We start from the raw sequence: 460,368 nt of genomic DNA, 5'->3' as shown, positions 1-460,368 counted from the left end.
GCCGTTGCCGAGCGCCACGCTCACGCCCCCGGCGGTGGCGACGCTTGCCGTGGCGACGTCCAGGTTGCCGTCACCGTCGAAGTCGGTCAGGACCAGACCGTGCGGCCGGGTCGTCGTCACGACCTCCAGCTCCGTGGTGAACGTACCGCTGCCGTCGCCGAGCAGCAGGCTGACCCCGCCGCCCGACTCCTCGGCCACCGCGAGGTCCAGGTTCCCGTCGCCGTCGATGTCGCCGGGGACGAGGGAGCGGGCGCCCGCGCCGACGGTGTACTGGGTGGAGGCCTGGAAGGTGCCGTCGCCGTTCCCGAGCAGCACGCTGACCGTGCCGCCGTCGAAGTCGGCGGTGGCGATGTCGGGGTTGCCGTCGGCGTCGAAGTCGGCGATGACCGACTGGTACGGCTTGTCGCCCACGGCGTAGTCGGCGGCGGTGGCGAAGGTCCCGTCGCCGTTGCCCAGCAGTACGGAGACGGTGTCGGCGTCGTTGTCCGCCGCCACGACGTCCGCGTTGCCGTCGCCGTCGAGGTCGCCGGTGACCACGTGGCGGGGGTTGTCGCCGGTCGCGGCGGAGGTGTCCGAGAGGGTGTAGGAGCAGGCGGTGGCCGTCGTGGTGTCCGACTGGGACGCCGAGGCGACGGCCACGACGCCCGCGGCCAGCGTTAAGGCGCCGGCGGTCGAGACGGCCAGGATGTTGCGGACGCGGTGCTTCTTGTGCTTGCTCATGAGTGGTGGGGTGCCCTTCCCGTCGTAGGCGATGAAAGGCAGGGGGCGGCGGAGCCGACCCCTGACATGGGCACGGGAAGTTAGGGGCCGCCCCTGTGAACCACGTGTCACGGGACGTGGTTTCTCTTAGGTATTCGTCAGGCGTCCGTCAGGCGTCCGTCACAGCCCGGCCAGCACCGCCTCCAGCTGACGCAGCGGCTGTTCGCCCGCGAACCGCAGGACCACCGTGTCCGCGCCGGCCTCCGCCAGCTCGTGGATGCGCTCGGCGGCCTGTGCGGCGGGGCCCGACACCGTGAAGACCTCCTCCTGCGGGCGGCCCAGCCAGGCGGCGTGGCCCTCCGTGTGCGGGTGCAGGGCGCGGGCGACCTCGGCGGGGTCGTCGCCGACGCAGGTGAAGGCGAAGACGGTGAGGGTGTGGTCCGGGGTGCCGCCACCCTTGGTGATCAGGGCGCGGGCGTTCGCCAGGTCGCTCGGTCCATGACCCTCGGCGATCACCGTGCCGTCCGCGGCCCGCCCGGAGAGTTCGAGGGAACGGGGGCGTACGACGCCCGCGACCACCGGCGGGACCTCGGCCGGCGGATGCACCAACCCGACGTCGTCCAGGCGGACTTCGCGGCCGTCCAGCTCCACCCGCTCGCCCCGCAGCAGCGCCCGCACCGAGGTGATCGTCTCCTCGAGAAGGGCGAGCGGGGAGTCGGCGGCGGCGCCCACCTGCGCCATCCACTCCGGCACGCCGTGCCCGATGCCGGCCACCAGCCGCCCCGGGAACACCCTTGCCAGCGTGGCCAGTTCCATCGCCAGCAACGCGGGGCTGCGCAGTGGGGCGGGGGCGATGCCGATGCCCACCCGGACGCGTTCCGTCGCGCCCAGCGCCACGGCGGCCGCCGACACCCCGCCGTTCCAGCCGAGATCCTCGACCACCCACACGTCGTCCGCCCCGAGCGCCTCGGCCCGCCGTGCGAACTCGGGCAGCCCTTCCGGAGCCCAGTCGCGGTCGTGCATCACACCGATCCGTACGTTCGTCATGACTCGGAAGCTATGCGCCGACGGCTCGCCGATCAACGGCGTTTACCGGCAGGGGCCGCCGACTCACCGCCCCCCACCCCACCCCGCCGCGCCCGGCGCCCGGTGTCCGCCCGGTTGCCCAACCCCCAAGAACCCGCCAGGCGTTGGCCAATCGCGTGCCATGCCCCGGTAAGGGTTCGGCGAGGTCGTCGAGTATTCACCCAATGGTTCTACCCGCATAGACCCTCGCGGTGCTGTCATGCCCACGACTGCCCGGAGCCCCCGGGCCGATCGCGGGAGTCCCCCATGCGTCCCACCCGTCGCCTCACCGCCACCACCACGTCCCTCGCCCTCGCCGTCGCCGGAATCGTCCTCACCACCGGCCCGGCCGCGCACGCGCAGAGCTGCTCGCAGGCCTATCTGCCGCTGCCCGACCCGAGCTGCCAGCCCGGCGCCTACAACCCCGACGTCACCCAGAGCACCATCGGCTCGACGATATGCGTCTCCGGTTGGACCGCCACCGTCCGCCCGTCGACGTCGTACACCAACGCGCTCAAGGTCAAGCAGATCGCCGAGTACGGCTACGACGACACCAGCACCTCCGACTACGAGGAGGACCACTACGTGCCGCTCGAGCTCGGCGGTGCGCCCAAGAGTGAGAAGAACCTGTGGCCGGAGCCGCGCTACGGCGACGAGACCGCCGGGGGCAAGGACTCCGTGGAGAACAAGCTCAAGAAGGCCGTGTGCAACGGCACGGTGAGCCTTGCCGACGCGCGCGAGGCCATCGCCTCCGACTGGACCACCGCGCTGTCCGACCTCGGCCTCAGCTGACCTCGGGCTCAGCCGGCCTCGGCCCGTAGGCCGTCACGCAGGCGGCGCAGGTCGTCGGCGTGACGGCCGAGGCCGTTCACGCGCAGCCGGGCCGCCTCGGTGCGCGGGTTGCGGTGGACCGTGAAGGCCAGGTTCAGGGATTGCCGCAGCATCCACAGGTCGTACGCCAGCAGCCGGGCCGCCCGGTCCTGGGCGCGGGCGAGGTCCGGGTCGGTGATGCGCAGGTCCTGAAGCCGGGTGCGCAGCCGGTGCAGCGCGATGCTCTGCTGCCCGCACGCACGGGCCGTCTGCCGGGAGACCGGCCCCGGTTCGCCGCAGGCGGCCACCGCCCGGTCGGCCGGTGTCTGCGCGGCCACCGCCTCGTCCAGCACGGCGACCAGCGCCCGCACCTGGGCCGGCCGGGGCAGGCCCGCCGGAGCGCTGTGGCGGGGGAGGCGTAGGGGAATGCGCATGGCACCTCCTGGTCGCCTCCAGTGTGCGCCTCCCTGCCGGACGGGCCCTAGCGTCCGGTGAGGACTCCGTGGAAGCCGAAGGGTACGGGCGGAGAGGATCACGCCGTCGTCCTGGCCCCGGCCCCCCGGCTCGGGCACGGACACCGGCTCACCGGGGCAGCGGTCCTCCTCGCACCAGGTGAGCGTCCCGCCGGAACCGACGTCCAGCCGGACCAGCTGGTCCATGAAGTTCCCGCCCTTGCGGTCCTGCGAGCCGACACCGTACGCGTACCGGTACGGCCGCCCGGTACTCCCCGGACCGCTCAGCAGCAGTGCCAACGAGTTGACGCGGTAGGGGAATTCGACCAGCACGGCGTACGACGGGGTGATCGCGAAGCTCTGCATGTACGACGGTTTCGCGACCTGTTTCGCCGCCACCAGCTCGCGCAGGCCGTCGGAGTGCGGCTGTTGACGGTGGATCAGACAGCGGCTGGTGCGACCGAAGCGGATCGAGGTGTTGACGGGGGCGTCGCCGCCCGGCTCCAAGTGCGTTTGGGCTGTGGTGACTTGTGAGTTCGGCCGGTCCTCGTAGCCGAAGCGGTGGATCATCGCGTGGCCGTCGAACCAGTGGCGGTACGAACGCTCGTACTCACGCACCGGAGTGCGCGGGACAAACGCGAGTTTCAGCCGACCGCCCGGCGCTCCGTCTCCGTCAGGGGAGCGGCGTCGAGGTGGGGCCGCTTCGGGCCGAACAGCATCGGGACCAGCATGTCCGGCGAGAAGAGCCGCAGCGCGGGCTTCTCCAGGCTCATCACGTCGAGAAGGGCGCCGAGGGCACGCGGATTGCGGGCGCCGGTGGCGACCGCGCGGTCGACGAAGCGGGCGAGGAAACGTTCCACTGCGGTGGGCGGGCTGTCGGCGGCACCGGGGTAGAAGGCGTCCTGGCCGACCGCCAGGTCCCAGGCGGCGGCGACCGGGCGGGCGGTGGCGCGCTGGATCCGGCGGGCCGTGCCGGGGGCGGTGAGGGCGGTGGCGCGCAGCACCTTGCGCAGGGCGAGGGCGGACTGGGCGGCGACGGTGATGCCGTGGCCGTAGACCGGGTTGTAGCCGGCCACCGCGTCGCCGAGGACGGTGAAGCCGTCGGGCCAGTGCGGGAGTTTCTCGTAGTAGCGGCGGCGGTTGGCGGTGGAGCGGGTGGTGGCCACCTCGCCCAGCGGCTCGGCGCACTTCAGCAGCTCGCCGATCACCGGGTCGCCGAGGCCGAGCGCGAAGTCGGCGAACGCGTCGGCGTCGGCGGTGGGTTCGCCGCCGCGTGTGCCGGAGAGGGTGACGATCCAGCGGTCGCCCTCGACGGGCACGATGATGCCGCCCCGGCCGGGGGCGTCCGCCGGGTTCGCCTGGACGTTGACCAGCGGGAAGTCCAGGTCGGCCGCGGTGCCGGGGGCCCGGTAGAGGCGGGTGGCGTAGGCGACTCCGGCGTTCACCTCGCGCTCGGTGACCTCGGGCAGGCCGAGGGCGGTGAGCCAGCGCGGGGCGCGCGAGCCGCGGCCGGAGGCGTCCACGACGAGGTCGGCGGGCAGGTCGAGTTCCTCGGCGCCGGTACTCGACCCGGTGCGGACGCGGACCCCGGTGACGCGGGTGCCGTCGCCCAACAGGCCCTCTGCGGTGGTGTCCTGACGGAGCGTTATCCGCTCGTCGGCCAGGACCCGGTCGCGTATCACCGCGTCGAGCAGGTCGCGGGTGCAGACCAGGTTGCGGTGATGGGTGGAGGTGAAGCGGCGGAACCAGATCTCGTTGGGGGCCCGCGAGACCATGTCGCCCATGATGTGGACCAGCCGGGCGCCCCGCGCGACGATCTCCCCGACCAGCCCCGGCAGCAGCTCGTCGAAGGCCTTCACCCCGCCGCTCCACACCAGGTGTGCGTGCCGGGCCTGCGGGACGCCCCGGCGCGGCTCGGGTCCCTCGGGGAGCAGGTCGCGTTCGACGACCGTGACGTCGGCGAACTCGGTCAGCGCGGCGGCGGCGAGCAGGCCGGTGACGCTGGCGCCGATGACGACGGCGGCCGGTCTGTGGGCGGGGAGTCGGTCAGGCATGTGTGATCGGGCTTTCTGTGCTGGTCAACCGCCGGCGGAGGGTGTCGACGGTGCGGGGGTGACCGAGGGCCCGGGAGACGGCCTCGATGTCGTCGGTCACGAGAGCTCCGGTGCGTGTGTCCCGGGCCTCGACGGCAGGCGGGGCGCCCGCGCGGTGGGCGTCCAGGGCGGCGCGCACCACGACCGCGCCGGCCGCTGCGCCTGCCCCCGCCGTACCGTGCGCGGGCAGTGCGGCCGCGTACGCCTTGTCGTACAGGCCGCCGTCGAAGTACGGGCCGAGCAGCCGCAGCGCGTCGTGGATGCGCTGGCGGCGCTGCATCAGCCGCAGGTCCAGCGGCGCCCAGAAGCCCAGCCGGGCCGGGGCCGCCGACGCGCCGAGGACGCGCACCGCCCGCCACAGCGGCCGTAGCCGCCGGTGCTCGCGCTGGTCGCGCACCCAGCGCTGGAGGAACGGCCCGACCTGCGGCACCAGGAAGCCGAGCGCCACCAGGATCGCCTCGAGGAGCGCGAAGGGCGGGGCCGCCTTGGTGCTGAGCGCGTCCCAGTCCGTCCCGGACCAGCGGGCGCCGAGCGCGGTCAGCTTGGCCGCGTCGAACAGCAACCCCGAGGCGTAGCCGAGCTGTTGGAGGACGACACCGGTGCGCAGCCAGCGGTTGCCGATCTGCGGGAACCACTTCCACAGCAGATAGGCGGCGACCAGGCAGGACACCATGTGCGCGGTCAGGTAGAGCAGGATGTGCTCGCGCATCCACGGGGTGTTGGCGTAGTACGTGTCCAGGTCGTAGATCCGCGGCTCCGGCGCGTCCGCCAGCAGGAACGTCCCCCACAGGGCGGCCACCACCCCCGCGTACGCCCAGTAGATGCGGCGCATCCGGCGCGCGCGCCGCTCGGAGGGTTCCTCCCGCCAGCGGATGATCATCGTCAGGCCGGTGGCGCAGAACGCGGTCAGGAACGAATAGGCCCACGGCGAGGCGATGTTGGGCACGCCGGTCAGCCGGTTGAGCCGCTCGATGTTGACCGGGGTGATGACGACCAGGACGGCGGTGGCCGAGGCCAGCAGCACGGTGGTCGCGCGCACGTCGGGGTCGCGCCAGGCCCGCGCGAAGGTCGGCAGCTTGACGGCGAGCGCGGTGGCGAGCAGGACGGTGGGTATCCAGTAGGGGATGTGCGGGATCATCGCAGCAGGCGTCCGCCGCGGTTGCCGATCGACAGGTCGATACGGCCCTCCACGGTGGCCGGCGTGACCGGTCCCTGGGCGTAACGGCCGGTCATCCAGGTCCGTACCTCGCGCCCGAAGAGCAGCCCGAAGGTCTCCGCGTCCGCCTCGTGGTCGTCGGCGGAGGCGGACCGGGCCGTCACCGTGAGGCAGGCCTCACGGGGCACCTCCGCGGTGGCGAGGATCTCCTCGGCGGCGCGCCGGAGCAGCTCGGGGGTCTGGCCGGGGGCGTGCGCGCGGGCGGCCGTGGTGAGGGAGTGGCCGCCGCAGGAGCCCTGCTCCTCGTGCCACAACTCGTGGCCCAGGATGACCAGTTGGGCCTCGGGGACGGTGTCCTCCTCGACGACGATCACCGACCGGTCCGTGAAGTCCAGCCGCAGGCCCGACACGGGCAGGTCCGGCGGGAAGGCCCGGAACACCAACTCCACCGGGCGGCCCGCCCGCACGCTCATCGCGCGGCAGAACTCCGCCATCACCGCCCGCGGTTCGGCCGGCCGCCGGATCGACTTCGACGCCTCCGCGGCCAGGGTGGCGAGCAGGGACTTCATCGCCTTCGTGGTCATCGGGCGGTGTCCCTCTCCGGGCGGGCCAGGGCGGCGGGCAGGTGTGACGTGCTGCGCCGGCAGGCGCGGGGTCGTGCGATCGCAGCTTATGTCCGGACCGGCCCCGCCCGCCGACCCTTTCTCGGCCAAAAACGATCGTTTGCCAGTACGAAGTCGGGGGGATCTTGGGGTCACCCTCCTCCCTCGGGAGTAGCCGGAACGCACCGGATCCTGCCGGGGAGGCATGACAAGTGCCTCCGTGGGCACGATGTGCCGAAACGGCGCGCGTACGAGGCTGGTTCACGTCAGCCAGAGGGACACACCGACCCGAGGAGGGCGTCATGAACCGTCAGACCCGTATCCGCGTCCACCGCCGCCCCACCACGCCCCGCGACACGACGATCGACCGCAGGACCCCGTCCGGCCGGCTGCTGCCGTACTGACGCCATGACGAGACTCGACGCGGACGGCGCGAGACCGCCGTACCGATACCGCTGACGGGGCTTGGCGCGGGGGCGCGGCACCTGCCTGCCGACGCCGCTGACAGGGTTCGGCGCGGGTGGCGCGAGACTGCCGTACCGACGTGCCGCTGACCGGGCTCAGCGCAGCCGGCGGGAGACCGCCGTGCACAGCGCCCGGCGGAGTTTCGCGGGTGGGGTGCGGCCGGTGCCGCCGACTCCGGCCGTGACCGCCGCGGCGACCGCGCGCAGCTTGGTGTTGGAGAGCTGGGAGGCCTCCCGCAGGATGTTCCACGCCTCGTCGGAGGTGCAGCCGTGCGTGGCCATCAGGATGCCGCGGGCCTGGTCGATGACCGGCCGCGTGGCGATCGCCCGGCGCAGCTGCTCGACCTCGGTGCGCAGCAGCCGCAGCTGCTCCGCGCGCTCGAGGGCGACCGCGGAGGCGGCCGGTCCGGCGGAATCCGGGTCGGCGGGGCGGGCCGTGGGGTCCAGCGGGTCGGCGGGGCGGGCCGTGGGGTCCAGCGGGTCGGCGGGGCGGGCCGTGCGGTCCAGCGGGTCGGCGGTGTCCAGACCGGCCAGCTCCAGGATCCGCCGCGGCTGCCCGTTCCAGTGCGTGGCCCGCACCGGGATGCGGCGCCGGTGGCCGTAGGCGTCCAGCAGGTCCAGGAACTGCAGTCCCGCCGTGTCCATGAAGACCACGCCGGCCATGTCCACGTCGACCCGCCCGGTGTCGGCCGGCAGCTCGGCCAGCGTCCGCGCCAGGGTGTCCGCGCACCCCTGGACCAGTTCCCCGCGTGGCACGAGCACGGCCCGGCCCGCTTCCACACGGCCGTCGATGACCAGGATGTCCAGCCGCCCCGCGAGCGTGATGTGTGCCGCTGAGATCATGTCCCCGCCTCGTAGCTCCCCGACAGTCGTCCCGATGCCGATTCCCCTTGCCGCCGCCGGACGCCCCCGCCGGGAGTCGTGGACCGAACTCCGCGGGGCCCGGCGTCGCTGCGGCTTCGCCTGCCCGCCGAACCATGGCGTACACCCCGTACCCGACGGAATGGCCGACTCCCGACGGCCCGCCCGGCCGCCGCTCCTCGTCCTGAAAAAGGGCCCGGGGCTGCCGTAGCGTGAGGACATGCGGGTGCTGGTCGTCGAGGACGAGGAGCGGTTCGCGGCCGGGCTGAAGGACGGGCTCGAAGCCGAGGGCTTCGCCGTCGACGTGGCGCCGGACGGCGTGGACGGACTGTGGCTGGCCCGCGAGAACGCGTACGACGCGATCGTCCTCGACATCATGCTGCCCGGCCTCAACGGCTACCGGGTCTGCCGGGCCCTGCGCGCGGGCGGCGACTGGACGCCGATCCTCATGCTCACCGCCAAGGAGGGCGAGTGGGACGAGATCGAGGGCCTCGACACCGGCGCCGACGACTACCTGACCAAACCGGTCTCGTACGCCGTGCTCCTCGCCCGCCTGCGTGCCCTGCTCCGGCGCGAGGCGCACGAGCGGCCCGCCGTCCTCACCGTCGGCGACCTGCGCCTGGACCCCGCGGCCCGCACGGTCACCCGGGCCGGACGGACCGTCGAGGTCACCGCCCGTGAGCTGGCCCTCCTGGAGTTCCTGCTGCGCCGGACCGGCGAGGCGGTGTCCAAGCGGACCATCCTCGACCACGTCTGGGGCGACGACTTCGAGGGCGACCCGAACATCGTCGAGGTGTACGTACGCCGCCTGCGCAACAAGCTCGACCGGCCCTTCGGACGGCGGTCGCTGCTGACGGTGCGGGGGCACGGGTACCGGCTGGTGCGGGATGACGGGTGAGAGCGGGAGACCGGCGCGGCGGTGGCGCGCGGTGGGTGGGGCCGGGCGTGGGGCGCCGGCCGCGTCGGCGGCGGCCGGGGCCGTGGGTGGTGCCGGGCCGGTGGGAGTCGGTTCGTCGGCGGCGGTTGTAAGGCACCGGCGGCGGTTGCGGGCGGTCCGGGTGCGGGCCACCGTCATCGCCGTACTCGCCGTGGCGGTCGCGCTGGTCGTCGGCGGTACGGCGCTGGTGCAGGGGTTGCGCGCCGAGCTCTCCGGCGATGTGCGGGACGCCGCCCGGGCGCGGGCGACGGGGGTGGCCCGGGTCATCGGGGCGGGCCGCGGGGTGCCCGCGCCGACCGTCGCCGACTCCGGCGAGGAGTTCCTGCAGGTCGTGGACGCGGCGGGGAAGGTCGTGGCCGCCAGCGCCAATGTCGAGGGGCGGCCCGCGCTCGCCCGCCTGGAGCCCGGCGACAGCGCCTCCGTGCGCACCCCGCTCGACGAGGACCGCTTCCTCGTCGTCGCCGTCGGCGCCCGGGACGGCGACCGCGAACTCACCGTCCTCGACGGCCGTACGCCCTCCGGAGTCGCCGAGGCCACCGGGACCGTCACCCGGCTGCTACTCATCGGCTCCCCGGTGCTGCTGCTCCTCGCCGCCGCCGCGACCTGGGCCGCCGTCGGCCGCGCCCTGCGCCGGGTGGCCCGCGCCGAGGCCGCCCAGCGCCGCTTCGTGTCGGACGCCTCGCACGAGCTGCGTTCACCCGTCGCCACCGTCCGCCAGCACGCCGAGGTCGCCCTAGCCCACCCCGAACGCGCCGGCACCCTGGCGTCGACGGTGCGCGAGGAGGCCGTACGCATGCAGCGCCTGGTCGACGACCTGCTGCTGCTCGCCCGCGCCGACGAGGGCGCACCACCGGCCGCCCGGCACCCGGTCGACCTCGACGACCTGGTCCTCGCGGAGGCCGGCCGACTGCGCGCCACGACCGGCCTGCGCGTCGACACCACGGGCGTGGGCGCGGCCCGCGTGACGGGCGACGAGGGCGCGCTACGACGACTCGTGCGCAACCTCGGCGAGAACGCGGCCCGTTACGCCCACGCGCGCGTGGCCTTCACACTGACCGGCGCGGGCGAGGGCCGGGTACGCCTGGTGGTCGAGGACGACGGCCCGGGCATCCCGCCCGCCGACCGCCGCCGCGTCTTCGAACGCTTCGTCCGCCTCGACGAGTCCCGCTCCCGAGAGGCGGGCGGCGCGGGCCTCGGCCTGGCGATCGTGGCGGAGGTGGCGGCGGCGCACGGCGGGGGCGTGCGGGTGGAGGACGTGCCCTCGGGGGCGGGGGCGGGGGCGGGGTCGGGGGCCGGGGCGGACGCGGGGGCGCGGTTCGTGGTGACGCTGCCGTCGGGGGAGTGAGGCGTTCCGGTACGAGCGGAACTGAACGCTCCGTCAGGTGTGTTCAGCCTCTGTTCAGCGGTACGGCGGGACGCTGACGGGCATGAGGAACAAGACCATCCGGCCCGTCCTCGGAGCCGCCGTCCTGCTGGCGGCCGCCTGCTCCGGGAACCAGGCGCACCAAGGCGACTGCGTCCACGCGGTCGACGAGAACACGGGCCGTACGGCCGCGTCCTGTCTGCCCCTCGCCCCCGACAGCGCCCGGGTCGACCTCGCGACCCCCCGCTTCACCCACCCCACCCGCATCACCAACCCCCTCCACCCCACCGCCGAGGTCACCCAGACCATCTACGGCGGCCAGGAGTCCGGCAAACCCTTCCGCACCGAGGTCACCCTCCTCCCCGGCACGAAGATCATCACCTGGGGCGACCGCACGATCCACGCCGTGACCTCCCAGTACGTCGCCTTCTCGGCGGGCCGCGTCGAGGAGGTCGCCGACGACTGGTACGCCCAGGCCGACGACGGCTCCGTCTGGTACCTCGGCGAGGACGTCTTCAACTACGACAACGGCGTCGTCGCCGACACGGAGGGCACCTGGCAGGCGGGCCGCGACGGCGCCCCCGGCGCGATGATCATGCCCGCGCACCCGGCCAAGGGCGACGTCTACCGCACCGAGAACCTCCCCGGCGTCGTCTTCGAGCAGGTCACAGTGAGAGGCGCCGGGCAGACGGTCGACGGGCCGTACGGACAGATCAAGGACGCGCTGACCGTCCACGAACTCCACATGGACGGCACCACAGAGGACAAGGTCTTCGCCCCCGGCTACGGCGAGTTCTCCACCGGCTCGGCGGCGGGTGACCTGGAGGCGGTCTCGCTGGCCGTACCGACGGACGCGAAGCACGCGCCCGTGCCGGCGGGGCTGACCGCCCTGACCGAGGCGGTCCGCGCGGCCCACGCGACCCCGACGGCCGCCAAGGTCCGTGCGGCACAGGCCACTTGGAACACCTACCGCACCGCGGACGTCGTACCACCCCTGCTCCGGCGGCAGATGACACGGGACCTGAACACGTGGCAGAAGTCCCCGCAGGACCGGGCGGCGGCCCTGCGCACGGAACAGAACACCACCGACCTGCGCCTGCGCTACGAGCCCCTGGCCACCGTCGACCGGGCTCGACTCGCCATGTGGACACGACAGTTGGAGATCGACGAGAAGGCCGGGGACGCGGGGGCCGTGGCGGGTGACAGGGCCTGCATCGAGTTGATCCGGCAGCGGGGGAGTCGGTAGGGCGGGTGATGTGGCCTGTCGTGAGTTGATCGGTCGTCGCACGGTCAGACAGCCAGCGGCTCCAGGTGCCGGAAGGTGCGTCGCTTCAGCCGGACGTCCCTGGTGACGGGGCTTTCGTCGCCGAGTTGCAGGTGGAGCTCGCGTAGGATCTCGTCGTGCGCAAGGCCGGCCTCGTCCGAGCGGTCCAGAGCGCTCAGGGTGAGGGCGGAGTTGGCGGTCACGGCCAGGGTCTCCGGATGGTGAGGTCCCAGAACGGTGCGCAGTCTGTCGACCATCTGTTGCTCCAGGGCGCTGGCCTCCTCCAGTCGCAGTTCCTCGGCGAGAACGCTGGCGTAGTTGGCGCCGCACAGAAGCGTGTGGGGATGGTTCTCGCCCAGCGCCTCCGTCATACCGGCGTACGCCCGGCCCAATGCCTCTTCCGCCTCCTCGGTCTCTCCGCAGCCCCAGTGGTAGATGCCGAGGTTGTTGAGTGCGGCCTGAGTGTACGGGTGGCGCTCACCTGGGACTCGGAGGTACTGGGCAAGTACCTCTTGGGCCACCTCGCGGGCCGCCTCGCTCTCGTCGGCGGCGAACAGGTCGGCGGCCAGACCGAGATCGCACGCCAATGAGGCGGGGGTCGGCGTCTCGTATTGGGTGCGGTACCGGGCGCTGGTTGCCGTCGTCAGCCGACGGGCGTCCTCGAAACGACCCGCCTGCCGTAGTGAGACCGCCAGCGACGTCGCACAACTGAGCGTGCTCGGGAACTCCTTGCCCAGAACGCGCTTGTGCGTCTCGTAGGTGGTGGACAGCAGCGCCACCGAATCGGCGTACCGTCCGACCTCCCTGAGGTCTCGGCCGAGCCGGGCGGCCGAGGCCAGCGTGTAGGGATCTTCGGGGCCCAGGACTTCCCGGCGCCGGTCGAGCGTTTCCTGGTCCAGGGCGCGCGCCTCTTCGTAGCGGCCCACCGAACGTAGCGTGAGCGCCAGGTTGTTTGCCGCCATCAGGGTCCTCCGGTGCGCTTCGTGGAAGACCTGGCAGAACCCTTCGTATGCCTCACGGGCGAGTTCGACCGCCGAACCGTAGTCGCCCAGCGCCGCGAGATCGCTCGCGAGGGCGGAGGTGGTGATGTACGTGTGCGGGTGCGCGGGGCCGAGCGCTCTGCGCTGCCGTTCCAGGAGCTCGGTGTTGATGTCCCGCGCCTTGGCGAAGCGACCCTGGGAGCGCAGCACATTGCCGAGTTGGCCGCGCAGATAGAGGTACTGCACGTCGTCCTCGCCCAGCAGCGGCTTCCAGCGTCCCAGCACGTCCTCGGCGAGCTGTTCGGCGCCGACGAGGTCGCCGCGCTGCCAGAGGTAGCGGACCCGGTCGATGAGCAGACGGCGAGTGTCCGGGGCCGTGCAGTCGCATGCGTTCGAGGCGCCCAGATGCGGCCAGACGGCAGCGAACGCAGACCAGTTACGGGGATCGTCGACCGGCTCGTCCCCGTCGGGCCGGGCGCCAGCGAGCACGGTGTGCACCACATGCCGGGCCTCCCGCTGTTCCTCCTCGGTCAGCTGGGAGCGGATCACTGCCTGGACCAGGCGGTGTATCTGGACGCTGTTCGAAACCGGATCGACCTTGGCGAGCGCGAACCGGGAGATCTCGCGAACGACACGCCCGAGCAGGAGCTGTTCCCGGAGATCGGGATCGTATGGGACGAGGGCGTGGATCATCTCCTGGCTGTAGAGCAGACGCGAGGAGATCGGCTCCGGGGCGAGAAAGGCACAGAGCTGGAGCAGGCGCACGGAGGCGGGCGAGCGTTCCCGTAGCCGGGTGAGGGAGACGTTCCAGGTAGCGGCGACCGTCAACGGGTAGTCGAGGGGTCGGTTGAGGTCCAGGACGTCGGTGGAATGGTCGGCGAGCTGCCGCAGGTACTCCTCGACCGGGGTGGCGGTCTCGGCGAGCCAGGCCGCTGCCTGCTCGACGGCCAGCGGCAGATCCCCCACCGCCGTCGCTACCTGGCCGGCCTGATCGAGGGGGATACCCGGGGCGCGCAGGGCGAGATGCTCGACGCTCTCCTCACGCAGGAAGACGTCGACCGGCAGGGACCGGCCCGGAGCCGCCCAGGCCTGGTTCCTGGAAGTGACGAGGACGTGTCCGCCGCCTGTCGGGAAGTAGGGCGCGAGACTCTCCGGCCAGTCGGCGTTGTCGAAGACGAGCAGCCAGCGTTCGGTGGGAAGCCCCTGCGACAGCATCCGCACGGCTTCCTGGCAGGCCACGGTCAGGTCCTCGCCGTCTGGCACGCCGAGCCGGCCGGCCAGCTCGGCGAGCGACGCGACGACGTTCTCGCTGTGCTCGGCGTGCAGCCACCAGACGAGGTCGTAGTCCGCCATGAAGCGGTGTGCGTACTCCAGGGCGATCTGTGTCTTGCCGACTCCGCCCAGCCCGAGGAGCGCCTGCGGCCGGACGGCGGAGAAGCCACCGTCCAGCTGGCCGCGGACCTGATCCAGGACGGCATCTCGCCCCGTGAAAGTGGTGTTGCGCTGCGGTGCGTTCCAGATCCTCGGCCGGGTGCCGGGGAACCGCTGAGCCCCCGGGCCATGGGGGCGGGAGTCCTGCGGGAAGTCCAGGGCGTCCAACAGGCGGGCGGCGCACCGGTCCTCGTCGAGGCCGGGCAGATCGACGAGGGGATGACCGAAACGGTCGGGAGGCAGACGCACCTCGTCGACCCGTACCCCGATCACGGAGCCGCGCGGAGCGTCGGTGCCGGTGAGGGTGCGCCAGGTGGACGCGCCTTGGGGCGACTTGAGGCAGGGCGAGGACAGCAGAACCAGGACGCGCATGGAGGCGACGGGGCGTCGCACCGGCCCAGCGGTCACGTCGTGCAAGGTGACGGTGCAGCCGGATCGCTTCAGGATCCCCCCGACCCACTCCGCCCACATGCGGTTCTCGGCCACGTACACGACGAGAACCTCGGTCGGGGCCGCGGCCGGCCGGCGCCGGGCGTAGGCGTCGAGACAAGCCGACCGCACCGCGTCGGAGACCGAGGGCAGCGCGCCGGTCTCCCCGTCTGTGATCACCGAGGTGAGTCGCTCGTAGGCGGCGAGCAGCGAACCCGTGAAGCCGCTCTCGTCTCCGAAGACGGCCAGTGTCTCCTCGTATGCGTAGAAGGAGCGGTAGGGGATCTCGACGGACGTCCAGTAGGCGGCCAGGTCAGCACCCGTGAGCCCTTCGGGCAGCCCGTCGAACTTGAGCCTGGCCAGAGCGCGCCCGGCGCGGAGCTTTTCCTGTTCGCCCTCGCCGATCCTCATGGGTACGGGCAGCACCCGGATCGGACGGCCGCGGTAACCGCCTGCCACGCTGCGCGCCACGGCGGAGGCGCCGTCCATCGCCTGGTCGCTGAGCGTGAAGCAGTCGACCAGAACGTCCGGCAGATGGATGGTGCAGATGTCGGCGGTGTCGGACAGGCCGGTGCGACTGTCGACGAGCACGTAGTCGTACGACGCCTTCATGTCGTGGCGGAGTGCGTCCAGGAAGATGCCTCCGCCGAGGCGCTCGTAGAAGTTGTCCCAGTCGAAGGAGCCTACGGCAGCGGCGTATGCGCGGTTCTGCCGGCCTGCGGAGAGGAAGTCGAGCGATGCGCCGGACGGGAAGGCCCAGCCGAAGCGTTCGGGTGTGAGGGAGACGGCGTGTGGTTCGACCCGTGCGTGGTCCAGGTGCCATGAGCCGGATCGGTGGGTGTCCGTGGTCGCGGCCCAGGCGTAGTCCATGACGATGTCGATGACGCCGGGGGTGGCCGCGAGGGTGTCGGGAGCGATGAAGGGATGGAAGTAGCGGTGCAGGCCCGGGGCCTCCAGGTCCCAGTCGACGGCCAGGACCCGACTGCCGTTCGCCGCGAGGATCCAGGCGGTGTTCGCCAGCGCCATGGTGCGGCCGGTTCCGCCCTTGTACGAGTAGAACGTGATGATGCGCCCGTCGTGGTCGGCTGTCATGCCGCTCCTCCGTCATCGGGTCCCGCGGGCGTGGGCAGAGGGGTCGGCCCCATGAGCCGGGGCTTGGGAACCGGGGACGGGCCGGAGGGCGGACGGGCCGTCGCGTGCTTGAGGAACTGCCGTGTCGTGTGTGCCACGACGGCGGGCAGCACGTCGGTGAAGGCCTTGAGCGTGGGCACGCCAGTGGCGGCCGTTCGGCAGTCGACCCGCCGGCCCCGATCGAGGATCGACGGAAGCGTTTGTTCCAGTTCGGCCGCGAGCCGCTGGCCTTCGTCGCTGTGACACTGCTGGTCGGCGCGGTTCCAGGGGACGACAGCGCTGATCCATGGGCGGGCGTGTGCATCGAAAGCCTGGAGCTTGCGGCGGTGTTCCTCGTCGGTGACCACCCAGCGGTCGACGAGCAGGATGCCCGGCCCTCCCTCCGGTGTCCTGACGTCCCGGTCGGTGCTTTCTCCTCTTTCCGGGGCCCCTTCGTCCTCGGGTTCGTAGGGTTCGTCGGGTTCGTCGGCGAGTGAGGAGACGGTGATCCGGTAGTCGAGCGAGCGGATCAGGTCCTCGGCGAGATGAGCCAGAGGCCCGGCGGACTCCGGGTGGTAGGGGTTCCAGTCCCGCGGCTCCGTGCCGTAGGGGCGAGTGTCGCGGTGCTCGGGAAGCGTGTCCCGGGTGGGCGCGGCCACGGTCAGGTGCAGACGCCGTGGACCTGCGCCCCGTGGTCTGAACGCGCTCGGTGTCTTCTCATAGGCGCGCGGCCGGCCCGGCGGAAGAGGCGACTCGTGGGCCACCCGGACGATGCGCTGGGCCAGCTCCAGCACCGTCTCCTCGTACTCGTCGCGCAACCTGTTGAGCTTGATCAGACCGTAGATCCCCGTGGTTTTGTAGCGGTCGCCGAATGCGGCCCGGTCCACATGGACGTGGCGGACGGAGTCGGGGAGCTGGTCGTAGTGGACGTGGGTCCACAGCGCCGGGACGATGGCCGGAAACGCTCCGTGTCCGGCGGCGCGGGCGTGCAGGATGCGCTCGTTGAAGGCGAACCACTCGCGTCCGCACATCTCACTGGCGAAGTAGCGCGGCGAGAAGAGCGGTACGAAGACCCGGCAGCTGGCGAGGTTCTCGCTGAGCAGCTCCGGCCAGCCGTCGCCCGAACGCATCTCCCGATCCATGAAACCCGCGGGCGCGCCGGCGGGCAGGTCGGTGAGGGCCATGATGTGGTCGCACAGGTCGGCGAAGAGCATGCGTACCCAGTGGTCGGGATCGCTGCCGTCGGGTCCCCAGGACGGTGTGTGGGCGTAACTCAGGAAGAAGTACGGTCGCCGGTCCGCTTCCCGTGCCCACTCCGGTGTGTCCACACGCCCCCCTGCATGCTGACAGCCCTCGCCCCGCCGATGGCGTCACCTGACCGGAATCCTCAATATGCACGAGAGCCCGCTCCGGTGTGTGTCTCGTTTCGGTTCACTTCATGACGCGAAACCGGACATGCCGGTGAGCGCGTGGTCGACGGCCGCCCGCATGGCGAACAATCGCACGGCTCTCCCGGTCACTTCCCGCTCGGCCAGCTGTTCACGCGGAAGTCCGGCCCCGACCGCGGCGAAGTCGTGGTCGTCCAGGGCGATGTCCTCGTACGAGATCCAGTGGCCCGGTTCGCCGACGACGCAGCGGTAAGTGCGCTGCGGGAGTGGGGGCGTCGTGCGGTACTGGGCGAGGTGGAACGCGCTGCACACCTCGAAGCCGACGCGGAACAGCAGTATCTGGGCACCTGCGGCATACAGCTTCGCCAGCGGCGAGCGCTCGCCGAGGTGGCAGTGCGGGTCGTGGTCGGCCATCAACTCGGCGGCCCTGCGGCCGATTGCGGCGAACGAGGTCTGTGGGTGGGTACTGCGGATCGCGCCGGAGCTGGTGCGTATGCAGGTGGCGAGAGTCCCCATGGTCGGACATGGGGTGGTGTCCGGGTTGTACGGGAGCATGGACGCGAGGAATCGCGCCCGCTCCGGCGGGGACAGATCGCCGATGAGGGCCCTGTGGGCGCGGGAGGTGTCCGAGTTCTCCGGGGTGAAGGCGGGTACGACGAGCGTGCCGTCGGGGCCCAGGGCGTCCAGCAGCACGTCCCGGACGTCGACGGCCCGCAACCCGCTTCCGCCGAGCGAGGCGTGGACCAGGAGGACTCCACCGCGTGCCACGCCCAACTCGCTGAAGAGACGCGTCAGCTGAGCGGGTTCGGCCACGGCGGCACGCTTCTTTCGTGGGTCCGGCTGGTCCACTCGGCCCGCATTTCGACGGCCAGTAACCTGCCACCTTCAGTGAGATCCCCTCCCGCGCGTCCTTCCAGGTCGGCCAGTGCAAGGTCCGCCTGACGCAGGGCCTCCGCCCGCGGTCCGGCGTCGCCCCGGGGCTCGTGGCTCCACAGCGCGGCCATGCCCAGCCAACGGCCGGCCTCGTCGAGCAGACTCCCGGCTCTTGTGCCGGGGACGTTCAGATCTCCGGCTTCGCGTAGGGCGAGGAGCCGGGCCCGACGGCCCACCCCCGGTAGGCGACGTACGAACTCCTCGGGCTCGATGTCCAGGGCCACGCCGAGCGCCCCGAAGCCGTGATTGCCGATGTGCAGGCCGAACCCCGCCGCAAGCGGCGTGACCGTTGTCGCGACCAGCGCGTTGGCGTCCTCCCGCCAGCCCGGCCGGTACTCGTCCAACCGGTCGTATGCGATGTTCAGCCGCTTGCGGAAGATGGCCAGGTCGCTGGGGTCCAGCGGAGCCGAGAGTGGTACCGGATAGCAGTCGCGGTACGGGTCGGCGTCGTCGATGACAACCGCCGACCCGTCCGAGAGGACCACCAACTCGAGGGACCGCCAGACACCGTGTCCCTCCTCGCGCCCGGCCCGGGGATTCGCGTCGACCAGTATCCGGAACCCGTCTCCCGCAATGTGGTCCCCTCGCACCTGGAAACCCCCGGTCCGACCGTGACCTCGATCCAGCCGGGTCCCGGCAGCCTCAGGGTGCCCAGCCTCGGCAGGTACAGCTCCGGGTCGGGCTGGTCCCACGCGAGGGTCGCCGGGGAGCGTGCGTGGATCGCGGCGGCCACGGCGATCGCCGCGTAGCGGGCCGCCTTCTTGCGGTCGTTCCAGGGGTTGGTCAGCGAAGGGCGCAGGTAGGGGCGGCCGAAGACGGCTTCGAGATCGCCCTCGGCGTCGTCGATCCCGTCCAGCCTGACCAGAGTGCGCCACGCCTCGTCCACGGCGGGATGCCCGTCCATACGGTCCTTCACGGCGGTCACCAGCCCGCGATCCAGTTCGAGCTGGCTGAAACGGAGCTCTTCCGGACTGAGGACGGGAGCGACAACGGGATCGGTGATCCGCTCGGCGATCCCGTCCACCAGGGCTCGCAGATCGGTGCAGTGCACCGACGGGTTGTCGAAGCCCCGCTCGGCGCTGTACCGGTGCGCGTAGAGGCCCCCGCCGCAGGACTCGACCACCGGGCAGGCGCGGCAGGTCTCACTGACGCCGGCGATGCCCGCCTGGCGGGCCTGCACCCCGGGATGCCGTTCGAGTTCTTCGAAGCTGTTCCGGAAGACGTCGAGACCGGTGGCGGGGGCGCCTTGGTAGGCCGTCTTGAGCGAGTCGGCCTGTTCGAAACTGCCGTCGGTTTCCACGACCGCGAGATCCGACGGGGCGAGCCCGAGGGCCTCGGTGAGGCTGTGACCCCCGCGCAGAGTACTGTGCACCGAGTCGAAGACCCGCACCCGCATGCGCTCCCTCTGCGCCACCCAGTGGTCGTACACCGCGAGCAGCCAGTCGGCGTATGGCGTGCGCGAACCACCTGGTTTGGGGGGCGGGTCGGCCCAGGTCGCGTGCGGCAACAGATAGTCGATACACGGTGGTTCGAGCGCGGTGAGCGCGTCATGCACCGCGACAGGGTCGTTGGCCACGTCCACGGTGCACAGCAGTCCGGCGTAGAGGTGCCGGTACTCGGGCGTCCGCAGCAGCCCGATCGCCCGCAGTACCCGGTCGTAACTGCTGCGTCCCTGCCGGTCGACACGGTGCCGGTCGTTGCCGGCACGGTCGCCGTCGAGCGAGATTCCGACTTTGACCTCGAATTCCTTGAAGATCTCGAGATGCGCACGGCTCAACTGAACGCCGTTGGTGTGAATACGCAGATCCAGATCGGCGATCGGGGAGACCGCGTCGGTGAGTTCCCTGCAGATTCGGCGAAGACCAGGTGCGCCCACGAGCAGTGGTTCCCCGCCGTGCAGGATTACCGAAACCGATTCCAGCCCCTGGGCCTGCGCGTAGGTGGCGAGGCTCCAGCCCAGCCGTGTCACGGTTTCGGCAGACATGAACTTCGGCTGTGCCGTCCAGCTTTGATCCGCGTGCTCGTACACATAGCAGTGGTCGCACGCGAGATCGCACCGGCTGTGAATCTTGAGGACGAACTGTCGGAGCGGAGTGCCTGTCACTTTTGAAGTGTAGGGACTAGAGAGCCGAGTCGAAGGTGATCGGTTTGGCAGGACGCCCGCCGGGGATTTCCGTCAACCGCCCCATGAGCCTCCTGGTCACCGCGCAATTCGGATCGATGGCCGAGAGGGGCGTGTGCCGCCTGCTCCGTGGCCGTGGGGCGGCGGCAGTCGCGCACGTGGATGCGTTCACCGAAAGATTCATGGCCGTCTTGCTCCCTCATCTTCTGGCTGGGTGTGCGGAACATACACGAAGTACAGGTACGGCGACGCTCAACTTCCCTTACACCTGCACTGTGTTCGGAGCGCAATGAAACGGGGCACCCTTCCGGAGGGCCATTATCACGGGGGACGGCAATGGGGGCCGCGACACCTGAACCCAGCGCGACGCCGATCGAAGATGATCTGCCGACGCTCTATCGTGTCAACGATCGTTGGGCGTTGAGCCGGCAGAGTGAATCCTTTCGGTCCGTACGCGCACAGTTGCTCGTCCTGATGCTGGCCACAGTTGCCGCCATGGCTGCCGAACACATGGGCGGCCATGCAATGGCTGCCGTGGCCGCCACCCTCTATGCGCTGACGATCGCCCTGGGACTCGAAAGCGCCCGTCGACGTGCCGGGGTGCACTGGCAGGCGCATCGCGAGGCGGCCGAGACCGTCAAGTCACTGGCCTGGCAGTACATGGTGCACGGGGGGCCTTTCCACTCCGGTGTCGTCGCCCCCGAGGCGTTGTTCACCGGATTGCTGGACCGGCGGTTGCGGGATCTGCTCAAGGTCGGCTGGCAGGACACCCGGCCCGCTGCCGACCTCGATTCCGTCCAGGTCACCGCGGCCATGCGGGTGGTACGCGGCCGGGCGTTCGACGCGCGCAGAGACATCTATCTGCGCAACCGCCTGGTGGAACAGCTCATTTGGTACCGGAACCGGGCGGTACGGGCCCAACGCGCCTGCGTCCGCTGGTCGGTGGTCACCAGCGCACTGACCGGTCTCGCCCTGGCCGCGGCCGTGCTGAAGGCCTTCGGCATGTTCGGCGGCTGGGATCTGACCGGCCTGCTGAGCGCGGCCGCGGCGGCCGGTGTGGCGTGGCAGGAGGCGCGCAGCCACCGTCCGCTGATGTACGCGCACTCTCTCGTCGAACGGGACCTGGAGATCCTGCGGGTGACGATGGAGACGAGGGTCACGGAGGAGACGTGGGCCGAGGCTGTGGCCGAGGTCGAGCGGGTCGTGTCCCCGCAGCACACGCACTGGCTGGCGCGGTTCGGGCGCTGAGCGGCACAGGCCCCGGGGGTTCAGCCCCGCGACACCCCCGGCACCCAGAGCACCACCACCGCGACACCCGCGTGCCGCGCGTATTCGACGACGTCGCCCGTGCCGCCCGGGCCGAGAGCCGGACGTCCGTCCCAAACGGCGATCAGCAGGTCGCAGTGGTCCACGATCCAGCAGCCCGCTGCGAAGTAGGCCTGCTCGTGGGTGGGTTCGAGGGGCATGTCCACCCGTGTGCCACAGGACCCGAGCAGTCTGCGGTACCCGGCGCGCGTCTCCGCGTCGCCGAGGTGGCTCTCATACTCCGTGCCGTTCATGCCGGGGATCACGGCTGTGACCTGCACCCCCTCGTCCAGGGCGATGTCCGCGAAGAGTTGGTCGGCCCCGGCCGCGAGGCTGGTCAGGGCCTCCAGGTCCGCGCCGCTCAGCAGCTTCCGGATGCCCTCGCGTACGGATGGAAGCACGGCGGCGGGCAGGATGCGGTGGCCGGTGACGCCGATCCGGGTGGGTTCGGCCGGGCGGGGCACGTCCGTACGCGGCACGGGTAACGTCCCTTCGTCGTCGGTGCTCCTCAAACTAACCGCTGCCCCCGACCGGCGCGGATCACAGGGGCGCCTGCCAGGTCACCGTGGTGCCCGCGCCGCCGTCGCCGTGGTCCGCCCCGCTGTCCTCGTCCGCCCCGTCGTCGTACACCATCAGCCGCACCCCCTCCCGTCCGTCCGGCAAGGTCGCCGTCGCGTCGACCGTGACCTCGACGCGGGAGACGTCCGGGCGGCGGCAGGTGGCGGTGAGGGCGCGGCGGAGGGCGGTGAGGAGTTGGGTGGCCGCCTGGTCCGGGACGCGGGTGTCGACCGCGCCCGTGAACCGGGTGGAGGGCTTGAAGCCGAGCAGGGCCGCCGCAGCCGCCGTCTCCCGAAGTACCTTGCCGCGGAAGGTGGTCGGGGCTTCGGCGGGTGGCTGTTGCAGGGCGAAGATGGTCGTCCGTACTTCCTGGATGGTCGACTGGAGTTCGTCGACCGCCTTGCCGAGGGTGTCGTGGACGGCGGTGTCGGTGCTCCGGCGCTGGCAGGACTCCAGCATCATGCCGGTGGCGAACAGCCGTTGGACGACGAGGTCGTGCAGGTCGCGGGCGATGCGGTCGCGGTCCTCGAAGACGGCGAGGCGCTCCCGGCTGTGCTGGGCGTCGGCGAGGACCAGGGCCACGGCGGCCTGCGAGGCGAACTGGGTGGCCAGCAGCCGTTCGACGGGGGTGTACGGGCGGTCGCCGCGCCGCCGGGGCAGGGCGAGGGTGCCGATGAGCCGGCCGTCGGCCTGCAACGGCAGCATCATGCTGGGCCCGAACCGGTGCCGTACATGCGTCGTCATCCTCGGGTCGGTCGCCGAGTCGTCGATGAACACCGGTTCCCCGCCCAGGAGTTGGACGAGGACCGGACTCCCCGGCCGGATGGTCGTACCGACGATGTCGCCCGGGTCCTCGTACGTCGAAGCGGCCACGATTTCCATGCCGCCCTCCTCGGTGGGCTGGAGGATGACTCCCGCGTCGGCGTCGGCGAGGATGCGGGCGCGTTCGGCGACCGTCATCAGGGCGTCGGCGGCCCGCTCGCCGGTGAGCAGGGCGGTGGTGACGGCGGCGGCACCCTCGATCCAGCGCTCGCGCTGCCGGGCCGCCTCGTACAGGCGGGCGTTGCCGATGGCGATGCCGGCCTGGACGGCGAGGACGTGCAGCAGCTGCTCGTCCTCGGCGGTGAACGGGGAGCCGTCCGCCTTGCCCGCCAGATACAGGTCGCCGAACTCCTCGTCCTGCACCCGGATCGGCACACCGAGGGCGTCCGGTGTCCGCGGCGCGGCCGAGGCGGTGCGGATCTCCAGGAGCCCGTCCTGCCCCGGATCCCTGGTGGCGAGGGCCGCGTACCGGGCGCCGGTGAGCTCGGCGGCGCTGTCCACGATGTGCTGGAGGGTGGTGCGCAGTTCGAGGTCCGTACCGACGGTGAGGACGGCTTCGAGGAGGGGCGGGAGGGGCTCGGGCATGCTGTGTTCTTACAGCGGTTCAGGTGGCCAGCGGGTCGAGCACCAGCGGCTCGATCTTGCCCTCCAGCATGTAGCCGAGGCCCTGTACGGCGCACACGTCCGGTCGCTCGGCGATGTGCACCGGCATCCCGGTGGCCGCGCGGAGCATCTGGTCGAGGCCGGGGAGCAGGGCCGAGCCGCCGACCATCATGATGCCGCGGTCGGCGAGGTCGGCGACCAGGTCGGGCGGGCAGTTGCGCAGCACGCGCCCGATCCCGTCGAGCACGGCGGTCAGCGGGGTCTCGATGGCGTCCCGTACGGCGGCGGTGTCGACCTGCACGGAACGGGCGAGGCCGGTGGCGACGTCCCGTCCGTGGATCTCGGTCGAGGCGGGCCCCTGCGGGGTGAGTCCGTTGCCCGAGAGGGCGAGCTGAAGGGGCCGTACCGACTGACTCGGCAGCATCAACTCGTGCTCGTGACGCAGGTGTTGGACGATCGCGTGGTCGACAGCCTCGCCGCCCACGGGGATCCGCTCGGCGGTGACGATGGAGCCGAGGGAGAGGACCGCCACCTGGGTGGCGGCGGCCCCGCACACCATGATCATGGTCGCCTCGGGCCGTTCCACGGGCAGTCCGCATCCCACCGCGGCGGCGATGAGCGTGTCGACGAGCTCCACGCGCCGGGCGCCGAGCCCCACGAGCGTCTCGATGGCGGCGCGCTGGGCGAGCGGGTCGGCGTCGTGCGGGGTGCAGGCGGCGGCACGGAGGCGGGGCTTGCGGCGCAGGGTGCGGCGGATCTTGTCGCCGAGCAGATGCCTGAGCATCCGCTGGGCCATCTCGATGTCGACGACGGTGCCGCCGGAGACGGGCCGCATGACCCGGATGTAGTCGGGAGTACGCCCCGTCATCTTCTCCGCGAACTCGCCCACGGCGATGAGCGCGCCGGTCCGGGTGTTCACGGCGGCGACGGAGGGCTGGTCGACGACGAGTCCGGCGCCCTTCACATAGACGCGGGTCCGGGCCGCCCCCAGGTCGACGGCGAAATGGCAGCGACGCAACTGCTCCAGACTGGCGGTCATGGCAGGTCCTCCCGAGAGCGCAGACCGTGGGGGCCGCGGGGGCGGCCGGCCTCGATTCCGTGGGGCCCACGGGTGGCGGGCCTCATTGGAATCGTGCGGGGGTGGGGGAGGGGGCGCCGCTTGTAGGGGGCCGGGTGGGGTGCCGCTGAATGGGCGGTTTTGTCAGATATGTCTGATGTAAAGGTAGTTTAAAGGCCGTCAGATGGCGCGTGCGGCTTCGAGGAGGGGTTCGAGCGAAGGGACCGTCAGATCGGCGGTCGCCGTGCGCAGCTGGGAGTCCTTGGCGTAGCCGATACGGCGCAGGCCGAGGCCCTCGGCGGCCTGGAGTTCCGCGTTGGACGAGCTGATCAGGAGCCCCGCGCGCGGCGCCGTGTCAGGGGACCGGAACGAGTGCAGCAGCCGGTCCGGATTCGGCATCAGCGGGGCCAGCCACTTCTTGCGGCCCTGCACGCCGTCCACCGCGATCGTGCACCTCTCCAGGAAGAGCTGCACGGCATCCGGGGAGCAGTCCGTGACCACGACCACCCGACGACCGGACTCGCGCAGGGCGGCGACCAGGGGCTCGGCATGCGCGGTGGGCATGGCCTTGGCGGCGGCCCGCAGTTCGAGTTCGTCCAGCCGGGCGCGCAGGCGCGGGGCGAGCGGGTGGTCGGCGAAGGCGCGTAGCACGTCCAAGGGGTGCACGATCCCCTCCCGGAGGGAGATCGACCCGTCCTCTCCCGTGCCGGTGAGGGACCGGCCCGCCAGGGCGTCCGTGGGATCACGGTCCTCGACGACCAGGGACAGGAGGTCGAGTGCGGCGGTGCGCGCGGCGGCCTTTGAGAAGAGGCGGGTGAGGGGGCCGTCGAAGCCGATCAGGACGGTCTCGGCGCCGCGCAGGAGGAGGGTGAGGGGGGTGGAGAAGGCCGACTGCTGCGGGGTGGGCCCGGGGGTGCCACCCTGCGGGACCAGCAGGACCGAGTGCGACACGGTCAGCCCCGTCACCGGCCAGTGCCGCAGCCCTTCATGCAGGGCGTGCTGGGCGGAGCCGGCGCGACGGAGGGGGTGGCGGCGGGTGATTCGGGCGCCGTCCTTGAGGAAGTGGTCGAGGAGGCGTTCCGCGACGATGGGGGGCGCGTCCCGTACGTAGGCGACCGGATCGCCGACGTGCCAGGACAGCTCCAGGAACGCGGCGAAGGCGCCACCACCCGAACTCGGCAGCGCGACCTCGTAGTTGGCGTGGTGGGTGGTCAGGTCCACCTCGTAGTACGTCGTGCGCCGCGGCGGGCGTTTGCCCCACGGGTGGGCCGGGTTGAGGAGGGCGAGGGGGCCGTCGGGCTGGGTGTGCACGATGGCGGTGGTGCCGGGGTCGGGGGTGTCGAGGCGGGCGAGGTCGGGGGTGGTGTAGGGGCCGCGGATCAGGTCGCCGGGGTCGGGGCCCAGGTACTCCGGTTCGGTCGGCGGGAGGTGGAGGGGGCAATACCAGGCGACCGGGGGAGTGGTCGCGGCGTCGAGGTACAGGGGCTGGAAGGCGACGACGTCGAAGGGGACCCCGTTGTCGCCGAGTTCCTCGAACAGCGCGGGAGAGACGACGACCAGGACGTCCGCGTCGGAGCCCTCCAGGACGCTCTGTGCATCGGGAGACAGGGCGGGCTGGTCGGGGTTTGCGAACCAAGGGGCGTGCCAGAAGGTCACCCGGAACGGCGGAGGATCCGCCAAGTCGGCCAGGACGTCAGGGAGTTCGTGCAGTACGGCGCCGAGCACCGGGAGCACGTCGGCCTCGGGCTCGGTGAGGACGACGTAGCCGTCGGGGCGGGCGAGGACCTCGTACTGGTGCGGGGCGAGTTCGCCCCGGGAGAGGAGTCCGGTCACCGCGCGGCCGAGGGTGTGCCGGGCCTGTTCGTGTTCGTCGAGGCCGGGGGCCTCGAAGACGATGGTGGGGCGGGGCGGTAGGAGGAGGCGCGCAGGTCGCGGTAGAGCTCGTGGAGGGCGGGGTCGACCGGGTCGCTGTGCCGGCTGTCGAGTTGTGCCGTGTAGGCCTCGTACGACTCGATGGCCTCGCCGATCCGGCCCGTGCCCTGGAGCGCCAGCATGTGGAGTCGGCGGATGTCCTCGCGGTCGGGGTGTTCCTGGAGGAGGGCGGCGAGGTCGGTGGTGGCGCGATCGAAGTCGCCCAGTTCCAGGTCGAGTTCGGCGCGGGTGATGCGGAGGGTGAGGTGGAGGGTGCGGAGCCGGGCACGGGTGGCCTTGGCGGCGGGGCCGGGGACGTCGGCGAGGGGATCGCCGTGCCAGAGCGACAGGGCCACCTGGGTCCGGGCACGTCGGGTCCCGGGGTTCGGGGTGCGGACGGGGTGCGCCCGGAGGGCGAGGAGTTCCTCGCAGCGGAGCACATCGATGAAGGCGCCCGGGATGTGCAGGGCGTAGCCGTCGGCGAGGGACGCGAGGGTGCCGGGGCCCAGGCGTCGGAGTACCTCCGTGCACAGTACGTCGATGCGGCGGACAGCCTCGTCGTCGGCGGGTGGTTCGTCCCACAATCCCTGGGTGAGCTCCTCGTACGTCACCCGCCGCCCCTGTTTGAGGACCAGCATGCACAGCAGCGCCTGGGCCTCGGACACGGGCACCAGGACGGGCTCGTCACCGAGGGTGATCTCCAGCGGCCCGAGCAGCGTGAAGCGCAGGGACCGCACCCCGCCGCTCTCCAGTACGGCCCCGACCTCGCCCGGGATCAGGTCCAGGACCGACCGGCGTACGGACTCCGCGTCGGCACCCAGGTCGACGGCGATCCGCTGGAACAGCGGCCGGTACTCGTCCGGGATCTCCGTATGCAAGGTCAAGTACCTGAGCAGCGTGCTGAGTTCATGGAAGTCGGCCGCCGCGTCCCAGTCGCCCGACTCGTCGCCCAGAGCCAGGCGGTCGATCACGACGGTGCCGTCAGGCCTCAACAGCAGCCCGTTCGAGCCCCGTTGGCCGCGCACCAGGCCCCAGCGGTGCAGGACGGCCAGTCCTTCCGTCATGTGGAGCGCCAGGCGGGCCAGCACGCCGAAGGAGACCCCTGGACCGCTGCCCTGCTCCAGCTCGGCAAGGGTCACCCCGTCCACGAACTCCGCGACCAGGTACGGCGTTTCACCCTCCACACCCCAGTCCAGCACCGGGACCACGTTCGGGTGCCGCAGCCCCGCCAGCGTCTCCGCCTCCCCCAGGAAGCGCGCCGCCGCGTCCGCCTGCTCCGGGTGAAGATGCACCACCACCGGCCGCTCGCCTCGTACATCCACGGCCTCCCACACCCGCCGCCCCCGCCCCCGCGGCCTGACCAGCCGATACCGCTCCCCGAGCAGTTCCGGTGACGTATCGGGGCGCTGCCCTCCGACCCGCGCCGAGGAGCCCCCTTCCACCCCGCCGCCCAACCGCCGTACCGTCTCCTCCCGCACCGTGGCGATGGCCCCGTCCTCGCCCCCGCGCACCTCCGCCCGGAATTCCCCCGCCCTGACGCCCGCCTGCTCGTCGATCAACTCGCCGACCTGCGCCAGGAATTCACGCGTCCGCCCCCGAGCCGTCCGGGGCAGCGAGCGGAGCAGCAGGTCCCGTACGCCCGGGCGGAAGTCGTACGACCCCGGCGGTCCCGCAACCGTCGTCAGCATGCCGCTGAGGATGATCTCGGCCAGGTGCTGGGGGCGTGGGCTGTGTTCCAGGGCGCGTTGGACCAGGCGCATCACCGGGAGGGAGGGGGCGGCCAGGGCGAGGTGGCCGGCGAGGCGGAAGGCCTCCGGGGAGGCGGTGGAGCGGAAGTGGAGGACCAGGTCCTGGGGCGGGAGGGAGGCGATGTCCGGGGCGGAGGGCTCGGGCGAGGGGGTGGGACGGGTGCGGAGCGGGGCCGCCGCGCCGGGGGTGTGGGCGCCGCCGGGGGAGGCGACGAGGGTGGCCCAGTTCGCCAGCCAGGACGGGCCCGGTTCCAGAACCGGCAGAGCGGTAGGGGCTGTTGGGGCGTCCGGATCGTACGGGGTGAAGGTCAGCCGGGTGGTCGGGGCCGCCGCTCTCGGCGCGGCGAACAGGCCCGGCTCGGCCGGGAGGGCCGTGGTGGACCAGAGGTGTTCGGGGAGCGGCTGGAGTACGGCGACCGGCATCCGGCTCGCCCAGTGGTGGAGGGTGCGGTACCAGCGGTCGCCCGTCGGGCCGGGGCGCCACTGCGGGCCCATGCAGTCGCTGACGATCAGGGTGACCGTGCGGCCGTCGGAGGGGTCAGGGACGTGCCGGGCGCGGCCGTCGGGGCCGGCCGGGTGCAGGGTGATCGCGCGGAAGATGCCCGACTGGGCGAGCGTGGTGTGCAGTTCGCGCACCAGGGGGCGCCAGACCGGCATCGTCGGGCCGGTGTCGTACACGAGGTTGAGGCGCAGCCAGCGGTCGGGGGCCGGGCGCAGTACGGGCAGCCAGGCGTCGGGGCGGGCGCCGAGCCGGGCGATGCGATCGGCGGTGGCGTGCTCGTCGAGGACGCGGTCGCGGAGGGAGGGGACCTTGCGTTTGAGGGGGCGCAGCGCGCGTTGCAGGGCGAGGGGGTGGTGGAGCATCGGAGGTGCGGGGGCGAGGAGTTGAGCGCCGGGTGGATCGTGCGGGGCGCGGGACGGGGGCCCGGGGAGGTGGAGGGGGACGCGGCCGTCGGGGGTGGGTGGGGGCGACTGGTGCGGTGGCGGGGGAGGGGCGGGTTCGGGGGGTACGGCGGTGGGGGTGGGGGCGGGTGGACGGGCGCCCGGGTGCGGCTGAGCGGTCGACGCCCCGTCGCGGCCCTCTGTACTCTCCGGCGCCAACTGCCGGGCCAGCCAGAGCAGTTCGGCAAGCTCGCGGGTGGTGGGCCCGGCCTCACCGGCCGAGTCGGCCCCCGCGGCGGCACGCAGAATCTCGGCGAGCCGTCCGACGGAGCCCCCTTCAGAGTCCATCGCCGTCCGCCGCCGCGCTCAGATACGGCATCAGCTGGTCCGCCAGTTCCTCCCGCGAGCCCGCCTCCAGACCCGCCACCCCCGTCAGATAGATCGCGTTCAGCAGCTGGTCGGTGGCGAGCTCACCCGTGCCCGAGCGTTCCAGGAACTCCTCGATGAGGGACTCGGCCCGGTCGTCAGGGGCGCCCAGGTGGGCTCGGACGATGTCGGTGAGTTGTTCGCGGCCGGGGCGGCGCAGCTTCAGGCGGACGCAGCGGCGCAGGAAGGCGGGCGGGAACTCGCGTTCGCCGTTGCTGGTGAGGACGACGAAGGGGAAGGCCTGGCAGCGGACGCGGCCGCGGGACACGGTGACCGGTGTGTCCGTGCCGTCGGCCAGGACGTCGGCCGTGCCGGCGGTGGAGTGGCGGGCGGCGCGGACCAGTTCGGGGATCTCGTACTGGCCCTCCTCAAGGACGTTCAGCAGGTCGTTCGGCAGATCGAGGTCGCTCTTGTCGATCTCGTCGACCAGGAGGGCGCGGGGGCGGTCGTAAGGAAGGAGCGCGGTGCCGAGGGGGCCGAGGCGCAGGTGGTCCTCGACGCCGCCGCGCAGCCGTTCGCCGGCCTCCGCGCCGGGGCGCGCCGCGTACAGCCGGGACAGGGGGTCGTACTGGTAGAGGCCGTCGGCGAGGGTGCTGCGGCTGGTGATGTTCCAGCGCAGCACGGGGCCCAGGCGCAGCTCGCGCGCCACCGCGTACGCCAGCGAGGACTTGCCGGTGCCGGGCGGGCCGGTGACGAGGAGCGGACGGCGCAGGCAGAGTGCCGCGTTGACGAGCTGGATGCTTTCCGGCGTGGCCACGTACGTCTTCGCGCGGTGCACCCGGTCCGGTGAGATCGCCGCCGCGTCGTCCGTCTCGCCGGGCGGCGGCAGCGCGGGTCCGCCGTCGAACGCGCGCCAGGGCGGCGGCTCGGGCAACTCCGCGATGCCGTCGTGCGGTTCGCTGTTGCCGGTGTAGACGGACCAGTGCGGCATGGGGCGGGTCTCCGGTCTCCGGGCGGGGGCGGTCAGGCGATGGGGGAGCGCAGGTGTACGGCTGCGGTGTGCTCGTCGGTGAAGCAGCGCGGGTCGTCCCACAGCAGCTGGATGTCCCGCGCCCAGTGGTCCTCCTCGGCGTCGGCCTCCTCGCGCAACGCCAGTACCGTGCGCGGGAGTTCGGCGGGCGGCACATGCGCGAACCGGGCGTCGAGCGCGTCCAGGAACGCCGTGCCCGGGCAGCCGTCCGCGCCCGCGCACCCCGTGTCCCCCTGGGTTTCGCAGCCGCGGCGCGACCACACGATCACCGGGGCCGGCGCGGTGACCGACTCCTCGAAGTGCGGGCGGGTGCGGGCCCGCGGCGAGGCGGCGGCGAAGCCCGCGAGACAGGCGCCGGGCTGCCGCATCCGCTGCCGCAGCTTCATGGGGTTGTCGGGGCAGTCGCAGGCGACGCGTTGCAGCGGTGCGTCCTCGCAGGTGCGCAGCCGGTCCCAGACACGGGTCAGGACGTGCCGTTTGGCGGCCGTACGGCGAACATGATCGGTGACGACGACCGGGTAGGTGCAGCCGAGCGGGGTGGGGTCGTCCGGGGCGCTGCCCCAGCGGTCCACCGGCAGGTCGAGCCGGTCGCGGGGCAGCGCGAACGCGATCAACTCGTCGGCGCCCGGCGTCAGATACCGGAAGGCCGCCTCCACGTGGTCCTGGACGTAGGCGGGCAGCCGGTCCTCCGCCACCGTGTCCGAGGCGACCGGATGCCGACGCCGTCCGCTGTACGCCGACACCTCGACCCGGTACACGTCGCTGCCCGCGCCGCTGGGCCGCACCTCCACCAGGATCGGCGCCCATTCGGGCGAACCGCCGCTCCGGGCCGGGGCGCCCAGCAGCGCGTCCAGCCGCTCGGCGAACCGCGTCGGGGTGTCCGGGTCGTCGACCTCGCACAGTACGAACCAGGCCGCCGCCCACAGCGAGGCGAACCCCTCGGGCGGCGCGGGCGGGTCGAAGGGCCCGGCGGCGTCGCCGTACAGCCGTACCGGATCGCACTCCAGACCGGCGCGCACCGCCTGCTCGACGAGGGCGCGCAGCCGTCCGTGGTGGGCGTGGGCGTGCCCCGGGGTGGGGGCGAGGACACCGGGGGCGGGGCCGAGGACGTCGACGCCGGACCAGTACCGGCGGATGACCTCGGTGGGCATCATCCGCCCGGTGCGGACATCCCGGGCGCGGTCGGCCGCGGTGACCATGCCGACGACCTCGCCGGTGTCGACCAGGGTGACCGCGGCGCCGCTGAACCCGGCGACCAGCGGCTGGCCGTGCCCGCTCCACGCCTCCAGCTGGATCCACTCGCGGCTGATCAGGAACGGCCCCGCGGTGATGCGGTACTCGGCGAGCGTGCCCTCGTCGTACCCGGCCGGGAACCCGTACGCCACGAGCCTGCGGTCGCCGTGCGCCGCGTCGGCCGACGCGAGGGCCGCCGGGGTGATGGCGACCTCCCGGGCCAGTTCCAGGACGGCCAGATCGCCCCGGTCGGCGAGGTGACCGGCGGCCCAGCCGCCGTGCGCGACGACCCGGGCCGGGACGGGCTCGGACCCGGGGCGCTGCGGGAAGGACACCGTCAGCTCCGCCCGGTCGCCCCGCTCGACGACATGCGCGCAGGTCAGCACCTTGTCCCCGGCCACCAGAAAGCCCGCGCCGGCCACCTTGCCGCCGCACTCGATACGGGCGTGCCACTCGGCGTGGTGCATGGTCAGGCGCCGTGTGCCGCACTGCTGGGTAGGTGGCGATCCGGGTCCGGAGGCGGCGCCGGAGCCGGTGTCCACGACAACTTGACGACCAGATGCCCCTCGGCCGTGCCCTTGGCGATGAACGCGCCCGCCTCCGCGGACATCTTCACCCCGAACTCGATCTCGACCCCGTCCGGTTTGAGGCTGCCGTCCCGGAAGACCCGCAACGCGGCCTCGGCCGCCGCGCGCACCCCGTCCAGGGCGCCCTCGAAGGTGTGCGCCGCCTGGACCGTGCCGTCGCCGCGCCGGACCAGCCGGGAGCCCGGCCCCTCGTCCGCCCCCTCGACGGCGACCACGGAACCGTCGCCCATCGTGAACTCGACCACGCCTTCCATGACGCCCCCGTCCGTCGTGCCGCCCGAGCATCCCCATTCTTCCGGACGGCGTTCGGAGTTGTCCCGGTTTCCGCACCCCGCCCATGAGCACGCCGCGGCTGGCGGAAACCCGCCACAGCACCAACCCGCCACCCCCGCCCAACTCCCTTACCCCACCGGCCCCTCGACACTCTTCGCAGCACTCGGCGGCACCCGACCGCGCCCAACGGCGTTCGACGGTGCTCGACTCGGAGAGGTGTGCATGAGCAGAGGACCAGTCGGACGCGGGGCGATCCTCCTGTCGGCGGGGCTCGTGCTGGCGCTGTTGCCCACAGCGCGGGCGGGCGCACGGGACGGCACCCCCGCTCCCGTGCGCACCGCCGCGGCCACCCGCACCGTCACCCTCGTCACCGGCGACAAGGTCACCGTCACCGACCTCGGCGGCGGGAGGAAGACGGTCACCGTGCAGCGGCCCAGGGGCGCCACCGGCGCCGTGCGGACGCAGACCGACGACGGCCGGATCAGCGTCGTACCGGACGAGGCACGGCCCTATCTGCGGGCCGGTGCGCTCGATCAACGGCTGTTCGATGTCAGTGAGTTGATACGGCAGGGGCTCGCCGACGAGAAGACGGACGAGCTGCCCTTGATCGTCACGTACGAGAAGGGGGCCCGGGTCGCCACCCCGCCTGATGCCGAGCGGACACGGACCTTGGGGAGTGTCCGAGGGGCCGCCGTCGAAGCCGACAAGGGGCGGGACTTCTGGGAGGGGTTCACGCGGCAGGCCGGTGTCGAGAAGGTGTGGCTCGACGGGCGGGTCGACGCCGACATGGCCGAGAGCAACGCCCAGATCGGGACCCGGGCCGCCTGGGACGCCGGGCTGACCGGGAAAGGTGTCACCGTCGCCGTGCTCGACACGGGGGTGGACACCGGGCATCCCGACCTCGCCCAGCGGGTCTCCGTCACCAAGAGTTTCGTCGAGGGCGAGGATGCTGTCGGCGACCGCAACGGCCATGGCACACACGTCACTTCGACCGTCGGGGGAAGCGGTGCCGCCTCCGACGGGAAGGAGAAGGGCGTCGCCCCGGACGCCACCCTCGCCGTCGGCAAGGTGCTCAGCGACCAGGGGTCGGGGAGCGAGTCGCAGATCATCGCCGGTATGGAGTGGGCCGCGCGGGACGTGCACGCCAAGGTCGTGTCGATGAGCCTGGGTTCGACCGAGCCCAGTGACGGCACCGATCCCATGGCGCAGGCCGTGAACACGCTGTCGAAGGAGACCGGCGCCCTCTTCGTCGTCGCCGCCGGCAACACCGGCAGCCCCTCCTCCATCGGCTCGCCCGGCGCCGCCGACTCCGCGCTCACCGTCGGTGCCGTGGACGCGAGCGACCAGGCCGCCTACTTCACCAGCGCCGGGCCGCGTTACGGCGACAACGCCCTGAAGCCCGATCTCTCCGCCCCCGGCGTCGACATCCTCGCCGCCCGCTCCGGGCTCACCGACGGCAGCGGCTACTACACATCCATGAGCGGTACGTCCATGGCGACGCCCCACGTCGCCGGTGCGGCCGCCCTGCTCGCCCAGGAGCACCCCGACTGGACCGGCGTTCAGCTCAAGGACGCGCTGATGTCCAGTTCCAGGCAATTGGATTCCTCTGCCTACCAGTTGGGCGCGGGACGCGTGAGCGTGCCGGATGCCGTGAAGGCGAGCGTCACCGCCACCGGGAGCGCCGACCTCGGGTTCTACAGCTGGCCGTACGACGCGAACAAGCCGGTGACCAGGACCCTCACCTACACCAACACCTCCGATACGGCGGTGGAGTTGAGCCTCGCCGTGCGGGGCGCCCCGGACGGGGTCGCCACCCTCGCCGACTCCTCCCTCACCGTGCCCGCGCACGGCACCGCGTCGACGACGGTCACCGGGGACGGGTCCGAGGCGGACGTCGGGAACACCAGCGGGCAGATCGTGGCCTCCGACCGGACGACCGGAACTCCCCTCGCGCACACCGTGTTCGGCCTGGTCAAGGAGGAGGAACGGTACACACTCACCGTGCACGTCAGGGACCGGGACGGGGGCGCGACCCCCGCCGACCTGGTGGTGCAGAAGCTCGCGGCCGGCTCGGACGCCTACCCGGCGTACGTCGGCGACTCCGGCACGCTGAAGCTGCGGTTGCAGCCGGGGACGTACAGCCTCACCTCCTTCCTCGACGTACGCGGCAGCCACGGCGCCGACTCGCTCGGGCTCGGCTTCCTCGCGGCGCCTGAGGTGGACCTTGACCGGGACCGTGAAGTCACCCTCGACGGAAGACAGTTGAGGGAGGTCAGAGCCGAGGTCGGGCGGCGGACCGAGACCCGGCAGCTGCTCATGGAGTACGACCGCGACGCGGGCGGCTCCGATCTGTTCGGGGCCGTGCAGGTGCCGGTGAAGTACGACAGCGTGTTCGCCGCGCCGACGGAGAAGGTCACGCGGGGGACCTTCGAGTACCGGACCGTGTGGCGGCTCGGCAAGCCGCTCCTGGAGGTGAAGGGCGTCGGCACGGCGGTCGTCCAGGCGGGCGGCACGCTGATCGAGGGCCGGAGCCGGCTGCCGCTCGTGGACGTGGGCGACGGGCCCTTCAGTGGGGTCCGGGGCAAGGCGGTGCTCGCCCATCTCGCCGACGGGGCCGATCCGGTCGCGCTCGCCCGGGCCGCGCAGGACGCCGGGGCCAAGGCACTGTTCGTGACCGACGACGCGGCCGGGCGGCTGGGCGCCTGGTGGGGCAACGACGACAACAGCGACCGGCCGTTGCAGATCGCCACGGTGAACGCGGCGGATGCGGCGCGGCTGCGGGAGGCGAAGACGGTCGACATGACCGGTACCCGCAACACGCCCTACATGTACGACCTTTCGGAGGGCCACCGCGGGGCGATCCCGCGCCGCGATCTCACCTACGCGCCGAGCTCCCGCCAACTCGCCGTCGTCGAAACGAAGTTCCACGCCGTGAAGCCGGTGACGGACGGCGGCGAGTTCCGGTACTCGATCACCGACGCCTTCCCCATCGGGCTCGGGTTCGCGGAACGGATCGCCTACCCGGCCCAGCGGACCGACTATGTGTCCACCGGGGCCGGGCAGTTGTGGCACGAGTCGGTGACCGTCGGGGACGGGGCGCTGGAGGAACGCAGCGGGCTCGTGCGGTACGCCGGCGGGGCGCACCGCGAGCTGGACTGGTTCCGGCCCGTCTGGCATCCGTGGCTCGGGACCGGACTCGGCTGGGGGCAGCAACGGTCCGGAAACCAACTGCAGTTCAACACGCCGGGCTGGGGCGACTCGGGGCCCGACCACACCGGGTTCGGTGACGTGTGGAGCGCGGAGAGCGGGATGACCCAGACGACGGAGGTGTACATGGACGGCGGGTTGGTCGACCGGCGCACGGGCTCCGGTGCGTACGCCTGGGACGCGCCCGCCGACCAGCACACCTACAAGGTCGTCACCGACACCGCCCTCGACGCCGACCGCTGGAAGCTGTCCACCGAGGGGCACGCCGAGTGGACCTTCAAGTCGGCGGCCACACCCGCCGACCGCTGGACCTTCCTGCCGCTCATCAACCTCGCCTTCGACGTCGACACCGACCTCGCGGGCGATGTGCGGGGCGGGACGCGGGTGCCCGTCGGGGTCGGCGCGGAGTATGTGAAGGGCGCGCCCGACACCGGGACCATCGGGGATCCGCGGCTCGAAGTGTCGTACGACGACGGGAAGTCGTGGCGGACGGTGGAACTCGCCGCCGGGCACGGCAGGTTGACCGTGCCGCGCGATGCCTCCTACGTCTCCCTGCGCGCCTCCGCGAGCGACGACCGGGGCGGCTCGGTGGCGCAGGAGGTCATCCGGGCGGTGGGGGTGAAGTAGGAGAAGGGGGTACGAGACGGACGGCGCCGCCTCCACCGGAACGGGGGCGGCGCCGTTCTCACCCCCTCCGCAACGGAGGGGCGCCGTTCTCACGGATCAGGCCGGGCGTCAGACGACGCCCCGGATCACGCCCAGCTCCAGCAAGTCCTGCGGGCGGAGCCGGAGTTGGTCGGCCGTCGCCTCCACCTCCTCCGGCGGGCGTTTGAGGATGGCGGCCGCCGACTCCGGGGCGATCACCGAGAAGTAACTGTCCGGCGTGGCCCAGGTGTTGCCCGGTGCGGCGAGCGCGAGCGCCCCGCCGGAGCCGCCCTCGCCGATCACCAGGGTGGTGACCGGGGTGCGGGCGGCGGCCACGGCCGCGAAGACGTCCGCGATCGCCGCGCCCGCACCCTGCCGCTCGGCCTCCGCGTCGTTCGCGGCGCCGGGGGTGTCCACCAGGGTGAGCACGGGGATGCCGAGCCGGCCCGCGAGCCGGATCAGCCGGGCGGCGGTGCGGTACCCGGCGGGGCGGGTCGGGGTGCCGGTCTGGGCGGCGAAGGCGACGGTACGGCCGTCGTGCGCACCGAAACCGCAGAGCATGCCGGGGTCGGTGCCCCCGCAGCGGTCGCCGCTGATCGCTTCGCGGTGGGCGAAGTAGACGTCCAAGTAGGCCTCGGCACGGGGGCGTTGAGGGGAGCGGGCGTTTTGGACCGCGTCCCAGCCGGTGGTGGGGAGTTCCTGAGTGGTGAGGGCGGGTGGGAGCGGAGCCGCGTGGGGTGTCGCCGGGTTGGGTCGTGTGGCGTCTGCGGCGCCATCGTGGCTGGTCGCGCTCCGCGGCGGAGCCGCTGACTGATGCAGCCCCACGCCCCCTTGGGGCGCGTCACGAACCGTTGGCTCGGAAAGGAGCCGCAGCCATCGGCCCAGTGTCTCCCGCAGCTCCGTCAGCAGCACGACGGCGTCCACGGCCCCCGCCGCCAGTTGCCCTGCGGCCGTGTACGCCGCCGGATCTGCGTCCGGTGGGCGGACGCGGGAACCCGCGAAGCCGACCTGGGCGCCCGAGAGGGCGAGGATCACGTCGGCGCCCGCGCCCAGGGTGGCCCAGCCGCCGCCCGTCGTGGGGTCGCGGAGGACCGCGATCTGCGGAAGCCCGGCCTCCCTCGTCAGCGCCGACTGGTGGGCCACGCGCTGGAGTTGGGTCAGGGCGAGCATGCCCTCCTGCATACGGCTGCCGCCCGTGGCGATGAGCGGGACGACCGGCAGACGGTGTTCCCGGGCGTACGCGTACGCCGACTCCAGGCGGTCGCCGGTGCGTTCGCCGAGCGAGCCGCCGAGGAAGCCGAACTCGAAGGCGATCAGGACGGCTCGGGTGCCCGTGACGGTCGCCGTGCCGCAGACCACGGACTCCGTCTCGCCGGTGCGTTCGGCGGCGCGGGCGCGCGAGGTGTCGTAACCCTGCCAGGTGAGGGGGCCGTCGGGCTTGGAGTCCCTTGTCGGGTACGGGAGTTCGGTGAAGGTGGAGTCGTCGGCGACGAAGGTGACGACCTCGCGTGCGGAGCGGCGCTCAGTCACTGTGCAGGGCCCGCTTCATGATCTTCCCCATGTCGTTGCGGGGGAGGGCGGAGAGGTGGTGGACGACGCGGGGGCGCTTGTACGGGGCGAGGCGGCGGGCGACGTGATCGGCCAACTCGTCGAGTGCGGGCGGGGACTGGGGATCCACCGGCACCACCCACGCGACGACCCGCTCGCCCAGGTCCGCGTCCGGCTCCCCGGTGACGGCCGCCTCCCGTACCCCCGGATGCTCCAGCAGCGCGTTCTCGATCTCACCCGCCCCGATCTTGTAACCGCCGCTCTTGATCAGGTCGGTGGCCTTGCGGCCGACGATCCGGACGTACCCGTCGGGCTCGCGCACCGCCATGTCGCCGGTGCGGAACCAGCCGTCGGCCGTGAAGGCGGCCTCCGTGGCGTCGGGCCGGTTGAGGTAGCCGGTGAAGAGGTTCGGGCCGCGCACCTGGATCTCGCCGACGGTCTCGGAGTCGTACGAGGTGATGGGCGCCCCGTCCTCCTCGACGAGCCGCAGCTCGACGCCCGGCAGCGGTACGCCCACCGTGCCCGGACGGGCCTCGCCGTCGGCTCTCACACTGGGCCGGGGGTCCGGGGGTGTCCACCGGGACGAGCACAGCATCAGCGTCTCCGTCATGCCGTAACGCTCGATCACGCGGCGGCCGGTCGCGGCGGCGATGCGTTCGTGGTCGTGCACGGGGAGGGCGGCGGACCCGGAGACGAGCAGCCGGGCCCGGCCGAGCCCCTTGGCCAACTCCGGCTCGTCCGGCAGCACTTGGGCGATCCGGTGGTACATCGTCGGCACGCCGAACAGCATGGTCGCGCCGTCGTTCAGCTCCCGGGCCACGCCCTCGGTGGTGAAACGGCCCAGGTGCCGGACCGAACCGCCGCGCCGGAGCGGGCCCAGGATGCCCAGCACCAGGCCGTGCACATGGAACAGCGGCAGCCCGTGCACGAGCACGTCGGAGCCGGTCCACCGCCAGGCGTCGGCGAGCGCGTCCAGGGTGGTGGCGACGGCCCGGCGGGGGATGACGGCGCCCTTGGGCGGGCCGGTGGTGCCGGAGGTGTAGACGACGAGGGCGGGGTCCTCGTCGCCGACGGCGGGGGTGGGTGCGGTGCTTCCCGTGTCGTGCACGTCCACATCGACGCGCGGCAAGTCCCGTACAGGTAGAGGAAGTTCATCGCCCGGCGCCGCCAGCACCACACCCGGCGCACTGTCGGACAGGATGTGCCCGAGCTCCTTCTCGCCCGACTTCGGGTTGAGAGGTACGGCAGCCACCCCCGCCCGCAGCGCCGCGACGACGGCGACGGCAGTCTCCAGTTCGGGGGTGGCCCAGACGGCGACCCGGCCCGCGCCGCGCAACCGCTCCCCGAGGGCGCCGGAGGCCGCCGCGAGCTCCCGGTACGTCAGTGAACGCTCGCCGAACCGCAGCGCGAGCTGCTCACTCGGGCTCTCCAGGGCCGGAAAGAGAGAGGACACGCGGCGCACTCCTTGTCGTCGGGACGTGGTCGGAACCAACACCACCGTTCCTACACCAGGGCCGCCGGAATCAGTCGTCGCCGGGGCTTGATCCCGGTCACTCCCGGCGGGTGTGTCAGGTCGCGGCCACCTCCACCACGTCCGCCACCACGCAGCTCACGTTGTCCGGGCCGCCCGTCTCGTTCGCCCGGGCGATCAGGGTGCGGGTCGCTTCGGCGGGGGACGGGGCCTCGGTGAGGGTCGTGCGGATACGGGCGTCGGGGACGACGGCGGGGAGGCCGTCGGAGCAGAGGAGGTAGCGGTCGCCCGGGGTCACGTCCTGGAGGTGGAGGTCGGGGGTGGTGGTGCCGAGGGACTTGAGGAGGAGGGAGCGCTGGGGGTGGGACGTGGCCTCCTCGGGGGTGAGGCGGCCCTCGTCGATCAGGGACTGGACCACCGTGTGGTCGTGCGTGATACGGAACAGGGCGCCGTCGCGGAGCAGGTACGCGCGGGAGTCACCTATGTGGACGAGCGCCAGCCGGGAACCCGTCCAGAGCAGGGCGGTGAGGGTGGTGCCGTTCTCACCGGTGGCGTCGGCGTCGGTAGTGGCACCGGACGTCGCGTCGCGCACCGCCTCCGTCGCGCCCCGGACCGCTTCCTCCAGGACGTTCAGGATCTCGCCCGGCGGCACCTCCGCCGTGTCCAGGAAGCGCAGCGCCTCCACCGCCGCGCTGCTCGCGGGCGCGCCAGCCGGGCCGTAGCCGTCCGCGACCGCGAGCAGGCGGGTGCCCGCGTAGGCCGTGTCCTGGTTGGCGGGGCGGACCCGGCCCTGGTCCGAGTGGGCGTGGTAGCGCAGTTCCAGCATCGTCTTGTCCCTTCGGGGTGGTGCCGACAGGTGGTTGACCAGGAACTCCGCGAGGTCCCGCCGTACCACCGTCTCCGCCTCGACCCCCGCCCAGTACGCGCGGATCTCCACGGCCGCGGCCGCCGGTGCCAGCGCGCACACCTCGCGGATACGGACCAGCGGCATGCCGAGCCGGCGCAGCCAGGCCACCAGACGGGCCCGTTCCAGCTGGGCGACCGCGTAGTAGCGGTAACCGGTGTCCGGGTCGACCCGGGCGGGGCGCAGCAGGTCCAACTCGTCGTAGAGGCGCAGTGCTTTCGGGGACAGTCGGCACGCCTTGGCGAAGGCGCCGATGGTCAGCATGCGCGTCTCCACGACTCGTACACCTCGTTTCGTTCCGTACGGCGATGCTGCGGCTTCACCGAAGGGGAAGGTCAATCCGGTTGCCGTGGTTGCGGGAGGTCTGGCTAGCCTGCGAGGGATCCCGCCGGAGAGATGGAGCCTGTCGTGTCCCGTATCGCCCTCGTCACCTACGACCCCGGGTCGGAACCCAACCGAGACAGTGACCTGCCCGTTCTCCTGGACGCGCTCCGCGTGGACGGCGCCGAGGCGGACGCCGTGTGCTGGGACGACGCCGGTGTGGACTGGGGGTCGTACGACCTCGCCGTCATCCGTTCGACCTGGGACTACAGCTGGCGCGCGGCCGAGTTCGTGGAGTGGGCGGAGCGGTGCGGGAAGGTGACGCGGCTCGCGAACCCGGCCGGGGTCGTGCGGTGGAACACCGACAAGCGGTATCTCGGGGAGCTGGCGGAGGCGGGCGTGCCGGTCGTGCCGACCAGGTATCTCGCGCCCGGCGACGCGGCCGACCTGCCCGAGGGCCGGGAGTACGTCGTGAAGCCGACCTCGGGGGCGGGGGCCCGGTACGCGGCCCGGTACGCGCCGGGGGAGCGGGATGCGGCGGTACGGCATCTCGCGCGCATGCACGAGGAGGGACTCACCGCGATGCTGCAGCCGTACATGCGCGGCATCGACGCCGCCGGGGAGCGGGCACTCCAGTTCTTCGGCGGGCGCCTGCTGCACGCCAGTCGCAAACGGGCCGTGCTGAAGGCGGGCGCCGCCTACGACGCCGACAAGGTCCCGCACCCCGACCTGGAGCCATGGACCCCGACGCCGGCCGAACTCGCCGTGGCCGAGGCCGCGTTGGCCGCCGTACCGGAATCGCCCGAGCTGCTGTACGCGCGGGTGGACCTCGTCGACGGGGAGGACGGGGAGCCGCGGGTGATGGAGCTGGAGCTGGTCGAGCCGAACCTGTTCCTGTTCCTGCATCCGGGGTCGGTGGCGGTGGTGCGGGACGCGATCGTGGCGGCGGCCCCGCGCTGACGGCGGCTCACCCCGCCACCGCGACCCGCTGCAACAACCCCCAGGTGAACTCCGCCGCCACCTCCCGCCGCACCCCCGCCCCGTCCGGCGCCGCGAACGCCAGCCCCCACCGAGTCGGAGCCGTCCCCTCCAGGGGCCGGGCCGGGGCGAAGGCGCGCGCCGCCTCGTCCACGGTGCAGGACCAGGGGGTCAGGTCGTCGAGGGTCGTGAGAACCGGGCCCGCCACGCCCCGCGCCCGCACCAGCCACTCGTTCCACACCACCCCGTTCGGCGCGAGGAGCACCTCGAAGCGCAGGTCCGGCCAGAGGGGGACCGGCCAGAGGCGGGCCTCGCAGTCGAGGTCGCCGATGCGGCGGGGGACGGTGGACTCCGGCTCGCCGAGGATCGAGCGGTAGCGGGACGCGGCGGTACGAGATCGCGGCGAGTGCTGCATCGCCTGCCAACGCCTGTTGGCCTCCCGCATGTCCGCGATGGAGACGCCCAGTTCGTGTCGGGCGTCCTCCACCAGGTCCGGGTTGTGGTCGGCCATCCGGCGCAGCAGCACCAGCTGGAAGTCGAGCGGGGTGAACGGGCCGGATGAGCTAGCGGGGCGCTTGGCGGAGGGCATGGGTCCCATGGTCGCCCACGGCACTGACACCGGGGCGGCGGCCGTCCGGGAGGAAGAGGACGGAGTTCACGTAGCGGGGGCGGCTGCGGAAGGGCAGGACGCGGGGCAGCAGACCCTGGGTGACCACGTGCGCGGCGGCCTCCTGATGGGCCTCCAGCGGGAACTTCGCCAGCGGCACCCAGGTGGCGCCGGGCAGTACCCAGCCCTCGTATCCCAGCAGCGAGAGGTAGGTGACGACGGGGGAGATCGGCTGGATACGGGACTCGAGCTCGACGAAGAGCGCCGGGCGGTCGCGGGCCAGCAGGCCGGTCGCCCCGCGCAGGACGGCCAGTTCGCTGCCGTCCACGTCGATCTTGATGAAGCCGACCTCGCGCAGCCGGAGTTCGTCGAGGGTGACGCACGGGACCTCCAGCGCGTGGGCGTGGATGTCACGGCGGACCAGGGAGGACACGCCCCGGTCGCCGGCGTCGTCGGGCGGCAGCCACAGGCGGGCGATGCCCGGGCGGTCCGAGGCGGCGGCCTGGACGACCCGGACGTTCGGCGGGACGGCCGCGGTCAGGAGCCGGGCGAGATGCGGGACCGGCTCGACGGTCACCACCCGCCGGGCCCGCTGGGACAGCCGCCGCGTCCAGGGGCCGTACCAGCCGCCCACGTCCACCGCCGTCCCGCACCCGGCCGGACAGAGCTCGCCCAGCCGGGCCAACTCCGGTTCGAACCGCGGATAGACGGCCCGCGCGGCGGCGGCGACGAGGCGGGTGGGCAGCAGCGGGGCAAGGCGGGCGGCCAGGGTACGTGGCGCGGACACGGTCACGGGGCCACCCCGGGCGCCTGGGGCCCGCGACCGTCTCTGCCGCCGCGGCCGGGGTCACCGATGCGGCCGGACTCGCCGATGCCACCGCGGTCGTCGCCCCGGGCACCGCCGTCGCCGACGGTCCCGCCGCGGTCGTCTCCGCCGACACCGCCTCCGCCGGTGCCGCCGCGGTCGTCTCCGCCGACACCGCCTCCGCCGGTGCCGCCGCGGTCGCCGCCGATACCGGTGCGGCCGGACTCGCCGATGCCGGCACGGCCCTCGTCGCCGATGCCACCGCCGCCGGCTCCGCCCGTCCCGCCCCCGATATCACCGCCCCCGGCAACCCGCTTCAGCAGCTCCTCGTGCTCGTCGTCCGACACCTGCTCCCCGGACGACGGCAGCAGCTGCGGGATGCCGTCGACGATCGGGTAACGGCGGTGCAGGCGGGGGTTGTAGAGGGCCTCGGGGGTCGCCGGCCCGTCCGGTTTGAGCAGGTGCAGCGGGCCCTTGTCCAGCGGGCACGCCAGGATCCGCAGCAGCGGGTCGTCGGGGTTCATGGCGGGGTCAACTCCTTGGCACCGATGGGGGGTTGCTCGGGCGCGGTGTCGTGCTTGGGCATGGTCAGCAGCACGGAGACGGCGAGCGCCGTGCCGCCGAGCCGCAGGGCGAGCCGCAGCGGATCGTGTGGCAGCGCCTCGCCGAACGAGAGCGTGCCGAGCACCGCCGTGTACAGACAGGTCACCGTCGTGCACACCGGCACGATCAGCGAGGCCCGGCAGCGTTGCAGCGCGGCCTGCGACATGACGAGGCCGAACGCCCCGGTGAACAGCAGCAGATACGGATACGGCGACTCGAGTACGGCGACGACGGCGCCGCCCAACCCGCTGGTCGTCAGATAGCTCGACACCCCCTTGATCGCCAGCGAGCTGACGCCGTAGAGCAGGCCCACCGCGACCCCGTACTCCACGCCCGTGGTCGGCGCACGGTGCCGGTGCCGGGCCCGCCGCTCGGCGGCCCCGTACAGCCACACCCCGGCGGCCAGCGAGGGCACGCACACCAGCAGGATCAGCTGGTACGGGGCGCTCCGGCTGACCGTGTCCGAGCTCTCCTTCAGCGACAGGACGACCATCAGCAGCGCCGCCAGGATCGCCCCGAGCGCGTACCGCTCCCGCCCGGTCGTCTCCTCGCCGAGGAGCCGCGCGGAGAGCAGCACCAGCAGCACCAGGCCGGAGACGAAGATGCCCTGGGCGGCGGCGATCGGCAGCGTCCGGTAGACGGCGAGCTGCGCGCCGAACCCGGCGGCGAGGGAGAGCGAGCCGCCGATCCACAGCGGGCTGCCGAGCACCAGCCGCAGCAGCCGGGCGGGTTGACGGATCGTCACCTCGGGGAGCGAGGTGAGCGCCCGTTTCTCCAGGACGAATCCGAGGCTGTACAGGGTGTTCGCCAACAGCGCCGCGGCCACTCCCCACCACATGTCCCCGCCCCCTACGTCTTTTTGCGCGCGTGCAGCAGCAGGATCGACGCGAGCGACGGTCTGGAGCACAGCAGCCGGTCCAGCGGCCGCAGCGGACGCGGTACGCCGTGGAAGGGCGCCCCGGCCAGTCGTACGACCTCGAAACCTGACGTGGCGACGAACTCCCGTAGCGCACGGGCGGTGTAGAGCCGCAGATGCCCGACGACCTCCGACCCCGGCCGCCCGTGGATCCCCCGCAGGCTCACCTCGGAGAACACGGGCTGCACCCCCGCCGCCAGCAGCGCACGGTTGTACCAGGCGGCCAAGTTCGGTGTGGACAGCATGAGATGACCCCCGGGACGCAGGACGCGGCGGATCTCGTCGAGCGCCGAGTCCGGGTCGACAAGGTGCTCGATCACCTCGCTGAACAGCACGGCGTCCGCACAGCCGCTCCTGAACGGCAGCCCGCCGCCGGTGAGTTCACCGCGGATCGGGTACGACAGGTGCGCGCGGGCGCGCTGGAGGGCGTCCTGGGACCAGTCGACGCCGACGACGCGATGGCCGGTGAGCAGCGGGGCGGCGACGGCGGCCGCGGTGCCGTCGCCGCAGCCGACGTCGAGGACGGTCCGCGAGCCGGCGGCGGCCGGGCCGAGCGCGGCGGCCAGCATCCGGGCCTGCCGGAGGCTGCGCGGGGCGCCGGAGGCGACGGGGACGGACGGGTCCTCGTAGAAGTCGCGGAGGTCCTTCGGGCGGCGCTGGGGATGGGGTGCCGTGGTGGTCACGGGGACACCTCCGTCGTATGCAGGTAGTGCTCGAACAGGTCCCTCAGGTGCGCGCCGTCGCCGTGGCTGAGCAGGGCGCGGGACCAGCGCAGGGCCAGGTGGAGGCGGCCGGCGGTGGAGGCGGTGGTGACGGTGAGGCCGCGGGGCATCCGGGCCGGCGCGGAGAACCAGACCGCATGGGCCCGGCCGGCGTCCTCGCCGAAGTCCAGGGAGTAGGGGATACGGCCGATGTTGCTGAGCAGGGTCGTCGAGGTCCAGGGCGCGGCGGCCCTGCGCAGCCCTCTGGTGAGTGCGGCCCGCCAGGCGACGGGGGTGACGGGCGCGGTCAACAGGGCTGCCCCGTGCCCGAGTTGGGGCCGGGGGAGGGACTTGAGGGCACGGGTGCGGAGCGCCGTGCGCTGGAGCAGGGCGGGCATGTCGGCGGGGGCGTGTGCATCCAACTCCTCCGGCGCGAAGGGGACTTCGACCAGGCGGGTGCCGTTGCCGATGGGCATGGTGGCGTCCCGGGGGCGGTCGTCCACGGGCATCGTGATGCGCAGGGGGCGGGGGTGGGCGCCGTGTTCCCGGTTCCAGTGGGTGATGGTGAGGGCGGTGGCGACCATGAGCTGGTCGTTCACGGTGTAGGGGGAGCCCTTGGGGCGGTGGGGGAGCGGGAGTTCGGTGACGAGCATGCCGTTGCCGGGGGAGGGCTCGGGGGTGCCGGGGGCGACGCGGGCCGGAGGTGACCAGTTGGAGGGGGTCTCGCCGGGATCCTGGGGGGCGTCGGGGGTGGTGCGGGTGGGCGGCGCGGCGGGGGAGTTGTCCTTGCCGCCGTATATCCCGGCGGCGGTGGCGAGGACGCGAAGACAGGCGGGGCCGTCGAGGGCGGTGTGGTTGATGGTGAGGAAGAGGACGGTGCCGGTGCCGGTGCCGGTGCCGGTGCCGGTGGCGGTGGCGGTGGCGGTGGCGGTGGCGGTGGCGGTGGCGGTGGCGGTGGCATTGTGCGGCCGTCCGCCCGGCTGCGACGACCGCCTCGACACTCCGACGCCATCCGTGGCTTCGCTGCCCTCGACCGGCCCCGCCCCCGCCACCACCTCCAACCTGATCGGCGGGGACAGCGACAGCGACGGCGCCGTGGTCAGCGCCCGCGTCCGCGCGTCCCGCAGCGCACACCGCCCCGCCTCCGGAAAGCTCACCACCTCCACATCGGGCTCGGCCGTCAACTCCCACTCGTACCGCCGCCGGTACCAGTGCCCCGGCGCCTCCCGCATCAGGATCCGCGGATGCCGGCGCAGCGCCTCGGCGAAGGCGGCCCGCAGCCGCTCCCGGTCCAGCCGCCCGGGCAGATGGACCTCGATGTGCACGGTCTCCGGCTCCTCCTCCTGGAGACAGTGCCGGGCCACCTCGTCCACCACGGGGAAGGGGATACGCCCCGGCGGGACGGGCCCGTCGGTGCCGTTGCGGGCCGGATGTTCCAGTGCCGTCATGCGTTCTCGCCCCCCTTGTACAGGTGTTGGGTCGGCGCTTCCGAGGCCGGTGGCGGCGGCGGAAGGGTGCCGGACGCCACCGGTGGCGGCGGCGGTTGGCTCCCCGACGTCACCGGCGCCGGTTCGCCCGCCGGCGGGAGTACGGCCGTGGACCCCGGCCCCTCGTCCGGCTCCCGTACACCCACCACCCCCGCGAACAGCCCGATCAACGCGAGCAGTTGGGCCGCATGTCCGAACGCCCCCTCGCCCGCACCCACCGGCTTCCCGGCCCCGATGGCGGCGGCGATCCCCGCCCCCGCCAGCGCGACGAACGCGATCGGCACGAGCAGCGCATGGCGCCGGTACGCCAACAACGCGAGCGCGGGCACCAGCAGCGCGAACCAGCCGGCGATCACGACACCCACCGCCGTCAGTACGACCGTGCCGAGCCACAGCCCGGGCAGCGGCGGCACCGGCTGCGGCGGGTCGGGGTTCTCGGCCCGCCGGCGCCATACGACGAACCCGATCAGCGCCGCGAGCCCCACCGCACCGCCGATCAGCCCGCCCTCGTACGTCGTCGCGGGTTCGTACGACAGCTTGACCGTGCCACCGGACCCGGACGGGATCCGCCAGCCCTGCTGCCAGCCGTCGAGCCGGACCGAGGTCAGCTCCTTGCCGTTCAGGGTGGCCTTCCAGCCGTCGTTGTAGTTCTCGTACGTCGTCAGATAGGTGGCCGCACCCGACCCGACGCTCACCTCGCGCCGGTCACCGAGCCAGTCCCGTATGGTCAGTTGGCGGGTCTCGGCGGTCGGCTCGGTGACCGTGCCGCGGGTCAGGGTCAGGTCGGTCAGCGTGAGCGGTCCGGCATCCCCGGCCTCGACGCGATGCGTGCCCGCGGTGAGCTCCAACTCACTGTCGTCACGCCCCTGCTGACACAGGGTCACATCCACCTGGCGGCGCTCCGTCAGATCCCCGACCGTCCCCTTCACGCTCGTCTGGTACAGCTCGCCGTCCACCGCCACGTCCGGCCCCTGCCCGCACGGCAGCGAGAAGGTCCGCCCGGACCTGGGCTGCGGGGTGCGGTACTGGTCGAGCGCGGGGATGTACGCCTCGCTGAACCCCACCGGCAGTTGCAGATCCTCGTCGGCGACCGGGTTGGCCAGGGTCATCGGGGCGGTCTGGCTGACCGTGATGTCCAGCCGGTCGGTGGTGATCGGGTCGAAGCGGACCACGCCGTTCTCGTCGACACCGGCGACCGTCGCACCGTCCGGGGAGCTGATCTGCACCTGGGTCGCCCGGGTGGACAGCCCGCCCGCCGGCGCCAACACCACTTCCCCGATGGGCTGTTTGCCGTCCCAGCGCAGGTGGATCGTCGGGCGGTCCCCGGCGATCCAGGCCGTGGTCAGGTCGCCGTCGGTGAGGTTGCGCGCCGACAGGCCCGCGCCGAGGGCCGCCGTCGAGTCGGCGGTGGCGACGATGCGGTTCTGCTGGTCGGGGGCGACCTGGTAGAGCAGCTTGTCGAGTTCCGCGCCGTTGACCGGCACCGCGTCCGCCTTCACCTCGTACGTCCCCGCCGTGGCGGTGGTGAAGCTCCGGTGCAGGCCGGCTTCCGTGCCGGTCGCGGAGAGACCGGTCGGGTCGGCGGCGCGGTGCAGGGAGATCAGCGTGGCGGCGGCGTCGGAGTCGTCGGCGTCGGTCGGGAGCCGCAGCATCCGCGTCACCTGGACGTGCGGAAGGTCGATCTCCGAGAACCCGGCACCGGTCAGCCCCGCGCGCCGCGCGACGGAGTCGACGATCGTCAGCTTCATCCAACCGGTCGACCCGGCAGGGGCTTTGATGGTCTGTGCGGAGCCGTCAGGCCGCAGGAAACTGGTCTTCGACCCCTTCTCCGTCTCCACTCGCACCTTCGTCGCCGCCGACCGCACGCTCTCCTGCGGCAGCGGGCTCACCTTGAAGGACGAAGGCATGTCGTACGACCCACTGAACCCGATCCGCACCCACTGCCCGTCCGCAGACCCGGGCGCTCCCTCGGTCCAGGCGGTGTCCGGGTTCCCGTCGAAGGCGTTGACGGGATCGAACTGGGGCAGATGGAACAGCCAGTTGCCGTACGAGGACGCGGTCACCGAGTCGGCACCACGCAACTGCGCCACGGTCTGATGGTCGAGCCCCTTGCTCGGCAGGATCTGGTGCGGCTGCTTCCCCGCGTCCTGCGTGGCGTCCGGCGCGTTCCGCTCCGAACTCGTATACGTATAAGAGGTGTTGGCGGTGACGAGCCCGAACCGTGTGTCCGCGCGCCGCAGTCCGTCGCCCACCACCTGGAGGGACGGCGAGCCGAGGCCGGGATGGTTGTCGCCGGTCAGCACGGTCGCCCGGCCGCGCAGCTCGGTGGCGACCGGCAGCAGGGCCTCCGGCCCGCCGGAGACGACGGCCGTGTCCGACACGGGCAGCAGCCGGGCCTGCCCAGGCCGTGGCACGTCCTGACCGGACGGCTCGTAGATCTCCACCGCCCGCTGCCGCGGATACAGCCCCTCCACCTGCAAAGGCGCGTCATGGGCGATCACCCCGCCGGTCATCACCGGCCCGAAGCCCGTCACCCGCTGGTACCCGGACTGCTCCAGCGTCCGCTTCACGGTCGTGGTGGGTACGGAGTCGGCCTGGTCGGGGTCGAGGTCGTTGCGGACGACGACGTAATAGATGCCCGCCCGGCTCAAGTAGTCGGCCAGCCCCGGCACTTCACTCCCGGAGGCGAGGGCGTCCTCGACGGCGTCCATCGCGCGCCGGTTGCCCGGGGTGCCGAAGGGCACGAAGTCCCGTTGCGCCCAACGGGACTTGGCGAGGACGTCGAGGGGCTGGTCGATGGGGGAGCCCCAGCTGTAGACCCCGTGCGCGGTGGCCGGGACGACGAGGGCGCGCGAGTCCGGCGAGTACTTCTCCAGCCAACTGGCGGTGGTCTTCCAGTACTTGGGCAGTTCCTGGAACGACCCCGGATTGAGGATCGACCCGTTCAGATACGGCCACATCAGCCCCGGCAGGATCAGCACGGCCGCGATCAGCGGGGCGAACCGCCGCCCCCGTACCGGCCGGGCGCCACGCGCGTCCGTGGCCACCCCGACCACATGCGCGAGCCCCAGCGCCAGCGCAAGAGCGAGCCCCGTCTGGAACTTGTAGATGTTGCGGAAGGGGACGAGACCGCCGTTCAGCCAGTCCTGCACGACCCCGTGGAAGGGTGCCCCGAAGGCACCGCCGTACCCCGCGAGCAGCACCAGCACGCACGACACCACGGTCAGCACCAGCCACCGCCGCTCCGGCAGGTCCCGTCTGGCGAGCCCGGCCAGCCCCAGCCCCGCGGCCAGCGCCGAACAGACGATCACGACGACGGACGCGGCGACCGTCCACCCGGCCGGCAGCCAGGCCTCCCCGAAGTGCAGATAGGCGACCCAGTTCCCGGCCCCGCGCAGTGCCTCGGTGGCCGACATGGTTGCCGTCGTGGTCTGCGAACTCTCCACATAGGGAAGGAAGTTCTCCCCGTACACCCCCAACATGACGAGCGGAATCCACCACCAGGCGGTAGCCACGACGACCCCCGGCACCCACCACGCGATCAGCTTGCGCTGCCGTGGCCCGGGCGGCCGGGAGAGCAGATACAGCCCGACGGGCAGCAGCGAGGCGAGCGTGGAGGCCCCGTTGACCCCGCCCATGAACGGCACGACCAGCGCCGAGCGCAGCGCGGCGACGCGGGCGGTGTACCGCTCGTCGACCAGCGGCAACAGCACCCACGGCAGGAAGGCGCCGGGCAGCGCGGCAGCGGACGTGGACCCGACGACGATCGTGAAGACGGGCCAGAGCGCGTACGCGACCCCGGCCGGCAAGCGCGACCCGGCACTCCCGATCCGCAGCCGCTCGGCCAGCCGCAGCGCACCCCAGAAGGCAACGGACACGATCAACGACATCCACAGCCGCTCCGCCAGCCACACCGGCAGTTGCAGCGCATGTGCCAGCCAGTAGAACGGCAGCATCGGCCACAGATAACCGGCGTACTGGTCCTGAATGCCCCCGAAGGACCCCTGGTCGTGCCACAACTGCCCCAGATCGGAGAAGAACGCCCCTGGATCGACCGTGACACCCAGCTTCGTGTCGAAGGTCTGCCGCCCCGGGTGCACCACCAGGAACAGGAAGAACACCACGGCCCAGAACCCCACCAGCCAGCGCCGCGACCGCGGGCCCTCCGGCGGACCCGAGGTGGCCGCGGTGGTGGGGACGGCAGCCGGAGGAGGAGCCTGGACCGTGGTCGTCATGGTGGACACCGCCGGAGAATGAGGAGGAGGTTCCAGGTGGCCAACTCCCTTATGCCGGGCGCCTTCACGACGGTCTCGGCGAGGAAGGGCCAGTAGCGGGAGCGCGCCGAGACGACCGTGACGTCGTCCCGGGCACGCACCTGCCGCAGGGTGGTGCCGATGTGCACGGCGAACAGGTTCTCGCCGAGGGTGTGCTTGGCCGCCTTCCCGGTACGACGCCGGTAGCGGGCCCGGGCCCGCTCGGCCCCGAAGTAGTGCCAGGGCGCCCACTCGTGCCCGCCCCAGGGCGACAGCCAGTTGGTGAACGACACGTAGATCAGCCCACCGGGCCGGGTCACCCGAGCGAGCTCACTGAGAAACGTCTCGGGATCGGCGACGTGCTCCAACACATTGGACGAGAAGGTGACATCGGCGACCCCGTCGGAGAGGGGCAGCAGATACCCGTCGGCGACCACACTGCCTTCGGGCGGCTTCTCGCCGAGTTCTGTGATGTCGGGTTCGAAGAGGTAGGCGTGTGCGCCGCGACGCCGGAATTCTTCGGTGAAGTACCCGTTGCCGCCACCGACGTCTATGACCGTGCGCCCGGCCACGGGCCCGTCGTAGGCCTCGACCTGTTCGGCGGCGTCAGTGGCGAGGAGCGAGTAACAGGACTGGGGGTCGTCCTGTTCGTGGAGGAATGCCCGAAACAGGGCAAGGGAGCGCTGAAAGGAGGGGTCCTTCATCGCCGTAAAGGGGCGCGGGGCTGTATCGGACATGCGGCTACCGCCGCGTGAGCGCGACCAGCCACGACGCACCCGCAGCCGCCTCACGGCCCCCAGCCCCTCACCGCCTCCGCAGCCACCGCCCGAAACTGTCGAACCGTACGGTGCCAGCGATAACGAGCCGCCCGATCCCGAGCCGCCTTCCCCATCAACTCCCGCCGATGACCGGACAACGCCAGCGTGCACCAGGCAGCCGCAAAAGAAGACTCCCCGTGCGCCAGCACACCCGTCTCCCCGTCCACCACGGAATCCCGCAGACCAGGAACATCAAAGGCAACGGCAGGCGTCGACCGCGCAGCCGCCTCCGTAACGACCAGCCCCCACCCCTCCACCGCGGACGGATGCAGCAACAACCAGGCCGCACACAACAGCCGATGCTTCTCCGCCTCGGACACATGCCCCGCGAACTCCACACCAGGACCGGCGAGTTGCTCGAGCCGCTCCCGCTCCGGCCCGTCCCCGACGATCACCAGCCGACCGCCGGTCACCGGCCGCACCCGCTCCCAGAGTCTCAGCAGCAGATCGATCCGCTTGTACTCGACGAGTCTCCCGACCGCCACGAACAGCGGCTCGGCGGACCGGTCGGCCCGCGGCCCCGGCTCCTCGACGCCGTTGTGCACCACACGGATCCGGCTCCGTTCCACGCCGATCTCCCGCAGGGCATGCGCCGTGGACGGCGAGACCGCGACCAGCAGACTCCGGTGCTGCGCACCGGTAAGCGCCCACTGCTCAAGTCTTCGCCCGATCCGCGCGGCCGGCAGCAAGGGCCCGCCGAACCGCATCTTCCACAGATCGGAATGCACGTGATTCACCAGGCACAGGGTGGGGCCACGGTGCCAGAGGGGCGCGAGATACGGCATCCCGTTGCAGACCTCGACCAGCAGATCGGTCTCCCCGACCTGCCGGGCGAACGCGGAACGGGCCCGCAGGTAGTGGGCGAACTCGCCGCCGGCCGACACGACCCGGTAGTCCCGGAACGCGGCCGGTCCGCCGCAGATCAGCGTCACCTGGTGGCCGAGAGCGGTGAGCCCCTCGGCCAGCCGGTCGACCAGCAGCTCGGAGCCGCCGGCCGCCGGGTTGTCCAGATCCCGGTGGGCGAGGAAAACGATTCGGCGCGGTTGCGGGGGGAGCGCCGGAGGGCGCTGCGGTGCCCAGGGAACATCGGCACGCAGCGGAGATGGCACGTGCTGGGGCATGGGTGCTCCAACTCGTCTCAGGGTGCGGAACTCAGTGACTGGTTTCCGGACTTGCTGTGGGGGGACTGAGCTCTTCATGGGCGGGGGGTGTGGACAGCTTGTGCTCGGGTGGGGTTGGACAGTTTTCGCCCAGCCGTTCGCCACGGCTACTCACCGAGATGACAATTTGCGGCTTTATTAGAACTGACGTCATGTCACATCGTGAGCTGGGCCTCGGGTGATCGGGGCATTTCCGTCGAATCAGGACGCCTGCGCCCTCGTACCACCAAAACCCCACCCACCACTGCCAGTACGAATCCGGCCACAGCGGCACCAATCGGCAGCGTCTCTCCCACCATGCGCAGCTGCCCGCTCTCTTTCTTGGCCAGCTTCACCTGGTCCTTCTGCGTCGCGGTCGTGAACGCCAGCTTCCGGCTGTCCAGGAGCAGCACCGCGTCGTACTTGTGGCCGGGGGCGCGCAGCGTGCGGCGCGGGCCGACCTGGGCGTACAGCACGCGGCCGGTGCGCTGGTCGACGACCAGGCGGATGCCGTGGTTGGAGTACCACTCCTCGGCCAGCACCTGCGGGCTCTTCGGCTGGTCGACCAGGCTGCCCGGCACCTGCCGTGTGCCGATCTTCGTCGGCGGGACCGTGCCGGTGAAGGCGAGGCCGGTGTAGCCCTGGACCTTCTGCTTGCCCGCGTAGTGCAGCGTGACCACGTCGCCGAGCGAGTTGTCCCACCACTGGTACGAGCGTTTGTGCACGTCGAAGGGGAACTTCAGGTACGCGTCGCCCTCGAAGTACGGGTTCTCCTTGCAGCAGTGGACGGGCTGGTTGGTCTTCCGGTTGGTCACCCACCGGTTCAGGAAGAACTCCAGGGCGTCGTGCGGATCGGCGGCCGGCAGCGATTTGTCCGTGTCGACCGTCGTCGTCACGTCCCACACCGCGTCCCCGCTCTTCTCGCTGTCCGCGACATTGCCGCGGACCTGCTGGGTGACGGTGATCCGCTTGTCGGTGACGGTCGCCACCTCGTCGGTGTCGAAGTAGGAACCCGTGCCCTGGTAGACGGCGGTGGTGTCGATGTCGATGGGATTCACGGCGGCCCGTGGCTCGACGTACCAGACCAGCATCGGCGCCAGGACCAGCAGAAACGTGCCGAGTCCCAGCAGGATCAGGGAGAGAGGTGAGGCTGTACGGCGCATCCGGGCACTCCAGGGGGGAGGGATGACGGAGTTCGGGCCGCTCTGTGGGCGGGAACCGTAGGCGCCTCTTGACGGGGTGTCAATGCTTGTCGAGACTGGGCCGGACAGGCCGGGGTGGGACACCGGGGTGGGGACGACCTCCGTACAGATCCGTACAGAGAGGCTGACCCTGCGATGTCCAGACTGCTCAGCGCCGCGCTCACCGTGGTGGCCGCGGCCGCACTCGCCGTGGGCGCCGCCCTCGGCATCGTCGCGCTGCTCGACGCCACACCCGACCAGCCGAACACCCCCTTGATCACGTATGAGCAAGCGGGACAGGGGAGTTGACCGGTGGGGCCGGCCCGCTCACCCGCCACCACCACCCGCTCGGCCTGGCACGACGTCCCCCGTCTCCAGGTCCGCCGGTTCGCCGCCATCGCCATGGCGGAGGCGCCCGCGCTCGCCGAGGAGATCCTGCGCGAGATCCGCCGCGAGTACCCGCATCTGCCGGTCGTCCTCGACGAGTCCGGCGAGCCGATGGCCCTGGTCGGCATCCGCCGCGCCATCGAGGTCTTCGTCCAGCACCTGGAGACCTCGGAGGGCCGCCCCTCGGTCCCGCCGGGCGTCTTCCAGGAGTTCGGCCGCGGCGAGGGCCTTCACGGCCGCTCGCTCGACTCCCTCCAGGCGATCTACCGGATGGGGGTACGACTGGCCTGGCGCCGTTTCGCCGAGATCGGCCAGCGCGTGGAGATCCCGCCACCGGCGATGTACGAACTGGTCGACGCGGGTTACGAGTATCTCGACGGCCTGGTCGACCAGTCGGTACGGGGCTACGCCGAGGCGGCCGCGAGGCAGGCGGGCGAGCGCCTGCGCCTGCAACGCCGCCTGATGGAACTCCTGCTGGCCGAACACCACCGGGGCGACCCGGCCGACGCGCTCACCGAACGGGCCGCGCGGGTCGGCTGGCCGCTGCCCCGCAAGGTCGCCGTCGGCGTCCTGCTCCGCCCGGCCCGGGAGGCGGTCGCCCCGGCCGTCGGCCAGGGCATCCTGCTCGACATGGAGTACGAGCAGCCCCGCATGGTCGTCCCCGAACCGGACGCGGCCGGCCGCCCCGAGCTGCTCCAGCGTGCCCTGACCGGCTGGTCCGGCGCGATCGGCCCGCCGGTCCCGCTGGCCGACGCGGGGAAGTCGCTGCGCTGGGCGGAGGCGGCCGTACACCTGATGGAACGGGGCCTGTTGCCGGCCGGGGAGGTCCTGTACTGCACGGAACACACCGAGGCCCTCGTCCTGCTCCAGCCCGAGGAACTGATCGACGACCTGGCCCTTCGCTGTCTGGCCCCCCTCGCGCACTGCGGCCCGACGCACGGACGACGGCTTGCGGAAACGTTACTGGCGTGGCTGGAGACGCGGGGCGGCGCTCCGGAGGTCGCCGCCCGTCTGGGCGTCCACCCCCAGACGGTCCGCTACCGGCTCCGCCAGATCCGCGAACTGTGGGGCGACGAGATAGACGACCCCGACCGCCGCTTCGAGCTGGAACTGGTGCTGCGGGCACAGCGGTTGAGGGGGGCGCTGGGAGAGGCGAGGCGGGAGAGGAAGCCGTGACGGCTGGTCATGCGCGCTGCCGACGCCATGCCTCGTAGTGATCGAGGACGGTCTCCTCGATGGGCCGGTAGCTGATCCCCAACTCCCGCACGCTGCGGCTGTTGTCGACCTCGAAGCGGATGCCGAGGTGCTTGCGGATGTAGTCCTGGGTGAGCCCGAAGAGGGGGCCGAGGACGCGAACGGGCCAGTGGGGCAGCCGAGTTCGCGGTATCCGCCGCTCCTTCGGATACCGCGCCCGAATGATCCCGGCCATGTCGTGGAAGGAGGACATCCGCTCGGCGGCGAGGATGTAACGCCCCTGGGCGTCGTCCTTCTCGGCGGCGGCGATGTGGGCGTCGGCGACATCCCGTACATCGACGGTGGTGAAGCTGAAGTCGGGGGCGCCGTAGAAGAAGTACCCCTTGAAGAGCTCGTCGAGGAGGAACAGACTCCCGGACTCGGAGGCGGGCGTGAGGGAGGGCCCGAGCACGAGCCCCGGATTGACGGCGACCATCCGCCACCGCTCCTGCCCCTTCTCGGCCTCCCAAGCGGCTTGCTCCGCAACGGTCTTGGCGTAGTGATACGGGTTGTTCTCCACGGTGCTGCTGGTGTTGAAGTACCCCTCCCTCAACACCCGCCCCTCCATGTCGAACACGTCGACATAGTCGCCGAAGATCGCCCCGACGGTGGACGTGAACACGAGCCTCCGCACGGACGGGGTCCGCTCGATACTCCCCACGACGTTCCGAGTCCCGTTCAACGCGGGCTCGACGACGTCCCGTTGCCCGTCCTTGATCTTCTCCGGCATGAGAAAGGGCGAGGCGACATGAAACACGACCTCGCACCCCTTCATGGCCTCGTCGAAGGCGCCATCGCGAAGCAAGTCGGCCTCGAAGAGCTCCAGTTGCCCGGGGTGACGGTCCTGAAGCTCCTTGAGAGGCCGCACCTTCACGGCATTTCCGGTACTCCGCACGGTGGTCCGCACGCGATACCCACGCTCCAGCAACCGCCCCACCAGATGACAACCGACGAATCCACTGCCTCCGGTCACGAGGACGTCCACGCGTACTCCGATCATGTCCGGCCGACCGAAGTGGCGGCATCCGGGGACCAGAGTCGGGCACGTCCGGGTCGGAAGGGAAGCCGGGTGACTCAGCCGGCCGTGGTGCGCTGCTTGGCCGCAGTCCGTCGCGACGTGCCGTCGAGGTGCACCACCACCGTCGTATAGAAGCGTTGCACGGCGTCGTCCACGCTGCGGATGAAGCCGGACTCGGCGTTGCCGCGGCCGTTGCCCATGCCCTTGAGGAGGGAGAGGCGGAAGCCGGTGATGCGGGTGGTGGCGTTGCCCTTCGGCAGCATGTCGGCCGGTTCGGGGCGGAGGCGTTCCAGGGTGCCGCGGGGGCCGCCCGTCTCGCCTTCCACCAGCGTCTCGACGTGCAGGTCCGCCGGAGCCTCGGCCAGCTGGCGGACCAGACGCTTGGCCCAGGTCAGGGGGTAGCCCTGCTCCGGCGCCGGGATCTCGACGGACGTGCGCAGTCTGCCGGTTCGCAGGTCGGCGGTGACGCCGAGGAGGCCGGGCGCGCCCTCGACCCGCAGCTCCGCCTGGAGGCGTCCATCGGCACAGAGCCGGTCGGCCAGGCCGGCCCGGCGCTCCCCGGGGTCCGTGCCCCGCTTGGCCCGCTGCACCGGGAGCACCTTCTGCCCGAGCTCCCCGCCGAGCCCGAGGCATACCTGGCGGATCAGCCGCTCCCAGCTCTCCACCACCTCCAGCGCCCGCGGGTCGCCCTGGCACAGGGTCTCGTCGTCGATCCCGTTGCGGACCGGCACCCAGGACGAGCCCATGTTCTGGAAGCCGTGGCAGCCCGAGTTCTCGTGCTGGAGATAGTGCAGCAGCTCCTGGAGCAGCCAGGCGTGGGCGGCGTTCCCGACGCCCTCGTGGCGGATCAACATCTGTGCCTGGTACGCGACTTCGGCCCAGGACAGGTGCCGCAGGGCCACCTTGTGCTTGCGCCGCCCGTCGACCTTGACGCCGACGAGCGGGCTGCCCTCCAGGGCGACGTCGTTCGACAGCGTGATGACGGCCTCGTAGCCACGGCGGGCGGCGATGTCCATGTACGCCTGCACCTGGTCCGGCTTGAGGGCGTTGCCGTTGGTCTTCGTCTCGACCAGGGCCGTCCACAGCTTGCCGGCGCGTTCGACGCGGACGACTCCGTCGGGGCGCCGGGGTGTGTCGCCGTGCGGCAGCGAGACCTCGGTGAACGTCTCCATCCGCCCCGCCGGCGCCCCGAACCCCGCGGTGAGCCGCCGGCCGAACTCCGGCACCTGCGCCATCACCGACAGCAGCACCGAGGTCGCGCGCGTCTCCCGGTCCCGGTCGCTCTTGAGCACCGACACCGGGAACAGCCTGGCCACCCGCCACGACTCGTTGTCCGCCAGCGACTTCCTGGCCGCCTTGGGGAGAGTGACCTTCTGCTTCGCCGTACGAGGCCGGGCGGCAGGCTTCTTCGGCGCGGCCCCGGTCTCGTCGTCCGGCCTGCGCGGAGCCGGGATGGCTTCCAGCGCCGCCTGCGGAAGGGACTCGACGGCGACGGCCGTCTCCGGCTGCTCGCCGTCCCCCTCCACGTCGTCGTCGATATCGACCCCGAAGTCCGTCGCCAGCCCGGCCAGCCCGGAGTCGTATCCCTGCCCCACCGCCCGGAACTTCCACTCCTCCGCACGCCGGTACAGCTCCCCGAAGATGATCGCGCTGACCGGACCCGCGTCGTCGATGGCGAAGCGCAGCAGGTGTTCGCCGGCCGCGTCGGCCAGGGTCACCCGGAGGTCCTCCAGCTCGCCGAAGCGGGCCCCCTCGTACCGGCTCGCCGCCACGACGATCCGTTCGACCTCCGCCGGGACCGCCGTCAGGTCGAAGCCGATGCGGTCCTCGTTGCCGTCCTCCGTCGGCGTCTTGCCGAGCAGTTGCACGCTGCCGTCGGCGGCCACCGGGTTGTTGTAGAAGTAGAAGTCCGCGTCGCTGCGCACCTTGCCGTCGGTGTCCAGAAGTAAGACGGACACATCCGCGTCGCCCTCGCCGCTCGGGCTGGCCCAGCCCAGGCCGACGATCACCGAACCGGCGTTCTCGCTCAGGGCCGACAGTGAGACGTTCGAGCCCTTGGTCATTTCATGCATTTCTTGCATGTCGCGCATGGAACCCCCCCATCACCGCCGGGTGCCGCGGACCCCTCCCGTCCTGGCCGCCCGGTGTGCGACATGATGTGACGTGTCGCACATGAGCGACAGTAGTACCACAGGGCGTGGGAGGTGGTCTGCGCAGAACCATTGCCCGGGCAAACGCGCTGTCGCTAGCCTGTGTTCGTCATGCCGATCGTCTGTTGAAATTTCGAACGCAGACACTCTGATAATCAAGGGAGGGGGCCGGTTGTGGGACGCCTCGTACCTGCCGTGACCCGGGCTCTCGACATTCTCGAGCTCTTCCTCGACGGGGACGGGACTCTCTCCGCCCCCGACATAGTGCGCAGGCTCCAGCTGCCGCGCACCACCGTGCACGAGCTGGTCACCACGCTCGCCGCCCGGTCGTACATCGTCCAGGTCCCGGGTCAGCCGGGACGGTACCGGCTGGGGGTACGGCCGTACCAGCTCGGCAGCCGGTACGCCGAGCAGCTGGACCTCGCCGCCGAGGGGCAGCAGGTCGCCCGGTCCGTCGCCGAGACCTGCGACGAGACCGTGCACGTGGCGATCCTCGAAGGCACCGACGTCATCTACATCGCCAAGGTCGACTCGACCCACGCGGTGCGCATGGTGTCGGCCGCCGGGCGCCGGCTGCCGGCCCACTGCACGTCCGTCGGCAAGATGCTGCTGGCCTCCCTTCCGGCGCCGGAACTCAGCTCGCGCATCCCGGACGATGCCGATCTGGTCGCGATGACCCCGAACAGCATCACCGACCCGGCCGCCCTGCGCGAGGCCCTCGCCGAGATCCGGCAGCGCGGCCTCGCGGTGGAGAGCCGGGAGTCCAACCCCGACGTCAGCTGCGTCGCCGCGCCGGTCCGCGACCGTACCGGGCAGGTCGTCGCCGCCCTCTCCATCTCCGTGCCCATGATCCGCTGGAGCGACGAGCGCCGCGTCGAGCTGGAGCAGCTCGCAGCCAAGGGCGCAGTGGAGCTGTCGGAGCGCCTCGGCCACCGGACCGTCGGATGACGGCGTACGAGGTGGCCGTGCGCGCCGAGGCCACCCTCGGGGAGGGCCCGACCTGGGACGCGGACGCCGGGCACCTGATCTGGATCGACATCCTCGGCGGGCGGGTCCACACCTACGACCCCGTCTCCGGGCAGCGCACGGTCCGGGTCACCGACCAGCACGTCGGCGCCGCCAAGCCGCGGGCCGGCGGCGGCCTCGTCCTGAACCTCCGCGACGGCGTCGCCCTCGTCGACCCCGACGACACCTTCCGCTGGCTGCACCACGACCCCGTCCCCGGCCGCCGCGCCAACGACGCCGCCGTGGCCCCCGACGGCTCCCTCTGGGCCGGCACCATGCGCTACGACGAGGCCCCGGCCGGCGGCACCCTCTCCCGGATCACCGGGGACGGCACGGTCGAGCTGGTCCTCGACGACGTCGCCGTCAGCAACGGCACGGGGTGGAGCCCCGACGGGAGTCTGATGTACTACGTCGACTCGCCGACACGCCAGATCGACGTCTTCCATCACGAAAACGGCCAGATCTCGGACCGCCGCCGTTTCGCCCGGATCGAGGTGGACTCAGGCTTCCCCGACGGCCTGACGGTGGACGCCGACGGCTGTGTCTGGGTGGCCCTGTGGGACGGCAGCGCGGTACGCCGCTACACCCCCGACGGCGAGCTGGACCGACAGATCGACCTGCCCACACCTCGCATCACCGCCTGCGCCTTCGGCGGCCCGGACTTGACCGACCTGTACATCACGACAGCGAGGGTGGGGCTCACGGCTCCGCACCCCGTGGCGGGTTCGCTCTTGGTCGTACCCGGAGCCGGAAAGGGCCTGGCACAGACGGCGTTCACCGGTTAAGAAGCGGTACACCCGCGCCCCTTCAGGGGCGCGGGTCTGTATCGATATGCGGCTCCGCCGCGTGGGCGCGACCAGCCACAACGCACCCGCAGCCGCTCAACTACCGGTCGAGGCACCCCGAAACGCGCCGACCCCCGCCCGCACCGCCGCCAACTCCTCCGGCCGCCGCAGAGCATCGGACACCGCCCCGATCTCCCGCAACAAATCCGTCGTATCAGGCTCTGGCCCACCCTCGACGCCCCCCGACCCCGACGCCCGCCCCGCCACCGCGTCCTGCACAACCACAGCCCACGCCAACGCCATCGCCCGCCCCGGCTCATGCCGAAGGGCCACCGCAACCTCGTACAACCGCTGCCGCCTCCCCTCGTCCACATGCCGGGCCAGCGGAAGCAGCACGTCCCGGACGAACGTCTCCCGCCGGATCAGCCGCAACTCGGGCGTGGCCCGCAGGACGAAGGAGACCCCACCCCCGTTGACACTCCGCATCAGCAGATACAGCGGTCGCAGCCGCCGGTACGCCAGCCGGATGCGCCAGCGGTCGTGCAGGTACTGTCCGGCGTGCGGAAGGATGAAGCCGACGGCGATCATGATGGCCGACAGACACGCCAGCGGCGGTGCCACGCCCGTGCTCAGCCAGTCCAGGCGGTGGCCGGTCCAGCGGGCCACGACCGCCGGCAACTTCACGGCGTAGAAGGAGAGTTGGGCGGCGTATCCGACGCCCAGGAACTTCAGTCCCCAGCGCAGCCACGCGTCCAGCCCGTCCGTGCGCATCCAGTTCCAGATCAGCGCCGAGGTGATCACCGTGGCGACGGCCTGCGCGACCAGGTACAGCACGATCATCTCGCGCATGTACGGCGTGTTGGCGTAGTACGTGTCGAGGTCCCGCAGTCGTTCCACCGGCGCGTCGGCGAGCGCGAACAGCACCCACAGCGCGGCGATCACCCCGAGGGACCCGGCCACCACCCACCGTACGGCGCGGACCGTCGCGGCGGAGCGGTCGGACAGCCCGTTGCGCCAGGCGATGATCAGCAGCAGACACGAGCCGCAGAACGCCGTCAGCAGTGAATACACCCAGGGCGCCGAGATGTTGGGCACGCCCGTGATCCGGTTGACCCGCGCGATCGTCGACGGCGCCACGAACACGAACACCGCACAGGCGACCAGCAGTACGCCGCCCACGGCCCGCAGCAGTGGATCGCTCCACAGCCGGACGATCGTCGGCAGCTTGATCGCCAGCGCGGCGATCAGGACCCCGGCCGGGATCCACCAGAAGGACGGGTAGAACTCGTTGACGAACCCCGCGGGCGACCACGCGAGTTGGCCGAGAGCCGCGGTCACCGAGCCCACCGCCGTCGGGCCCGCGGCGACCGTCCCAGCGCTCACCGCGCCGAACTCCCGCGCCCGCGATAGCCCAGCGAGCGGCTCAGCGGCGTGAGCGGCGCGTCACTGTCCCGCCCGCTCAGCAGCGGCCGGAACGCGGCGGCGAGCCGGTGCCCGAAGTCGTCGGCCTCCGCCTCGTCGGCAACCCGGGAGCCGTCCCGCGCGGCCACGGACAACGCCATGTCGGACCATTCCCGCCGGTCCGCCAGTGCCGCCCCGGCCACGTGATGGTGGCTGTGCCCGGCGTGCAGATGCCACAACTCGTGGCCCAGGATGACCAGTTGCTGCACCGTCTCGGCCCGCTCCTCGACGATGACCAGGTCGAAGTCCTGGAACTCCACCCAGAGCCCGGTCACCTCGATCTCGTCCGGGAACCGCTCGAAGCGCAGCTCCACGGGCCGACCACCACGCCGTACGCTCATCTCCTCGCACAGCGCCCGGCCCAGCTCCCGCGCGTCGGCAGGCGGCCGCGGTCTGGCCCGCACCGCGGATACGAGGCCCGCGGTCAGCTCCCGCATTCCGGACACTCTTCGCGAGCGCCGCAGCGCCCCGGCGATCCGGGCCGCCTTCCTCCGCGCGCCCGCGATGTCCATCGCTCGCTCCCCCTTCCGCCGCCGCACAGCAGGCTGCCCGAGACTACGCCGTCGTTCAACCGAGAACGACCTCCGTGGCTGGAAAGGCCTGCGTAAACCATTGACTAGCAAGCGCTTCCTATCTACGGTCCCGTTCGAAGCCACGGGCATGATTCGATATATCGAACAGATAGGGCAGGGCATGGGACGACCTGACCTGAATCGCAGGCACGTGCTGGGCGGGCTCGGCGGGCTCCTCGTCGCCGGCAGCCTCGGCTTCGCCGCGCTGGGCACCGGTGCCGACGCGCTCGCCTCCACGGCCCGCACCCGGGTGCGGTACTGGAACCTCTTCAGCGGCGGCGACGGATCGAACATGATCGCGATGCTGGACTCCTTCCGCAAGGAGCACCCCGACATCGCGGTGAAGGACTCCACCCTCCAGTGGGGCAGCCCCTTCTACACCAAGCTCGCCATGGCCGCCGCCGGCAACCGCGCCCCCGAACTCGGCGTCATGCACATGGGCCGGGTCGCGGGCTTCTCGCCGGGCCGCCTTCTCGACCCCTGGGACGTCGACCTGCTCGCCGAGTACGGCGTGCGGGAGTCGGACTACAACCCCGCGCTGTGGCAACGCGGGGTCATCGACGGCAAGTTGTACGCCCTCCCGCTCGACATCCACGTACAGCTCTGCTTCTACCGCAAGGACGTGCTGAAGAAGGCGGGGCTGCTCGGCGACGACGGCCGGATGATCCCGGTGACCTCCACCACCGAGTGGTTCGACGTCCTGAAGAAGGCCAAGCAGGCCCAGAAGAAGGGCCTGCAGACGATCGGTCTGTGGACCAACGACCAGAACTTCCAGTGGTGGTTCTTCGTCGCCTTCTACACCCAGCTCGGCGGCCAGTGGTTCGACGACGCCCGCACCCAGGTCCTCTTCGACACCGACAAGGCCACCCAGGTACTGGAGTTCTTCCGGCAGCACGTCACCGACGGGTACGTCGTCCCGGGCGCGCCCACCGGCGAGCAGTTCATCAACGGCGCCCCCTTCACCTGGGAGGGCAACTGGTCGGTGCCGGTCTTCTCCGCCGCCAAGCTCGACTACGGCGCGACCCCGCTGCCGCCCGTCTTCGGCAGACAGGCCACCCACGCCGAGTCGCACTCCTTCGTCCTCCCGCACCAGACGGGCCGCGGCGGCGCCACCAACGAGGCCGCGCACGAACTCGCCGCCTACGTCGTCCGGCACGCCCTCCAGTGGGCCGCCGGCGGCCACATCCCGGCGTACACACCGACCCTGTCCACGGCCGCGTACAAGAAGCTCCAGCCGCAGAACGAGTACGTCTCCGCCATGGACCACCAGGCCACCGAGCCGAAGGTGTGGTTCGCGGGCTCCACCGGCATCCTCGCCCAGGACCTCGGCCCGCTGGTCGTCTCCTCCACCATGGGCTCCGCGGGGCCGGCCTCGGTCGCGCGGAAGATGAAGAACCAGCTCGTCAGGCTCCTCGCCTCGAAGAACCCCATGGACGGGAAGACCGCCGCGCAGGGAGGTGCCGTCGCATGACGGCCAACGCCGAGACCGTCGTCGTATCGCCGCGGGTGCGGACCGCCACGGCCACCGCGGCCGTCCGCCGCAAACAGGGCTTCCAGCACGGCGGTTGGTTCATCGCCCCCTTCCTGCTCCTCTTCGTGCTGTTCGTGATCTGGCCGCTGCTGCGCGGCGTCTACCTCAGCTTCACCGACGCCAACATCTCCGGCGAGGGCGCGAGCTTCATCGGCCTCGACAACTACCGCGAGGCGCTGCACGACCCGATGATGTGGGACGCGCTCGGCCACAGCGCGTACTTCACCCTCCTCGTCGTGCCCTGCATCACCGTCCTCGCCTTCCTCCTCGCGATGCTCGCCCACAACATCGAGCGCGGTAAGTGGCTGTGGCGCCTGTGCTTCTTCGCGCCCTTCCTCCTCCCCTCCACGGTCGCGGGCAACATGTGGCAGTGGCTGTTCACCCAGGGCATCGGCCTCTTCAACGAGACCCTCGGCATCCAGACGCCCTGGCTGACCGACAAGTCGTACGCCATGATCGCCATCGTCATCGAGACCCTGTGGTGGACGGTCGGCTTCAGCTTCCTGCTCTACCTCGCAGCCCTCCAGGGCATCCCCGCCCACCTCTACGAGGCCGCCAAGCTCGACGGCGCGAACGCCTGGCACCGCATGCTCCACGTCACCCTGCCGATGCTGCGCAACATCACCGGCCTGGTGATCGCCCTCCAGGTCCTCGCCTCGCTCCAGCTCTTCGACCAGGCGGTGGTGATGTTCGACTTCGGCACCGGGCCGGAGAACAGCACCCGGCCGTTCGTGCAGTACACCCTCGAACAGGGCTTCACCAGCTACCGCGTGGGCTACGCCTCCGCGATGTCCATCATCTTCTTCGTGATCATCGCAGTCGTCGCCCTGGCCCGGATGTGGCTGCTGCGCAACCGTGAGGAGGGCGGCGCCCGATGACCACCGCCGTACGGCCCCGTGTCCGCAAGGAGAGGCCCCGCAAGCCCTGGACGCCGACTCAGATCGTCCTCACGCTGCTCGGCGTCGCCGTCTCCGCCGTGTTCGTGGCGCCGATCGCCGCGGCCCTTTTCACCTCGCTCAAGTCCGAGGCGGAGGCGGCCGAGATCCCGCCGCACTGGCTGCCGAGGACGTTCACGACCCAGGCCTGGCGGGCGCTGTGGTCGACCGGGAACATCGGCGACTGGTTCATCAACTCGCTGGTCGTCTCGGTCCTGGTGACCGCCATCGTGCTGACCGTCGCGGCCCTCGCCGGATACGGCTTCGCCCGCACCGAGTTCCGCGGCAAGAAGGCCCTGATGGGCGTCGTGATGTCGGGCCTGATGGTCTCCCCTGCGGTCCTCGGCGTCCCCCTCTTCACCACCGTGCAGCAGATGGGCATGGTCGACACCTACTGGGGCATGATCCTGCCCCAGTGCGCGCCCGCCGCGATGGTCTACATCCTCTACAAGTTCTTCCAGGGCATCCCGCACGAACTGGAGGAGGCCGCCTTCATCGACGGCGCGGGCCGCTGGCGCGTCTTCTTCACGATCGTCCTCCCGCTCTCCCGCCCCTCCCTCGCCGCGGTCGGCATCTTCACCTTCATCGCCTCGTGGAACAACTTCCTGTGGCCCTACATGGTGACCAACAACCCCGACCTGATGACCATGCCGAACGGCATCGCGACCGTCATGAACTCCTACGGCATCCAGTGGGCCCAGCTCATGGCCGGCGGCCTGATGGCGGGCCTCCCGCTGATCGTCGTCTTCGTCTTCTTCCAGCGCCAGATCGTGGCGGGTGTCGCTCACACGGGATTGGCGGGACAGTGAGAATCCGCAGAGCGCTTACGGCCGTGACGGTCGCCGCCTTCCTGGCCTTCCTCCCCAACGCGGCCCAGGCGGCCGAGAGTTACCCCGACCCACTCCCCATCACCGGCCAGCAGATCATCCACGACCCGACCGTCGTCCACCTCAAGTCCGGTGGCTATGTCGCCTATTCGACCGGCGGCATCATCGGCGCCCGCACGTCGAAGGACCTGCGGCAGTGGGACGACGCGGGCAACGCCTTCGCCACGCCGCCGAGTTGGTGGTACGAGTACAACGCCACCGGCGATCCCTGGGCACCGGACATCTCCTACCGCAACGGCCGCTACTGGCTTTACTACGCCGTCTCGTCCTGGGGCACCAACCACTCCGCGATCGGCGTGGCCACCTCCCCGACCGGCCTCCCCGGCACCTGGACCGACCACGGCAAGGCGTTCACCTCGGAGACGATGGACACCTGGAACGCCATCGACCCCGCGATCATCCGGGCCGACGGCCGCCTGTGGATGGCGTTCGGCTCGTACTGGACCGGCATCCGCATGGTCGAGCTGGACCCGCGCACGGGCAAGGCGATCCCCGGAGCGACGGTCGCCCACCTCGCCACCCGCCCGGACGCCCCGTACGCGGTCGAAGGGCCGTACATCGTCAAGCACGGCCGCTACTACTACCTCCTCGCCTCCTACGACGCCTGTTGTGCGGGAGTGAACTCCACGTACAAGATCAGGGTGGGCCGCTCGACAAAGGTGACGGGCCCCTACGAGGACAGCACCGGCAAGCCCCTCCTGGAAGGCGGCGGCGACCTCCTGCTCGCCGGCCACGGTCGCTACGTCGGCACGGGCGGCGAGTCGGTCTTCCGCACGCACGGCCAGGACTGGCTGGCGTACCACTACTACGACGCAACCGACAACGGCACCCCGAAGCTGGGCCTGAACCGGCTTGGTTGGGTGCATGACTGGCCTGTTGTCAAGTAATCCCGTTTTCGAAAGGTCCCCATGAGCACCACCGCCCGCTTCACCCTCGACCCCGCCTTCACCGTCGGCGAGGTCAACCCCCGTCTCTTCGGATCCTTCGTCGAACACCTCGGCCGCTGTGTGTACACGGGCGTCTTCGAGCCGGGCCACCCCACCGCCGACGAGGACGGCATCCGGCAGGACGTCCTCGGACTCGTCCGTGAGCTCGGCGTCACCGCCATCCGCTACCCCGGCGGCAACTTCGTCTCCGGCTACAAGTGGGAGGACTCCGTCGGCCCCGCCGAGGACCGCCCCCGCCGTCTCGACCTGGCCTGGCGCTCCACGGAGACCAACCGCTTCGGCCTCTCCGAGTACATCGCCTTCCTGAAGAAGGTCGGCCCCCAGGCCGAGCCCATGATGGCCGTCAACCTCGGTACCCGGGGCGTCGCCGAGGCCCTCGAACTCCAGGAGTACGCCAACCACCCCGCCGGCACCGCCCTGTCCGACCTCCGGGTCGCGCACGGCGACAAGGACCCCTTCGGCATCAAGCTGTGGTGCCTCGGCAACGAGATGGACGGCCCCTGGCAGACCGGCCACAAGACCGCCGAGGAGTACGGCCGCGTGGCCGCCGAGACGGCCCGCGCCATGCGCCAGATCGACCCGGACGTCGAACTCGTCGCGTGCGGCTCCTCCAGCCAGTCCATGCCGACCTTCGCCGCGTGGGAGGCGACGGTCCTGGAGGAGACCTACGACCTCGTCGACCACATCTCCCTGCACGCCTACTACCAGCCCGAGGACGGCGACGTCGACTCCTTCCTCGCCTCCGCCGTCGACATGGAGTCCTTCATCGAGAACGTGGTCGCCACCGCCGACCACATCGGCGCCAAGCTGAAGTCGAAGAAGAAGATCAACCTCTCCTTCGACGAGTGGAACGTCTGGTACATCTCGCAGTGGCACGAGATCGAGAACTCCGGCGCGCGGGACTGGGCGGAGGCCCCGCGGCTCCTGGAGGACAACTACAGCGTCATGGACGCGGTCGTCTTCGGCTCGCTCCTCGTCGCACTGCTGCGGCACGCCGACCGCGTCACGGTGGCCTGCCTCGCCCAGCTCGTCAACGTCATCGCCCCGATCATGACCGAGCCCGGCGGCCCCGCCTGGCGCCAGACGACCTTCTTCCCCTTCGCCCAGGCCTCGCGGTACGGCCGCGGCGAGGTCCTCGACGTCCGGGTGGACTCACCGACGTACGAGACGAAGAAGTACGGCGAGGCCGACCTGCTGCACGCCACCGCCGTGCGCGCCGAGGACGGCACCGTCACCGTCTTCGCCGTCAACCGCAGCCGGACGGAGGCGCTGCCGCTCGAAGTCGCCCTGAACGGCCTCGACCTGACGTCCGTCGTCGAGCACAGCGTCCTCGCCGACGCCGATCCCGACGCCCGCAACACCCTCGACGACCCCGAGCGGGTCGCCCCGCACGCCGCCGAGGGCACCGCGCTGACGGACGGCACCCTCACCGCCGTACTCGAACCGCTGTCGTGGAACGTGATCCGGCTGGCATAGACGGCTTTCGGCGGACGGTCATCGCTCGATGTGCGCCTGCGCGGGCGGGTACGGGGACGAGGACGTCGTGCCTACGGCCCAGTAGCCGCCCGTGCCGGGGATCGCGGCAAGTGCCGTGGTCAGTACGGGAGTTGTGGCGGTCGCGCCGCGCTCGCTCACCCAGGTGCCGGCCTCCCACCGGAGGTGGTGCGCGCGGGTCTGGTCCCAGAAGTCCCAGCCCGCGATGCGGTCGGGGCCGCCCTGGCCGTCGTCGACGATCGCGGTGAGCGTGCCGACGGTGAACGGGGCGGTGACGGTGTTCCAGGCGTCGCCGTCCCAGTGGCGGAGGGTGACGCTCGGGGGTTTGCCGGGCGGGCCGCCGACTCCGTAGTCGTAGCCGGTGAGCCAGATGTCGTCGGCGGCGACCGGGAGGAGGTCCGTGACGTTGGGGCGGAGGCCGGCGGGGACGGGCAGTTCGGTCCAACTCTCCCCGTCCCAGCGGGCGATGAGCGCGCTGTCGTAGACCCAGACCTCCCCGGAGCGGGTCACACGGACGCCCGACGGGGCGATCGTGGGCGCGCTCGGGGGCGTCGGCTGCCAGGTCAGCTCCGTGCCGTGGGCGTGCAGCAGGACGGAGCCGTCCGAGTTGCGGCCGGAGAGCCAGAGGTCGCCGTCCGGGGCCACCGCGACACCGGTCAGCGAGGTGCCGCTCGCGCCCCGGCCGGGGAAGTCGGTCTCCCGCCAGGTCGTGCCGTCCCAGGAGAGCAGGTGGGCGGTGCCGTACTGGTCGGCGCCGACGGTCCAGGCGCCGGTGGCGGAGGCGGCGACGGAGCGCAGGTAGCCGTTGAAGCCCAGGCGGTCGATGTCCAGCTGGGTCCAGTTCCGGCCGTCCCAGAGGAGGGCGAGCGGGTAGCCGCGGGTGCCGCCGTTGCGCCCCTCCTCGCCGACGGCCCAGGCGAGGTCGGGGGAGGCGGCCGCCACGCCGAGCAACTGGGCGGCGGGCAGACAGTCCGGGGCGGTCACGGCCTGCCACTCGTGCGGCTCCCCGGCGGTGGCCGAGCGGACGCCGCTCGCGGACGCGGCCGTGGCCGTGGCCGCTTGGGACGGGCCGTCCGAGGCCGACGCGCCCGCACTCGCCGAGGCCAGGCCCAGCCCGGCCCCGGAACCGACTAATCCGCTGATGAATCGCCGTCTTCGCACGAGATTGCCTCCCCCTGGAGCGGGCCGCGGAGCCAACACCGTGAACCAGCCCGCAGCAGAAGGCAATGCGCGCGGACGCCCTTTTCAGGCCATACCGCAGGTCATACGGCGGTGACCGGCACCCCTCCCGCCGCCGCCCCCAGCAGCGTCAGCCGCACGTCCGACGGCCCCGCCGGTGTGGTCCCGTCGGACAGGACCGCCAGGGCGAGTGTGTTGGTGCCACGTGTGCGGAGGATCCCGTTCGGGAGCGCGAAGGTGTGCTGCGGACCCACGTCGTTGATGTACTGGCCCATGTTCCAGCCGTTCAGGAAGATCTGGACGCGGTACGCGCGGGCCGGGTCGTCGTCGAGGACGAGCCCGATCGAGGCGTCGATGCCCGCGTCCACGGCGAGCTTGAAGCTCGTCCGGTACCAGGTCACCCCCTGCCGCCGGTCCGCCCGTGGCAGTTCGGCCGTCTGCCAGCCGCCGTCGGCGTGGTCCGGCAGATGCCAGCCGTGCCGCTCGCCGTACAGCCCGCCGTTGTTCTGCGGCCCGCGCACGGGGTCGGGCGCCGCCTCGCCCTGGATCCGCCAGGTCACCTTCGGGGTGGCCCCAGCGAAGGTGACCGCGGTCAGCCCGCGCGCCACCTTGTGGGTGTCCTGCGCCTTGCCGTCCTGGTCGTGCTGCATCCGCCGCACCAGCACGGACAGCACCCGCGGCCCGTCCGCACGCAGTCCCTGGGGTACGTCGAACGCCGCGGTGGCGGCCCAACTCCCTTGCCGCACACTGCTGTTGTCCGGCACCGGCATCCGGTGCGTGCCCAGCGCCCGACCGTCCAGCCAGGCCATCAGCAGCCCCTGGGTGCCCGTGCTGTAGGCGAGGGACACGGACTCCGCGCCGAGCGCCTCCGTGAGGTGCCCGCGGTACCAGACGTCGCCGTAGTGGAAGCCGTAGTCGTCGGCGAAGAGGACGGGCTGTCCGTCGGGGACGGGGGTGGTGCTGTAGGTGGTGGTCCGGTCGGCGGCCTTCCAGGTGGAGTCGTCGTAGCCGAGCGCGGCTTCCGGGTTCTCGGTCTTCCGCCGCCACCCGGCACGCAGCGCGGGAAGGGTGACAGCCCCGACCCCCGGCAGGGACTGCGCGGCCCGCAGACTCCCCGACGCCGAGGTCCGCACCTTCAACTCTCTCCCGTTCCACGACACTTCACGCAGCCCGCGCGGCCCCCACACCTCCAGCTCCGCGGCCCGCACGGTGTCCCCGGTTAGCTTCACCGCCGTACCACTGACCGCGGCGGTCCGCAGCAGGGCGGGCCCGTACACCAGCACCGGGCCGGACGGCGTCTCGTGCGGCCACAGTCGTACGGACGTCTCGTCGTCCGCGAGGAGCAGCAGCAGCGGGGTGCCGACCCCGCCGCCGGACACCAACACCCGCGTAAGTCCGCCCAGTTGGGCTTCGATCCGGAGCAGCCCGTCCGCGTACGAGTACTCGGCGTCCCCCTCCACCACGGTCACTGTCGGCCGCGTCGCGCACTCCAGCGCGGTCACCGTCGCCTCGCCCGGACGTCCGGTGAGCACGGCGATCTCCTGGCGCCCGGCGGTGAGCGCCAGCATGGGCTGGGCGTTGGACCAACGCACCTTGCGCCTGCCCAACCTGACCCCGGCGGCGAGCAGCCGCGCGTCCTGCGCCGGGACGGTGACGGGCGCGTCGATGCCGGGCACGGCCGAAGTGACCGGCTGCTTGCCGTCGTTGCGCACGACGTAGACTTGGGCGCCGGTGTCCGGGTTGGCCAGGTGGTACACCTTCAGCCCGTCCGCCTTGACGTCGGCGGCGCGATCCAGTTTCGCGAAGTCCGGTACGTGGTGCAGCAGATGACCGAGCTGGTGCATCGGCACGAGCTTCTCCGTGGCCTGCCGTCCCTCGTCGATGGCCGCCCCGTAGTCGTACGAGGTGTACACGACCGGCGCGGGCAGCCAGCCCCAGGAGGTGCCGCCGAAGGTCATGTAGACGCTGTGCAGGGTGATGCCGTTGGCGAAGTTGGTGAGGTAGAAGCGCCGTTCGTAGGCGGCGTCCCGCTGCCGCCGTGACTCGGCATACCCCTTCCCCTTGAACCAGACCCCGCCCCAGGGATCGAACCAGCCCCCGCCGAACTCCGGTACGAACCCGGGGGTTTGGGGACTTGCCGTAGCCCCGCCCTTCACCCCACCCACCCCGAAGTGCCCCCAGTCGGGCGGCGCGAGCGTCGGCGACGGATACCCGTCGAACCCGTACAGCCAACCCCCCTCCTCCCCACCGGTGTCGAAGGCCCCCGGGATCCAGAACCCGTTCCTGCCCTTGTCGTTGTGGAACAGCGGTACGTCGATCCCGTCGGCCCGCACCTTCTTGTACAGGTGGGCCATGTAGTCCCGCCCGGCCGGCTCGGTGACGTGGGAGTCGTACTCGTTCTCGATCTGGTAGAGCAGGATCGTGCCGCCGCCGTCGGTGTACAGATGCCGGCGGGCGATGGCGTTCACCTGGTCGAGCCACTCGTCGACGTACTTCAGATAGGTCGGGTCCGAGGTCCGTGCCGTGCCCTTGGTGGCCGTCAGCCAGCCGGGGAAGCCGCCGCCGTCGATCTCCGCGTTGATGTAGGGGCCGGGGCGGAGGATGACGTAGATCCCCGTCTCGCTCGCCATCCGCAGGAAGAGGTCCAGGTCGCGGATGCCGGTGAAGTCGTAGGTCCCCGGCGCGGGGGAGTGGTAGTTCCACGACACGTAGATGCTGACCGCGTTGTAGCCGTGGGCGCGCATCTTCTGGAGCACGTCCCGCCACAGTGAGGGGCTCGGCAGCCGGAACGGGTGCATCTCGCCCGACCACAGCACCAGCCGCCTGCCGTCGACGACGAGCGAGTACCGGTCGAAGCCGATGGTGTGCCGCTTGCCGTCCGCGCCCGGCGGCGCGGGCGCGGGGCCCGTCGGCACGGTCGGCGCGGCATAGGCGCAGGTCGCGGCCCCGCTCCCGCCGAGCGCCAGCCCGAGTGCCGTGGTTCCGGCGAGGGCGCTGAAGGTACGTCTGCTGAGCCCCAAGGGACCCTCCCGTCGTGCCGGTCGGTCGGCGGTGCGTGCCAAGCGCTCCGCTGGCTGTGTTGACATGCGGCTTCGCCGCGGGGCCGCGATGTGCCGACTTTCGTCTGCAGAGCCGTCGTGGCTGGTCGCGCCCACGCGGCGAAGCCGCCAATCGATACAGCCCCGCGCCCCTTCAGAGCGCTGCCGAACCGCAGGCGACTTCGCCAGGATCTAGGTCATTGTGTACAGGTGGAGCCGCCACAATGGTGGTATGAGGATCTCGGCACGGGCGGATTACGCGGTACGGGCGGTTCTTGAGCTCGCCGTTCGGCAGGACGGCGGACCGGTGAAGGCTGAGGCCATCGCCGCCGAGCAGGACATCCCGCACAAGTTCCTGGAGGGGATCCTCGGCGATCTGCGGCGCGGCGGGATCGTCGACAGCCGGCGGGGCGGGGGCGGGGGCTACCGGCTGGCGCGGGAGGCGGCGAAGATCACCGTCGCGGACGTCATCCGCGCGGTGGACGGCCCGATCGTGTCGGTACGGGGCGAACGGCCGACGGGCCTCGAGTACACCGGCTCGGCGCAACCGCTCCTGCCCCTGTGGATCGCCCTGCGCGCCAACGTCCGCCGCATCCTGGAGGGCGTCACCATCGCCGACATCGCGTCGGACGCCCTGCCGGAACCGGTCCGGGAGCTGGCGGCGGAGCCGGCGGCCTGGGAGAACCCGTAGCCGATTTCCTCATCCCCGTCTCAGGCTCTCCTCAGCTTGACCCCCTAACGTCACCTCCCGTTCATCCCTACCTCTCCGGTGGGAAAACCAGGAAACCGAAGTCGGCGGCCCGGGACGGCGGACCGAACTCGGCGACACGGACGGGACCACCACATGCGCACGCTGATCCTGCTCGCCCTCGCGGGCCTGGGTGCCCAGCTCGTGGACGGCAGCCTCGGCATGGCGCACGGCGTGATCTCGACGGTGCTGCTGCTGGCCATGGGTACCACCCCGGCCGCCGCCTCGGCCATCGTCCACTTCGCGCAGATCGGCACCGGCCTGGTGTCCGGCGCCTCGCACGCGCGCTTCGGGAACGTCGACTGGAAGGTCGTGGCCCGGATCGGCGTCCCGGGTGCGGTGGGCGCGTTCATCGGGGCGACCCTGCTGTCCAACATGTCCACCGCGCTCGCGGAGCCGGTGATGGCGGTGATCCTGCTCGCCCTCGGCCTCTATGTCACCTACCGCTTCACGGTGCGCGGCGTGCCCAAGGGGAAGCTGGACCGGCCGCTGGGCAAGCGGTTCCTGGTGCCGGTCGGGCTGGTCGCCGGGTTCCTGGGCGCCACCGGCGGGGGCGGCTGGGGGCTCATCGGCACCCCGGCCCTGCTGGCCAGCGGACGCCTTGAGCCGCGCAAGGTGGTCGGTTCGGTCGACGCGAGCAAGGCGCTGGTGGCGGTCGCCGCGAGCCTGGGCTTCCTCTTCTCGCTCGGCTCGGACGGCGTGAACTGGTCGTGGGTGCTCGCGTTCCTCATCGGCGGCATGGTCATCGCCCCGGTCGCCGCCTGGCTGGCCCGCTTCGTGGCCCCGCGCATCCTGGGCTCGACGGTCGGCGGCCTCATCGTCCTGCTCAACGCCCGCACGCTGCTCGGCGGTGACTGGCTCGACGTGTCCGGAGCGGTCGCCACCTCCGTATACGTCCTCCTCTACGCCGTGTGGGCCGCCGCCCTGGCGTACTCGATCCGCGCCCACCGTCAGGAGAAGGCCGCGGAGGTCGAGCCCGCCGACGAGCGGCAGCCCGTCAGCGCCTGATCAGGAGGTGCTGACGCCCACGGTGAGGGTGGCCGTGTAGCCGTCGGACACGCTGGAGCCCAGCGCGGTCAGGGTGAGCAGGCCGGAGGAGGCACCGCCGTCGTCGTAGATGGTGTCGTCGTCGAGGGACGTCTCGGTCGTGGTGTTGTCGGAGTACGGCGAGCTCGCCTGGACCTCGGTGTTGATGTCCGGGTCGAAGAAGAGCTGACCGGTGTGGATGATCTCGCCGCCGGTGTACGAGTCGTCGGTGAGCGTCACGTCCGTGTGCACCCGCATATGGACGTGCACCGCGCGCGAGACGTAGTGCCCCGGCCAGATGGACGTGATGTTGACCTGGCCGTTGGAGTCGGTCATCTGGCCGCCGCGCAGGAACGTGCCGTCGTCCTCCTCGGTGTGGCCGTTGCCCCCGACGAAGCCGGAGTACTCCCCGAGCGAGTCGCAGTGCCAGATCTCGACCAGCGCGTCGGCGAGCGGCGCGCAGTCGTTGGCCTGGTCGACCACGGTGAAGGTGTACTGGACCTCCACTCCTTCCTTGTCCTCCCTGATGTCCTCGCGGACCAGGGCCCCTTCGAGGGAGTACGGCCCCTCGGTGACCTCGGCGTTCAGGGTGCAGACGCCGGTGGAGGCGGAGGCCTCGGTGGACACGGTCGTGTCGGTGGCCGAGTCGGTGGTCGAGGTGACCGTGTCGGCCGAGGCGAGGCCGGCGTACATGAGACCGCCCGCCACGGCCACGGTGCCGCCGCCGATGAGGACGCGCCGGCGCTGGACGCCCTTGTCCCGGCGGTGCCGGGCGGGCTGCTGGGTGGGTTGTTCGTTCTGCTGCTCGTCGTGCTCGTTGTTTCCCGTCATGGGCAGGGAAGTTAGGGGCGAACCTGAAGGATTCCTTAATGTGCGGCTGTGAATGCCCTGGGGATGCACCCGTCAACGGCCGCTTATTTCAACAGAGTTCGGACACGGGCTCAGCATGTGAAATCCACACCTGTGAATGGCTTGAGTTCGCCCTGACCGCTTCGTGTGCGTCTTCCTACGATGCGGATCGCCTCGGTCCTTCACAGGAACCCCACTGTTTCTCCAAAGGTTCCGTGAAGGCCGGGGTGTGCCACCCCCCACTCACAGAACCGGAGAGACCATGATCCGTGGACTCCTGCTGAGCGGCGGCGTCGCCGCCCTGCTCACCACAGCGCTACCCGCGCAAGCCTCGTCCCCCGTGTTCGACAACCCGCCCCCGGACAAGATCGTCATCGACGTGGCGACGGTGAACGGCTCCGGCTGCCCCCAGGGCACCGCGGCCGTCGCCGTGTCCCCCGACAACACGGCCTTCACGGTGACGTACAGCCAGTACCTCGCTCAGGCCGGCGGCAACTCCGACCCGACGGCCTTCCGCAAGAACTGCCAGCTCAACCTGATCGTGCACGTCCCGCAGGGCTTCACCTACGCCATCGCCAGCGCCGACTACCGGGGCTTCCTCTCGCTCCAGCCGGGGGCGAGCGCCACGCAGAAGGCGTCGTACTACTTCCAGGGCTCCTCGACGACGGTGCCCAAGAGCCACCCGTTCAACGGCTCGTACAACGACGACTGGCAGGCCACCGACTCCACCGACTGGGCCCAACTGGTCTGGGCGCCCTGTGGAGTTCAGCGCAACTTCAACATCAACACCGAGCTGAGAGTGAACGCGGGCACCGCGAACCCGGGCAAGGTCAGCTTCATGACCATGGACTCGACGGACGGTGACATCAGCACGGTGTACCACCTGGCGTGGAAGGACTGCCCGGCTTCCTGAGACAGGTGCACAAGGGGGTGGCCCGTGGCGCGCGCGGGCCACCCCTGAGGGGCTCAGCTCTGGGAGACGCCGAGCGTGAGCGTGCCGGTGTAGCCGGAGGAGGTCGAACTGCCCAGGGCCGTCAGGGTGAGCAGGCCGGAGGAGGCGCCGCCGCCGTCGTAGATGGAGTCCTGGGAGAGCGTGGTGCGGGTGACCGTGTTCGTCGAGTACGGCGAGATCGCGGCGACCTTGGTGGTGATCGACTCGTCGAAGAAGAGCTGCCCGGTGTGGAGTTCGGTGCCGCCGGTGAACGAGCCGTCGGAGGTGAGCGTGACGCCGGTGTGCACCTTGACGTGGATGTGGATGCACCGGCCGCGGTACCAACCGGGGTAGATCGTGGTGATGTTGGCGACGCCGGAGGAGTTCGTCAGTACTCCGCCGCGCAGGAAGGTGCCGTCGTCGGCCTCGTTGTGGCCGTTGTTGCCGACGTAGCCGGAGTACTCGCCGAGGGCGTCGCAGTGCCAGATCTCCACCAGCGCGTTGGGGATGACGGTGCAGGCGGAGTTCACGACGGTGAGTGCGAGCTTGAGCGGGATGCCCGGCTTGCTCTCGGTGATGTCGGAGCGGACGAGCGCTCCGTCGAGGTAGTAGGGGCCTTCGGTCATCTCCTTGGTGAGCGTGCAGACGGCTGCCGCGGCGACGGGCGCGGTGTCGGCAGTGTCGACAGCGGTGGGAGTGCTGCCGGGCGCGGCGGCGGCCACGGCGAGCCCTGCGGCCGTGACGCCGGTGGCGATGAGCACGGTACGACGCCCGATCTGGGTCGGGGTTGCTTCCGGAGTGTCTGTCATGGACACGGCAGGCTAAGAGCGGTTTCTGTCGACAGGCTGTCAGTTGGGTAAAGTGACGGAACGTCAAGTTCCTTGCCGGACAAGGGGAAACGTGTACGCGTCCGCAGCGGGCTGGGGAAGGTCGCTCATGGCTGCGGCGGAGGCCTCCCCTACGCGAGGCGATGGCTCTGCTCGACGAAGCGCCGACGCACTCGCGTTGCCGAACACCCTGGTTTCCGCATGAAGGCCTCTATTGCATGGCTATCGTATGGATGAGTCGCATGGGGGTGGACTGTGCCGGTCTGTATCGATGTAGTCGTGGGCGACGATGAACCTCTGCGAGACCTGTTCCGGTGGTTACGGGAAGATCTGGACGTAGCCAACTACGCGGCAGTCACTCTCGCTCCGTCCGTCCCGGCCGACGGGGCGATGGGAGCCGTCGAGATCATCAACCTGGTCGTAGGGCAGGGGTTCACCGCTCTGAACTTAGCCCTGTCGTACGCTTCGTGGCGTGCAGCGCGCCCGGATGCCCCTACCGTGGTGATCCGAGTCGGGGACGCTTCACTCGCTGTCGCGGACGACTCAGCCGAAACTCTCCGGGCCATCGTGACGTTGCTGGAGGATCGGTCCTCCCGGCGCACTGGTACAGAGACCCCTGGCCGACAGAGCCGCACGACGGGTGAAACGGCCTGAGCATGTCACCACCCGCAAAGTCACGTGTGGTCATTGTCGGCGTCGACCACTACACATCGTTGGCCCCGCTGCCATCGGTCGCCCCTACGGTAAAGGCTCTTGCGGCACTGCTCCGGGCGGGCGACCTGTGGGGGGTGGGAGCCGAGCAATACACCCTCGTCCTGAACCCGCGTTCCCCCCAGCAGTTGCTGGACGCCGTCCATGAAGCGGCGACGGCCGCTCAGGACTCGTTCCTGTTCTACTTTGCGGGGCACGGTCTGCTCTCGCCTTCCGGAGACCTCCACCTCGGCCTGCCCGACTCTGACACCCAGCGGTTGTACCGGGCCGTCGCCTATGACGAGATCCGGCGCTTGATCAATGCGTGCCGAGCGACTCGGAAGGTGGTGATCCTGGACTGCTGTTACAGCGGACGCGCATTGCTCGGACACATGGGAGAAGAGGGCGAAGTCGCCCAGCAGGCTGCCATCGACGGCACGTATCTCATGACCGCGGCAGCCGAGACGAAGCAGGCACTGGCTCCGCCCGACGAGAAGTACACCGCATTCACCGGTGAGATCATCGAGGCTCTCGTCCGTGGAATTCCCACAGCTTCTGACCCCATCACGGCAGACGCCCTCTATTGGCACGTGCGGCAGGAGTTGGCCGCCAAGTCCCGTCCCGTTCCGCAACAGCGGGCACGCAATGCCGGGCACAGCATAAGCCTGCTCCATAACCGGTGGAGGGTTGAGAGTCGGCAACGCCCGAAAGCGTCGGACAGCCACATCGCAAACCATGTCCTTCCCCTACCGGACTCAGTCTCTGCTGAGGAGGGCATGGCGTTTTCCTCATCGCCGTCTCCACGCCGGCGAAGCTCAAGAAGAGCCCAGCTGCGTGATGCAGCCCTAAGCCTCGTGATGACGATCGTCGTAGCAGGTCCCATCGTCTACTGGCTCGGCCCTCATACCGGTTTGGTTCGGTCAGGCGAGGGCGGGGAGAGCAGTGCTTCGGTCAGTGCGAGTGCCGGCGAACACCAAGTGAAAGACGCTGTGTCCGACGTGGGGAAAATCAAGCTCAACACGCGCCAGACCATGAGGCTCGAAACCTGCGAAAGCGAACGACTCGCGATCGAGGCGCGCTCGGAGCGCGACACGTATGTCGGTGCCGAGCAGGTGAAGATCAGCGTGAGCATCCGGCATGACGAGGTCGATCTGCCGTGTCGCGTGAATCTGGCCCGCACCGCGCTCTCGATGTCGATTGACTCAACCGGTGAATGGGCATCCACTGAATGGTCCTCATCCTGGTGCAACGGCTATCACGACAACCGATGGGCCACCTTGGACCCGCAGGTCACGGTAACGCTGAAGTGGGACAGGCTGTCTCTGTCCAAGGAGACATGCCGGCACGACTCCGCCCTTTCGGTCGACGCCGGCACATACTTGGCCACGGTCAAACTAGGTTCTCTTCGGGCAAAAACATCCTTCACTCTCAAAGGCGACGGATTATGAGCCACGGCGAAGGTCATCACGTCGGCGCCGGTCGGCGCGCCAGGCAAGGGTGGCTCTCGCAGTACCTGTGTCACCAGGGTCTCCCAGACGTCCAAAACCCCTGTCAACCTGGTTGCGCATTTCTCCACGACAGAAGAGACGGAGACCAATGGTGGACGGTCAATTCGCCACTCACAAAGAACTTTTCGATCTGAGTGGGAAGTACGCCCTTGTCACTGGCGGCACCCGGGGAATTGGATTGATGATAGCGCGCGGCCTTCTCCAGGCGGGCGCTCGCGTCGTCATCAGCTCACGCAAGGCGGACGCGTGCGCGGAGGCACAGCATCTGCTGTCCGAATTCGGCGACGTTCAAGCAATCCCCGCCGACCTGTCCAGGCACGACGAGTGTCGGCGCCTCGCTGATCTTGTCACGGTCGACTCGGAGCGCCTGGACATCCTCGTCAACAACGCGGGAGCGATGTGGCGCGAGCCGTTGGCGACGTTCCCGGACGAGGCCTGGGACGAAGTGATCGACCTCAACCTCAAGTCGCCTTTCTGGCTGGTGCAGGCGTTGCTCCCCGCACTTCGCAAGGCGGGCACCGCCGATGATCCCGCGCGGATCATCAACATCGGCAGTATCGCCGCCATCCACGTCGCCGACTCGCCCAACTACTCGTACGCCGGCAGCAAAGCGGCACTCCATCAACTCACGAGGGTGCTTGGCAGAGAACTGGGCCCACAGCACGTCACGGTGAACGCGGTGGCACCGGGACCGTTCCCGTCGCAGATGATGGCGTCCACGCTCGATGCCATCGGCGACATGATCGCGGCGAAGGCCCCTCTGCGCCGGCTCGGCCGCGACGACGACATGGCGGGTACCGCCGTGTTTCTCGCCAGCCGGGCCGCGTCCTACCTCACGGGCGCCATCATCCCGGTAGACGGCGGCATCGCGACAACCGCATCAGGTACCTAGGCGTCGGCGCGAGGCCTTGGCGACGGCCGACGGCCCCTCGCGAACACCTCCGAGTCGGGTCTCAACGCAGTCGTGGGAGGTAACAGCAGTGCCTCCCTCGGACTGCGGGACGGGCTTACGGTGAGGGGATGACCTCGATGGATCCACGCACCGATATCCGGGAGTTTCTCAGCTCGCGTCGCGCCCGCATCACACCCGAGCAGGCGGGCCTGCCCGCTTACGGCGGCAACCGTCGGGTCAAAGGTCTGCGCCGAGAGGAGGTAGCGCTACTGGCGGGGGTATCAGTCGACTACTACGTGCGTATGGAGCGTGGCAGCCTCGCCGGTGCCTCCGACGGCGTGCTCGACGCGTTGGCCTCTGCCCTGCAACTCGACGAGGCCGAGCGCGACCACCTGTTCCACCTCGCGCGCCAATCCGGGGCGCCCGGCGGCCCACGTCGGCGCAGGCCTGCCGTGACGGTGCGCTCGACACTGAAGCAGGTGCTCGACGCCATCTCCGATGCGCCGGCCTGGATCTGCAACGGACGTTATGACGTGCTCGCCATGAATCAACTCGCCCGCGCGCTGTTTTCACCGGTGCTGGCCGATCCACGGCGGCCCGCGAACACGGCGCGGTTCGTCTATCTGGCTCCCGAGGCGGCCCAAGACTTCTTTGTCGACTACGACCACATCGCCGGTGACGCGGCCGCGAAGCTACGCATGGAAGCCGGCCGCAATCCGCACGACGAGGAGTTGATCGCCCTGGTCGGCGAACTGTCGACGTGCAGTGAGCTGTTCCGGCAGCGGTGGGCATCTCAGGACGTGCGGCTGCACCGGTCCGGACGCAAGCGGGTGCACCATCCCATCGTGGGCCGGCTCGACTTGGACGTCGAGTCCATGGAACTGCCCGCCGAACCCGGCCTGCACCTCACCGTCTACACCGCACCCGCGGGCACGCCGACCGCAGACAATCTGGCGCTCCTGGCATCGTGGGCGGCCACCCGACAGACGCTGGCTACCGAGCTCGAAGCACACAACGGATAGCCCACCCCAGGCTGGTTCAGGTGGCGACCAGCGAGGCGTGGATCCGCCTGACGGCACGCAGGATTTCGTCGCGGTTCCCCGCTTGCTTGATCCATGCCGGAAGGCGAGCCACCAAGGTCATCTTCTGACCGGTGTCGTACCAGGGTGCTCGTTCCCGCAGGGATGCCTGGACGAAACGACGGATCAGGTCGAGGTGTTCGAGGTTGTACGCCCACAACCACCCGTGCCGGGTCTCGACCTGGAGCCAGAGCGGTAGGCCGAAGTACGGATCCGTCGCGGGTTGAGCCGTGCCGCGGGAGAGCGTGACATCACGGCCGCTGCACACCCGTGACAGCCCGCAGTCACGACAGATCAGACGCCGAGGCCTGAACAGCATCCGGCCCCCGGCATCGGAGCCTTCGGGCGCCGGAACGACCCGGGCGGGCTTTTCGCAACCAGGGCACCGCACGGTGATCAAGTCGATGAAGTCGTACTCGGTGCGGCGCGGGTCCCGGAACCGATCAGAGGGCAAGGTCACGGATGAAGTCCGACCAGGCAGTGGGGGAGACGGCGAACTGCGGGCCCTGCGGGTCCTTGGAGTCGCGGAGGTGGATGGTGGTGGGGCAGGCGGCGACCTCTACGCAGTCGCCGTCGCCGCTGCTGCTGTAGCTGGACTTGCGCCAGGAGAGGGCGATCTCTACGCAGTCGCCGGATCCGCCACTGCTGTAGCTGCTCTTGAACCAGGCCAGTTCGGACGTGCTCATAGGTCTCCTCGCATCCGCTGCAACAGGCTCGTGGAGTCCCTGAGCGTAAGAGCCTGTGAGCGCATCCTGGCATACCGCATCTGGAGCATGCTGACCACTTTTGGATCAGCGATGAACTGGCCGCTTTCCTGGCCCTCGCAGTAGGCGAAACGCTGGTTGTCCGGCGTCTCCAGCAGTTGCACGGGCCCATCCAACCCGGCGTGAGTCTCCTGCACCGTCGGCATGATCTGGATCTCCACGTTCCGCAACTCCGCGATCTCCAGTACGTGATCGATGAGTTCCCACGTGACATCCACCCCGCCCGTCCGCCGCCGGAACAGATGCTCCTCCAGGATGAAGCCGAACGCCGTGTTCGGCCGTTCCCGCAGCAGCTGTTGGCGCTCCGCCCGTGCGACCCACTGGGCCTCGATCTGCTCGTCGTCCAGCGGCGGAAGCTGGTTCGTGAACAGCGTCCGCGCATACGCCTCCGTCTGCAACAACCCCGGAATCAACCGGCATTCATACGTGTACAACGTGATCGCGGTCGCCTCAAGCCGTGCCCACTTCCGGAACCACGTCGCCAGCCCCGGCTGCCGTACCACCGTAGGCAACGCCTTCCGCAACGCCCCCGTGTTCCCCGTAACCCCCTCCGCCCGGTCCACGTACACCGCGTCCGGCATCCGCCGCCCCAACTCCACCGACGCCACCGTGTGCTTGGAGAACCGCACCAGGTCGCCGAACTCCTCCCGGCTCAGCCCCGCATGCTCCCGCAGAGCCTGATGCACCGCCCCGAACGTCCGCATGCTGTCCGACGACTCCGGCTCACCGCCACCACCATCGACCACAGTCGGTCACCTCCCGCGCTCATGGTCACGGGCAGTCACATGTACTGTCCAGTCCGTGACCGCGTACGCTCCGCGAGAGTACGCGCGCCGGACCTGGTGAAGTGCCCCGTCGGCCCGCCAGATTGGGGTCATGACCGCACCCCTCGCCAACCAACCCCCCGTTACCGTACGTACGTTCACCCAGCGCCTCAGCCCCACCCCGCGCGGTGCCCGCCTCGCCCGCCACCTCGCCCTGAACCAGCTGCACACCTGGGGCGTCCCACCCGGCAGCGACGCCTGCGACGCCGTCGCCGCGATCGTCGCCGAACTCGCCGCCAACGCCGTCACCCACGGTCGTGTCCCGGGGCGGGACTTCGAGCTGCGGCTGTCGCTCGTCACGGGCAGCGTCCGGATCGAGGTGACCGACACCCGCGCCGAGGAGAGACCGCCCGCCCCCGGCGCCGTACACCCTCCGCTTCCTCTCGACGAGAACGGCCGCGGTCTCGTTCTCGTCGACGCGCTCGCCGACCGTTGGGAGGTCCTGGAGCGGGAGGCGCCGGGCAAGATCGTGCTGGCGGAAGTCGATCTGCCGGGGTGGCGGGCCTTGGTCAGGAAGGCGCCTCGGTCCTGACCTCCGAGCGGCTCGGACCGTCGGCCTTCCCCGCGGAGCCCGCCGTACCGCTCTGCACGGACGTGATCCGCTGGATCAGCCACAGGATCAGGACCGCCGCGACGACGTTCAGCACCTCCGACGCCACCAGCAGTGGCAGCGAGGTCGAGGACCGCCAGAACAGGCCGACCGCCACATGCGCCGCCCAAGCCCCCCACCACGCGTTCACCAAAACCTCGCCGCGACGATCGCCGGCGGGGGCGCTCGCCCGCATCGTGCCGAGGAGCAGGCCGCGGGGGACCCAGAAGTTGACCAACGGGATGAGCCAGCCCGCCACGGCCCAGACGTCGTGGCCCAGGTCCACGCCGGGGGAGATCGCCCGGGCGTTGCGGCGGGCGCGGTGCTGCCAGGTCAGGAAGAGGGCCGCCGCGGCCGTCGTCGCGTACACGGAGACCATCGAGGCGAAGCCCGAGCGGCTCTCCGGCGTTCCGACGGGGTCGAGATCGTGTGCCCTCACCATCACGGCCCGGTACACCTCTGCGGCCGCCGCCACCGCTATCGCGCCCTGCGCGAAACGGGCCAGTGTCCAGGGGGCTTGCGCCGCACGTCCGTCGGGTCTCTCTGATGGCATGGTCATGCCGTGCAGGATATGTGCTCTCCGTCGGGCTCACAGGCAGGCCCCAGGAACGCTTCAGGTACGTCATGGACTTTGGTACGCATGCACGGACACCGACCACGTACCCCCGAAGCCGACCGCAGCCGCCGCTGGTTCATGAACAAGGCGCTGCTCGCCGGCGGAGTCGCCGCCATGGCGACCATGACCGGCTGCTCCTCTGGCTCCAACTCCTCGAACACGGCCAGCAGTTCGGCCTACGGCCAAGCCCCCTCGGGAGGGCCCGGCGGCATGCCCTCCGGTGGCCCCAGCGGCATGCCCTCCGGCGGACCCGGTGGGGGAGGCGGCGGCGGTATGGGGCCCGGCGCCAGCGAGGTGAAGTACGCCGACTTCAAGGGCGTCACCACCAACGGCAAGATCGTCGACGACCTGTACTCGATCCACTCCACCGACGTCTCCACCGACGGCATCGTCAAGGCTGCGCAGGCCTTCCTGGACGGGCTCTCCAGCAAGGAGCGCAAGTCCTGCGTGTTCGACGTGGACGACGACGAGTGGCTGAAGTGGAGCAACGTCGACGGGTACGAGCGCCAGGGCGTCCGGATGGGCGACATCACCACCAAGCAGCGCAACCTCGGTTACGCGCTGCTCGGCGCCGCCCTCTCCGCCGACGGCCTCACCCGGACCCGCAACATCATGAAGCTCAACGCCTTCCTGGGCGACTACAGCGGCGGCGGCCGGGAGACCCTCACCGAGGGCGCGTACTTCTTCACCTTCATGGGCACCCCGTCGACCACCAAGCCCTGGGGTTTCCAGTACGAGGGTCACCACGTCGCGATCAACTACTTCGTGCTCGGCGACCAGGTCGTCATGACCCCCACCTTCATGGGCTCCGAGCCGACCTCGGCCACCTACAAGGGCGAGAAGATCACCCTCTTCAGGACAGAGACCAAGGCCGGGCTCACGCTGCTGCGCTCCCTCACCTCCGCCCAGCAGAAGAAGGTCATCTCCTCCGAGACCAAGGCCCGCGACAACTTCAAGGCCGGCGCCGGGCAGGACAACGCCAAGCTCGCCTACCAGGGCCTGGTCGCCAAGGACTTCACCAGCGCCCAGCGCGACAAGCTCCTCGACCTGGTCCGCGTCTACGTCGGCAACATGAACGACGGACACGCCGAGGTGCGGATGACGGAGGTCGAGGACCACCTCGACGACACGTACTTCTACTGGATCGGCGAGACCAAGGACTCCTCGGCCTTCTACTACCGGGTGCACAGCCCGGTCGTGCTCATCGAGTACGACGCCCAGTCCCCGCTCGCCTACGGCACCGGCCAGGAGCCCACCCAGCAGCACATCCACACCATCATCCGCACCCCCAACGGCGGCGACTACGGCGTGGACCTGCTCAAGCTGCACCTGGAGAACGACCACTAGCGGCCGGTCGAGAGGCCCGTTCCTGGCGGAAGCCGCTCGGCGTCTCGCCGGTGTAGGCCTGGAAGGCCCGGCTGAACGCGCTCGCGCTGTCGAAGCCCACCGCGAGGGCGGTGGCGAGGACCGTGCTGTCGGGCTCGACCAGCAGGGTCATGGCGTGCAACAGGCGGCTGTGGAGCAGGTATTGACGCCATGTCATGCCGGTGGCGGCCTGGAAGCGGCGGCGCAGGGTGCGTTCGGAGACGGCGACCGCGCGGCAGACCTGGTCGAGGGAGACCGCGGCCAAGTGGGTGTCGGTGTGCCGCATGACCTCCGTGATCAGGGGGTCCGTGCTGGTCGGGAGGTGGAACGGCAGCTCCTCGTCGAGGCGTTCGCGGACCAGGTGGGACAGCGCCTCGAAGTAGGAGTCGGCGACCGCGTCGCCGGTCGTCCGGCCGATCGGCCAGCGCGCCGCGTAGATGAGCATCGCGCGCAGGATCGGGTCCACCGGAAGGACGCGGACCCGGCCGCCGGTGTCCCGCAGCAGCGCGGGATCGAAGAAGACCGAGACCGTCCTCGCCCCGATGAAGGAACTCTGGTGGGCGAGGCCGGCCGGTATCCACACCGCCTGGCGGGACGGCAGCCGGTGGCGTGCCGTCGCGGTCTCGACACCGACGATCCCCTCTGAGGCGTACTCGAGTTGGTGCTGGTCGTGCAGGTGCCACGGGGTCGTCCCGTCGCCCTCGAAGGCGAAGGCCCCCGCGGCCACCCCGACCGAACGCATCAACGCCCAGCGGGAGTTGGCCGCGGGAGGCACGGAAGTGGCCGTTCGTGCGGAGCCGGTCATGGCCCGGAGTATGTACGAATGAGTACATGACGTCCATGAACCAGTACCACCTGACCTTCCTGAACTCCCCGGAGTGGGCCGAGCTGCTGCGCACCCGGCTGCTGCCCTGGCTGCGGGAGGCGGCCGAACTCGGCGACGACGTACTGGAGGTCGGCCCTGGCCCCGGCCTCACCACCGACCTGCTCCTCGAACTGGCCGACCGGGTCACGGCGGTCGAGATCGACGCCGACCTCGCCCACAAGCTCGCCGCCCGCCTCGACGGCACCCGCGCCACGGTCGTCCACGGCGACGCCACGACCGTCGACCTGGAGCCCGACCGCTTCTCCGCGGCGACCTGCTTCACGATGCTGCACCACGTCGAATCACCCGAGGCCCAGGACCGGTTGTTCGTACGGGTGCGTCAACTGCTGCGTCCCGGTGGGATGTTCGTGGGGGCGGACGCCTCCGCCAGTGACGAGCTGCGCGAGGCCCACATCGACGACACCTACGTCCCGGTGGACCCGGACACCCTCGAACTCCGGCTCACCACCGCGGGGTTCACCGACATCACCGTCATCACGACGCCCGGCGAGAACCAGTTCCGCTTCACCGCCCGCAGGCCGCGCGGCTGAGGCTGCGCGGGCCGTTTCCGCACCTCGGCCGGCCGCTGCCTGCTGTACTCCACGGGTGGCGGCCTGGCCTACGGGACCGGACCGGACCGCGTTCAGCGTCGGCGGCGACGCCTTCTCCCCAAGCCGCGGGCTGGTGGTCCGATCGCCGCCCGCCCGTATGGGGCCAAGGCGGTCGAGGCGCCGTACATCGTGAAGCGCAACGGCTACTACTACCTCTTCGCGTCGTACGACGTCGGCATCAACCAGCTGAGCTGGAGCACCGGTTGGCCCGTCGCATACTAGCCGTAATGTCACCTGTATGGTCCAATCACCCCGTTCTGTGTGGGTGCGGTGAAGATCCGGGTGATATGAAACCCTTTGGCCGAAAGCGGAACATCAGAGGGTGGGCATGGGGAAACGGTTCGACCTGGGAGAACAGGTCGGTGTGGTGATCGTCGGGGCGGGCCCGGCGGGGCTGGTTCTGGGCAATCTTCTGCTGGACCGGGGTGTCGACTGCGTAATTCTGGAACGGCGTGGGCGCGCGGCGGTGGAGGGGCGGGCCAGGGCCGGTTTCCTGGCCGCCCACTCCGTCAGCGTGCTGACCGACAACGGCCTGGCAGCCGGACTGCGGACCCGCGGCCGTACCCACACCACCTGCCTCTTCCGCAGCGACCGGGGGGAGTTCACCCTCGACTACGGGCGGCTGGGCCGCGGCGAGGTGCACACCGTCTACCCCCAGCAGGAGCTGGTGCGGGACCTGGTCGCCGAGTACCTGCGGCGCGGCGGTGAGCTGCGGTTCGGGCAGGAGGTCGAGGAGATCACCGAGGGCGGCCGGGTGCGGGTGCGCGGCGGCCAGGACGTGACGGGACGGTACGTCGCCGGGTGCGACGGGCACCGGGGGGTGGCCCGCCGGACACTCGCCGCACGGGGGACGCGCACGGACCGCTGGGACCACGCCGTCTCCTGGCTGGCGGTGCTGGCCGAGGCCCCGCCCAGCATGGCCGCCGTCGGATACGCCCTGCACGAGCGGGGGTTCGCGGGCCACATGGCCCGTACGGAGTCCGTCACCCGCTACTACCTCCAGTGCCCGAGAGGAACCGATCCTGCCGAGTGGAGCGACGAGCGGATCTGGACCGAGCTGGCGACGCGGATGCGCACGGCCGAGTTCGGCCCGCTCCGGCAGGGCCCCGTGCTGGAGAAGGCGGTCGTGGACCTGCGCTCCGACGTGCTGGAGAGCCCCGGCGCCGGGCGGCTGTGGCTGGCGGGCGACGCGGCCGGGCTCATCAGCCCCTCGGCGGCCAAGGGCGCCAATCTCGCCGTACTCCAGGCGGAGTTGCTGGCCCGGGCCCTGGCGGAGGCACTGACCCGCGGCGACGAGAGCGGGCTCGTCCGGTACGCCGCGGACTGCCTGCCGCGCGTCTGGCGGGCGCACGAGTTCTCGCACTGGATGAGCGGCCTGCTGCACGGGCCCGCCGCCGACGGCGCCGAGGCCCGCTACGGCCGCGCCCTCCAGTACGCCCGCCTGGAGAGCCTGCGCGACTCCCGCACCCACCAGGACTTCTTCGCCGAGAACTACACCGGCATCTGACCGCGGAACACGCACACCCACGATCAACGGGAACCCTTCATGAACCTCCCCGTCGTACAGGCACGCCTGGCCGAAGCCGACCTGCAACGGATCCGGCGCGCGGTCGACCACGTCCGTGCCCACGACACGGACCAGGTCCTGGCCGAACTGCTCCCCGACCTCACCGCCGCGGAACGGGCGGACGTCTCCCGCCACCTGGTCTTCGACCACACCGCCGTTCTGGTCTTCCCCGCGACCCTCGACGGCCTGCGCGAGGAACTCCGCGAACGCGGCCTGGAACCGGGCGCCATGGCCCCGAGCGTGGTGGTACGAGGACGACTGGCCCGGCGCTACGGCGCGATCGTCGGCGACAGCCCGGTAGGCATCGTCCACGTGGCCGTAGAGGGCCGCAGCGTCGAGATCTTCGCGCTGCCCGTGCCCCCCGACTCCCCCCTGGAGGCCGTCGCGGTCGACGAACGCGCCGCCGACCACGAGTCCCACCACGCCTTCGCCCTCACCTCACCCGGCCCGGTGGTCCCGGCCGGACTGCGCACCCTGCTCCAGGAGCGGGCCGGCGCGGTCCCGGACGGCGGCGGCTACAACGGCCACGAGAACGTGACGGTCCTCTACTACCGCACTCGCACCCACCAGCGCTTCGAACTCCGCCTCCCCGGCCGCCACGACCCCCTGCCCGACCCCCCGGTCGCCCTGCTCAACACGATGACGGGCGCCTGGGCCACCCAGGCCGTCGCCACGATGGCCGAACTCCGCATCGCCGACCACCTGGCCGACACCCCGGGCATGGACGCGGACCTCCTCGCCAAACTGACCGACACCCACCCCGACGCCCTCCGCCGCCTCCTGCGCTACCTCGCCGCCCTGGGCCTGGTGACCTCCGCCGACGGCACGTACCACCTCACCGCCGCGGCCCAACCCCTGCGCACCGGCACGGACTTCTCCCTCCACCCCCTGGCCCTCCTCTACGGCGGCCTGTTCTACGACTCCTTCGCGGGCCTCACCCACTCGGTCCGCACCAGCGAGGAGTCCTTCGCCCACCGCTACGGCCGGCACCACTTCCCCTACCTGGCCGAACACCCCGAACTCGGCGACCTCTTCCACCGCGCGATGGCGTCGAGCGCGGAGATGTTCGCCCCGGTGCCGCACCTGGTGGACTTCACGGACGCCCACAAGGCGATCGACGTGGGCGGCGGAAACGGCGAGCTGCTGGGGCGGGTGCTGCGGGCACACGACCACCTGGAGGGCGTACTCCTGGAGCAGCCGGGGGCGTTGGAGGCGGCACGGTCCAACCTGGCTGATTTGACCGCCCGTTGCACCTTCATGCCGGGCGACTTCACGGAGGAGGTGCCGGAGGGCGGGGACGTCTACCTGCTGTCCCGCGTACTGCACGACTGGGACGACGACCGCTGCCTGACGATCCTGCGCAGGTGCGCGGAGTCGATGCGACCGGGTGCCCAACTCCTGCTGGTGGAACGCCTGTTGCCGAACCGAGAGGGAACTCCGTCACTCGCGGTGGCGTGGGATGTCCACATGCTGTGCAACGTAGGAGGCAGGGAGCGAGACGAGAGCCATTACCAACGGCTCTTGGAGGAGACGGGCTTCAAGATGGGGGAGTGTCATGCGTTGCCGCTGGGCGCGTCACTGATCAACGCCGTGAGGGTAGCGCCCCATTAGGGGCGCGGGGCTGTATCGATTTGCGGCTCCGCCGCGTGGGCGCGACCAGCCCCCACACACCCGCACCGAACCGACTACGCCCCCGCCGCACTGGGCCAACTCTGCGCATTGGGCCACCCGGTGGCCGGAGCCGGAGCAAGCCCGGGCCCGGTGGTACCGCGCACCTGCGCCGCGGTAAGCCCCCCACGAGCCGGCACACCGGGCGGCGTGGGCCCGGTGGCCATCGGCGCACCCATGGGCTCGGGCATTTGCATCGCGGCCGGCATGGGGGCCGGAGCAGGCATCTGCATCGGCGTCTGCATGGGCATGGGCGCCTGCATGGCAGCCGGCATGGCCGCCGCAGGCATGGGCGCGGGCATGGGCGTCGGCATCGGCATGGCGGCCGGCACCGGCACCGGAACCGGCTCAGGCGCCGCGGGCATCTGCATCGGCATCTGGATACCCGCCCCGTTGGTCTCCCCCACCAGCCGGTCCACGGCCGCCGTGCCCGAGCTGTAGCTGGTCCCGGCGCCCAGCTCGGGCACGGCGGCTCCCCTCCTGGTCCCGTAGAGCACCTGTTCCATGCCGGACACCAGGCGACGCACGTCCGTCTGGGGGCGCACCACGAGCCTCAGGAAGCGGCTGGACGAACCGATCTTGTTGCCGCACTCACGGACCAGGATCCGGTGCTCGGTGAGCAGGCGGTCCCGGACCACGGTGCCTTCGGCGCCCACGGGGAGGCGCACGAAGAGGAAGTTGCCCTGGGAGGGGTAGACGGTCAGACCCGGCAGCGAGGAGAGCTGGCTGGCCATGTCGAGGCGGTCGCGGCGGACCTGGAGCAGGCTCTGCGCGTACTCGGGCCCGTGCTCCTTGAGCATGAACACCACGTACTCGGCGAAGGCGTTGAGGTTCCACTTGGGGAGCATGGAACGGACCCGCCCGGCCAGCGCGGGGTTGGCGACCATGTAGCCGAAGCGTATGCCGTGCAGGCCGAAGTTCTTGCCGAGGCTGCGCAGCACGATGACGTTGGGCCGGATCATCGCCTCCTGGACGACGCTCGGCTCCTGCTCGGCGTCGGCGAACTCCAGGAACGACTCGTCGATGATCACGAGGTCCAGGTCGGCCATGGCGTCCATGAACTGCACGAGCGCGTGCTTGTGCAGGAAGCCGCCGTCGGGGTTGTTCGGGTTGCAGATGACGGCGACCTTGGTGCCGCGGGCGCGGATGAACTCGGCGTACTGGGCGAGGTCGAGGGCGAAGCCGCTGGACTCCTGGAGCGGGAACATGTCGACCCGCTTGCCGGTCTCCATGGGCTGGTCGGTCCAGCGGCCGAAGGTGGGGACGGGGATGGCGAGGGACTCGCGGACCATCAGGTGGTCGATCCAGGTGATGAGTTCGGTCGAGCCGTTGCCCATCGCCACGGCCTGCGGCGGGAGTTGGAGCAGGTTGCAGAGTTCGGCGGTGATGGTGTCGGCGCTGCTCGGGTAGAACGTCACGATGTCGCGCAGCCGCGCCGACATGGTGTCCATCATGGCCGGGGTGGGGAAGTAGGGGTTGCAGGGGATACAGAAGTCGATCGGGCCGGCCCCTTCGCCGCCTTCTCGGGTCAACGCCGCCATCGACGGGCTGTGAGCCGCGGTACTGCGGAACAGCGAGGTGACGTTGTCGGCCATGGAACCTCCGTATGGGGCGGATCCGGCGGGGACGACCGGGCCCGTCGTGTCTGGGTGGCCCGCGCGGGGGAGCACGGGCCGCCCTTACATACGGATGCCTGTGTGGCGCTGTTCAACCGCTGTGGATTCGATGGAAAATTGTGAAGCTCCTGTGAACCCCGCGGTGTCGGCTCAGGCGGAGAACGTGTGGACCGTGGTGGTCCGGTACGTCTGCCCAGGTCGCAGCACCGTCGACGGGAAGTTCGCGTGGTTCGGCGAGTCCGGGAAGTGCTGGGTCTCCAGGCACAGGGCGTCGCCCTGACGGTACGTCTTCCCGCCCGTACCCGTCAGCGTCCCGTCCAGGAAGTTGCCGGAGTAGAACTGGAGGCCGGGCTGGTCGGTCGCGATCTTCAGCGTGCGGCCGGAGCGCGGGTCGCGCAGGGTCGCCACGTGCACGGGCTTGTCGGTGATGCCCTTGTCCAGGACCCAGTTGTGGTCGTAGCCCTTGGCCTGCACCTGCTGGACGTGGCCGTCGCGGATGTCACGGCCGATCGTCTTGGTCTTGCGGAAGTCGAACGGGGTACCGGAGACCTTCGCCAGCTCGCCCGTGGGGATCAGTCCCGTGTCGGTGGGCGTGTACCGGCCGGCCGCGATCGTGAGCTCGTGGTCCTCGATCGTGCCGCTGCCCTCGCCGGCCAGGTTCCAGTAGACGTGGCTGGTCAGGTTGAGGACCGTGGCCTTGTCGGTGGTGGCCTCGTAGTCGATGCGCCAGTCGCCGTGCTTGGTGAGGGTGTACGTCACCTTCGTCTTGAGCGTGCCCGGGTAGCCCATCTCGCCGTCGATGCTGGTGTAGTGCAGCACCAGGCCGACGTCGGAGCCCTTGGTGAACGGCTCGACGTCCCAGATGTGCTTGTCGAAGCCCTGGGTGCCGCCGTGCAGGCTGTTGACGCCGTCGTTCACGGACAGCTGGTAGCTCTTGCCGTCCAGGGTGAACTGGCCCTTGGCTATGCGGTTGCCGTAACGGCCGATCAGGGCGCCGAAGTACGGGGTCTTGGCGACGTAGTCCGCGATGTTGTCGAAGCCCAGGGAGACGTTGGCGTAGTGGCCGCGCCGGTCCGGGATCTCCAGCCCCTGCACCACACCGCCCCAGTTGAGGACCTTGAGCCGGGTGCCGCCGTTCTCCAGCGACCAGCGGTAGACCTTGGTGCCGTCGGCGAGCTTGCCGAAGAGCTCCTTCACCGGCTTCTTCCCTCCGGAGGCTGCCTCGGCCGTGCCGCTGCCGAGGGTGGTGGCGGCGATGCCCGCGGCCGCGGCGCCCGCGATGACTGTGCGTCTGTTCAGTTCCATTTGTGCGGCTCCCGTAAAGGGGTGGGGCCCCGCCTCGCGACGGGGCCCGAGCTGACTTACGAACCTGACTTGCGCTTGTTCCACACGTCGAACCCGACCGCGGCCAACAGGGCCAGGCCCTTGATGACCTGCTGCCAGTCGGTGCCGACGCTGAGGAGGTTCATGCCGTTGTTCAGCACACCGAGGACGAGACCACCGATGATCGCGCCGAGGACGGTACCCACACCGCCGCTCATGGACGCGCCACCGATGAACGACGAGGCGATGGCTTCGAGCTCGAAGTTCAGACCCGCCTTCGGCGAGGCCGCGTTCAGACGGGCGGCGACCACCAGACCCGCCAGGGCCGCGAGCACGCCCATGTTGAGGAAGACAAGGAAGGTGACCTTCTTGTCCTTGACGCCGGACAGCTTGGCCGCCGGCAGGTTGCCGCCGATCGCGTAGATGTGGCGGCCGAAGACGGCGTTGCGCATGACGTAGCCGTATCCGACCACCAGCACACCCAGGACGATCAGGATGATCGGCGCGCCCTGGTAGCTGGCGAGGATCATCGTGACCGCGATGATCGCGGCGGCGATGGCGACGAGCTTGAGCAGGAAGGCGTTCCTGGGCAGCACGTCGAGCGAGAACTCCTGCTCGCGCTTGCGGTCGCGGACCTCCTGGAAGACCACGAAGGCGAGCAGCACGATGCCGAGCAGCAGCGTGAGGTTGTGGTAGTTGGTGTTCGGGCCGACCGCGGGCAGGAAGCCGTTGCCGAGCTTCTGCAGGCCGTCCGGGAACGGGCCGAGGGTCTGGCCCTGGAGGAAGATCTCCGTCAGACCGCGGAAGAGCAGCATGCCCGCGAGGGTCACGATGAACGACGGTATTCCGAGATACGCGATCAGGAAACCCTGCAACGAGCCCGCGACCGCGCCCACCAGCAGGCACAGCACCAGTGCGATCGGCCACGACACGCCGTGCTGCACGGTCAGCACGGCCGCGAACGCGCCGACGAACGCCGTCAGCGAGCCGACCGACAGGTCGATGTGCCCCGCGATGATCACCAGCATCATGCCGATCGCGAGGATCAGGATGTAGCTGTTCTGCAGCACCAGGTTGGAGACGTTGCGCGGGAGCAGCAGGTCGCCGCCGGTCCACACCTGGAACAGGACCACGATCAGGCCGAGCGCGATGAGCATGCCGTACTGCCGCATGTTGCGCTTGAGGCCGCCCAGCATCAGCTGAAGCAGTCCCTCGGAGTCCGAACCCCCGCTCTTGCCGGGCGGCGCCGAGGCCGGGACCTTGTCCGTCACATCCGTGCTCATCGCGTTACCTCTTTGTCCTTCGTCATCTGGCGCATCAGCACTTCCTGCGTGGCCTCGGCCCGCGGGACCTCGCCCGTCAGCCGCCCGGCGGCCATGGTGTAGATGCGGTCGCACATGCCGAGCAGCTCCGGCAGCTCGGACGAGATGAAGACGACCGCCTTGCCCTGCGCGGCGAGTTGGTCGATGACCGTGTAGATCTCGTACTTGGCGCCGACGTCGATGCCGCGGGTCGGCTCGTCCAGGATCAGCACGTCCGGACCCGCGAAGATCCACTTGCTGAGGACGACCTTCTGCTGGTTGCCGCCGGACAGCCGGCCCACCGTCTCGAAGACGGTCGGCGCCTTGATGTTCATGGACTTGCGGAAGCCCTCGGCGACCTTCCGCTCCTCGTGCTCGTCGACCACGCCCCGCTTGGCGACCTTGCCCAGGGCGGTCAGCGAGATGTTCCGGTTGATGTTGTCGATGAGGTTGAGGCCGTAGTGCTTGCGGTCCTCGGTGACGTACGCGATGCCGTGCTGGACGGCCTCCGCGACGGTCTTCGTCCGGATCTCCCGGCCGTCCTTGAAGACGTGGCCGCCCGCGTGCCGGCCGTAGCTGCGCCCGAACACGCTCATCGCGAGCTCGGTGCGGCCGGCGCCCATCAGGCCCGCGATACCGACGATCTCCCCGCGGCGCACGTTGATCGACACATCGTCGACCACCTTGCGCTGCTGGTCGATCGGGTGGTGCACGGTCCAGTTGCGGACCTCGAGCGCGGGTGCCGCGTCCGCCTCGCCCTCGTACGGCGTGCGGTCGGGGAAGCGGTGGTCGAGGTCGCGGCCGACCATGCCGGAGATGATCCGGTCCTCGGTGGTCTCCGCCGCCTTGACGTCCAGGGTCTCGATGGACCGGCCGTCGCGCAGGATCGTCACCGAGTCGGCGACCTTGCGGATCTCGTTCAGCTTGTGGGAGATGATGATCGAGGTGATGCCCTGCTTCTTCAACTCCAGGATGAGATCCAGGAGTTTGCCGCTGTCCTCGTCGTTCAGAGCCGCGGTCGGCTCGTCGAGGATGAGCAGCTTCACCTTCTTGGAGAGCGCCTTGGCGATCTCCACCAGCTGCTGCTTGCCCACGCCGATGTCGGCGATCCGGGTCTCCGGGTGGTCGGACAGCCCCACCCGGCGCAGCAGCTCGGTGGCGTGCTTGAGTGTCTCGTTCCAGTTGATGAACCCGCCGGAGGCGTGTTCGTTGCCGAGGAAGATGTTCTCCGCGATCGACAGGAACGGCACGAGTGCCAGCTCCTGGTGGATGATCACGATGCCGTGGTGCTCGCTCGCCCGGATGTCCTTGAACGAGCAGACCTCTCCCTCGAAGAGGATCTCGCCCTCGTAGGTGCCGTGCGGATGGACGCCGGAGAGCACCTTCATCAAGGTGGACTTTCCGGCGCCGTTCTCACCGCAGATGGCATGGACCTCGCCCTGACGGACGGTCAGCGTGACGTCCGACAGCGCTTTGACGCCGGGAAAGGTCTTGACGATCGAGCGCATTTCCAGGACGGGTCCCGCCATGGTCGTGCCCTTTCAGTCCGTAGGAATGGTCGGCCTTCTCATCGAACTCATCGAAAAGGCGGACTACTTGAGCTCGTCGGCCGTGTAGTAGCCGGTGTCGACCAGTTCCTTCGTGTAGTTGGTCTTGTCGACGCTCACCGGCTGAAGGAGGTAGGCGGGGACGACCTTGGTGCCGTTGTCGTACGTCTTGGTGTCGTTGGTCTCCGGCGTCTTGCCGTTGAGCACGTCGTCGACCATCTTGGCGGCGACGTCGGCGAGCTTGCGGGTGTCCTTGTAGACGGTCTGCGTCTGCTCGCCCGCGATGATCGACTTCACCGAGGCGAGCTCGGCGTCCTGGCCGGTGATGACCGGGAGCGGCTTGCTGGAGGAGCCGTAGCCGTCCGACTTGAGGGCGGCGAGGATACCGATCGAGATGCCGTCGTACGGCGACAGGACCGCGTCGACCTTGGCGCTCGAGTACGTGGAGGTCAGGATGTCCTCCATGCGCTTCTGGGCGGTGGCACCGTCCCAGCGCAGGGTGGTGACCTGGGTGAGCTTGGTCTGGCCGGACTTGACGACGAGCTTCTTCTTGTCGATGTACGGCTGGAGCACGCTCATCGCGCCGTTGAAGAAGTACTTGGTGTTGTTGTCGTCGTTGGAGCCGGCGAACAGCTCGATGTTGAACGGGCCCTTGCCGCTGGCCAGGCCCAGCTTGTCGACGATGTAACTGGCCTGGAGCTCACCGACCTTGGTGTTGTCGAAGGACGCGTAGTAGTCGACGTTCTTCGTACCGAGGATGAGGCGGTCGTAGGCGATCACCGGGATCTTCGCGTCCGCGGCCTGCTGGAGCACGTTGTTGAGCGACTTGTTGTCGATCGCCGCGACGATCAGGCCCTTGACGCCCTGCGTGATCAGGTTCTCGATCTGCGAGACCTGCTGGTCGGGGTCGTCCTCGCCGTAGACCAGCTTGGTCTTGTAGCCCTTGGCTTCAAGGTCCTTGACGACGTTCTTGCCGTCGGCGATCCAGCGCTCGGAGGACTTGGTGGGCATCGCGATACCGATGGTGCCGCCCTTGGCACTGCCCGAGCTCTCCTTGCTGCCGCCCTCGCTGCTCTGCCCACAGGCGGACAGCGTGAGGGCGAGCGAGGCGGCTCCGGCTATGAGGGTGAGGGCGCTTCTACGAGTGCGCATGGTGATCAGTCCCTGTTCTTCTCGACGTTGAGAGGTGGAGAGGTGGTTCAGGCCTCGGTGGGAAAGCGGTTGAGCGTTCCGGGCAACCGGGAGCCGAGCGGCGCCATGTCGCCGTCCGCACCGTGCCGGGCGAGCAGGTCGAGAGCGAGGCGGCCGCGCCGCACCCGCTCCCGGGCGGTGTCCAGGGTCACGTCCCGCAGGTGGGTGCCCCACGGGTAGATGCCGGGAGCCTTGGACAGACCGAACTTCAGGTAGAGCGGTGCGCCACGCCGGATGAGCTCGGCGACCTCGTACATCCGGATGTAGCCGCCGAGGTCGTCGGGGGCTTCGATGTACATGTCCATGGGGGCGGCGGAGACCCGCCGTATCTCGGTGAGGTGATCGAGCGTCAGGTCGCTGGGCACGTTGACCGAGTCGGCGCCCAGGTGCTCGAAGACCGCGTACGCGGCCGGGTTGACTGGCCCGATGAGCGCCGACACCTTGAGGGTGGTGTCGGCCGGGATGATCCCGGCGGTGCGCGCCCGGTGCAGCGTCCACAGCACGCCCTCGTCGGCGACGAGCAGGCACTTGACGCCCAGCTCCGTTGCCCGCACCGCGTCCTCGACACAGCCGGCCACGGCGTCGTGGCCCCGTGCGCGCAGTCCGGCCCCCCGCGAGTCGGAGCGCACGGAGCCGCCGATGTCCCAGGTGCCGCGCGGGCCGGTGAACAGGCAGAGCTCGATGTCGCGTTCGTTGGTCGCGTCGACCATCTCGGTGATCTCGGCGTCGCTCAGCATCCAGATGCCGCTGCCCTGGCTGATCCGGTGGATCGGCACGTCGAGGCGCGAGGACTCCTTGAGGACGACGGCCAGTGCCTCGGGACCCTCGCACGAGGGGATCTCGGTGCGCCAGCGGCCGCCGCCGGGGAAGGTGTGCGCCGAGGCGTCGGCGGGATCGAGGGCGGGCGCGCCCAGACCGAGCGCGGTGAGCGCCTGCTCACCGGGTCGGCGGGCCGCCGGGGCGGAAGCGTCGGTCGTCACAAGCTGTCCTTCGTGTTCGGTATTTCGGACAAGGTTCGCGGCTCGGGGTATGAGAAGGCTCTGGGTGTACGCCGGTACGGGGGCCGTCAGGTCGCCCCCGTACCGGCGTACGTCTAGGGGCGGAGCAGCACCTTGCCCACCTTGGGATCACCGGATCCGACCAGCTCGATGGCCTCGGGGAACTCGTCCAGCGGCAGCTCGTGCGTGACCAGCGGCAGCGGGTCGAGCAGTCCGGCGCCGAACACCCGCACCGTGTGCGCCCAGGCGTCCGGCGGCGCCCCGAAGACGGTGTGCACCTCCAGCTGCCGTACCACCAGGTCCGTCGGGTCGAGACCCTCGGCGCCCGGCGCCGGGATCCCGGTGAGGACCAGGCGTCCGCCGCGCCTGAGCAGGGAGGCGGCGGTGCGCGCGGCGGACGCGGACCCGGCGGTCTCGATGACGACGTCGAAGTCGTCGGGGAGTTCCTGGTCCTTGGTACGGAAGTCGGTGGCGCCGAAAGTTTTCGAAAGCTCCGCACGGTCGGGTCGGGTCCCCACCACGAGGAGCTCGGCGGGCGAGCCCGCCTTCAGGAACTGAACGGCGAACATGCCCAGCGTGCCCGTGCCGACGACCGCGACTCGCTCGCCCGGCAGGGCGTTCGCCTTGATGGCGGCGGCCGCGATGCAGGCGGCGGGTTCGAGGAGAGCCGCGGCCGTCAGGTCCGCGTCGTCCGGCAGGGCGTGCAGCAGCCGCGCCGGCAGGGTGAGCGTGGCGGCCATTGCACCCGGCTGGGTGAACCCGGTCTCCTCGTACCCCGCGGTGCACAGCGTGGTCTCGCCCGCGTGGCAGCGGTCGCACACCTGGCAGTTGCGGAAGCCCTCACCGACGACCTTGCGGCCCACGAGGCTCCCGGGTACGCCGGCGCCGACCGCCTCGACCGTCCCGGACCACTCGTGGCCGGGGGTGAGGGGGTAACGGACGTACCCCTCGGGCCGGTTGCCCTGGTACACCTCGCGGTCGCTGCCGCAGATGCCGACGGCGTGGACGCGCACCAGCGCCTCCCCGGCCTCCGGCCGCCGCGGCTCGTGCGAGGTGACCCGGTGCTCGCCCGGCGCCTCGATGACGACCTGGGAGGTCACTTCGTGCCCTTCGGCTTGCGCTGCTCCCAGCCCTCGGCCCACAGGTCGAACCGGGCCTGCTGCTGCGGGAACTCGGCCGCCGCGTCCGCGTCGAACTCGACGCCGAGGCCGGGCCGGTCGGTCAGGTGGAAGTAGCCGTCCACGACCTCCGGCGCCCCCTTGACGACCTTCTTGATCTCCGCGTCCGCGAAGTCGTTGAAGTGCTCCAGGATCTTGAAGTTGGGGGAGGTGAAGCCGACCTGGAGGGAGGCGGCGGTGAGGACCGAGCCACCCACGTTGTGGGGCGCCACGAGCACGTAGTGGGCCTCGGCGGTCGCGGCCAGCTTCCGGGTCTCCCAGATGCCGCCGATGTGACCGACGTCCGGCTGGATGATGTCGACGGCCTGGCTCTCGAACAGCTCGCGGAACTCGATGCGGTCGTGGATCCGCTCACCGGTGGCGACCGGGATGTCGACCTTCGCGGCGACCTTCTCCAGCGCCTTCAGGTTCTCCGGCGGGCAGGGCTCCTCCAGCCACGCGGGCTTGAAGGGGGCGAGCTCGCGGGCCAGCCGGACGGCGGTGGCGGGGGAGAAGCGGCCGTGCATCTCCAGCATCAGCTCGGAGTCCGGACCGATGGCGTCGCGCACGGCCTCGATGAGGGAGACGGCGTACAGGGTCTGCTCGTGGTCGAGCTCGAAGTGCCCGGTGCCGAAGGGGTCGATCTTGACCGCCTTGTACCCGCGCTCCATGACCCCCTGCGCGGCCTTGTGGTACGCCTCCGGAGTCCGCTCCGTGGTGTACCAGCCGTTGGCGTAGGCCTTGACCTTGTCCGTCACCTTGCCGCCGAGCAGCTGCCAGACCGGCACCCCGAGGGCCTTGCCCTTGATGTCCCAGCAGGCCATCTCGATGACCGCGATGCCGGACATCACGATCTCGCCGGCCCGGCCGTAGTCGCCGTACTTCATCCGCCGTACGAGGTCTTCCACGGCGAACGGGTCGGAGCCCAGAATGTGGTTGGCCTCCGCTTCCCGCAGGTAGCCGATCAGCGCGTCGGTGTGGCCCAGCATCCGGGTCTCGCCGACTCCAGTGATCCCCTCGTCGGTGTGCACCTGGACGTAGGTCAGGTTGCGCCACGGCGTCCCGACCACGTGTGTGCTGATTCCGGTGATGCGCACGGCGATTGCCCCTCAGCTGTTCGAGATTTCGTCACACGTTCGAAATGCTGGCGTGACAGTAAGGACGGGGCGCCAGGAGTGTCAATGGGTCGAACGCATAACGGTTTCGACACCGCTTTCGATACGGCTTTCGGAGGCGGTTTCGGTGCGATCGGGGGAGATGCCCGGGAGATCTGGGACGAAGTCCTCAACTCGCCACGCCGGAACGGGTCGTTCACCACACAACTTTCACAGCTGTGACTATGAACGTGACCTGTCAGGAACTTAGTCTTCCCGCGTCATGGACTACTGCCTCCCGTGCCGACGGCACCTCAACGGCGCCCTCGCCTGCCCGGGGTGCGGTACCTCAGTCGAAGAGATACGCGCCCAGCAGGCGTCCCCGCGGGTGCCCGCGCAGTCGCGCCATGAACCGCAGGCGGAACTCCAGCAGGTGGCGGTCGGGGCGGCCCCCGGCGCCGCCGAAGCCGTCGTGGCGCCGGCGGGCGGCGGCCGTGCCGCGCGCCGGAAGGCCCGTGGGCGGGCCGCCGGAGTGCCGGACGAGCGTGGCGCCGCCACGGGCGTCCTCGCTCACGGCGACCCGGCCGACCCCGACGACGGCGACCCGGACGACGACCCCACCGTCGGCACCAGCCGACGCGATCGCAAAGCCGCGGCCCATCGCAGGCGCCGTCGCCGGACCCTGCTGATAACCACCGCGGCGATACTCGCGGCCGCCGGCCTCAGCCTCGCGGAACTCGGCGTCGACGCCCCCTTCACCAGCTCCAAGCCGGCCGCGTCCGGCGACGACTCGGCGGACGGCGCGGCATCGGCGGAGGCCGGCGGCACGGACAAGCCGGTCGACGGCAGGAGCGGCGGCGCGACGGGGTCCCCGTCGCCGGACGCCTCCGCCTCTCCGTCCGCCTCGGAGTCGAAGGATGCCGAGAAGGACGACAAGGACAAGCCGTCCAAGGACGCCCAGTCCGCCACGGCGGGCGCCAACCCGGGCACCGCGACGACGGCCCCCTCGGACACGGCACCGGCCTCGTCGCCCACCGCGACCTCCGCGCCGACGACGTCCGCACCGAGCGCCGACCCGTCGCCCTCGTGCACCCGGTTCCTGTGGTGGTGCACCTGAGCCCGAGGGGCTCGATCAGCGCACTCGGCCAGGGGCCCGGCTCAGGCCGTCAGCATCCGCTGTAGCAAATCCCGCAAAGAAAGCCGCTCCTCGTCGGAGAGTCCCGCCAGCGGCTCGCGCGCGAAGCGCAACCCGTCCCGCAGCTCCCGTGCGACCCGCAGGCCCTCGTCCGTCGCCGCCGCCAGCTTCACGCGCCGGTCCGCCGGGTCGGGGCGGCGCTCGACCAGTCCGCGGGACTCCAGCCGGTCCACGATCCCCGTCACGTTCGACGGCTCGCACTTCAGCTTCTGCGCCAGCTTCCGCATCGGCAGCGGCTCGAGCGACAGCAGGCTGAGCAGCCGCGCCTGCGCGCCGGTCAGCGCGTGCTCGCCCGCGGCCTCCTCGTAGTCCGCGTAGAACCGGGCCACGACGTCGCCGATCAGCTCGACGACCTCGAGGGTCAGTGCGTCGGGACGGCGGGTCTTCTGCGGAGTGGTCATGCACACCAGCCTACCCCTTTACTTGACAACCTGAAATATTCAGGAGCATTGTTGTTTCAGGTACTGAAGTATTTTCCCGCACGCAGTCCGTAGATCAAGAAAGGCCCTGTCATGATCAACCGCGAATGGCACCTGCTCAGCCGCCCCGAGGGCTGGCCGAAGCCCGAGGACTTCGCCCTGGTCGAGACAGAGGTCCCGACGCCCCGCGAGGGCCAGGTGCTGGTCCGGAACAAGTACGTCTCCGTCGACCCGTACATGCGCGGCCGGATGAGCGCCGCCAAGTCCTACGTCGCCCCCTTCGAGCTCGGCAAGGTCATGCAGGGCGGCGCGGTCGGCGAGGTCGTCGCCTCGAATGCCGAGGGCATCGCCGTCGGCGACCACGTCCTGCACTTCCTCGGCTGGCGCGAGTACGCGGCCACCGACGCGAAGAACGTCGTGAAGGTCGACCCCGAGGCCGCCCCCCTCTCCACCTATCTCGGCGTCCTCGGCATGACCGGCCTCACCGCCTACGCCGGCCTGCTGCGCACCGCCTCCTTCAAGGAGGGCGACTCCGTGTTCGTGTCCGGCGCCGCGGGTGCCGTGGGCAGCCAGGTCGGCCAGATCGCCAAGCTCAAGGGCGCCTCCCGGGTCATCGGCTCGGCCGGCTCCGACGAGAAGGTCAAGCTGCTCGTCGAGGAGTACGGCTTCGACGCGGCCTTCAACTACAAGACCGGCAAGGTGAGCGCGCAGCTGCGCGAGGCCGCGCCCGACGGTGTCGACGTGTACTTCGACAACGTCGGCGGCGACCACCTGGAGGCGGCCATCGGTTCCCTCAACCAGGGCGGCCGGATCGCGGTCTGCGGCATGATCTCGGTCTACAACAGCACCGAGCCGGTGCCGGGCCCGCGCAACCTCGCCCGCCTCATCCAGACCCGCGGCCGCATCGAGGGCTTCCTGGTGGGCGACCACTACGACCTTCAGCAGCAGTTCGTCTCCGAGGTCGGCCCGTGGGTGGCCGCCGGGCAGCTGAAGTACCGCGAGACCGTCGTCGAGGGCATCGAGAACAACCTGGAGGCGTTCCTCGGGGTCCTGCGCGGCGACAACACCGGAAAGATGATCGTCAAGCTGTAGGTCTTCCGAGGCCGAGAGGCCTCTTCCCTGCTGTTTCCGGCATGCGGTAACTTCTTTCCGAATTCCGTCGTCGATCGTGGGCGCGAGTCACGGCGGACCGAGGAGGAGGACACCGCATGTCCATTCAGCAGACCGACGTCCTGTACACCGCCGTCGCCACCGCCGAGAACGGCCGTGACGGCCGGGTCGCCACCGACGACGGCCGGCTCGACGTCGTCGTGAACCCGCCGAAGGAGATGGGCGGCAGCGGCGAGGGCACCAACCCCGAGCAGCTGTTCGCCGCCGGGTACAGCGCCTGCTTCCAGGGCGCCCTCGGCGTCGTCGCCCGCCAGGAGCGGGCCGACCTCTCCGGCTCCACGGTCACCGCGAAGGTCGGCATCGGCAGGAACGACGACGGCTTCGGCATCATCGTCGAGATCTCGGCGACCATCCCGAACACGGACACCGACACCGCCCGGGCCCTCCTGGAGAAGGCCCACCAGGTCTGCCCGTACTCGAAGGCGACGCGGGGGAACATCAGCGTGACGCTGGTGTGACACCGCTCGTTGCGTAGGACGGAGGCCGCACCCTAGGACGTGGGGTGCGGCTTCTGTCTTTGCTCCGGTCCGTTTCTGTCCTTGCTCCGGTCCGCGGTCAGCTCGCCAGTGCCGCCGCGTGCACGGCCTTCACCAACCGGTCGTTCTCCGGAGCGGCCCCGCCCGGGTAGGCCACCCGTCGGCGCGCGTAGCCGTAGGCGACCCCGCTGCGCGGGTCCGCGAAGGCCTGGGAGCCGCTCGCGCCGCTGTGGCCGAAGGCGCCCGCGCCCAGGAACGGGTACCAGGGGTCGGAGAAGACCGCCTGGAAGCCGAGCCCGAAGGACTTGTGCGCCCGGGCCACCAGGTCGTACCCGGTCGAGTGGATCTGGCCGACCTCGGCCATGGTGTCCGGCTTCAGCAGCGGCGGCCGCTCCGCCACCTCGCTGATCGCCGCCGCGTACATCCCGGCCAGCCCCCGTGCCGCGGCCACCCCGCCCGCCGACGCCGGCCCCTTGGCGCGCACGGCACGGGAGTTGGCGTAGTCCACCAGGTCCCCCGGCTCGGGCACATGCGTGTTGAAGGCGATCGACGTGAGCGAATGCGGCCCCTTCGGCGTCGCGTCCAGCACCACTTGCTGTGCCGGCGTCGGAGCCATCGGCTGCACCGACCGGAAGCGGGGCTCCAGCGCCTCGGGCAGCCCCAGGAAGAAGTCCAGCGCGTACGGCGCCCGCACGCGCTCCTCGTACACCTCCTGGAGCGTACGGCCGGTGGCCCGCCGCACCACCTCGCCGGTGAGCGCGCCGATGACCAGCGCGTGGTAGCCGAACGCCGTGCCGGGACGCCAGAACGGCCGCTGGTCCGCGAGCCGTTCGGCGATCGCGCGGTCGTCGGCCAGCTCGTCGTCGGTGAAGCCCGCGTCGAGACCGATCACTCCGGACCGGTGGGCCAGCAGATCGCGCAGGGTCAGCTGGCCCTTGCCCTCGGCCCCGAACTCCGGCCAGTAGTACGTCACTTTGCGATCCAGCTCCAGCGTGCCCTCCTGCACGAGCAGCGCGACCACCAGATGGGCGGCGCCCTTGGTCGACGAGAAGACACCGAAGAGGGAGTCCGGTCCGACACCCTCACCGGCCCACAGGTCGACGACCCTTCTGCCGTGCACGTACGCGCACAACTGGCCCTCGTAGTCCGGCAGTTCCCCCGCCACGAACGCGGCGAACTCCTCGCGCACCGCCTCGAAGCCGTCGGCGACGGTGCCGTGGATCTCCTGAGTCATCCGCTCTCCTCACCTGAACCGCTGTTCGTACGAGCCGTCGTGCTACCGGGCCATTGTGATCAACGCCCGTCCGACCTGCGCGAATTCCCCCTTCGGATGATCCCGGAAGAGGGGTTCGGTGCCGAACAGGACGGCATGCGGGCCACTGACGACCGAGGCTCGCCCGGCCGCCGCGGCGGGGCCGCCGGAACCGTCGCCGAGCGGCCTCCAGTGCCCGGACAGGAGGAGACCGCTCGTCGCGTACGACTGCTCCACCCGGACGCCGGGACCCAGGTCCGTGAACCACACCGGCGCGTACACGAACCCGTAGTCCGGGGCGCCCGCGGTCACCGGCCCCGAATTCACCACGCGCACCACGCCGTTGGCGTCCCCGTTGCCCTCGACCGGCTTCGCGGCCAGCAGACCGGCCGCCGAGTCGAGGGCCGCGCCCACGGCCCCACGGCCGACGAAGCCGTGCCCGGCGTCGAGGAAGGCGTCGAGGGCCTTACGCGCGCTTTCGTTCAGGTCGCCGTACTCCAGCCCCGCCGACACGAACAGCACATCGGCCGAAGACCAGTCGAACCCGGCGTTCAGCACATCCGTCGACACCGGTGTGACCTCGAAGCCCATCTCCCGCAGCGCGAACAGCTCACCGGGAGTGACGGCGGCGGCAACACGCAGGCGGGGAAGGGGAGTTGTGGCATGGCTGCCCGATGCCACGTCGAAGGCGACGTCGTACGTGTCCGCCGCCACCGCGGCCTTCGCGCGCGCCGACGCCGGGACGATCACACTGCCGTCGGCCGACCGTCGTACCGGAACGCCTTGCTGAAGAAGGGAGTTGAGCGCCGCGAACTCCTGTGGATCGGTCAGACCCAGCCGAAGGTCGCCGCGCGGCGGGAGATATGCGACGGGCGTGGCCGCGGCAACAGCCCGCAGTGGCACGTCCTTCAGGCTTCCGGACGTCACGGGCGTGACCGTCGCACCCCACAGCCGCCCCAGACTCCAGCCCGAGATGTCGTACATCACCGACACCTTGTCGCTGATGTCCCGCCCGTCCCCGAGCAGGGAGTTGGCGAGACCGCGCTTGGGCTGGTGCATGTCGACGACGTACGTGCCCTTCGGATACGACCGTCCGCCGAGCCGGAAGGCGCGGCTCGCGCGGGAGACGCGCACGTCGTTGGCGACGAGGTGGTCGACGAGACGGGCGGCGGCGGTGGACCCGGCCCCGGCGCTCCCTCCGGCGCCCGCCGGAATCACGTACGCGCGCGGGAAGTCGGTCGTGTAGACGTCCTCCGGCCCGATCCCCGGCACCCCCGGCACGGTCTCCGTGCTCACCGGCACCTGGGCCGCGCCCGCCGCCCCGCGCCGGAAGACCTCGATCTGGTCGGCGATCAGTGAACTCCGACTGCTCTGCACGAAGTTCAGCGTCGCCTTCATGGCGGCGCCCGCGACGGCCACGTTGACGGAGGCGCGGCGGCGCAGTTCCGCGACCGGCAGGGTGTCGTACTCCTCGTTGTTGACGGCGAGGGGGATCTCCACCGTGTGCGCGGCGACCGTGCCGTGGAAGGCCGCGTACTGCGGGGTGAAGATCGGCGGCCAGTCGTCCCAGCCCTCCTGCTGGTCCCGGAAGGGGATCTGGACCGGCTCGACGCCGTCCTTCTGCGGTGTGTAACCGAGGCCGTTGACGGCGGCCTCCATGCCGAGGGCGTTGGCATAGGTGTTCTTGAGGAAGAGGTCGTACTCGTAGTTCTCGCCGTGCGGGGGAGTCGTCGGCTCGATGAGGGTGCCGTTGACGTACCCGTGCAGATCCAGCATCGCGGCCGGCTGCTTGTCGATCTCGATCTGCCGCATCGCCCGCACCTCGGGCTGCGAGGCGGTGACGAAGTCCCGGTTCAGGTCGAAGCCGTTGGCGTTCGCCCGGGTTCCGGCGATACGGCCGTCCGGGTTCGCGGTGATGTTGAAGTAGAGCCGGGTGTGGGCGAGGAGCTCCTTGGTCCTGGTGTCCCTCGCGGTGGCGAGCTGCTCGATGAGACCGAGGGAGGCGTCGGTGCCCTCCCACTCGTTGCCGTGGATGTTGTTGTTGAAGAAGACCGGGGCCTTGTAACCCGCCTTGATCTCAAGCGACTTGGCGGCGACCGTGGGCGCGTTCTCGATCAGCTCGCGCATCCGCTCCTGCGCCCGGGCGGCGCGGGCCGACTCCGGCGCGGTGACGGTGACCAGGTACAGCCGGTGCCCACCCGCCGAGCGGCCGGTGACCTCGACGCTCACCCGGTCGCCCAGCGCCTGGAGGGCGTTCAGCCTCGGGGCGATGGCGTGGTACGGGGTGAGGCCGAGCTTGATGGACTTGTCGGCGGGGTTCTCCGGGTCGGGGGAGAGGACCTGCCGGCGCGGGTAGCCGCGGGTGGCGTCGAGGGCGGGGGCCGACCGGTCGTCGAGGGCCCTTCGCGCCGCGGACTCCGGGGTCTTCGCCGCCCGGTGGTCGGGGGCCGAGCCCTCCCGGACCGGTGGTTTCGGGCGGGCGTCGGCGACATAGGGGGTGAGCAGGAACGAGCCGGTCAGTGCGACGGTGGCGATCAGAGCGGGTCTCGCAAGGACGGTTCTCGTGGTGCGCACGCGTACCTCCTCCGGGGCTTCCGTAGATCGGTACGGCGAGATGTACCTGTTCGACTCAACCTCAACAAGAGGGAGTCGGCGTCACGGATACCCCGGATGGCGCATACCGGGCGCCCGGAAGGGGGCATGCTGGGGGCGGACCGCCGGCGACGCCCGTGAGGCGAGGAGAGCCCATGGCAACGATCCCTTCGCTCCCGACCAGGGACGACGTGCTGCGCATGGCACGGAACACGACCGACATCACCGGCCAACTCCTGGACACGGCCGGGAACATCACCAGGATCGCGATCAACACCTTCGACCCGAGGGACGGTTCCGGCGCGGAGGTGCTGCGCGTACTGCGGGAGACCACGGCCGAACTGGCCGAGGCGAGCGCGTCGCCCCAGGCCCAGGAGGCCTTCTACCGCATAGTCGACACCCTGACCCGCCTCGGCACGACCGGCGCCCCCCTAGCCGTCCACCCGGTCAGCGAACCGGCCCAGGCCCTCCTGACCGCCCTCGGCGACAGCCTCCTGCCGATCCTGGACGCGGTGGAACCGGCGGTCGAGGAGTTCGCGGACGCGATGGGCGACCTGGTGGAGGCGACGTCCCCGCTGCTGCCGGCCGCGGCGGGCGTGGCGGCGGGCACGCTGCTCGCCGTGACCCCGATTCTGCGGGCGGCGGCGGACGTCCTACGGGACTCGTCCCCCGAACTCCGCCGCATAGCCGACGCGTTGACGGCAGCCCTGGCCCCTCTGATGCCGCTCCAGGTGGCGTTGGCGGAACGCGCGGCGGCGGCCGGAGCGGGCGTGGTCCGGGCAACCCTCCCACCCCTGGCCGACCTCACGGAGGCAGCGGCGGCGACGACGAAGGCGGCCCGCCCGGTGCTGATAGCCGGCGAGGAGCTGGTGGTGTCGGCCCTGGAACAACTCCAGCCCCTGATGCTGGCAGCGGCCAACCGTGCGGGCCGCATCGCGAGGGCGGCGGCGGTACGGGTGTCGGCGGCGGTGTCACCGGCGGGCGACCAGGGAATCGTGGTCGCCGTTTCACCGGCATGACCGAGGCCGAACCCTCCCCGGTAAAGTCTTCCCCATGCGCGATCTTGGGGCAGGCTTCACGTACCTCCTGAAGGGCCAACGCTGGGTAGCCCGCCACGGCAAGCAGTACGGCTTCGGCCTGCTGCCGGGCCTGATAACCCTCGTTCTGTATGTGGTGGCGCTCGTCGCGCTGGCGATGTGGGGCGAGGACTTCGTCGGCTGGGCGACCCCCTTCGCCGACGACTGGTCCAGCCCCTGGCAGGGCCTCTTCCGGGGTTTCCTCACCGCCGTGCTCTTCGCCCTCGGCCTCCTCCTGTCCGTCCTCACCTTCACCGCCGTAACGCTCCTGATCGGCCAGCCCTTCTACGAGAACCTCTCCGAGAAGGTCGACCGCGACGTCTCCCCGGACGGCACCGCCCCCGAGTCCGGCCTCCCGCTCTGGCGCGAGCTGTGGATCTCGGCCCGCGACAGCCTGCGCATCCTCGTGCGCGCCCTGCTCTGGGGCATCCTGCTCTTCGCCTGCGGGTTCCTCCCGCTGGTCGGCCAGACCGTCGTCCCGGTGCTCGGCTTCTTCGTCACCGGCTTCTTCCTCACCGAGGAACTCGCCGCCGTCGCCCTCCAGCGCCGTGGCGTCGAACTCCGCGCCCGCCTCACCCTCCTGCGCTCCCGCAGGACCCTGGTCTGGGGCTTCGGCACCCCGCTGGCCCTCGCCTTCGTGGTGCCGTTCGTCGCGGTGTTCCTGATGCCCGGCGCGGTCGCGGGCGCCACGCTGATGGCCCGCGACCTGCTGGGCGAGGAGATCACCGAGGACGAGGACGAGGACGAAGACGAGGACGAGCCGGCTACTTCCTGAAGGTCACGTCCGCCGCAACGGTGATGATCGACCGCACCTGAGCGATGATGTCCACCCGGTTCTGCACGAACTCCGGATCGGTCACCGCCCCGGTCGCCGGATCCGTGTTCCCCGCCCCGAACTGGAGCACCGGCGTGTGCACATGCCCGCCCGGCAGCGTGTCGTGCAGCCCGAGCCGGTCGCGCAGCAGCGTCGCGCGGTAGGCGATCTCGTTGGAGAGATAGTTCCCGCCGCCCCCGGCACGCGCCGTGGACCCCTCGGTCGGCCCGTCCGGCCGCACCACCGCGGCCGTCCCTCCCGCCGGTATCTCGGTCACCTCGGTGTGGTCGTACACCGGGAAACGCCCCGTGTCCGCGGCCACAATCTCCTTGTACGGCAAGGTCGTTGTCGTCCACTGCGGCTGCGAGGCCGGATCGCTCACCGGGACGGTCTCGGTCCGCCCGATGTTGTCGTTGTCCGGAAACCCGCCCCGCCAGGCCCCGTTGGTCCGCTCCACGTCGAACCGCCCGACCCGCCCCTGACTCACGGTCGTGAACAGATCCACCTTCTTCAGATACGGCCGCAACGTCCGCTCCACCGTCCCGTCGGTGAAGTCCTGCCACCGCACCGGGAATACGACGGTCTCGACCCGCGCCGGCCCTTCCGCCGTCCGGATCACGCTCCCGTCGAGCGCGAGCGCGGTCGCCCCGGACGGATTGGAGATCCGGATGTCCCGGTCCAGCGTGAACGGGTCGAAGCCGGTGACGAGGATCCGCCTCATCTTCTTTCCGTGCGAATAGCGGACGTCGGTCTGCCCGCGGGAGGTCTTCTCCAACTCGCCCAGCAGAGCCGCACGTTGACCGTCACTGAGCCCGAACTCCGGCTCCCACGTCCGTACTTCCCTCGTCATCCCGAGCCGCGCCCAGTACAACGGCCGGTCGTCGTCCCGACTCAGATCCCCGCCCGCCGGACCACGCCCCTGCGCCCGGTCCACGGCCCGCCGCCATAGCGCCGACCCCTCGTGCACGAGGATCCGCCGGGCCTGTGCGTAGGAGTGCGCCTCGCCCAACTCCCCTTCCAGGCGCGGCGCCACGTCGTCGAACCCGGACCGGCGGAGGATCTCCTGCGGTACGGCCTTGTCGAGTCGCTGTTCCTCGACGGTGGGGGAGGGAGCGGGACTCTCGGCCGCAGTGGCCGTGGCCGTGGCGGGGGCGGAGAGCCCCGCGGTGAGGGCCAGTCCGAGGACGATGATCCGAACACGTAGGGAATTCAAGGGAGTTGAGTCCTTCCGTCGCCGTGGTGGGGGAGCGTGGTGCGGACGGACGCAGTATCGCGTGACGGAAGTGGTCTACGCCATGGGGTGGGACTCGGGGCCTGTCCGGCAGGGCCTAGGCGGGGATCTTCCCGGCCGCCTCCCGCAGCGCCCCGACGAAGGCCTCGGCCGCCGGGGCCGGCGTCCGCCCGCGGGCCGTCGCCGCGTACACCGCCCGGGCCGGGGCACCTTCGTCGAGCACCGGCAGCAGGACGACGTCCGGGCGGACCGACTCCGCGGCGAGCGCCGGGACCAGGGCCACGCCGAGGCCCGCGGCGACGTACCCCTGTTTGGCGGTCCACTCGCCGACGACGTGCGCGATGCGCGGGCGGAAGCCCTGGCGCACGGCCGCGTCGAGGAGCGTGCCCTCGGGGCGGGGGCCGCCGGAGATCCAGTCGGCGTCGGCGAGCCGGCCGAGCCGGACGGGGCCGGACCCGGTGAGGGGGTGGCCGGCGGGGACGGCGACGTACAGGGACTCGTCGAGGAGGTGGTGCAGGTCGTACGACTCCAGGGGCGCGCCCGGTGTCGTGGAGACGACCGCGAGGTCGAGGTGGCCGGCGGTCAGCCGGTCCAGGAGGCGTGGGGTGAGGCCCTCCTCGCGGGAGAGGCGGACGCGGGGGTGACGGGCGCGGAAGGCGGCGAGGGCGTGCGGGACCAGCGCCGCGTCGGCGGTGGGGAAGGCCCCGAACCGCAGCCGCCCGCCCGCCACTTCACGCAACGCGGCCAGCTCACGTCCGGCGCCGTGCAGGGCGTCGGTGACGGTCTCCGCGTACGGCACGAGCACCCGCCCGGCCTCGGTGAGCCGCACCCCGCGGGGCAGCCGGTCGAAGAGCGGGCCGCCCCCCAACGCCTGCTCCAGCGAGGCGATCTGCCGCGACACGGCCGACTGGGTCCACCCGAGCCCCCGCGCGGCCCCGGTGAAGGACCCGTGCCGGGCGACATCGAGGAACGCCCGCAACCACACGGTGGACAACTCCGGTTCGCGCTGCGAGTGATGCGGGTTTGGCATGTCAGCCATGCTAGACATTCGCTTGTGGCATCACAGCGGCCGACCTAGCGTCAGAGGCATGCAGATCACCCTGGGCAACCCCGCCGGCGCACCCCAGCCCCTGACCCCGTACTACTCCCAGGTCGCCCGCGTCGAACACGCCGACGGCGGCGCCCTGTTGTTCCTCTCCGGCCAGATAGCCGAGGGCGAGACACTGGCGGATCAGTCACGCGGCGTCTTCGAAACGATCGACGTCCTCCTGAGGGCCCACGGCGCGACCCTGGCGGACATCATCAACATCCGCACCTACCTGACCGACATCACCAAGCTCGCCGAATACGGGACCGTACGAAGGCAGTTCCTCACCGGCACCCCACCGACCAGCATGACCTTCGAGGTACCGCGGCTGTTCCGGCCGGAGGCGCTGGTGGAGGTCGAAGTCGTCGCCGTCACTCCACGCTCTCGCCCAGCAGGCTGAGGAAGTCCCGGAACGCGCCCGGCATGTCCACCGACTCCGGGTCCAGCAGCCACTGGTACTGGAGGCCGTCCATCACCGCGACCAGCAGAGGGGCCGTGCGTTCCGGGGTCAGGCCGTTCGGGAGGCGGTCGCCGTACTCGGTGCGCAGGACCGCCGCCATGCTCTCCCGCACCTGGCGGTAGCGGTCCGTGAAGTACCCGCGCGCCGGGTGCCCCTCCGTCACGCTCTCGCCCAGCAGCGCCGAGAAGGTCTGGATGATGCCGGGGCGCATCGCGTTGTACTCGACGAGGGAGGCGAGGAGATCGACCCGCCACTGCGTCGCCGGTACGGCGTCCCACTGGTCCCGTTCCTCCAGCACCGCGACGAGCAGCGCCTCCTTGGTCGGGAAGTGGTGCAGCAGCCCCTGCTGGGTGAGCCCGACCCGCTCCGCCACCGCGGCCAGGCTCGCGCCCCGGTAACCGCGCTCGGCGATCACTTCCAGCGCCGCCCGGACTATCTCCGCGCGCCGCTCCTCGCTCCTGACCCTGGCGTTCATGGCGTCACCGTACGGCATCCGAGTTCTGTGATTATTACGGCACGATAACGAAACCTACCGCGTTACAGGTAGCGGGTGCACGATGGGTGCCAGGACGACATGACTCGACGAGGAGGCACCGCGATGGCGGCTACCCCGGGAAACCCGGCCGATCAGGCCCGTGCGGCGGCCGTGGAGGCGGCCCTCGGCAAGCTGGACCTGGACGCGAAGGCCCGGCTGCTGGCCGGCCAGGACATGTGGTCGCTGCCCGAACTGCCGGAGATCGGCCTGCAGTCCCTCGTCATGTCCGACGGGCCGATCGGTGTCCGGGGCGTGCGCTGGACCGCCGACGACCCGTCGATCGCCCTGCCCTCCCCGACCGCCCTCGCCGCCACCTGGGACCCGGCGCTCGCCCGCCGCGCCGGCACCCTGCTCGCCCAGGAGGCCCGCCGCAAGGGCGTGCATGTGCTGCTCGCCCCGACGGTCAACCTCCATCGCTCCCCGCTCGGCGGACGGCACTTCGAGGCGTACAGCGAGGACCCGTACCTGACGGGACACATCGGCGCGGGGTACGTGACGGGCGTACAGGAAGGCGGCGTCGGCACCACCGTCAAGCACTTCGTCGCCAACGACGCCGAGACCGACCGCTTCACGGTGAACAACCTGGTGAGCGAACGCGCCCTGCGCGAGCTCTACTTGAGCCCCTTCGAGATCATCGTCGAGAACGCCCACCCGTGGGGCATCATGACCGCCTACAACACGGTCAACGGCACGACGATGACCGAGCACCGGTATCTCGTGAACGAGGTGCTGCGCGGCGAGTGGGGCTTCGACGGCTACAACGTCTCCGACTGGATGGCCGGGCGCTCGACGGTCGGTGCCGTCGAGGGCGGGCTCGACGTCGCCATGCCGGGGCCGAAGACCGTCTACGGCGAGGCCCTCGCCCAGGCCGTCCGCGACGGGAAGGTCGAGGAGCCGACGGTCGACGAGGCCGTCCGCAACGTCCTGCGGCTCGCCGCCCGCGTGGGCGCCCTGGAAGGCGCCGAACCGGCCGTCACCGAACTCCCGGCGACGGTCGACGGCGAGGCCCTGGCCCGCGAGATCGCCCGCCGCGCCTTCGTCCTCGTCAAGAACGACACCACCGTCAAGAACGACACCACCGTCGAGAACGGCGACAGGGCCCTGCCCCTGAAGCCCGGCACCGTCGCCCTCATCGGCGCCGCCGCCCGCGACGCCCGGGTCCTCGGCGGCGGCTCGGCCACCGTCTTCCCGGCCCGGATCGTCTCCCCGCTCGACGGCCTCACCGCCGTCCTGCCCGATGTCACCTACGCCGTCGGCGCCGACCCCAACACCGAACTCGCCGTCGCCGACAAGGGGTTCAGCCTCAGGGCGGTCTGCCGGGACGCCGACGGGAACGTCATCGGCACCGGCTCCGCCCCCAACGGCCAGCTCCAGTGGATGGGCACCGACCTCCCCGAGGGCGTCACCCACGACCGCCTGCACACCGTCGAGCTGACCGGCACCTTCACCCCGCGCGACTCCGGCCCGCACACCTTCGGCATCAAGGGCACAGGCCACTTCACCCTCGCCGTGGACGGCACCACGTACTACGACGACGTCCAGCGCCCCGCCGACGACAGCGACCCCTTCGAGGCCTTCTTCGGCTCCCCGGTACCCCGCGCCCAGGCCGAACTCACCGCCGGCGAACCGGTCGACGTCTCCCTCACCTACGTCTTCGCGCTCCCCGAGGAGATCCCCTTCAAGGTCGTCGCCTTCGCCCTGGCCCACCAGGAGCCGCAGCGCGACCCCGACGAGCTGATCGCCGAGGCCGTCGAGGCCGCCCGCGCCGCCGACACCGCCGTCGTCGTGGTCGCCACCACCGACCGCGTCGAGTCCGAGGGCTTCGACCGGGGGGACCTCGCCCTCCCCGGCCGCCAGGACGAACTGGTCCGCGCCGTCGCCGCCGCCAACCCGAACACGGTGGTGGTCGTGAACTCCGGCTCCCCGGTCGAACTCCCGTGGCGGGACGAGGTCGCCGCCGTACTGCTCAGCTGGTTCCCCGGCCAGGAGGGCGGCGCGGCCCTGGCCGACGTGCTGACCGGCGCGCACGAGCCGGGCGGCCGGCTCCCCACCACCTGGGGCTCCCTGTCCGACGCCCCGGTGACACAGGTGACCCCGGCCGACGGCGAACTGCCGTACACCGAGGACGTCTTCATCGGCTACCGCGCCTGGGAGAAGGAGGGCCGGACCCCCTCGTACCCCTTCGGGCACGGCCTCGGCTACACCGACTGGACCTATGAGTCGGCGGAGGTCGAAGGCACCACGGTCCGGGTGCGCGTGCGCAACTCCGGGGAGCGGGCGGGGCGGGAGGTCGTGCAGGTGTACCTGGCGCCGGGGGAGGCGGACGCGGGGCGTCCGGTGCGCTGGCTGGCCGGGTTCGCGGGTGTGGAGGCGGGCCCGGGGGAGGTCGTCGAAGCCGTCGTCGAACTGCCCCGGCGCGCCTTCGAGGTCTGGGACGAGACGGCGCGTGCCTGGTCGTTTGTGAAGGGTTCGTACGAGATCCAGGTCAGCCGCTCGATCACGGACCGCCGCCTCACCGCGACTATTAACGTCTGATCCGGGACAAGAACCCCCACGAACAGCCCCGGTCCGGGACCTGACCCCTGGACCGGGGCTCGTGTGTTCCCAGGGCCCGGCTACCGGGTCGTGAAGCCGTACACGGTCGTCGAGCGGAACACCCCGCCCGGCCGCAGTACCGTCCCCGGGAAGTCCGGCTGGTTCGGGGAGTCCGGGAAGTGCTGGGTCTCCAGCGCCACGCCGTCGCCGGGGGCGAAGGGCTCGGGCAGGTGGTCGGCGGTGTACAGCTGGAGGCCGGGCTCGGTGGTCGTCACGGTCAGGACGCGGCCGGACGCCGGGTCGTGCAGCTCGGCCACCTCGCGCGGCGTCTGGGTGACCCCGCCGGTCAGCACGAAGTTGTGGTCGTACCCGGAGCCGACCTTCCTCGTCTCCCGGAAGTCGAAGCGCGTCCCCGCCACCTCGGCGAGCTCGCCGGTCGGGATCAGGTCGGCGTCGACGGGGGTGTAGCGGGAGGCGTCGAGCCGCAGTTCATGGCCGCCCGCGTGGCCGGAGCCGGCCAGGTTCCAGTACGAGTGGTTCGTCAGGTTCACGACGGTCGGCGCGTCGGTCACCGCCTCGTACGCGATCCGCAGCGAGCCGGTGTCGTCGAGCGTGTAGGTCGCCGAGACGTCGAGGCGCCCCGGGAAGCCCTCCTCCCCGTGCTCGCTCACCCGCGACAGCCGTACCCCGTCCGCCACCGGCGTCACGTCCCACACCCGCTTGTCGAAGCCGCGCCCGCCGCCGTGCAGGGAGTTGGGCGCGTTGTTGGGCTCCAGGGCGTACGTCACGCCGTCCAGCGGGAAGCGGCCACCGGCGATCCGGTTGGCGTACCGGCCGATCAGGGCCCCGAAGTAAGGCCCCGGGCAGCTCAGATATCCGTCCAGCTCGGCGAACCCCAGCACCACGTTCCCGGTACGGCCGTCCCGGTCCGGGACCTCCACCGACTGCACGATGCCGCCATACGACAGGATCCGCACCCGCACGCCGGCCCGCTCCAGGGTCCAGCGGTGCACCGGGGTGCCGTCGGAAAGTGTGCCGAAGTGTTCGCTCATGAGCGGAACTCTAGGTCACCGGCCTGTCCGGCTCACGACTCCTTCGCCGTGACGGCGCGGTAGGCGATCTCCGCGAGCCGCGCCTGACCGTTCACACTCGGATGGAACCAGTCCCAGTGGCTCAACTGGTCGGTCCCGAACCGGTAGTCGTACACCGCGCCCCCGTCGAACCGGCACCGCCGGTCCTTCCCGCACACCTCCTTCAGCACCCCGTTGTACGCCTCCACCCGCTTCTGCACGGTGTCCCGCCGCAGGGTCGCCGCCGAGTCCAGCGCGTCCGCGTCGCCCAGCATCGACGGGCAGATCCCGAGCTTCCACACCTGCTTGCCCAGCTCGTTGGTCCGCCCCTGGGACCACAGCCGCTTCAGGTTCGGCACGCTCGCCACGTACACCTGCGCCTTCGGCAGATCGTCACGCAGGGTGCCCAGCGCGTCCTCGAAGTCGGCCCGGAACTCGGCCACCGAGGTCATCGCCGAGGTCGACGACCGGCACGCGTCATTCGCTCCGACCATCACCGTCACCAACTGCGGCTTCCTCGCCGCCGCCCGCGCCATCTGCCCGGGCAGATCGGCCATCCGCGCCCCGGTCACCGCGTAGTTCCAGCTGGCCTCGGCCGCCTTCGCCTTCCCCAGCAGTCTTACGGCGAGACTGTCGACCTTGGTGCTCGTGCCGGTCGCCCAGGACACCTCCGGGCAGTCCGACAGCACCGTGCACGCGTCGAAGCCGCGGGTGATGGAGTCCCCGACGGCGGCGATCGACGCCGGGCTCGCGTCCCACGCCGGCGCCGTCGTCCGCGCGCTGTGCGCCTTGGCCCCGGTCGGCCCGGCGGAGTTGCCGCCGACGGCGTCACAGCCGACGGCACCACCCAGAACGGCCGTCGCCGCGACGCTTGCGAGCAAAGCCCCAGGCTTCCGCATCCGCTGCTGTTCCCCTCGGTCGACGTATGTGGAGGTGTCCTCCCATAACAACGCGCGAGAGTTCCCGATCTCGGTCCGCTGCAACGGTTCACACCCGTACAAGCGTCCTGCCGGGTGAATGGCGGGCGTTTCGGCGCATCGGGACCGACGGTACGTCACACTCCTTGCGCCGCCGCACGGTAGCCTCGCCATCAACGTGGCTGCCCGGCCACACCGTCCGCCAGTTCGCAAGATCGTCCTGTTCTGCCCGGAGGTCCCGGTGACGACACGTGGAGTTCTGTACGTGCACTCCGCTCCGCGCGCGCTGTGCCCGCACGTCGAGTGGGCCGTCGCCGGAGTGCTCGGCACGCGCGTCAACCTCGACTGGATCCGGCAGCCGGCCGCACCCGGCACCTGGCGCTCGGAGTTCTCCTGGCAGGGCGAGGTCGGCACCGCCTCCAAACTGGCGTCGGCCCTCAGAGGCTGGCACCTGCTCCGCTTCGAGGTCACGGCCGAGCCCTGCGCCAAGGCCGAGGGCGAGCGCTACAGCTGCACCCCCGACCTCGGCATCTTCCACGCGGTCACCGGCATCCACGGCGACATCCTGATCCCGGAGGACCGCCTACGGGCGGCTCTGACCCGCTCCCAGCGCGGCGAGACCGACCTGGAGGCGGAGATCGCCAAGCTCCTGGGCAAGCCGTGGGACGACGAGCTGGAGCCGTTCCGGTACGCGGGCGAGGGAGCGCCGGTGCGCTGGCTGCACCAGGTCGTCTGAGCTTCCGTACACACCGAGTACACACCGAAGGGCCCCCACCGACCGGTGGGGGCCCTTCAGTTGCGTACGAGCGATTCTCAGATCGTGCGGAACGCCAGCACCACGTTGTGCCCGCCGAAGCCGAACGAGTCGTTCAGCGCGGCGATGCGGCCCTCCACGGGCAGCTTGCGGGCTTCGCCGCGGACGACGTCCGCGTTGGCCTCCGCCTCCGGGTCGAGGTTCTCGACGTTGATGGTCGGCGGAGCCACCCGGTGGTACAGGGCGAGCACGGTCGCGACCGTCTCGATGCCGCCGGCGCCGCCGAGCAGGTGACCGGTCATCGACTTCGTCGCGGAGACCGCCATGTGGTCCGCGTCGTCGCCGAACACCTTGCGCAGCGCCTTCAGCTCGGCGATGTCACCGGCCGGTGTCGACGTCGCGTGCGCGTTGACGTGCACGATCTCCGCCGGGTCCAGGTCGGTGCCCTCCATCAGGTGCTGCAGCGCGGCCGAGATGCCGCGACCCTCCGGCTCCGGCTGCACGATGTCGTGGCCGTCGGCGGAGATGCCCTGCCCGACCGCCTCGGCGTACACCCGCGCACCGCGCTTGGCGGCGTGCTCGGCGGACTCCAGGACCACGACGCCCGCGCCCTCGCCGAGGACGAAGCCGTCACGGGCGGTGTCGTAGGGACGCGAGGCACCCTCGGGGTTCTCGTTGTTCTTGGACATCGCCATCATGTTGCCGAACGCGGCGATGGGCAGCGGGTGGATGGCCGCCTCGGTGCCACCCGCGACGACCACGTCGGCGCGGCCGGTGCGGATCATCTCGATGGCGTAGCCGATGGCCTCGGCGCCGGAGGCGCACGCGGAGACCGGCGTGTGCACGCCCGCCCGGGCGCCCACCAGCAGACCCACGTTGGCCGAGGGGCCGTTCGGCATCAGCATGGGGACGGTGTGCGGGGAGACGCGGCGGACGCCCTTCTCCTTGAGCACGTCGTACTGGTCGAGGAGGGTCGTCACGCCACCGATGCCGGAGGCGATGACCGCGCCGAGGCGGTCGGGGTCGACGTTGCCGTCCTCGCCCGCCTTGTCGGTGAAACCGGCGTCCGCCCAGGCCTCCTTGGCCGCGACCAGCGCGAACTGCGCCGAGCGGTCCAGGCGGCGGGCCTGCGGCCGCGGGATGACCTCGGTGGGCTCCACGGCGACCGGCGCCGCGATACGGACCGCCTGCTCGGCGGCCCACTCCTGCTCCAGGGGCTTCACACCGGACTTGCCGGCGATCAGGCCCTCCCAGGTAGAGGCTGCGTCGCCACCCAGCGGTGTGGTTGCGCCGATACCGGTGACGACCACGGTGCGATTGGTCGGGCTCACGGGAAATCTTTCTCCAATTACGGGGATCAAACGGCGCCACCGCCGGGTGGCGGGGCCAGGCAGCCGGGGCCTAGAGGGTGAACTCAGGCCTGGTGCTTGAGGATGTAGTCGGTCGCGTCGCCGACCGTCTTGAGGTTCTTGACGTCCTCGTCCGGGATCTTGACGTCGAAGCGCTCTTCGGCGGCGACGACGACCTCGACCATGGACAGCGAGTCGACGTCCAGGTCGTCGGTGAAGGACTTGTCCAGCTGGACGTCCTCAACCGGGATGCCGGCGATCTCGTTCACGATGTCGGCGAGACCGGCGACGATCTCTTCCTGAGTGGCGGCCATGTCAGGCGCTCCTTCTTTGTGATCCAGAGGGTTTGGCAGTGATGCTCCCGTACCGGACGTGTGATCCGGCACGGAGTGCCTAGGGGAGGGTAACGACAGTCGCGGCGTAGACGAGACCCGCCCCGAAGCCGATGACGAGCGCGGTGTCGCCGCTCTTCGCCTCACCGGTCGCCAGAAGCCGCTCCATCGCGAGCGGGATCGAGGCGGCCGAGGTGTTGCCGGTGGTGCGTACGTCACGCGCGACCGTGACGTGCTCCGGCAGTTTCAGCGTCTTCACCATCGAGTCGATGATCCGCTCGTTGGCCTGGTGGGGAATGAAGACGTCCAGGTCGTTCGCGCTGATTCCGGCCGCGTCCAGCGCCTGCTGGGCGACCTTCGCCATCTCGAACACGGCCCAGCGGAACACCGCCTGGCCCTCCTGCGTGATCGCAGGGAACTTGCCCGTGGAGTCGTACTCGGTCCACGCCACGGTCTGCTTGATGGTCTCCGACTTGTCGCCCTCGGAGCCCCAGACGGTCGGGCCGATCGCCGGCTCCTTCGCCGGGCCCACCACGACCGCGCCCGCGCCGTCGCCGAACAGGAAGGCGGTGGCCCGGTCCTCGAGGTCGGTGAGGTCGGACAGCCGCTCCACGCCGATGACGAGGACGTACTCCGCGGAGCCCTCGACGATCATGCCCTTGGCGAGCGTGAGGCCGTAACCGAAGCCCGCGCAGCCCGCCGAGATGTCGAACGCGGCGGCCTTGTTCGTGCCCAGCTTGTCGGCGATCTCGGTCGCGACGGCCGGGGTCTGCTTGAAGTGCGAGACGGTCGAGACGATCACGCCGCCGATCTGCTCGGCGGAGATCCCGGCGTCGGCGATCGCCTTGCCGGACGCCTCGATGGACATCGCGGCGACGGTCTCCTGGTCGTTCGCCCAGTGCCGGGTCTCGATGCCGGAGCGCGAACGGATCCACTCGTCGGAGGAGTCGATCGTCTCGAGGATCACCTCGTTCGGCACCACGCGGACGGGGCGGTAGCCGCCCACACCGAGGATGCGCGCGTACGGGGCGCCCTTGCTGGGCTTGATCTTCGACATGCTCTCGGGCTCCTTCTCAGGCACTGTGCTCGGCGATGAGATCGCGAGCCGCGTCGAGGTCGTCGGGGGTCTTGAGCGCGAGCGTCTTCACGCCCGGCAGCGCGCGCTTGGCGAGGCCGACCAGCGTGCCACCGGGGGAGACCTCGATGATCGCGGTCGCGCCGAGCTCCTTGAACGTCTCCATGCACAGGTCCCAGCGGACCGGGTTGGCGACCTGGCCGACCAGGCGCTCCAGCACCTCGGCGCCGGTGGCGACCGTCTGCCCGTCCTTGTTCGAGACATACGTGACCGTCGGGTCGCCCGGCGTCAGATCGGCGGCGGCCTTGGCCAGCGCGTCGACCGCGGGGGCCATGTGGTGCGTGTGGAAGGCGCCGGCCACCTTCAGGGCGATGACCTTGCGGACGCCCGCCGGGGGCTCCTCGTTCAGCGCGGCGAGCTGCTCCAGGGTGCCCGCGGCGACGATCTGGCCCGCGCCGTTCACGTTCGCCGGGGTCAGGCCGAGCTTCTCCAGGTGCGCGACGGAGACCTCGGGGTCGCCGCCGAGCAGCGCCGACATGCCGGTCCCGGTGATCGCGGCGGCCTCGGCCATCGCCAGACCACGCCTGCGTACGAGGGCCAGCGCGGCGGTGTCGTCGAGGACACCGGCGAAGGCGGCGGCGGTGATCTCACCGACGGAATGTCCGGCGACGGCGCCCGGCGCGATGTCGGAGATGTCACCGAGTGCCGCGGCGGACAGGATCCCGGCCGCGACGAGGAGCGGCTGGGCGACAGCCGTGTCCCGAATGGCGTCGGCGTCGGCCTGGGTGCCGTAGTGGGCGAGGTCCAGGCCGATGGCGTCCGACCACGCGGCGACGCGGTCGGCGGCACCGGGGAGGTCGAGCCAGGGAGTCAGGAAGCCGGGCGTCTGGGCGCCCTGGCCGGGAGCGACGAGTACGAGCACTCTCACACTCTCTCTTGTGGACGGCCACGGCCGCCCGTGGGGACAGGGACGAAGAACACGAGGGGGTTTTGTGGGCCCCCGACAAAAGCCTAGGCCGGGAGATCTCCATCGGCCAGACGCCCCAGGATCAGCGCGATCCGCAACGTGAACGCCGAACGTACATCCGAGGGTGACCAGCCGGTGACGTCAGTCACACGTCGAAGCCGGTAGCGCACGGTGTTCGGATGCACGAAGAGCATCCGGGCCGCGCCCTCCAGACTGCTCGCCTGTTCGAGATAGACGGAGAGCGTCTCCAGAAGCGCGGACCCCGCCTCCTCCAGCGGTCTGTAGATCTCCTCCACCAACTGCTCGCGCGCACTCGGATCCCCGGCGATGGCCCGTTCCGGAAGCAGGTCGTCCGCCAGGACCGGGCGCGGGGCGTCCTGCCAGGCGGAACAGGCCTTGAGCCCGGCGGCCGCGGCCTGCGCGGACCGGGTGGCGGCGAGCAGATCCGGTACGACGGGCCCGGCGACCACCGGCCCCGCGGCATAAGGCCCGATCAGCGACTTGGCGACACCGATGGGATTGTCGCTGCCACCGGCGATCACGACGAGCCGGTCCCCGAGCACACCGGTGAGGACCTGCAGCTTGGCGTGCCGGGCAGCCCGCCGAATCGCTTCCACCGTCAGCTCGGAGTCCCCGTCGGGAGCCGTACCCAGCACCACACACACATGCTCGGGCGCGTTCCACCCGAGGGCCGCGGCCCTGCTCACCGCGCCTTCGTCGGCCTCGCCGCTGAGCACGGCGTTGACGACCAGCGACTCCAGCCTGGCGTCCCAGGCACCGCGTGCCTCGGCGGCCTGGGCGTACACCTGGGCGGTGGCGAAGGCGATCTCGCGGGCGTAGACGAGCAGGGCCTCGCGCAGCACCCCCTCGTCCCCCGGAGCCGCGACCTCGTCGATCGCGCTCTCCATGACCTCGATGGTGGTGCGCACCATCTCGACGGTCTGCCGCAGCGTGATGGCCCGGGTCAGCTCGCGAGGAGCGGTCCCGAACACATCGGTGGAGATGGCCTGCGGGGCGTCTGGATGCCGGAACCACTCGGTAAAGGCGGCGATACCGGCTTGTGCCACCAGTCCGATCCAGGAACGGTTCTCCGGGGGCATCGCCCGGTACCAGGACAGCGACTCGTCCATGCGCGCGATGGCCTGCGCGGCGAGAGATCCGGAGGACTGCTCCAGCCGCTTCAGGGTCGCGGAGTGCGGATGAACGGCGGGCGGTACGGCTGGACGCTTGCTGGCTTCGGGTTCGGGCACGGGGACAAGACTGCCTTATCCGGACGGGAGTGTGCGTAGCCGGGGCACCGCTACCGTGGGGTACGTGATGGACGTACGGCGCGCCGCGGAGCGCTACCGAGGCGGCGACCCCGCGGCAGGCATCGACTCGTACCATGCCTTCTCCTTCGGCCCGCACTACGACCCGGACAACCTCCGCTTCGGCGCGGTGATCGCCTGCAACGAGGAGCGGCTCGCGCCCGGCGCGGGCTTCGACGAGCATCCGCACAGCCACACCGAGATCGTCACCTGGGTGGTCGAGGGCGAGCTGACGCATCGCGACTCGGCGGGCCACGAGACCACGGTCCGGGCGGGCGACGTCCAGCGGCTGAGCGCGGCGGCGGGCGTCCGGCACGTGGAGCGCAACGACGCGGAAGAGCCCCTGACCTTCGTCCAGATGTGGCTGGCCCCGCTTCGGCCGGGCGGCGACCCCGCCTACGAGATCGTCCACGGCATCGCCGACTCCACGCCGTACGCGGTCCCGGAGGCAGGCGCGATGCTGCACGTGCGCCGCCTGTCGGCGGGGGAGCGGACGGCGGTGCCGGACGGGGCGTTCGTGTACGTGCATGTGGTGCGGGGCGAAGTGCGGCTGGACGGGGCGGAGTTGGGGGCGGGGGACGCGGCACGGATCACGGACGCGAAGGATCTGGACGCGGTGGGGGTTACGGCGGCGGAGGTACTGGTGTGGGAGATGGTCCGCTGACGCCGGACGCGTGCGCCTCTTCAACTCCCTTGTCCTCAAAGGTTGCTGACCTATCATCGGCCGCATGGCTGAGGGGGAGATGCGGCAGGTCGAGGCCGAGGCGAGCGAGCACAGCGAACCGGTGCCGCTGACCAGGCGACAGCAGCAGGCCGCGGCCGGAATCGGCGGAGTGCTCGCAGTCAGCGGGATCGCGGCGGTGTTCACGGGCGGGAACCAGGCCGGGAGCGTGGCGCTGCTGGTAGGCGGTGCGCTGTTCCTGCTGGTCGCGGTGAGCGGGATGCCGATCGTGGGCGCGAAGCTGCGGGACTTCGAGCTGCATCTGGCGGTGCGGCGCAACGAGGCGGTCAGGAGGACGGCGAGCCGGTTGCCTGACGCGGAGGCGGACCGCTTCCTGGAGATCATCGAGTCGGCGTACGGCAGTTCCGAGGAGCCCCTTCTGGAGCTCATCGAAATGCTGCTCCTCGACATACGGGTCCGCGACGGCCTGGTCTCGGACCTGGAGCCGGGCGAGCGTGTCGAACCACACCCCGAGGCGGGCATCGGCGAGCCGCTCGTCGTGCACGTCTCCGCGGACGGGGAGGTGCGCATCGGCGTCTTCTCGATGTACGCGCGCACCTGCCCCACGGAGTATCCGGCGGCGTTCGCGGCCGAGTTCCTGGAACGCATCCGCGCCACTGGCTGCGACGCCTTCGTCTTCGTGACGGCCGTACGCGACAACGGCGCCTTCGGCTCACTCGCCGCTCAGGTCCGAGCGCAGGGACGCCCCGTCTCCGTAGAAGACTGGCGCCCCCTCGGCGAACCCCGCCCCCTGCGCCCCGCCATCGAGCGGCTCACCTCGGAGGTGCTGGCCCGGCGGGCCGACGGAGCCGGGGTCATGCCTCCGCGAGCACCGCGTCCGTGAAGCCCGGCCACACCTCGACCGCCCACGGCCCGAAGGCCCGGTCCGTCAGGGCCACGCAGGCCAGTCCCGCGTCCGGGTCGAGCCACAGGAACGTACCCGACTGGCCGAAGTGACCGAAGGTGCGCGGGGACGACGAACTGCCCGTCCAGTGCGGGGACTTGGAGTCGCGGATCTCGAAGCCGAGGCCCCAGTCGTTGGGGTTCTGGTGGCCGTAGCCGGGGAGGACGCCCTTCGTGCCGGGGTACTGGACCGTCATCGCGGCGGCGACCGTGCGCGGGTCCAGCAGGCGCGGCAGCTGCACCTCCGCCGCGAAACGGAGCAGGTCGGCCACCGTCGAGACGCCGTCCTTCGCCGGGGAGCCCGCCAGGGAGGTGGCCGTCATCCCGAGCGGCTCCAGCACCGCCTGCCGCAGGTACTCGGCGAACGGGATCTCCGTCGCCTTCGCGATGTGGTCGCCGAGCTGCTCGAAACCGGCGTTGGAGTACAGACGGCGCTCCCCGGGCGGAGCCGTCACCCGGTGTTCGTCGAAGGCGAGCCCCGAGGTGTGGGCGAGGAGATGGCGGACGGTCGACCCGGGCGGCCCGGCCGGCTCGTCGAGTTCGATCGCCCCCTCCTCGTACGCGACCAGCGCGGCGTACGCGGCGAGCGGCTTGGTGACCGAGGCCAGCGGGAAGCGGCGGTCCGCCGGGCCGTGGGTGCCGAGCACCGTCCCGTCGGCGCGCACCACGCCCGCCGCGGCGGTGGGAACCGGCCAGTTCTCGATCAGCGCGAGGCTCTTGAGCGACATGCCGTCGAGACTATGCCGATCAGAGCTTCAGAATCATCGTGGGGTCCGGCTTGTGGACGAAGCCGAGGGACTCGTAGAGCGGCTCGGCCTGCACGGATGCCGTGAGCATGACCTGGCCGGCGCCCCGTTCGCGGAACCAGAGGAGGAGCTCCTCCATGCACGCGCGTGCGTAGCCGCGACGGCGGGCGTCCGGGTCGGTCGCGACGCTGAAGACGTACCCGGCCAGGCCGTGCGGATTGCCCGCCTTCCCGATCCGGTAGTCCACCGTCCCGACCACCAGCGCCCCGAGCGCCCCCGGCCGCTCCGGATGCTCGACGACGAACGCCGCGAAGTCCCCGTCCGCCTCGCCCAGCCGCTCCCGCAGGACGGGCAGCGACTCGACGTGCCATCCTGTGGAACCGTCGGACCCCGGCATCGAGTCGATCATCACCTGGCGCAGCCGCAGTACCTCCGGCGCGTCCTCGGGCACGGCACGTCGTACGAGACTCATGTCCCGCACGCTAGCGACCGCCACCACGCGATGTCGTGCCGATTTCCGCTGCGCCTATTTCTTATGGGTTCCGCTTGCTTGGAGTGCACTCCAAGGCCATAGCGTTGAGGCATGACGGTGATGGAGACCACCCCCACCAGGACCGACGCCTGCGGTGCCCCGCCCCACCCCCATCGGCGCCCCGAAGGCCAGGACAGCTACACGATCAGCGAGGTCGTCGCCTTCACCGGGCTGACCGCGCACACCCTCCGCTGGTACGAGCGGATCGGGCTCATGCCGCACGTGGACCGCTCGCACACCGGCCAGCGCCGTTACAGCAACCGCGACCTGGACTGGCTGGACCTCGTCGGCAAGCTCCGGCTCACCGGTATGCCGGTCGCCGACATGGTGCGGTACGCGGAACTGGTGCGCGAGGGCGACCACACCTTCGGCGCCCGCTTCGAGCTCCTCGAGGCGACCCGGCGGGACGTGCTCGCCCGGATCGCCGAGCTCCAGGACACGCTCGCGGTGCTCGACCGGAAGATCAGCTTCTATGCGGACGCGGACCGCGCCCGCGCCTACGAGTCGGAGAAGGTGCGATGACGAACGGCAGGATCCCGACCGTACGACTCGGCGACACCGGCCCCGAGGTCGGCGTGCAGGGCCTGGGCTGCATGGGCATGAACTTCGCCGTGTACGGCCCCTCGGACGAGAAGGGGTCCCGGGCCACCCTGGAGCGGGCCCTGGAGCTGGGCGTCACGCTCTACGACACGGCGGACGCCTACGGCGACGGGGAGAACGAGAAGTTCCTCTCCCCGTTCTTCAGGGCCCACCGCGACGAGGTCGTGATCGCCACCAAGTTCGCCCTGATGATCCCGCCCGGTGAGCCGACCCGGCGGATCATCCGCAACGAACCCTCGTACATCCGTCAGGCCGTCGAGGCGAGCCTGAAGCGCCTCGACGTCGACGTGATCGACCTCTACTACATGCACCGGCGCGATGTGAACGTGCCGATCGAGCAGACCGTCGGCGTCATGGCCGAGCTGGTGCGCGAGGGCAAGGTGAAGCACCTGGGCCTGAGCGAGGTCACCGCGGACGAGCTGCGGGCCGCGCAGGGCGTGCACCCGATCGCCGCGGTGCAGTCGGAGTGGTCGCTGTTCAGCCGGGACATCGAGGCGCGGGTGGTGCCGGCCGCCCGTGAGCTGGGCGTGGCCCTGGTGCCGTACTCCCCGCTCGGACGTGGCTTCCTCACCGGTGCCTTCGCCAACGCCGACAAGGACCTCGGCGACGGCGACTACCGGCGCACACAGCCCCGCTTCACCGGCGAGAACGCGGCCGCGAACCTGACCCTCCTGGACCCCATCCGCACGGTGGCCGAGGCCCACGGCGTCTCCCTGGGCCAGATCGCCCTGGCCTGGGCCCAGCGGCAGGCCACGGTCCACGACCTCCCGGTCGTCCCGATCCCGGGCACCCGCAAGCCGACGCGGGTGGAGGAGAACACGGCGGCGGCGAGGATCGTACTGACGGAGGACGAGCTGGCGGCCCTGGAGCCGATCGCGTCGAAGGTGGCGGGCGATCGATACCCAGACATGCGGTTCTCCTCGGCGGGCCGCGAGTAGACGTCCCTAGGGGCGCGGGGAACTGCGCGACCAGCCACGGACGGCCCGCAGTCGACGAACAACCTCAGAGCTCTGCGAGCAACTCCGCTTTCTTCACAGAGAACTCCTCGTCCGTCACCAGGCCTGCCTGATGCAGCTCCCCCAGATGCCGGATCCTCTCGGCGATGTCGGCCGGATCGCGCCTCGATGCGCCGGCCGACACCGCGACCGTCGCTCCGCTGCTGCGTACCGCCGCCAAGACGGCCGCCGCGAACGGCAACGACTCGTGCACCGGCCCGTACCCAAGCCCGAACACCACCGCCGCCGGATCCTGGTCGGGCTGGGCCGGAGCCGGCGCTCCGTCACGTCGCAGCAGTCGTAGATGCCCCTCGAAGACCTCCGGCGAGCGCCACTCCACGCCCGCCAGCTCCGCGACCGGGAAGCTCTGGTCCCCGGCCTTCCACTTCGCCGACGACGCCCCGGTCCAGAACCACCGGAAGCCGACGGTCTTCCCGTCGAAGGACGCCTTCGCGTCGTACGCCTTGAACTGCCGCGGCGCCTCGGGCGCGGCCACCAGGAACCGGTCCGCCGGAGCCGCCCCGTCGCCCAGCGCGGCCTTCAGTTCGTCGGCGTAGTACTCGGCCAGCGTCTCCTTCTCGGCCGGCAGCACCAGCCGGTACGGATCGCACCCTTCCTTCAGCTGCCCCGCGGCCGCCTCCAGCAACGGGTCGGCGCCGTCCCGCAGTTCGGCCCGCAGCACGACCGTGCCGCGCTTGCCCGGGGCCAACGTCACCCCCGAGATCGCCTCAAGGGGAACACGACGCTCACCGAGTGCCTGGAAGAGCTTGGGTGTTCGAATGCCCCGTTCGTAACGGATGAGCACGGAGTCGGACTCGAACTCCCAGGCGGCATGAAATCCGGCCAGTACGTCACCCATGCGGCTCATCGTATGCGTGACCCGCTCCTTCGTCGCCACCCCGCGCAGACCGCAGTTCCTGCGGTGCTACGCGCGTCCGGCCGCGGCCGCGCCGGACAAACCCGCGCGGCACACCTGATCCTCGCGCTCACACACGACCGACTGGTACGCGCCAACACCGATCTCCGCGAAGTTCAGCAGGCTCGCCGTGCCGGGCTCGAAATAGCCCGCGTGCCCCTTCGCGCCCTCGGCGGAGAGCACCCGCGCCCCGAACCCGCGCGACACCGGGTCCGCGCCGTGGCCCAGCCCGCCGACCTCCATGTACGGCACGTCCTGGATCCAGTCCGTGGCGTCCCGCATCGACCACACGCGAGCGCTCGTGTGCAGGCTCGCGGCCCGCTTGACCCGCATCCCGGGGCTCGCGGCCACGGCTATGTCGGCCACCCGGCTCGGCAGCGTGTGCGCGGCGACCCCGCACACCACGGAGCCGTAGCTGTGGCAGAAGAGGGAGACGGGCGCATTGCCGGGCAGGGCCCGCACCAGGGCGTTCAGCCGGACCGCGCCGTCCTCCGCGCGCATCGCGGTCGCCGAGTCGATGCCGAGCCCGGCCGGTGCCGTGTAGTCGGCCCAGGCGATCACGGCCGTCGGGGTCGAGGGGCTCGCGGCCTTCTCGGCCGCGTACAGCGACTTGGCCATGCCGACCGGCGCCGTGTACATGCGGTTGGTCTTCTGGAAGGTGAGCAGGTCGGTGTCGACGCCCGGCACGATCACCGACACGCGCTGGGCGTGCTGGAGATCGCCGAACACCTCGGCGACCCGGCCCGAGCCCTCGGGGTCGAAGGCGAGGATGTGCCGGCCCTCGTGCATCAGGGACTCGTAGCGGTGCATACGGCGGCCCGCCTCCTGCTGCCCGGCGGGCGTCAGACGCGGATCGTGCATGCGCTTGCGCTCGACCTTGCGCTGCTTGGCGAGCGCGAGCTTGTTGGCCCGGTAGCGCAGGGCGACCGGGGCGCCGTTCATGTTGCCGACCGCGAGCGGGTAGCGGCGGGCGAGCTCGGCGCGCTCCTGAGCGGTGAGCGAGGCGAAGAAACGGGACAGACGCGCGGGGGTCGCGTCGGCGTCCGGCAGCCGGTGCCCGTGCAGGCGGCCGTGGTCCCACGAGGAGATCGAGGCCTGCAGCGGAGTGCTGCTCCGGTGGGTGCGCAGGGCCGTCCAGCCGGTGGTCGCCAGCATCACGAAGACGACGGCCAGAGCGAGCAGCGCGCGCCAGACGTTCAGTTGCGGGGAGGTGTCGAAGGAAGTCACTGGGAGGACACACTAGGAGAACGAGAGGGTCTCGCGTGAGCCGAGTGACGGGTATCACGTTTCGATAAACGTGGCGATGACCTCAGTGTGTCTCAGCGTGTCCGCCAGTTCTCCGTGAGTGCCGGACCCACCTGTTCGAGGTACGAGATCGTCAGTTCGCGCATCGAGTCGAGGGTCATGTCCTCGCCGGTGCCCCACTGCCGCTCGGTCACCCGCATCACCCCGCCGAAGACGGCCACCGCCAGCCGCGGCCGCGGATCGGCGTCGACGTCCAGGCCCTCCCGCTCGGCGAGCACGCGCGCGAGGGTGTCCTCGGTCTCCAGGTCGCGCCGCAGATGCGCGGCGAGCAGCACCGGGGTCGACTCGATCACCCGGTACATGCGCAGATACGTCTCCACCGGTACGACGGCCTCGATCACCTCGTTGAGGGTCTCCCAGCCCTGAAGCACCGCCTGGCGCAGCGCGTCCATCGGCGCCTCCCCGGGCGGCCGCTCGCGCACCGCCTCGACGAACCGCGCCACCACCAGGTCCTGGAGGGCGAGAGCGGCCTCCTCCTTGCCGGCGAAGTAGCGGAAGAAGGTGCGCTGCGAGACGTCGACGGCCTCGGCGATGTCGTCGACAGTGGTGCGTTCGTACCCACGCGTGGTGAACAGCTCGACGGCGGCCCTCAGCAGGGCGTCCCGGGTGCGCTGTTTCTTGCGTTCGCGCAACGTTTCCATAGGCGTCAGTTACCGACTTGTGAATTGGTTTGTCAATTGTCAGTGGCTGTCACTAGCCTCGAACACATGACTAGTCAGACCACCATCGAGACGACGGGGTCGGGGGACAAGGCGCCGGCAGCCCCGTCGGACGGCTCGCCGGCCTCCGGGCTGCGCGGGCACCCCTGGTTCACCCTGATAACCGTCGCCGTAGGGGTCATGATGGTGGCCCTCGACGGCACCATCGTGGCCATCGCCAACCCGGCGATCCAGAAGGACCTCAAGGCGAGCTTCGCCGACGTCCAGTGGATCACCAACGGCTACTTCCTGGCCCTCGCGGTCTCCCTGATCACCGCGGGCAAGCTCGGCGACCGCTTCGGCCACCGCCAGACCTTCCTGATCGGCGTGACCGGCTTCGCCGCCGCCTCGGGCGCGATCGGGCTGTCCAGCTCCATCGCCGCGGTCGTCACCTTCCGCGTCCTCCAGGGCCTGTTCGGCGCCCTGCTGATGCCGGCCGCGCTCGGCCTGCTGCGGGCCACCTTCCCGGCCGAGAAGCTCAACATGGCCATCGGCATCTGGGGCATGGTCATCGGCGCCTCCACGGCGGGCGGCCCGATCCTCGGCGGTGTGCTCGTGGAGCACGTCAACTGGCAGTCGGTGTTCTTCATCAACGTCCCGGTCGGCGCGATCGCCCTGCTCCTGGGCCTGCTGATCCTGCTCGACCACCGCGCGGAGAACGCGCCCCGGTCCTTCGACGTGCTCGGCATCGCCCTGCTCTCCGGCGCGATGTTCTGCCTGGTGTGGGCCCTGATCAAGGCTCCGGCCTGGGGCTGGGGCGACGGGAAGACCTGGGCGTTCCTGGCCGCCTCGATCCTCGGTTTCGCCCTCTTCTCCTTCTGGGAGACGAAGGTCAAGGAGCCGCTGATCCCGCTCGGCCTGTTCCGCTCGGTCCCGCTGTCGGCGGGTGTCGTGCTGATGGTCCTGATGGCCATCGCGTTCATGGGCGGCCTGTTCTTCGTGACGTTCTATCTCCAGAACGTGCACGGTATGAAGCCCATCGACGCCGGTCTCCATCTGCTCCCGCTCACCGGGATGATGATCGTCGGCTCCCCGCTCGCCGGCGCGATGATCACCAGGCTGGGCCCGCGCATCCCGCTGGCCGGCGGCATGGCGTCCGTCGCGATCGCCATGTTCGGGATGTCCACCCTGGACACGGACACCGGCAGCGCGGTCATGTCCCTCTGGTTCGCCCTGCTCGGCCTCGGCCTCGCGCCGGTCATGGTCGGCGCCACCGAGGTCATCGTCGGCAACGCGCCGATGGAGCTCTCCGGAGTCGCCGGCGGCCTCCAGCAGGCGGCGATGCAGATCGGCGGCAGCCTCGGTACGGCGGTCCTGGGCGCCGTCATGGCCTCCAAGGTGGACGGCGACCTCGCGGGCAACTGGAAGGCCGCCGGCCTGCCGGCGCTCACCCCGGCCCAGCTGGACCAGGCCTCCGAGGCGGTCCAGGTCGGAGTGGCACCGGTCGCCAAGGGCACCCCGGAGGCGATCGCCGCGAAGATCACGGACGTCGCGCACGACACCTTCGTCTCCGGCATGAGCCTCGCGTCGCTGGTCGCCTGCGGCGTCGCGGTCGTTGCCGTCCTCGTCGCCCTGCTGACCAAGAGGGGCGCGAACGCGGAGGCGGGCGCGGGCGTCGGGCACATCTGAACCCGTGGCCCGGTCACATCCGAGCCGGTGACCCGGTCACCTCCGAGCCGCCGAATTCCCCGGGAATTTCCGGGACTTCGCCTATCAGGGTGAAGACGCTAAAGATCGCTCGCCCCCGGCACGCGCCGCAGGTCACAGTGGGTCATGCCCTCCGGAGAGGGCGGACCGGTGCTGCGGCGCGCTGTCGGAGGGGGACAGCGCGCCGCGAGCCCGGACATCGAGCCGCGTTCGCGGGGTACCCGAACTCCCAGAACCCCGAACACACCCAGGGGACCAGGGAGTTGATGATGGCGGGCTTCGGACACGGAACGCGCAGGCACCCCCGCTCACGTGGCCGGACGTGGTCACGGTCCGGGCCGGATCGCGCGACGCTCGGGATCGTCGGAGCCGTGTGCGCGGTCGCGGGCCTCTTCGTACTGGGGATTGTTCTGGGCCCGGTGGCGATCGTCTGCGGCTGGCTGGCCATGGGCCGCCGCTGGGCGGGATCGCGCCCGGTGCCCGCCCTGATCGCCCTGGTCCTGGGCGTGATCGACACGGCCGCGGCGCTGATGTGGACCTTCTGACTCAGGTCCGGACCGGCGGCTCGCGCAACTCCGCGACCTCGGCCCGCAACGCCCGCACCTCCGCGGTCAGCGCCTCGATCGCCTCCGTCTGACGGCGTTCCTCCACGTCGTCCTTCTCGAAGCGCGAGATGAACCAGGCGGCGATGTTCGCGGTGATGACACCGAGCAGCGCGATCCCGGAGAGCATCAGCCCGACCGCGACCATCCGGCCCAGACCGGTGGTCGGCGCGTGGTCCCCGTACCCGACGGTCGTCATCGTCGTGAAGGACCACCACAGCGCGTCACCCAGTGTCCGGATGTTCCCGTCCGGCGAGTCGCGTTCGGCCGACAGCACGGCCAGCGACCCGAACATCAGCAGCCCGACGACGGCCCCCGCGACATACGTCGTCAGCTGGATCTGCGAGGCCATGCGCGCACGCCGGCCCACGAGTATGAGCGTGGACACCATCCGCAGCAGGCGCAGCGGCTGGAGCATCGGCAGGACGACCGCGCACAGATCCATCCAGTGCGTACGGACGAACTCCCTGCGGCGCCGGGCCAGCCCCACCCGCACCACATAGTCGGTGGCGAACGTCCCCCACACCACCCACTCCACCACCGTGCACGCGGCCGTCAGCCGGTGACCCGCGGAGTTGTCCACGATCGGCACGGCATAGGCGACGGCGAAGGCCACCGCGAGCGCCAGCAAGGGGCGTTGGGTGAGCTGCTCCCAACGCCCCTGAGCCGTTTGTTGCTTCATGCCCGCATCGTAAGGACAAGCGGGCGGACCGCGGTTACGCGTCTCCGCCCGCGGCCCCCGGATCGGCCGCCGAGACGTCGAGCAGCTGGTACCGGTCGATGGCCTGCTTCAGCACCGAGCGGTCCACCTTCCCCTCCTTGGCCAGCTCGGTCAGCACGCCCACCACGATCGACTGCGCGTCGATGTGGAAGAAGCGCCGGGCCGCGCCCCGGGTGTCGGCGAACCCGAACCCGTCGGCGCCCAGCGACTGATAGGTCCCCGGCACCCAGCGGGAGATCTGGTCCGGCACCGCCCGCATCCAGTCGGACACCGCCACGAACGGCCCCTGCGCACCCGACAGCTTCTGCGTCACGTACGGCACCCGCTGCTCCTCCTCGGGGTGCAGCAGGTTGTGCTCCTCCACGGCCACCGCGTCGCGCCGCAGCTCGTTCCAGGAGGTCGCCGACCAGACGTCCGCCTTGACGTTCCACTCCTCGGCGAGGATCTTCTGCGCCTCGATCGCCCACGGCACGGCGACACCGGACGCGATGATCTGCGCCGGGATCGTCCCCGAGGCGGCCTCGGCGATGCGGTGGATGCCCTTGACGATGCCCTCGACGTCCACGTTCTCGGGCTCGGCCGGGTGCTGGATGGGCTCGTTGTAGACGGTGAGGTAGTAGAAGACGTCCTCGCCGTGCGGGTGCTGCGCGTCGCCGCCGTACATCCGCCGCAGACCGTCCTGCACGATGTGCGCGATCTCGTACGAGTACGCCGGGTCGTACGCGACACAGCCCGGGTTGGTCGAGGCGAGCAGCTGCGAGTGGCCGTCGGCGTGCTGCAGCCCCTCACCGGTCAGCGTCGTGCGTCCCGCGGTCGCGCCCAGCACGAAACCGCGCGCCAGCTGGTCCGACATCTGCCAGAACTGGTCGCCGGTGCGCTGGAAACCGAACATCGAGTAGAAGACGTACACCGGGATCAGCGGTTCGCCGTGCGTGGCGTACGCCGAACCCGCCGCGATGAGGGAGGCGGTGCAGCCGGCCTCGGAGATGCCGTCGTGCAGCATCTGGCCGGTCGGCGACTCCTTGTAGGCGAGCAGCAGATCGCGGTCGACGGACTCGTACTGCTGGCCGAGCGGGTTGTAGATCTTCGCGCTCGGGAAGAACGAGTCCATGCCGAAGGTGCGGTACTCGTCCGGCGCGATCAGCACGAACCGCTTGCCGATCTCCTTGTCCCGCATGAGGTCCTTGAGGAGCCGGACGAAGGCCATGGTCGTCGCGATCGACTGGTGGCCCGAGCCCTTCTTCACGCTCGCGTACGTCTTGTCGTCCGGCAGCGCGAGCGGCTTGGAGCGCACGACGCGGGTCGGGACGTACCCGCCGAGCCCCTTGCGCATGTCGTGCATGTACTGGATCTCCTCGGAGTTCCGCCCCGGGTGGTAGTACGGCGGAAGCCCGCTCTCCAGTTCCTTGTCGGAGATCGGCAGGTGCAGCCGGTCGCGGAAGCCCTTGAGGTCGTCGACCGTCAGCTTCTTCATCTGGTGCGTGGCGTTGCGGCCCTCGAAGTTCGGGCCAAGGGTCCAGCCCTTGATGGTCTTCGCGAGGATCACCGTCGGCTGGCCCTTGTGCGCCTTGGCCGCCGAGAAGGCCGCGAAGATCTTCCTGTGGTCGTGACCGCCGCGGCCCAGGTGCAGGATCTGGTCGTCGGTCATGCCCTCGACCATCGCGCGCAGCCGCTGGTCGTCGCCGAAGAAGTGGTCGCGGATGTAGGCGCCGGACTCGGTGGCGTACGTCTGGTACTGGCCGTCCGGCGTCGTGTTCATCCGGTTGACCAGGATGCCGTCGCGGTCCTGGGCCAGCAGCGGGTCCCAGGAGCGGTCCCAGATCAGCTTGATCACGTTCCAGCCGGCGCCCCGGAAGACGGACTCCAGCTCCTGGATGACCTTGCCGTTGCCGCGCACCGGGCCGTCCAGGCGCTGCAGGTTGCAGTTGACGACGAAGGTCAGGTTGTCCAGGTGCTCGCGGGCGGCGATGGTCAGCTGGCCGAGCGACTCAGGCTCGTCCATCTCGCCGTCGCCGAGGAACGCCCACACATGCGACTTGCTCGTGTCGGCGATCCCGCGCGCCTGCATGTAGCGGTTCATCCGCGCCTGGTAGATCGCGCCGATCGGGCCGAGGCCCATCGACACGGTCGGGAACTCCCAGAAGTCCGGCATCAGCCGCGGGTGCGGGTACGAGGACAGGCCGTTGGGCGCCTTCGACTTCTCCTGGCGGAACCCGTCCAGGTTCGCCTCGGTCAGCCGGTCGAGCAGGAAGGCGCGTGCGTAGATGCCGGGGGAGGCGTGGCCCTGGAAGAAGACCTGGTCGCCGCCGAGACCGTCGTCCTTGCCCCGGAAGAAGTGGTTGAAGCCCACGTCGTAGAGGGACGCGGAGGACGCGAAGGTGGCGATGTGGCCGCCGACGCCGATGCCCGGGCGCTGGGCGCGGGAGACCATCACCGCGGCGTTCCAGCGGGTCGCGTTCAGGACCTTGCGCTCGATCTCCTCGTTGCCCGGGAAGAACGGCTCCGCCCTGGTGGGGATCGTGTTCACGTAGTCCGTGCTGCGCATCTCGGGCACGGCCACGCGCTTCTCGCGGGCCCGCTCGATCAGCCGCAGCATCAGATAGCGGGCCCGCTCACGGCCGCGCTCGTCGACGGCGGCGTCGAGGGAGTCGAGCCACTCCTGGGTCTCCTCGGGATCGAAGTCAGGAACCTGACTCGGAAGGCCGCCAATGATGATCGGGTTGCGATCGGATCCGGAAGCCACGCTGTTCCTTACCTGTCAGAGGGCTGCTGTGAGCTCGCTTCGAGCTGCTTTTCGGTATGCCTGCACCGTTCCCCATCGTGTACCTCGGGGAAGCAAACGTCATCTCTACTGAGAGGTAACCGAGACCTACGTCAGCTCCCCGGGGTTCCCAAAGCCGCAAAGGGGGCAGAAGGGTGTGGTGTGGGTCACTTGCGGCAGCGGTGAGGTGGCTGGAGTTGCGGTGACACGGCCAGGAACGTCACCGTTTCGGCGGTCTGAACGGCCGGGTACTTGCGCGATCCGCCCCGCCCGTGTGGACTACGGCCAACGCTGCGCGCACGCGCGTGGCTGAGACATACCCAAAGACATGATCAGGAGGCAACCCGTGAGCGCGACCGCGGACCACGCGGAGACGAGCCCTGCCGTGAGGCTGGGCTTCCAGCCCGAGCAGGTGGTCCAGGAGATCGGCTACGACGACGACGTAGACCAGGAACTCCGCGAGGCCATTGAGGAAGTCATCGGCAGTGACCTGGTGGACGAGGACTACGACGACGTCGCCGATGCCGTGGTGCTCTGGTTCCGCGATGACGACGGCGACCTGACCGATGCGCTGGTGGACGCCACCACGTACATCGAAGAAGGCGGGTCGATCCTGCTCCTCACGCCGAAGACCGGCCGTGACGGATACGTCGAGCCGAGCGACATCTCCGAAGCCGCGACGACGGCGGGGCTGTCCGCCTCCAAGAGCGTCAGCGTGGGCAAGGACTGGAGCGGCAGCCGGCTGGTGACGCCGAAGGCGGCCAAGACCAAGAAGTAGCCTCGCCGGACGGGTCGAGCGGTGTGCTCGGCCCGTCCGCCGGCTCTCGGTGATCGCTGCGTAGGGTTGGTCCCACCACCCGAACAGCCCCACCGAAAGGGACGTACTGCGATGGCGATCCAGGTCGGCGAAAAGGCCCCCGACTTCGAGCTCAAGGACAACCACGGCGCCACCGTGAAGCTCTCCGAGTTCCGTGGCAGCAAGAACGTGATCCTGCTCTTCTACCCCTTCGCCTTCACCGGCGTGTGCACCGGCGAGCTGTGCGAGGTGCGCGACAACCTGCCGCAGTTCTCCGACCGCGACACCCAGGTGTTCGCCGTCTCCAACGACTCCATCCACACCCTGCGCGTCTTCGCCGAGCAGGAGGGCCTGGAGTACCCGCTGCTCAGCGACTTCTGGCCGCACGGCGAGGTCTCCCGGGCCTACGGCGTCTTCGCCGAGGACAAGGGCTGCGCGGTGCGCGGCACCTTCGTCATCGACAAGGAGGGCGTCGTGCGCTGGACCGTGGTCAACGCGCTGCCGGACGCCCGTGACCTGAACGAGTACGTGAAGGCGCTCGACACCCTGTGATTGTTAGGTCCCAAGGCCTGCGTGGGTCGGGAACCCGTAACTAGGATCGAGTCGTTGATCCGGTATCAAACGCACGGCGGGGCTCCCCGCCCCTGGACACCAATGGAGGACTCGTGGGAGTCAGCCTCAGCAAGGGCGGCAACGTATCGCTGACCAAGGAGGCCCCGGGCCTGACCGCGGTCATCGTCGGTCTGGGGTGGGACGTCCGCACCACCACCGGCACCGACTTCGACCTGGACGCCAGCGCACTGCTGGTGGACTCGTCCGGCAAGGTCGCCAGCGACGCGAACTTCGTCTTCTTCAACAACCTCAAGAGCCCGGACGGCTCGGTCGAGCACACCGGCGACAACATCACCGGTGAGGGCGAGGGCGACGACGAGCAGATCAAGGTCAACCTCGCCGGCGTCCCGGCCGACGTCGACAAGATCGTCTTCCCGGTCTCGATCTACGACGCCGAGAACCGCCAGCAGTCCTTCGGCCAGGTGCGCAACGCGTTCATCCGCGTGGTGAACCAGGCGGGCGAGGCGGAGATCGCGCGCTACGACCTCTCCGAGGACGCCTCGACCGAGACCGCCATGGTCTTCGGCGAGCTGTACCGGCACGGTGCGGAGTGGAAGTTCCGGGCCATCGGCCAGGGCTACGCCTCGGGCCTGCGCGGCATCGCGCAGGACTTCGGTGTGAACGTCTGAGACCGGCCGACCTCACCGCCCGGCGCCGCACCGTCCGTGTGCGGCGCCCGGCGGTGCCCCCGCCGGGGGAGCGCAGGACAACCAAAGAAGCACCATCTCGGGGAGGACCAGCATCATGGGCGTCACGCTCGCCAAGGGGGGCAACGTCTCCCTGTCCAAGGCCGCACCCAACCTCACTCAGGTGATGGTCGGGCTCGGCTGGGACGCTCGCTCCACCACCGGAGCCGACTTCGACCTCGACGCCAGCGCCCTGCTGTGCGGCGCGGGCAACCGGGTCCTGGGCGACGAGTACTTCGTCTTCTACAACCAGCTCAAGAGCCCGGAGGGCTCGGTGGAGCACACCGGCGACAACCTCACGGGCGAGGGCGAGGGCGACGACGAGTCGATCCTGATCGACCTGGTCAAGGTGCCGGCCCACTGCGAGAAGATCGTCTTCCCGGTCTCGATCCACATGGCCGACGAGCGCGGCCAGACCTTCGGCCAGGTGAGCAACGCCTTCATCCGCGTCGTCAACCAGGCCGACGGCCAGGAGCTCGCCCGCTACGACCTCAGCGAGGACGCCTCCACGGAGACCGCGATGATCTTCGGCGAGGTGTACCGCTACCAGGGCGAATGGAAGTTCCGTGCAGTTGGCCAGGGGTACGCGTCCGGCCTCCGGGGCATCGCTCTAGACTTCGGAGTCAATGTTTCGTAAAGCCGAGTGCGGCACGGGGGGACCCGTACGCCGAGGATTGGGTTAGCCAGTGCTTCTGAAAACCTTCGGCTGGTCGTTCGCGATTACCGCGATCGGCCTGGCTGTGGCCGTCCTCTACGGGGGGTGGGAGGCCTTCGGCATCGTGGCGATCCTCTCCATCCTCGAGATCTCGCTGTCGTTCGACAACGCGGTGGTCAACGCCGGGATCCTGAAGAAGATGAACGCCTTCTGGCAGAAGATCTTCCTCACCGTCGGTGTCCTGATCGCGGTCTTCGGCATGCGGCTGGTCTTCCCGGTCGTCATCGTCGCGATCAGCGCCAAGATCGGCCCGATCGACGCGGTCGACCTCGCGCTCAACAACAAGGACCACTACAAGGAACTCGTCACCGACGCGCACCCGGCGATCGCCGCGTTCGGTGGCATGTTCCTGCTGATGATCTTCCTGGACTTCATCTTCGAGGACCGGGACATCCAGTGGCTGCGCTGGATCGAGCGCCCGCTGGCCAAGCTCGGCAAGGTCGACATGCTGGCGGTCTGCATCTCGCTGGTCGTCCTGCTGATCACGTCGTTCACCTTCGCCACCCACGCCCACCAGCACGGCGGCGGGCACGCCGACAAGGCGCAGACGGTGCTGATCTCCGGCATCGCCGGTCTGATCACGTACATGATCGTCGGCGGTCTCTCCGGCTACTTCGAGGACCGTCTCGAAGCCGAGGAGGAGCGGGAGCACGAGGAGGAGGAAGAGGCCGAGCGCAGCGGCAAGAAGAAGCCGCCGGTCGTGCTGGCCGGCCAGGCCGCGTTCTTCATGTTCCTCTACCTCGAGGTCCTGGACGCGTCCTTCTCCTTCGACGGCGTGATCGGCGCGTTCGCCATCACCAACGACATCGTGCTCATGGCGCTGGGTCTCGGCATCGGCGCGATGTACGTCCGGTCGCTCACCGTGTACCTGGTCCGCCAGGGCACCCTGGACGACTACGTCTACCTGGAGCACGGCGCGCACTACGCGATCGGTGCGCTGGCCGTGATCCTCATGGTCACCATCCAGTACGAGATCAACGAGGTCATCACCGGTCTCGTCGGCGTCGTCCTGATCGGCTGGTCCTTCTGGTCCTCCGTGCGCCGCAACCAGAAGATGGCGGCGGCCGAGGGAAAAGCGACGGGCTCGGACGAGAAGACTGAGGTCTCGTCCGGGGTGTGACGCACCTGCGGGTGAGGGAACGCTCTGTGCGGGGCGGCCGGGCCTCCGGCCGCCCCGCCGGTCTTTTCAGGTGCTCAGGTGATACATGGGGGCGGGAATGGGTTTCTTCGACGGGCTGCTGGGATCGCGTACGGCCGACTTCGACTCCGGCAGCGCGGCCACGAACTCCATCGAACTGACCAAACGGCACAACCAGGTCTCGCTCACCAAGCAGGGGGCGGCGACCGGGCATCTGCGGGTCAACCTGAGCTGGCGGATGCGGACCTCCGACATAGGCGGCTCGCAGCGGGAGTCCCTGCTGCGGCACCCCTTCAAGGCGCTGCGACCACCGGAGGTCATGGGGCACAACCAGAGCATGGTCAACGTCGACCTCGACCTGGCCTGCCTGTACGAGCTGGCCGACGGCACGAAGGGCGTCGTACAGCCGCTCGGGAACTTCCTCGGGGACGTCAACGCGCCGCCGTACGTCAAGCTCAGCGGTGACGACCGGTTCGGGTCGGCGTCCGGGGAGACGATGTACGTCAACCTCGATCACCGGGACGAGATCAAGCGGCTGCTGGTGTTCGTGTACATCTACGACCAGACGCCGGCGTTCGACCGTACGCACGCGATCGTGACGCTGTATCCGAGCAACGGGCCGCGGATCGAGATCCACCTCGACGAGCGGCATCCACAGGCCCGGTCCTGCGCGGTGGTGATGATCGAGAACGTGAAGGGTGAGCTGGTCGTCCGGCGCGAGGTGAAGTTCGTGTACGGCTTCCAGGCCGAGCTGGACCGGTTGTACGGGTGGGGACTTCAGTGGGGGCGGGGATACAAGACGAAGGTGGAGAAGTAGACCCGCTAGCGTCCGATGAACTGAGGTCCCTGAGGGGGCAGTCGGACGTCCGGGTTCGGGATCGTCGTCACAGGAGGCGGGTAGCCGTAGCCGGACTGGGTGCCCGCCGCTCCTGTCGCCGCCGGTTGCGGGTAGCCGTAGGCCGGCTGGGTCGTCGGGGGGCCCTGCGGGTAGCCGTAGGCCGGTTGTACGGGGACCTGGGCCGGCTGTTCCGGGGGGAGCGGGTGGGAGAAGTCCGGTGCCGCCGGCTCCTCCTGGGTCTCCGACTCGTCCACCGAGATGCCGTAGTCCGTGGCCAGGCCCTTCAGGCCGTCCGAGTAACCCTCGCCCAGGGCACGGAACTTCCACGTCTCGCCGCGGCGGTAGAGCTCGCCGCAGATCAGGGCCGTCTCGGCGCCCGTCTCCGGCTTGATGTCGAAGGTGATCAGCGGCTCGCCCTCGGCGATCCGCGCGTCGTACAGCAGGATGCGCAGCCCGGGTACGCGGTCGAAGGTGACGTCCTCCGCCGATGCGACCAGCAGAATCCGGCTGACATCGGTCTCGACGCCGGCCAGATCTGTCTGGATCGTGTCGGTGGGACCATCGGCGAGGCGCTTCTTGCCGAGCCACCAGATCTTCCCGGAAGGATGCCGGGGCTGGTTGTAGAAGACGAAGTCCTCGTCGGAGCGCACACGACCGTCGGGACCGAGGAGCAGCGCGGAGGCGTCGACGTCCGGAACCCCCTGTCCGGGCGTCCAGCGCAGCACGGCCCGCACCGTCGTGGCTTCGAGCGGGACGTTCGACCCCTTCAGCATCGCGTGCGTCATGCGGTCATCCTGCCCTCTCGGTCCTGGTCACGACAACGCGGGGTACAGCAGCCGACTCGGCTGTTCATGTCCTGCGTTACCTGAAGTTCATGCCCGGTGGGAACCCCTGACATGGGTTTGTACGTACTATTACCGGCCACCTAATACCCAATCCACAGCCTTACCTTGCGTCACGGGGGAGTTCTATGCGTCATTTCGGGCACATCGCCCCGGAGGTGCGGCAGCGCCTCTTCCACCAGGAGCCGTGCGAGTTCGGCGCGGACTCCGCGGCCCGGCTGCTCTCCGCGGCCCTGGGCGCCACGCTCTACAGCCCGGCCACCAGGCCGCGGCTCGCCGACGACATCGTCAAGCAGGCGGGGCTCGGCGTGGTCTCGATGGTGCTGTGCCTGGAGGACTCGATCGACGACGCGGACGTGCAGGCGGGCGAGGAGAACCTCGTCCGCCAGTTCGCCGACCTCGACGCGCGCGAGGGCGACTGCGTGCCGCTGCTCTTCATCCGGGTGCGCACCCCCGAACAGATCCCGGATCTCGTACGACGCCTGGGCGCGTCCGTGCGGTTGCTGTCCGGGTTCGTGTTCCCCAAGTTCACCGAAGAGCGCGGAGTCCCCTTCCTGGAGGCCCTCGCGGGCGCCGAGGCCTCGAGCGGACGCAGGCTGTTCGGCATGCCGGTCCTCGAGACGCCCGAGCTGATGTACCGGGAGTCGCGCGTGGAGGCCCTGGAGGGCATCGCCCGCGCCGTCGAGAAGTACCGCGACCGCGTGCTGGCGCTGCGCCTCGGCGTGACCGACTTCTGCTCCTCGTACGGCCTGCGCCGGGCCCCCGACATGACGGCGTACGACGTCCAGATCATCGCCTCCGTGATCGCCGACGTGGTCAACATGCTGGGGCGGGCCGACGGCACCGGGTTCACGGTGACCGGCCCGGTCTGGGAGTACTTCCGCGTCCCGGAGCGCATGTTCAAGCCGCTTCTTCGCACCAGCCCCTTCCTGGAGGGGCAGGCCGTCGAACTGCGCGAGAAACTGATCGAGCACGCGATGGACGGCCTGCTCCGGGAGATCTCCCTCGACCAGGCCAACGGTCTGCTGGGCAAGACCTGTATCCACCCCACCCACGTCCTGCCCGTGCACGCACTGTCCGTCGTCAGTCACGAGGAGTTCGGGGACGCCTCGGACATCCTGCGCCCCGAGCGCGGCGGCGGAGGCGTGCTGAGGTCGGCGTACACGAACAAGATGAACGAGGTGAAGCCGCACCGGGCCTGGGCCGAGCGGACCATGCTGCGGGCCGAGGTCTTCGGCGTCGCACGCGAGGACGTCAGCTTCGTGGACCTGCTCGCCGCGGGCATACCCGGCTGAGCCGCACTATCTCTACTTTGGGGCACATCATCAACGCAGTGAACAAGGGCATCTGGTCCGGCAGCTGGGTCGCCGAGCGGCTCGGTGTCGAGCTCGTCGGCGACCAGAAGCTGACCGACCTGCTGGGCCTGGCCCTCCGCCGCAACCCCAAGCGGGCGCATCTCTTGGTGTCCAACGTGCTCGGCAAGCACGTCCCCCAGTCACCGACGGTGGTGTACGGCTACGGCTTCACCCTGGGCCGCAGGGTGCGGGAGTTGTTGGGCGCCGAGGAGGCGGCCGAGGCGGTGGTCCTCGGCTACGCGGAGACGGCGACCGGCCTCGGCCACTCGGTCGCGGACGGCGTGGGCCTGGCCCCGTACCTGCACTCCACGCGCCGCCCCGTGCCGGGCGTGGCACCCGCGGGCGGCTTCGAGGAGTCCCACTCCCACGCCACGTCCCACCTACTGCTCCCGGAAGATCCGGCCCTCCTGGCCGGCGACGGCCCCCTGGTCCTGGTCGACGACGAGTTCTCGACGGGCAACACGATCCTGAACACGATCAGAGACCTCCACGCCCGCTACCCCCGGGACCGCTACGTGGTGGTGGCCCTGGTCGACATGCGCTCGGCCGCAGACGCCGGACGCCTGGAGGAGTTCGCCCGGGAGATCGGCGCGAGGGTGGACTTGGTGGCGGCGGCTTCGGGCACTGTGAAGCTGCCGGAAGGTGTCTTGGAAAAGGGGCAGTCCCTTGTAGCGCAGCATGAGGTGTCCCACTCAGGGGCGCGGGGCTGTGTTGAATCTGCGGCTACCGCCGCGTGGGCGCGACCAGCCCCCACCGCGCCGCACCCGGCAACACACCGCCTGGACCTGCTGTGGCCCCGAAACCTCCCCGACGGCGGACGTCACGGCTTCACTCCCCGCCACCGAATACGCCTCGAATCCGCCCTCCCCACCATGGCGGCCCGACTCGCAGAGGCCCTCCCCACCACAGCCCACCGCGTACACATCCTCGGCTTCGAGGAGCTGATGTACGCCCCCCTCCGCCTCGCCCGCGAACTGGAACAGATCACCGACGCCGAGGTCACCTACTCCACCACCACCCGCTCCCCGGTCCTCGCCGTCGACGATCCCGGTTACGCGATCCGCAGCCGCATAACCTTCCCGGCCCACGACAACCCCGCCGACGGCCCCGGCGACCGATACGCGTACAACGTCGCGGGCGCCGGCTTCGACGCCGTCGTCGCCGTCGTCGACTCCTGTGCCGACACCCCACAACTCCACGCCCCGGACGGCCTGTTGGCCCAGCTCGCCGCCCACATCCCGCACGTCCTGCTGGCGGTCATCCCGTCGTACGTCCCCGAAAGGCCCGCCATGCTGCCCGAGCCCCTCCGCGGCCCAGCTTTCTCCTCGTACGCCCCGGAGGAAGTCGGCTGGCTGCTCCAGGATCTCTCGGACGTCACGCTGGAGGCGCCGACCGAGGAGCGGGAGGAGGCCATCCAGAGCGGCGGCGCGCACTACGCGGAGTCGCTGCCGGTGGAGTACCAACCCAGCGAGCAGTACCAGGAGTTGTTCCACGCGGCGCTGGAGACGACGGCCACCCGCCTCGCGCAGGCGGTGGGCGCCGTCACCGAGGTCGTGCTCGCGGAGCGGTCGCCGCGGCCCGTCCTCGTGTCGCTGGCCCGCGCCGGCACCCCCGTCGGCGTCCTGATGCGCCGCTGGGCCCAGTTCCGGCACGGCCTCGACCTGCCGCACTATGCCGTCTCGATCGTCCGGGGCCGCGGTATCGACGCCAACGCGCTGCGCTGGCTCGCCGCCCACCACGACCCGCAGGACGTCGTGTTCGTGGACGGCTGGACCGGCAAGGGCGCCATCACCCGCGAACTCGCCGACGCGGTCAAGGAGTTCGAGGCCTCCGACGGAGTCACCGGCTTCGACCCGGAGATCGCGGTGCTGGCCGACCCGGGCTCCTGCGTCCGCACGTACGGCACCCGCGAGGACTTCCTGATCCCCTCCGCCTGCCTCAACTCGACCGTCTCCGGCCTGATTTCCCGCACCGTGCTGCGCTCCGACCTGGTCGGCCCGCACGACTTCCACGGCGCCAAGTTCTACCGCGAACTCGCCGGCGCCGACGTCTCCGTGGACTTCGTCGACGCCGTCGCCGCCCGCTTCCCCGAGGTCGTCGAAGCGGTCGACGCGCAGGCCAAGGAGCTGCTGTCCGGCGACCGCGAGCCGACCTGGGAGGGCTGGGCGGCCGTCGAGCGGATCAGCGAGGAGTTCGGCATCCACGACGTGAACCTGGTCAAGCCGGGCGTCGGTGAGACCACGCGGGTGCTGCTGCGCAGGGTGCCGTGGAAGATCCTGGCGCGGGCCGGGGCGGGCGCCGACCTGGACCATGTGAAGCTGCTGGCCGAACAGAGAGGGGTACCGGTGGAAGAGGTGGCCGAACTGCCGTACACCTGCGTGGGTTTGATCCATCCCCGCTTCACGCGCGGTGCGACGGGTGCCGACGGCAGGGCGGTGAACGTCTGATGCCGGTGCTGGTGGCGAGCGACCTCGACCGGACGCTGATCTACTCCGCGGCGGCCCTCGCGCTGACCATGCCGGACGCGCGGGCGCCCCGGCTGCTCTGCGTCGAGGTGCACGAGAGCAGGCCGCTGTCGTTCATGACGGAGACGGCGGCGCAGCTGCTGACCGACCTCGGTGACGCGGCCGTCTTCGTGCCGACCACGACCCGGACCCGTAAGCAGTACCAGCGCATCAACCTGCCGGGCCCGGCTCCCACGTACGCGATCTGCGCGAACGGCGGCCACCTGCTGGTGGACGGCGTCTCCGACCTGGACTGGCACGCGACCGTGACGGCCCGGCTGGCGGAGGAGTGCGCCCCGCTGGACGAGGTCCGCGAACACCTCCTGGCCACGGCCGACCCGGCCTGGGTCCGCAAGCACCGGGTGGCCGAGGACCTCTTCGCCTACCTGGTCGTGGAGCGGGAGCTGCTGCCGGAGGAGTGGGTCAAGGAGCTGGCGGTCTGGGCGGAGAACCGCGGTTGGACGGTGTCGTTGCAGGGCCGCAAGATCTACGCGGTCCCGAAACCCCTGACGAAGAGCGCGGCGATGCGCGAGGTCGCCCGCCGCACGGGCGCGGACCTCACGCTGGCCGCGGGCGACTCGCTCCTGGACGCCGACCTGCTGCTGGCCGCGGACCGGGGCTGGCGCCCCGGACACGGCGAACTGGCGGAGGCCGAGTGGACCGCTCCGGCGATCAGTGCGTTGCCGGAGCGGGGCGTTCTGGCAGGTGAGCGGATCCTGAGGGAGTTCCTGAAGGCGGCGCGCTAGCCGCAGCACCCTCCACCACAGCAGCCGCCGCCTCCCTTGGGGGCGGCGGCTGCTTGCGCCGCGGCGGTCCCTCCGACCGCCACCGTCGACAGCAACTTCACGGTGTCGTCATGCCCCGCAGGGCAATCGGCGGGGGCCGACGACTCGGCCATCGGCCGGCTCAGTTCGAACGTGTCGCCGCAGGTCCGGCAGCGGTATTCATAGCGAGGCATGCGACCAGGTTAACGGCGCCACACGGCCGCAAGTGTGACCCAAGTCTCAAGCCCACCATGTTCCTTACTGATCGGTATGTGATCGTTCCTGTTGTATTCGTATGTGGAGAACCTGCGAAGATCGTTGATATTTTTCGAGGGTGACCGGGACAGCACAGCGTAGTGGCCGGCCGGCTGACCACCGCCGCCCACGCCGCCGCAGGGCGGCACCCAAGCGGTCCCCCTGGAAGTCGTTACGGCAGCGTCTCGCCCCCGCGTTACGCCGTTTACGCCCCGCCTACCCCCACTCCGACCGCACCGGCTGGCGCCGCTGGCTGCCCTCCCCGCGTCAGTGGCTCGGCGGCTTCCTGGGCGCCGTCGGTCTGCTGGGCCTCTTCCTCGTCGGCGCCTACGCGGCCACCGACATCCCGCAGAACCTGAACAGTTACGCCACCCAGCAGGACAACGTCTACTTCTGGTCCGACGGCACCCCGATGGCCCGTACCGGCTGGGTGCAGCGGCAGGCGATGCCGCTGAAGGACATACCCGAGGACGTCCGCTGGGCGGTGCTCGCCGCCGAGAACGAGAGCTTCTACTCCGACCCCGGCGTCTCCCTCAAGGGCCTGACCCGCGCCCTGTGGAGCACCGTCGGCAAGGGAGTCACCGAGGGCGGCTCGACCATCACCCAGCAGTACGTCAAGAACGTCTATCTGACGCAGAACCAGACGGTGAGCCGCAAGTTCACCGAGGCGATGATCTCCCTCAAGCTCGACAACCGGATGAGCAAGGACAAGATCCTCGAGGGCTATCTGAACACCAGCTGGTTCGGCAGGGGCACTTACGGCATCCAGCGCGCCGCCCAGGCCTACTACGGCAAGGACGTCACCCACCTGAACGCCAGTCAGGCTGCCTTCCTGGCCTCGCTGTTGAAGGGTGCCGGGCTGTACGACCCCACCGTCTCCAAGGCCAACCACAAGCGTGCGGTGGAGCGTTGGTCCTGGACCCTCGACCGGATGGTGAAGATCGGCAAGCTGTCGGCGGCCGAGCGGGCCACCTACAAGAAGTTCCCCGAACCGCTCGAGTCGGCCCGCACCTACGACACCGGCAAGCAGAGCGACTACCTCGTCGAACTCGCCCAGCAGTACGCCAAGAAGGCCGCGCACATCTCGGACAAGCAGTTCGACCTCGGCGGCTACCAGATCTACACGACCTTCGACCGTAAACGGGAGACCGCGCTCACCGACGCCGTCGCCAAGGCCCGCAAGCAGGCGAAGAAGGACGACCCCAAGCTCGCGAAGACCGCCCACTACGGCGCCGCCTCCGTCGCCACCGACGGACGGATCCTCGCCGTCTACGGCGGCCCCGACCACCGTACCCAGGGCTACAACGAGTCCAACTCCAGTACCGTGCAGGCCGGTTCGGCGTTCCTGCCGTTCGTCTACGCGGCCGGACTCGAACACGGCATCCGCAAGACGCGCTCCGGACCCGTCACCCAGGTCACCCCGCAGACCCTGTACGACGGCGACGACGCGGTGCCCGTGACCACGCCCGAGGGGCCGTACTGGGACCGCAGCGGCAAGGTGGTCGCCGTGCACAACGACGAGGAGAAGTCGTACGGGCAGATCTCGCTCGGCAAGGCCCTCGCGCAGTCCGTGAACACGCCGTTCGTGCAACTCGGCATGGACACCGGCCTCGACAAGGTGAGCGCGACGGCCGAGGCGGCCGGGCTGCTCGGCTCCAGCATCGGACCCCAGGTGCCCACGCTCTCCCTCGGCAACTCCACCCCCAGCGCCATCCGGATGGCCAGCGGTTACGCCACCTTCGCCGCCGAGGGCAGACACACCGAGCCGTACTCGGTGCGCCGTGTCACCCGCAACGGCTCCACCGTCCGGCTCGCCACCCCCACAGCCGAGCGGGCGATGGGCGCCCGGGTCGCCGAGCAGGTCTCCGAGGCGCTGACGGACGCCCTCAACGGCGCCCACCCCACCGTCGCCACCCCGACCGCGGCCGGAAAACCCGGCACCACCGCCGACGACACCGCCGCCTGGTACGCCGGCAGCGCCGACTCCGTGTCGACCGCCGTCGTCGTCTACCGCATGGACCTCGCCAAATCCCTTGAGCCGCTGCCGCTCAAGGGACTCGCAGGAACGTCCGCCGACGGCGTCCCGTACGCCGTCTGGTCGGGCGCGATGGGCCTCGGCTGACCCCCGGGACCTGATGGGTCTCGGCTGACTCCCGGGACCTGATGGGCCTTGGCTGACCCCCGAGGCCCGTACCCCCCACCACCCCCCTCGCAGATTGAGCACCGCATGCCCCACGAACACCGCATGCCTCGCCAGGATCGCCCGAAGCAGCCCACCGGCCGGCGTCGCAGAGAATCGACCCGCCTCCCCGCCCGCCACGAGGTCCGCACCCTGACCGCCTTCCTCGTGGTCGCCTCGGTCGTCGCGGGCTTCCTCGTCCTGACCCGCCCGGACAACACCGAACCCGCCGCCTCCACCCGCACCAGTGCCGCACCGAGACCCTCCGCCTCCTGGGACGGGAAGACAGAGATCCTCGGCGACGGCTCCACCTCCTACACCGGCCCGCAGACAGGGGAGTTGAAGCCGGAACCGCTCAAACCCGGTGAGAAGCCACCCCAGTTCGTCGTCTTCTCCTGGGACGGCGCGCTGGAGGGCAGCGACCATCTCTTCTCCCACTACCGGGAGTTGGCGAAGAAGTACGACGCCCATATGACCTTCTTCCTCACCGGCATCTACCTCCTGCCCAAGAGCAAGAAGACCCTCTACCGGCCGCCGCAGCACAAGCCCGGCTCCGCCGCCATCGACTACCCCACCGACGAACACATCCGCACCACCCTGGAGCAGCTCCGCCTGGCCTACGAAGAGGGCAACGAGATCGGCACCCACTTCAACGGCCACTTCTGCGACACCAGGACCAGCGGCAAGTACTGGAGCGTCGACGACTGGAAGCAGGAGATCGACCAGTTCTACTCCCTGGTCGAGAACTGGAAGACCAACACCGGCTTCACGGACGTCCCCGCCCTGCCCTTCGACTTCAAGAAGGAGGTCACCGGCGGCCGCGCGCCCTGTCTGGAGGGCCAGAAGAACCTCCTGAAGGCCATGAAGAGCTACGGCTGGCGCTACGACGCGTCCTCCACCGGCGACTTCCAGATCTGGCCGTCGAAGAAGAACGGCGCCTGGAACTTCCCGCTGCAACTGCTCCCCTACGAGGGCGGCAAGTACCAGGGCCTGTCGATGGACTTCAACTTCCTCTACAACCAGTCCGACGGCGAGACGGACGGCAACCCCGCCGACTACCCCCAGTGGGAGCAGCAGACCGTCGACTCCTACATGGCCGGCTTCAACCGCGTCTACTACGGCAGCCGGGCCCCGCTGTTCATCGGCAACCACTTCGAGGACTGGAACGGCGGCATCTACATGAAGGCCGTCGACCAGATCATCAAGAACGTCTGCACGAAGAAGGGCGTCAAGTGCGTGTCCTTCAGGGAACTGGCCGACTGGCTGGACGTGCAGAAACCGGAGACCCTCGCGCAACTGCGCAGTCTGGACCCCGCGCAGTCGCCCGACTGGTCGACGGTCGTGCAATGAACCACCCCCCACTCCAAGGAGAAAACCCCGTGAGACCCAGCAAGTCCCAGGTGACCAGAGCCCGTTGTACGGCCGTCGCCGCGATGTCCCTCTCCGTCGCCCTGCTGCCGCTGACCGCCGCCAACGCGGCCCAGGCTCCGGCGCCCGCCCTCACCGCGGCCACCACCGACGCCTTCGGCCGTATCGCCGACACCGTGCTCAGCGACCGCACGGCCGCCCTGGTCGAGGGCGCCAAGCCCGGCCTGACGGCCGCCTCCGCCCTGAAGGCGACGGGCGGTGTGCGAGTGGCCGCCGCGCTCGCCAAGTCCGAGGCGAGCGCGGTGACTTCACTGCACGGCACCCGCTCCCGGCTGGCCGCGCTCGGCGAGGCCTACACCGGCGGCGACACGACGGTCACCGTCGACAGCACGCGCCTGCGGGGGCGTACCGCGACGGTCCTGATCACCGAGGCGACCACCCTCACGTACGCGAAGATACGCGGCGACGAACCCGCCACCACGGGGTTCACCGCCCACCACGAACTGGTCTTCACCGCGGCGGCGGACGGGAGTTGGCAGCTGACGCGGGAGCGTCTCACCGACCGCGGCCCGCGTCCGGTCAACGAGCCGGTGGCCGCGGCTCCGGCGGCACCGGTCCGGCCGAGCGCCGTCATCGACGCGCCGAAGTCCGCCACGACCTATCCGGCGCCGGCCAATCCGAAGAACCTCGGGTCGGGGACGACGTACAACTACGCGGCGATGGCCACGTATGCGGAGAAGTACTGGAAGAACTACAACACCGCGTACCGGCGTTACAACAACGCCGGGGGCGACTGCACGAACTACCTCAGCCAGTCGCTCTACGCGGGCGGCTGGAAGCAGGTCACCAACTCCAAGGAGGACTACGACACTTGGTACTCCGTGACGTCCGGTGAGTCCGACACCTGGATCGGGGTCAACGAGTGGTCCTGGTTCACGCAGACCACCAAGCGGACGACCGCGCTGGCCAACGCGTACCAGATGGACGTCGGTGACGTGCTCCAGATGGACTTCGACAAGGACGGGGCGAAGGACCACTCGATGATGACGACGTATCGGAGTTCGAGCGGGGTGCCGTATCTGACCTACCACGACGCGGACACGTATCGGCGGTCGTTGGCGAGTCTGATCGCTTCCTATCCGAACTCGGCGTACTACGCGTACCGCAGCTAGGAAGTCGCAGTACCGCGTGATTCCCGGATCTGCGCGACCACTCCCGCCGCCGTCCGGCGTACCGCTTCCGTCTCCGTGAGGAAGTGCCAGTAGTCGGGGTGGCGGCCCTCCAGGGCGGCGATCGCCCGCTCGAGCCGCGCCACCGCGTCGTCCAACGGGCGCGCGTGGCGCGGGTCGGGTGTCGACCGGCCCGTCATCGCCAGGCGTTGGGCGTCGCGGATCGCGAACCTCGTGCGGTCGATCTCCTGTTGGGGGTCCTTCTGCACGGCGTTCAGGCGCTGCAAGCGGTCGCGGGCCGCCGACACCGACTCGTCCGTCGTGTTGAGGAGGGCCCGGACCGTAGACAACAGGGAGGTCGCGTCCGGCCAGCGCTGGGCGTCCCGCGCGGACTGGGCCTCCCTCAGCTTGAGTTCGGCCTGACGGACGTTCTCCGCGGCCTGGTCCGGGACGTGCTGGAGGTCCTGCCAGCAGGCCGCCGAGAAACGGCGCCGCAGCTCGCTGAGGACCGGCTCGACCTGGCCGGCGCGGGTGGTCAGCGCCTGCGCGCGGGTGCGCAGCGAGACCAGGCGGTGGTCGATCTCGGCGGCCCGCTCCGGCAGCCGCCCGGCCTCCACGCGGATCGCCTCGGCCTCCCGCGCCACCCGCTCGGCCCGCTCCAGGGTCTCCGGCACACCGTGCTTCCCCGCGCCCTGGTTGAGCTTGGTCAGCTCCGGCCCGAGGGCGGCGAGACGGGCCGCGAGATCGTCCGCTTTGAGCTTCGTCTCCCGTACGGCGTCGAGGGCATTCGACGCCGCCAGCAGCCCCTGCCGTGCCCGCTCCACCGCGGGGGCGAGCCGCGCCAGCTGGGTCTCGGCCTTCCCGAGCAGCGGGCCGAGGCTGTCGCCGAAGCGGTCCAGCTCACGCTTCACGTTCGTCAGCTCGTCCTTGGCCCGGGTGAGCTCGGTACGCGCGCGTGCCGCGACCGAGGCCTCCAGGTCGTCGCGGTCGAGGTCATGGGCGTCGACGGCCTCGATGTACTGGTGCGAGGCCTCGTCGATACGGCGGCCGAGCGCCTCGAAGTCGGAGACGACCCGGCGCGCGGCGGGCGTGTCGTCGACGGCGGTGATCGTCTCTATCGAGATCCGCATGTCCCGCTGCGCGGTGTCCAGCTCGTAGAACGCGGCCGCCGCGGCGTCCTTCGCGGCCTGCGCCTCGGCCCGCTGGCCCTCGGCCCGCCCGCCGAACCAGCGCCGGGTGCCGCCGCCGGCGAACGCGGCGGGCAGCGCGAGCGCGACGACGAGGGGCAGCGCGAGGAGGGTGACGGTGTCCTTGAACGCCTGGCGGCTTGCGCGCGCCTGGCGCTGTGCGCGCGGCACCAACGGCGAGTACGGCTGCGAAGGTGTCGCCGTCACATCCCTCTCCCGTGCTGTCATCCGTCCTGGCCGGTGCCTCGTTTCATTCTCCCACCGGTTAGGGACGAACACACGGGCCGGTCAGTTCGCGGTCCGCAGTGTGACTTTTCCGTCGCCGGTACGCGCCGAAACCACGTGTGAGCTGGAGTCGGAACGGGGAACGGACACGTCCACCGACCCGTCGCCCGTCTCCGTCGTCACACGGTACGTCGCCTTGGGCAGCGCGATGGTGACGGAGCCGTCGTGACTGCGGGAGTCGACCAGGTCGGGTACGGCACCGAGTTCGAGGTCCACGGACCCGTCACCGCTCTCCGCCCGGACCCGCCTCGACGACACGTCGGCGTGCACGGAGCCGTCACCGGTCTTCAGCGTCAGCGGCCCGCTGGAGTCCGTGACATGCACGGACCCGTCGCCCGTACGAATGCTCAGCGCGTCCTCGAACCCACGCGCCCGCACACTCCCGTCCCCGTCCTCCACCTTGACCTGCACCCCGCGGGGCACCTCGATCCGATGCTTTGCCGAACAGTCGGCGACGACCCCGGAGCACTTCATCCGCAGGGTGAGCCGGTCGTCCTTCATCGTCCAGCTCACCTTGGGGTCCTTCCCCAGGGCGACGGACCCCTGGAACCACCGGGTGACCTCCACCTTGCCCGCCGCGTTCCCGTCCGCGGCGACGATCTCCAAGGCCGAGTCGTCGGAATCGACGGTCAGCGTCCGCCCCTCGAGCGCGAACGTCCGGTGATCGGGATCCTTGTCGTCCCCCGCGGACGCCCCACACGCACTGACACTCCCGGCAAGAACGACGACGACACCGGCGGCGAGTGCGACGCGAGCGGTGACGTTACGACTACGGACCCGGACCATGGCGATCTCCCCCTGAACGGTTTGTGAAGGCTCTTAGACCGTAGGGAACCGGGGACGCATGGGGGATCCGGGCAGCTCCCGGATACGAGGTGGGGATAACCGTAGCTAGGGACTGAGCGGTAGTGAGCCCTGTTGCCATGGCTCGTGCCCAGCCGAACGCCCCACACGGTGTTGGGCGTTCTGGTCCACCGCGTTCGCTCCGCGTCCGGCGCGCACGGATCGTGTCCGTGGTCCGGGGATGCGGGGGCGGCTTCCCTCGCGCCCTGGGGCACCCGGTTCGGCCTGGACGGTCCGATGCCCGTACCCATCGCTCTGGTGGGTACGGGGCGGTGCCGTCCTCCCCCAGTGCCTTAAGGGCCTGGGAGGTACCCCCATCCGGATCGGATGTCCCAGGGCGCGCCTTCCGATCGCCACGGCGGCCGCGTCGTGGCGAGATGTCTTCCTGGTCGTGGTGGTGAGGGGTTTCTGCCAGTGCTGGGCGCCCCAGCGGCTGGTGTAGGCGGGATCTACTGCGATGACGGGGATACCGAGCTCGGCCGCCATCCCGACGAGCCGGGCCCGCAACCGGGAGGTGGGCAGGCCGGAGATCAGCTTGCGGAAGCGCTTCTTGCGGCCGTGCTTCTCCCGCGTCTTCTCCGCCGTGAAGTCGAGGTTCTCGATGGCGATCGCGAGACCGTGGCGCTTGGCCCAGTGCAGCATGCGGATCAGAGCATGTCTGACCTGCGCGTCGCGGTGCGCGGCGGTGCCGGACAGGTCGTAGTCGAAGCGTCGGGGATCGCCGACGGGGTTGCCGTGCGAGTCGAGGCGCCAAACGGCCAGGTGGTCGGCGTTGGTGTCCACGCCGATCAAGCCGCCCGCGCGCGCCGCCTCCAAAGGCACGGTCTGGACTGGTGGGAGGGTCCAGGACGCGGTCAGATACCACCGGCCCCTGCCCACGTCCTCGTGGATGCGGTAGGCGACCGCCCGGTTCGCGGTGATCCGGTCGTGCCACTGGTCGCCCCGGTGCGCGAACCGCACCCGGGCGGCCAGGACGTAGCGGCCGTGCGGGGCGTTGGCCAGATGCGCCAGCGGCGCGGGGAGCTTGAAGGAGACCTCGCCGTCAGGAGTGACGCGGATGGTCTCGTTGCCGAACCGCTTCCCGGATTCGCCGTCCGCTGCCAGGAACCGCCTCCCAGCCTGCCACCGCTGGCGCCATTCGGCCTCGGTGAGCTGCGCTGCCTGGAGGTGGTGGCGAGTGTTCAGCATTTTCTTGCCGCCCCGTACTACATGCAAGACCCCTGCTTCCCGGTCCGCCCGCACCGTCTGGAAGCCGGTCTTCGAGCGCGTGCAGGCGGCGGGACTTGGCGAACCACTCCTGCCGTGAGCGGTAGCCGCCCGGAGCCTGTTTCGTTCCCTTCCCGCCCAGCGGCACAGACAGCCGGTGTGCGATCGTCGCGATCCCGGTCTCAAGGCTCTGGATGTACGCGAGCTGACCTCGCCGGGCCAACGCCCACTGATCATGGCTGGCCTTCGTAATCGACCCGGCCCAGCGCGAGGAGGACTCCTCGGTGAGGGAGCGCTTGCGCTCGGCCCACTCCTCGCCGCTGTGGTCCGGCCCGGCCGCGCACCGAGCCTTCAGATCACGCGAGGCGAGCGTACCGAGCAGATCACCGACCAGGCGAAGCACCTTCTCGTCCGCCACCGTCAGCACCTTCAGCCGGTCACGGATCGCCACCCCGGACGGGCCGGGCACCACGAATGAAGCCGCCACCTCCCGCAACCCGCCCACCCCCCACCCTGCGCCGAAGATCCTGTCACCGGAACCAACGACCGCCATCTGCAAAGGTCACGCATTCGACCTGGGAACTCCAGTTCCTCTTCCTGTACACCTCGTACCCGCCGCGGCCCGGACGATCGCACACGCGCGCCCGAAAGTGCCTATGTGCAGGCAAACGACAGCGGCCAACCGCCGCCCCCCGCCCGGATGACCCGGATACGGGTTTGCGGGGCACCACCTCGGGCAAGGTAGGCTGTCGAATCGTCTCGGGTGCGTAGCTCAGGGGTAGAGCGCCTGCCTTACAAGCAGGATGTCGGCGGTTCGAAACCGTCCGCGCCCACCGTGTGAAGCACGAGCGAGCGGCCCCCTGGAGGAATCGGGGGCCGCTCTTGCCTTATGGGGTTGGGCCGCTGTTGCCGGACTGCTTCGGCTCGATGGCCCGTTGCGCGGTGTTCGATACGGCCCTGATCCCGAAGTAGGCCGTGGTCATCGTGCTCACCGCCGTGAAGGCGGCGGTGAGGATACTCGCCACCGTGCCCTTGTCCCCGCAGACTCTGTCGATGCCGATCCAGGCGGCCACGACGATGGCGATGTCGCCGATGACGACGGCACACATCCCCGTGAGCGCCCGGACCCGCTCCATACCCAGGCGCAGACGATTCTTGCTGACGTCCGGCTTTGTACTACCCGCTGCTGAAGTCACGGCTGTCCCCCGTCTCGTGCCGGTTGTCGAGTGGACAAGACGGTAGCGCTACGTGTTCGGATCGCCAATAGCTTCAATGGCGTAGAAGTTTCTGACCTGCGGAGATCATCGCCCCGGCAGGAGGGTCATCACTCAGCGCCACTTTTCTCTTCCTCGCGCGCGTGCTTCAGCCGCATCCGTGCCTCCACCCGGTCCCCGGACGTGACCTCGGTCCAGAAGCGGTGGGTGGTGACGAAGACCGCGAGTTCGTGTTCGCGTTGGCGGAGCTTCTCCACCTCGGCCTGTTCGTCGGGGGTCCAGCCGGGGGAGGCGGGGCGCTCCACCTTGCGCCAGCCGCCGGTGTCGCTGAAGCCGTCCAGGGGCTCGACCGACCAGGGCAGCCGCTTGAGCAGGCCCGACAGCTCGGCCCGGACCTGGTGCAGCTCCTCCTGTCCGGCGAGGAGGTCGCTCGGGAAGTCATAGGTCGTCGCCACGGCGCAATGGTACGCCTGTTCGAATTTGGGATGCGAGTTCCTTCGCGGGGTTCATGCGAACGAGTGTCCGTCCCAGCCGGGCCAGCGGAGACAGAGCCATCAGGACCGGCGAGAGCAGCATGCCCGCGGCTGCCACCAGGAGGCCGGTGCGGGTGCCCCACGCTTCCGCGAGCAGGCCGCCCAGCAGTGAGCCGAGCGGGGTCAGGCCCATGCCGACGAAGTTGATCGTCGCGGCCGCGCGGCCCTGCATCGCGTCCGGCGTGACGGTCTGGCGGACGGCCATGACCGTGACGTTCACCAGCTGGCTGAAGGTTCCGAAGGCGAAGTTGATCGTGAGGAGCGCGGGGACCGTGAGTGGGGAGCTGTCGGGTAGCACGGGTACGAACAGGAATACGCCGTCGCCCAAGGCCGCCGCGGAGACGAGTACGGCGCCGTATCCGAAGCGGGCAGGCAGGCGGGCGGCCAGCAGCGCGCCCAGGAGTGCGCCCGGCCCCGTCGCCGCGAGCGCCAGCCCGACCGCCGTACCCGACAGGTGCAGGTCTCGGGGCAGGAACAGCAGATACACGGTCATCACCGCCGCGAAGGAGAACTGGAAGACGGCCGAGGCCAGACACACGGTCCGCAGTGCGGGGTCGCCGGCGACGAAGCGGAGGCCCTCCCGGATGCGTCGCCAGATGTGGGGAGGGTACGCCTGGCGTTCCGGGACGGGTTCGCGGCGGCTGATCCGTCGTATCGACAGGAACGACAGCGCGAAGAACACCGCGCCGGAGGCAGCGGCGATCGGCGCCGACAGCACGGACACCAACGTGCCACCGAGGGCAGGGCCGCCGATCTGCGCGGCGGAACGGCTGCCCTCCAGCGCGCTGTTGCCGTGTACCAACTGATCGCGTTCCACCAGCCGTACCAACGACGCCTGGTAGGCCACGTCGAAGAACACGGACAGTGCTCCGACGACGAAGGCGACCACCAGCAGCGCCGACAGGCCGAGCCAACCCAGGAGGCCGGCCAGTGCGGCGGCGCCCAGGGCCAGGGCGCGACCGGCGTCCGTGAGCACCATCAGCGTGCGGGTCCGCCATCTGTCCACCCACGCGCCCGCGAAGAGCGACAGCAGCAGGATCGGCGCCTGGCCCACCGCGCGCAGGGCGCCCAACTGGCCGGCGGTGGCGTCGAGCGTCAGTACGGCGAAGAGCGGCAGCACCACCAGGCTTGTGTGTTCGCCCAGTTGGGAGGCGGTCTGGCCCGACCAGAGCCGGCGGAAGTCAGCGTTCCGCCACAGGCTTGAAGCAGAGGAAGTGGACGGCACTGGAACCCCCTGGGTCGCCGCGCGAACACTAACTCCCGCTCAACAGGGCACGAAAGCGATTAACGGGCGGGTGGACGGCGGGAGTTGGCCGGTCGGCCGCCAAACGGGGCTGCCTCTCGCCCCCAGCCGCTACCGTGGCTCCGCATGACCTCCACCGAGATCGACATCACCGCAGAGCTGGTCCGGGATCTGTTGCGCGACCAGCATCCGGATCTGGCCGGTCTCCCCGTGCGGCTCGGTGCGCGTGGGTGGGACAACCAGTTGTGGCGGGTCGGTGACGAGCTCGCCGTGCGGCTGCCCTGGGCGACGTCGTCCGCGGACGCGCTGTTGCGCAAGGAGCACGCCTGGGTTCCCGCGCTCGCCCCGGGTCTTCCGCTGCCGGTGCCCGTGCCGCAGCGGCTCGGTGAGCCCTCCGAGCGGTTTCCGCGGCCTTGGATCGTCACCACCTGGGTGCCGGGAACACCCGCCGACCGGGCCCCCGCCACGCGCGCCGCGGAGGCCGCCGAATCCCTGGCCGCCTTCCTGACCGCCCTCCATCGGCCCGCTCCGGAAGGGGCGCCGGTCGGGCGTGGCCGTGGGGGGCCGCCGGCCGACCATGTCGACGGGTTCGCCGGGCAGTTCGCCTCGGCCGTCGAGTCGGGGCTGATCCCCGATCCGGACGCCGTCCGCGCCGTCTGGGAGGACGCCGTCGGCGCGCCGGGGTGGGCGGGTCCGGCGGTGTGGCTGCACGCCGATCTGCACTCGGCCAACGTCCTCACCGAGGACGGCACCTTCTGCGGTGTGATCGACTTCGGCGACCTCTGCGCGGGCGATCCGGCCTGCGATCTCGCCGCCGCGTGGCTGCTGCTGCCGGACGGGGCCGTCGACCGCTTCTACGACGCTTATCGGCCCACCGCGGACCCGGCGACCCGGCGCCGCGCCCGTGGCTGGGCGGTGCTCAAAGCCCTCGCCTGCCTCCACATCGGAGAGGCCGGCGTCCACGGCCGCCCCGGCGGCAAACGCACCTGGGGGCCGCCCGCGGACGCCGCTCTGAGGAGGCTCGTCGCCACGGCCCGCCGCTGATCAGGCCGTCGTCGGGTACGGGGCTCGAGCCGGTCGCGTTGTCAGACCCGGGTTCTACTGTGGCGGTATGGACAGCGCGGATGTGGAGCGGGTGCGGTTGGTGCCCTGGTCGGACGGGGACTTCTGGCTGCTGCGGCGGAACAACAGCCCTGAGATGACCGAGCACCTGGGCGGGCCGGAGAGCGAGGAGAAGCTCGGCGCGCGGCATCGGCGGTATCAGGAGGTGGAGCCGGGGCGGATGTACCGGGTGGAGCTGGCGGAGGGCAGCGAGACCGTCGGCTCGATCGGGTTCTGGGAGAAGGAGTGGCGGGACGGGAAGGTGTGGGAGACGGGGTGGGGGGTGCTGCCCGAGTTCCAGGGGCGGGGGCTGGCCGCGGCGGCGGCCCGGGCGGTCGTGGAGGCCGCGCGGGAGGCGGGGCTGCACCGGTATCTGCACGCCTTCCCGAGCGTGGACCACGCCGCGTCGAACTCCGTGTGCCGCCGGGCCGGTTTCACCCTGATAGGGCAGGTCGACTTCGAGTACCCGAAGGGGCACTGGATCATGTCCAACGACTGGCGGGTCGACCTGCGGCAGACCGGTTGACGCCGACGCCAGGGGCGCCAACCGGTCGGTAGGGCAAGGGAGTTGACGTCCGTCAGCTCCCGCCGCCCGCCAGCTCCCGTACCACCCGCGCGGTCACCGGCACGCCCACCCCGTGCCGTTCGGCCGCGCGCAGCAACGCCCCGCCGATCGCGTTTAGTTCGAGCGCCCGGCCCGCCTCCGCGTCGCGCTGCATCGACGACTTGGTCTGCGGTGGGAAGGCGTCGTATCGGGCCAGCGCCTGGGCGGGGTCCGAGGGGCCGCCGGAGGCACGGCTCACCGCGGCCGTCTCCGACACCAGCGCGGTGAGTTCCTCGCGGTGCCGGGTGCGGACCTCGCCCAGGGGGAGCGCGTACCGGGTGGTGAGCAGGGCGAAGGGCGCCAGGAACGACATCTTGGCCCAGAGCGCCGAGGTCTCGTCGTCGAGGACGCGGGTGGTCGGACCGGCGGTGCCCAGCACAGCGGCCAGCACGTCCAGCCGGGCCCGGTCCACGCCCTCCCCGGTCAGGTCGATCTCCGCGAACGGGCTGCCGTGTTCGATCACCCCGGGCGCGACCCGGGTCGACTCGACGCGGATGACCGCCGGGGCGACCAGGTCGGCGCGGTAGCGGGCGCGCAGGGTCGCGGGGTGTTCGACGCCGTTCAGGAACGGTACGAGGAGGGCGTCGCCCAGCGCGGTCCGCGGGACGCGTTCCAGCGCGGCGTCCAGGGCGGTCTGCTTGACCGCGACCAGGCACGCGTCCACCGGCTCGCGCAGCGCGGTGTCTGCCTCGACGCGGGCGGTGAAGTCGCCGAACAGGCCGCTGCGCACGCGGATCCCGTCCGTGCGCAGCACCTCGGCGGTCTCCTCGCCGGCCAGGCAGATCACCCGGTGACCGGCCCGCGACAGCAGCGCCGCGAGCAGACCGCCGATCCCGCCGGGGCCCAGGACGGCCAGCGTGAGTTGGTCGTTCGCCATGATTCTTATGTCCCTTCGTCGGTCGGCCCCTGTCGGTGGCCGCCTCGGAAAGGATCATCGCAGGGCTGCGGGAGTTGGGGGAGACTTGTCCCATGTGCCGGAGCATCAAGACCCTTCGCCCGCCCGCGTTGCCCGAAGAGGCGACGGAGGAAGAGATCAGGGCCGCGGCCCTGCAGTTCGTACGGAAGGTGTCCGGCTTCCGGGCACCGGCCGCGCACAACCGGGAGGTGTTCGAACAGGCGGTTGACGCGATAGCCGAGGCCACGGCGGAACTGCTCACCGGGCTGGAGATAAGGGGCCAGAAGGCAACCGCGTAACAGGCGTTACGACGCCTTCACCGGCCGCCGCATCACGTAAGCCGCCCCCGCCCCCGCCCCGAACAGCGCCAGCACCGACACCCCGGTCCCCAGCCAGGTCGTGCCCAGCCACTGGCCGCCGTAATAACCGAGTGCCACGCTGTAGATCGCCCAGGTCAGACCCGCCAGTGCCGACCAGGGCAGGAAGTCGCGGGCCCGGCGGTGGGCCGCGCCCGCGCCGAGGGAGACGACCGAGCGGCCGGCCGGGGCGAAGCGGGCGAGGATGACCAGCGCGCCGCCGCCGCGGGCCAGCGCCGCGCCGAGACGTTCCTGCGCGACGGTCAGCCGGCGGGAGCGGGCGATCGCGCGGTCCAGGCGGTCGCCGCCGCGCCAGGCAAGGCGGTAGGCGACCAGGTCGCCGAGGACCGAGGCGCAGGCCGCGCAGCTGATCAGCGCGACGATGTCGGGGACCGCGTGCGGCACCTGGCCGGTCGCCGAGCCCGCGGCCGCCGCCGTGGCGGCCGTGATCACCAGTACGCCGCTCGGCAGCACCGGCAGGAACACGTCGAGCAGTACCGACACCGCCACCATGGCGTAAATCCAAGGGCTGCCCGTCAGCGACCCCACACTCTCCAGCACCACGACTCCCCGTGAACTCCCCCGTTGGCCAGACCGTGCCGCGATGTCGCGGGGGAGCGGCAGGGGCGGCCAGTAACAGCCATACAGCGTACGCCCGGGGTGTGACAGCAGATTCATGGGGGGCGCGTGTGATCGGCACAGGACGTTCACCCGGCTGCCGTCTCCCGAGCGGCGGGGCCCGCCGTCGTCCCGTAGCACGGAAGAGGGGTGACCAGTCACTGACGACAGTCGGTCACACGACGTGAGGAACGGACACACCATGGTGGCAGGAATATGCGCGGGCGCCGTCGCCGCGGCCGTACTGGCGGCGGGCACCGGCGGTGCCCACGGCTACTCGATGCGGACGGACGCGCGGTTCGCGCCGGCGACGGCATTCGTGCCTTCAGCCGCAGTGCTATATGACATAGCACTGGTCCCGGCCGGCGCCTGGATCGAGGTCGGCCAGCGGACCGAGGAGAGCGGCGCGACGACCGTGCGGCTGCGGGTCGACGGGCTGAAGCCCGGGCACGAGTACGGCGTCCATGTGCACCAGAAGCCCTGCGCCGCCGACCCGGCCGCCGCGGGCGGGCACTACCAGCACGAGAAGGGCACGGACGAGGCCCACGTCAACGCGGCCAACGAGGTCTGGCTCGACTTCACCGCCGACGAGCACGGCGCGGGCGAGGCGAGCGCCCGCCACGACTGGGGCTTCCGGCAGGGCGAGGCGTCCTCGGTCGTCATCCACGACATGCCGGGCACCCACGGAACGCGCGTGGCGTGCTTCACGGTCCCGTTCGGCTGGACCACCGGGGCGTCCTGAAAGCACGTGGGGCCTTCCCTTCACTTGCGGCGGAAGGCCCTCCGGCGTGCGGGATCAGGCGGCGACCGGAGTCTGCTCCGCCGCCCGCCGCTCCTCCGCCGTCGTGCGCCTGACGAAGAAGCGGTCCAGGCCGAACGCGCCGGAGCCGGTGAACACCAGCAGCAGGAGCGCCCAGCAGAACATCGCCGAGGCCTCGCCGCCGTTCTCCATCGGCCACAGGGAGTTCGGCTGGTGCACCTTGAAGTACGCGTACGCCATCGAGCCGGAGGCTATGAAGGCGGCCGCACGGGTGGCGAGGCCGAGCAGGACGAGGACGCCGCCGACGAGCTGGATGACGGCCGCGTACCAGAACGGCCAGGCGCCGGTGTCGACGGTGCCGCCGTTCGTGCCGGCCACTCCGCCGAGGACGCCGAAGAGCGAGGCGGCGCCGTGGCAGGCGAAGAGCAGGCCGACGACGATCCGGAACAGGCCGAGGGCGTAGGGCTGCGCGCTGTTGAGGCGTGCGGACATGTGGGGGGAACTCCTTCGGTCGGGCCGGTCCATGGGGGAACCGGTCTGGGGGGCGAGCCGAGTGAGTGATCCAGGTTAGGTCGACCTAATCAATGCTTGCAAGTTCAACATCAGGCCATCGGGAAGGTTCCGTTTCCGGTTCCGCTTCCGGTGTCGCCGCACGTAGCAGCGCCCTCGCCACCGCATCCGCGTCCGAAAGCGTGACCGAATCCACCCCGGGCCGGGCCCCCGCCGCGGTCACCCAGTGCACCCCCTCCGTGGGCACCCCGAACGCGAACCTCCTTGGATGCGCCCGGCCTTGACGGTCCATCAGGCGATACGGCCGCTGCGTCACGTCCAGCCCACCGGTCTCGTAACCGTCGACCACGTGCGGTCGGCACTGCCCCGCCCTCAGTAGCCGGGCGAGCAGCTCGTCGCCCGTGGTCCGCAGATCCGGTTCCGGAAGGCGGGCCTCTATGAGGGTGGTCACACGCACCTCCGAGCCGGGGACCTCGGGGGAGCGGGCCACCCAGGCCCTGTCGTCCTCCCGCACCTCGACGCGCGGCCCGAGCACCTTCACCACGCCCGCCTCCACCAGCGCGGTCAGCTCCTCGATGCGGCGCCGGGGCGGGCCGATGGAGAGGAACGCGTTGAGGGGGGTGTACCAGCGGTCCAGGTGCTCGCGGCGGGAGACGCCGGCGAGGCCGCCGTGGTCGACGATCAGCCGCAGCTCGTTGCGCAGGTCGCGCAGCACGTCAAGGGCGGCCTTCAGCGGGCCGGCCACATTGCCGAGGGCGGCCTGCGCCGCGTCCTCGCGCAGATACGCGAGCAGCCACTCCCGCCACTGGCCGGGATCCGCGAACTCCCGTTCCCCGTAAGGCCTGGAGATCCGGTCCCAGCTCCAGCGGTCGGCCTCGGCGACCCCGAACTCGTCTAGTATCAGCGCCTCTTGGGAATCCCGGTGCGGTACGGAGAGAAAGTGGTCGGCGAAGTCCGCTCGCCCCGTGAGCGCCGCGTAGTAGACCGTCTCCACCTCCTTCGCCACCAACGGCCATATCTCGCCCAGGAATTCGGGCGCCTCGCCGGAGTCCGCGCGCTTGCGGAAACCGGCGATCACCTCCGGGGTGAGGACGAGCGGGAGGTGGCGGCCGTACGGGCCCTTCGCGTTGTCGCCGCGCGCCTGGTACGGGATGCCGCGCCGCGAACCGGCGTACAGGCGCGGCTCGCGGCCGGAGCGGACGTACCGCAGTCCCCTCGGACCGGAGACGAAGCGGCCGCCGCGGCCGGTCGTCAACAGGGCCGTATGGTCGAAGAAGTTGAGGCCGAGGCCGCGCAACAGGACCGGTTCGCCGGGGGATATGGGGGAGAGGTCGAGGTCGGCCGGGTTGGCCGGCGGGAAGTGGAGGAGGCCGTGGCGGTCGGCGTAGTCGGCCGAGTGGCGGAGCGCCGGGTCCGGAGCCGTCGGGAGGTGGCCCTGGGCCAGGACGACGGCGGACAGGCCGGTGAGGGTGCGGCCGTCGTCGAGGGTGAGGGTCTGGTGACCGCCGGGGGCGTCGTCCAGCCGTACGGCACGCGCCCGGTGGGTCTCGACGCGCACGGCGGGCGGGGCGTCCCGCACCACCCGCGCGAACACCCACTCCAGATACCGGCCGTAATGCGCCCGTGTCGGGTACTCGTCCGCGCCCAGCTCGCCGCCCGCCCACTCGTACAGGCTCGGACCCGGCCGGATCGGTCCCGAGCAGTCCACACTCTCGTCGGTGAACAGGGTCACCTGGCAGGCCACCGTGTTCATCAGCAGCTCGGGCGACTGCGTGGTCCGCCACACGCTGCCCGCGCCCGGCGGCGCGGGATCCACCACGTGCACGGTCAGCCGCACCCCGGGCGGCAGCAGCTCCGGCACCGAGGCGCAGAGGCGCTCCAGCACGCCGGTGCCGCGCGGTCCGGCACCGACCACGGCGAGGGAGACGGACGGCTGCGGCGCGGGTGGTGCGGACAAAAGGGGGACTCCCGGGCGTGTGGGGGCGCTTGGCAGTGCACCGCCCACCGGAAGCGGACGGTCCGCCTCATCATGCCGTCGGGACCAACAGAAACCAACGCGAGCCCCAGGGGACAACGCCGGTCTCAGACACGCCGTTTGTCGCTCATGAGGCGGTCAGGGCGGACTCCTCCACCGTCTTCAGCGTGCTGTCCGCCTGTGCCTGCTCGAGCCGCAGCCGCGCCGAACGCCCGCGCAGGGTCAGGGTCATGAGCTGGTTCCCGAACCAAGGCCCGCCGGTCTTCCGCCACTTGACGGGCGTCGGCGCACAGCGTCCGTGCCGGGCGAACCGCCGGCCCAGCGCCCGGGCCGCCGCGCTCCAGCCGAAGCGGAAGCCGAGGCGTATCGCGAGCGGGATGGCGTTGTGCACGGGCGAGCAGGTCAGCTGGAGCACCCGGGCGTCCGGCCCGCCCGACGGCCACACCGGCTCGGCCACGTACGCGTGATGCACGTCTCCCGACAGCACCAGCACGCTCGCCGGCGCCTCCGCCCCCGAACCGGCCTCGGCGATCAGCGCGGCCAGCGCGGCGAAGGAGGCCGGAAAGGCCGCCCAGTGCTCCAGGTCCGCCCGCCGCCGCAGGTCCTCCCCGAACCGCGCCCAGCGCGCGCCCCGGGCGCCCCGGCACAGCGCCGCGTTCCACGCCTCGGCCTCGTGCACCAGGTGCGGCAGCAGCCAGGGGAGCGAGGTGCCGATGAGGAGGTGGTCGTACGACCCGGGCGCGTCCAGCGCCTGCTCGCGCACCCACTCGGCCTCGCCCGGATCGAGCATGGACCGCGCCTGTTCGTCCAGGACCCGGGCCGCCCGCGTGTCCACCATCAGCAGGCGTACGCGGCCGAAGTCGCGCCGGTAACTCCAGCGCACGGACGCCGGGTCGGCGTCGGCCTTGCAGGCGAAGGCACGCAACTCGTCGGTGCCGTCGGGGAGTTCGCGCACGGCCGCGTACAGCGGGTCGGTGGCCAGCTCGGCCGGCGACAGGTTCCCCAGGTGCTGGTGCACCCAGTACGACATCAGGCCGCTCAGCAGCCGCTCCCGCCACCAGGGGGTGGCCCGCATGTCGGCGAGCCAGGCGGCGGAGGTGTTCCAGTCGTCGATGACGTCGTGGTCGTCGAAGATCATGCAGCTCGGCACGGTGGAGAGCAGCCAGCGCACCTCGGGGTCGAGCCAGGACTCGTAGTAGAGGCGGGTGTACTCCTCGTAGTCCGCCACCTCGCTGCCCGGCGGATCGCCCAGGTCCCGGCGGGCGGCCAGCCAGCGCCGGGTGGCGGCGGAGGTCTCGTCGGCGTACACCTGGTCGCCCAACAGCAGCAGCACGTCCGGCCGTTCACCGTCCGGGTCGGCCGCGATGCGCGCGGCGAGGGAGTCCAGGGCGTCCGGGCCGACGGGGTCGGCCTCGTCGGCGGGCGGGGCGGCCCAGCGGCAGGAGCCGAAGGAGACGCGGACGGCGTCCTCGTCGCCCGGGGTGCGGATGACGGAGGGCGGGAAACGGGATTCCGGCAGCGGCCACACCCGATCGCCGTCGAGGAGGATGTCGTACGAGGTCGTCGAGCCCTTGGTCAGTCCGTCGACCTGCACCAGCGCGTAGTGATGGCCGGCGACCTGGAAGGTGCGGGTCTCGCCGCCGCTGCCGTCCGCGCAGCGCACCTCGGCAACGCACGGACGGCTCGTCTCGACCCACACGGTCGCGGACGAGCCGTCGACGTACCTCAGCAGTGGACCCAGGCGCAGTTCGGCCACGAGTTCGCCCTCCTCCGTCGCCCCGTACGGTACGGAACGACGGAGGTGAGCGGGGAGGTTCCGGAGATCACGAGATCGTGGAGGTTGCGCGGATCTCGCGACAGTGGGGGGTTCCGGGGACCTCGGACCCGTGGGGGGTGGGCTCCGGGATCAGCAGCCGCTGAGGACCGAGCTCAGCTTGCTCTTCTCCGCCGAGTCGACCGAGAGGTCGTAGTAGTACTTCACCTGGACCCAGGCGCGGACGTAGGTGCAGGCGTACGAGCTGAGCGGGGGCATCCACTCGGCCGGGTCCTGGTCGCCCTTGGACTGGTTCACGTTGTCGGTCACGGCCAGCAGCTGCGGACGGGTCACGTCGTTGGCGAAGGCCTGGCGCTGGGCGGTGGTCCAGTTGCGGGCGCCGGAGTCCCAGGCCTCGGCGAGCGGGACGAGGTGGTCGATGTCGACGTCGGAGGCGGCGGTCCAGGTGGCGCCGTCGTAGACCGAGTACCAGGAGCCGCTCGTGGCGGTGCAGGCGGAGTTGACGACGACGTTCGAGCCGTCGCGCTTGAGGATGTACTCACGGGTGTTGCAGGTGCCGCTGATGGTGATCCAGGTCGGGAACAGGTCGCGCTCGTATCCGGTCCTGACCTCGGTCGCCACGGTCAGCGAGGCGAGGTAGGTGCGGGCGGTGGCGGCGCTGACGGGCGTCGGGAGCGCGGCGGACGCGGTCGGGCCGTTGAAAAGGCCGACGGAGGCTATGAGTCCGGTAAGAGCCGCGAGTATGCTGAGCCGTCGACGCGCGTAGAACTTCGGCATGCGAACTCCCTTGGGGTGTGGGGGCGTTGGGGTGCGGGCGAATGAATGCTCGCGGCGCCGTGTTGCGGGGAGGTGAGCGTTGGGTAAGAAGGTAGTGACGCGTACATGACACGACAAGGTTCACGGTCGAACTTTCTTTCCCGTACAGTTGACGGCGCATGAAGGGGAGTAGCTCTTCGCCGGACCGTCGACATACTGCTCAGCTCGTCTGAGCCGGCGCCCGGAGGCGGGTCCCTTGCGGACCTCGTCAGCGAGACCTTCGGCAAGCAGTGCACCGACCGTGTGCTGCCCTGCCGAGGTGTCCGCGCACAGGAACGCACTCTCGGTGGGGCAGCCCCGACCGATTGAGGAACCTTGATCAGCATCACCGTCACGGCGCTCGTCTTCGGCGTCGTCTTCCTGGCCGAGCTGCCGGACAAGACTGCACTCGCCGGGCTCGTGCTCGGCACCCGCTATCGCGCGTCGTACGTCTTCGCAGGTGTCGCCGCCGCGTTCACCCTGCATGTCGTCCTGGCCGTCGCGGCCGGCAGCGTGCTCACCCTGCTCCCGCGGCAGATCGTGCACGCGGTGACCGGCGTGCTCTTCCTGGGCGGCGCGGCGGTGCTGCTGTTCAAGCAGGACGATGACGACGAGGAGATCCGCAAGCCGGAGGACCAGTCCTTCTGGAAGGTCGCCGGGGCCGGGTTCATGCTCATCCTGGTCGCCGAGTTCGGTGACCTGACGCAGATCATGACGGCGAACCTCGCGGCGCGTTACGACGATCCGCTGTCGGTCGGTCTCGGGGCGGTGCTGGCGCTGTGGGCGGTGGCCGGGCTGGGGATCGTCGGCGGGAAGGCGCTGATGAGGCGGGTGCCGCTGGCGTTGATCACGAAGGTCGCGGCGGTGCTGATGGCGGGACTCGGGGCGTGGAGTCTGTGGGAGGCCGTGGCCGCGTGACGCGGGTGGTGGGCCGCGGGGCGAGCTGAACGGTCGGTGAACTGTTGTCCAAGCCGGTGGCGGATGTCGGCCCGGTTTTGTACCGTAGGGGAACAAAGTGGCTCCCGCCCGTTTTCCCTGACCGGCGGGCGGGGCCGCCTTGTCCCTTCCTCCGCGCCTTGGAGCTGCCGATGACGGTCACCACCGTGCCCACCGTCCTGACCGCCCGTGCCCTCCTGCTGGACATGGACGGCACCCTTGTGAACTCCGACGCCGTCGTCGAGCGCTGCTGGCGGCGCTGGTCCGACCGGCACGGCCTGGACGCCGACGAGGTCATGAAGGTCGTGCACGGGCGGCAGGGGTACGCGTCCATGGCGCTGCTGCTGCCGGACCGGCCGATGGAGCAGAACCACGCGGACAACGCGCGCATGCTGGCCGAGGAGACGGCCGACATCGACGGTGTGGTGCCGATCGCCGGGGCGGGGGAGTTCCTGCGCTCGTTGCGGGGGCTGCCGCATGCGCTGGTGACGTCCGCGGACGTGGCTTTGTCGACGGCCCGGATGGCTGCGGCGGGGCTGGAGCTGCCCGAGGTGCGGGTGACGGCGGAGTGCGTGGGGGCGAGCAAGCCGGATCCCGAGGGGTTTCTGAAGGGGGCGGCCGAGTTGGGGATCGATCCGGCCGACTGTGTGGTGTTCGAGGACTCCGCGGCGGGCATCGCGGCGGGGCGGGCCGCGGGGATGCGGGTCGTGGGGGTCGGGGCGCGCGCCGATTTCCATGAGCCGGATGTGGTGGTCCGGGATCTGACGCAGGTTCGGGTGGAAGCGGGGGGTGACGGCCGGATTCGGCTGTACGTGCGTTGAGGTGAGGTGGGTGCTGGGTGCTGGGGGCTCTGGGGCTGAAAGTCCCGTTACGGCTCCGTGGTCTCCGACTCCAGATGCTCCCGCGTCACCAGGTCGTACACCCCGTACTCGTCCACCTGGATGCCCCGCGCCTGCTGGTATCTGGTGACCGCGTCCTCCACGCCCTCGTTGTAGTGGCCGCTCGCCTTCCTTGTGTAGAGGCCGAGTTGGGTCAGGCGGAGTTCCAGTTCCTCGACCTCGTCGCCGCTGTCGCCCCTGCGCAGGACCGGGGGCGCGGTCTGGCGGTCGTTGCCGGTGGACGAGACCGTGCCTGTCGCGGTGACCGTCGGCGGGGGCTGGGTCGGGGTCGGCGAGGTGGACGCGCTCGGGGAGGTCGTCGCCGACGGGGATGCCGAGGCGGATGCCGTGGCCGACGGTGTGCGGGAGACCGGTGGCTGCGGTGCCGAGGGCCCGCTCGCGGACGCCGACTTCGACGGCTCGCTCGGCGACGCGTCCGGGACGCTCGCTCGTACGTCGTCGGGGAGTGCCGTGTCCCGTGACGGTGTCTCGTAGGAGAACAGACCGCTCGCCAGGCCGGCCGCGGCCACCACGGCCACCAGGGCGCCGCCGACGCCGAGCAGCACGGTGCGGCGGCGACGGATGCGCGGGCCGCGGGGTTCGTCCTCCGGAGGCTCGCCGTACGCGACCGCGCCGGGCTCGAACAGGCGCAGGTCCTGCGTGGCGGGCTCGCTCGGCGCGGAGCCCGGCACCGCCCGCAGCGGCATCGTCTCCTCGGCCGCCGCCGGAGCCTCCCGGGGTGCCCCCTCCAGCTCCACGTACGGCCGTATGCGCAGCGGGTCGAAGTCCTCCGCCGCGGCCGCCTCCGCCGTACGCACGTCGCGCAGGGCCTCGGACGCCCGCTCCGTGCAGCCGCACGACGGGGTGTTGTCGGTCGCTCTGGGCGTACCGCACTCCGGGCACAAGTGACCATTCGGTTCTGTCACGCGTTCGTCCCTCCCTCCGCGCTTCCCTGTCGCCTGTCGACGAACTCCAGAGATTATGCAGATCTCCTTCACCTCGTCTCCCACAAGCCCCCGGAATACCGGCCTCCGCAGACTCGACAGGCCATATCCGGTCACTCCGCCCACGATGGAAGATGGATTCACGCCCCAGGCGACCCTCGGGAGGCCTACATGGCAGGGGACGCGCCCGCTGTGACCGGGCATCGGCAGGAGGCACGGGACCCGCACGTGCCCGGGAACGTCCTCGTCTCGATCGGCGCCCTGCTGCTCGGGATGCTGCTCGCGGCCCTGGACCAGACGATCGTGTCGACCGCGCTGCCGACCATCGTCAGCGACCTCGGCGGCCTGGAGCATCTGTCCTGGGTGGTCACGGCGTATCTGCTGGCCTCGACCGCCGCGACCCCGCTGTGGGGCAAACTCGGCGACCAGTACGGGCGCAAGCGGCTCTTCCAGATCGCGATTGTGATCTTTCTCATTGGCTCCGCGCTCTGCGGAATGGCCCAGAACATGGGCGAGTTGATCGCCTTCCGGGCTCTGCAGGGCCTGGGCGGCGGCGGGTTGATGGTGCTGTCGATGGCGATCGTGGGGGACGTCGTGCCGCCGCGTGAACGCGGGCGCTACCAGGGGCTGTTCGGGGCCGTGTTCGGCGCGACCAGTGTGCTCGGGCCGCTGCTCGGCGGGCTGTTCACCGAGCATCTGAGCTGGCGCTGGGTCTTCTACGTCAACCTGCCCGTCGGCGTCGTCGCGCTCGCCGTCATCGCGGCCGTGCTGCGCATCCCGCGCAAGGACACCCGGCACGTCATCGACTACCTCGGCACCTTCCTCATCGCCTCCGTCGCCACCTGCCTGGTCCTCGTCGCGTCCCTCGGCGGGACGACCTGGGACTGGGGCTCCCCGCAGATCGTCGGGCTGGCGGTGCTGGGCGTCGTACTCGCCGGAGCGTTCGTGTACGTCGAGCGGCGGGCCGCCGAACCCGTCCTCCCGCTCAAGCTGTTCACCATCCGCACCTTCACGCTCTCCGCGGTGATCAGCTTCATCGTCGGCTTCGCGATGTTCGGCGCGATGACCTATCTGCCGACCTTCCTCCAGGTCGTCCAGGGCGTCTCGCCGACCATGTCCGGCGTGCACATGCTGCCGATGGTGTTCGGCATGCTGATCTCCTCCACCGCCTCCGGCCAGATCGTCAGCCGGACGGGGAGGTGGAAGGTCTTCCCCGTCGCAGGCACCGGCGTCACCGCGCTCGGGCTGCTCCTGCTCCACCGGCTCGACGAGCACAGCTCCACGGCAGAGATGAGCACGTACTTCTTCGTCTTCGGTCTCGGACTCGGCCTGGTCATGCAGGTGTTGGTGCTCATCGTGCAGAACGCGGTCTCCTACGAGGACCTCGGCGTCGCCACCTCCGGCGCCACCTTCTTCCGCTCGATCGGCGCCTCCTTCGGCGTGGCGATCTTCGGCACGGTCTTCGCGAGCCGCCTCGGCGACAAGCTGACGGACGCCTTCCGGGGCGTGCGGCTGCCGGCCGGCTTCTCCGCGGACACGCTCAAGTCCGACCCGCGCGGCATCGGTTCACTCCCACCGGCCCTGCGCGCACCCGCCCTGCACGCCTACGCCTCCGCCATCACCGACGTCTTCCTGTACGCCGCCCCCGTCGCCCTCCTCGGCTTCGTACTGGCGTGGTTCCTGAAGGAGGACCGGCTGCGCGGCTCGGTCACCGCGCCGGACCTCACGGAGACGCTGGCCAGCAACCCGGTCGAGCGGTCCTCGTACGACGAGGTGTGCCGCGCGCTGTCCCTGCTCGGCACCCGGGAGGGCCGCCGCGAGATCTACCGGACGATCACCGAGCGCGCGGGCTACGACCTTCTGCCGGGCGCCAGTTGGCTGCTGCTGCGGATGAAGAAGTACGGCTGGGTCGAACCCGGCGTCCTCGCCGAGCGCAGCGCCGTCCCGCTGGCCGTCATCCTCGCCGCCGCCCGCCAGGTCGAGGAACGCCGCCTGGCCGCCCGCGAGGGCCTCGACCTCGTCCTGACCGACCAGGGCCGCCAGGTCGCCGACGACCTCTCCCGGGCCCGCGAGGAGTCCCTGGCGGAGCTGCTGGGCGACTGGTGGGGTCCGGACCGCCCGACCGATCTCGCCCAGCTGGTCCGGGAGCTGAACGACGAACTGTGCGGCTCGGAGCGGGAGCAGCCCCGCAACGGGCCGGTCACCAGGCTCAGTTGAGCAGATCCTTGCGGAACCAGTGTTCGGCGTACTGGTCGTCGTTGTGCGGTTCGGTCTCCGTGTAGCCGAGGCGGGCGTACAGGGATCGGGCCTCCACCAGGTCGCCGCGGGTGTCGAGGACCAGGTGGCGGGCGCCCAGGGCGCGGGCGGCGTCCTCGGCGGCGCGGACCAGGAGCGGGGCGCCGCCCCTGCCACGCAGCTCCTCGTACACGAACACCCTGGTCAGTTCCGCGGTGTCGGTGTCCAGGAGGCGTACGCCCGCGGAGCCGGCCGGCTCACCGTCGTACCGCGCGATCAGCAACTGACCGGTCGGCGGGGTGAGTTCGGTGCCGGTGCGGGCGGTGATCTCGCGCTCCAGCTCGACGGGGTCGGTCCGCCGGCCCTCGTGCAGGAGGTACCAGCGGTCGCTGACCTCCGTGTAGTACGCCCGCCACAGGGCGGCGGCCGCGGGGGCGCCGACGGGTTCCGGGGCGACGGTCCAGTTGCTGCTCATCCGGTCATTCTGCGGAGACCGTGTGCGGGGCGCGCAAGCGAATATGGGTGACCCCCGGGGAATCCAGCACCTGCGTCTTCGCCCACTCGATGTGCTGCTCGCCCAGGTTGTCGAAGAGGCGGCGACCGCCGCACGCCAGCACGGGCACGACGTGCAGGAGCAGTTCGTCCAGCCACCCCGCCCGGATGAACTGCTGCACCAGGTCCGCCCCGCCCGCCAGCGACACGTCCTTCTCGCCCGCCGCCGCCCGTGCCAGCTCCAGCGCCCGCTCCGGACCCTCGGTGACGAAGTGGTACGTGGTCCCGCCCTCCTTCACCACCGACTCGCGCGCGTGGTGGGTGACGATGAACACCGGCGCGTGGAAGGGCGGGTTGTCGCCCCACGGGATCTCCCCGGTGACGTACATGCCGTGCCCCATGACCACCGCGCCGGGCCTTGCCACGTGCTCGGCGACCAGATCGTCGTCCGGGCCGGTCGTCCCGCCCTCCATCCCCTGCATCTCGCGGAACGTGCGCAGCCCGTACACCCAGGTGTGCAGCCGCTCCCCGCCGATCCCCAGCGGATGCTCCCGCCCCGACTCCGGGCCCGCGATGTACCCGTCCAGCGACACGGCCAGCCGCGCGATGACCTCACCCATGACAACCTCCTCGGTAGCGACACCTCTCCGGTGCCTTCACTCCTGCGTCGATCGGCCGGCCGCCGGATCGACACGCGGTTCACCCGAATTCCGGAGACCGGTCGGTATGAACCGCACCGACCGGCTCTACGCCCTGGTGGAGGAGCCCCGCGCCGCCGCGCCCCGTCCGTGCAGCGCCCGTACGCTCGCCGCCCGCTTCGAGGTGAGCGTCCGCACCATCGAGCGGGACCTGGCGGCGCTCCAGCAGTCCGGCGTGCCGGTGTACGCCGAGCCGGGCCGCCGCGGCGGCTACGCCCTGGACCGGCAGCGGACCCTGCCGCCGCTCACCATCACGCCGGCCGAGGCCGTATCGCGACGGTGTGGTCGGTGACCGGCGTACGCCGTTTCGCGGCCTGAGCGGCAAGCACTGGGCGCGAAGCCCTGGGCGTCGCGCCTTGAGCGTCATGCCCGGGCGTCACGCCTTGAGGGAGACGAGCCGGTAGCGCGGGTCCGGGCGGGGTGTGTCCGGATCCGGCAGTTCGGTGAGCCGTCGGTTCACTTCCGCCACCTGGTCCGGCGTCGCGTGCGTGCACCAGGGGATGCGGCCCGCCTCGATCGCCGCCAGCCACCGGCGCGGGCTGCGGCCCTGGCCCGTGCCGGGGAAGACGGTCTCGGCGGCGAGGGCCAGGCCATGGCCGGCCGCTCGGTCGAGCACGCGGGAGGAGTGGTCGGGTACGCGGGGAGCGTGCCGGCGGCGCAGTTCCGCCGTGACCCGGGCGATGTCGCTGTCCTCGGCGAAGTACGCGTCGTCCTTGTCGACCGTGGTGATCAGCACCCCGCCCGGTCGCAGCACCCTGGCCGCCTCGGCCAGCACCGGGGCGGGGTCCGGCAGCAGATGCAGCAGCCAGATGACGACGACGGCGTCCACGGCGTCCGTCGCGACGGGCAGCCCCGTCGCATCGCCGCACACCACGCCGCCCGGTGTCCGCCGGGCGGCGGCCAGGAGCATCCCGGGCGAGCGGTCGACGCCCAGTACCGTGCGCCGCGGCCGGAGCAGCCTCCTGGTCACGATGCCCGTGCCGCAGGCGAGGTCCAGCAGTGTGCACGGACCCTGCGGCAGCAACCGCTCCACCGCGTCCGCCGCGGCCCGCGCCCGTGCTTCGCCGCCCCGGGACGCGTCGTACTCCCGGGCCTCGTCGTCGTAGTCGATCATCTGTCGTCCCCTCCCGGCATCCCTGCGCCCCTGCGGCCCCGCACGTCGCGCCCTGCGCAGGCAGCACAAGCAGAACAGCCCGCGTACCTCCGCCGATGCCGTTTGGGTGGGGCCTGGTGGGCAACCCGGTCGGGGAACCGGCCCGTTGGGCCGACCCATCGGAAGGTACCCATGTCCACAGGCATGATCATCGCTCTGATCGTGATCGTGGCGGTCGTGGCCCTTGTCGCGGCCGCCCTCACCCTGCGTTCCCGGGGCCCGGGTGGCGGCCGGGACCTCAGGCGCCGATTCGGGCCCGAGTACGACCGGACGCTGACCCGGCACGACGGTGACGCCAAGGCCGCCGAGCGTGAGCTGGCCGAGCGGGTGGAGCGGCACGGGGCGCTGCGCGAGCAGCCGCTCGACGCCGGCCGGCGCCAGGAGTTCGAGCAGCGCTGGACGGCCGCGCAGGAGCGGTTCGTCGACGCGCCGCGGGACGCGGTCGTCGAGGCGGACCAGTTGCTCGCCGAGGTCGCCGCCGCGCGCGGTTTCCCGGCCGACGGCCAGTATGAGGAGCAGCTCGCCGCGCTCTCCGTCCACCACGCCGACCACGTCCACGGCTACCGGCACGTCCACCGCGTCGCCCGCGTCGGCGTCGGCGGGAAGGACGGCGACCGCGCGGACACCGAGGAGATGCGGGAGGCCATGGTCGAGGCCCGCGCGCTCTTCGAGGACCTCACGACGCCGAACCGCCACGACGACGATGCCAAGACGCCCGCCGCCGCCCGCACCGACGGCCACCAGGAGAGCCGCGGCCACCTGCCGTGGGCCCTCAACCGACGTCACGCGAAGGGGAGTTGAGTGACATGACGGACATGACGACAGGCCCCGGGGCCAGGGCAGGCCCGGCGACGGCAAGGGCACCGGCCGCACGGCCGCACCGACGCCGCCCGAGGAGGCACCCGGCACGCGCTCGGGCCGCCCTGTGACCCCGACCCCGCCCGAGGCGCCGGGCGCAGCCGACGGCAGGACGGAGGCACCCGGAACCCCCAGCAGGTCCGAGGCACCCGGAACCCCCGCCAAGGCCGAGGTCCCCGATGGCCCCACCGGCAAGGGGACCGGGCAGACGACGATCGCGCCGACCCCGACCGAGGTGACCGAAGAGTCCGCCGACCGCGGCGCAGGCTCCGACACCCGCCCAGGCAGCCGTCCCGGCACCCGCTCGGGCACCCGCCTCCTCCCGCACGACGAGTGCGACAAGCTCGAACTCCGGCTGCGCAACGCCGTCTCCGGCTTCGTCGACGGTCCTCGTGACGCCGTCCAGGAGGCCGACCAGGTCATGGAGGAGATCGCCGGCCGCTTCACCGAGGCGGTCACCCGCCGTCGCCGCGCCCTGCGCACCTCCTGGCAGGACGGCGGCCGCTCCGAGCCCGACCAGCACCCCGACACCGAGCAACTCCGGCTCGCCCTCAGGGACTACCGCGAACTGGCCGAACGGCTGCTACGAAGCTGACCCGTCCGTACCCGCGCTCGCTTCACCTGCGGTTTCTTCGCCCGCAGTCGTCCCACCCGCCGCCGTCCGCCGCTCACGCCACTCCCGTGCGACCTCATCGACGTCGTACGGCTTCATCCCGAGCGGCGGACCGGGCGGCGGTTTGAACATCATGTCGCGGATCTTGACGTTCACGTCCGTGACGATCTTCCGCGCGATCCGCTCCGAGGGCGCCGCGTACGCCGCGGCCAGCGCGTCCTCGGCCTCCTTGCGCAGCGCCAGCGTCGGCGGCAGCACGGAAAGTCCCTCGCGGGCCATCTTCTGCTTGATCCACCACAGTTCGTCGTACGACGTGTCGGCTCCCGCGGGCAACGGCTTGCCCGCGCCCGACAGTTGAGTGAACTCTCCGCGCCTCTCCGCGTCACGGATCTGCTTGTCGACCCAGGACTCGAACGGAACACCCGGTGGCTTTCGCTCGGTCATGACTCCATTGTGCCGGACGGGACCTGGCCGGGCGATTTATCATGCGGCGGGCTGCCCAAGGACACTTCAAGAGGAGCGCACGTGCTCGAACTCACCATGGCCACCGTCTCCGGGACGGAAGAGGGGGCCACGGCCGGGATGCAGATGGCGGACGCACCGAGCGAACCCGGCGCGATGCTGCGGGTGGGCCGGGACAAGTCCGTGTGCCGGCTGGTGACACCCGACGACTGGCTGTTCGTCTCGCGGGTCCACCTGGAGTTCCTGTGCGGCCCGGAGGGCACCTGGCAGGTGACCTGGCTGCGCGGCTCGCAGTCCGAACCCTCCTCCGAGGTCCGGCTCGTCGTCGGGGAGTACGCGCAACCCCTCGTCTACGGCGGAACGGTGACCCTGCCCAGGGGCGGCAACGGCGAGATCGTCGTCCAGGACCGCACCGCCCCGCGCAGCGTCAACATCGGCTTCTACCACGAGTTCTGAAACACCGACACGAGTTCTGATAACCCGACACTTCCACCGAACGTGTGTTTTCCGTCATGGTCGACGGGCAATCTCCCCTGGCAGCATCGGTGATCCACCGAACGGACGGGGGAACGCGGAATGACCACTGCACACAGACGGATTCGGCTCGGGGTGGGGCTCGTCGCGGCCGTGCTGTCGCTCGCGGGCTGTTCGGGCGGGGGTGACGACGACGCGGGGTCCGGCGCGTCCGCGACGGCGACCACGTCGGCCCCGTCCGTCACCCCTTCGTCGGCCTCGCCCACCCCCGTGGTCAAGCCGTCGAACGTGTATCCCACGAACGCGAAGGGCTGCCACCCGAACGCGAAGTGGAGCACGGCGAAGGCGGTGGACTGGGTCGACTTCGGACAGATCGGCACGCCCGCCCTGGACCCGGGACAGGTCCGTTTCCCCAAGTCCAGACCCGGCTTCGACGGGCCCCTGTGTGACCGGGTCACCGTCCAGGTCCAGTACTGGCGGATCAACTACCGCCCGTCCTCCGCGACTTCGGCCGCCGACCCCCTGTCGCAGGAGGTCGACTACGACTACGCCATGAAATCCCTCAAGCGCAGCGAACTGCACGTCGACGGCCGTACGGTCCACGACGTGAAGCCGCCGAAGGGCTTCGCCTCGACCACGGCCAGCCCCTGCGACGGCTTCCTGGAGGCGATCTACGTCGGCGCACCGCTCAAGTCCCGCGAACTGCCGACCAAGATCAGTACGGGCAACCAGATTCTCGGCGACACCGTCACCTTCCCCACCAAGCGCGTGGTCGACTACCACGTGTTCGCGCCGTCGGGGCCCCAACTCTGCGACGACAACGGCGTCCCCACGGCGTCCTCGGCACCGTCCAACCCCTCGTCCGGCTACGGGCTCTCCACGCCTTCCTTCCCCGACATCCAGCTCACCCCGAAGAGCTGACCCCGCCGGGAAGCGCCCGGGGCTACCCCAGCACGCGCGCCAGCGCGAAGCCGTCGTAACCCTTGCTGCCGACCGTCTGCAGCGCCGTGCCGGTCAACCTCGGGTGGCTGCCGATCAGTTCGATCGCGGCGCGGCTGCCCCGCACGTCCGGCGAGGCGCTGTCCGCGTCGGCGACCCGGCCCTGCCGTACGACGTTGTCCACCACGATCAGGCTGCCGGCGCGGGTGAGCCGCAGCGCCCACTCCAGGTACTGCGGGTTGTTGCCCTTGTCGGCGTCGATGAAGACCAGGTCGAACGGGGCCGGGTTCTCGTCCGCCAGCTTGGGCAGCGACTCCAGGGCCGGGCCCACCCGGACCTGGACGAGCCCGTCGAGGCCCGCCCGCGCGATGTTGCGGGTGGCGACCTCGGCGTGCCTGGCGCTGTACTCGAGGGAGATCAGCCTGCCGTCCGCGGGCAGGGCGCGGGCCAGCCAGATGGTGCTGTAGCCGCCGAGGGTGCCGATCTCCAGGATGGTGCGGGCACCCTGGATCTGCGCCAGGAGATGCAGGAACTTGCCCTGGGGCGGTGTGACGGCGACGTGCGGGAGCCCGGCCGCCTCGCTGTCACGCAGCGCCGCCGCCAGCGCCTCGTCGTTCGGCGAGAGCTGGGTGGTGAAGTAGTCGTCGACGTCGTCCCAGGTCCGAGACTCGCTCATGCACCTGTGCCTTTCGGATGGCTGGTCAAAGCTTCTGACTCGTTAAAGCTTCTAACTAGCCAGGCTAACGAACATGCGCCGCGTGCGCGGCCGCCGGCCGCCGGGTCCGTCGTACGGCGAACACCGCCCCGGCGGTGACGGCCAGCGCGAGCGTGCCGACGACCGTCAGCAGCCACGCCGGGACACCGGCCACCAGGCGCAGATGGTCCTCGTAGATCACCTGCCGGAACGCGGTGTCGGCGGACGCCCGGCGCAGCACGTGGTCGCCGGAGATCGCCGAGGGGTTCGGGAACTCCTGGCCGATCGCGGTGAGGTACGGCGCGCCCGCGGCCAGCTCGGCCAGCGGGCCGGACTTCACGGTGACCTGCCCGGCGAAGGTGACCCGGGGCCGGTCGCCGCCGATCGCCGACCGCGGCTCCATGCGGTGGTCGGACAGGACGTACAGGCCGAGGGACTGCGGGGTGGCGGCGAGCCGGGACAGGCGCATCGGGTAGACCGGCTGCCCGGACGCGAAGGTGAGGTGCAGCGGGTCCAGGGTGCCGTTCAGGGCCGTGCCGGCGGTCTCGGGGGCCAGCCGGACGGCGACGTACTCCCAGCGGCGGTCCACGTAGGGCTGGAGGGCGCCGGTGAGGCGGGGCGGCATGGTGAAGCCGTTGGTGGTGAGCCAGCCGTTCAGGGCGGCGGGGTCGGTGGCGGTCAGTTGGGCCACGTCGAAGGGGCCGAGCTTCTGGCGGGCGACCACGCTCACCCCGGACGGCGACGCGCCCACGCCGGGCGGGCCGCCCGCGGACTCGCCGCCGGTCGTCAGGGGCCAGTCGCCGTTCTCCGGCCAGAAGTGGTAGCGGTCCCGGTGGACCGGCGCGGTGGCCGCGCCGAGCTGGGTGAACAGCTCCGGGTCGGCCAGCCGGACGGTCGCCCGGTGCGGGACCGGCATGATCCAGGCGGCCCGGTCGGCGTCGCCGTCGACGGTCAGGCTCATCACGATCTGCTCCCGGCGCCCGTCCCAGCGCACCAAGGACTCCTCGCGGCCCACGCCCACGCGCTGCGCGGCCCCCGGGACCAGCGCGCCGCAGCCGCACGCGTAGGCCGGTGCGACCAGCGAACCCAGCTGGACGGTCAACAGGGCCAGCACGACCGTCACTAACCGCGTGCTCGCCCATTTCCGCAGGTAACCGGCCATACCCTGCACCCTCCCGTGGGTCCCATGGACAGGTCTTCCGACGTTACGCAGGTGACGGGCGGTCCGTGGGGAATCGGATGTGATCCATCTCGCGTCCTGACGGGGCAGCCCAACCTCCGGCGCACTATCGTCGTCGAAACAAAAGGAGGACGGACGTCAGGTGAAGGCGCGGTAGCCTGCGTCTCTCTCAGGGGGCTCAAAGAATCGGGGCGGGAGGCCTACGAGGCGTGGCGAACGTGGAGCACAGCGGGGGACCGGCGAAGGCCTTCGGGGCGACGGCTGTCGGCACGGTCAGGGGACGCCTGCGCGTGGCGCGCCTGGGCCTGTGGCTGGTCGCCGCGGTCCTCGCCGTCCGACAGGTGGCCGTCGTCCTCAGTACGCCCCGGGGGGAGCGGCTGACGGACCTGGAGACCTGGGTCGGCCCGAACGGCGTCCTGCACGTGAAGGGGTCGCTCTACGACTCCACGCAGTTCACCGGCACCCCCTTCGGCGGCCTCGTCCTCAAGCCGTTGACCAGGGCCGCCGAGCAGGCGCTCGGCTGGGGCTGGACCTTCGGCACGCTGCTCCTGGTGGTCGCCCTCGGCCTGGTCGTCGCCCGCGCGCTCCCGCAGCCGGTCAGCCGGCGCACCTCGCTGCTTGCCGCGCCGGTCGCGATCAGCCTGCTCATGCTGTCGCTGCCGGTCCGCAACACCCTCTGGCTCGGCCAGACCAGCATCATCCCGGTGCTGCTCGTCCTGGTCGGCTGCTTCGTCTGGCGCGGCGAGCGCACCAGCGGCCTGCTGATCGGCCTCGCCGCCGCCCTCCAGCCGACCGTGCTGCTCTTCGCCCCGCTGCTGTGGTTCACCGGCCGCAAGCGCGCGGCCGTCTCCACCGGGATCACGTTCGCCGCGTCGACGGTGCTCGCCTGGGCGGCGCTGCCGCACGACTCGTACACCTACTGGGTGCACCACATGGCGGGCACCGGCCTCGGCGGCCCGGCCGACGACCTCGCCAACCAGTCCCTGCACGGCGCGCTGCTGCGCCTCGGCCTCACCGGCCCACTGGAGATCGGCCTCTTCTTCACGCTGGGCACGGCCGTCGCCGTCCTCGGCGTCCGCCGCGCCGTCCACTACGCCCGCGACGGCCAGCTCCTGCTCGCGGTCGCCATCACCGGCTGTGCCGCGATCGCCGCCTCGCCCACCACCTGGCAGCACCAGCTCCTGTGGGTCCTGCTCGCCGTCGTCGGCCGGGTCGGCAAGCGCGCCTCGGACCGCTACGTCTGGCCGGTGGCCGTGGTCCTGGTCATGACCCTCCCGGCGAAGATGATGCTGCCGAACATGTCGGCCATGGACCCCCTGCGTGACAACGTCGTCCTGCTCGCCGCCCTCGCCGCCGCGACGGTCGTCCCGTTCCTGTCGCGCACCTCGCCGTACTACCGCGCGCCGATCCCGACGGAGTACGCGGCCCCGGTCCCGGCCCGCCTCAAGCACGTACCCCTGCTGCCGTTCCTGCGCCGGGTCCTCTCCCGCCCTAACCTCCTCCTCGAACTGCTGCTGATCCGCGTCACGTACGCGGCGTACCAGAAGGTCAGACTCGCGGCGACGGGCGGCTCGAACGAGGCCGGCCGGGTCCGGGCCGAACACCACGGCTACCAGATCCTCGACCTCGAACGCTTCCTGCACATCGACATCGAGCACTGGGTCAACCACGCGGTGGTGAAGGTCGACTGGCTCCGCGGCTTCTTCGACTTCTACTACGAGTCCTTCCACTTCGTGGTCCCGCTGACCGTGATGGCCGTCCTCTACTGGCGCCGCCCGGTCGACTACCGCTGGGCCCGCTCGGCCCTCGGCTTCGCCACCCTCCTCGCCCTGGTCGGCTTCTGGCTCTACCCCCTGGCCCCGCCGCGCCTCCTCCCCGGCCTCGGCATCATCGACACGGTCCACGGCGTCCAGGACTTCTCCAAGCCGGACTACGGCACCCTGACGGCCCTCACCAACCAGTACGCGGCGATGCCGTCCCTGCACTTCGGCTGGTCGCTGTGGTGCGGAGTGGTGATCGCGATCATCGCGCCGAAGTGGTGGATGAAGGCCCTGGGCCTCCTCCACCCGTTCTTCACGGTCTCGGCGATCGTCGCGACCGGCAACCACTGGGTGCTGGACGCGGTGGGCGGCGCGGTGGTCGTGGGCGCGGGCTTCGGGCTGGCGTACCTCTTCCAGGGCCCGCGGGCGAAACTCACGACGACGGCGTCCTCCCGCCAGAAGCAGCCAGAGACGAAGGAACCGGCGCCGAGCTGATCGGGTGGGGGTTTGGGCTGTGGGTCCGGTGCCGGACTGACCGGGCGCGGGCTTCGGCTGTGGGTCCGGTGTCGGGCTGGTCGGGTGGCATCCCGGGCCTGGATCCGTCGCCGGGGCTGGGTCGGGTGGGGGTTCGGCTGTGGGTGCGGTGCTGGGCTGGTCGGGTGGCATCCCGGGCCTGGGTCCGGTGCCGGACTGACCGGGCGCGGGCTTCGGCTGTGGGTCCGGTGCTGGGCTGGTCGGGTGGCATCCCGGGCCTGGATCCGCCGCCGGGGCTGACCGGGCGGGGTCCTGGGCCGTGGGTCCGGTGTCGGGCTGACCGGGCGGGGTCCTGGCCGTGCTTCGGGCGCCGGATGACAGCCTGGCCTCGCTCGCGGTGCAATGTGAGCGGAGGCGCCGATGGTGGACTGGGACGCTCAGGTCGTGCGGGGGCGGGAAGCCGTCCGTGCGCAGGCCTGGACCGAGGCGTACGAGGCGTTCGGCGCCGCCGATGCCGAGCGGCCGGTCGACAGCGCCGACCTGGAGCTGTTCGCCGAGGCCGCGGACATGCTGGGGCGCTGCGCCGACGCGGTGGCGCTGCTGCGGCGGGCGTACACCGCGTACGCCGGGGCCGGAGCGGTCGGGCGGGCGCTGCGGTGCGCGTACTGGCTGTGCAAGGCGCTGGCGTGGGGCGGGGAGTTCGCGCAGTCGGGAGCGTGGCTGGCCAGGGCGCGGAGGCTCGCTGCGACCGAGCCCGGCTGCCCGGAGTGCGGGTACCTGGGGCTGCTGGAGGCGGAGCTGCACTTCAGGGCCGGTGAGCACGCACAGATGCTCGACGCCGTACGCCGCCTTCCCGACCCGACGCCCGGCGGGGACGCGGACCTCGCGGCCGGTACGACGATGACGCGCGGGCTCGCACTGGTGAGCAACGGTGAGACCACGGCGGGGCTCGCCGAACTCGACGACGCGATGGTGGCGGTGGCCGAGGGCGCGCTGTCCGCGCGCTGCACCGGAATGGTCTACTGCGTGGTCATCGGCGCCTGCCAGGAACTCCAGGAGCTGCGGCGCGCGCAGGAGTGGAGCGACGCACTGGCCGAATGGTGCGCCGCCCAGCCGGACTTCACGGGCGCGTACCGCGGACTGTGCCGGGTCCATCGCGTGACCCTCCTCCAACTCGGCGGCGCCTGGCCGGACGCGGTCCGCGAGGCCCGCCTGGCCTGCGCGCAGCTCACGGCGGGCTACGGCGAGGGCGCGGCGGGCGGCGCCTTCTACCAACTGGCCGAACTGCACCGCCTGCGCGGCGACCACAGGGACGCCGAGGAGGCCTACCGAGCCACCCTGACCCACGGCTGGGACACCCAACCGGGCCTCGCCCTCCTCTGGCAGTCCCAGAGCCGCGGAGAGGCGGCGAGGGCGGCGATCCGCCGGGCACTGGCGGAGACGGGGGAGACGGGGCGGCGGGTGCGGTTGCTGGCGGCGGCGGTGGAGATCTTTTTGGCGGGGGTGGAGGGGGAGGGAGCGGGAGCGGACGGCGGGGGAGGTGCGCAGGCGGAGATCCCCGAAGGCTCGGGCGCGGCTCTGGTGCGGGAGGCCGTCGTCGCCGCGGAGGAGCTGCGGGCGGTCGCCGATGCGCATGGGGCCGTGGCGCTGCGGGGCATGGCCGCGCAGGCGTGGGGGGCCGTGCGGTTGGCCGAGGGGGCCGCTTCGGAGGCCTTGCCGGTGCTTAGGGAGGCCGGGCGGGTGTGGCGGGAGCTGGACGTGCCGTACGAGGCCGCGCGGGTCGGGGTGCTCGTCGGGCTTTCCTGCCGGGTGCTCGGCGACGAGGGCTCGGCCGGGCTGGAGCTGGAGGCGGCACGGCAGGTCTTCGAGCGGCTCGGCGCCGGGCCCGACGCGGTCCGGGTACGGCGCCTCATGAACGACGGCACACCGCCTCCACCCCCGCCCTCACCCCTCTCACCCCGCGAACTGGAAGTCGTACGGCTCATCGCCCGCGGCCGCACCAACCACGCCATCGCCGAGGAGCTCGTCCTCAGCGAGAAGACCGTGGCCCGCCACGTCAGCAACATCCTCGCCAAACTCGACGTCCCCTCACGCACCGCGGCAGCGGCATACGCCTACGAGCACGGCCTGGTCGACCGGGACCCGTCCGCGTAACCCCCGTACCAGCCCCGCATCACCCCTGCGCAGAACCACCCACACCCCCGCCCCGCGATTGGGCATTCCTCTCGATGCGCCCGCCCCCACCCCCGCACGAGCATCGAAGCGTGTCCGCCGACGACCGTCAGACCCCGCCCCGCAGCCTCCGCGAACAGGTCCGCGGCGCCCGGCTCCGTTTCGCCGACAGCGCCGTCGACCTCGGCACCCTGCTGCGCCTGCTCGGCGAGTACACCGAGGCCGAGCGGCTGCTGCGCCAGGCCGTGGAGATCTACGAGGCCGACCGCCGGACACCCCCCGAAGACGAAGACGAAGACGAACACGAACACGAACACGAACACGTAGAGGAATCCACCCGCACCCCACAGGAGCTGTCATGAGCATCGAGCGCATCGAGACCGTCGTCGTGGGCGGTGGCCAGGCCGGCCTCGCCACCGGATATCACCTCGCCCGCCAGGGGCGCCCGTTCGTGATCCTGGACGCGGGGGAGCGCGTCGGGGACGCCTGGCGCGGTCGCTGGGACTCGCTGCGGCTGTTCAGCCCGGCGAAGTTCGACGGCCTGCCCGGACTGCCGTATCCCGGCCCCGCCTGGTCCTTCCCCACCCACGACGAGTTCGCCGACTACCTCCAGGCCTACGCGGCCTGGGCCGAACTCCCGGTGCGCACCGGCGTCACAGTCCGACGGGTGTCGTACGACGGCGGCCGCTACGTCGTCGAGACGCACTCGGCGGACGGCGACGGCCCCCGCCCCCGGACCTACGAGGCCGAGAATGTCATCGTCGCGGCGGGTTACGACCGCCTCCCGAAAGTCCCCGACTTCGCGCCCCGACTCTCCCCGGACATCCGCCAGTTGCACGCCATCGACTACCGCAATCCCGGCCAACTCACCGAAGGGCCCGTCCTGATCGTCGGCGCCGGCAACTCCGGCGCGGACATCGGCCTCGAACTCGCCCGTACCCACCCCGTGTTGCTGTCCGGCCCGCACCCCGGCCAGATCCCCTGGCGCATAGAACGCAGGGCCGCCCGCCTCCTCACCCCCGCCCTCTTCTTCGCCTTCCGCCACCTCCTCACCGTGCGCACCCCCATGGGCCGCAGGCTCCGCCCCAAGGCCCTCGCCCACAGCGCCCCCCTGATCCGCGTCAAGCCCGCCGACCTCAAGGCGGCCGGCGTCCGGCGCGTGGAACGCATGACCGGCGTCCAGGACGGGCGCCCGGTACTCGCGGACGGTTCGACCCCCGAGGTCGCCAACATCCTCTGGTGCACCGGCTTCCGCCCGGACATCTCCTGGCTCGACCTGCCGCCCGACCCGAAGGTCTTCGACGCGACGGGCGAACCGGCCCAGCAGCGCGGGGTGGTGGAGGCGCAGCCCGGTCTGTACTTCGTCGGCCGGCTCTTCCAGTACGCCATGGCCTCGTCGATGATCCAGGGCGTGGGCCGGGACGCCGAGTACGTCGTACGGCACCTGGTGGACCGGACGGGCCGACGGCGCCGGGATGCCGTCGGCCCGAGTCAGTGGGGGGAAGCCGTCAACTCGTCGTCACCTGAAGGTGTTTGACGCCGTTGATCCAGGAGGAGCGCAGGCGGTCGGGGTCGCCGGTGAGGGTGAGGTTCGGGAGTGCTTCGGCTATCGCGTTGAAGATCAGGTCGATCTCCAGGACCGCGAGGGACTTGCCGAGGCAGTAGTGCGGGCCGCCACCGCCGAAGCCGAGGTGGGGGTTGGGGTCGCGGAGGATGTCGAAGGTGTCGGGGTCGGTGAAGACCTCGGGGTCGTGGTTGGCGGCGGCGTAGAAGATGCCGACCCGGTCGCCCTTCTTGATCTGCTTGCCGCCGAGTTCGAGGTCCTGCGTGGCGGTCCGCTGGAAGGCGTTGACGGGCGTCGCCCAGCGGACGACCTCCTCGGCGGCCGTCTCCGGCCGCTCCCGCTTGTACAGCTCCCACTGGTCGGGGTGGGTCAGGAACGCGTGCATCCCGTGCGTGATGGCATTCCGGGTCGTCTCGTTGCCCGCCACCGACAGCATCAGCACGAAGAAGCCGAACTCGTCGGAGTTCAGGTTCCCTTCGTCCTCCGCCGCCACCAGCGTCGACACGATGTCCTTCGCCGGGCACTGCTTGCGGTCCGCGGCCATGTTCATCGCGTAGGCGATCAGCTCGGTGGCCGACTCGGCGCCGACCTCCTCGGTGATCGCGTACTCCGGATCGTCGTACGAGATCATCTTGTTGGACCAGTCGAAGATCTTCGCCCGGTCGTCCTGCGGGATGCCGATCAGCTCGGCGATGGCCTGCAGGGGCAGTTCGCAGGCGACCTCGGTGACGAAGTCGAAGGAGCCGGAGCGGGCGCGCGCCGACTCGGCGATGTCGTGGGCGCGTTGGCGCAGCCGGTCCTCCAACGCCCGTATCGCGCGCGGGGTGAAGACGCGCTGCACGATCTGGCGGACCCGGGTGTGCTCCGGCGGGTCCATGTTCAGCAGGATCAGCCGCTGCGCGTCGATCGCGTCCCGCTCGATGTGCTCGCCGAAGCGGATGATCGCCGTGTTGAGGTACGAGGAGAACAACTCGGGGTGCGTGGACACGTACTTGACGTCGGCGTGCCGTGTGACGGCCCAGTAACCCTCGTCCCCGAACCCCGCCGCGCCCGCGGGCTGAGGGATCCAGCGGACCGGTTCGGCTTGCCTCAGCTCGGCGAACTCCGGCAGAGGCACTCGGGCGTGCAGCAGGTCGGGATCGGTGAAGTCGAACCCGTCGGGCAGAGCAGGACAGGAGGCCATGGGCGACTCACTCCGGCTTGGCAGGTCTGGTTCCTGACGGTCCATCAGTTTCATGGATTGCCGTGACCGTAGTAACGGGTTCTACAAGGTGCAAGGGGTACGGCAGGCCCAATTGCATGCACGACTCTTGCGGTTATGGACGCGCTGTCAGCAGACTGCTCACAGAACTAGAACACGTACTAGTTCAGCGTGGCGGGGCCGGCCGGGACGCCCCCGCGCCGCGCGGGTATCCCGAGGAGAGGACCTCCCCATGGCCGCGGAACCCGTGATCGTCGAAGCCGTACGCACCCCCATCGGCAGGCGCGGCGGAGCGCTCGCCAACCTGCACCCCGCCTATCTCCTGGGCGAGACCTACCGTGAACTCCTCGGCCGCACCGGCATCCCCGCCGACGCGGTCGAACAGATCGTCGGCGGCACGGTGACCCACGCCGGCGAGCAGTCCATGAACCCCGCGCGCACGGCCTGGCTGACCATGGGCCTGCCCTACGAGACGGCCGCGACGACCGTCGACTGCCAGTGCGGCTCCTCCCAGCAGGCCTCGCACATGGCCGCCAACATGATCGCGGCCGGCGTCATCGACGTCGGGATCAGCTGCGGCGTCGAGGCGATGTCGCGGGTGCCGCTGGGGTCGGGGTCGAAGCACGGCCCCGGGAAGCCGTTCCCCGACGAGTGGAACGTCGACCTCCCCAACCAGTTCGAGGCGGCCGAACGCATCGCGCGCCACCGCGGCCTGACCCGCGAGAACGTCGACTCGCTCGGCCTGATCTCGCAGGAACGGGCCGCCATCGCCTGGGCCGAGGAGCGCTTCAAGAAGGAGACCTTCGCGGTCCAGGTGCCGACCACGGAGGACGAGCAGCGGGCGGGCCAGGGCATGTGGCGGCTGGTCGACCGTGACGAGGGACTGCGCGACACGTCCATGGAGGCGCTGGCGGGCCTCAAGCCGGTCATGCCGACCGCCATTCATACGGCGGGCAACTCGTCCCAGATCAGCGACGGCGCGTCGGCGATCATGTGGGCGTCGAAGCGGATGGCGCGGGCGCTGAAACTGAAGCCGAGGGCACGGATCGTGGCGCAGGCCCTCGTCGGCGCCGACCCGCACTTCCACCTCGACGGCCCGATCGACGCGACGCGCGCGGTGCTGGGCAAGGCGGGCATGTCCCTGCGCGACATCGACGTCGTCGAGATCAACGAGGCTTTCGCGTCAGTGGTGTTGAGCTGGGCGCAGGTCTTCGAGCAGGACCTGGAGAAAGTCAACGTCAACGGCGGTGCGATCGCCCTCGGGCATCCGGTGGGCGCCACCGGGGCCCGGCTGATCACCACCGCACTCCATGAACTGGAGCGCACGGACAAGGAGTTCGCGCTCATCACGATGTGCGCGGGCGGCGGCCTGGCCACCGGCACGATCCTTCAAAGGCTGTAGAGGACAAAGGCAGTAGACAGCCGGCACCCGGGCTGGTCCACTTGCCCGATGCTGATCAACCTGATCCTCCGCGTCCTGCCCTTCTACATCCGCGACCCGCTGATCATCGCCATCTGCGCCTTCTTCACCGGCCTGGCCTTCTACTGGTTCTTCACGGCAGGAGGCCTGGGCCGGCTCGGCATCGGGCTGATGTTCCTGGCGGTGGGGGCGTTGCGGGTCTACTTCTTCCGCAAGGAGTGGAGATCGCACCGGGCGGCGAAGGAGGTGACGAACTGACGGAAGGCGTCGGGCCGGAAGGACAGCACCGGCCCGGTTGGGTTCTTGGAGTCGCGGACGCTTACGGCGGTGAGGGCTTCGGCGACTTCGAGGCAATCGCCGCCCTGATCGCTGCTGTAGCTGGACTTACGCCACTGAGCCGCCGTCTTCTCCATAGCGTTCCTCCATCACTCGCCGGATCAGCTCCGCCGAGTCCTTGAGGGAGAGCGCGGCGGCTTGCAGATGATCGTAACGGAGCGAGCAGTCCTTGACGGTGTCCGGGTTCGCGGTCGGATGCCCGCTCCCGTACCCCTCGGTGTAGACGATGGTCGGATCGCTCGCGAAGCGGTAGAGGTTGAACGAGCCTGTCAGACCGGCGTGTGCTCCGGCCGAAAACGGCAGCACCTGGATGTTGATCAGTGGGTTGTCCTCGAAGGTCAACAGGCGGGCCAGTTGGCCGCGCATGGTCTCCGGACCGCCGATCTCCTGGTAGAGGGCGGCCTCGCTGATGACCATCCAGAAGACCGGCGGCTCGTCCTTCTCGAAGATCCGCTGCCGGGCAAGCCGTACCGCTGTGCGGTCGTCGAGGTTGGTGCGGTCGAGGGCGCCGAGGGTGGCGCGTGCGTAGGCGTCGGTCTGAAGAAGACCGTGGATCATGCCCATCTGGAAGGTGCAGATCTCGACGGCCCGAGCCTCCAGCTCGGCCACCTGCCGAAACCAGGCCGGAAGTTGACTCCGCATCACCAACTCGACGAGCCGCGACAAGGCCCCGCCCGTGTCCAGCGCTGCGTCGGCCCGTTCGCTGAACTCCAGGGTCGGAAGCTTCCGCGCGGTCTCGATCTGACCGATCAGCGAGCCCGTGTAGTTGAGGATGTCGCCGAGCTGGCGTTGGGTGAGGCTCGCGGCCTCGCGGTAACGGCGCAGCTCGTAGCCGTAGTAGTCGAGGGGCGAGGCGCCCGGGTCGAGGGTGTTGATGTGGGTCACGCACGGCCCCCTGTGCAGTCAACTCCGCTTACATCGGGACGGGTTGTATTCGCCCTATAGCCCAGAGTAGTCGTGCCAGGTCACGCTCGTACCGTGAACCCATACTTTCCCCCCACCTACCGCCTCAGCCTCACGGTGGGCGCCCACTCGGCCCGCCACATCCGCAGTATCGTCCGCTCGCTGCTGGAGGAGTGGGACCTGCCGGAGCTGACGGACGCCGTGGAACTGGGCGTGACGGAACTGGTCGCCAACGTCGTACGGCATGTCCCGGACCGCCGCTGCGTGCTGCTGGTGCTGCGGCAGCTGGCCGGGGTACGGGTGGAGGTGACGGACGGGTGCCCTCGACTCCCGTCTGTGAGGGGCGAGTTGGGCCCGGATGCCGAGAACGGACGGGGGCTGCTGCTTCTGGACGCGGTGGTGGACAAGTGGGGGGTTTCGGCGGGGGTCGGGGGCGGCGGGAAGACGGTGTGGTTCGAGTGCGCTGGGCTTGACCGGAAGGGCCGTAACTCCTGCCCGGCTGAAAGGATGACGGAGTGACGGACGGACTCCGCTGGATCGTCGAGGCCTACCCCTTCGGCTACAGCCTCGTCTTCTGCGAGGGCCTGGCCCCGGAAGACGTGCTCGAACGCCTCGGCGCCCGCCGCGAGTTCGTCTTCCCGCTCACCCGCGTCGAGGCCCAGGAGATCGAGGTCCGCAACGCGGCGGACGAGCCGTACGACCTCGATCACCTGGCGGACCTGGATGTCGAGGCGGTGGCGGAGCGGGGTTTCCTGCGGCGGGAGACGGATGCTGTGGTGCGGGCCGGGGCGCTGGCGGGCTGGTCCTTCGCGATCCAGGCGTCCACGTCATACGTCTCCTCCCGCGTCTACCTCCCCACGCTCTCGCGGGGCACCCGCGTCATCGCCGTCAGCCGGGATGTGAACGCCACGCAGCGGGTGGAGTACGCCGTCGACGGGCGGGTGCTGTCCTCCTTCGACCCCGGGATCCCCGCGTACGACGACGGAGCCGATCCGGCGGCTTTCGGCTGGCCGGCGGACCGCGGGGGCATGACCGCGGCAGAAGTGCTGGAGCACTTGGAGAGCAGCCGGTACGGGCTGTGGCTGCCGAAGGACTCCGAGGAGCGGCGGCTCCCGGCGGCGGGCCTGTCGACGACCGGCCGATGAGTTCCGCTCTCCGCCGGGGTCTCTCTTGGTGACGAGGAGGTGTTCACGGTGGGCATGGACGCGACGGAACGGCAGGAAGCGCTGGCGCGGCTGGACGTCCTGGTCGGGGAGTGGGCAGTGGAGGCCGACTTCCCCGGGCTGGAGGTGCCGCCGGGCCGCTGCGTCTTTGAGTGGACCCTGGACGGGCAGTTCCTGCTCCAGCGGATGGAGGCGCCGAACCCGGCCCCGAACAGCACGGCGATCATCGCGGTGGACGGGGAAGCGGGCGGGTACAAGCAGCACTACTACGACTCGCGAGGCGTCGTACGGCTGTACGCGATGACCTTCACCGACGGACTGTGGCAACTGCTGCGCGAGAACCCGGACTTCTCCCCGCTGGACTTCCGGCAGCGCTACACCGGAACCCTGAGCGGGGACGGCGACACGATTCACGGCGCCTGGAAGATCGCGAAGGGCGAATCGGCTGCGTGGGAACGGGACTTCACACTGACGTACCGAAGGATCCGCTGATGACCTCCGCCGGGACAGCACGCGACATCGTGGACGCGAGCCTCTACATGACCCTCGCGACCGCCGACGCGGCCGGCCGCCCGTGGAGCTCCCCCGTCTACTTCGCGCATACCGAGTACCGGAAGTTCCTCTGGGTCTCGTCCCCGGAGGCCAGGCACTCACACAACATCGCGGTACGGCCCGAGGTGGGCATCGCGGTCTTCGACTCGTCTGTGGCGATCGGGACCGGACAGGGCGTGTACGTCTCCGCCGTCGCCGCGGTGGTGGAGGGGGCGGACGCCGAGCGTGCGATCGACGCGTTCTCCCGCCGCTCACTCTCACATGGAGGCCGTGCCTGGACCCTCGACGACGTGCGGGGTGATACCGGAATACGGTTGTACCGTGCCGTGGCCGACAACTATTCGATCCTGGCCAAGGACGGCCGCCCGGACCATCGGATTCCGATCGACCTGGGGCACATTTGACGGAAGAACAAGGTTACCGGCTGCTGAGGCGCATGATTACCCCCATGCCGCCACTAGGTCCGCAGCCACGATGGTGATCGAACCACATGTGAAGGCTATTTCATGGCTAAAACCGGAGGGGTGTGGAAGCGCCTCATCCAGTTGCAGGCTACCCAAGCGCGGCAGGGTGCCATCGGTTTCTTTGGTGGACACATCGAGGGCTTGGACATCGGAATACTGAATGCGCAGGCCGCTTTCATGTTTCCACTCATTGGGTGCGAGAATTACTTCAAGAGAGATCAAATCCCCGTCATCGGAAAGGGTAATCTTGTTCAATGTCAGATCCTTGATGCAGTGAGAGTTGTGAAAATCGTAGTGCCCAGGATCTGACACGAATTGCGCCACGCCGACAGGGAGACTCTTCGATACTTCAGGAAGTACCTCCAAATAGCCCTGCGGATCGAGGTAGTACCCGTACCGATCCTGAAGCGGTTCTACTCGTACGTACTTCATCAGCAACCACCTGTGATACGCGGACGCTTCCAGTTGTCGCCCTTGATGTTTTCGGTACCCTTGGATCCAATTCGACCCGCCGCCCGCATTTCACCCACAGCCAGTCCCTTTAGAATGTTGTAGACGTCCGGCGGGACGGTGACATCGGCGCTCTTTCCGTACTTCGGGAACCATCCGTTACTTCCAAAGATCCCGACTTCTGTTCCCCACTGGTAGATATGAACCTCAAAGTCCGCTGTGCCGCCGATGTTGATCCGGTCGAGGCACCCCGTATATCCGCTACCAAAGCTCAGAGGATCCTTCGATCCGCCGGCATTGTGTACCAGTACCGATGTCTGCCCCCGCCCGCGCATAGTACGTGCGGAGGATATGCTCTTCCGGGCCGGGTTTTCGCAGGTCGGCCGCGAGTTGTCAGTCTGTCGCCGTCTGCTGGTGTGCGCTGATGTCCGCCCCGGTTGCCGTCAGCGGCTCGGGCTCCATCTACCAGCGCAAGTACGGCCGCTGGGAAGCCGCCGGACACGTCCTCGCCCCCGGCACCACCCGCAAAGAAGCCCTGGCCAAGCTCACGGAGAAGATCGCCGCCAGAAACCGCGGCCTCCCCATCCCCTCCGCGCAGGGCAGTCTGGCCGCGTACCTGACGTACTGGCTGGAGAACGTCGCCATGCATCAGCTCCGCGAGAACTCCCACACGCGATACGCCGCCTGCGTCGACCGGTACCTGATCCCCGGCCTGGGCAAGAAGAAGCTCACCAAGCTCACCGCCAAGGATGTCCGCACCTGGCTCAATCAGCTCGGCGCCACCTGCCAGTGCTGCTCGCGTGGGATCGCTGCCCTGCGTGATGAGCCCCGCTGCTGTGCCGCTGGCCGGTGCTGCCGCAAGCTGCTCTCCCCGCTGACGCTCACCCATATCCACTCAGTGCTCAAGTCCGCCCTGGAGCATGCCGTGCGCGAGGAAGAGATCCCGCGCAACGTCGCCCGCAACGTCCGCACCGGCACCCCACGGCCCCGGCGCTTCGAACCCCTCACCGCCGACGAAGCCCGACGGCTCCTCACCGCCGCGCAAGGTCTCCGGTTGCACGCGCTGTTCGAACTCGCTCTTCACACCGGGCTCCGCAAGGGCGAACTCCTCGGCCTGCGTTGGGGGGATCTCGACCTCAGCGCGGGCACCGCCGCCATCCGCCGAACCTTGCAGCGCACCACCGTAGGCGGGCTCACCACACTGCCCACCAAGACACGGGCCCTCCGAACGTCGCATCGCCCTCCCCACCCGCTGAAGCACCACCACGAGCAGCAGCAGCGCGAACGGGAAGCCGCAGGCACCATGTGGCAGGACAGCGGGCACGTGTTCGCCACCGCGCAGGGCAGAGCGATCGACCCGACCAACCTCACCCGCGCCTTCACCATGCTTCTGCGCAAGGCCGGCTTCCGCCGCATCCGCTTCCACGACCTCAGATACTCCACGGCCACCCTGCTCCTGGAACAGGGCGTCGAGCTCGTCGTCATCAAGGAACTCCTCGGCCACGCCCACATCGGCGTCACCGCCGGCGTCTACGCCCACGTCCGACTCCGCCTCCAACGCCAGGCCATCGACACCCTCGGCAGCCTCCTCGGCACGACCGACGACCCGGATGACCCGCCCACCGCAGCCGTCGTCCGCTGACGTTGCCGTCACCGTTGCCGTCAAAACCCAGGATGCCCCTTTCTCCGTCACCCGGGAAAGGGGCATCCTGTTTCGCTCCGCAGGAGCATCTACGGCGATTCAGTCGTCACTCAGAAGTTGCAAAACTCCTTCAGGCCCACCTGAATCGATAATTCCCTTGAAGGAATCTAGCATCGTCGCCAGACCACCCTCCGGAATGATCACGAGGTCGGAACACTGGAAGTACGCACCGCTGGCGCATTCCCCAGTCTCCTGCCATCGATTCATCACCTGTTCGATCGCCCGTAGCGTCATGAACGTGGCGCTCCATCGTGTCCCATCCGGGAGGATTAGTTCAGCGTCAACGTTCTCAACGGTTCCCTTGTCGTCCTCCGCACCCAACATGAAGAGGGCACTGAACTGCTGGTTCTCTACGCGGTAGAGAGAGTCACTGACCATAGAGCTGGTTCAGCCTCGCAATCACCTTGGACTCGTTTGCCTTATCGGATTTCCCAACGATCTGAATCCCTCCGTCAACGTTCCGGAAGAATAGGCGACCGCCGTTTCGTCCTCGCGCGTAGGTAACATCCGTTCCAGACAATGCCTTACTTCCGAGCCCTGGATTCATATTTCCGCGCGACAGCTGCTGGAACAGGCTATCCAGGTCGGCCTGAACCTTCTGGTTCTTCCCTGCCTGCTGTGCAGCCTTCACCAGAGACGAGTCCCCACCAATCGCGGAAGACATCGTAAGGCAGCCACCGGAATTATGAACCAGGACCGGCGTGGCCCCCGCCAGCACATAGTAGGTGTGGAGGCCGTCGATGGTGAGGTTGCGGGTTTCGTGGTTTTCGTGGAAGTGGCGTGTGGCGGTTACTTCGACGGTGGCGCCGGTGTCGGTACGGAGAGATGTGCCCGGGGCGAGGTCTGCGGCATCCTTCCAGGTGCGGGTGGTAGCCGACCAGAAGGGGTGGTGGTCGGTTGCTGTGATCTTTGCGGTGCCGTGGGCGGTCTTCACCGTGAGTTCGGTGAAGGCCTTGTCCTCCTTGGTGATGATGGTGGCGAGGACGGTGCGGGCTTCGGTCTTGCCCGTGTCGGGGTCGGTGGCGAGGACCTTGTCGCCGGTCTTGATGTCCTTGATGTCCTTCACGGTGCCGTCGGCCATGCGGACGCCTGCGTCGGGCAGGAAGCTGTTGCAGCCTCGCGCGGACAAGGCGCGACTGAGTTCGTTGCCTTCGCCCAGCTTCAGCCGGATTCCGCCGAAGAGTTCCTCGTACGCGCCAATGGACGAGTTGCGCGTGTACTCGACGTCCTCGAAGTAGTTCTGCAACTGCTTGGAACAGCCGAGATCCGCGTGGACCCAGCAGACGTTGACGGCGGTGCCGATGGCGTTGTTGGCGTCCATCGTTTCGCCGCGTTCGTACTTCTTGCCCATGTCGGCGCGGTAGGCGGCGAGCCAGGCGTCGTAGAAGCTCTGGGAGGAGAATGAGGCGACGGCCGCGTAGATCTCGATCTCGGCGGCGCGGGCGGCATCGCGGGTCTCGCCGATGATGCCGCCGTCCGAGTCGGCCCCGGCGCCGCAGGTGTAGTAGCAGCCGCCGGCGCCTGTGCCGCCCGTCGGGACCCCGACGTTCTTCTTCTTGCCGGTCGATTTGGGGTGCGGTTCGCTGTGGCCGGTTCCGTCGTCGAGGTACAGGCCGGTCGGGTCGGAGTAGTTGACGGGGTCGTTGTCGCTGTAGCTGTAGGCGGAGAGGTTCTGCGGGTCGTACGGGGCGCTGAGGGGGTCGGTGCTCAGGAAGCGGCCCAGGTGTGGGTCGTAGGCACGCACGCCGAGGAGGGACAGGCCCGTGCTCGTGTCCTCGGTCTGGCCGAGGAAGCCCCGCGTGGTGCCGGTGGGGAGGCTTCCGCTGCGCTCGTCGCCGAACGGGGTGTAGCGGCGGCGGGCTGAAGCGCCGGTCGTGGCGTCCACGGAGAGTTGGGTGGAGGCCTGGGTGTCGGCCATCAGGTACGTGACCTTGCCCTTGGCCTCCGAAGTGCCCTGCGTGGTGCGCATCGCCACCGTCGCGCTGCCGCTGCTGTAGTAGCGGGTGGCGGTGGCCGTCTTGCCGTCGGTGGTGCGCAGTTCCGTGCCGCCGATGTTGGCCACGGTTTCCTGGGGGCTCGTGCGGACCAGGAGGTTGCCGTCGGCGTCGTAGGTGTAGCGGGTCAGCTGGCTGCCGCTGGAGGTCGTGATCTTGGCGGTGGCGAGCTGGGCGAGCTTGGTCCAGGTGTAGTCGGTGGTCTTGCCGGTCTCGACGCGCTGGGTCATCTGCCCGGCGTCGTCGTAGTAGAGCTTCTCCGTTCCGGTCGTGGTGCCGGAGGCGATCGTGTTGATTTTGCTGACGCCGTGCGGCCAGTCGGCGTTGGCGGTGGTCCAGGTGCCCGCGTCGTTGTAGCCGGGGTAGAGGTAGTCGCGCGTGGTCGACGTCCCGGTGCTGTCCTTGTCGGTGACGGACTGAAGGTTGCCGAGGCGGTCGTAGGTGTACTGGGTCTGGTACGGCGATTCGCCGGTGAAGTCGGAATCGGTGGTGAGTGAGCAGGCGCTCAGTTCCGCGCGGGTGTAGGCGTTGGTGAGGCGGGCCTGATCGTCGTACCGGAAGCACTGCGACTGTGCGGTCTGGCCGCTTGCCTGCTCCCGCAGTTGCGTGAGCTTGCCGTCGTCGTCGTAGTCGTAGAGGTCCTGCTGTTTCTCGCTGGTGTACACGCCGACGGTGGTGGTCGTGGAGATGCCCCGCAGCCAGCGGGTTCCGTTGGCGTAGTAGTAGCTGTAACTGCGCTGAGCGCTCACGCCCGTTGTGCCGGACGAGGCGGCGCCGTAGTAGCGGTCGGTCAGCAGGCCGTAGGCGTCGTAGACCGTGGTCCTGACGTAGGTCTGCCAGTCGGAAGCCAGGCCGCGGGGGCGGCCGTAGGCGTCGTAGGTGGCGGTGACCGTCTCCGCGTCGAGGCCGCCTGCCTTGGGGTAGGTGACCGAGGTGATGTGGTCGGCCGCGTCATAGCCGTATGTCGTCGTGTAGTTGCCGGCCAGCGCGGTGACGTTGGCGGGGATGCTGACCGTGCTGCTCAGGGGGCGGCCGCGACTGTCGAACCCGTCGGTCTTGACGGTGTAGACGTTGCCGTCGGCGTCGCGGTTGGTGGATGCCGTGACCTGGCCCTTGCCGCCCGCGATGCCGAGTCCGTCCCAGGACCAGGTGGCGAGTTCGCTGGTGTCGCTGCTGACGGAGACCTTGCGGCCCAGGGTGTCGTAGCCGTACGTCAGGACCGTCTTGGCGACGCCGGTGGTCGCGTTGATGTTGCTGCTGGCCTTGCTGATCCGGCCGTTGTCGTCGTACTCCGTCGTGGAGATGCCCGCGTCCGGGTCGTCCGTCCGGGTCCGCTGGCCGGCCCAGTCGTAGGTGTACTTGGTCGTGTTGCCACGAGGGTCGGTGATCTGCTGAAGCGAACCGGTCGGCGTGTACAAGTACTGCGTCGCGAAGGTCGAAGTGCCGTTGTGCTCCACGACCTTCGACGTCTGCCCGTAGACGTCGGTGTACGTGTCGGTGGGGGCGGAGGCAGCCGGAGTGACGGTGCTGTAGTCGCCGTAGTACGCCGTGGCCACCCGACCGGCGGTCATGCCTTGGGTCTTGGTGCCGTCACCGACGAGGATCTGGGACAGGGTTGTGCGTCCCGCCCAGTCCAGGGTCAGAGCGGTGTAGGACGGCAGGTCCTCGACCTTGGGGCTGACCGGGTCGGCGGAGCCAGCGGTGCCCTGGTTGCGGAAGACGGCCGACGAGCCGGTGGCGTTGCCGGCCGTGTCGTACCGGACGACCGCGACCTGCCGGTTGGGGACTTCCTCTCCCGTGGAGGGGTCGGTGCCGTCCGGGATGGACGTCTGTGTCTCCCGGGTGCGGCCCAGGCCGTCGGTGTAGGCGTACGACGACAGGTAGGTGCTGCCGGACTGAAGGGTGTGGGTGGCTACGCGGGGGAAGCCGCTGACCGAGTCCGGAACTCCGCCGTTGGTCGCGGTGGGAATGCTGTAGCTGAACTTGAGCGACGGCGAACTGCCGGTCTCCGTCGGCTTCCACACCTCGATGGGTCGGCCGGTCGCGTCCAAGGTGACCTTGGTGATGTTCCCGTTGGCGTCCTTGCTCTGATAAGGCGCGCCCCACAAGCGGGACATCCACACCGTCGTCGAGAGCGGGCCGCGCAGGGAGGCGGTGCCGTCCGGGTCGGGGGTGGTGGTCGTGACGCCGTCGGTCGGCCAGTTGGTTTCCGGGCTGTAGGTCGTGGTGGTGCGGTTCGCGTTGGCGTCCTCGCTCCAACGCAGGCGGCCCGCGCCGTCGTAGCCGGCCTTGGTCTTCTGGTAGTGGCTCGCCGTGGTGTAGGTGCGGGTCTCGGTGGCGTTGGCGTCGACCGGCTTGTTGGTGTCCACACTGGCGGCGCCGTCGTAGAGGACCGCGGTGTAGCCGTCCTGGTTCGCCGAGGCTCGGCTGGCGCAGCCGACCGAGTAGTGGCGGGTCTCGTCGACGACGATCATCCATCGCTGGATGTCGCTGCCGTCGAACAGGTCGGTGTTGTAGGCGCGGCCGTACGTGGTGCAGCGGTTGTCCGAGACGTCCTTCTCGCCCTGGTCGTCGACGCGCAGCGGCAGGCCGTACGTGGCCGAGGTGGCCGTGGTGTCGTCGTATTCGTTCTGGACGACATGCGTGCGCCAGCCGGTGGAGATCTTGGTGTCGGTGGTGGTCTCGTCCTCGCGGACGAAGCGGGCGTCGGGCAGGCCGGCGTACTGGGCCGTGTCGTACGTCCAGTAGTGGTGGAAGACCCGCTCCTGCGAGTTGCCGGCGTCGTCCCGCTGGGAGGTCTCGATCGTGCGGCCCTGGAGCCAGTCCGAGTCGGTGTAGGACGTGCCCTCGCCGTCGGTCACCGACACGGACCGGGTGGCGGTGGAGTCGGTCTTGGACGTGCGGTCGCCGTCCAGGCCGCGGTAGAGCCAGTAGAAGGTGGAGTGCTTGACCGTGCCCGTGCCGGAGGTGACCTCCACGCGCTGGTAGCCGCGCCAGTCCGACCAGGTCTCGTCGTCGTCCTTGGTGAGCGGATCATTGGTGAAGCGCCAGCCGGCGCCGCCCTGGTAGTCGTAGGAGGTGGTCATCTCCGGGGCGCCGTCCTGGTTGCTGGTCACCGTCGGATCGACGGTGACCTTGGTGACCAGGAACTTCTTGAACCAGCCGGACTTCGCCTCGGTCTCGCCCTCGGGCGTCCACTTCTGCCAGAAGCAGTCCTGGGCGTTCGACGACTGCGTGGGCAGGCTGTCGGCGCTGCACGCGTTGGGCGAACCGTACGTGACGCTGGTGGTGGCGCCCAGGTCGTCGTGGATGGTGTTGACGCGGCGGAAGTTGAGTTCGGTGGAGCCGACCTTGTTGTCCAGGTCGACGCCGTTGAAGTTGATGACGGGCAGGACGAGGTCCGTGCCCGACCCGTAGCTCTTGCGCTGGACGTAGTCCAGCCACAGCGTCTTGCCGATCGAACCGTCCGGGTTGGGCAGCCCGTGCTTCGTCTGGAACTGCTGCACCGGGTCCCAGCCGTCCGCGCCGGTGTTCAGCACGTACGTCTTGATGTCCCACAGCATGTCCTTGCTGAAGAACGTCGGGTAGTACGTCTTACCGGCGCAGTAGTAGTCGCTCGAACTGCCGTCGCACATCAGGTCCACCGGCACGTCCGGGTAGGACGAGGGGCTGGAGGAGATCGACGGGCAGGCGTCGGGCTCGCTGCGGAGCGGATCCGCGTCCGCCATGCGCTCAACGCACCGGCCGACGTGGGTGAGTTCCACCTTGCCGGTCGGCTTGGAGCCCGTGATCTGGGTCGGCCAGCCGTACTCGATCTTCGTCAGGTAGCCGCCGGCGGTGTAGGAGCGGGCCTTGTCAGTATTGGCGACCGAGCGGTAGTAGTTGCTCTCCTTGTCGTAGAAGTAGGCCGACTCCACCTCCTTTGCGTCCACCGTGCGGTCGAGGTTCCAGCGCCAGGCCTGTGTGCAGGGCTCCGGGAACTGGGCGTGGCACGGCTCGCCGGTGTCGTTGCCGACCACGGGGATGGTGAAGACCGAGGCGGTGGCCGTGCCGGTGCGCTCCGCGCGGCCCCAGCCGAAGTAGTAACGGGTGCCGTCCTGCGTGGAGATGACCCAGTACTCGTCATCGGCGCCATGTCCGCCGCTCAGGTGCTGCACCCGCCAGCCCGGGTCGTCCTGAAGGTGGTACGAGCCGGTGCCGTAGTCGTCCTGGACGAGTGTGGAGGCCACGCCGTTGAGGCTGATGACGTAGACAGCCCCGTCCGGCTCCTTGGCGGTGTTGGGAGAGTCCCAGCACATGTCACCGATCGTCGCCAACCCGTCCTCGGAACAGTTGCGGTAGCGGCGCTCGATGTAGTCGACGTTCAGGTCCCAGCCCATGCCGACCCAGGACGCCTGGTTGTTGGTCGACGAGGTACGGCCGTCCACCGACTGCGAGTTGTACGACAGCGCGAGCGACGGTGCCGTGCCCATGGCGGGTGTGGGCAGAGCGACGGGCAGGCTGTAGGTGAAGGCGCCGGAGCCGGTCGCCACGTCCCAGGAACCTGTGGGAGACAGGGTGGAGGCGCGGTAGTCGCCGTTGTCCGAGGACGAGCCCGTCGTCAGCGTGTACACGGAGCCGCTGGTGTCGGCCAGTTGGGTGGACAGGCCGTCGCTGTCAGGCTCGGCCGTCACCGTCGCGGTCAGGGTGCCCTTGGCGGTGTCGTTGTCGACGGGCACGTACTCGCGGCCCGTGCAGTCTTCGGCTTCCGGTGTCTCCAGAGCACAGGCGGGCAGCTTCACCAGCCGCAACCTGGAGGCGAAGTCGCCGCCGTAGGCGTACTTGAAGCCCGAGTAGTCGATGTCGACCTGGACCTGGCCGGGCTCGGTCACACCGTCAGTACGGGTGACCTGCAACCCCAGTCCCACGCCGCCCGCCGGCGCCACGTCTCCGCGATCCAGCAGCTGGACCGCGACCTGCTCCGGGGATACGGGGTCGGGGGTCGGTTCTGCCGAAGCCGAAGCCGAAGCCGAAGCCGAAGCCGAAGCCGAAGCCGAAGCCGAAGCCGAAGCCGATGGTGAAGGCTCCGCCGAGGTGCTCTCGCTGGGTTCCGGGGCGGCGGAGAGGCTCGCATCCGCGGTGGCTGAGGTGGTTGCCTCCGTGCTGTCCGAGACGGTTGGGGTCGGTGTGGGTGTGTCCTCGTCGGCGAGCCGTTCCCGGGACAACTGCGGGGCAGCGCTTGCTTCGTCAGGCAAGGGCGCGACCTCGACCACGTCGCCGACCTCGGTGGTGTCGCCGCTCGCCGATGCGGATGCCGACGGCTGGGGTATCACCGTGCCCGGATCCCCAGGTGCCGCCTCCGACAGGTCCACCGTCGCCTCAGCCGCATCCGGCCACGTCGGTTCCGGCAGCGGCTTGCCCACCTCCTCCGCCTGCTGGGCGGGAACCGTGCCCGCCGACTGCGACGGCACGAGCGGCGTCGTGTCGCCGTCGGCGGCGGTTGCCTGCTGCGGTGCCACCACTGAGACGGTCGACAACAGACCCGCCAACACCGCCCCCGCCAGAGCAACGGAAAGCGAACGCGCACGCCGAGCAGCCACTCGAACTCCCACCCCACGCGGTCCTCGCGCCGATCGCGCGCGAACCGCAGTCCAATACCCGAACAGTCACAGACCGAGGCGAACCGGCCGCGCTCCCCAGCGCAGCTGAGTCGGTTCACCGACAAGTCGATCAGTGAACCGTGAGAGTAATTGGCGTGAGCACACCATGAACAGATCCCGCGACAGGTGGTTCCCTTGTGTCTGCGTGATCTTGATCACGACCATGTCTACTGGTAGGTAGCATGTTGTCGGCATATCGAAAACCCCATACGCGCCTGCAACACAACTCCGCCTTGACTACCGGCATGACCAACAGCGAACCCGTACGAACGGCGAATCGCCGTACCCGATCGCTGGAATCCGGAATAACCGTCTACGGTTGCGAGCGGGACGAGGCCGTTCTGTTTCGGGAGTTGGCGCCTCGGTTCGGTGTCGTGCCGACCGTCGTCGAAGCCGCGGTATCCGAGAACAACGCCGGACTCGCGGTCGGGAACCGGTGTGTCAGTGTCGGTCACAAGACCCGGATCACGAATGCCACTCTCCTCGCGCTGAGCCGCGCCGGCGTGGCCTACATCTCCACGCGGAGCATCGGATACAACCACGTCGACGTGGAGTACGCGGCCGGCCTCGGCATTTCCGTCGAGAACGTCTTCTACTCGCCCGACAGCGTCGCCGACTACACGTTGATGATGATGCTGATGGCGGTGCGGCACGCGAAGTCCACTGTCCGGCGCGCGGATCTCCATGACTACCGGTTGAACGACGTGCGCGGGAGAGAGCTGCGTGACCTGACCGTTGGGGTCGTCGGAACGGGGCGTATCGGAACGGCGGTCATGGACAGGCTGCGGGGTTTCGGCTGTCGAGTGCTGGCCAACAGTAAGCGGCCGAGTACCGCAGCCGAGTACGTCCCGCTCGATGAACTCCTGCGGCTGAGCGACATCGTGACGCTGCATACGCCGCTCAACCGTGAGACACGCCATCTCCTCGATCGTCGGCGCATCGGACGGATGAGACAGGGCGCATTCGTCATCAACACCGGGCGCGGTTCGCTCATCGACACCGAGGCTCTTGTGGTGGCGCTGGAGAAGGGCAGGTTGGGCGGTGCGGCCCTGGACGTCCTGGAGGAGGAAGAGGGGATTTTCTACGCCGACCGCAGAAACACGCCCATCGACAGTGAACATCTGCCGCGGCTCCAGGAAATGCCGAACGTTTTCATCAGCCCGCACACCGCCTACTACACCGACCGCGCCCTGAGCGACACCGTGGAGAACTCCATCATCAACTGCCTGAAATTCGAGAGCGGGGAACAGCATGGCTAGGCTGAAGGTCGGAATCATATTCGGGGGTCGTTCCGAAGAGCACCCCATCTCCGTGAAGTCCGCGAAAGAGGTGGCCGAGAACCTCGACCTCGAGAAATACGAACCGTTCTACGTCGGGATCACGAAGAGCGGTGCCTGGAAGCTCTGCGAGCGTCCGGGAGCGAGCTGGGAGGACGGCGAGTGTCGTCCGGCCGTGCTCTCGCCCGACAGCGGCGCACATGGGCTGCTCGTCCTGGAGGACGGGCGATACGACACCGTCAGCCTGGACGTCGTACTGCCCGTCCTGCACGGCAGGTTCGGTGAGGACGGCGCGATACAGGGGCTGCTGGAACTCGCGGCCATTCCCTACGCCGGCTGCGGAATCCAGAGCTCTGCCCTCTGCCTGGACAAATCCCTTGCGTACACCGTCGTGCGCAGCGCGGGAATCGCCACGCCGGACTTCTGGCCCGTCATGGAGGACGAGAAGATCGATGCCGACTCCTTCACCTATCCCGTCTTCGTGAAACCGGCCAGTTCGGGATCCTCCTTCGGCGTCAGCAAGGTGTCGAGCGAGGAGGAACTGCCGAGTGCGGTGGAAACCGCGCGGCGGTACGACTCGAAGGTGCTGATCGAAGAGGCCGTCGTCGGCAGCGAGGTCGGCTGCGCCGTCCTCGGGAACGGCTCGGATCTGATCGTGGGCGAGGTGGACCGGATCGCTCTGTCCCACGGCTTCTTCAAGATCCATCAGGAGGACGACCCCGAAAGCGGCTCCGAGAACTCGACGCCCGTCGTTCCCGCCGACATCTCGGCGAGTTCGCGCGAACTCGTCCGGGAAACGGCGAAGTCCGTTTACCGCGCCCTGGGCTGCAAGGGGCTGGCGCGCGTGGACATGTTCCTCAAGGCGGATGGAGAGGTCGTCCTCAACGAGGTGAACACGCTGCCCGGCCTGACCTCGTACAGCCGTTATCCGCGGATGATGGAGGCCGCCGGGCTGCCGTTCGCCGAAGTGATCGACCGGATGGTGGCGTTGGCGTTGGCATTGACGGGGAAAGCCGATGAATGACGATTTCGTCTTTCTGGACGAGTTCATACCCGGCGTGCGCTGGGACGCCAAGTACGCCACCTGGGACAACTTCACCGGCAAACCGGTGGACGGCTACCTGGTGAACCGGATCGTCGGCACCAAGGCCTTGTGCGCGGCCCTGAAGAAGGCGCGTGAAGAGGCCGCGTCCCTCGGCTTCGGTCTGCTCCTGTGGGACGGATACCGTCCGCAGAGTGCCGTCGACTGCTTTCTGCGCTGGTCGCGACAGCCGGAGGACGGCAGGACCAAGCGGCGGCACTATCCGAACATCGACCGGGCCGAGATGTTCGAGGGTGGGTATGTGGCCGACAGGTCGGGCCACAGCCGGGGCAGCACGGTCGACCTGACGCTGTATCACCTGACCACCGGTGAACTCGCTCTCATGGGCGGTGACCATGACCTGATGGATCCCGTCTCGCATCATGGGGCAGAAGGAATAGCGCAGGTCGAAGCCAGAAACCGCGGGCGGCTCCGTTCGGTCATGGAGGCCTCCGGATTCCGCCCGTACGAGAACGAGTGGTGGCACTACACACTCGACGACGAGCCCTATCCGGACACCTATTTCGACTTTCCCATCACGCAGGTGGGCAGGCCCCGATGATTCCGCTCGGGCTCGTCGAGATCGCCGCGATCGTCGGTGGCACGGTCGCGGGCGACGGCTCCGTGACGGTGACCGCGCCGGCCGTACTCGACGGCCGGCGGGCCGAGCCGGGCGGGCTCTTCGTGGCCTTCGCCGGCGAGCACGTCGACGGCCACGAGTACGCCGGCCAGGCCGGCCGGGCCGGCGCGGTGGCCGTGCTCGGCTCGAAGCCGACTCCGCTGCCCACCGTCGTGGTCGAGGACCCCCGGACCGCGCTCCAGACGCTCGCCGCCCACGCCGTGGCCCGACTGCGCGCCGGGCTGACCGTCGCCGGGCTGACCGGCTCCCAGGGCAAGACCGGCACCAAGGACCTGCTGGCGGCCGTACTGTCGAGCGCCGCGCCGACGACTGCCACCATCGGCTCGCTCAACAACGAGCTCGGCGTGCCGCTCACGATGCTGCGCGCCGACGCGGCCACCCGGTTCCTCGTCCTGGAGATGGGCGCCCGCCACGTCGGCGACATCGCGGCGCTCACCGGGCTGGCGGCGCCCGACATCGCCGTAGTCCTGAACGTCGGACAGGCGCACCTCGGGGAGTTCGGGTCGCGCGCGGCCATCGCCAGGACCAAGGGCGAGCTGGTACGGGGGCTGGCGCCCGGCGGCACCGCCGTCATCAGCGCCGACGATCCCCGGGTGGCCGCGATGCGCGCGCTCACCGACGGCCCGGTGCTGACCTTCGGCCGGGCCGAGCACGCCGACGTTCGGGTGCTCGACCTGGCGCTGGACCGGCTCGGCCGCCCGTCCTTCACGCTCCGCACCGCCCACGCCTCGGTCCCGGTCACGCTGCCGCTCGTGGGTGCCCACCAGGCGCTCAACGCCTCGGCGGCCGCAGCGGCGGGACTGGCGGCCGGCGTCCCCCTCGACGTGGCCGCGGCCGCGCTGGCCACCGCCTCGCTGTCGAAGTGGCGCATGGAGCCGCGCGCCCTCGCCTGCGGCGCGACGCTGCTCAACGACTCCTACAACGCCAACCCCGACTCGACCCGCGCCGCCCTGGACGCGCTCGCGGCGGTCGAGGGCGGACGCCGTATCGCAGTCCTCGGCGAGATGCTCGAACTCGGCGCCGACAGCGAGGCCGAGCACCGTGCCATCGGGCGGTACGCCGCCCGCCGGGCCGACGTCGTGCTCGCGGTCGGCGAGGCCGCCCGGCCGATCGCCGACGGCGCGGGAGAGCAGGCGGTGACACCGGCCGACAGGGACGCGGCGGTGGACTGGCTGCGCGGGCAACTCGCCGCCGGTGACGTGGTGTTGGTCAAGGCCTCCCGCGGCGCCCACCTCGACGAAGTCGCCGCCGCGCTCGCGTAGGCCATAAGCGGCAGGCCATGAGACGCGGGTTCAGCGCCCGCGCCGCCGCATGAACAGGTCGAAGGCCCGGTAGATCGCCGGTCGTAGCGGCAGGTCCCACTCGCCGACGTACCGCACCGCCCGTCCGCCGATGCCGGCCTTGAATTGGATCAGTCCGACGTGCGGGTCGTCCGCGTCGAGGGTGGGGGTGATGCCGCGCAGGTCGTAGACGTCGCAGCCGGCTGCCAGCGAGTCGCGGATCATCGCCCACTGGCAGGCGTTGGAGCCGCGTACCTCGCGTTTCTCGGTGGCGGAGGCGCCGTAGACGTACACCGCGTGGGTGCCGACGCGGACCAGGACGGTGGCGGCGACCAGGTCGCCCTGATGGTGGGCGAGGTAGAGCCTGATCCGCTCGGGATCCTCGGCACGCAGCGCCGCGAACATGGTCTCGAAGTAGCGCAGCGGCCGGGGCGTGAAGCGGTCGCGCTCGGCGGTGTGGACGTACAGGTCGTGGAACGCCTTCAGGTCCTCGCCGACCGTGACATCACCTGCCGTGACATCACCTGCCGTGACATCACCGGCCGTGAACTCACCTGTCGTGACCTCGACGCCCTCCTTGGCCGCCTTCTTGATGTTGCGGCGCCATTGCTGGTTCATGCCCCTGAGCAGCTCGTCCTCGGTCCGGCCGGCCAGCGGGATCTCGTACTTGAACTGCGGATGACCGGCCCCGAAGCCGTCCTCCGGGTTCCGCGGCAGCCAGCCGGCGTCCCTGAGGTGACCCGTCACCCGGGCGCCGATCGGGTCGTCCCGCAGGCTGGGCAGCTCGGTGAGCCGCTTGATGCCCGGATCGGAGATGCCCTCCTTGACCTGACCGGCGCTCCAGGTGTTCGTGCGCACCGGCGGGCCGAGCCGGATCGCGAACGCGCCGTGCGCCTTGAGATACGCGGCCAGCGGATCGAGCCACGCGTCGATCTCGCCGGTCCAGTCGATGACCGGGCCCTCGGCCAGGTAGGCCAGCGTGAAACGGTCGAACCGCGGCACCGGACGGTGCAGGACGAGCCCGGCGCCGACCAGACGCCGACCGTCGAACCAGCCGAGGGACTCACTGCGCCACTCGGTCTTGACGCGACCCCATGCCGGGGTCTGTAGAAAGCTGACCGACGCCCGCGACCGTACGAACGCCAGGTGCTCGGCGGCGCCGATCGGCCGCACGGTCGGGCTCACCGGTCGCGCTGGTGCGGAGTAGGACATGCCCCCAGCCAAGTCAGTGCCGTGTTGCCGCCGCGTATGCGGTTTTCGATACGCCGACGATATGCGCATCGCCGATCCCCGCCCCTACTCCCGCCCGGAAGCCACCACCGCCAGCACCCCCGCCAGCAAGGCCGCGACCAGCAGCGGAACCCCCAGCCCGTGGTCCGTGACCAGCCACGCCCCGAGCCAGGCGCCGACCGCCATCGCCACCACGGACGCGCTGCGGCGGGGTGAGCGGTGGCCCGAGCCGCCGCCCGCGCGGGAGTCGGAGGCGAGGCCGGTGAGGGTCATCGTGAGGACCGTCGTCGTGAGCTCGGGGACGCCGAGCTTGCGGACCGTGGCGTTGCGCAGGCCCATGGCGAAGGCCGTGACGGCGATGAGGGTGTAGGTGGTGGCCGTGGCGTGCGGGGCCGCGAAGGCCACGGCGGCGCAGGCGCCCACCAGGACCGCCTCCGTGGCCAGCGTGAGGCGGGCCCACCTGCGCCGGGAACCCCTGCCAAGCCACCGGGACGTCCGGCCGCCGGCCACCGCGCCGAGCAGGAAGCAGACCAGTGAGGTCGCCGTGTGCGGGACCGAGAAGCCGGGGGCTCCCGCCGCCGCGAAGCCCAGGACGACCACGTTGCCGGTCATGTTGGCGGTGAAGACATGGCCGAGGCCCAGATAACTCACCGCGTCGATCAGGCCGCTGACCACGGTCAGCCCCAACAGCACCGGGACCAGGCGCAGTCCGCGGGATTCGTGTGCGGTCTCTTCGGTCTGGACGCTCATGAAGGCTGCTCCGGTGGGCCGGAAGGGCGGGCGGGGTGGACTCAAGTCCACCATGAGGGCGGGGGACTATCGGATGTCGACGCGAACAGTACGTCCGTAGCGTCCAGGACATGAGTGATGAGACGCGCAAAACACAGGAAACAAGGACCAGTTGGCGGACCCGGCGGGGACTCGCCGGCGCGGCCGTCCTGCTGCTCGCCGGGCTGGCCGCCGCTCCCGTCGCCGTCGCGGCCGGGGAGCGGCACACCGACTTCCGAGGCACCCTCGTCTCGGTCACGCCGGTCGCAGACCACGACGCCGGGGAGGTGAAGGCCTTCCTCGCGGGGAAGGAGATCGCGAGCGACTCGGTGCGGTACGGGGTACGGGCGTACCGGCTGACGTACCGGACGGTGGACCCGTACGGGAAGCCGACGACGGCGACCGGGCTGCTGACCCTCCCCAAGGGCGGAGCCCATCGCCTCGCCCTTGTCTCCGACACGCACGGGACCATGGTCAAGCGGAGCTACGCGCCGTCGGCGAGTGAGGACTTCGGGCGGGTGCCGTCGTATCTGAACGCCTCGGCGGGGCGGGCGGTCGCCGCTCCCGACTATCTGGGGCTCGGGGAAGGGCCCGGCCCGCACCCGTACATGGACACGGCCTCGTCGGTGACGGCATCGCTGGACATGCTGCGGGCGGCGGGCACCGCCGCCGAGCGGCTCGGGCGGCCGCTCACCGGGGACGTCTACGCGACCGGGTTCTCGCAGGGCGGGCAGGTGGCGATGGCGCTCGGGAAGGCGCTGGCGCAGGGGGCCGACCCTCACTTCCGGGTCAAGGCGCTGGCGCCGATCAGCGGGCCGTACGACCTGGAGGGCGCCGAGATGCCGGCCCTGTTCGACGGGCGGGTCAACGACACGAGCGGGGTGCTCTACACCTCGTACTGGCTGGTCGCCCAGAACCGGCTGCATCACTTCTACGACGATCCGGGCGAGGCCTTCCGGGCGCCCTACGCGAGCCGGGTCGAGGGGCTTCTCGACGGGACCCACGAGGAGGACGACGTGGTGCGGGGCCTCGCGCCGACGGTGAAGCAGCTGCTCACGCCCGCCTTCTACGACCGTCTCCAGCACCCCTCCGGCGCGCTGCTCGACGCACTGCGCGCCGCCGACCACACCTGCGACTGGAAACCGGCCGCCCCCGTCCGGCTCTACACCGGCGACAACGACACCGACGTACCCGTCGGCAACGCCCGCACATGCGCCCGCACCCTCGCCGGTGAGGGGGCGAGGGTGCGGGTGATGGACCAGGGCGCCACGGACCACTTCGGGACGTTCGTGGTGTCGGCGCCCCAGGTGGTGCGGTACTTCGACCGGGTGTCCGGCAGGGCGGCGGATCAGTACCAGCCGTTCGCCTGCCAGAAGGACCAGGCGCCGGTCGGGCTGCCGTAGCGGGAGTTCATGTAGTCGAGACCCCACTTGATCTGGGTCTTGGCGTTGGTACGCCAGTCCGAGCCGGCCGAGGCCATCTTCGAGCCCGGGAGGGCCTGGACCAGGCCGTAGGCGCCGGAGGAGGCGTTGGTGGCGTCGACGTCCCAGCCGCTCTCGTGCTCCACGATCTTGCTGAACGCGGCGTACTGGGCCGAGCTCGGGATCAGCTGGTGCGCGATCGCCTTGGCCTCGGTGGCCGAGTCGGCGGTCGCGGCGTGAGCGGGGGCCGCGGTCAGCACCATGCCGGCGGTGGCGGCGGCCACGGCGGCGGTGGTGAGGGCCTTCTTCGGGGACGCGATGCTGCGGACGATGCGGGAGACGGACACGGAGAACCTTTTCTTCGGGGACACGGTCGTCGCCTGCGTGTCCGGAGGACCGCGATGAACCTGCGAGTCCGGGGGACATGCGTCGGCGCCGAGGCCCGTGGGCTTGTCGGCGCCGTGCGACGTTGTCCAGAGAAACAGGCTCGGAGCCCGTCCGCAATGACCCCTTTTACTAGTTGTGGTCGCATGTGGGGCGGATGGGGCTTGTGTGAGCTGGATCTCTATGTGCAGGTCAGGGGTGGTTTTGGCGTGAGCATGGCGTCCGAAATGCACTACTAGGTAGGCTAGTGGGTGACATGGGTCATGTGGGGTGCTTCACCGGTCAACGAGGTTCGAATGTGACCGCGGTCTCGAAGGCGGCCCGGCGAGTGGCTCTGCGTAGCGCCCTGAGCACGGCCGGGCCGAGGAAGAAGGTCAGGACCACCGTGCACAGTGCCCGGCCCAGGTCCCAGCCCAGCGAGGTGGCCGCGCAGTAGAGGAGGAAGCGGGCCAGGTTGGCGGCGGCCGGGCCGTCCGGCTGGAAGGCGATGTTCGAGGCCTGGCCCTGCATGAAGGGCCAGCCGGCCAGGTTGGTGATCGTGCCGTAGGCGAACGCGGCGAGGAAGCCGTAGCCGGCCAGCAGCGCGAGCTCGGCCCGGCCGTGCAGCCGCTCCGCCCCGGGCAGCAGGCCCGCGCCCATCGAGAACCAGCCCAGCGCCAGCATCTGGAACGGCATCCACGGCCCCACCCCACCCGTGAGCAGCGCGGACGCGAACATCGACAGCGAGCCGAGCGCGAAGCCGAAGCCGGGGCCGAGGACGCGGCCGCTCAGCACCATCAGGAAGAACATCGGCTCGATGCCGGCGGTGCCCGCGCCGAGCGGGCGCAGGGCAGCGCCCGTCGCCGCGAGCACGCCGAGCATCGCGACCGCCTTCGGGCCCAGGCCCGATTCGGAGATCGTCGCGGCCAGCACGAGTACGAGGAGGACGAGGAGGCCGGCGAAGAGCCACGGCGCGTCGGCCGCGTGTGCGTTGACCTGGGAGGTCGGCGGGGCGAGGAAGGGCCAGCCGAGGGCGACGACGCCTACGGCGCTGACGAGGGCGAGGGCTGCTGTGGAGCGGGGGCCGAGGCGGATGACCTTCACCGCAGGGCCTCCCTCACCTGGGCCACCGTGAGCCACTTCTGCGGGGCCAGGACCTTGCTGACCTGCGGGGCGAAGGAGGGGGACGCCGTGATGACGTCGGCCGCCGGGCCGTCCGCGATCACCTCGCCGTCGGCCAGCAGGACCACGCGGTGGGCGAGCTCGGCGGCCAGTTCGACGTCATGGGTGGCCAGGACGATCGCGTGGCCTTCGGCGGCGAGGGCGCGCAGGACGGTGGTGAGGCGGGCCTTCGCCGCGTAGTCCAGGCCGCGGGTCGGTTCGTCGAGGAGGAGCAGGGGTGGGCGGGCGGTCAGCACCACGGCCAGCGCGAGGGTGAGGCGCTGGCCCTCGGAGAGGTCACGGGGGTGCGTGGTGTCGGGGACACCCGGGAGGAGGTCGGAGAGGAGGGCTCGGCAGGTGCCGGGTGCGGCTTGGGCGTCCTGGTCGGCTGCCCCGCATTCGGCGGCGACCGTTTCGGCGTACAGGAGGTCGCGGGGTTCCTGGGGGACGAGGCCTACTCGGTGGACGAGGTCGCGGGGTGGGGTGCGGTGTGGGGGTGCTCCGCCTACTCGTACCTCGCCGGTCGACGGTTCGATCAGGCCTACGAGGGTGTTGAGGAGGGTGGATTTTCCGGCGCCGTTGCGGCCCATCAGGGCGATGGTCTCGCCGGGGGTGATGGTGAGGGTGAGGTGGCGTAGGGCTTGGGTGCGGGATCGGGTGACGGAGAGGTCGTGGACTTCGGCGGTGTGGGGGGACTTCGGGGTGGTGGGGGTTCGTTTGAACCAGCGGCGGGGGGTGGGGGCGCCTGGGAGCTCGGGGGTGCGGGGTGTTGGCGGGTGCGGGTGGTTTGTGGCTGGTCGCGCCCCGCGGCGGCGCCGCACAGTGACACAGCCCCGCGCCCCTTTGGGGCGCTTGCAGTATCGGTCAGTTTTTCTCGCAGGTTCGCCGCTTTCCGGCGGGCGTCCCGCACCGTCAGTGGCAAGGGGGACCAGCCCGCCAGGCGGCCCAGGTCGACCACCGGCGGGTACACCGGCGATACGGCCATCATCTCGGCCGGGGTGCCCAGGAGGGGTGCTGCTCCTGGAGCCGGTAGGACCACGACCTGGTCGGCGTACTGGATGACGCGTTCCAGGCGGTGTTCGGCCATCAGGACTGTTGTGCCCAGGTCGTGGACCAGGCGTTGGAGGACCGCCAGGACCTCTTCCGCCGCCGCGGGGTCCAGGGCCGACGTCGGCTCGTCGAGGATCAGGGCCCGCGGGTGGGGGGTGAGGACCGAGCCGATCGCCACCCGCTGTTGTTGGCCGCCCGAGAGGGTGGAGACGGGGCGGGCGCGGAGGTCGGTGAGACCCAGGAGGTCGAGGGTTTCCTCGACGCGGCGGCGCATTGCCTCGGGGGCCAGGCCCTGGGACTCCATGCCGTAGGCGAGTTCGTCCTCGACCGTGTCCGTGACGAAGTGGGAGAGGGGGTCCTGGCCCACCGTGCCGACCACGTCGGCCAGTTCGCGGGGCTTGTGGGTGCGGGTGTCGCGGCCGGCCACCGTGACGCGGCCGCGCAGGGTGCCGCCGGTGAAGTGCGGAACCAGGCCGCTGACGGAGTTGAGGATCGTCGACTTTCCGGTGCCGGACGGGCCCACCAGGAGGACGAGTTCGCCTTCCGGGACCTCGAAGTCCACGCCGGTGACGGTGGGTTCGGCGGCTCCGGCGTAGGTGACGGAGACGTCCTCGAAGCGGATCACGACGGCTCCTTCGGGGATGGGGCGATGAAGGCGGGGAGGAGGCCCAGGAGGACGGCCGCCGCAGGCCAGAGGGGGAGGGCCGGGGCGATCAACGGGATCACCCCCGGGTGGAGGGCGGCGGGGTCCTGCGCGGAGGCGAGGGCGAGCAGGGCCGCGACCGCCGCGCCGGAGCCGGCGACCAGACAGGCGCGGGCGTCCCAGCGGTCGGGGCGGTAACGGGTGCGGAGGGTGCGGCGGCCGCCCAGGCGGAGGCCGACGAGGGCCGCGGCGAGACCGGCGAGGAGGAGGGGGAGGCCGTAGCCGCCGCCTTCGGCGGTGAGGAGGCCGTACGTCCCCGCGCAGACGCCGAGCAGGCCGCCGAGGGTGAGGGCGGTGGTCGTACGGCGGACGGGGGTGGGACGTCGGCGGTACGGCCGTAACCGCGGGCGTCCATCGCGGCGGCGAGGGCGACGGAGCGTTCCAGGGCGCCTTCCAGGACGGGGAGGCCCACCTGGAGGAGGCCGCGGAGGCCCCTGTCGGGGCGGCCGCGCAGGCGGCGGGCGGCACGGAGGCGCTGGACGTCGGCCATGAGGTTCGGGGCGAAGGTGAGGGCGACGACCGCTGCCACGCCCATCTCGTACAGGGCGCCGGGGAGGGACTTGAGGAGGCGCGTGGGGCTCGCCAGGGCGTTCGCCGCGCCTACGCAGATCAGGAGCGTGGCCAGTTTCAGGCCGTCGTAGAAGGCGAAGGCGAGGGTTTCGGCGGTGACCTTGCCGCCCAGGCGGATGCCCTGGGCCCAGTGGGGGAGCGGGGCCTCGGGGAGGGTGAGGAGGGTGTGGGTGCCGGGGAGGGGGAGCCGAGGGTGGTGGCGAAGAGGAGGCGGATGAGGAGGACGGTGAGGGCGAGCTTGAGGAAGGCGGAGTAGGCGTGGGAGGCAGGGGTGTCGGGGCGGCAGGTCGCCACCACGTACGCGGAGGTGGTGACCAGGAGGGCGAGGAGGAGGGGGTTGGTGGTTCGGGTGGCCGCGGTGCCCAGTGCCAGGGACCAGAGCCACCAGGCACCGGGGTGTACGTCAGACATGGCGCCTGCGCCGTCGTGCCTGCCACACCGCTGCCGCGCCCAGCACCGCCACCGCCGCCGCCCCTGCCCACAGCCCCACCGACGGGCCGATTCCCTTCTTCTCAGGGGGAGTTGCAGCCGTCACCTGTTCGCCGCAGCCCCTCTCCGGATACCCCGCGATCGCGCACAACAGAGCGTTCGTGTCGTAGCGCAGTGGTTTCGCCACCGAGGCCAGGGCCTCTGCCGTCGTCGCGTCCGAGGGGACCCTCGCGCAGGCCGTACGGCGGGGCGGTGGGGTCTCGTCCGTCGGGGCGTCCGCGCTCGTGCCGAAGTCGATGACCAGGGCCACCCGTTTCCGGCCCGCGTCCGCCGGTGTTCGCGCGCAGATCGCCCCGAAGGAGGCCGTTCCCCGGGGTGTCGCCGCGTCCGCGGAGTCCTCGCTCAGCGCGAAGCGGAAGCCCTGGATCTCGCCGTCGGCGGGGTGGGCGGTGGCGGGGCCCTGGGTGGCGTAGGTCCAGTGGTCGGCGTCGTGGGTCCAGAAGGACCAGTAGCGGTAGCCCGTGGCGTGGGCCTGGGGGCCGAGCCAGAGGGGGAGGAGCAGCGCGGTCAGGATGACGATCGCCCGGCGCCTCACTGCTGCCGCTTCCGGCCTCGGAGCATCAGGGCGAAGCCGATCAGGGCGCCGATGAGGAGGCCGCCGCCGACCGTCCAGGCGACGCTCAGGCCGCCCTTGTCGGAGGAGGAGTCGTCGGACGACCCCTTCGCGTCGCTCGCGCCCGCCGTCGGCAGTTCGTCCACGCTCTCCGGTGTCGGGCCGGTCGCGTTGAGCTTGGTGACCAGGTCCACGCCGCCGAAGTCGTGCACGTCGCCGCCCGGCGTCGCGGCCGCCGCGAAGACCAGCTGGGCGTACGCGGCCGGGCCCGACTTCGCCGCCCAGGCGCCCGCGTTGGACTCCAGCCAGTGCAGGGGCTTCGCCGCCTGGGCGCCCAGGCCCGAGGTGGAGAGGGCGACCACCGCGTCGGCCGTGTTGCCGTAGTCGGGCTGGGGATCGGCGCCGGGGAGGGCCGTCGTCAGGTGGCCGTCCTTCGCGAGGGCCCTGGCGAGCCAGGCCGCGCCGTTGGAACCGGCCTGGACGGGCAGGGCGCCGTCGACCTTCCGGCAGGTCCCGGCGGAGTCGTCCTCGTCCTGCGCGCTCCCCGCCAGCGTCTCGCCCTGCACCCCCAGCACGGCCGCCGCCGTCGCGTCCGCGTTGGCCGCCAACTCCCCCTTCTTGTCCGGCTGGTAGGCGAACGCGCCCCCGTCCTTCCCGTCACCGCACGGCAGCGCCAGCTTCAACAGGGCGTCGTACGGCGACTTACCGCCCTTACGGAGGTCGGGAACCGTCACCCCGCCCTCCGCGAGCGCGCCGATCACCACCGACGTCGAGTTCGCGTCGCTCGCGCCGCCCGCGAAGTAGCCCCAGCCGCCGTCCTCGTTCTGCACGGACTTCAGCCAACGGACCGCCTTGTCGACGCCGGCCTCGTAGCCGCCGATCTCGGCGAGCGCCTGCACCGCCGCGCCCGTGCTGTTGGTGTCGGCCTTGCAGGCCGCGTCCGGGCCGGCGCGGAAGGCGGCGAAGGCGCCGTCGGCGCACTGCTGCCCCGCCAGCCAGTTCGTGGCCGCACGGGCCGGCTCGACACCCACCGTGTGCTGCGCGAGCAGGGCCAGCGACTGACGCCAGACGCCGTCGTACGTCGGGTCGGTGGTGCCGTAGAGACCGTCGGGTATCGCCACCGACGGCGAGGGGGACGGGGACGCGGCGACGGCGGGGGTCGCGGTGCCGATCACTGCGGTGGCGGCCAGGGCCGCGGCGCTGCGGCGGACGACGTTCATGATCGGTGGGTGCCTCTCCCGGTGGGGGAGCCGGGCAGCACGGGAACACCCCGGGCGGCTCGGCTCCGTATTCCTCGACGGTGCCGTGCGCCGGCGGACCACCGACACACCTGAGCCGGTCACGTTCCGCGCGGGGCAGTCCGGCTCATCGGCCTCGGGGGGCCGGTTCACGGTTGCGGGTCAGCGCCGGAATTGCACCGGCTTCCCCCCGTACGGGTGTGATGACGACTGGGCAACCATACCCGCACGTGACCGGGTGCCTGAGGGGCGCCTGTGAAGCGGGGTAGTTTCCAGGGCATGGGGACTACGGGGAGACTGCTCGGCTCCGGCCGCACCTGCGACGTGTACGAGTACGAGATCGACGGGACCTGGGTGCTGCGGCGCAACCGGGAGGGGTGGGGCGACGCGCTCGCCGAGGGGCGGGTCATGGAGCATGTGCGCGCCCACGGCTGTCCCGTGCCGCGCGTCCGCCTGGCCGACTCCACGCGGACCGAGCTGGTGATGGAGCGGGTGGCCGGGGTGACCATGCTGGAGGCGTTCGGGGCCGGGACGCTCGGCGTGCGGGAGGGCGGGGAGATCCTGGCCGGGCTGTTGCGGCAGTTGCACGGCATTCCGGGGCGGCACTCCAGCGGCCGGATCCTCCATCTCGACCTGCATCCGGACAACGTGATGCTGACGCCGGACGGGCAGCCCGTGGTGATCGACTGGAGCAACGCGGAGGAAGGGCACCCCGGGCTCGACTGGGCCATGTCCGCCGTCATCCTCGCGCAGGTCGCCGTCGACGACGGGCCGTTGGCGCACCTGTCCGACCTGGCCCACGCCGGACTCGCCGCCCTGCTCGCCGACCCGTCTCAACTCACCGAGGAGGGCTTGGCGGAGGCCCGGAACCGTCGCTCCCGCAATCCGACGATGAGCACACGCGAGGTCGAACTCCTCGGTGACGCCGAGGAGTTGATCAGGACGTACTGGCGGGGGTGAACGGGTCCGGCGGCAGCGGAGTCGGCGGGTCCGGCGGCAGTCGAGTCGGTCAGAGCCGGTTGGTGGACATCAGCGCCACCGGCACCTCGGCCGGCTGGCACAGGACCAGGGCCAGGTCGTCGGTGGGGCGGGCGCCGGTGTGGGCGACGACCCGGGCGTACAGGGAGTCGAGCGCGTCGTCGGGGAGCGGTTCGCGCAGCGCGCGGGTCGCCTCCGCGAGCAGCGGGAACAGCGTGCCGTCGGCGGCCCGGGCCTCGGTGAGACCGTCGGTGTAGAGGAGCAGCCGGTCGCCGGGCTGCAGCCGCACCCGGTACTGGCGCGGGTCGGGCCGCAGCCCCAACGGCGGTACCGGCGCGAAGGGTTCGAGCAGCTCCACCTGCTGCCCGGCCCGCAGCGGCGCCGGATGCCCGCAGTTGACCAGCCGTACCTCGCCGGGCCCGAACTCGGCGAGCACGGCCGTGACGAAGTCCTCCGCGTCCAGCTCCGGGGCCAGCCGCTTGTCGAGGTCCGTGACGAGGGCGGGCAGATCGGGCGCGGTGTACGCCAGTTCACGGAAGGCGGCGATGGTCGCCGCGGTCAGCCGCAGCGCCTCCAGGCCGTGGCCGCGCACGTCACCGACCAGGACGCGCAGTCCGTACGGTGTCACGGCGACGTCGTACAGGTCGCCGCCGACGTCGGACTCGGGGGCGGCGCAGTGGTAGCGGGTGCAGACATGGGTGCCGGCCAGGTCGCGGGAGAGCGGGCGCAGGATCAGGTGCTGGGTGGAACGGGCCACCTCGCGGGCCCGGGCGCCGGCCGCCTCCAGGGCCGTGCGGTGGTGTGCCGCGTACGGTATGACGGCGCAGGCCAGCAGCAGGCCGGCGTACTCGACGTCGAACGCGAACGAGCCGAGGGCGCCCGACCAGGCGCCGATCGCCAGGGCCAGTGCCAGCGCACCGCCGCAGACGAACGCCGTGTGCCGGACGCTCAGCCAGACGCAGGCCAGCAGCGGTCCGATCAGGACGGGCGTGATCGGCATCGTGTGCATGACGTCCATGGCGCCCCCTCCTCCCTCTCCGTCGCCGCCCTGCGACGATGTCCGAATATCCACCCTCCGTCGCATGCCGACACGGACTTGAGCGCAACTCGTCGGAAAGTGCCGCGAAGTGTCCAGACGGCGTGATCTTTCTGTCGTCTGTGACGGTGTGGCGAATGTGTCCTTGCGAAACGCCCACACTGGTCGGCGTGTCTGGGACGAAGAATGTGCGCGGACCGGGGAACCTGCCGTCGGATGCCCGGGTCTTCATCGGCCGACGCGACGAACTCGCCCGGCTCGCGGCCGAGTTGGGTCAGTACGGCGACGGTGTCCGGCTGCTCACCCTGGTGGGGGTCGGCGGGGTCGGCAAGACGCGGCTCGCGCTGCGGGCGGCGGAGGGGGCCCGGGAGGCGTATCCCGACGGGGTCTGGGTGGTGGAGCTGTCCTGGCTGCGGCCCGGCGGCCAGTTGCCGCTCGCCGTCATGGAGGCGCTGCGGCTCGCCGACCAGACGACCGGGTCGGTGACCGAGGCGCTGTGCTTCTGGGCCCGGGACAAACAGCTGCTGCTGGTCCTCGACTCCTGCGAGCACGTGCTGCCGGACTGCGCGGCACTGGTGGCGGACCTGCTGGCATCCGCGCCGGGCCTGCGGGTCCTCGCCACCAGCCGGGAACGGCTGGGGCTGCCGGGCGAGCGGGTGCTGGAGGTCGAGCCGCTGCCGGTGGCCGACGCCGACGCCCTGTTCGTCCAGCACGCGGCCGCCGTCGATCCCGCGCCGGTCCTGGACGCCACCGCCCGCGAGCGGGTCGCCGACATCTGCCGGATCCTCGACGGCATCCCGCTCGCGATCGAACTGGCCGCCGCCCGGCTGGCGTTGTACTCCCTGGAGAAGCTCCACGAACTGCTCGGCGAACGGCTGGGCGCCCGCTTCGACATGCTCGCCGTCGACGGGGGAGTCCGCTCACGCACGCTCGCCGGCGAAGACGGGGGCGCCGGCCCGGGCACGCTCCCGGACGCCGACGGAGGTGCCCGCCCGGGCATGCTCGCCGGCGATGACAGAGGCGCTCGCCCGGGCATGCTCGCCGGTGAGGCGAGGGGCGAGGGCCCGCCCCGCCACTGGACCCTGCGCACCACCATCGGCTGGAGCCACGAGCTGTGCGCACCGCTGGAACGGCTGCTGTGGGCGCGGCTGTCGGTCTTCGCCGGTACGTTCACCACGGTCGCCGCCACCTGGGTCGGCGCGGGCGGACCGCTGTCCGCCGACCGGGTCTCGGACGCCCTGATGCGGCTGGTCCAGCAGTCGATCGTGCTGCGCCACCCGACCGACCCGGAGCGGTTCCGGCTCCTGGACACCGTCCGCGAGTACGGCGCCGACTGGCTGCGCGAGCTGGGCGAGGAGGACGCCGTACGGCTGCGGCACCGTGAGCACTACCGGCGGTTCGCGCAGGAGGCCTGCGCCGACTGGAACACCAGCCGCCAGGTGGCCTGGTGCGAGCGGGTGCTCGCGGAGCACGCCGATCTGCGGGCCGCGGTGGACGGTGCGCTGGCCGAGCCCGGCAGCGGCGTCGCGCTGGAGCTCGCGGGGAGCGCCGGGTTCCTGTGGCGGAACTGCGGGATGCCACGGGACGCCCAGTGGTGCCTGGACCGGGCGCTGGCGGTGGAGCACGAGCCGGGTCCGGATCTCGTGCTGGCCCTGTGGTCGCGCGGGGCGGTGGCGATGAACCAGGGTGACCTCGACGTGATGCGGGCCTGGGGCGAGCGGTGCGCCGACGCCGCGGGCAAGATCGGCGATCCCGCCATGATCAGGGCGGCCGCCTACCTCACGGGCGGGTATCTGGCCCTCGTCGGGCGGATGCCCGAGGCGGTCGAGACCCTCGCGGCGGACCCCCGGCTGCTCATCGGCATGGACTGGCGGGGCGCGGCCCTCGTGATGAACAGCCTCGGAGTGGTCTACAGCCACATGTACGGCGGCGACTTCGAGAAGGCCCGCGAGGCGGCCCGGGCGACCCGCACGAGCAGTGAGCGCTGCGGGGAACGCTGGTCGAGGTCCTTCGTCGACGCCATCGTCGCCCAGATGGACGCGATGCGCGGTGACACCGACGCGGCCCGCCGCAACTGCCGCGCCGCGCTCACCGGGCACCGGCTGCTGCACAACACGCTCGGCCTGGCCTTCACTCTCGACGTGCTGGCCGAGGCGGAGGCGGGGGGCGGCGACGGCCGGTTCGCCGCCCGGGTGCAGGGCGTCGGCCAGCGCATCTGGGAACTCCTCGGCCGCGCCCAGATGGACTCCCCGCAGCAGCTCGCCGCCCGCGAGACCCGCGAACGCACCCTGCGCGCCCGCCTCGGCGACGAGGCCTACGAGCAGGCGTACAAGGAGGGCACCGCGATGTCGTACGACGAAGGCCTCGACTATGCGCTGGGCGCCCCGGAGGCGTGAGGCGTGGGCCCGCCGAAGGGCAGGTGCAGGACCCGCCGGGCGAGCAGCCAGCCGCCGCCCTCGACCCGCCGGAACTCGTCCTCGTAGTCGCCGACCTGGACCGGCGGGCCGGCCGGGAGCATGCCGCCCGTCCACCCCTCGACGCGGTAGGTCGTGAAGTACGAGGTCGCCTCGGCCGTGTCCGGTGAGGTGACCGTGACGCGGATGTTGGACATGATCCGCCGCGAGAGCTTGTCCGGCGGCCGGGCCCCGAAGTAGGCCCGCAGCTCCGCCCGCCCCGCGGACCGCCGTCCGTCTCCCGGCGGCGGCCACTCCCACACCCCGTCCTCGGTGAACAGCCCGGCGACGGAGGCGGGTTCACCGAGGTCGAGGCGGTGGACGAAGTCGAGGATCAGACGCTCACAGGCGCGTTCGGCGAGAAGCCGCTCCAAGGGTTCCAAGGGTTCCAAGGGTTCCATGGTCATTGGTAGCAGCGCACCCGCGATACGCACGACCGGTTTACACCGCCACGTAAGCCACCGGCTCGCTCCCCGCCACCGCCTCCGCCCGCCCCAGCTTCACCAGCCGCCGCAGATGCGCTTCCGCCTCCGACACCGCGATGTTCCTGGATCCGTACGGGATCTGCTCCCAGGGCCGGTTCCACTCCATGCGCTCGGCGAGCTGCCACGGGGTGAGCGGTTCCACGAGGAGAGCGCGGAGGTCGGCGAGCCGTTCCTCGTGATGGTCGAGCAACTCCCGTACGCGGGCGGCCGCGTCGGTGAAGACGTACTGATGGGCGGGGAGCACCTCGGCGGGCCCCAGCCGCCCGATCCGCTCCAGCGAGTCGAGGTAGTCGCCGAGGGGGTCGGTGACGGTCGCGTCGTCGGGATCCTCGTACAGGCCGATGTGCGGGGTGATCTCGGGGAGCAGGTGATCGCCGGAGAACAGGCGTCCGTGGCCCGGGAGTCGGGACGGGTGCTCCTCCTCCAGGTGCAGGCAGACGTGACCGGGGGTGTGGCCGGGCGTCCAGATGGCGCGCACCCGTCGGCCCGGGAGGTCGAGGAGTTCGCCGGGGACGAGCTCGCGGTCGGGCAGGGCGGGGGAGAAGCCGGGCAGGGTGGTGCGGGGGGCGGCGTCGCGCAGGGGCGCGATGTGCTCCTCGGGGGCGCCGGCGGCGGTGAGCTTGGCGGTCATGTAGGCGAACCAGCGCCCCGGTTGGGTCTCCCGCGTACGGCGCACGATCGCCGTGTCGGCGGCGTGCATCGCGATCCAGGCACCGGAGGCCTCGCGCACCTTGCCCGACAGACCGTGGTGGTCGGGGTGGTGATGAGTGATCACGACACCGTGGATCTCCCCGACAGAGGTCCCACAGGCCGCCAGCCCTTCCCCGAGCACGGACCAGGAGGCGGGATCGTCCCATCCGGTGTCCACCAGCACCGGCCCGCGATCGGTGTCCACCAGGTACACCAGCGTGTACCCGAGCGGGTTGTCCGGAATGGGCACCTGAACGGACCGTATGCCCCCACCATGATCGAACGTCTCCACCATCTGCCCTCCGCTCCACGGCCGTTGTCCACTATAACTAGAACTCGTTTCACATTGGGTGGGCCTGTGGAAGGCGTCCTCGGGGGTGGGTTTCTTGAGTGTCTGGGCTTATGTGGTGATCGCCGCCGCGTGTATCGCCCTCATCCTGCTGGACATACGCGGAATCCGCATTTACCGCGCACTGCGTGGTCGCGGTATTCCGGTGAAGGCGAGATGTGTGGGCGTGAACCGGGAGGACGGAGGCCTTTACACCGTCCTGCTGAACTACACGCACGCTGATGGGAGGGTCTACCAGTTCAAGGAGGGAAGCCTTAAGGCCCCTGTGCGCATGGGTGCCGAGCTCGATGCGTTGTACGACCCTGCCGGATACGCTCCGCCGACGATCAGCTCGAGAGTCACCAGAAAACGAGCCTTCCCCTACTTCACGGTGGTGTGCCTTCCGTTGCTCGCGGCGGCGACGAGCGCCTTCGTCCATGTCCTTTGACGGTTGATCAGCCGCCGCCGGGGTGTCCGGGCCAGGCTGATCGCCGCTGCCGTGAGTCCTCCGGGTGTGTCGGTGAACCCGCTGGTGAGGGCCTATCCGGCACTAGGCCTGGCCTAGTTCGGCCAGAACTGGTATCAGTTCCTGAAACACCGTCAGAAACGAGGGCAGTGGTGATGGCCGAGCTCGTGGAACACGGACAGCTGTTCATCGGCGGGGAACTGACAGATCCCCTGGGCAAGGACGTCATCGAGGTGATCTCGCCCCATACCGAGGAGGTCATCGGGCGGGTGCCGCACGCCTCGCGGGAGGACGTCGACCGGGCGGTGGCCGTCGCGCGGCGGGCCTTCGACGAGGGGCCCTGGCCTCGGATGTCGCTCGACGAGCGGATCGAGGTCGTCACCCGGATCAAGGACGCGATCGCCGTACGGCACGAGGAGATCGCCCGGGTGATCTCGTCCGAGAACGGGTCGCCGTACTCCTGGAGCGTCCTCGCGCAGGCGCTCGGCGCGATGATGGTGTGGGACGCGGCGATCACGGTCGCGCGGAACTTCACCTACGAGGAGCGGCGGGACGGTGTCCTCGGGAAGATCCTCGTCCGCCGTGAACCCGTCGGGGTCGTCGCGGCCGTGGTGCCGTGGAACGTCCCGCAGTTCGTGGCCGCCGCCAAGCTCGCGCCCGCGCTGCTCACCGGCTGCACGGTCGTACTCAAGCCCTCGCCGGAGTCGCCGCTGGACGCGTACATCCTGGCCGACATCACGCGCGAGGCCGGGCTGCCGGAGGGCGTGCTGTCGATCCTGCCGGCCGATCGGGAGGTGAGCGAGTACCTGGTCGGGCATCCCGGGGTCGACAAGGTGTCGTTCACCGGGTCGGTGGCGGCCGGCAAGCGCGTGATGGAGGTCGCCTCCCGCAATCTCACCCGCGTGACACTGGAGTTGGGCGGCAAGTCGGCGGCGGTGGTGCTGCCGGACGCGGACGTCGCGACGACGGTCGCCGGGGTCGTGCCCGCCGCCTGGATGAACAACGGGCAGGCGTGTGTGGCGCAGACCCGCATCCTCGTACCCCGGTCCCGTTACGACGAGTTCGCCGAGGCCTTCGCGGCGGCGGCGGGCGCACTGGTCGTCGGCGACCCGCTGGACACCGCGACCCAGGTCGGCCCGCTGGTCGCCAAGCGCCAGCAGCAGCGCAACCTCGACTACATCCGCATCGGCCAGGAGGAGGGCGCCAAGATCCTCACCGGCGGCGGCCGTCCGCCCGGCCTGGACCGCGGCTGGTACGTCGAGCCGACCCTCTTCGGCGACGTCGACAACTCGATGCGCATCGCCCGCGAGGAGATCTTCGGCCCGGTCATCTGCCTGCTGCCCTACGGCGATGAGTCCGAGGCGCTGAAGATCGCCAACGACTCGGACTACGGGCTCAGCGGCAGCGTGTGGACGGCCGACGTCGCGCACGGCATCGAGGTCGCACGGCAGGTCCGTACCGGCACCTACTCGGTGAACACCTTCAGCCTCGACATGCTGGGCCCCTTCGGCGGCTACAAGAACTCCGGACTGGGGCGGGAGTTCGGGCCCGAGGGCTTCGGCGAGTACCTCGAACACAAGATGATCCACCTCCCCGCCGGCTGGGAGGGCTGAGCGGATGGAGGCACCTTCCGCACGAGCGGAGTCGAGCGTGGGCGCGGGCGACCGCTGGCACGTCGAGGTCGACCGCTCGGTCTGCATCGGCTCGGCCCAGTGCACGCACCGCGCCGAGGGCGCCTTCCGCCTCGACTCCGCGATGCAGTCCCACCCGACCGACCCGGAGACCGCCGCCAACGAACGCATCCTGGACGCCGCCGAGAACTGCCCGGTGGAGGCGATCGTGATCACCCTGCTGGGCAGCGGGGAGCCGGTGTTCCCGCCGGAGGAGTAGCCGCGCACGCTCCCGCGGCTGCCGGAGCCGGAGCCGGAGCCGGAGCGACCGGTGGCCGGCGACCGGCCGGCCGACCTGACGCAGTGCCAGATCCGACCTCCCGCAGTGGGCCGGCCCCCCGTGGCCGGCCCTTCTTCTGTCTCTCCCCGTCGCTAGCGTCACCTCCACCCCGCGTGCCGACCGGAGGGACAGGGCGATGGAGCCGCACAGGCAGGGAAGCGTGACCGGGCCGCCGGACGTGATGCGGCTGCTCGAACCCGACGTACTCCTCGATCCGCATCCCGTCTACCGGCAGTGGCACGCGCAGGCGTCCGTGCTGTGGGATCCCGGTATCGAGGCGTGGCTGGTCACCGGATACGACGAGGCGCTCACCGCGCTGCGGGACGCCGAGACCTTCTGTCAGGACTGGCGGCGGGTCGGCGTCGACACCCCGCCCTCGCTGCTCAGCCTGCAGACGCTCGACCCGCCCGAGCACACCCGGGTCCGGCATCTGCTGCTCGAGGGGTTCAAGGCCGTGGATCTGGGGGAGTTGGAGCGGATCGTGCGGGCCCGGCTGGACGAACTGCTCGCCGCCGCGGCCGTCGACGACAGCTTCGACTTCGTCTCCCGGGTCGCCGAACCGCTCACCCTGCGGACCGTGACCCGGCTGCTCGGCGTGCCCGAGCCCGAACAGGACTGGTTCGTGCCGCTGTCCAACACCGTCGTCGACGGCATGGACGCGAGCCTGCGCCCCGAGTGCTACGAGCCCGGAGTCGCCGCCCGCGCCGAACTCACCGCCCTCGTCGGCCGCTGGCTCGACACCGACCTGCCCGACGGCCTCACCGCCCGTGCGATGCGCCGGGCACCCGACGCCGACGTCGACCGCGAGGTCCTGCTCAACTCCCTGCGGGTCGTGCTCCAGGCCGGCTTCCAGACCGCCAGCCGCTTCCTCGTCACCGGCCTGCTCACCCTGCTCCGCATCCCGCCCGCGGACCGGCCCGTCGTCGGCACGGACAAGGCGGTCAACGAGCTTGTCCGGTACGCCGGTCCGGTGCATGTCGAGAGCCGCGCCTGCGTGCGCGACACCATGCTCGGCGAGCAGAAGATCCGCAAGGGCGAGATCGTGTCGATGTTCCTCGGCGCGGCCAACCGCGACCCCGCCGTCTTCGCGGACCCCGACACCCTGCGCCCGGACCGCACGCCCAACCGTCATCTCGCCTTCGGCCGGGGCCCGCACGCCTGCCTCGGCGCCCAGGTCGCCGTCCTGGTGGCCCGCACCGTCTTCGGCGTCCTCGGCACCCGCCACCCGCGGGCCCGCCTGGTCGCCGAACCCGTGCCCCGGCCCAACGTGACCGAGCACGGGATGCACCACCTGGAGATCGCGCTCTGAGAGGAGGTGTTCCGCCATGCGTCACGTCCACTGAACCGCAGAAACACCGACCACGTGAATCCGGGCACAATGAGGGAAACGCGCACGCACCACCGGGCCCGCCCCGCACCCGTACCAGGGCGGGCCCGGTGGGAACCCGCCGCAGAGGGAGGGGACTTGGCTCGTACGGCCGCCTCGGCGCCGCCCGCCGGCCTGGGCTCGGTGCTGCGCGTGCCGGGCATGCGGCCGGTGTTCGCCGCGCACGCGGTGTCCATGGCCGGCACCCTCGCGGCCGAAGTCGCCCTGTCCGTCCTGGTCTTCGAGCGCACCCGGTCCGCGCTGCTGTCCGCGCTGGTCCTGGTCTGTTCCTTCCTGCCGTACGCCGTCGGTGGCACCGTCCTGTCCGCGCTCGCCGACCGCTTCCCGCCCCGGCCGGTGCTGGTCTGCTGCGACCTGCTCAGCGCGGTCTGCATCGCGGCCATGCTGATCCCGGGACTTCCAGTCGCCGGTCTGCTGGGGCTCCTGCTGGTCACGGGGTTCATCGCCCCGCTCTTCCAGGGCGCCCGGGCCGTCAGCCTGGCCCGGCTCCTGGACGCGGAGACCTTTCCGCTGGGGCGCTCGCTGCTGCGGACGATCAGCCAGAGCGCGGTGGTGACCGGGTTCGCGGTCGGCAGCCTGGCCGTGGCGGCGGTGGGCCCGCGGTGGCTGCTGGTCGCCGACGCGGTCAGCTTCGTCGCGTCGGCCGTACTGATCGGCCGGTGGACGCCGGCGACACCGGCCGCCGCGCCGGACGGCGGACGGTCCCTGCTCGCCGTCGTACGGGACTCGACGGACGGGCTGCGGCACATCGCCGCGCACCCGCCGCTGCGCCGGCTGATCCTGCTCACCTGGGCCGTCCCCGGCTTCGCGGCGGTCGGTGACGGGCTCGCCGTCGCCTACACGGCCCAGACCGGCTCCGCCACCACCGCGGCCGGCGCCCTCTTCACGGGGTACGCCGTCGGCACGGTGGCCGGCGAACTCGCCGTCGCCCGCCTGGCACCGGCGCGGCGCCACCGTATGGTCACGCCCCTGCTGCTGGTCTCCCAACTCCCGCTGACCGCCTTCTGCCTGACGCCGAGCGTCCCCGTCGCGGCCGTCCTGCTCGCGCTCTGCGGCCTGGGCATGGCCTTCAACCAGGGCCTCGACCCGCTGATCCTCGCCGCGACCGAACCGGCCTACCGGGGGCGCCTGTTCACCGTCCAGACCAGCGGCCTGATGACCGTCCAGGGCATCGGCATCGCGCTGTCCGGCACGCTGGGCGTGTGGCTGCGGCCGGGTCTCGTCATCGCCGGGACGGGCGTGATCGGGACGATCTCCGTCCTCGCTCTCGGTCAACGGGTGCTGCGCAAAAGCCAGTTGTCGACAGGAGCCGTAAAGAGCTAGTCGTCGTCCGGCGCCGTCAGGTCGATCAGCCGGCACACCGTCTCGATGTCGATCTTCACCTGGGCGATGGAGGCGCGGCCCGACAGCCAGGTGATCAGGGCCGAGTGCCAGGTGTGCTCGATGACCCGGACCGCGGAGAGCTGCTCGGGCGTCGGGTGCTCCTGGCCCATCGCGTCCAGGATGATCACCGTGGTCTGCCGGGAGACCTGGTCGACCTCCGGCGAGACACTGCGGTCGGCGAAGGTGAGCGCGCGGACCATTGCGTCGGCCAGATGCGGCTCGCGCTGGAGGGCCCGGAAGGCCCGCATCAGGGTCTCGGCGACCCGCTCGGCGGCCGTCTCACCGGTCGGCGGCTTCTTCCGCAGCGTGCCGTGCATGTGCTCCAGCTGGTCCTGCATGGTGGCGACCAGCAGATGCACCTTGGACGGGAAGTAGCGGTACAGCGTGCCCAGCGCGACCTGGGAGGACTCGGCGACCTCCCGCATCTGCACCGCGTCGAAACCGCCCCGGCTGGCCAGCTGCGCACTCGCGTGCAGGATGCGCCGACGGCGCGCCTCCTGCCGCTCCGTGAGGGGCGGGGAGGACGTCCCCGCGGAGGCGTCCGGCTTGGTTTGCGCAGGCATGGGTCCCGTCCGGTGACAGTCGGTGAAGGCCGGTGATCGCACCGATCATGGCAGGGTGTCCGCCGTGGCGTGAATCACCTGATCCACTGCTCACAGTGCCCCTACCTGCCGGTAGATTCAGAGCCTCCTGGACGATCAAGTCTGAAACTTGTTCTAGATTAGCGTCCCGGCGTAATCTCGCGGGACAGTGCACGCAGAAGGGGGCCCAGAGTGACCGCTGAGGCCAGTCAGGCGGGGCCCCAGGAGGCCTCCGCCGCCGACGGCGAGCGACCGCTCCACATCGCGCTCCTCACCTATAAAGGGAACCCGTTCTGCGGCGGGCAGGGCGTCTACGTCCGCCACCTCTCCCGCGAGCTGGCCCGCCTCGGCCACCGCGTCGAGGTCATCGGCTCACAGCCGTATCCCGTCCTTGACGACGGCTACCCCGGGCTCACCCTCACCGAGCTGCCGAGCCTCGACCTCTACCGCTCGCCCGACCCCTTCCGCACCCCGAAGCGCGACGAGTACCGCGACTGGATCGACGCGCTGGAAGTCGCGACGATGTGGACCGGCGGCTTCCCCGAGCCGCTCACCTTCTCCCTCCGCGCCCGCCGCCATCTCCGCGCCCGGCGCGGCGAGTTCGACGTCGTGCACGACAACCAGACCCTCGGATACGGGCTGTTGGGCGACGTCGGCGCGCCCCTGGTCACCACCATCCACCACCCCATCACCGTGGACCGGCAGTTGGAGCTGGACGCGGCCGAGAACTGGCAGCAGCGCTGGGGCAAGCGCCGCTGGTACGCCTTCACCCGCATGCAGAAGCGCGTCGCGCGCAGGCTCCCCTCCGTCCTGACCGTCTCCGGCACCTCCCGCGCCGAGATCGTCGACCAGCTGGGCGTCCGCGAGGACCGTATCCACGTCATCCACATCGGCGCCGACACGAACCTCTTCTCGCCGGACCCGTCGGTCCCGGTCGTCCCCGGCCGGATCGTCACGACGTCCAGCGCCGACGTCCCGCTCAAGGGCCTGGTCTTCCTGGTCGAGGCGCTGGCGAAGGTACGTACCGAACACCCCGACGCCCACCTGGTCGTCGTCGGCAAGCGACCCACCGAGGGACCCGTCGCGCAGGCCATGGAGCGTTACGGCCTCGAAGGCGCCGTCGAGTTCGTCAAGGGCATCTCGGACGCCGAACTGGTCGACCTGGTCCGCTCGGCGGAGGTCGCCTGCGTGCCGTCGCTCTACGAGGGCTTCTCACTCCCGGCGGCAGAGGCGATGGCGACGGGAACCCCGCTCCTGGCGACGACGGGCGGCGCGATCCCGGAGGTGGCCGGCCCCGACGGCGAGACCTGCCTCGCGGTACCGCCGGGCGATTCGGGCGCGTTGGCGGCCGGGCTGAGCCGCCTCCTTTCCGACCCGGAGCTACGAGCACGCCTCGGCCGGGCCGGACGTGAGCGAGTACTGGCGAAGTTCACCTGGGCCCGAGCGGCGGAGGGCACGGTGGCCCGCTACCGCGCGGCGATCGCCGGCTCCGCCGCCGCCCCCACGAGCCGCTCCGCGCCCAGGCTTCCCGGCCGCTCCGCGGCCTCACCGGACGGCGACCCGAAGATCGGCGCCCCCCAACCGACCGACGCCGACATCAATCGCGAAAGCAGGGCCACGTGCTGACCGTCGACTTCTCCCGGTTCCCGCTAGCCCCGGGCGACCGCGTCCTGGACCTCGGCTGCGGAGCCGGCCGGCACGCGTTCGAGTGCTACCGGCGCGGCGCCCAGGTCGTGGCGCTCGACCAGAACGGCGAGGAGATCCGCGAGGTCGCGAAGTGGTTCGCGGCGATGAAGGAGGCCGGCGAGGCACCGGAGGGCGCCACCGCGACGGCGATGGAGGGCGACGCCCTCGCTCTCCCCTTCCCGGACGAGTCCTTCGACGTCGTCATCATCTCCGAGGTGATGGAGCACATCCCGGACGACAAGGGCGTACTCGCCGAGATGGTACGGGTGTTGAAGCCCGGCGGCCGGATCGCGATCACCGTCCCGCGCTACGGCCCCGAGAAGGTCTGCTGGGCGCTGTCGGACGCGTACCACGAGGTCGAGGGCGGCCACATCCGCATCTACAAGGCCGACGAACTGCTCGGGAAGATCCGCGAGGCGGGCCTGAAGCCCTACGGCACGCACCACGCGCACGCGCTGCACTCGCCCTACTGGTGGCTGAAGTGCGCGTTCGGCGTCGACAACGACAAGGCGCTGCCCGTGCAGGCGTACCACAAGCTGCTGGTCTGGGACATCATGAAGAAGCCGCTGGCCACCCGGGTCGCCGAGCAGGCGCTGAACCCGCTGATCGGCAAGAGCTTCGTGGCGTACGCGACCAAGCCGCACCTGCCGCGCCTCTCCGAGACCGGGGCGGCCGCCAAGTGACCACCCCCCGGACAGAACACCTCGTCCTGCCCGGGGTCCTCACCGCGGGGCAGGCCGCCGCGACCGTCGCCGGCATCCTCGCCGTGCAGCGGGAGGACGGGGCGATCCCGTGGTTCGCGGGACACCACCTCGACCCGTGGGACCACACCGAGGCCGCGATGGCGCTGGACGCGGCGGGCGAGCACGAGGCCGCCGAGCGGGCCTACGAGTGGCTCGCGCTCCACCAGAACGAGGACGGGTCCTGGTACGCGGCGTACCAGGACGGGGAGTTCGCCAACGTCACCGATCACGGGCGGGAGACGAACTTCGTCGCCTACATAGCCGTGGGCGTGTGGCACCACTACCTCTCCACCGGCGACGACGCCTTCCTGGACCGCATGTGGCCGGCCGTGTACGCGGCGGTCGAGTACGTGCTGCGGCTCCAGCAGCCCGGCGGCCAGATCGGCTGGAAGGGCGAGGACGACGGCAGCTTCACCGGCGACGCGCTCCTCACCGGCTCCTCGTCCATCCACCACGCCCTGCGCTGTGCGCTCGCCATCGCCGAACAGCGTGAGGAGCCGCAGCCGGACTGGGAGTTGGCGGCCGGGGCGCTGCGGCACGCGATCCGCCGGCATCCCGAGCGGTTCCTGGACAAGGACCGCTACTCGATGGACTGGTACTACCCGGTACTGGGCGGCGCGTTGACCGGTTCGGAGGCCAAGTCCCGTATCGAGGAGGGCTGGGAGCGCTTCGTCGTCCCGAACCTCGGGGTGCGCTGTGTCGTCCCCAACCCGTGGGTGACCGGCGGCGAGTCCGCCGAACTCGCCCTCACGCTCTGGGCGATGGGCGAGTCGGACCGCGCGCTGGAGATCCTCCAGTCGATCCAGCACCTGCGCGACGCCGAGTCCGGCCTCTACTGGACGGGTTACGTCTTCGAGGACGAGGCGATCTGGCCCCGGGAACTCACCACCTGGACCGCCGGCTCGCTCCTCCTCGCGGTCGCCGCCCTCGGCGGCCACGACGCGACCTGCACGGTGTTCGGCGGTGAGGACCTGCCGAGGGGACTGGACCCCGACTGCTGCTGACCCTCGTACCGTCGGAAATCCGGTCGAGAAATCCGCCGTCGGCGGCCACCCTGGCCGAATGCTGCTGAAACTCACCGGATCCAGCTGCGCGGGCAAGACGACCCTCGCCCGCGCGGTCGCGGACCGGCTGGACGGGCTGGTGGTGCACGAGTTCGACGAGGTCGGCGTACCGGACCCGCCGATCCATCCGCACTGGCGCAACCGCATGACCGAACTGTGGGTGCGTCGCGCGCTGGAGTACCAGGCCCGGGGACTGGACCTGCTGCTGTCCGGGCAGTCGCCGCTGGGCGAGGTCCTCGCCGCCCCCTCGGCCCCGCTGCTGGACGGGATCGCGGTGTGCCTGATCGACGTCGCCGACCCGGTACGGCGCGAACGGCTCGCCGCGCGCGACGGCGGCCGCTGGGACCAGGACGCCGTCGACGCCTTCTGCGGCTGGGCCGCCTGGCATCGCGGCCACGCCCGCGACCCGCGGTTCAGGCCCGAGGTCGTGATCGACGGCAGCTGGCCGGAGATGGCCTGGCACCGTTGGACCGGGTGGACCGCCGAGGACCCGCGTTGGCGCACCGACCTGATCGACACCACGGGACGCCCGATGGCGGAGTCGGTCGACCAGGTCGAGCGCTGGGTGACCGGACGACGTGAGGCGTACCGGTCCGCTCAGTGACGTTGCATCCGGCCGGCGATCGCGTGGCCGACGAAGAGGTAGACCACCGCCGCGAGGCCGTAGCCGGCGACCACGCGGGCCCAGGCCTTGTCGAAGGTGAACAGGTCACGCGACCAGCCGGCCAGCCAGTCGGCCACGTCATGGACGAACTGCACCAGTTGGTTGGCGCGGTTGGCGTCCAGCAGGTACATCAGAATCCACAGGCCCAGGAAGAGCGCCATGATGTCGGCGACGATCGCGACGACCGCCCCGGCCCGATTGCCACTGCTGTATCGAGACATGCTTTCCGGATTGCCGCGACTTCCCGGATGAAACCCGATCGGGTTCGCCCGAGTGGCGGAGGGCGCCGGTCCGGGGCAGGCTGCCGGAGGAACACCGACTCGGGGAGCACACCCCGGAGGACCCCGTGCCCGTACCGATGCGGCGCCTCTTCGTGGCGCTCACCCTCTGCTGCGCCCTCCTCGCAGGCGCCACCGCCTGCGGAAACAGCGGGACCGACGCCGCCCAGGACACCGCAGCGGTCGTGGCCGCCGCAGCCGACACCCCCAGCCCCACCACCTCGGCCGAACGGCAGAAGTTCGCCAAGACCCGCTTCGTGGCGAACGCCGGGCTCGCGGCCGGGGCGACGTACCAGTGGATCGTGAAGCCCTGGAAGGCCGGCAAGTTCAAGAAGGGCACCAAGGGACGCAGGTTCGCCCTGGTGAAGGCGGGCCTCGCGGGAGCCTTCGCCTACAACCGCCTCAAGGCGGCCACCCGCAACGCCCAGGGCGACCCGACCCTCTCCAAGGCCCTGGCCCCGCTCAGCGCCGGCATCGACGCCCTCAAGGACCTCCCGTCGAAACTCCGCAAGGGCGATTCCACCGACGACACGGTCGGCTCCTTCGACGACATCATCAACAAGGTCAAGGACGCGGGGAAGAGCGCGGGCGCCGAGGTGACGGACCAGGTCCCGTCGGCCGGGCAACTCACCGGGGGCTGAAGTCTCTTTTCCTCAACGGGACTTGAATCGGGCGAAAGGGCTGTCGCGACCGTCGGCGATTCGCACAATGGGAACGTGTCGAGCTTCGGCGAACTGCGCCTTTCCGATGGGACGCCTGTGCGTCTGGAACTGACCGAGGACGGCGGAACCCCCGCTCGTGCGGCGCCGGCCGACGATCTGCCGGAGGGCATGGGGGAAGTCATCCCGGTGTCCCGAGGTGGCCCGGCGGTCGCCGCGTTCGCTCTGGAGACCCTGCGCAGCACGCTGCGTCCGCTCGGGCCGTTCCTCGAAGAGGTGCATGACGCGGTCGTCGCCTCGGGGCGTCCTCCGCAGGAGGTGAACGTCACCTTCGGCGTCCAGGTCGGGCACGATCTGAAGCTCGGCATCGTAGGTGGCAACGGACAGGCCCATCTGACGATCTCGGCGACCTGGCAGCCGGCTCCGAGCGCGGACTGATGCATGAGCTGGTTCCTGAAGGCCGCTCGATCGGTGGCGGCGGATCCGCGGTACTCCGTGGTCGCAGTGCTGGGCACGACCACGGGCATGAGCGTCGGAGCGGGTGTCCTGCTGGCCCCCGATCAGGTGCTCACATGTGCTCACGTCGTCAATGACGCCTTGGGCAGGACCCCGTTCGACACTCGACCCCCGACCGACCGAAGCGTTCCCGTCGCACTGCACAGCCCTTCCGGCGCCGCGCGGCACAGCGCGCGGATCCTGCACTGGGTTCCCGCCCGCCGCCGGGACGGCACGCCCGGCGTGCGCGAGAAGGAAGACCGTGAATGGCTTGGTGACCTGGCCGTCCTCCAGTTCGAGACGATGCCGGGAACACTTGTGCCGCTGCCGGAGTGGCTGCCCATGGAACCCGGGCAGTCGCTGCGCGCCTGGCACGGCACCGGGTTGAGTGGTTCGTTCGCCGATGTGCGGGTCAAGACTTGCGACGGGGACATCGGGTACATGGACGGTGACTCGACGGGCATGGCTATCGGCCCGGCGTACAGCGGCGGTCCGCTCTGGTCGGTCAGCCAGAACGCCGTCGTGGGCATCGTGGCCGCCGTCATATCAGCGTCCGCCGATCCGATGACCGGTCTGCCCCAGTCGTTCAGCTCCCAGCTCATCGCGCGGCGCAGCTGGGGAATCCCCTGGCAGCGGGTCGAGCGCGAGTTGCGCGCCGTCGGGGCCGCCGCGCTGTTCGACGTGCCGGTGGCCGACCCGGAGGATCCGGCCCTGCCGCTGCTGATGGACCTGCTCGAAAGGCTCATGCCCTCCCCCAGCCTGCGCGGCGACCACGCCCGAGCTGTGGCTGAGCTGTGCGGGTATGGTCCCCCCGATGCTCTTTCCGCGCCCACGGCCGAGGAGTTCGCGGGACTGCTGATCACCGAGCCGCGTGCCCTGGCCGGGCTCGTTGACGTGTTGCACCGCCGAGACCCGGGGGCGGTACCGGAACTGCTGGCGGCGGGACGGCTCTCCCGGATCCCGAAGTTGCTGGCGCCCAGAGAACACCGCAAGCTCATGCACACCCTGAACCTGCTGCCCGCCCAGGTCAGGGCCCGCCTGCCCGAAGCGGTCCGGGCCGCGCTGCCACTGGCCGCCGCCTTCCGGGACGACACCCTGGACGGGCTCGTGGCCCATCTGGAGTCCCTTCCGGGCGACAGCCGCACCGAGGCGGACGGTCTGCGGGTACCCGGCCTGCTGCGCGTGATCGAGTACGTGGCCGTCCTATGCACGCCCACCCAGCGCGCCGATCTCCGACTGTGGAGCAGCGGCGTCATCGCCCGGCTGGGCATCCCCACGGCATCCTTGGCCGAACGCCGCTCGGACGCCGAGGACTGGGCCCGCACCCAGCAGCGGCGGACCGTGCCGTCACGGGTACTGGCACAGGTGATCGGTACGGCAGCGGACCGCTACCGACTGCGGGTCTGGTGCGACGAGGGCAGCGGTCCCCGGCAGGTGTCGACGGACGGTGACGCCACGTACGACGGAGCTGGCATGGCACGCGAACTCCTGCGGGTGCTGGAGCCGCTCGACCGGGCGGCTCAGGACGGCCGCCGGCCCCTGGTGGAGGTGCACGTGGACCGGGACGGGCTGAACCTTCCGATCGACGAGTGGAACAGCGCCGACCCCGACGACCTGGTCCCGGGGGTGCTCGGTGCCGAGTACCCGTTGGTGGTCAACTGCCCGGAACTCCTGTACCGGTACGAACGTTTCCTGTCCGACTGGCGCAACCGCTGGAGACGTCTCGACGCCGACGTATCGCTGCGCTTCGAGGACGCCGCCCAGGGGCGGGAGGTCTACGGCGCGCTGATGGAGAACAAGGATGCCGGCCGGGTGTTCGTGGACGTCGTCCCCCCACACACCCGTGACGAGATCGTGCAGACCTGCCTGATGATGGGGGTACCCGTAGTGGTGTGGGACCGCGGAGGCACACCGAAATCGCATGCCGTCGAGCGGATGGCCCTGGTGGCGGCCCGCGCACTGCCGGAAGAGGTGCGGTCCTACCGCGCCAGGACCATCAACAGACCGCACGAGTACACCGGCCACCCCGTCCTGGCCTGGGCGGACGCGGACCGTACGGTGCCCCGGTTGCAGCTGTCGGAGCCTCGGGAGAGCGCATGAGCACGTCATCGAACGGCAGTTGGCGCATCTTCCGAGGCGACAACGTACCTAGGTCGGTCACCATGCCGCCTGCACCCCCGTGGCGCCGTTTCAAGACGCCAGGGCGCCCCCTCGCACCGCTTCCGTATCTCATCGCTCCAGAGCACGCGGACATCGTCAACGCCGCTCTCCATCTGCGCAGGCCGCTGCTCGTCACCGGCCCCGCCGGCACTGGGAAGTCGTCACTGGCACGGGCCGTCGCCCATGAGCTGAACCTCGGCGAGGTGCTGCGGTGGCCGGTCAACAGCCGCTCCAACGTGCAGGACGCGCTCTATCACTACGACGCCATCGGTCGGCTCCGGGAGACCACGCTGAGCCGGGACCGGGGCGAGGCCGAACCGTCCATCGGCACGTTTATCCGGCTCGGCGCGCTCGGCACGGCCCTGGCCCCGCACGACACTCCGAGGGCTCTGCTGGTCGACGAGATGGACAAGGGGGACGTGGACCTGCCCAACGACCTGCTGACCGTGTTCGAGGAAGGCGTCTTCGAGATCCTCGAACTGGCCCGGCTGCCCGAGGACATGGCGGACGTCGAGGTGCTCACCGACGACCACCGGGGTACCGTCCGCGTGCACGCGGGCCAGGTTCAGTGCACCGAGTTCCCCGTCGTGATCGTCACCAGCAACGGCGAACGGGACTTTCCGCCCGCGTTCCTGCGCCGCTGCATCCGCCTGGACCTTCCGGCTCCTGACGCGGATCGACTGCGTGCCATCGTCGCCGCCCACCTCGGGCCCGATGTGCTGGAGCAGGTAGAGGACCTGCTGCAGGCCTTCCTGCGGCGGCGGGCGCCGGGGGAACTAGCCACCGACCAGTTGCTGAACGCGGTCTTCCTGCGGACCGGCGGGGTGGATCTCGACGCCGAGGGTCTGCTGGACGCCGTGCTTCACCAGCTCACGGGGACGGTCTGACCGTGGCGGCCGGTGCAGGCCGGTTGAGCGCGGTTCTCGGCGTCCTCAGGCGTGCGGGGCACGAGCTCGACCCGCAGGAAGTCCTGGACACGCTCTGGTTGGCCGGCCGCCTGTCGAGCCCGGCCGACGACCAACTGCCGCTCCAACGCGCACTGCGGAGGACGACCACGGCGGCGCCGGCCGTGGCGGAGGAGCGGCCGACGGCAGGCGATGACACCGCGGAGGAAGCCGACATCACCCCTGCGGACTCCGACCTGACCAGCCTCAACGCCCCTGAGCTGCACGCTGCCGCGCTGCCGCCTCTCCTGCCGGACCGCGTGCTGCAGACCCTGTCGGACCCGGGCAAACCTGCCCTGCCCCTGCTCGTCCCCGAGGAGAAGGCCCTGCGCAACGAGCTGGTGATCGGCCGGGCGCTGCGCCCGCTGAAGCAGAAGCATCCCAGTCCGTGGCGCGAAGAGCTGGATGAGGCGGCCACGGCATCGCGGCTGGCGGAGGAACCCCGGCTGCCCGATGTCGTGATGCGTCCCACGCCCGAGCGCTGGCTCCAGCTCGTGATCGTCATCGACGACGGTCTTTCCATGCTGCTGTGGCACCGGCTCACCGCCGAGCTGCTGACGGCGATGCAGCGCCTCGGTGCCTTCCGGTCGATCGAGATCCGCGGCATCGACACCCGCACGGCCGGGCCACCGACGCTGCACGGGCAGCCCTTCGGCGCCGACAGCTCCACGATGTCCCCGTCCGTTCTCCGCGACCCCTCCGGCAAGACCCTCGTCCTCGTCGTCAGCGACGGCATGGGGGCGGCCTGGCGGCGTGGCGCCATGCACGACATCCTGCTGCACTGGGCGGCCTGCGGCCCGGTCGCGATCCTGCACACGCTGTCGCCCGACCACTGGGACGGCTCCGGCATCCAGGCCGACCGCTGGCAGGCCACCACCCGCCGGCCGGGCGGCGCCAACACGTCCTGGGAGATCACCGATCGGGTGCTGCCCCGGCAGTGGGTCGGGTTCACCGGGGTTCCGATTCCCGTTCTGGAGCCCACGCCCGATTCCCTGCGGGCCTGGACGCGGCTGCTGACCTCGCCGGGCACCACCGTCGAACTCCCCCTGCTGGCCCGCCCGAAACGCCATGCCCCCATCACCGCGTCCCGCGAGGTCAACAGCGTCCAGCACTTCCGGGACGCCGCGACGCCCGAGGCGTACCGGCTCGCCGCACACCTGGCGGCGGTGTCCCCGGTGTCCGTACCGGTTATGCGCCTGGTGCAGTCCGCCGTACCGTGGCGGGCCCGTACCTCGCATCTGGCCGAGGTCTTCCTCAGCGGCCTGATCCACCCGTTTCCGGCCCCCGTTCCCGGGCCGCTGCCGGCCAAGCATCGTGTCTTCGACTTCACTGAGGAGTGCAAGAGCGCGCTCTTGGACGCCGTGCCGAGCGGCGAACTGCTGCGCACCAGCCGCCGCATCGGGCGCCGTCTCGAAGAACTGGCGGGTCGTTCACCGGACTTCCCCGCCTGGCTCGCTCATCCGGAGGGCTCGGACACACTGCCGGCCGCGTTTCCGTCCTTCACCGTCGTCGAGCGACGGTTGATGGCCCGATTCGGCGTCACCCTGCCGTCCCCGACCGTCACTTCGCCCACACACCGGGTCGTACGGCCCCCGATCTGGAACCCGCTGTCCTCCCAGGACCCAGCGAACCTGGGCCCCTACGCCCTGCGTGGCCGCCGACAGGGCGGCCGCACCACCGTCTATCTGGCTCTGGACCGGGCGGGCGAGGAGGTGGCGGTGCGCACCGTCCGCCCCGATCTGCCCGCCTCCACCGAGCAACTCCTGGCCACCGAGGCCGAGGCACTGCGAAGGATGAACGGCCGCTACGTTCCCGCGCTCCTGGCCGCGAGCCTGGACGGCCAACCCCCGTGGATCGCCATGCAGGTCTTCCCGTCGGTCGGGCGGTCGAACGCCCAGCCGCCCCGGCTCGGCGAACTGCTCGACTACACCGGCCCCAACGACTCCGGAGCCTTCGACATCCTCGCCAGCCTTGTCCTGGGCTGGCATCTCGCGACCGCGCTGAGCATCTGCCACCTGAGCGGACTGGCGCCCGCCGACCTCTCCCCGGACTCCGTGGTCGTCCTGGAACGCTCCGTGCTCCTCACCGGCCTCTCGGACTGCGCCGTCGACGGCGAGTACCACGGTTCCGGTGCGCCACCGACACCGGAGGACAACGTACGATCCCTCGGTGAGCTGCTGCGGCTGATCAGCAGCCGGCCGCGCAAGCCCCTGCCGGGACTGCCCGAAGGCATGCACATGTGGCAGGGCGACACCTGGCAGCCGCTGCGGGAAGCCGTCCTGCAGTGCCTCTCACCGGATGCGGCCGCCCGGCCCACCGCCGTGGAGATGGCCGACAAGCTCGCCCGTTACGTGGCCATCGCGCAGGCCATGCGCAGCGGTCCGGGGCCGGCCACGTACACCTCGGCCCCGCCAGGCTGGAAAGCGGCGCTTCCGCCGCTGATGCCCCGCCGCGCGCGAGACACCCCCCTCCCACGCCTCGGCCGCAGATCCCCCCTGCGCCTCGACTTCGGCACCGGCCGCACCGCACACGGTTCCCTGCCGGCCGACGTCCGCACCACTCTCACCCACAGCAGACGTATCACCCTGATCGGCGCCCATCCGAGGTGCGGCCGGTCGACGACGACCGTCGTTCTCGGATCGCTCCTCACCGCAGTGCGCGGCGAGCCCGTACTGGCTGTGGACGGCGCGCCCGGGAGGGGCGACCTGCACGCCTACCTCACCCGGCAGGCCCCCGCGACACCGCACCAACTGACCCGACTGCCGCTGGACTCGGGATACGAGGAGATCCGGCGTCACACGAGCATCACGCCCTCCGGCCTGGAGATCCTCGCCTACCGTGCCCTCCACTCCACTCCGAGTCCCGCATACGCCGACGAGTACCGCTGGGTCCTCGCCCTGGCCGCGAGGCACTACCCCTTGGTGCTGACCGACCTGGCCATGTTCCGGCTCGACTCGCCCGCCGACGTGGTACTGGAGCTGACAGACCGTCTGATCCTTTGCTGCCGGGACACGGAGAGCTCAGTCGCCGACGCTCTGAGAGTCCTCCGCACACTCCGCGAACGGGGGTGGGGCACACTCGCGGAGAACGCCGTTGCCGTCATGGCCCGACTCGGTGGCCGCAAGCACTCGGTGAGGGACACGACTCTTCACGGTCCGCTGCGCGAGCGGTGCCGTGCGGTGGTCGTCGTACCGTTCGACTCGCATCTGTTCCAGCGCCAGGGAATCGACCTTTCCCGCCTCAGGGAAGGCACCGTGAAGTCCTATCTGGACCTCGCCGCCGCTGTCGCGGGCGAACCCGGTCCCACCGTCCAGCGCGGGGGCAACTAGGAGTTCAGCTCCGCCAGCACCCGCAGCGTCTCCCGGTCCGGGGCCAGTGCCAGCAGGTCCGTCACCGGCCCCTTGCGCCACAACTCCAGGCGTTCCGCGATCCGTTCGCGCGGCCCGACCAGGGAGATCTCGTCGGCGAACGCGTCCGGCACGGCCAGCACGGCCTCCTCCCGGCGTCCCTCCAGGAAGAGTTGCTGGATATGGCGAGCCTCCTCCTCGTACCCCATCCTCGCCATCAGGTCGGCATGGAAGTTGCGGGAGGCGTGGCCCATGCCGCCGATGTAGAAGCCCAGCATGGTCTTGACCGGCAGCAGCCCCTCGGCGACGTCGTCACAGACCTGCACCCGGGCCAGCGGGGCGACGAGGAAGCCGGGCGGAAGGGTCTCGATCGCCGCTCCGTACACGTCCGGCCGGGTCGGCGACCAGTACAGCGGCAGCCAGCCGTCGGCGATCCGCGTCGTCTGCTCCACGTTCCTCGGCCCCTCCGCGCCGAGCAGGATCGGCAGGTCGGGACGGAGGGGATGGGTGATCGGCTTGAGCGCCTTGCCCAGCCCGGTCCCGTCCTCGCCCCGGTACGGATGCGAGTGGAACCGCCCTTCCAGCGCGACCGGTCCCTCGCGCCGCAACACCTGCCGTACGACATCGACGTACTCCCGTGTCGCCGTCAGCGGCGACTTCGGGAACGGGCGTCCGTACCACCCCTCCACCACCTGCGGCCCCGACAGCCCCAGCCCCAGCATCATCCGCCCGCCGGAGAGATGGTCGAGGGTGAGCGCGTGCATCGCCGTGGTGGTCGGCGACCGGGCCGCCATCTGCGCAACCGCCGTACCCAGCCTGATCCTCGAGGTCTGCGCCGCGATCCAGGTGAGCGGCGTGAAGACATCCGAACCCCACGACTCGGCCGTCCACACCGAGTCGTACCCGAGCCGCTCCGCCTCCTGCGCGAGCGGTACATGGTCGGCGGAGGGGCCGCGGCCCCAGTAGCCGAGGGCGAGACCGAGTCGCATGGCGCCTCCAGCGGGTGTGTGAGGGGCGATATCTGACGGTTCATCAGCTACGGCCGCGAGCTGCGACTGTACGACAACGGCCCCCCGCCCGGAAGGGCGGGGGGCCGTCGTACGGCGTCGGCTCAGCCGCGCTGGATGCCGGAGGTGTCCTGGAGGACACCGCGGCGGCCGTCCTGCGTCTGGGCGACCAGGCCGCCCGGACCGCGCTGCTCGACGGCCAGGTACCAGGTGCCGGGGGCGAGTTCGGCGATCGGCGTCGGCGAACCGTCCTCCGCGAACAGCGGCCGCGCCACCGGGACGGCGAACCAGAACGGCGAGAAGTCCCCGGCCGGCTGCGGCGCCTGGGCCTGCGGCTGCGGCGCACCGTAGGGCTGGCCGGGCTGCGGCTGACCGCCGTACGGCGGCTGCTGGGCACCCGGGTAGCCGTAACCGCCCGGCTGCGGCTGGCCGCCGTACGGCTGCGGGGCCTGCGGCTTGGGCGCCGGGATCAGCGCGGCCTGGAGGGCCGGGACCAGCGGGGTGGCGATGGCGGCGCCCGCCGCGGCGAGCGCGGCGATGAAGCCGAGGATGAGACCGGCGGCGGGGCTGGTGCCCTTGCCGCTGTCCACCAGCCACCAGAACAGGCTCCACGCCACGATGACCGTGAAGCCCGTGCCCACCACTCCGAGGTCGAGTCCGGCGACCTTGCGCGGCTGCGGAAGCGCGCGGTTGACGACGATGAGGGCGGCGCCGACGACGCCGGCCATGTAGATGCCCAGGCCCATGCCGAGGCTGTCCCAGGCGTTCACGTCGATGTCGTACCCGGAGACGGTGTACGAGTTGAGGAACGACGCGATGAACAGCAGTACCGCTGCCCCGATCAACACGCCGTCGCCTCGGTTGAGGGAGCGGATATTCACTTCAGGTCCTTCGTAGGTCGTCTCGTCGTCGGTAGACCCTATCGTCCACCCGACCAGGGTGTCCGCAGAGATCAGCCCGCCGATCACGAAGCGCGCAGGAAACTCACGATTCCTTCAGAGATCCCCTGTGCCGCCTTCTGTCGCCAGGCTCCGCTGGTGAGCAGTGCCGCGTCCTTGCTATCCCGCATGTTGCCGCACTCGATGAACACCTTCGGAACCGTTGACAGATTGAGACCGCCGAGGTCCTTACGCGTGACGAGACCGGTGCCGTCGCCGATGTAGTTGGACGGGGGCTCGCCCGTCACCCGGACGAAGTTGCCCGCGATCCGCACGCCGAGGTCGGAGGACGGGGCGACGATGGCGCGGGTGTCGGCGGCGCCGGCGTGGACGGAACCGGGAAGGATGACGTGGAACCCGCGGTCGCCTGCCGCGGCCCCGTCGGCGTGGATGGAGATCGCGGCGTCGGCGCGCGCGAGGTTGCCGATCCGGGCCCGCTGGTCGACGCAGGGCCCCCAGGCCGGGGAGCCGGTGTCCCGGGTCAACTTCACGGTCGCGCCCTGCTTCTCGAGCAGCGCCTTCAGCCGGTGCGAGACGTCGAGCGTGAACTGGGCCTCCGTATAGCCCCCGTTGGTCGAGGTCCCCGTCGTGTCGCACTCCTTCCAGTTCGTGCCGATGTTCACCTTGCGGTTGATCTCGGCGGTGTGCTGGAAGTTCCCGGAGTTGTGCCCCGGGTCGATCACGACGACCTTGCCCTTGAGCGGCCCGGAGGCGGCGGGCGCGGAGGAGGTGGGGCTGACGAGACTCGGGCTCGTGCTCGGACTCGCCTCCTTGTCGTCGTCGCTCGGGGAAGCCGCGGCGCTGTTCGACGTCGCGGACGTGGACGTCCGTACCGTCGCCCGGTCGGAGGCGCCGTCACCCCCGGCCCCACCCACGGCCTCGTACACGAGCCACCCCAACAAGGCCCCCGGCACCAGCGCGGCGACCGCCACGGTCAGGGGGCTGCGCCGGGGACGGCGGGGCTGGGGAGGATCGAAGTCCGGGCCTACGTACGACACGTCTGCCACCTTACGGGCCGACCGCGGCCTCCGTGGGGAGAGCGCGGTCGAGGAACTCCAGCCGTGGTCGCGCGTCGCGCATCCGGCGCCGTATGTCCTCGGCTTCGGCGTGCAGACGACGGCCGCGCGCGGCGATGTCCGAGCGGCGCTCGAGGTTCGTCCGGCCGTCGGCCAGCCGTTCCAGCTCTCCCTCCGCCTCGCGCAGGGAGCGACGAAGCGGCCGGCTGGTGACGCACTGCTCGGCGAGCGCGTCCAGTTCGAGGCGGGCCGCGGCCATGGAGGCGGAGGCCGCGGTCAGAATCGGCCGGCACTCACCGAAGAAATCCATGAGGGTGATGTCGAGGTAGTCGGAGCCCTCCCGTGCCGCGTGATAGCCCGAGAGGGCCCACTCCCAGGAGCGGGCCCACTTGTCGAGCACGCGCGTGGCTTCGTCCAGTTCCTCCGGCGTGGCGTGCTTCTCGAGCGGCGTCTGCGCGTCCAGGTCGGCGAAGTACTCGGGGCAGACGGTGTCGAAGTGGGCCACCTGCCGCTGCGCGGCCTCGATGGGCATCGCCATGGCGTTTCGGCTCAGTCCGTGCCCCTGATCCAGGAAACGGACCAGTTCCTCGCGCCGTGCGGCGGTCCAGCGGGTGGCCGCCTCGACCTCGTAGAATCCCGCCGCCGCGTCCCGCAACGCCTTCTCGGCCCGCGCGAGCGCTCTCTTGCGCCGTCCCCACGGCCATATGTTCATGTCCGACACCCCCCCGGATGCTGAAGGGGGCCACTGTAGATCAGATACCTGTGCCCGTCCGCCGCAGGACGCGCAGCGAGTCGGTCACCGAGACCTCCGTGAAGGCGCCGGACTCCAGGGCCCGGAGGTAGACGCGGTACGGCGCCTGACCGGTGAACTCGTCCTTGGGATCCGGAAAGACGTCGTGGATGAGCAGCAGCCCGCCTTCGGCCACATGGGGTGCCCACCCCTCGTAGTCGGCGCCCGCGTGCTCGTCGGTGTGACCGCCGTCGATGAAGACGAGCCCGAGCGGCGAGTTCCAGAACGCCGCGACCTGCGGAGACCGCCCGACGAGGGCGACGATGTGCTCCTCCAGCCCGGCCCGGTGGAGAGTCCTCCGGAAGGTGGGCAGCGTGTCCATCACCCCGAGCTCCGGATCGACGGTCTCCGGGTCGTGGTACTCCCACCCCGGCTGCTGCTCCTCGCTCCCGCGGTGATGATCGAGGGTGAGAGCGACGACGCCGGCCTGCCGAGCGGCATCGGCGAGCAGGACGGCCGAACGCCCGCAGTACGTCCCGACTTCGAGGAGGGGGAGGCCGAGGGCACCGGCTTCGACAGCAGCGTCGTACAGCGCGAGCCCCTCGTGCGCGGGCATGAACCCCTTGGCCTTCTCGAAGGCGGCCAGGATCTCGGGCGAGGGCTCTGCCATGGGGGTCCTTCCAGTCGTACGACACTCAGCCCGCCCATGCTGTCGTACCCCCTGCCGATCATCTCGACAGGGGGTACGCGCAGCGTTTTCAGGGGCGCGGGGAACTGCGCGACAAGCCACGACGGCGCATCCGCCGCCAGACCACAGATCCCCCGATCCCTAGGCGCTGACAACCTCCCCGGGCAGCGAAAGATCCAGATCCACAGCCAACTCCTCACCGGAATGAGTCGCAGAGGAGGCAAGCGGCCCATGGCCGGAGGCCCGCGCGGCCAGCACATATGGCCCCCGCGCCGGCACGGCGAGCGCATAGCTGCCGTCCTCGTCGGAGACAGCCGCCCCCGCCTGCCGCCCCAGCCGGTCGATCAGCGTGACCTTGGCACGGGCAACCGGCTCGCCGGAGGCATCCAGCACACGCCCCCGGAACCCCCGCAGCACGGCCTCGGCGTTGGCGATCCCCGCCTCCTCCTCACTGCTGGCCCGCAGCTGAGGCGCCCGATTCGCCTTCGGCAGGAACAGCGCCATCAGCAACCCGACGGCCACCGCACCCGTGGCGATGAGGAACGACACCCGGAACCCGTGCATGGTCGGTATCTCGACCCCACCGACGTTGTTCGCCGTATTGGCCAGCACCATCCCGATCACGGCGCTCGACACCGACGTACCGATGGACCGCATCAAGGTGTTGAGCCCGTTCGCCGCCCCCGTCTCGGAGGCCGGCACCGCACCCACGATCAGCGCGGGCAGCGACGAGTACGCGAGCCCGATCCCCGCACCCAGCACGACCGCGATGACCAGGCTCTGCCAGGCCTCGCTCATCAGCCCCAGCCCCGCGCCGTACCCGATCGCGATGATCAGCATGCCGAGGATGAGGGTGACCTTCGGGCCGTACTTCGCCGAGAGGCGCGCGTACACCGGCGCCGTGACCATCATGGTCAGCCCCAGCGGAGCGACCAGCAGACCCGCGACGACCATCGACTGGCCGAGGCCGTAACCGGTCGCCTTCGGCAGCTGGAGCAGCTGGGGAAGGACCAGCGAGACGACGTAGAACGAGACACCGACCATGATCGAGGCCAGGTTGGTGAAGAGGACGGCCGGGCGGGCCGTGGTGCGCAGGTCGACCAGGGGCGCCTCGGAGCGCAGCTCGAACACGCCCCACAGGACGAGCACGACGGCCGACGCGGCGAACATGCCGAGCGTGCTGCCCGAAGTCCAGCCCCAGTCGCTGCCCTTGGTGATCGGCAGCAGGAACAGCACCAGACCGGCGGACAGGCCGAGTGCCCCCAACACGTCGAAGGAACCCTTCGCCCGCATCGGGGACTCCGGTACGACGAGGAGGGTGAGGACGATCGAGAGCGCGCCGAGGCCCGCCGCGCCGTAGAAGAGGGCGTGCCAGTCGGCGTGCTGGGCGATCAGTGCCGCGAGCGGCAGCGCGAGGCCGCCACCGACGCCGATCGAGGAGCTCATCAGCGCCATCGCGGAGCCGAGCTTCTCGCGGGGCAGCATGTCGCGCATCAGGCCGATGCCGAGCGGGATCGCGCCCATCGCGAAGCCCTGGAGCGTACGGCCGACGATCATCGTGAGCAGCTGGCTGGTGAGGGCGCTGACCAGCGCGCCGACCACCATGACGGCGAGGCTGAGGATCAGCAGCTTCCGCTTGCCGTAGAGGTCGCCGAGGCGGCCCATGATCGGGGTGGCCACGGCGCCGGAGAGCAGGGTCGAGGTGAGGACCCAGGTGGCGTTGCTGGGCGCGGTGTCCAGCAGCTGCGGCAGGTCCTTGATCACCGGGACGAGCAGGGTCTGCATCACCGCGACCACGATGCCCGCGAAGGCGAGCACGGGGACCAGGGCCCTGCTCGCCCGCCGGGCGGGCTGTTCGGTCGTCGTGTGGGTCATTGCGGGAGGCCTCCAGGCCGTACGGAACAGAGAGCTGTGCGAGATAAGTGCTGGGTAAACCTCGTATACACAGGCAACTATTCCGTTGCTTCGGGCCCCTAATCGATTCTTGACCCGGCCATGGGAATCTGATCTCCCGTCAGGGGCTGGTGAGTTTGTGGAACGTGTTCTAGTCTCGCGCGCCATGAGGGCATATGTGGCAGGGGTCGGGATGACCAGGTTCGAGAAGCCCGAGACCCGTGACTGGCAGTACTGGGACATGGTGCGGGAGGCGGGGAGCGCGGCGCTCGCGGACGCCGGGGTCGCGTACACGGACGTGGAACAGGTTCCCGTCGGCTACTGCTTCCAGCCCTCCACCGCCGGCCAACGCGCCGCCTATGAGCTGGGTCTCACCGGCGTCCCCGTCTACAACGTCAACAACAACTGCGCCACCGGCTCGACCGCCCTGATGCTGGCCCGGCAGCTGGTCGAGGGCGGCTCGGCGGACTGCGTACTGGCCCTGGGCTTCGAGAAGATGAAGAAGGGGGCGCTGGGGGGAGGGGCTGATGGCGGCGACTTCTCCCATTCTCCCGTCGCCCGGCATTACGGGATCATGGCCGCCCGGCACGGCTTCGAGATGACGCCGCCCACCGCGCAGATCTTCGGCGACGCGGCCCGTGAGCACATGGAGAAGTACGGCACCACCGAGGCGCAGCTCGCCGCGGTCGCCGCCAAGAACCACCGGCACTCCGCGCACAACCCGAACGCGCAGTTCCAGGACGTGTACGAGGTGGCCGACATCCTCGCCGCCCGCACCGTCCACCGTCCGCTCACCAAGCTCCAGTGCTCGCCGACCTCGGACGGCGCGGCGGCCGCGGTGGTGGTGTCCGAACGGTTCGCCGAGGAGCGCGGGCTCACCGGGCTCGTCGAGATCGTCGCGCAGGCCATGACGACCGACACCGAGGACTCCTTCGCGTCCGGCTCGTGCATCGACGTCGTCGGACAGCCGATGTCGCGGGAGGCGGCCCGGCAGGTCTACGAGCGGTCCGGACTCGGGATCGAGGACGTGGACGTCGTAGAACTGCATGACTGTTTCTCCGTCAACGAGCTGCTGACGTACGAGGCCCTGGGAATGTGCGGGGAGGGCGAGTCGGGGAAGCTGGTCGAGTCGGGGGCGACGACGTACGGCGGGCGGTGGGTGGTGAACCCGTCCGGCGGGCTGATCTCCAAGGGGCATCCGCTGGGGGCCACCGGGATCGCCCAAGTGGCCGAGCTGGTCTGGCAGTTGAGGGGCGAGGCGGGGGAGCGGCAGGTGGCGGGGGCCGGGGTCGGGCTCGCGCACAACATCGGGCTCGGCGGGGCGGCCGTTGTGACGCTCGTACGGCGGGCCTAGGCCTTGCGACCGAGGGCCGGGCCCGGCGAAATCCCGATGCAAGGACCGTCGGCGGGTTGAGAGCATGACAGCCATGCTGGAAGCCACCGACGTCACCCGGACCCCTCGCCTCTCCGCGCCCCCCACCTGGCTGGTGGTGGCGCTCGCCTGTGCCGGGCAGTTCCTGGTCGTGCTGGACGTGTCGGTCGTCAACGTGGCGTTGCCGTCGATGCGGACCGACCTGGGGCTGAGCGCGCAGGGCCTCCAGTGGGTGGTGAACGCGTACGCGATCGCCTTCGCCGGGTTCATGCTGCTCGGCGGACGGGCCGGGGACCTGTACGGGCGCAAGCGGATGTTCCTGGTCGGGCTCGCCCTGTTCACGCTGGCCTCGCTGGGCGGCGGGCTCGCGCAGGAGGGCGGCGAGTTGCTGGTCGCGCGGGCCGTGCAGGGGCTCGGGGCCGCGGTGCTCGCGCCGTCGACGCTGACGATTCTCACGTCGGCCGTGCCGGAGGGGGCCGCGCGGGCGCGGGCGATAGCGACCTGGACCGCGGTGGGCGCCGGCGGCGGTGCGGCCGGCGGGCTGGTCGGCGGGGCGCTGGTGGACGGGCTGTCCTGGCGGTGGGTGCTGCTGATCAACGTGCCCGTGGGGGCCGTCGTGCTGGCCGGCTCGATGCGCTGGCTGGCGGAGAGCCGCAACGGTGACGGGCGGCGGCTGGACCTGCCGGGCGCGGTGCTGGTGACCGCCGGGCTCGGGACCCTCGCGTACGGCATCTCGCAGACCGAGGCCGAGGGGTGGACGGCGGCCGCGACGCTGCTGCCGCTGGTCGCGGGGCTCGCGCTGATCGGCGTGTTCCTGCTGGTCGAGGCGCGTACGGCGGCCCCGCTGATGCCGCTCGGGCTGTTCCGGTCGCGGGCCGTGTCCTCGGCGAACGTGGCGATGTTCCTGTGCGGCTCCGCGATGTTCTGCATGTGGTACTTCATGACGCTGTACGCCCAGAACGTGCTCGGGTACACGCCGCTGGAGGCCGGTCTCGCGCTGGTCCCGAGCTCGCTCGCGGTGCTGCTCGGCTCCAAGGCCGCCCCGCGCTTCATGCCGCTGCTCGGCGCGCGCAACGTGGCCGTGATCGGCACGGTCGTCGCGGCGGTCGGCTTCGGCTGGCAGTCGCTGATGACGCCGGCCGGGAACTACCTCACCGAGATCATGTTCCCCGGCATCCTGATGATGCTGGGCGCCGGCCTCACCGCGACCCCGCTCGCCTCGCTCGCGACGGCGGGGGCGGCGCCGGGGGAGGCCGGGCTGGTGTCGGGCCTGGTCAACACGTCCCGGACCATGGGCGGTTCGCTCGGACTCGCGGTGATGTCGACGATCGCGGCGGCACGGACCGGGGACAGCCCCACGCTGGGGGCGCTGACCGAGGGGTACGCGCTGGTGTTCCGGACGGGGACGGGCGTGCTGGCCGCGGGAGCGGTGTTGATGCTGGTGTGGCTGCCGGGGCGGAAGCCCGCGGGAGGGGCGTCCGCGGGAGGGGAGTCCGCGAGAATCTCCGAGAAGTGAGGCAACGGTCCGGACGGTCCATGGACTCCTTCTTGTATCTAGGAGGTGCCCATGGGGGATCGCAGGGAGGCTCGGGACACGGAGTTCCAGAGCTTTTTCATCGGCCGCTGGCCGCGGCTGATGCGTACGGCATTTCTCCTCACGGGGGAGCAGCATGCCGCGGAGGACCTGGTCCAGTCGACCTTCGAGCAGGTGTACGTGGCCTGGCGCAAGGTCGCCGCCGCGGACGATCCGGAGGCGTATGTACGGCGCGTGATGATCAACGCGCACGCGCGCAAACACCGCAGGAGGCTGCGGGAGTTCCTGGCGCCGAAGGACGACTCGGGCCTGGTGCGCGAGATCGCCGACACCGGTGACCGCATCGCCCAGGCCGACGACCGGGGCGTCCTGCTGAAGGCGCTGGCCGGGCTGCCGCCCCGGCAGCGGGAGGCGGTCGTCCTTCGCTACTGGGAGGACCTGACGGAGACCCAGGCGGCCGAGGCGATGGGCTGCTCGGTCGGCGCGGTGAAGAGCAACGCGGCCAGGGGGATCGCGAAACTCCGCGCCATACCGGGACTGGCCGAGACGGTGACGCAGGGCAGGCGGAAGTGATGAGCGCGGACCGGGAGAGGAACCACGACATGACACAGACGGACATCGCCCTGCTCCTCGCGGACGCCGCGGACGAGGTCGAGATCGGCATAGCCCCCGTACAGGCGGTACTGCGCGGCGGACGGCGGCGCAGGGCGCGGCGCTGGGCGGTCGCGGCCGCCACCGCGGTGGTGCTCGCCGGTTCCACGGGGGCCACCCTGGTGCTGGCGGGGCTGCCCGGCGAGGGGGACGGCCCGGCACGGGTCGCGACCCAGCCGACGGTGCCCAAGCCCAAGGCGCGGCACGTGGACGAGCCCCGCGTCTCGCCACTCGCGCTCGGCATGGACCACGGCAAGCAGTGGGAGGTCGACCTCCAGGTGTGGGACGCCCCGCGCAACAAGGGGGAGGCCGAGGCCCAGTACGCGGCGATGGCCCTGTACGGGCTCTCGCCGGCGGACACCTCCCAGTCGTCCGACCTGGTCGGCAGGACCTCGTACTTCGTCACCCGCACCTACGGGGACGCCGGGCCGCAGAAGACGGTCATGTTCGACACGGTGAAGCGCTGGGGCCCCATGACCGGCACCGACCTCGAATCCGCGGCGGTCCCGCTCACGGGCGACAGCGGGCCCCGGCGTCTCGTCATCGGCCAGGTCGCGAAGACGGCCCGGGAGGTCACCTGCACCTGGAAGGACGGTACGAGCATGGTCGTCCGGCCCACCAAGGACCCGGGCTCCATCAACATGGGCGACCTGAACATCCGCCCGGCCGACGGCAGTCCGGTCAACTGGTTCGTCTGCCTCGCGCCGAAGGACACGTCCTACAAGTCGGCGGAGGTGACGAAGTAGGGGACCGGAGGAGCGGGCGGTCCTACAGCCACCCCTGCCGGCGGGCCTCCCGTACCGCCTCCATCCGGTTGCGGGTGGCGGTCTTGCCGATGGCCGCGGAGAGGTAGTTGCGGACCGTGGACTCCGACAGGTGCAGCTTCTCGGCGATGTCCGCGACCGTCGCGCCGTCCACGGACGCCTTCAGCACGTCGCACTCGCGGGTGGTGAGCGGGTTCGGCCCGGCGCTGAGCGCGGCCGCGGCCAGCGCGGGGTCGATCACGGTCTCGCCGGTGAGCACCCGGCGGATCGCGGCCGCCAGCTCCTCCACGGGCCCGTCCTTGACGAGGAAGCCGGCGGCTCCGGCCTCCATGGCCCGGCGCAGATAGCCGGGCCGGCCGAAGGTGGTCAGGATCAGCACCCGGCAGTCGGGGACCTCCTCGCGCAGCTCGGCCGCCGCCTCCAGGCCGCTCAGGCCCGGGAGTTCGATGTCCAGCAGGGCGACGTCGGGCCGGTGGGTCAGCGCGGCGTCCACGATCCTGTCGCCCGCCGCGACCTGGGCGACCACCTCCAGATCCGCCTCCATGCCGAGCAGCAGGGCGAGCGCGCCCCGCATCATTCCCTGGTCCTCGGCGAGCAGGACCCTCACGCTCTTCGCCGGGCGGTGGTCCCGGGGCATCTCGTCCACGGGCCAAGGGTAGAGCGCGCGCCGGGCGGCGGTGCAATTCAAAGACTCGACATAGTTCTGTTCCGCGAGTCTTGACGGTCTTCGGCAACGGCCCAACAATCGCCTCTGCATTGGGAGTTCACCATTGCAATTACTGTCCGCTACCCCTCTCCAATTGTTCGGTATTTCGATCCGCGAAATAGGTTCGGTATTTCGGTCGAACGGTGTCCGGGATATCGGACAGGGAAGAGGTCCACCGTGTTTCCAAGGCTCAGAACCGCGATCCTGGCGGCGCTGTCGGCGCTCGTCACGATCCTCGCGCTCGCCGCCGGAGTCCCGCAGGCCCAGGCCGCGAGCTCGCTGCCCTGCGACGTCTACGCCGCCGCGGGTACCCCCTGCGTCGCCGCGCACAGCCTCGTCAGGGCGCTCTACGCCTCGTACAACGGCTCGCTCTACCAGGTGCAGCGGGCCTCGGACGGCGCCACCGCGAACGTCGGGCTGCTGGCCGCCGGCGGCTATGCCAACGCGGCCGCCCAGGACTCCTTCTGTTCGGGCACGACCTGCATCATCACCGAGATCTACGACCAGTCCGCGCGCCACAACGACCTCACCGTCGAGGGCGCGGGCGGGGCCGGTGCGGCCGATGTCGGGGCGCCCGCGGACGCGCTGCCGGTGACCGTCGGCGGCCACCAGGTCTACGGCCTGGAGATCTCGGCCGGCATGGGCTACCGGGACAACTCGACGTCCGGGGTGGCCACCAACGGCGGGGCCGAGGGGATGTACATGGTCACCTCGGGCACGCACGTCAACGGCAGCTGCTGCTTCGACTACGGCAACGCCGAGACCAACAACAAGGACACCGGCAACGGGCACATGGACGCGATCAACTTCGGCACCGAGTGCTGGTTCTCGCCCTGCTACGGCGGCGGCCCCTGGGTGCAGGCCGACCTGGAGAACGGCCTGTTCCAGTCGAATCTCGGCTACAGCACGAACACGTCCAACACGGGCACCGGAGCACTGCCGTTCGTGACCGCGCTGCTCAAGAACAACGGCCAGGACCATTTCGCTCTGAAATACGGCAATGCGCAATCGGGCAGCCTCACCACGACGTATTCCGGCGGTGAACCGACCGTCAACGGTGGCGGATACTCGCCCATGCACCAGGAGGGCGCGATCGTCCTCGGCACCGGCGGCGACAACAGCAACGGCTCCATCGGCTCGTTCTTCGAGGGCGTCATGACCTCGGGCATCCCGACCGACGCGGCCGACAACGCCGTCCAGTCCAACATCGTCTCCGTCGGGTACGGCGGCTCGACCGGCTCGACCGGTTCACTGACCGCCGGTTCGGAGATCTCGCTGCGCGCCACCACCGCGTGCTGCACCGGCGACTACATTCGCCACCAGAACAACGCGGCGGTCGTCTCCGCGATCACCTCCAGCAGCTCCGCGCTCGACAAGGGCGACGCCACCTGGATCGTCCGCCGCGGTCTGGCCGACAGCTCCTGCGTGTCGTTCGAGTCCCGCAACTACCCGGGCGACTTCCTGCGCCACTCCAACTACAAGCTCTACCGCCAACCCATGAACGGCACGGCCCTGTTCAGGTCCGACGCGACGTTCTGCCCGACGACCGGCAAGAGCGGCACGGGGACCTCGTTCGCCTCGTACAACTACCCGACCAGATTCCTCCGCCACTACAACCTCAACGTCTACATAGCCAGCGACGGCGGCTCGAACGACTTCGACAGCGCCACCTCCTGGACGGACGACGTCAGCTGGGTGGTCAGCTCGCCCTGGGCGCCGTAAGCACCTCGGGGTCAAGGACTCCGCCGGGCTCCACGGGGAGTTCGGCGGTGACCGTGAAGCCGCCTCGCGGTGACCGGCCGGCCCGCAAGGAGCCGCCGGCCGCCGCGAGGCGCTCGGTCAGGCCCTTCAGACCGGTGCCGCCGGTGCCGTCGGGAGTGACATCGGACCGGTCGGCCGGGGTGTCGTCGCCGTTGTCGGCGACCGTGAGCCGGACCAACTCGGCGGTGCCGTGCACGGTGATCTCGCAGCGGGTCGCGGCCGCGTGCCGGACGACGTTGGTGACCGCCTCGCGCACCACCCAGCCGAGCAGCACCTCGGTCTGCGGGGCCAGCGGTGTGCCCGAGCGCTTGACCACGGACTCGACGCCGGCCGCGTCCAACGCCGAGCGCGCGCGGTCCAGTTCGGTGCCGAGGCTGCCCTCGCGGTAACCGGTGACGGCCTCGCGGATCTCGGTGAGCGCCTGTCTGCCGACCGACTCGATGTCGCTGATCTGGGCGAGCGCCGCGTCCAGGTCGCGCGGGGCCAGCCGCCGGGCGGCCTCCGACTTCACCACGATCACCGACATGGTGTGCCCGAGCAGGTCGTGCAGATCGCGGGAGAACCGCAGCCGCTCCTGCTCCACCGCGCGGCGGGCCAACTCCTCGCGGGCGGCGCGCAGTTCCCGTACCGCCTCGGACAGGGACAGGATCGCGGCGGTCACCATCGTGGACAGGAAGGTGCCGTAGGCGATGGTCATGGCGTTCGAGGCGTCGCGGAACGCTGAGACGACGCCCGCGAAGCCGGCCAGCAGCAGCCCCACCCGGCCCAGCCACGGCCCGCGCAGGGTCGCCCCTGTCGCGAGGCCCAGCAGCGGGAAGAACAGCAGCCAGTTGTCGCCGTATCCGACGGCAAGTCCCGTGGTCAGCAGGAACATCAGCAGCAGGGCGACCCGGGTGGAGGTCTCGCGGCGCTTCTGCTTGTCGAAGGAGCGGAACGCCACATAGATGTAGAGGGAGTTGAAGGTGAGCAGGCCCAGGCCGCCGATCCAGGGGTTGGGGGTCTTGCCCTGGAAGAGGTTGGACAGGGCGCCCAGTCCCATCAGCAGCCACGGCATGAGCGAGAAGCCGCTGGCCGGCGGGCCCGGGTGCTCGGGCTCCCGGCCGCCCCTCCGGGAGGATTTCCGCGCCTCCTTGTACTCCTCCATCTCCTCCTTCCACAGCGCGCGCGAGTACTGCCAGACCAACAGCTGGGCCATCACCCGCTGCCGCCATGTCATGCCACAGTCCATGTCCCGTTCCCCCGGTCAGTTGGTGCCCGCGCCGCGGCGGTACGACAGCACAGCGTACGAACCGAAAGCCAGCAGCCAGAGGGTCAGTACGGCGATCGCGCCGAGCGCCGGCGCATGGCCTTCCGCCACCGAGGTGCCCAGCTGGGCGAAGCGGTAGGTGGGGGTGTACGACGACAGGGCGCGCAGCCAGTCGGGGAACAGCGCGACGGGGAACCACAGGCCGCCGAGCACCGCCAGACCCAGGTTGCAGGCCATGTTGGCCACGCCGGTGGTCTGCCCGGTGAGCCGGTAGCCGTTGCCCAGCCCCAGCAGCGTGAACGGCACCGAGCCCAGCCACAGCAGCACCGCGATCGCCGCCCACTGCCAGACGTCCAGCCGAACTCCGTTGAGCAACCCACCGGCGGCGAGCACCGCGACGATCGCGGGCAACACGGTCACCGACCCGGTCAACGCCCGCCCGACCACCACCTGCCGAGGAGTCATCGGCGTCACCCGCAACTGCCGCAACCACCCGATGGCCCGGTCCTCGGCGACCCCGCCCCCGGTGTTCAGGGCGGACCCGACGGCCCCGTAGCCCGCCATCCCCACCATCGCCCCGGTCTTCCAACTCCCGTCGCTGGCACCGAGGTTGGTGAACAACAGATACATCAGTACGGGCATCGCGATCCCACCGACGACAAACCCGACGTCACGGAGGGTACGACGCACTTCGAGCCGCAGGTAGTCCAGCATTACGGCACCTCTCCAGCTGTCGGTATTTTCAGCCCGTCCGGGGTCCGGGGCGGAGCCCCGGGCGGTGAGGGCGACAGTCGGTCCCTGCCACCCGCGGTCAGTGTCAGGAACGCGTCCTCGAGCGAAGCCGGCGCCACCGACAGCCCCCGTATCGCCCCCAGCCCCGCCAGAGCGACCACCGTCGCATCCGGGTCGTCCGTCCGCAGCCGCGCCCGATCCCCCCGCACCTCCATCGACCGTACGCCCGGCAGCAGCTCCAACCCCGCCGCGCCGCGGCCCGCGAGGTCGAAGGCGACCAGGCCGCCGCCCACCGAGCGCTTGAGCTGCTCACCCGTGCCGTCGGCGACGATCCGGCCGCGGTCGACGACGAGGATGCGGTCGGCGTACGCGTCCGCCTCCTCCAAGTGGTGCGTGGAGAAGAGGACCGTGTGCCCGAGACGGGCGTACGACCGCATCGACGCCCAGAAGGCCTGCCGCGCCTCCACGTCCAGCGCGGCCGTCGGTTCGTCCAGCACGATCAGCGCGGGGTTCCCGGCCAGCGCGACCGCGAACCGCACGCGCTGCGTCTGCCCACCGGACAGCCGGTCCACCCGCCGCCCCGCCAGCCCGGCGATCCCGGCCAACGCAAGGGCCCGCTCGACCGGCATCGGCGCCGGATACCGCCCGGCGACGAAGGCCACCAGCTCCCGGACCGTGACCCTGGGCACCGCCCGCCCCTCCTGGAGCATCGCGCCGACCCGCCCGGCCCGCACCGACAGCTCCGGCGGACCACCGAACAGCCGGACACTGCCCTCGTCGGGCTCGTACAGGCCGAGCAGCAGCGAGATCGTCGTCGACTTGCCGGCGCCGTTGCGGCCCAGGAGCGCGACCGTCTCGCCGGGCGCGACCGCGAGGTCCACGCCGTCGACGGCCCGTACCGCGCCGAAGTTCTTGACCGCCCCCGTGAAGGAGACCGCGGCCGTTTCCGTCCCCTGCGTCATGTCTACGACGCTATGAAGCAGGGCGTCCGCCCGGCAGAGGCGCATGTACGGACTCGGGCAGTACAAATGTCACGGCCCGTCGACCGACACATCGACCTGACACATCGTCAGTAGCCTTCACAAGTGCGGTGCCCTGGGCTATACAAGGGGCGCCGGACTGGAACGCGTTCTAGATCGGCCCCGATGACGACCTCGGTCGCGGCCGACGGTGCGGACGGCCGCGCCGAGGTCTTGAGCCAACGCGAGCCACCAGGAGCCGTATGCCCATCGACGCAGCGAAGGCCCTCGCCGCCGAACCCCGGTCCGGCGAGATCACCTGGGACCGCAGGGACGTCCAGCTCTACCACCTCGGCATCGGCGCGGGAATCCCCGCGACCGATCCCGACGAGCTGCGCTACACCCTGGAGTCCCGGCTGCACGTCCTGCCCAGTTTCGCCACCGTCGCGGGCAACGGCTCGCCCGGCGTGATCAGCGGCCTGTCCATGCCCGGCGTCGACGTCGACCTCGCCAGGGTCCTGCACGGCGGCCAGGCCGTCGAACTGCACCGCCCCATCCCGGTAGCGGGCACCGCCACCGCCACCGGCCGGATCGCCGCCGTGTACGACAAGGGCAAGGCCGCCGTCCTGGTCATGCGCACCGAAGTCGCCGACGCGGACGGCCCGTTGTGGACCAGCGACGCGCAGATCTTCGTACGGGGAGAGGGCGGGTGGGGTGGCGACCGCGGCCCCTCCACGCGCCTCGAACCGGCCGCCGGCGAGCCCGACCGGATCGTCGAGCGCCCGATCCGCGAGGACCAGGCCCTCCTCTACCGCCTCTCCGGCGACTGGAACCCGCTGCACGCCGACCCGGAGTTCGCCAAGGTCGCCGGGTTCGAGCGGCCCATCCTGCACGGCCTGTGCACGTACGGCATGACGCTCAAGGCGGTCGTCGACACGCTGCTCGGCGGCGATGTGAGCCGGGTGCGGTCGTACGCGACGCGGTTCGCGGGCGTGGTGTACCCGGGGGAGACGCTGCGGATCCGTATGTGGCACACACCCGCGTCCACCACGGTCGCGGTGAGCGCGGTCGAGCGGGACGACGCGCCCGTGCTCGCCGACACGATCGTCGAACACACCTGATCAACACTCCTGATCCAGTAGGCAGTCGAGCATGTGAGGGGAGCCGCACCAATGCGAGCAGCCGTACTGCACGAGATCGGCCAGGACAAGCTGGAGGTCCTCGACGACGTCGAGGCGGTGGGCTTCGGGCCCGGCCGGGTGCGGATCCGGGTGCGGGCGACCGGGCTGTGCCACTCGGACCTCTCCGCGATGAACGGGGTGCTGCCGCAGCCGGGACCGTTCGTGCCGGGGCACGAGGGCGCGGGCGAGGTACTGGAGGTCGGCGAGGGCGTCACTCGGGTGAAGCCCGGCGACCGGGTGGTCGTATGCTGGCTGCCGGCCTGCGGGGAGTGTCCCGCCTGCAAGCGCGGCCAGACCGAGCTGTGCCTGGCCGGGTTCATGAACGCCGGCACCCCCAACTTCCGCCGCCCGAGCGGTGACGTCTTCGGCTTCGCGGGCACCGGCACCTTCACCGAGGAGGTCGTCGTCGACGCGGGCTGCGCGGTGCCGATACCCGAGGACGTGCCCTTCGACATCGCCGCGCTGATCGGCTGCGGGGTCACCACCGGGCTCGGTGCCGCCCTCAACACCGCGGACGTGGAAGCCGGTTCGTCGGTCGCCGTCATCGGATGCGGGGGTGTCGGGATCTCCGCGATCCAGGGCGCGCGGCTCAAGGGCGCCGCCGAGATCGTCGCCGTCGACCCGGTCGCCTCGCGCCGCGAGTCCGCGCTCAAGTTCGGTGCGACCAGGGCGGTTTCGCCGGACGAGCTGGCCGGCGCCAAGCAGGAGGTCACCGGCGGCGAGGGCTTCGACTACGTCTTCGAGGTCGTCGGCAAGTCCGCCACCGCCCGCACGGCGTACGAGAACACCCGGCGCGGCGGCACCCTCGTGGTCGTCGGCGCGGGCGCCATGGACGACTTCCTCCAGCTCAACATGTTCGAGCTGTTCTTCGACGAGAAGCGGATCCTGCCGTCCATGTACGGCGGCGGCGACGTCCTGCGCTCCTACGAACGCACCATCGCCCTCTGGCGGGCGGGCCGCATCGACCTGGAGGGCCTGATCACGCACCGCGTGCCGCTGGCCGACATCAACGAGGCGCTGGACCAGATGCGGACCGGCACCGCGCTGCGTACGTGCATCGAGATCTGACGGGAGTGTCCGTGTCGCTGCCACTCGAAGGACTGTCGGCCATCGTCACCGGCGCGGGTCGTGGCCTGGGCCGGGCCGAGGCGCTCGAACTCGCCCGGCTGGGCGCGGCCGTCGTCGTCAACGACTTCGGGCAGCCGGGCCGGGACGGCTCGGGAGAGGCCTCCACGGGTCCCGCCGAGGAGGTCGCCGCCGAGATCCGCGCGGCCGGGGGACGGGCGGCCGCCCACACCGGGGACGTCGCCGACTTCCAACAGGCCCGCTCGCTGGTCGAGTTGGCGATCGCCGAGTTCGGCCGGCTGGACATCCTGGTCAACAACGCGGGCATCCTGCGCGACCGGATGGTCTTCTCCATGAGCGAGGGGGAGTGGGACTCGGTGATCCGGGTCCACCTCAAGGGCCACTTCAACACGACCCACTTCGCGGCCGCGCACTGGCGGGAGCGGGCCAAGGCGACGGGCGGGCAGGTGTACGGCCGTATCGTCAACACCTCCTCGGAGGCGTTCCTCGCGGGCTCGGCCGGGCAGCCCAACTACGCCGCGGCGAAAGGCGGGATCGTCGGCCTGACGACCTCCACCGCCCTCGCGCTGTCCAAGTACGGCGTCACGGCCAACGCGATCTGCCCGCGCGCCCGCACCCGGATGACGGAGGACGTCTTCGCGGGCTTCGACCAGCCGGCGGACGGACTGGACCCGCTGTCTCCCGAGCATGTCGCCCCGCTGGTGGGCTACTTGGCCTCGCCCGCTGCTGGGCGCGTCAACGGCCAGCTGCTCGTGGTGCACGGCGGCATGGTCGCCGTGGTCGACCAGCCGCGGGTGCGCGCCAAGTTCGACAGCAAGCAGGACGCCTTCACCTACGACGAGTTGGACGCCGTACTCACTCCGCACTACGCGGAACGGCCGGACGGGGAGACGTTCGCGGCGTCGGACGTGCTGGGGCTCAAGAGGACCTAGAGGTTACGAAGAGGCCCGCACGCCAGTCGGAGTGCGGGCCTCTTCGTGGTGCGTGCCGTCAGGCGGCCGCCTCCGTGTCCTCGGACTGCTTGCGGTGCCGGCCGCGAGGGGCCGTGTCACCGTCCTGGGCCGAGTTCTGACCCCGGTGCCGGCCGTGGCCGGTGTCCCCCTGGGACTCGGTGGACAGCGGCTGCATGGTGCTTGCGTCGCTCATCGGAAGGATTCACCCCGTCAATATGATCTTTCTAACAGCCGGGCGATTTTAACCGGCCCACCTCACCCCGAATCCAGACGGCACAGCCAACCGGCACTAGTTCGTTACAAGCCGTCCCAGAGGAGACTTGCCCAAGGGCACCGGACGCGGCGCGGCGGGCTCCGCGGGTCCCGGTTCGGAAGCCTCTTCGAGTTCTTCCGTCTCTTCCGTCTCTTCCGTCTCTTCCGTCTCCGGTTCTTCCGTCGGCTCGTCAGTCGGCTCCTCCGTCCTTTCCACCCGCCCGCCGACCCCCGAAGGAAGCTCCAGCCGCGCCAGCCCGCACGTCACCTCGCCGTCGGCGTACGGCAGTTGGAGCACCCCGTCCTCGGTCCACAGCCCCGTGCCGGTCAACCACCCTTCCGGCGCCCGGAGATGGTGCACCTGCCGCAGGTCCGGCCGCCACAGTCCGACCCAGCTGCCCATCGGCCCGTCCACCCGCAGCGCCACCCCGCAGCTCTCCGGCATCAGCACCTGCCCCGGCTGGATCGCGAACGGCGTGACCGTGCAGTCGGGCACCCGCAGGCACTCCGGGAAGCGCACCGGCAGGGTGGAGCCGAGCACGCCCCAGCCGAGCCGCTCCGCGCCGGGCGAGGGCGCGTCCGAGGCGATCAGCAGCAGTCCGGTGTCCGGGTCGGCGAGCAGCAGCCGGTCGTTGCTGCCGGCCGCGATCTGGAGCAGCGGCGAGACCTCGCCGGACCGCTCCAGGTCCACCACGATCGCCTTGGTGCAGCCACCGACCTCCCGGTCGACCGCCAGCATCCGCCCCGCCCGGTCCAGCCACACCCCGCCGGAGCAGCGCCCCGGGATCTCCGCGACGTGCTCGGGCCCGAAGGTCCCGCCCGCCACCAGCCACACCGTGCTGGAGCGCCGGCCCACGGCGAGCGCGTACGCCTTCTCGCCGCCCGGCGCCGGGGGCAGCAGCCGCAGCCGGGTGCCCTCGTCCGGGCACTCGACCGCGCCGATCAGCACCTCGCCGGTGCCGGGGCCGGTCGGGTAGAGCAGCGAGAACACGTGCCGCCCCTCCGACAGGCGCCGGATCAGCACCCGCCCGTCGCCCATCGGCTGGACCTCGGTGCCGGGCTCCTCCGGCTGGTTGCCCGGCAGCGGCACCGCGTACGGCTCCGGTCCGTCCAGGGTCCAGCGCTCCGGGAACCACGAGTCGCCGTCCAGGGCGAGGCGGGCGGCGTAGGCACCGTCCGCGGTGATGGTGCAGCCGGCCCGCGGAACCTCGTTCTCGGGGGCAGCCTCGGGCTCGATCGCACAGGCCGTCATCGTCTGGTCACCTCCGGCCACGAAGCTAGTTTTCGCACGCACAGACGGGGGACCACGAGGCTCACCCTTCACACAAAGGGGTGGCACAGGAACGATTCGCCTGAGGGAACGGGGACGGGTGTGCTGAGCGGGGCGCCGGACGGGCCCGGAGACACCGGTATCGCTCCGGCGGGCTTCGGGCTGTCGCTTCACTTGGCTTCGGGCTTCGGTTCAGGTGCACGGAACAGCCAGGTAGCCTTTTGGGCGTGCCCCGTCTGTCTGAAGTCATCGCCGCGCTGGAGAACCTGTGGCCCGCCGCGCGTGCCGAGTCCTGGGACGCGGTCGGCACCGTCGTGGGCGACCCCGACCAGGAGGTCACGCGGGTCCTGTTCGCCGTCGACCCCGTGCGGGAGATCGTCGACGAGGCCGTGAAGATCGGCGCCGACCTGCTGGTCACCCACCACCCGCTCTACCTCCGCGGTACGACGACGGTGGCGGCGACCGATTTCAAGGGCCGGGTCGTGCACACCCTCATCAAGAACGACATCGCGCTGCACGTGGCCCACACCAACGCGGACACCGCCGACCCGGGGGTGAGCGACGCGCTGGCCGGCGCGCTCGACCTCCGAGTCGTACGACCCCTGGTGCCGGACCCGACCGACCCCGAGGGCCGCCGGGGCCTGGGCCGTATCTGCGAGCTCGACCACCCGGTGACCGTCCGCGAGCTCGCCGCGCGGGCCGCCGAACGCCTGCCCGCCACCGCGCAGGGCATCCGCGTCGCCGGCGACCCCGAGGCGGTCGTCCGCACGGTCGCCGTCAGCGGCGGCTCCGGCGACAGCCTCTTCGACCAGGTCCGCGCGGCCGGCGTCGACGCCTTCCTCACCTCGGACCTGCGCCACCACCCGGCCTCCGAGGCCGTACTGCGAAGCCCCCTCGCGCTGCTCGACGCGGCGCACTGGGCCACCGAGTGGCCCTGGTGCGAGCTGGCCGCCACCCAGCTCGACGAGATCTCCGACCGTCACGGATGGGACCTGCGCGTGCACGTCTCCAAGACGGTCACCGACCCCTGGACCGCCCACGCGGCGTCCGCCACCTCCGAATCACAGGGAGCCCCCAACTGAACGCCGCGCCCGCCGACCAGATCCGACTCCTCGACGTCCAGGCACTCGACGTACGCCTCCAGCAGCTCGCGCACAAGCGGAAGTCGCTGCCCGAGCACGCCGAGATCGACTCGCTGACCAAGGACGCCACCCAGCTGCGCGACCTCCTGGTCGCCGCCCAGACCGAGGAGAGCGACACCGCCCGCGAGCAGACCAAGGCCGAGCAGGACGTGGACCAGGTGCGCCAGCGCGCCGCCCGCGACCAGCAGCGCCTGGACTCCGGCGCGGTCACCTCCCCCAAGGACCTGGAGAACCTCCAGCGCGAGATCGCCTCCCTCGCCAAGCGGCAGGGCGACCTGGAGGACGTCGTCCTGGAGGTCATGGAGCGCATCGAGTCCGTGCAGGAGCGGGTGCGCGAGCTGACCGAGCGGGTCGCCTCCGTGCAGTCGAAGGTCGACGACGCCATGGCCCGCCGGGACGCGGCCTTCGAGGAGATCGACGGCGAGGTGGCGACGGTGACCAAGGAGCGCGAGGTCATCGCCGCCACCGTCCCTGCCGATCTCCTCAAGCTCTACGACAAGCTGCGCGAGCAGCAGGGCGGCATCGGCGCGGCCAAGCTGTACCAGCGGACCTGCCAGGGCTGCCGCCAGGAGCTGGCCATCACCGACATCAACGAGATCCGCTCGGCCGCCCCCGACACGGTGGTGCGCTGCGAGAACTGCCGCCGCATCCTGGTGCGCACGGGCGAGTCCGGTCTGTAAGGGGCGGCTGCCGTGCGGGAGTTCATCGTCGAGGCCGACGGCGGGTCACGGGGAAACCCGGGCCCGGCCGGCTACGGCTCGGTCGTGCTGGACGCGACGACGGGGGAGACGCTGGTGGAGGCGGCCGAGTACATCGGCGTCGCCACGAACAACGTCGCCGAGTACCGGGGGTTGCTGGCGGGATTGCGGGCCGCCTTCGAGCTGGACCCCTCGGCCTCGGTCCACGTCCGCATGGACTCCAAGCTGGTCGTCGAGCAGATGTCGGGCCGCTGGAAGATCAAGCACCCGGACATGAAGCCGCTGGCGATGCAGGCGGCGCGGGTGTTCCCGGCGGACCGGGTGTCGTACGAGTGGATCCCGCGCGAGCGGAACAAGCACGCGGACCGGCTCGCCAACGAGGCGATGGACGCGGGTACTTCGGTTGCCCCCTCTTCCCGCCGCGGAGCGGAGGAGCGCTCGGGCGGCGGAGCTGCCAAGGCCGACGCCGACGCACGTGCCGCCGGCGTCGTCGCCTCCCCCGGCTGGGCTCCCGCCGACATGGGGGCGCCGGCGACCTTCGTACTGCTGCGGCACGGTGAGACTCCGCTGACCCCGCAGAAGCGGTTCTCGGGGAGCGGCGGTACCAACCCGTCCCTCTCCGACGTCGGCCGGGACCAGGCCGAGCGGGCCGGGGCCGCGCTCGCCAGGCGCGGCACCATCCAGGCCATCGTCGCCTCCCCGCTCGCCCGTACCCGCGAGACCGCCGGCATCGTCGCCCGCCACCTCGGCCTCGACGTGACCGTCGACGAGGGGATCCGGGAGACGGACTTCGGCGCCTGGGAGGGCCTGACCTTCGCCGAGGTCCGCGAGCGCTACCCGGACGACCTGACCCGATGGCTGGCCGACCCCACGGTCGAACCCTCCGGCGGCGGCGAGAGCTTCGCGGCGACGGCGACCCGTATCGCGGCGGCCCGGGACAAGCTGGTCGCGGCCTACGCGGGCCGCACCGTCCTCCTCGTCTCCCACGTCACCCCGATCAAGACCTTCGTCCAACTCGCCCTCGGCGCCCCGCCCGAGGCCCTCTTCCGCATGGAACTCTCCGCGGCCGCCCTCTCCGCCGTGGCCTACTACGCCGACGGCAACGCGAGCGTACGGCTCTTCAACGACACCTCTCACCTGCGCTGAGACGGCGCGCCGAGGCCCCGCCCCTCACCCGCGCTCAGCGCCCCGCTTCCGCAGGATTTCCGCCGTCTCCGCGTCCGCCGGCAGAAACGCCTCCAGATGCAGCTCGGCCAGCGTGACGTCGACGGCGGTGGCGAAGGACGTGAGCGTGGTCAGCAGCCGTAGCTCCCCCTCCGCGCACCGCAGTCGCAGCGGCACGGCGAACCCGAGGTAGTCGTCCCCCGGCTCGCCCAACGGCGGCAGATACCCGGCCAGTTCCGCCGCCAGCTCGTCCAGCAGCGGATCGGGACTGCGCAAGGCCCGCGCCCGCAGGTTCTCGATGATGTGCCGCCCCCAGGCGTCGAGGTTCACGACTCGCGAGGCCATCCCGCGCGGATGCAGGGCGAGTCGGAGAACGTTGACGGGCGGCTTCAACAACTCCGGGTCCGCGCCCTCGGCCAGCACCTCGAAGGCCTCGTTCGCCGCGACGAGTTCACCCCGCGGCCCGGCGACGACCGCCGGATAGGGCAGATGCCCCTCCAGGATGCCGTCCAACGCCTCCCGCACGGCCCCCAGTTCAGCGGCATCCAGCGAGGACTCGGCGAACGCGGGCGCATAACCCGCCGCCAGCAACAGCCCGTTCCGCTCCCGCAGCGTCAGCCCCAACGACTCGGCCAGCCGTATGACGACCGCCCGCCCCGGCACGGACCGCCCGCGCTCGATGAAACTCACGTATCTCTGCGTGGTCCCCGCCCGCGAGGCAAGCTCCAACTGACTGACCCGCCGGCTGGTACGCCAGCGCAGCAGCTCCCGGGCGAAGGGCGGCGGTTGGACGGCATGGGTGGCGGTCATGGAACCAGTTGTACGTCACGGGTACGACAACGCCCCGGCCTCCTCCGGTCAGCCGCCCGGCCTCAGCCCCGCCGCCTCCCGCGCCAGCCCTTCGATCCGCCCCCAGTCACCGGCCGCGATCGCATCCGCCGGAATCATCCAAGTCCCGCCCACACAGCCGACGTTGGGCAGTCCGAGGTACTCAGGAGCATTCGCGGCCCCGATCCCACCCGTCGGACAGAACCGCGCCTGCGGCAAAGGGCCGGCCAGCGACTTCAGATACGCCGTCCCGCCCGCCGCCTGCGCCGGGAAGAACTTCATCTCCCGCACCCCGCGCTCCAACAGAGCCACCACCTCGGACGTGGTCGACACCCCCGGCAGGAACGGCACCCCGGACCCCCGCATCGCCTCCAGCAGTACGTCCGTCCAGCCCGGGCTGACCAGGAAGCGCGCCCCGGCCGCCACCGACTCCTTCACCTGCTCCGGCGTGATCACGGTCCCGGCCCCGACCACCGCGTCCGGTACGGCCCCGGAGATCGCCCGTATCGCCTCCAGCGCGGCCGGCGTCCGCAGGGTCACCTCGATCGCCGGCAGCCCACCGGCGACCAGCGCACGGGCGAGCGGCACGGCGTCGGCGGCGTCGTCGAGCACGACCACGGGGACGACCGGGGCGAGATCCAGGAGGGAGGTCATGACCTCATCGTGCCGCCGGTGCGCAGCATGCGCAAAGCTCGTTGCGCATGCTGCAATGCTATGTCACATAGCACCTGGTCATTTCAGTGCACCCGGCCATTTCAGTGCACCCGGCCATTTCAGTGGATCTCGTCCACCAACACGTCCAACATCCACGGCTTCCCGGCGCCCGCACCCTTCGGCGGCTCCACCTCCACCACATACCCCAGGTCCCGCAAGGCCTCCACCAGCTCGGCCGGCCCCTTCGGCGCAACCCCGGCCATCAGCAGACTCCGTACGATCCGCCCCTTCGTCGCCTTGTTGAAGTGGCTGACCACCTTCCGTGTCGGCGCGTGCAGCACCCGTACGCTCGCCGTCCGCCCCGCCACCTCACCCTTCGGCTTCCACGCGGCCGCGTACGCGGAGGACCGCAGGTCGAGGACGAGCCCGTCCCCGGCGGCCTCGGGCAGCGCCGCCGCCATCGGCGTCCGCCAGTGCGCGCCCAGCGCACCGAGCCCGGGCAGCTTCACGCCCATCGAGCAGCGGTAGGAGGGGATCCTGTCGGTCACCCGGACCGCACCCCACAGCCCCGAGAAGACGAGAAGCGACCGCGCGGCACGCTTCTTCGCGGCGGCTTCCAGAGTGGCCAGGTCGAGGGCGTCGTAAAGCACCCCCGTGTAGATCTCCCCGGCGGGCCGTGCCCCGGCCGTCAGCAGCTCCGTGTTCTTGCCGACCTCGCCCCGCAGGCCCTCGCTCAGGCCGAGCACCTCGCGTGCCTTCTCCTCGTCCCCGGCGCACAGCTCGACGAGTTCGCCGAGTACGGCCTCACGGGCGGGGGTCAGCCCCGGCAGCGACAGCGACTCCAGTTTGAGCGGGGCGCCCCGCCCGGAGGATGCCTTGCCTTCGGAGGGCGGCAGCAGGACCAGCACGAAGATCTCCTTCTCTTGAGCTCTGCGACAGCGTACGGCGTGCCACTGTCCGACCCGCGTTCTACGCTCGCCGTATGCCCCGCCGCCACATCCGCGTGACCGGCGCCCCCGAAGCCCCCCTCCGGGCCGCCCTCACCGCACTGCGCACCGAGCTCGACATCCCCGAGAGCTACCCCGCCGAGGCCCTCGCCGAGGCCGAGCGGGCGGCCGGGGCCCCCGCCCTTCCGGCGTACGACGCCACCGACATCCCCCTCCTCACCATCGACCCGCCCACCTCCACCGACCTCGACCAGGCGATGCACCTGTCCCGCCGCGGCACCGGCTACCGCGTCCGGTACGCCATCGCCGACGTCGCCGCCTTCGTCGTACCCGGATCGGCGCTGGACGCGGAGACCCACCGGCGGGTCACGACCCTCTACTTCCCGGACGAGCGCGTCCCGCTGCACCCCGCCCTGCTCAGCGAGGGCGCGGCCAGCCTCCTCCCGGACCGGACCCGCCCCGCCGCGCTCTGGACCATCGACCTCGACGCGGACGGCCGCACCCTCACCGTCGACGTCCGCCGAGCACTCGTCCGCAGCCGGGCCAAGCTCGACTACGCGCGCGTGCAGAGGCAGATCGACGAGAAGACGGCCGAGGAGCCGCTCGCGCTGCTCAAGGAGATCGGGGAGGCACGGGAGCGCCTGGAGGTCGAGCGGGGCGGTATCTCGCTCAACGTGCCCGAGCAGGAGATCGTCGAGCGGGACCACACATACGAGCTCACCTACCGTGCCCCACTCCCCGCCGACGGCTGGAACGCCCAGATCTCACTCCTCACCGGCATGGCGGCCGCCGACCTGATGCTGGCGGCCGGCACCGGCGTACTGCGCACCCTCCCAGCCGCCCCCGACGGCGCCGTCGGCCGCCTCCGCCGTACCGCGCAGGCCCTGCACATCGACTGGCCGCACCACGTCTCGTACGCCCGGCTCATCCGTTCCCTCGACCCGCACCGCCCCGACCACGCGGCCTTCCTCCAGGAGTGCACGACGCTGCTGCGCGGCGCGGGCTACACGGTCTTCCGCGACGGCGCCCTCCCCGCCATCGCCACGCATGCCGCGGTCGCGGCTCCCTACGCCCACTGCACGGCCCCCCTCCGGAGGCTCGCCGACCGCTACGCCTCCGAGCTCTGCCTGGCGGCCGCCGCCGGCGACCCCCGCCCGACTGGGTCCTCGCCGCCCTCGACACCCTCCCGCACGAGATGGCCGACGGCACCCGCCGCGCGGGAGCCGTGGAGCGCGCGTGCGTCGACATCGTCGAGGCGGCGCTGCTCAGGGACCGGGTCGGAGAGGTCTTCGACGCGGTCGTGGTGGACGTCGAGGAGCACCAACCCGCCGTCGGAACCGTCCAGTTGGAGTCCCCGGCGATCATCGGCCGCATCGAGGGCGAACACCTGCCGCTGGGCGAACGCCTACGGGTCCGCCTCACCCAGGCCGATCCGGAAGCAGCGACGAAGGTGCGCTTCGCGCCTGCGTGAGCACCGCTTCCTCCTTGAGAGCTCGTATTTCTTCTACGAGGGTGTCGGCGTCGTCGGCGTGGAAGCGGACCAGGCGGACGTCCCGACGGCGGTCGAGGAAGCCGAAGTGGGCTACGGGCTCGGTGAGTTCGAGGGTGACGGTGGTCTGGGAGCCGACGGGGAGGTCGAGTTCACCTTCGGCCCGTTCGTGAGTGGTACGCAACTCCCGTCGCACAGAGGCGATTTGATGGATCGGCACGCGCAGGTCGACGTGGACCGCACGCCGGATCCGCAGCGATCCGGAGTCGAGCACGTGCGGTCGTACGACCGAAGCCGCGTGCAGCGCGACGACGAACACCACCGTGTACGCGTCCAGCACGAACACCACTTGGTGCAGCGCCGGATAGCCGCGCAGCAGCACGGACATCGTCACCGTCTCGACCACGCACACGAACGCGAACCCGAACATCACCGCGCCCTGCCCCCGCGCGTACCCGAACGCCCGCCCGTCGCCGACCCCGTGCGTGCGCCGGGGCAGCCACATCAACAGACTGGCCAGCAACCGCAGTTCATGCCGGAACAGGACGTACGCCGTTCTCATGGTCCCTCCCCGGCGAGGATCCGGAGCGTCCGGCGGATCGCCTCCGCCTGGGCCGGGGCGAAGTCGGCGTAGAAGGCGCGCATGAAGCTGTTGTCCTCCTCGATCCGGTCCGCGGGGAACAGGCCGCGGGGCACGCAGTCGGCGAGCGCGCGGGCCGCCTCCGCCACGCGCGGGTCGGCCGGGTCGGCGTCGGCGAGTTCGTCGAGCAGGCCGTACGCGCCGACCGCCCGCGCCTTCGCCTCGGGGGAGGTGAGGGCGTCGCGCAACACGCCCATCAGCCGCTCCCGGTCCTCCACGGCCGCCATGGTCTCGATCAGGGCGAGCATCTCGCGGTCCTTGGCGGCCATGGGGGAGTCGCCGGCGAGGTGCGCCATGTCGCCGAGCAGGGAAGCGAGTTGGGGCGAGACCGGCCCCTCGGCGGGCGGCCCGCCGGTCGCCTCCCGCAGCGCCCGCAGCCGCGCCCGGCGCTCCCGGATCGCCGCCTCCTGTCGGGCCAGGTCCTCGTCGAGCTCGGTGAGCACCTCGGCGAGGTCCTTGCCGGCGTCCTCGGCGAGCACGTCCCGCACCTCGGCGAGGCCGAGGCCCAACTCGGTCAGCCGCCGAATCCGCGCGAGCACGACCGCGTGCCGCAGGGTGTAGTCCCGATAGCCGTTGGCCAGCCGCTCGGGTTCCGGCAGCAGGCCCTGGTGGTGGTAGTGCCGCACGGTCCGCGTGGTGACGCCGACGGTGGCGGCGAGTTCTCCGATCCGCATGGCACCAGTACAGACGCTGACGTCGCGGCAGGGTCAAGCGGCGGCCGGGGGTATCCGGAGGCATGTCGTGGGCCGACGGCCTTGACGGCTAACGCTGTTAGCCGTACCGTCGTGGTTGTGAGGCTAACGACGTTAGCCAGTCATCCGCAGGAGGCAGCCATGAGCACGGCCACGAGCGCGAGCACCACCCCGCACCGCACCGTCCTCTCCCACGTCCGCCGCACCGCATGGCTCGCGAACGCCCTGTTCTGGTCGGCCTTCGCGGTCCTGGAGGCCATGAACCACGGCTGGCTCGCCGGCACCCTGGCCCTCGCCTTCTTCATCGCACCGGACCTGACCTTCCTGGTCGCCCTCGACGACGCACCCCGGATGGCGAAGGGACAGCTCCCGCCGCGCGCGGTGCCGTACTACAACGCGATGCACCGCGCCCTGATCCCGCTCGCCCTGCTGGCCCTCTACGCCGTCGGCCCCTTCACCTGGGCGCCCGCCTTCGCGGCCCTGTGCGGCTGGCTGGCCCACATCTCGTACGATCGCGCCTTCGGCTACGGACTGCGTACTAAGGAGGGTTTCCAGCGTGGCTGACGGATCCGCGCCCGACCGCCTGACCCCCCGAGCCCGCGAGATCGCGACCGCCGCCCGGACCCTCCTGGAGGAGTCCGGGCCCGCCGCGCTCACCCTGCGGGCCGTCGCCGAACGCCTCGGCATCAAGGCTCCCTCCCTCTACAAGCACTTCCCCGACAAGTACGCGGTGGAGGTGGAGCTGATCGCGCAGATGCTGGAGGAGTCGGCGGCGGCGCTGGAGGCGGCGGAGGAGCGGGAGCCGGGTTCACTGACGGCCCTCGGGGAGGCGTACCGCACGTACGCCCTGGACCACCCCCACCTCTACTGCCTCGCCACCGAACGCCCCCTGCCCCGCGCCGCCCTCCCCGCCGGCCTGGAGGACCGGGCCGCGATGCCGCTGCTGCGGGTGTGCGGCGGCGACATGGACACGGCCCGTTCGGTGTGGGCCTTCGCGCACGGGATGGTGATCCTGGAGATCCACGGACGGTTTCCGGACGACGCCGACCTGGCGGCGGCATGGAAAAGGGGCCTGAGGGCGTTCCACCCATGACAGTGGCTCCGCCTGGAAAGGGGGCGTCGGGCGATGGGTGAACATGCTTCGTGGACGAGGGCGCGGCTGGGCCGGTGCGGCCCGTCCCTGGACCTCCTGACCGCCCGCTTCGACAAGCACGTCTACGCCCCGCACGCCCACGACGAGTTCACGGTCGGTGTCTGCGTCGCCGGCTCCGAGGTCATCGACTACCGCGGCGGCCGCATCCGCACGGGCCCGGGCTCCATCGTCGTACTGGCCCCGGCGAGGTGCACACGGGAGGCCCCGGCAACGCGACGGACGGCTACGCCTACCGGGCCTTGTACGCGGACCCCTCTCTACTGACGGAAGGAACGCCGGGCGGCGGCATCCCCCACTTCCGCGAACCACTGATAGACGACCCCGAACTGGCCGCCGCGATCCTCCTCACCCACACGGAACTGGGCGCCTGCCCCGACCCGTTGGAGGCGGAGTCCCGCCTCCCATGGCTGCTGACGGCGCTGGCCGGACGCCATTCGACGGCTCGCGCCGTGAGCGATGTCGTCCCCGGCGCGGACCGGGTGGCCACGGTCGTACGGGACCGCCTGGCCGACGAACTCCTGAACCCCCCGTCCCTCTCGGACCTCGCGACCGACCTGGGCCTGTCCCGTTACCAACTCCTCCGGGCCTTCCGTACGACGATGGGGCTGCCGCCGTACGCCTGGCTGGCCCAGCACCGGGTCACCCGGGCCCGTCGCCTCCTGGACACAGGCCTGCGCCCGGCGGAGGTGGCGGCGCTGGTCGGCTTCGCGGACCAGGCGCACCTGACCCGCTGGTTCCGCCGGGTCCTGGGTGTGACCCCGGCGGCGTACCGCAACAGCGTTCAAGACGGCAGGCCCTGATCCGGCCGAAGGTGTGTGCATGACTGCACGCGGCTGGTTCCTGTTCTCCCTGATGGGAGTGGTCTGGGGCATCCCCTACCTGATGATCAAGGTGGCGGTGGACGCGCCCCTTTCCCCGTCGATGGTGGTGTTCACCAGGTGCGCGCTGGGAGCGGCACTGTTGCTGCCTTTCGCCGTGCGAGGCGGCGGCCTGCTCACGACCATCCGCTCGCACTGGCTGCCGATGCTGGCGTTCGCGTGCATCGAGATCATCGGCCCGTGGTTCACGCTGACGGATGCGGAGCGCCACCTGTCCAGCTCGACGGCGGGCCTGCTGATCGCGGGCGTGCCGATAGTGGGTGTGGTGTTGTCCCGCTCCTTCGGCAACACGGAGCAGTTGGGCGTACGGCGGATGACGGGGCTGGCGCTGGGCCTGGCGGGCGTGGCCGTCCTGACGATCCCGCACCTGACGGGCGGCGACGCGCGCTCCCTCGGGGAGGTGTTCCTGACGGTCCTGGGCTACGCGACGGCGCCACTGATCGCGTCCCGCTGGCTTAAGGACGTACCGACGCTGCAGCTCATAGTCCCCTGCCTGACGCTGGCGGCGCTGGTGTACGCCCCGGCGGCGGCGACGACCTGGCCGTCCTCGATGCCGTCGACGTCGGTACTCGTATCCCTGCTGGCACTGGGCGCGATCTGCACGGCCCTTGCCTTCGTGGCCTTCCTGGAACTGATCAAGGAGGTCGGCCCGACGCGAGCGACGGTCTTCACCTACGTCAACCCGGCGGTGGCGGTGGCGGCGGGTGCGCTGTTCCTGGGCGAGGACCTGACGTGGGGCATCGCGGCGGCATTCACCCTCATTCTGGCGGGCTCGGTGCTGGCGACGGTGGCCGGTCCGGTGAAGGGTGGGGGCCCGGTAACATGGTCGACACGGCAGACGAGCCGGGCGGACGGCCGCGTGGAATCCCCTTGAGGGACTCCCCGAGGAACGTCCGGGCTCCACAGGGCAGGGTGGTGGCTAACGGCCACCCGGGGTGACCCGCGGGACAGTGCCACAGAAAACAAACCGCCCGGTGCTTCGGCGCCGGGTAAGGGTGAAACGGTGGTGTAAGAGACCACCAGTGCCCAGGGTGACCTGGGCAGCTAGGTAAACCCCACCCGGAGCAAGGTCAAAAGGAGCCGCCTTCTTGAAAGAGGGGCGGCTCTGCGGAGACGTTCGAGGGCTGCCCGCCCGAGTCCCCGGGTAGACCGCACGAGGCCGGTGGCAACACCGGCCCTAGATGGATGGCCGTCTCCCCGGTCACCGCGAGGTGGCCGGGTGACAGAACCCGGCGTAACATCCGAGTATCGTTCCCGTCCGCCATAAGCCCAGGTCAGAGCATATGCGGCAAGCCAAGATTGGCAGGCCGGGTCGAATCCGGGTCGAATTTCGCCGTGCGAGCGCAGAGCGTCGTTCGCCGCCTGAGGCGCCAAACAACGAAAGTGCTGTGACCAGCGGAAAAGCACCCGGCAGCCGGACACCTCGGACGATATAAAAATATCGTCCGAGGTGTCCGGCTTGGTTAAATGCGGGTGATCTGGACATCGGTACGGCTCTGTCAGACCTCGCTCGTATCCTCAGCCGTGATCGCAACTCAAGGTTCAGACGCGTCCGGGAGTGACGCAGCAGCACTCGCCGCCTGGCCGCCTCGGCCGACGCCCCTCGACATCGGGAGCGGTGGGCGCGAGGACCGGTTACGGATGCTTCGACAGATGCGGTCTGTCTGGGAAGACTTCAACGGGACCCGCCGTGAGCTGATCAAGAAGGAACTCGCAGTGGCCCGGGCCCGGCAGGCCGAGGTCGTCGCTTACTGGAATCGGCACAAGATCACGGTCATGGACCGGTGGGACAACCGTACTCGTGGTCGCGGAGAAGTGACCGTGGCGGACATCCCAGAGGTCGCAGCACTGTGGCATCAAGACAACCTCGTCCATCCCGAGAACGTCTCGGCGACAGCCCAGAGACGCGGCGAGGTCAGTCCGTACATGTGGCAATGCCCCCTCGCCTTCGGCCATGAGCCGTGGCCAGCCTGGCCCAAGGACCGCATTCAGAAAGGTGCAGGGTGCCCCGAGTGCCGTCGATTGACCCGGCTCGCGGACCTTCCGACGCTGGCTACTCAGTACCGCGGACAGAGACCAGCGAGCGACATTACCCACGCTTCACACGAGAGAGTGCCGTGGATCTGCCGGACATGGGGGGTCGACCCAAGTACCGGAGTGTGGCAGCCGGTTGAACATTGTTTCGAAGCGGTGGTCAAAGAGCGGGCGCTTCAGGGGGACGGCTGTCTGGTGTGTGCGGGTTACGTGATCGACGATACGAACTCGCTGTTCACCTGGTTCCCGGAAATCGCGGACGAGCTGGATGCTCCGGATCTTGACCCGCGTCGGCTGCCGACGAGCCAACACAACATTTCGCGGAAGCATGTTGCCGAAGCAGGCAACCGGGGCGTGTACGCGACCCTGTCTTGGCGATGCCGTCACGGTCACGGCTGGGAGGCCACGGTCCTCAATCGTGTCCAGGGCACCGGCTGCGGCAAGTGCTCGACTTCTGGGATATCGAAGGAGCAGGTCCGGCTGGTTGCTGAACTCGCGGGACTCATCGACCTCGTACCGCCGGAGAGCCGGGATCCACGGCTGCCGGCCGGTGCGCCCGACTTCGCCTCGCACCGTCTCACTGTTACGCCCGAGCACAAGCCCGCCCACTGGCGCTATAAGGACGTCGAGGTCGACGCCGTCTTCCATCTGCCGCACGGTGTCCGTGTAGGCCTCGAGTACGACGGCGCCTTCCACCACTCGACCAGACAGCGGGACCGCCGCCAGTACGAGAACGACAAGGGCCTGGTACTGGTCGCAGCGGGGCTCCTGGACCTGCTCATACACGTCAGAATCGGCGATCTGCCAGAGATGGAGGCTCCCCACGCTCTGATCGTGGCGGTACCTGAACGGGCCGCGGCCTATCAGCAGGCCGGCGCGGTGGCCTCGGCCCTCTCGGCACGCGTTCCCTGGGGTGTGCCGGGCCTGGACGCGTACCTCACCGGTGGCACGGCCCGGCACCAGGCCGCTGCCGATGCCTACATCACCGCAGTATGGGGCGAGCTGCGTCCTCCGCGCCGAAAGCCGAAGAAGGCGGGCCCGCCGACACCACGCCGCCTCTCACCGACGGCTCCGCACACAGACAGCCTGCTGTCAGCCGTTTCCGGCCCTTACCGGAATCCGGAAAAACCAGATGAGATCGTCCGCGACTACCGGTGCGATTGCGGCAACCCCGAGATCTTCACCGCTGTCCAGTCCCAGGTCGCCTCCGGAAACACCCGCAGTTGCGGATGTCTGGCCACACAGGCCAGGCAGCGTCCGCGACCAGCTGTCTCCAAGGCTGAGACGCACGCCGTCCGGACCTGGGCTCAGCAGCGGGCGATAGCCATCGGTGGCAGCGGACGGGTCCCGGACCAGGTGACGGCTTCCTTCCGGCTCGACCGAGCCGGGCGCGACGACCTGCTCGGCCCGGACGGGCTGCTCGACGAGGCACGCGTTCGCGAGTGGGCAGTCTCCGCAGGGCGTCAGCTGGGCGCGAGGGGCAGAGTGACCGGAGAGCTCTGGCTCGGCTACTCCACGAAGGAGCTTGCGGCTGGGCCGCAGATCAAGGCGACGCCGGATCCGCTCGTCGGTCGATGAGCGAAGAAACAAGGAGCCGCGCATGGTCGGCTAACATGGTCGACACGGCAGACGAGCCGGGCGGACGGCCGCGTGGAGCCCCCAGGGGCTTCCCGAGGAACGTCCGGACTCCACAGGGCAGGGTGGTGGCTAACGGCCACCCGGGGTGACCCGCGGGACAGTGCCACAGAAAACAGACCGCCCGGCGCTCAGGCGCCGGGTAAGGGTGAAACGGTGGTGTAAGAGACCACCAGTGCCCAGGGTGACCTGGGCAGCTAGGTAAACCCCACCCGGAGCAAGGTCAAAAGGAGCGCCGTAAAACGTGCTCTGCGCGGACGTTTGAGGGCTGCCCGCCCGAGTCCGCGGGTAGACCGCACGAGGCCAGCGGCAACGTTGGCCCTAGATGGATGGCCGTCTCCCCGGCCGCCGCGAGGCGACCGGGTGACAAAATCCGGCGTACAGCCTGACTCGTCTGTCGTTTTACGTTCTTGCAGGCCGCAGGATATTTGCGGGATTCAGATCTGGGGCGCCGTCTACTTCGGAAGTGAATAGCTACTTCTGGCGTAGCGGACAATTCCATCCGTGCGGCGTTATCGGGATGGTTTTCCTGCGCCGATCTGCGTCTGACGCTGATTTCTGGACTCACGGTGTTCTATGCGCGGCTGAACCTCTCACCGTCTCTGCCGGACATCGTGATCGGTGCGACCTCCCGTCGCATGGTCTTCGCCGGTGTCGCCCTTGGCGATCGCGATGTTGATCATCCCGCAGTACCGCGGGAGCAAGTGACTATCACAGGGCTTCTACGCCTCGTTGCCGCAGGGCCATCTCGTACTGCTGCAATGTCCACAGTTCGTTCTGCAGGGCGGTCGAGTGGGAGGGCTCCTCCGAAACACTCTCACGGGAAAGGGCGCTCAGGAGGTCCTGCATCCGCCGGTCGACGGAATGCCGCCTGACAACGACGAGCTGCTCGCCTGCGTAGGCCTCGTCGACGTTCTTGCGCATGATGGGCTCGGTGGCCAGCTCGGTGACCGTGGCGCGGATGGCTTCGTCGGGAGCGGATTGGAGTACCAAGGCGAGGTACTGTTGGGGGGCCTGGACGCCGTACTCAGCGCCGCCCGCTTCCATGATTGCGCGGCGTACAGCAGCGTAGGGCGGAGCCGTGAATTCGTCGATGCCGTAAGCGTCGAATGCTGGCGAGATCAAATCGGGCCGTTGCAAGGCGACCTTCAGCAGTTCACGTTCGGTGAGGTGTACCGGGTCGCGGAGATTGAGGGTCGGCTTCGTCGTATGCGGCGGACGCCGCTCCGCATCGGCCTGACCGACGTTGCCACGGGTCTCACGGGCTAGCAGCTTTACGCGCCTAACAACCAGGTCCGTGTCGAGGTCGCCGAGCTTCCCGGCGAGTTGCACGGCAACCTCAACGAGGGCGCCGTGCTCCCTGATGCGAGCGAAGACGGGAGCAGCCTCTTCCAGCGCGGACCGTTGCCCAGCGGGGGTTTTCAGATCGTAGCCCGCGATGATCTGGTCCATGAGGAATTCGAAGAAATGAGCGCGTGGTTCGGCAAGGTCCGCGACGGCAGCATCCCCTTTAGCCAGTCGCAATTCACTGGGACCGCCTGCGGTGACGGCGATGTAAGACTCTCCAGAGGCCTTGTGATAATCGTCGAGGGCACGCAGAGCAGCCCGACGGCCGAGGTCATCGTTGTCGACGATGAAGATGGTCTGTGAGCTCCCGTTGTCTTTGAGGAGACGCCGTAGGACGGCGATGTGGTCGCTGCCGAAGGCTGTGCCACAGGTGGAGACGGCCGTGGTAATGCCGGCCAAGTAGAAGGCCATGACGTCGGCGTAGTCCTCGACGACCACGGCACGGTTCGTCCTGGCGATACTCTTCTTCGCGAGGTCGACACCGAACAGAACCTGGGATTTCTTGTAGATCGGCGTTTCGGGCGTGTTGATGTACTTGGGGCCCGTATCCGCCTCGTACAACCTGCGGGCGGCGAAGCCGACGGCTTCGCCGCCGATGTTGCGGATAGGCCACATCAGACGGCCGCGGAAGCGGTCGACAAGGCCGTGGCGCCCCTCCTGGACGAGGCCGGACAGCAGGAGTTCCTTATCGGTGAAGCCTCTACCACGCAGATAGCGGGTGAGGTGGTCCCAGCCCTGGCGGCTGTAGCCGACGCCGAAGCGTGCCGCGGCGGCCTGGTCGAAGCCGTGCTCCGCCAAGAACTTGCGGCCTATCTCGGCCTCAGTGCTGGTGTTGAGTTCCGTGGAGTAGAACTCCGCGGCGGCGCTGTGTGCATCCACGAGGCGGATCCGCTCAACGTGCTGGCGGTCATGGTGGCCTGCGCCTGCGCGCAGGGTGATTCCGCCCTGTGCGGCAAGACGGTCCACGGCCTCTCCGAAGGACAGGCGTTCCATCTGCCTGATGAATGTGAGAGCGTCACCTCCGGCCGAACACTCGAAGCAGTGGTACACACCCTTGTTGCTGTTCACGGAGAATTGACCGCTCTCGTCGCCGCAGAACGGGCAAGTTCCCCGGAACTCGCGCCCGGCCTTGCGGAGCGGTACGTATGCAGAGATGACGTCGTTCAGCGGCACCGCCGCCTTCAGGGCTGCAAGGTCCCTTCTGTCTATGATGCGTTGTGGCTCGGGACGGGAAGACGGCCGGGTGGGCGCGTGAGGGCTCGCCTGGCTTGTCCGTCCACTCGGCGCGGAGGTGGTGTGGCTGGTGTTGCTCCACGCGTTCCGTGTGAAGGGCGCGCTGCTGGCGGTGTCGTCGACCACGCGGTTTGGCTGTGGAAGGTTGCGGGCCAGCATCCGTTGGCGTAGCGGCTCGTACAGATGGTCAAGCGTCAGGAGCGTCGGCCCGTTTGGTATCCCTTCGCGCACGAGGCTGATCAGCTCGCCGGTGAAGGAAGTGCAGGCGTTGGCCTGTTGCTCGAGGGGTACGACATGCGCGGGGCCGTCTGCGGCCGTCCATGTGTAGGTCCCGCGGACATCGGCTGCCAGCGCCAGGTTCTTTCCTGCTGGGGAAAGAGCTTGGACTGCCCTGCCGGAATGGCAGCAGTCGAGGATCGAGATCTTCACCCGGGCGGGGCTGCCCAGCAGGGCATCGCGAACATGCGAGAAGGGCATCCCGGTCAGATGGACATGATCCGTATCAGTCCTAGTCAAGGGTAGGTACAGCTTGGCACGCTCGGACAGCATGCCGTGGCCGACGAAGTAGAACAGGAAGGTGCCGTCGGTCCGTGCCGCGAGTTGGCTCAGCAGAACTGCGACTTCTGGTCCATGAGCAGGGTTGTCGATCACTGTCACTTGCTCAGGGAGCCAGCCGCAGAGTGCTGGATCCGTCAGCAGTTGATGCATCTGCCGAAGGCTGTTGGCTGCTGCGGGTACCGGGGTGAGCCGCTTGTCGCGGTAGTGCGACATGCCCATCAAGACAGCGCATTGTTCGAGCCTGCCGGTGCCAGTCTTATTGCTCATCGAGAGTCTGCTTGATGAGCCGCAGCAGCTCGGCCTCGTCTATGACGTCTGCGCCGTTGCGGACAATTTGAACGGACTTCCCATCGAGGGTCACTGTGACGCTCTGCTCGGTGCGCCTGCTGCTCAGCCAGGACCCGAGCGACGTGACGAAGGCCGTGGCGATGCCGCCAGAACCGACGGCCACACTGATCAACTCGAACGAGCCTCCGAGTTCCTCGGGCTTCGGCGCCCGGCGCTGGGCCCTCACCCGACCCTGAAGATCACGCTCACGGCGCAGCCACTCAAGGAGTGACGCGACCTCTGCATCGGAGGTGCCCTCACCCAGGCGTATCTCAAGTTCCACTCGGCTGTGCCCCCTAGGCTACTTTCCGATCTTTTCGCGCTGAGCCCACGTCCGCAGAGCCACTTTAACGGTCACAGACAGCCAGGTATGCCGGAGGAATCGTCGTTGGCGCCGGGCACCGAAGAGGCCGGTGTCGCGTAGGTGGCCAGCGGACGACCGGTTCTCGGCCCAAAGAAGGAGCTGTTCCGTCAGCGAGGAGCCGTCGGCAGGGCGGCACTCCGCGTTGTCCCCAACTCAGCGGGTACCCCCTGCGTGACGCGCGCACTGAGCCGCTGGGGGTCTGGTGGAGGCTTCGGCGATCCCGGACCGGCTCATTCACTTGCTTGAGCAGCGTCTCGCGGGTGCCGATGCCCGAGGGCTGTCACTGGGCTGCCGTAGCCTGATTGGCATGCTGCTACGCCGCCCCGTGCGGCCCGAAAGGCGGCGCGGGGGCGGTTGATTTCGGCATGGCTCTGGGACATATGAACATCGCCTGGGCGCTGCCAGCCACTGAGGTGGTCGCCGGACGATGGCTCTGCATGCGACGCACCCTGCGGAAGAAGGCCGACGCGATGTGGGATGGTCTGAATAGCCGTCAGCGTAGCTACTTGCTCGCCTGCTTTCGTGAGGACCAGGAAGCGGAGCGCCGAGCCAGGGCGGCGAGGTCCACTTATCAGGAGCCAGGGCCGGCCTCCGTATGGCGCAAGCTGCCGTTCTCGATCAAAGCCGAGCTTCCGTTCGCGGAGTACACCACGATTCAGAGACGCCTCTGCGACGAGGGCCGCCTTGACGCCGGAGCCGGGGCCACCCTGCACGCTCTCGCCCGCAGAGGACTTCTGAGGATCACTGAAGACCGGATCGACGTTCCGGAAGTCGGTCTCGTCACGCGCGTCCTGGTGGAACTGACCCGTGCGGGCCGGGCATGTGCCCGTGCCGGACTAGGTATCGCCCCTGCGCCGCGCCGTCCCAAGCACCTGCTGTCGGAGTGGCTGTGGGGCAATCTGGCAAGGGTCGCCGCCGCCGGTCCAGACGGGCTGCCCGAAGACGTGATGGGAGGCAAGGCCAAGTACTACCTCGGTACCGATTACCGCCCCAACGGCGAGCCGAGTCGGGGGTACATCGATTGTTTCGCCGTTCGTACCGAGAAGGGGCGAGGGACGTTCGTCCTGGAGTACCGGTGGCGGATCACCGAGGCTGGAAGGCGGCACATCAACGCGTACCGCGTTGCCTATCAGACTGCGTACCCAAACGTCCAGGTAAACGTCCCGGATTCGCTGTAACGGCCCCGATTACCGCTCGATTGTCAGACCCCTCGTCTATGTTGCCGAGCGTGATGCTCACTTCCATGACCGAGCCGATCAGTCATGACGTAATCCGGCAGATGGTGATGCGGGCGGCGGCCATGTCGGCCGAGGCCTTCACGAACACCGAGCAGTCTCCCGAAGGCCGCCTTCGCACTCTGATGGAAGGCCACGGGGAGGTCCTCGCCGCCCGTGGACCCGGCCAGCCGCTCCCCTTCGACACCTTCCTGCAGATGCTGACCGGCGACCTCGCACTCCTCCTCCCTGCTGGGGTGCCGCCGGAGGAGATGACCGGCGTCCAACTCATCAATGACGACGGCCTGTTCGAAGAGGACCTGTTCGACCTGGACCATGAACAGAGAGAGGTCGCGCGAGCCGTCCAAAAAGCAACCCGGGACGGCCGGTCCACTTCCCTCGCGGAACTCGAACAGGAGATGGATCAGGTCACCGTCTTCCTGGGCCTGAGGAAACGCGGGACCCAAGAGGCCTACGTCAAGGGCCGTTCCGACCTGTCTCGTATGCCGGCCGGGAGCGAGACGGCGGTGCGGCGGCTGAACCTCCCCAGCGTCGTCGGTCAGTTCTACCGACCCATCAGCTTCGCTGCGCTGTATGAGCAGTGGTGGTTCGCCTGCCCCGTGTGCCGCTGGCCGATGAAGGTCACCCAACACCGTTCCCGCAAATCGGTCACTGGCAGGGTCCGCTGCTTCTACCGGCCGCACGCGGAGCTGATGGGGGCCTCCTTCACTTTCAAGATCCCTGATGCCGGGAAGCCGCCGTCGCTGATCCCCGGCGCTCCGCCCCCGGCCCCCACCGGAGCGGCGTCCGTTCTCGCCCCCGACCTGCGAGGGCCCGTGCCGCAGCCGTTGCCGGCCGCTGGGTATCTCGCGCTGACGCGTGGACCGTGGCGTTACACCACCGTTCCCGGCCTCGTCGAGATCGCCTTGTACGACGCGCTGCGCTCACGCGGTTTCGTTGCCACCCCTGAGCCCTACATGAGCCCCGACGCCCTGGGCGTCGGGGCCGACTGTCCCGGCGCCATCACCGTGTGGCCCTACCAGGATGCCTATGACCTGCACGTGGACGTGTGGCACCGCGACGACGAGACGGAGTCCTTCCTGCTCGACATCAAGGACTTCACCTCGGAGAAGCTGCTGGCGAAGAAGATCCAGGCCGACGGCGGCGACGCGGGTGGCGCAGAGTGGATTGTCGTCCCCGACCACCGCGAAGCCTCTCTTTCCCTGCTGCGCGGGGTGTGCGAGGAGTTCGGCCTGAACGTGGCCACCGCGGGTGACATGGGCGAGAAGATCTGCAGGAGGGCGGGAGTCCGATGGGCCTGACAAGCAAGCTCCGCAAGGACGACGCGGCGGTCTTCTGCGCGCTGGCGCTCGCCGCCCACTATTTCCCCGGCCCGCCCGACGAGCACGGACAGCCCACCGCCAGGTTCAGGCACGCCGCGTTCCTCCTGTCCGGCCAGTACGACAAGTGGTCAGCCTGGGCGAGCCTCCCGCACGGCGAGAAGCAACGCCTTGCCGACGTTCTCGTCAACGCTCCGGGTGAGTTCGCCAGCGCGCCGGCCTTCACACAGGCCGCCCGCAAAAGACTGGCAACGCCTCCTGCCGGGCAGGCCCCTCAGTTCGTTCCAGTCGGTAAACCGTCCGTGGCGGAAGCGGCCTCACCCCGGGTCGGAGACCATCTCCTGGGCTATGTGGACCGCACCCTGGAACGGGTCCACAAGGATCACCCCCGCTCCAAGCCTGCATCGCCCGCCGGGGCCGGGGTGTGGATGACCCGCAAGCTCTACGCCGGGGGCATCGGGGAGATCCAGGGCCGCGCCCTCCTCCCCACGTTCGCGGGCAGCTCCGGAACTGATCCGCGCCAGAGCCCGCCGCAGGTGTACACCGCCGCCCACACACCGAACGTCGAGATCCCTACCAGCGGCCTTCTTGACCTCGCCCGGCAGCTGGATCAGCGACTCAAGCCCGAAGGCCGGCACCTGCACCAAGTCCTCAAGGCGCTCTTTGGCCAGCTCAACACCACGGACACGATCTCTCCGAAGGAGATGATCCGCCTCTGCGCCGGTGCCACCGAGGTCTTCAACGCCCCCACCGGTACCGGGAAGAGCGTCCTCGTCCGCGTCATGGCGTCGTGGTTCGCCATTAACAAACTGACCCTCGCGATCGTCCTGCCCACCGTGGAGGCGACACTCGCGGCAGCGTGGGACATCAGCCAGGATCTCGCATTCCTCGGCCACCCCGAGACGTGCACGCCCCTGATGTCACCGTATGGGCTGCACGAGCGGGCTATGAAGGTCGCCTCCCGCATCGAGGGCTCGATCGCCGAGCAGTCGGACAAGACCCGGTGGAAGATCAGCCAGCTCTCCTACGGCTGCTCGCTGAACCGCTTCACCGAATCCACGCACCCCTACCCGGCCGGCTCGGAATCCTGCATGAGCCTCTATCCGCTGCCCCCAGCCAAGGGAACCCGACGCTGCCCGTTCGTTCCGGTGTGCGGGAAGTACCTGCAACACCACAACGCGTGCACCGCCTCCGTCGTGGTGACCAACCACCACAACTTCATGATGGGCCGGATGCCCATCGGCATCGACCTCGACGGCCGGCCCACCGACGGCCTGAGCGTGGCCGAGTTCCTGCTGCGCCGCTGCCACGCCACCCTCATCGACGAGATCGACCAGTTCCAGTCCACGGCCATCGGGAAGTGCTCCAGCGAGCTGGTCCTGGACTCGCGCCTCGACAAGAAGATCCCGCTCCAGCAGCTCCACGACGAGCTGGGCAAACAGCCGCCCGCCACGGTCAAGGAACTCGTCCCGCCGGTCACCTACGCCCGCTACCTCACCGAGTTCCTGCTGGCCGCCGTCTGCGAAGGTCAGCTCCACCTGCGGCACTACGAGGGCGACGGCGGCCCCGTCGGTGACCGGGCGGGTATGAACAGCACGGGATGGCACATCTCCGGAGGCCGGGACCGCCGCCTGATCCACCTGCTGTTTCCCGAATCAGGCATCACCAGCGAACACGAGATCCCGCAGGAGCTGTTCGACAAGCTCAACGCGCTCAGACCGCCCAAGCCCGGCCACGACCCGCTCGACGACTCGCTCAGCACCGTGGAACTGGAAGACCACTACCGGGAAGTCCGCGGCGTCCTCGGCGACCTTCTCGGCCACCGCGGTACCGATCTGCTCACCCACGCCCAACATTGCCTGGACGACCTCCTCAGAGACATCGTCAAGAACGAGCACGACCGCGCCGAGGCCGTCGAACTGCTCATCGTGCGCACGTGGCTTTCCGAGCTGGACGACACCCTCAACGACCTCACCGGCAAGACGGCCCAACTTCGCTCCAGCGGTCTTGCCTCGGCCCGCGCCCTCGCCGAACGCCTCGAACGAGGCATCGGAGCCAACATCCTTCCGTTCGGCACGCTCGGCCGCGCCCTGTTCGGCTACCGCATCACCGGCATGGACGACCCGGCCAAGACCGGCGAGCTCACCTCCCAGAGCATCACCGGAGATCCGCACACCTACACCGCCCAGCTGGGAAGCATCGTCTCCCTCGCTCTCGCAGGCGTGGAGCGGCCCGTCATGGGCCTGTCGGCGACCGCGTACTTCCCGCAGGCCGTCCGCGAGCACATTCACAGCACTGTGAAGTGGTGGATGACCGACGCCGCGCCGGACAGCATCCGCGCGAAGAAGCACACCATCACCGACTCCCTCAACAACCCCATCCAGATCTCCGGGCTCCCACAGAACCTCAAGGCCGCCGCCCTCAAGGCGCTCGGCGAGAGCCTGTACGACACCCGCATCCACCCCGAGCTCGAACGCTTGGAGAAGGAAGACAAGGACCGCGCCCACGCCGCCGTGGTGGTCAACTCCTACCTGCACTGCCGCTACATCGCCCTGGGCATTTACAACTCCGGCAACTACACCGGCGGCCTGTGCGTCGCCGTCCCACCGGACAAGGAGCGCCGCAGCGACCTGCCGCCGCTGCCCGCCGGCATCGTCGAGCTGACACCCGAGGAGTTCGAGACCTTCCCCACCAAGGGAAAGATCCTCGTCGTCCCCATGGCGCGCATCGCCCGGGGCCTGAACATCGTCATCGGCACCAAGTCAGCGATCACCCCCGTCTACCTGTGCACCCGCCCCCTGGCACTCTTGAGCGATCCTCCGGAGATGTACGCCTCGGTCAACGCCGCCGGCCTCAACAGCCTGCCGAAGGAGCCCAGCGACGACCCGGTCGCCGCTCTCACAGCGGCACGCACCGAGGCGTGGAGACGTCTCAGCCTGATCATGCGCTCCGCGCCCGGCTTCGGGTCGACCCACAAGGTCCTGCAGGAGGAGATCGTCGCAGGCATGGTCGTGGACATGATCCAACTCGCCGGACGAGCACGACGCGGTGGAACGGACATGACCCTTCACCTCGTGGACTACGCCTTCCACCGCGACTCCTGGCAGGCCGACCTCGCCAGCATCCTCAAGCGGATGCACGCCAACTGGGACGAGGACGAACGCCGCCGCATGAACGACATCTACCGCGAAGCCCTCGCGGCCTTCCTTGCCTACGCCGGAATCGACCCGGCCGCATGACCTCCGAAGGAGAAGCCGTCCCCATGTCCTCCCGCACGCCCAAGGCGACCCAGCGTCTCGATCTCCTCGCCGTCCGGGGCACACGCAGCCTCCTCTCGGACGCTTCCGTCCACGTCCGCGACTGCGGCCCGGCTGGCGTCAAGCTGTGGAACATCTTCGACAACGCCTACCGTCGACGGGCAGGGCGGGACGAGATCCAGGCCCCACACTCCGTCGCGACGACGGCCCTTCGCGCCCTCACCGGCGGGTACGTCTGGCTCGACGCCAAACGAGCCGTCCTGGCCAGCCGGGACCCCATCGACGATGACACGGTCCGCGACGTCTTCACCCTGCTGTACGGGCTGGCGACAGGCGAAGACATCGATGACATCGATCTGAACCAGCCCGTCAGCATCGCGGAGAAGTTCGCCTCCACCCCCCAAGAACAGCGCGCGCTGGCCGACTACCTGCGGCCCTCGCCGAGCAGACAGCCGGACGCCCCCAATTGGGTTTACGAGACTGTCGCCTGGGACCTCGCCCGTCGGGTCGCGGCCGAACCCTGGGCGATCGACGGCCTGTCCGTCCGGCTCCGCCCCGACACAGCGGGCGGCCTTGTCGCATGGGACGACCCGTGGCCGGACGAGAGCGGAACCCGATTCGCCCTGCCGCGGATCCGGATGCGGATGAAGACCGAGCCCAACGTGAAGGACCCCCTGATCCTCGTCTCCGCCTCGGCGACCCGTATCAGCAGCTCTATGGACTTCGCCCGCACCGTCCTCGCCGAGCAAGACCGCGCCGACCGGCCTCTGGTCGAGGTCGAACTCGATGGCCGGGGACGTATGCGCAACGTCAACAGGCTCGCCCTCCAAGCCCTCTCCCGGCTCGGCATGGGCCGCTCAGTCCTCCACGAGGTCGACCGGCAGGTCCAGGCCGACAGGCTGGCCCGCCAGCAAGCCCAGGAGAACGGTGAGGAGAGGCCCGCCCCGCAGCCACTGGGCACCGTGCGGCCCATCATGGCCAAGAACTTCTACTTCCCCGTCGGCTCGGGTGTCGGCATGGATTACTACCGAGGACTGTACGACCACGTCCAGACCACCCTCGGCGACAACTGCGAACCACTGTATGGCTTCTTCGAGGGAGGCAACTTCAAGCAGGCCAAGAAGGACGAAGTCCTCATGGAGCCGCTGGACGTTACCCGCTCCCTGGACGCCATGGGGCTCAAACAGCTGCGCATCGTGTGCCTGTGGGCGACCGACGAAATCCGTCAGCGGATGATCAACGCACTCGCCCGCGCCTACGGACTCGACCCCGCCAGCCTCAACCCCGCCGAAGGCAAGAGCGTCCCGCTGCACGGCACCCGGGCCAGCGTCGCCTTCCACCACGTTCCCGAATTCCTCCAGCACGGGCCCGCAGCCGGCCGGTCCGCGCACGCGGCCGACTTGGTCTCTTTGAAGGCAGCATCGGGGGAGATTGTCGGTGTGTGGGCGGAAACCGAGTACGGCGACGGGAAGAAAGGCTCCCCGCAGAGGCCGAAGGACAGCGAAGACGCCAAGCACCAGACCCACCGCCTCCTGGCCAAAATGGACCTGGTCGTCCAGTACATCGACAGGGCCGTCCAGACCGGCATTGACAAGTCCACCGGCATGGACCACCAGAGCCTGTCCTGCCTCATGGACCTCTACCGCAATCTCGGGTTCATCGACCGGCGGATCTCCCGTGTCCTGACCAAGCCCATCGGTGAGCTCCCCGCTGACGGCGTAGCGCACTGCGGCGTTCATGTCCGCAGGCAGTCACGCCGGCCGGGCGAGAGGGACGCCCGTATCTCCGTCTCCGCGAGCGTCCTCAAACCCCCCACCGTGCCAGACGGCGCGTGGACACTCCACGGATGGTCGTACACCGACCGCACCTGGAGGCCTTACCACCTGGCCGAAGCCGCCTTCCACGCCGCCGACTACCCGGCCGGGAAGATGACAGAATTCACGGACAACTTCGCCGGCTACTCCAGCACCGCCAAGGTCATCGACCAGGCGCTGGAAGACCTCGCCGACTACCTGGGTGGCACCCCGTACACGGTCACGGTGGACGGCGTGGCCTGCCGGCGGTTGTGGAAGGGCCTGAACAACAGGACCCAGGGCCAGCCACCCGAGCCCAACACGACCTGGCTCCCGGGCTCCACGATCGCTCCCAAGTACCGGCCGATCGCCGTGATCCGCCTCAACACCACCGATGAGGAGGTCCCCCGTCCGGTGCAGGTGACCATCACGGACGAGGACGACAGCGAGATCAAGACCAAGGAACGCACCACGCAGGTCTTCCGGATCGACCCGGATCCGGATCTCGGCAAGCAGTGCACCTGGCTGCTGGTCAACACCACCCACCAGTTCGACGGCAACGGCGCTGGCAGACAGGGCTCGAAGAAGACCCGTTATGGCGCACTGCCGTGGAACAAGGGGAAGAACGAGATCAAGGCGAACTACTACGCCATGACCGCCACCGAGATCTTCCCGATCGCCGTGAACTCTGACGATCGCCGAGAACTGATGATGGTGACCGCCAGGCTCTGCCACCAGGCACTCGCTTGGAAGCACCGCACCCGCTACCCGATCCCCCTCCACGCGGCCCTGCAGATGGACAAGGACCACCCGCAGTACCGACGCACCATCACGCCCGAGGATCTCGACGACGTGACGAACAGCGAGGACGAGTAGCTTTTTCGGTACGAGTCGGCCGTGGCCTTGCACGCCATGCTGCCTCGAAGGCCCGCCGGATCAGTGCGCCTGCCTTCTCCAAGTCGGTCGCCAGACAGATACGCACGTCCAGGTCACCCCTCCCGAGGTGGCCGACACCGTGCATGGCGCGGGAGAAGCCTTCCTCCAGCTCGGCCGTGCCCAGGTTCGGACTCTGAGGCAAACCACGATCACCTCGTGCTGGGGACGAGCGTGGTCAAGTCCCCTTTCGGAACCCAGCGCAGGTCTCACGGGGGCCGTTGAACATGTCCCAGGGCAGTGCGGTGGCGATGCCCTGGAAACCGGCGGCAAAGCGGCGGGAGGGGCCATCGACCAGATTCCCGGAAGGGCGGCGTGTGTCGGTGTTCGCCTGCAGGAGGGTGTCGTCGGCGAGGTGCTGGTCGAAGGTCTCGGTGCCGCTGCGTGCGGCTAGGGTCCGTGCTTGCTCTTCCCTTGCCGAGTGCGCGGAGCAGAACCTGGGGACATCGAAGCTGTCAAGGATGCCGCGGCGGGAATGCGATCACTTCGGTGTTGATAACCCACGTCGCGATGCCCTGGGCACTCAGGACGGCGCCGGGGTGGAGCATCCGCGTGGGCAGGAAGAGACTCGGTCAGCTCGGCCACAGATGCCACAAGCTGGGCAGATGAATTGGCCAGTGCGTTCTTCGGCCCAACACGGAGATGAGAGAACGGAGCCGCCGAAGCGGCGGTCAAGAACGGATTCCGAGGCGCCGATGGTGGCGAGGCCGTCCGGATCGAGCAGGGGGAAGGTGTGACCGCAGGCGAGGCAACGGCGGAGTTCCCACCGGGTGCTGCAGGAAGGGCAGAATACGGCGAACAGACCCTCATCACGGGCTTCGAGCGTAGGTCGACTTCCAGCGTCGGTTTTGGGGCACAGTGGGCACACTTCGAGGAGCGCCGTCTTCGCCGCCGCATCTTCAAGCGCCCCACGCAAGTCCTGCAGCCGCTGTGCGTCATGCCTCCCTGCTCGGCCACCGCCGGAGCGCGAGCGCGAACGATTCAACAGCCCAGGCAGCTGGTCGAGTTCGTTCGGCAGCGGAGCGCGTACAACAGCGACTCCGTCGGGGTGCAGTTCGAGCCAATCGCACTCCGAAAGGACTGAGCGTTCGGCTGCGGGCACAGACACTCTGTATGGATAACGGCGGGCATCGGCGCCCAGGGTCGCCCAGCTTATTGCGCGTACTAGGCGGCTGACGCTGAAGACGTCCAGCGGGGACAACGGGGCGACGCTGGCGCGTTGTTCCGGCGCATCACCGTCTCTGCGGCCAATGCGGTAGGAGGCACGGAGGACGTCCGGTTCGGCATCTTCCCGTGCCTGTAGCTGGCTTGGGTAGACGACGAGATCGTTCCCACATTCAGCAGGCGGTCGGTTCCGGAGGGCGTCGATGACCACGGCCCCGACCGAGGCAGCGTCGGGAGCCGTGCACAGGTCAGCGGTGATAGGCAGCACGCGCAGGGCCTGCTGTTCTCGCCAGTGGAGAGTGAAGTCGCCTGTCAGGGACCAGGTGATCGTCAACGGTGCTCCGCGCATCCGGAAGCGAGTGGAGCGGCCGCGGCCAGGAGCCGGTTGGTCGGCGACCGGAGTTGCCTGGAGAAGTCTGCAGGCGAGGAGCAGGAGGAGACCTGTGAAACGTTCGAAGGCGACGCCGACTTCCTGTCGGCGCCGGTCGGTCTCAGCCGCCCCGAGCTGCTGGACTTCAATGGTGGTGCACGCTTCCCATAGCGCGGCTACCCTCCGGTAGCTGGGATCGCTGCGGAACAGGTTGGTGGGATGCAGTTCGCGGGGTGGCGCGGCACGGTGGTCGACTGAGCGTGCCAGGGGTGAGCCCAGCATGATTTCCACAGAGGCGAGGGCAGATTCGAGCTCCCGCAGGCGGATTCCTGTTGCTGCTTGGTGCCTGCTGGAGTCTTCGACATTCCTCAGAAGCCGGGTCAGGTCCTGTCGGGCCCGCCACGTGCTCTCCGCAGAGTGCATCAGGAGCCCATGCACATCGCCGACCATCCTGCTCAGGTCGCTCAGTTTTGCGATCCGCTGCTGCAGATGCGACCGCATCACGCTGAGTACAGCGACAGCAACCCGGTTCTCGTAGATGTCGGCGTCTTCCTCGCTGCGCCGGGCCAGCAGTCGGGCAGGTCGGACGCCGGCGAGCGTGTGCGAAGCCCACTCCTCCGGGCGGGCGGCCAGCCGCGCCGCCGCGCCGGGGGCGATGGAGCGCACTCGGGAAGTTGGCAGGATCTCCTCCATCATGCGCAAACGTGTGTACGGCCGATTACAAACCGTACGCAGAGCACCGGAGTCGTGCTCGAAGGCAGCTTCCACCGGCAATGCCGTCGTCTCGTCGGAGACGTCGAGGATGATAGGTGGCATAGCCAGCCAGCTGTTGAGCGTCGTGTTCCCCTCGCTGAGATGGGTCGACAACGCGAGGAGATGGCGGACGAGCAAGGAATCGAGAGCCGGCTCCGCTGCTTCTTTGTTCATCGCCGACCACGCGAGCGGATCTCGTCATCCAGTAGTTGCTGCGTCGCGATGGGCTCGTAAGTGTCGTCGAACCCTCTCAGACTCTCCCCGAGGTCTGTGCGCAGTGTGTCGAGGGTGTCGGCGTGGATGTCGTACCGTCCTCGGACAGACCGCAGGATGCGGGTGGACAGGAGGTGGTCCAGAGCCTCACCGGCGCTGCCGCCTGCGGCGACCACGACGGGGGCGAACTCCTTGATCTGCAATTCCAGTCGGTTGCCCCAGCCGATACGCAATTCCTCAGCGAAGCGACGACGCCAGTTGTCGTCGAGGAAGTGAATGATGTCGGCGGCATGGACGCTGTAGTTGGCCCTCGCTTCGCTGAAGGCCTGGGTGAGACCTCGGTGGGCGACCGGCTCCGGAGGCGCGGTCGAGGTGTCTGGGAGATCTGGGTGCTGCCAGGGCAGTTCAAGGACGAAGGCTCGGTCGTAGGTCTTGTCAGCGAAGCCGACGGTCGTCTCGTCGTGGTTGGCGGTTCCGATGAACCAGACGTTATCCGGAACGGCGATGTGCGTTCCGTCGATCAGCAGTTGGGGAGGATTCTTGACGGGCGCCGTGGTCAGCGCCAGTCTGGGCCGGTCCTTGATGGACAGGGCCGAGAGCACTCCACTGAAGTACTGCTCAGTATGGGAGAGGTTCATCTCGTCGAGCACAATGAAGAACGGCCGATCCTTGAACGCTGGGCACTGTGCCTGGTACAAGGCCTTGGTGAATTCCGATTCGTAGAAGATCCGGTCGAAGCTGTTGTAGTACCCCATAAGATCCTGGGGATCCCGCCAGCCAGCCTGCACGGGGATGACAGCCACGCTGCTCGCGCTGCCGAAAGCGGTCGCCAGCGCACGTGCCAGTCCCGTCTTACCGATTCCGCTGATGCCCTGGAAGAGATGAAGTCGGCTCATGGCCATGCCCGCCAGGACAAGGCGCAAATCCGAATCACGATAAGAGAGGCCAGCCTTTTGCTGTATGACCGCTTGCATCTGCTCCATGAGTGCGGGCAGTTCCGGAGCCTTCGGAACGGACGGCAGGGGTGTGCCGAAGTCGTGATCCATGCGTGAGCAGGCCGGGAAGGCGTGGCCTTCCTTGCCAGCTTGGGCAGTGGCGTTGAGCTTGGCGGCTTCCTCATTTAGCAGTTGCCGAAGCTGGCTGTTGGCGGCGTTTAGCCAGTTGTTGGCTTCCAGGTAGTTCTGACGTTCGTTGACAGCGATGCGGTCGCGTTGCAGAGCGGATTCCAGTTCGCCTCGTTCCCTCACCAGCTCTTCGTTGTCGGCGGCCAGCTGCATCACCTGCTGTTGCAGTTGTTCGAGCATGCGGGCATCGGCCCGTGGCGCGGTGGCGTTCTCCTCTGTCAGACGGGCATTCTCGGAACGAAGCTCGGCCAAGCGCTCGACGACCTGCTCCAGGGTCAGACCACCGAGAGAGGCCAGCGCTGTCTCGTACTCAGTGAGGCAGGCACTGAGACGTTCGTTGCTGGCAGTAAGAGCCGCCACCCGGCGTCGGCCCTCTTCCATCTGCTCCATCAGCTGGCCGGTGCGGTCTGCCACCTCACGCTCGAACCGTTCGGCACGGCCTGACTGTTGCTCCTTTAGCGCGGTCCTGAGGTGAGCAACGTCCTCACGTTCCTCGTCCAGCCGGACTTGCTTGGATCGCAGGTCCCTCTCCCGCTGGGCAAGTTCACTCTCCCGTTGGTCCAGGGCAGCCTGGGCGTCAGCAAGGCGACGCTGCGCTTCACTCCACCTGGTCTGCCAGGCCTGGCGATCCGTGTCGAGGGCTTCGACGGCCTCCCGGCGCCGGTCTGCCAGCCAGGATTCCAGTTCCTGGCCCGCCTCCATACGAAGTTCGGCCAATCGGGCTTCGGCCGTACGCTCCCGATAAGAGAGCTCGCTCTCCTTGCGGTCGAGCAGAGTGGTTCGGGTTTCGAGCGTCTCCTGCTGCTCTTGGAGGGCTGCAGCTTGCTGAGCCTGTCGGGTGAAAGCCGCATCGAGCTCCAACCGCTCGGCACGGAGCTGTTCACCCTGCGCTGTCAGCGCGTCCGTGGCTTCTGTCTGGCGCTTGGCGAGCGCACGGTAGAGCTGCCAGGCATGCTCGAGTCCGGAGCCTCCGCTGTCAGAATCCTCACCGGCGGCGTTGACCAACTGAGCCTCGGAGGCCACCTGTTTGATTTCCTCAAGCAGCGCCGCCGTGCCGTCCGGCGCTACCGGAGGCCCCTCGAAGACCGCTGTCGCGGCTTGGCGGGCCCGGGTGGTCGTGGGACGCCGAGACGCCTGCGGCTGGCCCGGCCACACGGGTCCCTTCCCCTTACCGCGGCCCCGCGTCTGCTTTCTCCCCATGGCGTGGTTCACCCTCTTGCTGTCGATCGGCCACCGCTCAGTCCGAGCAAGTGGCGGGCTGCTTCGTAGGTGAGATTTCGGATGCGTTCCAAATCGTCGGGGGACGGAGCGTCAGTTGGTCCGTGCGTCGCGTTGTTGCGCAAGATTCGTGACCGATCGAGGTCCTCCAGAAGCGTGGGACGCTGCCGGATGAAAGAATTGAGGGGGTGCTGCTTGTTTTCTCCGGCTGCCCACACAGCCCTGATGATGTCCCCGGCCAAACTGGTATTTGGCTTGGCGCAGTTCTTTTGCATTTCCGGAGGCACTGAGGAGGCCCCGAGCCGGTAGGCAGTCAGTACGAATGCGCGCTCTCGTACGCCTGGCACACCTGACGTCGTCAGCTGCGCGGGGAACCTTTCGTTGAGCTCTGGAAGTATGCACTCAAAGACGCGCACTGCGTTGCGAGCCGCGTTCTCACGTTCCCGCGCAGTGTCCTTGACAAGGGCCAGCTCGAGGTCCGCGAGATGGGTGAAGACCTCGGGGTGTTCACGTATTTCTTCGCCCAGAATCCGCACGACGTCGGCGCGGGCGTCCTCAGCGAGCTCCCGGTCGACTTTGCGGGCGGTGGCGGTCCGATCGCGGCGGTCGCGACCGAGTAGGTCGTTGATCAGCCGACTCAACTCGTCATCTCGCTCGGCGCGGCTGGCCAGCAGGTCGGCGAAGACCCGCCCGTCGCCCACGGCGAACGGGTCGTGGACCGTCCACATGCGTCCAGATCCGTCATCGCCCTTGGCGGCATAGCAGACCAGATAGGCAGGATTGGGATCGCCATGGAATCCGATTCTGCGGGCTGCCACGGAAGCGTGGTCGGCGTTGCGGGACGTGCCGCGAAGGCCACGAGCCGCCATGTCATGACCTCTGCAGGCTTCGAGCACAGCGCGTTCTGACGGGCGCATCGAAGAGCCGTTGCCATGCAACGCCAGTGCACTCACTTCCCGGGAGGCGCCGGCTGTGCCGAACTGGATGGTGACCCGGCGTACGCGGTGCTCCCGCACGTCGGCGCGCACGGGGTCGGCGACCAGGATGCGTGGGAGCAGTGCCCCGCTGGCCGGGTCCTGGAAGACGCGCAAGAGCTGGGGTTCGGTTTCCTTTACCTCTCCCTGGGCCACTGTCTGCCGTCCTGCCTCGGTCAGCGTGAGGCCAGGCTTCATCAGCCGGCCCTCCACCAGCCGGGCGACCACGGTGCGGCACAGGGTGGTGCCGAGTCCGATCAGCCGGGACAGGTCGCCGATATCGCGGATTCCGGCGGCGCACAGGCGCAACACCACTGTCTGGAAGACATCAAGGGTCCGGGAGTAGCCGGTTGGTGCCGTCACTTGGTAGACCCATACCGGCAGGAGGACGGGCCGATAGTGTCCGTGGGGCGGGAAGGCGAGCTGAAATATGGGCGTCCTACGGTCGAATGACACGGCCATCCACCCCCTTCTGGCACAGGGCGAGGAAAGCGGTCAGGGGTTTGACCTCGGAGGGCGAATCAGGGCCGAACATGTCGTCGTCGCCGACCACGACAAGCAGCCGCTGCTGACGACTCATCGCCACACACAGTCGGTTGGCGACGGTCAGGTGCCCATAGGCGCGCTTGGTGTCAGTCCGAGCGGCCGGAGCGCAGCTGCGTACCGTGGACAAGTAGGTGACAGAGAACTCCATTCCTTGGAAGGCGTCGACGGTACCTACCCGCAACCGGTCCAGCGGCGCGCCGTCCTCGTCCCGGCAGAGCCGGGGCACGGGGCGCCATCCATCTGCCTCAGTGAACTCGGCGAGCCCGACCTTCTTCAGTTCCTTCCAGATCTCGGTGACCTGCGCGGCGTAGAAAGAGATGACCCCAAAGGTCAGCTGTCGGTGGCGTTCGATCAGGGCAGCGATCTCCGCTGCGATGGCAATGGCTTCAGCGTTACGGGCCCGACTGGTACCGCGTGAAATCTCGCCCCCGGACGACAGTGGTACGGGCAGCCACGCCGCAGGAACCTCCCCGTACCGGTCGATTCCGTGCGCGAACTCGGCCGCTTCACGGCCGTTGCGCAACTTCCTGTCGTAGAAGTTGTCACTGACGAAGCTGCCGAGCACCGGATGCATCCGGAACTGGGTGTCGAGGCGGACGAACCGAGAGTGTCCATCCGGCGAGCCGTGCTCCCACTGTCTGGCCAAGCGCTGGAACAGGCTCTCCTGCAACCGGTCGCGAACGTCATCGCCCAGCGAACCCAGTTCCCGTTCTACATCGGGTTCCAGCATGTGGGGAAGCTGTTCATGGTCGCCGACCAGAACAATCCTGCGGCGGGCCTGGGCGAGTGGGATGAGTAGGTCGAGAGGGTTTGCCCGCGCCGCTTCATCGACGATGACCGACTCGAACACGCCATCTTGACCACCTGCGTCCGCCATGGCCTTGGACACCGCCTGCTGGCACGTGGAAGCGAGCGAAATGGTATAGGCACGCAGGGTGTCGTCGACTCCCTCAGGGTCGCTGCGCAGATCGTCCCGATACTCGAGCAGCGCTGCTGCTACGGCATCGGGAGATCGGGTGACCGCCTCCGCGAGCTGTGCAGCCAGGCGGTCGAGGAGGCCCACGATCTCGGGGTCGGCGATGGTGACTTCCGGCACTCGGATCCGCGCGGTGAGATTATCCAGCAGCGTGTCGCGTAACTCGGCCAGCAACTCCAGCAGTTCTGGCAGGGACGTGGTACTCCGGATCGCCGCCTGCAGAGGCTCGCGGTACGAGACGCCCTCAAGCAGTGGGCTGTCGATGAGGTCGAGCCGGGTTAGCAGCGCGCGGGCCGTTTGGGGTCCATCGTCTTCGAAGCCCGTCGTTGTGCAGCGCAGGGACCTTACGTACGGCAGCAGGTCTGAGCGGGTCTCAGGGTCGGCGGCGGCTCGGTGCCGGTGCCTTTCGGCTCTGTTTTTCTGCGTACGTAGTTCCTCGACCAGTGACGGTTCGGCGATGTCGCCAAGCTCGGCCAGCACTTGGTTGAGGAATTGAGACAGAAACTCGGGCGGGACCGGTGCTGCTCGATACGTGGCGGCGAACTCCGCGGCGGCGCGTTGAGCGGCAAGATGTCGGCCTACGGGCCGCTCACGAAGCCGTAGATCGGCAGATCGAGCTGCCTCAATGCGCCAAGTGTCCAACGCGACCGTACTGCCCCGGCCGCGGGAATCCACCTTCAGGGGAGGCAGGCCAAAGACCCAGCCCCGACTGACCAGATGGTCGACTGCTGCGTGTTGGAAACTCGTCAGCAGAGTGGTTCCGGCGACGTTCCCGCCCTCGGCGAGATCACCCAGCTGGTTCACCAGGGCGGCGATTACCTGAGTCTTGCCGGTGCCCGGAGGCCCTTGAATGATTGCCACATCAGGCGTGTTGAGGGCAGTGAGCACGGCTTCCCGCTGAGCGGGTGTAGGCCCGTGCGGAGCGAAGCAGTCGACTGCTGAGCGGGAGAGCTTCGTGATCCGCCGTTGCGCTGGCTGCGGCCAGGAGCCACCCTCCAACAACGTCGGCAACGCGGGAATGTGCGTCCCGTCCGTGCGTAGCTTCTGCATCGCATTCTCGCGCCGGTCCAGTCGGCGCTGGTCACCGCGGTGTGCCAGGTAGAGCCAGCCCACGGGCGGCGGATCCTTCTGATAGTTGAAGGTCCCGGCAAGGCGCAGAGTCTCGGTGACGCTGTCGTATCCGACCGGTTCACCGATCCAAGCCCGCCCCTTCTGGGCGCGGGAGGCAACCAGCCATTCCCGATCCGTCATCACGGCATCGGTTGCGGAGGTCGGCACCTCCGTTGCTGCCTCGATCTCCAGCCTCTCTGTCGTTGCGGCGTTCTCCAACGAGGCTCGGGTGCGGGGCAACGCGCGGCTCAGGTCCACGGTGAAGGCGCAGCGGCCGTCAGACTCGACCTTGACTGCGGTGTAGCGGATGGTCCCGAAGTCTCGGATACGTCCCCGAATATGGCGGGCCTCCAGTTCCTGGTACCTGTCCCACATGGCCAGGTAGCCGTTCTGGTTGGCCACCAAGTCGAGCCCCTGCTGGATTCTCTCCCGGTCGCGCTGTCTGGCGGTCATGTCGCGGAACTCAATGGCGCCGACCGCCAGGGCCTTCTGGCCAACGCCGCGGTCATGGACTGCGCTGAGCAGACGGATGATGCGGTAGCCCGCGCTGTGCTTTTCGACGTCGGCCATGAGACCGGGCCCGTGTACCCGGAAGCCGGCCTCAAAACCTCCCGCCAGTCCTGCCGAGACCACCATGCGCCAGGTGGCGCCCGAACCTCCTGGGCGGGGAGCGAGGAGAAGTTCGCGGGTCAAGAATGCCATGACGGCTGCGGCATTGGCGGCGTCGTCTCGGCCCGCGTACTTCACAGCGTCTTCCAGTACGGCATCGCTGATGTCGAGTTGCAGCCCCGAGCTAAGTGGTACGGCGAGCCCCATTGCCGGTGCGTAGATGTGAGCCCGCACGGTGAAGGGCTCGTCGGTTGCTGGCGCAGATGAACTCGCCCTGCCCGCGCGGGGCCGCTGTTGTGTGCTCGCGACGGGCGGTCGCGGCACGACCTCATGAGCAGTCACTGCTACGCAGTTGGCTCCGGCGGACCGCACTTGGTCAAGCTTGCGTTGGTCCTCGGCGCTTGCTGGTCGGACACCGTATGTGGCGGAGGCGGTGACCAAGTCGAGCTGACCGGTGGGCCGATGATAAAGGCGGATCTCCGTGCCGCGGGAGAGCTTTTGGTCGGGAAGTCCCTGTAGCACGCGGTGCCAGAGGAGCGACACGAAGATCGGTTCACCCGGCATGCGGGCCGGCATCGATGCTGCCTTGGAGTGGACACTCACCTACCTGGCCTCCAAAGCCGTCAGACGTACCCAGCGGTGGATGGCGTCTCGCTCTCCGAAGTGCAGCGTCCAGGGGCGGCCGTCGACTGGAGCGGTTGCCTGGCCTCCCAGGGCTATCTCCCGCCAGGGGCGCCCATCCTGGTGGTCGAGCCAGAGGCTGTTGCGCGAGAGGTTCAGTACGGTGGCATCCTGCCCGTCGAGTCGCACTTGAGCGATCACGGCGTCGGGCTGGTCGGGAGCAGGAGAGGCGTGACGTGCGGTGAGCATTGTCTCGGCGTAGGGGCGCAGCACGGTGAAATCCGGCAAAGGCACTTCGGTTAGTCGGACGTCCGGTATGTCGTCGCCGGTCTCCGATCGGCCTTCCGGCTCAGCACCTACCGGCCCGGTCAGTCCATGGCGCAGTACCCAGGCCCGGTCTCGGGGGCGTCGGCACAAGAGGCATGAGGTTGCGGCCGCGCGGTAGGTCCAGCGGCACTCTGGGCACCGAACCGTTTGTACTGCCGCGGAGTGCAGTGCTGCGGCCCACTGGGCGGCGGACGGGCGGACGAGAGGGTCGGCCACAGCGTCGACGAAGCACTGGGAAGCCAGTTCCCACAGCCGACTCGACAGCAATTCTTGCCGAGGCGTGATACCAACGGTGCACTCGTTGCTGCGGTCGGTGGGGTGATCGATCCACGGCAGGCGGAAGCGGTCGGCGTATTCCTGCTGATAGTAGGGATCGGCGTCCAGTACCTCGTCACCACGGAATGGATGGCTCGCTGTCAGAGTTTCGAAGACCAGCACACCAAGCGCATGGGCGTCTGCCAGGGTGGTTGCGCCACTGGAGCCCGCAACAATCTCCGGAGCCCCGTATCCCGGGGTGTGCACCGGAGCAGAATCGACTGCGGAGATGAGACCGAGGTTGTCCACGTCGATGAGCCTGATCTCCTGCTGCTCAGGAGCGGCGGATACAAGGACGTTCGATGGAGACAGGTCTTGGTACACGATGGCTCGGGCGTGCAGGCGGGCGATGGCGTCTGCGAGTTTGGCCAGCAGACGCAGTCGGCGTTCCAGTCCGCCGGTACGCAGGTACCAGGCCGCTAAATCTTTCTCATCGGAGACGCAGAGCGTGTCCAACGGCACCATCTCGTCCGCGAGTTCCATGACGTAGCCAAGCTTGGGAGGGGCAAGCAAGGCCAGTACGCCGGCCAGTGGGACATCGTCCAGCGGAAGTCGCTGGATACGCCGCAGCCGAGCGTGTACGGTCTCGGCCGCTTCCTGAGTCGGAACCGTGATCATCTTGATGGCGGTGCGTCCCCCTCGGGCCAGCCATACCTCGCCCTGGCCACCGGCCCCGATGGAATGAGACAGCGACCACAGTTGGTGATACTCGTCCTCGACTGGCCGCAGCAGCCCGCCGAGGTCCCAGCGCGATGTCACCGGCTTTCCTCTCGCTGCGCGATTCTGCTGGCTCAGGCGCCGAAGTCGGACAGGTCCTCGGGGTTCAACACTGGTGCCCGGTCTGGGCGGGTGCTCTGGGCGCGTTGAGTGACAGTGACCGTCACCCAACGGAAGTACTGCTGGATCCGACTGACATCCTGCGCCTCGAATACGCCGCTGGCCTCATCGCTGACGAACCGTCGCAGCACAGCCTTCGCCTGCTCGGTCATGCCGGGCCCGCCGATAGCGACCGCAAGTCGGGTGGCCTTTGAACCCTTTGGGGAGTCGAGCAAACGGTCGAGTGCTTCTTCCCAGTCGTCAGTGGGTTTCCCGTCGGATACGAGAATGAGGGTGGGGGAGAACGCACGGGGCGGGACAGTTGCCTCGTCACGCAGCAGTTCGTCGGCGAGCGCGAGAGCGGCGCCCAGCGGGGTGCCGCCCCGGGCTTGCATGTCGGTCCACGAAGCTTTGGCTGCAGGAACCAGCTCCTGGTGCAGAACGGCGCCATCCTGGCTGAAGGCGATTACTCCGACGTGAATGACGCCCCGCCCAACGTCGGCCGTTGCGAAGTCGCTGAGCATGCGGCGGATGCACTCGTTGAGTACATCGATCTTCTCCTGGGGTTCCCCCATACTTCCGCTCACGTCCGCCAGCACAACGACTGGTAGTGGACGTGCCTTCGCAGCCATGAACCGCGGCGCGGTACTCACGACGCCCCCCAATGTTCTCGACCAAGGTGACCGCTCCAGACCGGCATCCCGGTCGCGGCCAGGCCGTTCTTGGCGCTGAGGCACACAAGGTACTACGAATCGCGTCTGACGGTGCCTCACACCGCAAGCTTGGTGAACATTGCCAGTGTCTGGAAGATGGCCCAACGGAACGATGCCGCCATGAAGAACACGCATGCAATGGGCCCCTAGGGTTCGGGCATGGCCAGTGCCGTGCATCCGCCGCCCGCACGGGGGCTTCTTGTGCGCGGCTGTCCGCAAAAGGGCAGCCGCGATGAGCGACACCTACGTACCGGAGCCTCGGAGCCTGAGCCGATCGACGTGATCTCAGTCATCCAGGTCACCGACTTCCGCAACAGCAACGGCGACTTCGAGCACCGGATCCCGCCGGTGAGTGCGACGGAGAAGGCCGAGGACGTCAACGGCGCCGCCAGCGCCGCGCATGCTTGTTCGCGTCGGCGGTGACTCAACCTTCAAGTAGCCCGCGGACTGCAACCCCACCTGTTCCGCGAAGAGTTCGGTACGTGGATCCAAGTTGCGAGGAGTCGGGAGAGTGGTCCAGCCAAGGGCACGTACGTCCAGGTATATATGCGTAGGAGGGCGAATCTTCGCTGTATTGCCGCACTCTCCAATGGGCGTCTATAGCCTGTGTGGATGCCTGCCCTCCAACCGGCTCATCGCGGCTACGAGTACCAGGACCTGCTCTGCGCGATGCGGCTGGTCGACCTTACGCTCGGGACGCTGTCCGTCGTGCGGGTCGATGAGAAACTGGTGCCCGACGATCGATTCGACGACCTGACGGTAACGACGGCGAGCGGTCGGCACGAACGTACTCAGTTCAAGCACACGGATAGTGATGACAAGCAACTAACGTGCCAGACGTTTACCAACGATAGGCGAGGTCTTCGTCTGGACAGGCTTGTCGCAGCTGCTACTGCATACCGTGACGGCCCAGGCTCCGGAGTTGAGTGCCTGTTCCGCGTGATCCTCCGTGACGTGCGGCCGGTGGAGGAACTGCTCACAGAGGTCCTGGTGCCCGCCACTCCTGATCCTGGGCCATTCGTCGCGGGCATGCCCACGCTGCGCCTTCGTTTTGATGTCGATCGTCTGTGGCCGCTGATTCAAGGCGGTGGAACGGCTGCGCGCTCGCCATTCGACTTCCTGCGCTCCGGGCCGAGGGCGGTGGACCGGTCGGATCTCGTATGGCTGTGTGAACGACTGTTCGTCGAGGTGGAGGCTCCGAGCTCAAGCGGAAGCCTGGTGGCCCCCGATGCCGCAGAGCAGATCCTGCTGACGAGAGTGCGTGCTGAGGTTGGTGCGGGTTCTTACCCGAACGCCGGCAGATCCGCCGCGGACGTCGCGGAGGCATTTACGGGCTACGCGCGGCAGGCTCGTCAGGGCCGCGTGGCGCCTTCCGCTGGGGAACTGCTGCGCCGTGCGAAACTCCGACAGGACTTCGGTGCAGTCGACCGGGTCGACCCGGTCGACCATGCGATCGAGGTAAGACGTCCCTCGACCCTGGCGCAGATCGAAGACGCCGCTGGTCAGGCAGCCCAGCATGGTGTGCCGTTGTTGCTGACAGGGCCCCCGGGACAGGGAAAGTCGTGGTTGACTGCCCAGCTGATCAAGACGCTGGAGGCATCCGGCTGGCTCGTGGCGGAACATTTCTGCTATCTGAACGACACGACCGATCAGCGTGATGAACGGGTCAATGCGGAGTGTGTTTTCGGTAGTCTCCTTGGGCGACTAGCGGACCTGGATGGGGCATTAGTCTCGGACTTGAGGCCCAGGTTCGCAGCGGATGAAGCCGCGCTGATCGGTACTGTCGCGCAAGCTGTTCTTTCCCGTCCGGACCGGCCAGTGGCGTTGATCGTCGACGGCCTCGACCATGTCGCGCGCGTCGCTCCGGCGCGCCCAGGGGCCGATCCATCCGCAGCGCTAGCCGCAGACCTTGCTGCGATGGAGCTGCCAACCGGGTGCGTCTTGATCGTGCTGAGCCAGCCGGGCGTTCACCTCGAACCTCTGCGGAAAGGCGAGGCAAAGGAACTATCAATCCCCGGCATGAGCGATCCAGAACTGCACGAACTCGTCGACCGCTTCGGACTGGTCGAAGCCGCGGAAGCGTCCAAGGAATTGACCGACGAGATGATAAATGGTGACTTCATTGCAGCCCTGAGAGACCGATCTCGGCGTAATGCGCTGTATGCGACGTACCTCTGCCGCGAAGTGTTACGGCGTCCCGCAGGCCAGGCAGATCTCGTCGGCTTGTTGCGTTCTCTACCTGAGTTTGACGGCACACTGGAGAACTACTACGCCCATCTCATGGTGAGGTTGGGGCTTGGCTCCGTCGTTGCTGAGGTTGTGGGTCTACTCGATTTTCCGGTCACCAGGACTGAACTGGCTGAGATGAGGCCGGACCTGGCCCATTGGCTCGATGAGGCCCTTGCGACACTCGCCCCTGTACTAGCGGAACGGGCCACTCAGGGCGGCTTGCGTGTCTACCACGAATCCTTCGCACGCTTTCTGCGGCGTCGAATGGATCAGCAGCCGGGCGCGCTGGCCGCGAATCTGAGCTTCATCATCGACTGGCTCCTAAAGCGGGGTTTCTTCCGTGATGAGAGAGCATTTCGGCATCTGCTGCCAGCTCTCGCGGCGGCCGGTCGGCACCGAGAGGCACTCGACCTGGTAAACATTAATTTCGCCGCAGATGCGGTCACTGCAGGACATCCGGCCTCTGCCATTTCCGTCAACCTCGCTCTTGCCAGTGGCAGCGCCGCGCACCTCCGTGATGTGCCGGCGCTGGCGAGATGTGTGGAGCTGGCCCGCGCAGCCGAGTCATTCGAGTACGAGCGCTTGGACTCCGTCCTACTCGAACATGTCGACGTGCCACTGAAGTTGCTTGGAGAGCAGCAATTTGTCAGCCGTCTCCTGTTTGACGGTAAGCCGTCCCTGCCAGCGAGGGCGGGATTGCAGCTTTGCAGCGCCCTAGACACGGCCGGTGTAGCGCCACCGTGGCCGGAATATATCGCCGCGTATGCGGCCTGGGAGAGTAGCGATAACACATCCTACGGACCCGAATCTGACATGGCTGTCGGGCTAGCCTGGCTGCGTGGCCAACTCCGGCGGTTCACAGGTGATTTGAGCGATGATGATGGACGCGCCAGGATCGCCGAATACCTCAATGACAGCGAGCTGCCGGTTGATGAAATCATTCCGATTGTCGCGGACGTATTCGGCATCGAAGAGACCTCACACCTGATCGATCTGCTCAATGTCCCCGGACACGCGGCTCTCGCTCTGGCCGAAGTCGCCAATTTGGATTCGGGGTCGGTGGAAGACGGCCTTATTGCACAACTTGTGGACAGCGCCTCGCACCAGTACCCGTTCGGTCGCGCCCACCGACTCATCGCGCTTGGTGCCGAAGCGCAGAGCCTGGGGCCATCCAAGAACGCTGACTTGAGAGTCCAACTGATCGAAGCAACCCGCTCTGTGACCAGCGATCAGGCGGTACACATTGACGGCGCGGTGCCTATGTGGCTGGACCTGTGCGTTCTTGCGGCTCATCGAGATGGTGCGATCCTCGCGACGGTCGAGGGCATGCTGGCCGGTGAGGGGTGGTATCGGTGCTGGCTTCGATTCACGCTGGCGCTGGCTCAGGCGGAAGCAGCCCCAGCCAGCGAGTGTGCCGGCCAGGCGCTTGGAGCGCTCGACCTGCTCACCGGCGACCTACGCCCCTTCAAAGGCACACCTCGGGCGTGCGATCTGTATCCGATCCATCCCCAGATCGGCGAGACCCTGCGTCGCGTGGTCGCCCTGCTCGGTGACGAGCAGTGGCCAACGGCACTTTCGATTCTCGCGAGTGTTGCCGATGGTCTGGGGCTGTCCTTGCGAGGTATGGATGCTGGCCCTCTAACCCAGGATGCCCTGCTCGCCATCGCGATTCATGAGACCACCGCACCGGCACGCAGACCAGCTACCCAGGCGCTCGTTGACAAGGCGCTGGCAGAAGGAGGGCGAGGTCGGTACTACTCGGCATCGGCTGAATACCGACTTAAGGCTGCGCGCCTGGCCATTGCCTTCGGGGATTTCGACGAGGCGCAAGAGCACTGGCATGCGGCTTGCCGACTGATGACAGCATACGGTTGGCGAAAGGACGCGACCGTCTACGACATTCTCGACCCCTTGTCAGACCTAGTTGTCGCGGATCGAAACCGCGCCCGCGTCCGTCTGGCGCGAGCACAGGCGACCTGCGAGCGAGTGGCCCTCCACACGGATGGCAGAGGAACCCGGAAGGCTTGGGCTCAATGGTGGACTGTCCTGGCCAAGGCCGATCCTGCTGCCCTGGTGGATCTCACCGTGCCGGCGCTTCTGCGTCGATGTGGAAAGGCCTACGACCTCTACAGCCAGACTATCGAGGACGTGTGGCGGGTCTGGCAACACACAGCCACCCCGGTCGTCGCGGCCCTACTCCGCCTAGCGCTGCCCGCCGCCCTGTATGACGAAGACGTCGACCTGGTCAAACGTGTGGCGGCGATGGCTGACGGGTCAGGGGCAGATCTGCCCGGCAAACTGCTGAATCTTCTGCTGGCCCGCGCCGACGAGCGCAGTCTGAGGGAGTCGGACACCGACGATGAGGAGGCCCACCAGACTACCAATCGCATCGAAGTGCTCAACACGATTGCGGCACAGGTGAACGCACCGCAGGTTGCCATCGGTCCGGTCCTTCCCCCGCGTGGAGCCTCAAGGCAGTTGCCACAACCACCCAAGTTCAACAACTGGGTTCGTACTTCGTTGCCCGAGGGTCCGGCAGGTATTGCCCGCGCGGTCAGGGTTTGGCGGCGACGGCCCCACGAGAGTGCGGATTCTGCCTGGGACGTGGACCGCTTTGCCAACGCCATTGGCTACCGTCTCGTGGAGCTCGCCGACGCAGGTGACGAACCGAGTGCCGTCGTGGCCCTCCACGCTCTCGCGACTTCACCAAGCCTCATGGAGAGTGACGGCCTACTCGCGTCTGTAGGGCATGGACTCGAACGGCTCGGTTACCCTCGCCTTGCTGCAGTGGCGCTCGCCCTGGCCTGGACACATGCCCGCGGTCAGGGCGGCTGGATGAATTTCGGCGGGCAGACCGAACTCGACTCCCTTCATCGTGCGACCAACTTGGCTCCAGACATAGCGCTTGCGACCGTCACCTCCGAAATCGCCAGAGTGGTCGCTGGCGGGCGTGGCACCACATACGGAGTGACTCAAGCCCTCATCTTCGCCCTCACTGACGGGGCCCTTGTCGCAGGACCCGCGCCGCTCGACACTGCCTTTGCTGCTTGGGACCAGGCACACGCAGTGATCGCGGCTAGGACACCCCGCATGGCAGACGACGACGACCCCGATGACCCCTACACGCCCGAGGCAGCTGTGCCCGAAGGCGAGGCGCCTGCCGACATTGACCTTGTTTTCGCCAAGGCAATCATTGGAGCGCTCGCCCATCCCGGTCAGGAGAGTCGCCGCCGCGCGCTCCTAGGCTTCACGATCCTGCTCGACATTGACCTAGATGTGGCTGCGTCCGCTCTGGGCGCGACCCTGCCTAGCCTGACGGAGCCTGCTGTCCTTTCTTGGCTGCTCACTATTGTTGACGACGCAGGCGAACCCGCGCGTCGTGCCATCGCGCGCGCCTGCCACGACACCCTCGACACCTTGGCCCGCGGTCCTCACCTGACCGTACGAGCCTTGGCGGCTCAATTGCTGGGAGAGCAGGCCCCTGAACCCCCGATGACCGCACCAGACAATTCGCTGCTTCACGGAGGTGACGAGCTGTGGCTGCCCGACTTTGATGAGATCCCGGTCAGTGACGCAGCTCGGATGGTCGCGATGCTGGCCGGAGAACGACTTAGTTCCGCTGAGCAAATGCTTCCGCTCCTCGGACAAGCCGTCACGGCACGCTTTGAGCGTGCCTTGGCTGAACCTTGTGCCGCCGAGGCCATCGATCATGAGCATCAGGAGCTCTCCGACAGAATGCACAGGCGCTGGGCCGATGCCTTCACCGGGCGGCCGAGCCTGCTCGAAGACATACTCCAGCGAACAGCGGCAGGTGGGCGTGCGAGCCTGGTTGCCTCTGGTGTGCCGCCTACAGATCCCGCCGCATGGGAATACGCTCTCGCACGCCTTCTGGTTAACGACCCCGCACTGCCACTAGCGATCGAGGCGACACGCCACCCCCGGATTAGTGTGCCGCCGCCCCCAGGGCCAGGCGATCCGGCCTGGTCCCAGATGCAGCCCGAGTGGCAACCGCGACCGGCCCAGAGAGTCAGGGCTGACCTTCTCATCACATCACTCATTGCGCCGCTGGCACGTTGCACCGTCCTGGAGACGGGTCGGTTCCAGGGTTGGCGGATAATTGCGGTGTCAGAGGAGCACACCTTTGACGCACCACGCTCGGCGCGTCATCCGCTGCGGGTTGCCACTCGAGCCCAGGCCGTGGAGTTGCGACTGCCTGACGACCAGGCGGGCCTTGATAGCCAGCCTTTCGCCGTCGGCCACGTTTCCGACTGGTTCCATGCGGCACCACCTCAGCCCGCTGCTCAGGTCCCTCGCCGCAGTGGACCGCTCATTGCAATTGACGTAGAGGGAGTCGGCAACGGTTTCGACGATGCTCGCCTCGGATTGGGCGTCCACCAGCCACTGCTAGCCCCGACCTTACTTCTCAGATCGGCCCTGGAACTACGCGCTGACGAGCATTTCGTCCTCCACGATGACCGCGGCCCTGCCCTCGCTTTGATCACTTGGCGTAGCCACTACGAGACCGGCGCGTACCACTTGCCGTGGCCACGCCGGCTCGGCTCAGCCCTCGCAGTGAGCCCGTCGGCATTCGACCGGCTTCTGAGCTGGGGGAGGGATGCCTGTCAATGCGCGAGGTCATGGAAGGTAGCCGCACGTTTGCCGAGCTTGACTAGGGGCCCAGGGGTATCACCTTCTCTACTCGAACCTGCGGCCAAGCGCATAGAAGGCGCCTGCTCTGTCACTCTCGCAAGCGTGGCGACCTGCACGTTCGAATGTCGCTGAATATCAGCAAGCTCCTGTGGACCGTATAAAGGACTTGCACGGGCCCGTGTGATCGATGGTGACCGCAGTTGTCGGTCTGCGGGGGCAACCGGTCGGGAAGCGCGTGATGTCAGGACACATCTGACGCCAGCGCAGCAAGTGTTGCCCAATTCCGCAGCGCGCCTGCTGGTCTGTCGATGAGTGAGAACGCGGCTCCAAACACGGTGACCGTGACCTCCTCGATGGCGAGGGGTGGGTGGGCGTAGGTATCCCAGGTTTCGGAGAATTTGGCGTGCCGGGAGAGTGCTTGCACGGTTTTCGGGTCGTGCTTGCCGGACCCGCCGAGCGTGGTGGTGTAGAAGTGCTTGAGGTCGTGGAAACGGGTTCTGTCCGGAAGCCCGGCTTGCTTCACCGTCCTTCGCCATTTCTGATGGAAGTCGCTGATCAGTACGGGTCGGCCATAACGGTTCGTGACGATCAGGTCCTCGTCCGGTGGCTCGACGTAGCCGCGTGCCCGACGGCGGCGCTCGGCGCCTGGTGAGACGGGTTCCGGCTCCGAGAAACGTGACACGTGGTGTAGCAGCCGCTCGATGAGGAAGTGATCCACTGGCAAGGTGGCGTAGCTGGCCTTGGTCTTGAGGCGTACGGCCTTACCGCGCTGCCGTTGTTCTTCGATGTGAAGCAGGTCGTGGTTCCAGGCCACCTGGCTTCGCTTCAGCCCGAAGGCCTCGCCCTGGCGTAGTCCGGCGCAGGCTCCGAGCCAGATCAGGACCTCGTAGCGCGGCGCGACCTTCCGCATTGCCGCCGCGACCGCGGCGACCTGCCCAGGAGACAGTGCGACCTTGACGCGTGGTGTGACGTCAGGGAGGTCGATCCTCGCCACGATGTTGGCAGGTAGCGAGACGTCCTCGTCCAGCATGTAGTGCACGAGGATGCGCCAGGTCTTGAAGATCTGGACGACGGTGCAGGCAGAGTCGAGGCCCTCCTTGTCGAGGAGGAAGTCGACGAAGGCCATGGAATCGGGTCGGCGCAGGCTGCTTGCACGGCGGTGGCCGGCGAAGGGCAGGATGTGGTTGCGGAGATGGCTTTCGTAGGTGTCGCAGGTATTGGTGTTCTTCTTCCGCTTGCGTCTCCTTTCCACCATCTCGGTTGCGAAGTATTCAACCGGCAGGCTGCCCGGATTACTGTCGCGCGACGTCTGCCCTTCGATCTCCGTGAGCACCTCGTCCAGGTAGCTGCGGGCTTGCTGCCAGGTGGCAAAGGTCGGCCGTTTCTCCTTTCCTGCGGAGTCGGTGTACCGGGCCTGCCAGCGATGGCCTCGGCCGTGGTCCGCAGATGGGTACAGAGGTTGCTGTGGCGTGCTGCACCGGCACGGGGTGTCACCGCGTTCTGGTTTTGGATATCTCTTGTGCCAGCGATCGAACGGATCGATTGGCTTGCTCATCTGCCCCGTCCACGAAACTGAGCTTGCTGGACCTGTCGCCGACCCTTTGCACTGGCTAGGCGGTGGGCGCGACGACGTTGTTGCTGCCCGCCACGGCGATGCTGTCCGTTACGACGAGTAGTTATGCACAGCTGTTCATGGTGCACGCAAAGGTGTGACGGTCGAGTCGCCGTGTGTCAGCACGTGAACCGTCACCGGACCCGCGACTCCTGTCCCTGGGTATGCAAATCCGTCGCCTCAGAGAGGAGCGGGGATACAGCCTGGAAAAACTCGCAGAGCGCAGCGGGCTGAGCTTTCGCGGCCTCATCTATATCGAGCACGGACAGCGCAGCCCCAGCGTGCTGACGCTCTTGGATATCGCTGCAGGGCTCGATGTGGAGCCGGGGGAACTCGTCAATCACATCGCTCAGGAAGAATCCGGTAAATCTGCCCATAATGGTTCGAGCTGACAATCCGAGGATCGTGATTTCGTCAGACGTGTGGGGTCGTGGCCTGTGCTTGCCATCTGGCGGTTCGTTCTGAGGCCCGCGCGTGTGGTGTGCAGGCGCCCGTCGAGGCGCCCGGCCCTTGACGTACTGCCGCGCGGTGCTCCAAGAGTCACTGATGGGCGCCGGGGTGAGCACGGAGCGCGGGTGTAAAGACCACTGCCGTGTGCTCAGTCACCGCGCGCAGCCAGCTTCGGGGGGCCGTTGCGCAGTGTCCGCCGGCCCCAGAAGCTGTCCTAGCTGGACATACCTCGGACCGCAGGGGAGCTGCCTTGGAAGAAAAAGAAGAAAGGGGCAGTGGCCGCAGAACGGCGAGTGCCCCTTTAAGTCTGCTGCCAATGTAGCACGGACTTTGCTAGATGAGCAGGGCGCAGTGTGGTGATCGGCTAGGGTGCTGCGATGGCATCGCCCCCTGCTTCGGAGCCCTACGCCCGGCACGTGTTAGCCCGGATGGCGGACTACTTTACTGACGAAGGCACGCCATGGGCGCGTCGGCTGTGGGACATAGGATCCGTGCTGGCTCTGGAAGAACTGTGGGAGGCGGGCTACTGGCAGGCCCACGGGGTGCTCTCACAGACTGCCTGTGACTGGCAACGTAATGAGCTCAACGCCTTGATCGGTCCCGATCGAGGCCTTGGCGACAGGGAGCTGCGCAAGGAGCTCACTGAGCTGCTGAAAAAGCCGCTGCCGGATCCGAGTCCCACCCGCCGCCGACTCAAGGAGATCATCGGCCACGTGCGGGCCGGCTACCTGGAACGCTGGGCAGCCGCCGTAAATGTTCCCGTCGAGGAGCGCGTCAAGCCGGAGCGCTACTCCCGCACTGTCGCCTCTCACCTCCTGGACCTGGGATATAGCGCCAGCCACCTGAAGGCATGGGCGAACGATCTCTATCAGGCCCGCGCAACCACGGCAGACATCGCAGACAGCGCCGCAGAACTCGCCAGGACCCCGGCCAGCATGTTCGAGGTGCTGGTGGTGCTGGAGAAGGTGCCCCGGCGGGAGCTGGCAGAGCCGCTGGAGAACTGGATGGGCAAAGGCAAGGTCGTGAGCTGGCTGCGCGAGCACGGCCACGACACATCGGGTGTCCGCCCCGGAGGCGGGTTCACTTACCAGGTCCAGGCCCGCGACCCCTTCAGCGCCGCCGAGCAGGCACGGCAGCTGGTGGAGCGCATGACCGCACGCGCCCAGTTCCTGCGCAGGGACCGGGGCGGTGTAGAGCCTCTCCCGTACATCTGGGTCGCAGGCCACGCAAGGCCTGTCCCGCTCGAACCCCCGGCTCGGGGCGCGGATGTCCTGACCCTGGTCAACGAGGGACACCTCTACCGAATCACAAGCCAGCGCAGCCGGATCGACGATGCACTGGAACTCGCGGCCGCGGTCAACCGTGGTCCGATGGCTCCGGCTGTCGCCGGGGCTTGGGCTGCTGTGGAATCGCTGCTTTCGCATCCGGACGATCCCAAGGAGAACGAGCGTTCGGGCAAAGCGGTGGCAGCCGACCGGATGGCGGCCATCATCGCCTGCTCCTGGCCCCGGGCTGAGCTCACCGCCCTCGCACACCGACACAAGCCCCGGGAAGCAGATGACCTCACCCAGGCAATCGCGGCCTGCACGACGAATCAGGAACGCGCCAGGCTGGTCGCCGAGGCATTGCGCACCAAAGGAGCCGGGGCACTGGACTTCACCCGGACGCCCACCAAATACTCCGACAACCCCGCTGCCCAGCGCATGGCCGACCTGGTTCAAGACCCCCGACCAGTTCTGAACGACGTCGCGGGAGCCTTTCGGATCGCGCTGCGGCGCTTGTACCGGACCCGGAACATCATCCTGCACGGCGGTGCCACCCAGGGCGTGGCGCTAGAGGCGTCGCTTCGCACAGCCGCGCCGCTCGTAGGCGCAGGCCTGGACCGCATCGTGCACGCCGCGTACGCCGAGGACCTCCCCCCTCTAGACCTTGCGGCCCGGGCCGAGGTCGCCCTCCAGCTCGTCAACGGCGAAACCAGACTCTCCGTAGTCGATCTGCTGGAACCTGTCTGAACGTACTGGCCGTCGGCGGTCACGCTCATGACCTGAGTAGGCCCGACAGTGAGAGAATTGGCCGTCGATGCTGAGGTATTCGTCAGCTGCTTAAGCCGACTCCCTCGCGAGCCGATCCCGGCACAGGTGCGACGGCCGCTCTGCGGAGAGCGGCCGTCGCGTATGGCTATCGCCTCTGCTCGAAAAGGACGAGGAAGGGGGAGACGTACCCCGAGGCCTCCAGCGGGGTGGTGTGCCCCATGATGATCAGCAGGACTCCGGCCAGCAGCGCGCTGCTGTACATGTAGAGGATCGCCGGATCGGTTCCGTGGTTGCCTTCGGCAGTGGTGCCGCTATCGGACATACTGGAGAAGCTCCTGTTCAATGCTGGACATGGGTGCGGTTACTCACAGCGCCTAGGAACCCTGTGAGACCGGGAGGACGGTCGGGATGGCGTCGCATGCCTGTGCGGTGTCATTCCGACCGTCAGTCATGGGTCGATACGAAACCTCCGTCTTCGCGTGGCCATACGACCTCGATGCACAGGGACGCACAGAGATCGAGCAGGTCCTCTCGCGGCTGTGAGGGAAGGAGTACCGCGAGGGTGGGCGTGGGGTTGAAGAATCGCCGGAAGTCCAGCAGCTTCCCGATCGCCTCACGGACGGCGGTCCGGGTTGCGCTCGCCTTCGCCTCGATCAGCCGGTTCTCGGTGGAGTCGAGGAGATCCACCCGGTAAGACGTCGTCTCGCCGGCGAGTGTCAGCTGAGCTTGGGTGAGGCTGCGCCCCGATGCCCGCAGATACGCGGCGTAGCGTTCCACCAGCTGCGCTTCGGTGTTCGCACGCGACGGCCGGATCTCTGAGGTGTGCCTGGCTTGGTATGTCGGCTGCACTTCGACGATGCGCACCGTCGTCGCCGGTGTCCGGGTGAGCTGTGGCCCGCCGTCGGCGATCGCGCCGACGGGCCGAAGGCGAAAGATGATCACGTTGCGGTTTTTGCCGTCCTCGTCCGGGGCGTCTGCGGAGTAGTACGGCGTCTCGTCGTCCAGGCGGAAGCGTCCCAAGTGGCGATACAGCGGAGCCTCACCGGTGTGCCGGTTCGGGAGCCGGTGGAAGACATGCAGCGTGCGGTTGTCTTCTTTGTGGCGCAAGAGGGAGCGGTTTCCCTGCGTCATTATCTGGTTGCCGCGGGCGCCCTGTCCCATGAAGTGGAAGGTCCCGTCGTCGCCCCACCCGGTGTAGTTCGAGGCAGGCGAACTGTCCATGGTGAAGAGCATGACCATCCGCGACGCAGAGGAGGGAGCGATGCCTCCCTGCGGGGTCCCGCCGAAACGCCGGTGCAGTTCGCGCCGCGTCAGTTCCTCGCCCACTACCAGCTCTGCATCGGTCATGCCCTCACCTCCTAGCGCAGAGGGTAACCAAACCAGGTTGGTATTCGACCCTGGTTTGCACAGCAGGAAGCTCACAGGAGGCCCATTCCATTCAATTATTTATGGATTAATGTGGATGAAAGGTTCACTTGTGCGCTCCGTCTAGTTATCGATTTGTTATTAGTCGTGACGGTCGGCTGGCTTCGCGTCGTCGCGTGGACCCGGTGGGGGCGTGTGGTTGCGCTCGGGCGGACGGGTTCGATAGGGCCAGTGGCTGATTAATGGGCGTGGACTACCGATCGAACAACGTGATCATGACATTCCCGAGAAGTGATGTAGGCCTCAACTCATGTGGTCTGTCCTGTATTCAGTGCACCGATAGCCTCGATGGGGCACACGCCGCTGTTGGCCGGCACCCTGCCGTATCGGGCCGGGGAGGCCTAGCGACAGGGCTGCTGGCGAAGGCCACGGCCGGGGGGGGGAGACCTGTGGGAGTCGCCGCGCGTACCGGGGATGGGCTGCTCTTCGGAGAATTGTTCGGGCGGGTGCCCGTCGCACTTGAGGGAGTACCGGAGGGACTGCGTGCCGTCACAGTCCCGACACGGCGAGACGGACAGGACAGGTTGCCGCGTGATAGACGGCGGCAGTTGAACGTCAGGCGGGTGGATTTGGTTCCAGGCGGTGAGGTGCCCCTATTCGGAGCGCCCGAAGGGCTGTCGGCGTCGCACCTGGTGTGGGTCCTGGACTCCGGTCGACGCGAGTGGGCGTCCGTGGTCAAGCGATTCGGTGCGCAGGCCTTCGAAGTGACGGCCGACCTGGTCCGATGCGGGGCCGTGGTGTTGCGTTGTGAGGTCGAGGAATTGCTCTACCTGGGTCGCCCGGTGCGCTGGACGTTGACTCAGGCCTGGCAGGAGCAAGCGGAAGATCGCCTGGCGGAATTGCGTGGTGCGCGTGATCCGCGCCGTGCGCGCCGGGAGCTTCTGCAGCTAATGGAACCGGTAGAGCAGCTCGCGCAGGAGCGCCAGCTTCTTGCCGCAGTCCCCGAAGGAGCCGGGCTGGTCGTTCCAACTGGAAGCCGCGTCCGGACGGCGGCGTGGTCTGTCTACGAGGCTGCGGTCCGGGCCGCCGCGCAGTGGTGGGAGCTGCGTGGCCAGGGGGAGAAAGAAGTGACCTTGAAGCAATTGGCCGCTCACGCGCTGGGCGGCTCCAAGACGTGGACGGCACAGCAACAGGTCGGGTTTGCCAACCTCATTGGCGTGGACTTCGAGGACGCAGTGCGTGAAGAAGATACCGATCTTCGGGTGAAGGGACCCCTGTCGTGGCACATCGGCGAGGTCGCCGCGGACGCCGCGGTCGCCCAACCCTGGGTCGGGCTGCCCTCTCAGGGCATCCGAGTGATCGGCCAGGCCCAATGTGGCGCCCGCGGTGTACTGGTGATCGAGAACTCCGACACCTTCGGAGCAGTTTGTCGCAGATTGCCGGAGCTGACCGCCAAGTGGCTGTGCGTCTGGGGCGCCGGCTACGCACGCGACCAGCTCGTCACGTTCCTCCAGTGGCTGCAGCCCAGGCCGATCGTCGCCTGGTGTGATCTGGACGCCGACGGCATCGGCATCATCCATGACCTGTCCCGCCGGCTCGGCACATCGGTGCACGCCGTCGGAATGGACGTGGACCTATGGCGCGAAGGCCCATACCGGCGGCGTAAGAATCCTGAACAAGACAAGGCCCTTGACGCCGAACATGCCGCGGACCTGGCACGGCACGTGACAGGCCCTCTGCGCGAGCTGGCCCGCGCCGTCGCCGAGAGCGGGGAATCACGAGAGCAGGAGACGCTTTACCTCTCCGTTCTCCCCCACCTGCCCGAGCTGCTGGAGCCCTTCCTGCCCGTACCTGAGGTCGCCCACCCGAGCCGGGAGCAGACGCGGTGAGCAGCGGCCAGCTGTCCTTGGACGAGCAGGACCAGGTTCTCCTCGCGCCCGGCCAACGGCTGATGAACTGGCGTGCATTCTTCGCGCCGTTGGCAGCGCACCGCGAGGCACTGGTGAAGGACCCGGAACTGGTTCGCCTGGCCGCGGACGTCGTCGCTGTCTTCGCCGAGCACGCCGCCTCCAGCGGACTGACCCGAAACCAGATGCGGGAGTTTCTGGGACCCAGCGGGAGGGGCTGGCCGTCGGCCGTCCTGGAATCGCGCCTGTCGCTGATGATTGACATGAGTTTCCTGGAGCCCTACGTACTCAAGAAGCACCAGGACCGCTACGTCATGCGCCCCGCGGGCCTTGCCGGCGCCATCGCCGCCGAACGCCTCGCCCTGCACGGGGGAGTCGACGAACTCATCGGCCTGCTGGACCGTACACGCGAGCTGCTGGAACGAGACGACCCAGATCCCACCCCCGTGCTGGAAGCACTGCGAACATGCCGGCACGGTCTGACGGTCTTCGCACTGGATTTGCAGCGGCAGGTCATCATGGCCACGCCCGCAGAACTCATCAACGCCCAGCGCCAGCACGACCACACCGACTTCACCCGCCAAGTGACAGACCTGAACGAGCTTGTCACCCGGGCATTCTCCGGAGACCTCGTGCTGGAGGACGCGGCCACCGCGCTGATCGAAGCCGCACAGTTCTACCGCGAGCAACTCATCGCGGCCATCGACAAAATCCTGGAGCACGGCGGCGGAAGCCTGAACCTTGACGTCCTCACCCCCGCCGAGTACCTCCACCTCGCCAAAACCGCCGGCGTCGACCGTCTCGGACACTTCGGTGAGTCCCTCGTCGCCGACACGCCCCCGGTGTGGATCGACGGCCAGCATGTGATCGACACCGCAGCCTCGTACACCCCGCAGCGGCCGCCACGACCGCGTCCGGCCCCGCCCCAGCCGACACCCGACGACGACGCCGATCCCTTCGTCGCCCTGGACGACGCCACCCAGCACGAAAACCTCCGCCAGGAAATCCTCCTGGAGGACCTTCTCGGCGGACAGCAGCACACGGCCCTCGCCGACGTACTCGAAGCACGAGGCTGGCCCGGAGCCGGACGACTGCTGGTCGAACTCCTGGCAGCCGACGCGGATCCCCTCGTCGACTGCCACATCGAGATCGCCGTGCCAGTACGCGTCGATCCCACCGCCAAGGTCACCTACCTCCACGACATCACCCTCCACGCCGGAACCGACGTGGGAGGCCACGACCGTGACCGGTGACAGCGCCCCACCGTCCCCCTCCGCGCTCCTGCTGTCCGCCATCCGAGCCGCCGGATCAGTCGCCACCCCCCGAAGCGCCCTGCTCAAGGAAACCGCCGATGCCGCCGGGCGAGCTGGCCGGACCGTGCTGCAGCTCCGGGCCGCCGGGGAGAGCATGACGAGGCTGAGACTGGGATGGCCCGCCGGCAGCGCCCCGGACGTCGAGCAGCTGGGGGAGCAAGCTCCCGCTGCTCTGGCCCGCATCCCCACCCTGGTCTGGGCCCTGTGCCTGAAGGCCGCGTGGCCCGATCCCACCCTGCCGCACTACCCCGGACAGCCCTTTTCCGCCCAGCTGATCGAGACCGCCTGCGCGCACCTGGGCGCGGATTGCAAGAGCGTCTCCACCGCTCTGGAACGCGTACTGCCCGGACACGGGCTCATCGTGGCGGTCGGCCCCTTGCTGCATCTGGGGCCCGCCGTGGCCACGCTGCCCGGTCCTACGATCGCCGCGCTCCGCAGAGGCCACCACCGGCTGCCCGATCCCTACCAGCAGCACGCCGTGCACTGCGCACCCCATCCCCCCGAGTCGCACGCTGACGATCCAGATACCGCTACCTCGCCGCACGAGCTCACCCAGCCCGAAGCGAGTCCTCGACACAGCAGTGAGCACATCAGCCGCAGCATCATCACCGCCCTGGAAATCGCACGAGGCCCACTGCCCCCACGCGACCTGCCGGCCCTCAGTGACCCCGACATCCGTGCCCACGTCCAGGCCGCCTTGGCCGACATCGGCCGCACACTCATCCGCACACCCCAGGGCACCTGGACCACCGGATACCCAGACCCGGTCGCCGAAGCACTCGCCGCAGCCGGGATCGGCACACTGAGCCCTGCCGAGCGAACCGTCCTCGCCCTCGTCCTTCTGCACACCGTCGCTCTGCCGCGAGCCCAGGGACGCCATACGCACCCGCACTGGAACGCCGCCCAGCATTCCGTCACCCTGCGCGAACTCGCCCGCAATCGCGCCCTGACCAAAACCACGATCCGTGAGGCCCTGCGCACCTTGACCGCGGCAGGGATGGTCGACACCGCCGGCCAAGGAAACTACGTCCCCGGCCCGTGCCTGCAGCGCCTGAGCGAAACCCGCATCGCCGCCCTGTGGGAGGACCTCATCCTCGCCGGCCGGCCCGACGGCCACCTCGCCCGCGCCATTGCACGGCGGCGCCAGGCCGCCCGCCCCACCTCCCCGTCCCAGGAGCACCCGTGACCATCCCGACCGGCCCCGACAGCCAGCTGTCCACCGGCATCATCGGCAGCCGCCAACTGGTCGCTGTGCAGACCTTCGCCATCGCCCGGCTCACCAGCGACCCGGTTGCACTGATTCCTGGCACCTTCATCGCTGTGACCGGCCGAGGCCCCAAGGACTCCAACGAGTCAGGCAAGACCAGCTTCCTCGCCGCCGTGGCGCTGCTCCTGGGCGACCCCGAGTGGCAGATCACCAGCAATGGCACAGCCAATACCGTCAACTTGCTCTTCGAACCCGTCATCGCCGGCGCCTCCACCCAGCTGGTCGACGCAGCCGACCGCGGCTACATCGCCGGCGTCTTCGCTGAATCCGACGGTAGCCGCCCGCACAGCGTGTGGCTGCAGATCAGCAACGACTCACCCCATGTCCAAGTACGCCACCACCCCGGCGTCCACCTGCTCACCGACGGAACTGACGACGAGCGTCACCGCGCAGCACCGGCCTTCTACCAGCAACTCGGTGTAGAGGCACTGGGCTCCAGCGAATACGCCAACCAGCTCTACGGCCGATCGCCCAAGGTACTGGCCTACGTGGCTTCCCGGGGGCAGGTACGCTCACGGCCCTCCCTGCTCAAGCTCGAAGCCGGCACCTACTCACCCGATCACATCGGGGATGCCCTGATCACTCTGTCCGGCCGCTCCAGCCTGCTCGAACACGACAAGGGACAGCGCAAGGCACTGGAGGACAAGCGAGCCAAGTACGCCAAGGCCCTTCAACGGCACGAAGAGGCACTCGCCCGGGAAGACACCATGCTCCGCGAGGCAGAGGCCCGAGACGAACTCCGTCGCAAAATCGGCAGCGCCGAAGCCGACCGCTGCGCTGCCCTGGCCCGTACTCTGCTGGACGAGGCCGCCCGCCTGCGCAGTGCCGAGGTCCTCCTGCCCCAGACCGCGGCGACCCTCAAGACGACGGCCGATCTTCTTGAACATCTGGAGGCCCAGAAGGCCACTGCCTCCAACCTCACCGCACTCGAGCAGGCCTGCGAAACAGCCGAGCAGACCAAAGACCAATGCCTCACCAACCTGACCAACGCACAGACCGAAGAACGCCACCTGGGAGAAGAACTCGCCGAGGCGCAAAAGGCACTAGACGAGGCCCGGACCCTCAGCGCCGCCCACGCTGGCGAAACCGCGGCCGCGCTCCAGGAAGAGCTGACACTGCTCGCCCAGCAGACGGCAGAGGCCGAGATCAACCGCGGTATCGCCCAACGCGACGCCCACACCTACAAAGACCAACTCGGTAAAGCCGAGCAGGGACAAGCAGGACTCGTCGGAGAAGTCCTACACTCGCTGGCCGCCGAAGAGGACATCACCGGCGTCGGCCTGCTTGACCAGATCGACCTCGACGACCAGACCCGAGACAGGTGGGAAGCCGCCCTTCACCCGTGGCGCGACGCCGTCTGCTTAGCACATACTGATCTGCCCGCCGCCCTCGAAGCACTGAACGATCTGCCCGGCGCAGTCCTGATCACCGAGGGTCCAGACAGGAACGCCACCGCCACCTCACCCACCAGCCACGAGACCACGTGGCCGGCAGGCATCCGCTCGGCACCAGAACCGGCACGCCAGTTCCTGCACGCCCTTGCCGCCCAGACTCAGTGGACGCAACAGCCCCCGCACTCCAGCGTCGACGCCCTCGGCGTCCACATCGTCGGATCCTTCCCCAACCCGACCGTCGGGCGGGCTGCCTTGTGCGCCCACCTGCGCACCCGTTACGACGAGGCCCTGCTCAGCCAGCAGAGAGCGGAAAACCTGATTAAGCATCTCGCACGCCGGGTCACCCTCGCAGAGGCTGAACTCAAGCGGGCTCAGGCCTTCGAAGCCCTACCGCAACTGGTGAAAGTTCACCGCGAAGCCACAGACAAACTCACCCACAGGCGCCGCACGCTTCCCCAGGTCGCCACCCTTCTCGCGGAGGCAGTGGACGCCTGGGCCATGGCCAAAGCCGCCCTCAGCGGCCGCAAGCAACGGATCGAAGAACTCGAGCGGCGCATCCGAGAAACGAACGTCACGCTCCAAAACTGCGACGGTGAGCGCCGCGAACAAGAGGCGGTCATCGCACGAGACGGCGCCAGCACCGCGGCAGCCGCCCTGGGTCTGGACGCGGACGCTGCCCGTACGCTGCTGAACTGGCCTGCAGACTGGCTACCCACGCAGTACACGCAGCTTCTCGCCGAAGCGCCACTTCCACCCGCCGCGCCCCACGGGGAACCGCCCCGGGAACGGCGCTCCGCCGCCCAACTCCACATGGCCGCCAACGCGACCGTCGACGGCTGCATGGTCGCCCTCTCTCTGCGGGCGGGAACCAGTGGCTATCCCACCGTCGCTCTCGCTCACGCCAGCCGCCTCGACAACGCAGACCTCGATGCCAAGGCCGACGCTGCACTCCAGGCTCTCAGCGAGTGGCTCACCGAAAACGAGGCCGCGGACGCCGACATCCACACCACGGTAGAGAAGGTGCGTGCCGAGCGCCTTGAGGAGAACGCCTTCATCTCCCGCTCGGTGGAAACCCTCGCCGAGGAACTCCGACACACTCAGGAAGTCATCACACAACGCGTTGCCGGAGCCCTCGACAACATCACCACGGCGCTGGACCAACTGAACCGTGACGCTGGCCTCTTCGGCGCAGATCTGCACTACCAGATTGACCCGCCCACGGACACCGATCACGGTTGGCGCTGCTCCGTCACACCGCGTTGGCGACGCAACCCCAACGGCCCAATGCTCGCCTACGACACCGTCACCAACACGGCCCAGGAAAAGCTCTTCTCCATCCACCTCGTTCTCGCCGCTCTCCTGGCAGCTCCTCACGCCCAAGGCCGAGTGCTCGTCCTGGACGAACTAGGCGACTCCCTGGGCCAAGAACACCGCCGCGAAGTGCTCAGCGCGATCACCAAAGTCGCCACCGCCCACGGCATTACCGTCCTGGGCACCTGCCAAGACACACTGATGCGAGACGTAGCCCCCGTGTGCGGGCAGATCCTCTACTTCCAGTACCCGTCAAAGTCCGAATACCTCAACCGTCCCACACGCATGTTCGGATACGACCCGCAAGCCGGACGAGTGGAACTCACCGCCGAACAACTGACCCGGCGACTCGCGCGCTGAGACCAGGCCCGGCAGCAACAGGATCCTGCTGCCGGGCACAGGACCAGTTCTGCCCCGCGGGCAGCCAAGCGGAACGCGCTTGGTGTTATCGGCCTTCCGTACCAGACCCGAGGGATCAGGCTGGGTCCTCACTGGTGCTCTCCCGCGAGATGCCCACGACCTCGTACAGGGAGTCTCCCCATGTAGCCCAGCGCTCCAGTTCCGTTGCACCGATCAAGTGGATCGCGTGGTCGTTGGCGAAGTCGCGCGCTGGCTCGGAGAAAGTGCCGTTGGTGACCATCAGTGCGATGTCAGCCTTGTGTTCGAGGCGAGCAGTTCCATTGAACGTCTGGACGTTCGTGCTGGTGACCATTTGTTTGGCAGCCCTGCTGGTCTGCTTGCACTGCACCACCACACGCCGGCCGTCCGGCGTCTGAGAGATGACGTCCGCACCCCGGTCCCCAGTGCCTCCGTGCTGACGGATCACCTTCATCCCATCGCGGTGTGTGAGCCACGCGACAAGAATCTCGAAGTTCTTACCATCGAACTCTTGGATGTGCCGCAGGCTGTAACTCTTCTGGCTCTGGGCGAAGAGGTTCCTCCGGTCATCTACAGCTTCGAGATGGTCCGTTTCCGCCAATGCCCGTTGATTCATTGCTGCGAAGCGTTCTGTGCTGGGTGTGATCTCGTCCCACTGCTCGGCGATCGTGTTCAGTGGAGAGTCGACACGGCCTGGAGCGTAGCGTGTGGACAGGTCTTCTTCGGGCAGCGTGCTGAGTTCCTCGAACGCCAGGCTCGCTTGTTGCAAGCAGCGCCCGATGAGGTCGAGCTCATCTTTCACCATGTTGATGAACGCGTCGAAGACCGAGTCAAGTTCGACCCGAGTGAAGTCCCAGGTGCGGCCACGAAAGTGCGAGTCTCCCTTGAGCTTCTCGAGCCTTTCAAGATTCATGCGAAGGGCATCTCTCTGCCGGCGCAGCCCGGTGCAGGCTTCGCGGCCGATCGAGATTTCCTGCACCCATAAGTACGCAGCGAGCAGGTCAGCTTGGTCGGCTTTGCCTAACGCGTCGCCCATCCATCTGCGGATGTCACGGTCCGGGTAGCGGGGAGGGACAACACGAGCGTCACGGTCAATGATCACCGGGGGAGCGTATATGCGGCCACTGACAACCCCCGGGCGGCCTCCGGCCCAGGATCCACGCGCGCAGGGACACCCCTAGCTCTTCGCCAGCGTGCACGTGATCCTCAATCGGCTCTCTCCCCATAGCTCGTCGGTCTGCCTGGTCATGTCGCCGTCGTCCTGGCCGGGGAGAGACCTGGCGGATATCCCTTTGCACGGAGCCAGGTGTCAACGGCCAGCGCCACGATGTCCCCGTGCGGTAGGCCGGTATCGGCGTGGAAACGGCGGATCCGGCGCTGGAGCTGCAGTGTTTCGGGGACGGCGTAGTTGAGTTGTCCGCGTTTGGTGCGCCGGTTGCTGATGACCTCCAGGGTGTCCGGGTGTGGCGAAAGAGCGTCATCGGTTGGCTCGCACTCAGAGTCGAGCGCGTCGGCGATTTCCCGCAGTCGGCGGGCGTAGAGGGAGTGGTCAGGCATGAGAGCTTCCCCGGTTGATCCGGCTAGGCGGATAGCTACCCGCCTAACGGCCTATTGGAATAGTCGGTAGGGGCGGCCGAACCCGATGTGGGGACGGCCGCCCCGTGCGTACGGCCGAGTTCAGAAGCCGCGGGCGGTGAGCCACTCATCCAGCGCGACCGAGACGATGTCGCCGATAGGCAGGTGATCCAGCTCGTTGTCCAGCGCGAAGCGCTTGATCCGCTTCTTCAACTTCAGCGCAGCGGGCACCGACGAGTCGAGACTCTCCCGCGCGATGATGCGCTGGTTGAGAACGACGACGACCTCGGGAACGTTGGGACGACCGGGACCGTGCGCATACGGAGCACCCTCGCTGGGAGCGTCCTGCGATCGAGCGTGCTGTTCCTGGTGGCCTGGACCATCGGTCCTCACTGGGAACGCGGTGCCGCCTGCCGCCGGGGGAACGGCCGGGCGAATGGCCACCTCGACGGCCGGGGCCACACCAGCAACCGCGGACGTGACAGCAGGCGGACCATGCTGCGCAACAGGTTCGGCCCGCTGCGTGGCCTGGACCGCAGGTGCTGCAGACTTGGGAGCTGGGACCACAAGCGATACCTGCCGCTCCACCGGCATCCCAGCGGACTCTGTCCTTGCCTCGGGAACGTCGACGGCCGGGTGAGTCGGCTGACTGGCGGCCGGCTCCGGCACCGGGCCACTCGGCGCCTCGGCAGTCGGCTGGGCTGCGGTCTGCGCTACTTCGGGCACCGCCCCGGTCCGGCCCTGTGCCGATGCTTCGGCGGGAAGGGCGGAAGGGCCGGGCTGAACCTGCGCCTCGCCCGCAGGGGGACGGCCTTCGCCCTGGGCGGCGGCCTGTTCGGCGGCGTACTGCTCGGGGGTGAGCTCGGCGGCCGGGGGAGGGGGCGGCGGGGTCGCCTTCTTGGCCCCGCCCAGAGTGCGGCCTGTGCGGCGGGTGGGGGGCTTCATACGCTCGCTCATGACGTCAGCTCCTTTATCAGTTCGGCGTACTCGCTCAGCTCGGTCGGGATCTCGCCGAAGGCCTCCATGTAGTGCACCCAGGAATGGATGACGGTCTCGGCGAGCGGGAACGCCTCGTCGCGGTCTGGGCCGATGCCTTCGCCCTCGGCGGGCTCCAGCAGCTGCTGCTTCGCCCGGCCGGGCAGGCTGGTGCGGTCATCTGCCTTGACCATGACCACGTGGGCGGTGACGTCGTGGCCGTTGCGGGCGGCGGCGCGCTCGGCCTCGTCGAAGGTGGCCACGAGCTTGCGGCGCTCGATCTTGGTGGGGGCGACCGGGACGAGCAGCAGGTTCGCCTCGGTAACAGCCTCGTAGAACAGCTTCGCGCTGCCACCGCCGGCGTCAACCACGATCGCGCCGAACTCGGCCCGCTTGGCCCGGATGTACTCGGCGATGTCGTCGAACGGGTACCGCTCGATGACGACGTTGGCGGGGATCTCGAACCCGGCGGCCTGGGCGACCTTGAACCAGTCGTAGGCGGACTGGCTGGTGGCGTCGGCGTCCAGCAGCAGGGTGGGCAGGTCGAGGACGACAGCGTGGTAGAGGGCGATGAACCAGGCGGAGGTGGTCTTGCCGGTGCCGCCCTTGAGCATGCCGACGACGATGACGAAGGCGTCCCAGGCGCTGGCCGCGGCCGCGGCCAGGGTCTTGGTACGGGTGTTTTCACTCACGTGTGCTTGATCTCCTGAATCGGGAAAGGTGTGTGGGGTTGCGTGCGCCGGCGAGAAGGCCGACGTTCGGTGGCGGCCGAGCGCGGGCGAAGGAGGACCCCGAGCAGCGCTGTATCCGGGATGGCTTGCCATCGGTCCCGCGGTCTGTCGGGCCCGTGCGGGGGCGCTCATGACCGTTTCCTTGGGGTGCGGGCCGGGCCGTGGTGGTGCTTGGGCCGCATGGGGGTGCCCGCTTGGTGCAGGAGCCGGTAGACGGTGCCGATGGAGTAGTTGCACTCCGCGGCGAGGTCCGGCACGGTGGCGCCGGCCTCGTACCGAGTCCGCAGGGACTTCGCGAGCTTCATCCGCCGTGCGGTACTGGCTGCGGAGCGGATACGGAGCGTCTGCTGGGTGGTGCGGGGCGTGCCCCCGGCCTCGATCAGCAGCCGCCGAGCCACACGTCGCGTCACGGACCCCGCCACGGCCAACTCCGCGAGGGTGGCGCCCTGTTGCTCGTAGAGGCCGCGCAGACGGGCCGCGAGGTTGCGGCGGGCTTGCCCGTCGCGGAGCCTGCGCGTCTGCCACGAGGTACGCATCACGGTCCCGGCCTCGTGTAGCCGGTTGAGGACCGTGCCGTACGACAGGCCACTGCTCGCCACGAGTTGGTCCACGGTGGAACCGGATTCGTACTGCTCCCGCAGTGCGTGCGCGGTGACTTGATCCTCGTGATCGGCCGCGGGTCGAAGGGGTGGGTTCACGCTGCGGACTCCCATTCGCTGCGGGCTTCGGCATGGGCGGCGGTCAGCTCGTCGTAACTGCGCTGGTCGGCGGGGGTGATGAGGATCAGCCGTCCATCGGTGGCGATCCGCCAGTCGGGAGCGGCGCGGCCGGTGACCGGATCGAGGACACAGCCGTCCGGGGCGTGCCAAGCGGCGGGAATCTCGTCGGGGCGTGGCGCGGGAACCAGCACCTGACGTCCGTCGCGGACGATCACCACGGCCTTGCTGCGGTGCTCCGACAGTCGCTCCAGCGCCCGTTGGTACGCCGCGCGTTCGGCGGCGTGCACCGCCTTGCGCCGGGACGCGACGCCTGCGGTCCGGTGCCGCGTCGCGACTGCGTCCCAGCCGCGGGCCGGCTCGGAGATCTTGTCGGCCGCAGCCTCCGGGTGGAGGTCACCGAAGCCCTCCAGGGCGCGAGGCGCCAGGGTCCAGGTCTCACTGCTGTGGGTGACGAGGCCGTGGTCGGCCAGGCGTCGCAAGGTGCGGTAGAGGGTGGCGCGGGAGACGGAGGACGAGCCGACGAGCTCGGTGACCGTCTGCGCCGCACGGGCGTGCAGTGCACCGATGATCACCAGTGCGGCGCTGCCGAGACCGCGGTGGGCGAAGGCGTCGTGGCCCATCAGCCGACCGATGACGGTGGAGTCGAGGTCGGCGGTTGTACCCGTCTCAGGGGTGGTCCACTCCTCAAGTGCCAGGTCGGGGGGGTACTGAGTGGTTCGGAAACGAGATGGCGGAGCGGGGATGCTGTGGCGGTCAGGGCCGGCCTCGGCGAGGTACCAGGTCGAGCCTTCGCGGCCGTGGCCGGTGCGCAGGCGTCGCAGCCAGCCCTGTGGTTTGAGGACCGTCTCGTAGACGGCCCGGAGGGTCGTGCGGGATATCCCCGCTTCCTCCGCGGTCTGCCGCTCGCTGGCGTGGTGCAGAGGACCGCCTGCGATCTCGGCGAAGTTCAGATGCGCCCTCAGGACCCGCAGCGCGGTCCGCCCGCGTTCCCCACGCCAGGGCGTCGTCTCGATGCGATCGCGCAGCGCGGCGAGCACCTCATACGCGTGGTGCCTCGATTCCAGCATCGTCGTGCTGCTGACCGCGGCCGTGGCGCTGGCCCACACCCGGCCGATGTATGCCAGGGCATGTGCCTGCCCGGAGCGCAGCGCGATGTTCCGGGCGTGCCGCCCGCCTTCGTGATCGGGGTGCAGTAGCAGTTGCGTCAGCTGATCGACGGTGCCGCTGGCGCGAGCGACGTGGCAGGCAATGGCCGACGTGATTCGGTGGCCGTGCTCGGCCGCGCCCTGGCGGTTCTCGCGCAGGACCACGCTCTGACCGTCGGAGGCGAACTTGCTGTAGCTGCCTGCCGCGTAGCGGCCGGTGAGGTCTCCGAGCAGGACGAGATCGGAAGCAGCCTGCGGCAGCCTGTAAAGGCCACGTCGCTCGCTTGGGTGAACTGCTTGTCGGGATGCGGATGCCTGGTGGGTGGTTTGTGGCACTGTGGGGTCGTCTCGCAAGGACGTGGACGCCACCCAGGCCCGCTAAAACCACGGGTGGTGTCCGGACCGACCTCCAATCGGTGCCAAGCGAAGCCTCCAGGACGGCAATCCTGGAGGCGTTCGTATGCCTGGCCTCGGTACTGGAGGCAGGTGTCCCCATCGCAGCTCGACCGAGATCGACTTGGGGTGCCGTCAGCAGGCTCACACCCTGTCCGACACCGCCCGACCTAGGCCGACTCCGAGCCAGACCGGAGGGCGATTGCCTCTGATCGGCTCTGAGCAGCCCCGGTCGAATCGGGGTCGAATCAGAGCGGTTTCCTCTGACTGCCTCCGGTCGCCTCTGCAACCCGACCTAGCAGGTCACAGCCGATCCGAACCGCGAAGCCGCAGGTCAGAGAGGTGCGTCAGGAATACCCGGCGTACAGCCCGACTCGTCTGCCTTCTCAGCTCGACCAGGATGGTGTCTACGGGGATGCCCTTTCACCCTTGCTGGTCTGCAAGTATCTGCGGGATTACCGGAGTTCGGCTACGGTTGCTTCGCGCCGTGTTTCTTCTTCGGAAGGTTCGGTCGGAACTGCAGAGGTCTGGCAGTGGAACGCATCCCTTGTGGACGCCACCTCGGTGGTGTGGACCGCCCGGTAGGGCAGGACCCGTTCTACCGCCTTCGCGGGGGGCTACCTCGCAGCTTTGCAGAAGGGCTGTTGCATGAGCATCGCCTCCGACAAGAACGCACAGGCACAGCGCGCGTGGCACCGCGAGTTCGCGCTCCGTATCGCCGCCGGCCTCGCGGCCAAGGCGCTGTGGAGCGTCGTGCGGACGGCGGCACGGGTCTGCGGTTTGTAGCCGCAGGGTGGTGGGGTCCTCGGGCCCCACCACTGGACCTGACCGTCAGCTCAGGGATTCGAAGCTCAGCTGCAGGTCTTGTGGACCCGCCTTCGGGCCCTTTCCGCGCCTGCGCCCGCGTTTCGGCACCGGTGGGAGTCGTACGCCGCGCGCTTCAGGCGGCAGGCTTTGCCATGTGGGGCGCAGGCCGCCGTCCTCCACAGGGCCGACCAACTTCTTGAGGTACGCCTGGGTCTCGGAATCCGTCGAATACAGCACCGTGGCCCGGCTGGCCCGGGTCAGCAGCACGTGGTAGGCGTTACGCACACACTCGTCGAACCGCTCATTGCTCCTGGCCCGGATGATCTCGTCGGCCGAGCCCGGCGTCCGCACCCGCCGAACGCCGCGTTCCTTGTCGCGGGTCAGCGTCGCGCGCCGGTACTCCCAGCGGTCCTCGCGCCAGACCATGTCGTCACCGATGATCACGCCGCACCAGTCCCACTCGAGCCCCTGTGCGGTGTACACACACCCGATCTGCTCGACGCCTTCGCGCCGTACGCCCCAGAGCTTGGCCGGGGGCTCGTCGTTCGCACCGGGCCTGTCCCCCTTGACGTTCCACGGGCGGTGCCAGTCCCCGATGCGCACGTCAGGCTCCAGCGTCCTGTCCTTGCGGAGCGGCGTCCAGGGCCAGCAGAAACCCGCGACCATCCGCGCGCTCGCCCCTGCCTCGGCCTCATCCAGGATGATCCGCTCGAGTTCCTCAGGACTGTCCGCCACTTCGACGTGCATGAGGCCGTCAGGTATCCAGATGTCCCGCTCACGGCCGGAGATGCCGAGAAGATCGTGGACCCAGTCGCGATATCGGTCGCTGCCTCCGCAGCGGAACTGCCTGTGGAGCTCGTACATCCTGGGGACGATGTGACGGTTCTCCGCGGCTTCCCGGATCAGCTTCACCGTCCCCACCTCGTTGGGGCGTACGACTTGGCTGCCGTCCAACAGGAAGACGGTCACGCGAGCGGCGTCGAGGAGATCGTCCACCTGCGGCTGCTTCCCCCACTGTTCCTCGGGCAGGTAGCGGGATGTCGAGCGGTTGCGCAGGCGATGGGCTTCGTCGCAGATGAGCAGGTCCAACGGGGGCTGCGGCGGGGTTATGAAGCTGCTGAAGAACGCGAATCTGTTCTGGAACTCCGCGTCTCCGTAGCCGACGTGTTTCCTCATCGCAGCGTCGAACGCACGGGAGCCGCTGGCGTATTTGACCGTTCGTCCGGCTGCTGAGAAGTGCTCCAGCAGTTCCAGACCGATCGCGCTCTTTCCGCTTCCGGCTCCGCCTTCCACGACGAAGACGGCACGTTCTTCGTTCGCGGGAAGGCGCTCCACGGCCAGACGGATGTCCCGGAAGACTCGACGTTGCTCGCCTCGCAGGGTGAACACGGTGTCTTCGCCTCGCGACGACACCATGGCGGTGAGCAGCGGCGTGTTCCGGATGGCCAGCCGCTGGAGAACCCTCTCCGCCGCAGAGGCGCTTCCGTTCTCTGCGAAGCGCTCCCTCAGGTCGGCGAGGAGATCAGCCCGCGTGTCGGCCGTGATGGTCAACGTGTGCGGTCCGGTGGACGTGTGGGCGGAGAACAAGGGGTCCACATCGGAGGAATGAGCGTTGTGCAGGTAGGAGAGGCCCGCGAAGTCGATTTGCATGTCCTTCAGCGGGCCGTTGTCGCCGGTGAAGAAGTCGTAGGAGGCTTTGAGCTGGTCGCTGGGACGGTGCTTCGGGCGGGCCATTCCGGGCACGACGACCTTTTCGGGCTTCTCGGTGCTCTGTGAGACGGAACTCCACCGTTTGAGTTCCACCAGCAGGACCGATTCCCGGTCTGTTTCCGGGTGCCGTCCCACCAGGACGACATCCACCGCTGTGCCGGCACCCTCCGGCATGCATTCCACGAGCATGCGTACGTCGCCGCGGTCCGCGCTCACAAGGTCGGTGGCGAGCTGGATGAGGCTTTCCTTCCAGGCGGCCTTCTCTCCTTGGCTGACTTCTTTTTTCTTGAAAGACAGCCAACGCGCTGCCAGATGGGACAGCAGCAGGCGTCGCTGATCAAGTCTGAGAAGGTCCACCGCAGGAAGCTGCAGCAGGAGCACGAGGAAATCCCCCAGGGCACGAGAAACTCGTGCGGGTGGGGGCATGTCCTGAGGGAAGCCCGTCGGGCCGCATCCGACAGTCGATCACTCTACGGTCAATTCGCTGTGTGGCTCACGTACTTCGGCAGCCGAGTGGGGCGGCCTGACATCTCCTTCGATAGGGTTCAAGCAATCGTCACTGCGGCCCGACGGGCTTCCGCTCCGCTTCGGCGGAGTACCGAAGGACATGCCCCCACCCGCACGAGCTACTTCGTGCTGCCTGGGGGCTGTCCTTGCTGTTCCGCGACTCTGCTTCTGCGGTCGCCGCCGAGATCCACGCCGGTTCGCTCTTCCTTCGGCTCACTGACCAGTTCGTCCACATGCATGGTTACAAGCCCGGCGGATCCGAGATCCGCTCCTGGGAGAAGAGCCTCCCCGTGCTCGCGAACGCACTGGTCGACTCCGGTCTCAGCCAGGTGGAAATGCTCATCGAGTACGGGCTGCCTCTCACCAGCAAGCGCGCCGACGTGGTTCTCGCGGGAGTCCATCCGCGGACACGGCAACCCTCCTACCTAGTGGTGGAACTCAAGCAGTGGAGCCAGGCGCAGCCCGAGGACGGCGATCCGCTGCGTTGCCGAATCGACGCCTATACGCAGCCCGTTCTGAACCCCATCGAGCAGGTGCGGGGATACTGCGACTATCTGGTTGCCTTCAACCGGGTTCTGGCCGAGCATCCGCACCGCGTCGCGGGCGTCGCGTATCTGCACAACGCCACCGAGTTCGGCGTCAGTGGCCTGTACGAGGTGGAACAGAGCGAACGCGGACGACTGTTCACCGCCGAACGCCGGGGAGAATTCCTCGAGTACCTGCGATCGAAGCTGTCACCCGAACCCGGTGCGTCGGCCGCCGATGAGCTCCTGGCCGCCAAGGTGCAGCCCTCAAAGCAGTTGATCGCCGTGGCCGCCCAGGAAGTACGGGAACGCGAACAGTTCGTCCTGCTCGACGAACAACGCGTGGCCTACGAAACCGTACTGGCCGCAGTCCGACGGGCGCGGCAAGCGGATCACAAGGAAGTCGTCGTCGTCACCGGCGGTCCGGGCACAGGCAAGAGTGTCATCGCGCTTTCGCTGCTCGGAGAGCTCTACCGGCGAGGCGTCGCGGCCCTGCACGCGACCGGATCACAGTCCTTCACCAAGACGATGCGCAAGGTAGCGGGCGCACGCAGACGTGAAGTGCAGGATCTCTTCAAGTACTTCAACAGCTTCATGAGCGCCGAACGGAACGGTCTCGATGTCCTGATCTGCGACGAGGCTCACCGCATTCGGGAGACATCGGCCAACCGTTACACGCGAGCCGCGGAGAGAACCGGCAAGGCGCAGATCGACGAACTGATCGACGCGGCACGCGTACCCGTCTTCCTCCTGGACCAGCACCAGGTAGTGCGGCCGGGCGAGATGGGCACCGTGGAAGAGATCAAGACTGCGGCGGCGGGGAAAGGGCTGCATTGCCGGGTCGTTTCCCTCGACAGTCAGTTCCGGTGCGGCGGTAGTGACGCCTACCTGCGCTGGGTGCTCCGCCTGCTTGCCCTGGAACCGGGCGGAGTCGTCGACTGGGAGCCCGACGGCAAGGTCGGTCTCGAGGTCGTGGACAGTCCAGAGGAGTTGGAGGCGTTCCTCGTCGCACGCCGGGCAGACGGGTACAGCGCCCGGATGTCGGCTGGGTACTGCTGGCCGTGGACCAAGAAGACGCCGCCGGGCCAGCAGCTTCCGGCCGATGTGGTCATCGGCGAATGGGCCCGCCCCTGGAACGTCTTCGGTGAACGTTCAGTGGCCGGTGCTCCGCCGGCCGCGCTCTGGGCCACCGATCCGGCCGGTTTCGGCCAGGTGGGCTGCGTGTACACCGCTCAGGGATTCGAGTACGACTGGAGCGGCGTGATCCTCGGCCCGGATCTTGTGTGGCGCGACGATCGCTGGGTCGTGGATCGCGCAGCCTCCAAGGACCCGGTTTTCAAGAAGTCCACGCCCGACGCGGACGTGGACCGGCTGATCCGAAACACCTACAAGGTCCTTCTGACGCGGGGCATGGTCGGAACGGTCCTGTACTCCACGGACTCGGAGACCCGCGCCAAACTCCGTTCCCTCATCCACCCTCGCGAGGAAGCCTTGGTCTCCACCCTGTGAGGGGCTCGCCGGAAGCCTTGAAGCTGACGAACGGGCTGCCTGAAGGAGGAGCCGGGTCAGGATCACCGCGCCGCCACTGTGCATTTGGAAGATCTCGCCCTGACCCGTCGGGCTCTCACCGTGATCGTGCCCCTTGCCGTGGTGTAGCCGCGTTCGGACGGGCCGGGTGGGACGGTCTGGGCGAAGGGCGCGCTGATCACACGGTGCCCGTGGCCGGCCTGGCCGGCTGTGCTGCTCACGCTGGACGGGTACGTACCCGTACCCGTACTCTATCGGGATCCGTACGAGGAGGTCTTCGTGTCCGACGCCAACATTCGCATCCCCGCCGAAGCCCGCGATCGGCTCGCCCGGATAGCTTCCTCCGAAGGCATGTCCCTGCGGGGCTATCTTTCCCACCTCGCCGAGACGCTGCTCACTCCCGAGGAGCGCAGCGCGCGCGCGGAGCGGGCGCGGGCCGCACTGCGCGAGTGGAATGGATACGACCCGAGTGCGAAGGAACAGGCCGCTTTGGACACCGAGTTGGACCGGCGGCTGAGTGAGGCAGGGGTCAGGTGACCGAGGCTCTGCACGTCGTCCTGGACGAGACGGCGATGGTCGCGGCCGGCAAGGGCAATCTGCTCGCCTCCCGGCTGATCCACCGCGCTCACGCCGAGGCGGGCTGGTTTCTCTATGCCCCGGCATGTGCACTGGTCGAAGCCGACCGAGTGCGACCCGGAACCGCCGAACACCTTGCCGCGCTGCCCAGCATCACCGTACTCGACCTGGATCTTCCGGCCGCCCTCGCCGTAGCTCGCGACACGTCCTGGGGTCCGGCCCATACGCGGCACGCCGCCGAACCTACGGCCGAACGCCCGAACGGGGCGGTGGTGGCCACCACCGCCCCCGAGGCCTGGAGGGGGCAGCCCGTCAGAATCATCGACCTCAGCCCTTGAGCCGTCCCGATCACGTCGAAGCAGGGCTGAACCTGCTCCTTCAGGTGGCAGGACGCTTCGTTGCGGCGGGACTCCGCTCCGTCGCAGGCCGTCCGGCCGGAAACCCGGCCGGACGGCGCGTCACTCGACGGTCAGGGCGTGCTCTTCGACCGGCGGATTCCCCGTGTGTCGGCCCAGGCCGTGCCTGGTGACCAGAGTTCGGTGCTGTCGGCGGCAGCCGGTCGGTCGGCACGGTCCGTGCGGTTGAAGCCGACCGTATAGGTGTGGGTGACCGAACCGTTGGGTGAGGTCACCTTGATGGTGCGGGTGGTGAAGCCCGAGGTGGTTGACGAGACCGTGGGGCTGCCGTTCGTGACCTTGACCCGTGACCCGGGCTGGGTCGGGACCGCGGTGACGGTCGGGATTCTCCCGCTCCTCGGCCAGTCGACCACGTACGTGGTGACGTTCGGGTTGAAGCCGTCGATCGTGACTCCGCCCACCGTGATCGCGCTCGCGTCCGCGACGCTCGCCTTCGTCGCGTCCGAGAAGTTCGTCACCGTGACCGAACCGTCGGCGTTCACGACCACGTTTGCAGACATGGCCGCCGCCAAGTTGATCCGCTGCCAGCTCGCCTCGCCGTTCGCGGTGAGGTCGAGTGGGTAGCCGGAGTCCGTTGCGGTCTGTTCCAGGATCTGGGTGCGCTGTTCGGTGGTGAGGTTCGGGAAGGCCGTGAGCAGGAGCGCTGCCGCGTCGGAGGGGGCCTTGAGGGTTCGGCCGGCCTTGCCCACCTGCGAGAAGCCGTAGGTCAGGCGTTGTGTGTACAGGTCTACGTCCTGTTGAGGGGTCAGGCCTGCGTAGGGGTCGCCCCCGCAGGACGTGAGCGTGTCGCCGTAGCCCTGCTTCTCGCACTGTGTGAGGAGTACGTTCTCGATCTCGGTGTGGGCCTGGGTCAGGAGTTTCGCGAAGTCGGGGTCCGCCCAGCGGTGGGCCACCGTGGCCTGGCCGGTGATGCGGCCGCCCATCACGTCGAGGGGGTAGTGGAAGCCGAGGACTATGCGGTTGTCGCCGTACTCCGAGGTGCGGGCGAGGATCGACGGGGCCAGTTCCGGGAGGAGGGTGGCCAGGATCGTGCCGGCCTCGTAGCCGCCGTAGGTGTGGCCGCTCGGGTAGGAGCCGCTGGTGGCCAGGCTGGAGTACGAGCCGTCCTGGGATTCGTACATGTCGCCGCCGTCGCCTACGAAGCCGAGCCGTACGTACGGGCGCAGGTAGCCGTAGTGGTTCTTTGCCGCGTCTACGCCGTCCAGGCCCTGTGAGACGCGGCCGAACAGGGCGTTGGTCTTGGGGAGTTGGCCGTTGTTCAGGGCGTCGAGGTAGATCTGGCCGAGTTTCGAGCCGAGGCTGTCGGCCATCGTGATGGTGGAGCTGTTCGTCGCGTCCACCTCGGCGCGGTCCACCTCCTTCTGCGTCGCCGCGTTGTTGATGTCGACTGCGATCTCGTCGTTCTCCGCGGTGGGTGAAGTGCCGGTGGGTACGGCGGAGTTGGCGCCGAGGGTGTCGGGGCCGAGGTCGTCGATGCCGTTGAGGAGGTTGTTGAAGTAGTCGGTCGTGGGCCAGGTGTCCGACGCGTACGTCGACTTGAGTGTGTCGTCGGAGAAGGGGGAGGGTTCGTACGTCGTCGGGTCGGAGGTGGTGGTGGAGGAGGACGTGGCCGTCGCCTGCGCGTCGGCTGATGTCCCCGCCGCGGTTACCGCGGTTACCGTCGCCGTGTGGGTCTTTGCCCTGCTCGTCGTCGTGAGGAGTGCCGTGGTCGTCGTGGCGGGGACGTGGGCGGTGGTTCCGTCGTCCAGGGACACGGTGTAGCCGATGATCGGGAATCCGCCGTCGCCGGACGCTCGCCAACTCACCCTTACCTGCCCGCCGTTGGTGACCACACCCGTCACGGTCGGCGTCTGCGGCTTGGCGCCGCCGGTGACCAACGGCTGGGTGGCGGTGCTCGGTTGTGAGGCTCCGACGGCGTTCAGGGCCCGGACCCGCGCGGTGTACGACCTCCGGGACGGGAGCCGGGTGAACGTCGTGCTGCGGCTCTCCGGGTCGTCGATCTCGACCTGGTGGCCGCCGCTGAGCGTGATCTGGTAGCCGGTGACCGGCGAGCCACCGTCGTCCGCGGACACCGACCAGGTGACTGTCACGCTCGTCCCGGACGACGCCGCCGACACCGCGTCCGGTGCGGCGGGCACCGTCTTCGGCTTCGTGACGAGCGCGGATCGGGCGTGGTCGAGGGCCTCGTAGCGGGTGGTGAGGGTGTCGTCCGTTGCCGTGGTGTCCGCGAGCGCGGTCCTGGCCTCAGCGAGCGCGTCGGTGAATGCCGTCCAAGACGCGTCCGTGTAGCGCGACTTGACGAGCGCCGTCGCGGTCGTGACCAAGTCCTCCAGCTTCAGCCTCGGCAGAGGGATCAGTTGGTTGGCGGCGAGGGTGAGGCTCCGGGTCTGGTTGTCGAGTTCGAGCTGAGTCGCACCGTCGGCGGCCACGAGGGCACGCGCGGCGGCGAGTTCGCGCAGGTACACCCCGAAGTCGACGATGTCGTAGCGCGATTCGTCGTCCGACAGGCCCTCGTACTGGTCGATCGCCTTCCGCAGGGCGGTCGGGTCCGTCGTGGTGGGCGTGTCGGCGTGGGTGAAGGTGATGCGGCCAAGGTTCGCGACGTACGGGTGCGAGGAGTCCGGGGTCGTCGTCAGGCGGAGGTGGACGGTGTGGGTGCCGGTGACTCCCTTCGGGAGGGTGAGGCTCGTCGTGCCGCCTGACGACCACGCTGAGCCCGTGACCGGGAGGGGGATCGTCGCGTACGGCGTTCCGGGGGCTGTCGGGTCGAAGGAGTCGAGGTAGAGCTGGACGGCCGAACCGGTGCCGCAGCGCGCGGAGTTGTTGACGTAGGTGATCGTGACGGTGTTCTTCGACGAGCTGCCGAAGTCGATGGCGCCGTAGTTCAGCCAGGCCCCGTTGTAGGTGCCGCCGAGGTCGGTGGCGGAGCCCGCGCCGGTCCAGCCGGCCGGCTCGCTCTTGAGACCGCCGCCGCTGTTGGAGGTGAACGCCGTTGCGTCGAAGCCGACCGGGGCGTCCGCGTCACGCGTCAGAGTCAGCGAGTAGATGCTGGCCACGTACGGCTGGGCGTCGGTCTGCGTGCTGGAGACGAAGACGGCGTACACGTCCTGGACGCCGGCGAAGACGCTCGGGTCCAGTTGGACGGTCGTGGTGGCGACGGTTCCCCAGCCAGAACCGGTGTACGGGAGAGGGATGTTGACGGTCTTCGTGCTGTCGTCCTTCGAGCTCAGGTGCAGCTCGATGTGGGAGTCGGACGCGGCGCGTGACTGGGGCTTGTCGTAGCTGACGGTCACCGTGTCCGCGCCGTCGCCGAGGTCCGTGCCCTGCCACTCGGCCCAGGCGCCGTTCGTCGTGTTCTCGAAGATGCCGTCCGCGAGGTTGAGCGGGAGTGAACCGCCGCCGGTTGTGGTGGTGTTGGCCGCCGTGAGGGTGGCCAGCGTGGTCGAGGTGGACGTGGAGACCGGGTTCGGGGAGAACTGGTACCAGTCGAAGTTCGACACCCACTGCTGGCCGGACGGGGCGTGGAACACGAACGTCGCGCTCGATGCGGAGAGTAGGGCCGCCGGGTCGGTGACGGTCGCCTGGATGGTCGTGTAGTACTGCCAGCCGCCGGTTCCGGGGAGCGAGGCGGTGGCTACGATCGGGCCGTCGGCCGTGCCTGCGTGGATGTCGACGCTGCTCGGACTCGCCGTCGCCGCCTGTGAGTTGGCGTAGCGGATGGAGATGCTCTGCGGGGCGACGCCGCCGAAGTCGAGCTTGGCGAAGCGTTCCCACGAGCCCTCGGTCACGCCGCCGAGGTCGCCGTCCGAGTAGTACGCCTCCTTCTTGAGGCTGGGGCCCTCCATCTGGTCGGGGTCCTCGGCCTGGAGGACGGCGTAGCCGCCCTCGTCGATGGTGAGGGCGTCGATGGCGGAGCGCAGCGCGTCGTCCGCGGCCATGAGCGTGGCCGTGCCGGACGCGGTGTCCGCGAGGGCGGTTCGGGCGCGGTCGAGCGCCGAACGGAAGAGGGTGTAGGAGCCGGCGGAGTAGTTGCCCTCGCGGACCAGGGACGCCTGGTCGACGAGTTCTGCCAGAGCCTTGCGCGGTACCGCGGCCGCGGAGATGAGGAGCGGGTCGGTCGCGGAGACGCCGGTGCCGGTCACCGTCGAGGCCGGCACTCCGTGGGCGAAGGCCGCGTCGCGGAACGTGATGCCGAAGCGCGCGTCCACCTTCGTGGTGCCGGTGAGGGACAGGGTCGCCGTGCGGGAGCCGGTGACGCGGAGGTCCGCCGTGACGCCGTCCGGCAGGCCGGTCACGGTCGCCGCGCCGGTCCCGGTGAGGCTGGTGCCCTTGCGCGCGGAGAACGATGCCGGGCCGGAGGAGGACAGGGCGAGCTGCACGCTGCCGTCCACTGTGCCGTCAGCGGCGGTCGCGACGGTGCCGGGCTTGGCGGTGACAACTGTCTTACCCTTCACGGTCTCTGACGAACCATCACCCTTGTCGGTGCTGAGGGAGTACGCGGGCTTGGTGCGGGAACCCCAGTCGGAGGGCTTGGAGCCCATGCGGAAGTCGAGCGTTCCGCCGGCCACGATCTGCGAGTAGTCGAGCCAAGTGTTCGTGAAGCGCGAGCCGTTGAGGGTCGCGCTCTGCACGTAGTACTTGCTCGGCGACACCCCGTCCGCCTTCACCGTGAACTTGTTGCCGTTGGCGCAGGTGATCGTCGTGGAGTCGAAGAACGGGCTGCCGATCTGGAACTGGCTGGAGCCGGCCGTCACCGGGAACAGCCCGAGCGCGGCGGCGACGAACATGGTCGACATGGTGCCGGCGTCGTTGTCCATGGTCGGCAGGAAGCCGTGCGGGGAGAGCTTGTAGACCTGGGTCTTCACCGGTGGGGTGAACTCGCCGCCGGAGCTGGGGAGTTCGTTGGTGGAGCCGGTCGCGATGTAGCGGTTCCAGGTCGTGCCGGTGTAGATGGAGCGCACCCACTTCTGCGTCAGGCTCGGCTCGCCGACGTAGTTGAAGAGGTACGGCGCCTGGAGGTCGATCTCGTTGGCGTTGGAGTGCAGCATGGTCGAGCCGTCGTCGGCGTCGGAGTCCTCGCCGAACATGTGCTCCACGGCGGCCTTTCCGGCCTTCGCGCCGCCCATGGCCTGGATGAGGCCGCCCATGTCGTAGGCGTCGTACCAGTGGTACTGCCAGAGCGTGCCCTGGTAGAGGCCCGCCGCCTCGAACTTCTCGTAGTCGGCGCTCTGCCAGTCGCCGCCCGAGGTGCCCGCGGCGCGCGGGGTGAGCAGGCCGACCTTGGTGCCGTCGGCGGCCGTCCAGGCACCGGACTTGACCAGGTTGTCGATCGCCATCGTCGACTGGGTGCGCAGCTTCTTCGCGTCCGCGTCCTTGCCGAGCGTGTCGGCGACAATGGCCAACGCCCACTGGTCGTAGCCGCGTTGGACGGTCGTACCGGGATCGCCCGTGACGTATCCCTGCCGCAGTTGCGCCCCCGTGTAGTAGCCGGTGTACGACTTCAGGGTCGGGTACGCCTCGTCGAGCCGGTCGAAGTTCTTGTAGCCCTTCGACAGCGCGTCGGCGATCACGACGGCCGAGCGCTCCCAACGCACGGTCGGGACCGAGTGGGTGAGGCTGCCGAGGCTCTTGCCCGAGGTGTGCACGTCGGCGAAGAGCAGGATGAGTGACTGTACGAGGTCGCGGTAGGTGGCCGGGTCGATGTAGGCCTCGACGGAGTACTTGCGGAAGTCGTCCCAGGTGGACCAACCGTCGTAGTACGTATAGCCGTTGGCTTTGTGCACGGCTCCGTCGGCACCGCGGTAGGTCCCGCTGGTGCTGGTCGCGTTCACCGGCAGTGCGTACATGCGGTACAGGTGCGTGTAGAACTCCTTGGTGAGCGTGGAGTCCGGGTCGGCGGTCGCGGAGGCCTTCACGGCGACGGCGCCGAGCGTGCTGTTCCAGTCCGCCGCCGTCCGTGCCCGCGCCTGGTCGAAGGTGAGGCCGCCCACCTCGTTGTGCTGGTCGAGCGTGGCCTGTTCGGCGCTGATCGGCGAGAGCGTGACGCGCAGTTCGATGTCGTCCCCGGCGGACTTGTCGAACCCGAGGATCGCGCCGGTGTCGGCGCCGTCCTGCGCGGTCGCGTCGCTCAGCTTGCCGTCGTCGCCCCAACTCCTCAGTGAGGTCACGGGGGTGTTGGTGGTGGCGTCGTAATACAGCTTGTACGAGGCGCCGTTGAACGATCCCGCGATGAGGCCGGTGATCGAGGTCGTCCCGTCCGCGAGCGTCGTCGCCTTCATGGTCGCGCGGGTGCGGCTGGTGAAGTTGTTCGCGAGGTCGAGGACCAGTTGGGGCTGTGACCCGGCGGGGAAGCGGTAACGCTCCAGCGCCGTGCGGGTCGTCGCGGTCACCTCGGCGTCGATGGTGCCGGAGTCCTGGGTCACGGCGGAACCGGTTCCGGAGAGCGCCCCGAGCCCCACCTGGTAGTAGCCGGGCGTCGCGGTCTCGTCGTCGTGGCTGTACGAGTGCGCGTAACTGCCGGTGGCGGGACGGCTGTTGTACTGCACGGACGTCGGTACGACCAACAGGTCGCCGCCGCCTCCGGAACCGCCGACGCCGTCCAGGTTGGTCGCCGTGAACCCGGCTATGTGGTCCTCGTCGTAGTCGTACCCGGTGTGGTTGCGGCCCGGCGTGGTCAAGGGGTTGACCTTGGCCAGACTGTGCGGCGCCTCGGCACCCGGCAGGTCGTTGCCGTCGTCACCGCCGGTCGATACGAAGGGGTCGACGAGCTTCGTGTAGTCGGTGCCGTCGGATGCCCCGGGGGAGGCCGTGGAGTCGGCGGACGTGGTCGCGCCGGGTACCGCGGCGGCCGCACCCCCGCCCGTCAGCGCGGCGAGGCCGAGCGCCCCGGCGAGCAGCGCGGCGGCCGTCGCACGCAGTGGCCGGCGGCGCCGGCGGGCGGGTCTCGGGAGGATCGTTCTGGGCAGGGGAGCGCGGGATCTGATGGGCACGGAACCTCTCCAGTGTCGCGACACACGCATGTCCGGCCTCACCGGGTGACAACGAGACAACGTTGTCACCCGCCGACCCGGAGAGCGTGAACACTCAGGGGTGAGACGGCGGTGAACCTACGGGATCGCACCCGTCATGCTCACGACCGCCAGACATCAAACATGGAGAAGGCGTACGGGGGAAGAACGAGATGCGTACAGGAGCGTGCGCACGGCGGGTTCCCTGGCCTGTTGTCGATCCATCGGCGGGTATTGGCGTAGCCCCGGTCCCGACACGGTAGGGGAAGTGTGCCGAGACGGGTTGCGGCTTGGGTCGGCCCGTTTGTGCTCGCTCTGCGGATCACGGAGGGCGGGGTAACCGTCGAGGAGGCGGTCTCATCGGCGCAGCGAATTCCGTCCCGGCAGGTGTGTGACCCGACGGAGCTGGGGCGTTCGCTCCCGCAGTGACCCAGCTGTGGCGGGAGATTGCCGCGGAGGACCCGGCGCCTTGGAAGGCGGCGATGGCGGGTCGCACCGCTCGGTTGATGCGTTTGCACTCGTCCTGCCACAAGGTGGGCACAGGTCCTCCGGGGCGTCGATCGAAGGCTGGACGGAGCCCGGCGTACAGCCTGACTCGTCTGCCCTCAGGCCCTGTCCTGCTGGCGTGCCGTTCTCGTCATCCGGGACCGGCAGAACCAACGTGCGAATCCGCCCACCGCGATGGACACGAGGATGGCTCCCCAGTCGATGACGTGGGGCAGGCCAGGGAAGAACGCGAAGAAGGCGAGCGTGGCTACGAGGCCCACGACGAACGCAGCGATACCGGTTCGTCGCCGCCGTGCTTCCGACGTCTGATCCGAGGCGTTCTGCTGCTCCTGCTCGACCATGAGGCACTCACTTCGTGATGTGGTGGCACTGACTCACGCGGCGCACTCCGTTGACGTAGAGGTGCGCGCACGCCTTGCCATAACGAGGCAACGTCTGGGGGGAGTTGTTCCGCATCGGGTCGATCTTGCACTCGTTGTGGGTACGGCCGCGTGAAGTGCGGTAGGCGTGGTTGTTGGTGTCGGTGTAGCTGAAGTCGATACGCCAGTTGCAGAAACCACTGCCGAGAGCTGCGACGAACGCGCAGTCGACGCCGGCGTTCTGGTACGTGATCTTCCTGCCGCCCCCGCGGATGATGTGCGTGAACATGCAGCCCGTCGGCACCTTCATGGTCATTCCACCCACGCTGTACTCGAAGGTGCGTACGGGTGTCGACCCGATCGCGGTGGCGTGTGCGGAGGTCGGTGCGGCGAGGGCGAGGGCGCCGGCGGTGATCAGGGCGGTGGTGAGGCGCGTGAGACGCTTCTGGAGTGACCGCGACTTGGTGATCAACGAACAAGCAGCTGACCTGCGGAAACGTTCATGTCCATCCGCTATCCCCGCCCCAGCAGCGCCCCCACCGCCCCCTCCAAATACCCCGGAAACTCCTCCCGCGACGGAAGTGCCGACGGTACCGCGTGGGCGAGTTGGGCGTGGCCCAGGTAGAAGCTGTATGCCATCAGGGCCCGTTGGGCGGCCTCTGGCTCGGGGAAGCCCAAGTCTGTGAACAGGGTCGCGATGTAGGCGATCCGGCGGTCCGTGACCTGTTGGAGGGCCGCTGCCACCTGTGGATGGTCCGTGCTCGCCAGCAGGGAGAGTTCCAGGGGGTCCGTTCCCGTCGGCTTCGTGACCTCCGTCAGGAGTTTTCGGAGGCGGGCCTCCGCGTCCCGTTCCGACTCCACCGCCTTGATGATCTCGTCCGTGTTCGTCTCTACCCAGCGCGCCAGGGCCGCCTCCACCAGGGCCTCGCGGTTGGCGAAGTGCCAGTAGAAGCTGCCCTTGGTGGTGGCCAGGCGAGTGGCCAGGGGCTCGATTGCCACCGAAGTCAGGCCGCCGCCCTCTCGGATCGCGGTCAGGGCCGCGTCCGCCCAGTCTCTGGCCGTCAGTCTCGGTTTCTTGGGGTGCTCGCGACCTGCGGCCCGTTCCCGTTGCGCCATGACCATACGCTACCGTACGGTTGGTTTCCGTACGGTAGCGTATGGAGGTGCGTGATGGTCAAGGACAGGCCCGTCGCGGTCCCGTTTCCTCAAGGCGCACGGTTGATCAGGGCCGCCCTGGAACGGCCCGACTATCAGGACGCGTATGCCATGGAGCTGCGGGCCGGGATGCCGCGTGATCCCGCCGCCTGGACCGGGATTCTGCGCGACGCATTCCCCGTTGTCGAACGGCGGGACGGCGAGGTGCTCATGCGGGTGAGTGCCGCTGGTCTCGACGCCTGGGCCTCGATCGTCGTCGAGGGGGAGTCCGTGACCCTGTGCAGTTCCGTGAAGGCCAACGGGTGGCGTTCCAGGGCCTATTGGGGCGTTGTGCGGTGGGTGCATCCCTTCATGGCCCGCGCCATGATGGTCCGCACCCATCGCAAGTTCGCACGTCCGCCGCTCAGTTCCGATAGCGGTAGAGGATCCGGCCGCGGGTCAGGTCGTACTCGCTGAGCTCCACGAGCACGCGGTCGAACGGGAGGATCCTGATGTGGTTCTTCCGGATCTTCCCGCTGATGTGCGCGAGCACGTGGTGCCCGTTCTGCAGCTCCACCTTGAAGGTGGCGTTGCGCAGGCATTCGAGGACGGTGCCTTCGATCTCCAGGCCGTTCGCAGTTCTTGCCAAGGTGCCTCGCTCAGAGAGTGGGTGAGTTGGGTGGGTGGTGGTGGGGGGTGGTGGGGCGGGGGCTCAGCGGCGCACCAGTTCCAGGCAGCTGCCCGATCGCCGCGCGCCGACGCCCTCCGCCAGTGCGATCGCCGCCGCGTTGGATACGTCGACCTCCGCCCACGCCGAGTCGATTCCTTCTCGGTGGAGGGCGTCCAGTGCGTGGGTCAGCAGCGCCCGGCCGATGCCGTGCCGGCGCTCGTCGTTCCGTATCGCGATCAGGCCGATCCGCGCCCGACGGCGCACCCGCGCGACCCGGATCAGGCCGACGTACTCACCGCCCCGGACCGCCGTCGCGTACTTCGACGGGTCCGCCGGCGTGCACCCGGCCGGGCGGGGCAGTACCTCGGCCGGCATGGTGTGCCAGCCGACGGTGGCTTCGACCTCTGCGCGGATCGTGCGGTCCAGGGTGCGGAGCAGGTCCGCGTCTGCCTCGCCGGCGGGCAGGATCGTGACGCTGCCCGGCGGGAGTTGCCGCCCGCCGAGCCCTGTCTCGTACGAACGCGTGGGCAGTACGTACTCCCACTCGCGGCGTCCGACCGTGAAGCCGAGCCGTTCCCAGCTCGACTTCAGGTCGTGGTCGGCCTCGCCGACCAAGGTGTGGAGCGGCTCGGGGAGTTGCGTCAGCATCGTGGCGGCGAGCCGGTCGAAGACCGCGTCCTGCCATGCGTCGACGCTGATGAAGCGCCGCCCGTCGGGCCGTTGCGAGACATCGCCCCGGCCGACGATCCGGTCGTCGGCCACGGCCTCCCACCGGTCCTCCGCGACCCGCGTGATCATCACAGTGTCCATAGGTGTTCGCCTTTCAGGAGTGCCTTGTCGGAAAGGCGCTCCTGCGACACCTGGATCAGTCGCACACCGTGACGGAAAGGGGGAGCACCCACCTCGATACAGCGGTCATGGGTGTCACCTCCTCCAGCGGAATCACGTCGTAATCACGGTTCGTTCGCAAGCTACCAGCCGGGCCGCCGCCCCGGCCAACCGTTTTTCCGTCCTTACGTCAGCTTCGTCGCCGTGACCGCCGTAGCCGTCACCGTGTTGTCGCACTCCGCGAACACCCCGTCGTCCAGGGCGACTTGGTGCGCACCCGAGCCCGGCAGGCCCACCACCAGCGTGGGGTACGACGACGGGGTCGCCCCCGACTTGCAGTAGCCGTCCGCCTCGCCCTGGACCTGGACGAAGGTCAGCTTGAGGCGGGCCTTTGCGCCGGGGGCCAGGGTGACGGGCGTGGCCGTGCCCGTCGGCGTCACGGTCAGGGGCGCGTTGTGGTCGGGGGAGCCGTTGCCGGCGCCCGCCACCGTCGGGTGCCCCTTGAGCGTGCACGCCTTGGACGACGTGTTCGTGAACTCGATGATCGCCGCCCCGGTTCCGGTGCCGTCCGGGCGGTCGGTCGCCTGGTGGGCGGTGACGTCGAGGGACTCCGGCGCGCAGGTCTTCGAAGTCCCGTCCGCCGAACCGGAGATGGGGGACGCCGTCACGGTCGGCGTGCTCGCGCCGGCCGACGTCTCCGCAGAGCTCGGTGTCGACGAAGGAGTCGACGAAGGGGTCGACGAGGCTGTCGACGAGGGCGTCGTACTGCTGCTCGGGGTCTTCGAGGGCGAGTCCGCCGCCTTCGGTGAGCCGCCGGACTGGCATGCCGTCACCGACAGGGCGGCCGAGAGCGCGGCGATCGCCAGCGCGGCCTTGCGGATGCCGTTCACGTACTGCATGGAGAGTCCCCCGAGTTCCGATCGTGCGGGGCCGGTCCTCGCCGGCGCCCGCACATGGAGACAAGGGGGACTGTTCCAAGGTTTCTGCTGTGGATCAGCTGTGACAGGCGTGGATCACTTGTGACAGTTCGTCACGCCGTCGGCCTCCCTGTCTCCTCCTTCTCGATCCCCACCGTCGCGTCCCCCTCGCCCTTCCCCCGCAGCGCGATCACGCTCAGGAGGGAGCAGGCCAGGGCCGCGATGCCGCAGACGACGTAACCGATGGCGTATCCGTTGCCGAGGGCCTCGAGGGCGATGGGCAGGGCGCCGCCCGGAGGGGAGGCCGGCGGGACCGAGTTGGCGGCCAGCGGGCCGCCCTCCGCCGCCACCTGGCCCGCCGCCGCCTTGACCTCGGCCGAGAGGCTGGAGGAGGCCAGCTTCTGCGTGAACTCGTCCGCCGCGTGGCTGAGTGCCACCGCGCCGATCACCGCCGGGCCGAGCGTGAAGCCGAAGTCGCGGAGGAGGCTGGTCGAGGCGCTGGCCATGCCGGCGTAGTGCACTTCCACCGTGTTGACGGCGGTCGCTGTGATCGAGGAGACCGTGAGGGCGAAGCCGATGCCCACCAGGCCGATCGGGAGGATCAGGGAGGTCAGGGACCGGTCGCCGACCGGGAGGGTGGCGGCGATGAAGTCGCCGGTCGCCATCAACCCCAGGCCGGTGCCCAGGACCCACCTCGGGCTCACCTTCTCCAGCAACCTGGAGATCAGCGGCATCAGCAGCAGCGTCCAGGAGTTGAGGAGGATGAACGCGAACGAGCCGCGCAGGGGGCTCTGGTGCTGGATCGGACCCAGCCGGATGCTGGTCGCGTACGCCGTGCCGAGGTAGCTGAACATGCCGACCACCGCGACGAACGACGCCACCGCGAACGCCCGGTTCCTGAACAGGTCGAGCCTCAACAGCGGTGACGCGGCCCGGTGTTCGGCGACGAGGAACAGGGCTATGAAGACCGCCGCCACCGCGTACGCGATCACCACCGGCGTCGCCGTCCAGCCGTCCGCCGGGCCCTGGATCACCGCGTACAGCAGGGCGAACATGCCGACGCCGATGGTGATCTGGCCGGCCAGGTCCAGTGAACGGCCTTCCGGGGCACTGGAGTTCTGCGCGAACAACTGGCTGAGGAGGGTGCTGATCAGGGCCAGGCCGGTCACGACCACGAAGGCCCAGCGCCAGGAGCCGTAGTTGCCGGTGATGCCGCCCAGGACCGGGGCGACGAAACCGCCGCTGGACAGGGCCGCCGCCCAGATGGTGATCGTGCGGGCGCGGTCGCGGGCCGAGTGGGTGCCCGCGGCGATCATCGCGAGCGAGGTGGGGAAGAGTGCCGCCGCGCCCAGGCCGGCGATGGCCTGGCCGAACCAGAGCATGTGGATGCCGGTGCTCGCGGCGGCCAGCGCCTCGCCGAGCACGAGCAGTGCGCCGCCGCCGACCAGCAGCCGCTTGCGGCCGAAGAGGTCGCCCAGGACGCCGAAGGTCAGCTCCAGTACCGAGACGGGCAGCAGGAACGCGTCCGAGATCCAGGTCAGCTGGGAGCCGACGGGGTGCAGGTCCTCCTGGAAGAGGCCGTTGAGCGTGGCCGGCATGGCCAGCGCGATCTGGGCCAGGCAGACCGCGAAACAGCCGGCGACCAGGGTGCCGACGGGCAGGCCGCCGGAGGTCTTCCCGATGGCGGAATCGGGTTGGGTGCGCGCTTCGATGGACACGTGGGGCTCCCCTTTGAGCGGGTTGTACGGGGATGACGGCGCCGAGAAACGCTGTGAATGTAGGGCAGTTTTTCGACTACGGTCAATGGGGTGCCCAATATTGAGGGACGCGCCTCTCCCCGGGGAGGACCCACGGGTGGGTGTCGGGGCAGGTCAGAGGTCGGTGGCCGGGGCGGACAGCCGGCCGGCCACGTACTCCTCGCGGAGGACGTTCTTACGGATCTTCCCGGAGCCGGTCAGCGGGAAGGCCTCGACGAACACCCAGGTGCGGGGCGTCTTGTGCGGGGCGAGGTGGGCCCGTACGAGGTCGAAGAGCTCCTTCTCGGCCACCGAGCCGCCCGGGACACGGCGGACGAAGGCGGCGACCCGCTCGCCCCAGACCGGATCGGGCAGGCCGACGACCACGGCCTCGGCGACCGCGGGATGCGTGGCGAGGACCTGCTCGATCTCGCGCGGGTAGATGTTCTCCCCGCCCCGGATGATCATGTCCTTCAGCCGGCCCTCGATCCGGCAGTACCCGCGCTCGTCCATCGAGGCGAGGTCGCCCGTGTGCAGCCAGCCGTCGGCGTCGACGGCGGCCGCGGTGTCGGCCGGGGCGTCCAGGTAGCCGGTCATGACGTGGTAGCCGCGGGTGCACAGCTCCCCGGTCACCCCGGTCGGCACGGTCGCGCCCGCCGCGTCCACGATCTTCACCTCGGCCCGGGGCAGCGGCCTGCCGACGGTGTGGGCGCGGTCGTCCGCGGTGTCGTCGAGGCGGGTGATGGTGATGCCGGGGGAGGCCTCGGTCTGGGCGTAGATGACACACATCGGCACCCCGAAGGCCGCCTCGACCCGGCGCACCAGCTCGGGCGGGACGGTCGCGCCGCCGGACAGCATGTACCGGAGTGAGGAGACGTCCGTGGTGGGGAGCGCGGGGTGTTCCAGCATGGCGATGAGCATCGTCGGTACGCCGCCCATCACCACGCAGCGTTCGGACTCGGTGAGTTCGAGCATCAGGCCCGGCTCGAAGTGCGGCGGCAGCACGTGGGTGCCGAGGCCGGCGATCGACGCGAGGGTGGCCAGCACGCAGCCCGCCGTGTGGAACAGCGGCATCGGGTTCAACTGGGCCTCGCCGGGCCGCAGTCCGAAGGTACGGACGTACGCCAGCCGCGCGTTGTCGGTGATCCCGCGATGGTGCAGGACCACGCCCTTGGGGATGCCGGTCGTGCCCGAGGTGTACTGGATCTGGGCCGGCGACGAGGCGTCGACCTCGGGCAGCGCGCGGTCCGGGTCCGACCCCTCGGCGCAGAACTCGCCCCAGTTCTCGAACAGCACGCTCGTCCGCAGTTCGGGCAGGTCGGCGCGGATCTCCTCAAGGGTGCGGGCCATCGGGTTGCCGCGGTACTCCCGGCGGAGGAACACCCCGGCCGCGCGGGAATGGCCGAGCACATGGCGCAACTCGGCCGCGCGCAGAGCCGGGTTGACCGTCACCAGCGTCATGTCCGCGAGTCCGGCGGCGAGTTCGAGGATCACCCACTCCGGGATGTTGTTCGCCCACACCGCCACCCGCTCGCCCGGCGCGAAACGTCCGAGCAGGGCGCGGGCCGCCCGTTCGGCCTCGTCGAGCAGTTCGGCGTACGTCCACCGGCGCCGCTCGGCGGGATCCGGTAGGCCCTCGACCAGGGCGACCGTGTCGGGCGCGAGGGCGGCGGCCCGGCGGAGCAGGGAGCCGACGGTCTCTTCCCGCAGTTCCTCGTCGGGCTCGCCCTGCCAGTACGACGTCGTCACCATGCCGTCAGTATCCAGCAGCCCCGGACGCCCAGGGAGTCCTCAAGTCATCCGGAAACCACGTCGGTTGACGGTCCAAGGGAGCGTTCGGTGACCTTCTCCAGGTGGCGGGTGAACACCTCCCGGGTCTCCGGCGTCAGCGTGCGTAGCGCGATCAGGGCCGTGATCACCACGTCGCAGAGCTCGCCCTGCACGTCCTCCCAGGTGTGGGTCACGCCCTTGCGGGGGTTCTGGCCGGTCACGCCGATGACCGCCTCGGCCACCTCGCCGACCTCCTCGGACAGCTTGAGCATGCGCAGCAGCAGGCTCTCTTTGCCGCCGAGCGGGCGGTTGTCGTCCACCCAGGCCCACAGGGCGTCGACGGAGGACCAGAGGTCGGGGGAGGCGGGCTGATCGGTCATGCGCCCAGCTTGCCAAACGAACCGGCCTCCCTTCCCCCACGATCTCACTCCCCGAACAAGGCCTCCTGCGTGTCGAACTCGTCCGCCGCGTCGTCCGGATCCGGCTTGTCCAGCCGCCGGTTCCGCGCGCCGATCACCATCGCCGTCACCGCCGCCGTCGCGCCGAGCGCCGCCGGGACCATCCAGCCGCGGTCGAAGACATGGCCGAGGGCGTGGTCGAGGGAGAGCCGGCCGGGACCCGTGACCGCGAGACCGGCCGCGGCCAGGCCCAGGGTGGCCGCGTACTCGAAGCCGCCCTCCTGGTTGAAGAACCCGTTGGGCGCGTGCACCGCCGACGCGCCCGCCATCGCACCGGCCGCGGCGGCGCCCGCCCCCGGGGTGGCCAGGCCCAGCGCGAGCAGCGTGCCGCCGCCCAGCTCCGCGAGGCCCGCCGCCGTCGCGCTCGCCTTCCCGGGCGCGTACCCGACGGACTCCATGAACTGGCCGGTCCCCTCGATCCCGCGCCCGCCGAACCAGCCGAGCAGCTTCTGCGCTCCGTGCGCGGCCAGCACCCCGCCGGCACCCAGCCGGAGCAGCAGCAGGCCCAGGTCATGTCGGTTGTAAGCACTCACGACAACTCCCGTAAGAGAAGACGACAGCAGACAGGAACAGTCCCCTCCGCGTATCCACCGTCGCACCGCCGACACCTCCCGGGCCGGTTCGCGCCGCCGTTCGGGTGGCGGGGCCGGGGGAGCGGTGTGAGTCTGCTGGCATGACGATTCAGCCAGCCAAACTCAGCGACCCGGCCGTGCGCGCGTTCGTCAGCGCCGTCAACGCCCATGACCGCGACAGGTTCATGTCGCTCCTCACGGACGACGCGACCATGTCGGACGACGGCTCCGACCGCGACCTCGCCGAGTGGATCGACCGGGAGATCTTCTCCTCCAACGGCCACCTGGACGTGGCCAACGAGTCCCAGGGCGGCCGCGCCCTCGTCGCGAACTACCGCAACGACACCTGGGGCGAGATGCGCACCCGCTGGGCCTTCACGGTCGCGGACGACGGCCGGATCTCCCGCTTCGAGACCGGCCAGGCGTAAGACACCGCCGCGGCCCCCCTTGCCTTGGTGTGCGCTCCAACTCCTAGCGTCTACGGCATGGAGACGAACAGGACACTGGGTCGCAGCGGTATCGAGGTCAGCGCTCTCGGCTTCGGCTGCTGGGCCATCGGCGGCGAGTGGCAGACCCCCGACGGACAGCCCCTCGGCTGGGGCAAGGTCGACGACGACGAGTCCGTACGGGCGGTGCGGCGCGCCCTCGACCTAGGCGTGACCTTCTTCGACACGGCCGACACCTATGGCACCGGACACAGCGAACGCGTCCTCGGCCGGGCGCTGGGCAAGCGCCGCGCCGACGTCGTCATCGCCACGAAGTGGGGCAACGTCTTCGACGAGGAGACCCGCACCAGCCTCGGCAAGGACGACTCCCCGGGATACGTCCGCCGGGCGCTGGCCGCGTCGCTGAAGCGGCTGGGTACGGACTACGTAGACCTCTACCAGCTGCACATCTCGGACGCCGACCCGGAGCGTGCCGCCCAACTCCGCGAAGTCTGCGAGGAGTTGGTGGGTGAGGGCCTGATCCGCGCGTACGCCTGGAGCACCGACGATCCCGCGCGGGCCGCCGTGTTCGCGGCGGGTGAGCACTGCGCGGCCGTGCAGCACGCGGCGAACGTGCTCCAGGACGCCCCCGAAATGTTCGCGCTGTGCGAGGAGTCGGGGCTCGCCAGCATCAACCGCAGCCCGCTCGCGATGGGGTTGCTCACCGGCAAGCAGGCGGCCGGGCGCACCCTGGAGCCCGGCGACATCCGCAACACCCCACCCGCCTGGCTGCCGGGCTTCAAACAGGGCGCAGGCGCCGACGGGGACTGGATCGCGAGGGTCGAAGCCCTCCGCGACATCCTCACCTCGGACGGCCGTACTCCCGCCCAGGGCGCCCTGGCCTGGCTGTGGGCCCGCAGCCCGCGCACGATCCCGATCCCGGGCTTCCGTTCGGTCGCGCAGGCGGAGCAGAACGCCGGTGTCATGGAAAAGGGGCCGCTCACCACCGATCAGCTGACCGAGATCAACCAAATCCTCGAACGGTGACCGGCCCCACCTACTAGTACTGCTGATTGCCGTACTGCGCGTACTGCTGCTGACCACCGTAAGAAGGCTGCTGCTCGGTCACAGTCAGCTGCCCCGCCTTGATGGTCGCCAGCCGAGGCGCCCGCCGAGCGATCGACGAGTCGTGGGTGACCATGATGAACGTCAGCCCGTACTCCCGCCACAGCCCCTCCAGCAGGGCCATGATGTCGTCCCGGGTGCCCTCGTCGAGGTTGCCGGTGGGCTCGTCGGCAAGCAGCACCTTCGGCTTCTTGACCAGCGCGCGGGCGATCGCGACGCGCTGCTGCTGGCCGCCGGAGAGCTCGGACGGCGCGTGGCTGAGGCGCTCTCCCAGGCCCACCGAGCGCAGGGCCTCCGCCGCCCGCTCGCGCCGCTCGGCCGGCTTCACACCGAGCGGTACGAGCGCCGTCTCGACGTTCTCCTGCGCGGTGAGCGTCGGGATGAGGTTGAAGGACTGGAAGATGATGCCGATGTTCTCGGCACGCACCCGGGTCAGCTTGGTCTCGCTGATGCGCGCGAGGTCCACGCCGTCCAGCTCCACGCTGCCCTCGGTCGGACGGTCCAGGCCGCCGATCATCTGGAGCAGGGTGGACTTGCCGCCGCCCGTGGGGCCCTGGATGACGAGCTGGTCGCCGTCCTCGATGGTGAGGTCGATGCCGCGCAGCGCCTCCACCGTCTCCTTGCCCCGCGTGTAGCGCTTGGTGACGCCGGTGAGTCTGTACATGGGATCTCCGTGACTGAAGAAGAAGAGGGGTGGGGCGCCGCCGTCCCGGGGGGAATCGGAGGCGGCGCCCCAGTTCAGGGGAGGGGGTTACGACACGCTGCGCAGGGCGTCGGCCGGGCGCATGCGAGAGGCGCGCCAGCCGCCCATCGCGCCGGCGATCAGGCCGCCGGTGACCGCCAGGCCCACCGCGAGCGCGATGGTGGTCAGGGAGACCGGGGCGGAGAGGGCGATCTCCATGGTGTTGGAGGCCGACTGCTGGCCGGGGCCGCCACCGCCGGGGCCGCCGCCCATGCCGCCGCCACCGCCGCCGGTGCTGCCCAGCTCCGCGGTCAGCTTGGGGCTGATCGCGGTGACCACATAGGCGGCCGCGAGGCCCAGGCCGATGCCGAGGGCGCCGCCGAGCAGACCGTTGACCATGGACTCGCCGACGACCTGCCGGGTCACCTTGCGGCTCGGCCAGCCGAGCGCCTTCAGGGTGCCGAACTCACGCACCCGGCGGGACACGGCCGAGGAGGTCAGCAGCGCCGCCACCAGGAAGGCCGCGGCCAGCACCGCGATGGACAGCCACTTGCCGACGCTGGTCGCCAGGTTGGAGGCGGTGGACAGCGAGCCGGAGACCGTCGAGGCGAGGTCGGCGGAGGTGGTGACCGTCGTACCGGAGATGTTCTTCTGGATGGTCTTCTTGACGGTCGAGATCTGCTTGGAGTCGGTCGCCTTGACGTAGATCGTGGTGACCTTGTTCTTCGAGTCGCCCAGCGTCTGCGCCTGCTTCAGCGGGATGAACACGTCCGTGGTGGACTCGCTGCTGTCGGGCGTCGCGATGCCGATGACCGTGAACTTGGTGCCGGAGATCTTGAAGGTCGAGCCGACCTTGTACTTCTTCGACTTGGCGTAGGACTTGCTGATCACGGCGACCTTGGAGTTGGTCTGCGCGGTCGTGAAGGTCTTGCCCGAGGTGATCTTCGACGTGGCGAGCGGGCCGAGGTCCTGGTTGGTGACGTCGATGCCGGCCACCGAGTAGGAGTTGACGCTGAAGTTGGCGCCGCCGCCCTGGACCTGCGGCTGGCCGCCGCTGTTGCTGCTCGTGCCGCCGCCGGGGCCGCCCTGCTGGCTACTGCCGCTGCTGCTGCTCGTGGAGCTCTTCGCCTTGCCCTGGGTGAAGGAGCCGTCGACCTTGGTCACGTTCAGCGTGATTGCGCCGACCGCGTCGGCCACACCGCTCTGCGCGGCGACCTTGGTGACCAGCGAGGACGCCAGGACCTGACCGCCCTGCGTCATTACCCGGTCCGAGCTCTGGCTGGTCTTGCTGCTCGACTTGGCGTCGAACTTGAAGTTCGGGCCCTGCGAGCTGCCGGCCTTGGGCGCCGACTGTGCCTTGGTCACGGTCATGTCAGTCCCGAGACCGTAGAGGGACTTCAGGACCTTGTCCTGCGCCTGCGTCATACCGGCCGACACCGAGTTGACGGTGATGACCAGGGCGATTCCGAGCGCCAGACCCAGTGCGATGACCAGGGCCGCCTTCTTTCTGCGGCCCAGTTCGCGCTTGAGATAGATGCCAAACATCCCGTTCCTCGAAGGTTCTTGGCGCCCGCTGTGGGCGCGGCCACAAACTATGGAGAAACCTTTGAGTCGCACTGAGTAAAGGATGTGTCAGAGCTGAGAAAGCGGGGTAAGTCTTCAAATTTTCGTAAGACAGGCAATTCCTAACCTGTAGAGGGTGCACTGCCAGGAAACCCCTGTTGGGTGGCCCTCAGAAAGATGCAGTACGGTCCCGGGATGCACGGTTCCTCCCCGCTCTCCCGGCGTGCTGCGCTGGGCCTTGCCGCCGCCGCGATTCCGCTCGCCTCGGCGACCCCCGCATACGCCACGACGGTCGTCGGCGGCGCCCGTCTCGCCCGCGCCGGAATTCAGGGCACCGGACTGCCCAGGAAACTCACCGCCGCCGCCTGGCTCGTGGCCGACGCCGACAGCGGAGAGGTACTCGCCTCTTTCAACGCGCACCGGCGGCTGGCGCCCGCGTCCACGCTGAAGATGCTGTTCGCCGACACGGTGCTGGCGAAGTTCGACCGCACCGAGCGGTACAAGGTGACCGACGCCGACCTCGCCGACATCCCGTCCGGCTCCAGCTTGGTCGGCGTGAAGCCCGGGATCACCTACACCGTCGAGCAGTTGTGGCAGGGCGTCTTCCTGCGCTCCGGAAACGACGCCGTGCACGTCCTCGCCCACATGAACGGCGGGGTGGCGAAGACGGTCGCCCAGATGCAGGCCAAGGCCGAGGACCTCCAGGCCCTCGACACCCATGTGGTCAGCCCGGACGGCTTCGACCACAAGGGCCAGCTCTCCTCCGCCTACGACCTCACCCTCTTCGCCCGGCACGGCCTGAAGAGCGCCGACTTCCGCGAGTACTGCCACACCAGGACCGCGAACTTCCCGGCCGGCGGCAAGAAGACCTTCCAGATCCAGAACACCGACCGGCTGCTCACCGGCGCGTGGGGCGTGAAGACGTACGACGGACTCATCGGCGTCAAGAACGGTTACACCAGCAACGCCGGCAACACCTTCACCGGTGCGGCCACCCGCGGCGGCCGGACCCTGCTGGTCACCGTGATGCATCCCAAGAGCGGCTACAACGCCGTCTACGAGGAGACGGCCGCGCTGCTCGACTGGGGCTTCGGGAAGGGGAGTTCGGCGCCGGCCGTCGGCACGCTGGTCGAGCCGCTGAGCGAGGGCGGGGCGAAGGCGACGCCGACGCCGACCGGGAAGGCGCCGACGGCGGCGGCCGGAGCGCCGGGTTCTGCCGCGGGTGACCCCTCGCCGTGGCGGCTTCTGGAGGGCGCGGGCGGCACGGTCGTGCTGTTGGCGGGCGGGGCGTGGGCGCTGCGCAGGCGGTGGAAGAACCGGCCCCAGCAGGCGGATTGACCCGCGCGGATCGCGAACGGACGGCTCCGGCAGGCGGACCGACCCCGTCGCGGCAGCCGTTCCGCCCCACCGGTGCGCACCTCGCGGTCCCACGCGAGATCCACCCCCACCCGGTGCGGTGGAACGGCTGCCGCCTCCCCCCTCGGGTTGGCTGCGGAACTTCGGTCCCCCAAGTGTGAAGCTCTTGTGGAGGAGATTTGAGCATAGGCCTGCGACCGGCCGCAATGGTCCGGATGCTCAAATTCCGCTTGTGCAAGTTGAGTCAGCCGCGTCCGATGTAGGGCATCGCGGTGGCCATCACCGTCGCGAACTGCACGTTCGCCTCCAACGGCAGCTCCGCCATGTGCCGCACGGTGCGCGCGACATCGGCCACGTCCATCACCGGTTCCGGCGCGATCTCGCCGTTGGCCTGCAACGCCCCGGTCTCCATCCGCGCCGTCATGTCCGTCGCCGCGTTGCCGATGTCGATCTGCCCGACCGCGATGCCGTACGGCCGCCCGTCGAGGGAGAGCGACTTGGTGAGGCCGGTCAGCGCGTGCTTGGTCGCGGTGTAGGCGACGGAGAGCGGCCGGGGCGTATGCGCCGAGATGGAACCGTTGTTGATGATCCGTCCGCCCTGCGGGTCCTGCGCCTTCATCTGCCGGAAGGCCGCCTGCGCGCACAGGAACGCCCCGTTGAGGTTGGTGTCCACCACATGCCGCCAGGCCTCGTACGGCAGTTCCTCGACGGGCACCCCACCCGGCCCGAACGTCCCCGCGTTGTTGAACAGCAGGTCCACCCGCCCGAACCGCTCCACGGCGGCCGCGAACAGCGCGGCGACGTCCTCCGGCTTCGAGACGTCGGTGCGTACGGCGACGGAGGCGCCGTCGGGAGCCAGCGCCGCCGTCTCCCTCAGCGTCTCGGGGCGGCGGCCGGCCAGCGCCACGGACCAGCCGGCCTCCAGCAGCTCGACGGCGACGGCCCGGCCGATGCCCGAGCCCGCTCCGGTCACCACGGCGGTCTTCGCGTTCTCTGTGTCCATGGGCCCGCAGCGTAGGTGAGACTCCGCGATGCGGAACACCCTGTCCGCCATCCGGGTGTTGTGTGCCCGATGGCGCGTGTCATCCCCGGTCCGGCCACCGCTTCCTCCCTGAACTGTGACGGGAGGACAGGATGATCATCACACCAGCCAGTTCGCGGCAGCACGCCCCGGAACTCCGCGCCGCCGCCCGTCTGATCGGCCGCCGCCGCTTCATGAGCCTGACGGCCGCGGCCGCCGCGCTCGCCTTCGCCGTCGACCTGCCGGCCACCGGCGTCGCGGCCGCCGCCGAACTCGACGCGGCCCGCATCGACACCGACCCCTTCACGCTCGGCGTCGCCTCGGGCGATCCGCAGCCCACCTCGGTGGTGCTGTGGACCCGGCTCGCGCCCGCCCCCTACCAGCCGGACGGCGGACTGCCCGCCGAACGCGTCGACGTCGACTGGGAGATCTCCCAGGACGAGACCTTCGCCGTGCTCGCCGCCAAGGGCACCGCCACCGCGCACCCCGAGTTCCACCACACCGTGCACGTCGAGGCCGAGGGCCTGGAACCCGGCCGCGTCTACCACTACCGCTTCCGCACCGGCACCTGGCTCAGCGAGACCGGCCGCACCCGCACCGCGCCCGCCGCCGACGCCGCGACCACCGCGCTCTCCTTCGCCGCCGTCTCCTGCCAGGCCTACCAGGACGGCTACTTCACCGCCCACCGCCACCTCGCCGCCGAGGACGTCGACCTGGTCTTCCATCTCGGGGACTACATGTACGAGTACGCGGTCGACCCGGCGGGCGGCGCCCGCAAGTACACCGACCGCACGCTCCCGGCGCTCTACGGCCACGAGACGACGACCCTGGAGGACTACCGGCTGCGCTACGCCCTCTACAAGACCGACGCCGACCTGCGGGCCGCGCACGCCACGCACCCCTTCGTCGTCACCTTCGACGACCACGAGACCGAGAACAACTACGCCGGTTCCGTCTCCGAGAACGACGACCCGCCCGAGCAGTTCCTGCTGCGCCGGGCCGCCGCCTACCGCGCCTACTGGGAGAACCAGCCCCTGCGCACCGCCCAGCTGCCCACCGGCGCCGACATGCGGCTCTACCGGCGCCTCCAGTGGGGCACCCTCGCCCAGTTCGACGTCCTGGACACCCGCCAGTACCGCTCCGACCAGGCCTACGGCGACGGCAAGCACACCCCCGGCCCCGAGTCCCAGGATCCCGCGCGCACCATCACCGGCGCCGCGCAGGAGGCCTGGCTGCTCGACGGCTGGCGCACCTCGACGGCGCTCTGGAATGTCATGGCCCAGCAGGTCTGCTTCTCGCAGCGGAAAATGGACCTCAACTCACTCGCCCAGGTCTCCATGGACGCCTGGGACGGCTACCCGGCCTCCCGCCGACGGATCCTGGACGGCGCGAAGGCGTCCGGGGTCGCCAACCTGATGGTGCTCAGCGGCGATGTGCACGTCGCGTACGCCTTCGACATCAAGGACGACTTCGACGACCCCGCCTCGCGCACCCTCGGCACCGAGATCGTGACCACGTCGATCGCCAGCGGCCAGGACGGCACGGAGAAGCCGTCGAACTGGGCCACGTACACGACCGCCAACCCGCACCTGAAGCTCTACGACGGCCGCCGCGGCTATGTGAAGGTCGCGCTGGACCGCACTTCGGCGCGGGCCGACTTCCGGACCGTGCCGTACGTCACCCGGACCGGCGCACCGGTCGGCACGGCCGCCTCCTTCGTGACGGAGGCGGGCGCGCCAGGGCTCAGGCCGGCGTGACGGTCCCTCAGGCCCGCTCCTCGGCGGCCTCCTGCGGGTACCGCACCCCGATCTGCTCCCGGATCGTGTCCAGCGTGCGCATCACGGCCAGCGTGCCGTCGAGCGGGACCAGCGGGGACTCGGCCTCGCCGGCCCGCAGGGCGCGCATCACCTCGCGAGCCTCGTGCCGCAGGCTGTTCCGCGGCCCGTCGGCCGGGTCGGCCGTGAACTCCTCGGGGTCGCGGCCGTCCCGGTGCAGCACGAAGTGGTCCGGGAAGAAGAAGCCGTACGGGATGTCGATGCGGCCCAGGGAGCCGGTGACGGACGCCGAGGTCGCCGTACCGCCGACGATGGAGCAGTGCACCGAAGCGAGAGCGCCGCTCTCCCAGGAGAGCAGTGCTCCCGTCTGGAGATCGACGCCCTCGTCGGAGAGCGCTGCTCTCGCCGAGATCCCCGCGGGCTCCCCGAGCAGCAGCTGCGCGAAGGACACCGGATACACGCCGAGATCCAGCAGCGAGCCCCCGCCCTGCTCCGGGTCCCGCAGCCGGTGGGTGGGCGGCAGCATCCCATTCCTCGCCTCCGGCAAGAGGTGTCCCGCCAGCCCGAAGTCGGCCTGGACACTGCGGACTTCGCCGATCGCGCCGTCGTCGACGAGCGCCTTCAGACGCCGTACCAACGGATTGCAGTACATCCACATCGCTTCCATCAGGAAGCTCCCACGCCCCCGCGCCAGCGCGACCAGCTCCTCCGCCTCGCGAGCGTTCAGCGTGAACGCCTTCTCGCAGAGCACGTTCCGCCCGGCCTCCAGGCACAGGCCGGCGGCCGCACGGTGTGCCGAGTGCGGGGTGGCGACGTACACGACATCGATGTCCGCGTCCTCGGCCAGCGCACCCCAGTCGCCGTAGGCGCGCTCGATCCCGAACCGTTCCGCGAAGGCCTTGGCCGAGGCCTCGGTGCGCGAAGCCACCGCCACCACCTCGGCGTCGGGAAGGTCCACGAGGTCCGCGGTGAACGCCGCCGCGATCCCGCCCGTCGCCAGGATCCCCCACCGCACGCTCTCGTCAGCCATCCCGCCCACCCACCACCATCGCTCATGTGACTCTCGGCACTGTGTACGAGCTGAGAGCATAGGTGTCGTATCGAACGGAAAGGGAGGGGCGCATGCCCGAGCAAGGGGCATCGACACCGCAGCAGGGGACATCGACACCGCACATCGAGCAGACGGCCGGACCGGAAGCGGAACCGGCCGTCGTCCGCGAGGGGCGCCGTACCGGTCTGCTCGTCACGCTCATCCTCGGCGGCCTCACCGCCACGCCCCCGCTGGCGATGGACATGTACCTCCCCTCCCTCCCGGAGGTCACCCGCTCCCTGCACGCCCCCGCCGCCACCGTCCAGTTCACCCTCACCGCCTGTCTGCTCGGCATGGCGCTCGGGCAACTCGTGGTCGGCCCGATGAGCGACCGCTGGGGGCGCCGCCGCCCGCTGCTGTCCGGCCTCGCGGTGTACGTCGTCGCCACCGCCCTGTGCGCGTTCGCGCCGAACGTCGAGCTCCTGGTCGCCTTCCGGCTGACGCAGGGCCTCGCGGGCGCGGCGGGCATCGTGATCGCACGGGCCGTGGTCCGCGACCTGTACGACGGTGTGGCGATGGCCCGCTTCTTCTCCACCCTCATGCTGATCGGCGGAGTCGCCCCGATCGTCGCGCCGCTGATCGGCGGGCAGATCCTGCGGGTGACGGACTGGCGGGGCGTGTTCGCGCTGCTGACCGTCATCGGACTGCTGCTGGGCGGAGTGGTCTGGGCGAGGCTGCCCGAGACGCTGCCGGCGGCCGACCGGCACGGCGGGGGAGTGGGTGAGGCGCTGCACTCGATGCGGCGGCTCCTGGCCGACCTGCCCTTCAGCGGCTTCATGCTCGCGGGCGGCTTCGCGTTCGCCGCGCTGTTCGCCTACATATCGGCCTCGCCCTTCGTGATCCAGGAGATCTACGGCGCCTCCCCGCAGACCTTCAGCCTGCTGTTCGGCCTGAACTCGGTCGGGCTGATCGCCGTCGGCCAGGTCAACGGCAAGCTGCTGGTCGGGCGGGTCGGCCTGGAGAAGGTGATGGGGGTGGGCCTGGCGATCGTCATCGCCGCCGCGACCGCCCTCCTGCTCATGGCCACCGGCGCCTTCGGCGAGGTCGGGCTCGCGCCGGTCGCCGCCGGGCTCTTCGTCCTGATGTCCGCCATGGGCATCACCCTCCCCAACGCCCAGGCCCTCGCCCTGATGCGCACCAAGCAGGCCGCCGGCTCCGCGTCCGCACTGCTCGGTACGTCCTCCTTCCTCATCGGCGCCGTTGCGTCCCCGCTGGTCGGGATCGCCGGCGAGCACTCCGCCGTCCCGATGGCCGTCGTCCAACTGGCGGCCGCACTGGTGGCACTGGCCTGCTTCATGGGAATGTGCCGTCCTTGGAACACGCGTGCGAGCGTGGAGGGAGCAGAGCACTGAGCGCACCGAGACTGCGCGGCGACACCGCGGAACGGGCCGGGCTCGATCCCGGCGAACTCCGCCACCTCGTCCGGCAGGTCCACGACCTCACCACCGGGGAGCACCCCTGGGCCGCGGGCACCGTCGTGGTCGCCGGCCGCGGGCCGGTGATCGCCGTCGAGGAGGCGGCCGGGTGGGCCGTACGGTATTCCGCCTACGACGCCGAGGCCGACGCGGGGGTGGAGCTGCCGACGGCCGCCCGGGTGCCGATGAGCGTCGGCACGCCCTTCGACCTGGCCTCCCTCACCAAGCTGTTCACGTCCGTCGCCGCGGTGCAGCAGATCGAGCGGGGCACGCTCGGCATCGACGCCCGGGTCGGGGCGTATCTGCCGGACTTCCGGGGGGTGGTGCGGCACGGGGTGACCGTGCGGCAGCTGCTCACCCACACGTCGGGGCTGCGGCCGGAACTTCCGCTGTACGACTGCGCGGACGACGCGGAAAGGATGGCGCGGCTGCGGGCCGAGGCGCCGGTCGGGGTGCCGGGGACGTACACGTACTCGGACCTCAACATGCTGCTGCTCCAGTTCGTCCTGGAGCGGATCACCGGGCGGACGCTGGACGTGCTGATCCACGAGGGGATCACCCGGCCGCTCGGGATGACCGCCACGGACTTCGGGCCGTGTCCGGGGGCGGCGGCGACGGAGGACCAGCGGCGGCCCTGGGCGAAGGCGGACCGGGGAATGGTGCGTGGGGTCGTCCACGACGAGAACGCGTGGGCGCTGGGTGGTGTGGCCGGTCATGCGGGGTTGTTCTCCACGGGGCGGGACATGGCGGTCTTCTGCCGGACCCTGCTGGCGGGGGGTTCGTACGGGCCCGCGCGGATTCTCGGCCCGGATTTCGTGGAGCTGCTGCTGACGCCGCCCGGGCTGGGGTTCGCCGTGGACCAGGCGTGGTTCATGGGGGAGTTGGCGGGGAAGGGGGCGGCGGGGCATACCGGGTTCACCGGGACGTCCGTGGTGTTGGACCCCGGGACCGACACGTTCCTGGTCCTGCTGGCGAACACGGTTCATCCGGTGCGGCGGCGGGCGGACAGCGGACCGAGGGCGACTGCCGCGAACCACCTGGCAAGAGCCGTGAGAGGTGCCGGACCCCTTCCCAGAACCTGAGAGAATCCCACGGTGAACGCCCCCGCACCCCCGGCCGAGACCCTCCGCTCCGCCCTCACCGGTCTCCTCGACGGCCTTACGCCCAAGCAGGCCGCCTCCGCCGTCGAGCGGCTGATCGCCAGCTATCGGGGCGCCACCCCTACCGACGCCCCCATCCTGCGCGACCGTGCGGACGTCGTCGCCTACGCCGCCTATCGGATGCCGGCGACCTTCGAGGCGGTGCGGTCGGCGCTGGACGCGTTCGCCGATGCCGTGCCCGGGTGGGCGCCGGGGAGCCATGTCGACGTCGGCGGGGGCACCGGGGCCGCCACCTGGGCCGTCACCGACACCTGGTCCGGCGAGCGCGGTGTCACCGTGCTGGACTGGGCCGAGCCCGCCCTCGCCCTCGGCAGGGAGCTCGCCGCCGCCAACCCGGCGCTGGCAGGCGCCCGTTGGCAGCGCTCTCGGATCGGAGCGGCGCTCACCATCGAGAGCACCGATCTCGTCACCGTCTCCTATGTCCTCAACGAACTCACCGAGCCCGACCGCGCCGCCCTCGTCGACGCCGCCGCGGCCGCCGCGCAGAGCGTGGTGATCGTCGAGGCCGGGACCCCCGCCGGGTACGCCCGCGTCATCGAGGCGCGCGACAGGCTCATCGGCGCCGGGTTCCGCGTCGCCGCCCCCTGCCCGCACAGCGCCGCCTGCCCCATCGTCCCCGGCGAGGACTGGTGCCACTTCTCGGTGCGGGTCAGCCGCTCCTCGCTGCACCGGCAGGTCAAGGGCGGCTCCCTCGCCTACGAGGACGAGAAGTTCAGTTACGTCGCCGCCACCCGCGTCCCCGTCACGCCGGCCCCCGCCCGGGTGGTCCGGCGCCCGCAGATCCGCAAGGGCCAGGTCCTCCTCGACCTGTGCGAGACCGACGAACAGCTCCGCCGCACCACCGTCACCAAACGCCACGGCGACCTGTACAAGGCGGCGCGCGACGCGGACTGGGGGACCCCTGGCCGCCGTACACCGAGCAGTCGTAGACGCGAAGGGGTCGTGGGAACGCCAGGCGATACCGTCGGACCATGGTCAAGAAGCCCGTCCCCGACTCCAGCCGGCGCAGTGAGAAGTCCCGGCGTGCCATCTACGAGGCCGCCCTCGCGCTCGTCGGGGAGGTCGGGTATCCGAAGACGACCGTCGAGGGGATCGCGGCCCGGGCCGGGGTGGGCAAGCAGACGATCTACCGGTGGTGGGGGTCGAAGGCGGACGTCCTGCTCGAGGCGTTCCTCGACCTCAGTGCGCAGGCGGCGCGGGACGCGGGCCAGGAGCCGTACGTCATCCCGGACACCGGCGACCTCGCCGCCGACCTCAAGGCCGTGCTGCGGATGACCGTCGACCAGCTCAAGGACCCCCGGTTCGAGGTGCCCTCCCGCGCCCTGGCCGCCGAGGGACTGGTCAACGAGCAGCTCGGCCGGGAGTCCGTCGCCAAGCTCCTCGAACCCTCGCTCCAGCTGTACGTCGACCGGCTGCGCTCGGCCCAGGAGGCGGGCGAGGTCCGCACCGGGATCGACCCGCGCATCGCGCTCGAGCTCTTCGTCTCGCCGCTCGCCCAGCGCTGGCTCCAGCACACCGGGCCGATCTCGTACGAGTACACGGACACCCTCGTCGACTACGCCCTGCACGGCCTGGCGCCCCGCTGAATCACGACAAGGGCGGTAATCGATCCCGATCCGGGTGTGAGGCAGGCCCTACCGCTCATGTCGGCTCCCGGCCCCCCGGCGCCGGGGAAGGTGGGACCATAGGGCATGCTGTTCCGCACGACAGCGAGGCGAGGGGTAGATGAGCGCGGATTTGGGCGGCCGGACCGGCCTGCAGGGCAAACTCTCCCAATGGCTGCGCGGACGCCGCCCCAAGGAGGCCGCCGGTGACGGTGGCCGGGAGGACCTGCTGCTGGCCGCCGCGGGGGCCGGGCTGCCGCTCGCACCCGCCGCCCACCCCGCTCCGGGCTACCGGTGTTCCTGTGATCGTGTGGGGTGTCCCACGCCCGCCCGGCACCCCGTCTCCTTCGCCTGGCAGACGCAGTCCACCACCGACCGCGCCCAGATCGAGCGCTGGGCCCGCCACCAGCCGCAGGCCAACTTCATCACCGCGACCGGCATGGTGCACGACGTGCTGGACGTGCCGCTGGAGGCGGGCCGGGAGGCCCTGGAGCGGCTCCTCGGGGCCGGCATCGAGGTCGGGCCGGTCGCCGAGAGCGACGACGGGCGGCTGCTGTTCTTCACCCTCACCCGCGGTACGCCCGAGGACGAGGACGAGTGGTGGCCCTGCGAGCTGGACTGCCACCCCGAGACGGCCGACGAGCACCCCGGACTGCGCTGGCACTGCCGTGGGTCCTACGTCCTCGTACCGCCCGCCCGGCTGCCCGGGGACCAGGGCGTGTACTGGGTGCGCGGCCTCGAACACCCGCTGCCGGACCCGCTGAGCCTCCTGGAGACCCTCACCGACGCCTGCGCCCGCTACGCGGGCGAGGAGCCCGACCACGCGAGCGCGGCCTGGCCCCTGCGCCACTGAGCGTCCGCAACACGCTTCAGGAGCCCGTCGCCGAAGTCAGGCCCTCCAGGCGGGAGATCATCGTCACCTGGCCCTGCTTCGGGTCCACGGCAACGCCGTTCGACATGAACTCCATCGTGAACGACTGCTCGATCTCACCCTTGGTCAGCGCCTTCACGAACGCGTTCTGCGAGGGGATGGAGGCGCCCGTCTGCTTCGCGTAGCGGCGGGTGGTGAAGAACACCAGCGCGCCGCCGTCCTCGGTGCGCAGCGCCAGCGGGGCGTAGTCGCCGCTGGTGAGCGGCTCGTCGATGAACTGCGTGACCAGCCCCGGCTTCCTGGCCTCCTTCGCACGCTTCGCCCGCAACTCGTCGGTGTGCGGCCCGGACGCGAAGGTCTTCCCCGCCCCGGTCTTCAGATACGTCGTGTAGTCCTTGCTCAACTCCGCGGGCGGTACGACGAGTTCGGTGGAGTTCGCCGGTACGGCCTCGGCCCAGCCGTCCGCGTCCTTCTGCACCTTCGGCAGCGAACCCGGCGTGATCAGCGTCAGATACGCCACCTGCCAGGGCTCGGCGAGACGGTTGCGGGTGAACACCAGCAGCCAGTGCGCGTCGCCGCCCTTGTTGCCCTTCGCCTCCGCCACGAACCAGCGGGGCCAGCCCGCCTTCTTCGGGATCGTGAACGTCGCGTCGGTCAGCTTCAGCGGTGTGTACGAGGCGTTGCCGCTCGGGCTGGTCGCGTGACCGGCCTTCAGCCGGGCCGCGTCGATGTCGCCGAGGGCGCCGGTGACATGGTCGGCGTCCAGCGAACTGTCGTACGCCTTGTCGGCCTTGTTGTACGCGGTCGTGAACTGCCGGAGCGCCTTGGCGGCCTCGGCACGGGTGGAGGCGGGGAGCACCTCGCGCTCCCCGTGCACCACCACGCAACCGCTCGCCGTCAACGACAATGCGGTCACCGAGGCCGCTATCAGTACCCTTCGGTCAAGCCTGCGGAGCCTTCGAGGGCCGCGATCCCTGCTCATCAGGTGCCTTCACCTTCCCCTTCCCGGAGGCGAACCCTACCGGGGCGAAGAAGAGCGTGAGCGTCGGGATCAAGTACAGCAGCCACACCGTGACCTGAAGCACCGTCGGGTCGGGCTGGAAGTTGAACACGCCCTTCAGGAGCGTGCCGTACCAGCTGTCCGGCGGGATGGTGTCGCTGATGTCGAAGGCCAGGTTCGTCAGGCCGGGGATCCAGTCGGCCTCCTGGAGGTCGTGGAAGCCGTACGCCAGCACGCCCGCCGCGACCACGACCAGCATGGCGCCGGTCCAGGTGAAGAACTTGGCCAGGTTGATCCTCAGGGCGCCGCGGTAGAACAGCCAGCCCAGGAAGACGGCGGTGGCGAGGCCGAGGGCGACGCCGATCAGCGGGCGCGGGGTGCCGTCGCTGGCCGCGTGGACGGACGCCCACACGAACAGGGCGGTCTCCAGGCCCTCCCGGCCCACGGCGAGGAAGGCGGTGGCGACCAGGGCGCCGGTGCCCATCGCGAGGGCCGCGTCCAGCTTGCCGTGCAGCTCGGACTTCAGATGCCGCGCGGTGCGCCGCATCCAGAAGACCATCCATGTCACCAGGCCGACCGCGACGATCGACAGCGAACCGCCGAGCGCCTCCTGGGCCTGGAACGTCAGCTCCTGGGAGCCGAATTCGAGTGCGCAGCCGAAGCCCATCGCGATCAGCACCGCCACCGCGATGCCGATCCAGATCGGCTTCAGGGCGTCCCTGCGGTCCGTCTTGACCAGGTAGGCGATCAGGATGCAGACGACGAGGCTGGCCTCCAGGCCCTCGCGCAGACCGATCAGGTAGTTGGAGAACACGGGCTACGCCTCCTTCGAGAACAGCGTGCTGCCCCACCAGTCGTCCTTGTCGCGGACGCCCGGCGGGACGGCGAAGACCGCCGAACCCACGTGCTGGATGTACTCGTTGAGCGCGTCCTTCGCCGACAGGCTGCGCTGCAGCGGGATGAACCCCTTGCGCACGTCCCGCTGGTAGGCGAGGAAGAACAGGCCCGCCTCGAGCCGGCCGAGGCCGTCGGTGCCGTCGGTGAAGGAGTAGCCGCGGCGCAGGATCGTGATCCCGTTGTTGGAGTCGGGGTGCGCGAGACGAACGTGCGCGTCCGGCTTCATCGCCTTCAGGAACGGCGCGTCGTGCTCCTTGGCCTTGCCGACCGGAGCGCCCTCGCCCTTGTCCCGGCCGAAGATGTCCTCCTGCTCCTGCAGCGAGGTCCGGTCCCAGGGCTCGATGTGCATCCGGATGCGCCGGGCGACGAGATACGACCCACCGGTCATCCAGTCCGGCCCGTCGCCGTCGGCCACCCACACGAACTTCTTCAGGCGGTCCGTCTCGGTGCCCGCGATGTTGCGGGTGCCGTCCTTGAAGCCCATCAGGTTGCGCGGGGTCTGCGCGTCCGGCGTCGTCGACGAGGTCTTGCCGAAACCGAGCTGCGACCAGCGGATGTTGACGGTGCCGAAGCCGATCCGGGCCAGGTTGCGGATCGCGTGCACGGCGACCTGCGGGTCGTCCGCGCAGGCCTGGATGCACAGGTCGCCGCCGGTGCGGGTCTTGTCGAGGGCGTCGCCGGAGAACTGCGGCAGGTCGACGAGGGCCTCGGGCCGGTGGTCCTTGAGCCCGAACTTCTCGAACAGCGACGGACCGAAGCCGATCGTCAGCGTCAGCCGCGAGGGCTTCAGGCCCAGCGCCTCACCGGTGTCGTCCGGCGGCGCCTCGGCGAGACCGCCGTACGCACCCTCGCCGACCGCCTTCCCGGCCGTCATCCGGCGGGCGGCCGCCGTCCAGTCCTTCAGCATCCGCACGAACTCGGCGCGGTCGTCCGTCTGCACGTCGAACGCGGCGAAGTGCAGCCTGTCCTGCACCGGGGTGGCGATGCCCCCCTGGTTGGCGCCGTGGAAGGCGACCGCGGCCCCGGTCTCGGCGGCGGTCGGCTCCACGTCGTTGCCGACCCGGGTCATCGCGACCGCACCGCCGGCCGCGGCGGCACCGAGCGCGAGCCCGGCACCGCCCCAGCCGATCAGCGAACGCCGGGAAGGACTGGGGGAGTTGCCGGCCTCGACGGTGGCGGCTTCCTGGGTGTCCTTGGTGTCCGTCATGGTTGTCCCGTCCCTACTTCACGACGGCGGCGGCGAGCTTGGACAGGGGCTCGGCGAGCGCGTTCACCGCGTCCGACAGCTCCTTGCGCTGCTCCTCGGTGACCTTGTCGTACGACACGAAGCCGTTCTGCGCCGTCTCCTGCGGATCGTCCGTGCGGTACTTGTCGAGCGTCGTGTTCAGCGCCGCGAACTGCTTGTCCAGCTCGGTGGTCAGCGCCTTGTCGTTCGTCTGCGCGACCGGCTTGAGCAGCTCGTACGCCTTCTCCGCGCCCTCGACGTTGGCCTTGAAGTCGGACAGGTCGGTGTGCGAGTAGCGGTCCTCCTCACCGGTGACCTTGCCGGTGGCGACCTCGTCGAGCAGCTCCTTGGCGCCGTTGGCCATCGAGGTCGGGGTGATCTCCGCCTTGCCGACCCGCTTCTGCCAGTCCTTCAGGTCGGTGAGCAATTGGTCGGCGAGGGTCTTCTGGTCGGCGCCGATCTTCTTGTCCTGCCACAGCGCCTTCTCCAGCGCGTGCCAGCCGGTCCACTTCTGGCCCTTCTCCAGGCCGTCCGCGCGGGTGTCGGTCTTCGGGTCGATGTCGCCGAAGGACTCCGCGATCGGCTCGGTGCGCTCCCAGCCGACGCGGGAGGGGGCGTAGGCGTCCTGGGCGGCCTTGAGGTCGCCGGCCTTGATCGCCTTCACGAAGGTCTCCACCTTCGGGATGGTCGCGTCGGCCTGCTCCTGCGCGTACTCGCGGTAGTCGGCGACGGCCTTGTCCAGCTTGGGGTTCCGCTTGGCGACCGTGCCGGAGCCGGTGACCGTGAGCTTCTGCCGCACGCCGTGGCCCTTCATGCCGGGCCGGCAGGCGATCTCGTACGAGCCCTGCTTGACCTCGGCGGTCAGCGTGTACTTGGTGCCGGGCCCGATGTTCTCCTTCTCGGAGACGATCCGGTCGTCCGGGAAGAGGATCTCGACCTCGGTCGCCTTGGAGCCCGTGTTCTCGATCTTCAGGGTGACCTGGCCGGCCGGCACGGACTTGGTGGAGGTCTCGCACTTGGCGTCGGCGGCGGTCACCTTGATCGCGGCGTCGCCGTCGCCCTTGCTCTTCTCGGTGCAGCCCGTGACGGCGGTCAGTGCCGCCGCGGTGGCGACGGCGGTGACAACGGTGAGTCTGGCGGCTCGCATTCGGGCTCCAAGCGGCTCAAGGGCTGGCGAAAAATCGCGTGTCGGGGCTCACACAGGGATGGTGAGGCTCGCCTAACTTATCTAAGGCTTGCCTGCGTGATACCCACCCATGCGGTGATTCAGCTCTCATGGACGCCGTATGGGCACGGAACGATCACGGTGGCCTAAAACAGACCCCAAGAGACGGTCAAAGGAAATTCAAAGGTTCCGCTTCGGGGTGATCAGGAGCGCGTCCGTACGGGGGTGCCGGACGACCTCGACGGGCTGGTCGTAGACCTCGGAGAGCCGCGACTCGGTGAAGACCTCGGCGGGCGGGCCCTCGGCCGCGACACGACCGGCGCACAGCATCGCCACCCGGTGCGCGTACGCGGCGGCGAGCCCCAGATCGTGCAACACGACGACGACACCGTCCCCTTGACGCGCCCTCTCCCGGCAGAGCCGCAGCACGAGTTCCTGGTGCTTCAGGTCGAGGGCGGCGGTGGGCTCGTCGAGCAGGAGCAGCGGGGCCTGTTGGGCGAGCACCCGGGCGAGCGCGACCCGGGCGCGTTCACCGCCGCTGAGTGCGGAGAAGGGACGGCGGGCGAAGGGGGTGACCTCGGTGGCGGACATCGCCTGTACGACGGCCAGGTCGTCCTCGGCGGGGGAGGTGGCGTGGGGGGCGCGGCCCATGCGGACGACTTCCTCGACCGTGAAGGGGAAGGCGAGGGTGGCCGATTGGGGGAGTACGGCTCGACGGAGGGCGAGTTCGGGGGCGGTCCACTCCGTGGTGGGGCGGCCGTGGATACGTACGGTGCCCTGGGTCGGTGCGAGGTCGGCGGCGAGTGCGCTGAGGAGGGTGGACTTGCCGGCGCCGTTGGGGCCCACGAGGGCGAGGATCTCACCGGGGCGGACCGCGATGTCGACGCCGTGGAGGACCTCTCGGGGGCCGAGGGTGATGTGGAGGGCCTCGGTCTCCGCGAGAGGTTGCGACGGGTTCGGCACCGCCGGGATGCGTCGTCGTGGTTGAGCGCCGTTGCGGCGGAGAAAGGATGCGACGGAGTTCATGACACTGACAGGGTTCATGAGACGGACAGGGTTCATGCCCAACCTCCTTGCCTGCGGCGGGTCCTGCGCAGTAGCCAGAAGAAGAACGGGCTGCCCAGGAGGGCCGTCAGGACGCCCAACGGGAGTTCCGCAGGGGCCGCGATCGTGCGGGCCGTCAGGTCCGCGGCCAGCAGGACCAGTGCGCCGAGCAGGGCACTGGCCGGGATCAGGAAGCGGTGGCCCGGGCCCGCCGCCATGCGGAGCAGGTGCGGGACCACCAGGCCGACGAAGCCGATGATGCCCGACACGCTCACCGCCGCCGCCGTCAGCAGGGCGATGACCAGGATCAGGGCGATACGGAGGCGCTCCACCTCCACGCCCAGGTGGCGGGCCGGGCGTTCGCCGAGGGAGAGGAGGTCCAGACGGCGGGCGTACAAGGGCGCCGCGGTCAGGCCGATCGCCGCGCACGGCAGGACCGCCAGGACCTTCGGCCAGGTGGCCTGGGAGAGGGAGCCGAGCTGCCAGAAGGTGATCTGGTTGACGGCAGCCGTGTCCGCGAAGAAGAGGAACAGGCCGATCAGCGCGCCCGCGAAGGCGTTCACCGCGATGCCGGTGAGGATGAGGGTGACGACCTCCGTGCGGCCGCCCGAGCGGGACATCGCGTAGACGAGGAGCACTGTGGTGAGGCCGGACACGAAGGCGAAGGCCGAAACCGTCCAGTTGCCGAGGAAGTCCAGGCCGAAGGCGATCGCGCCCACCGCCCCGACCGCCGCTCCGGACGAGACGCCGATGACCCCCGGCTCGGCGAGCGGATTGCCGAACACGCCCTGCATCAGGGCCCCCGCACAGCCCAGCGAGGCCCCGACGAGCAGCGCGAGCACGATCCGCGGGAAGCGGACGTTCCACAGGACGGACTCGGCGACCCGGTCCAACTCCCGCCCGTCCAGCCCGAGATGGTGCAGCACGGAACCGAGCACGTCGCCGACCGGGACCGGATAGGCGCCCAGCGAGGCGGCCACCGGGACCAGCGCCAGCAGGGCGGCGGCGAGGGAGACGGTGAGCAGCCAGGGGGTGGTATGGCGTCTCGTGTTGCCGACCTGAGTCGACGTCTCGTCAACCGCCTTCTCCAGTACGGTCATTCGGCGCCCCCCTTGCCGTACAGCTGCGTCACGACGGACTTCAGCACCTGGTCGGTGCGCGGTCCGTAGTTGAGCAGCACCCCGTCCTCGATCGACACGACCCGGCGGTCCAGGCCGGCCGGGGTCTGGGCGACGCCAGGGATCTTCACCAGGCCGTCGACGCCGCCCACGGACTCAAGTCCCTTGGTCATGACGAGGATCGCGTCCGGGGCCGCCTTGACCAGGGCCTCGCTGGTGATGGCGGTGAAGTCCTTCTTCAGGCCCGACTCGGCCCCCGCGTCGGTCGCGCCGGCCGCCTCGATGAGGGAGGTCGCGCCCGAGTCCCTGCCGCCGATGAGGTACACGGACGCCGAGCCGCGGAGGTAGAGGAAGGCGACCCGCGGCTTCTTCTTCTCCTGCGGAACCGCCTTGCGTACGGCGGCGATTCGCTGTTCGGAGCGGTCCGTCAGTTCCTTGCCCGCCGCCGGTACGCCGAGCGCGTCGGCGACTGTCCTGATGCGCGGGCCCACGTCGTCGAGACCTTGCGCCGGGTCGACGACCAGGACCGGGATGCCGGCGGCGCGGATCTGGTCCATCGCCTCGTCGGGGCCGGTGGTGGTCTCGGCGAGCACCAGGTCGGGCTTGAGGGAGAGCACGCTCTCCGCGGAGACGTCGTGGGCCCGGGTGACCACGGGCAGCTTCGCCGCCTGCTGGAAGGTGGCGGTGATGTCGCGGGCGACCACCCGGTCGCCGAGCCCGAGCGTGAAGACGATCTCGCTGAGGCTGCCGGAGAGCGGGACGATCCGCCGCGCCTCGCGGACGGTCACCTTCCTGCCGTCGGCGCCGGTGACCGTGACGGGGAGCTTCGGCTCGGGGGTGTCCGTCAGCGGCTCGACCCGGTTCGCGGCGGTGGCGGCGGCCTTCTTCGGGGAGGTCTCCGTGGCGCCTCCGCACGCGGTCGCGGTCAGGGTCAGGGCGAGCACGGACAAGAGTGCTCCCGCCAGTCGGGTGCGCAAGCGTGGCACGGTCCGGTCCGTTTCTCTCGGGCGACTTCCCGTATGGGCTCAGGGAAGCTTAGGTTAGCCTTACCTTTGTTCGCTACCGGCAGTCGTATCCGGAGGACCTCCCATGCCCGCGCGCCCAAGAGCCCTGGTCACCGTGTTGCTCGCGGTCGTCCTGGGCGCCCTGCTCCCCATGGCCACCGCCGATGCGGCGAGCCGTACCGTGCAGGGCGGCCGGCTCGACTGGGGCATCAAGTCCTCCTTCCAGAGCTACGTCACCGGGCCCATCGCGAAGGGGAGTTACTCCCTGACCGGGGGCGCCGCCACGGTCGGCGCGAGCACCTTCCGCTTCCACTCGGCGACCGGCACCTACGACGGCGACTCGGGCGCCTTCCGGGCCGGCTTCTCGGGCGGCGTCCACTTCGTGGGCCACCGGACCGACGCCGGGACCTACCAGCTCGACCTCACCCTCAGCCGGCCCACGGTGAGCATCTCCGGGGCCACCGGGACGCTCTACGTGGACGTCGTCAGCAAGGCGAAGGGCACCGGGACGGTCACGACGTCCGCACAGGTGCCCTTCGCCTCCCTCTCCCTCGGCGCCATCTCCATGAAGGGCGCCGGCGCCTCCGTCACCCTCGACAACCTCCCCGCCAGGCTCACCGCCGAGGGCGCCAAGTCCTTCGCCGGCTACTACACCGCTGGGACCGAACTGGACCCGGTGAGCCTGGAGGCGGACGTGCAGGCGGCGGCGACCCCGAAGGCGTCGAGCACGCCGAAGGCCTCCAAGTCGCCCGCGAAGAAGGAGACTTCGGGCGACGAGCTGACGGACGGCGCCGTCGACTGGGGCGTGCGCCGGACCTTCCGGGAGTACGTCACCGGGGACATCGCCGAGGGCGAGTGGACGCTCTCCGCGGGCGCCCAGGACGGCGGTGCGCTCTTCCGCTTCCCCGGCGGTGAAGGGACGTACAAGGACGGCGAGTTGGAGGCGTCGTTCAAGGGCGCGGTCCGCTTCACCGGTGCGCACGGCCTCGACCTGAAGCTGAGCGGAGTGCGGGCCGCGGTCGAGGACGGCAAGGGCACCCTGTACGCCGACGTCACGAGCCCCGACCTCACCGAGAAGAAGGTCCCGCTGGTCACCTTCACCGCGAAGGGGCTCAAGGCCGCCGACGGGCTGGCGAAGCTCACCGAGGCGCCCGCGAAGCTCACCGCCGACGGGGCGAAGGCCTTCGGCGGGATGTACCAGCCCGGCACGGAGATGGACCCGGTCTCCCTCGCCGTAGCCCTCACCGACGACGCCGAACTCCCCGCCCTGCCCGACCTGGGCAGCACGCCCACGCCGAGCGTCTCGCCCAAGCGGGCGTCCGCCGAACCCGTCGCGAGCAGCGCCGACGACGGCGGGGGTTTCCCCGCCCTCCCGGTCGGCCTGGCAGCCGGCTCGGTTCTGCTGGCGGCCGCCGCCTACGCGGTCGTACGAGCCCGCCGTACTCGTGTCGCGGTGGAGCCGGCGGCGCCGGACGGCAACTGAACTCACCTCCCCTCTCCGCCTCTTGGCGGACCTGTCCCACCCCCAAGGAGAAACACCATGCCCGTCAGACGACGTCGCGCCATCGCCATCGCCGCCTCCGTGGCGACGGCCGCCGCACTCGGTGCCACCGCGCTCGCCACCTCGGCCTCCGCCGCCGAAGTGCCGCTCTCCGGCTACGAGTTGACCTGGGGCATCAAGCAGTCGTACCGCACCTACGTCACCGGCATGGCGCGGGGCACCTTCACGCCCGCGGACGGCGCGACGCAGGCCGCCGACAACGGGGCGTTCACCTTCACCGAAGGCACCGGCACCTACGACTCCACCGCGCACACCGTGGGCCTCGCCTTCAAGGGCAGTCTGAAGATCGCGTCGCAGCTGCACGGCTTCGAAATCACCCTGGCCGACGTGAAGTTCGACAGCGCGGCCGCCGAGATCACCGCCGACGTGACGAAGAGCGGCACGACGACGGACGACGTGCCCCTCGCCAAGGTCACCGTCACACAGGCGATGACGGACATGACGACCACGCTGACCAAGGAGGCCGCGGACGTCTTCGGCAGCGCGAGCTACGAGGGCGCGGCGGGCGACCCGCTGACCGTCGTACAGAAGACGACGACGTCCGGGACGCCCGATCCGTCCGACTCCACGTCCGCGTCCGTCGGCCCCTCCGACAGCACGACCCCGTCGCCCGCGGACAGCGAGACCCCGTCCCCGGCCACCTCGGACAGCACCAGCCCGTCGCCGGCCGCGTCCGCCTCCGTGGCCGCGACCAAGGGCGACATCGTCGACGGCGAACTCGGCTGGGGCGTCAAGGAGTCCTTCCGGACCTATGTCGTGGGCAGTGTCGCAGGCGGGAAGATCGCCGCGTCCGACGGCGCGACCCAGGCCACCGGCAACGGCCCCTTCACCTTCACCGGCGCGACGGGTACGTACGACACCGACGCCGACACGCTCGCCGCGTCCTTCGAGGGCGCCGTGAACTTCAAGGGCCATGAGATGAACGGGACCTACGCCCTCGACCTCACCCTCTCCGACCTCAAGGCGACCCTCGAGGACGGCACCGGCGAACTCACCGCGGACGTCACCAGCCTCGGCGAGAAGTCCGAGGACGTGGTCCTCGCCGATCTCGAGGCGGACTCCGCCGACCTGACCGCGAAGAGCGACGTCATCACCGTCGACGACATCTCCGCGACCCTCACCGCCGCCGGCGCCGAGGCCTTCAGCGGCTACTACGAGAAGGGCACCGAACTCGACCCGGTCGACCTGTCCGTGGCCCTGAGCGCCGACGCCGAACTCCCGTCCGGGGACGGCGAGTCGGGCAGCTCCGGCTCCACCGCGACCGCGGACACCTCCGGCAGCACGAGCGGTGGCGTCACCGGCTCCACGACGGGCGGCGTCTCCGGCGCCCTCGCGTCGACCGGCTCGGGCACCCCGGTCGCCGCTCTCGGTGCGGCGGCCGCGGTGACCGTGGCGGCGGGCGCGGGTGTCGTGTTCGCGATGCGCAGGCGCCGGACGGCGGAGTAGACCGTCGCCGGGGTCAGCGTTGGCCGTGCTCGTTGAAGAGGTCGACCAGGCGCTGGGCCGTGTTGTCCGCGGAGTCGATCCCGTGGATCTCGGCGCCCTCGAAGACGGCGATCTCGGCGCCGCGGGGGAACATCGCCGCCTCGTACTCGGCGAGCGCGGCCTCGACGTCGTCGGGGTGCGCGGCGAGGGCCTTGCCGAGTTCGGCGCCGTCGAGCATGGCCAGGTTGGCGCCCTCGCCGTTCGGGGCCGCGAGGTGGGCGGCGTCGCCGAGCAGCGTCACGCCCGGCACCCGCTCCCACCGGAGCCCGTTCGGCAGGGCGTGGTACGGGCGCAGGACCGGCGTGGTGTCGCCCTCGGTGATCAGCGCGGTGAGCTCCGGCGCCCAGCCCTCGAACTCCGCCGCGATCCGCGCGGTCGCCACGGCGGAGTCGGTGAAGTCGATGCCGGCGAACCAGTCCTGCGCCTTGCTGAGCATCACGTAGATGTGCAGGGTGTCGCCGCTCTCCCGGTGGGCGAAGATCTCCTTGCCCGGCGAGGGCGCCATCATCGACCCGCCGCCGACCGCCTTCGCGGCGGCCGGGTGCCGGGTGTCGGCCTCGTACAGGAAGATGTCGACGCACGAGGTGCCGGTGTACTCGGGCACGGCGGCGGTGAGCAGCGGCCGCACCCGCGACCAGGCGCCGTCCGCGCCGACCAGCAGACCGGTCTCGACGGTGCCGCCGTCGGCGAACGTCACCTCGTACCGCCCCTCGCCGAGGGCCCGGGTCCCGCTGACCTTGTGCCCCCAGCGGACGGTGCCGGCCGGCAGCGAGTCGAGCAGGATGTCCCGCAGCTCCCCGCGCATCACCTCGGGCCGCCCACCGGAGCCGTCGTCGGCCTCCTCGAACAGAACGGTCCCGTCCGTGTCGAGCACCCGCATCGCCTGCCGCCCCTCCAGCACGATGCCCCGGAACTCCTCCGTCAGCCCGGCCGCCTCGACGGCGAGCTGCCCGTTGTAGTCGTGGATGTCGAGCATCCCGCCCTGCGTACGCGCCGCCGGCGAGGCCTCGGCCTCGTAGACGGTGACGGGGATGCCGTGGACATACAGAACACGGGCGAGCGTGAGCCCGCCGAGTCCGGCGCCGATGATCGTGACAGGGGTGCTTGTCATGGTGACTCCTCGGGATCAGGGCCACCGGACGATCTCCGGTGGCCGTGTCCCGAAGGTGTCAACCCCCACCGACGCCCCGCCGACAGGCCACCTACACGGGCCCGACGGCGCCGATGGATCACCGACACCGGCCGGAGAACCCCTGGCCCCACCACCTGGGACGACCTCGCCGCCCGTGCGGTGTTTGAATGCCCCCCGTGACTGACTACGACGTGCTCCGTGTCTTCTGTGCGCCCAACGGCGGTTACGGCAACGAACTCGGTGTCGTCCGTGAGGGTTCCGTCATGCCCGGGCGGGCGGAGCGGCAGGCGTTCGCCGGGAAGCTGGGGTTCAGCGAGACGGTGTTCGTCGACGACCCCGAGCGCGGTGTCATCGACATCTACACCCCGACCCTGCGGCTGCCCTTCGCCGGTCATCCCTGCGTCGGCGCGGCCTGGCTGCTCGACGTGGAGGAGCTGGTCACGCCCGCCGGTCTCGTCGGGGCCCGGCAGGACGGGGAGTTCAGCTGGATCGAGGCGCGCGCGGAGTGGGCCCCGCCGCGGACCCTGCGCCAGTACGCCACCGCCGCCGAGGTCGACGACCTGCCCGTGCCGCCGAAGGGCGAGTGGATCTATGCCTGGGCCTGGGAGGACGAGCCGGCCGGCCGGGTCCGCGCCCGCGCCTTCCCCGGCCGCGACGACGGCATTGACGAGGACGAGGCGACGGGCGCGGCGGCCCTGCTCCTGACGGACCGGCTCGGCCGCGCCCTCAACATCACCCAGGGCGCGGGCTCCCAGATCCTCACCGCTCCGCAGCCGTACGGCTGGGTGGAGATCGGCGGGCGGGTGTACCTGGAACGCCAGCCGGAGCACTAGGCGCTCAGCGGGAATTCGTCACCGAGGGCGCGGAAGACCGCGGTGTTCAGGGCGAACGCCCGCTTGCACTCCGTCACGATCCGCTGCTTCTCCAGGTCGTCCGCGTGGATCGCGTCCAGCAGTTCCCGGTAACCCCGCTTGAACGCGGCCGGGTTGGCGATCTCCTCGAAGACGTAGAAGCGCACGCCGTCCCCCTTGCGCGCGAAGCCCCAGGTCTTCTCCGCCTTGTCGCGGATGATCTGGCCGCCGGACAGGTCGCCGAGGTAGCGCGTGTAGTGGTGGGCGACATAGCCGGCGGGCCACTGCTCGGCGCAGCTGCGCACCCGGTCCGCGTAGGCCTGGGTGGCGGGCAGCGCGGAGACGCCCGTACGCCATCCGGGGCCCCGCAGATGCTCCAGGTCCCGCTCCAGGGCGCCCAGTCGGAACAGCTCCGGCCGGATGAAGGGGCCGGCCACCGGGTCCGACGCCAGCCGCTCCGCGCCGGCCTCCAATGCCTCGTACACGAACCACAGTTGCTCGGTGTAGCGGGCGTACGCGTCCACGCCCAGCCTGCCGCCGAGCAGATCGCTCATGAACGACGAGGTCTCCGCCTCGATGTGCTGTTCGTGGGACGCGGTGCGGATGACTGTCGAGAAGGAGTCCATGCGCCCCATCCTCTAAGGTAAGGCTTACCTAAGTCAACAGCTTTCCCGACCCTCCGTCGGTAAAGTTGCCGACAGCTTGTCGGTAAAAGCGTACAAGAAAAGACCCGCCCCCAGCAGAGGACGGGTCCGGAAGATCCTTACGGCAGCGTGAGAATGTCCGCCCCCGTCTCCGTCACCACCAGCGTGTGCTCGAACTGCGCCGTCCGCTTGCGGTCCTTGGTGACGACCGTCCACCCGTCGTCCCACATGTCGTACTCGTGCGTCCCGAGCGTCAGCATCGGCTCGATGGTGAAGGTCATCCCGGGCTGCATGACGGTCGTCGCGTGCGGGCTGTCGTAGTGCGGGATGATCAGGCCTGAGTGGAACGACGAGTTGATCCCGTGCCCCGTGAAGTCCCGCACCACGCCGTACCCGAACCTCTTCGCGTACGACTCGATGACCCGGCCGATGATGTTGATCTGCCGGCCCGGCTTGACCGCCTTGATCGCGCGGGCCAGCGACTCCCGGGTCCGCTCGACCAGCAGCCGGCTCTCCTCGTCGACGTCCCCGACCAGGTACGTCGCGTTGTTGTCGCCGTGCACCCCACCGATGTACGCCGTCACGTCCAGGTTGACGATGTCGCCGTCCCGCAGCAGCGTCGAGTCCGGAATGCCGTGGCAGATCACCTCGTTGACGGAGGTGCACAGCGACTTGGGGAAGGCGCGGTAGCCGAGCGTCGAGGGGTAGGCGCCGTGGTCGCACATGTACTCGTGCGCGACCTTGTCCAGTTCGTCGGTGGTGACCCCCGGCGCGATCAGCTTCGCGGCCTCCTCCATCGCCCGCGCGGCGATCCGCCCGGCGCGACGCATCGCCTCGACGGTCTCGGGAGTCTGCACCTCCGGCCCGGTGTACGGCGTCGGCGCGGGCTTGCCGACGTACTCGGGCCGCCGGATGTTGCCGGGGACGGAACGGGTGGGGGAGAGCTCCCCTGGAACGAGCAGCGACTGGCCAGACATGCCAGCGAGTCTAACGAGCCGCCGTGGGGGAACATGTCCAAGGCGAGAGGAGCAGGTCATGGCGTTGTTCAAGAAGCGCACGGTCGGCAAGCCGGGCGAGTGGTACTACTGCCTGGAGCACAAGAAGGTCGAGGAAGGGCCGGAGTGCCCCGCCAAGGACCGCTTCGGGCCGTACGCCTCCCGGCAGGAGGCGCAGCACGCGATGGAGACGGCCCGCGAGCGCAACCTGGAGTGGGAGAACGACCCGAAGTGGCACGACGCCCCGGCGGGCAGCGGCACCGACGAGGACTGATCAGGCCTGCGCCGGTACGGCTGCCGAGGTGCGCTGCTCGCGCATCCGTACCGCGTGCTCGTTCGTACGGACGTCGTACGTCATCAGCTTCGGCAGGCACAGCGCGAGCAGCCCGACCGCGCCCGCGCACAGCAGACCGCCGGACCAGACGGACGCCCGTACGCCCCACCACGCGGCGAAGCCGCCCGACCTGACCTGGCCGACGGTCGGACCGACCGAGTACGACAGCAGCTCGATCCCGGCGAGCCGGCCGCGCAGCTCGTCCGGGATCGTCTGGTTCCACATGGCCCCGCGGAAGATCCCGCTGACCATGTCGCAGCCACCGGCCACGGTCAGGAACAGCAGCACCAGCCATACGTTCCCGACGACACCGGCCGCCGCGATCGCCAGGCCCCACAGCGCCGCCGACAGCACCACCATCCGGCCGTGCCGGTGCACCCGCGAGGTCCAGCCCGCGGTCAGACCCACCAGCATCGAGCCGAATGGGACCGCCGCGTACATCAGGCCCAGCGACCAGTTCGCGTCCAACTCGTCCGCGAGGAACGGGAGTACGGCCAGCGGCATCGCCAGGAACATCGCCGCGAGGTCCACGGCGTAGGTGCCGAGGAGCTCCTTGCGGCCCCAGGCGTACCGCGCGCCCTCGGCGATCGCCCTCAGTGACGGCTTCGCGGCCTCGTGGGCGGCGGGGGAGGCGGCGATGCGGATGATGAGGACGACCGAGACGACGAAGGTCAGCAGGTCCGCGCCGTACGCCCAGCCGAGCCCCGCGTACGCCACCACCACGCCGGCCACCGCCGGGCCCGCGACGCCGCCGACCGTCCAGCGCAGGGAGTTGAGGGCGGTCGCCGCGGGCATGTGCTCGTGCGCCACGATCCGCGGCCAGAGCGAGTCGATCGCCGGGCGCTGGACCGAGACCAGGGCGGAGGAGAGGGCGGCGACGGCGTACAGCGGCCAGACGGCGGGGTGCGGGAGCAGCGCGTTGAGCAGCAGTGCGGCCGACAGCAGGCCCTGGCCCGCCTCCGTCCACACGATGAGCTTCCGCTTGTCCAGCGCGTCGGCGAGCGCACCGCCGTACAACCCGAAGACGAGCAGCGGCAGCAGCTCCACGGCACCGATCGCGCCGACCGCCGCGGCGGAGTCGGTCAGCTCCTTGAGCTGGACGGGCAGTGCGACGAAGGTCAGGAAGCTGCCGAAGTTGGAGATGGTCCCCGAGACCCAGAGCCGCCGGAAGTCGCGGGAGGCCTTCCAGGGGGCGAGGTCGGGGAGGATCGCGCGGAGGCGGGAGGGGGGATTCGGAGAGCCTCCCGCAGCGGCCCCGGGAGCGCTTTCGGAGGGCGGCCCGGGGGCGGGCTCGGGGGTGGGCTGGGAGGCGTCGGCGGTCACGATGGGCCATGGTCGGCCGGGACGACTGCCAGGGGCAACCGCTTTTCCGCCGGTGCGCCGGCCTACCAGCCCGTCGGCGGCGGTGCCGTCAGCTGGTCGGCCAGCCGGGACAGCCGGTCCCGTAGCCGTCGGTGACCCCTCGGGGTCGGCAGGAAGTTCTCGCCGGCCGCAGCGCTGACCAGGTGCTGGACCGTGTCCAGGTCCAGCTCCGAGCCCTCGGGGACGGTCAGCGACTCGTGGGCCATCGCCGTCAGTTCGCCCTCGGCGGGGCCCAGCGCCAGCACCGTCGCCCCTGCCCTGCGCGCGTCGTGGACCCGTTCCAGGAGCGGGACCTCCGGCCCCTCCGGCGACACCACCAGCAGCGTCTCGCCCCGCCGCGCGCCCGCCAACCGCCCCAGCCCGACCGCCAGATGAGCCGGGTCCGAGGCGCGCGCCCCGTGCCGTACGAGCGTCGGGGCCAGCTCCGGCGTGCCCGACCACGCGGCCTCGTCCACCAGGTGGGCCGCGAGATGCCAGGGCTCGTACTCCGGTGTCCCCACGAGCAGCAGGCCGCCCCCGTGCGACACCACCGACCCGCGCAGCGCCCCCGCGAAGCGCCGGGTGGCCCCCAACCACTTGGTCCCGGCGAGCACTTCACGCAGCAGCGCGACCCGTACGGCGTCCATGCCCCCGCATCCTGCACCAAACGGCCACTCGTGACCCGGAGTTCACCCCGAATTCGCCCGACTTGGGGAAGGGATCGGCTTACTGGGACCGAGGATGATCACCGGCGGCCGGCCGGGAGCGCCGGGGTCGCCGAGGAGTGCGAGGAGTGCGCCCATGGCCGAAGCATCCGTCCCCTTCCGCGCGGGCCGTGAGGGATACGCGAGCTACCGCATCCCCGCGGTCGTCGCCACCGGCAAGGGCACGCTGCTCGCCTTCTGCGAGGGCCGGGTCAAGAACGCCAGTGATCACGGCCACATCGACATCGTGCTGAAGCGCTCCACGGACGGCGGCCGCACCTGGGGCAAGCTCCAGGTCGCCGCGAGCAACGGCACCGACCTCGCCGGCAACCCCGCCCCGGTCGTCCTCGACACCGGCCGCGTCCTCCTGGTCCACGTCCGCAACGCCGCCTCCGCCTCCGAGCAGACGATCCGGCTCGGCAAGGTCGCGGACGCCGACGGCCGCCGGGTCTGGGTGCAGCACAGCGACGACGACGGGGTCACCTGGTCGAACCCGACGGAGATCACCAAGTCGGTGAAGAAGACGGACTGGCGCTGGTACGCCACCGCACCCGGCCACGCCATCCAGCTGAGCACCGGCCGGATCGTCGTCCCCGCCAACCACTCGCTGCCGCCCACCGGCACGGACCTCGGCACCGAGGGCCAGTACAACAGCGGCCACTGCCTGCTCAGCGACGACCACGGCGCGACCTGGTCCATCGGCTACGTCGACGACAACCCCGACGGCTACATCAACGCCAACGAGACCACCGCCGCCGAACTCCCCGACGGCCGCGTCTACTTCAACACCCGCAACGACTCCCCGGCTCCCGGCAACCGCGCCGACGCCCACTCCGAGGACGGCGGAAAGACGCTCCACACCCCCTTCCGCCCCCAGGCCGGCCTCGACGGCCCGGTCTGCGAGGGCAGCGTCCTCCAGCTCCGCGACCCGGACGTCCTCCTCTTCTCCGGCCCGGCGCACGCCTCCGCCCGCGCCCTGATGACCGTCCGCGCCTCCGCCGACAGCGGCAGGACCTGGCGCCCGGCGTACACCGTCGACGGGCTGCCCGCCGCCTACTCCGACCTGGTCCGCGTCGACAAGGCGACCGTCGGACTCCTCTACGAGACGGGGGACTTCGGGACGTACGAGCGGATCGTCTTCCGGCGGGTGCCAGTGACCCGCCTCACCTGACCGGCCGGGGCCGTCAGGGCGGACGTGCTGCATTTTCCCGGGGATAACCCCCGGACCCCCAGCCGAAAGACAGTGACGGGGTGACCGGCGCGGACATCGCGAGGCGAGCCTAAGTAAAGTCGGGCCCATGACCTCTACCGACAGTGCTGCACAGACCCCCGCGAAGGCCCCCGCCAAGGACCCGTGGGACCTGCCCGACGTCTCCGGGCTCGTCGTCGGCGTCCTCGGCGGGACCGGGCCGCAGGGCAAGGGCCTGGCCTACCGGCTGGCCAAGGCCGGCCAGAAGGTGATCATCGGCTCCCGGGCCGCCGAGCGCGCGCAGGCCGCCGCCGACGAACTCGGGTACGGCGTCGAGGGCGCCGACAACGCCGAGACCGCGCGCCGCAGCGACGTCGTGATCGTCGCCGTGCCGTGGGACGGGCACGGCAAGACGCTGGAATCCCTGCGCGAGGAACTGGCCGGCAAGCTGGTCGTCGACTGCGTCAACCCGCTCGGCTTCGACAAGAAGGGCGCGTACGCGATCAAGCCGGAGGAGGGCAGCGCCGCCGAGCAGGCCGCCGCCCTGCTGCCGGACTCCCGGGTCGCCGCCGCCTTCCACCACCTGTCGGCCGTGCTGCTCCAGGACCCGGAGATCGACGAGATCGACACCGACGTCATGGTGCTGGGGGAGGAGCGGGCCGACGTCGAGATCGTGCAGGCGCTGGCCGGCCGCATCCCCGGCATGCGCGGTGTCTTCTCGGGGCGGCTGCGCAACGCCCACCAGGTGGAGTCCCTGGTCGCGAACCTGATCTCCGTCAACCGCCGCTACAAGGCACACGCCGGGCTGCGCGTCACCGACGTATGAGCGGATGGGGGACACTGGTGGCGAGAACCCGGTGTCCCCTCGCACCCGTCCCTCCCGACAGGAGAACAGCCCCCATGCCCCGCCTGGCCCTCTACGCCCTGGCCGTCTGCCTCCTCTCGGTGGCCGCGGCGGTCGTCTCCTTCGTGCAGGGCAGCTGGCTGGGGGTCGTGTGGGTGCTGCTGGCGAGCCTGTCCTCGAACATGTGCTGGTACTACGTGAAGCGCGGCCGGGTGGCGGCGGCTCAGGTCCAGAAGCGGTAGAGGCTGTAGCCGTACGAGGTGTCGTAGTCGTTGACGCCGAGTCCGCGCAGGATCGCGTCGACCATGTCGAAGAACTCCCGGTTGATCGACGACTGCCACAGCAGCGCGAACACGAACAGCAGGCCGAACGGCGCGAACGGCTCCACCTGCCGCTTCACCTTGTACGACAGCCAGGGCTCGATGACGCCCCAGCCGTCCAGGCCCGGGACCGGCAGGAAGTTCAGGATCGCCGCCGTGACCTGGAGCAGCGCGAGGAACGCGAGCGCGAAGCGGAAGTCCTGCGGTACGCCGTCCAGCGCGTCCAGCCAGAACGGGGCCGTGCACACGAGGGCGAACACCACGTTCGTCAGCGGTCCGGCCGCCGAGATCAGGCTGTGCCGCCAGCGCCCCTGGATGCGGTTGCGCTCGATGAACACCGCGCCGCCCGGCAGACCGATCCCGCCCATGATCACGAAGATGACGGGGAGCACGATGCTGAGCAGCGCGTGCGTGTACTTCAGGGGGTTGAGCGTGAGGTAGCCCTTGCTGCCGATCGTGATGTCGCCGCTGTGCAGGGCGGTACGCGCGTGTGCGTACTCGTGCAGGCACAGGGACACCACCCAGGCCGCGGTCACGAACAGGAACACGGCCACGCCCGGCTGCTCGGCGAACCCGGTCCAGGTGGCCCAGCCCGCGACCGCCGTGACGGCCAGGATCCCGACGAAGACGGGGCTGATCCGCCGGTCGCTGTGACGGGTGGTCGCGGTGGTCATGGGGCTCCCTGGACTGGACGTGCGCGCGGTGGGACTGCCCGACGGTACCGGGCGTACCGGGAAAACGTCTCGCGGTGGGGCAAGGGTTCCATGGAAGGTGGCCCACAAGGTGTTGGCATATGTTCTACGTTCACCTGTTCTACGTTCCTCGGCGCCTCGCCGCCGAATCCCGTGACCGGCCCCGACCCGACCGGAGACAATGGACCCCGTGCGCTATCGCATCCTCGGATCGGCTCAGGCGCTCCGCCCCGACGGCACCCCCGTCCCGGTCGGCGGAGCGCGGCTGCGTGCCCTGCTCACCGTGCTCGCCCTGCGGGCCGGCCGCACCGTACCCGCGGGCGTGCTGGTCGACGAGGTCTGGGGTGCCGACCCGCCCGCCGACGCGTCCGGCGCGCTGCAGGCGCTCGTCGGCCGGCTGCGCCGCGCTCTCGGTGCCGACGCGATCGCCTCGGCGGAGGGCGGCTACCGGCTCGCCGCCGCCCCGGACGACATCGACCTGCACCGGTTCGAGCGGCTGACCGGCGAGGGCGTGCGGGCGCTGGCCGACGGCGACCCCGCCAAGGCGGCCGGCGTCCTGGACGACGCGCTCGCCCTGTGGCAGGGCCCGGCCCTCGCCGACCTGCCCGACCGCACCGCCGAGTCGGCCCGCTGGGACACCCGCCGCCTCGACGCCCTGCGCGCCCGCCACACCGCCGCGCTCGCGCTGGGCCATGCCGAACACTCCCTCCCCGAACTCACCGCCCTGTGCGACACCAACCCCCTCGACGAACCCCTCCAGTCCCTCCGCCTCCGCGCCCTGCGAGCCGCGGGCCGCACGGCAGAGGCGTTGGCGGCCTACGAGGAGGTACGGCGGCTGCTGGCGGAGCGGCTGGGAGTGGACCCGGGACCTGAACTGAGGTCCCTGCACGGGGAGTTGCTGCGCCCGGAGGAGTGGGAGGAGCAGCAGGAGCAGAAGGACCGGGATGCGCGCACACGTGGGAACGGGAGTGGTCCCGCTTCCCCCGCTGCGGGCCAAGAGGCATCTCCCGCGGTTCCGGCCGCCTCCGAAGCCACCACCCCCGCCCCGACCACGCCCACCCCTCAGCCTCCCGGCAACCTCCGCGCCCGGCTCACCTCCTTCGTCGGCCGGGAAGCCGACATCGATGCCATCCGGGGTGACCTCGCGACGACCCGGCTGGTGACGTTGCTCGGGCCCGGTGGCGCCGGGAAGACCCGGTTGTCGCAGGAGGCCGCCGAGACCGTGCGGTACGCCGCCCGGGACGGGGTGTGGCTCGCCGAGCTCGCGCCCGTCGACGACCCCGAGGCCGTACCGGAGGCCGTGCTCACCGCCGTCGGCGCCCGCGAGACCGTGCTGTACGGCGCCGGCGCGGAGGCGATGCGCGCGGGCGGCGAGCGGCACGACGATCCCGTCGACCGGCTCGCCGAGCACTGCGGACGGCGCCGGATGCTGATCGTCCTCGACAACTGCGAGCACGTCGTCGAGGCCGCCGCACGGCTCGTCGAGGAGCTCCTCGAGCGCTGCCCCGAACTGACGGTGCTGGCCACCAGCCGTGAACCCCTCGGCGTACCCGGGGAGTTGCTGCGGCCCGTGGAGCCGCTGCCCGAGCCGGTCGCGCTGCGGCTGCTCGCCGACCGCGGGGCCGCCGCCCGGCCCGGGTTCCGCATCGAGGACGACCCCGAGGCCTGCGCCGAGATCTGCCGGCGCCTGGACGGCCTGCCCCTCGCCATCGAGCTCGCCGCCGCCCGGCTACGGATGTTGACGCCACGTCAGATCGCGGCCAGGCTCGACCACCGCTTCCGCCTCCTCACCTCCGGCAGCCGTACCGTCCTGCCCCGCCAGCAGACCCTGCGCGCGGTCGTCGACTGGTCCTGGGACCTGCTCGACGAGGAGGAACGGGACGTCCTGCGCCGGCTGTCCGTCTTCGCGGGCGGCTGCGACCTCGCCGCCGCCGAGGCCGTCTGCGGCCCCCTCGCCCTGGACGCGCTCGGCTCGCTGGTCGACAAGTCCCTTGTGGTGGCGGCCCCTTCGGGCGACGGCGGCATGCGCTACCGGCTCCTGGAGACCGTCGCCGAGTACGCCGGCGAGCGGCTCGCCGAGACCGGCCGCCGCGCCGAGACACAGCGCGCCCATCTGACGTACTACCGCGAACTCGCCCGCACCACCGACCCGTTGCTGCGCGGCCCCGGCCAACTCGCCGCCATCGGCCTGCTGGAGCGCGAGTACGAGAACCTGCGCACCGCCCTGCGGTACGCGGTCGGCGAGCGCGACGAGCAGGAGGGCCTCTGCCTGATCCTGTCGCTGTCCTGGTACTGGCAGATGCGCGACGCCCGCATCGAGGCCCGCAACTGGTGCGTCGAGGTCATGGCCCTGGGCCCCGACCCGTTCACCGCCCCCGTGCGCCGCGCCGCCCCGGTCTGGCAGCGCTGCACCGACGTCCCGCCCCCGCTGAGCGGCGAACTCCTCGACGAGGCCCGGCGCGGTGTCCACCTCGCCCATCTCGCCTGCATGGACACCGAGTTGGAGGCCTGGGAGTCACCGGCGGCGAAGGAGAAGCTGCGGCTGATCACCGAGGTCTACGAACCCGGCCTGCCGCAGACCTGCCGTACTCCCGGCATGCTCTGGTTCTACGCCGTGATGCTCAGCGGCAGCGCGCAGCAACTGCCCGGGATCCTGGACGCCTGTGTCCGCACCTGCCGTTCCAACCCCGGCATGGAGTGGGAGCTCGCGGCCGTCCTGCAGATGCGTGCCAACATTCTCGCCAACCGCAGCGACTGGGCGGGTGACGCCGCCCGCGACGCCGACGAGTCGCTGGAGATCTACCAGCGGATCGGCGACCTGTGGGGCACCGCCGAGGCGCTCTCCGCGCGCGGCGAGGCCAACGAGCGCGTCGGCGACTACCACCGGGCCGCCGCCGACTACGAGTCGGCCGTCGGCCACGCCGAAACACTCGGCGCCCGCGCCCAGGTGGCCGTGCTCAACGCCCGGCTGGGCAGCGCGCTGATGGAGGCGGGCGACAGCGAGCGCGGCGAGCGGGTCCTGCGCGACGTGCTGGAGAGCCGCGACGTCTCGGGCACCGAGGCGCTGCCCGCGGCCCGGATGTTCCTCGCGGGCCGGCTCGCCATGTCCGAGCGGATCCCGGAGGCGCGTGAGCAACTGCGGCTGCTGCGCGAGCAGTTCAAGATCGCGCACTTCGTCATCTTCGACGCGTTCATCCTCGGCTCCGAGGCCTGGCTGGAGCTGATCGACGGCAAGCACGAGCTCGGCCTGGAGCTGGTCCGGCAGGCGCTGGAGCGGGCCGGCGACCCGCTGGCGGAGACCATGACCCCCCACATGCGCCCCCTGTACCTCGCCATGGCCGCGATCGGCCTCGCCGCGGCCGACGGCGCCGACCGGGCCCGCGACGCCGCCCGCTGCCTCGGGGCTGCACGGGCGAAGCTGCCGGCGGGCCATGTCGCCACGTCCATGGAGCGCGAGACCTACCGCCGGGCGGAGCAGTACACCCGCGCCGCACTCGGCGACGAGGCCTACGAGGCCGCGCACGCGGAGGGCGGCGGCCTCTCCCTGGAGGAGGCCACCGCCCTGGTGTGACGCGTGCCGACCGCTCGGCCGCCCAACGTCAGCTCTTGGTACGGAACTTGTGGATCGCGTACGGCGCCGCCACCGCGGTGATCGCCACCGACCAGCCCAGCGTCACCCACAGGTCGTGCGCGACCGGGCCGCCCACCATCAGCCCGCGCGCCGCGTCGGCGAGCGTGGACAGCGGGTTGTAGTCGGTGAAGTTCTGCAGCCAGCCCGGCATCGACTTGGTCGGCGCGAAGATCGAGGAGCCGAACTGGAGCGGGAACAGCACCAGGAAGCCCATCGCCTGCACGGACTGGGCGTTCTTCAGGACCACGCCCAGGGTCAGGAACACCCACATGATCGAGGAGGCGAACACCGCGGACAGGCCGACGGCCGCGAACAGACCGCCCCAGTGGTTGATGTCGAACCCGACCAGCACGGCCACGATCATCAGCACGGTGGTCGCGAACAGCATCCGCACCAGCTCGACCGAGATCTTCGCGAACAGCACCGAGCCGCGGCCGATCGGCAGCGACCGGAAGCGGTCCATGACACCGGAGTTGAAGTCCTGGCTGAAGCCGGTGCCGACGCCCTGCGAGAGCGTCATGCTCATCATCGCGATCATGCCCGGGATGACGTACTGGACGTACCCGTCCTGTCCGCCGCCCAGCGCCTGCCCGATGGAGCCGCCGAAGACGTACACGAAGAGCAGGGTGAAGACGACCGGCATCAGCAGGGCGTCGAACATCGACTCCGGGTCCTGCTTGATCCACAGCAGGTTCCGGCGGACGAGCGCGCCGGTGTGCCGGAGGTGGCCGCGCAGCGGAATGCGCGCGTCGGCGGTGGTTGTGCCGGCGGTGGAGGTGGCGGCGCTCATACGGCGACCTCCTCGCGGGTGTCGGTGGGAACGGTGTCCTGCGGGGCACTGGCCTTGTGACCGGTGAGGGAGAGGAACACCTCGTCCAGGCTGGGCAGTTCGGTGGTGATGGAGCTGATGGTGATCCCGCGCGCGGTGACGGCGCCGACCACGGCGGTCAGCTGCTCGTCGCTGAGGATCGGGACGAGTACGGCGCCGCTCTCGGCGTCGACGGTCGTCGTGGCGAGCCCGGTGATGCCGAGTTCGTCGAGGGCGGTGGCGAGCGGCCGCAGCTGCAGCGGGTCGACGGGCCGTACCCGCAGGGTCCGGCCGCCGACCTTGGCCTTCAGCTCGTCGATGGCACCGCCCGCGATGACCTTGCCGTGGTCCACGACGGTCAGTTCGGAGGCGAGCTGCTCGGCCTCCTCCATGTACTGGGTGGTCAGCAGGACGGTCACGCCGTCGCCGACCATCGACTTGACCTCGGTCCACACCTCGTTGCGGGTGCGCGGGTCGAGACCGGTGGTGGGCTCGTCGAGGAACAGCACCTCGGGGCGGCCGATCATCGAGGCGGCGAGGTCGAGCCGGCGCCGCATACCGCCGGAGTAGGTGCTCGCGGGCCGCTTGGCGGCGTCCGTCAGCGAGAACCGCTCGAGCAGCTCGTCGGCCCTGGCCCGGGCCTCCTTGCGGGGCAGGTCGAGCAGCCGCCCGATCATGTAGAGGTTCTCCCAGCCGGGGAGCTTCTCGTCGACCGAGGCGTACTGCCCGGTGAGCCCGATGACCTTGCGCAGCTGCCGGGGCTGGCGCAGGACGTCGTAACCGGCGACGGTCGCCTGGCCCGAGGTCGGGGCCAGCAGGGTGGACAGGATCCGTACGAGGGTGGTCTTTCCGGCCCCGTTCGGCCCGAGCACACCCATCACGGTGCCCTCGCGCACGTCCAGGTCGACGCCGTCCAGCGCCTTGGTCTCGCCGTAGTGCTTGACCATCCCCCGCACGGTGACGGCGTTGCCGCCGCCGCTGGAGTTCTTGTCGATTCGCGTCATACCGAGGACGGTGCCAGCCGTCACCGACAAACGACCGACAGGCCGCCGACAGGGAGATGTCGGTACCTACAGAACGCCGACAAAGCAGCAGCCCGCCGACGGGGGAAGATCGGCGGGCTGCCTCTGTGCCGCTATGGCTCTAGTGGACGGAGTGCTCCTCCAGCGGGAAGTTCCCGCCGACGACGTCCTCCGCGAACTCCTTCACCGCATTCCCCATGACCTCACGGAGATTCGCGTACTTCTTGACGAACTTCGGCACCCGGCCCGAGGTCAGTCCGAGCATGTCGGTCCAGACCAGCACCTGCGCGTCCGTCTCCGGCCCCGCGCCGATACCCACCGTCGGGATGTGCAGCACCCGCGTCACCTCGGCCGCCAGCTCCGCCGGCACCAGCTCCAGGACCACCGCGAACGCGCCCGCGTCCTGGACGGCCTTGGCGTCCCGCAGCAGCTGCTGGGCCGCCTCCTCGCCGCGCCCCTGCACCCGGTAGCCCATGGCGTTCACGGACTGCGGGGTCAGGCCGATGTGTGCCATGACCGGGATGCCGGACTCCACCAGGAGGCGGATCTGCTCGTGCGAGCGCTCGCCGCCCTCCAGCTTGACCGCGCCCACCCCGGCGTCCTTCACCAGCCGGGTCGCCGAGCGCAGCGCCTGCACCGGGCCCTCCTGGTAGGAGCCGAAGGGGAGGTCGCCGACGACCATGGCGCGCTGGGTACCGCGCACCACCGCGGAAGACAGCATCGTCATCTCGTCCATGGTGACGGGCACGGTCGTCTCGTACCCGAGGTGGCAGTTGCCCGCCGAGTCGCCGACCAGGATCACAGGGATCCCGGCCTCGTCGAAGACGGACGCGGTCATCGCGTCGTAGGCGGTGAGCATGGGCCACTTCTCGCCGCGTTCCTTGGCGAGGGCGATGTCGCGAACGGTGATACGGCGTGTGCCCTTCCCCCCGTACAGCGCCTTGCTGCCGTCGGAGGGGCTGCTGTTCACAGTCTGGGCAGCCGAAAGCTGCGTCATTGCAACGGCTCCTTCAGTCATCTCGAGGCACCCTGACGGTGTCCCCGGATCACCTCCATGGTGGCACCTCGTGCCAGGCGGAGCCAAGGGGACCTGCATCACGTACGGGGTGGACGTAAGGGCTGGGTAAAAACATTTACGATACGGCACCGTCTCGTATCGGAATTGCCTAGTCTGGACCACATGACCACTCCACCCCTCTCCGCTCCCCGGATACCGGAAGCGGTGCACCGGCGCCGCTGGGCGATCCTCGGCGTGCTGATGCTGAGCCTGCTGATCGTGGTGCTCGACAACTCGATCCTGAACGTCGCCATCAAGACGATCTCCACCCCCGCCCCGACCGGCCTGGGCGCCACGCAGAGCGAGCTGGAGTGGGCGATCAACGCCTACACCCTCGTCTTCGCCGGCCTGCTGTTCTCGGCCGGCCTCATCGGCGACCGGGTGGGCCGCAAGAAGGTGCTGCTCGGCGGTCTCGTCGTGTTCGGCATCGGCTCCGCGCTCGCCGCCGAGTCCGGCTCCCCGGGCCAGCTCATCGCCTTCCGCGCGCTGATGGCCCTCGGTGCCGCGTTCGTCATGCCGGCCACCCTCGCCGTCCTCATGAACGTCTTCGAGCGCGAGGAGCAGCCCAAGGCCATCGGCATCTGGGCCGGCGGCGTCGGCCTCGCCATCGCGATCGGCCCGATCACCGGCGGCGTCCTGCTCGACCACTTCTGGTGGGGCTCGGTCTTCCTCATCAACGTGCCGATCGTGCTGATCGCGCTCGCCCTGATGGTCTGGCTGGTGCCCGACTCCCGCGACCCGAAGCCGGGCCGCGTCGACCCGATCGGCGTCGTGCTGTCCGTCGTCGGCCTGGTCCTGCTGGTCTACGGCATCATCAAGGGCGGCGAGCTCGCCGACTTCACGGACGTCCAGGTGCTCGCGACCATCGGGGCCGGCGTCGCCGTACTCGCCGCGTTCATCGTGTTCGAGAAGCGCAGCGACCATCCGTCCCTGGACGTCACCTACTTCAAGAACAAGGTGTTCTCGGCCGCCATGGCCGCCATCGCGCTGGTCTTCTTCGCGCTGATGGGCGTCACCTTCTTCTCGGTCTTCTACACCCAGAGCGTGCGCGGCTACTCGCCACTCCAGTCCGGTCTGCTGATGCTGCCGCTCGCCGCCGCCCAGATGATCTTCGCGCCGCGCGCCCGGCTGCTCGTCGACCGGTTCGGCAACAAGGCGACCACCGGTGTCGGCCTGGTGCTGCTCGCGGGCATGCTCGCCGCGTTCGCAGGCTTCGAGGCGGACACGCCGATCTGGGTCCTGGAGGTCGTGTTCTTCCTGATGGGCGCGGGCATGGCGCACGTCATGACCCCGACCAGCGTGGTCATCATGCAGGCCCTGCCGCGCGAGAAGGCCGGCTCCGCGTCCGCGCTGAGCAACACCTTCCGCCAGGTCGGCGGCGCGCTCGGCATCGCCGTACTCGGCTCGGTCCTGTCGACGGCCTACCGCAACGGCATCGACGGCAAGCTCGGCCTGGTGCCGACCGCCCTGAGGGACACGGCGGGCGAGTCCATCGAGGCCACGCTCGGCGTCGCCGCCAAGCTCGGACCGCAGGGCAAGGCCCTGGTCGCCCCGGCCAACGACGCCTTCCTGCACGCCATGCACGTCACCGCGCTGTGCGGCACCGGCGTCGCGCTCATCGGCGCGGTGGTGGCCTTCCTGTTCCTGCCCGGGAAGCCGCCGGCCAGTCAGCAGGGCGAGGAGCGGCAGGAGTTGGTCGTCGCGGCGGAATAGCGTCTTCCGTCGCACCGGGAGTCACCAGGGAGAATCGCTCCAGCGCTACGAAGGGACGGCAAGAGTGAGCCTCGCCGACAGTCCAGCCGCCGCCGGGGTCCCCGCCAGGGGGCGCCCGCGCAGTGAGGCGGTCGAACGTGCCGTCATAGAGGGCGTGATGAAGCTCCTGGAGGACGGCGTGCCGCTCGCCGAACTCTCCATCGAGCGCATCGCCCGCACGGCCGGCGTCGGCAAGGCCACCATCTACCGCCGCTGGAGCGGCAAGGAGGAACTCTTCGTCGAGGTCGTCCGCGCGGCCGAGCCGCCGGACCCCGAACTGCCCGGCACCTCCATGCGCGACGACCTCGTGGCCATGCTGGAGCAGCTGCGTCAACGCGGCGTGATGAGCCGCAGTTCGGTGCTGCTGCACAACGTGTTCGCCCAGATGAAGAGCAGCCCGAAGGTCTGGGCCGCGTACCACGCCTCCGTCGTCGGGCCCCGGCGCAGGATCCAGATCGAGGTCCTGCGCCGCGGCCAGGAGAACGGCGAACTACGCGCGGACGTCGACGTCGAGCTGGTGAACGACCTGATCGTGGGCCCGATGCTGCTGCGCAGCGTCATGCGCCCCCATGCGGACCTGGAGTCCGACCTCTCCGAGGGCCTGTCCGAACGCATTGTCGACACACTGCTCGAAGGGCTACGGCCCGTCAGTTCGCCGTCCGCGTAGCGGCCGTGTGCGCGTTTCGTCACAGAGCACGCTTTCCACCCCGCCATCCGGAACTCCCGGCCCCGGCTCCCTCGTCCCACTGCCAGTACGGCCGTCGTGGACGGCAGGAACGGACCCGATCATCCCCTAGGGTCTTGTGCTGGGGGACGGACGGTGTGCATGGCAGGCAGTGAGGCGACGCGGTATGGCGCAGCAGGCGTACGTGACGGAGACGGACAACGGAGGCTCGGGTCCCGAGCGCCGGGGAGACCGGTTCCGGCGCCTGCTCAATCGCTTTCTGTCCGGCTGGCGAGGTGATCGGAGAATCTGGCGCCGGGGCGTCCTCGTCGCCGCGGTCGCCATACTGCTCGCCCTGGTGATGGTGCTGCACGCGCGGATCCCGAACCGGATCGGCAACCTGGGCAGTCTCACCGAGACCTTCCTGCCCTGGCTGGGCCTGCTGATCCCGCTGCTCTTCGTGCTCGCGCTGGTGCGCAAGTCGGCGACCGCGCTGGTCGCCGTACTCATCCCGTCGTTGGTGTGGCTGAACCTCTTCGGCGGGCTGCTCACCGACAAGACCGGCACCGGCGGCGACCTCACCGTCGCCACCCACAACGTCAACGCCGACAACCCCGACCCGTCCGGCACCGCCCGCGACGTGGCCGCGTCCGGCGCCGACGTGGTGGCCCTGGAGGAGCTGACCGCGACGGCGGTGCCGGTGTACGAGAAGGCGCTGGAGTCGACGTACAAGTACCACTCGGTGCAGGGCACGGTCGGCCTGTGGAGCAAGTACCCGATGAGCGACGTCAAGGCCGTCGACATCAAGCTCGGCTGGACCCGCGCGATGCGCGCCACGGTGACCACGCCGGAGGGCCGGGTCGCCTTCTACGTCGCCCACCTCCCGTCGGTCCGCGTCAAGCTGGAGGCCGGCTTCACCGCCCGCCAGCGCGACAAGAGCGCCGACGCGCTGGGCGAGGCCATCGCCGACGAGCCGCTGAAGCGGAAGGTGCTGCTCGGCGACCTGAACGGCACCATGAACGACCGCTCGCTGAACGGTGTCACCTCCCAGATGCGCTCCACCCAGGGCGCGGCGGGCAACGGCTTCGGCTTCAGCTGGCCGGCCTCGTTCCCGATGGCGCGGATCGACCAGATCATGGTCCAGGGCATCGAGCCGGTCAGCTCCTGGACGCTGCCCGCGACCGGCAGCGACCACCTCCCGGTGGCGGCCCGTGTGAACCTCGACACCACGTCTTAACCTGCCGGAATACTGGGCCTGAGAGGCTTTGTTCCGCGAGTGAACTTACACTTGCGGAACACGGATCCCTCTGCACTCCTCTGCACTCCGAAAGGAACAGGCCCCTTCATGCCTCTGGCCCTGCTCGCTCTGGCCGTCGGCGCTTTTGGAATAGGCACCACCGAATTCGTGATGATGGGCCTGCTGCCCGACGTCGCGACCGACCTCGGCATCTCCATCCCCACCGCCGGCCACCTGGTCTCCGCGTACGCCCTCGGCGTCGTCATCGGCGCCCCGCTGCTCGCCGCCCTGACCTCACGGATGCCCCGCCGCACGGTCCTGATCGGCCTGATGGCGCTGTTCGTCGCGGGCAACGCGCTCTCCGCGTTCGCCCCGGGTTACGACTCCCTCCTCGCCGCCCGCTTCCTGAGCGGTCTGCCGCACGGGGCGTTCTTCGGCGTGGGCGCGGTCGTCGCCACCAACATGGTCGGGCCGGAGCGCAGGGCCCGCTCGGTCTCGCTGATGTTCATGGGCCTGACGGTCGCCAACATCGCGGGCGTGCCGGTGGCGACGCTCATGGGGCAGCACCTGGGATGGCGGGCGACGTTCCTGGGCGTCAGCGTGATCGGGCTCGCGGCGATCGCCGCGCTGGCACTGCTGATCCCGCGCGACCACGCGCACGCGGCGCCCGCGGCGGGCCTGCGCGGCGAACTGGCGGCCCTGAGGTCGCTCCCGGTCTGGCTGGCCCTCGGCACGACGGTCGCGGGCTTCGGCGCCCTCTTCGCCGCGTACAGCTACATCACGCCGATGCTGACGGACGCGGCCGGATACGCCGAGGGGAGCGTCACGCTGCTCCTCGCCCTGTTCGGCGTCGGCGCGACGATCGGCAACCTGGTGGGCGGCCGCCTCGCGGACCACTCCCTGCGGGGAACGCTCTTCGGCGGCCTGGTCTCCCTGATGGCCGTGCTGGCCCTGTTCCCTCTCCTGATGTCGACCCGGTGGAGCGCCGCACTGGCGGTGGTCCTGCTGGGTGCGGCGGCCTTCGTCACGGGCTCACCGCTTCAGCTGATGGTCATGGAGAAGGCCTCGGCGGCCCCGTCCCTGGCGTCCTCGGCGAACCAGGCCGCGTTCAACCTGGCGAACGCCGGTGGCGCGTGGATCGGCGGAGTGGCCCTGGCGGCCGGCTTCGGGGCGACGTCGCCTGCCCTGGCCGGGGCGATGCTGGCGGTCCTGGGGCTGGGAGTCGCCGCGGTCGCGTACGCGGTGGACCGGCGGCGGGTTGCTCCGCGGGTGCGGGCGGGCCGGGAACGCCTGGTGGCTTCCCACGTGCCGCAGCAGCCGGAGGCGCTGCACCGCTGAGCCTCACTGCTCGAACGCCGGTCGAACTCCAGCCCGTCCGGGGGTCCTCCTTTGGGGGAGTTCGAGGACGAGGCCCTTGGGCCGATGGGGGTCTGGGTGCGCAGCCCCCAGGGCCGCGCACCCCCACCCGGCCGATGCCTCAGCGCAGCCCGTTGCCCCGGGCGATGGCGCCCAGGTAGCGGGCGCTGTCCTTGACCTCGCGGCGCTGGGTGTCGCGGTCGACGGCGATGAGGCCGAAGGTGGGCCGGTAGCCGAGCATCCACTCGTAGTTGTCGAGGGCCGACCAGTAGTAGTAGCCGCGTACGTCGACGCCGTCGGCGAGGCAGCGTTCGAGGCCCTCGACGGTGCGGCGGATGAACTCGGTGCGGCGGCTGTCGTCTGCGGTGGCCACGCCGTTCTCGGTGACGATCATCGGCAGGCCGGCCCTCGCCGCGCGGCGCAGGACGCCTTCCAGCGCCTCGGGGTAGAACTCGTATCCCATCTGGGTCAGTTCGGCGCCCTGGGGGTGGGGCTGGATGCCGTCCTCGGTGACGACGGCACGGGTGTAGGTCTGGACGCCGAGGAAGTCGTCGCCGTCCATGGCCGGCAGGAAGTCGTCCAGGAGCTCGGCCCACATGCGGTCGGCTATCTCCTCCGCGCCGGGCCGCGGCTGGAAGTCGGACAGGGCCAGCGTGATGCCCACCTGCGTGGACGGGCTGAGCTCCTTGATGACGCGGCGGGCTTCCGTGTGGGCCCTCTTGACCACGGCGACGCCGGTGTCGCTGGTGGTGAACATGAACAGGTTCATCTTGTCGGGCGTGGTGCCGAGCGCGTCGGCGCCGGCCTTGAGCCCGGGGCCGAGCGCGTCGGCCATTCCCTCACCGATCCCCACGGGCGCGTGGGAGGACTCCGCTTCGTCGGGCTTCGGCATGAGGCTGCGGATCAGGGGGGCGATGTTGGCCTCGTTGATGGTGCACGCGTACGGGACGAGCGGGCCGAGCTCGCTCATCACGGCGCTGACGTAGGCCGCGAACCGCTCGGGAGTGCCTTCGTACTCCCAGCCTCCGAGCTTCATCAGCCAGCGGGGGCTGGTGAAGTGATGGAACGTCACCATCGGGGTGATGCCGAACTCGTGGCAGGTCTGGAGCACGTCGCGGTAGTGGGCGATCGCGGCCCGGGAGAACCGGCCGTCCTCGGGCTCGACCCGCGCCCACTCGATGGAGAAACGGTACGAGGTGAGCCCGAGTTCCCCGAGCTGGGCGATGTCCTGGCGGTAGAGCCGGTACTGGTCGCAGGCGTCCCCGCTCGGCTCGGCGAAGAACGTGCCGGGCATGTTCTCCAGGACCCAGTAGTCGCTGGCGATGTTGTTGCCCTCGACCTGGTGGGCGGCGGTGGCCGTGCCCCAGAGGAAACGATCGGGGAAGGTCATGGAAGTGCTCCCGTGTGGCCTGCTGTAAAGACTCCTGGCGAAACCTGAGTGAAACAGGGAAAACGGGAGGGGGTCAAGAGGGAATCCCGCAGTGAGCGGCGTCCACTGCCCTGAAAATGACTAGCTACTTAGAATTCAGAGCCCGGTCTCCGGGTCGAGGATCCGGTTGCGGGCCTCCATCCAGTTCTGGCCGCTCAGCCGGCGGAACGCGCTGACGAGGAGGTCGCCGAGGTCGAAGGACGGATCCACCAGCCACTGGGTCTGCAGTCCGTCCCAGGTCGCGACGATCTGGCGGCCCGTCTCGACGCTGTCCAGCCCGGGGTGTGCCAGGCCCGCCGCCTGGCGCCGTTCCACCAGGGCGGCGAACCAGGTGACGGTGGTGTTGTAGCGCTGCGCGAAGTACTCCTGTGCGGGGTGCCCGGGTGTCGTCGCCTCGCCCGCCAGTGCCGAGTACAGGCGCATGATGCTCTCGCGCCGCGGGGTGGTCCGCGCGAAGCCGCGCAGTTCCTCCAGGCTGAAGTCCGAGGGGACGTCCCCGCTCAGCCGCTGCTCGCTGTCCTCGGTGTCCGAGTGTTCCAGGGCCGCCACGAGCAGGTGATCCTTGCTCGGGTAGTGGTACAGCACCGTCGCCTCGCTCGAACCGACCCGCTGGGCGACCTCCGCCGTGGTGACGTTGCCGTACCCCTTCTCCACCACGATGTCGAGCACCGCGCGGGCGATGGATCGACGGCGCTCCGCCGTCCTGGCGTAGGGGCCGCGCGGCCTGCTGCTGGCGCTAGTCGTCATGGCTCGACTCTACGGCGACCGTAAAACCTAGTGATCACTTAAATTGAATGTGATGCACGCCACATCAGCGGCGAAGATTTTTCATTCTTGCCCCTTGCTGGCAACTCAAACTCAATGTCTACTCATGTTTCGCTCCAGCCATCCCGCCCATGAACCGGTGGTTTCCATGACGCACAGCCAGGACGCGACCCTCGACGCCGCACCGCCCACGACTCCGGCCCCGCACGCCGCGAGCTACCGGCTAGGCCCCCTGTACCTGATGATCCCGCTGGTCGGTGCCGTGCTGACCATGGTGTGGGTCGGCATCGGTTCGTTCCTGATCCCGATGCAGGTCGCCGCGATCAAGGGAGGCAACGACCCCGACGCACTCAAGAACGCGGTGGCCGTCGGCGCCGCGATCGCCGCCATCAGCAACCCGGTCTTCGGCCAGATCGCGGACCGCACCCGCTCCCGCTACGGCCGCCGTGCCCCCTGGATGCTGATCTGCACGCTCCTCGGCGCGGGCGCACTGCTCTGGCAGGCCAACGTCAAGTCCATCGCCCTGCTGGCCGTCACCTGGGGCAGCGTCCAGTTCCTGCTGAGCGGCTTCCAGTCCGCGTTCACCGCCGTCATGCCGGACCGCGTGCCGCCCGCCAAGTACGCCTTGATGTCCGGGCTCAGCGGCCTCGCCATCCCGATCGGCACCATCGGCGCGGCGTTCGTCATCGGCGGCATCGACGGCCACAAGTTCGGCTACGACGGCGTCCTCGGAGGCTTCGGCGGCACGTTCCAGGGCGCGAACGGCTACTACCTGATCGCCGCGGTCCTGCTGGTGGCCGTGCTGCTCTTCTGCGTCGTCGCGCCGGAGAAGTCCAGCAAGGGCATGACGGTCGAGCCTTTCGACCTGGGGAGATTCGCCTCGAACTTCTGGGTCGATCCGCGCCGGCACCCCGACTTCGCCCTCGCGTTCATCTCCCGCTTCGGGGTCATCACCGGATACTTCATGATCCAGATGTACAGCTTCTACATCCTGATGGAGTACATCCGGGTCGCGCCCCAGGAAGCGGCCTCCACCATGGGCTTCCTGATGGTCATCAGCGCCCTGGCCACCGTCGTGGCCGCCGTGGGCGTCGGCAAGCTGGCCGACCGCTTCGACCGCATCAAGCCCTTCGTCCTCGTCTCCGGCATCCTGGGCGCGCTGTCACTGGTCATCCCGATGCTCTGGGCCAGCGTCAACGGCATGATCGCCTTCAACATCGTCAACGGCATCGCGTTCGGCGCGTACCTGGCCGTCGACCTGGCCCTGATCACCCGGGTCCTGCCGCGCGGCGCGGACGCCGGCAAGGACATGGGCCTGCTCAACATCGCCAACGCCGCCCCGCAGGTCGCCGCCCCGTTCCTCGCCGCGGCGATCGTCAGCGCCTGGGGATACAACGCGCTCTTCCCGATCTGCGGAGGCGTCGCCCTGAGCGGTGCGGTGGCGGTGGCCTTCGTGAAGTCGGTGCGCTGACACCACCGTGGAAGGCGCCGGGCAGCGTTCCACGTACTCCGGAACGCTGCCCGCACTGTCAGCTGTGATCCACCATCCGAGGATCTTCGAAGTCGGGCCTGACGACAGGCCCTAGTCGAACCGCTCCAGATCCCGCAGCCACACGGCCGCCGAACTGTCCGAAGGCGCCCGCCAGTCCCCCCGAGGCGACAGCGAACCGCCCGCCGACACCTTCGGCCCGTTCGGCATCGCCGAGCGCTTGAACTGCGCGAAGCCGAAGAACCGTCGGCAGAAGACCTCCAGCCAGCTCCGGATCTCCGGCAGTTCGTACGCCACCCGCTTGGTCTCCGGGAAGCCCGGCGGCCACTCGCCACCCTTCTCGTCGTGCCAGGCGTGCCACGCCAGGAACGCGATCTTCGACGGCCGGAACCCGTACCGCAGGACGTGGAAGAGCGTGAAGTCGTGCAGCGCGTACGGCCCGATCCTGGACTCCGTCGACTGCATCTCCTCGCCCGGCACCAGCTCCGGACTGATCTCGGTGTCGAGGATCGCGGAGAGGATCTTGCCGGTCTCGTCCTCGAACTGCCCGCTGCTGATGACCCACCGGATCAGATGCTGGATCAGCGTCTTCGGCACGCCCGAGTTGACGTTGTAGTGGCTCATCTGGTCGCCCACGCCGTACGTCGACCAGCCGAGCGCCAGCTCGGAGAGGTCACCCGTGCCCAGCACGATGCCGCCGCGCTGGTTGGCGAGCCGGAACAGGTAGTCGGTGCGCAGACCGGCCTGCACGTTCTCGAAGGTGACGTCGTACACCGGCTCGCCGGACGCGAACGGGTGGTCCATCTCGCTCAGCATCAGCCGCGCGGTCGGCGTGATGTCCAGCTCCGCCGCGGTCACCCCGAGCGCCCGCATCAGAGCGTGCGCGTTCTCCTTGGTGTGCTCGCTGGTGGCGAAGCCGGGCAGCGTCCAGGCCAGGATGTCGCTGCGCGGCCGTCCCGCACGGTCCATCGCCCGCGCGGCGACGATCAGCGCGTGCGTGGAGTCCAGACCGCCGGACACCCCGATGACCACCTTGGGGCCACCGATCGCCGCGAGCCGCTGCTGGAGCCCCTCGACCTGGATGTTGTAGGCCTCGTAGCAGTCCAGGGCGAGCCGGTCGGCGTCGGCCGGCACGAACGGGAACCGCTCGAGCCGCCGCCTGAGCCCCAAATCGGTGAGCGGCGGATCGAGCTCGAACCCGACCGTCCGGAAGTCACCGCTCCGCGCGCCGTGCGTACGCCGGTTGTCGTCGAACGTGCCCGTCCGCGCCCGCTCCTGCCGCAGCAGGTCCAGATCCACGTCGGCCACCGCGTACTCGTCGCCCAGCGGGAAGCGCTCGGTCTCGGCCAGCAGCGCGCCGTTCTCGTAGATCATCGTCTGCCCGTCCCAGGACAGGTCGGTGGTCGACTCGCCCAGGCCGGCCGCTGCGTAGACGTACGCGGCGAGGCAGCGCGCCGACGCCGAGCGGCACAGCAGCCTGCGGTCCTCGGCCCGCCCGACCGTGATCGGACTGCCCGAGAGGTTGACCAGGACGGTCGCACCCGCGAGGGCCGCCTCCGCGCTGGGCGGCACCGGCACCCACATGTCCTCGCAGATCTCCGCGAACAGCACGAGCCCCGGCACGTCCTCGGCCGCGAACAGCAGATCCACGCCGAACGGCACGGACTCACCGCCGACCCGGATCGACCCGCCCCGCTCGTCGGCGCCGTCCGCGATCTGCCGGCGCTCGTAGAACTCCCGGTAGTTCGGCGGGTACGACTTCGGTACGACACCGAGGACCCGGCCGCGGTGCACGATCACCGCGCAGTTGTAGATCCGGTTGCGATGGCGCAGCGGGGCGCCGACGACCAGCACCGGCAGCAGGTCCGCCGACCCGGCCACCACCTCGCCGAGCCCCTCCTCGACCTGGTCGAGCAGCGCGTCCTGGAGCAGCAGGTCCTCGATCGAGTAGCCGCACAGCCCCATCTCCGGGAAGACGGCGACGGCGACACCCTCCCCGGCACACCGGCGCGCGTGGCGCAGGATCGCCTCGGCGTTGGCGTGCGGGTCGGCGATGACGGTGTGGCCCGTGCACGCGGCGACGCGTGCGAAGCCGTGCTGATAGATCGACCAGAAGTTCAACGGTGCTTCCTCGCAAGAAGTGGTCGGGTACTCCGGAGTCTAATCGTCAGAGCGACACGATGGGGTGGTACGGGGTGTGGGTCGCCCCACGCCCCGCGCCGTCACGCCCTCAGTCCCGGTACCCCAGAATCGTCATCATCCCCGCCTCCGAGTGGTAGACGTTGTGGCAGTGGACCATCCACAGCCCCGGGTTGTCGGCCTCGAAGTCGACCGTGAGCGTGCCGTTCGGCATGACCGCCGCCGTGTCCTTGCGGGGGCCGCCCACCGTATTGGCCAGCGCGAAGGTGTGCCCGTGGAGGTGGAGCGGGTGCCACATGGTCGTCGAGTTCTCGAACTCCAGCCGGACCCGCTCGCCGGCCCGTACGGCGTGTCGCTGCGTGGGGGAGTACGGCTTCCTGTCGAACGCCCAGTCGTACTTCATCATCCCGCCGGTCAGCTGGAGCCTGATCGTACGGTCCGGCTCCCTGCGGGTGAGTGCCACGGAGGCGTCCGCCCTGAGCCTGTCCGCGGTCAGGATCCTCCCGTCGAGTTCCTTCGGGCGGACGGAGGCTGCCGGTGCCGTGCCGCCGCCGGTGCGCAGGACGGCCATCGTCGACGCCTTCTTGCCCTCGGCCAGCGCGGTCAGCGGGAAGACGCCGTCGCCGGCCGTCACCAGCACGTCGTACCGCTCGCCCATGCCGATCAGCAGCGCGTCCGTCCGCGCGTGCCGGACCGGGTAGCCGTCCGTGTGGGTCACCGTCATCTCGTGGCCGCCGAGGGCGACCCGGAAGGCCGTGTCCCCGCCCGCGTTGACGAACCGGATCCGGATGCGGTCCCCGGGGCGGGCCCGGAAGCCCGAAGGGGCCGTCGCCGTACGCCCGTTGACCAGGTAGTACGGGTACGCCACATCGCCCGCGTCCCCGCCCAGCAGCTCGCTGTCGGCGCCCATCAGCATGCGGGACGGACCGGTGGCGGAGGGGGACGCGGAAGTCCCGCCGCTCATCGACATGTCGGACATGCCGTGGCCGGAGCCGTCGCCCATGTCCATCCCGCCGCCCATGCCCCCGCGCAGCTCCGCCAGCACCGCGTCCGGGGTCGAGCCGTCCACCCCGTCCACCCAGTCGTCCAGCACGACCACCCACTCCTTGTCGTAGGACAGGGGCTCCTTGGGGTCCTCGACGATCAACGGCGCGTACAGCCCGCGGTCCTGCTGGACGCCGGAGTGGGGGTGGAACCAGTACGTGCCCGCGTGCGGGACCGTGAAGCGGTACGTGAACTCGGCGCCTTGTTTGATCGCGCGCTGGGTGAGGCCGGGGACGCCGTCCATGTCGTTGCGCAGGGCGAGGCCGTGCCAGTGCAGGGAGGTGGCGGCCGGGAGATGGTTGGCCAGGGTGAGAGCGAGCGTGTCGCCGGCGGTGACGCGGATCTCCCTGCCGGGGAGCTGGTCGCCGTATGCCCAGGACCTGACCGTACGCCCGCCGAGGTCCAGCCCGGTCTCGGCGGCGGTGAGGCGGACCTTCCGGACGGTGCCGCTGCCGGTGGCGGCGCGCTTCTTCTCGGCGGCGGCGACCTGTTCGCCGGCCGGGTCGACGTAACCCTTGGGGGCAGTCTTCGTGGAGCCGCCGTGGCCGGAGTGGTCCGGGCTTGAGCAGGCGGCCAGGATTCCCGTCCCGGCGACGGCGATGGATGCGCCGAGCACGGAGCGGCGCGTGGGAGTACGCATGTCTTGCTGACACCTCGTCATGAGTGGTGCTGGTGGATGGCCTGGACGCATCTGCTGCTTCTGGTACACCGCTCGACGCGCGGAGGTTCCCACTCGATCGAGGACGACCTGATCGAGGGCAGGCCGAAGCAGCCGGTGCGCAGGCCTAGATGCGCAGCACCGACAGACGGGAGAGGAGGCGTCTGGGAGGGGGAGGGTTGGGCCACAGGTCGCGGAGGAGGCGGGCCGGACGGGGCGGTGCCAGGCGGACCCGCCGGGTGCTGACGTACAGCGCGGCCAGCAGCAGGAGCAGGGTGAAGCCGCCCAGTACGGCCAGACACACCGACGCGGGATCCATGCCGCTCATCGAAGGCATCGCGGTCACGGCGCCCACCCACTCCTGCGGGTGAGGTGCCGCGACCTGATGGCTCCGGTGCGCGCCGACCGGCGAGACGGAGCCCGAGCCGTGTTCCGAAGGGTGGCCCAGCGTGTGCATGGTCACGATGCCGAGGAGCAGGACGGCGAACAGCAGCAGCCGTCCGCACGTCTCTCTCCTCGGGCCTGCCATGCTCCGGACTATACCCCTACCCGGTATAGAGGGCGTAAGCCCTGTCCGGTCTACGGGGTCGTGAGGACGACCAGCCGCTGGGTCGCCCGGGTCATCGCGACATACCGGTCCACCGCCCCCTCGATGCCCTCGCCGAACTTCTCCGGGTCGACCAGGACGACCAGGTCGAACTCCAGGCCCTTCGCCAGTTCCGGAGTCAGCGACCGGACGCGCGGCGTCTCCCGGACGGCGGGGGCGCCGATGACGCAGGCGACGCCCTCGGTGTGCGCGGCGAGCCAGGTGCCGAGGATCGGGTCCAGGTCCGAGGCGGAGCCGTGGGCGACCGGGATGCCGCTGCTGCGGACGGACGTCGGCACGTTGGCGTCCGGCAGCGCGGCCCGGATGACCGGCTCGGCCTCCGTCATCACCTCTTCCGGCGTGCGGTAGTTGATGCTCAGGGAGGCCATCGCGACACGGTCCAGCCCGATCCGCGCCAGCCGTTCCTGCCACGACTCGGTGAACCCGTGCCTGGCCTGGGCGCGGTCCCCGACGACGGTGAAGCTCCGGGACGGGCAGCGCAGCAGCAGCATCTGCCACTCCGCGTCGGTCAGTTCCTGCGCCTCGTCCACGACGACGTGCTCGAACGGACCGGCCAGCAGGTCGGGTTCGATGCCGGTCGGCGCGTCCGTGTCGATCAGGGTGTTCTGGAGGTCCTGACCGGTCAGCATCGTCATCAGCATGCGCTGCCAGTCGTCGTCGGTCCTGACCAGGTCCTCGGTGACCCGGGCCCGGTACTCGCGCTCGGCGGCCGCCTCGGCCCGCAGCCGGCGCCTGCGCAGGGACGCCTCCGGATCGCCGAGCCGCTGCCGGGCCGCGTCCAGGAGCGGCAGGTCGGACACCGTCCACGCGTGCGTGTCCGTGCGCTGGAGCCGCTTGACGTCCTCGGCGTCCAGCCAGGGCGCGCACAGCCGCAGGAAGGCGGGCACCGACCACAGGTCCCCGACCAGATCGGCCGCCTCGACCAGTGGCCACGCCCGGTTGAACGCCGTGCGCAACTCCCTGTTCTGCATGAGCGACCTGCGGATCAGCGCGACCGGGACCTCGTCGTCCTCGTCGTCACTGCGGTCGTACGACTCCTCGTGCTTGTCCACGAGGATGGTGAGCAGTTCCTCCCAGACCTGGTCGCGCCCCTCGTTGTGCGGGGTGCCGGGCTCCGCCGCGTCGAAGGCCTCGGACCAGTCGACGGGGCTGAGCCCGACCTCGCCCCAGGGGGTCGTGACCGTCATCCCCTGGGTGGGCGCCTCCTCGTAGAAGCGGACGCCCTTCTCGATCGCCCGCACCAGGTCCGCGGACGACTTGAGGCGGGCGACCTCCGGGTCGGACTCGAGCGTCGCCGCGGCCCCCTCGGCGACCAGGTCCCGCAGGATGCAGGTCTGCACGCCCTCCTCGCCGAGGCTGGGCAGGACGTCGGCGACGTAGTTCAGGTAGGGCCGGTGCGGGCCGACGAACAGGACGCGGCCCCGGTGGTGGCCGATGCGCGGGTCGGAGTAGAGCAGGTAGGCCGAGCGGTGCAGGGCGACGACCGTCTTGCCCGTGCCGGGACCGCCGTCGACGACGAGCGCGCCGCGCGACCCCGCGCGGATGATCGCGTCCTGGTCGGCCTGGATGGTGCCCAGCACGTCCCGCATCCGCCCCGAACGGTTGGAGCCGAGGCTCGCGATGAAGGCGGACTGGTCGTCGAGCGCCGCGTGCCCCTCGAACGCGTCCGGGGTGAACACCTCGTCCCAGTAGTCGCCGATCCGGCCGCGCGTCCAGCGGTACCGGCGGCGGCTCGCCAGCCCCATCGGGTTGCCGTGCGTGGCGCCGAAGAACGGCTCGGCCGCCGGTGAGCGCCAGTCGATCAGCAGCCGCCGGCCCGCGCTGTCGGTGAGGCCGAGGCGGCCGACGTACACCGGCTCGGAGCCGTCCGCGGAGACCATGCGCCCGAGGCACAGGTCGAGGCCGAAGCGGCGCAGCGTGCGCAGGCGGGCGGAGAGCCGGTGCACCTCGATGTCCCGGTCCATCGCCTCCTGCCCCGCCCCGCCGGGCGCCCTGCGTACGGTGTCGAGCCGCTCGGTCAGCTCGGCGATCGACTGCTCCAGGCACTCCGCGATCGCCACGAAATGCCGCTCGTCGCCGGCGATCAGCGCCGGGTCGGCCTTGCTGGAAAGACGGTCGGGCAATGCGAACGCCGACAGGACCACAGACACTTCTCCGTTCCCCCATTTCGCCAGGTACTGGCTTTGGCCTGCGATTCTGCGTCACGAGGGGGGCCTTGCCGCAAGCCCCCAGGTGCGCTATATGTTGAGAGTGGCAAGGAGTGACGGACCTCCTTGCCTTTGCTGTTTCCCGCGCCTCTTCGGCCCGCACGCAAAGAACCGCCCGCGGCCCCCGAAGGGGAGACCGCGGGCGGTTCTCAGTGAGTCGGCGACTCAGTGACGGCGGTACGACTGGACGTAGCCGTTCGCGGGCGTGCCCACGCCGGTGACGTCGTCGTAGCCCTTGACCGCGGACAGCGAGCTGTCCTTGCCGAGGCTGCGGACCGAGGTGATCAGGCCGTCGGTGGCGTCGTAGCCGTTGACGAAGTCGACGCGTGCCTCGGCGAGTCCGGAGCCCGTGGGGTTGTCCGTCACGTCGTGGTACGCCTTCGACCCGTACTTGGCGTAGATGGACGGGTTGGCGAAACCGATCGCCTTGCCGCCGCGCGCCTCCTGGGCCAGGGCCTGGACGGCCGCCATCACCGGGGAGGCCAGCGAGGTGCCGCCGATGCGGTACTCGCTGTACGACTCGGTGCCGTCCGCCTGGGTCTGCGTCTGGCCGACCTTGAACCCGGTGTTCGGGTCCGCGACCGCCGAGATGTCCGGGACGACGCGGTTACCGGCCGCGTTGTTGGCCTTGGCCAGCGCGTCCGGGACGACACCCTTCTGGTAGAAGGGCTCGGCGACCGTCTTGCTGGTGCCGCCGCCCGCACCCGAGGTGAACGCGCCGGGGAAGTTGGTCCAGCTCTTGCCGTCCGCGGACAGCACGGCCTTCTCGGTGCCCCAGCCGGTCTCCCACAGGTACTTGTCGCCCTTGCCGACGGCGAGGGAGGTACCGCCGACCGCCGTCACCCACGCCGAGTTGGCCGGGGTGTCGACCTGCTTCGTACCGGTGTTGGCGACCTCGTCGCCGTTGTCACCGGAGGAGAAGTAGAAGCCGATGCCCTCGACCGCGCCGAACTGGAAGACCTGGTCGTAGGCGGCCGCGAGGTCGGGCGTCTGGTTGGCCTCGATGTCGCCCCACGAGTTGGAGACGATGTCGGCCAGGTGCTTGTCGACGATCTTGCTGAGCGAGTCCAGCAGGTCGTCGTCCATGCAGGACGCGGCGCCCACGTAGGTAACGTTCGCGTCCGGCGCGACCGCGTGCACGGCCTCGACGTCGAGGGTCTCCTCGCCGTACCAGCCGGAGGCGTCGCAGGCCTCGGTGTTCGTGTAGTTCTTCGGCAGCGACTGGCTCAACTGGCCGGTCTTCCAGGCCGCGTCACCGTGCTTCTTCGCATAGGTCTGCGCGTCGAAGGCGATGGTCGGCGAGGCGTAGGCGTCCGTGATGGCGACCCGGACCCCCTTGCCGGTGTAGCTGCCGGCACCGTAGGCGGCGCGCAGCTGCTTGCCGGTGTAACCCTCGATCGCGTACGGGATCTTCGAGCCGTACGCGTCCGGCAGGGTGCTCGCGATGTTCGAGCCGTAGTACGAGGAGAACGGCCCGGAGTTCTTGAACACCGTCGTCGGACCCGGGAGTTGGTCGTCGTGGTTCGCCTTGTGCGGGGCGTTGTCCAGGCCGGTGACGGTCAGGACGGCGCCCTTCAGGCTGTCCGGCGCGGAGGCCGCCTTCGCCGGGGCCCGGTAGGTCTTGGAGCCCTTGGCGTAGTTGTGCAGCTGGGTGCTGAACGCCTTCTCCGCGGCGGCCACGTCACCGGTGACGGAGACGTAGTGCTGCGTGACGCCGGTGACCTTCAGGCCGTTGGACGTCAGCCACGACTTGACCGCGGCCACCTGGGCCTTGGTCGCGCCGAAGCGGGCCTGGGCCTTCTTGGCGCTCAGGTACTTGCCGTACGACGGCGAGCTCGGGTCGGAGACGGCCTTCGCGTACGCGGCGAGGCCCGTCGCGTCCTTGCCGGCCAGATAGACCCGGAGCGAGACCTGGGCGCCGTTCGAGGCGTCGCCCTTGTCCGCCTTGGCCGTCGCCCACGCGGGCTTGGTGCCCGCGAGCGCGTCCCGGCCCGGGTTGTCCGCGGCGTGCGCCGCGGGTATGCCGAGCGCCAGCGCACCGGCGAGCATGGGCAGAGTTGCCGCCATGCTCACGGCGCGCGTTCTGGCGCGATTGGATCTCATAGAACCCCCTGCGATGCGGTTCTTCGCATGTGTGGTTGGTCGTCGCAGTGATCCGCGTAGATGTCCCGCTCCGCGGCGGAGGCGCGGGCATTGGATCAAGCGATGGGGGCCACTCTCTCGATGAACCGTTCATGCCAGGGGAATGAAAAGGCCAAGGAAACCCCAAGTGGCGCCAGTTGCGCGCACTTTGGGGCGTTTTAGGGTGGGCGTCGAATGTTGCAGCATGATTGCGATCGTCGGAGAGCGCTTGCGGGCCCAAGCGATCAACTCGCCGACTGGAACGATCAAGAGCTCGCGCCGCGCTCCTTGAGCATGTCCGCCATCAACTCGATCTCGGACTGCTGCGCGTCCACCATGCCCTGCGCGAGGCGTTTCTCCACGCCCACCGTGCACTTGGCCACGCAGCCCTCCGCCATGTGGATGCCGCCCTTGTGGTGGGCCGTCATCAGCTGGAGGTAGAACACCTCGGCCTGCTTGCCGCTCAACGTGCCGAGCTTCTTCAACTGCGTGTTGGTCGCCATGCCCGGCATCAGCGCGCCGTCCTTGCCGGAGGCCATGCCGCCCATGCCCATCCAGGTCATCGGCGGATCGGCCGACACCTTCGGGAGGTCCCACAGGTCCAGCCAACCCAGCAGCATGCCGCGCTGGTTGGCCTGCGTCTGCGCGATGTCGTAGGCGAGCCGCCGTACGTCCTCGTTCTTCGTGCGGTCGCGCACGATGTACGACATCTCGACGGCCTGCTGGTGGTGCACCGCCATGTCCCGCGCGAACCCCGCGTCCGCCGAGTCGGCCGACGGAGTGCTCGCGGCCGTGCCGCCGTCCTCGGCGACCGCGTAGGTGATCGCGCCGGCCGCGACCAGCACCGCCGCCGTGGTCCCGGCGATCCAGCCGATGTGCTGCTTCTTCACGTCACATCGTCCCGCCCGTGCACGAGGCGCCCGGCTCCGGCGTCTGGTCGCCCTGCACATACGTCTCGAAGAACTTCGCGACCTTCGGGTCGTCGGCGCTCGTCACGCTCAGCTGGTGCCCCCACGCCGACAGCTCGATCGGCGAGGTCTGGTCCGCGTACGGGCTCATCAGCGAGTACGGCGTCTGCTTCACCTTCGCCGCCAGCGTCGCCACGTCGGACTTCTTCGCCTTGTCGGTGTACGTCACCCAGACCGCGCCGTGCTCGAGGGCGTGCACCGCGTTCTCGTCCTGCACGGCCTTGGTGTAGACGTTGCCGTTGCAGTTGAGCCACACCTGGTTGTGGTTGCCGCCGACCGGCGGGTGCATCGGGTACTTCACGGTCCCGGCGACATGGTTGCGGGACAGCTTGCCCGTCCAGGCCCGCACGCCGTTCTTGTCGGCGGTGGCGAAGTGCCCGGAGTCCCCGGAGCTGCCGCCCTTCGCGTCACTCGCCGTGTCGGACTTCTTGTCGTCGCCCTGCGACTTCACGACGAACACCCCGCCCACCACCAGAGCGGCGACGACCACCGCGCTGGCCGCGATGATCAGGATCCGGCCGCGGCGCTCACGGGACTGCTCGGCGCGGCGCATCTCCTCTATACGTGCCCTGCGTGCCGCGCTGCTGCTCTTGGAGGCCATGGCAGGAATCCTTCTGGGGGAAAGGGACGGTCGGGTCGCCTGATCGTAGTGGGGAAGGGGTGGCGTTTCGCAGCCGGGCCACAGGAAAGTCGCCACCGCGGAGCCATTGCCGGAACCCCCGCCGGGTCTCCCATTACGGATGTCGGTGCGAGCAGGCAAGATGGGCGGTGAGCAGTACACCCGCTGTTGGTGAGGCGTTCGATCCGGAGTCGGCCGGCCGATCATGGTCGGCAACGCGCACGAAACGCTGTTGTGGTGTGATGCTCAGGTGCCCGACCGCCTCCTGCGGGACAGGGAGACAGGCGGCCTGACCAGCAAGGATGGGGAAGCGGAAGATGGACAAGCAGCAGGAGTTCGTGCTCCGGACCTTGGAGGAGCGCGACATCCGGTTCGTACGCCTGTGGTTCACGGACGTGCTGGGCTTCCTCAAGTCCGTCGCCGTGGCCCCGGCCGAGCTGGAACAGGCCTTCGACGAGGGCATCGGCTTCGACGGCTCGGCCATCGAGGGCTTCGCCCGTGTATACGAATCCGACATGATCGCCAAGCCGGATCCGTCGACGTTCCAGATCCTCCCGTGGCGCGCCGAGGCCCCCGGCACGGCCCGGATGTTCTGCGACATCCTCATGCCGGACGGCTCCCCGTCCTTCGCGGACCCGCGCTACGTCCTCAAGCGGGCCCTCACGCGCGGATCCGACCTGGGCTTCACCTTCTACACCCACCCGGAGATCGAGTTCTTCCTCCTGAAGGACCGCCCGCTGGACGGCACCCGCCCGACCCCGGCCGACAACTCCGGCTACTTCGACCACACCCCCCAGAACATCGGCATGGACTTCCGCCGCCAGGCGATCACCATGCTGGAGTCGATGGGCATCTCGGTCGAGTTCTCCCACCACGAGGGCGCACCGGGCCAGCAGGAGATCGACCTCCGCTACGCGGACGCGCTCTCCACGGCCGACAACATCATGACGTTCCGCCTGGTCATGAAGCAGGTGGCGCTGGAGCAGGGGGTCCAGGCGACCTTCATGCCGAAGCCGTTCTCGGAGCACCCCGGCTCGGGCATGCACACGCACCTCTCGCTCTTCGAGGGCGACCGGAACGCCTTCTACGAGTCGGGCTCGGAGTACCAGCTCTCCAAGGTCGGCCGCTCCTTCATCGCGGGCCTGCTCCGCCACGCGGCGGAGATCTCCGCGGTCACCAACCAGTGGGTCAACTCCTACAAGCGCATCTGGGGCGGCTCGGAACGCACGGCGGGCGCCGGCGGCGAGGCCCCGTCCTACATCTGCTGGGGCCACAACAACCGCTCGGCCCTGGTCCGCGTCCCGATGTACAAGCCCGGCAAGACGGGCTCGGCGCGAGTGGAGGTCCGCTCCCTGGACTCCGGCGCCAACCCGTACCTGGCGTACGCGACCCTCCTGGCGGCCGGCCTGAAGGGCATCGAGGAGGGCTACGAACTCCCGCCGGGCGCGGAGGACGACGTCTGGGCCCTGTCGGACGCGGAACGCCGGGCGATGGGCATCGAGCCGCTCCCGCAGAACCTGGGCGAGGCCCTGACCCTGATGGAACGCAGCGACCTGGTGGCGGAGACCCTGGGCGAGCACGTCTTCGACTTCTTCCTGCGCAACAAGCGGCAGGAGTGGGAGGAGTACCGCTCGGAGGTCACGGCGTTCGAGCTGCGGAAGAACCTGCCGGTGCTGTAGGGGGCAGGTCGGGGCGGGTTTCCCGCTGATTCGAGGAGTGGGGCCGACGGTCATGGACCGTCGGCCCCACTCGTCCCACCGCCGGAGCGGCTTCGTGGTAATGAGTTGGGTATGTCGGACGAACGGGGTACAACCAGTCGGTTGCGGGCCCTGCGGGCTCACCGCTGGGTGAGGTTGGTCTGGGTGGTGCTGTGCTTCGGCGTCGCTGCTCTCGTCTCGCACTTCTGGCTCGGCGAGTCGTGGAGCCAGGTGGCGTGGTTGGCCATTTCGCTGTCGGTCGTGGTGGGGGCTGTCGTGGAGGTCAGGGAGCGAAGGCGGACGAGACCGCAGGGCGACTGATGGTCAGCCGCCCGGGTACGCGGGCGACACCGCCGCCGTGCTGATCCGCCGTGCCTTCCCGGTGCCGTCCGCCGGAACGGTGTACAGGTCCGCGCCGTAGTCGCCGGGCAGGGCGTAGACGATCGTTCGGGCGTCCTTCCAGACCGCCTGGTCGTCCACGCTGCGGGACTCCGCGAGCGGGGTCTCGTGCATCGTGCGCAGGTCCAGGACGTAGAGGTGCCAGGGGGCGTCCTTCGGGAGGCCCGGGACGCGTTTCTTGTACGCGATGCGCGTCCCGTCGGGAGACAGGGACGGGCATTCCACGTTCGTGTGGAGCGTGGTGACCGTGTGGGTGCGGAGGTCGCCTCGGACCAGGTACGTCCTGCCCTTCGTCGCCAGCGTCGCGTAGAACGTGCGGTCGTCCGGCGCGAAGGTCACGCCCCAGAAGTTGACGTCCGCCGCGTGGTAGGCGTGGCCGTCCTTCATCACCCGGTACGACTCCAGGGACGGGGTCAGGGCGCCCGTGCGGACGTCCACGATCGCCGCCCGCGTCGAGAAGTTCGTGCCCGCGTACGAGTCGCCGCCCACGAACGCCGTCCACGCGGCGAAGTGGCCGGTGGGGGAGACGCGGGCGCGGGACGGGATGCCGGGGACGTCGTACCTCGCCCGCTCCTTCAGGTTCGCGTCCAGGATGACCGCCCGGTACGTGTCCGAGACCGCGCCGTGCACCGCCTGGAGGCATACGCCGGTGCCCGAAGCGGCGTAGAAGCGGAGGCACTTGACGCCGGACGCGGTGCGGGGGCCCGAGGGGTTCGAGGCGGGGACCGTCGTCAGTTCGTCGCGGTGCGGGCCCCAGGCCATGTTGCGGAAGACCATCCGGCCGGGGGTGGTGAGGGTGACCGTCCCCGAGGTCACGCGGGGGCCGCCCGGCTGGGTCTGGTCGCGGCGGTCCGCGCGGGCCGACGCGTGCAGGATCGAGGCCACGGCCACCGCCGCGAGGGCGAGCACCGCCGCGGCCAGTACCAGGATGCGGTTACGGATCGTCATGCCGTCGCCTCCTCGGCCGCCGGACGCAGCGTCGTCAGGGACACCGCCGCGCACAGCGCCAGCGCCGCCGTCGACGCCAGCAGCGCCGTACGATCGCCCCACATGCTCCATGCCGCACCGAAGCCGAGAGAGCACGCGAACCTGGCCAGTGCCTGTCCGGTCTGTACGACGGCCAGGCCCGAGGAGCGGAGTTCCTCCGGCACGCTGTCCGAGGCCGCCGCCATCAGCACGCCGTCCGTCGCCGCGTAGAAGGTGCCGTGCAGGAGGAGGACGGCGTAGGGGAGCGCGGCGCCGTGCCAGGACGTGAGGAGCAGGGTGTACGCCAGCAACAGCGCCCCGTGCCCGGCCAGGAACACCCGCCGGCGGCCCACCCGGTCCGCCAGCCACCCCAGCGGTATCGCCAGCAGCAGGAACGCCGCCGCCGTACCCAGCGGGAGCAGTGCGAACCAGCGGTCGGGGACGCCCAGGCGGCGCTGGAGGAGGAGGTAGACGAAGGAGTCGCTCACCGTGGCGAGGCCGAGCAAGAGCGCGCAGACGGTGATGCGGCGCAGGTCGCGACGCCGGAGGAGGGCGAGCGCGGCACGGATGGTCGGGCGGGCCGGCGTGTCGGTGGCCGGCCGGGTCGGGCGTACCGCCTTCTCTGCCTTCGGCCCCGACGGCGAACCCGGCACGAACAGCACCAGCACCAGTACCCCGACCACCGCCACACAGAAGCTCACCGTGAACACCGCGTCGTAGCCGTCCACCGTCGCCCGCAGGATCAGGAACGCAACCAGCGGGCCCAGTAGCGCGCCCATCGTGTCCATCGCGCGGTGCACGCCGAAGGCACGGCCCCGGGTCCCGGGGGTCGAGGAGAGGGAGATCAGGGCGTCGCGGGGGGCCGTGCGCAGGCCCTTGCCGGTGCGGTCGGCGGCCAGGATCAGGCCTATCGGCGTCAGGGAGGTCGCGAGCAGCAACAACGGCTTGCAGGCCGCCGAGATGCCGTAACCCAGTCCCGCCACCCACTTGTGGCGGCCGCCGCCGCGGTCGGCGAGGTGGCCGCCGGCCAGGCGTACCAGGGCCGAGAAGCCGTTGTAGATGCCGTCCAGGAGCCCGAAGCCCAGCGGGGACAGGCCGAGGCCCGCCACCAGGTAGAGGGGGAGGACCGCGGTCACCATCTCCGAGGACACGTCGGTGATCAGGCTGACCGTGCCGAGCGCGAGGACCGTGGGGGCGACCGCGGTGCGGTACCGCCCGGCGACGACGCGCCGGGCGGTACCTTCCGCGGACGCCTGCGCAGCAGTTGACGTGCTGGCGCGGCTGTCCGCTACGTACATGTCAGGAGGCCCAGATCCCCGTGATGTCGGACGCGGAGGCCGCGTTGCCGGCGTGGGTCGTCAGGCCCTGCGAGTCCTCCAGGGTGCGCAGCAGGTCGTAGTGGTTGTACGTGGTCGAGCTGCTGGAGCCCGCGGTGACCGGCTGCCCGTACAGGACCGTCGGGATGCGGTTGCCGGACAGGCGGTTGTCCTCGTCGAAGGTGACGACCAGGAGGCTGTTGTGGGTCTTGGCCCAGGTGGCGTACGCGCTCAGGTTGTTCTTCAGCCAGGTGTCACCGGTCGCCACCGAGCAGTCGTGCATGTCGCTGCACAGGTTCGGGACGACGAAGGAGACGTCGGGGAGGGTGGAGTAGTCGGTCGGGAACTGCGCGAAGGTCTTCGCGGTCGAGGTCGGGACGTTGCTGAAGCCGAACCACGGGTTGTGCTTGCGCGCGTAGTTGCGGCTGCTGCACGTCGTGGAGCCCTGGCTGGGCAGGGTCTCGTTGTAGCTGGCCCAGGTGCCGCCGGCGGCGATCACCTCGGAGGCCAGGTTGGCGGCCGAGGAGAAGCCGGGCGTGTAGCAGCTGTCGTCCGTGATGCCCTGGGTGGAGCCGGAGAACAGGGCGAAGTAGTTGGGCTGGCTCGGGTGGGTCTCGGCGTACGACTGGCTGAGGTTGGCGCCGCCGGTCTTCAGCGAGTTGATGTACGGGGCGCTGGAGGAGCCGATCACCTGGCTGTACGCGTGGTTCTCGAAGACCACGACGACCACATGGTCCGGGGTCGGGACACCGGCCGCGGCGGACGAGGAACCGCCGAGGCCGGTCCACAGACCGACGGCCGCCGCGGTGAAGGCGAGCGCGGACGCCACGGCCGTACGGCTGCGGCGGTACACGGAACTGCCGGACACATCTACCTCCGGAGGGGGGGAAGGGCGGGGGCGGCGGTGCGGACAGAGCATGCACACGCCAACATTCCCCCGCCCCACGTCACCCAACCGGCAGAGTGAAGAGCTGATGAACTGAAGTCAGGCGAATCGTTTCGACCTCAACTACTGCTGCTTGGCGGCCAGTTCGGCCAGCACCTTGTGCAGCGGCTCGGTCGCCCGGCGCCGGTACTCCTGGATCGCCCAGCCGTTGCCGTCCGGGTCCTTGAAGTACATGAACGTCGCCCCGTCCTGCGGCGCGAACTGCTGCGGCTCGCTGACCTCCAGACCGCGCGCGGTCAGCTCGTCGTACGCCGCCTTCGCGTCCGTCACACACAGCTGCATCCCGTGGTACGTCCCCGGCTGCGGCGTCCCCGTCGGCACCTGCAACCCGTCGACCAGCGCGATCGAACACCCCGAGCCGGGCGGGGTGAGCTGCACGATCCGCACCCCCTCCATCACCTCGCCGTCGAGGTCCACGTGGAAGCCGACCTTGTCCCGGTAGAACGCCTTGGCCCGGTCCACGTCGGAGACGGGGAGCAGGACCACTTCGAGGCTCATGTCCATGAGAACGACTCCTTTGTCGTACGTCATTCGAATCGCCACCGCGTCTGGCTGAACGGCTCACCCTTACCGAAGCCGAAAACGGTCCGGGGCGCCACCGAGAAGACGAAGGCGTGACCGCCACCGTGGTGGAACGCCCCGTCACGCACCTCGAAGTGCCAGAAGCTGCCGTACTTCGCCTCCCACGCAGCGGCCAGCACGCGCAGCCGTTCCTCGTCGGTCACGCGCACCGCCTCGCCCTCCACCACCAGGTCGTAGCCCTTGTCCCAGGTGTTGGTGCCGGTGGTCAGCACGACGTGCGGGTTGGTCTCCAGGTTCCTCGCCTTGCGTTCCTCCGGGCCCGTGCAGAAGTGGAGGGCTCCGTCCGTCCACACCGCGGGCAGCGGGGTCACGTGGGGGCGCCCGTCCGGTCGTACCGTCGAGATCCAGAAGAGCTCGGCGCGGGCGAGCTTCGGCTCGGCCTCGGGCCAGGGGGTCGCGGTGGCCTCTGGAGCGCTGTAGCTGCGGTCCAGGCGGGTGTGCGGTCGGTGGTGCGGCATGGGTGCTCCTTCGCCGGGTGCGTACTGGTCCTCGACAGGGCAGACCCCCGGTGACCGCAGAACTCATCGCCGCCTGTGCAGGCGCTTGTGCCGGTGGGTGAGGTTAGGCTCGGGCCAGTACGACCTTGATCCGACGGGAGGCCGAGGATGACGGCGCCGGGGCGCAGGAGCAGTACCTTCACGCGGCTGCTGCGGCACGGTTTCACCGATCCCTCGGCCGCCGAGCGGCTGCTGGACGCGCCCGAGCTGACCACCGTGCGCGACGATCCGGTGCTGCTCGACGCCCTGGGCGCCACGGCCGACCCCGATCTCGCGCTGCTGGGTCTGGTACGGCTGCTCGAGGCGCAGCCCGGAGCCACGGCCCGGCGTGAGCTGCTCGACACGCTGATAGCGGCCAAGCCGCTGCGTGACCGGCTGCTCGGCGTGCTCGGTGCGTCCGCCGCGCTCGCCGATCATCTCGCCCGGCATCCGCACGACTGGCAGGCGCTCGTCACGTATGAGCCGCGGGACCTGCATCCGGGGGTCGAGGAGTTCGAGCGGGGGCTCGCCGAGGCGGGCGATCCGGTGTCGTTGCGGGTCGCCTATCGGCGGTGTCTGCTGTCCATCGCCGCGCGGGACGTGTGCGGTACGACCGATCTGGCCGAGACCGCGGCCGAACTCGCCGATCTTGCTACGGCGACCCTGCGGGCCGCCCTTGCCATCGCCCGCTCCGCCGCGCCCGAGGACGCCGCCCTGTGCCGGCTCGCCGTCATCGCCATGGGCAAGTGCGGGGGCCACGAGCTGAATTACGTGTCCGACGTGGACGTGATCTTCGTCGGTGAGGCCGTGGACGGGGCCGACGAGGGCAAGGCGCTGCGGTCGGCCACCAAGCTTGCCTCGCACATGATGCGGGTCTGTTCGGAGACGACGGTGGAGGGGGCCATCTGGCCCGTCGACGCCAACCTGCGGCCCGAGGGGCGGAACGGGCCGCTGGTGCGGACGCTCAGCAGCCATCTCGCGTACTACCAACGGTGGGCCAAGACCTGGGAGTTCCAGGCGCTGCTCAAGGCGCGGCCGGTCGCCGGGGACATCGAGCTCGGCGAGGAGTACGTGGCCGCGCTGGAGCCGCTGGTGTGGAAGGCCGCCGAGCGGGACAACTTCGTCGGCGACGTGCAGAAGATGCGGCGGCGGGTGGTCGAGAACATTCCTGTCGCCGAGTTGGACCGGCAGCTGAAGCTCGGGCCGGGTGGGCTTCGGGACGTCGAATTCGCTGTGCAGCTGCTTCAGTTGGTGCACGGGCGGGATGACGCCTCGCTGCGTAGTGGTACGACTCTTGATGCCCTTCACGCTCTTGCCTCGGGTGGCTATGTCGGGCGGGCCGATGCCGCTCAGCTGGATGAGGCGTATCGGTTTCTGCGGTCCATGGAGCATCGGATCCAGCTGTACCGGCTGCGGCGTACGCATCTGGTGCCGGAGGACGAGGCCGACCTGCGGCGGATCGGCCGCTCGTTGGGGTTGCGTACGGATCCGGTGGCCGAGCTGAACCGTGAGTGGAAGCGGCATGCGGCTGTCGTGCGGCGGCTGCACGAGAAGATCTTCTACCGGCCGCTGCTCGATGCTGTTGCCCAACTCGCGCCTGGTGAGGCCAGGTTGAGTCCGGGGGCGGCTCGGGAGCGGCTCGTCGCGTTGGGGTACGGGGATCCTGCGGCCGCGTTGCGGCATCTGGAGGCGTTGGCTTCCGGGGTGACTCGGAAGGCCGCGATCCAGCGGACCTTGCTGCCGGTGTTGTTGGGGTGGTTCGCGGACTCGGCCGATCCGGATGCGGGGTTGCTCAACTTCCGCAAGGTTTCGGATGCGTTGGGGAAGACGCCTTGGTATCTGAGGTTGTTGAGGGACGAGGGGGCCGCAGCCGAGAATCTTGCGCGGGTGCTGTCCGCCGGGCGGCTCGCGCCTGATCTGCTGATGCGGGCCCCCGAGGCGGTGGCGCTGCTCGGTGCGGATGAGGGGCTGGCGCCTCGGGAGCATGCCGCGCTGGAGCAGGAGGTCCTCGCCGCGGTCAGCCGTGCCGACGGTGCCGAGCAGGCCGTCACGGCCGCGCGCGGGGTGCGCCGGCGTGAGCTGTTCCGTACCGCCGCGGCCGACATCGTGGGCTCGTACGGCACCGAGACCCAGCCTGCGGCTGCCGACCAGGGGGCTTTGGTGGACCGGGTCGGTGGTGCCGTCTCCGATCTGAACGCGGTGACGCTCGCGGGCACCCTGCGCGCCGTTGTGCGGGACACGTGGGGGGAGACCCTGCCGACCCGGTTCGCCGTCATCGCCATGGGGCGCTTCGGTGGGCATGAGCTCGGGTACGGGTCCGACGCCGACGTGCTGTTCGTGCACGAGCCTCGGCCGGGGGTGCCGGAGCAGACCGCCGCCGAGGCCGCGAACAAGGTTGTCGCCGAGATGCGACGGTTGTTGCAGGTGCCGAGTGCCGATCCGCCGTTGCTGATCGACGCCGATCTGCGGCCCGAGGGGAAGTCCGGGCCGCTGGTGCGGACGTTGAACTCCTATGCGGCGTACTACCGGCGGTGGTCGTTGGTGTGGGAGTCGCAGGCGTTGCTGCGGGCCGAACCCGTCGCGGGGGACGCGGATCTGGGGCGGCGGTTCATCGAGCTGGTCGATCCGTTGCGGTATCCGGCGGAGGGGCTGGGGGACGACGCCGTGCGGGAGATCCGGCGGCTGAAGGCCCGGATGGAGGCGGAGCGGTTGCCTCGGGGGGCCGATCCCAAGCTGCATACCAAGCTGGGGCCCGGGGGGTTGTCGGACGTGGAGTGGACCGTGCAGTTGTTGCAGTTGCAACATGGGTGGGCCGAGCCGGGGCTGCGGACCACGCGGACGCGGGAGGCCCTTGCCGCCGCGCGGGCCGCCGAGCTGATCTCCGGGGAGGATGCCGAGATCCTCGACGAGGCTTGGGTGTTGGCGACTCGGGTGCGTAATGCGGTGATGCTGGTGCGGGGGCGGGCCGGGGACACGTTTCCTTCGGACGGGCGTGAACTGGCTGCGGTGGGGCGGTACTTGGGGTATGGGCCGGGGCATGTGGGGGACATGCTGGACGCGTATCGACGGACTGGGCGGCGGGCTCGGGCGGTTGTGGAAGTGCTGTTCTACGGGGCGTAGCGCCTGCGCCGGGGGTGTGTGGTGGGGTCGGGGTCGGGGCGGTACGGCGAACCCGCCGCCGACGGTACTGCTGTGGGTCAAGGGGGGAACGAGCCCAACGGACCACGTAAGCGGCGGGTTGCGCCGTACCGCCCCGACCCGCTCCCGTGCGTTTGCGGCTGCGGGGGCGTGGGGCTACGCGTTCGCTGTGCGTAGCGCCCGGGCATGGTTCAGGTAGCCCTCCAGGCCCACCTCGAAGGCCCGGTCCGCCCGGCCCTCGCCCACTGCCGCGAGTGCCCTGGCCAGTCGGGGGGTCGGGGTCGAGTCGCTCAGTACCCACATCGTCTCCGGAGCCGCCAGGTCCAGGGCTGAGCCCAGGATGAGGTTCTCCATGGCGATGATCAGGGGCATGACGGACGGCGGGGCGAAACCGGCGTCGAGCAGGAGTGTCACCGCGCGCTCGTACTGCTCCAGTACCCGGGGTGCTCGTACGGGTGATGTCATCAGGAGCGGGATCGCCTTCGGGTGGGCGGCGAAGGCCGCTCGGTAGGAGCGGGCCCATGCCTCCAGGGCGCTGTCCCAGGGCGTCAGATCCAGCGTTCCGGGGTCGATCGCGGCCGCGACCCGCTCCCGCAGGAGCTCCACGATGCCCTCACGGCCGTCCACATGGTGATACACCGAGCCCGTCTGCGCCCCTAGCCGCTTCGCGATCTGCGGGACGCTGAAGTCGCCCTGCTCGTCGACGAGTTGCAGTGCCGTCGTGGTGATGCGCTCACGGTCGAGGAGCGGTGTGCGCGGCCGTCCCATGCGTGTGTTCCCCCCTGAAGGTGCGAGACAGGTCTTCCCGGATGCCCACGAGGAGGCTACATTGCCGAAACCGAAAGCCTTTAGGTTTACGAGTCCAGGGTGCCGTTCGATCAGTGGTGCCCCGGGAACGCCGGCCATCCCGCACGCCCGGAATCCTCCCCGTCCGCCGCGCTCGAAGGGCTTGCCCATGTCCGTCACCACCCCGGAGGAGAGAACGCCGAACGCCACGGCGACCCTCCGCTCCGGCTCCCTCGGCACCGCCGACATCGCGTTCTTCGTGGTGTCCGCCGCCGCCCCGCTCACCGTCATGGCCGGCGTCGCCCCGCTCGCGATTCTCCTGGGGGGAATCGGCGCCCCGGCCGGCTACCTCATCGCCGGCATCACCCTCGCCGTCTTCGCCGTCGGCTTCACCACCATGAGCCGGCACGTGAAGAGCGGCGGCGCCTTCTACGCCTACATCACCCGCGGCCTCGGCCGCCCCGTCGGCATCGGCGCCGCCCTGCTCGCCCTCATCGGCTACAACGGCATGGAGATCGGCGTCTACGGCCTCCTCGCCAGCGCCACCAAGGACAGCCTGCGCGCCCTGTTCGGGACCGACGTCCCCTGGCTGCCGATCTCCCTGGTCGGCCTGCTCCTGATCGGATACGGCGGCTACCGTTCCATCGAGTTCGGCGCCAAACTCCTCGCCGTCCTGCTGGCCGCCGAGACCGGCATCCTCGTGCTGCTTGCGGGTGGGGTGCTCGTCAAGGGCGGCGCGGGCGGGTTGTCCGGTGCCTCCTTCGCGCCGGGGAATGTGTTCGTTTCCGGTACGGCGGTCGTCCTCGCCTTCGCCTTCGCCGCGTTCACCGGCTTCGAGTCGACCGTCATCTACCGGCGGGAGGCTCGGGACCCGGAGCGCACGGTGCCGCGCGCGACCTATGTGGCCATCGGTTTCCTGGGGCTCTTCTACGCGTTCATGGTCTGGATCGTCATCCAGGCCTTCGGGGACGCGGGGGTGATCGCGGCTGCCGCCAAGGATCCCGGCGGCCTTTTCTTCTCCGCGATCACCACGTATGTCGGGGCCTGGGCGGCCGACCTGATGCACATCTTCATCGTCACCAGCGTCATCGCCTCGCTGCTCGCCTTCCACAACGCGATCAACCGGTACTCCCTCGCCCTCTCCGAGGAGGGCGTGCTGCCCAAGGCGCTCGGCCGGATCCATGCCCGACACCGTTCCCCGTACGTCTCCGGCATCGCCCAGACCCTCCTCGGCGCCGTCGTCGTCATCGCCTTCTGGGCGGCCGGCGCCGACCCCTACGGACAGCTGCTCCTCTGGGTCAACACCCCGGGAATGATCGGCCTGTTCACCCTCCAGCTCCTCGTCGCCATCGCGGTGCCCTGCTACTTCCGCCGGGTAAGCCACCAGGAGGGCGCCCTGCGCACGGTCGTCGCGCCAGTCGCCGCCGCCCTGTTGCTCGCGACCGCGATAGGGCTCGTCATCACCCACATCGACCTGTTCACCGGCGCGTCCGACGTCGTCAACACCACCCTGATCGTCATCGCACCGGCCGTCTTCGTCACAGGGCTTGCGCTGGCGTGGTGGCTGCGCCGTCAACGGCCAGAGGTCTACGCCGACTTCGCCGCCGAGCCGGCCGAGCTCGCCGAGCCCGCCGAATAGCCGTACAGCCGTACAGCCGAATAGCCGTTCAGCCGTACAGCCCTACCGAACAAGGGAGTTCCGTCACTCATGCCCACCCCCGACCTGATCCTCACCGGCGCCAAGGTCCGCACCCTCGACCCCGCCCGCCCCCATGCCACCGCCGTCGCCGTGAGCGACGGGGTGATCGTGGCGGTCGGCGACGAGGGGGACGTACACGAGTGGCGGGGGGCGGGTACGGAGGTCGTGGCCCTGGAGGGGGCGCACCTCGTGCCCGGACTCGTGGACGCGCACAGTCACCCCGTGTGGGGGCTGGACATGGCGACCGGGGTGGATCTGTCGGGTGTGCGGGATCTGGAAGGGCTGAGGGCGGCTTTGGCCACGGCCGAACGGATCGAGGGGTGGGTGATCGGGTACGGGCTCGATCACAACGCCTTCGAGGGGCGGGCCGTGGATCGTGCGCTCGTCGAGGACGTGCTCGCCGGCGCACCGGCCTTCCTGCGCCTCTACGACGGCCATTCCGCCCTCGCGAGCGGCTCGGCGCTCGCCGCGGCGGGCGTGACCGGGCCGCGGGCCTTCGCCCAGCGCTCGGAGGTGGTCTGTGACGCGGAGGGGCGGCCGACGGGGCATCTCGTCGAGCACGCGGCCATGGACCTGTTGGCAGGGGCCGTGCCCAGGCCGTCGTACGCCGCCCGCCGGGCCCGTCTGGTCGAGCTGCTGTCGGCGATGGCGGCGACCGGGCTGACCGGGGCGCATGTCATGGATGCGGGGGACGCGGAGCTGGTCGAATCGGTGGCGCGGGAGACCGTACTGCCGGTGCGGCTGCGGTTCGCGCCCTGGTGCATGCCGGGGGTGGACGAGGAGGGCCTGGAGGAGCTGATCGCCCTCCAGGGACGTGCGGGCCGGCACTGGCAGGTCGGCGGGGTCAAGTTCTTCATGGACGGGACCGTGGAGGGCGGCACGGCCTGGCTGGAGCACGCGGACTGCCACGGGCAGGGGACGGAGGCGTTCTGGCCGGATCCGGAGGCGTACGGGGCTGCGGTGCGGCACCTGCACGCGGCGGGCGTCCGCACGGCCACGCACGCCATCGGGGACGTGGCGGTACGGCACGTGCTGGACGTGGTGGCGGGGCTGGGGGAGGGGGCCCGGGGACGGCACCGGATCGAGCACATCGAGACCGCTCCGGACGCCCTTCTGCCGCGGTTCGCGGAGCTGGGGGTGGCGGCGTCGATGCAGCCACCGCACACCGGTTACACCCGGTCCGACGGTACGGACGAGTGGTCGAGGAGGCTGGGCACCGAGCGGTCCGGGCATGCATGGCGCCTACGGGACCTGCGGGACGCCGGCGCGACGGTCGCCCTGGGCTCGGACTGGCCGATCGCCCACTACGACGTACGGGCGGTACTGGCGACCGCGCGTGCGCCGAGGGGCGCGGCGTCGACGAGGGCGGGTTTGACGGGTTTGGAGGCCCTGGAAGGCTGCACGAGCCATGCGGCGCAGGCGGCGGGTGAGGCGGAGGTGGCGGGCCGTATCGCCGTGGGGTACAGGGCTGACCTGACGGCCCTGGGTCTGGATCCGGTGGAGTCCCCGGCGGACGAACTCGCGGAGGCACCGATCAGGCTGACGGTGACAGGCGGTCACGTGATGTACCGGGCCAGTGGAGATGCCTAAGGGGTGCGGGGAACTGCGCGACCAGCCACAACAGGCCGTCAGCCGCCCGACAACCTACCGCGCCACTTCCAGCCGCGGCATTCCCCCCGGCACCCGAGGCAACGCATAAGGCATAGCCCCGTACCAGACCCGCGCCACCGCGAACCCGAACGCCAGGCACAGCATGCCCCCCACCGCATCCAGCCAGAAGTGGTTGGCGGTCGACACGATCACCATCAACGTCACCGCCGGATACAGCAACCCCAGCACCCGCACCCACGGCACCTTGGCCAGCGCGAAGATCGTCAGCCCGCACCACAGCGACCACCCGATGTGCATGGACGGCATCGCCGCGTACTGGTTGGACACGTGCTTGAGGTCGCCGGACGCCATGGAGCCCCAGGTCTGGTGGACCATGACCGTGTCGATGAACGTGCTGCCGTTCATGAGCCGCGGAGGCGCCAGCGGATACAGGTAGTAACCGACCAGCGCCACACCCGTGGTCGCGAAGAGCACCAGCCGCGTCGCCGCGTAGCGGCCGGGGTGGCTGCGGTAGAGCCAGACCAGGACGCTCAGCGTCACGATGAAGTGCAGTGTGGCGTAGTAGTAGTTCATGCCGACGATCAGCCAAGTCACGGAGTTCACCGCGTGGTTGACGGACTCCTCGACCGCGATGCCGAGATGGTGCTCCATCCGCCAGATCCAGTCGGCGTTGCGCAACGCCGCCCCGCGCTGCTCCGGCACCGCGTTGCGGATGAGTGAGTACGTCCAGTAACTCACCCCGATCAGAAGGATCTCGAACCAGAGTCGGGGGCGCCGCGGGGTGCGCAGCCGGCGCAGCGGACCCGGCTTGTCCGAGGCCGTGACGGGGTTCGGAACGGCCGCCTGCTCACGGTCTTCCAGACTGGTCACGGTCGAGTCACCCATGGGCACAAAGTCTGCCAGAAATGCCTTCCGCCACCGATCATCCCTCGGTCGGGTTCGGCGCGCATGTTCTACAACAAACGAACCCCCGGACCTACTCCCTAGGAACGATTCCGGTCCCCAGGAGCCGAAGCGGTCGAACCCCGCACCACCAGTTCCGGCATGAACACGAACTCACTGTGCGGTGCCGGTGTCCCGCCGATCTCCTCCAGCAACGTGCGCACCGCCGCCTGACCCATCGCCGGGACCGGCTTGCGGACGGTGGTGAGGGGCGGGTCGGTGAAGGCGATCAGGGGGGAGTCGTCGAAGCCCACGACCGAGACGTCCCGCGGGACTTCGAGGCCGAGCTGGCGGGCCGCCCGTATCGCGCCGAGCGCCATCATGTCGCTCGCGCACACCACCGCCGTACAGCTGCGGCCGATGAGCGCGGTGGCGGCCGCCTGGCCGCCCTCCAGGGTGTAGAGGGAGTGCTGGACGAGGTCGGACTCGACGGCCTGCGCGCTCAGGCCCAGCTGGTCCTGCATCGCGCGCACGAAGCCCTCGATCTTGCGCTGGACCGGGACGAACCGTTTCGGTCCGAGGGCGAGGCCGATACGGGTGTGGCCGAGCGAGACCAGGTGGGTCACGGCCAGGGTCATCGCCGCGCGGTCGTCGGGGGAGATGAAGGGGGCCTGGACCTTCGGGGAGAAGCCGTCGACCAGGACGTACGGCACGCCCTGGGCGCGCAGGCGCTCGTAGCGCTCCATGTCGGCCGTGGTGTCGGCGTGCAGGCCGGAGACGTAGATGATGCCGGCGACCCCGCGGTCCACGAGCATCTCGGTGAGCTCGTCCTCCGTCGAGCCGCCCGGGGTCTGGGTGGCGAGGACGGGCGTGTAGCCCTGCCTGGTCAGCGCCTGGCCGATCACCTGGGCCAGGGCCGGGAATATAGGGTTCTCCAGCTCCGGGGTTATCAGGCCCACCAGGCCCTCGCTGCGCTGCCGCAGACGTACGGGGCGCTCGTAGCCGAGGACGTCGAGCGCGGCGAGCACGGACTGGCGGGTGGTGGCGGCGACGCCCGGCTTCCCGTTGAGGACGCGGCTGACGGTCGCTTCGCTCACCCCCGCCTGGGCAGCGATGTCGGCTAGCCGTGTGGTCACAGGGGTGGACTGTACCGGCCGACTGTCACTTTGCACACCAATCGGGCGCCGGGCACGAGCGGTCGCCCGGCCCCGTGCGGGTTGCTGCGTCATCGCGGTCCCTCGTGTTCGCTGGGCGCCAGGTACGGCAAGAGCTTGCAGAGTCTTGCACAAGAGTGCCCCAGCCCGCTCAGCGGCTTCAATAGGCGGTTGCGCGGGGGTCGAAGCGAGGTCACGGGCGGGTAACCTTCGGGCCGTCTTGCAATTTTTTGCTGCAAGGTCTTTCGCACCGCTTACAACGCTGTTACGTTCGGCGACGCCCGGCGGCCGCAAAGGCGCAGTCGGCACGGCGGAGACGGCAGACGGGGCCGGCCTCCGCACCACACGGGCTTTCACCCTCAAGGAGATCTCATGCGGCGTGGCATAGCGGCCACCGCGCTGGTGGCGTCCCTCGCCCTCGCGGCGACGGCCTGCGGCGGAAGCGACGACAGCGGCAAGTCCAGCGGTCCGGTCACCATCACCTGGTGGGACACCTCCAACGCCACCAATGAGGCGCCGACGTACAAGGCCCTGGTCAAGGAGTTCGAGGCCGCCAACAAGGACGTCAAGGTCAAGTACGTCAACGTCCCCTTCGACCAGGCGCAGAACAAGTTCGACACCGCCGCAGGCTCCAAGGGCGCCCCGGACGTGCTGCGTTCCGAGGTCGGCTGGACCCCCGCCTTCGCCAAGAAGGGCTACTTCCTGCCGCTGGACGGCACCGAGGCCCTGAAGGACCAGAGCAAGTTCCAGTCCAGCCTGATCACGCAGGCCCAGTACGAGGGCAAGACCTACGGTGTCCCGCTGGTCACCGACACCCTCGCGCTCGTCTACAACAAGGCCCTCTTCAAGAAGGCCGGCATCACCGAGGCCCCCAAGACCTGGGACGAGCTGAAGGCCGACGCCGCCAAGGTCCAGGACAAGGCCAAGGTCCCCGGCTACTGGGGCTCCACCCAGGCCTACTACGCGCAGACCTTCCTCTACGGCGAGGGCACCGACACCGTCGACGCGTCCGCCAAGAAGATCACCGTGAACTCCGACGCCGCCAAGAAGGCCTACGGCACCTGGCTGAGCCTCTTCTCCGGCAAGGGTCTGCACAAGGCGGACACCACCGCCGACGCCTACGCCCACATCCAGGACGCGTTCGTCAACGGCAAGGTCGCCGCCATCATCCAGGGCCCGTGGGAGATCACGAACTTCTACAAGGGCTCCGCCTTCACGGACAAGTCCAACCTCGGCATCGCCACCGTCCCGGCCGGCTCCACCGGCAAGGCGGGCGCCCCGACCGGCGGCCACAACCTGTCCGTCTACGCCGGTTCGGACAAGGCCCACCAGACCGCCGCGCTGAAGTTCGTCAACTTCATGACCTCCGCCAAGTCCCAGACGGAGATCGCCCTGAAGAACTCCACGCTGCCCACCCGCGACGACGCCTACACCGCCGAGGTCAAGGCCGACCCGGGCATCGCCGGCTTCCAGGGTGTCCTCTCCGCCGCCCAGCCGCGGCCCGCGCTGCCCGAGTACAGCTCCCTGTGGGGCCCGCTGGACACCGAGCTGCCGAAGATCGCCGGCGGCAAGGAGTCCCTGGACAAGGGTCTGAGCAACGCTGAACTCGCCATCGCCAAGCTGGTGCCGGACTTCAGCAAGTGAGCCCCGCGTGACCGCCGGGTCCCCTCTGATCATGGGGGGAGGGGATCCGGCGGTCACCGGCCTGTGCCCAGCCACTTCTCAGAGCCGTAGAACTTCCAGAAGGTGTCGAACATGACAGTCGCCATCGACCGCGCCACCGGCAAACGCCACGGTGACCGCGCGCCGCGGCCCGGGCTGGGCCAACGCCTCAGGAACAGCTTCCAGAAGCACTGGTACGCGTACGCGATGATCGCCCCGGTCGCGATCGTCCTCGGCGTCCTCGTGCTCTACCCCTTGGTGTACGGCGTCTACCTGACCCTCACCGACGCCAACAGCCTCAACACCGCGCGCACGATCGGCGTCAACCACATCGACGCCACCTACAAGTTCATCGGGCTCGACAACTACAAGGACATCCTGTTCGGCCCGACCTCCTACGACCGCTTCTGGTCGCACTTCATCTGGACCATCGTGTGGACCGCGCTCTGCGTCGCCCTCCACTACACGATCGGCCTCGGCCTGGCGCTGCTGCTCAACCAGAAGCTCCGCGGGCGGACCCTGTACCGGCTGATCCTCATCCTGCCGTGGGCCGTGCCGACCTTCGTCACCGTCTTCGGCTGGCGGTTCATGCTCGCCGACGGTGGCATCATCAACATCGCCCTCGACGCGCTCCATCTGCCCCAACCGGACTGGCTGGAGAGCACGTTCTGGCAGCGGTTCGCCGCGATCATGGTCAACACCTGGTGCGGTGTGCCCTTCATGATGGTCTCGCTGCTCGGCGGCCTCCAGTCCATCGACGGCTCGCTCTACGAGGCCGCCGAGATGGACGGCGCCACCGCCTGGCAGCGCTTCCGGTACGTCACCCTGCCGGGGCTGCGCTCCGTCAGCTCCACCGTCGTACTGCTCGGCATCATCTGGACCTTCAACCAGTTCGCCGTCATCTTCCTGCTGTTCGGCAACACCGCCCCCGACGCCCAGATCCTGGTCACGTGGGCCTACTACCTCGGCTTCGGACAGCAGCCGCGCGACTTCGCCCAGTCCGCCGCCTACGGCATCCTGCTGCTGGCCGTCCTGATCGTCTTCACCTCCTTCTACCGCCGCTGGCTGAACCGCAATGAGCAGCAGCTCGCGATCTGAGGCAGGAGCCCCCATGAGTACGACCACTGTCGAGACCTCCGCGGCGGCCGGCGAGCGGGACTCCGCGGCCGTCCCGCCGCGCAGGGTGCGCCGCCGCGGCGAGCAGAGCCCCACCGGGCGTCTCGTCTCGCACGGCATCCTGATCGTCGCGAGCCTGATCGCCTTCTTCCCGGTGGCCTGGCTGATCTACCTCTCCCTCGGCCCCGACAAGGACGACTACCTCCACCCCGGCGGCATCTGGTCCAAGATGTCGTTCTCCAACTACTCGTTCGTCCTCCAGCACACGGAGTTCTTCGACTGGTTGAAGAGCTCGCTGATCGTCTCGCTGGGCACGACGGTCATCGGCGTCCTGATCGCCGCCACCACCGGCTACGCGGTCTCCCGGATGCGCTTCCCGGGCTACCGGAAGTTCATGTGGGTGCTACTGGTCACCCAGATGTTCCCGGTGGCCGTACTCATGGTGCCGATGTACCAGATCCTGTCGGACCTCCAGCTCATCGACAGCTACCTTGGGCTCATCCTCGTCTACTGCACGACCGCGGTGCCCTACTGCGCCTGGCTGCTGAAGGGCTACTTCGACACGATCCCCTTCGAGATCGACGAGGCCGGACGCGTCGACGGGCTGACCCCCTTCGGCACGTTCGCGCGACTGATCCTGCCGCTCGCCAAGCCGGGCCTGGCGGTCGCGGCCTTCTACAGCTTCCTCACGGCCTTCGGCGAGGTCGCGTTCGCGTCGACGTTCATGCTGTCCGACACCAAGTACACGTTCGCGGTGGGCCTCCAGACCTTCGTCAGCGAACACGACGCCCAACGCAACCTGATGGCGGCGACGGCGGTACTGATCGCGATACCGGTCTCGGCGTTCTTCTACCTCGTGCAGAAGAACTTGGTTACCGGCCTGACAGCAGGCGGCACGAAGGGCTGAAACGCCGGTCCGGAACAGCGCCCCGATAGGGGCGCGGGGAACTGCGCGACCAGCCCCCACGGCGCCGCACCCAAAACCCGAGACGGCCGCGATGTCCATCCGACCCCGCTGACACCGCGGCCGTCTCGTCACGCATACCTGACCCAATGACTCCGCTGAGCCCCAAGGACGCCATGACCCAGCAGCACTCCGCCATCGCCGCCCCGGCCCAGACCCCCGCCAAAGCCAAGCGCAGCGACTGGTGGCGGGACGCGGTGATCTACCAGGTCTATCCGCGCAGCTTCGCCGACAGCAACGGCGACGGCATGGGCGATCTGGAAGGCGTACGTTCCCGACTCCCGTACCTGCGCGACCTCGGCGTGGACGCCGTGTGGCTCAGCCCCTTCTACGCCTCCCCGCAGGCCGACGCGGGCTACGACGTCGCCGACTACCGGGCCGTGGACGCCATGTTCGGCAACCTGCTCGACGCGGACGCGCTCATCCGGGACGCCCGCCGGCTGGGCCTCAGGATCATCGTCGACCTGGTCCCCAACCACTCCTCCGACCAGCACGAGTGGTTCAAGCGGGCGGTCGCCGAGGGCCCGGGCTCGCCGCTCCGGGACCGGTACCACTTCCGCCCCGGCAAGGGCGAGAACGGCGAACTCCCGCCCAACGACTGGGAGTCCATCTTCGGCGGCCCCGCCTGGACGAGGCTCCCGGACGGCGAGTGGTACCTGCACCTCTTCGCCCCCGAGCAGCCCGACTTCAACTGGCAACACCCGGCGGTGGGCGACGAGTTCCGCTCCATCCTGCGCTTCTGGCTCGACATGGGCGTCGACGGCTTCCGTATCGACGTCGCCCACGGCCTGGTCAAGGCGGACGGCCTGCCCGACCTCGGCTCCCACGAACAGCTCAAGCTGCTGGGCAACGATGTCATGCCGTTCTTCGACCAGGACGGCGTGCACGACATCTACCGCCAGTGGCGGCTCATCCTCGACGAGTACAGCGGCGAGCGCATCTTCGTCGCCGAGGCCTGGACCCCGACCGTCGAGCGCACCGCCAACTACGTCCGCCCGGACGAGCTCCACCAGGCCTTCAACTTCCAGTACCTGTCCACCGACTGGGACGCGGACGAGCTCCGCAAGGTCGTCGACCGCACCCTGGACGCCATGCGCCCGGTCGGCGCCCCCGCCACCTGGGTCCTGTCCAACCACGACGTCACCCGGCACGCCACCCGCTTCGCCAACCCGCCCGGCCTCGGCACCCAGATCCGCCTGGCCGGCGACCGCGCACTCGGCCTGCGCCGGGCCCGTGCCGCCACCCTCCTCATGCTCGCGCTGCCCGGTTCGGCGTACGTCTACCAGGGCGAGGAGCTCGGCCTGCCGGACGTCGTCGACCTCCCGGACGAGGTCCGCCAGGACCCGGCCTACTTCCGCGGCGCGGGCCAGGACGGTTTCCGCGACGGCTGCCGGGTGCCGATCCCGTGGACGCGGGAGGGTTCGTCGTACGGCTTCGGCGCCGGCGGCAGCTGGCTCCCGCAGCCGGACGGCTGGGGCGAGTTGAGCGTGGAGGCGCAGACCGGCGTCGCCGGCTCCACCCTGGAGCTGTACCGCGCCGCCCTCGCCGCCCGCCGCGAAGAGCCCGACCTCGGCGCCGGTGACACGGTCGAGTGGCTGCGTGCCCCCGAGGGCGTACTGGCCTTCCGGCGCGGCGAGTTCGTGTGCGTCGCCAACACCGGCGGCGAGTCCGTCACGACTCCGGCGTACGGCCGGCTGCTGCTCGCCAGCGGCGAAGTCACCGAGGCGGACGGCGAGACGAAGGTTCCGGCGGACACGACGGTCTGGTTCACCACCCGCCCCTGAAATTTCTTGCATCAACTTCACACGGCCCGCTGCCTTTTCAGGCAGCGGGCCTTTAACATCTCCGTCACCGCAAGTTAATTGAAAACTTGCAGCAAGAACCTTCAAAGGTGAAGGAGCCCCCACATGGCCCCCAGAAGATACGTTTCCGCGGCCTTTGCCCTGGCCGCCGCGACCGCCGTCATGTCCCCCACCACGGCGTCCGCCTCCCCGCCCGGCACCAAGGACGTCACCGCCGTCCTCTTCGAGTGGAACTTCGCCTCGGTCGCCAAGGAGTGCACCAACACCCTCGGCCCCGCCGGCTTCGGCTACGTCCAGGTCAGCCCGCCCGCCGAGCACATACAGGGCTCGCAGTGGTGGACCTCGTACCAGCCGGTGAGCTACAAGATCGCGGGCCGGCTCGGTGACGCCACCGCCTTCCAGAACATGGTCAACACCTGCCACACGGCGGGTGTGAAGGTCGTCGTCGACACGGTCGTCAACCACATGTCGGCGGGCAGCGGGACGGGCACCGGCGGCTCGTCGTACACGAAGTACAACTACCCCGGCCTGTACTCCTCGTACGACATGGACGACTGCACCTCCACGATCACCGACTACACCAACCGTGCCAACGTCCAGAACTGCGAACTCGTCGGCCTCGCCGACCTGGACACCGGCGAGGAGTACGTCCGCGCCACCATCGCCGGCTACATGAACACCCTCCTCGGCTACGGGGTCGACGGCTTCCGCATCGACGCGGCCAAGCACATCCCGGCCACCGACCTCGCCAACATCAAGTCCCGGCTGAGCAACACGTCGGTGTACTGGAAGCAGGAGGTCATCTACGGCAGCGGAGAGGCCGTCCAGCCGACCGAGTACACGGGCAACGGGGACGTCCAGGAGTTCCGTTACGCCTACGACCTCAAGCGCGTCTTCAACAACGAGAACCTCGCCTACCTGAAGAACTACGGCGAGGGCTGGGGCTACATGAGCAGCTCGGTGGTCGGCGTCTTCGTCGACAACCACGACACGGAGCGCAACGGCAGCACCCTCAACTACAAGGACGGGGCGAACTACACCCTCGCCAACGTCTTCATGCTCGCCTACCCGTACGGCGCCCCGGACATCAACTCCGGCTACGAGTGGTCCGACACGGACGCCGGGCCGCCCAACAACGGCTCCGTGACCGCCTGTTGGCAGGACGGCTGGAAGTGCCAGCACGCCTGGCCGGAGATCATCCGCATGGTCGCCTTCCGCAACGCCGTGCGCGGCGAGTCCGTCACCAACTGGTGGGACAACGGCGGCGACGCGATCGCCTTCGGGCGGGGCAGCAAGGGTTACGTGGCCATCAACCACGAGTCGAGCAGCCTGAGTCGGACGTACCAGACCTCGCTGCCCACCGGGACGTACTGCAACGTGCAGAACAACACGAGCGTCACGGTGAACTCCAGCGGCCAGTTCACCGCCACTCTCGGCTCCAACACGGCGCTCGCCATCTACACCGGCAAGACGAGCTGCTGAACGACCAGCGGGGCGCGTGGGATTGACGCTCGTCGAGTGTCGTCCTACGTTCCCTGCTGTCCGTCGTATGGGAGCGCTCCCACTCGTGCGCTCCCGCTGAAGGGAGCATCATGCAGCGCAGACTCGGGAAGTGGGCGTCGACGGCCGCGGCGGCCTTACTCACGGCCGCCGGTACCACCGCGGCCACCCTGCCGGGGGCCGCCGCCGCCACCTCGGCCACCGTCAACGGCGCCACCGCGTACCAGCCCATCGACGGCTTCGGCATCTCCGAGCACTTCGGCCGCGCCGCCATCATGAACGGCTCGCAGGGCCTGTCCGCCCAGCACCAGCGCGAGATCCTCGACCTCCTCTTCAACCGCACCACCGGCGCCGGCCTCAGCATCCTGCGCCTGGGCATCGACTCCGGCATCCAGCCCACCGACCCGGGCGGCCCGAACGCGACCCCCAAGTACACCTGGGACGGCTACGACAAGGGCCAGGTCTGGCTGGCCGAACAGGCCAAGTCGTACGGCGTCAACCGCTTCTACGCCGACGCCTGGACGGCCCCCGGCTACATGAAGACCAACGGCACGGACGCGAACGGGGGTACCCTGTGCGGCCTCTCGGGGGCCACCTGCGCGAGCGGCGACTGGCGGAAGGCGTACGCCGACTTCCTTGTGCGGTACGCCCGGTTCTACGGCCAGGAGGGCATCGGCGTCACCGACATCGGCTTCACCAACGAACCCGACTGGACGGCGACGTACGACTCGATGCGGCTGACACCGGCGCAGGCGGTGGAGTTCACGAAGGTCTTCGGTCCGGTCGCGTCGGCGAACGGCTACAAGGTCACCTGCTGCGACTCCTTCGGCTGGACCCAGCAGAAGGCGTACACGAGCGCGATCGAGGCCGACCCGGTGGCCCGCGGCTATGTCACGACCCACACCGGCCACAACTACGCCAGCGCGGTGGACAGCCCCCTGCCGACCTCGAAGCGCACCTGGATGTCGGAGTGGTCGCCCAACGGCACCACCTGGAACGAGAGTTGGGACGACGGCAGCGGCTACGACGGCTTCACGGTCGCCTCCGCCGTCAACGACGCCCTGACGAAGGGGAACGTCAGCGGTTACGTCTACTGGTACGGCGCCTCGACGGGCGCGACCCGCGGCCTGATCCAGATGGACGGCGACAACTACCACGTGTCCAAACGCCTTTGGGCGCTGGCCAACTACAGCCGCTTCGTCCGCCCGGGCGCGACCCGCATCGCCGCGACCACCGGCGACACGAACCTCAGGCTCTCGGCCTTCCGCAACCCCGACGGCACGGTGACGGTCGTGGCGCTCAACGCGTCCACGACCGCCACACCCGTGTCCTTCAGCCTGCAGAACACCGGCATCACCACCGGGACGGCGACCCCGTACCTCACCGACGGCACGCACGGCATGGCTCAGCAGTCGGCCGTTGCCGTGAGCGCGGGGACGCTGAACACCACGGTCCCGGCCCGCTCCCTGGTGACGTACACGATCAAGAAGCAGTAGCCGCGCCGTCGTAGACGTTGTGCGGAGTGACGATGCGCGTGATCGCGCGGGCGAGGAGGGAGGACGGCTCCTGGCCCTGGCTGGTGATGTCCGTGTTGATCATGATGACCAGGGTGGCCCGCTGGGAGGGCAGGTAGACGGTCACGGTCTCGTAGCCCGGGATGGAGCCGTTGTGCCCGATCCAGCCGCCGGTCTCGAAGATGCCGAGGCCGTAGCTGGTGCCGGGGAAGCCGGTCGGCAGGGTCTTGAGGCGCTGGGCCTGGGTCTCGGGGCTGAGCAGCTTGCCCGTGGCGACGATCTCGGCCCAGCGGCGCAGGTCGTGCAGGTCGGAGATCATCGCCCCGGCCGCCCAGGCCCAACTCGGGTTCCAGTCCGTGGAGTCGGCGACCTCGCCGCTCAGGGTCTGGTTGGTGTAGCCGCGGGGGTGTGGCTCGGGGAACTCCGGCCCGTGCGGCAGCAGTGTGTGGTGCAGCCGCGCCGGTCCGAGAACCCGCTCGTCGAGGAAGTCGCCGAGCCGCTGCCCGCTCACCTTCTCGACCACCATGCCGAGCAGCACGAGATTGCTGTTGGAGTACTGGAACTGCGTGCCCGGCTTGAAGGTGTTCTTGTGCTTGAAGCCGTACGCCAGCACTTCCCGGGGCGTGAAATAGCGCTGCGGGTCGCTCAGGAGGTCATGGGCGAAGTCCGGGTCGGCGCTGTACGGGAACAGCCCGCTGCGCATCTCCGCGAGCTGGCGGAGTGTGATGTGGCGGCCGTTCGGCACGCCGTGGACGTACCGGGAGATCGGGTCGTCCAGCCCGATGAGCTGCTCGTCGACGAGTTCGAGCAGCGCGGTGACGGTGAAGGTCTTGGTCTCGCTGCCGATCCGCCAGAAGTTCTCGGTGGCCATCGGCCGCCCGCTGACCTTGTCGGCGACCCCGCTCGCACGGACGTAACACCCCTTGCCCGGCATCCACAGCCCGACGACGGCACCGGGGATGCCCGCCTGCCTGCGCACGTCTGCGATGGTCCGGTCCAGCCGGGTGGTCGTCTCCTGCCCGAGACCACCCGGCCGGCAGTCACCGTGCGGATGCCGCTGCCCGCTCACGGCCTGTCCGGCCGTGGCGGGAGCGGCTGCCATCGGAACCAGCAGCGACGCCACGAACAGCGTCGCGCCGAGCAGTCGGCGGTGGGGGATACGTCGCATGGCGCGGTGCCTCTTTCGGTCAGGGGTTCGGACCGCAAGATCACCATCAGTGACGTTCCACCAGGCCTTCTTCCGACAGTCGTACCGGCGAGTTCACTCGTTCAGCTACTTCCAGGTGTCACTGGTGGAGTAGCCCGACGAGCTGCCCGTGGTGTACGAGCGGTTCGTCCCGGACTCCCAGGTGACGTTCCCGGAGCTGTCCTTCTTGATGTACTTGTACGTGAATGCCGTGCTCTTCGGCACGATCACCAGCTTGCTCCACGTCGGGTACGACTCCGACGACAGCGGGATCGCGTCGCTGGTGTTCCAGGAGCCGAGGGAGGCGATGGAGCCGACGACGTAGACGTTGGTGCCCCAGTCGGTCGTCGCGTACTCGTTGAAGGTGACGTCGGTGGCGTCCGCGTTCGCCACGTTCCAGGAGTTGTTCAGGTTGATCGCCGAAGTCGTGGTCGTGGCCGACCTGTTGGCGTTCGACTCCCAGGTGACGTTTCCGGACGAATCCTTCTTGATGTACTTGTACGTGAACGACGTGTTGATCGGCACGCTCACCGCCCCCGACCAGATCGGGTACCCGGACGACGACAGCTGGATCGCCTTCGAGGTGTCCCAGGAGCCCAGGGCGTCGATCGAACCGACGACGTAGACGTTGGTGCCGGTCGTGGTGGAGGCGTACTCGTTGAAGGTGGCCGTCACCGTGGAGGTGGAGCCGCCGCCGCTGCCGGAGTCGTCGCAGCCGACCGTGCAGGTGTAGGAGGAGTTGTAGAAGGCGACCGCGTCCTTCGCGGGGATGGTGATCGACGCGTTGCCGCCGGAGACGGTCACCGTGCTCGCGCCGCCGTCGATGACGTTGGAGTACGTGCCGTCGGCCATGCCGGTCGCGAAGGTGTAAGTGGCCGAGGACGAACCGTTGTTGACGGCGAAGAAGCCGGCGCCGCTGCGGCCGAAGCCGATGACCGAGGACGACTTGGTCGACCAGTTGGAGACGGCCGCGCTGCCTGCCGCGTTGTGCCAGGCCACCATTCCGACCACCGCCGTGTCGCGGTCGAGGCAGTTCCAGCTGCCGGAGCAGTCCGTGTCGGTGACGAAGCCGGAGGAGTTCGGCGGGGCCTGGTCGCTCTGGGTCCACTGCCAGCTGGAGTAGATCGTCGGCGTCGACCACTTGTAGGCGAGCTCGAAGAGGTTGGCGAGCTTGTAGGCGTCGCCGTCCTTGTAGCTCATGTGCAGGCCGTTGCGCTCGGTGTCGTGGTTCGTCACGAAGGAGACCGAGTTGGCGGCGGGCAGGATGCCGCTGCTTTCGAGCGACGACAGGTCGCTGACGTTGCCCTGGAAGGCCGACTTCATCTTGCTCGCGTACGTGAAGTCGAGGACGTCACCGGAGCCGTAGTAGTCGCTGGGCTGCGGGGTCGAGCCCGGGTAGACCTCGTCGAAGATGTACGGCGCCGCACCGGACGTCGTGGTGTTCAGCTTGGCGACGATCGCGGCCATGTCGGTGGCCGGGATGTGCTTGGCCGAGTCCACCCGGAAGCCGTCGACGCCCAGTGCGATCTGCTTGTTGAGGAAGGCGGCGAGGCCCGAACGGACGTTGTCCGCACTGGTCTTGAGGTCGGGCAGGCCCAGGAGTTCGCAGTTCTGGACCTGGGTGAGGTTCGAGTAGTCCTGGATGGTGAGGTCTGAGGTGGGGCAGTCGGCGGAGGTGTGGTAGTCGCTCGCGTCCCAGTCCGGGGTGTCGTACTTGTTGGTGATCGTGGTGCCGTCGTAGCCGGTGCCGGTCTGGGCGGCCGTGTGGTTGATCACCGCGTCCGTGTAGACCTTCACGCCCGCGTTGTGGCAGGCGGTGACCATCGACGCGAACTGGGTCGCCGTACCGAAGCGGCTGTTGAGGGTGTACGAGTACGGCTGGTAGACGTCCCACCAGTAGTACGACGACTGCTTGAGGGACTCGGAGGGCGGGGCGACCTGGACCGCGCCGTAGCCCGCCGGGCCCAGGACGTTTGTGCACTCGGAAGAGATGGAGGCCCAGTTCCACTCCCACAGGTTGGCGATGACATCGCCCTTTGCGGTGGTGTCCGCGTGCGCGGCGGCGGCCGGCAGGGCGATGACGCCCGCGAGCGCCAGCGCGCCGGCGGCCATGGCACTGGCCGTGCGCCGGAAGACACCCGGGGGTCGGTGTCTGGTCATGTGCGGCTCCGATGAAGGGTGTTGGGGTTTCAACCAGTGGTGAGAGTGGGGGAGTTGAGAAGGGCACGTCAAGGTTGGCGTTGAAACTTCTTGCTATGAGTTTCAAGACTCTTGCTGTAAACCTTGCGTCAGCGATACCGTCACGCGGGGTCGGACCCAAGAGAGCCGCTATCGCTAGGAGTTCACACCGGTGATACATGTCAGACGGGTCGCGGCCGTCGTGGTCGCCGCCCTCGCCGCAGCCCTGATCCAGCCACTCGCGGCGCATGCGGACACTCCGCCGCCGCCCCCTTCCGACGCCAGGCTCGCGGCCGAGCCCGCCCGGCACGACGACACGCGCGAGCAGTTCTACTTCGTCATGCCGGACCGCTTCGCCAACGGCGACACGTCGAATGACGAGGGCGGGCTGACCGGTTCACGGCTGAGCACCGGATACGACCCCACCGACAAGGGCTTCTACCAGGGCGGCGACCTCAAGGGTCTGACCAGGAAGCTCGACTACATCAAGGGCCTGGGCACCACCGCCATCTGGATGGCCCCGATCTTCAAGAACCAGCCCGTGCAGGGCACCGGGAGCAACGCCTCGGCCGGCTACCACGGTTACTGGATCACCGACTTCACCCAGGTCGACCCCCACTTCGGGACGAACAAGGACCTCAGCACCCTCATCTCCAAGGCGCACGCCAAAGGCATGAAGGTCTTCTTCGACGTCATCACCAACCACACGGCCGATGTCGTCGACTATGAGGAGAAGTCGTACGACTACCTGTCCAAGGGCGCCTTCCCGTACCTGACCAAGGACGGGCAGCCCTTCGACGACGCCGACTACGCGGACGGGAAGAAGAAGTTCCCGGCCGTCTCCAGCGCCTCCTTCCCGCGGACGCCGACCGTCCCCGCCGCGAAGAAGAACGTCAAGGTCCCGTCGTGGCTCAACGACACGACGATGTACCACAACCGCGGCGACTCCACCTACGCCGGCGAGAACGCCACCTATGGCGACTTCTCCGGCCTCGACGACCTGTGGACCGAGCGTCCCGAGGTCGTCAGCGGCATGGAGAAGATCTACGAGCGGTGGGTCCGGGACTTCGGTGTCGACGGCTTCCGGATCGACACCGTGAAGCACGTGAACATGGAGTTCTGGACGCAGTGGGCGACCGCGCTCGACGACTACGCGGCCCGGCACGGCCGTAAGGACTTCTTCATGTTCGGCGAGGTCTACTCCGCCGACACCTCGATCACTTCGCCGTACGTCACCCAGGGCCGCCTCGACGCCACCCTCGACTTCCCCTTCCAGGACGCGGCCCGCTCCTACGCCTCCCAGGGCGGCAGCGCGCAGAAGCTCGCTTCGGTGTTCGGCGACGACTACAAGTACACGACCGACAAGGCGAACGCGTACGAGCAGGTCACCTTCCTCGGCAACCACGACATGGGGCGGATCGGGTACTTCCTGGAGCAGGACAACCCGAAGGCGACCGATGCCGAGCTGCTTGCCAAGGACAGGCTCGCCAACGAGGTGATGTTCCTCAGCCGCGGCAACCCGGTCGTCTACTACGGCGACGAGCAGGGCTTCACCGGGTCCGGCGGTGACAAGGACGCCCGCCAGACGATGTTCGCCTCCAAGGTCGCCGACTACCTCGACGACGACGAGATCGGCACCGACCGCACGCACGCGAGCGACTCGTACGACACGAGTGCACCGCTCTATGAGCAGATCAGTGCTCTCGGCAAGCTGCGCAAGGAGAACTCCGCCCTCACGGACGGCGTCCAGACCGAGCGTTACGCGGCCGACGGCTCGGGCGTCTACGCCTTCAGCCGGACCGACGCCAAGACCGGCCAGGAGTACGTCGTCGCCTTCAACAACGCGGGCGAGGCGAGGTCGGCCACCTTCCCGACCGGTTCGGCGGACATGAAGTTCCTTGGGATCTACGGGACTTCGGCCGACGTGACCTCCGGTGCCGACAAGAAGGTCACCGTCACGGTCCCGGCCGGCTCGGCGATCGTCCTCAAGGCGGCCGGCAAGCTCGCCAAGCCCACGACCGCCCCGACCGTCACCCTCAAGGCCCCCGACGCCGGCGCCACCGGCACGGTGGACGTCTCCGCCGACGTCGAGGGCGGTCGGCTCAACCGGGTCGTCTTCGCCGCCCAGGTCGGCAACGGCAAGTGGCAGACGCTCGGCTCCGCCGACCACGCCCCGTACAAGGTCACCCAGACGATCGGCAAGGACGTGCCGGCCGGAACCGCCCTGCGCTACAAGGCGGTTGTCATCGACACCGCCGGGCACACCGCGAGCGCCACCGCCGCCTCCACCACCGGCACCCCTCCCGCCACCGAGGTCCCCACCGCCTCCTCCCGCGACTACGCGATCGTCCACTACAAGCGCACCGACGGCGACTACGACAACTGGGGCATGTACGCCTGGGGCGACCTCGCCGACGGCGAGGCGACCACCTGGCCGGCCAGTCACCCCTTCGTCGGCCGGGACGCCTACGGCGCCTTCGCCTACGTCAAGTTGAAGGCCGGCGCCTCGAACGTCGGGTTCCTCGTCATCGACAAGGACGGCAACAAGGACGTCTCCGCGGACCGTTCGATCGACGTCACCAAGACGGGGGAGGTGTGGATCGAGCAGGGCAAGGCGGACGTACAGACCACGCGGCCCGACTACCCGGCGCAGGACAAGACGAAGGCGGTCATCCACTACCACCGGGCTGGGGGCACCCCCTCTGGGGGAGGGAACTACGACGGCTGGGGTCTGCACGTCTGGACCGGTGCCGCGAATCCCACGGACTGGTCGAGTCCGCTCAAGCCGGTGAAGACTGACGCCTATGGTGCGGTCTTCGAGGTACCGCTCACCGACGGTGCCACCAGCCTCAGTTACATCATCCACAACGGCGACGCGAAGGACCTCTCGGCCGACCAGTCGCTCGACCTCAAGGCCAACGGCTACGAGGTGTGGCTGTTGAACGGCCAGGAGAAGTACCTGCTGCCCCAGCCGGCCGGTTCCGCCGCCGCGCTGGACCTGACCACCTCCAAGGCGGTCTGGATCGACCGGAACACGGTCGCCTGGAACGGCTCCGACGCCGCCGCCTCCACCCAACTGCTCTACTCCCACGACGGTTCGATCGCCGTGCAGGACTCCACGCTGACGAGCGACGACGAGCGCTGGCTGCGGTTGACGAAGACCACGCTCACCGACGACCAGAAGGCCAAGTTCCCCTATCTGAAGGACTACACGGCCTGGTCGGTCGACCCGCGCGACCGCGACCGGGTGCGCGAGGCCCTCGACGGGCAGCTCGTCGCCTCCCAACGTGCCGCGAACGGGGCCGTGTTGGCCGCGACCGGCGTGCAGATCGCCGGCGTACTCGACGACGTGTACGCGAGCGCGACCAAGGCGGAGTTGGGGCCGACCTTCCACAACGGCCGTCCCACGCTGGCCGTCTGGGCGCCGACCGCGCAGAGCGTCTCGCTGGAGCTGGACGGCTCCCTCAGGGCGATGAAGCGCGACGACGCGACCGGTGTCTGGTCCGTCACCGGGCCCAAGTCCTGGAAGGGCAAGGCGTATCGGTATGTCGTGAAGGTGTGGGCGCCCACCGTCCGGAAGGTCGTCACCAACAAGGTCACCGACCCCTACTCGGTCGCCCTCACCGCGAACTCGCAGCGCAGTCTCGTCGTCGACCTGGACGACAAGTCCCTTGCCCCGAGCGGCTGGTCGGGCCTCGCCAAGCCCAAGGCGGTACCGCTGAAGGACGCCCAGATCCAGGAGCTGCACGTCCGGGACTTCTCCATCGCGGACGAGACCGTGCCGGCCGCGGACCGGGGCACCTACCTCGCCTTCACCGACAAGGACAGCGACGGCTCGAAGCACCTGCGTGAGCTCGCCAGGTCCGGTACCTCGTACGTGCATCTGCTGCCCGTGTTCGACATCGCCACCATCCCCGAGAAGAAGGCCGACCAGGCGACGACCGACTGCGATCTCGCCTCCTACCCGGCCGACTCCGAGAAGCAGCAGGAGTGCGTGGCGAAGACCGCCGCGAAGGACGCCTACAACTGGGGGTACGACCCTTACCACTACACGGTCCCCGAGGGTTCGTACGCGACCGACCCGGACGGGACGGGGCGTACGGTCGAGTTCCGCAAGATGGTCAAGTCCCTGAACCAGGACGGCCTGAGGGTCGTCATGGACGTCGTCTACAACCACACCGCGGCCGCCGGGCAGGCCGACACCAGCGTCCTCGACCAGGTCGTCCCCGGCTACTACCAGCGGCTCCTCGCGGACGGCTCGGTGGCCAACAGCACCTGCTGCGCCAACACGGCCACCGAGAACGCCATGATGGGCAAGCTGGTCGTCGACTCGGTCGTCACCTGGGCCAAGGAGTACAAGGTCGACGGCTTCCGCTTCGACCTCATGGGCCACCAGCCGAAGGCCAACATCCTCGCGGTGAGGAAGGCCCTCGACGCGCTGACCCTCGCCAAGGACGGCGTCGACGGCAAGAAGATCATCATGTACGGCGAGGGCTGGAACTTCGGCGAGGTCGCCGACGACGCCCGCTTCGTGCAGGCCACGCAGAAGAACATGGCCGGCACCGGGATCGCCACCTTCTCCGACCGGGCCCGGGACGCGGTCCGCGGCGGCAGCCCCTTCGACTCCGACCCCGGCGTCCAGGGCTTCGCCTCCGGCCTGTACACCGACCCCAACTCCTCGACCGGGAACGGTACTTCGGCCGAGCAGAAGGCCCGCCTGCTGCACTACCAGGACCTGATCAAGGTCGGCCTGACCGGCAACCTCGCCAAGTACCGCTTCACCGACACCGACGGCAAGGAGGTCACCGGCGCCGAGGTCGACTACAACGGCCAGCCCGCCGGCTACGCGGACGCGCCCGGCGACGCCGTCGCCTATGCCGACGCGCACGACAACGAGTCCCTGTTCGACGCGCTGACGTACAAGCTGCCATCCGGTACGTCCGCCGCCGACCGGGCCCGGATGCAGGTCCTGGCGATGGCCACGGCCACCCTCTCGCAGGGGCCGTCCCTCTCCCAGGCGGGCACCGACCTGCTCCGCTCCAAGTCGCTCGACCGCAACTCCTACGACAGCGGCGACTGGTTCAACGCCATCCACTGGAACTGCGCCGACGGCAACGGCTTCGGACAGGGGCTGCCGACGGCGGCCGACAACGAGTCCAAGTGGCCCTACGCCAAGCCCCTGTTGACTACGGTGAAGGTGGGGTGCGACCAGATCGAGGGAGCCTCGGCCGCGTACCGCGATCTGCTGAGGATCCGTACGACGGACAGCGTCTTCTCGCTCGACACGAGTGGACAGGTGCAGTCGAAGCTCTCCTTCCCCTTGTCCGGAAAGGACGAGACGCCCGGGGTGATCACCATGGCGCTCGGCGACCTCGTCGTCGTCTTCAACGCGACTCCGGACGGGCAGAAACAGCGGGTGGAGGCGCTGGCCGGGACCGGTTACCGGCTGCATCCGGTGCAGGCGGCGGGCGCGGACTCCATCGTCAAGTCCTCCTCGTACGATCGGGAATCGGGCACGTTCGCCGTTCCGGGGCGCACTGTGGCGGTATTCTCCCGGACCTCCTGATAAGAGCATTACTTTGGTGGGGCAGGCCCGGAAGCAGGGTCTGTCCCACCGGTGCTGTCCAAGGGCTGGAAGATGGACGTCAACGGCAAGCTGACAGATACGACCGTGCTGGTCGTGGACGACGCGGGAGCCAGCCGGTACGCGATGGACACCCTGTTGCGCCGGGCGGGCCACAAGGTCGTGCCCGTGGCCAGCGCCGGTGAGGCGCTCGTCGAGCTCGACGAGCGGCTGCGCAAGGGGACCCTGCCGGACGTGGCCCTGATCGACGTGCATCTGCCGGACATGAGCGGCTTCGATCTGTGCCGCCTGTTCAAGGAGCGGCCGCACACGGCCCGCCTGCCCGTGGTGCACTTCTCGGCGGCCGCCCTGGCCCCCGAAGGGCGCTGCCCGGGGCTGGCCTCGGGCGCCGAGGCGTTTCTCACGGTGCCCGCCGAACCCGAGGAGATCGAGGCGGCGGTACGGGCCGCGGTCCGCACCGCGCGGGTGCGGGCCGACGACCAGGCACTGGTACGGCGTCTGAAGCTGCTGTCGGAGACGATCGTCGGCATCCAGGCGGCGCGCACCCTGCGGGAACTCGCCACCGCCGCCGCCGACGGGACCGCGCGGCTCCTCGGCTGTCCCGCCGCCGTCTTCGTCCTCGACCAGGACGACGAGCTCTACCGGGGCCTGTGCCGGGAGCGGAGCGTGTTCCCCGTGCCTGACGAGGGCGCCCACCGGACCGTGGCCGGTCTGCTGCGCCGGCTCACCCGGGGGCAGGTCGGGCTGCAGCTCACCACGGTGCCCGCGCCGCTGTGGCCGGCCGGGTTCTTCCGGCCCGGAGTGCAGAACGACGCCCGGCTCGCGCTGGTCGTCACCCAGGACGGCAGGTCGCCGGTGTGCCTGGCCGTGCCCACGCGCGGGCTGCGCCGGGCCGGCCCCGAGACCGAGGCCCTGCTGGCCCAGCTCGCCCAGGCCGCCGCGCTGGCGGCCGAACCGCTGCTCATGTACCAGGTCGAGCGGCATGTCGCGCTCACCCTCCAGCACAGCTTCCTGCCCCAGCCGCACCGGCTGCCCGAACTGCCCGGCATCGACCTCGCGGTGCGCTATGTGCCCGCGTCGCAGCAGACCGAGATCGGCGGCGACTTCTATGCCGCGATACCGGTGGCCGGCGGGGCGCTCGTCGCGGTCGGCGACGTCGTCGGGCACTCGCTGGACGCGGCCACCGTCATGGTCGAGATCCGGCACGCGCTGCGCGCCTACTGCGTCGAGGAGAACGACCCGGCGGTGCTCGCCGAGCGGCTCGACCGGATGCTCCAGCACTACCACGCCGAGATCACCGCCACCGTCTGCCTGGCCCATATCGACCCCGGCACCGGGCGGGTCCGGATCGCCAACGCCGGCCATATCCCGCCGCTGATCCTGCGGGACAGCGGGGACGCCGAGTACGTCAAGGCGGCCGGCCCGCTGCTCGGCGTGGGCCTGCCGCACCCGCCGCCGGTCGAGCTGGTCCTCGAACCCACCGACCGGCTCCTGATGATCACCGACGGCCTGATCGAGACCCGCGGCACCGACCTCACGGCCTCCATGGAACACCTCCGCGCGGCCGCGGTCGGCGCCCTCCCCGGCCTGGAGGCCCTCTGCGACACCCTCCTGGCCTCCTTCGGCCACGACCGCGAGGACGACATCGCCATGCTTGCGCTGCAACTCGGCGACCAGGGGAACTAGGGTTGCCCCTGTTGCTGCCGTAGAACAGGAGTGCCCATGCCGCAGATCACCGTCGACTACTCGAACTCGATCCAGTTCGACCAGGAGGGTTTCGCGCGGGACCTGCATCAGGCGGTCGTGGAGATCGCGGCCGCCAAGCCCGAGGCGTGCAAGACGCTGTTTCGTCCGTCCGAGCTCACCGCGTTCGGTTACGAGGACCCGCTGGACTTCGGCCACGCCGTCGTGCACGTCACCCTCGGCCTGCTCGCCGGCCGCACCGAGGACACCAGGTCCAAGCTGACCGAGGCCGTACTGGAGCTGCTGCGCAAGCACATCGAGGACGAGGGCGGCGGCATCGTCCTGCACGCCTCCGCCGAGGTCCGCGACCTCGACCCGTCCTACCGGAAGTTCGAGCGCTGAGACCTTTCTCCGCGGCGATCAGGAGGCGAGGGCGATCAGCCGGCCGACCAGGTCCGCGAAGGGGCCGTCGGCCGGCTCGTCCTTGAGCATGCGGCGCAGCAGCGCGCCCATCTCCTCGTCATAGGCGGCACTCACGGCGGCCAGCGCGGCGAAGTCGTGCACGAGCTGGGTCTCCAGCTCGCCGCGCGGGATGCGCCGGCCGTCCAGCCAGATCAGCGCGGTCGACTCGGCGAGCGAGATCCAGGAGCGTACGACCAGCTCCAGTCGCGCGGGCGGATCCTCGATCCCCAGATGCGACAGGATCTGTTCGTACGCCGCCTGCCGTACCGAGTCGATGAGCGCGTTGGTCGCCGAGGAGCCCACGGCCGGGCCGCCGCGCATCAACGCCGAGAAACCGGGCCCGTGTTCGTCGACGAAGTCGAAGAAGCGGCGCATCACCCGCCGCAGCCGGTCCCCGAGCGGACCCTCCTGCGGCTCGGCGAACCGGCCCGCCAGATCCTGCGCGGCCCGCTTCAACGCGGCCTCGTACAGGCTGAGTTTGCCGGGGAAGTAGTGGTAGACCAACGGCCGCGAGATACCCGCGGCGGACGCTATCTCGTCTATCGACACGTCATCGGGCGAGCGTTGGCTGAACAGTTCGAGGGCGACGCCGATCAACTGCTGCCGCCGCTCCTCGACGCCCATTCTTCGACGCACCCCGGTAGTCATGCGAACACCTTACCGATCGGATCCGGCCCGGAACGGACCGGTCCGGCCTCGGGCGTTCACATATCCAACACGAGCCGATCACTTCGCGCCCGCGAAACGCAGATCAGTATCGAGTCCGCCCGCTCCGCGTCCGTCAGCAACTCGTCCCGGTGCTCCGCCACCCCTTCCAGGACCCGCTGTTGGCAGGTCCCGCAGAATCCCTGCTCGCACGAGTACGCCGTGTTCGGCAGCTCGGCGCGCACGGCGGCCAGCACGGTCGAGTCGGCGGCGACCGTCAACGTGCGCCCGCTGCGCCGGAGTTCGACCTCGAAGGCGGTGCCATGGGCGGCATGGGGCGTGAACCGTTCGAGGTGGACCCGCGGGAACCGATCCTGTGCGGCCGTAATGAGCCCTTCCGGCCCGCAGCAGTAGACGGCCGCTTCCTCGGGCACGTCCAGCGCGTCGAGATCCGGCGCCCCGGCGACCACCGTGACGCGATTCCGGCCGAGCTTCTCGACCTCCTCCAGGAACGGCATCGACTCCGGCGACCGCCCGCAGTACAGCAGCCGCCACTCCGCGTTGTCCCCAAGTGCCCGCAGCATAGGGAGAATTGGCGTTATCCCGATTCCCCCGGCGATGAAGACGTACGACTGGGCCTCGACGAGCGGGAACCGATTGCGCGGTCCCCGCACCTCCAGTGCCATCCCTTCCCGCACCTGCTCATGAACTTCGCGCGAACCGCCCCGACCGCCCTCGACCAGCCTGGTGGCCACGGTGTACGACGAGGTGTCCGCCGGATCACCGCACAGCGAGTACTGCCGCACCAGCCCCGAGGGCAGCACCAGATCGAGATGCGCCCCGGGCTCCCAGCGCGGCAAGTCCCTTCCTTCCAGGCGCAGTTGTACGACCCCTTCGGCGACCGTCTTCCGTGAGGCGACCACCAGCTTCAGTGCCCTCGACCGGGGCCGCCCGGAGGTCGGGTTCTCCAGGGCCGGCATCGGCCACAGAGGCGAGGCCTGGATGCGGTTGCGCAGGGCCCGCCGGGTGAGCAGCGCGGCCCCGGCGAGGACGGCGACGGTGCGCAGCTTCGGCATCACGCGGCTCCCTTCTCGGCCGCGATAGCCGCGACGGCCGCGGGGGAGGAGGCGAGATAGGCGACCGCCTGCTCGGTGCAGCCCTCCTGTGAGGGGTGGTAGTCCCGGCTGAGGTAGCGCGGGATGGACCTGAGCATGTCGCCGGTCGCGGGCAGCGTGCCCCGGCGGCCGCCGACGTAGAACTGCTTGAAGGAGGCCTTGCCGTCGGTGAGCGTGGGGTCGTTGGCCATGAAGAAGCGGGACCCGCGCTGCCACAGGAAGACCAGTGCCGTGAACGCCGTCGCCCAGGTGCGCACCCGGCGCCGGTAGCCGCCGTCGACGTGCATGAACAGGTCGAAGGCGACGGACCGGTGCTCGACCTCCTCGGCACCGTGCCAGCGCAGCAGGTCCAGCATGGTCGGGTCGGCACCCCGCCGGTCCAACTCCTCGGCGTTCAGCACCCAGTTGCCGAGGAACGCGGTGTAGTGCTCGATGGCCGCGATGATCGCCACCCGCTCCAGCAGCCACCAGCGACGGGCCCGGCCCGGCGGCAGGGTCCGGTCGCCGAGCAGCTTCTCGAAGAACCAGTCGACCTGCGCGGTGTACGGCGTCGGATCGAGCCCCTGCTCGCGCAGATGCGGCAGCACCTCGTCGTGCGCCTGCGAGTGCATCGCCTCCTGCCCGATGAACCCGATCACGTCCTCGCGCAGCCGCTCGTCCCGGATCAGCGGCAGCACCTGCTTGTACACGTGCACGAACCACCGTTCACCGGCCGGCAGCAGCATGTGCAGCACATTGATGGTGTGCGTGGTGAAGGGGTCCCCGGGCACCCAGTGCAACGGCGTGCCGTCCCAGGAGAAGGACACCTTCCGGGCCTTGAGCGGCGGCGTGTTAGACATGGCGTCAATGTACTGACGGGTAGGGGTCGCGGGAACCCCTGTGCGTGCTCTTGTTTACATCGGCGTCAGCAAGCCCGCTTCTCAGCGGAGCCCACTGATCACTCGCCCGTCGCTCAGGGTCCCCTTCAGCTCGGCCTGCGCCCCCTGCTTCGCCCGCACCGCCAGCAGATTCCCCTGGCCCGACCCGGTGATCCCACCCGTCGCCGTCACCGCCGACGTCCCCCGGCTCCCGGCGGCCAGCAGATACCAGCTCCCGGCTTCCGACTTCCACAACACCCCGGCCAGCACGTTCGGGTCCTTCGGCCCGCAGGCCGCCGAGTTCTCCGACTTCGCCGCCACCGCCCCGTAGATCCCGCCCGGCGTGCGGAACTGCGCCAGCACTCGCGTCCCGCCGCCCCGCCAGGTCTCCGCCCGCGTGCACACCCAGTCCGCCGAGCCGGTCGCGTCCGGCAGCGGCTGGGTGGCGTACGCCCAGACGTTCACCGTGCGCACCCCGGCCGAGCGCACCGAGGCGAGCGAGCAGGCGTACGGCGCCCAGGTGCGCAGCGACCGAGCGCCCGAGGTGTCCTCGGTCGAGCCGGGGCGGCCGTCGGTGAGGACGGCGGGGACCAGTTCGCCGAGGTCGGTCAGCAGGCGGGTGCCCGTGCCGTCGGTCAGCTGGAGCACGTTCCAGGAGGTGCAGGCGCCGGTCTGGGTGGCCGGGCTGGCCAGCGGCGCCGTGATCCCGTGGGACAGGTCGAGGCTCATCGCACCGGCACTCGGCTTGAGCAGGTCGCGCTCGGCGGCCTTGGTGACCCAGGGCGCCGTCAGATAGCGGACGTTGCCGTCGGCCCGCCCCAGCACCACCGCGCTCGCCCCGGCCCGCCCGGCCCCGTCGACCCGCGCGAAGTCGAGGGCGGCGCCCTTGGTGCCGTCCTTCGGCTCGGCGTAGCGGGCGATACGCAGGCCGTCGTAGAGGATCACCACGCGCGCGGAGTCGACGGTCCCGGCGTAGAGGAGCTGCGGCGGGCCGGCCGGGCCGCCGGACGGGGTGCCGGGGGTCGCGGAGACCTGGACGCTCTCGCCGGGGCGGGCCCAGACCGCGAGGGCGCGGCGGAGCAGGGCCTTGTCGCCGGTGAGGTCGCCGCGGGCCGGCCAGACCGAGAAGTCGGTGCGGGACGCGGACTCCCAGGCGGTCGGCGCGACCCGGGTGAGCTTGGCCGGGTCGAGGGCGGCCTCGGCGGCCGGGTTCTGTGCGTACACCGGGGCGGCGGCGCCGTCGGGGGCCCAGCCGTCGCCGGGCAGGCCGAGCAGCGCCCCGCACACGGCGAGGGCCGCGGCGGCGGCGAGCGCGGCCTTGGTGTGCTGGCGGCGCCGCATGAGGTCGGTGGGCCGGGCCTGTAGCGAGCAGGGGTCGAACTCGGGGGAGTCGAGCAGCGGGTAGTGCGCCGCCGGTACGTCACCTGCCTCGTCCAGCGCCTCGTCCACGTCGGCGCAGCCGGCCGCCGCGAGGATCCCGCGTACGTCGCCGTCGGGGAGTTTCTCCAGGCCGCGCAGGACGTAGGCGGCGCGGGCCGGGCCGGACAGGGCGGACAGGCGCTGGTCCAGGGCGAGTTCGTCGGCGCCGCCCGAGCGGGGGAAGAGTCGCAGGCCCCAGACCTGGGGGAGCAGCGGCGGGAGCTGGGAGCGCTTGGGGAACGCCGTGCGCCTGAGCGGAAGGCCCGCCTCCAGGGCCGTACGGAGAACCTGGAGGCGGACGAAGGCGTACCCGGGGTCGCCGTCCCGGCCGGTCGACTGGGCCGGGATCATCGGGGCCGAGGCCCGGCCCCTGGGCAGGGCGCGCTGGGTGAGGGCGTGTGCGGTCACCACGCGCCGGTTGCGGCCGAGGCTCGGCGGCAGGACCAGGTAGGCGAGCCGGACCAGCCGCGGGTAGTGCTCGACGAGCGCGGCCTCGGCCTGCTCGACGTCGACGACCGGGTCGGAGACGGAAGGTGCGGGGCGCGGGGCGACATCCTGTGACTGCACGTTCAGCAAAACGAGCGAATGGTGGGTTGGTCACCGCCACCCGCGTACGGTGCCGTCCCGGGGGACAACCCCCGGACCCCCGGCGGAAGGCGAGTCGGCCGGGACGCCCGGCGCGGAGGCCGCGAGGCACACCCAAGTGCCCGGCCGCCCTGGGGAGTTGGCCCCCGGCGGCCCTGAGCGGGAAGGCGGGTCGGCAGGCGTGCCCTGCGTGGACAGCGCCAGGCGAACCCGAGTGACTCACTCCTCGGGGTCGACCAGCAGCCGCGCGTAGTTCGCCATCGACCGCTGGTAGCGCGGGAGATGGGGGGCCAGGGCGGCGAGGACGAGGGAGAGGCCCTCGCGGTCGCGGCCCAGGCTGGACAGGCACAGTGCCAGACAGCCCCGTACCGCGTCGTCCAACTCGTCGGAGGGCGCATCCAGTTCGGGCGTCAGCAGCTTGACGCCCTCCTCGGCCTGCCCGATGTTCCTGAGCGAACTCGACAACTGGATCTTGGCCCGCCGCCCCTTGTACCCGCTGACCTCGCTCAACCCGTGCGCCAGCGCCTTCCGGTACAGCGGCGCGGCCTTGTCCGAGTGCCCCGTCGAGTCCCAGGCGCAGGCCTGCTCGAACGGCCCCAGCGGACTGCCCGCCGGCAGCTCGGCGACGAGCGCGTCGATCACGGCCCGGAACTCACCGGCCCGCTCCTCGGGATAGTCGTCGAAGGCGGCCCAGGCGGCGGTCACACGGTCTTCCCAGTCTTGGTTCACAGGCCATACGTTCGCACACCCGTACCCTGACTCCCACCGGATTTGAGTGCCCCGCCCCTCACAGCCGTATCGAAGGGGACGGGCTCAAGGGGCCCGCCCGGCAATTCGACCCGGAGGAACAGATGAGGTTGACCCGACCGATGCTCGCCGTGGCCGGTGCCACGGCCGTCCTGGCGCTGGCGGGCTGTGGATCCGGAGACAGCGAGGCCGCCGCCAAGGTGCCGGTCACCGCGACCGGCAGCCTGGAGAGCCTGGCCGCCAGGGTGAAGTGCAAGCCGGACATACAGATCGACTCCGACGAGGTCCGCCAGGCGATCTGCAAGACCTCCGACGGCAAGTACGTCTTCGCCACCTTCGCCACCGACCGCGGCCAGCGCGAGTGGATCAACGACGCGAAGGACTACGGCGGTTTCTACCTGGTGGGCCGCAAGTGGGTGGTCGTCGGCGAGGACAAGATCGTCAAGACGCTGCAGAAGACGCTGGGCGGCGGCGAGGAGATCGGCACCAACCACAGCGCGCACACCGGCCACAGCGGCTGAGCTTCCCTGGACATACGAGAAGCGGGCGGTGGGAGAATCCCACCGCCCGCTTCCTTGTCCCCCTAGGGGGTCGTCGTCACTGGCACTTCTTACCGCTGTTGATGCAGTTGGCGATGGTGGTCGCCAGGTTGTTCTTGAAGACCGCGATGAAGTCGTCGTGGTCGGTGGCCGCCTTGTGCAGCTGCTCCGGGAAGCCGTCCACCGCGTAGGCGTTCTTCACCTGGCCGTTCTGCAGGACCGGCGGGGTGATCTTGTAGACCAGGCGCATCGTCAGCTGCGGGATGGCCTTGAAGCCGTTGGCGCAGTTGCCGGCCGCGTCCGCGAAGGCCACGTGCGTACGGTGGTTGGCGCTGTCGATGTTCGTCCCGTCCCAGCAGGACTGGAAGGCGAACGTGCGGACCACGTTGCTGCCCTGCGGGCAGATCGGGTACTGCGTCGTCAGCTGGACCTTGTTCTCGAAGCCGGTGCAGCTCCAGTGCGCGTTGGCGTTCGCCAGACCGTTGGTCGTGGTCTTGGCGTCACCGGTGATGATGCGCAGGAACTGGGGCATCGCGGTGACCTTGCTGGTCGGGCTGCCGACGTACTTGATCTGCGCCTGGACCGGTGTCAGGATCTTGCCGACGTTGCCCTCGGTGCCACCGCCGGCCGCGTTCTGGTCGAAGTCCTGCGTGCCGTCCTGGATACGCACCACCGGCCAGTAGTAGGCCGACAGGTCGCTCTGGTTCTGGCAGCTGGTCTGGTCCGCGATCAGCGTGTCGTTGGTCGCGAACGCGTCGACCTTCTGGTTGCCGACGTAGTCGTGCAGGTGGTGCGCGCCGTTGGTCACACCGGGCGCCACGATGACGTTGTCGGTGTTGTGGTTCTTGTTGGCGTTCACACCGCACCGGGTGGTGAAGGTGCCGGTCGAGCCGTTGCCGTTGTTCCGCGGCTTGGCCGCCACGTTCGCCTGGACCTTCGTGATGTCCACGAAGTCGGCCGCGACCGGACCGTTGCCGGCCTGACCGCCCACGTTGGCCGGCGCGCTCGCACTGGCGCTGGGCGCGGCCGAGGCCGTGGCCTGCCCGTTGCCCTGCTGCTGACCGCCGTTGTTGTTGTTCTGACCACCGTTGTTGTTCTGGCCGCCGTTGTTCTGGCCGCCACCGGCGTTGGTCTGGTTCGCGGTCTGCGTCGTGCAGGCGGCGAGCGCGCTCAGACTGGCCGCGTCCACCTGACCGCCGACCCGCTGGATGTCGATGCGGATCCGGTCCAGCGTCGCGGCCCGCTTCTCCTTCAGGGGGCCGACGATCGCGTTCTGTACGAAGTTCGCGTCGCCGGCCTGCGCCTGACGGGTGGAGGCGAGCCGGGCGTAGGCCTCGGTGATCTGCTTGTCGAGGTTGGCCAGCTCCGTCGCGACGCCCTGCTGGGCCTTGGCGGGCACGTTCGTCAGCTTCTGCTGGACGTCGGGGCAGGCGATCGTGGCCACCGAAGCGGCGGCGGCCTTGGTCTGGTTCTGCCCGTTGTTCGACTCGTGCGCCGAGGCGTAGAAGTTCGCCCAGATCAGCCCGCCCCCACCGAGCGCTAGGGCCGCCGATGCGGCTATGGCCTTGGTGGCCAGCGGCGTACGGCGTTTTCGATTGTTGCGTCCCATGGAACTCCTCTGACTTCCTTGCGGGCTTGGCGGGGCATCGAGGCGCCCGACAGGAGTGAAGCGGCTCCCATGGATACGCAGGGGGTCCCAGGGGTGTTCAGCAGCCCCACAAACAAATCAGAGGATTAATCGGCCGCCGGTCCCCAACAGCCGCCTGAACAGCGGAGGTTACGCAAAATCAGCAACCGCTTACCGGCCCTGGTCCAGATAGGCGAGGACGGCCAGAACGCGGCGATTGTCATCGTCCGACACCTCAAGGTCCAGTTTGGCGAAGATGTTGGAGGTGTGCTTGGCGATGGCCCGTTCTGTCACCACCAGCTGCCCGGCGATCGCCGCGTTGGACCGCCCCTGCGCCATCAGCTCCAGCACCTCACGCTCCCGTGGGGTCAGCCGCGCCAGCGGCCGGTCGCCGGCGGCCCGCCGCGACAGCAACTGCTGGATCACCTGCGGATCCATCGCCGTACCACCACCCGCCACCCTTCGTACGGCGTCCACGAACTGCTCCGCGTCGAACACCCGGTCCTTCAGCAGATACCCCACCCCGCCGCTCCCGTCGGCGAGCAGCTCACGCGCGTACAGCTGCTCGACGTGCTGCGAGAGCACCAGCACCGGAAGCCCGGGTCTGTCCCGCCGGGCCTGCAAGGCGCACTGGAGCCCCTCGTCGGTGTGCGTCGGAGGAAGTCTTACGTCGACCACGGCGACGTCCGGCTCCAGGTCGGCCAGCGCCCGGGTGAGCTCGGGGCCGGACTCGACGGCGGCGGCGATCTCGAAGTCGTGTGCCTCCAGGAGCCGGACCAGTCCGTCGCGCAGCAGGAAGAGGTCTTCGGCTAGGACAACGCGCAAGGGATCTCCATGGTGACCATGGTGGGACCGCCCGCGGGAGAGCTGACGGCCAGGACGCCGTCGAATGTACCCAGTCGCCGCTCGACTCCGGCCAGCCCGGAGCCGGCCCCGGGCACCGCGCCGCCCTTGCCGTTGTCGGTGACGGTCACCCGCAGCCGCTCGTCCTCGTGGTGCAGGTCGACCCAGATCCGGTCCGCGCCCGAGTGCTTGACCGCGTTGGTGAGCACCTCGCTGACCGCGAAGTAGGCCGCCGACTCGACCGGCGCGTCCGCCCGCCCGCTCAACTCCACGTTCACCTCGGTGGTGATGGGCAGCCTCAGCGCCAACGCCCTTACGGCGTCGCCCAGTCCGCGCTCGGCGAGCACCGGCGGGTGGATGCCGCGGACCAGGTCGCGCAGCTCCGCGAGCGCGTCGACGGAGGACTTGCGGGCCTGCGAGATGAGTTCCTTGGCCTTCGCCGGGTCCTTGTCCATCAGCATCTCGATGGTGCCGAGGTCCATGCCCATCGCGACCAGCCGGGCCTGCGCCCCGTCGTGCAAGTCCCTTTCGATACGGCGCAGTTCGGCCGCGGAGGTGTCCACGGCGTCCCGCCGGGTCTCGGTCAGCACCCGGACCCGCTCGGCCAACTCGCCCTGGCTGGCGCCCAGTACGGCCCGGGTGAGCCGGAAGTGGGCGTTCAGCAGCCACGGGGCGAGCGGGAATGCGAGGGCGAGGAGGGCGGCGGCCAGGACGCCGGCGCCGAGCGCGGAGGCCTGGTCGGTGACGTGCACGAAGCCGTACCAGTACCCGCCCCACTGGGAGAGCGGCCGCCACAGCCCGGCGGCGACCGCGAACCCCTCCAGCGGATAGAAGAGCAGCACCGCCGGCAGCAGCGCGGTGACGTACCCCGCGCTCATGTCGACCTGCAACCACCGCAGATCACGCCAGACCGCCGGGTCGCGCAGCATCTCGTACGTCTTCGTCCAGGGCTTGGCGTCCTCGGGTATCGGCCGGTACGCCGACGGGATCCGCACCCCGCCCCACTCCGCCGCGACCACCCGCCGCCAGTCCGCGAACGCCCGCAGCCTGCCCAGCACCCATGGCGTGGTGAGCAGCCCGACGCCGATCGGAATCAGGGAGATGGACACGAGGGTCGACGTGAAGCACAGGACAGCTCCGGGAAGCGTCACCAGCGCCAGCACGAACCCCCGCCCGGCGGCAAGTGCGAGGGCCCGGGCCCTCGTCAGCAGAGAGCCGCTCTTCGTGTTGGTGTTCATGCCGTCAGTCTCGCGGAGCGGGGAAGGCCGGTCACTGGGCCAGGCACCCCGCTCGGGGGGTGGTGCTGAGTACACCCCGGGACCTGTAGCGCCCCTTCAGGGGCGCGGGGCTGTGTCGAATTTGCGGCTACCGCCGCGTGGGCGCGACAAGCCCCCACCGGCCCGCACTCTGATCACGACCCTCCCAACACCTTCTCCTCCACGTCCGGATCCAGCCCCTTGACGGCCACCGCGGAACGCAACGGCGCCACACCCCCGACGTCCCGCAGCCAATCCCACGTGTCGGCCACCGTCTCCTCAACCGGCCGACAGACGAGCCCCGTCCCAAGAGCTCGAGACACATCCGCCGCATGCAACGCATCGTGCATGTCGGTCCCCGGCGGCACCCACACCGGCAACTGCGTCCACGGCTCGATCCCGGCGTCGAGGATCACCTGGGGGTCGGTCCACCGAAGCTCCGCGTCAGACCCGGTGACCGTGACACACGCATCGAGAAACTCCCCCATGGTGGTGTGCCCCTGCGCGCTCATCAGATTGAACGGCCCGCTCAACTCCAGCTCGACCGCCCCCACAATCCACTCCGCAAGGTCCCGCACATCGATGTACTGCAAGGGCAACTCCCGCGGCCCCGGCGCCAGCACGCGCCCGCCTCGCGCGATCCGTCCCAACCACCACGGCAACCGCCCGACGTTCTCGTGCGGCCCGAGGATCAACCCGGCCCGAACCAGTACCGTGCGGTCCGCACCGAACGCGTCCAGCGCGGCCAGCTCCCCGCCCCGCTTGTCGCGGGCGTAGTCGGTCTGCTCCGCGTCCGCCGCCGCACCCTCGACGACGTCCGCGTCCTCGGTGTACCCGGCGGGCGGCGCCCACGTGTACACCGAGCAGCTGGACACGTACACGTACCGCGCGGCGCGACCCCGCAGCAGCCGCGCGGCGTCCCGGACCGCGGTGGGCGCCAGCCGCCAGGTGTCCACGACGGCGTCCCACTCCCCGTCGGCGAGCGCGTCGAGCCCGCCGGGCGCGGTGCGGTCGCCGACCAGCGACCGCACCCCGGCTGTCGGTACCTGCCGCCCCCTGTTGAAGACGGTCACGTCCCAGCCGCGCCCCAGCGCCGCCTCGACGACGGCCCGCCCCGCGAACTCCGTACCACCCAGCACCAGAAGTCTCATGCCCGAGACTCTGCCCGCTGCCGGGCGGCCACGGAACCGCGCTCTGCCGTCAGCAGAGGACCACCGGCAGACGGCGGACGGCGGACGGCGGACGGCAGCTCAGCGGATCACGGGCGTGCGGCGGCTCAGCGGGCCGGCGGCGTGTACTTGTAGCCGACCCGCCGCACCGTCTGGATCGCCCCGCGGTGCTCGGCGCCCAGCTTGCGGCGCAGCCGGGCGATGTGGACGTCGACGGTGCGGCCGTCGCCGACGTGCCCGTACCCCCACACCGTGGTCACCAGCTGGTCGCGGGTGTGCACCCGGTTCGGATGGGCGACGAGGTGGGCGAGCAGCTCGAACTCCAGGTAGGTGAGGTCGAGTTCGCGCCCGTCCACCTCGGCGGTGCGCTGCACCGGGTCGATCCGGACGAGCGGGGTGGCGCCCTCCGCGGAGCCGGCGAGGTCGGCGAGGACGGGGCGTTCGGCGAGGCCGGTCTGGCCGGTCCGGCCGGGGTGCGGGAGGTCGGCCGGGATGAGGACGAGGTATCCGACCATCGGGGGCTGCCCCGGCAGCGTGGGGAGCGTGTGCTGCGGCGCGGGCAGCCAGGTGGCGCCCGGGGGCAGGAACTCCGATACGTCGATCACCTCGTCCCGGTCCACGGCCCGCAGGCGGTGCCTTGCACCGTTGGGAGCGGGGGAGGGGGTGTCGAGCGCGGCGGTGGACAGAGAACGGATGATCGCCATGAGAGGTCAGCTCTTTCGCGCGAGAGGTTCGACGGGGGACGTACGTCGTTCCGCGCTGGCCGAAGGCCGGGGTGTACGGCTTTAGAGGGCCGGCGCGTTCATCGCGCGGCAACACACCCGGTCGAAGTCGTGGTGCTGACGGGAAGGCCAGAAGGGCTCGAGGTCATGGCGACCCGTCGCGGTGTTCTTCTGGATGCTGGCCATACGCCCATTGAAGCAGACGCGGTCCACGACGAGGAGTCTCCTCTCACTGCTTGGACGCTTCCCTGGCGTGAAGCGGACGTTGCACCCGTCACCCCACCAGGCGTTTGCGCCAGGTCAGGGGCGTGACCTCGATCGCCTTGTCCGGATTACCGTCCCACACTGCGGACAGCCCGGCCACGCCCAGAGCGGCGACCACCTCCCGGCCGACGGCGGCGGTGGTCTCCACTGAGCCGTCGAACCCGCCGTAGTACAGGGAGAGTCCGTGTCCCTCGGCCGCGCCCTCGGTGCCCTGCTGATGGAAGAAGACGAAGCCCTGGGCGCCCGCGCGCTCGGCGCCTATCGCGCTCGAGCGGGGGGACCCCCATCAGCCACAGCCGGTCGACCAGCTTCCTGGCCTGCGCGCGCAACATGGGCCGGTTGTCGCCGTCCACGAGGTGGTCCTCGGCGGCCTCGGCGAGTTCCTCACGGGTGCCGTACCCGCGGCGCACCCAGACCCGCACCCACGGCTCCAGCCGCTCGCGCACCGCGTCCGGCAGTTCGGGCACCTCCTCGGTGGGCCCGAGGCCGACCGGCTCCTGCGGGAGGTCCGGTATCCGCTGAAGGACGAGCAGATCACCATGACACGCACGACTGACAACGCGATCGGCGCAGCGCGATCGCCGGCACGCGGAAGGGGCGCCCACCGCGAAACGGTGAACGCCCCTCGAAGCCCTGTGGAGAACCGGGTCGGATCAGACCTGGCCGGCCTTCTCCAGCGCGGAGCAGCAGGTGTCGACGATCAGCCGCGTGACCACGTACGGGTCGACGTTGGCGTTCGGGCGGCGGTCCTCGATGTAACCCTTGCCGTCCTTCTCGACCTGCCACGGGATACGCACCGAGGCACCGCGGTTGGAGACGCCGTAGGAGTACTCGTTCCACGGGGCGGTCTCGTGCAGACCGGTCAGGCGGTCGTCGATGCCGGCGCCGTAGTTCTTGACGTGGTCGAGCGGCTTGGAGCCCTCGCCCAGCGACTCGGCGGCGGTGATGATCGCCTCGTACGTCTCGCGCATCGCCTTGGTGGAGAAGTTGGTGTGCGCGCCCGCGCCGTTCCAGTCGCCCTTGACCGGCTTCGGGTCCAGGGTGGCGGAGACGCCGAAGTCCTCGGCGGTGCGGTAGAGCAGCCAGCGGGCCACCCACAGGTGGTCGGAGACCTCCAGCGGGGAGACCGGGCCGACCTGGAACTCCCACTGGCCGGGCATGACCTCGGCGTTGATGCCGGAGATCGCGAGGCCGGCGGCGAGGCAGTTGTCCAGGTGCGCCTCGACGACCTCACGGCCGAAGATCTCGTCCGCGCCGACACCGCAGTAGTAGCCGCCCTGCGGGGCCGGGAAGCCGCCCTTGGGGAAGCCGAGCGGGTAGCCGTCCTGGAAGAACGTGTACTCCTGCTCGATGCCGAAGATGGGCTCCTGGGAGCCGAACTTCTCGGCGACCTCGACCAGCGCGGCACGGGTGTTGGACTCGTGCGGCGTCATGTCGATGTTGAGGACCTCGCACATCACGAGGATGTCGTCGCCGCCGCGGATCGGGTCCGGGCAGGTGAAGACCGGCTTGAGGACACGGTCCGAGGAGTGGCCCTCGGCCTGGTTCGTGGAGGACCCGTCGAAGCCCCAGATCGGCAGCGCGTCGAGACCGGCCGGCTCGCCAGCGATGATCTTCGTCTTGGAACGGAGCTTCGCCGTCGGCTGGGTGCCGTCGATCCAGATGTACTCAGCCTTGAAGGTCACGGGCCACTTCCTTCGGGGTGTGTCTACGCACTTGCGGGTGCTGCGGCGCAGCGGCACTGGGGCGCCGCGGTGGATGTGCGCGAGCCTGTCAACAGGCGATTTCCCGTCGATTGCTCAAATGTGAACCCCGTGTTACCTGGCGTTTGTGTGGCGAGATTCACGGTGTGAGGACCCGCGGTGAGGCTGCCGACGGTCAGTCCCGCTCCCGTGCCGCCTCCCGCACCCCCTCCAGGAACCCCCTGATCGCGGCCGTCTCCCGCTCGTCGTACACATGCAGAAGCTCCACCACCCGCCCGATCAGCGGCCCGAAATGCGCCCACCCGAGCCGGACCGCCCCGTCGGTCACCTCGATCACGACCCTCCGCCGGTCCGCCTCACTCCGCGCCCGCCGCACATGCCCCGCCCGCTCCAGCCGGTCCACCAACGCGGTCGTCCCCGCCGAGTTCAGCCCGAGCGCCGCCCCGAGCCGCCCCGCCGTCATCTCCGCCTCCGCGCGCGAGGCGTCCATGAGAGCGATCAGAGCGCGTACGTCCGTCGGGTGCATGCCGTTGTCGTTCGCGAACCGGGCGCTGTGCAGGCCGAGTTCGACGGTCACCGCGCGCAGCAGATGGACGACCTCCATCCCGGGTTCCTGGTTCCCCACGACCGGCCTCCGTCCTATTATCTCGTTCATCGAGTATCTCGCTCAACGAGATAATAGGGGAGGCGGGGCCGATGAGCGCCGTGTTCGACAGGGACGGCTTCCTGGTGGCGTACGACAAGGTCATGGCCAAGTGGCCGGCCGAGCGGGAGGCGGTGACCGTCCCGACGCCCTTCGGGACGACGTACGTCAATGCGTGCGGCCCGTCCGACGGGCCCCCGGTCGTCCTGCTGCCCGGCGGCGGTGGCGCCACGTCCGCCACCTGGTACGCCCAGGCCGCCGACCTCGCCCGTACCCACCGGGTCCTCGCCGTCGACCTCCCCGCCTGCGCGGGCCGCGGTACCGAGGCCGCCGACCGTCACCCCCGTACGGTCGCCGACCTGACGGCCTGGCTGGACATGGTTCTGGACGGCCTCGGTGTCGAGGGGGCGGACCTGGGCGGGCACTCGTACGGCGGCTGGATCGCGCTCCACTACGCGCTGCACGCACCCGCGCGCATCCGCCGTCTCTTCCTCCTGGACCCCGCCATGTGCTTCGCCGGATTCCGGCCGGCGTACCTGCTGCACGCCCTGCCGGTGCTGCTCCGGCCCTCACCTCGCAGGGCCCGTGCCTTCCTGGAGTGGGAGACCGGGGGAGCGGCGCTCGACCCCGATTGGCTGCGTCTCCAGGAGGCGGCCGCCGGCTTCCCCTCCGTCGCGAAGCCGGTGACCGGCCCGCGCCCGGCGCCGGACGCCCTGCGCGGCCTGGACATGCCGGTCCTGCTGCTCCTGGCCGAGAGCAGCAGGACCCATGACACGTACGAGGTGGCCCAGAGGGCGAGGAAACTGCTGCCGCGTGCCGAGACGATCGTGGTCCCCAACGTGTCCCATCACGCGCTGCCACAGTCCGCACCCGCCGAACTCGGGCGCCACCTCGCGGAGTTCCTGAACCCTTAACCCTTGAGCCTCACCCCACCTTCTGGATCAGAGCGCGCCGGATGAGGAACTTGCCGGGCTCGCGGACCTGCTCGAAGGCGGCGTTGTTGAGCAGCGCGCAGCTGCCGGAGACCGAAGTGACCTTCACCGTGATGGACTTGTTGTTGTCCAGGTTGGTCACCTTCAGCGTGGTCCCCGCCGGGAACTGGTTGCTGGAGGCGGCAGGCGCCCCGCCCTCGCCGGAGAGCGTGACGGTGGAGCCGTTGCACACCTGCTGCCCGGAGGCCGCGGCACCGCCGGCGTTCCCGCCCGCGTTTCCCGCGGGCGCCGAGGCCGTCTGCGAAGGCTGCGCCGGCTGCGCGGGCTGCGTGGCCTGGGAGCCCTGAGCCGACTCCCCAACCGCACAACCCGACGCCTTCTGCTGGACCTTGATCTGTGCGATGACCGCCTCGCGGTTGGCGATACGGGCCGCGGACTGGGCGTCGGGATTGGCCCGTTGCCCGTCGATGAACTTCTGGTTGTTGCCGAGGGCCGTGGCCAGCCCCTGGCAGACCGTGGAGTCCGCGGCCGACAGAGTCCGTGGACTCTGCGCGGCGTTCGAGGTGCTCGCCATGACGAAGGCACCACCGCCCGCCACCGCCGCCGCGCTCACCAGCAGCGCGATCTTCTTCTTCGTACCGAGAGTTCTCCTACGCGACATGCGCGCCTCCTGAAGAGGTCGGGGAGCGTACGCCGCTATGTACGAGATACCGAACGAAGTTACTCAGTGGTTACAGGAGTCACTGAAGTAACGTACGTCACAGCAAAGTTGAAGCCGGCTCACAGGCCGCTGCGGACCGCCGACTACCGCGACAGCGCGTCCCGTACGGCCTCTTCCGTACGGCCGACCACCGCCGTGCCGTCCTCCGCGGTGATGATCGGACGCTGGATCAGCTTGGGATGCTGTGAGAGTGCGGCGATCCACCGCTCACGTGCCGACTCGTCCCGCGCCCACTCCTTGAGCCCGAGCTCCTTGGCGTCGGCCTCCTGGGTGCGGGTGATGTCCCACGGTTCGAGACCGAGACGGTCGAGTACGTCCCTGATCTCGTCCTCGCTCGGTACGTCCTCCAGGTAGCGGCGGACGGTGTAGTCGGCCCCCTCGGCGTCGAGCAGGCTGATCGCGCTGCGGCACTTGGAACAGGCCGGGTTGATCCAGATCTCCATGCGGCCACGTTACGCCGGAAAAGGGGCGCCGAAACCCGTCCTGCGCGTGTGTCACAGCGGCCCCGAAAGCCCTTGTGCCAGGGGCTTTTGTCAGTGGCGGGCGCTAGAATAGAAGCAGTGTTCGAGGGTGGTGCCAGGGTCGGGGAAGGCCCTGGTGGATGCCCTTACCGCGACAGGAGGATGCCTGTGCCCGCTGCCGCACTGAAGCCGAAGCCGACCCAGTCCACCCTGCAGCACCCGGTGCTGCTCGACCTGCCGTACGACCCCGTGGAGAAGCGTCCGCTGCCGCCGGGGCGGCCGCGCGACTGGTACATCTCGCACAACCGTCGCCTCAAGGCGATGCGACTCGCCATCGCCCTGCTCGATTCGGGCGTCTATCTGCCGAACCAGGCCCGCAACGAGACGATACGGAGTACGGCGCAGCTCATCGGAGTCCATCCGCCGTCGGACACGACGTGTCACATGGTGCGGGCGCTGATGCGTTACACACGGTAGGCCGATGGTGCCGGGTGCCCCCTGCTCTCGGGGTGCCCGGCGTCTGCGGTTCTGGGAGCTGCGCCCCCAGACCCCCGCTTCGGCCCTGAAGGAGTCTCGTCCTCAAACTCCCCCAGAGATTGCTAGACCGCCAACTCCTTCTCCACCGGCGTCCGGAATCTCGGTGTCACCCGGCTCGCCCCCACCCACCCCTGCAAGCGCTCCGCCTCCGCCGCGATCGCCGCCTTCTCCGCCCGGCCCACACCCTTCTCGTCCAGCAGCCGCCACGCGATCTCACCGTCGGGACGCTGCGCCCAGCCGCCCACCACCCGGCCGTCCCACCACACCGTCGGCCCCACATTGCCGCTGTAGTCGAAGAGCGGCGGCCGCAGTTCCGGCGCCAGATACCAGTCCCGCCCCTGCCAGCCCATCGCCGTCGGGTCCAGCCCGGGCAGCAGCGCCGCCCACGGCTCCGCGGGCCCGGCCACCGGACCGGCGTCTCCGTCGACGACGTACCCCGTGCCCTCGTCCAGCGCCACCGCCTGCGCCCCGATCGCCGCCAGCGCGCGCCGTACGTCCGTCACCTTCCAGCCCGTCCACCACTTCAGGTCCGCCTCCGTGGCCGGGCCGCAGACCGCCAGCCAGCGGCCGAGCAGGGCCGACTGCGCCTCCGCGACGTCGAGTTCGGGGTGCGGTGGCGCCACCGCCCAGCGGAACTGGCTGGACGTCCAGGAGCCGAGCGGGCGGCCCCGGACCACCTTGCCCTCGACGCCCAGCACCCTGAGCAGGCGGGTCGAGACGGTGTGGACGCCCTCGTAGTTCTTGCCGGCCGCGTACACGAACTGCTCCCGCAACCGCGGCTCGTCCGCGGCGAGTTCGGCTGCCGTCGCCTGGCCGCGCAGCGCCAGCGCGGCCAGTGCCGACTCCTCGACCTCCTTCAGCCAGGCCGCGTCCGGGGCGCCGGCCTTCGCCATGTCCTTGACCAGCGAGGCCCGTTCGCGGGCCGCGACCGTCAGGCCGGTCGAGGCGTGGACGACGGCGGTGAGGTCCGTCGGGAACACGAACACGGTGTGCCGCATGCCGTGCATCCGGACCAGGGAACGGTCCTCGTACAGGGCCCGCTCGGTCTCCGGCACCGTCCGCGCCGCGTCCGTCAGCCGGGCCCCCACGGCCAGGTGCACCGTCGCCGGATCGCTTCCGTGCAGCGCGACGAGCGACCGGGCGACCTCCTCCGGACTCCCCGCCCGCGCCCCTGGGGCCAGCCGCTGCCGCAAGGCCAGCCGCCCCCGCCGCTCAGCCACCCCGACATACCGCACCCCGCCACCCATCCCGACCTCCACCCGTCACACCACCCGTACTCCCATCCTCGCGGACGCCACTGACAACGAGCCCACCGAAGGACACGCCGGGAAGGACACGCCGGGAAGGGCACGCCGGGAAGGACACACGGGGAAGGGCGTCCCGGCCGACGCCACCCGACCAAGTCCCTCCCGTCCGTCGCTCCGGCGATCCCCGAACAATGGGCCCGCCGAAGGGCACCCCGGCCGACGGCCCCCGACCCCGCCCCTCCCGCGCGCCGCTCAGGGTGGCCCTCTTGCAAGGGGCCCATCGAAGGGCACCCTGGCTGACACCGTCCGGCCATCTCCCCCCTCCTCCCCCCTCGCGCCGCTCACGGCAGCCCCCGGCAACCAGCCACCCCGGCCCGCCACCCGATCCGACCGCGCCCCTCCGGACTCGCAGCCCCGCCGACTTCACTCTCCGTTCACCGCGACGTCACTTCCCGTCACCTGATCGCCGCCCCCGGCATGCGCCCGCCCCCGTCCCCGCCTTCACTTCGTTCAAAGGGCGGGAACAAGGGCGGCGGAACCGTGCGGCGCGACCGAGGTGGAGGCGTGATGGGCAGGTGTCGGGTGTGGCGGTGGGCGGCATGACCGTGCCGGCCGACCGGGCCGAGCGCGGCAGGGCCGCCCGCAAGCGCGTCGCCCGTTCCGGCCACGCCGCGTGGATCGCGCCCGTCGACCGGCCCGATCCCGTCGGCGTGCTGGAGCGGCAGGGGCGGGACCGGCTGCCCGAGCTGCTGCCGATCCGGTACGGGCGGATGGCCGCGTCGCCGTTCGCCTTCCTGCGCGGGTCCGCCGCCGTGATGGCCGGCGACCTCGCCTCCCAGCCGCACACCGGCCTCACCGTGCAGCTGTGCGGCGACGCCCATCTGCTGAACTTCGGGCTGTACGCCTCCCCGGAGCGCACCCTGCTGTTCGACCTGAACGACTTCGACGAGACCTTCCCCGGCCCCTTCGAATGGGACGTGAAACGGCTCGCCGCGTCGGTCGCCGTCGCCGGGCGGGAGAACGGGCACGAGGACGGGAAAGTGCGGCGCGCGGTCGTCGAGGCCGGCGCCGCCTACCGGCACAACATGCGGCGGCTCGCCCGGCACGGCGAACTCGCCGTCTGGTACGAGCGCATCGACGCCGACAGCCTGCTGCCCCTCGCCCGCTCCGCGCGCCGCCGACGCCAGGTCGCCGCCAGCCTGACCAGGGCCCGGCGCCGCACCAGCCTTCAGGCCGTCGGGAAGCTCACCGAGGTCGTCGACGGGCGGCGCCGGATCGTCCAGGACCCGCCGCTCCTCGAACCGGCCGGCGCCTCCGACATGGCCTCCCTGCGCAAGATCTTCAGCGACTACCGCTCCACCCTCTCCGAGGAGCGCCGCCTGCTCCTGGACCGCTACCGCTTCGTCGACGCCGCCCGCAAGGTCGTCGGCGTGGGCAGCGTCGGCATGCGGTGCTTCGTCGTGCTGCTGGCCGGCAGGGACGCGGACGATCCGCTGTTCCTGCAGATCAAGGAGGCGCGGAAGTCCGTACTGGAGGAGCATCTGCCGAGCGGGCCGTACGTCCATCCCGGGCATCGCGTGGTGGCGGGGCAGCGGCTGCTGCAGGCGGCCGGCGACATCTTCCTCGGGTGGATGACGGGACCCCAGGGGCGGGCCTTCTACTGGCGGCAGCTGCGGGACATGAAGGGCTCCGCCGACGTGGCCGGGATGAGCCCGGCCGACCTGCTCGGTTACGCCCGCCTGTGCGGCACCGCTCTGGCCCGCGCGCACGCCCGCTCCGGGGACCGGGTCGCCATCGCCGCGTACCTGGGCGGCGCCGACACCTTCGAGCAGGCGGTCGCCGACTTCGCCCTCGCCTACGCCGGCCAGACGGCCGCCGACCACGCCGTCCTGGGCGCCGCGGTCGCCGCGGGTGTGGTGCGCGCGGCACCGGAAGCGTGACGCCGGGCCTACGCTGATCGAGTGCAGCCGGCCGCGCCCGTGCCCGACGTCTTCGAGGTCGTCGCCGTGGCCTCCTCGGCCGGCGGTGTCCACGGCCTCGCGACCCTGCTCGGCGCCCTGGACGCCGACCTCCCGGTACCGGTGCTGGTCGTGCAGCACCTCGACCCCCGCCACCGCACCGTCATCGCCGAGGTCCTGGACCGCCGTACCGCACTGGACGTGAAGCTCGCCGAGGACCACGAGCGGACCGAACCCGGCACGGTCTACATCGCACCCCCCGACCGGCACCTG

At 70.0% G+C, this 460,368-nt stretch carries 378 protein-coding genes, 1 tRNA gene, 2 other RNA genes and 10 pseudogenes (2 of these 391 only partly in view); 175 read left to right on the top strand and 216 right to left on the bottom strand.

The window, feature by feature from the left end:
* Both ACQEWB_RS15590 and ACQEWB_RS15585 read right to left on the bottom strand, forming a co-directional pair.
* Positions 1-720, bottom strand: partial view of an FG-GAP repeat domain-containing protein gene (locus ACQEWB_RS15590; RefSeq protein ID WP_432831244.1) — the 5' portion only. 444 nt of this gene lie to the left of the window's left edge; 720 of the gene's 1,164 nt are visible here — the first part of the coding sequence; its start codon is at positions 718-720; its stop codon lies off the left edge, out of view.
* Between the two features lie 159 nt (positions 721-879).
* Positions 880-1,746 carry an LLM class flavin-dependent oxidoreductase gene (locus ACQEWB_RS15585; protein ID WP_432831242.1) on the bottom strand — a complete coding sequence of 289 codons (867 nt, stop codon included), beginning with the start codon at positions 1,744-1,746 and terminating at the stop codon, positions 880-882.
* A 285-nt stretch (positions 1,747-2,031) separates the two neighbouring features.
* Between ACQEWB_RS15585 and ACQEWB_RS15580 the strand changes: the two genes are divergently transcribed.
* Positions 2,032-2,556 (top strand): hypothetical protein, encoded by a 525-nt coding sequence (locus tag ACQEWB_RS15580; protein WP_432831240.1) that lies wholly within the window; start codon positions 2,032-2,034, stop codon positions 2,554-2,556.
* An 8-nt stretch (positions 2,557-2,564) separates the two neighbouring features.
* On the opposite strand, the gene ACQEWB_RS15575 is transcribed toward ACQEWB_RS15580, so the two are convergent.
* From ACQEWB_RS15575 to ACQEWB_RS15555, 5 genes are all read right to left on the bottom strand, one after another.
* On the bottom strand, positions 2,565-3,644 hold the full coding sequence (locus ACQEWB_RS15575) for a carotenoid oxygenase family protein (RefSeq protein WP_432831238.1): 1,080 nt from the start codon (positions 3,642-3,644) through the stop codon (positions 2,565-2,567).
* A 26-nt stretch (positions 3,645-3,670) separates the two neighbouring features.
* Positions 3,671-5,080: an FAD-dependent monooxygenase gene (locus ACQEWB_RS15570; protein WP_432831236.1), complete on the bottom strand. Its 1,410-nt coding sequence runs from the start codon at positions 5,078-5,080 to the stop codon at positions 3,671-3,673.
* A complete protein-coding gene (locus ACQEWB_RS15565; protein WP_432831234.1) occupies positions 5,073-6,257 on the bottom strand; it encodes an MAB_1171c family putative transporter in 1,185 nt (394 codons plus the stop codon). The genes ACQEWB_RS15570 and ACQEWB_RS15565 overlap by 8 nt, the downstream gene beginning before the upstream one ends.
* Positions 6,254-6,859 (bottom strand): toxin, encoded by a 606-nt coding sequence (locus tag ACQEWB_RS15560; RefSeq protein ID WP_432831232.1) that lies wholly within the window; start codon positions 6,857-6,859, stop codon positions 6,254-6,256. The genes ACQEWB_RS15565 and ACQEWB_RS15560 overlap by 4 nt, the downstream gene beginning before the upstream one ends.
* 578 nt (positions 6,860-7,437) lie before the next feature.
* The gene (locus tag ACQEWB_RS15555) at positions 7,438-8,184 is read right to left on the bottom strand and encodes an ANTAR domain-containing protein (protein WP_432831230.1); all 747 of its coding nucleotides are present in this window, start codon (positions 8,182-8,184) and stop codon (positions 7,438-7,440) included.
* A 238-nt stretch (positions 8,185-8,422) separates the two neighbouring features.
* On the opposite strand from ACQEWB_RS15555, the gene ACQEWB_RS15550 reads away from it, so the two are divergent.
* The 3 genes from ACQEWB_RS15550 (at position 8,423) to ACQEWB_RS15540 (ending at position 11,748) form a co-directional block, all read left to right on the top strand.
* A complete protein-coding gene (locus ACQEWB_RS15550) occupies positions 8,423-9,100 on the top strand; it encodes a response regulator transcription factor (protein ID WP_432831228.1) in 678 nt (225 codons plus the stop codon).
* Positions 9,101-9,200: 100 nt separating this feature from the next.
* On the top strand, positions 9,201-10,484 hold the full coding sequence (locus ACQEWB_RS15545; RefSeq protein ID WP_432831226.1) for a sensor histidine kinase: 1,284 nt from the start codon (positions 9,201-9,203) through the stop codon (positions 10,482-10,484).
* An 82-nt stretch (positions 10,485-10,566) separates the two neighbouring features.
* On the top strand, positions 10,567-11,748 hold the full coding sequence (locus ACQEWB_RS15540) for a hypothetical protein (RefSeq protein ID WP_432831224.1): 1,182 nt from the start codon (positions 10,567-10,569) through the stop codon (positions 11,746-11,748).
* Positions 11,749-11,792: 44 nt separating this feature from the next.
* Here the strand turns inward: ACQEWB_RS15540 and fxsT are convergent, their stop codons facing one another.
* The 5 genes from fxsT to ACQEWB_RS15515 all read right to left on the bottom strand — a co-directional run bounded on the left by fxsT (position 11,793) and on the right by ACQEWB_RS15515 (position 20,066).
* Entirely contained in the window at positions 11,793-15,698 is a 3,906-nt protein-coding gene (gene fxsT, locus ACQEWB_RS15535) for an FxSxx-COOH system tetratricopeptide repeat protein (RefSeq protein ID WP_432831222.1), read from the bottom strand.
* Entirely contained in the window at positions 15,695-17,044 is a 1,350-nt protein-coding gene (locus tag ACQEWB_RS15530) for a TIR-like protein FxsC (protein ID WP_432831220.1), read from the bottom strand. The genes fxsT and ACQEWB_RS15530 overlap by 4 nt, the downstream gene beginning before the upstream one ends.
* A 108-nt stretch (positions 17,045-17,152) precedes the next feature.
* Positions 17,153-17,917, bottom strand: a complete 765-nt coding sequence (locus ACQEWB_RS15525; protein ID WP_432831218.1) for an aminoglycoside N(3)-acetyltransferase — start codon at positions 17,915-17,917, stop codon at positions 17,153-17,155.
* A complete protein-coding gene (locus ACQEWB_RS15520) occupies positions 17,896-18,381 on the bottom strand; it encodes a hypothetical protein (protein ID WP_432831216.1) in 486 nt (161 codons plus the stop codon). Before ACQEWB_RS15520 ends, ACQEWB_RS15525 begins: the two co-directional genes overlap by 22 nt.
* Before the next feature lie 17 nt (positions 18,382-18,398).
* Complete coding sequence (locus tag ACQEWB_RS15515) at positions 18,399-20,066, bottom strand: FxsB family cyclophane-forming radical SAM/SPASM peptide maturase (RefSeq protein ID WP_432843833.1); 1,668 nt, start codon at positions 20,064-20,066, stop codon at positions 18,399-18,401.
* A gap of 429 nt (positions 20,067-20,495) precedes the next feature.
* Between ACQEWB_RS15515 and ACQEWB_RS15510 the strand changes: the two genes are divergently transcribed.
* Positions 20,496-21,407: a DUF4231 domain-containing protein gene (locus tag ACQEWB_RS15510; RefSeq protein ID WP_432831214.1), complete on the top strand. Its 912-nt coding sequence runs from the start codon at positions 20,496-20,498 to the stop codon at positions 21,405-21,407.
* A gap of 20 nt (positions 21,408-21,427) precedes the next feature.
* On the opposite strand, the gene ACQEWB_RS15505 is transcribed toward ACQEWB_RS15510, so the two are convergent.
* From ACQEWB_RS15505 to ACQEWB_RS15470, 8 genes are all read right to left on the bottom strand, one after another.
* A complete protein-coding gene (locus tag ACQEWB_RS15505) occupies positions 21,428-21,943 on the bottom strand; it encodes a hypothetical protein (RefSeq protein ID WP_432831212.1) in 516 nt (171 codons plus the stop codon).
* A gap of 61 nt (positions 21,944-22,004) precedes the next feature.
* Complete coding sequence (locus ACQEWB_RS15500) at positions 22,005-23,429, bottom strand: GAF domain-containing protein (RefSeq protein WP_432831210.1); 1,425 nt, start codon at positions 23,427-23,429, stop codon at positions 22,005-22,007.
* 19 nt (positions 23,430-23,448) lie between these two features.
* Positions 23,449-24,486, bottom strand: coding sequence for a rod shape-determining protein (locus tag ACQEWB_RS15495; RefSeq protein ID WP_360822981.1), 1,038 nt, complete (start codon positions 24,484-24,486; stop codon positions 23,449-23,451).
* A gap of 198 nt (positions 24,487-24,684) precedes the next feature.
* Positions 24,685-26,337, bottom strand: coding sequence for an HAD family hydrolase (locus tag ACQEWB_RS15490; RefSeq protein WP_432831207.1), 1,653 nt, complete (start codon positions 26,335-26,337; stop codon positions 24,685-24,687).
* On the bottom strand, positions 26,334-29,393 hold the full coding sequence (locus ACQEWB_RS15485; protein ID WP_432831205.1) for an SAV_2336 N-terminal domain-related protein: 3,060 nt from the start codon (positions 29,391-29,393) through the stop codon (positions 26,334-26,336). The genes ACQEWB_RS15490 and ACQEWB_RS15485 overlap by 4 nt, the downstream gene beginning before the upstream one ends.
* Entirely contained in the window at positions 29,383-30,402 is a 1,020-nt protein-coding gene (locus ACQEWB_RS15480) for an AAA family ATPase (RefSeq protein WP_432831203.1), read from the bottom strand. The genes ACQEWB_RS15485 and ACQEWB_RS15480 overlap by 11 nt, the downstream gene beginning before the upstream one ends.
* Positions 30,403-30,434: 32 nt before the next feature.
* Positions 30,435-32,141: a trypsin-like peptidase domain-containing protein gene (locus ACQEWB_RS15475; RefSeq protein ID WP_432831201.1), complete on the bottom strand. Its 1,707-nt coding sequence runs from the start codon at positions 32,139-32,141 to the stop codon at positions 30,435-30,437.
* A gap of 2 nt (positions 32,142-32,143) precedes the next feature.
* Complete coding sequence (locus tag ACQEWB_RS15470; RefSeq protein WP_432831199.1) at positions 32,144-32,515, bottom strand: CU044_2847 family protein; 372 nt, start codon at positions 32,513-32,515, stop codon at positions 32,144-32,146.
* 241 nt (positions 32,516-32,756) lie between these two features.
* Here ACQEWB_RS15470 and ACQEWB_RS15465 point away from each other — a divergent pair, with 241 nt between their 5' ends.
* Positions 32,757-36,368, top strand: a complete 3,612-nt coding sequence (locus ACQEWB_RS15465; RefSeq protein ID WP_432831197.1) for a S8 family serine peptidase — start codon at positions 32,757-32,759, stop codon at positions 36,366-36,368.
* 108 nt (positions 36,369-36,476) lie between these two features.
* On the opposite strand, the gene ACQEWB_RS15460 is transcribed toward ACQEWB_RS15465, so the two are convergent.
* The 3 genes from ACQEWB_RS15460 to ACQEWB_RS15450 form a co-directional block, all read right to left on the bottom strand.
* On the bottom strand, positions 36,477-37,916 hold the full coding sequence (locus ACQEWB_RS15460) for a carboxyl transferase domain-containing protein (protein WP_432831195.1): 1,440 nt from the start codon (positions 37,914-37,916) through the stop codon (positions 36,477-36,479).
* Positions 37,909-39,387 (bottom strand): acyl-CoA synthetase, encoded by a 1,479-nt coding sequence (locus tag ACQEWB_RS15455; RefSeq protein WP_432831193.1) that lies wholly within the window; start codon positions 39,385-39,387, stop codon positions 37,909-37,911. Before ACQEWB_RS15455 ends, ACQEWB_RS15460 begins: the two co-directional genes overlap by 8 nt.
* 115 nt (positions 39,388-39,502) lie before the next feature.
* Positions 39,503-40,573, bottom strand: coding sequence for a MerR family transcriptional regulator (locus ACQEWB_RS15450; RefSeq protein ID WP_432843831.1), 1,071 nt, complete (start codon positions 40,571-40,573; stop codon positions 39,503-39,505).
* A 144-nt stretch (positions 40,574-40,717) separates the two neighbouring features.
* Between ACQEWB_RS15450 and ACQEWB_RS15445 the strand changes: the two genes are divergently transcribed.
* Positions 40,718-41,590: a hypothetical protein gene (locus ACQEWB_RS15445; protein WP_432831191.1), complete on the top strand. Its 873-nt coding sequence runs from the start codon at positions 40,718-40,720 to the stop codon at positions 41,588-41,590.
* Positions 41,591-41,597: 7 nt separating this feature from the next.
* Here the strand turns inward: ACQEWB_RS15445 and ACQEWB_RS15440 are convergent, their stop codons facing one another.
* The 10 genes and pseudogenes from ACQEWB_RS15440 to ACQEWB_RS15395 all read right to left on the bottom strand — a co-directional run bounded on the left by ACQEWB_RS15440 (position 41,598) and on the right by ACQEWB_RS15395 (position 54,100).
* Complete coding sequence (locus ACQEWB_RS15440) at positions 41,598-42,197, bottom strand: hypothetical protein (protein ID WP_432831189.1); 600 nt, start codon at positions 42,195-42,197, stop codon at positions 41,598-41,600.
* Positions 42,172-43,002, bottom strand: a complete 831-nt coding sequence (locus tag ACQEWB_RS15435; protein WP_432831187.1) for an FkbM family methyltransferase — start codon at positions 43,000-43,002, stop codon at positions 42,172-42,174. The genes ACQEWB_RS15440 and ACQEWB_RS15435 overlap by 26 nt, the downstream gene beginning before the upstream one ends.
* Positions 43,003-43,325: 323 nt before the next feature.
* Positions 43,326-43,544 (bottom strand): annotated as a pseudogene (locus ACQEWB_RS15430) (Trm112 family protein); the annotation flags it as partial.
* Positions 43,541-44,449 (bottom strand): hypothetical protein, encoded by a 909-nt coding sequence (locus tag ACQEWB_RS15425; protein WP_432843829.1) that lies wholly within the window; start codon positions 44,447-44,449, stop codon positions 43,541-43,543. The pseudogene ACQEWB_RS15430 and the gene ACQEWB_RS15425, both read right to left, overlap by 4 nt.
* 23 nt (positions 44,450-44,472) lie before the next feature.
* Positions 44,473-45,222, bottom strand: coding sequence for a class I SAM-dependent methyltransferase (locus ACQEWB_RS15420; protein WP_432831185.1), 750 nt, complete (start codon positions 45,220-45,222; stop codon positions 44,473-44,475).
* A complete protein-coding gene (locus tag ACQEWB_RS15415; protein WP_432831183.1) occupies positions 45,219-46,688 on the bottom strand; it encodes a condensation protein in 1,470 nt (489 codons plus the stop codon). Before ACQEWB_RS15415 ends, ACQEWB_RS15420 begins: the two co-directional genes overlap by 4 nt.
* Positions 46,685-50,962, bottom strand: a complete 4,278-nt coding sequence (locus ACQEWB_RS15410; protein WP_432831181.1) for an alpha-(1->3)-arabinofuranosyltransferase domain-containing protein — start codon at positions 50,960-50,962, stop codon at positions 46,685-46,687. Before ACQEWB_RS15410 ends, ACQEWB_RS15415 begins: the two co-directional genes overlap by 4 nt.
* The gene (locus ACQEWB_RS15405; RefSeq protein WP_432831179.1) at positions 50,959-51,717 is read right to left on the bottom strand and encodes a class I SAM-dependent methyltransferase; all 759 of its coding nucleotides are present in this window, start codon (positions 51,715-51,717) and stop codon (positions 50,959-50,961) included. The genes ACQEWB_RS15410 and ACQEWB_RS15405 overlap by 4 nt, the downstream gene beginning before the upstream one ends.
* Positions 51,718-51,767: 50 nt before the next feature.
* On the bottom strand, positions 51,768-52,919 hold the full coding sequence (locus tag ACQEWB_RS15400; RefSeq protein ID WP_432831177.1) for a glycosyltransferase family 4 protein: 1,152 nt from the start codon (positions 52,917-52,919) through the stop codon (positions 51,768-51,770).
* A 194-nt stretch (positions 52,920-53,113) separates the two neighbouring features.
* Positions 53,114-54,100: a DUF3068 domain-containing protein gene (locus tag ACQEWB_RS15395; protein ID WP_432831175.1), complete on the bottom strand. Its 987-nt coding sequence runs from the start codon at positions 54,098-54,100 to the stop codon at positions 53,114-53,116.
* A 174-nt stretch (positions 54,101-54,274) separates the two neighbouring features.
* Here ACQEWB_RS15395 and ACQEWB_RS15390 point away from each other — a divergent pair, with 174 nt between their 5' ends.
* Together ACQEWB_RS15390 and ACQEWB_RS15385 are read left to right on the top strand one after the other, a co-directional pair.
* Entirely contained in the window at positions 54,275-54,427 is a 153-nt protein-coding gene (locus ACQEWB_RS15390) for a hypothetical protein (RefSeq protein ID WP_242760187.1), read from the top strand.
* Between the two features lie 3 nt (positions 54,428-54,430).
* Positions 54,431-55,681: a helix-turn-helix domain-containing protein gene (locus ACQEWB_RS15385; RefSeq protein ID WP_432831172.1), complete on the top strand. Its 1,251-nt coding sequence runs from the start codon at positions 54,431-54,433 to the stop codon at positions 55,679-55,681.
* Positions 55,682-55,688: 7 nt separating this feature from the next.
* Here ACQEWB_RS15385 and ACQEWB_RS15380 read toward each other — a convergent pair whose 3' ends face one another.
* Together ACQEWB_RS15380 and ACQEWB_RS15375 are read right to left on the bottom strand one after the other, a co-directional pair.
* Positions 55,689-56,738 carry an NAD-dependent epimerase/dehydratase family protein gene (locus ACQEWB_RS15380; RefSeq protein ID WP_432831170.1) on the bottom strand — a complete coding sequence of 350 codons (1,050 nt, stop codon included), beginning with the start codon at positions 56,736-56,738 and terminating at the stop codon, positions 55,689-55,691.
* A 74-nt stretch (positions 56,739-56,812) separates the two neighbouring features.
* On the bottom strand, positions 56,813-58,828 hold the full coding sequence (locus ACQEWB_RS15375) for a TerD family protein (RefSeq protein ID WP_432843827.1): 2,016 nt from the start codon (positions 58,826-58,828) through the stop codon (positions 56,813-56,815).
* Between the two features lie 252 nt (positions 58,829-59,080).
* Here ACQEWB_RS15375 and ACQEWB_RS15370 point away from each other — a divergent pair, with 252 nt between their 5' ends.
* Both ACQEWB_RS15370 and ACQEWB_RS15365 read left to right on the top strand, forming a co-directional pair.
* Entirely contained in the window at positions 59,081-59,854 is a 774-nt protein-coding gene (locus ACQEWB_RS15370) for an IclR family transcriptional regulator (protein ID WP_432831168.1), read from the top strand.
* Positions 59,851-60,696, top strand: coding sequence for an SMP-30/gluconolactonase/LRE family protein (locus ACQEWB_RS15365; protein ID WP_432831166.1), 846 nt, complete (start codon positions 59,851-59,853; stop codon positions 60,694-60,696). The genes ACQEWB_RS15370 and ACQEWB_RS15365 overlap by 4 nt, the downstream gene beginning before the upstream one ends.
* Before the next feature lie 96 nt (positions 60,697-60,792).
* On the opposite strand, the gene ACQEWB_RS15360 is transcribed toward ACQEWB_RS15365, so the two are convergent.
* Positions 60,793-62,043, bottom strand: a complete 1,251-nt coding sequence (locus ACQEWB_RS15360) for a DUF6545 domain-containing protein (RefSeq protein ID WP_432843825.1) — start codon at positions 62,041-62,043, stop codon at positions 60,793-60,795.
* A 32-nt stretch (positions 62,044-62,075) separates the two neighbouring features.
* Positions 62,076-62,669 (bottom strand): toxin-antitoxin system, toxin component family protein, encoded by a 594-nt coding sequence (locus ACQEWB_RS15355; protein ID WP_432831164.1) that lies wholly within the window; start codon positions 62,667-62,669, stop codon positions 62,076-62,078.
* 181 nt (positions 62,670-62,850) lie between these two features.
* On the opposite strand from ACQEWB_RS15355, the gene ACQEWB_RS15350 reads away from it, so the two are divergent.
* Genes ACQEWB_RS15350 through ACQEWB_RS15330 form a run of 5 tightly spaced genes read left to right on the top strand, consistent with a single transcriptional unit; the run spans position 62,851 to position 68,505 of the window.
* Entirely contained in the window at positions 62,851-64,200 is a 1,350-nt protein-coding gene (locus tag ACQEWB_RS15350) for an extracellular solute-binding protein (RefSeq protein ID WP_432831162.1), read from the top strand.
* Positions 64,197-65,138, top strand: a complete 942-nt coding sequence (locus tag ACQEWB_RS15345) for a carbohydrate ABC transporter permease (RefSeq protein ID WP_432831160.1) — start codon at positions 64,197-64,199, stop codon at positions 65,136-65,138. The genes ACQEWB_RS15350 and ACQEWB_RS15345 overlap by 4 nt, the downstream gene beginning before the upstream one ends.
* On the top strand, positions 65,135-66,004 hold the full coding sequence (locus tag ACQEWB_RS15340) for a carbohydrate ABC transporter permease (protein ID WP_432831158.1): 870 nt from the start codon (positions 65,135-65,137) through the stop codon (positions 66,002-66,004). The genes ACQEWB_RS15345 and ACQEWB_RS15340 overlap by 4 nt, the downstream gene beginning before the upstream one ends.
* Positions 66,001-66,969 (top strand): arabinan endo-1,5-alpha-L-arabinosidase, encoded by a 969-nt coding sequence (locus ACQEWB_RS15335; protein ID WP_432831156.1) that lies wholly within the window; start codon positions 66,001-66,003, stop codon positions 66,967-66,969. Before ACQEWB_RS15340 ends, ACQEWB_RS15335 begins: the two co-directional genes overlap by 4 nt.
* 21 nt (positions 66,970-66,990) lie before the next feature.
* Positions 66,991-68,505, top strand: coding sequence for an alpha-N-arabinofuranosidase (locus tag ACQEWB_RS15330; protein ID WP_432831154.1), 1,515 nt, complete (start codon positions 66,991-66,993; stop codon positions 68,503-68,505).
* 18 nt (positions 68,506-68,523) lie between these two features.
* On the opposite strand, the gene ACQEWB_RS15325 is transcribed toward ACQEWB_RS15330, so the two are convergent.
* Positions 68,524-69,684: a hypothetical protein gene (locus tag ACQEWB_RS15325; RefSeq protein ID WP_432831152.1), complete on the bottom strand. Its 1,161-nt coding sequence runs from the start codon at positions 69,682-69,684 to the stop codon at positions 68,524-68,526.
* A 101-nt stretch (positions 69,685-69,785) separates the two neighbouring features.
* Entirely contained in the window at positions 69,786-72,722 is a 2,937-nt protein-coding gene (locus tag ACQEWB_RS15320) for a glycoside hydrolase family 35 protein (RefSeq protein ID WP_432831150.1), read from the bottom strand.
* A 250-nt stretch (positions 72,723-72,972) separates the two neighbouring features.
* Between ACQEWB_RS15320 and ACQEWB_RS15315 the strand changes: the two genes are divergently transcribed.
* Complete coding sequence (locus tag ACQEWB_RS15315; RefSeq protein ID WP_432831148.1) at positions 72,973-73,431, top strand: RrF2 family transcriptional regulator; 459 nt, start codon at positions 72,973-72,975, stop codon at positions 73,429-73,431.
* A 153-nt stretch (positions 73,432-73,584) separates the two neighbouring features.
* Complete coding sequence (locus ACQEWB_RS15310) at positions 73,585-74,496, top strand: sulfite exporter TauE/SafE family protein (RefSeq protein WP_432831146.1); 912 nt, start codon at positions 73,585-73,587, stop codon at positions 74,494-74,496.
* Here ACQEWB_RS15310 and ACQEWB_RS15305 read toward each other — a convergent pair whose 3' ends face one another.
* Positions 74,497-75,345, bottom strand: coding sequence for an intradiol ring-cleavage dioxygenase (locus ACQEWB_RS15305; RefSeq protein WP_432831144.1), 849 nt, complete (start codon positions 75,343-75,345; stop codon positions 74,497-74,499).
* Positions 75,346-75,625: 280 nt separating this feature from the next.
* Here ACQEWB_RS15305 and ACQEWB_RS15300 point away from each other — a divergent pair, with 280 nt between their 5' ends.
* On the top strand, positions 75,626-76,276 hold the full coding sequence (locus tag ACQEWB_RS15300) for a DUF4360 domain-containing protein (RefSeq protein WP_432831142.1): 651 nt from the start codon (positions 75,626-75,628) through the stop codon (positions 76,274-76,276).
* A gap of 53 nt (positions 76,277-76,329) precedes the next feature.
* Here the strand turns inward: ACQEWB_RS15300 and ACQEWB_RS15295 are convergent, their stop codons facing one another.
* The gene (locus ACQEWB_RS15295; protein WP_432831140.1) at positions 76,330-77,103 is read right to left on the bottom strand and encodes an intradiol ring-cleavage dioxygenase; all 774 of its coding nucleotides are present in this window, start codon (positions 77,101-77,103) and stop codon (positions 76,330-76,332) included.
* A 273-nt stretch (positions 77,104-77,376) separates the two neighbouring features.
* Between ACQEWB_RS15295 and ACQEWB_RS15290 the strand changes: the two genes are divergently transcribed.
* The 4 genes from ACQEWB_RS15290 (at position 77,377) to ACQEWB_RS15275 (ending at position 81,233) form a co-directional block, all read left to right on the top strand.
* On the top strand, positions 77,377-77,775 hold the full coding sequence (locus ACQEWB_RS15290) for an effector-associated constant component EACC1 (RefSeq protein ID WP_432831138.1): 399 nt from the start codon (positions 77,377-77,379) through the stop codon (positions 77,773-77,775).
* 26 nt (positions 77,776-77,801) lie between these two features.
* Positions 77,802-79,259 carry a caspase family protein gene (locus tag ACQEWB_RS15285; RefSeq protein ID WP_432831136.1) on the top strand — a complete coding sequence of 486 codons (1,458 nt, stop codon included), beginning with the start codon at positions 77,802-77,804 and terminating at the stop codon, positions 79,257-79,259.
* A 148-nt stretch (positions 79,260-79,407) separates the two neighbouring features.
* Entirely contained in the window at positions 79,408-80,211 is an 804-nt protein-coding gene (locus ACQEWB_RS15280) for an SDR family oxidoreductase (protein ID WP_432831134.1), read from the top strand.
* A 128-nt stretch (positions 80,212-80,339) separates the two neighbouring features.
* On the top strand, positions 80,340-81,233 hold the full coding sequence (locus ACQEWB_RS15275) for a helix-turn-helix transcriptional regulator (protein WP_432831132.1): 894 nt from the start codon (positions 80,340-80,342) through the stop codon (positions 81,231-81,233).
* Between the two features lie 16 nt (positions 81,234-81,249).
* On the opposite strand, the gene ACQEWB_RS15270 is transcribed toward ACQEWB_RS15275, so the two are convergent.
* The 3 genes from ACQEWB_RS15270 to ACQEWB_RS15260 are packed head-to-tail and all read right to left on the bottom strand — an operon-like array spanning position 81,250 to position 82,758.
* The gene (locus tag ACQEWB_RS15270) at positions 81,250-81,750 is read right to left on the bottom strand and encodes a hypothetical protein (protein WP_432831130.1); all 501 of its coding nucleotides are present in this window, start codon (positions 81,748-81,750) and stop codon (positions 81,250-81,252) included.
* Positions 81,734-81,976, bottom strand: coding sequence for a DUF397 domain-containing protein (locus ACQEWB_RS15265; protein ID WP_432831128.1), 243 nt, complete (start codon positions 81,974-81,976; stop codon positions 81,734-81,736). The genes ACQEWB_RS15270 and ACQEWB_RS15265 overlap by 17 nt, the downstream gene beginning before the upstream one ends.
* Positions 81,973-82,758 (bottom strand): Scr1 family TA system antitoxin-like transcriptional regulator, encoded by a 786-nt coding sequence (locus tag ACQEWB_RS15260; RefSeq protein ID WP_432831126.1) that lies wholly within the window; start codon positions 82,756-82,758, stop codon positions 81,973-81,975. The genes ACQEWB_RS15265 and ACQEWB_RS15260 overlap by 4 nt, the downstream gene beginning before the upstream one ends.
* A 172-nt stretch (positions 82,759-82,930) precedes the next feature.
* Between ACQEWB_RS15260 and ACQEWB_RS15255 the strand changes: the two genes are divergently transcribed.
* Positions 82,931-83,410 (top strand): ATP-binding protein, encoded by a 480-nt coding sequence (locus ACQEWB_RS15255; protein WP_432831124.1) that lies wholly within the window; start codon positions 82,931-82,933, stop codon positions 83,408-83,410.
* On the opposite strand, the gene ACQEWB_RS15250 is transcribed toward ACQEWB_RS15255, so the two are convergent.
* Positions 83,388-84,026: a DUF4328 domain-containing protein gene (locus tag ACQEWB_RS15250; protein WP_432831122.1), complete on the bottom strand. Its 639-nt coding sequence runs from the start codon at positions 84,024-84,026 to the stop codon at positions 83,388-83,390. The genes ACQEWB_RS15255 and ACQEWB_RS15250 overlap by 23 nt on opposite strands.
* Before the next feature lie 81 nt (positions 84,027-84,107).
* On the opposite strand from ACQEWB_RS15250, the gene ACQEWB_RS15245 reads away from it, so the two are divergent.
* Positions 84,108-85,430, top strand: a complete 1,323-nt coding sequence (locus ACQEWB_RS15245; protein ID WP_432831120.1) for a DUF3500 domain-containing protein — start codon at positions 84,108-84,110, stop codon at positions 85,428-85,430.
* Here ACQEWB_RS15245 and ACQEWB_RS15240 read toward each other — a convergent pair.
* Positions 85,402-86,253 (bottom strand): AraC family transcriptional regulator, encoded by an 852-nt coding sequence (locus ACQEWB_RS15240; RefSeq protein ID WP_432831118.1) that lies wholly within the window; start codon positions 86,251-86,253, stop codon positions 85,402-85,404. The two genes, ACQEWB_RS15245 and ACQEWB_RS15240, sit on opposite strands and share 29 nt — an antisense overlap.
* Before the next feature lie 26 nt (positions 86,254-86,279).
* On the opposite strand from ACQEWB_RS15240, the gene ACQEWB_RS15235 reads away from it, so the two are divergent.
* The 3 genes from ACQEWB_RS15235 to ACQEWB_RS15225 all read left to right on the top strand — a co-directional run bounded on the left by ACQEWB_RS15235 (position 86,280) and on the right by ACQEWB_RS15225 (position 90,102).
* On the top strand, positions 86,280-86,864 hold the full coding sequence (locus ACQEWB_RS15235) for a class I SAM-dependent methyltransferase (protein ID WP_432831116.1): 585 nt from the start codon (positions 86,280-86,282) through the stop codon (positions 86,862-86,864).
* 388 nt (positions 86,865-87,252) lie between these two features.
* On the top strand, positions 87,253-88,431 hold the full coding sequence (locus ACQEWB_RS15230; RefSeq protein WP_432831114.1) for a 4-hydroxybenzoate 3-monooxygenase: 1,179 nt from the start codon (positions 87,253-87,255) through the stop codon (positions 88,429-88,431).
* Between the two features lie 39 nt (positions 88,432-88,470).
* Positions 88,471-90,102 (top strand): methyltransferase, encoded by a 1,632-nt coding sequence (locus tag ACQEWB_RS15225; protein ID WP_432831112.1) that lies wholly within the window; start codon positions 88,471-88,473, stop codon positions 90,100-90,102.
* 74 nt (positions 90,103-90,176) lie between these two features.
* Here ACQEWB_RS15225 and ACQEWB_RS15220 read toward each other — a convergent pair whose 3' ends face one another.
* The 8 genes from ACQEWB_RS15220 to ACQEWB_RS15185 all read right to left on the bottom strand — a co-directional run bounded on the left by ACQEWB_RS15220 (position 90,177) and on the right by ACQEWB_RS15185 (position 100,389).
* Positions 90,177-91,754 carry a pyridoxal phosphate-dependent aminotransferase gene (locus tag ACQEWB_RS15220; RefSeq protein ID WP_432831110.1) on the bottom strand — a complete coding sequence of 526 codons (1,578 nt, stop codon included), beginning with the start codon at positions 91,752-91,754 and terminating at the stop codon, positions 90,177-90,179.
* Between the two features lie 171 nt (positions 91,755-91,925).
* Positions 91,926-93,080: an aldose epimerase family protein gene (locus ACQEWB_RS15215; RefSeq protein WP_432831108.1), complete on the bottom strand. Its 1,155-nt coding sequence runs from the start codon at positions 93,078-93,080 to the stop codon at positions 91,926-91,928.
* Between the two features lie 56 nt (positions 93,081-93,136).
* Positions 93,137-94,381, bottom strand: coding sequence for a multiple monosaccharide ABC transporter permease (gene mmsB / locus ACQEWB_RS15210; RefSeq protein WP_432831106.1), 1,245 nt, complete (start codon positions 94,379-94,381; stop codon positions 93,137-93,139).
* Positions 94,378-95,928, bottom strand: coding sequence for a multiple monosaccharide ABC transporter ATP-binding protein (gene mmsA / locus ACQEWB_RS15205; RefSeq protein ID WP_432831104.1), 1,551 nt, complete (start codon positions 95,926-95,928; stop codon positions 94,378-94,380). The genes mmsB and mmsA overlap by 4 nt, the downstream gene beginning before the upstream one ends.
* Positions 95,929-95,991: 63 nt before the next feature.
* The gene (chvE, locus tag ACQEWB_RS15200) at positions 95,992-97,098 is read right to left on the bottom strand and encodes a multiple monosaccharide ABC transporter substrate-binding protein (RefSeq protein WP_432831102.1); all 1,107 of its coding nucleotides are present in this window, start codon (positions 97,096-97,098) and stop codon (positions 95,992-95,994) included.
* A gap of 47 nt (positions 97,099-97,145) precedes the next feature.
* Positions 97,146-98,117, bottom strand: coding sequence for a hypothetical protein (locus ACQEWB_RS15195; protein ID WP_432831100.1), 972 nt, complete (start codon positions 98,115-98,117; stop codon positions 97,146-97,148).
* A 113-nt stretch (positions 98,118-98,230) separates the two neighbouring features.
* Complete coding sequence (locus ACQEWB_RS15190; protein ID WP_432831098.1) at positions 98,231-99,235, bottom strand: zinc-dependent alcohol dehydrogenase; 1,005 nt, start codon at positions 99,233-99,235, stop codon at positions 98,231-98,233.
* A complete protein-coding gene (locus tag ACQEWB_RS15185) occupies positions 99,232-100,389 on the bottom strand; it encodes a mandelate racemase/muconate lactonizing enzyme family protein (protein ID WP_432831096.1) in 1,158 nt (385 codons plus the stop codon). The genes ACQEWB_RS15190 and ACQEWB_RS15185 overlap by 4 nt, the downstream gene beginning before the upstream one ends.
* 280 nt (positions 100,390-100,669) lie before the next feature.
* On the opposite strand from ACQEWB_RS15185, the gene ACQEWB_RS15180 reads away from it, so the two are divergent.
* On the top strand, positions 100,670-101,503 hold the full coding sequence (locus tag ACQEWB_RS15180) for an SCO2400 family protein (protein ID WP_432831094.1): 834 nt from the start codon (positions 100,670-100,672) through the stop codon (positions 101,501-101,503).
* Between the two features lie 41 nt (positions 101,504-101,544).
* Here ACQEWB_RS15180 and ACQEWB_RS15175 read toward each other — a convergent pair whose 3' ends face one another.
* Entirely contained in the window at positions 101,545-101,982 is a 438-nt protein-coding gene (locus ACQEWB_RS15175) for a MarR family winged helix-turn-helix transcriptional regulator (RefSeq protein ID WP_432831092.1), read from the bottom strand.
* Positions 101,983-102,093: 111 nt separating this feature from the next.
* Here ACQEWB_RS15175 and ACQEWB_RS15170 point away from each other — a divergent pair, with 111 nt between their 5' ends.
* Both ACQEWB_RS15170 and ACQEWB_RS15165 read left to right on the top strand, forming a co-directional pair.
* On the top strand, positions 102,094-103,092 hold the full coding sequence (locus tag ACQEWB_RS15170; protein ID WP_432831090.1) for an NADP-dependent oxidoreductase: 999 nt from the start codon (positions 102,094-102,096) through the stop codon (positions 103,090-103,092).
* Positions 103,093-103,208: 116 nt separating this feature from the next.
* Positions 103,209-103,628 (top strand): organic hydroperoxide resistance protein, encoded by a 420-nt coding sequence (locus ACQEWB_RS15165; RefSeq protein WP_432831088.1) that lies wholly within the window; start codon positions 103,209-103,211, stop codon positions 103,626-103,628.
* A 97-nt stretch (positions 103,629-103,725) separates the two neighbouring features.
* Here ACQEWB_RS15165 and ACQEWB_RS15160 read toward each other — a convergent pair whose 3' ends face one another.
* Positions 103,726-104,880 carry a serine hydrolase domain-containing protein gene (locus tag ACQEWB_RS15160; RefSeq protein ID WP_432831086.1) on the bottom strand — a complete coding sequence of 385 codons (1,155 nt, stop codon included), beginning with the start codon at positions 104,878-104,880 and terminating at the stop codon, positions 103,726-103,728.
* Positions 104,881-104,922: 42 nt separating this feature from the next.
* Positions 104,923-107,472 carry a M14 family zinc carboxypeptidase gene (locus tag ACQEWB_RS15155; protein WP_432831084.1) on the bottom strand — a complete coding sequence of 850 codons (2,550 nt, stop codon included), beginning with the start codon at positions 107,470-107,472 and terminating at the stop codon, positions 104,923-104,925.
* Positions 107,473-107,645: 173 nt separating this feature from the next.
* On the opposite strand from ACQEWB_RS15155, the gene ACQEWB_RS15150 reads away from it, so the two are divergent.
* Together ACQEWB_RS15150 and ACQEWB_RS15145 are read left to right on the top strand one after the other, a co-directional pair.
* A complete protein-coding gene (locus ACQEWB_RS15150) occupies positions 107,646-108,509 on the top strand; it encodes a hypothetical protein (RefSeq protein WP_432831082.1) in 864 nt (287 codons plus the stop codon).
* Positions 108,510-108,543: 34 nt separating this feature from the next.
* Positions 108,544-109,341 carry an EI24 domain-containing protein gene (locus ACQEWB_RS15145; protein WP_432831080.1) on the top strand — a complete coding sequence of 266 codons (798 nt, stop codon included), beginning with the start codon at positions 108,544-108,546 and terminating at the stop codon, positions 109,339-109,341.
* Here ACQEWB_RS15145 and ACQEWB_RS15140 read toward each other — a convergent pair.
* Entirely contained in the window at positions 109,331-110,593 is a 1,263-nt protein-coding gene (locus ACQEWB_RS15140; protein WP_432831078.1) for a pyroglutamyl peptidase, read from the bottom strand. The genes ACQEWB_RS15145 and ACQEWB_RS15140 overlap by 11 nt on opposite strands.
* Before the next feature lie 115 nt (positions 110,594-110,708).
* The gene (locus ACQEWB_RS15135; RefSeq protein WP_432831076.1) at positions 110,709-111,641 is read right to left on the bottom strand and encodes a LysR family transcriptional regulator; all 933 of its coding nucleotides are present in this window, start codon (positions 111,639-111,641) and stop codon (positions 110,709-110,711) included.
* Positions 111,642-111,699: 58 nt separating this feature from the next.
* On the opposite strand from ACQEWB_RS15135, the gene ACQEWB_RS15130 reads away from it, so the two are divergent.
* Positions 111,700-112,098 carry a RidA family protein gene (locus tag ACQEWB_RS15130; RefSeq protein ID WP_432831074.1) on the top strand — a complete coding sequence of 133 codons (399 nt, stop codon included), beginning with the start codon at positions 111,700-111,702 and terminating at the stop codon, positions 112,096-112,098.
* Here the strand turns inward: ACQEWB_RS15130 and ACQEWB_RS15125 are convergent.
* Entirely contained in the window at positions 112,070-112,651 is a 582-nt protein-coding gene (locus ACQEWB_RS15125; RefSeq protein ID WP_432831072.1) for a TetR/AcrR family transcriptional regulator, read from the bottom strand. The two genes, ACQEWB_RS15130 and ACQEWB_RS15125, sit on opposite strands and share 29 nt — an antisense overlap.
* 105 nt (positions 112,652-112,756) lie before the next feature.
* On the opposite strand from ACQEWB_RS15125, the gene ACQEWB_RS15120 reads away from it, so the two are divergent.
* Positions 112,757-115,228 carry a glycoside hydrolase family 3 protein gene (locus tag ACQEWB_RS15120; protein ID WP_432831070.1) on the top strand — a complete coding sequence of 824 codons (2,472 nt, stop codon included), beginning with the start codon at positions 112,757-112,759 and terminating at the stop codon, positions 115,226-115,228.
* An 80-nt stretch (positions 115,229-115,308) separates the two neighbouring features.
* Here the strand turns inward: ACQEWB_RS15120 and ACQEWB_RS15115 are convergent, their stop codons facing one another.
* Positions 115,309-116,280 carry an aldose epimerase family protein gene (locus tag ACQEWB_RS15115; RefSeq protein ID WP_432831068.1) on the bottom strand — a complete coding sequence of 324 codons (972 nt, stop codon included), beginning with the start codon at positions 116,278-116,280 and terminating at the stop codon, positions 115,309-115,311.
* A gap of 32 nt (positions 116,281-116,312) precedes the next feature.
* A complete protein-coding gene (locus ACQEWB_RS15110) occupies positions 116,313-117,197 on the bottom strand; it encodes an SGNH/GDSL hydrolase family protein (protein WP_432831066.1) in 885 nt (294 codons plus the stop codon).
* Positions 117,198-117,456: 259 nt separating this feature from the next.
* On the opposite strand from ACQEWB_RS15110, the gene ACQEWB_RS15105 reads away from it, so the two are divergent.
* The gene (locus tag ACQEWB_RS15105) at positions 117,457-117,951 is read left to right on the top strand and encodes a DUF3145 domain-containing protein (RefSeq protein WP_360517861.1); all 495 of its coding nucleotides are present in this window, start codon (positions 117,457-117,459) and stop codon (positions 117,949-117,951) included.
* Positions 117,952-118,028: 77 nt separating this feature from the next.
* Here ACQEWB_RS15105 and ACQEWB_RS15100 read toward each other — a convergent pair whose 3' ends face one another.
* The 5 genes from ACQEWB_RS15100 to ACQEWB_RS15080 form a co-directional block, all read right to left on the bottom strand.
* Positions 118,029-119,300 (bottom strand): beta-ketoacyl-[acyl-carrier-protein] synthase family protein, encoded by a 1,272-nt coding sequence (locus ACQEWB_RS15100; protein WP_432831064.1) that lies wholly within the window; start codon positions 119,298-119,300, stop codon positions 118,029-118,031.
* An 83-nt stretch (positions 119,301-119,383) separates the two neighbouring features.
* The gene (locus tag ACQEWB_RS15095; RefSeq protein ID WP_015660680.1) at positions 119,384-119,632 is read right to left on the bottom strand and encodes an acyl carrier protein; all 249 of its coding nucleotides are present in this window, start codon (positions 119,630-119,632) and stop codon (positions 119,384-119,386) included.
* A 79-nt stretch (positions 119,633-119,711) separates the two neighbouring features.
* The gene (locus tag ACQEWB_RS15090; protein ID WP_432831061.1) at positions 119,712-120,707 is read right to left on the bottom strand and encodes a ketoacyl-ACP synthase III; all 996 of its coding nucleotides are present in this window, start codon (positions 120,705-120,707) and stop codon (positions 119,712-119,714) included.
* Positions 120,708-120,723: 16 nt separating this feature from the next.
* Positions 120,724-121,647, bottom strand: coding sequence for an ACP S-malonyltransferase (locus ACQEWB_RS15085; RefSeq protein WP_432831059.1), 924 nt, complete (start codon positions 121,645-121,647; stop codon positions 120,724-120,726).
* A gap of 89 nt (positions 121,648-121,736) precedes the next feature.
* A complete protein-coding gene (locus ACQEWB_RS15080) occupies positions 121,737-122,942 on the bottom strand; it encodes a PucR family transcriptional regulator (protein WP_432831057.1) in 1,206 nt (401 codons plus the stop codon).
* 67 nt (positions 122,943-123,009) lie between these two features.
* On the opposite strand from ACQEWB_RS15080, the gene ACQEWB_RS15075 reads away from it, so the two are divergent.
* Complete coding sequence (locus tag ACQEWB_RS15075; RefSeq protein WP_432843823.1) at positions 123,010-123,663, top strand: pirin family protein; 654 nt, start codon at positions 123,010-123,012, stop codon at positions 123,661-123,663.
* A gap of 64 nt (positions 123,664-123,727) precedes the next feature.
* Entirely contained in the window at positions 123,728-124,564 is an 837-nt protein-coding gene (locus ACQEWB_RS15070) for a hypothetical protein (RefSeq protein WP_432831055.1), read from the top strand.
* Here the strand turns inward: ACQEWB_RS15070 and ACQEWB_RS15065 are convergent.
* Together ACQEWB_RS15065 and ACQEWB_RS15060 are read right to left on the bottom strand one after the other, a co-directional pair.
* On the bottom strand, positions 124,536-125,351 hold the full coding sequence (locus ACQEWB_RS15065; RefSeq protein ID WP_432831053.1) for a serine hydrolase domain-containing protein: 816 nt from the start codon (positions 125,349-125,351) through the stop codon (positions 124,536-124,538). The two genes, ACQEWB_RS15070 and ACQEWB_RS15065, sit on opposite strands and share 29 nt — an antisense overlap.
* Positions 125,352-125,370: 19 nt before the next feature.
* Positions 125,371-125,841, bottom strand: a complete 471-nt coding sequence (locus tag ACQEWB_RS15060; RefSeq protein WP_432831051.1) for a GNAT family N-acetyltransferase — start codon at positions 125,839-125,841, stop codon at positions 125,371-125,373.
* A 111-nt stretch (positions 125,842-125,952) separates the two neighbouring features.
* On the opposite strand from ACQEWB_RS15060, the gene ACQEWB_RS15055 reads away from it, so the two are divergent.
* Both ACQEWB_RS15055 and ACQEWB_RS15050 read left to right on the top strand, forming a co-directional pair.
* A complete protein-coding gene (locus tag ACQEWB_RS15055; RefSeq protein ID WP_432831049.1) occupies positions 125,953-126,423 on the top strand; it encodes a MerR family transcriptional regulator in 471 nt (156 codons plus the stop codon).
* The gene (locus tag ACQEWB_RS15050; protein ID WP_432831047.1) at positions 126,420-127,439 is read left to right on the top strand and encodes an aldo/keto reductase; all 1,020 of its coding nucleotides are present in this window, start codon (positions 126,420-126,422) and stop codon (positions 127,437-127,439) included. The genes ACQEWB_RS15055 and ACQEWB_RS15050 overlap by 4 nt, the downstream gene beginning before the upstream one ends.
* Positions 127,440-127,503: 64 nt before the next feature.
* Here ACQEWB_RS15050 and ACQEWB_RS15045 read toward each other — a convergent pair whose 3' ends face one another.
* The 3 genes from ACQEWB_RS15045 to ACQEWB_RS15035 form a co-directional block, all read right to left on the bottom strand.
* Complete coding sequence (locus ACQEWB_RS15045) at positions 127,504-128,364, bottom strand: DUF4429 domain-containing protein (RefSeq protein WP_432831045.1); 861 nt, start codon at positions 128,362-128,364, stop codon at positions 127,504-127,506.
* A 57-nt stretch (positions 128,365-128,421) separates the two neighbouring features.
* Positions 128,422-129,639, bottom strand: a complete 1,218-nt coding sequence (locus ACQEWB_RS15040) for an alpha/beta hydrolase (RefSeq protein WP_432831043.1) — start codon at positions 129,637-129,639, stop codon at positions 128,422-128,424.
* A 92-nt stretch (positions 129,640-129,731) separates the two neighbouring features.
* Positions 129,732-130,358, bottom strand: a complete 627-nt coding sequence (locus tag ACQEWB_RS15035; protein WP_432831041.1) for a TetR family transcriptional regulator — start codon at positions 130,356-130,358, stop codon at positions 129,732-129,734.
* A gap of 66 nt (positions 130,359-130,424) precedes the next feature.
* Here ACQEWB_RS15035 and ACQEWB_RS15030 point away from each other — a divergent pair, with 66 nt between their 5' ends.
* On the top strand, positions 130,425-132,044 hold the full coding sequence (locus ACQEWB_RS15030; protein WP_432831039.1) for an MFS transporter: 1,620 nt from the start codon (positions 130,425-130,427) through the stop codon (positions 132,042-132,044).
* 284 nt (positions 132,045-132,328) lie between these two features.
* Entirely contained in the window at positions 132,329-132,607 is a 279-nt protein-coding gene (locus ACQEWB_RS15025) for a small hydrophobic protein (RefSeq protein WP_432831037.1), read from the top strand.
* Position 132,608: 1 nt separating this feature from the next.
* Here ACQEWB_RS15025 and ACQEWB_RS15020 read toward each other — a convergent pair whose 3' ends face one another.
* Positions 132,609-133,346 carry a potassium channel family protein gene (locus ACQEWB_RS15020; protein WP_432831035.1) on the bottom strand — a complete coding sequence of 246 codons (738 nt, stop codon included), beginning with the start codon at positions 133,344-133,346 and terminating at the stop codon, positions 132,609-132,611.
* A gap of 34 nt (positions 133,347-133,380) precedes the next feature.
* A complete protein-coding gene (aceE, locus tag ACQEWB_RS15015) occupies positions 133,381-136,128 on the bottom strand; it encodes a pyruvate dehydrogenase (acetyl-transferring), homodimeric type (protein ID WP_432831033.1) in 2,748 nt (915 codons plus the stop codon).
* A gap of 364 nt (positions 136,129-136,492) precedes the next feature.
* Here aceE and ACQEWB_RS15010 point away from each other — a divergent pair, with 364 nt between their 5' ends.
* The 6 genes from ACQEWB_RS15010 (at position 136,493) to ACQEWB_RS14985 (ending at position 140,910) form a co-directional block, all read left to right on the top strand.
* Complete coding sequence (locus ACQEWB_RS15010; protein ID WP_432831031.1) at positions 136,493-136,924, top strand: DUF3052 domain-containing protein; 432 nt, start codon at positions 136,493-136,495, stop codon at positions 136,922-136,924.
* Positions 136,925-137,035: 111 nt separating this feature from the next.
* Positions 137,036-137,494 carry a peroxiredoxin gene (locus ACQEWB_RS15005; RefSeq protein ID WP_432831029.1) on the top strand — a complete coding sequence of 153 codons (459 nt, stop codon included), beginning with the start codon at positions 137,036-137,038 and terminating at the stop codon, positions 137,492-137,494.
* A 113-nt stretch (positions 137,495-137,607) separates the two neighbouring features.
* A complete protein-coding gene (locus ACQEWB_RS15000; RefSeq protein ID WP_055719212.1) occupies positions 137,608-138,183 on the top strand; it encodes a calcium homeostasis/redox stress adaptation protein in 576 nt (191 codons plus the stop codon).
* A 115-nt stretch (positions 138,184-138,298) separates the two neighbouring features.
* On the top strand, positions 138,299-138,877 hold the full coding sequence (locus tag ACQEWB_RS14995) for a TerD family protein (protein WP_432831027.1): 579 nt from the start codon (positions 138,299-138,301) through the stop codon (positions 138,875-138,877).
* 49 nt (positions 138,878-138,926) lie between these two features.
* Positions 138,927-140,075, top strand: coding sequence for a DUF475 domain-containing protein (locus ACQEWB_RS14990; protein ID WP_432831025.1), 1,149 nt, complete (start codon positions 138,927-138,929; stop codon positions 140,073-140,075).
* A 97-nt stretch (positions 140,076-140,172) separates the two neighbouring features.
* Positions 140,173-140,910, top strand: a complete 738-nt coding sequence (locus ACQEWB_RS14985) for a TerD family protein (RefSeq protein WP_432831023.1) — start codon at positions 140,173-140,175, stop codon at positions 140,908-140,910.
* Between the two features lie 5 nt (positions 140,911-140,915).
* Here the strand turns inward: ACQEWB_RS14985 and ACQEWB_RS14980 are convergent, their stop codons facing one another.
* The gene (locus ACQEWB_RS14980; RefSeq protein WP_432831021.1) at positions 140,916-141,716 is read right to left on the bottom strand and encodes a TerD family protein; all 801 of its coding nucleotides are present in this window, start codon (positions 141,714-141,716) and stop codon (positions 140,916-140,918) included.
* Between the two features lie 185 nt (positions 141,717-141,901).
* On the opposite strand from ACQEWB_RS14980, the gene ACQEWB_RS14975 reads away from it, so the two are divergent.
* From ACQEWB_RS14975 to ACQEWB_RS14965, 3 genes are read left to right on the top strand one after another with little or no spacing between them, the layout of a single operon-like run.
* Entirely contained in the window at positions 141,902-143,068 is a 1,167-nt protein-coding gene (locus ACQEWB_RS14975) for an HpcH/HpaI aldolase/citrate lyase family protein (RefSeq protein ID WP_432831019.1), read from the top strand.
* 26 nt (positions 143,069-143,094) lie between these two features.
* The gene (locus tag ACQEWB_RS14970; RefSeq protein ID WP_432843821.1) at positions 143,095-145,575 is read left to right on the top strand and encodes a phosphoribosyltransferase; all 2,481 of its coding nucleotides are present in this window, start codon (positions 143,095-143,097) and stop codon (positions 145,573-145,575) included.
* A complete protein-coding gene (locus ACQEWB_RS14965) occupies positions 145,575-146,378 on the top strand; it encodes an HAD family hydrolase (protein WP_432831017.1) in 804 nt (267 codons plus the stop codon). The genes ACQEWB_RS14970 and ACQEWB_RS14965 overlap by 1 nt, the downstream gene beginning before the upstream one ends.
* Here ACQEWB_RS14965 and ACQEWB_RS14960 read toward each other — a convergent pair.
* Positions 146,375-146,590, bottom strand: a complete 216-nt coding sequence (locus ACQEWB_RS14960; RefSeq protein ID WP_432831015.1) for an FmdB family zinc ribbon protein — start codon at positions 146,588-146,590, stop codon at positions 146,375-146,377. The two genes, ACQEWB_RS14965 and ACQEWB_RS14960, sit on opposite strands and share 4 nt — an antisense overlap.
* Positions 146,591-146,730: 140 nt before the next feature.
* Here ACQEWB_RS14960 and ACQEWB_RS14955 point away from each other — a divergent pair, with 140 nt between their 5' ends.
* The 3 genes from ACQEWB_RS14955 to ACQEWB_RS14945 all read left to right on the top strand — a co-directional run bounded on the left by ACQEWB_RS14955 (position 146,731) and on the right by ACQEWB_RS14945 (position 151,370).
* Complete coding sequence (locus ACQEWB_RS14955; protein WP_432831013.1) at positions 146,731-148,773, top strand: transglycosylase domain-containing protein; 2,043 nt, start codon at positions 146,731-146,733, stop codon at positions 148,771-148,773.
* 123 nt (positions 148,774-148,896) lie between these two features.
* Positions 148,897-150,180 (top strand): hypothetical protein, encoded by a 1,284-nt coding sequence (locus tag ACQEWB_RS14950; RefSeq protein ID WP_432831011.1) that lies wholly within the window; start codon positions 148,897-148,899, stop codon positions 150,178-150,180.
* An 83-nt stretch (positions 150,181-150,263) separates the two neighbouring features.
* On the top strand, positions 150,264-151,370 hold the full coding sequence (locus ACQEWB_RS14945; RefSeq protein WP_432843819.1) for an amidase domain-containing protein: 1,107 nt from the start codon (positions 150,264-150,266) through the stop codon (positions 151,368-151,370).
* Here ACQEWB_RS14945 and ACQEWB_RS14940 read toward each other — a convergent pair.
* The 3 genes and pseudogenes from ACQEWB_RS14940 to ACQEWB_RS14930 all read right to left on the bottom strand — a co-directional run bounded on the left by ACQEWB_RS14940 (position 151,367) and on the right by ACQEWB_RS14930 (position 155,393).
* A complete protein-coding gene (locus ACQEWB_RS14940; protein WP_432831009.1) occupies positions 151,367-152,761 on the bottom strand; it encodes a hypothetical protein in 1,395 nt (464 codons plus the stop codon). The genes ACQEWB_RS14945 and ACQEWB_RS14940 overlap by 4 nt on opposite strands.
* 81 nt (positions 152,762-152,842) lie before the next feature.
* Positions 152,843-153,625 (bottom strand): DUF4097 family beta strand repeat-containing protein, encoded by a 783-nt coding sequence (locus tag ACQEWB_RS14935; protein ID WP_432831007.1) that lies wholly within the window; start codon positions 153,623-153,625, stop codon positions 152,843-152,845.
* Positions 153,626-153,730: 105 nt separating this feature from the next.
* Positions 153,731-155,393: pseudogene (locus tag ACQEWB_RS14930) on the bottom strand (IS200/IS605 family accessory protein TnpB-related protein).
* A gap of 256 nt (positions 155,394-155,649) precedes the next feature.
* Here ACQEWB_RS14930 and ACQEWB_RS14925 point away from each other — a divergent pair.
* A tRNA-Val gene (locus ACQEWB_RS14925) sits at positions 155,650-155,721 on the top strand.
* 54 nt (positions 155,722-155,775) lie between these two features.
* On the opposite strand, the gene ACQEWB_RS14920 is transcribed toward ACQEWB_RS14925, so the two are convergent.
* From ACQEWB_RS14920 to ACQEWB_RS14910, 3 genes are all read right to left on the bottom strand, one after another.
* The gene (locus ACQEWB_RS14920; RefSeq protein ID WP_432831004.1) at positions 155,776-155,997 is read right to left on the bottom strand and encodes a hypothetical protein; all 222 of its coding nucleotides are present in this window, start codon (positions 155,995-155,997) and stop codon (positions 155,776-155,778) included.
* A 215-nt stretch (positions 155,998-156,212) separates the two neighbouring features.
* Positions 156,213-156,557: a hypothetical protein gene (locus ACQEWB_RS14915; protein ID WP_432831002.1), complete on the bottom strand. Its 345-nt coding sequence runs from the start codon at positions 156,555-156,557 to the stop codon at positions 156,213-156,215.
* Positions 156,541-157,833, bottom strand: coding sequence for an MFS transporter (locus ACQEWB_RS14910; protein ID WP_432843817.1), 1,293 nt, complete (start codon positions 157,831-157,833; stop codon positions 156,541-156,543). The genes ACQEWB_RS14915 and ACQEWB_RS14910 overlap by 17 nt, the downstream gene beginning before the upstream one ends.
* A 171-nt stretch (positions 157,834-158,004) precedes the next feature.
* On the opposite strand from ACQEWB_RS14910, the gene ACQEWB_RS14905 reads away from it, so the two are divergent.
* Together ACQEWB_RS14905 and ACQEWB_RS14900 are read left to right on the top strand one after the other, a co-directional pair.
* A complete protein-coding gene (locus ACQEWB_RS14905; RefSeq protein ID WP_432831000.1) occupies positions 158,005-158,922 on the top strand; it encodes an aminoglycoside phosphotransferase family protein in 918 nt (305 codons plus the stop codon).
* Between the two features lie 67 nt (positions 158,923-158,989).
* Positions 158,990-159,505 (top strand): GNAT family N-acetyltransferase, encoded by a 516-nt coding sequence (locus ACQEWB_RS14900; protein WP_432830998.1) that lies wholly within the window; start codon positions 158,990-158,992, stop codon positions 159,503-159,505.
* 52 nt (positions 159,506-159,557) lie between these two features.
* Here the strand turns inward: ACQEWB_RS14900 and ACQEWB_RS14895 are convergent, their stop codons facing one another.
* Complete coding sequence (locus tag ACQEWB_RS14895) at positions 159,558-160,460, bottom strand: ketopantoate reductase family protein (protein ID WP_432830995.1); 903 nt, start codon at positions 160,458-160,460, stop codon at positions 159,558-159,560.
* Between the two features lie 92 nt (positions 160,461-160,552).
* On the opposite strand from ACQEWB_RS14895, the gene ACQEWB_RS14890 reads away from it, so the two are divergent.
* A complete protein-coding gene (locus ACQEWB_RS14890; RefSeq protein WP_432830993.1) occupies positions 160,553-160,777 on the top strand; it encodes a DUF2277 domain-containing protein in 225 nt (74 codons plus the stop codon).
* Positions 160,778-160,783: 6 nt separating this feature from the next.
* Here the strand turns inward: ACQEWB_RS14890 and ACQEWB_RS14885 are convergent, their stop codons facing one another.
* Positions 160,784-161,395 (bottom strand): DedA family protein, encoded by a 612-nt coding sequence (locus ACQEWB_RS14885; protein WP_432830991.1) that lies wholly within the window; start codon positions 161,393-161,395, stop codon positions 160,784-160,786.
* Positions 161,396-161,654: 259 nt separating this feature from the next.
* Between ACQEWB_RS14885 and ACQEWB_RS14880 the strand changes: the two genes are divergently transcribed.
* Positions 161,655-162,194 (top strand): superoxide dismutase family protein, encoded by a 540-nt coding sequence (locus tag ACQEWB_RS14880; protein ID WP_432830989.1) that lies wholly within the window; start codon positions 161,655-161,657, stop codon positions 162,192-162,194.
* Positions 162,195-162,248: 54 nt separating this feature from the next.
* Here the strand turns inward: ACQEWB_RS14880 and ACQEWB_RS14875 are convergent, their stop codons facing one another.
* The 4 genes from ACQEWB_RS14875 to ACQEWB_RS14860 form a co-directional block, all read right to left on the bottom strand.
* The gene (locus ACQEWB_RS14875; RefSeq protein WP_432830987.1) at positions 162,249-162,704 is read right to left on the bottom strand and encodes a DoxX family protein; all 456 of its coding nucleotides are present in this window, start codon (positions 162,702-162,704) and stop codon (positions 162,249-162,251) included.
* Positions 162,705-162,789: 85 nt separating this feature from the next.
* Entirely contained in the window at positions 162,790-164,679 is a 1,890-nt protein-coding gene (locus tag ACQEWB_RS14870) for an FAD/NAD(P)-binding protein (RefSeq protein WP_432830985.1), read from the bottom strand.
* A gap of 145 nt (positions 164,680-164,824) precedes the next feature.
* Positions 164,825-166,453 carry an alkaline phosphatase D family protein gene (locus ACQEWB_RS14865; RefSeq protein WP_432830983.1) on the bottom strand — a complete coding sequence of 543 codons (1,629 nt, stop codon included), beginning with the start codon at positions 166,451-166,453 and terminating at the stop codon, positions 164,825-164,827.
* A gap of 150 nt (positions 166,454-166,603) precedes the next feature.
* Complete coding sequence (locus tag ACQEWB_RS14860) at positions 166,604-167,248, bottom strand: HNH endonuclease family protein (protein ID WP_432830981.1); 645 nt, start codon at positions 167,246-167,248, stop codon at positions 166,604-166,606.
* 354 nt (positions 167,249-167,602) lie between these two features.
* Between ACQEWB_RS14860 and ACQEWB_RS14855 the strand changes: the two genes are divergently transcribed.
* Positions 167,603-168,184, top strand: a complete 582-nt coding sequence (locus ACQEWB_RS14855; protein ID WP_432830979.1) for a TMEM165/GDT1 family protein — start codon at positions 167,603-167,605, stop codon at positions 168,182-168,184.
* Between the two features lie 170 nt (positions 168,185-168,354).
* A complete protein-coding gene (locus tag ACQEWB_RS14850; RefSeq protein ID WP_432830977.1) occupies positions 168,355-169,023 on the top strand; it encodes an HAD-IA family hydrolase in 669 nt (222 codons plus the stop codon).
* Positions 169,024-169,070: 47 nt separating this feature from the next.
* On the opposite strand, the gene ACQEWB_RS14845 is transcribed toward ACQEWB_RS14850, so the two are convergent.
* A complete protein-coding gene (locus tag ACQEWB_RS14845; RefSeq protein ID WP_432830975.1) occupies positions 169,071-170,006 on the bottom strand; it encodes a peptidoglycan-binding domain-containing protein in 936 nt (311 codons plus the stop codon).
* Between the two features lie 189 nt (positions 170,007-170,195).
* On the opposite strand from ACQEWB_RS14845, the gene ACQEWB_RS14840 reads away from it, so the two are divergent.
* Positions 170,196-172,241, top strand: a complete 2,046-nt coding sequence (locus ACQEWB_RS14840) for an MDR family MFS transporter (protein ID WP_432830973.1) — start codon at positions 170,196-170,198, stop codon at positions 172,239-172,241.
* On the opposite strand, the gene ACQEWB_RS14835 is transcribed toward ACQEWB_RS14840, so the two are convergent.
* Complete coding sequence (locus ACQEWB_RS14835) at positions 172,234-172,734, bottom strand: GNAT family N-acetyltransferase (protein ID WP_432830971.1); 501 nt, start codon at positions 172,732-172,734, stop codon at positions 172,234-172,236. The genes ACQEWB_RS14840 and ACQEWB_RS14835 overlap by 8 nt on opposite strands.
* A 4-nt stretch (positions 172,735-172,738) precedes the next feature.
* Positions 172,739-173,371 (bottom strand): dihydrofolate reductase family protein, encoded by a 633-nt coding sequence (locus tag ACQEWB_RS14830; RefSeq protein ID WP_432830969.1) that lies wholly within the window; start codon positions 173,369-173,371, stop codon positions 172,739-172,741.
* Between the two features lie 106 nt (positions 173,372-173,477).
* Between ACQEWB_RS14830 and ACQEWB_RS14825 the strand changes: the two genes are divergently transcribed.
* Positions 173,478-173,741, top strand: coding sequence for a helix-turn-helix transcriptional regulator (locus ACQEWB_RS14825; RefSeq protein ID WP_432830967.1), 264 nt, complete (start codon positions 173,478-173,480; stop codon positions 173,739-173,741).
* A gap of 84 nt (positions 173,742-173,825) precedes the next feature.
* Here ACQEWB_RS14825 and ACQEWB_RS14820 read toward each other — a convergent pair whose 3' ends face one another.
* Positions 173,826-174,563 carry a class I SAM-dependent methyltransferase gene (locus ACQEWB_RS14820; RefSeq protein WP_432830965.1) on the bottom strand — a complete coding sequence of 246 codons (738 nt, stop codon included), beginning with the start codon at positions 174,561-174,563 and terminating at the stop codon, positions 173,826-173,828.
* A gap of 171 nt (positions 174,564-174,734) precedes the next feature.
* Between ACQEWB_RS14820 and ACQEWB_RS14815 the strand changes: the two genes are divergently transcribed.
* Positions 174,735-175,403, top strand: a complete 669-nt coding sequence (locus tag ACQEWB_RS14815; protein ID WP_432830963.1) for a hypothetical protein — start codon at positions 174,735-174,737, stop codon at positions 175,401-175,403.
* A gap of 124 nt (positions 175,404-175,527) precedes the next feature.
* The gene (locus ACQEWB_RS14810; RefSeq protein WP_432830961.1) at positions 175,528-176,055 is read left to right on the top strand and encodes a hypothetical protein; all 528 of its coding nucleotides are present in this window, start codon (positions 175,528-175,530) and stop codon (positions 176,053-176,055) included.
* Here ACQEWB_RS14810 and ACQEWB_RS14805 read toward each other — a convergent pair.
* Positions 176,044-176,517 (bottom strand): DUF1992 domain-containing protein, encoded by a 474-nt coding sequence (locus ACQEWB_RS14805; protein ID WP_432830959.1) that lies wholly within the window; start codon positions 176,515-176,517, stop codon positions 176,044-176,046. The two genes, ACQEWB_RS14810 and ACQEWB_RS14805, sit on opposite strands and share 12 nt — an antisense overlap.
* 81 nt (positions 176,518-176,598) lie before the next feature.
* Here ACQEWB_RS14805 and ACQEWB_RS14800 point away from each other — a divergent pair, with 81 nt between their 5' ends.
* Together ACQEWB_RS14800 and ACQEWB_RS14795 are read left to right on the top strand one after the other, a co-directional pair.
* On the top strand, positions 176,599-176,991 hold the full coding sequence (locus ACQEWB_RS14800; RefSeq protein WP_432830957.1) for a hypothetical protein: 393 nt from the start codon (positions 176,599-176,601) through the stop codon (positions 176,989-176,991).
* Between the two features lie 120 nt (positions 176,992-177,111).
* Positions 177,112-177,930, top strand: a complete 819-nt coding sequence (locus tag ACQEWB_RS14795; protein ID WP_432830955.1) for a hypothetical protein — start codon at positions 177,112-177,114, stop codon at positions 177,928-177,930.
* Positions 177,931-177,952: 22 nt separating this feature from the next.
* On the opposite strand, the gene ACQEWB_RS14790 is transcribed toward ACQEWB_RS14795, so the two are convergent.
* Positions 177,953-178,624: an O-methyltransferase gene (locus ACQEWB_RS14790; protein ID WP_432830953.1), complete on the bottom strand. Its 672-nt coding sequence runs from the start codon at positions 178,622-178,624 to the stop codon at positions 177,953-177,955.
* Between the two features lie 64 nt (positions 178,625-178,688).
* Positions 178,689-179,804: a DUF2330 domain-containing protein gene (locus ACQEWB_RS14785; protein ID WP_432830951.1), complete on the bottom strand. Its 1,116-nt coding sequence runs from the start codon at positions 179,802-179,804 to the stop codon at positions 178,689-178,691.
* A gap of 227 nt (positions 179,805-180,031) precedes the next feature.
* Here ACQEWB_RS14785 and ACQEWB_RS14780 point away from each other — a divergent pair, with 227 nt between their 5' ends.
* The 4 genes from ACQEWB_RS14780 (at position 180,032) to ACQEWB_RS14765 (ending at position 185,765) form a co-directional block, all read left to right on the top strand.
* Positions 180,032-182,077, top strand: coding sequence for a bifunctional glycosyltransferase 87/phosphatase PAP2 family protein (locus ACQEWB_RS14780; protein ID WP_432830949.1), 2,046 nt, complete (start codon positions 180,032-180,034; stop codon positions 182,075-182,077).
* A 399-nt stretch (positions 182,078-182,476) separates the two neighbouring features.
* A complete protein-coding gene (locus ACQEWB_RS14775; protein WP_432830947.1) occupies positions 182,477-184,210 on the top strand; it encodes a LuxR C-terminal-related transcriptional regulator in 1,734 nt (577 codons plus the stop codon).
* A gap of 110 nt (positions 184,211-184,320) precedes the next feature.
* Positions 184,321-184,590 carry a tetratricopeptide repeat protein gene (locus ACQEWB_RS14770; protein WP_432830945.1) on the top strand — a complete coding sequence of 90 codons (270 nt, stop codon included), beginning with the start codon at positions 184,321-184,323 and terminating at the stop codon, positions 184,588-184,590.
* Positions 184,587-185,765 carry a flavin-containing monooxygenase gene (locus tag ACQEWB_RS14765; protein WP_432830943.1) on the top strand — a complete coding sequence of 393 codons (1,179 nt, stop codon included), beginning with the start codon at positions 184,587-184,589 and terminating at the stop codon, positions 185,763-185,765. Before ACQEWB_RS14770 ends, ACQEWB_RS14765 begins: the two co-directional genes overlap by 4 nt.
* On the opposite strand, the gene ACQEWB_RS14760 is transcribed toward ACQEWB_RS14765, so the two are convergent.
* Positions 185,737-186,975 carry a cytochrome P450 gene (locus ACQEWB_RS14760; RefSeq protein WP_432830941.1) on the bottom strand — a complete coding sequence of 413 codons (1,239 nt, stop codon included), beginning with the start codon at positions 186,973-186,975 and terminating at the stop codon, positions 185,737-185,739. The two genes, ACQEWB_RS14765 and ACQEWB_RS14760, sit on opposite strands and share 29 nt — an antisense overlap.
* A 250-nt stretch (positions 186,976-187,225) precedes the next feature.
* Between ACQEWB_RS14760 and ACQEWB_RS14755 the strand changes: the two genes are divergently transcribed.
* A complete protein-coding gene (locus ACQEWB_RS14755) occupies positions 187,226-188,395 on the top strand; it encodes a steroid 3-ketoacyl-CoA thiolase (protein ID WP_432830939.1) in 1,170 nt (389 codons plus the stop codon).
* Positions 188,396-188,443: 48 nt separating this feature from the next.
* On the top strand, positions 188,444-188,671 hold the full coding sequence (locus ACQEWB_RS14750; protein ID WP_432830937.1) for a hypothetical protein: 228 nt from the start codon (positions 188,444-188,446) through the stop codon (positions 188,669-188,671).
* On the opposite strand, the gene ACQEWB_RS14745 is transcribed toward ACQEWB_RS14750, so the two are convergent.
* On the bottom strand, positions 188,614-188,826 hold the full coding sequence (locus ACQEWB_RS14745; protein ID WP_432830935.1) for a DUF397 domain-containing protein: 213 nt from the start codon (positions 188,824-188,826) through the stop codon (positions 188,614-188,616). The genes ACQEWB_RS14750 and ACQEWB_RS14745 overlap by 58 nt on opposite strands.
* Positions 188,798-189,634: a helix-turn-helix domain-containing protein gene (locus ACQEWB_RS14740; RefSeq protein WP_432830933.1), complete on the bottom strand. Its 837-nt coding sequence runs from the start codon at positions 189,632-189,634 to the stop codon at positions 188,798-188,800. Before ACQEWB_RS14740 ends, ACQEWB_RS14745 begins: the two co-directional genes overlap by 29 nt.
* Before the next feature lie 93 nt (positions 189,635-189,727).
* On the opposite strand from ACQEWB_RS14740, the gene ACQEWB_RS14735 reads away from it, so the two are divergent.
* From ACQEWB_RS14735 to ACQEWB_RS14720, 4 genes are read left to right on the top strand one after another with little or no spacing between them, the layout of a single operon-like run.
* Entirely contained in the window at positions 189,728-190,171 is a 444-nt protein-coding gene (locus tag ACQEWB_RS14735; RefSeq protein WP_432830931.1) for an ATP-binding protein, read from the top strand.
* Complete coding sequence (locus ACQEWB_RS14730) at positions 190,168-190,797, top strand: DUF6461 domain-containing protein (protein WP_432830929.1); 630 nt, start codon at positions 190,168-190,170, stop codon at positions 190,795-190,797. Before ACQEWB_RS14735 ends, ACQEWB_RS14730 begins: the two co-directional genes overlap by 4 nt.
* Before the next feature lie 54 nt (positions 190,798-190,851).
* Entirely contained in the window at positions 190,852-191,307 is a 456-nt protein-coding gene (locus ACQEWB_RS14725; protein WP_432830927.1) for a hypothetical protein, read from the top strand.
* Positions 191,307-191,771 (top strand): pyridoxamine 5'-phosphate oxidase family protein, encoded by a 465-nt coding sequence (locus tag ACQEWB_RS14720; RefSeq protein ID WP_432830925.1) that lies wholly within the window; start codon positions 191,307-191,309, stop codon positions 191,769-191,771. The genes ACQEWB_RS14725 and ACQEWB_RS14720 overlap by 1 nt, the downstream gene beginning before the upstream one ends.
* Positions 191,772-191,807: 36 nt before the next feature.
* Here ACQEWB_RS14720 and ACQEWB_RS14715 read toward each other — a convergent pair whose 3' ends face one another.
* Positions 191,808-192,263, bottom strand: a complete 456-nt coding sequence (locus tag ACQEWB_RS14715) for a hypothetical protein (protein ID WP_432830923.1) — start codon at positions 192,261-192,263, stop codon at positions 191,808-191,810.
* 442 nt (positions 192,264-192,705) lie between these two features.
* Between ACQEWB_RS14715 and ACQEWB_RS14710 the strand changes: the two genes are divergently transcribed.
* Positions 192,706-193,923 carry a tyrosine-type recombinase/integrase gene (locus ACQEWB_RS14710; RefSeq protein ID WP_432830921.1) on the top strand — a complete coding sequence of 406 codons (1,218 nt, stop codon included), beginning with the start codon at positions 192,706-192,708 and terminating at the stop codon, positions 193,921-193,923.
* 99 nt (positions 193,924-194,022) lie between these two features.
* Here the strand turns inward: ACQEWB_RS14710 and ACQEWB_RS14705 are convergent, their stop codons facing one another.
* Both ACQEWB_RS14705 and ACQEWB_RS14700 read right to left on the bottom strand, forming a co-directional pair.
* Entirely contained in the window at positions 194,023-194,361 is a 339-nt protein-coding gene (locus ACQEWB_RS14705) for a hypothetical protein (RefSeq protein ID WP_432830919.1), read from the bottom strand.
* Positions 194,351-201,475 carry an RHS repeat-associated core domain-containing protein gene (locus ACQEWB_RS14700; RefSeq protein WP_432830917.1) on the bottom strand — a complete coding sequence of 2,375 codons (7,125 nt, stop codon included), beginning with the start codon at positions 201,473-201,475 and terminating at the stop codon, positions 194,351-194,353. Before ACQEWB_RS14700 ends, ACQEWB_RS14705 begins: the two co-directional genes overlap by 11 nt.
* 386 nt (positions 201,476-201,861) lie before the next feature.
* On the opposite strand from ACQEWB_RS14700, the gene ACQEWB_RS14695 reads away from it, so the two are divergent.
* Genes ACQEWB_RS14695 through ACQEWB_RS14680 form a run of 4 tightly spaced genes read left to right on the top strand, consistent with a single transcriptional unit; the run spans position 201,862 to position 205,876 of the window.
* Positions 201,862-202,875: a D-isomer specific 2-hydroxyacid dehydrogenase family protein gene (locus ACQEWB_RS14695; RefSeq protein ID WP_432830913.1), complete on the top strand. Its 1,014-nt coding sequence runs from the start codon at positions 201,862-201,864 to the stop codon at positions 202,873-202,875.
* Positions 202,868-203,917, top strand: coding sequence for a D-alanine--(R)-lactate ligase (vanA, locus tag ACQEWB_RS14690; protein ID WP_432830911.1), 1,050 nt, complete (start codon positions 202,868-202,870; stop codon positions 203,915-203,917). The genes ACQEWB_RS14695 and vanA overlap by 8 nt, the downstream gene beginning before the upstream one ends.
* Positions 203,910-204,536, top strand: coding sequence for a D-Ala-D-Ala dipeptidase VanX (gene vanX, locus ACQEWB_RS14685; protein ID WP_432830909.1), 627 nt, complete (start codon positions 203,910-203,912; stop codon positions 204,534-204,536). Before vanA ends, vanX begins: the two co-directional genes overlap by 8 nt.
* Complete coding sequence (locus ACQEWB_RS14680) at positions 204,533-205,876, top strand: UDP-N-acetylmuramoyl-tripeptide--D-alanyl-D-alanine ligase (protein ID WP_432830907.1); 1,344 nt, start codon at positions 204,533-204,535, stop codon at positions 205,874-205,876. The genes vanX and ACQEWB_RS14680 overlap by 4 nt, the downstream gene beginning before the upstream one ends.
* A gap of 30 nt (positions 205,877-205,906) precedes the next feature.
* On the opposite strand, the gene ACQEWB_RS14675 is transcribed toward ACQEWB_RS14680, so the two are convergent.
* A complete protein-coding gene (locus ACQEWB_RS14675; RefSeq protein ID WP_432830905.1) occupies positions 205,907-207,106 on the bottom strand; it encodes a lipid II:glycine glycyltransferase FemX in 1,200 nt (399 codons plus the stop codon).
* An 84-nt stretch (positions 207,107-207,190) separates the two neighbouring features.
* On the bottom strand, positions 207,191-207,874 hold the full coding sequence (locus ACQEWB_RS14670; RefSeq protein ID WP_432830903.1) for a YoaK family protein: 684 nt from the start codon (positions 207,872-207,874) through the stop codon (positions 207,191-207,193).
* 110 nt (positions 207,875-207,984) lie between these two features.
* Between ACQEWB_RS14670 and ACQEWB_RS14665 the strand changes: the two genes are divergently transcribed.
* Positions 207,985-209,295 carry an alpha/beta hydrolase family protein gene (locus tag ACQEWB_RS14665; protein WP_432830901.1) on the top strand — a complete coding sequence of 437 codons (1,311 nt, stop codon included), beginning with the start codon at positions 207,985-207,987 and terminating at the stop codon, positions 209,293-209,295.
* On the opposite strand, the gene ACQEWB_RS14660 is transcribed toward ACQEWB_RS14665, so the two are convergent.
* The 6 genes and pseudogenes from ACQEWB_RS14660 to ACQEWB_RS14635 all read right to left on the bottom strand — a co-directional run bounded on the left by ACQEWB_RS14660 (position 209,241) and on the right by ACQEWB_RS14635 (position 215,422).
* Positions 209,241-209,660, bottom strand: coding sequence for a transglycosylase SLT domain-containing protein (locus ACQEWB_RS14660; protein WP_432830899.1), 420 nt, complete (start codon positions 209,658-209,660; stop codon positions 209,241-209,243). The genes ACQEWB_RS14665 and ACQEWB_RS14660 overlap by 55 nt on opposite strands.
* A 319-nt stretch (positions 209,661-209,979) precedes the next feature.
* On the bottom strand, positions 209,980-210,780 hold the full coding sequence (locus ACQEWB_RS14655) for an ECF transporter S component (protein ID WP_432830897.1): 801 nt from the start codon (positions 210,778-210,780) through the stop codon (positions 209,980-209,982).
* Positions 210,777-212,512, bottom strand: a pseudogene (locus ACQEWB_RS14650) (ABC transporter ATP-binding protein). Before ACQEWB_RS14650 ends, ACQEWB_RS14655 begins: the two are co-directional and overlap by 4 nt.
* Positions 212,509-213,571, bottom strand: a pseudogene (locus tag ACQEWB_RS14645) (energy-coupling factor transporter transmembrane component T). The pseudogenes ACQEWB_RS14650 and ACQEWB_RS14645 overlap by 4 nt, the downstream one beginning before the upstream one ends.
* Complete coding sequence (locus tag ACQEWB_RS14640; protein ID WP_432830895.1) at positions 213,564-214,184, bottom strand: SCO2322 family protein; 621 nt, start codon at positions 214,182-214,184, stop codon at positions 213,564-213,566. The pseudogene ACQEWB_RS14645 and the gene ACQEWB_RS14640 overlap by 8 nt, the downstream one beginning before the upstream one ends.
* A complete protein-coding gene (locus ACQEWB_RS14635; protein WP_432830893.1) occupies positions 214,181-215,422 on the bottom strand; it encodes a prenyltransferase/squalene oxidase repeat-containing protein in 1,242 nt (413 codons plus the stop codon). The genes ACQEWB_RS14640 and ACQEWB_RS14635 overlap by 4 nt, the downstream gene beginning before the upstream one ends.
* Before the next feature lie 297 nt (positions 215,423-215,719).
* Here ACQEWB_RS14635 and ACQEWB_RS14630 point away from each other — a divergent pair, with 297 nt between their 5' ends.
* Positions 215,720-216,400, top strand: a complete 681-nt coding sequence (locus ACQEWB_RS14630) for a phosphotransferase (RefSeq protein ID WP_432830891.1) — start codon at positions 215,720-215,722, stop codon at positions 216,398-216,400.
* Between the two features lie 49 nt (positions 216,401-216,449).
* Here ACQEWB_RS14630 and ACQEWB_RS14625 read toward each other — a convergent pair whose 3' ends face one another.
* Complete coding sequence (locus ACQEWB_RS14625) at positions 216,450-217,436, bottom strand: PP2C family protein-serine/threonine phosphatase (RefSeq protein WP_432830889.1); 987 nt, start codon at positions 217,434-217,436, stop codon at positions 216,450-216,452.
* Positions 217,437-217,624: 188 nt separating this feature from the next.
* On the opposite strand from ACQEWB_RS14625, the gene ACQEWB_RS14620 reads away from it, so the two are divergent.
* Complete coding sequence (locus ACQEWB_RS14620; RefSeq protein WP_432830887.1) at positions 217,625-219,850, top strand: ATP-binding protein; 2,226 nt, start codon at positions 217,625-217,627, stop codon at positions 219,848-219,850.
* On the opposite strand, the gene ACQEWB_RS14615 is transcribed toward ACQEWB_RS14620, so the two are convergent.
* Both ACQEWB_RS14615 and ACQEWB_RS14610 read right to left on the bottom strand, forming a co-directional pair.
* A complete protein-coding gene (locus ACQEWB_RS14615) occupies positions 219,823-220,314 on the bottom strand; it encodes a nuclear transport factor 2 family protein (RefSeq protein ID WP_432830885.1) in 492 nt (163 codons plus the stop codon). The genes ACQEWB_RS14620 and ACQEWB_RS14615 overlap by 28 nt on opposite strands.
* Positions 220,315-220,348: 34 nt before the next feature.
* Complete coding sequence (locus ACQEWB_RS14610; protein WP_432830883.1) at positions 220,349-221,377, bottom strand: MBL fold metallo-hydrolase; 1,029 nt, start codon at positions 221,375-221,377, stop codon at positions 220,349-220,351.
* A 91-nt stretch (positions 221,378-221,468) separates the two neighbouring features.
* On the opposite strand from ACQEWB_RS14610, the gene ACQEWB_RS14605 reads away from it, so the two are divergent.
* The 5 genes from ACQEWB_RS14605 (at position 221,469) to ACQEWB_RS14585 (ending at position 226,536) form a co-directional block, all read left to right on the top strand.
* Positions 221,469-221,858 carry a hypothetical protein gene (locus ACQEWB_RS14605; protein ID WP_432830881.1) on the top strand — a complete coding sequence of 130 codons (390 nt, stop codon included), beginning with the start codon at positions 221,469-221,471 and terminating at the stop codon, positions 221,856-221,858.
* A gap of 173 nt (positions 221,859-222,031) precedes the next feature.
* Positions 222,032-223,489, top strand: a complete 1,458-nt coding sequence (locus ACQEWB_RS14600) for an aldehyde dehydrogenase (protein ID WP_432830879.1) — start codon at positions 222,032-222,034, stop codon at positions 223,487-223,489.
* A 4-nt stretch (positions 223,490-223,493) separates the two neighbouring features.
* Positions 223,494-223,766 (top strand): ferredoxin, encoded by a 273-nt coding sequence (locus tag ACQEWB_RS14595; protein WP_432830877.1) that lies wholly within the window; start codon positions 223,494-223,496, stop codon positions 223,764-223,766.
* Between the two features lie 196 nt (positions 223,767-223,962).
* Positions 223,963-225,135: a cytochrome P450 gene (locus ACQEWB_RS14590; protein ID WP_432830875.1), complete on the top strand. Its 1,173-nt coding sequence runs from the start codon at positions 223,963-223,965 to the stop codon at positions 225,133-225,135.
* Between the two features lie 156 nt (positions 225,136-225,291).
* Positions 225,292-226,536, top strand: coding sequence for an MFS transporter (locus ACQEWB_RS14585; protein WP_432830873.1), 1,245 nt, complete (start codon positions 225,292-225,294; stop codon positions 226,534-226,536).
* Here the strand turns inward: ACQEWB_RS14585 and ACQEWB_RS14580 are convergent.
* Positions 226,533-227,159 carry a TetR family transcriptional regulator gene (locus tag ACQEWB_RS14580; protein WP_432830871.1) on the bottom strand — a complete coding sequence of 209 codons (627 nt, stop codon included), beginning with the start codon at positions 227,157-227,159 and terminating at the stop codon, positions 226,533-226,535. The two genes, ACQEWB_RS14585 and ACQEWB_RS14580, sit on opposite strands and share 4 nt — an antisense overlap.
* 210 nt (positions 227,160-227,369) lie before the next feature.
* Between ACQEWB_RS14580 and ACQEWB_RS14575 the strand changes: the two genes are divergently transcribed.
* From ACQEWB_RS14575 to ACQEWB_RS14560, 4 genes are read left to right on the top strand one after another with little or no spacing between them, the layout of a single operon-like run.
* On the top strand, positions 227,370-228,803 hold the full coding sequence (locus tag ACQEWB_RS14575) for a glycosyltransferase family 4 protein (RefSeq protein ID WP_432830869.1): 1,434 nt from the start codon (positions 227,370-227,372) through the stop codon (positions 228,801-228,803).
* Complete coding sequence (locus tag ACQEWB_RS14570; RefSeq protein WP_432830867.1) at positions 228,797-229,546, top strand: class I SAM-dependent methyltransferase; 750 nt, start codon at positions 228,797-228,799, stop codon at positions 229,544-229,546. Before ACQEWB_RS14575 ends, ACQEWB_RS14570 begins: the two co-directional genes overlap by 7 nt.
* Entirely contained in the window at positions 229,543-230,610 is a 1,068-nt protein-coding gene (locus ACQEWB_RS14565) for a prenyltransferase/squalene oxidase repeat-containing protein (protein ID WP_432830865.1), read from the top strand. Before ACQEWB_RS14570 ends, ACQEWB_RS14565 begins: the two co-directional genes overlap by 4 nt.
* A 58-nt stretch (positions 230,611-230,668) precedes the next feature.
* Positions 230,669-231,274 (top strand): hypothetical protein, encoded by a 606-nt coding sequence (locus ACQEWB_RS14560; protein WP_432830863.1) that lies wholly within the window; start codon positions 230,669-230,671, stop codon positions 231,272-231,274.
* On the opposite strand, the gene ACQEWB_RS14555 is transcribed toward ACQEWB_RS14560, so the two are convergent.
* Positions 231,268-231,555 carry a hypothetical protein gene (locus tag ACQEWB_RS14555; RefSeq protein ID WP_432830861.1) on the bottom strand — a complete coding sequence of 96 codons (288 nt, stop codon included), beginning with the start codon at positions 231,553-231,555 and terminating at the stop codon, positions 231,268-231,270. The two genes, ACQEWB_RS14560 and ACQEWB_RS14555, sit on opposite strands and share 7 nt — an antisense overlap.
* A 125-nt stretch (positions 231,556-231,680) precedes the next feature.
* Here ACQEWB_RS14555 and ACQEWB_RS14550 point away from each other — a divergent pair, with 125 nt between their 5' ends.
* The 5 genes from ACQEWB_RS14550 to ACQEWB_RS14530 all read left to right on the top strand — a co-directional run bounded on the left by ACQEWB_RS14550 (position 231,681) and on the right by ACQEWB_RS14530 (position 239,199).
* Positions 231,681-232,253 carry a hypothetical protein gene (locus ACQEWB_RS14550; protein WP_432830859.1) on the top strand — a complete coding sequence of 191 codons (573 nt, stop codon included), beginning with the start codon at positions 231,681-231,683 and terminating at the stop codon, positions 232,251-232,253.
* 75 nt (positions 232,254-232,328) lie between these two features.
* Positions 232,329-232,709: a CU044_2847 family protein gene (locus tag ACQEWB_RS14545; RefSeq protein ID WP_432830857.1), complete on the top strand. Its 381-nt coding sequence runs from the start codon at positions 232,329-232,331 to the stop codon at positions 232,707-232,709.
* A gap of 3 nt (positions 232,710-232,712) precedes the next feature.
* On the top strand, positions 232,713-234,866 hold the full coding sequence (locus ACQEWB_RS14540) for a trypsin-like peptidase domain-containing protein (RefSeq protein WP_432830855.1): 2,154 nt from the start codon (positions 232,713-232,715) through the stop codon (positions 234,864-234,866).
* Entirely contained in the window at positions 234,863-235,813 is a 951-nt protein-coding gene (locus ACQEWB_RS14535; protein WP_432830853.1) for an AAA family ATPase, read from the top strand. Before ACQEWB_RS14540 ends, ACQEWB_RS14535 begins: the two co-directional genes overlap by 4 nt.
* Positions 235,814-235,815: 2 nt before the next feature.
* Positions 235,816-239,199: an SAV_2336 N-terminal domain-related protein gene (locus ACQEWB_RS14530; RefSeq protein WP_432830851.1), complete on the top strand. Its 3,384-nt coding sequence runs from the start codon at positions 235,816-235,818 to the stop codon at positions 239,197-239,199.
* On the opposite strand, the gene ACQEWB_RS14525 is transcribed toward ACQEWB_RS14530, so the two are convergent.
* The 6 genes from ACQEWB_RS14525 to ACQEWB_RS14500 all read right to left on the bottom strand — a co-directional run bounded on the left by ACQEWB_RS14525 (position 239,196) and on the right by ACQEWB_RS14500 (position 245,471).
* Positions 239,196-240,206: an LLM class F420-dependent oxidoreductase gene (locus ACQEWB_RS14525; RefSeq protein WP_432830849.1), complete on the bottom strand. Its 1,011-nt coding sequence runs from the start codon at positions 240,204-240,206 to the stop codon at positions 239,196-239,198. The genes ACQEWB_RS14530 and ACQEWB_RS14525 overlap by 4 nt on opposite strands.
* Before the next feature lie 122 nt (positions 240,207-240,328).
* The gene (locus ACQEWB_RS14520) at positions 240,329-241,105 is read right to left on the bottom strand and encodes a hypothetical protein (protein WP_432830847.1); all 777 of its coding nucleotides are present in this window, start codon (positions 241,103-241,105) and stop codon (positions 240,329-240,331) included.
* 83 nt (positions 241,106-241,188) lie between these two features.
* The gene (locus ACQEWB_RS14515; protein WP_432830845.1) at positions 241,189-242,160 is read right to left on the bottom strand and encodes an N-acetylmuramoyl-L-alanine amidase; all 972 of its coding nucleotides are present in this window, start codon (positions 242,158-242,160) and stop codon (positions 241,189-241,191) included.
* Positions 242,161-242,170: 10 nt separating this feature from the next.
* The gene (locus tag ACQEWB_RS14510) at positions 242,171-242,890 is read right to left on the bottom strand and encodes a hypothetical protein (protein ID WP_432830843.1); all 720 of its coding nucleotides are present in this window, start codon (positions 242,888-242,890) and stop codon (positions 242,171-242,173) included.
* 40 nt (positions 242,891-242,930) lie between these two features.
* The gene (locus ACQEWB_RS14505; protein ID WP_432830841.1) at positions 242,931-243,578 is read right to left on the bottom strand and encodes a class I SAM-dependent methyltransferase; all 648 of its coding nucleotides are present in this window, start codon (positions 243,576-243,578) and stop codon (positions 242,931-242,933) included.
* A 159-nt stretch (positions 243,579-243,737) separates the two neighbouring features.
* Positions 243,738-245,471, bottom strand: coding sequence for an MFS transporter (locus ACQEWB_RS14500; RefSeq protein ID WP_432830839.1), 1,734 nt, complete (start codon positions 245,469-245,471; stop codon positions 243,738-243,740).
* A gap of 184 nt (positions 245,472-245,655) precedes the next feature.
* On the opposite strand from ACQEWB_RS14500, the gene ACQEWB_RS14495 reads away from it, so the two are divergent.
* The 4 genes from ACQEWB_RS14495 to ACQEWB_RS14480 all read left to right on the top strand — a co-directional run bounded on the left by ACQEWB_RS14495 (position 245,656) and on the right by ACQEWB_RS14480 (position 249,792).
* On the top strand, positions 245,656-246,843 hold the full coding sequence (locus tag ACQEWB_RS14495) for a lipid-transfer protein (protein WP_432830837.1): 1,188 nt from the start codon (positions 245,656-245,658) through the stop codon (positions 246,841-246,843).
* 73 nt (positions 246,844-246,916) lie between these two features.
* Positions 246,917-248,377, top strand: coding sequence for a DHA2 family efflux MFS transporter permease subunit (locus tag ACQEWB_RS14490; protein WP_432830835.1), 1,461 nt, complete (start codon positions 246,917-246,919; stop codon positions 248,375-248,377).
* A gap of 51 nt (positions 248,378-248,428) precedes the next feature.
* The gene (locus ACQEWB_RS14485; protein WP_432830833.1) at positions 248,429-248,968 is read left to right on the top strand and encodes a SigE family RNA polymerase sigma factor; all 540 of its coding nucleotides are present in this window, start codon (positions 248,429-248,431) and stop codon (positions 248,966-248,968) included.
* Between the two features lie 29 nt (positions 248,969-248,997).
* Positions 248,998-249,792 carry a hypothetical protein gene (locus tag ACQEWB_RS14480; protein WP_432830831.1) on the top strand — a complete coding sequence of 265 codons (795 nt, stop codon included), beginning with the start codon at positions 248,998-249,000 and terminating at the stop codon, positions 249,790-249,792.
* 22 nt (positions 249,793-249,814) lie between these two features.
* On the opposite strand, the gene ACQEWB_RS14475 is transcribed toward ACQEWB_RS14480, so the two are convergent.
* The gene (locus ACQEWB_RS14475; protein ID WP_432843815.1) at positions 249,815-250,447 is read right to left on the bottom strand and encodes a response regulator; all 633 of its coding nucleotides are present in this window, start codon (positions 250,445-250,447) and stop codon (positions 249,815-249,817) included.
* A gap of 246 nt (positions 250,448-250,693) precedes the next feature.
* Here ACQEWB_RS14475 and ACQEWB_RS14470 point away from each other — a divergent pair, with 246 nt between their 5' ends.
* Positions 250,694-252,238 carry an alpha-L-arabinofuranosidase B gene (locus ACQEWB_RS14470; RefSeq protein WP_432830829.1) on the top strand — a complete coding sequence of 515 codons (1,545 nt, stop codon included), beginning with the start codon at positions 250,694-250,696 and terminating at the stop codon, positions 252,236-252,238.
* Here ACQEWB_RS14470 and ACQEWB_RS14465 read toward each other — a convergent pair.
* Genes ACQEWB_RS14465 through ACQEWB_RS14455 form a run of 3 tightly spaced genes read right to left on the bottom strand, consistent with a single transcriptional unit; the run spans position 252,216 to position 255,217 of the window.
* On the bottom strand, positions 252,216-253,493 hold the full coding sequence (locus ACQEWB_RS14465; RefSeq protein WP_432830827.1) for a sensor histidine kinase: 1,278 nt from the start codon (positions 253,491-253,493) through the stop codon (positions 252,216-252,218). The two genes, ACQEWB_RS14470 and ACQEWB_RS14465, sit on opposite strands and share 23 nt — an antisense overlap.
* Positions 253,494-253,520: 27 nt before the next feature.
* Positions 253,521-254,237 (bottom strand): ABC transporter permease, encoded by a 717-nt coding sequence (locus tag ACQEWB_RS14460; protein ID WP_432830825.1) that lies wholly within the window; start codon positions 254,235-254,237, stop codon positions 253,521-253,523.
* Positions 254,237-255,217, bottom strand: coding sequence for an ABC transporter ATP-binding protein (locus ACQEWB_RS14455; RefSeq protein ID WP_432830823.1), 981 nt, complete (start codon positions 255,215-255,217; stop codon positions 254,237-254,239). Before ACQEWB_RS14455 ends, ACQEWB_RS14460 begins: the two co-directional genes overlap by 1 nt.
* A gap of 260 nt (positions 255,218-255,477) precedes the next feature.
* On the opposite strand from ACQEWB_RS14455, the gene ACQEWB_RS14450 reads away from it, so the two are divergent.
* Genes ACQEWB_RS14450 through ACQEWB_RS14440 form a run of 3 tightly spaced genes read left to right on the top strand, consistent with a single transcriptional unit; the run spans position 255,478 to position 258,413 of the window.
* Positions 255,478-256,335 (top strand): MaoC/PaaZ C-terminal domain-containing protein, encoded by an 858-nt coding sequence (locus ACQEWB_RS14450; protein WP_432830821.1) that lies wholly within the window; start codon positions 255,478-255,480, stop codon positions 256,333-256,335.
* A gap of 51 nt (positions 256,336-256,386) precedes the next feature.
* The gene (locus tag ACQEWB_RS14445; RefSeq protein WP_432830819.1) at positions 256,387-257,463 is read left to right on the top strand and encodes a Zn-dependent alcohol dehydrogenase; all 1,077 of its coding nucleotides are present in this window, start codon (positions 256,387-256,389) and stop codon (positions 257,461-257,463) included.
* Between the two features lie 11 nt (positions 257,464-257,474).
* Positions 257,475-258,413 (top strand): 3-oxoacyl-ACP reductase, encoded by a 939-nt coding sequence (locus ACQEWB_RS14440; RefSeq protein WP_432830817.1) that lies wholly within the window; start codon positions 257,475-257,477, stop codon positions 258,411-258,413.
* A gap of 58 nt (positions 258,414-258,471) precedes the next feature.
* Here ACQEWB_RS14440 and ACQEWB_RS14435 read toward each other — a convergent pair whose 3' ends face one another.
* Both ACQEWB_RS14435 and ACQEWB_RS14430 read right to left on the bottom strand, forming a co-directional pair.
* Positions 258,472-258,627, bottom strand: a complete 156-nt coding sequence (locus tag ACQEWB_RS14435) for a hypothetical protein (protein ID WP_432830815.1) — start codon at positions 258,625-258,627, stop codon at positions 258,472-258,474.
* Between the two features lie 96 nt (positions 258,628-258,723).
* Positions 258,724-259,938 carry a hypothetical protein gene (locus ACQEWB_RS14430; protein ID WP_432843813.1) on the bottom strand — a complete coding sequence of 405 codons (1,215 nt, stop codon included), beginning with the start codon at positions 259,936-259,938 and terminating at the stop codon, positions 258,724-258,726.
* 245 nt (positions 259,939-260,183) lie between these two features.
* On the opposite strand from ACQEWB_RS14430, the gene ACQEWB_RS14425 reads away from it, so the two are divergent.
* Genes ACQEWB_RS14425 through ACQEWB_RS14415 form a run of 3 tightly spaced genes read left to right on the top strand, consistent with a single transcriptional unit; the run spans position 260,184 to position 262,942 of the window.
* Positions 260,184-261,038, top strand: coding sequence for a Nif3-like dinuclear metal center hexameric protein (locus ACQEWB_RS14425; RefSeq protein WP_432830813.1), 855 nt, complete (start codon positions 260,184-260,186; stop codon positions 261,036-261,038).
* Entirely contained in the window at positions 261,035-261,778 is a 744-nt protein-coding gene (locus ACQEWB_RS14420; RefSeq protein WP_432843811.1) for a zinc ribbon domain-containing protein, read from the top strand. The genes ACQEWB_RS14425 and ACQEWB_RS14420 overlap by 4 nt, the downstream gene beginning before the upstream one ends.
* 12 nt (positions 261,779-261,790) lie before the next feature.
* On the top strand, positions 261,791-262,942 hold the full coding sequence (locus tag ACQEWB_RS14415) for a bifunctional RNase H/acid phosphatase (protein ID WP_432830811.1): 1,152 nt from the start codon (positions 261,791-261,793) through the stop codon (positions 262,940-262,942).
* Between the two features lie 24 nt (positions 262,943-262,966).
* On the opposite strand, the gene ACQEWB_RS14410 is transcribed toward ACQEWB_RS14415, so the two are convergent.
* The 3 genes from ACQEWB_RS14410 to yaaA all read right to left on the bottom strand — a co-directional run bounded on the left by ACQEWB_RS14410 (position 262,967) and on the right by yaaA (position 265,350).
* Positions 262,967-263,770: a helix-turn-helix domain-containing protein gene (locus ACQEWB_RS14410; protein ID WP_432830809.1), complete on the bottom strand. Its 804-nt coding sequence runs from the start codon at positions 263,768-263,770 to the stop codon at positions 262,967-262,969.
* Between the two features lie 48 nt (positions 263,771-263,818).
* Positions 263,819-264,442, bottom strand: coding sequence for a bifunctional 4-hydroxy-2-oxoglutarate aldolase/2-dehydro-3-deoxy-phosphogluconate aldolase (gene eda / locus ACQEWB_RS14405; RefSeq protein WP_432830807.1), 624 nt, complete (start codon positions 264,440-264,442; stop codon positions 263,819-263,821).
* Between the two features lie 119 nt (positions 264,443-264,561).
* Complete coding sequence (gene yaaA, locus ACQEWB_RS14400; protein ID WP_432830805.1) at positions 264,562-265,350, bottom strand: peroxide stress protein YaaA; 789 nt, start codon at positions 265,348-265,350, stop codon at positions 264,562-264,564.
* A 74-nt stretch (positions 265,351-265,424) separates the two neighbouring features.
* Between yaaA and ACQEWB_RS14395 the strand changes: the two are divergent.
* Positions 265,425-266,860: pseudogene (locus tag ACQEWB_RS14395) on the top strand (RNB domain-containing ribonuclease).
* Here the strand turns inward: ACQEWB_RS14395 and ACQEWB_RS14390 are convergent.
* Both ACQEWB_RS14390 and ACQEWB_RS14385 read right to left on the bottom strand, forming a co-directional pair.
* Positions 266,808-267,440 carry a hypothetical protein gene (locus ACQEWB_RS14390; protein WP_432830803.1) on the bottom strand — a complete coding sequence of 211 codons (633 nt, stop codon included), beginning with the start codon at positions 267,438-267,440 and terminating at the stop codon, positions 266,808-266,810. The pseudogene ACQEWB_RS14395 and the gene ACQEWB_RS14390 sit on opposite strands and share 53 nt — an antisense overlap.
* Entirely contained in the window at positions 267,437-268,192 is a 756-nt protein-coding gene (locus ACQEWB_RS14385; RefSeq protein ID WP_432830801.1) for a MerR family transcriptional regulator, read from the bottom strand. The genes ACQEWB_RS14390 and ACQEWB_RS14385 overlap by 4 nt, the downstream gene beginning before the upstream one ends.
* 159 nt (positions 268,193-268,351) lie before the next feature.
* On the opposite strand from ACQEWB_RS14385, the gene ACQEWB_RS14380 reads away from it, so the two are divergent.
* From ACQEWB_RS14380 to rnpB (ACQEWB_RS14350), 7 genes and pseudogenes are all read left to right on the top strand, one after another.
* Positions 268,352-268,774, top strand: coding sequence for a DUF4260 family protein (locus tag ACQEWB_RS14380; RefSeq protein ID WP_432830799.1), 423 nt, complete (start codon positions 268,352-268,354; stop codon positions 268,772-268,774).
* Positions 268,767-269,303 (top strand): TetR/AcrR family transcriptional regulator, encoded by a 537-nt coding sequence (locus ACQEWB_RS14375; protein WP_432830797.1) that lies wholly within the window; start codon positions 268,767-268,769, stop codon positions 269,301-269,303. The genes ACQEWB_RS14380 and ACQEWB_RS14375 overlap by 8 nt, the downstream gene beginning before the upstream one ends.
* Before the next feature lie 33 nt (positions 269,304-269,336).
* Positions 269,337-270,163: pseudogene (locus ACQEWB_RS14370) on the top strand (helix-turn-helix domain-containing protein).
* A gap of 19 nt (positions 270,164-270,182) precedes the next feature.
* Positions 270,183-270,965 (top strand): annotated as a pseudogene (locus ACQEWB_RS14365) (DMT family transporter); the annotation flags it as partial.
* Positions 270,966-271,080: 115 nt separating this feature from the next.
* An RNA gene (gene rnpB / locus ACQEWB_RS14360) (RNase P RNA component class A) lies at positions 271,081-271,496 on the top strand.
* 398 nt (positions 271,497-271,894) lie between these two features.
* On the top strand, positions 271,895-273,853 hold the full coding sequence (locus ACQEWB_RS14355) for a zinc-ribbon domain-containing protein (RefSeq protein WP_432830795.1): 1,959 nt from the start codon (positions 271,895-271,897) through the stop codon (positions 273,851-273,853).
* A gap of 52 nt (positions 273,854-273,905) precedes the next feature.
* Positions 273,906-274,307, top strand: an RNA gene (gene rnpB, locus ACQEWB_RS14350) — RNase P RNA component class A.
* A 314-nt stretch (positions 274,308-274,621) separates the two neighbouring features.
* Here the strand turns inward: rnpB (ACQEWB_RS14350) and dnaG are convergent.
* From dnaG to ACQEWB_RS14335, 3 genes and pseudogenes are all read right to left on the bottom strand, one after another.
* On the bottom strand, positions 274,622-276,469 hold the full coding sequence (gene dnaG, locus ACQEWB_RS14345) for a DNA primase (protein ID WP_432843809.1): 1,848 nt from the start codon (positions 276,467-276,469) through the stop codon (positions 274,622-274,624).
* Positions 276,470-276,652: 183 nt separating this feature from the next.
* A pseudogene (locus ACQEWB_RS14340) lies at positions 276,653-277,267 on the bottom strand (caspase family protein); the annotation flags it as partial.
* A gap of 37 nt (positions 277,268-277,304) precedes the next feature.
* A complete protein-coding gene (locus ACQEWB_RS14335; protein ID WP_432830793.1) occupies positions 277,305-277,658 on the bottom strand; it encodes an effector-associated constant component EACC1 in 354 nt (117 codons plus the stop codon).
* A gap of 518 nt (positions 277,659-278,176) precedes the next feature.
* On the opposite strand from ACQEWB_RS14335, the gene ACQEWB_RS14330 reads away from it, so the two are divergent.
* The 4 genes from ACQEWB_RS14330 (at position 278,177) to ACQEWB_RS14315 (ending at position 286,219) form a co-directional block, all read left to right on the top strand.
* Positions 278,177-278,917, top strand: a complete 741-nt coding sequence (locus ACQEWB_RS14330) for a hypothetical protein (RefSeq protein ID WP_432830791.1) — start codon at positions 278,177-278,179, stop codon at positions 278,915-278,917.
* 65 nt (positions 278,918-278,982) lie between these two features.
* Positions 278,983-280,275 (top strand): hypothetical protein, encoded by a 1,293-nt coding sequence (locus tag ACQEWB_RS14325; protein WP_432830789.1) that lies wholly within the window; start codon positions 278,983-278,985, stop codon positions 280,273-280,275.
* Complete coding sequence (locus ACQEWB_RS14320; RefSeq protein WP_432830787.1) at positions 280,266-283,532, top strand: hypothetical protein; 3,267 nt, start codon at positions 280,266-280,268, stop codon at positions 283,530-283,532. Before ACQEWB_RS14325 ends, ACQEWB_RS14320 begins: the two co-directional genes overlap by 10 nt.
* Positions 283,533-283,555: 23 nt before the next feature.
* The gene (locus tag ACQEWB_RS14315) at positions 283,556-286,219 is read left to right on the top strand and encodes an RNaseH domain-containing protein (protein WP_432830785.1); all 2,664 of its coding nucleotides are present in this window, start codon (positions 283,556-283,558) and stop codon (positions 286,217-286,219) included.
* A 580-nt stretch (positions 286,220-286,799) separates the two neighbouring features.
* Here ACQEWB_RS14315 and ACQEWB_RS14310 read toward each other — a convergent pair.
* The 6 genes from ACQEWB_RS14310 to ACQEWB_RS14285 all read right to left on the bottom strand — a co-directional run bounded on the left by ACQEWB_RS14310 (position 286,800) and on the right by ACQEWB_RS14285 (position 298,044).
* Positions 286,800-288,737: a DUF2357 domain-containing protein gene (locus ACQEWB_RS14310; RefSeq protein ID WP_432830783.1), complete on the bottom strand. Its 1,938-nt coding sequence runs from the start codon at positions 288,735-288,737 to the stop codon at positions 286,800-286,802.
* Positions 288,734-290,923: a hypothetical protein gene (locus ACQEWB_RS14305; RefSeq protein ID WP_432830781.1), complete on the bottom strand. Its 2,190-nt coding sequence runs from the start codon at positions 290,921-290,923 to the stop codon at positions 288,734-288,736. Before ACQEWB_RS14305 ends, ACQEWB_RS14310 begins: the two co-directional genes overlap by 4 nt.
* Positions 290,924-291,108: 185 nt before the next feature.
* Positions 291,109-292,455: a hypothetical protein gene (locus ACQEWB_RS14300; RefSeq protein ID WP_432830779.1), complete on the bottom strand. Its 1,347-nt coding sequence runs from the start codon at positions 292,453-292,455 to the stop codon at positions 291,109-291,111.
* Positions 292,456-292,531: 76 nt separating this feature from the next.
* A complete protein-coding gene (locus ACQEWB_RS14295; RefSeq protein WP_432830777.1) occupies positions 292,532-295,540 on the bottom strand; it encodes a DEAD/DEAH box helicase in 3,009 nt (1,002 codons plus the stop codon).
* Positions 295,541-295,936: 396 nt separating this feature from the next.
* Positions 295,937-297,355: a protein kinase domain-containing protein gene (locus ACQEWB_RS14290; protein WP_432830775.1), complete on the bottom strand. Its 1,419-nt coding sequence runs from the start codon at positions 297,353-297,355 to the stop codon at positions 295,937-295,939.
* A 32-nt stretch (positions 297,356-297,387) separates the two neighbouring features.
* The gene (locus tag ACQEWB_RS14285) at positions 297,388-298,044 is read right to left on the bottom strand and encodes a vWA domain-containing protein (RefSeq protein ID WP_432830773.1); all 657 of its coding nucleotides are present in this window, start codon (positions 298,042-298,044) and stop codon (positions 297,388-297,390) included.
* 240 nt (positions 298,045-298,284) lie between these two features.
* On the opposite strand from ACQEWB_RS14285, the gene ACQEWB_RS14280 reads away from it, so the two are divergent.
* Together ACQEWB_RS14280 and ACQEWB_RS14275 are read left to right on the top strand one after the other, a co-directional pair.
* Positions 298,285-298,548, top strand: a complete 264-nt coding sequence (locus tag ACQEWB_RS14280; protein ID WP_432830771.1) for a hypothetical protein — start codon at positions 298,285-298,287, stop codon at positions 298,546-298,548.
* 189 nt (positions 298,549-298,737) lie between these two features.
* Complete coding sequence (locus ACQEWB_RS14275; RefSeq protein ID WP_432830769.1) at positions 298,738-305,136, top strand: AAA family ATPase; 6,399 nt, start codon at positions 298,738-298,740, stop codon at positions 305,134-305,136.
* A 109-nt stretch (positions 305,137-305,245) separates the two neighbouring features.
* Here ACQEWB_RS14275 and ACQEWB_RS14270 read toward each other — a convergent pair whose 3' ends face one another.
* Entirely contained in the window at positions 305,246-306,559 is a 1,314-nt protein-coding gene (locus ACQEWB_RS14270; protein ID WP_432830767.1) for a tyrosine-type recombinase/integrase, read from the bottom strand.
* Between the two features lie 221 nt (positions 306,560-306,780).
* Between ACQEWB_RS14270 and ACQEWB_RS14265 the strand changes: the two genes are divergently transcribed.
* Both ACQEWB_RS14265 and ACQEWB_RS14260 read left to right on the top strand, forming a co-directional pair.
* Positions 306,781-307,008 carry a helix-turn-helix domain-containing protein gene (locus ACQEWB_RS14265; RefSeq protein WP_432830765.1) on the top strand — a complete coding sequence of 76 codons (228 nt, stop codon included), beginning with the start codon at positions 306,781-306,783 and terminating at the stop codon, positions 307,006-307,008.
* A 435-nt stretch (positions 307,009-307,443) separates the two neighbouring features.
* A complete protein-coding gene (locus tag ACQEWB_RS14260; RefSeq protein WP_432830763.1) occupies positions 307,444-309,078 on the top strand; it encodes a hypothetical protein in 1,635 nt (544 codons plus the stop codon).
* A 166-nt stretch (positions 309,079-309,244) separates the two neighbouring features.
* Here ACQEWB_RS14260 and ACQEWB_RS14255 read toward each other — a convergent pair whose 3' ends face one another.
* Complete coding sequence (locus ACQEWB_RS14255) at positions 309,245-309,421, bottom strand: hypothetical protein (RefSeq protein ID WP_232646723.1); 177 nt, start codon at positions 309,419-309,421, stop codon at positions 309,245-309,247.
* Positions 309,422-309,543: 122 nt separating this feature from the next.
* The gene (locus tag ACQEWB_RS14250) at positions 309,544-310,446 is read right to left on the bottom strand and encodes a restriction endonuclease (RefSeq protein WP_432830761.1); all 903 of its coding nucleotides are present in this window, start codon (positions 310,444-310,446) and stop codon (positions 309,544-309,546) included.
* Positions 310,447-311,195: 749 nt separating this feature from the next.
* Here ACQEWB_RS14250 and ACQEWB_RS14245 point away from each other — a divergent pair.
* The 4 genes from ACQEWB_RS14245 to ACQEWB_RS14230 all read left to right on the top strand — a co-directional run bounded on the left by ACQEWB_RS14245 (position 311,196) and on the right by ACQEWB_RS14230 (position 318,016).
* Positions 311,196-312,353 carry a Wadjet anti-phage system protein JetD domain-containing protein gene (locus ACQEWB_RS14245; protein ID WP_432830759.1) on the top strand — a complete coding sequence of 386 codons (1,158 nt, stop codon included), beginning with the start codon at positions 311,196-311,198 and terminating at the stop codon, positions 312,351-312,353.
* Positions 312,350-313,624, top strand: a complete 1,275-nt coding sequence (locus tag ACQEWB_RS14240) for a hypothetical protein (RefSeq protein ID WP_432830757.1) — start codon at positions 312,350-312,352, stop codon at positions 313,622-313,624. The genes ACQEWB_RS14245 and ACQEWB_RS14240 overlap by 4 nt, the downstream gene beginning before the upstream one ends.
* A 154-nt stretch (positions 313,625-313,778) precedes the next feature.
* Complete coding sequence (locus ACQEWB_RS14235; RefSeq protein ID WP_432830755.1) at positions 313,779-314,870, top strand: hypothetical protein; 1,092 nt, start codon at positions 313,779-313,781, stop codon at positions 314,868-314,870.
* The gene (locus ACQEWB_RS14230; protein ID WP_432830753.1) at positions 314,867-318,016 is read left to right on the top strand and encodes a hypothetical protein; all 3,150 of its coding nucleotides are present in this window, start codon (positions 314,867-314,869) and stop codon (positions 318,014-318,016) included. The genes ACQEWB_RS14235 and ACQEWB_RS14230 overlap by 4 nt, the downstream gene beginning before the upstream one ends.
* Positions 318,017-318,131: 115 nt before the next feature.
* Here the strand turns inward: ACQEWB_RS14230 and ACQEWB_RS14225 are convergent, their stop codons facing one another.
* From ACQEWB_RS14225 to ACQEWB_RS14200, 6 genes are all read right to left on the bottom strand, one after another.
* Complete coding sequence (locus ACQEWB_RS14225) at positions 318,132-319,136, bottom strand: restriction endonuclease (RefSeq protein WP_432830751.1); 1,005 nt, start codon at positions 319,134-319,136, stop codon at positions 318,132-318,134.
* 143 nt (positions 319,137-319,279) lie between these two features.
* Positions 319,280-319,591 (bottom strand): hypothetical protein, encoded by a 312-nt coding sequence (locus ACQEWB_RS14220; protein WP_099504573.1) that lies wholly within the window; start codon positions 319,589-319,591, stop codon positions 319,280-319,282.
* A 120-nt stretch (positions 319,592-319,711) separates the two neighbouring features.
* Positions 319,712-320,566, bottom strand: coding sequence for a hypothetical protein (locus ACQEWB_RS14215; protein WP_432830748.1), 855 nt, complete (start codon positions 320,564-320,566; stop codon positions 319,712-319,714).
* Complete coding sequence (locus ACQEWB_RS14210) at positions 320,563-321,276, bottom strand: ParA family protein (RefSeq protein ID WP_432830746.1); 714 nt, start codon at positions 321,274-321,276, stop codon at positions 320,563-320,565. Before ACQEWB_RS14210 ends, ACQEWB_RS14215 begins: the two co-directional genes overlap by 4 nt.
* Before the next feature lie 167 nt (positions 321,277-321,443).
* Positions 321,444-322,013 carry a helix-turn-helix domain-containing protein gene (locus ACQEWB_RS14205; protein ID WP_432830744.1) on the bottom strand — a complete coding sequence of 190 codons (570 nt, stop codon included), beginning with the start codon at positions 322,011-322,013 and terminating at the stop codon, positions 321,444-321,446.
* Positions 322,010-323,344 (bottom strand): helix-turn-helix domain-containing protein, encoded by a 1,335-nt coding sequence (locus ACQEWB_RS14200; protein WP_432830742.1) that lies wholly within the window; start codon positions 323,342-323,344, stop codon positions 322,010-322,012. The genes ACQEWB_RS14205 and ACQEWB_RS14200 overlap by 4 nt, the downstream gene beginning before the upstream one ends.
* An 876-nt stretch (positions 323,345-324,220) precedes the next feature.
* On the opposite strand from ACQEWB_RS14200, the gene ACQEWB_RS14195 reads away from it, so the two are divergent.
* The gene (locus ACQEWB_RS14195) at positions 324,221-324,358 is read left to right on the top strand and encodes a hypothetical protein (protein ID WP_432830740.1); all 138 of its coding nucleotides are present in this window, start codon (positions 324,221-324,223) and stop codon (positions 324,356-324,358) included.
* Between the two features lie 45 nt (positions 324,359-324,403).
* Here the strand turns inward: ACQEWB_RS14195 and ACQEWB_RS14190 are convergent, their stop codons facing one another.
* The gene (locus tag ACQEWB_RS14190; protein ID WP_432830738.1) at positions 324,404-326,470 is read right to left on the bottom strand and encodes a DNA/RNA helicase domain-containing protein; all 2,067 of its coding nucleotides are present in this window, start codon (positions 326,468-326,470) and stop codon (positions 324,404-324,406) included.
* A gap of 272 nt (positions 326,471-326,742) precedes the next feature.
* Here ACQEWB_RS14190 and ACQEWB_RS14185 point away from each other — a divergent pair, with 272 nt between their 5' ends.
* The 3 genes from ACQEWB_RS14185 to ACQEWB_RS14175 all read left to right on the top strand — a co-directional run bounded on the left by ACQEWB_RS14185 (position 326,743) and on the right by ACQEWB_RS14175 (position 329,561).
* The gene (locus ACQEWB_RS14185; protein WP_432830736.1) at positions 326,743-328,629 is read left to right on the top strand and encodes a DNA/RNA helicase domain-containing protein; all 1,887 of its coding nucleotides are present in this window, start codon (positions 326,743-326,745) and stop codon (positions 328,627-328,629) included.
* Between the two features lie 297 nt (positions 328,630-328,926).
* Positions 328,927-329,184 carry a hypothetical protein gene (locus ACQEWB_RS14180; RefSeq protein ID WP_432830734.1) on the top strand — a complete coding sequence of 86 codons (258 nt, stop codon included), beginning with the start codon at positions 328,927-328,929 and terminating at the stop codon, positions 329,182-329,184.
* Entirely contained in the window at positions 329,181-329,561 is a 381-nt protein-coding gene (locus ACQEWB_RS14175; protein ID WP_432830732.1) for a hypothetical protein, read from the top strand. Before ACQEWB_RS14180 ends, ACQEWB_RS14175 begins: the two co-directional genes overlap by 4 nt.
* 131 nt (positions 329,562-329,692) lie before the next feature.
* Here ACQEWB_RS14175 and ACQEWB_RS14170 read toward each other — a convergent pair whose 3' ends face one another.
* The 11 genes from ACQEWB_RS14170 to ACQEWB_RS14120 all read right to left on the bottom strand — a co-directional run bounded on the left by ACQEWB_RS14170 (position 329,693) and on the right by ACQEWB_RS14120 (position 345,558).
* Complete coding sequence (locus ACQEWB_RS14170; protein WP_432830730.1) at positions 329,693-336,628, bottom strand: glycoside hydrolase domain-containing protein; 6,936 nt, start codon at positions 336,626-336,628, stop codon at positions 329,693-329,695.
* 623 nt (positions 336,629-337,251) lie between these two features.
* Positions 337,252-337,494: a hypothetical protein gene (locus ACQEWB_RS14165; protein WP_432830728.1), complete on the bottom strand. Its 243-nt coding sequence runs from the start codon at positions 337,492-337,494 to the stop codon at positions 337,252-337,254.
* A gap of 7 nt (positions 337,495-337,501) precedes the next feature.
* A complete protein-coding gene (locus ACQEWB_RS14160) occupies positions 337,502-337,981 on the bottom strand; it encodes a hypothetical protein (protein WP_432843807.1) in 480 nt (159 codons plus the stop codon).
* Between the two features lie 44 nt (positions 337,982-338,025).
* Positions 338,026-338,628, bottom strand: a complete 603-nt coding sequence (locus tag ACQEWB_RS14155) for a TetR/AcrR family transcriptional regulator (RefSeq protein WP_432830726.1) — start codon at positions 338,626-338,628, stop codon at positions 338,026-338,028.
* A 442-nt stretch (positions 338,629-339,070) separates the two neighbouring features.
* Positions 339,071-339,295, bottom strand: a complete 225-nt coding sequence (gene infA / locus ACQEWB_RS14150) for a translation initiation factor IF-1 (RefSeq protein ID WP_432830724.1) — start codon at positions 339,293-339,295, stop codon at positions 339,071-339,073.
* Positions 339,296-339,358: 63 nt separating this feature from the next.
* The gene (locus ACQEWB_RS14145; protein WP_432830722.1) at positions 339,359-340,126 is read right to left on the bottom strand and encodes an N-acetyltransferase family protein; all 768 of its coding nucleotides are present in this window, start codon (positions 340,124-340,126) and stop codon (positions 339,359-339,361) included.
* 203 nt (positions 340,127-340,329) lie between these two features.
* Entirely contained in the window at positions 340,330-341,043 is a 714-nt protein-coding gene (locus ACQEWB_RS14140; RefSeq protein WP_432830720.1) for a DUF4232 domain-containing protein, read from the bottom strand.
* 131 nt (positions 341,044-341,174) lie between these two features.
* On the bottom strand, positions 341,175-342,779 hold the full coding sequence (locus ACQEWB_RS14135; RefSeq protein ID WP_432830718.1) for an MFS transporter: 1,605 nt from the start codon (positions 342,777-342,779) through the stop codon (positions 341,175-341,177).
* 153 nt (positions 342,780-342,932) lie between these two features.
* Positions 342,933-344,549, bottom strand: coding sequence for an AMP-binding protein (locus ACQEWB_RS14130; RefSeq protein WP_432830716.1), 1,617 nt, complete (start codon positions 344,547-344,549; stop codon positions 342,933-342,935).
* A 44-nt stretch (positions 344,550-344,593) separates the two neighbouring features.
* Positions 344,594-344,947, bottom strand: a complete 354-nt coding sequence (locus tag ACQEWB_RS14125; protein WP_432830714.1) for a MazG-like family protein — start codon at positions 344,945-344,947, stop codon at positions 344,594-344,596.
* Positions 344,948-344,991: 44 nt separating this feature from the next.
* Positions 344,992-345,558 (bottom strand): DoxX family membrane protein, encoded by a 567-nt coding sequence (locus tag ACQEWB_RS14120; RefSeq protein WP_432830712.1) that lies wholly within the window; start codon positions 345,556-345,558, stop codon positions 344,992-344,994.
* Positions 345,559-345,698: 140 nt separating this feature from the next.
* On the opposite strand from ACQEWB_RS14120, the gene ACQEWB_RS14115 reads away from it, so the two are divergent.
* Positions 345,699-346,025 (top strand): nuclear transport factor 2 family protein, encoded by a 327-nt coding sequence (locus tag ACQEWB_RS14115; protein WP_432830710.1) that lies wholly within the window; start codon positions 345,699-345,701, stop codon positions 346,023-346,025.
* A 57-nt stretch (positions 346,026-346,082) separates the two neighbouring features.
* Positions 346,083-347,069: an aldo/keto reductase gene (locus ACQEWB_RS14110; protein ID WP_432830708.1), complete on the top strand. Its 987-nt coding sequence runs from the start codon at positions 346,083-346,085 to the stop codon at positions 347,067-347,069.
* A 13-nt stretch (positions 347,070-347,082) separates the two neighbouring features.
* Here ACQEWB_RS14110 and ACQEWB_RS14105 read toward each other — a convergent pair whose 3' ends face one another.
* Together ACQEWB_RS14105 and ACQEWB_RS14100 are read right to left on the bottom strand one after the other, a co-directional pair.
* Entirely contained in the window at positions 347,083-347,811 is a 729-nt protein-coding gene (locus ACQEWB_RS14105; RefSeq protein ID WP_432830706.1) for an ABC transporter ATP-binding protein, read from the bottom strand.
* 87 nt (positions 347,812-347,898) lie between these two features.
* Positions 347,899-349,374 carry an ABC transporter permease gene (locus ACQEWB_RS14100; RefSeq protein WP_432830704.1) on the bottom strand — a complete coding sequence of 492 codons (1,476 nt, stop codon included), beginning with the start codon at positions 349,372-349,374 and terminating at the stop codon, positions 347,899-347,901.
* A 213-nt stretch (positions 349,375-349,587) separates the two neighbouring features.
* Here ACQEWB_RS14100 and ACQEWB_RS14095 point away from each other — a divergent pair, with 213 nt between their 5' ends.
* Positions 349,588-350,730, top strand: coding sequence for a D-alanyl-D-alanine carboxypeptidase family protein (locus ACQEWB_RS14095; protein WP_432830702.1), 1,143 nt, complete (start codon positions 349,588-349,590; stop codon positions 350,728-350,730).
* Between the two features lie 262 nt (positions 350,731-350,992).
* Here the strand turns inward: ACQEWB_RS14095 and ACQEWB_RS14090 are convergent, their stop codons facing one another.
* The gene (locus ACQEWB_RS14090) at positions 350,993-351,751 is read right to left on the bottom strand and encodes an SDR family oxidoreductase (RefSeq protein WP_432830700.1); all 759 of its coding nucleotides are present in this window, start codon (positions 351,749-351,751) and stop codon (positions 350,993-350,995) included.
* A gap of 131 nt (positions 351,752-351,882) precedes the next feature.
* On the opposite strand from ACQEWB_RS14090, the gene ACQEWB_RS14085 reads away from it, so the two are divergent.
* Positions 351,883-353,526 (top strand): alkaline phosphatase D family protein, encoded by a 1,644-nt coding sequence (locus ACQEWB_RS14085; protein ID WP_432830698.1) that lies wholly within the window; start codon positions 351,883-351,885, stop codon positions 353,524-353,526.
* Between the two features lie 7 nt (positions 353,527-353,533).
* Here ACQEWB_RS14085 and ACQEWB_RS14080 read toward each other — a convergent pair whose 3' ends face one another.
* A complete protein-coding gene (locus ACQEWB_RS14080) occupies positions 353,534-354,574 on the bottom strand; it encodes a Gfo/Idh/MocA family protein (RefSeq protein ID WP_432830696.1) in 1,041 nt (346 codons plus the stop codon).
* Between the two features lie 92 nt (positions 354,575-354,666).
* On the opposite strand from ACQEWB_RS14080, the gene ACQEWB_RS14075 reads away from it, so the two are divergent.
* From ACQEWB_RS14075 to ACQEWB_RS14055, 5 genes and pseudogenes are all read left to right on the top strand, one after another.
* A complete protein-coding gene (locus tag ACQEWB_RS14075) occupies positions 354,667-355,986 on the top strand; it encodes a multidrug effflux MFS transporter (RefSeq protein ID WP_432830694.1) in 1,320 nt (439 codons plus the stop codon).
* Positions 355,938-357,131 carry a serine hydrolase domain-containing protein gene (locus ACQEWB_RS14070; protein ID WP_432830692.1) on the top strand — a complete coding sequence of 398 codons (1,194 nt, stop codon included), beginning with the start codon at positions 355,938-355,940 and terminating at the stop codon, positions 357,129-357,131. The genes ACQEWB_RS14075 and ACQEWB_RS14070 overlap by 49 nt, the downstream gene beginning before the upstream one ends.
* A 12-nt stretch (positions 357,132-357,143) precedes the next feature.
* Positions 357,144-358,138, top strand: a pseudogene (locus ACQEWB_RS14065) (small ribosomal subunit Rsm22 family protein).
* A gap of 42 nt (positions 358,139-358,180) precedes the next feature.
* Positions 358,181-358,795: a TetR/AcrR family transcriptional regulator gene (locus tag ACQEWB_RS14060; protein ID WP_432830690.1), complete on the top strand. Its 615-nt coding sequence runs from the start codon at positions 358,181-358,183 to the stop codon at positions 358,793-358,795.
* A 139-nt stretch (positions 358,796-358,934) separates the two neighbouring features.
* The gene (locus tag ACQEWB_RS14055) at positions 358,935-359,666 is read left to right on the top strand and encodes a bifunctional DNA primase/polymerase (RefSeq protein WP_432830688.1); all 732 of its coding nucleotides are present in this window, start codon (positions 358,935-358,937) and stop codon (positions 359,664-359,666) included.
* A 16-nt stretch (positions 359,667-359,682) separates the two neighbouring features.
* Here ACQEWB_RS14055 and ACQEWB_RS14050 read toward each other — a convergent pair whose 3' ends face one another.
* The 7 genes from ACQEWB_RS14050 to ACQEWB_RS14020 form a co-directional block, all read right to left on the bottom strand.
* The gene (locus tag ACQEWB_RS14050; protein ID WP_432830686.1) at positions 359,683-360,666 is read right to left on the bottom strand and encodes a hypothetical protein; all 984 of its coding nucleotides are present in this window, start codon (positions 360,664-360,666) and stop codon (positions 359,683-359,685) included.
* Positions 360,626-361,498: an iron uptake transporter permease EfeU gene (gene efeU / locus ACQEWB_RS14045; RefSeq protein WP_432830684.1), complete on the bottom strand. Its 873-nt coding sequence runs from the start codon at positions 361,496-361,498 to the stop codon at positions 360,626-360,628. Before efeU ends, ACQEWB_RS14050 begins: the two co-directional genes overlap by 41 nt.
* 3 nt (positions 361,499-361,501) lie before the next feature.
* A complete protein-coding gene (gene efeB, locus ACQEWB_RS14040) occupies positions 361,502-362,788 on the bottom strand; it encodes an iron uptake transporter deferrochelatase/peroxidase subunit (RefSeq protein WP_432830682.1) in 1,287 nt (428 codons plus the stop codon).
* Positions 362,789-362,801: 13 nt separating this feature from the next.
* Positions 362,802-363,953, bottom strand: a complete 1,152-nt coding sequence (efeO, locus tag ACQEWB_RS14035; protein ID WP_432830680.1) for an iron uptake system protein EfeO — start codon at positions 363,951-363,953, stop codon at positions 362,802-362,804.
* A 198-nt stretch (positions 363,954-364,151) separates the two neighbouring features.
* Complete coding sequence (locus ACQEWB_RS14030; protein WP_432830678.1) at positions 364,152-364,997, bottom strand: heme ABC transporter ATP-binding protein; 846 nt, start codon at positions 364,995-364,997, stop codon at positions 364,152-364,154.
* Positions 364,998-365,029: 32 nt separating this feature from the next.
* Entirely contained in the window at positions 365,030-366,115 is a 1,086-nt protein-coding gene (locus ACQEWB_RS14025) for a FecCD family ABC transporter permease (RefSeq protein WP_432830676.1), read from the bottom strand.
* Entirely contained in the window at positions 366,112-367,119 is a 1,008-nt protein-coding gene (locus ACQEWB_RS14020; protein WP_432830674.1) for a heme/hemin ABC transporter substrate-binding protein, read from the bottom strand. The genes ACQEWB_RS14025 and ACQEWB_RS14020 overlap by 4 nt, the downstream gene beginning before the upstream one ends.
* A gap of 103 nt (positions 367,120-367,222) precedes the next feature.
* Here ACQEWB_RS14020 and ACQEWB_RS14015 point away from each other — a divergent pair, with 103 nt between their 5' ends.
* Both ACQEWB_RS14015 and ACQEWB_RS14010 read left to right on the top strand, forming a co-directional pair.
* Positions 367,223-368,620: an HtaA domain-containing protein gene (locus tag ACQEWB_RS14015; protein ID WP_432830672.1), complete on the top strand. Its 1,398-nt coding sequence runs from the start codon at positions 367,223-367,225 to the stop codon at positions 368,618-368,620.
* 57 nt (positions 368,621-368,677) lie between these two features.
* Positions 368,678-370,144, top strand: coding sequence for an HtaA domain-containing protein (locus tag ACQEWB_RS14010; RefSeq protein ID WP_432830670.1), 1,467 nt, complete (start codon positions 368,678-368,680; stop codon positions 370,142-370,144).
* 13 nt (positions 370,145-370,157) lie between these two features.
* Here the strand turns inward: ACQEWB_RS14010 and ACQEWB_RS14005 are convergent, their stop codons facing one another.
* Positions 370,158-371,294 carry an FAD-dependent oxidoreductase gene (locus tag ACQEWB_RS14005; protein WP_432830668.1) on the bottom strand — a complete coding sequence of 379 codons (1,137 nt, stop codon included), beginning with the start codon at positions 371,292-371,294 and terminating at the stop codon, positions 370,158-370,160.
* A gap of 197 nt (positions 371,295-371,491) precedes the next feature.
* Here ACQEWB_RS14005 and ACQEWB_RS14000 point away from each other — a divergent pair, with 197 nt between their 5' ends.
* Positions 371,492-372,148, top strand: coding sequence for a PhzF family phenazine biosynthesis protein (locus ACQEWB_RS14000; protein ID WP_432830666.1), 657 nt, complete (start codon positions 371,492-371,494; stop codon positions 372,146-372,148).
* Here ACQEWB_RS14000 and ACQEWB_RS13995 read toward each other — a convergent pair.
* Together ACQEWB_RS13995 and map are read right to left on the bottom strand one after the other, a co-directional pair.
* Positions 372,145-372,792, bottom strand: coding sequence for a heme oxygenase (biliverdin-producing) (locus ACQEWB_RS13995; RefSeq protein WP_432830664.1), 648 nt, complete (start codon positions 372,790-372,792; stop codon positions 372,145-372,147). The two genes, ACQEWB_RS14000 and ACQEWB_RS13995, sit on opposite strands and share 4 nt — an antisense overlap.
* A gap of 137 nt (positions 372,793-372,929) precedes the next feature.
* Positions 372,930-373,787, bottom strand: coding sequence for a type I methionyl aminopeptidase (gene map, locus ACQEWB_RS13990; RefSeq protein ID WP_432830662.1), 858 nt, complete (start codon positions 373,785-373,787; stop codon positions 372,930-372,932).
* A 58-nt stretch (positions 373,788-373,845) separates the two neighbouring features.
* On the opposite strand from map, the gene ACQEWB_RS13985 reads away from it, so the two are divergent.
* On the top strand, positions 373,846-374,079 hold the full coding sequence (locus ACQEWB_RS13985) for a hypothetical protein (RefSeq protein WP_432830660.1): 234 nt from the start codon (positions 373,846-373,848) through the stop codon (positions 374,077-374,079).
* On the opposite strand, the gene ACQEWB_RS13980 is transcribed toward ACQEWB_RS13985, so the two are convergent.
* Both ACQEWB_RS13980 and ACQEWB_RS13975 read right to left on the bottom strand, forming a co-directional pair.
* Positions 374,080-375,348 carry an MFS transporter gene (locus ACQEWB_RS13980; RefSeq protein ID WP_432843805.1) on the bottom strand — a complete coding sequence of 423 codons (1,269 nt, stop codon included), beginning with the start codon at positions 375,346-375,348 and terminating at the stop codon, positions 374,080-374,082.
* A gap of 176 nt (positions 375,349-375,524) precedes the next feature.
* The gene (locus tag ACQEWB_RS13975) at positions 375,525-376,127 is read right to left on the bottom strand and encodes a hypothetical protein (RefSeq protein ID WP_432830658.1); all 603 of its coding nucleotides are present in this window, start codon (positions 376,125-376,127) and stop codon (positions 375,525-375,527) included.
* Between the two features lie 154 nt (positions 376,128-376,281).
* On the opposite strand from ACQEWB_RS13975, the gene ACQEWB_RS13970 reads away from it, so the two are divergent.
* The 3 genes from ACQEWB_RS13970 to ACQEWB_RS13960 all read left to right on the top strand — a co-directional run bounded on the left by ACQEWB_RS13970 (position 376,282) and on the right by ACQEWB_RS13960 (position 378,459).
* Entirely contained in the window at positions 376,282-377,355 is a 1,074-nt protein-coding gene (locus tag ACQEWB_RS13970) for a sialidase family protein (protein WP_432830656.1), read from the top strand.
* Positions 377,356-377,482: 127 nt separating this feature from the next.
* Positions 377,483-378,199 carry an NADPH-dependent F420 reductase gene (npdG, locus tag ACQEWB_RS13965; RefSeq protein ID WP_432830654.1) on the top strand — a complete coding sequence of 239 codons (717 nt, stop codon included), beginning with the start codon at positions 377,483-377,485 and terminating at the stop codon, positions 378,197-378,199.
* Positions 378,200-378,273: 74 nt separating this feature from the next.
* A complete protein-coding gene (locus ACQEWB_RS13960; RefSeq protein ID WP_432830652.1) occupies positions 378,274-378,459 on the top strand; it encodes a hypothetical protein in 186 nt (61 codons plus the stop codon).
* On the opposite strand, the gene ACQEWB_RS13955 is transcribed toward ACQEWB_RS13960, so the two are convergent.
* A complete protein-coding gene (locus tag ACQEWB_RS13955) occupies positions 378,441-379,211 on the bottom strand; it encodes a site-2 protease family protein (protein WP_432830650.1) in 771 nt (256 codons plus the stop codon). The genes ACQEWB_RS13960 and ACQEWB_RS13955 overlap by 19 nt on opposite strands.
* Before the next feature lie 199 nt (positions 379,212-379,410).
* Between ACQEWB_RS13955 and ACQEWB_RS13950 the strand changes: the two genes are divergently transcribed.
* A complete protein-coding gene (locus ACQEWB_RS13950; RefSeq protein WP_432830648.1) occupies positions 379,411-382,800 on the top strand; it encodes an AfsR/SARP family transcriptional regulator in 3,390 nt (1,129 codons plus the stop codon).
* A gap of 28 nt (positions 382,801-382,828) precedes the next feature.
* Here the strand turns inward: ACQEWB_RS13950 and ACQEWB_RS13945 are convergent, their stop codons facing one another.
* The 3 genes from ACQEWB_RS13945 to panB form a co-directional block, all read right to left on the bottom strand.
* Positions 382,829-383,650: an ABC transporter permease gene (locus tag ACQEWB_RS13945; RefSeq protein WP_432830646.1), complete on the bottom strand. Its 822-nt coding sequence runs from the start codon at positions 383,648-383,650 to the stop codon at positions 382,829-382,831.
* Positions 383,647-384,672: an ATP-binding cassette domain-containing protein gene (locus ACQEWB_RS13940; protein WP_432830644.1), complete on the bottom strand. Its 1,026-nt coding sequence runs from the start codon at positions 384,670-384,672 to the stop codon at positions 383,647-383,649. The genes ACQEWB_RS13945 and ACQEWB_RS13940 overlap by 4 nt, the downstream gene beginning before the upstream one ends.
* Positions 384,673-384,811: 139 nt before the next feature.
* On the bottom strand, positions 384,812-385,687 hold the full coding sequence (panB, locus tag ACQEWB_RS13935; RefSeq protein WP_432830642.1) for a 3-methyl-2-oxobutanoate hydroxymethyltransferase: 876 nt from the start codon (positions 385,685-385,687) through the stop codon (positions 384,812-384,814).
* A gap of 183 nt (positions 385,688-385,870) precedes the next feature.
* Between panB and ACQEWB_RS13930 the strand changes: the two genes are divergently transcribed.
* The 4 genes from ACQEWB_RS13930 to ACQEWB_RS13915 all read left to right on the top strand — a co-directional run bounded on the left by ACQEWB_RS13930 (position 385,871) and on the right by ACQEWB_RS13915 (position 390,738).
* Positions 385,871-387,460 carry an MFS transporter gene (locus ACQEWB_RS13930; RefSeq protein ID WP_432830640.1) on the top strand — a complete coding sequence of 530 codons (1,590 nt, stop codon included), beginning with the start codon at positions 385,871-385,873 and terminating at the stop codon, positions 387,458-387,460.
* A gap of 64 nt (positions 387,461-387,524) precedes the next feature.
* Complete coding sequence (locus tag ACQEWB_RS13925) at positions 387,525-388,166, top strand: TetR/AcrR family transcriptional regulator (protein ID WP_432830638.1); 642 nt, start codon at positions 387,525-387,527, stop codon at positions 388,164-388,166.
* A 184-nt stretch (positions 388,167-388,350) separates the two neighbouring features.
* Positions 388,351-389,400 carry an endonuclease/exonuclease/phosphatase family protein gene (locus ACQEWB_RS13920; protein ID WP_432830636.1) on the top strand — a complete coding sequence of 350 codons (1,050 nt, stop codon included), beginning with the start codon at positions 388,351-388,353 and terminating at the stop codon, positions 389,398-389,400.
* Between the two features lie 108 nt (positions 389,401-389,508).
* Positions 389,509-390,738 (top strand): MFS transporter, encoded by a 1,230-nt coding sequence (locus ACQEWB_RS13915; RefSeq protein WP_432830634.1) that lies wholly within the window; start codon positions 389,509-389,511, stop codon positions 390,736-390,738.
* 139 nt (positions 390,739-390,877) lie between these two features.
* Here ACQEWB_RS13915 and ACQEWB_RS13910 read toward each other — a convergent pair whose 3' ends face one another.
* On the bottom strand, positions 390,878-392,146 hold the full coding sequence (locus ACQEWB_RS13910; RefSeq protein WP_432830632.1) for a glycoside hydrolase family 1 protein: 1,269 nt from the start codon (positions 392,144-392,146) through the stop codon (positions 390,878-390,880).
* A gap of 135 nt (positions 392,147-392,281) precedes the next feature.
* Positions 392,282-392,932: a TetR/AcrR family transcriptional regulator gene (locus ACQEWB_RS13905; protein WP_432830630.1), complete on the bottom strand. Its 651-nt coding sequence runs from the start codon at positions 392,930-392,932 to the stop codon at positions 392,282-392,284.
* Positions 392,933-393,098: 166 nt separating this feature from the next.
* Here ACQEWB_RS13905 and ACQEWB_RS13900 point away from each other — a divergent pair, with 166 nt between their 5' ends.
* On the top strand, positions 393,099-394,421 hold the full coding sequence (locus ACQEWB_RS13900; RefSeq protein ID WP_432830628.1) for an MFS transporter: 1,323 nt from the start codon (positions 393,099-393,101) through the stop codon (positions 394,419-394,421).
* Between the two features lie 111 nt (positions 394,422-394,532).
* On the opposite strand, the gene ACQEWB_RS13895 is transcribed toward ACQEWB_RS13900, so the two are convergent.
* The 7 genes from ACQEWB_RS13895 to ACQEWB_RS13865 all read right to left on the bottom strand — a co-directional run bounded on the left by ACQEWB_RS13895 (position 394,533) and on the right by ACQEWB_RS13865 (position 404,784).
* The gene (locus ACQEWB_RS13895) at positions 394,533-396,560 is read right to left on the bottom strand and encodes an NAD(+) synthase (RefSeq protein WP_432830626.1); all 2,028 of its coding nucleotides are present in this window, start codon (positions 396,558-396,560) and stop codon (positions 394,533-394,535) included.
* Between the two features lie 109 nt (positions 396,561-396,669).
* Entirely contained in the window at positions 396,670-398,262 is a 1,593-nt protein-coding gene (locus ACQEWB_RS13890; RefSeq protein WP_432830624.1) for a multicopper oxidase family protein, read from the bottom strand.
* 145 nt (positions 398,263-398,407) lie between these two features.
* The gene (locus ACQEWB_RS13885; RefSeq protein ID WP_432830622.1) at positions 398,408-398,809 is read right to left on the bottom strand and encodes a hypothetical protein; all 402 of its coding nucleotides are present in this window, start codon (positions 398,807-398,809) and stop codon (positions 398,408-398,410) included.
* A 50-nt stretch (positions 398,810-398,859) separates the two neighbouring features.
* Complete coding sequence (helR, locus tag ACQEWB_RS13880) at positions 398,860-401,037, bottom strand: RNA polymerase recycling motor ATPase HelR (RefSeq protein ID WP_432830620.1); 2,178 nt, start codon at positions 401,035-401,037, stop codon at positions 398,860-398,862.
* Positions 401,038-401,259: 222 nt separating this feature from the next.
* Positions 401,260-403,161 (bottom strand): S53 family peptidase, encoded by a 1,902-nt coding sequence (locus ACQEWB_RS13875; protein WP_432843803.1) that lies wholly within the window; start codon positions 403,159-403,161, stop codon positions 401,260-401,262.
* Positions 403,162-403,481: 320 nt separating this feature from the next.
* A complete protein-coding gene (locus ACQEWB_RS13870; RefSeq protein WP_432830618.1) occupies positions 403,482-404,105 on the bottom strand; it encodes a DUF305 domain-containing protein in 624 nt (207 codons plus the stop codon).
* 1 nt (position 404,106) lies between these two features.
* The gene (locus ACQEWB_RS13865) at positions 404,107-404,784 is read right to left on the bottom strand and encodes a DUF3105 domain-containing protein (protein WP_432830616.1); all 678 of its coding nucleotides are present in this window, start codon (positions 404,782-404,784) and stop codon (positions 404,107-404,109) included.
* Between the two features lie 335 nt (positions 404,785-405,119).
* On the opposite strand from ACQEWB_RS13865, the gene ACQEWB_RS13860 reads away from it, so the two are divergent.
* A complete protein-coding gene (locus ACQEWB_RS13860) occupies positions 405,120-406,481 on the top strand; it encodes a glutamine synthetase family protein (RefSeq protein WP_360823766.1) in 1,362 nt (453 codons plus the stop codon).
* Between the two features lie 111 nt (positions 406,482-406,592).
* Complete coding sequence (locus ACQEWB_RS13855; RefSeq protein WP_432830614.1) at positions 406,593-406,820, top strand: DUF4231 domain-containing protein; 228 nt, start codon at positions 406,593-406,595, stop codon at positions 406,818-406,820.
* A 3-nt stretch (positions 406,821-406,823) separates the two neighbouring features.
* On the opposite strand, the gene ACQEWB_RS13850 is transcribed toward ACQEWB_RS13855, so the two are convergent.
* From ACQEWB_RS13850 to ACQEWB_RS13830, 5 genes are all read right to left on the bottom strand, one after another.
* Positions 406,824-407,846, bottom strand: coding sequence for a TolB family protein (locus ACQEWB_RS13850; RefSeq protein ID WP_432830612.1), 1,023 nt, complete (start codon positions 407,844-407,846; stop codon positions 406,824-406,826).
* On the bottom strand, positions 407,843-409,162 hold the full coding sequence (locus ACQEWB_RS13845; RefSeq protein WP_432830610.1) for an MFS transporter: 1,320 nt from the start codon (positions 409,160-409,162) through the stop codon (positions 407,843-407,845). Before ACQEWB_RS13845 ends, ACQEWB_RS13850 begins: the two co-directional genes overlap by 4 nt.
* A gap of 1 nt (position 409,163) precedes the next feature.
* Positions 409,164-410,048 (bottom strand): alkaline phosphatase family protein, encoded by an 885-nt coding sequence (locus ACQEWB_RS13840; protein WP_432830608.1) that lies wholly within the window; start codon positions 410,046-410,048, stop codon positions 409,164-409,166.
* A gap of 141 nt (positions 410,049-410,189) precedes the next feature.
* Positions 410,190-410,630 (bottom strand): VOC family protein, encoded by a 441-nt coding sequence (locus ACQEWB_RS13835; protein WP_432830606.1) that lies wholly within the window; start codon positions 410,628-410,630, stop codon positions 410,190-410,192.
* A gap of 23 nt (positions 410,631-410,653) precedes the next feature.
* Complete coding sequence (locus tag ACQEWB_RS13830; protein WP_432830604.1) at positions 410,654-411,166, bottom strand: pyridoxamine 5'-phosphate oxidase family protein; 513 nt, start codon at positions 411,164-411,166, stop codon at positions 410,654-410,656.
* A gap of 147 nt (positions 411,167-411,313) precedes the next feature.
* Between ACQEWB_RS13830 and ACQEWB_RS13825 the strand changes: the two genes are divergently transcribed.
* On the top strand, positions 411,314-414,304 hold the full coding sequence (locus tag ACQEWB_RS13825) for a bifunctional [glutamine synthetase] adenylyltransferase/[glutamine synthetase]-adenylyl-L-tyrosine phosphorylase (protein ID WP_432830602.1): 2,991 nt from the start codon (positions 411,314-411,316) through the stop codon (positions 414,302-414,304).
* A gap of 174 nt (positions 414,305-414,478) precedes the next feature.
* Here the strand turns inward: ACQEWB_RS13825 and ACQEWB_RS13820 are convergent, their stop codons facing one another.
* Positions 414,479-415,090, bottom strand: a complete 612-nt coding sequence (locus ACQEWB_RS13820; protein WP_432830600.1) for a TetR/AcrR family transcriptional regulator — start codon at positions 415,088-415,090, stop codon at positions 414,479-414,481.
* Between the two features lie 187 nt (positions 415,091-415,277).
* Between ACQEWB_RS13820 and ACQEWB_RS13815 the strand changes: the two genes are divergently transcribed.
* A complete protein-coding gene (locus tag ACQEWB_RS13815; RefSeq protein ID WP_432830598.1) occupies positions 415,278-416,747 on the top strand; it encodes an APC family permease in 1,470 nt (489 codons plus the stop codon).
* Between the two features lie 69 nt (positions 416,748-416,816).
* Complete coding sequence (locus ACQEWB_RS13810; RefSeq protein WP_432830596.1) at positions 416,817-418,397, top strand: amidohydrolase; 1,581 nt, start codon at positions 416,817-416,819, stop codon at positions 418,395-418,397.
* A 54-nt stretch (positions 418,398-418,451) separates the two neighbouring features.
* Here ACQEWB_RS13810 and ACQEWB_RS13805 read toward each other — a convergent pair whose 3' ends face one another.
* Together ACQEWB_RS13805 and ACQEWB_RS13800 are read right to left on the bottom strand one after the other, a co-directional pair.
* The gene (locus ACQEWB_RS13805) at positions 418,452-419,303 is read right to left on the bottom strand and encodes a phosphatase PAP2 family protein (RefSeq protein ID WP_432830594.1); all 852 of its coding nucleotides are present in this window, start codon (positions 419,301-419,303) and stop codon (positions 418,452-418,454) included.
* Between the two features lie 98 nt (positions 419,304-419,401).
* The gene (locus tag ACQEWB_RS13800) at positions 419,402-420,436 is read right to left on the bottom strand and encodes a LacI family DNA-binding transcriptional regulator (RefSeq protein ID WP_432830592.1); all 1,035 of its coding nucleotides are present in this window, start codon (positions 420,434-420,436) and stop codon (positions 419,402-419,404) included.
* A gap of 390 nt (positions 420,437-420,826) precedes the next feature.
* On the opposite strand from ACQEWB_RS13800, the gene ACQEWB_RS13795 reads away from it, so the two are divergent.
* The 6 genes from ACQEWB_RS13795 to ACQEWB_RS13770 all read left to right on the top strand — a co-directional run bounded on the left by ACQEWB_RS13795 (position 420,827) and on the right by ACQEWB_RS13770 (position 428,994).
* Positions 420,827-422,098: an extracellular solute-binding protein gene (locus tag ACQEWB_RS13795; RefSeq protein WP_432830590.1), complete on the top strand. Its 1,272-nt coding sequence runs from the start codon at positions 420,827-420,829 to the stop codon at positions 422,096-422,098.
* A gap of 111 nt (positions 422,099-422,209) precedes the next feature.
* Positions 422,210-423,214 (top strand): carbohydrate ABC transporter permease, encoded by a 1,005-nt coding sequence (locus ACQEWB_RS13790; RefSeq protein WP_432830588.1) that lies wholly within the window; start codon positions 422,210-422,212, stop codon positions 423,212-423,214.
* A gap of 13 nt (positions 423,215-423,227) precedes the next feature.
* Entirely contained in the window at positions 423,228-424,139 is a 912-nt protein-coding gene (locus ACQEWB_RS13785) for a sugar ABC transporter permease (protein WP_432830586.1), read from the top strand.
* 173 nt (positions 424,140-424,312) lie between these two features.
* A complete protein-coding gene (locus ACQEWB_RS13780; protein ID WP_432843801.1) occupies positions 424,313-425,980 on the top strand; it encodes a glycoside hydrolase family 13 protein in 1,668 nt (555 codons plus the stop codon).
* 123 nt (positions 425,981-426,103) lie between these two features.
* Positions 426,104-427,480, top strand: a complete 1,377-nt coding sequence (locus ACQEWB_RS13775; protein WP_432830584.1) for an alpha-amylase — start codon at positions 426,104-426,106, stop codon at positions 427,478-427,480.
* Positions 427,481-427,590: 110 nt separating this feature from the next.
* Positions 427,591-428,994, top strand: coding sequence for a glycoside hydrolase family 30 protein (locus ACQEWB_RS13770; RefSeq protein ID WP_432830582.1), 1,404 nt, complete (start codon positions 427,591-427,593; stop codon positions 428,992-428,994).
* On the opposite strand, the gene ACQEWB_RS13765 is transcribed toward ACQEWB_RS13770, so the two are convergent.
* Positions 428,981-430,180 carry a serine hydrolase domain-containing protein gene (locus tag ACQEWB_RS13765; RefSeq protein ID WP_432830580.1) on the bottom strand — a complete coding sequence of 400 codons (1,200 nt, stop codon included), beginning with the start codon at positions 430,178-430,180 and terminating at the stop codon, positions 428,981-428,983. The genes ACQEWB_RS13770 and ACQEWB_RS13765 overlap by 14 nt on opposite strands.
* Before the next feature lie 105 nt (positions 430,181-430,285).
* A complete protein-coding gene (locus ACQEWB_RS13760; RefSeq protein ID WP_432830578.1) occupies positions 430,286-432,358 on the bottom strand; it encodes a carbohydrate-binding module family 20 domain-containing protein in 2,073 nt (690 codons plus the stop codon).
* A 190-nt stretch (positions 432,359-432,548) separates the two neighbouring features.
* On the opposite strand from ACQEWB_RS13760, the gene pulA reads away from it, so the two are divergent.
* The 3 genes from pulA to ACQEWB_RS13745 all read left to right on the top strand — a co-directional run bounded on the left by pulA (position 432,549) and on the right by ACQEWB_RS13745 (position 440,045).
* On the top strand, positions 432,549-437,942 hold the full coding sequence (gene pulA, locus ACQEWB_RS13755) for a pullulanase-type alpha-1,6-glucosidase (protein WP_432830576.1): 5,394 nt from the start codon (positions 432,549-432,551) through the stop codon (positions 437,940-437,942).
* 72 nt (positions 437,943-438,014) lie between these two features.
* Entirely contained in the window at positions 438,015-439,646 is a 1,632-nt protein-coding gene (locus ACQEWB_RS13750; RefSeq protein WP_432843799.1) for a SpoIIE family protein phosphatase, read from the top strand.
* A gap of 36 nt (positions 439,647-439,682) precedes the next feature.
* Entirely contained in the window at positions 439,683-440,045 is a 363-nt protein-coding gene (locus tag ACQEWB_RS13745) for a 5-carboxymethyl-2-hydroxymuconate Delta-isomerase (protein ID WP_432830574.1), read from the top strand.
* 18 nt (positions 440,046-440,063) lie between these two features.
* Here the strand turns inward: ACQEWB_RS13745 and ACQEWB_RS13740 are convergent, their stop codons facing one another.
* From ACQEWB_RS13740 to ACQEWB_RS13720, 5 genes are all read right to left on the bottom strand, one after another.
* Entirely contained in the window at positions 440,064-440,753 is a 690-nt protein-coding gene (locus tag ACQEWB_RS13740) for a TetR/AcrR family transcriptional regulator (protein WP_432830572.1), read from the bottom strand.
* Between the two features lie 56 nt (positions 440,754-440,809).
* Positions 440,810-441,826, bottom strand: a complete 1,017-nt coding sequence (locus ACQEWB_RS13735) for a PDR/VanB family oxidoreductase (RefSeq protein WP_432830570.1) — start codon at positions 441,824-441,826, stop codon at positions 440,810-440,812.
* Complete coding sequence (locus tag ACQEWB_RS13730; RefSeq protein ID WP_432830568.1) at positions 441,826-442,704, bottom strand: metal-dependent hydrolase; 879 nt, start codon at positions 442,702-442,704, stop codon at positions 441,826-441,828. The genes ACQEWB_RS13735 and ACQEWB_RS13730 overlap by 1 nt, the downstream gene beginning before the upstream one ends.
* An 81-nt stretch (positions 442,705-442,785) precedes the next feature.
* A complete protein-coding gene (locus tag ACQEWB_RS13725; protein ID WP_432830566.1) occupies positions 442,786-444,708 on the bottom strand; it encodes a hypothetical protein in 1,923 nt (640 codons plus the stop codon).
* A gap of 237 nt (positions 444,709-444,945) precedes the next feature.
* Entirely contained in the window at positions 444,946-445,455 is a 510-nt protein-coding gene (locus ACQEWB_RS13720; protein WP_432830564.1) for a tetratricopeptide repeat protein, read from the bottom strand.
* 122 nt (positions 445,456-445,577) lie between these two features.
* On the opposite strand from ACQEWB_RS13720, the gene ACQEWB_RS13715 reads away from it, so the two are divergent.
* Positions 445,578-445,994 (top strand): hypothetical protein, encoded by a 417-nt coding sequence (locus tag ACQEWB_RS13715; RefSeq protein ID WP_432830562.1) that lies wholly within the window; start codon positions 445,578-445,580, stop codon positions 445,992-445,994.
* Positions 445,995-446,070: 76 nt separating this feature from the next.
* Here the strand turns inward: ACQEWB_RS13715 and ACQEWB_RS13710 are convergent, their stop codons facing one another.
* The 8 genes and pseudogenes from ACQEWB_RS13710 to ACQEWB_RS13675 all read right to left on the bottom strand — a co-directional run bounded on the left by ACQEWB_RS13710 (position 446,071) and on the right by ACQEWB_RS13675 (position 454,251).
* A complete protein-coding gene (locus tag ACQEWB_RS13710) occupies positions 446,071-447,621 on the bottom strand; it encodes a DUF1996 domain-containing protein (RefSeq protein ID WP_432830560.1) in 1,551 nt (516 codons plus the stop codon).
* 189 nt (positions 447,622-447,810) lie between these two features.
* A complete protein-coding gene (locus ACQEWB_RS13705; protein WP_432830558.1) occupies positions 447,811-448,464 on the bottom strand; it encodes a LuxR C-terminal-related transcriptional regulator in 654 nt (217 codons plus the stop codon).
* Positions 448,449-449,720 (bottom strand): sensor histidine kinase, encoded by a 1,272-nt coding sequence (locus ACQEWB_RS13700; protein WP_432830556.1) that lies wholly within the window; start codon positions 449,718-449,720, stop codon positions 448,449-448,451. The genes ACQEWB_RS13705 and ACQEWB_RS13700 overlap by 16 nt, the downstream gene beginning before the upstream one ends.
* A gap of 173 nt (positions 449,721-449,893) precedes the next feature.
* Positions 449,894-450,889, bottom strand: a complete 996-nt coding sequence (locus ACQEWB_RS13695) for an NAD-dependent epimerase/dehydratase family protein (protein WP_432830554.1) — start codon at positions 450,887-450,889, stop codon at positions 449,894-449,896.
* A 125-nt stretch (positions 450,890-451,014) separates the two neighbouring features.
* Positions 451,015-451,611 carry a winged helix-turn-helix domain-containing protein gene (locus ACQEWB_RS13690; RefSeq protein WP_432830552.1) on the bottom strand — a complete coding sequence of 199 codons (597 nt, stop codon included), beginning with the start codon at positions 451,609-451,611 and terminating at the stop codon, positions 451,015-451,017.
* 292 nt (positions 451,612-451,903) lie between these two features.
* Positions 451,904-452,390: pseudogene (locus ACQEWB_RS13685) on the bottom strand (DUF6891 domain-containing protein); the annotation flags it as partial.
* Positions 452,391-452,546: 156 nt separating this feature from the next.
* A complete protein-coding gene (gene glnII / locus ACQEWB_RS13680; protein ID WP_432830550.1) occupies positions 452,547-453,578 on the bottom strand; it encodes a glutamine synthetase in 1,032 nt (343 codons plus the stop codon).
* Positions 453,579-453,771: 193 nt separating this feature from the next.
* The gene (locus ACQEWB_RS13675) at positions 453,772-454,251 is read right to left on the bottom strand and encodes a MarR family winged helix-turn-helix transcriptional regulator (protein WP_432830548.1); all 480 of its coding nucleotides are present in this window, start codon (positions 454,249-454,251) and stop codon (positions 453,772-453,774) included.
* A gap of 41 nt (positions 454,252-454,292) precedes the next feature.
* On the opposite strand from ACQEWB_RS13675, the gene ACQEWB_RS13670 reads away from it, so the two are divergent.
* The gene (locus ACQEWB_RS13670; protein WP_432830546.1) at positions 454,293-455,153 is read left to right on the top strand and encodes an alpha/beta fold hydrolase; all 861 of its coding nucleotides are present in this window, start codon (positions 454,293-454,295) and stop codon (positions 455,151-455,153) included.
* 10 nt (positions 455,154-455,163) lie between these two features.
* Here the strand turns inward: ACQEWB_RS13670 and ACQEWB_RS13665 are convergent, their stop codons facing one another.
* Entirely contained in the window at positions 455,164-455,832 is a 669-nt protein-coding gene (locus tag ACQEWB_RS13665) for a hypothetical protein (RefSeq protein ID WP_432830544.1), read from the bottom strand.
* Between the two features lie 143 nt (positions 455,833-455,975).
* Positions 455,976-456,335, bottom strand: coding sequence for an arsenate reductase family protein (locus tag ACQEWB_RS13660; RefSeq protein ID WP_432830542.1), 360 nt, complete (start codon positions 456,333-456,335; stop codon positions 455,976-455,978).
* Between the two features lie 186 nt (positions 456,336-456,521).
* On the opposite strand from ACQEWB_RS13660, the gene ACQEWB_RS13655 reads away from it, so the two are divergent.
* Positions 456,522-456,830: a hypothetical protein gene (locus ACQEWB_RS13655; protein ID WP_432830540.1), complete on the top strand. Its 309-nt coding sequence runs from the start codon at positions 456,522-456,524 to the stop codon at positions 456,828-456,830.
* A gap of 122 nt (positions 456,831-456,952) precedes the next feature.
* Here ACQEWB_RS13655 and ACQEWB_RS13650 read toward each other — a convergent pair whose 3' ends face one another.
* Positions 456,953-458,137, bottom strand: a complete 1,185-nt coding sequence (locus tag ACQEWB_RS13650) for a winged helix DNA-binding domain-containing protein (RefSeq protein ID WP_432830538.1) — start codon at positions 458,135-458,137, stop codon at positions 456,953-456,955.
* Between the two features lie 599 nt (positions 458,138-458,736).
* Here ACQEWB_RS13650 and ACQEWB_RS13645 point away from each other — a divergent pair.
* The gene (locus tag ACQEWB_RS13645) at positions 458,737-460,077 is read left to right on the top strand and encodes a DUF2252 domain-containing protein (protein WP_432830536.1); all 1,341 of its coding nucleotides are present in this window, start codon (positions 458,737-458,739) and stop codon (positions 460,075-460,077) included.
* A 21-nt stretch (positions 460,078-460,098) separates the two neighbouring features.
* Positions 460,099-460,368, top strand: partial view of a chemotaxis protein CheB gene (locus ACQEWB_RS13640; RefSeq protein WP_432830534.1) — the beginning only. The gene runs 369 nt beyond the window's last position; 270 of the gene's 639 nt are visible here — the first part of the coding sequence; the start codon lies at positions 460,099-460,101; its stop codon lies off the right edge, out of view.

This window comes from Streptomyces sp. CA-249302, from assembly GCF_050936785.1.
Taxonomy (GTDB): Bacteria; Actinomycetota; Actinomycetes; order Streptomycetales; family Streptomycetaceae; genus Streptomyces.
This window is presented reverse-complemented; position numbering and strand designations above follow the sequence as displayed.

Coding starts and splice junctions, on each gene's coding strand:
- ACQEWB_RS15585 (WP_432831242.1), bottom strand. CDS start 1,746: ATGACGAACGTACGGATCGGTGTGATGCACGACCGCGACTGGGCTCCG.
- ACQEWB_RS15580 (WP_432831240.1), top strand. CDS start 2,032: ATGCGTCCCACCCGTCGCCTCACCGCCACCACCACGTCCCTCGCCCTC.
- ACQEWB_RS15570 (WP_432831236.1), bottom strand. CDS start 5,080: ATGCCTGACCGACTCCCCGCCCACAGACCGGCCGCCGTCGTCATCGGC.
- ACQEWB_RS15565 (WP_432831234.1), bottom strand. CDS start 6,257: ATGATCCCGCACATCCCCTACTGGATACCCACCGTCCTGCTCGCCACC.
- ACQEWB_RS15560 (WP_432831232.1), bottom strand. CDS start 6,859: ATGACCACGAAGGCGATGAAGTCCCTGCTCGCCACCCTGGCCGCGGAG.
- ACQEWB_RS15555 (WP_432831230.1), bottom strand. CDS start 8,184: ATGATCTCAGCGGCACACATCACGCTCGCGGGGCGGCTGGACATCCTG.
- ACQEWB_RS15550 (WP_432831228.1), top strand. CDS start 8,423: ATGCGGGTGCTGGTCGTCGAGGACGAGGAGCGGTTCGCGGCCGGGCTG.
- ACQEWB_RS15540 (WP_432831224.1), top strand. CDS start 10,567: ATGAGGAACAAGACCATCCGGCCCGTCCTCGGAGCCGCCGTCCTGCTG.
- fxsT (WP_432831222.1), bottom strand. CDS start 15,698: ATGACAGCCGACCACGACGGGCGCATCATCACGTTCTACTCGTACAAG.
- ACQEWB_RS15510 (WP_432831214.1), top strand. CDS start 20,496: ATGGGGGCCGCGACACCTGAACCCAGCGCGACGCCGATCGAAGATGAT.
- ACQEWB_RS15500 (WP_432831210.1), bottom strand. CDS start 23,429: ATGCCCGAGCCCCTCCCGCCCCTCCTCGAAGCCGTCCTCACCGTCGGT.
- ACQEWB_RS15495 (WP_360822981.1), bottom strand. CDS start 24,486: ATGACCGCCAGTCTGGAGCAGTTGCGTCGCTGCCATTTCGCCGTCGAC.
- ACQEWB_RS15485 (WP_432831205.1), bottom strand. CDS start 29,393: ATGGACTCTGAAGGGGGCTCCGTCGGACGGCTCGCCGAGATTCTGCGT.
- ACQEWB_RS15480 (WP_432831203.1), bottom strand. CDS start 30,402: ATGCCGCACTGGTCCGTCTACACCGGCAACAGCGAACCGCACGACGGC.
- ACQEWB_RS15475 (WP_432831201.1), bottom strand. CDS start 32,141: ATGCACCACGCCGAGTGGCACGCCCGTATCGAGTGCGGCGGCAAGGTG.
- ACQEWB_RS15470 (WP_432831199.1), bottom strand. CDS start 32,515: ATGGAAGGCGTGGTCGAGTTCACGATGGGCGACGGTTCCGTGGTCGCC.
- ACQEWB_RS15465 (WP_432831197.1), top strand. CDS start 32,757: ATGAGCAGAGGACCAGTCGGACGCGGGGCGATCCTCCTGTCGGCGGGG.
- ACQEWB_RS15450 (WP_432843831.1), bottom strand. CDS start 40,573: ATGCTGACCATCGGCGCCTTCGCCAAGGCGTGCCGACTGTCCCCGAAA.
- ACQEWB_RS15440 (WP_432831189.1), bottom strand. CDS start 42,197: ATGCCCTCCGCCAAGCGCCCCGCTAGCTCATCCGGCCCGTTCACCCCG.
- ACQEWB_RS15415 (WP_432831183.1), bottom strand. CDS start 46,688: ATGACGGCACTGGAACATCCGGCCCGCAACGGCACCGACGGGCCCGTC.
- ACQEWB_RS15410 (WP_432831181.1), bottom strand. CDS start 50,962: ATGACGACCACGGTCCAGGCTCCTCCTCCGGCTGCCGTCCCCACCACC.
- ACQEWB_RS15405 (WP_432831179.1), bottom strand. CDS start 51,717: ATGTCCGATACAGCCCCGCGCCCCTTTACGGCGATGAAGGACCCCTCC.
- ACQEWB_RS15400 (WP_432831177.1), bottom strand. CDS start 52,919: ATGCCCCAGCACGTGCCATCTCCGCTGCGTGCCGATGTTCCCTGGGCA.
- ACQEWB_RS15395 (WP_432831175.1), bottom strand. CDS start 54,100: ATGCGCCGTACAGCCTCACCTCTCTCCCTGATCCTGCTGGGACTCGGC.
- ACQEWB_RS15390 (WP_242760187.1), top strand. CDS start 54,275: ATGTCCAGACTGCTCAGCGCCGCGCTCACCGTGGTGGCCGCGGCCGCA.
- ACQEWB_RS15380 (WP_432831170.1), bottom strand. CDS start 56,738: ATGATCGGAGTACGCGTGGACGTCCTCGTGACCGGAGGCAGTGGATTC.
- ACQEWB_RS15375 (WP_432843827.1), bottom strand. CDS start 58,828: ATGCATGAAATGACCAAGGGCTCGAACGTCTCACTGTCGGCCCTGAGC.
- ACQEWB_RS15365 (WP_432831166.1), top strand. CDS start 59,851: ATGACGGCGTACGAGGTGGCCGTGCGCGCCGAGGCCACCCTCGGGGAG.
- ACQEWB_RS15355 (WP_432831164.1), bottom strand. CDS start 62,669: ATGGACATCGCGGGCGCGCGGAGGAAGGCGGCCCGGATCGCCGGGGCG.
- ACQEWB_RS15350 (WP_432831162.1), top strand. CDS start 62,851: ATGGGACGACCTGACCTGAATCGCAGGCACGTGCTGGGCGGGCTCGGC.
- ACQEWB_RS15345 (WP_432831160.1), top strand. CDS start 64,197: ATGACGGCCAACGCCGAGACCGTCGTCGTATCGCCGCGGGTGCGGACC.
- ACQEWB_RS15340 (WP_432831158.1), top strand. CDS start 65,135: ATGACCACCGCCGTACGGCCCCGTGTCCGCAAGGAGAGGCCCCGCAAG.
- ACQEWB_RS15330 (WP_432831154.1), top strand. CDS start 66,991: ATGAGCACCACCGCCCGCTTCACCCTCGACCCCGCCTTCACCGTCGGC.
- ACQEWB_RS15315 (WP_432831148.1), top strand. CDS start 72,973: ATGAGGATCTCGGCACGGGCGGATTACGCGGTACGGGCGGTTCTTGAG.
- ACQEWB_RS15310 (WP_432831146.1), top strand. CDS start 73,585: ATGCGCACGCTGATCCTGCTCGCCCTCGCGGGCCTGGGTGCCCAGCTC.
- ACQEWB_RS15305 (WP_432831144.1), bottom strand. CDS start 75,345: ATGACGGGAAACAACGAGCACGACGAGCAGCAGAACGAACAACCCACC.
- ACQEWB_RS15300 (WP_432831142.1), top strand. CDS start 75,626: ATGATCCGTGGACTCCTGCTGAGCGGCGGCGTCGCCGCCCTGCTCACC.
- ACQEWB_RS15295 (WP_432831140.1), bottom strand. CDS start 77,103: ATGACAGACACTCCGGAAGCAACCCCGACCCAGATCGGGCGTCGTACC.
- ACQEWB_RS15280 (WP_432831134.1), top strand. CDS start 79,408: ATGGTGGACGGTCAATTCGCCACTCACAAAGAACTTTTCGATCTGAGT.
- ACQEWB_RS15275 (WP_432831132.1), top strand. CDS start 80,340: ATGACCTCGATGGATCCACGCACCGATATCCGGGAGTTTCTCAGCTCG.
- ACQEWB_RS15265 (WP_432831128.1), bottom strand. CDS start 81,976: ATGAGCACGTCCGAACTGGCCTGGTTCAAGAGCAGCTACAGCAGTGGC.
- ACQEWB_RS15260 (WP_432831126.1), bottom strand. CDS start 82,758: ATGCGGACGTTCGGGGCGGTGCATCAGGCTCTGCGGGAGCATGCGGGG.
- ACQEWB_RS15255 (WP_432831124.1), top strand. CDS start 82,931: ATGACCGCACCCCTCGCCAACCAACCCCCCGTTACCGTACGTACGTTC.
- ACQEWB_RS15250 (WP_432831122.1), bottom strand. CDS start 84,026: ATGACCATGCCATCAGAGAGACCCGACGGACGTGCGGCGCAAGCCCCC.
- ACQEWB_RS15245 (WP_432831120.1), top strand. CDS start 84,108: ATGCACGGACACCGACCACGTACCCCCGAAGCCGACCGCAGCCGCCGC.
- ACQEWB_RS15240 (WP_432831118.1), bottom strand. CDS start 86,253: ATGACCGGCTCCGCACGAACGGCCACTTCCGTGCCTCCCGCGGCCAAC.
- ACQEWB_RS15235 (WP_432831116.1), top strand. CDS start 86,280: ATGACGTCCATGAACCAGTACCACCTGACCTTCCTGAACTCCCCGGAG.
- ACQEWB_RS15230 (WP_432831114.1), top strand. CDS start 87,253: ATGGGGAAACGGTTCGACCTGGGAGAACAGGTCGGTGTGGTGATCGTC.
- ACQEWB_RS15225 (WP_432831112.1), top strand. CDS start 88,471: ATGAACCTCCCCGTCGTACAGGCACGCCTGGCCGAAGCCGACCTGCAA.
- ACQEWB_RS15220 (WP_432831110.1), bottom strand. CDS start 91,754: ATGGCCGACAACGTCACCTCGCTGTTCCGCAGTACCGCGGCTCACAGC.
- ACQEWB_RS15215 (WP_432831108.1), bottom strand. CDS start 93,080: ATGGAACTGAACAGACGCACAGTCATCGCGGGCGCCGCGGCCGCGGGC.
- mmsB (WP_432831106.1), bottom strand. CDS start 94,381: ATGAGCACGGATGTGACGGACAAGGTCCCGGCCTCGGCGCCGCCCGGC.
- mmsA (WP_432831104.1), bottom strand. CDS start 95,928: ATGGCGGGACCCGTCCTGGAAATGCGCTCGATCGTCAAGACCTTTCCC.
- chvE (WP_432831102.1), bottom strand. CDS start 97,098: ATGCGCACTCGTAGAAGCGCCCTCACCCTCATAGCCGGAGCCGCCTCG.
- ACQEWB_RS15180 (WP_432831094.1), top strand. CDS start 100,670: ATGGACTACTGCCTCCCGTGCCGACGGCACCTCAACGGCGCCCTCGCC.
- ACQEWB_RS15175 (WP_432831092.1), bottom strand. CDS start 101,982: ATGACCACTCCGCAGAAGACCCGCCGTCCCGACGCACTGACCCTCGAG.
- ACQEWB_RS15170 (WP_432831090.1), top strand. CDS start 102,094: ATGATCAACCGCGAATGGCACCTGCTCAGCCGCCCCGAGGGCTGGCCG.
- ACQEWB_RS15165 (WP_432831088.1), top strand. CDS start 103,209: ATGTCCATTCAGCAGACCGACGTCCTGTACACCGCCGTCGCCACCGCC.
- ACQEWB_RS15160 (WP_432831086.1), bottom strand. CDS start 104,880: ATGACTCAGGAGATCCACGGCACCGTCGCCGACGGCTTCGAGGCGGTG.
- ACQEWB_RS15150 (WP_432831082.1), top strand. CDS start 107,646: ATGGCAACGATCCCTTCGCTCCCGACCAGGGACGACGTGCTGCGCATG.
- ACQEWB_RS15145 (WP_432831080.1), top strand. CDS start 108,544: ATGCGCGATCTTGGGGCAGGCTTCACGTACCTCCTGAAGGGCCAACGC.
- ACQEWB_RS15135 (WP_432831076.1), bottom strand. CDS start 111,641: ATGCCAAACCCGCATCACTCGCAGCGCGAACCGGAGTTGTCCACCGTG.
- ACQEWB_RS15130 (WP_432831074.1), top strand. CDS start 111,700: ATGCAGATCACCCTGGGCAACCCCGCCGGCGCACCCCAGCCCCTGACC.
- ACQEWB_RS15125 (WP_432831072.1), bottom strand. CDS start 112,651: ATGCCGTACGGTGACGCCATGAACGCCAGGGTCAGGAGCGAGGAGCGG.
- ACQEWB_RS15120 (WP_432831070.1), top strand. CDS start 112,757: ATGGCGGCTACCCCGGGAAACCCGGCCGATCAGGCCCGTGCGGCGGCC.
- ACQEWB_RS15115 (WP_432831068.1), bottom strand. CDS start 116,280: ATGAGCGAACACTTCGGCACACTTTCCGACGGCACCCCGGTGCACCGC.
- ACQEWB_RS15110 (WP_432831066.1), bottom strand. CDS start 117,197: ATGCGGAAGCCTGGGGCTTTGCTCGCAAGCGTCGCGGCGACGGCCGTT.
- ACQEWB_RS15095 (WP_015660680.1), bottom strand. CDS start 119,632: ATGGCCGCCACTCAGGAAGAGATCGTCGCCGGTCTCGCCGACATCGTG.
- ACQEWB_RS15090 (WP_432831061.1), bottom strand. CDS start 120,707: ATGTCGAAGATCAAGCCCAGCAAGGGCGCCCCGTACGCGCGCATCCTC.
- ACQEWB_RS15075 (WP_432843823.1), top strand. CDS start 123,010: ATGGACGTACGGCGCGCCGCGGAGCGCTACCGAGGCGGCGACCCCGCG.
- ACQEWB_RS15070 (WP_432831055.1), top strand. CDS start 123,728: ATGGCTGAGGGGGAGATGCGGCAGGTCGAGGCCGAGGCGAGCGAGCAC.
- ACQEWB_RS15065 (WP_432831053.1), bottom strand. CDS start 125,351: ATGTCGCTCAAGAGCCTCGCGCTGATCGAGAACTGGCCGGTTCCCACC.
- ACQEWB_RS15060 (WP_432831051.1), bottom strand. CDS start 125,841: ATGAGTCTCGTACGACGTGCCGTGCCCGAGGACGCGCCGGAGGTACTG.
- ACQEWB_RS15055 (WP_432831049.1), top strand. CDS start 125,953: ATGACGGTGATGGAGACCACCCCCACCAGGACCGACGCCTGCGGTGCC.
- ACQEWB_RS15050 (WP_432831047.1), top strand. CDS start 126,420: ATGACGAACGGCAGGATCCCGACCGTACGACTCGGCGACACCGGCCCC.
- ACQEWB_RS15045 (WP_432831045.1), bottom strand. CDS start 128,364: ATGAGCCGCATGGGTGACGTACTGGCCGGATTTCATGCCGCCTGGGAG.
- ACQEWB_RS15035 (WP_432831041.1), bottom strand. CDS start 130,358: ATGGAAACGTTGCGCGAACGCAAGAAACAGCGCACCCGGGACGCCCTG.
- ACQEWB_RS15030 (WP_432831039.1), top strand. CDS start 130,425: ATGACTAGTCAGACCACCATCGAGACGACGGGGTCGGGGGACAAGGCG.
- ACQEWB_RS15025 (WP_432831037.1), top strand. CDS start 132,329: ATGATGGCGGGCTTCGGACACGGAACGCGCAGGCACCCCCGCTCACGT.
- ACQEWB_RS15020 (WP_432831035.1), bottom strand. CDS start 133,346: ATGAAGCAACAAACGGCTCAGGGGCGTTGGGAGCAGCTCACCCAACGC.
- ACQEWB_RS15005 (WP_432831029.1), top strand. CDS start 137,036: ATGGCGATCCAGGTCGGCGAAAAGGCCCCCGACTTCGAGCTCAAGGAC.
- ACQEWB_RS14995 (WP_432831027.1), top strand. CDS start 138,299: ATGGGCGTCACGCTCGCCAAGGGGGGCAACGTCTCCCTGTCCAAGGCC.
- ACQEWB_RS14985 (WP_432831023.1), top strand. CDS start 140,173: ATGGGTTTCTTCGACGGGCTGCTGGGATCGCGTACGGCCGACTTCGAC.
- ACQEWB_RS14980 (WP_432831021.1), bottom strand. CDS start 141,716: ATGACGCACGCGATGCTGAAGGGGTCGAACGTCCCGCTCGAAGCCACG.
- ACQEWB_RS14975 (WP_432831019.1), top strand. CDS start 141,902: ATGCGTCATTTCGGGCACATCGCCCCGGAGGTGCGGCAGCGCCTCTTC.
- ACQEWB_RS14965 (WP_432831017.1), top strand. CDS start 145,575: ATGCCGGTGCTGGTGGCGAGCGACCTCGACCGGACGCTGATCTACTCC.
- ACQEWB_RS14960 (WP_432831015.1), bottom strand. CDS start 146,590: ATGCCTCGCTATGAATACCGCTGCCGGACCTGCGGCGACACGTTCGAA.
- ACQEWB_RS14950 (WP_432831011.1), top strand. CDS start 148,897: ATGCCTCGCCAGGATCGCCCGAAGCAGCCCACCGGCCGGCGTCGCAGA.
- ACQEWB_RS14945 (WP_432843819.1), top strand. CDS start 150,264: ATGTCCCTCTCCGTCGCCCTGCTGCCGCTGACCGCCGCCAACGCGGCC.
- ACQEWB_RS14935 (WP_432831007.1), bottom strand. CDS start 153,625: ATGGTCCGGGTCCGTAGTCGTAACGTCACCGCTCGCGTCGCACTCGCC.
- ACQEWB_RS14920 (WP_432831004.1), bottom strand. CDS start 155,997: ATGTGTGCCGTCGTCATCGGCGACATCGCCATCGTCGTGGCCGCCTGG.
- ACQEWB_RS14905 (WP_432831000.1), top strand. CDS start 158,005: ATGACCTCCACCGAGATCGACATCACCGCAGAGCTGGTCCGGGATCTG.
- ACQEWB_RS14900 (WP_432830998.1), top strand. CDS start 158,990: ATGGACAGCGCGGATGTGGAGCGGGTGCGGTTGGTGCCCTGGTCGGAC.
- ACQEWB_RS14895 (WP_432830995.1), bottom strand. CDS start 160,460: ATGGCGAACGACCAACTCACGCTGGCCGTCCTGGGCCCCGGCGGGATC.
- ACQEWB_RS14890 (WP_432830993.1), top strand. CDS start 160,553: ATGTGCCGGAGCATCAAGACCCTTCGCCCGCCCGCGTTGCCCGAAGAG.
- ACQEWB_RS14880 (WP_432830989.1), top strand. CDS start 161,655: ATGGTGGCAGGAATATGCGCGGGCGCCGTCGCCGCGGCCGTACTGGCG.
- ACQEWB_RS14875 (WP_432830987.1), bottom strand. CDS start 162,704: ATGTCCGCACGCCTCAACAGCGCGCAGCCCTACGCCCTCGGCCTGTTC.
- ACQEWB_RS14860 (WP_432830981.1), bottom strand. CDS start 167,248: ATGCCGAAGTTCTACGCGCGTCGACGGCTCAGCATACTCGCGGCTCTT.
- ACQEWB_RS14850 (WP_432830977.1), top strand. CDS start 168,355: ATGACGGTCACCACCGTGCCCACCGTCCTGACCGCCCGTGCCCTCCTG.
- ACQEWB_RS14840 (WP_432830973.1), top strand. CDS start 170,196: ATGGCAGGGGACGCGCCCGCTGTGACCGGGCATCGGCAGGAGGCACGG.
- ACQEWB_RS14835 (WP_432830971.1), bottom strand. CDS start 172,734: ATGAGCAGCAACTGGACCGTCGCCCCGGAACCCGTCGGCGCCCCCGCG.
- ACQEWB_RS14830 (WP_432830969.1), bottom strand. CDS start 173,371: ATGGGTGAGGTCATCGCGCGGCTGGCCGTGTCGCTGGACGGGTACATC.
- ACQEWB_RS14825 (WP_432830967.1), top strand. CDS start 173,478: ATGAACCGCACCGACCGGCTCTACGCCCTGGTGGAGGAGCCCCGCGCC.
- ACQEWB_RS14820 (WP_432830965.1), bottom strand. CDS start 174,563: ATGATCGACTACGACGACGAGGCCCGGGAGTACGACGCGTCCCGGGGC.
- ACQEWB_RS14815 (WP_432830963.1), top strand. CDS start 174,735: ATGTCCACAGGCATGATCATCGCTCTGATCGTGATCGTGGCGGTCGTG.
- ACQEWB_RS14805 (WP_432830959.1), bottom strand. CDS start 176,517: ATGACCGAGCGAAAGCCACCGGGTGTTCCGTTCGAGTCCTGGGTCGAC.
- ACQEWB_RS14795 (WP_432830955.1), top strand. CDS start 177,112: ATGACCACTGCACACAGACGGATTCGGCTCGGGGTGGGGCTCGTCGCG.
- ACQEWB_RS14790 (WP_432830953.1), bottom strand. CDS start 178,624: ATGAGCGAGTCTCGGACCTGGGACGACGTCGACGACTACTTCACCACC.
- ACQEWB_RS14785 (WP_432830951.1), bottom strand. CDS start 179,804: ATGGCCGGTTACCTGCGGAAATGGGCGAGCACGCGGTTAGTGACGGTC.
- ACQEWB_RS14775 (WP_432830947.1), top strand. CDS start 182,477: ATGGTGGACTGGGACGCTCAGGTCGTGCGGGGGCGGGAAGCCGTCCGT.
- ACQEWB_RS14765 (WP_432830943.1), top strand. CDS start 184,587: ATGAGCATCGAGCGCATCGAGACCGTCGTCGTGGGCGGTGGCCAGGCC.
- ACQEWB_RS14760 (WP_432830941.1), bottom strand. CDS start 186,975: ATGGCCTCCTGTCCTGCTCTGCCCGACGGGTTCGACTTCACCGATCCC.
- ACQEWB_RS14755 (WP_432830939.1), top strand. CDS start 187,226: ATGGCCGCGGAACCCGTGATCGTCGAAGCCGTACGCACCCCCATCGGC.
- ACQEWB_RS14750 (WP_432830937.1), top strand. CDS start 188,444: ATGCTGATCAACCTGATCCTCCGCGTCCTGCCCTTCTACATCCGCGAC.
- ACQEWB_RS14745 (WP_432830935.1), bottom strand. CDS start 188,826: ATGGAGAAGACGGCGGCTCAGTGGCGTAAGTCCAGCTACAGCAGCGAT.
- ACQEWB_RS14725 (WP_432830927.1), top strand. CDS start 190,852: ATGGACGCGACGGAACGGCAGGAAGCGCTGGCGCGGCTGGACGTCCTG.
- ACQEWB_RS14720 (WP_432830925.1), top strand. CDS start 191,307: ATGACCTCCGCCGGGACAGCACGCGACATCGTGGACGCGAGCCTCTAC.
- ACQEWB_RS14715 (WP_432830923.1), bottom strand. CDS start 192,263: ATGAAGTACGTACGAGTAGAACCGCTTCAGGATCGGTACGGGTACTAC.
- ACQEWB_RS14710 (WP_432830921.1), top strand. CDS start 192,706: ATGTCCGCCCCGGTTGCCGTCAGCGGCTCGGGCTCCATCTACCAGCGC.
- ACQEWB_RS14705 (WP_432830919.1), bottom strand. CDS start 194,361: ATGGTCAGTGACTCTCTCTACCGCGTAGAGAACCAGCAGTTCAGTGCC.
- ACQEWB_RS14695 (WP_432830913.1), top strand. CDS start 201,862: ATGACCAACAGCGAACCCGTACGAACGGCGAATCGCCGTACCCGATCG.
- vanA (WP_432830911.1), top strand. CDS start 202,868: ATGGCTAGGCTGAAGGTCGGAATCATATTCGGGGGTCGTTCCGAAGAG.
- vanX (WP_432830909.1), top strand. CDS start 203,910: ATGAATGACGATTTCGTCTTTCTGGACGAGTTCATACCCGGCGTGCGC.
- ACQEWB_RS14680 (WP_432830907.1), top strand. CDS start 204,533: ATGATTCCGCTCGGGCTCGTCGAGATCGCCGCGATCGTCGGTGGCACG.
- ACQEWB_RS14675 (WP_432830905.1), bottom strand. CDS start 207,106: ATGTCCTACTCCGCACCAGCGCGACCGGTGAGCCCGACCGTGCGGCCG.
- ACQEWB_RS14670 (WP_432830903.1), bottom strand. CDS start 207,874: ATGAGCGTCCAGACCGAAGAGACCGCACACGAATCCCGCGGACTGCGC.
- ACQEWB_RS14665 (WP_432830901.1), top strand. CDS start 207,985: ATGAGTGATGAGACGCGCAAAACACAGGAAACAAGGACCAGTTGGCGG.
- ACQEWB_RS14635 (WP_432830893.1), bottom strand. CDS start 215,422: ATGAACGTCGTCCGCCGCAGCGCCGCGGCCCTGGCCGCCACCGCAGTG.
- ACQEWB_RS14630 (WP_432830891.1), top strand. CDS start 215,720: ATGGGGACTACGGGGAGACTGCTCGGCTCCGGCCGCACCTGCGACGTG.
- ACQEWB_RS14625 (WP_432830889.1), bottom strand. CDS start 217,436: ATGGACGTCATGCACACGATGCCGATCACGCCCGTCCTGATCGGACCG.
- ACQEWB_RS14615 (WP_432830885.1), bottom strand. CDS start 220,314: ATGACCATGGAACCCTTGGAACCCTTGGAACCCTTGGAGCGGCTTCTC.
- ACQEWB_RS14610 (WP_432830883.1), bottom strand. CDS start 221,377: ATGGTGGAGACGTTCGATCATGGTGGGGGCATACGGTCCGTTCAGGTG.
- ACQEWB_RS14600 (WP_432830879.1), top strand. CDS start 222,032: ATGGCCGAGCTCGTGGAACACGGACAGCTGTTCATCGGCGGGGAACTG.
- ACQEWB_RS14595 (WP_432830877.1), top strand. CDS start 223,494: ATGGAGGCACCTTCCGCACGAGCGGAGTCGAGCGTGGGCGCGGGCGAC.
- ACQEWB_RS14590 (WP_432830875.1), top strand. CDS start 223,963: ATGGAGCCGCACAGGCAGGGAAGCGTGACCGGGCCGCCGGACGTGATG.
- ACQEWB_RS14580 (WP_432830871.1), bottom strand. CDS start 227,159: ATGCCTGCGCAAACCAAGCCGGACGCCTCCGCGGGGACGTCCTCCCCG.
- ACQEWB_RS14560 (WP_432830863.1), top strand. CDS start 230,669: ATGCTGCTGAAACTCACCGGATCCAGCTGCGCGGGCAAGACGACCCTC.
- ACQEWB_RS14555 (WP_432830861.1), bottom strand. CDS start 231,555: ATGTCTCGATACAGCAGTGGCAATCGGGCCGGGGCGGTCGTCGCGATC.
- ACQEWB_RS14540 (WP_432830855.1), top strand. CDS start 232,713: ATGAGCTGGTTCCTGAAGGCCGCTCGATCGGTGGCGGCGGATCCGCGG.
- ACQEWB_RS14535 (WP_432830853.1), top strand. CDS start 234,863: ATGAGCACGTCATCGAACGGCAGTTGGCGCATCTTCCGAGGCGACAAC.
- ACQEWB_RS14525 (WP_432830849.1), bottom strand. CDS start 240,206: ATGCGACTCGGTCTCGCCCTCGGCTACTGGGGCCGCGGCCCCTCCGCC.
- ACQEWB_RS14510 (WP_432830843.1), bottom strand. CDS start 242,890: ATGAACATATGGCCGTGGGGACGGCGCAAGAGAGCGCTCGCGCGGGCC.
- ACQEWB_RS14505 (WP_432830841.1), bottom strand. CDS start 243,578: ATGGCAGAGCCCTCGCCCGAGATCCTGGCCGCCTTCGAGAAGGCCAAG.
- ACQEWB_RS14500 (WP_432830839.1), bottom strand. CDS start 245,471: ATGACCCACACGACGACCGAACAGCCCGCCCGGCGGGCGAGCAGGGCC.
- ACQEWB_RS14495 (WP_432830837.1), top strand. CDS start 245,656: ATGAGGGCATATGTGGCAGGGGTCGGGATGACCAGGTTCGAGAAGCCC.
- ACQEWB_RS14490 (WP_432830835.1), top strand. CDS start 246,917: ATGCTGGAAGCCACCGACGTCACCCGGACCCCTCGCCTCTCCGCGCCC.
- ACQEWB_RS14485 (WP_432830833.1), top strand. CDS start 248,429: ATGGGGGATCGCAGGGAGGCTCGGGACACGGAGTTCCAGAGCTTTTTC.
- ACQEWB_RS14480 (WP_432830831.1), top strand. CDS start 248,998: ATGACACAGACGGACATCGCCCTGCTCCTCGCGGACGCCGCGGACGAG.
- ACQEWB_RS14475 (WP_432843815.1), bottom strand. CDS start 250,447: ATGCCCCGGGACCACCGCCCGGCGAAGAGCGTGAGGGTCCTGCTCGCC.
- ACQEWB_RS14465 (WP_432830827.1), bottom strand. CDS start 253,493: ATGACATGGCGGCAGCGGGTGATGGCCCAGCTGTTGGTCTGGCAGTAC.
- ACQEWB_RS14460 (WP_432830825.1), bottom strand. CDS start 254,237: ATGCTGGACTACCTGCGGCTCGAAGTGCGTCGTACCCTCCGTGACGTC.
- ACQEWB_RS14455 (WP_432830823.1), bottom strand. CDS start 255,217: ATGACGCAGGGGACGGAAACGGCCGCGGTCTCCTTCACGGGGGCGGTC.
- ACQEWB_RS14450 (WP_432830821.1), top strand. CDS start 255,478: ATGCCCATCGACGCAGCGAAGGCCCTCGCCGCCGAACCCCGGTCCGGC.
- ACQEWB_RS14445 (WP_432830819.1), top strand. CDS start 256,387: ATGCGAGCAGCCGTACTGCACGAGATCGGCCAGGACAAGCTGGAGGTC.
- ACQEWB_RS14435 (WP_432830815.1), bottom strand. CDS start 258,627: ATGAGCGACGCAAGCACCATGCAGCCGCTGTCCACCGAGTCCCAGGGG.
- ACQEWB_RS14430 (WP_432843813.1), bottom strand. CDS start 259,938: ATGACGGCCTGTGCGATCGAGCCCGAGGCTGCCCCCGAGAACGAGGTT.
- ACQEWB_RS14410 (WP_432830809.1), bottom strand. CDS start 263,770: ATGACCGCCACCCATGCCGTCCAACCGCCGCCCTTCGCCCGGGAGCTG.
- eda (WP_432830807.1), bottom strand. CDS start 264,442: ATGACCTCCCTCCTGGATCTCGCCCCGGTCGTCCCCGTGGTCGTGCTC.
- ACQEWB_RS14390 (WP_432830803.1), bottom strand. CDS start 267,440: ATGAGAACGGCGTACGTCCTGTTCCGGCATGAACTGCGGTTGCTGGCC.
- ACQEWB_RS14385 (WP_432830801.1), bottom strand. CDS start 268,192: ATGCGGATCGGAGAACTCGCCGCCACCGTCGGCGTCACCACGCGGACC.
- ACQEWB_RS14380 (WP_432830799.1), top strand. CDS start 268,352: ATGAGCACGGCCACGAGCGCGAGCACCACCCCGCACCGCACCGTCCTC.
- ACQEWB_RS14355 (WP_432830795.1), top strand. CDS start 271,895: ATGCGGTCTGTCTGGGAAGACTTCAACGGGACCCGCCGTGAGCTGATC.
- ACQEWB_RS14330 (WP_432830791.1), top strand. CDS start 278,177: ATGCGACGCACCCTGCGGAAGAAGGCCGACGCGATGTGGGATGGTCTG.
- ACQEWB_RS14325 (WP_432830789.1), top strand. CDS start 278,983: ATGACCGAGCCGATCAGTCATGACGTAATCCGGCAGATGGTGATGCGG.
- ACQEWB_RS14320 (WP_432830787.1), top strand. CDS start 280,266: ATGGGCCTGACAAGCAAGCTCCGCAAGGACGACGCGGCGGTCTTCTGC.
- ACQEWB_RS14315 (WP_432830785.1), top strand. CDS start 283,556: ATGTCCTCCCGCACGCCCAAGGCGACCCAGCGTCTCGATCTCCTCGCC.
- ACQEWB_RS14310 (WP_432830783.1), bottom strand. CDS start 288,737: ATGAACAAAGAAGCAGCGGAGCCGGCTCTCGATTCCTTGCTCGTCCGC.
- ACQEWB_RS14295 (WP_432830777.1), bottom strand. CDS start 295,540: ATGGGGCTCGCCGTACCACTTAGCTCGGGGCTGCAACTCGACATCAGC.
- ACQEWB_RS14285 (WP_432830773.1), bottom strand. CDS start 298,044: ATGGCTGCGAAGGCACGTCCACTACCAGTCGTTGTGCTGGCGGACGTG.
- ACQEWB_RS14280 (WP_432830771.1), top strand. CDS start 298,285: ATGGCCAGTGCCGTGCATCCGCCGCCCGCACGGGGGCTTCTTGTGCGC.
- ACQEWB_RS14275 (WP_432830769.1), top strand. CDS start 298,738: ATGCCTGCCCTCCAACCGGCTCATCGCGGCTACGAGTACCAGGACCTG.
- ACQEWB_RS14270 (WP_432830767.1), bottom strand. CDS start 306,559: ATGAGCAAGCCAATCGATCCGTTCGATCGCTGGCACAAGAGATATCCA.
- ACQEWB_RS14265 (WP_432830765.1), top strand. CDS start 306,781: ATGCAAATCCGTCGCCTCAGAGAGGAGCGGGGATACAGCCTGGAAAAA.
- ACQEWB_RS14260 (WP_432830763.1), top strand. CDS start 307,444: ATGGCATCGCCCCCTGCTTCGGAGCCCTACGCCCGGCACGTGTTAGCC.
- ACQEWB_RS14255 (WP_232646723.1), bottom strand. CDS start 309,421: ATGTCCGATAGCGGCACCACTGCCGAAGGCAACCACGGAACCGATCCG.
- ACQEWB_RS14250 (WP_432830761.1), bottom strand. CDS start 310,446: ATGACCGATGCAGAGCTGGTAGTGGGCGAGGAACTGACGCGGCGCGAA.
- ACQEWB_RS14235 (WP_432830755.1), top strand. CDS start 313,779: ATGACGAGGCTGAGACTGGGATGGCCCGCCGGCAGCGCCCCGGACGTC.
- ACQEWB_RS14220 (WP_099504573.1), bottom strand. CDS start 319,591: ATGCCTGACCACTCCCTCTACGCCCGCCGACTGCGGGAAATCGCCGAC.
- ACQEWB_RS14215 (WP_432830748.1), bottom strand. CDS start 320,566: ATGAGCGAGCGTATGAAGCCCCCCACCCGCCGCACAGGCCGCACTCTG.
- ACQEWB_RS14195 (WP_432830740.1), top strand. CDS start 324,221: ATGAGCATCGCCTCCGACAAGAACGCACAGGCACAGCGCGCGTGGCAC.
- ACQEWB_RS14165 (WP_432830728.1), bottom strand. CDS start 337,494: ATGGTCGAGCAGGAGCAGCAGAACGCCTCGGATCAGACGTCGGAAGCA.
- ACQEWB_RS14155 (WP_432830726.1), bottom strand. CDS start 338,628: ATGGCGCAACGGGAACGGGCCGCAGGTCGCGAGCACCCCAAGAAACCG.
- ACQEWB_RS14145 (WP_432830722.1), bottom strand. CDS start 340,126: ATGGACACTGTGATGATCACGCGGGTCGCGGAGGACCGGTGGGAGGCC.
- ACQEWB_RS14140 (WP_432830720.1), bottom strand. CDS start 341,043: ATGCAGTACGTGAACGGCATCCGCAAGGCCGCGCTGGCGATCGCCGCG.
- ACQEWB_RS14130 (WP_432830716.1), bottom strand. CDS start 344,549: ATGGTGACGACGTCGTACTGGCAGGGCGAGCCCGACGAGGAACTGCGG.
- ACQEWB_RS14125 (WP_432830714.1), bottom strand. CDS start 344,947: ATGACCGATCAGCCCGCCTCCCCCGACCTCTGGTCCTCCGTCGACGCC.
- ACQEWB_RS14115 (WP_432830710.1), top strand. CDS start 345,699: ATGACGATTCAGCCAGCCAAACTCAGCGACCCGGCCGTGCGCGCGTTC.
- ACQEWB_RS14110 (WP_432830708.1), top strand. CDS start 346,083: ATGGAGACGAACAGGACACTGGGTCGCAGCGGTATCGAGGTCAGCGCT.
- ACQEWB_RS14105 (WP_432830706.1), bottom strand. CDS start 347,811: ATGTACAGACTCACCGGCGTCACCAAGCGCTACACGCGGGGCAAGGAG.
- ACQEWB_RS14100 (WP_432830704.1), bottom strand. CDS start 349,374: ATGTTTGGCATCTATCTCAAGCGCGAACTGGGCCGCAGAAAGAAGGCG.
- ACQEWB_RS14095 (WP_432830702.1), top strand. CDS start 349,588: ATGCACGGTTCCTCCCCGCTCTCCCGGCGTGCTGCGCTGGGCCTTGCC.
- ACQEWB_RS14090 (WP_432830700.1), bottom strand. CDS start 351,751: ATGGACACAGAGAACGCGAAGACCGCCGTGGTGACCGGAGCGGGCTCG.
- ACQEWB_RS14085 (WP_432830698.1), top strand. CDS start 351,883: ATGATCATCACACCAGCCAGTTCGCGGCAGCACGCCCCGGAACTCCGC.
- ACQEWB_RS14080 (WP_432830696.1), bottom strand. CDS start 354,574: ATGGCTGACGAGAGCGTGCGGTGGGGGATCCTGGCGACGGGCGGGATC.
- ACQEWB_RS14075 (WP_432830694.1), top strand. CDS start 354,667: ATGCCCGAGCAAGGGGCATCGACACCGCAGCAGGGGACATCGACACCG.
- ACQEWB_RS14060 (WP_432830690.1), top strand. CDS start 358,181: ATGGTCAAGAAGCCCGTCCCCGACTCCAGCCGGCGCAGTGAGAAGTCC.
- ACQEWB_RS14055 (WP_432830688.1), top strand. CDS start 358,935: ATGAGCGCGGATTTGGGCGGCCGGACCGGCCTGCAGGGCAAACTCTCC.
- ACQEWB_RS14050 (WP_432830686.1), bottom strand. CDS start 360,666: ATGAGCAGGGATCGCGGCCCTCGAAGGCTCCGCAGGCTTGACCGAAGG.
- efeB (WP_432830682.1), bottom strand. CDS start 362,788: ATGACGGACACCAAGGACACCCAGGAAGCCGCCACCGTCGAGGCCGGC.
- efeO (WP_432830680.1), bottom strand. CDS start 363,953: ATGCGAGCCGCCAGACTCACCGTTGTCACCGCCGTCGCCACCGCGGCG.
- ACQEWB_RS14030 (WP_432830678.1), bottom strand. CDS start 364,997: ATGAACTCCGTCGCATCCTTTCTCCGCCGCAACGGCGCTCAACCACGA.
- ACQEWB_RS14025 (WP_432830676.1), bottom strand. CDS start 366,115: ATGACCGTACTGGAGAAGGCGGTTGACGAGACGTCGACTCAGGTCGGC.
- ACQEWB_RS14015 (WP_432830672.1), top strand. CDS start 367,223: ATGCCCGCGCGCCCAAGAGCCCTGGTCACCGTGTTGCTCGCGGTCGTC.
- ACQEWB_RS14010 (WP_432830670.1), top strand. CDS start 368,678: ATGCCCGTCAGACGACGTCGCGCCATCGCCATCGCCGCCTCCGTGGCG.
- ACQEWB_RS14005 (WP_432830668.1), bottom strand. CDS start 371,294: ATGACAAGCACCCCTGTCACGATCATCGGCGCCGGACTCGGCGGGCTC.
- ACQEWB_RS13995 (WP_432830664.1), bottom strand. CDS start 372,792: ATGGACTCCTTCTCGACAGTCATCCGCACCGCGTCCCACGAACAGCAC.
- map (WP_432830662.1), bottom strand. CDS start 373,787: ATGTCTGGCCAGTCGCTGCTCGTTCCAGGGGAGCTCTCCCCCACCCGT.
- ACQEWB_RS13985 (WP_432830660.1), top strand. CDS start 373,846: ATGGCGTTGTTCAAGAAGCGCACGGTCGGCAAGCCGGGCGAGTGGTAC.
- ACQEWB_RS13975 (WP_432830658.1), bottom strand. CDS start 376,127: ATGGACGCCGTACGGGTCGCGCTGCTGCGTGAAGTGCTCGCCGGGACC.
- ACQEWB_RS13970 (WP_432830656.1), top strand. CDS start 376,282: ATGGCCGAAGCATCCGTCCCCTTCCGCGCGGGCCGTGAGGGATACGCG.
- npdG (WP_432830654.1), top strand. CDS start 377,483: ATGACCTCTACCGACAGTGCTGCACAGACCCCCGCGAAGGCCCCCGCC.
- ACQEWB_RS13960 (WP_432830652.1), top strand. CDS start 378,274: ATGCCCCGCCTGGCCCTCTACGCCCTGGCCGTCTGCCTCCTCTCGGTG.
- ACQEWB_RS13955 (WP_432830650.1), bottom strand. CDS start 379,211: ATGACCACCGCGACCACCCGTCACAGCGACCGGCGGATCAGCCCCGTC.
- ACQEWB_RS13950 (WP_432830648.1), top strand. CDS start 379,411: ATGGACCCCGTGCGCTATCGCATCCTCGGATCGGCTCAGGCGCTCCGC.
- ACQEWB_RS13945 (WP_432830646.1), bottom strand. CDS start 383,650: ATGAGCGCCGCCACCTCCACCGCCGGCACAACCACCGCCGACGCGCGC.
- ACQEWB_RS13940 (WP_432830644.1), bottom strand. CDS start 384,672: ATGACGCGAATCGACAAGAACTCCAGCGGCGGCGGCAACGCCGTCACC.
- panB (WP_432830642.1), bottom strand. CDS start 385,687: ATGACGCAGCTTTCGGCTGCCCAGACTGTGAACAGCAGCCCCTCCGAC.
- ACQEWB_RS13930 (WP_432830640.1), top strand. CDS start 385,871: ATGACCACTCCACCCCTCTCCGCTCCCCGGATACCGGAAGCGGTGCAC.
- ACQEWB_RS13920 (WP_432830636.1), top strand. CDS start 388,351: ATGGCGCAGCAGGCGTACGTGACGGAGACGGACAACGGAGGCTCGGGT.
- ACQEWB_RS13915 (WP_432830634.1), top strand. CDS start 389,509: ATGCCTCTGGCCCTGCTCGCTCTGGCCGTCGGCGCTTTTGGAATAGGC.
- ACQEWB_RS13910 (WP_432830632.1), bottom strand. CDS start 392,146: ATGACCTTCCCCGATCGTTTCCTCTGGGGCACGGCCACCGCCGCCCAC.
- ACQEWB_RS13905 (WP_432830630.1), bottom strand. CDS start 392,932: ATGACGACTAGCGCCAGCAGCAGGCCGCGCGGCCCCTACGCCAGGACG.
- ACQEWB_RS13900 (WP_432830628.1), top strand. CDS start 393,099: ATGACGCACAGCCAGGACGCGACCCTCGACGCCGCACCGCCCACGACT.
- ACQEWB_RS13890 (WP_432830624.1), bottom strand. CDS start 398,262: ATGCGTACTCCCACGCGCCGCTCCGTGCTCGGCGCATCCATCGCCGTC.
- ACQEWB_RS13885 (WP_432830622.1), bottom strand. CDS start 398,809: ATGGCAGGCCCGAGGAGAGAGACGTGCGGACGGCTGCTGCTGTTCGCC.
- ACQEWB_RS13875 (WP_432843803.1), bottom strand. CDS start 403,161: ATGGCGGCAACTCTGCCCATGCTCGCCGGTGCGCTGGCGCTCGGCATA.
- ACQEWB_RS13865 (WP_432830616.1), bottom strand. CDS start 404,784: ATGGCCTCCAAGAGCAGCAGCGCGGCACGCAGGGCACGTATAGAGGAG.
- ACQEWB_RS13860 (WP_360823766.1), top strand. CDS start 405,120: ATGGACAAGCAGCAGGAGTTCGTGCTCCGGACCTTGGAGGAGCGCGAC.
- ACQEWB_RS13855 (WP_432830614.1), top strand. CDS start 406,593: ATGTCGGACGAACGGGGTACAACCAGTCGGTTGCGGGCCCTGCGGGCT.
- ACQEWB_RS13850 (WP_432830612.1), bottom strand. CDS start 407,846: ATGACGATCCGTAACCGCATCCTGGTACTGGCCGCGGCGGTGCTCGCC.
- ACQEWB_RS13845 (WP_432830610.1), bottom strand. CDS start 409,162: ATGTACGTAGCGGACAGCCGCGCCAGCACGTCAACTGCTGCGCAGGCG.
- ACQEWB_RS13835 (WP_432830606.1), bottom strand. CDS start 410,630: ATGGACATGAGCCTCGAAGTGGTCCTGCTCCCCGTCTCCGACGTGGAC.
- ACQEWB_RS13830 (WP_432830604.1), bottom strand. CDS start 411,166: ATGCCGCACCACCGACCGCACACCCGCCTGGACCGCAGCTACAGCGCT.
- ACQEWB_RS13825 (WP_432830602.1), top strand. CDS start 411,314: ATGACGGCGCCGGGGCGCAGGAGCAGTACCTTCACGCGGCTGCTGCGG.
- ACQEWB_RS13820 (WP_432830600.1), bottom strand. CDS start 415,090: ATGGGACGGCCGCGCACACCGCTCCTCGACCGTGAGCGCATCACCACG.
- ACQEWB_RS13815 (WP_432830598.1), top strand. CDS start 415,278: ATGTCCGTCACCACCCCGGAGGAGAGAACGCCGAACGCCACGGCGACC.
- ACQEWB_RS13810 (WP_432830596.1), top strand. CDS start 416,817: ATGCCCACCCCCGACCTGATCCTCACCGGCGCCAAGGTCCGCACCCTC.
- ACQEWB_RS13805 (WP_432830594.1), bottom strand. CDS start 419,303: ATGGGTGACTCGACCGTGACCAGTCTGGAAGACCGTGAGCAGGCGGCC.
- ACQEWB_RS13795 (WP_432830590.1), top strand. CDS start 420,827: ATGCGGCGTGGCATAGCGGCCACCGCGCTGGTGGCGTCCCTCGCCCTC.
- ACQEWB_RS13790 (WP_432830588.1), top strand. CDS start 422,210: ATGACAGTCGCCATCGACCGCGCCACCGGCAAACGCCACGGTGACCGC.
- ACQEWB_RS13785 (WP_432830586.1), top strand. CDS start 423,228: ATGAGTACGACCACTGTCGAGACCTCCGCGGCGGCCGGCGAGCGGGAC.
- ACQEWB_RS13780 (WP_432843801.1), top strand. CDS start 424,313: ATGACCCAGCAGCACTCCGCCATCGCCGCCCCGGCCCAGACCCCCGCC.
- ACQEWB_RS13775 (WP_432830584.1), top strand. CDS start 426,104: ATGGCCCCCAGAAGATACGTTTCCGCGGCCTTTGCCCTGGCCGCCGCG.
- ACQEWB_RS13770 (WP_432830582.1), top strand. CDS start 427,591: ATGCAGCGCAGACTCGGGAAGTGGGCGTCGACGGCCGCGGCGGCCTTA.
- ACQEWB_RS13765 (WP_432830580.1), bottom strand. CDS start 430,180: ATGCGACGTATCCCCCACCGCCGACTGCTCGGCGCGACGCTGTTCGTG.
- ACQEWB_RS13760 (WP_432830578.1), bottom strand. CDS start 432,358: ATGACCAGACACCGACCCCCGGGTGTCTTCCGGCGCACGGCCAGTGCC.
- ACQEWB_RS13750 (WP_432843799.1), top strand. CDS start 438,015: ATGGACGTCAACGGCAAGCTGACAGATACGACCGTGCTGGTCGTGGAC.
- ACQEWB_RS13745 (WP_432830574.1), top strand. CDS start 439,683: ATGCCGCAGATCACCGTCGACTACTCGAACTCGATCCAGTTCGACCAG.
- ACQEWB_RS13740 (WP_432830572.1), bottom strand. CDS start 440,753: ATGACTACCGGGGTGCGTCGAAGAATGGGCGTCGAGGAGCGGCGGCAG.
- ACQEWB_RS13735 (WP_432830570.1), bottom strand. CDS start 441,826: ATGCCGAAGCTGCGCACCGTCGCCGTCCTCGCCGGGGCCGCGCTGCTC.
- ACQEWB_RS13730 (WP_432830568.1), bottom strand. CDS start 442,704: ATGTCTAACACGCCGCCGCTCAAGGCCCGGAAGGTGTCCTTCTCCTGG.
- ACQEWB_RS13715 (WP_432830562.1), top strand. CDS start 445,578: ATGAGGTTGACCCGACCGATGCTCGCCGTGGCCGGTGCCACGGCCGTC.
- ACQEWB_RS13710 (WP_432830560.1), bottom strand. CDS start 447,621: ATGGGACGCAACAATCGAAAACGCCGTACGCCGCTGGCCACCAAGGCC.
- ACQEWB_RS13700 (WP_432830556.1), bottom strand. CDS start 449,720: ATGAACACCAACACGAAGAGCGGCTCTCTGCTGACGAGGGCCCGGGCC.
- ACQEWB_RS13695 (WP_432830554.1), bottom strand. CDS start 450,889: ATGAGACTTCTGGTGCTGGGTGGTACGGAGTTCGCGGGGCGGGCCGTC.
- ACQEWB_RS13690 (WP_432830552.1), bottom strand. CDS start 451,611: ATGGCGATCATCCGTTCTCTGTCCACCGCCGCGCTCGACACCCCCTCC.
- ACQEWB_RS13675 (WP_432830548.1), bottom strand. CDS start 454,251: ATGAACGAGATAATAGGACGGAGGCCGGTCGTGGGGAACCAGGAACCC.
- ACQEWB_RS13670 (WP_432830546.1), top strand. CDS start 454,293: ATGAGCGCCGTGTTCGACAGGGACGGCTTCCTGGTGGCGTACGACAAG.
- ACQEWB_RS13665 (WP_432830544.1), bottom strand. CDS start 455,832: ATGTCGCGTAGGAGAACTCTCGGTACGAAGAAGAAGATCGCGCTGCTG.
- ACQEWB_RS13660 (WP_432830542.1), bottom strand. CDS start 456,335: ATGGAGATCTGGATCAACCCGGCCTGTTCCAAGTGCCGCAGCGCGATC.
- ACQEWB_RS13650 (WP_432830538.1), bottom strand. CDS start 458,137: ATGGGTGGCGGGGTGCGGTATGTCGGGGTGGCTGAGCGGCGGGGGCGG.
- ACQEWB_RS13645 (WP_432830536.1), top strand. CDS start 458,737: ATGACCGTGCCGGCCGACCGGGCCGAGCGCGGCAGGGCCGCCCGCAAG.